The 461,373-nt window shown below is 56.4% G+C and carries 390 protein-coding genes, 9 tRNA genes, 1 other RNA gene, 4 pseudogenes and 3 riboswitches (1 of these 407 only partly in view); of the genes and pseudogenes, 193 read left to right on the top strand and 211 right to left on the bottom strand.

Annotated features, from left to right (window positions below; genetic code table 11):
* On the top strand, positions 1-376 hold the 3' end of the coding sequence (locus LKO31_RS13650) for an alkaline phosphatase D family protein (protein ID WP_227691095.1). 1,196 nt of this gene lie to the left of the window's left edge; the window shows 376 of its 1,572 coding nt (coding positions 1,197-1,572); the start codon falls outside the window, past its left edge; the stop codon is at positions 374-376.
* A gap of 143 nt (positions 377-519) precedes the next feature.
* Positions 520-1,650, top strand: coding sequence for a nucleotide pyrophosphatase/phosphodiesterase family protein (locus LKO31_RS13645; protein ID WP_227691094.1), 1,131 nt, complete (start codon positions 520-522; stop codon positions 1,648-1,650).
* Between the two features lie 101 nt (positions 1,651-1,751).
* Here LKO31_RS13645 and LKO31_RS13640 read toward each other — a convergent pair whose 3' ends face one another.
* Together LKO31_RS13640 and mutL are read right to left on the bottom strand one after the other, a co-directional pair.
* Entirely contained in the window at positions 1,752-2,468 is a 717-nt protein-coding gene (locus LKO31_RS13640) for an outer membrane protein (RefSeq protein ID WP_227691093.1), read from the bottom strand.
* Between the two features lie 640 nt (positions 2,469-3,108).
* Entirely contained in the window at positions 3,109-4,998 is a 1,890-nt protein-coding gene (mutL, locus tag LKO31_RS13635) for a DNA mismatch repair endonuclease MutL (RefSeq protein WP_227691092.1), read from the bottom strand.
* Between the two features lie 206 nt (positions 4,999-5,204).
* Here mutL and LKO31_RS13630 point away from each other — a divergent pair, with 206 nt between their 5' ends.
* From LKO31_RS13630 to LKO31_RS13590, 9 genes are all read left to right on the top strand, one after another.
* The gene (locus LKO31_RS13630; protein WP_227691091.1) at positions 5,205-6,251 is read left to right on the top strand and encodes a rod shape-determining protein; all 1,047 of its coding nucleotides are present in this window, start codon (positions 5,205-5,207) and stop codon (positions 6,249-6,251) included.
* 12 nt (positions 6,252-6,263) lie between these two features.
* On the top strand, positions 6,264-7,253 hold the full coding sequence (gene mreC, locus LKO31_RS13625; protein ID WP_227691090.1) for a rod shape-determining protein MreC: 990 nt from the start codon (positions 6,264-6,266) through the stop codon (positions 7,251-7,253).
* The gene (locus tag LKO31_RS13620; RefSeq protein ID WP_227691089.1) at positions 7,250-7,786 is read left to right on the top strand and encodes a rod shape-determining protein MreD; all 537 of its coding nucleotides are present in this window, start codon (positions 7,250-7,252) and stop codon (positions 7,784-7,786) included. Before mreC ends, LKO31_RS13620 begins: the two co-directional genes overlap by 4 nt.
* 22 nt (positions 7,787-7,808) lie before the next feature.
* Positions 7,809-9,710, top strand: coding sequence for a penicillin-binding protein 2 (mrdA, locus tag LKO31_RS13615; RefSeq protein ID WP_227691088.1), 1,902 nt, complete (start codon positions 7,809-7,811; stop codon positions 9,708-9,710).
* A gap of 160 nt (positions 9,711-9,870) precedes the next feature.
* Positions 9,871-9,946, top strand: a tRNA-Lys gene (locus tag LKO31_RS13610).
* A gap of 47 nt (positions 9,947-9,993) precedes the next feature.
* A tRNA-Lys gene (locus LKO31_RS13605) sits at positions 9,994-10,069 on the top strand.
* Positions 10,070-10,544: 475 nt separating this feature from the next.
* On the top strand, positions 10,545-12,803 hold the full coding sequence (locus tag LKO31_RS13600) for a TonB-dependent receptor (protein ID WP_227691260.1): 2,259 nt from the start codon (positions 10,545-10,547) through the stop codon (positions 12,801-12,803).
* A gap of 65 nt (positions 12,804-12,868) precedes the next feature.
* Positions 12,869-14,578 (top strand): sulfatase-like hydrolase/transferase, encoded by a 1,710-nt coding sequence (locus tag LKO31_RS13595; protein WP_227691087.1) that lies wholly within the window; start codon positions 12,869-12,871, stop codon positions 14,576-14,578.
* Between the two features lie 234 nt (positions 14,579-14,812).
* Positions 14,813-15,235, top strand: coding sequence for a c-type cytochrome (locus tag LKO31_RS13590; protein WP_227691086.1), 423 nt, complete (start codon positions 14,813-14,815; stop codon positions 15,233-15,235).
* Between the two features lie 60 nt (positions 15,236-15,295).
* Here the strand turns inward: LKO31_RS13590 and LKO31_RS13585 are convergent, their stop codons facing one another.
* From LKO31_RS13585 to LKO31_RS13565, 5 genes are all read right to left on the bottom strand, one after another.
* Positions 15,296-16,042, bottom strand: coding sequence for a PepSY domain-containing protein (locus tag LKO31_RS13585; RefSeq protein WP_227691085.1), 747 nt, complete (start codon positions 16,040-16,042; stop codon positions 15,296-15,298).
* Positions 16,039-16,770, bottom strand: coding sequence for a PepSY domain-containing protein (locus LKO31_RS13580; RefSeq protein ID WP_227691084.1), 732 nt, complete (start codon positions 16,768-16,770; stop codon positions 16,039-16,041). Before LKO31_RS13580 ends, LKO31_RS13585 begins: the two co-directional genes overlap by 4 nt.
* 15 nt (positions 16,771-16,785) lie before the next feature.
* On the bottom strand, positions 16,786-19,470 hold the full coding sequence (locus tag LKO31_RS13575) for a TonB-dependent receptor domain-containing protein (protein ID WP_227691083.1): 2,685 nt from the start codon (positions 19,468-19,470) through the stop codon (positions 16,786-16,788).
* A 282-nt stretch (positions 19,471-19,752) separates the two neighbouring features.
* Entirely contained in the window at positions 19,753-20,475 is a 723-nt protein-coding gene (locus LKO31_RS13570) for a UTRA domain-containing protein (RefSeq protein WP_227691082.1), read from the bottom strand.
* A gap of 13 nt (positions 20,476-20,488) precedes the next feature.
* Positions 20,489-21,844: a formimidoylglutamate deiminase gene (locus LKO31_RS13565; protein ID WP_227691081.1), complete on the bottom strand. Its 1,356-nt coding sequence runs from the start codon at positions 21,842-21,844 to the stop codon at positions 20,489-20,491.
* Positions 21,845-21,948: 104 nt separating this feature from the next.
* Between LKO31_RS13565 and hutI the strand changes: the two genes are divergently transcribed.
* From hutI to LKO31_RS13540, 5 genes are read left to right on the top strand one after another with little or no spacing between them, the layout of a single operon-like run.
* Positions 21,949-23,148 (top strand): imidazolonepropionase, encoded by a 1,200-nt coding sequence (gene hutI, locus LKO31_RS13560; RefSeq protein WP_227691259.1) that lies wholly within the window; start codon positions 21,949-21,951, stop codon positions 23,146-23,148.
* Positions 23,145-24,674, top strand: a complete 1,530-nt coding sequence (gene hutH, locus LKO31_RS13555) for a histidine ammonia-lyase (RefSeq protein WP_227691080.1) — start codon at positions 23,145-23,147, stop codon at positions 24,672-24,674. The genes hutI and hutH overlap by 4 nt, the downstream gene beginning before the upstream one ends.
* A gap of 6 nt (positions 24,675-24,680) precedes the next feature.
* Positions 24,681-25,529 carry an N-formylglutamate deformylase gene (gene hutG, locus LKO31_RS13550; protein ID WP_227691079.1) on the top strand — a complete coding sequence of 283 codons (849 nt, stop codon included), beginning with the start codon at positions 24,681-24,683 and terminating at the stop codon, positions 25,527-25,529.
* Complete coding sequence (hutU, locus tag LKO31_RS13545) at positions 25,526-27,193, top strand: urocanate hydratase (protein ID WP_227691078.1); 1,668 nt, start codon at positions 25,526-25,528, stop codon at positions 27,191-27,193. Before hutG ends, hutU begins: the two co-directional genes overlap by 4 nt.
* Positions 27,194-27,203: 10 nt before the next feature.
* Positions 27,204-27,767: a HutD/Ves family protein gene (locus LKO31_RS13540; protein WP_227691077.1), complete on the top strand. Its 564-nt coding sequence runs from the start codon at positions 27,204-27,206 to the stop codon at positions 27,765-27,767.
* Positions 27,768-27,793: 26 nt separating this feature from the next.
* Here the strand turns inward: LKO31_RS13540 and LKO31_RS13535 are convergent, their stop codons facing one another.
* From LKO31_RS13535 to LKO31_RS13510, 6 genes are all read right to left on the bottom strand, one after another.
* Positions 27,794-28,306, bottom strand: coding sequence for a DUF411 domain-containing protein (locus tag LKO31_RS13535; RefSeq protein ID WP_227691076.1), 513 nt, complete (start codon positions 28,304-28,306; stop codon positions 27,794-27,796).
* A 74-nt stretch (positions 28,307-28,380) separates the two neighbouring features.
* Positions 28,381-29,715: a copper resistance protein B gene (locus tag LKO31_RS13530; protein WP_227691075.1), complete on the bottom strand. Its 1,335-nt coding sequence runs from the start codon at positions 29,713-29,715 to the stop codon at positions 28,381-28,383.
* Positions 29,712-31,466 carry a copper resistance system multicopper oxidase gene (locus LKO31_RS13525; protein ID WP_227691258.1) on the bottom strand — a complete coding sequence of 585 codons (1,755 nt, stop codon included), beginning with the start codon at positions 31,464-31,466 and terminating at the stop codon, positions 29,712-29,714. The genes LKO31_RS13530 and LKO31_RS13525 overlap by 4 nt, the downstream gene beginning before the upstream one ends.
* 87 nt (positions 31,467-31,553) lie before the next feature.
* A complete protein-coding gene (locus LKO31_RS13520; RefSeq protein ID WP_407699286.1) occupies positions 31,554-32,123 on the bottom strand; it encodes an RNA polymerase sigma factor in 570 nt (189 codons plus the stop codon).
* Complete coding sequence (locus LKO31_RS13515) at positions 32,120-32,569, bottom strand: periplasmic heavy metal sensor (RefSeq protein ID WP_227691073.1); 450 nt, start codon at positions 32,567-32,569, stop codon at positions 32,120-32,122. Before LKO31_RS13515 ends, LKO31_RS13520 begins: the two co-directional genes overlap by 4 nt.
* Positions 32,569-32,835, bottom strand: coding sequence for a hypothetical protein (locus LKO31_RS13510; RefSeq protein WP_227691072.1), 267 nt, complete (start codon positions 32,833-32,835; stop codon positions 32,569-32,571). The genes LKO31_RS13515 and LKO31_RS13510 overlap by 1 nt, the downstream gene beginning before the upstream one ends.
* A 156-nt stretch (positions 32,836-32,991) precedes the next feature.
* Between LKO31_RS13510 and LKO31_RS13505 the strand changes: the two genes are divergently transcribed.
* Both LKO31_RS13505 and LKO31_RS13500 read left to right on the top strand, forming a co-directional pair.
* Positions 32,992-33,372, top strand: a complete 381-nt coding sequence (locus LKO31_RS13505; RefSeq protein WP_227691071.1) for a copper resistance protein CopC — start codon at positions 32,992-32,994, stop codon at positions 33,370-33,372.
* A gap of 288 nt (positions 33,373-33,660) precedes the next feature.
* Positions 33,661-34,233, top strand: a complete 573-nt coding sequence (locus LKO31_RS13500; RefSeq protein ID WP_227691070.1) for a porin family protein — start codon at positions 33,661-33,663, stop codon at positions 34,231-34,233.
* 109 nt (positions 34,234-34,342) lie between these two features.
* Here the strand turns inward: LKO31_RS13500 and LKO31_RS13495 are convergent, their stop codons facing one another.
* The 8 genes from LKO31_RS13495 to LKO31_RS13460 form a co-directional block, all read right to left on the bottom strand.
* The gene (locus LKO31_RS13495) at positions 34,343-34,915 is read right to left on the bottom strand and encodes a TMEM165/GDT1 family protein (protein WP_227691069.1); all 573 of its coding nucleotides are present in this window, start codon (positions 34,913-34,915) and stop codon (positions 34,343-34,345) included.
* A riboswitch (yybP-ykoY riboswitch) is annotated at positions 34,916-35,117 on the bottom strand.
* 56 nt (positions 35,118-35,173) lie between these two features.
* Positions 35,174-35,401: a hypothetical protein gene (locus tag LKO31_RS13490; RefSeq protein ID WP_227691068.1), complete on the bottom strand. Its 228-nt coding sequence runs from the start codon at positions 35,399-35,401 to the stop codon at positions 35,174-35,176.
* Between the two features lie 2 nt (positions 35,402-35,403).
* Positions 35,404-39,684: a translocation/assembly module TamB domain-containing protein gene (locus LKO31_RS13485; RefSeq protein WP_227691067.1), complete on the bottom strand. Its 4,281-nt coding sequence runs from the start codon at positions 39,682-39,684 to the stop codon at positions 35,404-35,406.
* Positions 39,684-42,146, bottom strand: a complete 2,463-nt coding sequence (locus tag LKO31_RS13480; protein WP_227691066.1) for an autotransporter assembly complex protein TamA — start codon at positions 42,144-42,146, stop codon at positions 39,684-39,686. The genes LKO31_RS13485 and LKO31_RS13480 overlap by 1 nt, the downstream gene beginning before the upstream one ends.
* 190 nt (positions 42,147-42,336) lie before the next feature.
* Positions 42,337-43,806, bottom strand: a complete 1,470-nt coding sequence (locus tag LKO31_RS13475) for a protein adenylyltransferase SelO (RefSeq protein ID WP_227691065.1) — start codon at positions 43,804-43,806, stop codon at positions 42,337-42,339.
* 71 nt (positions 43,807-43,877) lie between these two features.
* Positions 43,878-45,083, bottom strand: a complete 1,206-nt coding sequence (wecB, locus tag LKO31_RS13470; RefSeq protein ID WP_227691064.1) for a non-hydrolyzing UDP-N-acetylglucosamine 2-epimerase — start codon at positions 45,081-45,083, stop codon at positions 43,878-43,880.
* Positions 45,084-45,172: 89 nt separating this feature from the next.
* Positions 45,173-46,219: an NAD-dependent epimerase/dehydratase family protein gene (locus LKO31_RS13465; RefSeq protein ID WP_227691063.1), complete on the bottom strand. Its 1,047-nt coding sequence runs from the start codon at positions 46,217-46,219 to the stop codon at positions 45,173-45,175.
* Positions 46,220-46,299: 80 nt separating this feature from the next.
* On the bottom strand, positions 46,300-46,449 hold the full coding sequence (locus LKO31_RS13460; protein ID WP_227691062.1) for a hypothetical protein: 150 nt from the start codon (positions 46,447-46,449) through the stop codon (positions 46,300-46,302).
* An 80-nt stretch (positions 46,450-46,529) separates the two neighbouring features.
* Here LKO31_RS13460 and hslV point away from each other — a divergent pair, with 80 nt between their 5' ends.
* From hslV to LKO31_RS13420, 8 genes are all read left to right on the top strand, one after another.
* A complete protein-coding gene (hslV, locus tag LKO31_RS13455) occupies positions 46,530-47,096 on the top strand; it encodes an ATP-dependent protease subunit HslV (protein ID WP_227691061.1) in 567 nt (188 codons plus the stop codon).
* Between the two features lie 2 nt (positions 47,097-47,098).
* Positions 47,099-48,400, top strand: coding sequence for an ATP-dependent protease ATPase subunit HslU (hslU, locus tag LKO31_RS13450; RefSeq protein WP_227691060.1), 1,302 nt, complete (start codon positions 47,099-47,101; stop codon positions 48,398-48,400).
* A 286-nt stretch (positions 48,401-48,686) separates the two neighbouring features.
* A complete protein-coding gene (locus LKO31_RS13445) occupies positions 48,687-49,607 on the top strand; it encodes a helix-turn-helix domain-containing protein (RefSeq protein WP_227691059.1) in 921 nt (306 codons plus the stop codon).
* A 202-nt stretch (positions 49,608-49,809) separates the two neighbouring features.
* Complete coding sequence (locus LKO31_RS13440) at positions 49,810-50,751, top strand: tetratricopeptide repeat protein (RefSeq protein WP_320443503.1); 942 nt, start codon at positions 49,810-49,812, stop codon at positions 50,749-50,751.
* On the top strand, positions 50,714-51,706 hold the full coding sequence (gene tilS / locus LKO31_RS13435; RefSeq protein WP_227691058.1) for a tRNA lysidine(34) synthetase TilS: 993 nt from the start codon (positions 50,714-50,716) through the stop codon (positions 51,704-51,706). Before LKO31_RS13440 ends, tilS begins: the two co-directional genes overlap by 38 nt.
* Positions 51,707-51,807: 101 nt before the next feature.
* Positions 51,808-53,754, top strand: a complete 1,947-nt coding sequence (gene ftsH, locus LKO31_RS13430) for an ATP-dependent zinc metalloprotease FtsH (RefSeq protein ID WP_227691057.1) — start codon at positions 51,808-51,810, stop codon at positions 53,752-53,754.
* Between the two features lie 3 nt (positions 53,755-53,757).
* Positions 53,758-54,213 carry a hypothetical protein gene (locus tag LKO31_RS13425; RefSeq protein ID WP_227691056.1) on the top strand — a complete coding sequence of 152 codons (456 nt, stop codon included), beginning with the start codon at positions 53,758-53,760 and terminating at the stop codon, positions 54,211-54,213.
* 14 nt (positions 54,214-54,227) lie between these two features.
* Entirely contained in the window at positions 54,228-54,863 is a 636-nt protein-coding gene (locus LKO31_RS13420; RefSeq protein WP_227691055.1) for a DUF3800 domain-containing protein, read from the top strand.
* A gap of 98 nt (positions 54,864-54,961) precedes the next feature.
* Here LKO31_RS13420 and rpoZ read toward each other — a convergent pair whose 3' ends face one another.
* Positions 54,962-55,306 carry a DNA-directed RNA polymerase subunit omega gene (gene rpoZ, locus LKO31_RS13415; RefSeq protein WP_227691054.1) on the bottom strand — a complete coding sequence of 115 codons (345 nt, stop codon included), beginning with the start codon at positions 55,304-55,306 and terminating at the stop codon, positions 54,962-54,964.
* A gap of 190 nt (positions 55,307-55,496) precedes the next feature.
* On the opposite strand from rpoZ, the gene LKO31_RS13410 reads away from it, so the two are divergent.
* Positions 55,497-56,741: a phospholipase D-like domain-containing protein gene (locus LKO31_RS13410; protein ID WP_227691053.1), complete on the top strand. Its 1,245-nt coding sequence runs from the start codon at positions 55,497-55,499 to the stop codon at positions 56,739-56,741.
* Positions 56,742-56,762: 21 nt separating this feature from the next.
* Here LKO31_RS13410 and LKO31_RS13405 read toward each other — a convergent pair whose 3' ends face one another.
* Positions 56,763-57,401, bottom strand: coding sequence for a class I SAM-dependent methyltransferase (locus LKO31_RS13405; protein ID WP_227691052.1), 639 nt, complete (start codon positions 57,399-57,401; stop codon positions 56,763-56,765).
* 147 nt (positions 57,402-57,548) lie between these two features.
* On the opposite strand from LKO31_RS13405, the gene LKO31_RS13400 reads away from it, so the two are divergent.
* Positions 57,549-58,877, top strand: coding sequence for an MFS transporter (locus LKO31_RS13400; protein ID WP_227691051.1), 1,329 nt, complete (start codon positions 57,549-57,551; stop codon positions 58,875-58,877).
* Between the two features lie 98 nt (positions 58,878-58,975).
* On the opposite strand, the gene LKO31_RS13395 is transcribed toward LKO31_RS13400, so the two are convergent.
* The gene (locus LKO31_RS13395; protein ID WP_227691050.1) at positions 58,976-61,294 is read right to left on the bottom strand and encodes a CDC48 family AAA ATPase; all 2,319 of its coding nucleotides are present in this window, start codon (positions 61,292-61,294) and stop codon (positions 58,976-58,978) included.
* A gap of 185 nt (positions 61,295-61,479) precedes the next feature.
* Between LKO31_RS13395 and LKO31_RS13390 the strand changes: the two genes are divergently transcribed.
* The 10 genes from LKO31_RS13390 (at position 61,480) to LKO31_RS13345 (ending at position 75,612) form a co-directional block, all read left to right on the top strand.
* On the top strand, positions 61,480-62,358 hold the full coding sequence (locus LKO31_RS13390; protein WP_227691049.1) for a LysR substrate-binding domain-containing protein: 879 nt from the start codon (positions 61,480-61,482) through the stop codon (positions 62,356-62,358).
* Positions 62,359-62,481: 123 nt separating this feature from the next.
* Positions 62,482-65,685: an autotransporter domain-containing protein gene (locus tag LKO31_RS13385; protein WP_227691048.1), complete on the top strand. Its 3,204-nt coding sequence runs from the start codon at positions 62,482-62,484 to the stop codon at positions 65,683-65,685.
* Positions 65,686-65,955: 270 nt separating this feature from the next.
* Positions 65,956-66,480: an RNA polymerase sigma factor gene (locus LKO31_RS13380; protein WP_227691047.1), complete on the top strand. Its 525-nt coding sequence runs from the start codon at positions 65,956-65,958 to the stop codon at positions 66,478-66,480.
* The gene (locus LKO31_RS13375; RefSeq protein WP_227691046.1) at positions 66,467-67,462 is read left to right on the top strand and encodes a FecR family protein; all 996 of its coding nucleotides are present in this window, start codon (positions 66,467-66,469) and stop codon (positions 67,460-67,462) included. Before LKO31_RS13380 ends, LKO31_RS13375 begins: the two co-directional genes overlap by 14 nt.
* Positions 67,444-69,945 carry a TonB-dependent receptor domain-containing protein gene (locus LKO31_RS13370; RefSeq protein ID WP_227691045.1) on the top strand — a complete coding sequence of 834 codons (2,502 nt, stop codon included), beginning with the start codon at positions 67,444-67,446 and terminating at the stop codon, positions 69,943-69,945. Before LKO31_RS13375 ends, LKO31_RS13370 begins: the two co-directional genes overlap by 19 nt.
* Before the next feature lie 78 nt (positions 69,946-70,023).
* Positions 70,024-71,553 (top strand): ABC transporter substrate-binding protein, encoded by a 1,530-nt coding sequence (locus tag LKO31_RS13365; RefSeq protein ID WP_227691044.1) that lies wholly within the window; start codon positions 70,024-70,026, stop codon positions 71,551-71,553.
* Between the two features lie 39 nt (positions 71,554-71,592).
* Entirely contained in the window at positions 71,593-72,015 is a 423-nt protein-coding gene (locus LKO31_RS13360; protein WP_227691043.1) for a DUF4112 domain-containing protein, read from the top strand.
* Positions 72,016-72,109: 94 nt separating this feature from the next.
* On the top strand, positions 72,110-74,224 hold the full coding sequence (locus LKO31_RS13355) for a prolyl oligopeptidase family serine peptidase (RefSeq protein WP_227691042.1): 2,115 nt from the start codon (positions 72,110-72,112) through the stop codon (positions 74,222-74,224).
* A 165-nt stretch (positions 74,225-74,389) separates the two neighbouring features.
* Positions 74,390-75,016, top strand: a complete 627-nt coding sequence (locus LKO31_RS13350; RefSeq protein WP_227691041.1) for a thermonuclease family protein — start codon at positions 74,390-74,392, stop codon at positions 75,014-75,016.
* 125 nt (positions 75,017-75,141) lie between these two features.
* Positions 75,142-75,612: a hypothetical protein gene (locus LKO31_RS13345; protein ID WP_227691040.1), complete on the top strand. Its 471-nt coding sequence runs from the start codon at positions 75,142-75,144 to the stop codon at positions 75,610-75,612.
* 130 nt (positions 75,613-75,742) lie between these two features.
* Here LKO31_RS13345 and LKO31_RS13340 read toward each other — a convergent pair whose 3' ends face one another.
* Together LKO31_RS13340 and LKO31_RS13335 are read right to left on the bottom strand one after the other, a co-directional pair.
* Positions 75,743-78,082, bottom strand: a complete 2,340-nt coding sequence (locus LKO31_RS13340; RefSeq protein ID WP_227691039.1) for a TonB-dependent receptor — start codon at positions 78,080-78,082, stop codon at positions 75,743-75,745.
* 533 nt (positions 78,083-78,615) lie between these two features.
* Positions 78,616-78,701 (bottom strand) — tRNA-Tyr (locus tag LKO31_RS13335).
* Positions 78,702-78,780: 79 nt separating this feature from the next.
* Between LKO31_RS13335 and rlmB the strand changes: the two genes are divergently transcribed.
* Complete coding sequence (gene rlmB / locus LKO31_RS13330; protein WP_227691038.1) at positions 78,781-79,545, top strand: 23S rRNA (guanosine(2251)-2'-O)-methyltransferase RlmB; 765 nt, start codon at positions 78,781-78,783, stop codon at positions 79,543-79,545.
* Between the two features lie 107 nt (positions 79,546-79,652).
* Here rlmB and LKO31_RS13325 read toward each other — a convergent pair whose 3' ends face one another.
* On the bottom strand, positions 79,653-79,970 hold the full coding sequence (locus tag LKO31_RS13325; protein ID WP_227691037.1) for a 2Fe-2S iron-sulfur cluster-binding protein: 318 nt from the start codon (positions 79,968-79,970) through the stop codon (positions 79,653-79,655).
* Positions 79,971-80,071: 101 nt separating this feature from the next.
* Here LKO31_RS13325 and LKO31_RS13320 point away from each other — a divergent pair, with 101 nt between their 5' ends.
* Positions 80,072-80,689 carry a DNA-3-methyladenine glycosylase family protein gene (locus tag LKO31_RS13320; RefSeq protein WP_227691036.1) on the top strand — a complete coding sequence of 206 codons (618 nt, stop codon included), beginning with the start codon at positions 80,072-80,074 and terminating at the stop codon, positions 80,687-80,689.
* A 144-nt stretch (positions 80,690-80,833) separates the two neighbouring features.
* Here LKO31_RS13320 and tig read toward each other — a convergent pair whose 3' ends face one another.
* Both tig and LKO31_RS13310 read right to left on the bottom strand, forming a co-directional pair.
* Entirely contained in the window at positions 80,834-82,408 is a 1,575-nt protein-coding gene (tig, locus tag LKO31_RS13315) for a trigger factor (RefSeq protein WP_227691256.1), read from the bottom strand.
* A gap of 101 nt (positions 82,409-82,509) precedes the next feature.
* Positions 82,510-82,594, bottom strand: a tRNA-Leu gene (locus LKO31_RS13310).
* Positions 82,595-82,878: 284 nt separating this feature from the next.
* Between LKO31_RS13310 and LKO31_RS13305 the strand changes: the two genes are divergently transcribed.
* Together LKO31_RS13305 and LKO31_RS13300 are read left to right on the top strand one after the other, a co-directional pair.
* The gene (locus LKO31_RS13305; RefSeq protein ID WP_227691035.1) at positions 82,879-83,097 is read left to right on the top strand and encodes a hypothetical protein; all 219 of its coding nucleotides are present in this window, start codon (positions 82,879-82,881) and stop codon (positions 83,095-83,097) included.
* A 164-nt stretch (positions 83,098-83,261) separates the two neighbouring features.
* Positions 83,262-85,034, top strand: a complete 1,773-nt coding sequence (locus LKO31_RS13300; RefSeq protein ID WP_227691034.1) for an amidohydrolase — start codon at positions 83,262-83,264, stop codon at positions 85,032-85,034.
* Positions 85,035-85,110: 76 nt separating this feature from the next.
* Here the strand turns inward: LKO31_RS13300 and LKO31_RS13295 are convergent, their stop codons facing one another.
* From LKO31_RS13295 to LKO31_RS13265, 7 genes are all read right to left on the bottom strand, one after another.
* Positions 85,111-85,602 carry a hypothetical protein gene (locus tag LKO31_RS13295; protein ID WP_227691033.1) on the bottom strand — a complete coding sequence of 164 codons (492 nt, stop codon included), beginning with the start codon at positions 85,600-85,602 and terminating at the stop codon, positions 85,111-85,113.
* 171 nt (positions 85,603-85,773) lie between these two features.
* Positions 85,774-86,703, bottom strand: coding sequence for a hypothetical protein (locus LKO31_RS13290; protein ID WP_227691032.1), 930 nt, complete (start codon positions 86,701-86,703; stop codon positions 85,774-85,776).
* Positions 86,700-87,287 (bottom strand): hypothetical protein, encoded by a 588-nt coding sequence (locus LKO31_RS13285; protein WP_227691031.1) that lies wholly within the window; start codon positions 87,285-87,287, stop codon positions 86,700-86,702. The genes LKO31_RS13290 and LKO31_RS13285 overlap by 4 nt, the downstream gene beginning before the upstream one ends.
* A gap of 118 nt (positions 87,288-87,405) precedes the next feature.
* A complete protein-coding gene (gene gatB / locus LKO31_RS13280; RefSeq protein WP_227691030.1) occupies positions 87,406-88,872 on the bottom strand; it encodes an Asp-tRNA(Asn)/Glu-tRNA(Gln) amidotransferase subunit GatB in 1,467 nt (488 codons plus the stop codon).
* Between the two features lie 101 nt (positions 88,873-88,973).
* Positions 88,974-90,452 (bottom strand): Asp-tRNA(Asn)/Glu-tRNA(Gln) amidotransferase subunit GatA, encoded by a 1,479-nt coding sequence (gene gatA / locus LKO31_RS13275; RefSeq protein WP_227691029.1) that lies wholly within the window; start codon positions 90,450-90,452, stop codon positions 88,974-88,976.
* Entirely contained in the window at positions 90,452-90,754 is a 303-nt protein-coding gene (gene gatC / locus LKO31_RS13270) for an Asp-tRNA(Asn)/Glu-tRNA(Gln) amidotransferase subunit GatC (protein WP_227691028.1), read from the bottom strand. Before gatC ends, gatA begins: the two co-directional genes overlap by 1 nt.
* A gap of 132 nt (positions 90,755-90,886) precedes the next feature.
* Complete coding sequence (locus tag LKO31_RS13265; protein WP_227691027.1) at positions 90,887-92,731, bottom strand: DUF4153 domain-containing protein; 1,845 nt, start codon at positions 92,729-92,731, stop codon at positions 90,887-90,889.
* Positions 92,732-92,877: 146 nt separating this feature from the next.
* On the opposite strand from LKO31_RS13265, the gene LKO31_RS13260 reads away from it, so the two are divergent.
* Entirely contained in the window at positions 92,878-94,179 is a 1,302-nt protein-coding gene (locus LKO31_RS13260) for a DUF3089 domain-containing protein (RefSeq protein ID WP_227691026.1), read from the top strand.
* Entirely contained in the window at positions 94,176-94,634 is a 459-nt protein-coding gene (ruvX, locus tag LKO31_RS13255; RefSeq protein ID WP_227691025.1) for a Holliday junction resolvase RuvX, read from the top strand. Before LKO31_RS13260 ends, ruvX begins: the two co-directional genes overlap by 4 nt.
* Before the next feature lie 52 nt (positions 94,635-94,686).
* Here ruvX and LKO31_RS13250 read toward each other — a convergent pair whose 3' ends face one another.
* Positions 94,687-95,712, bottom strand: a complete 1,026-nt coding sequence (locus LKO31_RS13250) for a GGDEF domain-containing protein (protein ID WP_227691024.1) — start codon at positions 95,710-95,712, stop codon at positions 94,687-94,689.
* 277 nt (positions 95,713-95,989) lie between these two features.
* On the opposite strand from LKO31_RS13250, the gene LKO31_RS13245 reads away from it, so the two are divergent.
* From LKO31_RS13245 to LKO31_RS13235, 3 genes are read left to right on the top strand one after another with little or no spacing between them, the layout of a single operon-like run.
* A complete protein-coding gene (locus LKO31_RS13245; RefSeq protein ID WP_227691023.1) occupies positions 95,990-96,319 on the top strand; it encodes a DUF1294 domain-containing protein in 330 nt (109 codons plus the stop codon).
* 13 nt (positions 96,320-96,332) lie between these two features.
* Positions 96,333-97,328 carry an aspartate carbamoyltransferase catalytic subunit gene (locus LKO31_RS13240; RefSeq protein WP_227691255.1) on the top strand — a complete coding sequence of 332 codons (996 nt, stop codon included), beginning with the start codon at positions 96,333-96,335 and terminating at the stop codon, positions 97,326-97,328.
* Positions 97,319-98,545 carry a dihydroorotase gene (locus LKO31_RS13235; RefSeq protein WP_227691022.1) on the top strand — a complete coding sequence of 409 codons (1,227 nt, stop codon included), beginning with the start codon at positions 97,319-97,321 and terminating at the stop codon, positions 98,543-98,545. Before LKO31_RS13240 ends, LKO31_RS13235 begins: the two co-directional genes overlap by 10 nt.
* A 113-nt stretch (positions 98,546-98,658) precedes the next feature.
* On the opposite strand, the gene LKO31_RS13230 is transcribed toward LKO31_RS13235, so the two are convergent.
* Genes LKO31_RS13230 through LKO31_RS13220 form a run of 3 tightly spaced genes read right to left on the bottom strand, consistent with a single transcriptional unit; the run spans position 98,659 to position 101,547 of the window.
* A complete protein-coding gene (locus tag LKO31_RS13230; protein WP_227691021.1) occupies positions 98,659-100,086 on the bottom strand; it encodes an SPOR domain-containing protein in 1,428 nt (475 codons plus the stop codon).
* A gap of 24 nt (positions 100,087-100,110) precedes the next feature.
* Positions 100,111-100,818 (bottom strand): hypothetical protein, encoded by a 708-nt coding sequence (locus tag LKO31_RS13225; protein ID WP_227691020.1) that lies wholly within the window; start codon positions 100,816-100,818, stop codon positions 100,111-100,113.
* A gap of 12 nt (positions 100,819-100,830) precedes the next feature.
* Entirely contained in the window at positions 100,831-101,547 is a 717-nt protein-coding gene (locus LKO31_RS13220; RefSeq protein ID WP_227691019.1) for an AAA family ATPase, read from the bottom strand.
* 236 nt (positions 101,548-101,783) lie between these two features.
* On the opposite strand from LKO31_RS13220, the gene LKO31_RS13215 reads away from it, so the two are divergent.
* Complete coding sequence (locus tag LKO31_RS13215; protein WP_227691018.1) at positions 101,784-103,100, top strand: SPOR domain-containing protein; 1,317 nt, start codon at positions 101,784-101,786, stop codon at positions 103,098-103,100.
* 109 nt (positions 103,101-103,209) lie between these two features.
* On the opposite strand, the gene serB is transcribed toward LKO31_RS13215, so the two are convergent.
* Entirely contained in the window at positions 103,210-104,094 is an 885-nt protein-coding gene (gene serB / locus LKO31_RS13210; protein ID WP_227691017.1) for a phosphoserine phosphatase SerB, read from the bottom strand.
* Here serB and miaA point away from each other — a divergent pair.
* From miaA to LKO31_RS13145, 13 genes are all read left to right on the top strand, one after another.
* The gene (miaA, locus tag LKO31_RS13205) at positions 104,093-105,052 is read left to right on the top strand and encodes a tRNA (adenosine(37)-N6)-dimethylallyltransferase MiaA (protein ID WP_227691016.1); all 960 of its coding nucleotides are present in this window, start codon (positions 104,093-104,095) and stop codon (positions 105,050-105,052) included. The two genes, serB and miaA, sit on opposite strands and share 2 nt — an antisense overlap.
* Before the next feature lie 107 nt (positions 105,053-105,159).
* On the top strand, positions 105,160-106,914 hold the full coding sequence (gene ilvB / locus LKO31_RS13200; RefSeq protein ID WP_227691015.1) for a biosynthetic-type acetolactate synthase large subunit: 1,755 nt from the start codon (positions 105,160-105,162) through the stop codon (positions 106,912-106,914).
* 5 nt (positions 106,915-106,919) lie between these two features.
* Positions 106,920-107,435 (top strand): acetolactate synthase small subunit, encoded by a 516-nt coding sequence (gene ilvN, locus LKO31_RS13195; protein WP_227691014.1) that lies wholly within the window; start codon positions 106,920-106,922, stop codon positions 107,433-107,435.
* Between the two features lie 191 nt (positions 107,436-107,626).
* Entirely contained in the window at positions 107,627-108,667 is a 1,041-nt protein-coding gene (gene ilvC / locus LKO31_RS13190; protein ID WP_227691254.1) for a ketol-acid reductoisomerase, read from the top strand.
* Between the two features lie 148 nt (positions 108,668-108,815).
* Positions 108,816-109,952, top strand: a complete 1,137-nt coding sequence (locus tag LKO31_RS13185; RefSeq protein WP_227691013.1) for an 8-amino-7-oxononanoate synthase — start codon at positions 108,816-108,818, stop codon at positions 109,950-109,952.
* On the top strand, positions 109,949-110,560 hold the full coding sequence (gene bioD / locus LKO31_RS13180; RefSeq protein ID WP_227691012.1) for a dethiobiotin synthase: 612 nt from the start codon (positions 109,949-109,951) through the stop codon (positions 110,558-110,560). The genes LKO31_RS13185 and bioD overlap by 4 nt, the downstream gene beginning before the upstream one ends.
* Before the next feature lie 62 nt (positions 110,561-110,622).
* Positions 110,623-111,885 carry an adenosylmethionine--8-amino-7-oxononanoate transaminase gene (locus LKO31_RS13175; RefSeq protein WP_227691011.1) on the top strand — a complete coding sequence of 421 codons (1,263 nt, stop codon included), beginning with the start codon at positions 110,623-110,625 and terminating at the stop codon, positions 111,883-111,885.
* Between the two features lie 349 nt (positions 111,886-112,234).
* The gene (locus tag LKO31_RS13170) at positions 112,235-112,672 is read left to right on the top strand and encodes a hypothetical protein (protein WP_227691010.1); all 438 of its coding nucleotides are present in this window, start codon (positions 112,235-112,237) and stop codon (positions 112,670-112,672) included.
* A 49-nt stretch (positions 112,673-112,721) separates the two neighbouring features.
* Positions 112,722-113,384 (top strand): YceI family protein, encoded by a 663-nt coding sequence (locus LKO31_RS13165; protein ID WP_227691009.1) that lies wholly within the window; start codon positions 112,722-112,724, stop codon positions 113,382-113,384.
* A 292-nt stretch (positions 113,385-113,676) separates the two neighbouring features.
* Complete coding sequence (gene leuA, locus LKO31_RS13160) at positions 113,677-115,335, top strand: 2-isopropylmalate synthase (protein ID WP_227691253.1); 1,659 nt, start codon at positions 113,677-113,679, stop codon at positions 115,333-115,335.
* 266 nt (positions 115,336-115,601) lie between these two features.
* Entirely contained in the window at positions 115,602-118,400 is a 2,799-nt protein-coding gene (locus LKO31_RS13155) for a TonB-dependent receptor (RefSeq protein ID WP_407699285.1), read from the top strand.
* Between the two features lie 19 nt (positions 118,401-118,419).
* The gene (locus LKO31_RS13150) at positions 118,420-119,982 is read left to right on the top strand and encodes a purple acid phosphatase family protein (RefSeq protein WP_227691008.1); all 1,563 of its coding nucleotides are present in this window, start codon (positions 118,420-118,422) and stop codon (positions 119,980-119,982) included.
* 222 nt (positions 119,983-120,204) lie between these two features.
* A complete protein-coding gene (locus tag LKO31_RS13145; protein WP_227691007.1) occupies positions 120,205-121,176 on the top strand; it encodes an NAD(P)H-dependent flavin oxidoreductase in 972 nt (323 codons plus the stop codon).
* Positions 121,177-121,229: 53 nt separating this feature from the next.
* Here LKO31_RS13145 and LKO31_RS13140 read toward each other — a convergent pair whose 3' ends face one another.
* The 13 genes from LKO31_RS13140 to LKO31_RS13080 all read right to left on the bottom strand — a co-directional run bounded on the left by LKO31_RS13140 (position 121,230) and on the right by LKO31_RS13080 (position 131,881).
* A complete protein-coding gene (locus LKO31_RS13140) occupies positions 121,230-121,712 on the bottom strand; it encodes an AHH domain-containing protein (protein WP_227691251.1) in 483 nt (160 codons plus the stop codon).
* 2 nt (positions 121,713-121,714) lie between these two features.
* Positions 121,715-122,593: a hypothetical protein gene (locus LKO31_RS13135; protein ID WP_227691006.1), complete on the bottom strand. Its 879-nt coding sequence runs from the start codon at positions 122,591-122,593 to the stop codon at positions 121,715-121,717.
* Between the two features lie 373 nt (positions 122,594-122,966).
* On the bottom strand, positions 122,967-124,892 hold the full coding sequence (locus LKO31_RS13130) for a potassium transporter Kup (RefSeq protein WP_407699289.1): 1,926 nt from the start codon (positions 124,890-124,892) through the stop codon (positions 122,967-122,969).
* A 112-nt stretch (positions 124,893-125,004) separates the two neighbouring features.
* Positions 125,005-125,718, bottom strand: coding sequence for a tetratricopeptide repeat protein (locus tag LKO31_RS13125; protein WP_227691004.1), 714 nt, complete (start codon positions 125,716-125,718; stop codon positions 125,005-125,007).
* Positions 125,715-126,191 carry a cytochrome c-type biogenesis protein gene (locus LKO31_RS13120; protein ID WP_320443502.1) on the bottom strand — a complete coding sequence of 159 codons (477 nt, stop codon included), beginning with the start codon at positions 126,189-126,191 and terminating at the stop codon, positions 125,715-125,717. The genes LKO31_RS13125 and LKO31_RS13120 overlap by 4 nt, the downstream gene beginning before the upstream one ends.
* 44 nt (positions 126,192-126,235) lie before the next feature.
* Positions 126,236-126,766 carry a DsbE family thiol:disulfide interchange protein gene (locus tag LKO31_RS13115; RefSeq protein WP_227691003.1) on the bottom strand — a complete coding sequence of 177 codons (531 nt, stop codon included), beginning with the start codon at positions 126,764-126,766 and terminating at the stop codon, positions 126,236-126,238.
* On the bottom strand, positions 126,763-128,730 hold the full coding sequence (locus LKO31_RS13110; protein ID WP_227691002.1) for a heme lyase CcmF/NrfE family subunit: 1,968 nt from the start codon (positions 128,728-128,730) through the stop codon (positions 126,763-126,765). The genes LKO31_RS13115 and LKO31_RS13110 overlap by 4 nt, the downstream gene beginning before the upstream one ends.
* 126 nt (positions 128,731-128,856) lie before the next feature.
* Positions 128,857-129,297, bottom strand: coding sequence for a cytochrome c maturation protein CcmE (ccmE, locus tag LKO31_RS13105; protein WP_227691001.1), 441 nt, complete (start codon positions 129,295-129,297; stop codon positions 128,857-128,859).
* Positions 129,298-129,301: 4 nt separating this feature from the next.
* On the bottom strand, positions 129,302-129,475 hold the full coding sequence (locus LKO31_RS13100) for a hypothetical protein (protein ID WP_227691000.1): 174 nt from the start codon (positions 129,473-129,475) through the stop codon (positions 129,302-129,304).
* A gap of 4 nt (positions 129,476-129,479) precedes the next feature.
* The gene (ccmC, locus tag LKO31_RS13095; RefSeq protein WP_227691250.1) at positions 129,480-130,211 is read right to left on the bottom strand and encodes a heme ABC transporter permease CcmC; all 732 of its coding nucleotides are present in this window, start codon (positions 130,209-130,211) and stop codon (positions 129,480-129,482) included.
* A 110-nt stretch (positions 130,212-130,321) separates the two neighbouring features.
* The gene (locus LKO31_RS13090) at positions 130,322-130,675 is read right to left on the bottom strand and encodes a YbaN family protein (protein WP_227690999.1); all 354 of its coding nucleotides are present in this window, start codon (positions 130,673-130,675) and stop codon (positions 130,322-130,324) included.
* Positions 130,672-130,845 carry a hypothetical protein gene (locus LKO31_RS13085; protein WP_227690998.1) on the bottom strand — a complete coding sequence of 58 codons (174 nt, stop codon included), beginning with the start codon at positions 130,843-130,845 and terminating at the stop codon, positions 130,672-130,674. Before LKO31_RS13085 ends, LKO31_RS13090 begins: the two co-directional genes overlap by 4 nt.
* Positions 130,832-131,881: a Glu/Leu/Phe/Val family dehydrogenase gene (locus LKO31_RS13080; RefSeq protein WP_227690997.1), complete on the bottom strand. Its 1,050-nt coding sequence runs from the start codon at positions 131,879-131,881 to the stop codon at positions 130,832-130,834. Before LKO31_RS13080 ends, LKO31_RS13085 begins: the two co-directional genes overlap by 14 nt.
* A 281-nt stretch (positions 131,882-132,162) precedes the next feature.
* On the opposite strand from LKO31_RS13080, the gene eco reads away from it, so the two are divergent.
* Positions 132,163-132,675, top strand: a complete 513-nt coding sequence (eco, locus tag LKO31_RS13075) for a serine protease inhibitor ecotin (RefSeq protein ID WP_227690996.1) — start codon at positions 132,163-132,165, stop codon at positions 132,673-132,675.
* A 207-nt stretch (positions 132,676-132,882) separates the two neighbouring features.
* Here the strand turns inward: eco and LKO31_RS13070 are convergent.
* Positions 132,883-132,959: transfer RNA gene (locus LKO31_RS13070), tRNA-His, on the bottom strand.
* A gap of 125 nt (positions 132,960-133,084) precedes the next feature.
* Here LKO31_RS13070 and LKO31_RS13065 point away from each other — a divergent pair.
* Positions 133,085-133,771 carry a 2OG-Fe(II) oxygenase gene (locus tag LKO31_RS13065; protein WP_227690995.1) on the top strand — a complete coding sequence of 229 codons (687 nt, stop codon included), beginning with the start codon at positions 133,085-133,087 and terminating at the stop codon, positions 133,769-133,771.
* A 112-nt stretch (positions 133,772-133,883) separates the two neighbouring features.
* On the opposite strand, the gene LKO31_RS13060 is transcribed toward LKO31_RS13065, so the two are convergent.
* On the bottom strand, positions 133,884-134,627 hold the full coding sequence (locus LKO31_RS13060; protein WP_227690994.1) for an SIMPL domain-containing protein: 744 nt from the start codon (positions 134,625-134,627) through the stop codon (positions 133,884-133,886).
* A gap of 145 nt (positions 134,628-134,772) precedes the next feature.
* On the opposite strand from LKO31_RS13060, the gene LKO31_RS13055 reads away from it, so the two are divergent.
* Together LKO31_RS13055 and LKO31_RS13050 are read left to right on the top strand one after the other, a co-directional pair.
* Positions 134,773-136,557 carry an ABC-F family ATP-binding cassette domain-containing protein gene (locus tag LKO31_RS13055; RefSeq protein WP_227690993.1) on the top strand — a complete coding sequence of 595 codons (1,785 nt, stop codon included), beginning with the start codon at positions 134,773-134,775 and terminating at the stop codon, positions 136,555-136,557.
* 39 nt (positions 136,558-136,596) lie between these two features.
* Positions 136,597-137,247 carry a GNAT family N-acetyltransferase gene (locus LKO31_RS13050; RefSeq protein WP_227690992.1) on the top strand — a complete coding sequence of 217 codons (651 nt, stop codon included), beginning with the start codon at positions 136,597-136,599 and terminating at the stop codon, positions 137,245-137,247.
* Between the two features lie 9 nt (positions 137,248-137,256).
* On the opposite strand, the gene LKO31_RS15130 is transcribed toward LKO31_RS13050, so the two are convergent.
* From LKO31_RS15130 to LKO31_RS13035, 3 genes are all read right to left on the bottom strand, one after another.
* The gene (locus tag LKO31_RS15130) at positions 137,257-138,159 is read right to left on the bottom strand and encodes an energy transducer TonB (protein ID WP_227690991.1); all 903 of its coding nucleotides are present in this window, start codon (positions 138,157-138,159) and stop codon (positions 137,257-137,259) included.
* Between the two features lie 138 nt (positions 138,160-138,297).
* Positions 138,298-138,735: an META domain-containing protein gene (locus LKO31_RS13040; RefSeq protein WP_227690990.1), complete on the bottom strand. Its 438-nt coding sequence runs from the start codon at positions 138,733-138,735 to the stop codon at positions 138,298-138,300.
* Between the two features lie 137 nt (positions 138,736-138,872).
* Positions 138,873-139,391: a DUF6456 domain-containing protein gene (locus tag LKO31_RS13035; protein WP_320443501.1), complete on the bottom strand. Its 519-nt coding sequence runs from the start codon at positions 139,389-139,391 to the stop codon at positions 138,873-138,875.
* 116 nt (positions 139,392-139,507) lie between these two features.
* Between LKO31_RS13035 and LKO31_RS13030 the strand changes: the two genes are divergently transcribed.
* Positions 139,508-140,068 carry a helix-turn-helix domain-containing protein gene (locus LKO31_RS13030; protein ID WP_227690989.1) on the top strand — a complete coding sequence of 187 codons (561 nt, stop codon included), beginning with the start codon at positions 139,508-139,510 and terminating at the stop codon, positions 140,066-140,068.
* Between the two features lie 66 nt (positions 140,069-140,134).
* Here the strand turns inward: LKO31_RS13030 and secF are convergent, their stop codons facing one another.
* Genes secF through yajC form a run of 3 tightly spaced genes read right to left on the bottom strand, consistent with a single transcriptional unit; the run spans position 140,135 to position 143,125 of the window.
* On the bottom strand, positions 140,135-141,118 hold the full coding sequence (gene secF, locus LKO31_RS13025; protein ID WP_227690988.1) for a protein translocase subunit SecF: 984 nt from the start codon (positions 141,116-141,118) through the stop codon (positions 140,135-140,137).
* A 12-nt stretch (positions 141,119-141,130) separates the two neighbouring features.
* Complete coding sequence (gene secD, locus LKO31_RS13020) at positions 141,131-142,744, bottom strand: protein translocase subunit SecD (RefSeq protein ID WP_227690987.1); 1,614 nt, start codon at positions 142,742-142,744, stop codon at positions 141,131-141,133.
* A gap of 51 nt (positions 142,745-142,795) precedes the next feature.
* Positions 142,796-143,125, bottom strand: a complete 330-nt coding sequence (gene yajC / locus LKO31_RS13015) for a preprotein translocase subunit YajC (protein ID WP_227690986.1) — start codon at positions 143,123-143,125, stop codon at positions 142,796-142,798.
* Between the two features lie 272 nt (positions 143,126-143,397).
* Between yajC and LKO31_RS13010 the strand changes: the two genes are divergently transcribed.
* Both LKO31_RS13010 and LKO31_RS13005 read left to right on the top strand, forming a co-directional pair.
* Positions 143,398-143,474 (top strand) — tRNA-Pro (locus LKO31_RS13010).
* 409 nt (positions 143,475-143,883) lie between these two features.
* On the top strand, positions 143,884-144,660 hold the full coding sequence (locus LKO31_RS13005) for a TSUP family transporter (RefSeq protein ID WP_227690985.1): 777 nt from the start codon (positions 143,884-143,886) through the stop codon (positions 144,658-144,660).
* A gap of 36 nt (positions 144,661-144,696) precedes the next feature.
* Here LKO31_RS13005 and LKO31_RS13000 read toward each other — a convergent pair whose 3' ends face one another.
* Complete coding sequence (locus tag LKO31_RS13000; RefSeq protein WP_227690984.1) at positions 144,697-145,680, bottom strand: NADPH:quinone oxidoreductase family protein; 984 nt, start codon at positions 145,678-145,680, stop codon at positions 144,697-144,699.
* A gap of 68 nt (positions 145,681-145,748) precedes the next feature.
* On the opposite strand from LKO31_RS13000, the gene LKO31_RS12995 reads away from it, so the two are divergent.
* On the top strand, positions 145,749-146,324 hold the full coding sequence (locus LKO31_RS12995) for a glycoside hydrolase family 108 protein (RefSeq protein ID WP_227690983.1): 576 nt from the start codon (positions 145,749-145,751) through the stop codon (positions 146,322-146,324).
* A gap of 106 nt (positions 146,325-146,430) precedes the next feature.
* Entirely contained in the window at positions 146,431-146,841 is a 411-nt protein-coding gene (locus tag LKO31_RS12990; protein WP_227690982.1) for a holin family protein, read from the top strand.
* Positions 146,842-146,889: 48 nt separating this feature from the next.
* On the opposite strand, the gene LKO31_RS12985 is transcribed toward LKO31_RS12990, so the two are convergent.
* The 11 genes from LKO31_RS12985 to dapA all read right to left on the bottom strand — a co-directional run bounded on the left by LKO31_RS12985 (position 146,890) and on the right by dapA (position 160,283).
* A complete protein-coding gene (locus LKO31_RS12985) occupies positions 146,890-147,324 on the bottom strand; it encodes a hypothetical protein (RefSeq protein ID WP_227690981.1) in 435 nt (144 codons plus the stop codon).
* A gap of 20 nt (positions 147,325-147,344) precedes the next feature.
* On the bottom strand, positions 147,345-150,065 hold the full coding sequence (gene alaS, locus LKO31_RS12980) for an alanine--tRNA ligase (RefSeq protein WP_227690980.1): 2,721 nt from the start codon (positions 150,063-150,065) through the stop codon (positions 147,345-147,347).
* Between the two features lie 70 nt (positions 150,066-150,135).
* The gene (locus tag LKO31_RS12975) at positions 150,136-150,552 is read right to left on the bottom strand and encodes a hypothetical protein (RefSeq protein WP_227690979.1); all 417 of its coding nucleotides are present in this window, start codon (positions 150,550-150,552) and stop codon (positions 150,136-150,138) included.
* Between the two features lie 259 nt (positions 150,553-150,811).
* Positions 150,812-151,435: a glutathione S-transferase family protein gene (locus tag LKO31_RS12970; RefSeq protein ID WP_227691248.1), complete on the bottom strand. Its 624-nt coding sequence runs from the start codon at positions 151,433-151,435 to the stop codon at positions 150,812-150,814.
* Positions 151,436-152,144: 709 nt separating this feature from the next.
* Complete coding sequence (gene recA / locus LKO31_RS12965) at positions 152,145-153,218, bottom strand: recombinase RecA (RefSeq protein ID WP_227690978.1); 1,074 nt, start codon at positions 153,216-153,218, stop codon at positions 152,145-152,147.
* 104 nt (positions 153,219-153,322) lie between these two features.
* Positions 153,323-153,676, bottom strand: coding sequence for a response regulator (locus LKO31_RS12960; protein WP_227690977.1), 354 nt, complete (start codon positions 153,674-153,676; stop codon positions 153,323-153,325).
* The gene (locus tag LKO31_RS12955; RefSeq protein WP_227690976.1) at positions 153,669-156,032 is read right to left on the bottom strand and encodes a hybrid sensor histidine kinase/response regulator; all 2,364 of its coding nucleotides are present in this window, start codon (positions 156,030-156,032) and stop codon (positions 153,669-153,671) included. Before LKO31_RS12955 ends, LKO31_RS12960 begins: the two co-directional genes overlap by 8 nt.
* A gap of 107 nt (positions 156,033-156,139) precedes the next feature.
* Positions 156,140-158,215, bottom strand: a complete 2,076-nt coding sequence (locus tag LKO31_RS12950; RefSeq protein WP_227690975.1) for a M13 family metallopeptidase — start codon at positions 158,213-158,215, stop codon at positions 156,140-156,142.
* Positions 158,216-158,304: 89 nt separating this feature from the next.
* A complete protein-coding gene (locus LKO31_RS12945) occupies positions 158,305-158,841 on the bottom strand; it encodes a DUF2062 domain-containing protein (protein ID WP_227690974.1) in 537 nt (178 codons plus the stop codon).
* Positions 158,842-158,915: 74 nt separating this feature from the next.
* Positions 158,916-159,401, bottom strand: a complete 486-nt coding sequence (gene smpB / locus LKO31_RS12940) for an SsrA-binding protein SmpB (RefSeq protein ID WP_227690973.1) — start codon at positions 159,399-159,401, stop codon at positions 158,916-158,918.
* A gap of 6 nt (positions 159,402-159,407) precedes the next feature.
* Positions 159,408-160,283: a 4-hydroxy-tetrahydrodipicolinate synthase gene (gene dapA / locus LKO31_RS12935; protein ID WP_227690972.1), complete on the bottom strand. Its 876-nt coding sequence runs from the start codon at positions 160,281-160,283 to the stop codon at positions 159,408-159,410.
* Between the two features lie 100 nt (positions 160,284-160,383).
* On the opposite strand from dapA, the gene LKO31_RS12930 reads away from it, so the two are divergent.
* A complete protein-coding gene (locus LKO31_RS12930; protein ID WP_227690971.1) occupies positions 160,384-162,417 on the top strand; it encodes a lytic transglycosylase domain-containing protein in 2,034 nt (677 codons plus the stop codon).
* A gap of 3 nt (positions 162,418-162,420) precedes the next feature.
* Positions 162,421-162,897: pseudogene (gene greB, locus LKO31_RS12925) on the top strand (transcription elongation factor GreB); the annotation flags it as partial.
* A gap of 169 nt (positions 162,898-163,066) precedes the next feature.
* Here greB and LKO31_RS12920 read toward each other — a convergent pair.
* The 4 genes from LKO31_RS12920 to LKO31_RS12905 all read right to left on the bottom strand — a co-directional run bounded on the left by LKO31_RS12920 (position 163,067) and on the right by LKO31_RS12905 (position 165,143).
* Entirely contained in the window at positions 163,067-163,225 is a 159-nt protein-coding gene (locus LKO31_RS12920; RefSeq protein WP_227690970.1) for a hypothetical protein, read from the bottom strand.
* Positions 163,226-163,334: 109 nt separating this feature from the next.
* Positions 163,335-163,720, bottom strand: an RNA gene (gene rnpB / locus LKO31_RS12915) — RNase P RNA component class A.
* Between the two features lie 56 nt (positions 163,721-163,776).
* On the bottom strand, positions 163,777-164,469 hold the full coding sequence (locus tag LKO31_RS12910) for an N-acetylmuramoyl-L-alanine amidase (protein ID WP_227690969.1): 693 nt from the start codon (positions 164,467-164,469) through the stop codon (positions 163,777-163,779).
* Between the two features lie 32 nt (positions 164,470-164,501).
* A complete protein-coding gene (locus LKO31_RS12905; protein ID WP_227690968.1) occupies positions 164,502-165,143 on the bottom strand; it encodes a histidine phosphotransferase family protein in 642 nt (213 codons plus the stop codon).
* A gap of 172 nt (positions 165,144-165,315) precedes the next feature.
* On the opposite strand from LKO31_RS12905, the gene LKO31_RS12900 reads away from it, so the two are divergent.
* The 4 genes from LKO31_RS12900 (at position 165,316) to mtgA (ending at position 168,878) form a co-directional block, all read left to right on the top strand.
* Positions 165,316-166,272, top strand: coding sequence for an RluA family pseudouridine synthase (locus LKO31_RS12900; protein WP_227690967.1), 957 nt, complete (start codon positions 165,316-165,318; stop codon positions 166,270-166,272).
* Positions 166,273-166,366: 94 nt separating this feature from the next.
* On the top strand, positions 166,367-167,269 hold the full coding sequence (gene rpoH, locus LKO31_RS12895) for an RNA polymerase sigma factor RpoH (RefSeq protein WP_227690966.1): 903 nt from the start codon (positions 166,367-166,369) through the stop codon (positions 167,267-167,269).
* Between the two features lie 186 nt (positions 167,270-167,455).
* A complete protein-coding gene (locus LKO31_RS12890) occupies positions 167,456-168,037 on the top strand; it encodes a hypothetical protein (protein WP_227690965.1) in 582 nt (193 codons plus the stop codon).
* Positions 168,038-168,137: 100 nt separating this feature from the next.
* The gene (gene mtgA, locus LKO31_RS12885) at positions 168,138-168,878 is read left to right on the top strand and encodes a monofunctional biosynthetic peptidoglycan transglycosylase (RefSeq protein ID WP_227690964.1); all 741 of its coding nucleotides are present in this window, start codon (positions 168,138-168,140) and stop codon (positions 168,876-168,878) included.
* A gap of 115 nt (positions 168,879-168,993) precedes the next feature.
* Here mtgA and LKO31_RS12880 read toward each other — a convergent pair whose 3' ends face one another.
* The 4 genes from LKO31_RS12880 to aspS form a co-directional block, all read right to left on the bottom strand.
* A complete protein-coding gene (locus tag LKO31_RS12880; protein ID WP_227690963.1) occupies positions 168,994-169,530 on the bottom strand; it encodes a J domain-containing protein in 537 nt (178 codons plus the stop codon).
* 31 nt (positions 169,531-169,561) lie between these two features.
* The gene (locus LKO31_RS12875; RefSeq protein ID WP_227690962.1) at positions 169,562-170,347 is read right to left on the bottom strand and encodes a polyphosphate kinase 2 family protein; all 786 of its coding nucleotides are present in this window, start codon (positions 170,345-170,347) and stop codon (positions 169,562-169,564) included.
* Positions 170,348-170,421: 74 nt separating this feature from the next.
* Positions 170,422-171,330, bottom strand: a complete 909-nt coding sequence (locus tag LKO31_RS12870) for an alpha/beta hydrolase (RefSeq protein ID WP_227690961.1) — start codon at positions 171,328-171,330, stop codon at positions 170,422-170,424.
* 10 nt (positions 171,331-171,340) lie between these two features.
* A complete protein-coding gene (aspS, locus tag LKO31_RS12865) occupies positions 171,341-173,122 on the bottom strand; it encodes an aspartate--tRNA ligase (RefSeq protein WP_227690960.1) in 1,782 nt (593 codons plus the stop codon).
* 333 nt (positions 173,123-173,455) lie between these two features.
* Here aspS and rnd point away from each other — a divergent pair, with 333 nt between their 5' ends.
* Positions 173,456-174,634, top strand: a complete 1,179-nt coding sequence (gene rnd / locus LKO31_RS12860) for a ribonuclease D (protein WP_227690959.1) — start codon at positions 173,456-173,458, stop codon at positions 174,632-174,634.
* A 129-nt stretch (positions 174,635-174,763) separates the two neighbouring features.
* Here rnd and LKO31_RS12855 read toward each other — a convergent pair whose 3' ends face one another.
* Genes LKO31_RS12855 through LKO31_RS12840 form a run of 4 tightly spaced genes read right to left on the bottom strand, consistent with a single transcriptional unit; the run spans position 174,764 to position 180,408 of the window.
* Complete coding sequence (locus tag LKO31_RS12855) at positions 174,764-176,236, bottom strand: Ppx/GppA family phosphatase (RefSeq protein ID WP_227690958.1); 1,473 nt, start codon at positions 176,234-176,236, stop codon at positions 174,764-174,766.
* Between the two features lie 34 nt (positions 176,237-176,270).
* Entirely contained in the window at positions 176,271-178,436 is a 2,166-nt protein-coding gene (locus LKO31_RS12850) for an RNA degradosome polyphosphate kinase (protein WP_227691247.1), read from the bottom strand.
* A gap of 29 nt (positions 178,437-178,465) precedes the next feature.
* Positions 178,466-179,125 (bottom strand): HdaA/DnaA family protein, encoded by a 660-nt coding sequence (locus tag LKO31_RS12845; RefSeq protein WP_227690957.1) that lies wholly within the window; start codon positions 179,123-179,125, stop codon positions 178,466-178,468.
* Positions 179,122-180,408 carry a heavy-metal-associated domain-containing protein gene (locus tag LKO31_RS12840; RefSeq protein ID WP_407699288.1) on the bottom strand — a complete coding sequence of 429 codons (1,287 nt, stop codon included), beginning with the start codon at positions 180,406-180,408 and terminating at the stop codon, positions 179,122-179,124. The genes LKO31_RS12845 and LKO31_RS12840 overlap by 4 nt, the downstream gene beginning before the upstream one ends.
* 87 nt (positions 180,409-180,495) lie before the next feature.
* Between LKO31_RS12840 and purM the strand changes: the two genes are divergently transcribed.
* Positions 180,496-181,602 (top strand): phosphoribosylformylglycinamidine cyclo-ligase, encoded by a 1,107-nt coding sequence (purM, locus tag LKO31_RS12835; RefSeq protein ID WP_227690955.1) that lies wholly within the window; start codon positions 180,496-180,498, stop codon positions 181,600-181,602.
* A pseudogene (gene purN / locus LKO31_RS12830) lies at positions 181,595-182,191 on the top strand (phosphoribosylglycinamide formyltransferase); the annotation flags it as partial. The gene purM and the pseudogene purN, both read left to right, overlap by 8 nt.
* Positions 182,192-182,311: 120 nt before the next feature.
* Here the strand turns inward: purN and ndk are convergent.
* The 4 genes from ndk to LKO31_RS12810 form a co-directional block, all read right to left on the bottom strand.
* A complete protein-coding gene (gene ndk, locus LKO31_RS12825; protein WP_227690954.1) occupies positions 182,312-182,734 on the bottom strand; it encodes a nucleoside-diphosphate kinase in 423 nt (140 codons plus the stop codon).
* A gap of 125 nt (positions 182,735-182,859) precedes the next feature.
* Entirely contained in the window at positions 182,860-183,393 is a 534-nt protein-coding gene (locus tag LKO31_RS12820; RefSeq protein WP_227690953.1) for a hypothetical protein, read from the bottom strand.
* 63 nt (positions 183,394-183,456) lie between these two features.
* A complete protein-coding gene (locus tag LKO31_RS12815) occupies positions 183,457-183,906 on the bottom strand; it encodes a DNA polymerase III subunit chi (protein WP_227690952.1) in 450 nt (149 codons plus the stop codon).
* 74 nt (positions 183,907-183,980) lie between these two features.
* Positions 183,981-185,438 (bottom strand): leucyl aminopeptidase, encoded by a 1,458-nt coding sequence (locus tag LKO31_RS12810; RefSeq protein ID WP_227690951.1) that lies wholly within the window; start codon positions 185,436-185,438, stop codon positions 183,981-183,983.
* A gap of 107 nt (positions 185,439-185,545) precedes the next feature.
* Here LKO31_RS12810 and LKO31_RS12805 point away from each other — a divergent pair, with 107 nt between their 5' ends.
* The 4 genes from LKO31_RS12805 (at position 185,546) to rsmA (ending at position 191,389) form a co-directional block, all read left to right on the top strand.
* A complete protein-coding gene (locus tag LKO31_RS12805; RefSeq protein ID WP_227690950.1) occupies positions 185,546-187,951 on the top strand; it encodes an LPS-assembly protein LptD in 2,406 nt (801 codons plus the stop codon).
* A 192-nt stretch (positions 187,952-188,143) separates the two neighbouring features.
* Positions 188,144-189,481: a peptidylprolyl isomerase gene (locus tag LKO31_RS12800; RefSeq protein ID WP_227690949.1), complete on the top strand. Its 1,338-nt coding sequence runs from the start codon at positions 188,144-188,146 to the stop codon at positions 189,479-189,481.
* Positions 189,478-190,494, top strand: coding sequence for a 4-hydroxythreonine-4-phosphate dehydrogenase PdxA (pdxA, locus tag LKO31_RS12795; protein WP_227690948.1), 1,017 nt, complete (start codon positions 189,478-189,480; stop codon positions 190,492-190,494). Before LKO31_RS12800 ends, pdxA begins: the two co-directional genes overlap by 4 nt.
* A gap of 49 nt (positions 190,495-190,543) precedes the next feature.
* On the top strand, positions 190,544-191,389 hold the full coding sequence (gene rsmA / locus LKO31_RS12790; protein ID WP_227690947.1) for a 16S rRNA (adenine(1518)-N(6)/adenine(1519)-N(6))-dimethyltransferase RsmA: 846 nt from the start codon (positions 190,544-190,546) through the stop codon (positions 191,387-191,389).
* A 142-nt stretch (positions 191,390-191,531) separates the two neighbouring features.
* Here rsmA and LKO31_RS12785 read toward each other — a convergent pair whose 3' ends face one another.
* From LKO31_RS12785 to cyoA, 11 genes are all read right to left on the bottom strand, one after another.
* Complete coding sequence (locus tag LKO31_RS12785; protein WP_227690946.1) at positions 191,532-192,059, bottom strand: tetratricopeptide repeat protein; 528 nt, start codon at positions 192,057-192,059, stop codon at positions 191,532-191,534.
* Between the two features lie 36 nt (positions 192,060-192,095).
* Complete coding sequence (locus tag LKO31_RS12780; protein WP_227690945.1) at positions 192,096-193,283, bottom strand: RsmB/NOP family class I SAM-dependent RNA methyltransferase; 1,188 nt, start codon at positions 193,281-193,283, stop codon at positions 192,096-192,098.
* A 74-nt stretch (positions 193,284-193,357) separates the two neighbouring features.
* The gene (gene guaB / locus LKO31_RS12775; protein ID WP_227690944.1) at positions 193,358-194,815 is read right to left on the bottom strand and encodes an IMP dehydrogenase; all 1,458 of its coding nucleotides are present in this window, start codon (positions 194,813-194,815) and stop codon (positions 193,358-193,360) included.
* A 200-nt stretch (positions 194,816-195,015) separates the two neighbouring features.
* Positions 195,016-195,714, bottom strand: coding sequence for a glutamine amidotransferase (locus tag LKO31_RS12770; protein ID WP_227690943.1), 699 nt, complete (start codon positions 195,712-195,714; stop codon positions 195,016-195,018).
* Positions 195,715-195,884: 170 nt separating this feature from the next.
* Positions 195,885-196,472 (bottom strand): response regulator transcription factor, encoded by a 588-nt coding sequence (locus LKO31_RS12765; protein WP_227690942.1) that lies wholly within the window; start codon positions 196,470-196,472, stop codon positions 195,885-195,887.
* Entirely contained in the window at positions 196,469-197,791 is a 1,323-nt protein-coding gene (locus LKO31_RS12760) for an ATP-binding protein (RefSeq protein WP_227690941.1), read from the bottom strand. The genes LKO31_RS12765 and LKO31_RS12760 overlap by 4 nt, the downstream gene beginning before the upstream one ends.
* Entirely contained in the window at positions 197,788-198,510 is a 723-nt protein-coding gene (locus tag LKO31_RS12755; RefSeq protein ID WP_227690940.1) for an SURF1 family protein, read from the bottom strand. Before LKO31_RS12755 ends, LKO31_RS12760 begins: the two co-directional genes overlap by 4 nt.
* Entirely contained in the window at positions 198,507-198,899 is a 393-nt protein-coding gene (cyoD, locus tag LKO31_RS12750) for a cytochrome o ubiquinol oxidase subunit IV (protein WP_227690939.1), read from the bottom strand. The genes LKO31_RS12755 and cyoD overlap by 4 nt, the downstream gene beginning before the upstream one ends.
* A complete protein-coding gene (cyoC, locus tag LKO31_RS12745; protein ID WP_407699284.1) occupies positions 198,896-199,534 on the bottom strand; it encodes a cytochrome o ubiquinol oxidase subunit III in 639 nt (212 codons plus the stop codon). Before cyoC ends, cyoD begins: the two co-directional genes overlap by 4 nt.
* A complete protein-coding gene (cyoB, locus tag LKO31_RS12740; protein WP_227690938.1) occupies positions 199,534-201,546 on the bottom strand; it encodes a cytochrome o ubiquinol oxidase subunit I in 2,013 nt (670 codons plus the stop codon). Before cyoB ends, cyoC begins: the two co-directional genes overlap by 1 nt.
* A 16-nt stretch (positions 201,547-201,562) precedes the next feature.
* Positions 201,563-202,756, bottom strand: coding sequence for a ubiquinol oxidase subunit II (gene cyoA, locus LKO31_RS12735; protein WP_227690937.1), 1,194 nt, complete (start codon positions 202,754-202,756; stop codon positions 201,563-201,565).
* Positions 202,757-202,915: 159 nt separating this feature from the next.
* Between cyoA and LKO31_RS12730 the strand changes: the two genes are divergently transcribed.
* Together LKO31_RS12730 and LKO31_RS12725 are read left to right on the top strand one after the other, a co-directional pair.
* Positions 202,916-204,241 (top strand): MFS transporter, encoded by a 1,326-nt coding sequence (locus LKO31_RS12730; protein WP_227690936.1) that lies wholly within the window; start codon positions 202,916-202,918, stop codon positions 204,239-204,241.
* 220 nt (positions 204,242-204,461) lie between these two features.
* Positions 204,462-206,231: a tetratricopeptide repeat protein gene (locus tag LKO31_RS12725; RefSeq protein ID WP_227690935.1), complete on the top strand. Its 1,770-nt coding sequence runs from the start codon at positions 204,462-204,464 to the stop codon at positions 206,229-206,231.
* Positions 206,232-206,633: 402 nt separating this feature from the next.
* On the opposite strand, the gene LKO31_RS12720 is transcribed toward LKO31_RS12725, so the two are convergent.
* Positions 206,634-206,710: transfer RNA gene (locus LKO31_RS12720), tRNA-Met, on the bottom strand.
* 212 nt (positions 206,711-206,922) lie between these two features.
* On the opposite strand from LKO31_RS12720, the gene LKO31_RS12715 reads away from it, so the two are divergent.
* A complete protein-coding gene (locus tag LKO31_RS12715; protein ID WP_227690934.1) occupies positions 206,923-208,062 on the top strand; it encodes a pyridoxal phosphate-dependent aminotransferase in 1,140 nt (379 codons plus the stop codon).
* A gap of 28 nt (positions 208,063-208,090) precedes the next feature.
* On the opposite strand, the gene LKO31_RS12710 is transcribed toward LKO31_RS12715, so the two are convergent.
* The 7 genes from LKO31_RS12710 to LKO31_RS12680 all read right to left on the bottom strand — a co-directional run bounded on the left by LKO31_RS12710 (position 208,091) and on the right by LKO31_RS12680 (position 215,007).
* The gene (locus LKO31_RS12710; protein WP_227690933.1) at positions 208,091-208,549 is read right to left on the bottom strand and encodes a 2'-5' RNA ligase family protein; all 459 of its coding nucleotides are present in this window, start codon (positions 208,547-208,549) and stop codon (positions 208,091-208,093) included.
* 259 nt (positions 208,550-208,808) lie between these two features.
* On the bottom strand, positions 208,809-209,558 hold the full coding sequence (locus tag LKO31_RS12705; RefSeq protein ID WP_227690932.1) for an alpha/beta fold hydrolase: 750 nt from the start codon (positions 209,556-209,558) through the stop codon (positions 208,809-208,811).
* Positions 209,559-209,601: 43 nt separating this feature from the next.
* Positions 209,602-210,534, bottom strand: a complete 933-nt coding sequence (mltG, locus tag LKO31_RS12700) for an endolytic transglycosylase MltG (protein ID WP_227690931.1) — start codon at positions 210,532-210,534, stop codon at positions 209,602-209,604.
* Between the two features lie 3 nt (positions 210,535-210,537).
* Positions 210,538-211,797 carry a beta-ketoacyl-ACP synthase II gene (gene fabF, locus LKO31_RS12695; protein ID WP_227690930.1) on the bottom strand — a complete coding sequence of 420 codons (1,260 nt, stop codon included), beginning with the start codon at positions 211,795-211,797 and terminating at the stop codon, positions 210,538-210,540.
* 172 nt (positions 211,798-211,969) lie between these two features.
* Positions 211,970-212,206: an acyl carrier protein gene (locus tag LKO31_RS12690; RefSeq protein WP_184100156.1), complete on the bottom strand. Its 237-nt coding sequence runs from the start codon at positions 212,204-212,206 to the stop codon at positions 211,970-211,972.
* A gap of 217 nt (positions 212,207-212,423) precedes the next feature.
* Entirely contained in the window at positions 212,424-214,349 is a 1,926-nt protein-coding gene (locus tag LKO31_RS12685) for a tetratricopeptide repeat protein (RefSeq protein ID WP_227690929.1), read from the bottom strand.
* A 139-nt stretch (positions 214,350-214,488) separates the two neighbouring features.
* Positions 214,489-215,007, bottom strand: a complete 519-nt coding sequence (locus tag LKO31_RS12680) for a DUF3617 domain-containing protein (protein ID WP_227690928.1) — start codon at positions 215,005-215,007, stop codon at positions 214,489-214,491.
* Between the two features lie 87 nt (positions 215,008-215,094).
* Here LKO31_RS12680 and uvrB point away from each other — a divergent pair, with 87 nt between their 5' ends.
* The 3 genes from uvrB to LKO31_RS12665 all read left to right on the top strand — a co-directional run bounded on the left by uvrB (position 215,095) and on the right by LKO31_RS12665 (position 219,712).
* The gene (gene uvrB, locus LKO31_RS12675) at positions 215,095-217,278 is read left to right on the top strand and encodes an excinuclease ABC subunit UvrB (protein ID WP_227690927.1); all 2,184 of its coding nucleotides are present in this window, start codon (positions 215,095-215,097) and stop codon (positions 217,276-217,278) included.
* Between the two features lie 130 nt (positions 217,279-217,408).
* Complete coding sequence (locus tag LKO31_RS12670) at positions 217,409-218,929, top strand: S10 family peptidase (protein ID WP_227690926.1); 1,521 nt, start codon at positions 217,409-217,411, stop codon at positions 218,927-218,929.
* A gap of 84 nt (positions 218,930-219,013) precedes the next feature.
* On the top strand, positions 219,014-219,712 hold the full coding sequence (locus LKO31_RS12665) for an NRDE family protein (protein WP_227690925.1): 699 nt from the start codon (positions 219,014-219,016) through the stop codon (positions 219,710-219,712).
* 38 nt (positions 219,713-219,750) lie between these two features.
* Here LKO31_RS12665 and infC read toward each other — a convergent pair whose 3' ends face one another.
* Positions 219,751-220,287: a translation initiation factor IF-3 gene (infC, locus tag LKO31_RS12660; RefSeq protein WP_227690924.1), complete on the bottom strand. Its 537-nt coding sequence runs from the start codon at positions 220,285-220,287 to the stop codon at positions 219,751-219,753.
* 178 nt (positions 220,288-220,465) lie between these two features.
* Complete coding sequence (locus tag LKO31_RS12655) at positions 220,466-221,650, bottom strand: penicillin-binding protein activator (protein WP_227690923.1); 1,185 nt, start codon at positions 221,648-221,650, stop codon at positions 220,466-220,468.
* Between the two features lie 10 nt (positions 221,651-221,660).
* Between LKO31_RS12655 and rsmI the strand changes: the two genes are divergently transcribed.
* The 5 genes from rsmI (at position 221,661) to LKO31_RS12630 (ending at position 224,982) form a co-directional block, all read left to right on the top strand.
* Positions 221,661-222,554, top strand: a complete 894-nt coding sequence (gene rsmI, locus LKO31_RS12650) for a 16S rRNA (cytidine(1402)-2'-O)-methyltransferase (protein WP_227691245.1) — start codon at positions 221,661-221,663, stop codon at positions 222,552-222,554.
* Positions 222,551-222,916, top strand: a complete 366-nt coding sequence (locus tag LKO31_RS12645; RefSeq protein ID WP_227690922.1) for a YraN family protein — start codon at positions 222,551-222,553, stop codon at positions 222,914-222,916. The genes rsmI and LKO31_RS12645 overlap by 4 nt, the downstream gene beginning before the upstream one ends.
* 52 nt (positions 222,917-222,968) lie before the next feature.
* The gene (gene gshB / locus LKO31_RS12640; RefSeq protein ID WP_227690921.1) at positions 222,969-223,919 is read left to right on the top strand and encodes a glutathione synthase; all 951 of its coding nucleotides are present in this window, start codon (positions 222,969-222,971) and stop codon (positions 223,917-223,919) included.
* A gap of 63 nt (positions 223,920-223,982) precedes the next feature.
* Positions 223,983-224,585 (top strand): DedA family protein, encoded by a 603-nt coding sequence (locus LKO31_RS12635; RefSeq protein ID WP_227690920.1) that lies wholly within the window; start codon positions 223,983-223,985, stop codon positions 224,583-224,585.
* A gap of 52 nt (positions 224,586-224,637) precedes the next feature.
* Positions 224,638-224,982, top strand: coding sequence for an arsenate reductase family protein (locus LKO31_RS12630; protein WP_227690919.1), 345 nt, complete (start codon positions 224,638-224,640; stop codon positions 224,980-224,982).
* A 69-nt stretch (positions 224,983-225,051) separates the two neighbouring features.
* Here LKO31_RS12630 and recF read toward each other — a convergent pair whose 3' ends face one another.
* Positions 225,052-226,161, bottom strand: a complete 1,110-nt coding sequence (gene recF, locus LKO31_RS12625) for a DNA replication/repair protein RecF (RefSeq protein ID WP_227690918.1) — start codon at positions 226,159-226,161, stop codon at positions 225,052-225,054.
* Between the two features lie 282 nt (positions 226,162-226,443).
* Here recF and LKO31_RS15045 point away from each other — a divergent pair, with 282 nt between their 5' ends.
* Both LKO31_RS15045 and LKO31_RS12620 read left to right on the top strand, forming a co-directional pair.
* Positions 226,444-226,572, top strand: a complete 129-nt coding sequence (locus tag LKO31_RS15045) for a hypothetical protein (protein WP_265104647.1) — start codon at positions 226,444-226,446, stop codon at positions 226,570-226,572.
* Between the two features lie 53 nt (positions 226,573-226,625).
* Complete coding sequence (locus LKO31_RS12620) at positions 226,626-226,811, top strand: PspC domain-containing protein (protein ID WP_227690917.1); 186 nt, start codon at positions 226,626-226,628, stop codon at positions 226,809-226,811.
* Between the two features lie 359 nt (positions 226,812-227,170).
* On the opposite strand, the pseudogene rpoC reads toward LKO31_RS12620, so the two are convergent.
* The 3 genes and pseudogenes from rpoC to LKO31_RS12605 all read right to left on the bottom strand — a co-directional run.
* A pseudogene (rpoC, locus tag LKO31_RS12615) lies at positions 227,171-231,275 on the bottom strand (DNA-directed RNA polymerase subunit beta'); the annotation flags it as partial.
* A gap of 51 nt (positions 231,276-231,326) precedes the next feature.
* A complete protein-coding gene (gene rpoB, locus LKO31_RS12610) occupies positions 231,327-235,505 on the bottom strand; it encodes a DNA-directed RNA polymerase subunit beta (RefSeq protein ID WP_227690915.1) in 4,179 nt (1,392 codons plus the stop codon).
* Between the two features lie 296 nt (positions 235,506-235,801).
* Entirely contained in the window at positions 235,802-236,548 is a 747-nt protein-coding gene (locus LKO31_RS12605; RefSeq protein ID WP_227690914.1) for a TetR/AcrR family transcriptional regulator, read from the bottom strand.
* 104 nt (positions 236,549-236,652) lie between these two features.
* Here LKO31_RS12605 and LKO31_RS12600 point away from each other — a divergent pair, with 104 nt between their 5' ends.
* A complete protein-coding gene (locus LKO31_RS12600) occupies positions 236,653-238,143 on the top strand; it encodes an 8'-apo-carotenoid 13,14-cleaving dioxygenase (RefSeq protein WP_227690913.1) in 1,491 nt (496 codons plus the stop codon).
* A gap of 118 nt (positions 238,144-238,261) precedes the next feature.
* Here the strand turns inward: LKO31_RS12600 and rplL are convergent, their stop codons facing one another.
* The 4 genes from rplL to LKO31_RS12580 all read right to left on the bottom strand — a co-directional run bounded on the left by rplL (position 238,262) and on the right by LKO31_RS12580 (position 241,433).
* A complete protein-coding gene (rplL, locus tag LKO31_RS12595) occupies positions 238,262-238,630 on the bottom strand; it encodes a 50S ribosomal protein L7/L12 (protein WP_227690912.1) in 369 nt (122 codons plus the stop codon).
* A gap of 58 nt (positions 238,631-238,688) precedes the next feature.
* Positions 238,689-239,204 (bottom strand): 50S ribosomal protein L10, encoded by a 516-nt coding sequence (gene rplJ / locus LKO31_RS12590; protein WP_227690911.1) that lies wholly within the window; start codon positions 239,202-239,204, stop codon positions 238,689-238,691.
* A 396-nt stretch (positions 239,205-239,600) separates the two neighbouring features.
* Positions 239,601-241,001 (bottom strand): amino acid permease, encoded by a 1,401-nt coding sequence (locus LKO31_RS12585; RefSeq protein WP_227690910.1) that lies wholly within the window; start codon positions 240,999-241,001, stop codon positions 239,601-239,603.
* A 138-nt stretch (positions 241,002-241,139) separates the two neighbouring features.
* Positions 241,140-241,433 carry a 4a-hydroxytetrahydrobiopterin dehydratase gene (locus LKO31_RS12580; RefSeq protein ID WP_227690909.1) on the bottom strand — a complete coding sequence of 98 codons (294 nt, stop codon included), beginning with the start codon at positions 241,431-241,433 and terminating at the stop codon, positions 241,140-241,142.
* Between the two features lie 52 nt (positions 241,434-241,485).
* Between LKO31_RS12580 and LKO31_RS12575 the strand changes: the two genes are divergently transcribed.
* The 3 genes from LKO31_RS12575 to LKO31_RS12565 are packed head-to-tail and all read left to right on the top strand — an operon-like array spanning position 241,486 to position 243,223.
* A complete protein-coding gene (locus LKO31_RS12575) occupies positions 241,486-241,992 on the top strand; it encodes a metallopeptidase family protein (protein ID WP_227690908.1) in 507 nt (168 codons plus the stop codon).
* Positions 241,989-242,573 (top strand): heme ABC exporter ATP-binding protein CcmA, encoded by a 585-nt coding sequence (gene ccmA, locus LKO31_RS12570; RefSeq protein WP_227690907.1) that lies wholly within the window; start codon positions 241,989-241,991, stop codon positions 242,571-242,573. The genes LKO31_RS12575 and ccmA overlap by 4 nt, the downstream gene beginning before the upstream one ends.
* 2 nt (positions 242,574-242,575) lie before the next feature.
* Positions 242,576-243,223, top strand: coding sequence for a heme exporter protein CcmB (locus tag LKO31_RS12565; RefSeq protein ID WP_227691244.1), 648 nt, complete (start codon positions 242,576-242,578; stop codon positions 243,221-243,223).
* A gap of 130 nt (positions 243,224-243,353) precedes the next feature.
* Here the strand turns inward: LKO31_RS12565 and rplA are convergent, their stop codons facing one another.
* From rplA to LKO31_RS12515, 10 genes are all read right to left on the bottom strand, one after another.
* Entirely contained in the window at positions 243,354-244,052 is a 699-nt protein-coding gene (gene rplA, locus LKO31_RS12560; protein ID WP_227690906.1) for a 50S ribosomal protein L1, read from the bottom strand.
* Positions 244,053-244,056: 4 nt separating this feature from the next.
* The gene (rplK, locus tag LKO31_RS12555) at positions 244,057-244,488 is read right to left on the bottom strand and encodes a 50S ribosomal protein L11 (protein WP_227690905.1); all 432 of its coding nucleotides are present in this window, start codon (positions 244,486-244,488) and stop codon (positions 244,057-244,059) included.
* Between the two features lie 240 nt (positions 244,489-244,728).
* A complete protein-coding gene (locus LKO31_RS12550) occupies positions 244,729-245,679 on the bottom strand; it encodes an acyl-CoA thioesterase (RefSeq protein WP_227690904.1) in 951 nt (316 codons plus the stop codon).
* Positions 245,680-245,894: 215 nt separating this feature from the next.
* Positions 245,895-246,431 (bottom strand): transcription termination/antitermination protein NusG, encoded by a 537-nt coding sequence (nusG, locus tag LKO31_RS12545; protein WP_227690903.1) that lies wholly within the window; start codon positions 246,429-246,431, stop codon positions 245,895-245,897.
* 37 nt (positions 246,432-246,468) lie between these two features.
* Entirely contained in the window at positions 246,469-246,666 is a 198-nt protein-coding gene (secE, locus tag LKO31_RS12540) for a preprotein translocase subunit SecE (protein ID WP_227691243.1), read from the bottom strand.
* A 229-nt stretch (positions 246,667-246,895) separates the two neighbouring features.
* The gene (locus LKO31_RS12535) at positions 246,896-247,216 is read right to left on the bottom strand and encodes a DMT family transporter (RefSeq protein ID WP_227690902.1); all 321 of its coding nucleotides are present in this window, start codon (positions 247,214-247,216) and stop codon (positions 246,896-246,898) included.
* 197 nt (positions 247,217-247,413) lie between these two features.
* On the bottom strand, positions 247,414-247,671 hold the full coding sequence (locus LKO31_RS12530; RefSeq protein ID WP_227690901.1) for a hypothetical protein: 258 nt from the start codon (positions 247,669-247,671) through the stop codon (positions 247,414-247,416).
* Positions 247,672-247,746: 75 nt separating this feature from the next.
* Positions 247,747-248,733 carry an acyl-CoA dehydrogenase family protein gene (locus LKO31_RS12525; RefSeq protein ID WP_227690900.1) on the bottom strand — a complete coding sequence of 329 codons (987 nt, stop codon included), beginning with the start codon at positions 248,731-248,733 and terminating at the stop codon, positions 247,747-247,749.
* Entirely contained in the window at positions 248,733-249,914 is a 1,182-nt protein-coding gene (locus LKO31_RS12520; protein ID WP_227690899.1) for an acyl-CoA dehydrogenase family protein, read from the bottom strand. Before LKO31_RS12520 ends, LKO31_RS12525 begins: the two co-directional genes overlap by 1 nt.
* A gap of 236 nt (positions 249,915-250,150) precedes the next feature.
* Positions 250,151-250,226: transfer RNA gene (locus LKO31_RS12515), tRNA-Trp, on the bottom strand.
* 91 nt (positions 250,227-250,317) lie between these two features.
* Here LKO31_RS12515 and LKO31_RS12510 point away from each other — a divergent pair.
* Together LKO31_RS12510 and LKO31_RS12505 are read left to right on the top strand one after the other, a co-directional pair.
* Positions 250,318-251,277, top strand: a complete 960-nt coding sequence (locus LKO31_RS12510; protein WP_227690898.1) for a DMT family transporter — start codon at positions 250,318-250,320, stop codon at positions 251,275-251,277.
* Entirely contained in the window at positions 251,274-251,891 is a 618-nt protein-coding gene (locus LKO31_RS12505; RefSeq protein ID WP_227690897.1) for a glutathione S-transferase family protein, read from the top strand. The genes LKO31_RS12510 and LKO31_RS12505 overlap by 4 nt, the downstream gene beginning before the upstream one ends.
* 94 nt (positions 251,892-251,985) lie before the next feature.
* Here the strand turns inward: LKO31_RS12505 and LKO31_RS12500 are convergent, their stop codons facing one another.
* The 4 genes from LKO31_RS12500 to LKO31_RS12485 form a co-directional block, all read right to left on the bottom strand.
* Complete coding sequence (locus LKO31_RS12500; protein ID WP_227690896.1) at positions 251,986-253,179, bottom strand: acyl-CoA dehydrogenase family protein; 1,194 nt, start codon at positions 253,177-253,179, stop codon at positions 251,986-251,988.
* 12 nt (positions 253,180-253,191) lie between these two features.
* Entirely contained in the window at positions 253,192-254,754 is a 1,563-nt protein-coding gene (locus tag LKO31_RS12495; RefSeq protein WP_320443500.1) for a fatty acid--CoA ligase, read from the bottom strand.
* 135 nt (positions 254,755-254,889) lie between these two features.
* Positions 254,890-255,486: a DUF938 domain-containing protein gene (locus LKO31_RS12490; RefSeq protein WP_227690895.1), complete on the bottom strand. Its 597-nt coding sequence runs from the start codon at positions 255,484-255,486 to the stop codon at positions 254,890-254,892.
* Between the two features lie 8 nt (positions 255,487-255,494).
* The gene (locus tag LKO31_RS12485) at positions 255,495-255,947 is read right to left on the bottom strand and encodes an ABA4-like family protein (protein ID WP_227690894.1); all 453 of its coding nucleotides are present in this window, start codon (positions 255,945-255,947) and stop codon (positions 255,495-255,497) included.
* A 177-nt stretch (positions 255,948-256,124) separates the two neighbouring features.
* Here LKO31_RS12485 and LKO31_RS12480 point away from each other — a divergent pair, with 177 nt between their 5' ends.
* A complete protein-coding gene (locus tag LKO31_RS12480; protein ID WP_227690893.1) occupies positions 256,125-256,454 on the top strand; it encodes a DUF2322 family protein in 330 nt (109 codons plus the stop codon).
* Positions 256,455-256,555: 101 nt separating this feature from the next.
* On the opposite strand, the gene gcvPB is transcribed toward LKO31_RS12480, so the two are convergent.
* From gcvPB to LKO31_RS12350, 26 genes are all read right to left on the bottom strand, one after another.
* Positions 256,556-258,109, bottom strand: a complete 1,554-nt coding sequence (gcvPB, locus tag LKO31_RS12475) for an aminomethyl-transferring glycine dehydrogenase subunit GcvPB (protein ID WP_227690892.1) — start codon at positions 258,107-258,109, stop codon at positions 256,556-256,558.
* Positions 258,106-259,464, bottom strand: coding sequence for an aminomethyl-transferring glycine dehydrogenase subunit GcvPA (gcvPA, locus tag LKO31_RS12470; protein ID WP_227690891.1), 1,359 nt, complete (start codon positions 259,462-259,464; stop codon positions 258,106-258,108). Before gcvPA ends, gcvPB begins: the two co-directional genes overlap by 4 nt.
* Positions 259,465-259,636: 172 nt before the next feature.
* Positions 259,637-260,008 carry a glycine cleavage system protein GcvH gene (gene gcvH, locus LKO31_RS12465; RefSeq protein ID WP_227691241.1) on the bottom strand — a complete coding sequence of 124 codons (372 nt, stop codon included), beginning with the start codon at positions 260,006-260,008 and terminating at the stop codon, positions 259,637-259,639.
* Positions 260,009-260,011: 3 nt separating this feature from the next.
* Complete coding sequence (gene gcvT / locus LKO31_RS12460) at positions 260,012-261,238, bottom strand: glycine cleavage system aminomethyltransferase GcvT (RefSeq protein ID WP_227690890.1); 1,227 nt, start codon at positions 261,236-261,238, stop codon at positions 260,012-260,014.
* 56 nt (positions 261,239-261,294) lie between these two features.
* Positions 261,295-261,413: riboswitch (glycine riboswitch) on the bottom strand.
* A 1-nt stretch (position 261,414) separates the two neighbouring features.
* Positions 261,415-261,516: riboswitch (glycine riboswitch) on the bottom strand.
* Positions 261,517-261,574: 58 nt separating this feature from the next.
* A complete protein-coding gene (locus LKO31_RS12455) occupies positions 261,575-262,234 on the bottom strand; it encodes an NAD-dependent epimerase/dehydratase family protein (protein ID WP_227690889.1) in 660 nt (219 codons plus the stop codon).
* Positions 262,235-262,312: 78 nt separating this feature from the next.
* A complete protein-coding gene (locus tag LKO31_RS12450) occupies positions 262,313-263,485 on the bottom strand; it encodes a deoxyguanosinetriphosphate triphosphohydrolase (RefSeq protein ID WP_227691240.1) in 1,173 nt (390 codons plus the stop codon).
* Positions 263,482-265,497, bottom strand: a complete 2,016-nt coding sequence (locus tag LKO31_RS12445; RefSeq protein WP_227690888.1) for an SPOR domain-containing protein — start codon at positions 265,495-265,497, stop codon at positions 263,482-263,484. Before LKO31_RS12445 ends, LKO31_RS12450 begins: the two co-directional genes overlap by 4 nt.
* Before the next feature lie 156 nt (positions 265,498-265,653).
* Positions 265,654-267,246, bottom strand: a complete 1,593-nt coding sequence (gene ftsZ / locus LKO31_RS12440) for a cell division protein FtsZ (RefSeq protein ID WP_227690887.1) — start codon at positions 267,244-267,246, stop codon at positions 265,654-265,656.
* 155 nt (positions 267,247-267,401) lie between these two features.
* The gene (gene ftsA, locus LKO31_RS12435) at positions 267,402-268,658 is read right to left on the bottom strand and encodes a cell division protein FtsA (RefSeq protein WP_227690886.1); all 1,257 of its coding nucleotides are present in this window, start codon (positions 268,656-268,658) and stop codon (positions 267,402-267,404) included.
* 6 nt (positions 268,659-268,664) lie between these two features.
* Positions 268,665-269,669: a cell division protein FtsQ/DivIB gene (locus LKO31_RS12430; RefSeq protein WP_227690885.1), complete on the bottom strand. Its 1,005-nt coding sequence runs from the start codon at positions 269,667-269,669 to the stop codon at positions 268,665-268,667.
* Positions 269,666-270,622 carry a D-alanine--D-alanine ligase gene (locus LKO31_RS12425; protein WP_227690884.1) on the bottom strand — a complete coding sequence of 319 codons (957 nt, stop codon included), beginning with the start codon at positions 270,620-270,622 and terminating at the stop codon, positions 269,666-269,668. The genes LKO31_RS12430 and LKO31_RS12425 overlap by 4 nt, the downstream gene beginning before the upstream one ends.
* Complete coding sequence (gene murB / locus LKO31_RS12420) at positions 270,619-271,536, bottom strand: UDP-N-acetylmuramate dehydrogenase (protein ID WP_227691239.1); 918 nt, start codon at positions 271,534-271,536, stop codon at positions 270,619-270,621. The genes LKO31_RS12425 and murB overlap by 4 nt, the downstream gene beginning before the upstream one ends.
* A 17-nt stretch (positions 271,537-271,553) precedes the next feature.
* A complete protein-coding gene (gene murC / locus LKO31_RS12415; RefSeq protein WP_227690883.1) occupies positions 271,554-272,981 on the bottom strand; it encodes a UDP-N-acetylmuramate--L-alanine ligase in 1,428 nt (475 codons plus the stop codon).
* Positions 272,981-274,162, bottom strand: coding sequence for an undecaprenyldiphospho-muramoylpentapeptide beta-N-acetylglucosaminyltransferase (gene murG / locus LKO31_RS12410; protein ID WP_227690882.1), 1,182 nt, complete (start codon positions 274,160-274,162; stop codon positions 272,981-272,983). Before murG ends, murC begins: the two co-directional genes overlap by 1 nt.
* The gene (locus tag LKO31_RS12405) at positions 274,159-275,400 is read right to left on the bottom strand and encodes an FtsW/RodA/SpoVE family cell cycle protein (protein ID WP_407699283.1); all 1,242 of its coding nucleotides are present in this window, start codon (positions 275,398-275,400) and stop codon (positions 274,159-274,161) included. The genes murG and LKO31_RS12405 overlap by 4 nt, the downstream gene beginning before the upstream one ends.
* Positions 275,397-276,725: a UDP-N-acetylmuramoyl-L-alanine--D-glutamate ligase gene (murD, locus tag LKO31_RS12400; protein ID WP_227690880.1), complete on the bottom strand. Its 1,329-nt coding sequence runs from the start codon at positions 276,723-276,725 to the stop codon at positions 275,397-275,399. Before murD ends, LKO31_RS12405 begins: the two co-directional genes overlap by 4 nt.
* Complete coding sequence (gene mraY, locus LKO31_RS12395) at positions 276,722-277,792, bottom strand: phospho-N-acetylmuramoyl-pentapeptide-transferase (RefSeq protein WP_227690879.1); 1,071 nt, start codon at positions 277,790-277,792, stop codon at positions 276,722-276,724. Before mraY ends, murD begins: the two co-directional genes overlap by 4 nt.
* Positions 277,792-279,168, bottom strand: a complete 1,377-nt coding sequence (locus tag LKO31_RS12390) for a UDP-N-acetylmuramoyl-tripeptide--D-alanyl-D-alanine ligase (RefSeq protein ID WP_227690878.1) — start codon at positions 279,166-279,168, stop codon at positions 277,792-277,794. The genes mraY and LKO31_RS12390 overlap by 1 nt, the downstream gene beginning before the upstream one ends.
* Positions 279,165-280,607, bottom strand: coding sequence for a UDP-N-acetylmuramoyl-L-alanyl-D-glutamate--2,6-diaminopimelate ligase (locus tag LKO31_RS12385; RefSeq protein ID WP_227690877.1), 1,443 nt, complete (start codon positions 280,605-280,607; stop codon positions 279,165-279,167). Before LKO31_RS12385 ends, LKO31_RS12390 begins: the two co-directional genes overlap by 4 nt.
* On the bottom strand, positions 280,604-282,298 hold the full coding sequence (locus LKO31_RS12380) for a peptidoglycan D,D-transpeptidase FtsI family protein (RefSeq protein ID WP_227690876.1): 1,695 nt from the start codon (positions 282,296-282,298) through the stop codon (positions 280,604-280,606). Before LKO31_RS12380 ends, LKO31_RS12385 begins: the two co-directional genes overlap by 4 nt.
* Positions 282,295-282,903 (bottom strand): hypothetical protein, encoded by a 609-nt coding sequence (locus tag LKO31_RS12375; RefSeq protein ID WP_227690875.1) that lies wholly within the window; start codon positions 282,901-282,903, stop codon positions 282,295-282,297. The genes LKO31_RS12380 and LKO31_RS12375 overlap by 4 nt, the downstream gene beginning before the upstream one ends.
* On the bottom strand, positions 282,897-283,886 hold the full coding sequence (gene rsmH / locus LKO31_RS12370) for a 16S rRNA (cytosine(1402)-N(4))-methyltransferase RsmH (protein ID WP_227690874.1): 990 nt from the start codon (positions 283,884-283,886) through the stop codon (positions 282,897-282,899). Before rsmH ends, LKO31_RS12375 begins: the two co-directional genes overlap by 7 nt.
* The gene (locus tag LKO31_RS12365; protein ID WP_227690873.1) at positions 283,883-284,383 is read right to left on the bottom strand and encodes a division/cell wall cluster transcriptional repressor MraZ; all 501 of its coding nucleotides are present in this window, start codon (positions 284,381-284,383) and stop codon (positions 283,883-283,885) included. Before LKO31_RS12365 ends, rsmH begins: the two co-directional genes overlap by 4 nt.
* A 576-nt stretch (positions 284,384-284,959) precedes the next feature.
* Positions 284,960-286,183 (bottom strand): GldG family protein, encoded by a 1,224-nt coding sequence (locus tag LKO31_RS12360; RefSeq protein WP_227690872.1) that lies wholly within the window; start codon positions 286,181-286,183, stop codon positions 284,960-284,962.
* Positions 286,183-286,599, bottom strand: coding sequence for a hypothetical protein (locus LKO31_RS12355; RefSeq protein ID WP_227690871.1), 417 nt, complete (start codon positions 286,597-286,599; stop codon positions 286,183-286,185). Before LKO31_RS12355 ends, LKO31_RS12360 begins: the two co-directional genes overlap by 1 nt.
* Positions 286,599-287,600 (bottom strand): cysteine synthase A, encoded by a 1,002-nt coding sequence (locus LKO31_RS12350; RefSeq protein WP_227690870.1) that lies wholly within the window; start codon positions 287,598-287,600, stop codon positions 286,599-286,601. Before LKO31_RS12350 ends, LKO31_RS12355 begins: the two co-directional genes overlap by 1 nt.
* Positions 287,601-287,742: 142 nt before the next feature.
* Between LKO31_RS12350 and LKO31_RS12345 the strand changes: the two genes are divergently transcribed.
* Positions 287,743-289,896: a TonB-dependent receptor gene (locus LKO31_RS12345; protein WP_227690869.1), complete on the top strand. Its 2,154-nt coding sequence runs from the start codon at positions 287,743-287,745 to the stop codon at positions 289,894-289,896.
* Between the two features lie 90 nt (positions 289,897-289,986).
* Here the strand turns inward: LKO31_RS12345 and fabG are convergent, their stop codons facing one another.
* From fabG to LKO31_RS12330, 3 genes are read right to left on the bottom strand one after another with little or no spacing between them, the layout of a single operon-like run.
* A complete protein-coding gene (gene fabG, locus LKO31_RS12340; RefSeq protein ID WP_227690868.1) occupies positions 289,987-290,730 on the bottom strand; it encodes a 3-oxoacyl-[acyl-carrier-protein] reductase in 744 nt (247 codons plus the stop codon).
* A 25-nt stretch (positions 290,731-290,755) separates the two neighbouring features.
* On the bottom strand, positions 290,756-291,697 hold the full coding sequence (gene fabD / locus LKO31_RS12335) for an ACP S-malonyltransferase (RefSeq protein ID WP_227690867.1): 942 nt from the start codon (positions 291,695-291,697) through the stop codon (positions 290,756-290,758).
* A 57-nt stretch (positions 291,698-291,754) separates the two neighbouring features.
* Positions 291,755-292,582: an LD-carboxypeptidase gene (locus LKO31_RS12330; RefSeq protein WP_227690866.1), complete on the bottom strand. Its 828-nt coding sequence runs from the start codon at positions 292,580-292,582 to the stop codon at positions 291,755-291,757.
* 82 nt (positions 292,583-292,664) lie between these two features.
* Between LKO31_RS12330 and LKO31_RS12325 the strand changes: the two genes are divergently transcribed.
* From LKO31_RS12325 to rplI, 4 genes are all read left to right on the top strand, one after another.
* A complete protein-coding gene (locus LKO31_RS12325) occupies positions 292,665-294,053 on the top strand; it encodes a Mur ligase family protein (RefSeq protein WP_227690865.1) in 1,389 nt (462 codons plus the stop codon).
* Between the two features lie 158 nt (positions 294,054-294,211).
* The gene (gene rpsF, locus LKO31_RS12320; RefSeq protein WP_227690864.1) at positions 294,212-294,577 is read left to right on the top strand and encodes a 30S ribosomal protein S6; all 366 of its coding nucleotides are present in this window, start codon (positions 294,212-294,214) and stop codon (positions 294,575-294,577) included.
* Between the two features lie 12 nt (positions 294,578-294,589).
* Complete coding sequence (gene rpsR / locus LKO31_RS12315) at positions 294,590-294,814, top strand: 30S ribosomal protein S18 (protein ID WP_227690863.1); 225 nt, start codon at positions 294,590-294,592, stop codon at positions 294,812-294,814.
* A gap of 13 nt (positions 294,815-294,827) precedes the next feature.
* A complete protein-coding gene (gene rplI / locus LKO31_RS12310; protein WP_227690862.1) occupies positions 294,828-295,439 on the top strand; it encodes a 50S ribosomal protein L9 in 612 nt (203 codons plus the stop codon).
* A 176-nt stretch (positions 295,440-295,615) separates the two neighbouring features.
* On the opposite strand, the gene folE is transcribed toward rplI, so the two are convergent.
* Entirely contained in the window at positions 295,616-296,212 is a 597-nt protein-coding gene (gene folE, locus LKO31_RS12305) for a GTP cyclohydrolase I FolE (protein WP_227690861.1), read from the bottom strand.
* A 425-nt stretch (positions 296,213-296,637) separates the two neighbouring features.
* On the opposite strand from folE, the gene LKO31_RS12300 reads away from it, so the two are divergent.
* From LKO31_RS12300 to LKO31_RS12290, 3 genes are all read left to right on the top strand, one after another.
* Positions 296,638-299,292 (top strand): TonB-dependent receptor, encoded by a 2,655-nt coding sequence (locus LKO31_RS12300; RefSeq protein WP_227690860.1) that lies wholly within the window; start codon positions 296,638-296,640, stop codon positions 299,290-299,292.
* A 251-nt stretch (positions 299,293-299,543) separates the two neighbouring features.
* Complete coding sequence (locus LKO31_RS12295) at positions 299,544-302,024, top strand: TonB-dependent receptor domain-containing protein (RefSeq protein ID WP_227690859.1); 2,481 nt, start codon at positions 299,544-299,546, stop codon at positions 302,022-302,024.
* A gap of 203 nt (positions 302,025-302,227) precedes the next feature.
* Complete coding sequence (locus tag LKO31_RS12290) at positions 302,228-303,403, top strand: acyl-CoA dehydrogenase (protein ID WP_227690858.1); 1,176 nt, start codon at positions 302,228-302,230, stop codon at positions 303,401-303,403.
* Positions 303,404-303,549: 146 nt separating this feature from the next.
* Here LKO31_RS12290 and LKO31_RS12285 read toward each other — a convergent pair whose 3' ends face one another.
* From LKO31_RS12285 to LKO31_RS12275, 3 genes are all read right to left on the bottom strand, one after another.
* Positions 303,550-306,039, bottom strand: coding sequence for a porin family protein (locus tag LKO31_RS12285; RefSeq protein ID WP_227690857.1), 2,490 nt, complete (start codon positions 306,037-306,039; stop codon positions 303,550-303,552).
* A 201-nt stretch (positions 306,040-306,240) separates the two neighbouring features.
* Positions 306,241-306,726 carry a helix-turn-helix domain-containing protein gene (locus tag LKO31_RS12280; RefSeq protein ID WP_227690856.1) on the bottom strand — a complete coding sequence of 162 codons (486 nt, stop codon included), beginning with the start codon at positions 306,724-306,726 and terminating at the stop codon, positions 306,241-306,243.
* A 682-nt stretch (positions 306,727-307,408) separates the two neighbouring features.
* Positions 307,409-308,824: an aspartate ammonia-lyase gene (locus LKO31_RS12275; protein WP_227690855.1), complete on the bottom strand. Its 1,416-nt coding sequence runs from the start codon at positions 308,822-308,824 to the stop codon at positions 307,409-307,411.
* A 535-nt stretch (positions 308,825-309,359) separates the two neighbouring features.
* Between LKO31_RS12275 and LKO31_RS12270 the strand changes: the two genes are divergently transcribed.
* The gene (locus LKO31_RS12270) at positions 309,360-311,720 is read left to right on the top strand and encodes an arylsulfatase (RefSeq protein WP_227690854.1); all 2,361 of its coding nucleotides are present in this window, start codon (positions 309,360-309,362) and stop codon (positions 311,718-311,720) included.
* Between the two features lie 117 nt (positions 311,721-311,837).
* Here LKO31_RS12270 and LKO31_RS12265 read toward each other — a convergent pair whose 3' ends face one another.
* Complete coding sequence (locus LKO31_RS12265; RefSeq protein WP_227690853.1) at positions 311,838-313,073, bottom strand: TetR/AcrR family transcriptional regulator; 1,236 nt, start codon at positions 313,071-313,073, stop codon at positions 311,838-311,840.
* A gap of 229 nt (positions 313,074-313,302) precedes the next feature.
* Here LKO31_RS12265 and LKO31_RS12260 point away from each other — a divergent pair, with 229 nt between their 5' ends.
* The 4 genes from LKO31_RS12260 (at position 313,303) to LKO31_RS12245 (ending at position 320,208) form a co-directional block, all read left to right on the top strand.
* Positions 313,303-315,618 carry an arylsulfatase gene (locus LKO31_RS12260; RefSeq protein ID WP_227690852.1) on the top strand — a complete coding sequence of 772 codons (2,316 nt, stop codon included), beginning with the start codon at positions 313,303-313,305 and terminating at the stop codon, positions 315,616-315,618.
* A 49-nt stretch (positions 315,619-315,667) separates the two neighbouring features.
* Positions 315,668-318,097, top strand: a complete 2,430-nt coding sequence (locus tag LKO31_RS12255) for a TonB-dependent receptor (protein ID WP_227690851.1) — start codon at positions 315,668-315,670, stop codon at positions 318,095-318,097.
* 346 nt (positions 318,098-318,443) lie between these two features.
* On the top strand, positions 318,444-319,382 hold the full coding sequence (locus LKO31_RS12250; RefSeq protein WP_227691238.1) for a formylglycine-generating enzyme family protein: 939 nt from the start codon (positions 318,444-318,446) through the stop codon (positions 319,380-319,382).
* Positions 319,383-319,455: 73 nt separating this feature from the next.
* On the top strand, positions 319,456-320,208 hold the full coding sequence (locus tag LKO31_RS12245; protein ID WP_227690850.1) for an SDR family NAD(P)-dependent oxidoreductase: 753 nt from the start codon (positions 319,456-319,458) through the stop codon (positions 320,206-320,208).
* A 174-nt stretch (positions 320,209-320,382) separates the two neighbouring features.
* Here LKO31_RS12245 and LKO31_RS12240 read toward each other — a convergent pair whose 3' ends face one another.
* Positions 320,383-321,003: a TetR/AcrR family transcriptional regulator gene (locus tag LKO31_RS12240; protein ID WP_227690849.1), complete on the bottom strand. Its 621-nt coding sequence runs from the start codon at positions 321,001-321,003 to the stop codon at positions 320,383-320,385.
* A gap of 338 nt (positions 321,004-321,341) precedes the next feature.
* Between LKO31_RS12240 and LKO31_RS12235 the strand changes: the two genes are divergently transcribed.
* Genes LKO31_RS12235 through LKO31_RS12210 form a run of 6 tightly spaced genes read left to right on the top strand, consistent with a single transcriptional unit; the run spans position 321,342 to position 328,764 of the window.
* A complete protein-coding gene (locus LKO31_RS12235) occupies positions 321,342-322,619 on the top strand; it encodes a sulfotransferase family protein (protein ID WP_227690848.1) in 1,278 nt (425 codons plus the stop codon).
* An 8-nt stretch (positions 322,620-322,627) separates the two neighbouring features.
* Positions 322,628-323,875, top strand: coding sequence for a DUF1214 domain-containing protein (locus tag LKO31_RS12230; protein WP_227690847.1), 1,248 nt, complete (start codon positions 322,628-322,630; stop codon positions 323,873-323,875).
* Positions 323,876-323,880: 5 nt separating this feature from the next.
* Complete coding sequence (locus LKO31_RS12225; RefSeq protein WP_227690846.1) at positions 323,881-324,744, top strand: sugar phosphate isomerase/epimerase family protein; 864 nt, start codon at positions 323,881-323,883, stop codon at positions 324,742-324,744.
* Positions 324,745-325,872, top strand: a complete 1,128-nt coding sequence (locus LKO31_RS12220; protein WP_227690845.1) for a Gfo/Idh/MocA family protein — start codon at positions 324,745-324,747, stop codon at positions 325,870-325,872.
* On the top strand, positions 325,872-326,621 hold the full coding sequence (locus tag LKO31_RS12215; protein WP_227690844.1) for an SDR family NAD(P)-dependent oxidoreductase: 750 nt from the start codon (positions 325,872-325,874) through the stop codon (positions 326,619-326,621). Before LKO31_RS12220 ends, LKO31_RS12215 begins: the two co-directional genes overlap by 1 nt.
* A 19-nt stretch (positions 326,622-326,640) precedes the next feature.
* Positions 326,641-328,764: an NAD(P)/FAD-dependent oxidoreductase gene (locus tag LKO31_RS12210; RefSeq protein WP_227690843.1), complete on the top strand. Its 2,124-nt coding sequence runs from the start codon at positions 326,641-326,643 to the stop codon at positions 328,762-328,764.
* 136 nt (positions 328,765-328,900) lie between these two features.
* On the opposite strand, the gene LKO31_RS12205 is transcribed toward LKO31_RS12210, so the two are convergent.
* Positions 328,901-329,512 carry a TetR/AcrR family transcriptional regulator gene (locus tag LKO31_RS12205; RefSeq protein WP_227690842.1) on the bottom strand — a complete coding sequence of 204 codons (612 nt, stop codon included), beginning with the start codon at positions 329,510-329,512 and terminating at the stop codon, positions 328,901-328,903.
* Between the two features lie 99 nt (positions 329,513-329,611).
* Here LKO31_RS12205 and LKO31_RS12200 point away from each other — a divergent pair, with 99 nt between their 5' ends.
* The 5 genes from LKO31_RS12200 to LKO31_RS12180 all read left to right on the top strand — a co-directional run bounded on the left by LKO31_RS12200 (position 329,612) and on the right by LKO31_RS12180 (position 337,792).
* Positions 329,612-331,105: an efflux transporter outer membrane subunit gene (locus LKO31_RS12200; RefSeq protein WP_227690841.1), complete on the top strand. Its 1,494-nt coding sequence runs from the start codon at positions 329,612-329,614 to the stop codon at positions 331,103-331,105.
* A 13-nt stretch (positions 331,106-331,118) separates the two neighbouring features.
* Positions 331,119-332,261, top strand: coding sequence for an HlyD family secretion protein (locus tag LKO31_RS12195; RefSeq protein WP_227690840.1), 1,143 nt, complete (start codon positions 331,119-331,121; stop codon positions 332,259-332,261).
* A 12-nt stretch (positions 332,262-332,273) separates the two neighbouring features.
* Positions 332,274-333,857 (top strand): DHA2 family efflux MFS transporter permease subunit, encoded by a 1,584-nt coding sequence (locus tag LKO31_RS12190; protein WP_227690839.1) that lies wholly within the window; start codon positions 332,274-332,276, stop codon positions 333,855-333,857.
* A gap of 210 nt (positions 333,858-334,067) precedes the next feature.
* Complete coding sequence (locus LKO31_RS12185; RefSeq protein WP_227690838.1) at positions 334,068-335,654, top strand: ABC-F family ATP-binding cassette domain-containing protein; 1,587 nt, start codon at positions 334,068-334,070, stop codon at positions 335,652-335,654.
* Positions 335,655-335,800: 146 nt separating this feature from the next.
* Positions 335,801-337,792: a M3 family metallopeptidase gene (locus tag LKO31_RS12180; protein ID WP_227690837.1), complete on the top strand. Its 1,992-nt coding sequence runs from the start codon at positions 335,801-335,803 to the stop codon at positions 337,790-337,792.
* An 83-nt stretch (positions 337,793-337,875) separates the two neighbouring features.
* On the opposite strand, the gene LKO31_RS12175 is transcribed toward LKO31_RS12180, so the two are convergent.
* Positions 337,876-339,111: an MFS transporter gene (locus LKO31_RS12175; RefSeq protein WP_227690836.1), complete on the bottom strand. Its 1,236-nt coding sequence runs from the start codon at positions 339,109-339,111 to the stop codon at positions 337,876-337,878.
* A 789-nt stretch (positions 339,112-339,900) separates the two neighbouring features.
* Here LKO31_RS12175 and LKO31_RS12170 point away from each other — a divergent pair.
* Positions 339,901-340,908, top strand: a complete 1,008-nt coding sequence (locus LKO31_RS12170) for a zinc-dependent alcohol dehydrogenase (protein WP_227690835.1) — start codon at positions 339,901-339,903, stop codon at positions 340,906-340,908.
* A gap of 200 nt (positions 340,909-341,108) precedes the next feature.
* Here LKO31_RS12170 and LKO31_RS12165 read toward each other — a convergent pair.
* Positions 341,109-341,193: transfer RNA gene (locus tag LKO31_RS12165), tRNA-Leu, on the bottom strand.
* A gap of 213 nt (positions 341,194-341,406) precedes the next feature.
* On the opposite strand from LKO31_RS12165, the gene LKO31_RS12160 reads away from it, so the two are divergent.
* Positions 341,407-342,525 carry an AI-2E family transporter gene (locus tag LKO31_RS12160; RefSeq protein ID WP_227690834.1) on the top strand — a complete coding sequence of 373 codons (1,119 nt, stop codon included), beginning with the start codon at positions 341,407-341,409 and terminating at the stop codon, positions 342,523-342,525.
* A 66-nt stretch (positions 342,526-342,591) separates the two neighbouring features.
* On the opposite strand, the gene LKO31_RS12155 is transcribed toward LKO31_RS12160, so the two are convergent.
* The gene (locus LKO31_RS12155; protein ID WP_227690833.1) at positions 342,592-344,046 is read right to left on the bottom strand and encodes a coniferyl aldehyde dehydrogenase; all 1,455 of its coding nucleotides are present in this window, start codon (positions 344,044-344,046) and stop codon (positions 342,592-342,594) included.
* A 164-nt stretch (positions 344,047-344,210) separates the two neighbouring features.
* On the opposite strand from LKO31_RS12155, the gene LKO31_RS12150 reads away from it, so the two are divergent.
* Positions 344,211-345,398: an acetyl-CoA C-acyltransferase gene (locus LKO31_RS12150; protein ID WP_227690832.1), complete on the top strand. Its 1,188-nt coding sequence runs from the start codon at positions 344,211-344,213 to the stop codon at positions 345,396-345,398.
* 217 nt (positions 345,399-345,615) lie between these two features.
* On the top strand, positions 345,616-346,026 hold the full coding sequence (locus tag LKO31_RS12145; protein ID WP_227690831.1) for an RcnB family protein: 411 nt from the start codon (positions 345,616-345,618) through the stop codon (positions 346,024-346,026).
* 112 nt (positions 346,027-346,138) lie between these two features.
* On the opposite strand, the gene LKO31_RS12140 is transcribed toward LKO31_RS12145, so the two are convergent.
* Positions 346,139-346,558 carry an SH3 domain-containing protein gene (locus tag LKO31_RS12140; protein WP_227691237.1) on the bottom strand — a complete coding sequence of 140 codons (420 nt, stop codon included), beginning with the start codon at positions 346,556-346,558 and terminating at the stop codon, positions 346,139-346,141.
* 164 nt (positions 346,559-346,722) lie between these two features.
* On the opposite strand from LKO31_RS12140, the gene LKO31_RS12135 reads away from it, so the two are divergent.
* Positions 346,723-347,721, top strand: coding sequence for a 2-hydroxyacid dehydrogenase (locus tag LKO31_RS12135; protein WP_227690830.1), 999 nt, complete (start codon positions 346,723-346,725; stop codon positions 347,719-347,721).
* Positions 347,722-347,842: 121 nt separating this feature from the next.
* On the opposite strand, the gene LKO31_RS12130 is transcribed toward LKO31_RS12135, so the two are convergent.
* A complete protein-coding gene (locus LKO31_RS12130) occupies positions 347,843-349,246 on the bottom strand; it encodes an NAD(P)H-dependent flavin oxidoreductase (protein WP_227690829.1) in 1,404 nt (467 codons plus the stop codon).
* A gap of 376 nt (positions 349,247-349,622) precedes the next feature.
* Between LKO31_RS12130 and LKO31_RS12125 the strand changes: the two genes are divergently transcribed.
* The 7 genes from LKO31_RS12125 (at position 349,623) to LKO31_RS12095 (ending at position 355,866) form a co-directional block, all read left to right on the top strand.
* Positions 349,623-351,074: a succinylglutamate-semialdehyde dehydrogenase gene (locus LKO31_RS12125; RefSeq protein WP_227690828.1), complete on the top strand. Its 1,452-nt coding sequence runs from the start codon at positions 349,623-349,625 to the stop codon at positions 351,072-351,074.
* 155 nt (positions 351,075-351,229) lie between these two features.
* The gene (gene cobA / locus LKO31_RS12120) at positions 351,230-352,060 is read left to right on the top strand and encodes a uroporphyrinogen-III C-methyltransferase (protein WP_227691236.1); all 831 of its coding nucleotides are present in this window, start codon (positions 351,230-351,232) and stop codon (positions 352,058-352,060) included.
* Positions 352,057-352,353 (top strand): DUF2849 domain-containing protein, encoded by a 297-nt coding sequence (locus LKO31_RS12115; protein WP_227690827.1) that lies wholly within the window; start codon positions 352,057-352,059, stop codon positions 352,351-352,353. Before cobA ends, LKO31_RS12115 begins: the two co-directional genes overlap by 4 nt.
* A gap of 1 nt (position 352,354) precedes the next feature.
* Positions 352,355-353,986, top strand: coding sequence for a nitrite/sulfite reductase (locus LKO31_RS12110; protein ID WP_227690826.1), 1,632 nt, complete (start codon positions 352,355-352,357; stop codon positions 353,984-353,986).
* Positions 353,979-354,392: a DUF934 domain-containing protein gene (locus LKO31_RS12105; RefSeq protein ID WP_227690825.1), complete on the top strand. Its 414-nt coding sequence runs from the start codon at positions 353,979-353,981 to the stop codon at positions 354,390-354,392. The genes LKO31_RS12110 and LKO31_RS12105 overlap by 8 nt, the downstream gene beginning before the upstream one ends.
* The gene (locus tag LKO31_RS12100) at positions 354,385-355,197 is read left to right on the top strand and encodes a phosphoadenylyl-sulfate reductase (protein ID WP_227690824.1); all 813 of its coding nucleotides are present in this window, start codon (positions 354,385-354,387) and stop codon (positions 355,195-355,197) included. Before LKO31_RS12105 ends, LKO31_RS12100 begins: the two co-directional genes overlap by 8 nt.
* A 120-nt stretch (positions 355,198-355,317) precedes the next feature.
* Positions 355,318-355,866, top strand: a complete 549-nt coding sequence (locus tag LKO31_RS12095) for a pseudouridine synthase (protein ID WP_227690823.1) — start codon at positions 355,318-355,320, stop codon at positions 355,864-355,866.
* A 50-nt stretch (positions 355,867-355,916) separates the two neighbouring features.
* Here the strand turns inward: LKO31_RS12095 and LKO31_RS12090 are convergent, their stop codons facing one another.
* A complete protein-coding gene (locus LKO31_RS12090) occupies positions 355,917-357,428 on the bottom strand; it encodes a replicative DNA helicase (protein ID WP_227690822.1) in 1,512 nt (503 codons plus the stop codon).
* 134 nt (positions 357,429-357,562) lie between these two features.
* Between LKO31_RS12090 and LKO31_RS12085 the strand changes: the two genes are divergently transcribed.
* From LKO31_RS12085 to LKO31_RS12060, 6 genes are all read left to right on the top strand, one after another.
* Entirely contained in the window at positions 357,563-358,060 is a 498-nt protein-coding gene (locus LKO31_RS12085; protein WP_227690821.1) for a UPF0262 family protein, read from the top strand.
* A gap of 2 nt (positions 358,061-358,062) precedes the next feature.
* Complete coding sequence (locus LKO31_RS12080; RefSeq protein ID WP_227690820.1) at positions 358,063-358,842, top strand: glycoside hydrolase family 25 protein; 780 nt, start codon at positions 358,063-358,065, stop codon at positions 358,840-358,842.
* A complete protein-coding gene (locus LKO31_RS12075; protein WP_227690819.1) occupies positions 358,839-359,309 on the top strand; it encodes a cytidine deaminase in 471 nt (156 codons plus the stop codon). The genes LKO31_RS12080 and LKO31_RS12075 overlap by 4 nt, the downstream gene beginning before the upstream one ends.
* A 103-nt stretch (positions 359,310-359,412) precedes the next feature.
* The gene (gene dcd, locus LKO31_RS12070; protein ID WP_227690818.1) at positions 359,413-359,967 is read left to right on the top strand and encodes a dCTP deaminase; all 555 of its coding nucleotides are present in this window, start codon (positions 359,413-359,415) and stop codon (positions 359,965-359,967) included.
* A 140-nt stretch (positions 359,968-360,107) separates the two neighbouring features.
* Positions 360,108-361,283 (top strand): saccharopine dehydrogenase family protein, encoded by a 1,176-nt coding sequence (locus tag LKO31_RS12065; protein ID WP_227690817.1) that lies wholly within the window; start codon positions 360,108-360,110, stop codon positions 361,281-361,283.
* A gap of 44 nt (positions 361,284-361,327) precedes the next feature.
* Positions 361,328-362,140 carry an acyl-CoA thioesterase gene (locus tag LKO31_RS12060; protein ID WP_227690816.1) on the top strand — a complete coding sequence of 271 codons (813 nt, stop codon included), beginning with the start codon at positions 361,328-361,330 and terminating at the stop codon, positions 362,138-362,140.
* 64 nt (positions 362,141-362,204) lie between these two features.
* Here LKO31_RS12060 and LKO31_RS12055 read toward each other — a convergent pair whose 3' ends face one another.
* From LKO31_RS12055 to LKO31_RS12035, 5 genes are all read right to left on the bottom strand, one after another.
* Positions 362,205-363,704 carry a sensor histidine kinase gene (locus tag LKO31_RS12055; protein WP_227690815.1) on the bottom strand — a complete coding sequence of 500 codons (1,500 nt, stop codon included), beginning with the start codon at positions 363,702-363,704 and terminating at the stop codon, positions 362,205-362,207.
* The gene (locus LKO31_RS12050) at positions 363,701-364,435 is read right to left on the bottom strand and encodes a response regulator (protein WP_227691235.1); all 735 of its coding nucleotides are present in this window, start codon (positions 364,433-364,435) and stop codon (positions 363,701-363,703) included. Before LKO31_RS12050 ends, LKO31_RS12055 begins: the two co-directional genes overlap by 4 nt.
* A gap of 96 nt (positions 364,436-364,531) precedes the next feature.
* A complete protein-coding gene (locus LKO31_RS12045; protein WP_227690814.1) occupies positions 364,532-365,206 on the bottom strand; it encodes an EF-hand domain-containing protein in 675 nt (224 codons plus the stop codon).
* A gap of 275 nt (positions 365,207-365,481) precedes the next feature.
* Positions 365,482-366,555, bottom strand: coding sequence for an alpha/beta fold hydrolase (locus LKO31_RS12040; RefSeq protein WP_227690813.1), 1,074 nt, complete (start codon positions 366,553-366,555; stop codon positions 365,482-365,484).
* 1 nt (position 366,556) lies between these two features.
* On the bottom strand, positions 366,557-367,405 hold the full coding sequence (locus tag LKO31_RS12035) for a TIM barrel protein (RefSeq protein ID WP_227690812.1): 849 nt from the start codon (positions 367,403-367,405) through the stop codon (positions 366,557-366,559).
* A gap of 736 nt (positions 367,406-368,141) precedes the next feature.
* On the opposite strand from LKO31_RS12035, the gene LKO31_RS12030 reads away from it, so the two are divergent.
* From LKO31_RS12030 to LKO31_RS11960, 15 genes are all read left to right on the top strand, one after another.
* Positions 368,142-368,903 (top strand): sulfite exporter TauE/SafE family protein, encoded by a 762-nt coding sequence (locus LKO31_RS12030; protein ID WP_227691234.1) that lies wholly within the window; start codon positions 368,142-368,144, stop codon positions 368,901-368,903.
* A gap of 229 nt (positions 368,904-369,132) precedes the next feature.
* Positions 369,133-370,497, top strand: coding sequence for a TolC family protein (locus LKO31_RS12025; protein ID WP_227690811.1), 1,365 nt, complete (start codon positions 369,133-369,135; stop codon positions 370,495-370,497).
* Positions 370,494-371,525, top strand: a complete 1,032-nt coding sequence (locus LKO31_RS12020) for an HlyD family secretion protein (protein ID WP_227690810.1) — start codon at positions 370,494-370,496, stop codon at positions 371,523-371,525. The genes LKO31_RS12025 and LKO31_RS12020 overlap by 4 nt, the downstream gene beginning before the upstream one ends.
* Positions 371,522-372,703, top strand: a complete 1,182-nt coding sequence (locus LKO31_RS12015; protein WP_320443499.1) for an ABC transporter permease — start codon at positions 371,522-371,524, stop codon at positions 372,701-372,703. The genes LKO31_RS12020 and LKO31_RS12015 overlap by 4 nt, the downstream gene beginning before the upstream one ends.
* Complete coding sequence (locus LKO31_RS12010) at positions 372,700-373,851, top strand: ABC transporter permease (RefSeq protein ID WP_227690808.1); 1,152 nt, start codon at positions 372,700-372,702, stop codon at positions 373,849-373,851. Before LKO31_RS12015 ends, LKO31_RS12010 begins: the two co-directional genes overlap by 4 nt.
* Before the next feature lie 74 nt (positions 373,852-373,925).
* Positions 373,926-374,459 carry a sigma-70 family RNA polymerase sigma factor gene (locus LKO31_RS12005; protein WP_227690807.1) on the top strand — a complete coding sequence of 178 codons (534 nt, stop codon included), beginning with the start codon at positions 373,926-373,928 and terminating at the stop codon, positions 374,457-374,459.
* On the top strand, positions 374,449-375,180 hold the full coding sequence (locus LKO31_RS12000; protein ID WP_227690806.1) for an anti-sigma factor family protein: 732 nt from the start codon (positions 374,449-374,451) through the stop codon (positions 375,178-375,180). The genes LKO31_RS12005 and LKO31_RS12000 overlap by 11 nt, the downstream gene beginning before the upstream one ends.
* 97 nt (positions 375,181-375,277) lie before the next feature.
* Positions 375,278-376,123 (top strand): nucleoside/nucleotide kinase family protein, encoded by an 846-nt coding sequence (locus LKO31_RS11995; RefSeq protein WP_227690805.1) that lies wholly within the window; start codon positions 375,278-375,280, stop codon positions 376,121-376,123.
* Between the two features lie 99 nt (positions 376,124-376,222).
* Positions 376,223-377,035: a nucleoside/nucleotide kinase family protein gene (locus tag LKO31_RS11990; RefSeq protein ID WP_227690804.1), complete on the top strand. Its 813-nt coding sequence runs from the start codon at positions 376,223-376,225 to the stop codon at positions 377,033-377,035.
* Positions 377,036-377,262: 227 nt separating this feature from the next.
* Positions 377,263-377,844 carry a nucleoside/nucleotide kinase family protein gene (locus LKO31_RS11985; protein WP_227690803.1) on the top strand — a complete coding sequence of 194 codons (582 nt, stop codon included), beginning with the start codon at positions 377,263-377,265 and terminating at the stop codon, positions 377,842-377,844.
* The gene (locus tag LKO31_RS11980) at positions 377,844-379,178 is read left to right on the top strand and encodes a lipopolysaccharide biosynthesis protein (RefSeq protein WP_227690802.1); all 1,335 of its coding nucleotides are present in this window, start codon (positions 377,844-377,846) and stop codon (positions 379,176-379,178) included. Before LKO31_RS11985 ends, LKO31_RS11980 begins: the two co-directional genes overlap by 1 nt.
* Positions 379,171-380,019: a hypothetical protein gene (locus LKO31_RS11975; protein ID WP_227690801.1), complete on the top strand. Its 849-nt coding sequence runs from the start codon at positions 379,171-379,173 to the stop codon at positions 380,017-380,019. The genes LKO31_RS11980 and LKO31_RS11975 overlap by 8 nt, the downstream gene beginning before the upstream one ends.
* A gap of 553 nt (positions 380,020-380,572) precedes the next feature.
* Positions 380,573-381,757 carry a DUF1214 domain-containing protein gene (locus tag LKO31_RS11970; protein ID WP_227690800.1) on the top strand — a complete coding sequence of 395 codons (1,185 nt, stop codon included), beginning with the start codon at positions 380,573-380,575 and terminating at the stop codon, positions 381,755-381,757.
* An 82-nt stretch (positions 381,758-381,839) separates the two neighbouring features.
* Positions 381,840-384,002, top strand: coding sequence for a TonB-dependent receptor (locus LKO31_RS11965; RefSeq protein ID WP_227690799.1), 2,163 nt, complete (start codon positions 381,840-381,842; stop codon positions 384,000-384,002).
* A 53-nt stretch (positions 384,003-384,055) separates the two neighbouring features.
* Positions 384,056-384,613 (top strand): nuclear transport factor 2 family protein, encoded by a 558-nt coding sequence (locus LKO31_RS11960; protein WP_227690798.1) that lies wholly within the window; start codon positions 384,056-384,058, stop codon positions 384,611-384,613.
* A 63-nt stretch (positions 384,614-384,676) separates the two neighbouring features.
* Here LKO31_RS11960 and LKO31_RS11955 read toward each other — a convergent pair whose 3' ends face one another.
* The 9 genes from LKO31_RS11955 to LKO31_RS11915 form a co-directional block, all read right to left on the bottom strand.
* Complete coding sequence (locus LKO31_RS11955; RefSeq protein WP_227690797.1) at positions 384,677-385,459, bottom strand: energy transducer TonB; 783 nt, start codon at positions 385,457-385,459, stop codon at positions 384,677-384,679.
* Complete coding sequence (locus LKO31_RS11950) at positions 385,456-385,878, bottom strand: YbaN family protein (protein WP_227690796.1); 423 nt, start codon at positions 385,876-385,878, stop codon at positions 385,456-385,458. The genes LKO31_RS11955 and LKO31_RS11950 overlap by 4 nt, the downstream gene beginning before the upstream one ends.
* On the bottom strand, positions 385,862-386,455 hold the full coding sequence (locus LKO31_RS11945; RefSeq protein ID WP_227690795.1) for a biliverdin-producing heme oxygenase: 594 nt from the start codon (positions 386,453-386,455) through the stop codon (positions 385,862-385,864). The genes LKO31_RS11950 and LKO31_RS11945 overlap by 17 nt, the downstream gene beginning before the upstream one ends.
* A gap of 10 nt (positions 386,456-386,465) precedes the next feature.
* Complete coding sequence (locus LKO31_RS11940) at positions 386,466-390,023, bottom strand: TonB-dependent receptor domain-containing protein (RefSeq protein ID WP_227690794.1); 3,558 nt, start codon at positions 390,021-390,023, stop codon at positions 386,466-386,468.
* A 110-nt stretch (positions 390,024-390,133) separates the two neighbouring features.
* Positions 390,134-391,135 (bottom strand): FecR family protein, encoded by a 1,002-nt coding sequence (locus LKO31_RS11935; RefSeq protein WP_227690793.1) that lies wholly within the window; start codon positions 391,133-391,135, stop codon positions 390,134-390,136.
* A gap of 99 nt (positions 391,136-391,234) precedes the next feature.
* Complete coding sequence (locus LKO31_RS11930) at positions 391,235-391,747, bottom strand: RNA polymerase sigma factor (RefSeq protein WP_227690792.1); 513 nt, start codon at positions 391,745-391,747, stop codon at positions 391,235-391,237.
* 200 nt (positions 391,748-391,947) lie between these two features.
* Complete coding sequence (locus LKO31_RS11925) at positions 391,948-392,772, bottom strand: SDR family NAD(P)-dependent oxidoreductase (RefSeq protein ID WP_227690791.1); 825 nt, start codon at positions 392,770-392,772, stop codon at positions 391,948-391,950.
* A gap of 50 nt (positions 392,773-392,822) precedes the next feature.
* Positions 392,823-394,004: a DUF1214 domain-containing protein gene (locus LKO31_RS11920; RefSeq protein WP_227690790.1), complete on the bottom strand. Its 1,182-nt coding sequence runs from the start codon at positions 394,002-394,004 to the stop codon at positions 392,823-392,825.
* Between the two features lie 4 nt (positions 394,005-394,008).
* Positions 394,009-395,265: a sulfotransferase family protein gene (locus LKO31_RS11915; RefSeq protein WP_227690789.1), complete on the bottom strand. Its 1,257-nt coding sequence runs from the start codon at positions 395,263-395,265 to the stop codon at positions 394,009-394,011.
* A 163-nt stretch (positions 395,266-395,428) separates the two neighbouring features.
* Between LKO31_RS11915 and LKO31_RS11910 the strand changes: the two genes are divergently transcribed.
* From LKO31_RS11910 to LKO31_RS11880, 6 genes are all read left to right on the top strand, one after another.
* Positions 395,429-396,514 carry an AraC family transcriptional regulator gene (locus LKO31_RS11910; RefSeq protein ID WP_227690788.1) on the top strand — a complete coding sequence of 362 codons (1,086 nt, stop codon included), beginning with the start codon at positions 395,429-395,431 and terminating at the stop codon, positions 396,512-396,514.
* Positions 396,515-397,167: 653 nt separating this feature from the next.
* The gene (locus LKO31_RS11900) at positions 397,168-399,465 is read left to right on the top strand and encodes a TonB-dependent receptor (RefSeq protein ID WP_227690787.1); all 2,298 of its coding nucleotides are present in this window, start codon (positions 397,168-397,170) and stop codon (positions 399,463-399,465) included.
* Positions 399,466-399,524: 59 nt separating this feature from the next.
* Positions 399,525-401,264 (top strand): carboxylesterase/lipase family protein, encoded by a 1,740-nt coding sequence (locus LKO31_RS11895; RefSeq protein ID WP_227690786.1) that lies wholly within the window; start codon positions 399,525-399,527, stop codon positions 401,262-401,264.
* Positions 401,261-402,451 carry a TetR/AcrR family transcriptional regulator gene (locus LKO31_RS11890; RefSeq protein WP_227690785.1) on the top strand — a complete coding sequence of 397 codons (1,191 nt, stop codon included), beginning with the start codon at positions 401,261-401,263 and terminating at the stop codon, positions 402,449-402,451. Before LKO31_RS11895 ends, LKO31_RS11890 begins: the two co-directional genes overlap by 4 nt.
* Before the next feature lie 156 nt (positions 402,452-402,607).
* Positions 402,608-403,915, top strand: coding sequence for an MFS transporter (locus LKO31_RS11885; protein ID WP_227690784.1), 1,308 nt, complete (start codon positions 402,608-402,610; stop codon positions 403,913-403,915).
* Between the two features lie 15 nt (positions 403,916-403,930).
* A complete protein-coding gene (locus tag LKO31_RS11880; RefSeq protein WP_227690783.1) occupies positions 403,931-405,475 on the top strand; it encodes a class I adenylate-forming enzyme family protein in 1,545 nt (514 codons plus the stop codon).
* Positions 405,476-405,982: 507 nt separating this feature from the next.
* Here LKO31_RS11880 and LKO31_RS11875 read toward each other — a convergent pair.
* The 3 genes from LKO31_RS11875 to LKO31_RS11865 all read right to left on the bottom strand — a co-directional run bounded on the left by LKO31_RS11875 (position 405,983) and on the right by LKO31_RS11865 (position 408,797).
* On the bottom strand, positions 405,983-406,747 hold the full coding sequence (locus LKO31_RS11875; protein ID WP_227690782.1) for an SDR family NAD(P)-dependent oxidoreductase: 765 nt from the start codon (positions 406,745-406,747) through the stop codon (positions 405,983-405,985).
* Positions 406,748-406,875: 128 nt separating this feature from the next.
* Positions 406,876-407,661, bottom strand: coding sequence for an enoyl-CoA hydratase/isomerase family protein (locus LKO31_RS11870; RefSeq protein WP_227690781.1), 786 nt, complete (start codon positions 407,659-407,661; stop codon positions 406,876-406,878).
* 8 nt (positions 407,662-407,669) lie between these two features.
* The gene (locus LKO31_RS11865) at positions 407,670-408,797 is read right to left on the bottom strand and encodes an acyl-CoA dehydrogenase family protein (protein WP_227690780.1); all 1,128 of its coding nucleotides are present in this window, start codon (positions 408,795-408,797) and stop codon (positions 407,670-407,672) included.
* A 69-nt stretch (positions 408,798-408,866) separates the two neighbouring features.
* On the opposite strand from LKO31_RS11865, the gene LKO31_RS11860 reads away from it, so the two are divergent.
* Positions 408,867-409,487 (top strand): TetR/AcrR family transcriptional regulator, encoded by a 621-nt coding sequence (locus LKO31_RS11860; RefSeq protein WP_227690779.1) that lies wholly within the window; start codon positions 408,867-408,869, stop codon positions 409,485-409,487.
* Here the strand turns inward: LKO31_RS11860 and LKO31_RS11855 are convergent.
* The 3 genes and pseudogenes from LKO31_RS11855 to LKO31_RS11845 form a co-directional block, all read right to left on the bottom strand.
* Positions 409,484-409,945: a zinc-binding dehydrogenase gene (locus LKO31_RS11855; RefSeq protein WP_227690778.1), complete on the bottom strand. Its 462-nt coding sequence runs from the start codon at positions 409,943-409,945 to the stop codon at positions 409,484-409,486. The genes LKO31_RS11860 and LKO31_RS11855 overlap by 4 nt on opposite strands.
* A 59-nt stretch (positions 409,946-410,004) precedes the next feature.
* A pseudogene (locus tag LKO31_RS11850) lies at positions 410,005-410,428 on the bottom strand (DDE-type integrase/transposase/recombinase); the annotation flags it as partial.
* Positions 410,429-411,299: 871 nt separating this feature from the next.
* Positions 411,300-411,950, bottom strand: a complete 651-nt coding sequence (locus tag LKO31_RS11845; RefSeq protein ID WP_227690777.1) for a TetR/AcrR family transcriptional regulator — start codon at positions 411,948-411,950, stop codon at positions 411,300-411,302.
* 140 nt (positions 411,951-412,090) lie between these two features.
* Here LKO31_RS11845 and LKO31_RS11840 point away from each other — a divergent pair, with 140 nt between their 5' ends.
* The 5 genes from LKO31_RS11840 (at position 412,091) to LKO31_RS11820 (ending at position 417,965) form a co-directional block, all read left to right on the top strand.
* Entirely contained in the window at positions 412,091-414,091 is a 2,001-nt protein-coding gene (locus LKO31_RS11840) for a flavin-containing monooxygenase (protein ID WP_227690776.1), read from the top strand.
* 40 nt (positions 414,092-414,131) lie between these two features.
* The gene (locus LKO31_RS11835) at positions 414,132-414,560 is read left to right on the top strand and encodes a VOC family protein (RefSeq protein WP_227690775.1); all 429 of its coding nucleotides are present in this window, start codon (positions 414,132-414,134) and stop codon (positions 414,558-414,560) included.
* Between the two features lie 20 nt (positions 414,561-414,580).
* Positions 414,581-415,627, top strand: a complete 1,047-nt coding sequence (locus tag LKO31_RS11830) for a hypothetical protein (RefSeq protein ID WP_227691233.1) — start codon at positions 414,581-414,583, stop codon at positions 415,625-415,627.
* Positions 415,627-416,544: an SDR family NAD(P)-dependent oxidoreductase gene (locus LKO31_RS11825; RefSeq protein WP_227690774.1), complete on the top strand. Its 918-nt coding sequence runs from the start codon at positions 415,627-415,629 to the stop codon at positions 416,542-416,544. Before LKO31_RS11830 ends, LKO31_RS11825 begins: the two co-directional genes overlap by 1 nt.
* Before the next feature lie 356 nt (positions 416,545-416,900).
* Positions 416,901-417,965 (top strand): hypothetical protein, encoded by a 1,065-nt coding sequence (locus LKO31_RS11820; RefSeq protein ID WP_227690773.1) that lies wholly within the window; start codon positions 416,901-416,903, stop codon positions 417,963-417,965.
* A gap of 55 nt (positions 417,966-418,020) precedes the next feature.
* Here LKO31_RS11820 and LKO31_RS11815 read toward each other — a convergent pair whose 3' ends face one another.
* From LKO31_RS11815 to LKO31_RS11800, 4 genes are all read right to left on the bottom strand, one after another.
* Positions 418,021-418,674 (bottom strand): TetR/AcrR family transcriptional regulator C-terminal domain-containing protein, encoded by a 654-nt coding sequence (locus LKO31_RS11815; protein ID WP_227690772.1) that lies wholly within the window; start codon positions 418,672-418,674, stop codon positions 418,021-418,023.
* A 62-nt stretch (positions 418,675-418,736) separates the two neighbouring features.
* On the bottom strand, positions 418,737-419,690 hold the full coding sequence (locus LKO31_RS11810; protein WP_227690771.1) for a DMT family transporter: 954 nt from the start codon (positions 419,688-419,690) through the stop codon (positions 418,737-418,739).
* A gap of 82 nt (positions 419,691-419,772) precedes the next feature.
* Positions 419,773-422,286, bottom strand: coding sequence for a TonB-dependent receptor (locus tag LKO31_RS11805; RefSeq protein WP_227690770.1), 2,514 nt, complete (start codon positions 422,284-422,286; stop codon positions 419,773-419,775).
* Positions 422,287-422,704: 418 nt separating this feature from the next.
* Complete coding sequence (locus LKO31_RS11800; RefSeq protein ID WP_227690769.1) at positions 422,705-423,463, bottom strand: TetR/AcrR family transcriptional regulator; 759 nt, start codon at positions 423,461-423,463, stop codon at positions 422,705-422,707.
* 221 nt (positions 423,464-423,684) lie between these two features.
* Here LKO31_RS11800 and LKO31_RS11795 point away from each other — a divergent pair, with 221 nt between their 5' ends.
* From LKO31_RS11795 to LKO31_RS11785, 3 genes are all read left to right on the top strand, one after another.
* The gene (locus tag LKO31_RS11795; protein ID WP_227690768.1) at positions 423,685-425,679 is read left to right on the top strand and encodes a flavin-containing monooxygenase; all 1,995 of its coding nucleotides are present in this window, start codon (positions 423,685-423,687) and stop codon (positions 425,677-425,679) included.
* 23 nt (positions 425,680-425,702) lie between these two features.
* On the top strand, positions 425,703-427,073 hold the full coding sequence (locus tag LKO31_RS11790) for a spinster family MFS transporter (protein ID WP_227690767.1): 1,371 nt from the start codon (positions 425,703-425,705) through the stop codon (positions 427,071-427,073).
* A gap of 195 nt (positions 427,074-427,268) precedes the next feature.
* On the top strand, positions 427,269-429,200 hold the full coding sequence (locus LKO31_RS11785; RefSeq protein ID WP_227690766.1) for a flavin-containing monooxygenase: 1,932 nt from the start codon (positions 427,269-427,271) through the stop codon (positions 429,198-429,200).
* A gap of 119 nt (positions 429,201-429,319) precedes the next feature.
* On the opposite strand, the gene LKO31_RS11780 is transcribed toward LKO31_RS11785, so the two are convergent.
* Together LKO31_RS11780 and LKO31_RS11775 are read right to left on the bottom strand one after the other, a co-directional pair.
* Entirely contained in the window at positions 429,320-430,174 is an 855-nt protein-coding gene (locus LKO31_RS11780) for an SDR family NAD(P)-dependent oxidoreductase (RefSeq protein ID WP_227690765.1), read from the bottom strand.
* Between the two features lie 15 nt (positions 430,175-430,189).
* Complete coding sequence (locus LKO31_RS11775; RefSeq protein ID WP_227690764.1) at positions 430,190-431,122, bottom strand: alpha/beta hydrolase; 933 nt, start codon at positions 431,120-431,122, stop codon at positions 430,190-430,192.
* A 257-nt stretch (positions 431,123-431,379) separates the two neighbouring features.
* Between LKO31_RS11775 and LKO31_RS11770 the strand changes: the two genes are divergently transcribed.
* Complete coding sequence (locus LKO31_RS11770; RefSeq protein ID WP_227690763.1) at positions 431,380-432,072, top strand: TetR/AcrR family transcriptional regulator; 693 nt, start codon at positions 431,380-431,382, stop codon at positions 432,070-432,072.
* A gap of 76 nt (positions 432,073-432,148) precedes the next feature.
* Here LKO31_RS11770 and LKO31_RS11765 read toward each other — a convergent pair whose 3' ends face one another.
* Positions 432,149-432,556 carry a VOC family protein gene (locus tag LKO31_RS11765; RefSeq protein WP_227690762.1) on the bottom strand — a complete coding sequence of 136 codons (408 nt, stop codon included), beginning with the start codon at positions 432,554-432,556 and terminating at the stop codon, positions 432,149-432,151.
* Positions 432,557-432,626: 70 nt separating this feature from the next.
* Positions 432,627-435,188: a TonB-dependent receptor gene (locus LKO31_RS11760; RefSeq protein ID WP_227690761.1), complete on the bottom strand. Its 2,562-nt coding sequence runs from the start codon at positions 435,186-435,188 to the stop codon at positions 432,627-432,629.
* A gap of 407 nt (positions 435,189-435,595) precedes the next feature.
* Here LKO31_RS11760 and LKO31_RS11755 point away from each other — a divergent pair, with 407 nt between their 5' ends.
* From LKO31_RS11755 to LKO31_RS11730, 6 genes are all read left to right on the top strand, one after another.
* The gene (locus tag LKO31_RS11755) at positions 435,596-436,648 is read left to right on the top strand and encodes a hypothetical protein (RefSeq protein ID WP_227690760.1); all 1,053 of its coding nucleotides are present in this window, start codon (positions 435,596-435,598) and stop codon (positions 436,646-436,648) included.
* A 103-nt stretch (positions 436,649-436,751) separates the two neighbouring features.
* Entirely contained in the window at positions 436,752-438,206 is a 1,455-nt protein-coding gene (locus tag LKO31_RS11750; RefSeq protein ID WP_227690759.1) for an aldehyde dehydrogenase family protein, read from the top strand.
* Positions 438,207-438,239: 33 nt separating this feature from the next.
* On the top strand, positions 438,240-439,136 hold the full coding sequence (locus LKO31_RS11745) for an NAD(P)-dependent oxidoreductase (protein ID WP_227690758.1): 897 nt from the start codon (positions 438,240-438,242) through the stop codon (positions 439,134-439,136).
* Positions 439,137-439,223: 87 nt separating this feature from the next.
* Positions 439,224-440,255 (top strand): NADH:flavin oxidoreductase, encoded by a 1,032-nt coding sequence (locus LKO31_RS11740; protein ID WP_456115066.1) that lies wholly within the window; start codon positions 439,224-439,226, stop codon positions 440,253-440,255.
* Between the two features lie 30 nt (positions 440,256-440,285).
* Positions 440,286-441,065, top strand: a complete 780-nt coding sequence (locus LKO31_RS11735; RefSeq protein ID WP_227690756.1) for a glucose 1-dehydrogenase — start codon at positions 440,286-440,288, stop codon at positions 441,063-441,065.
* A gap of 4 nt (positions 441,066-441,069) precedes the next feature.
* Positions 441,070-441,516, top strand: a complete 447-nt coding sequence (locus tag LKO31_RS11730) for a nuclear transport factor 2 family protein (protein WP_227690755.1) — start codon at positions 441,070-441,072, stop codon at positions 441,514-441,516.
* Positions 441,517-441,568: 52 nt separating this feature from the next.
* Here LKO31_RS11730 and LKO31_RS11725 read toward each other — a convergent pair whose 3' ends face one another.
* From LKO31_RS11725 to LKO31_RS11710, 4 genes are all read right to left on the bottom strand, one after another.
* The gene (locus LKO31_RS11725) at positions 441,569-442,549 is read right to left on the bottom strand and encodes an NAD(P)H-dependent flavin oxidoreductase (protein WP_265104643.1); all 981 of its coding nucleotides are present in this window, start codon (positions 442,547-442,549) and stop codon (positions 441,569-441,571) included.
* Between the two features lie 595 nt (positions 442,550-443,144).
* Entirely contained in the window at positions 443,145-444,083 is a 939-nt protein-coding gene (locus LKO31_RS11720) for an acyl-CoA dehydrogenase (protein WP_227690754.1), read from the bottom strand.
* 12 nt (positions 444,084-444,095) lie between these two features.
* A complete protein-coding gene (locus LKO31_RS11715; RefSeq protein ID WP_227690753.1) occupies positions 444,096-445,307 on the bottom strand; it encodes an acyl-CoA dehydrogenase family protein in 1,212 nt (403 codons plus the stop codon).
* 24 nt (positions 445,308-445,331) lie between these two features.
* Entirely contained in the window at positions 445,332-446,204 is an 873-nt protein-coding gene (locus LKO31_RS11710; protein ID WP_227690752.1) for a LysR substrate-binding domain-containing protein, read from the bottom strand.
* Positions 446,205-446,317: 113 nt separating this feature from the next.
* Between LKO31_RS11710 and LKO31_RS11705 the strand changes: the two genes are divergently transcribed.
* Together LKO31_RS11705 and LKO31_RS11700 are read left to right on the top strand one after the other, a co-directional pair.
* Positions 446,318-447,118, top strand: a complete 801-nt coding sequence (locus LKO31_RS11705) for a crotonase/enoyl-CoA hydratase family protein (protein ID WP_227690751.1) — start codon at positions 446,318-446,320, stop codon at positions 447,116-447,118.
* A gap of 2 nt (positions 447,119-447,120) precedes the next feature.
* A complete protein-coding gene (locus LKO31_RS11700; protein ID WP_227690750.1) occupies positions 447,121-448,371 on the top strand; it encodes a CaiB/BaiF CoA transferase family protein in 1,251 nt (416 codons plus the stop codon).
* Positions 448,372-449,089: 718 nt separating this feature from the next.
* On the opposite strand, the gene LKO31_RS11695 is transcribed toward LKO31_RS11700, so the two are convergent.
* On the bottom strand, positions 449,090-451,495 hold the full coding sequence (locus LKO31_RS11695; RefSeq protein ID WP_227690749.1) for a TonB-dependent receptor: 2,406 nt from the start codon (positions 451,493-451,495) through the stop codon (positions 449,090-449,092).
* A gap of 627 nt (positions 451,496-452,122) precedes the next feature.
* Here LKO31_RS11695 and LKO31_RS11690 point away from each other — a divergent pair.
* Positions 452,123-453,157: a zinc-dependent alcohol dehydrogenase gene (locus LKO31_RS11690; RefSeq protein WP_227690748.1), complete on the top strand. Its 1,035-nt coding sequence runs from the start codon at positions 452,123-452,125 to the stop codon at positions 453,155-453,157.
* Positions 453,158-453,515: 358 nt separating this feature from the next.
* Entirely contained in the window at positions 453,516-454,484 is a 969-nt protein-coding gene (locus LKO31_RS11685; RefSeq protein WP_227690747.1) for an aldo/keto reductase, read from the top strand.
* On the opposite strand, the gene LKO31_RS11680 is transcribed toward LKO31_RS11685, so the two are convergent.
* Positions 454,481-454,774: a hypothetical protein gene (locus LKO31_RS11680; protein WP_227690746.1), complete on the bottom strand. Its 294-nt coding sequence runs from the start codon at positions 454,772-454,774 to the stop codon at positions 454,481-454,483. The genes LKO31_RS11685 and LKO31_RS11680 overlap by 4 nt on opposite strands.
* 17 nt (positions 454,775-454,791) lie before the next feature.
* On the bottom strand, positions 454,792-455,445 hold the full coding sequence (locus tag LKO31_RS11675; protein WP_227690745.1) for a hypothetical protein: 654 nt from the start codon (positions 455,443-455,445) through the stop codon (positions 454,792-454,794).
* 83 nt (positions 455,446-455,528) lie between these two features.
* Here LKO31_RS11675 and LKO31_RS11670 point away from each other — a divergent pair, with 83 nt between their 5' ends.
* The 3 genes from LKO31_RS11670 (at position 455,529) to LKO31_RS15040 (ending at position 457,336) form a co-directional block, all read left to right on the top strand.
* Positions 455,529-456,215 carry a hypothetical protein gene (locus LKO31_RS11670; protein ID WP_227690744.1) on the top strand — a complete coding sequence of 229 codons (687 nt, stop codon included), beginning with the start codon at positions 455,529-455,531 and terminating at the stop codon, positions 456,213-456,215.
* 236 nt (positions 456,216-456,451) lie between these two features.
* The gene (locus LKO31_RS11665) at positions 456,452-457,186 is read left to right on the top strand and encodes an enoyl-CoA hydratase-related protein (protein WP_227690743.1); all 735 of its coding nucleotides are present in this window, start codon (positions 456,452-456,454) and stop codon (positions 457,184-457,186) included.
* A gap of 24 nt (positions 457,187-457,210) precedes the next feature.
* Positions 457,211-457,336: a hypothetical protein gene (locus tag LKO31_RS15040; RefSeq protein ID WP_265104642.1), complete on the top strand. Its 126-nt coding sequence runs from the start codon at positions 457,211-457,213 to the stop codon at positions 457,334-457,336.
* 411 nt (positions 457,337-457,747) lie between these two features.
* On the opposite strand, the gene LKO31_RS11655 is transcribed toward LKO31_RS15040, so the two are convergent.
* Positions 457,748-458,509, bottom strand: a complete 762-nt coding sequence (locus tag LKO31_RS11655; protein WP_227690742.1) for an SDR family NAD(P)-dependent oxidoreductase — start codon at positions 458,507-458,509, stop codon at positions 457,748-457,750.
* 84 nt (positions 458,510-458,593) lie between these two features.
* Between LKO31_RS11655 and LKO31_RS11650 the strand changes: the two genes are divergently transcribed.
* The 4 genes from LKO31_RS11650 to LKO31_RS11635 all read left to right on the top strand — a co-directional run.
* A complete protein-coding gene (locus LKO31_RS11650) occupies positions 458,594-458,938 on the top strand; it encodes a hypothetical protein (protein WP_227690741.1) in 345 nt (114 codons plus the stop codon).
* A 49-nt stretch (positions 458,939-458,987) separates the two neighbouring features.
* On the top strand, positions 458,988-460,634 hold the full coding sequence (locus LKO31_RS11645; protein ID WP_407699287.1) for a class I adenylate-forming enzyme family protein: 1,647 nt from the start codon (positions 458,988-458,990) through the stop codon (positions 460,632-460,634).
* A gap of 80 nt (positions 460,635-460,714) precedes the next feature.
* Positions 460,715-460,819 (top strand): transposase, encoded by a 105-nt coding sequence (locus tag LKO31_RS11640; RefSeq protein WP_227690740.1) that lies wholly within the window; start codon positions 460,715-460,717, stop codon positions 460,817-460,819.
* A 295-nt stretch (positions 460,820-461,114) separates the two neighbouring features.
* Positions 461,115-461,373, top strand: a 259-nt coding sequence (locus tag LKO31_RS11635) for an IS3 family transposase (protein WP_227690739.1), incomplete at its 3' end; no start/stop codon positions are given.

Raw genomic sequence — 461,373 nt, 5'->3', positions numbered from 1 at the left:
GCGTGAACGCATGTTGCAGCGCATGGCAGGCCTTGGAAATTGTGTCGTCCTGACCGGTGACGAACATCAAAATTTCTGCGGCGATCTGGTGTTAAAAGACAAAGTGGTCGGCGCAGAATTTGTTGCCACGTCCATTTCCAGCGGCGGCGATGGCAGCGATAAACGGGCTGGCACCGACCAATGGTTATCGCGCAATCCAGAATTGAAATTCGCCAACGACCAGCGCGGCTATGTCATTTGCGATGTAAACCGCGACGCGTGGCAAAGCCATTTCCGCGTTGTGGACAAAGTGTCAACGCCAACCAATCAAATTTCCACCCGCGCCACCGGCCTTGTCGAGCGCGACCTGACCGGCATCAAAATGGTGGAAGGCTGACCATCATGGCGATTAAATCAGCAAAAACATCCCTTACCGCCATTGCAGCCACGCTTGCATGCTTATGCGCGGCCCCTTCCGCCTCTGCAGAACATGCCGTCCGCGCGGACAAAGCAACGTCAGCCTCAAATGCGGCCCCTATAATGGATGCGACATCCCGCGCGCCCATCACCATATTAATATCCATTGACGGCTTTCGCGCCGATTATCTGGAGCGCGGCCTAACGCCCCAAATGCAAAATTTGGCCGATCAAGGCGCTGTTGGAAAATTGCGCCCCTCCTTTCCGACCAAGACCTTTCCCAATCATTATGCACTCATCACCGGCAAGCGGCCCGACCGCAACGGCATTGTGGGCAATAATATGGTCGACCCGCGCCGCCCGAACGAGACCTTCTCGCTTGGCGACCCGAAACAGGCGCTGGACCCTTTTTGGTGGAATGAAGCCGAACCTTTGTGGATTACGGCCGAACAGCAAGGCGTCCGCACCGCCACCATGTTCTGGCCAGGCAGCGAGGTGCCGTTCCACAAACAACGCCCGCGCGACTGGGTGCGGTTCGATAGCGCGATTAGCAACGAACAACGCGTCAACACAGTATTGGACTGGGCCCGCCGCCCAGCCGACATCCGCCCTGCCTTTATCACCTTATATTTTGACACCGTGGACACAGCCGGTCACCGTTTCGGTGCGGACAGCCGCGAAGTGAATGACGCCATAGCTGATGTGGACCGGAAGATCGGCCAATTGCTATCCGGCCTTGCCGCCATGCAGCAACCGGCTCGTCTGATCCTTGTCGCCGACCATGGAATGCGCACCACAAGTGAGAGCGAAGTTATTCAACTGAGCGATATCCTTTCCTTGGATAGCATCCGCGCTGTCGAGGTTGGGCCTTATGCGGCCATTGATCCGATAGCTGGCAAGGAAGCGGAGGTGGAGGCCGCGCTGCTTCGGCCCCACGATCATATGAATTGCTCCAAGCGCCAAGACCTACCTGAACGCTTGCATTATGGGAAAAACCCACGTGTGGCAGCGATCATCTGTATCGCCCAGCCCGGCTGGTCTATCTTTGCTGGTCCTGCACCATGGTCGGCCAATGGCGGGTCTCATGGCTATGACAATATGGACCCAGACATGTTGGCCCTGTTCATTGCCTATGGCACCCATTTGCGGGGCGATATTGGGACAGTCGATAATATCGAAACCTATCCCCTTGTGGCGCGCATGATCGGTGTGACGCCCTTACCCAGCGACGCCGTTGGTATGTTGGCGAAATAACGACCCCAGCAAATTTCTTTTATACACAAAAAAAGGGGGCCTAGCGGCCCCCTTTCCTATTATTCTATTCGTTCCGATCAAATAATCGGCTCTGTCCGTTATTAGAAACGGAAGTTCACGCCGACTTTCGCCATGTGGTTGCTGATGTCGAACGAACGCTCACCCGACGCCGTAGGCCACAGTGGATCCTTCAGCGTAACGTCAGATGTGCCATAGTCCTGATAATTATATTCGCCCTTGATGCTCACGCGTTCGGTTACAGCAACTTCAACGCCGCCGCCGACAACATAACCAAAGCGGGTTTTGCTATCTTCGGTAAAGAAGTCTCCGCTACCATCGCCATGGCAACGACCAATGGCCGCAGGGGTGATCGAACCATCACAGCCCAGACCATGTTTGGTGTCAGCAATCGCCAGACCACCGGTCAGATAGACCAGAGCTTTCTCGCCAGCCCAACCAGCGCGAGCGCGAATGGTGCCCGACGTGCGGATGCTGTCGCTGCCATAATAAGCACTATATTGCGAACCGCCGCTTTCTTTATCCAGCCAGTTCTTCTTATTCTTGCCAAAGGTCGCGTCGGCTTCAACACCGAACATCATGCTGCCGCTTTGCTTGTTAAAGCCAAGCTGCACACCACCCTGCCAGCCGTCGATATCTTGCTTCGAAGCTTGCGGATTGGCCTTGTCCTGCACATTGCCGTCCGACCATGCGCCATGCACACCGCCGTAAATGCCGTCCCAGCGACCTTCTTGCGCCTGAGCGCCGGTTGCCATCAACGCAGCAGCGGCAGCGGCAGTAGCCAAAGTAATTTTCAACATATCGAACCTTTCAATATCCGTCCAAAATTCACGCGGCCGACATGGTTAAAAATTGCTTTATGAGTCAAGTATATTGAACCCTGAAAAAAAAGAGCAATAATATTTAGTTGCATTGATGCAACACGAAAAATCAGCTTTTTAAGCGAACGAAATCAAATAAACACATGAAAAATATGAATTTTTATAAATTTCAATTTTTTCCACAAAAACAGTGAAAATTATTATATGAAATTTCTTATAGTTTAATGGAACCTTTCCAAAATCCACGAAACGAATCAAAACACTTTTCCAAATCATCATATCAGATAGCAATAGATGAATAATTGTTCATCTAGGTGAATATTTGTTCATCTAGCCAATGCATTTCTCAGCATCAAAATCTGAATCCGACCTAGCCTCCGGCTCATAATATTCGGCCAGTCGCCATGCGCGGCCCATCCGATCTCAAGAAATGCTCAGCAACAAAAATGCGGCAATGACGACCAACGCCCAGCAGCCCCGCGCGCGGCGGCCACGCACGAACAGAGCGGCCGCTCCGCTTGTGACTGACCCGCTTCTATTGTCATATTCAGGAACTAGCGGATCAGGCCCGCTTCACGCGCACCATTGACCCAATGACGCGCCAAAGAAACATCGGCGATCACTTGCGCCCAAACAGTTTTTCCACATCATCCATCGCCAATTTCACCCATGTCGGGCGACCATGATTGCACTGGCCGCTATGGGGCGTGACCTCCATCTGACGCAGCAAGGCGTTCATTTCCATAACGCTCAATGTTCGCCCTGCCCGCACACTTCCGTGACAGGCCATGGTGGCAGCGACCAATTCCAATTTTTCGGACAGGCCAAGCGCTGCATCATATCCAGCCAGATCATCCGCAATGTCGGTCACCAATTTGTGGCAATCCACCTTGCCCAGCATCGCGGGCGTGGCGCGAACCATTACGGCCGTCGGGCCAAAGCGCTCTAGTTCCACTCCCAATTCTTGCAAATGGGCGGACGCCGCCTCCAACCGATCACAGGCCGGTTCGTCAAGCTCCACCACCTCTGGCAATAACAAGCCTTGCGACGCAGGGCCTTTGCCGTCCATTCCGCGTTTCAACTGCTCCAGCACCAAACGCTCATGCGCGGCATGTTGGTCAACGATCACCAAGCCGTCCTCGGCCTCCGCGACAATATAGGTATTGGCAATCTGGCCGCGCGCGACGCCCAAGGGGTGACGCTGGCTGTCGGGCACCATCGCGGTTGCCGGTTCCGCGCGGCCCACCAAGGGGGCAGCCGCGCCCGCAAAAGGCATCACCCGATCATAAACCCGCGCCTCATCTGGCTCACCCGAGATCGGTGAATGGGGTGAAAGGGGTGAATATGGCGGCTCAACATGGCTTTGATGCGATCCTGCCGCTGGCGCGCCAAAAACGGCCTGTCCCGCCGCGCCATATTGCGGCGCTGGCGTGAATAGAAAGTTGCTTTGCGGTGCTGGGGCCGGCGCCATCGGCTCCTGCTGCCACGCCGCCAGCGCGGCTTCAGCGGGGCGCTGAACCGCGCGAAAGCCATGCTCATCAAGCGCGCGGCGAAGTCCGCCGACGATCAAGCCACGGATCAACTGCGGGTCGCGAAAGCGCACCTCTGTCTTGGCGGGATGGACATTCACATCCACATCGCGCGGCGGCACGTCCAGAAACAGCGCCACAACAGGGTGCCGATCCCGCGCCAGCAAGTCCGCATAGGCCGCCCGCAGTGCCCCGACCAACAATTTGTCTTTGACGGGCCGACCGTTGACGAACAAATATTGGTGGTCCGCCACGCCGCGATTATAGGTCGGCAGGCTGATTACCCCGCCCAAATAGACATCGCCGCGTTCCAGGTCGACGCCAATACTGTTGCTGGCCAAGTCGCGGTGGGTCAGCGCCGCAACGCGGCTCAATTGGTCTTGATCGCCCTGTACATCCAGCACCCGGCGGCCGTCATGTTCCAGTGTAAAGGCAATATCGGGCCGTGCCATCGCCAAACGCCGCACAACATCCAGACAGGCGGCATATTCACTGCGCGGAGAACGCAAAAATTTTCGGCGGGCCGGTATGCGGGCAAATAAATCATCGACGCGCACCCGCGTTCCCGGTGCCAATCCGGCCGGCCCTTCGGCCACGACCGCGCCATTGTCCACCCCGCGCCGCCATCCATCATGGCCCGCCACGCGGCTTTCCAGCGTCATGCGCGCGACGCTGGCGATGGATGGCAAGGCTTCGCCGCGAAAACCCAAGGTCGCGACATCTTCTATGGCATCGTCGGGCAGCTTGGACGTGGCATGGCGCTCCAACGCCAAAGCCATGTCTGCGGGCGACATGCCGCAACCGTCATCCTCTATTTCCATATGGGCGATACCACCCTCGCTGATTCGGACAGAAATCCGATTCGAACCCGCGTCTATTGCGTTTTCAATCAGTTCCTTCAGCGCCGCAGCGGGTCTTTCGACCACTTCACCGGCTGCGATCCTATTTACGAGTGTTTCGGGAAGACGGCGTATTGACATAGGCCCCTACCTAGCGCAGTCGGAACGAAATCGCGACCCATCCGATCATGCTTCTTTCCCATTTTCATCAATCCATTTGGATCGGTGAAATTTTATCGCGAAAAGGCTTGCTATCGGGGCCGGTTGCGCCACATTTACGGGCATTTGGTGGCCCCCATGGCTGCCACTCGCCCATGGTCGCCGCTCGGACGCAGGAAGCAGATTGAATGTCTTTCTTTTCACGCTGGTTTAAATTTAATTCTCAAGACATGGCTATTGACCTCGGTACAGCCAACACCGTGGTTTATGTTCGCGGTAAAGGCATTGTGCTGAATGAACCGTCGGTCGTTGCAATGGAAACGCTGAACGGCCACCGCCGCGTGAAGGCTGTTGGCGACGACGCGAAATTGATGATGGGTAAAACCCCCGACAGCATCGAAGCGATCCGCCCCCTGCGTGACGGCGTGATTGCGGATATTGATGTCGCCGAACAGATGATCAAACATTTCATCACCAAGGTTCATGGCGGCAAGCCCAATGCGTTTCGCAGCCCCGAAATCGTTATCTGCGTTCCATCGGGTTCGACCAGCGTCGAACGCCGCGCCATTCGTGACGCCGCCAGCAATGCGGGCGCCAGCGAAGTCTATTTGATCGAAGAACCTATGGCTGCGGCGATTGGCGCAGACATGCCCGTCACCGAACCCATTGGTTCGATGGTCGTCGACATTGGCGGCGGCACCACAGAAGTGGCCGTCCTCAGCCTTCGCGGCTTGGCTTACACCACCTCGGTTCGTGCGGGCGGCGACAAGATGGACGAATCCATCGTATCTTATGTGCGCCGCCACCATAATCTGTTGATCGGTGAAGCCACGGCGGAACGCATCAAAAAAGATTATGGTATCGCCCGCATTCCGGCCGATGGCATTGGCGTGACCATCCACATCAAGGGCCGTGACTTGGTGAACGGCGTTCCCAAGGAAATCGCCATCAACCAAGCGCAAATCGCCGAAGCTTTGGCAGAACCCATTGGCACGATTGTTGAGGGTGTTCGTATTGCGCTGGAAAATACGGCGCCAGAATTGGCTGCCGATATTGTCGACCAAGGCATTGTCCTGACGGGCGGCGGCGCGCTGATCGCGGAATTGGATGAATTGCTGCGGGATGCCACCGGCCTGCCCGTCACCGTTGCCGAAGACCCGCTGACCTGCGTGGCCATTGGCACTGGACGCGCACTGGAAGACCCCGCGTTTCGCGGCGTGTTACACCAAGCCTAAGCAAAGGACGTCATGGCCAGCCCGGCAAACCAACGTCCAGGGCAATCGCGCAAGGCCCAAAACAGCCTGTTTACAGCCTATGTCATTGCGGTGACAGGGGCTGTAGGCGGGTTGCTTCTGGCTGTTTTATCGGTCGCTGATCCGCTCGGCTTTGCCCATTTGCGGATTGCAGCGCATGAACTAACCGCACCAGTGGCCCGCGCTACGCGCCAAATGATTGGCTCCATTTCCGGTATCGACGACAATATCTCGGCCTATGTCCATGCGGGTGATCAAAATCGCCGCCTGCGCAGCGAATTGGCCGATGCGCGGCGTCAATTGGTGGAAACCAGCGCGCTCCAAGAACAAACCCGTCAACTCAAGGGCCTGCTCAAGCTTCAGGAAACGGATAAAATGGGCATAGCCAATGGCTATTTGCTCACATCCAATTCCACCAGCACCAAAAGGCTCGCTCTGCTCAGCATTGGTCGCAACATGGGGGTGGCCGCTGGCCAACCCGTGCGCGGAGCCGATGGACTTATTGGCCGTGTATTAACGGCAGGCCCGTCGGTGTCCCAAGTCTTGCTGCTCAGCGATGTGGATAATGTCGTGCCGGTTCGGCGCGCGCGTGACGGCTTGCCCGCCCAAATATCCGGCAGCGGCTATGGCGATCTGGATGTTCGCACCCTGAATGTGGCGAACAATCCGTTCCGCCCCGGCGACATTCTGGTCACATCGGGCATTGGCGGCCTTTATCCGCCGAACATCCCCGTTGCGGTGGTCATCCGCCGCAAGGATGATGGCGCTTTGGCGCGCCCCTTGGCCGACCCTGCAAAGGTCGATGCCGTATCGGTGCTGCGCCCCTATACACCCAGCAGCATCGAGGCACAGGCCATTCCCGAAACCAATGGGGCGATGCCAGACCTGACCGCTGAGCCCGCGCCGCGCGCAGCGCCCGCCAGCACCGCCCAAGCCCCCGCCACCAAGGCATCATCCACCACAGCCACCGCACCGCGTCCATGAGCCCGCGCACACTCAATCAACGCGGACCAGATATTGGGGATCCGCCGCCCGCATGGCGTCGTATTTCCATCCCGCTCATCGCGGTCATTTTCGCGTCCGCTCTGCCAACCATGCTGCCGCTCATCGCCAATTCGCCGGTTGTTCCGCCGATGGGTTTGCTATTGTTCCTATGCTGGCAATTGCTGCGCACTGATATTTGGCCGATCTGGATTGGGCTGCCCTTGGGCTTAATGGACGATTTGTTCAGCGGTGCCCCCATCGGCAGCGCCGTCTTTTTGTGGACCTTTGCCAGCTTTGTCGTTCATTATTTTGCAGAACGGCTGATATGGCGCGCCTTTTGGCATGATTGGCTGATCGCCGCGGTGCTGATTGCCTTTATTCAAACCATTTCCGCAAAACTCAGCCACTCGCACGCACCGTGGGGTCATATGCTGCAACTGGTTGCACCCCAAATCATTATTTCTTCTCTCTTATTTCCCATATTCATGCGACTGACGGCCATGTTGGACAAATTTCGCTTGAAACGGGGATAGACTCCCGCCGAAACTCATCTTTATGCGCAGCAAGAAACTTCCCATCACCGAAGCCTCGCGTGGCTTTACCTTCACCCGTCGGTCCATTTTGGTTGGCGGCGGGCAAGCGGTGCTGGGGGCGGCCTTGGTCGCCCGCCTAAGCTATGTGGCGGTCGTCGATAATGATCGTTATATGCTGCAATCCGACAGCAATCGCATCAACTTAACGATGGTGCCGCCGCGCCGTGGCTGGATCGTTGATCGCAACGGAAAATCTTTGGCGGATAATCGGGTGTCCCTGCGCGTCGACATCATCCCCGACCGGCTCAAAGATCGCGAACTGGTGCTGGGTCAGCTGCAAACACTGCTCAAGCTGGACGGCGATCAGATGGAGCGTATCAACCGCGACCTGAACCACGCATCCGGCTTCCAACCCGTCGCGATCAAAGAATTTCTGAACGAAGAAGATTATTCGGCGATTGTTGTACGCCTGCCCGATTTACAGGGCGTAGCGCCCCAGCGCGGCTTTGCCCGCAATTACCCCGCAGGTGCGGCTGTCGGCCATTTGATTGGCTATGTCGGCACCCCCAATTCCGAGGAATATAAGGTCGCGCGGGACCCCCTCTATGTCACGCCGGGGTTCAAAATCGGCAAAGATGGTTTGGAAAAATATTTCGAACCCATGCTGAAGGGCAAGCCGGGCGCAAAGCGCGTAGAAGTCACCGCCGGTGGCCGCGTTGTGCGTGAACTCAGCTCCCAAAGCGATATTCAGGGCAAAACCGTCCATCTGACCATCGACAGCGACTTACAGGAATTTGCTGCCCGCCGTATGGGCCGTGAATCCGGCGCAGTTGTTGTCATGGATTGCACCAATGGTGACATTCTCTCGTTCGTCTCGATGCCCAGCTTTGACCCCAACAGCTTTTCCGATGGTATCAGTTCCAATGAATATAAGTGGCTGACCACCGACGACCATCAACCCTTGATCAACAAAGCCACGCGCGGCCTCTATCCGCCGGGGTCCACCCTCAAGCCCATGGCAGTGATCGCGGCCGTGCAAGCTGGCATCGACCCCAGCCATCGCCATACGTGCAATGGTGGCTATCGTCTGGGCAATCGCTTTTTTCGCTGCATGGGCCGCCATGGCACCATCGACATGCAAACCGCGATTGCCAAAAGCTGCAATGCCTATTTTTACTGGCTGGGCGACCAATTGGGCTATGACGCCATTGCCCCCATCGCCCGTATGCTGGGATTGGGCGAGGAATATCAACTGGCCGGCAGCAACCAACGCTATGGCACCATACCCGACAGCGAATGGAAATTGCGCCGCTATGACCAAAAATGGTCAAAATCGGATTCTTTAAACGCCGTCATTGGTCAGGGCTATGTGCTGGCTAATCCCCTGCAACTTGCCGTCATGGTTGCGCGCATCGCCTCTGGTAAGGCGCTATATCCTCGGCTGATTAACCGACAATTTGACAATGCCCCCCTGCCGCTGATGCCCGAAGCTTTGGCTGTCGCCCGTGCGGGAATGAACCAAGTGGTAAATGGTGCGGGCACCGCCGTACGCAGCCGCCTGCCGCTTGATGGCATAACCATGGGCGGAAAAACAGGCACAGCGCAGGTGCGCGGCTTGGCCTCTGGTTCCCGTGGTCAGGGCGGCGAGTGGAAATATCGTGACCATGGCCTCTTTGTGTGCTTCGCACCGGTGGAAAACCCACGCTATGCCGCATCGGTGGTGATCGAACATGGCATGGGTGGGTCGCGTGCCGCCGCCCCCATCGCCAAAGATATCTTCACGTTCCTCTATGACAGGGAAAAGGCAATGCAGGCCCTCGAAGGTTTTGAAGCAGGCTGGGGTGGCAATATCAAGGACCGAATGGATCGTGGCTATGCCGCGTGGAAAGCCGGCGGATCGGCCAGCACAGGCAGCGGATATTAAGCGACCAGCACGTCATCATAATTTCCATTTATCCCGTTACTTTCAAAAATTTGTAAAATTTTCCGATAAATATATTGCCATGACCAAATGCCACTGTTAAAGGCCCCCCACCGCAGCCGAGAAGCTCTCTTGGTTACGGCAATGCCGCCCAAATCGGCATGGACGCATAGCTCAGTTGGTAGAGCAGCTGACTCTTAATCAGCGGGTCCTTGGTTCGAGCCCAAGTGCGTCCACCATTACCAAAGTCAATGTTCGTCATTGACCCACGCGTGAAAACGCCTGTGGACGCATAGCTCAGTTGGTAGAGCAGCTGACTCTTAATCAGCGGGTCCTTGGTTCGAGCCCAAGTGCGTCCACCACCCCTTCCCCAAGCCCTTACAACAAACAGCAAAATATTGCGTGCCCATAGGCCGGTCTTGTTTTGCGCATATCGGTACATGAACCGGACAAGCCATCGCGATGCGCGTGGCAACACCGCAAAAACAATAGTGCCGTATCGCATGTCACCGCCACAATCCAGCCAGCCATCACCGCTCGAAAACCCATAAGAATATGATATTCAACGACGAATTCAAAATTTCCAAAAAATAATACTTAGCTATTGAAGTATTATTTTAGACCATTAAGCTAACAGTCGGAATCAGATGATAAAAAACTGACGTCATAGCTATGCTGGGCGCGCAAGACGCCTTTGTGACGCTTGGTATATCGGCCAAAATGGCGGAATCTCTGCTTCTGAACGTGAAATTTGGATGGCCATAGTAACCGCACGCCCTTGGTGTGTTTCGGTAGCGTAAAAACGCGTCCGTTGGCCAATCAAAGGGGAGGATTTTGGTGAATTTGAAGTTATTATATCTGTCGTCCGCTGCTGCTGCTATTTCGGTGATGGCGCCGCAGGCTTATGCTGCCGAGGCGCAAAGCAATAGTTCGGCTGATAGCGCCAATGAATATGGTGAAATATTGGTAACGGCTCAGCGCCGTTCCGAAAGCATTCAAGACGTGCCAATTGCTATTTCCGCCTTCAACGCAGAAATGGTCGAAGCCAGCGGCAGCACCAACATCACCAGCCTGAACGGTGTTGTGCCCAACGTCGTGCTACAAACACAAGGTCTTGTCGCCAACGTGCCCATGATCTCCATTCGCGGCATGAGCAGCGCCGATCCAGACCCTAACGCCGATCCCAAAGTCAGCACGATCATCGACGGCGTTTACATTCCCTTCGTATCCAGCACCATGCTCGATCTGTTCGACGTCGAACGGGTCGAGATTCTAAAAGGCCCACAGGGTGTATTGTTCGGCAAAAATAATCTGGCCGGCACCATCAACATCATCAGCGCGCGCCCAACCGATGACTTTGGCGGCGAAGTTCGCTTGTCGCTTGGTTCATTTGGGCTGAAGCAGGTTCGTGGCAAGATCAACACCGGCCTATTCGCGGATGGCGCTTTGGCGGCAAAGCTGGCTGTCAACGTCCGCGATTATAATGGCTATGCGCGCAACGTCATCACCGGAAATCGTCTGAACGGCAGCAACGTCAAGTCGCTGCGCGGTGCGCTGGCCTATGATCGTGGTGGTGCTTTCAACACCACGCTGGTGGTCGATTGGTTGAAGCAAAAAACAGCGGGCCCCGCGCCGCATGTTCTGGACAATGGCGACCCCAACTGGGACTTGCTGCCCGATGAAACCAAGACCGACGTTTATAAAACCGCCAGCCTTTTCGACCCCTATGCCAATACCGAAACCTATGGTGGTTCGCTAACCTCCAATTTGGATCTGGGCTATGGCAGCCTGACGGCGGTTCTTGGCTATCGCCATCAAACCTATGTCACGCGCGGCGATTATGATGGCTTGATCCATCCCGCCCCCGCATTGGACGTGACCCGTGATTTTTCCGGCGAAGCCAAAACGGCGGAACTGCGTTATGCATCGCCAGCGGGCGAACCGGTCGATTTTGTTGTGGGTGTCTATTATCAAACGGACGAATGGCGCCAATATAGCACGGTATTGGCCAGCCCAACCCTCACGACGCGCGCACAGCTCAACCAAAACACCGAAAGCTATGCCGCATTCATGCTGGTCAACGCCCACCCCGCCGACGGGCTGACGCTGTCCATCGGGGGCCGTTACAGCCACGACCGTAAAAAATATCATATTGCGTCCCAAGTCTTTAACAGCGGAACGCAAACATCGTCCTTTGCCAATCCATTTGAAGCGTCATGGTCGGAATTCACACCGCGCCTGACGGTGAACTATGAAGTGACCCCGTCTATCATGGTCTATGGCAATTATTCCCAAGGCTATAAGGCTGGCGGATATAATTCGCGCGGCACCATCGCAGAAAATGTCGGCCCCTATAATCCAGAACGTGTCAACGCGATTGAAGTGGGTGCAAAAACCGATTTGTTCGATCGTTTATTGCGCTTCAACATTGCTGGCTTTGTAAACAAATACAAAGACCTGCAAGGGTCGGTAACCAAAATGGGCGCGGTGCGCGCTGAAAATATCACGACCAATATCGCCGCCGCCAAAATCTATGGCTTCGAGATTGAAACGCTGCTGCGTCCGGCATCAGGCTTCACCATTGGGACCAACTTGGCCTATCTGCACGCCCGCTACACGGACTTTTGTGCCGATGTCGATGGCGTCTTTACGACCAGTCAGACCGATCCGGGTCAATGCGGCCCCGCTACACCGGTGATCCTCAACGGCGTCCCGACCGGAAACTACGCAGTCCCTGTCGACAATTCGCATCTTGTTTTTGCCAATGCGCCCAAATGGAGCGGTAGCCTGTCGCTGGATTACGCTATTCCCGCTAGCTTTGGTGAAGTTAAGTTGCACGGCGATGCCCGCTACACCGCGCGTTATAACACATGGGGTCGCAGCAATAATCCGGGATATTTCCGTGATGAAGTCGTCCTGATGAACGCCAGCATTTCCTTCGCTGGTCAGGATGATCAATGGAAAGTCACCGCCTATGGCACCAACTTGACCGACAAAAAGGTCATTTCCGGCGCGACCAATGCGGGCAACACACCCATTTCACAATTTTATCAGGCACCACGCGAATTTGGTGTCGATTTCTCGGTGAAATTCTAAAACACCTGCCCCACCGTCCTATTTCGGGCGGTGGGGATTATATAATATCGTAATGGGAGAATCTCATGAATTGGGATGTTAATCGCCGCACATTTGTTGGCGGTATCGGGGCGCTGGCGGCAGCGGGGATTGCCATGCCAAGTTTTGCCAAAAACGGCAAAAAATATAACGTCTTGATGATCGTAACAGACCAAGAACAAAGCATCGCCAGCTATCCCAAAGGCTTGTTGGAAAAACTGCCCGCCCACCGCGAACTTATGTCGCGCGGCCTGTTGGTAGAAAATTTCCACGTTCACACCACCCCTTGCACCCCATCGCGCGGCACAATTTTCCAAGGCCAGCACACCCAGCGTTCAGGACTGTTCCTGAACAGCGACAACGCACCCCACCCTGTTGCCGCCGAAGATATTCCGACCTTGGGTCATATGATGCAAGATGCTGGTTATTATACCTGCTACAAGGGCAAATGGCACCTTAGCCGCATCAACCATGACCGAAACTGGACGCGGATCACCGGCCCTATTTATCCGTCCACCGAAGATGCGATGCTGAAATATGGCTTTCATGACTATGGCTTTGACGGCGAAGAATTGGGCCTGACATGGGACGGTTACCGTTCGGACAAATTTGTTGCTGGCGACGCCGCACGCAGCATCTTCGACTATGTTCGCCGCGACAAAGCCGGTGGCAAGCCATGGTTTCAGGTGGTCGGTCTGGTGAACCCACATGACATCATGTTCTATGACGCAACCGGTAAACAAGCCGACAGCCGCCCGCACCCCAATGCGCTTGGCCCGCTGCGCCGCGAACCTGGCGATCCCTTATATGAAGAAAATAATGGCTTTGATCTGCCAGAAAGCTTTTACAAAGACGATCTGTCCACCAAACCCGAAGCTCACCGCGCTATTCGGGACTTGAACAACCGTTTTTACGGTGAAATGCGTCACGATGACGAAGCGTCATGGCATCGTTTCATCAACTATTATTACAATTGCTTGCGTGACGTCGACCGCCGCATTGATCAATTGTTATGGGCGCTCAAGGAAAGCGGCCAAATGGACAATACGATCATCATTTACACCAGCGATCATGGCGAACGCGCAGGCGCACATGGCCTGCGTCAAAAAGGCGCGACCATCTATCGCGAGGAAACCAATATTCCGATGATCATCGTTCACCCCGATTTTGCGGGCGGGCGTACTACGAAGAAATTAATGGGTGCGGTCGATATCGCGCCAACCCTAATGTCCCTTGCAGGGCTATCGAACCAAGATATCGCGTCCCGTTACCCCAATCTTCCGGGGATTGACGTATCCGCCTTGCTGGCATCCCCCGATGCGCCAACGGCGCGGGATAAATATGGGCATTTGTTCAACTATGCCGTCGCGCATATGTGGGAACCGTCCAGTGAAAAGGATGCGCGCGGTGCCAAATTGGCAACGGGCGAACCGGATTATGCGCGCCAGTTTGACCTCAGCAAGCGCCGCTTGCATCGCGGTGTCCATGACGGCCGCTGGAAATTTGCCCGCTATTTTGCGCCAGCCCACCACCATCAGCCTCAAGATTGGAAAACGCTCAGCGCGATGAACGATCTGGAACTTTATGACACGGTGGCCGACCCGAATGAACTGGTCAATCTGGCCTATGACCGCAAGCAGCGGGACAATATTCTGCGGCTGAACAAAATGGTCAATGCACTGGTCGCCCGCGAAATTGGCGTGGACGATGGCCGCGAATATCCCGGTCCGACGGAAATTTACAACCAGCCAGTCTGATTATCATTCCGTCCAACATCGCCATTCACAGCGCCGCCCATGCCGCGCTGTGGATGGCATGAACGGGCCCCCTTTCGACCACTTTGCCCCCTCCGACCGCAGTGCAGCCTTCACTGGGGTCGTTTTTTCTGCGACCGTCCGCCTCGGTCAATTCGCCCCATATTCAGCGGCACCAACTCAGGCTAACGCGCCACCATGATGACCCACCTATCTTCGCTTTTTCGGGCTCCCCTTTTGGCCCTGTCCACATTCTCGCTTGCGGCTTGCGGCGGCGGCGACGACAGCCGCGACCAACGGATGGCACAAGCTGGCCCCAATCCAGATCTATCGGCCCTAATGCGCGTTGCAGACCCCAAAATCGGCGCGCGCAAATTCACCCAATGTGCGGCCTGCCACCATATCCGTCCCAATGCGCCCGACATTGGCGGTCCCAATCTTTATAATATTTACAATCAACCCTTTGCGACAAACAGTCCGCGTTTTGGCTACACCGCCATGCTGCGCGATTATGCCGGACATTGGGACGCCGAAACATTGGATCAATGGATGAAAAATCCAAAAGCCATGATCCCCGCGACAACCATGCAATTCAGCGGCGTTGCCCATCCCTTGGACCGTGCAGATATCATTGCCTATATCCAATCCCAGTCCGAGTAAAAAAGGCCGCCGATCCTATCGATCAGCGGCCTTTTTCTTCATGATCAGCGGATATAATTTTTACGCTGCCTCTTTGATCACCCGAATCACAGGCTTTTTCCGGCGGCGTAACCAGCGGAAATCATTTTTGTTAAAGCTTTTGAACAACAGGTAAAAACCTGTGATCGACAGCCATAATGTGCCAAAGGCCACAAAAATGATCAGTGGATGGTTAAAACTGGCACGATTGGCATAATCCATATTGTGCAGCATCCAGAAGAAATCCCATGTCCGGTAATAATCGTTCCGCAGTTCCAGAAAACGCCCCGTCTGTGCCGAAACATATCCGGTGCTATTGTCTTCATCCGCGAAATTGACGCGCCACATCGGGCCGCTATGATCGCGGGTTTCCAAATTGGGCCGCGCCATCGGCTCCACGCTGGCGACCGGCGCGTTCAGCATCATTTGGGCGACATAGGTCGCGGTATCTGGATCCACCTTGACCAAGGTGCCATCCGTTGCGTCGACCAGCTTCACGCCGCGCGGCGTGCGAACTTCATAGACAGGATAGCCCATCAAATCGACGATATTGACGCCCAACACAGGGCCATGCTCCGCCAATTTCGCGGGATCAAAATAATCCCCCTGCGGCAACACATGGCCATGGGCCGCCATATCATGGCTGCCATGGGTACGAACCTTGTCCTTATCCAACAAGGCCATCATCGACCCGCTGAGTGTCCACAAAATAAATTGCAGGCCCAGCACCAAACCCACCCATTTGTGGATTTTCCGGAACATCAAGGGAGAAAGGCGAAATTTGCTCATACGCCCTGCTCCTTGATCACGGCTTTTTTCTTTTTGCGTTTGCGCGGAAAGGCCCAGAACAACAGCCATGCACCGCTCACCGCCATGCCAAAGCTCAGCCATGTTACGGTACGCAGCAACAAATTGTTCACGTCCGACCGCTCATCATAATCCATGATGTGCAGCATCCATGCGATGTCAAAGCCACGCCATGCGAAATGACGCTTGGCCATCAGCTCGCCCGTTTGCGCAGACAAATATAGCGTTGGGCGGTTCCACCCTTCAAATTCAACCTGCCAAAATGGCGGTTTGCGTCCGCCCGTTTCCTGCAACCCCTTGGTCAGCAAACGAACAGATATAATGTCCCCATCCCCTGTATAAAGGGCTTGGGCATAGCGCTTAATCTCTGCCTCATTCGGCGGAGCCAGTTTCTCGCCAGTCTTGGCATCAAACAATGCCGGACCATCGGGCGAAACCGCTTTCCAGACGGCTTGGTTCAATCGGCGCGTCAAGCTGATTTCGCTGGCGGTTGGGGCCGCCGTCACAATCTGTGACGGCGACACCAACTGGCTGAGATCAAAAGGCTGTGCGGCTGGTGTTTTCACCAGATGATCACCATGAATGTGGCTGATATTAATCGCCACCATGTAAAATCCGGTCAACGACCAAGCCAAGACTTGCACACCGACCACAAGGGCGAGCCACTTGTGGAACCGGCGTGCGACTAAAGGCCAACGTATCTTAGCCAAAACCTCATCCTACCCTTAGAAACCGGTACGGAAGCCGACATAGAAACGACGACCCATCAGGTCATAGACCATCGTGTCGGTGTTTCCGTCGGTATAGTTGGCAACATAAGGTGCCTTGCGGTCGGTCAGATTGTCCACGCCCAACGAGAAGCGTGTCTTTTCATTCACTTCAAACGCCAATTGCGCATTGTGGTAGAAGACGTTGGGAACGCGGGCACCAATGGCGGTGGCAGCGGCATAGAAATCCTTAGCCTTGCCAATCCATTGGGTCGACCAAGTCGCCGTCACCTTGCCCTTGTTGGCGGTCAAAACGCCATAGCCGCGCCACTTGGAATAACCGCCATTGCCGCCACCCAGATAGCCGTCATAGGTCAAAGCTGGCGTACCAACCGACTGAACCACATCATATTTGTCCAAATATGTCGCGTTCAAATCCAATGTCACCGCAACATCCGCGATATTGCGGCTATAGACCAAACCAAGGTCCAGACCGCGCATCAGCTCGGCGCCCGTATTGTTCAATTGCGAACGAATATAGGTCACGTCGCCCGTCGCGACATCACGATCAATATCAGCGCAGAATGGGTGCGACATGTTGCTGCTGTTATAGCAGAGGTTCAGTTTCATCGAGCCAGGAACCGAACGAATCGCGTCCTCAATTTTGATGTTGAACCAGTCGGCGGTCAGCGACAGCCCAGGAACGATGGCGGCGGGTTGGAACACCGCACCAAGGGTCCAAGTCGTCGAGCTTTCTGGCTTCAAATTGATATTGCCGCCCGTTTCGGTCAAAACATTCGTACCCGTTTGAACAAAACCGGTCGGAACGCCTGCTGCCGCGCAATTGGTCACCAAAGTTGCTGCACTGCTGCCCGTCAATTTGCTGCACGGGTCAGCCGTGGTCAAATTGCCTTGAACCATGCCGCTGAACAATTCCGGAACGTTGGGAACGCGGAAACCAGTGCCATAGGTGCCACGGAAACGCAGAGCTTCGCTGACCTTCCAATCCAGACCAAGCTTGTAATTCCAATCGCTGCCGAACAATTTATAGTCCGAATAACGAACCGCAGCGTCCAGCGTCACAGCGTCAAAGAAAGGCTTGTCTGCCAACAACGGAACCGACACTTCCAAATAAGCTTCTTTGGTGTCAACCTTACCCGACACAGGGTCTTGTTGGTTATTGTTCGCAACACCCGCTACCGTGCGGGGATCTGGGTTACGCCAACCCTTTTCTTCACGGTACACCAAGCCCGCCGCAAAGGCCAAAGCGCCTGCTGGCAGGTCGATCAATTCGCCCGTGACATCCGCCGTGAACGACATCAATTGGTTGCCGCCGCGATCTGTCGAAGTGTATAAAATATAATCCATCACGTCTTGCGACATATCGCCAACGCCCAGATAATCGCCGCAAGGCGCGCCGTTGGTGCCGCAGTTGACAGACAATGTTTCGTTCATTTTCTCCAGATTGACGATGTTGGTCGAACCATCCTTGGCTGTATTGCGGCCAAAGGATGCCGTGACTTCCCATGCCCAATCATTCGGCAGTTTACCGCGTAAGCCGCCCGTTGCCTGCCATGTATTGGTGGTCTGGAAAAACTCACGAGGACCGGCTTCCATCAAGGTACGGCCCAAAAGCGTGATATTCTGACCCGTTGGATTGCTGGGGTGCAGCGCCGAAATCGGGATGCCATTACGCAAACCAGGGGACACGCCGCGGATGACGCTTGGGGTTGCCAATTGGTTCGACTTGCGGTGGGTGTACAGCACTTCTGCAAAAGCTGTGACATTGTCGCTCAACGCATAATCGCCGAACAGACCCGTCGAAATACGTTCAATCGGGCTAACAGCATTCAGATAATGATAGCTGTTAAAGCCATGCTTGGATGCGACATATGGTTCATAAGCGTCGCCGCCTGTGAAATTCACGATGGTACCATCCACATTCGCACGGCCGCCGACCGTATTACCGCTCAGTGCACAAACCAACGAACCCGCAGCTTCCGTCAATGCACAAGGTGCACGGCTCGACAGACCAATGGCCTGCGTCTTTTGATAGGTCGCGGCGAACATCAAGCCGCCACGGTCGTTGCGGATACCGCCCAAGAAATCGGCGGTGAAATCATGACCATCACCCTTGCCGGTGATACCGTTGCGTGCGCTGACGGCAATGCCTTCGAAATCATTGCGGGTCACAAGGTTGACCACGCCCGACACCGCGTCTGCGCCATAAATGGCCGATGCGCCGTCCTTCAAGACTTCGGTACGTGCCAAAGCAATGGTCGGGATCATGTTCAAATCGGGCGAAGAGTTTGCGCCCGTACCACCAGCAACCAAGCGGCGACCATTTAACAAGGTCAGCGTGCGCTTAATGCCCAAACCACGCAGGTTCACCTGCGCCGTGCCATAACCATTGCCAGTCCAATAAGCGTTGGTTTGGTTGCCCGAAAAACCAGCCACGGCTGGCAAGCGCTGCAACACATTTTCAATATTCACAACGCCGGTATTTTCCAACTGCTCCGCGGAAACCACGGTCGCAGGGCCAACGCCGGCCAAGTCAGTACGACGAATGCGCGACCCCGTTACAATGATGTCGCCTTGGCTGGCATTTTCGGCCTGATGATCAGCATGATCTTGCGCAAAAGCAGTCGGCGCAAAGCCAGTCAATGCTGCTGCGCCCAGCAGCAACGTGGATTTGATGTTCACGGTTAAACCCCTTGTTTCCCATCCATGTCATCACCCCACCATATGGGGCGCGCATGGATTATTTTTTGCTGCCGCTCGCAAAGCGTTGGTTATTTCCAAGCACCTACTTTCGCCAGCACAAGGGTTTACGCAGCATCGCTACGCGGCCCTCATCTTTCACGAAATATATTTTCAATCTGGGTCGTTAAGGCGCGACTTTACGTATCTACGGCCTAAATCCAGCGCAGCCTGCGGTTCGTCCCGATCAGAATAACACAGCCGAATGCGCAAAAAGCCCCGCGCTTAAATGGCCCCGCCAGATCGCGCCGGACCGAAATGCGCGATCAAATCATAGTCTTTACCGATAAAATGCTGCCGCACCCATGTGACACCCGCTTCGCCGCGCCAAGTGCGGCGTTCAATATATAAGCAAGCGGTGCCGACGTCCTGATCCAAATGCCTAGCCACCTCGGGCGCAGCATTGACCGCGGCAATGCGCGTCTCCGCTTCAGTCCATGGCACATGTTTCAACAGCCACGCACCGGGCGAAATCAACTCAAAGCCTTGCTGCGCCATGTCCGGCACCGCCGCCAAGCTAACCGATCGCTCCTCAAACGCCAACGGCTGCCCATCAGCCAAATGCAGGCCGGTCAGCACCAACAACGCCTCGCCGCCGCTCAATTGCTGCTCATATTCTTTTTGCGGGTCCGCCAAACGGATCTCGCGCGACAGCAAATGAAAGGCATAGCGCTGCCGACGCTGCAAAACCTCGGCTTCCAAATCGGGAATATCCAGCACCATACTGTGCATTTTGGGACGGGCGACAAAGCTCCCTGCTTTTTTGCGCCGCTCGACCAAAGATGCAGCGACCAGCGCCGATATGGCCTTGTTCACCGTCATGCGAGAACAGCCATATTGCTCCATTAAATCCGCTTCGGTCGGCAGGCGCTCGCCCGCCGCCAATGCGCCGGACAAGATCGCCGCTTCCATGTCAGTGCGAATGGTTTCGTGAAGCGTCTTTTTCATAGCAATATCAACGTCATGAAAATAATTTCGTTACAGCTTGATGATAGCGGGCGGTGATATAGTCACGGTCAATATGTCGCCCGCCCTGCACCACCGCACGGCCACGCCGCCAAACATGGTCAATGCCCCCACGCCCCGCAGAGAATATCCAAGCATCCAGCGCCGCAGCGCCGGATTTCCTAGCCAAAGAGGGGTGGTTCATATCCAAACTTACCATATCCGCCACATGCCCCACAGCCAGGCCCGCTTCAACCCCCAGCGCCTGCGCCCCACCGATGACGCTCGCCTGAAACAGCGCCTGCCCCGTCGAACGCCCCTCTTCGCCCGCCAAGACATTACGCCCGCGACGTAAAAGCCGCTGACCATATTCCAACCAGCGCAATTCTTCGCTGGCATCAATGCGCACATTGCTGTCCGATCCCACGCCAATGCGCCCTCCCAGGGCCATAAATTCCGGCGCGGAAAACAAGCCATCGCCCAAATTCGCCTCGGTGATGGGGCACAAGCCCGCCACCGCGCCGCTGGCGGCCATCCCGCGCACTTCATCCGCGTCCATATGCGTCGCATGAACCAAGCACCAACGATCATCGACCGGCATATGGTCCAGCAACCAAGCCACCGGGCGCTGACCGCTCCATGCGACGCAATCCTCCACTTCCTTCACTTGCTCCGCGATATGAATATGAATGGGCGCACCACCTGCCAACTGCTCCAGCGCCGCCAATTGCTCGGGTGTCACCGCCCGCAGGCTATGCGGGGCAAGGCCCAATATCGCGTCGGGCAAGCATCGCAGATATTCCCTTGCCCCATCCATCAGGCGCACAAATCCGTCGATATCGTGCAAAAACCGCCGCTGCCCGTGACTGGGGGCCTGCCCGCCAAAGCCGCTATGCGCGTAAAATACGGGCAAATGCGTCAAGCCGATGCCCGTGTCCTGCGCCGCTTGTACAATCGCAGCGCTCATCACCGCAGGGTCGGCATAACCCTGCCCATCCGCGTCATGATGAACATAATGAAATTCCCCCACACGGCCAAATCCGCCCTCTAGCATTTCGGCATAGGCCATGGCCGCAACATTCCGCAGCCCCTCTGGCGTCAGGCGATCGACAGAGCGATACATAATCTCGCGCCATGTCCAAAAACTGTCGCCGGTCGGCCCTGTAACCTCTGTCATTCCGGCCATGGCGCGCTGAAACGCATGGCTGTGCAAATTGCCCAGCGCGGGAATGGCCAAGGCGTGATGGGCATCGCCGTCTTGTTTGATCGCACTGGTTTCAATCGCCGAGATACGGCCATCCACCACCAACAGCCGCACATCCTTGGCCCATCCATCAGCCAGTAAAATCTCATTAAAAAAGAATGATACCATGGCTTTGCCTCTTGATTCTCATCAGAATATTTCGTCGTTCGATTTTTATGTCTATACATTAAATCATGCCGATGCAATGATATGTCATCCAAGGAGATTCGATGATGCGCTGTGACAGCATTTGGAAAAATGCCCGCCTTGCCACGATGACAGACGCCGAAATGGGCCTGATCGATGACGGCGTGCTTGCCGAGGCAGGGGGCAAAATTCTATATGCCGGACCCGCATCACAAGCACCGCTATTTGATGCAGATGAAGAATGGGATGTGGACGGGCGCTGGATCACCCCCGGCCTGATCGACTGCCACACCCACATCATCCACGGCGGCGACCGCGCCCATGAATTCGAACTGCGCCTACAAGGGGCCGATTACGAAGAAATTGCCCGCGCAGGCGGCGGCATATTGTCCACCATGCGCGCCACACGCGCCGCCAGCGAAGAAGAACTGATAGCCTCCGCCCTGCCCCGCCTTCATGCCTTAATGGCCGAGGGCGTCACCACAATCGAAGTCAAATCGGGCTATGGCCTTGAGGCAGAGAGCGAAATTCGCATGTTGCGCGCCGCGCGCCGCCTAAGCGATCATGCCGATATCAGCGTCGCCACCAGCTTTTTGGGCGCACATGCCTTGCCGCCAGAATATAGTGTTAATCCAGATGCCTATATCGATCTTCTTATCCAAAATATCATGCCGCAAGTCGCCGCCGAACATCTGGCGGACGCGGTCGATGCCTTTTGCGAAAATATCGGTTTTACGGCCCAGCAAACCGCCCGCTTGTTTAAGGCCGCCCGCGCGCTGAACCTTCCGGTCAAGCTGCACGCCGAACAATTGTCCAACCAACATGGAGCAGCGCTAGCCGCATCCTTTGACGCGCTATCCGCCGATCATCTGGAACATTTGGACAATGACGGCATCATCGCCATGGCCGCGTCGGGAACCGTCGCCACGCTGCTGCCGGGGGCTTATTATTTCATGCGCGAAACGCAGTTGCCGCCCGTTGCGGCGCTGCGCGATGCAGCTATTCCCATCGCCTTGGCGACGGATTGCAACCCCGGCACATCGCCGCTCACATCCTTGCTGCTGACCATGAACATGGGGGCCACCTTGTTCCGCCTCAGCGTTGCGGAATGTTTGTTGGCCGTCACCAAAAACGCGGCCCGCGCCCTTGGACGATCCGACAGCATCGGCACCTTAGAGGCTGGAAAGCGCTGCGACCTCGCCATTTGGGACATCGAACGTCCCGCTGAACTTGTCTACCGCATGGGGTTTAACCCGCTCCATGCCCGCATCTGGAGTGGTCAATGACCAACATCACCCTTATCCCCGCCCAAGTCACGCTGGCCGATTGGCGCGCCATATATCGCGGCGCTTCTGTCACCCTTGAGCCTTCCTCCAAGGACCGCATCGCCGCCAGCGCCGCCGCTGTTGGCCGCATTTTGGCCAAGGGTGAACCAGTTTACGGCATCAACACCGGCTTTGGAAAATTGGCCAGCGTTCGCATCGAGAATGACGACCTAGCGACCCTGCAACGCAATATCGTGCTCAGCCACGCGGCGGGCACTGGTGCCCCCTCGCCCGTTCCTGTCATCCGTTTGATGATGGCGCTGAAATTGGTCAGTCTGGCCCAAGGCGCATCGGGCGTCCGCGTTGAAACCTGCGACTTGCTGGCGGCGATGCTGGCCAAGGGCCTGACCCCCGTCATCCCCAGCCAAGGCAGCGTCGGCGCCAGCGGCGATTTGGCCCCGCTGTCGCACATGGCCGCCACGATGATCGGCGTCGGCGACATCATCGTCAACGACACCGTCATGCCCGCCGTCGAAGCCTTGGCGTCGGTCGGCCTTGCCCCCATTGAATTGGCCGCCAAAGAAGGGCTTGCCCTGCTGAATGGAACGCAATTTTCCACCGCCAACGCGCTGGCCGGACTGTTCGAGGCCGAATTGCTGTTCACCAGCGCCCTCGTCACGGGCGCGCTGTCGACCGAAGCCGCCAAGGGCAGCGACACCCCCTTTGACCCGCGCATCCATGACCTGCGCCACCACGCTGGCCAGATTGAGGTCGCAGCGGCCCTGCGCGGCCTGATGGACGGCAGCGCTATTCGCGCTAGCCACCTGATCGGCGACGCCCGCGTCCAAGACCCATATTGCCTGCGCTGCCAACCCCAAGTCATGGGTGCGGCGCTGGACATTTTGCGCCAAGCCGCCACCACCTTGGAGATCGAATCCAATGGCGTTTCAGACAATCCGCTGATTTTCCCAGAAACGGACGAAGCTCTATCTGGCGGCAACTTCCATGCTGAACCTGTTGCTTTTGCGGCCGATATGATCGCGATGGCGATATGCGAAATCGGGTCCATTTCCGAACGCCGGATCGCGATGTTGGTCGACCCTGCACTATCCGGCCTGCCCGCCTTCCTGACGCCCAAGCCCGGCCTCAACAGCGGCTTCATGATCCCGCAAGTCACCGCCGCCGCGTTGGTCAGCGAAAATAAACAGCGCGCTTTCCCCGCCAGCGTGGACAGCATCCCGACTTCCGCCAACCAAGAAGACCATGTCTCAATGGCCGCGCACGGTGCCCGCCGCCTGATGGATATGGCCGCAAATGCCACTGCCGTTTTGGGCATCGAATATCTGGCCGCCGCCCAAGGCATTGAATTCCACGGCGGACTAACCTCCTCCGCCCCATTGGAAAAGGCACGCGCCTGCCTGCGAGCCGTGGTTCCAGCCTTGGATGACGACCGCCATTTCTATCCGGATATGGAGGCTGCAAACACGCTCATCCGGTCCGGCGCGCTGGTCGAGGCCGCGCAATTCCGGTTGCCGCTGGTTGGGTAATCAGCAATGGCCTCCCTCGCTCCTTCTGTGCCGTCCCCCGATTGGCTTCATGTCCATCGCGGCACAGCGCCGCTGGTGATCGCCGTCCCCCACGGCGGCACCAGCTTGGCGGGGCTGGACGATCAATTTGCCTCGCCATGGCTGGCCCGTCTGGACACAGACTGGTGGGTTCGCGATCTTTATGATTTCGCCAGCGATATGGGCGTCAGCTTTGTCACCACCGACATCAGCCGTTCGGTCATTGATATGAACCGCGACCCGTCGGGTGCATCGCTTTATCCGGGTCAGGCCACCACCGAATTATGCCCAACCACCAGCTTTGATGGCGTCCCGCTTTATCGCAACGGCGCGGATGCCATCGACGCTCTTGACGATGCCGAAAAGCAGCGGCGCAAAACCGCCTATCACACCCCCTATCACGCCGCGCTCACCGCCGAACTCCACCGCGTAAAGGCCCAGCATGGCGTCGCCATCCTCTATGACGCGCACAGCATCCGCAGCCATGTTCCACGCTTGTTTGATGGACGCTTGCCGATGTTCAACATCGGCACCAACAACAGCGCCACCTGCGCGCCTGAATTGGAACAAGCGGTCGCCAATATCTGCGCCGCCTCCGCCCACAGCCATGTCGTCAATGGCCGCTTCAAGGGCGGCTGGACCACGCGGCACTATGGCCGCCCGACGGGCGGTATTCACGCCATCCAAATGGAACTCGCCCAGCGCGGTTATATGGACGAACCAACAGATTATGCGCCCGGCCAATGGCCGACGCCGCTCCACTCAACGCCCGTGATTTTACCAGTTTTACAACGCATTATCACGGCCGTCCTCGATTTTGCGAAAGGACACGCATGAACCGCCTCGACAACAGCCGCGTCATCAAATCCCCTGTCGGCACCGAATTAAACGCCAAAAGCTGGCTGACCGAAGCGCCGCTGCGAATGTTGATGAACAATCTGCATCCCGACGTGGCCGAACGCCCCGAAGAATTGGTAGTCTATGGCGGCATTGGCCGCGCCGCGCGCGATTGGCCCAGCTATGACAAAATCGTTGAAACGCTGAAAACACTGAACGACGATCAAACCTTGCTGGTGCAATCCGGCAAGCCAGTTGGCGTGTTCCAAACCCACAAAGACGCGCCGCGCGTGCTGATCGCCAACAGCAATCTGGTCCCTCAATGGGCCAATTGGGACCATTTCAACGAACTCGATAAACGCGGCCTCGCTATGTATGGCCAAATGACCGCTGGTTCGTGGATTTACATTGGAACCCAAGGTATTGTGCAGGGAACCTATGAAACATTCGTCGAAATGGGCCGCCAACATCATGGCGGCGATTTGTCCGGCAAATGGTTGCTGACGGCGGGCCTTGGCGGCATGGGCGGCGCACAGCCCCTTGCTGCGGTCATGGCGGGCGCATCTTGCATCGCCATTGAATGCCAGCCCAGCCGCATCGACATGCGCCTGCGCACCGGCTATCTCGACACATCAGCCGCCACCATCGACGAAGCCATGGCCATCATCGAACAAGCCAAGGCTGATGGCAAAACCGTCTCGGTCGGATTGCTCGGCAATGCGGCGGAATTGCTGCCCGAAATGTTCGCACGCGGCATTCGTCCCGACCTTTTGACCGACCAAACCAGCGCACACGACCCCGTTAACGGCTATTTTCCCGCTGGCTGGACCGTCGCCGAATGGCTGGAAAAGCGCGAAAGCGACCCCGCAGCCGTCGCCAAAGCGGCCAAAGCGTCGATGGCCCAACATGTCCGTGCGATGCTGGATTTCCAAGCCGCCGGTGTTCCCACCACCGATTATGGCAACAATATCCGCCAAGTCGCCAAGGACGAAGGCGTCGCCAATGCCTTTGACTTCCCGGGTTTTGTCCCCGCCTATATCCGCCCGCTCTTCTGTCGTGGCATCGGCCCATTCCGCTGGGCCGCCCTGTCGGGCGACCCCGAAGACATCTTTAAAACGGATGCCAAGGTTAAGGAATTGCTGCCCGATCATAAGGAACTGCATCGCTGGTTGGATATGGCCCGCGAGAAAATCCACTTCCAAGGGCTTCCGGCGCGCATCTGCTGGGTCGGCCTTGGCGACCGCCACCGTTTGGGGCTGGCGTTCAACGAAATGGTCAAAAATGGCGAACTCAAGGCCCCCGTGGTCATTGGCCGCGACCATTTGGACAGCGGATCGGTCGCATCGCCCAACCGCGAAACCGAGGCCATGAAGGACGGCAGCGACGCCGTGTCCGACTGGCCATTGCTCAACGCCTTGCTCAACACCGCATCGGGCGCAACATGGGTATCGCTGCATCATGGGGGCGGCGTCGGCATGGGCTATTCGCAGCACAGCGGCATGGTGATTGTTGCGGATGGCAGCGACGACGCCGCTCGCCGTTTGGAACGTGTGTTGTGGAACGACCCCGCCACCGGTGTCATGCGCCACGCCGACGCCGGCTATGACATCGCACTGGATTGCGCGCGCGAGCAAGGCCTGAACCTGCCCGCTATTCTGGGTTGATGCAGCCCATATGACGACGGCACGTCTATTACCCGCCAGCCAGCGCCCCTCGCGGCGCTGGCGCAGCGGCGGCGGCATCACCCAAGATGTCGCCCTTTTTCCGTCCATCCCAACTTTGGGCGATGACGATTTTTTTTGGCGCGCCAGCATCGCGCAGGTCAGCCAGCCAAGCGATTTTTCACGCTGGCCCAATGTCACGCGTCACTTAATCTTGCTGTCGGGTGAAATGCGGCTGACCATTCACGGCGAAACGCGCGTCATCACCGACGATATGCCGGAATATATTTTTGCGGGCGACACGCCCGTTTACGCCGAACCGCTGCGTCCCTGCCGCGTGCTTAACCTGATGGCCCGCCATGGCCGCGCCGAACTGACTTTGCGGCGACAAAGCACATCCTTTACCGCCCTTGCCGATCATTTGCTGATGGTCGCGCCGCAGCCTTGCACCCTCACCATGTCCGGCCACCGCCACCGTCTGGCGAGCGAGGACGCGATCTTTGTTGAAACGCCAAACGCCGCCCAACTTATCCAGCCAAGCGGCGCTTTAATTACAGCGCAAATCACGCTGCTATAGCTTTCCCTTTAGATTGACCGCCAAGCTCAGGCGGTAAACACCCGCACAGGGCCATTTTTGTCGAACCCAATCACGTCAAATTCGTCTTTGCTGCCATCTGGCATTTCCATGCCTGGGGACCCACGCGGCATCCCCGGAACAGCCAATCCAATAATATCTTTGGGCTTTTCAGCTAGCAGCTTGGCGATATGGTCAAATGGCACATGGCCCTCCAGCACATATCCGGCCACCGTCACAGTATGACAGCTTGCCAAATCCGCGCGCACATTCAGGCCCGTTTTCACCGTGCCCATATCCTCGCGGATTTCAATTTTCACCGGATAACCAGCCGCCATGGCTTGGTCCGCCCACGCCCCGCAGCAACCGCAATTGGGATCACGATACACGATCATCGTAGGCTTTGCGGCAGCCGTATCGCCTTCGGCCGCATTGGCCGATGCCAAGCTGGCGCTATCAGTCTTGCCGCACCCCACCAGCAAAGCGGTGGACGCACCCAATAACAGGGTCAGGGCATTTCGGCGGCAACACAAGGCACCCATCAGATTTTCCTTCATCCCATGGCCCAGCGGCCACAACAAAAGGGGGCAGACCATTAACGGCCTACCCCTTATATTTAAAACCAGGTCCGCAGGCCAAAAACAAATTTGGTCGACGACGCCTTCTCCCCCGCCGCGCGGGCGAAATCAGCGGTTCCGCCAATTTTTTGGCTCCACGACACCCCGACATAAGGAGCAAAGGCCCGCACAAATTCATAGCGCAGGCGCAGCGACGCGCCCACTTCGGTGATACCGCTACCCAAGCCCTTCTCTGCCACATTTTGCGCCGAAAGGCCCAGCTCAAACGCCGGTTGCAGCACCAGTTTCTGGGTGATCAATTGGTCATATTCGGCTTCGATATGGGCCGTAAAATCACCTTTGTCGGAAACCATCAGCGCGCTTTCCAGCTCAAACCAATAAGGGGCAAGTCCGGAAAAGCCAATGCTGGCATAGGTCCGCTTCGGTCCCTCACCCAATTCCTGTTTGATACCGCCTTCGATATTGAAATAGGCATCAATGGCGCGGCTATAAAGCACCGCGATATCGCCATCGTCGACGCCCTTACCAACATCGCCAGAAAATCCGCCGCGTATATGCAGACGGTTGATATCGCCGCCATACCAGAATTTGCCGTCGACCGAATAAGCATCACGGCCTTTTCGGGCGCTATATTCGCCGTTCAAGCGCAAATAGCTAAAGGTCTGACCACCATTTTCGACCATCATCATATGGCGGCTATGGGCCATCGCCCCCTCGCCCCACACGCCATCGGCCATCCAATCGCTGGGCGGCGGCGGCGCGGGTGCGTCACCGGAGGGTAGGTTGGTGCCAATTTGCGGCAAATTGGAGTTGGTCGCCTCCAATGTGCAATGCCCCATGGCCGCATGTTCTGCCGTGCATGTGGCTGTGCCAGCCTGCACTGCCGCATGATCGTCGGCCTTGGCACCAGGCGTCGCTGCGTGATCGCTATGCCCTGCCTCGGGATTGGCGGACGTTTGATGCGCGCTATGATCCTGCGCCTTGGCCGGCAAAGTGCAGTGGCCCATGGCCGCATGCTCCGGTGTGCAGGTCGCTTCCGTCACCACGGCTGTGGCTGTCCCTGCACCCTCTGCGCCATGCATGTCATGGCTAGCATGCGCCCCTTGCGCCTGATGCGCGGCATGATCTTGCTCACCATGCCCCTGCTGGGCATCATGGTTTGCGGCCCCCTGATGGTCGGCCGTATGATCGTCCGCCGTCACGCTTAGGGTACAATGGCCCATCGCGGCATGGTCCGGCGTGCAGGTCGGTGTGCTGACCGCTGGCTTTGCATCATGGCCAGCATGACCCGTATGCTCGCTCTGCGCCGCAGCAGGCGCCGCGAAGGCCAGCATCGAAATTCCGCCCATCAGGGTCAAAGACAGATTTTTCATGCCTCTTCTCCCTTCGGACGAACGCTGACAACGCGCATCATTCCGGCGTGCATATGGTACAGCAAGTGACAGTGGAACGCCCAATCCCCCAGCGCGTCGGCGGTAAAGTCAAAGCTGGCTGTTCCGCCCGGCTGAACAATGACCGTATGTTTGCGCGGCGAATGATCGCCCTTGCCCGTCACCAGTTCAAAGAAATGGCCGTGCAAGTGAATGGGGTGGCTCATCATCGATTGGTTGATCAAATTCACCCGCACCCGCTCGCCCTCGATGAAAGGAATGGGTTCATGATGATCCGACATTTTCACCCCGTCGAACGACCACATAAACCGCTCCATGTTGCCGGTCAGGTGAATGTCCAGCGAACGGCTGGGTGCGCGCACATCAGGGTTCGGCTCCAATGACAGCAAGTCATGATAGGTCAGCACTTGATGGCCCACATTATCCAAGCCTTGGCCCGGTTCGTTCATGCGGTCGACGGGCATCGGCGAAATGGCCTGCACACTGGGGTCGCGCTTGACTTGCGGCGCCAGACTGAAATCGCGCATCCCATGGTCCATGCCGCCGCCGCCACTATCGCCATCCACCGAACAATGGCCCATGGCTTCATGTTCGGGGGTGCAGTCACCGCCCGACATATCGCCCATACCCATATCTTTCATGGTCGCCAGCGGCCGTTCACGCAGCGCCGGAACAGGGGCCACCATGCCCGCACGCGGGGCCAAGGTCGCGCGTGCCATGCCACTGCGGTCGTTCACTTCCGCCACAAATGTATAGGCTTGGTCTTCGGTTGGCGTGACGATCACATCGTAAGTTTCCGCCACACCGATTTGAAATTCATCAATTTCTACGGGGCGAATATGCAAACCATCGGCCTGAACCACGGTCATCCGCAATCCGGGGATACGCACATTAAAAATCGACATCGACGATGCGTTGATAATCCGCAAACGAACCCGTTCACCGGGACGGAACAGGCCAGTCCAATTGTCCTTGGGACCATGGCCATTGACCAAAAATTCCAAAATCGACCCGTTCACATCGGCCACGTCGGTCGGGTCCATGCGCATTTTGCCCCACGCAATGCGTTCGGACAAAGACAGACCCTTGCCTTTAATCAGGTCCATGAACGTCTCGCGCTGCATGTTCCAATGACCGTGGCTAACCTTCATCTTGCGAAAGATTTCATAAGGCGACAGGTGGCTGTGGTCGGACAAGACAATCACATGCTCGCGGTCATAGCCCACAGGGTCCGCGCCCGCCGGATCAATCACTATCGGCCCATAAAGACCCAAAGCTTCCTGCAAACCGCTGTGGCTGTGATACCAATAGGTACCACTTTGAACGATCGGAAATTCATAGGTAAAGGATGATTTGGGCTTGATACCGGGGAAGCTGACACCGGGCACGCCGTCCATATGAAATGGCAAAATCAGGCCGTGCCAATGGATTGAGCTATCCTCATCCAAATCATTATGCACCGTCAGGCGAATATTTTGGCCCTCTTTCAGGCGCACCAATGGGGCGGGAATGGTACCATTCACGCCAATGGCCTTGGCCACCATGCCATCAATACGGATTTTCTGCTTGGCGATGCGCAGCGTGATATCCTCACCGCTGACGGTCGGCAGGGTCGACACAAGTCCCTGAGACACGGGCTGCGCCCATGCTGGTATGTGCGCCGCGAGCGCGGCCATCGCGCCTCCGCCAAAGGCAGCACTTGCAAAACGACGCCGGTCCAACTGCATAGAAATGGAAACTCTCCTGATAATCTGTGCAAAGATACGCAGGCCGCGCCGCGACCCCTCATGCAAAACAGGTCAAAACAGCCGAAAGGCGCGCTAAGACAAATCGCCCAACTGTTCGCGCATCCGCAATCGGGCGCGATACAGGCGGGTTTCCACCGTCTTTTCGCTGACGCCCAAAATTTTTGCCGCCTCCGCCTGCGACATCTCATCAATCGCGCGCAAAATCAGCACTTCGCGCAGCTTCGCTGGCAAGCCATCCATGGCGCGGCGCACGATTTGGACTTGCCCGCGCCCGCTCAACTCCTCGTCCGGCAAAGGGTCAGCGCTGGCCACATCATATGCTTTTTCAAGGGGTAACGCGGCCGAAAAAAAGGCCCGAACCTTGCGCCGCCGCGCCCAATCGCGGCACTTGTTCACCGCAATTCGGCTCATCCACACGCGAAAGGCGCGGCTGTCGTCATAACGATCAATGGCGGCAAAGGCCGACACAAACGCCTCTTGCACCAAATCCAGCGCCTCGTCTGGATCGCCAATATAGTTGCAAATTAAACGATAAATCGGGGCTTTGTAACGGGTTAAAAATTCCCGATAAGCCAATTGACTGCCCATCCGTGCATGGCTGGCCAGTTGTGCATCTGTTAATTGAGAAAAATCAACCGTCACTGCATATCAGTGGTCAAAGCATCGACCACAATTTTGTCAAATTTGCCGGCCTGCTGCTCATCCAACACATCGCGCATGGCAAACAGATATTGCAGGGTTTCTTTCTGCAAATCCCCCATCAATCGATGGGTTTCATCAATGGCATCCGTCACTTGCGGGCCGTATCCATGTTCCAATTGAATACCGATCGCCAAACGCTCATTCGCTTCGCGCATTTGCTTTTCCAGCAATTTGCGCCGTACATTAAACGCCGCCTCGACATTCGCCAACTGGGCACGCTGGTCCGGCTTTAATTGCAATTCATCATATAATTTGGCGTGCAATTCAAAGTGGCTGCTATCCGGTTTATCGGTCAGCGCCCTTCCCACCCAAACACCAGATGCCGCCGCAACAAAGGCCACGATGGCAATCAACGCGACCAGAAAAACCTGTCTTTGGGGTGCCATTAGCTACGGTCCGCCATGCCTACTTGCGTCAATGGGCTGTGCGGAACCAATAAAGTCAGCGGACTGGCCGCTTCGGCTGGTGCCGGCAATGCCGCGCCCGCGACCACACCGCCACCCATGGAAATAAACGCCGCAAGAACCATCATTCGGCGCATGGCTTTGGCCTCATTTCGCCGGATGACAGCGTCCGCCAATATATGATCATCCAGATCTGCCAACGCTTTGGGCAAATCGGTCACACGCAAAATTTTCAAATCATGGTCCATAAATTTCTCACTTTCCCCCATGGCCTTTTACGCAGCCATCACCCCCGCCCCTCATGAAAACATGATGAATTGAGACATTGAGGGTATTTTCCCCCTTTCGCGTATTATCAGCACAGCGCAAAAACGCCGAGCAAAATTCAAAGAATGGAAAAAATATTGTCACGCACATTTGCCGCCATCACCGCCTCCCTCCTTCTGCTGGGCGTAACATCCGCCGCTGATGCACGGCTCGCGGTCAGCAGCGCTAGACCCGCCGCCAACAGCACGGCGTCCAAGGTGACGTCTTTGTCGCTCCAATTTAACGAAACGATCACTCCTTCATCGCTGCGGACAGAGTTGATCATGACGGCGATGCCCGGCATGACCGACCACCCGCCTATGAAGATGCGGGCCACATCGGCCATTGGCCGCGACAGCAAATCTGTCACCATGACATTGAAGCGCCCGCTGGTGCCCGGCACCTATCGCGTTTCATGGACCGCCACCGCAACAGGGGCGCAGCCAAGCTCCGGCCAATATAGCTTTTCGGTACGATAATTTATGGCCACGCTAAACCATTTAGAAATATGAAAATTTCTTACCGCAACATCTTGTCTAGACAATAAGTATGGCCCAGATGTTGCGGCATATCTTTGCGAAGATATTATTATATATATTTAAATGTTGCAAAAAAGACGCAGGTTCATAACGACACTGGTGTAAATTTGCATCGCTTCATTGACCTTCTTTCCCTGCACCCCCTACAGGCACCCAAGCCAAGCAGTTGTCGTATCTAGTCGACAGCTGGCTTTGGCCGAAATTACCTAAATTTAGGGGGAAAATATTATGAAAAAAATGGCTCTGGCTCTCCTCGCCTCGGTTGCATTCACTGGCACCGCTCATGCTGAAATCTTCGAAGGCCCTTATGTTGGCGTGGCCGCTGTTCGCGACGCCTATGAAATCAAGGGTGATCTGTTGGGCGACGTCTATTTGGACGGCCTGAGCGCCAATGGCTATGGCGCCGCGCTTTACGCTGGTTATGATCTGCCTTTGACCGCCAATATTTTCGTTGGCCTCGAAGCCAATGCGTCCTTGACCGGCGCTGCCCTCACCATCTCGGACGAAGATGGCAAAGCCCAGATCAAAGCCCGCGAAAGCTTCGGCTTCAGCAGCCGTCTGGGTTATAAGGTAACGGACACAACGGGTGTTTACGCACGTGTTGGCTATCAAAACACCAAGTTCAAGACGAACTTCTTCGGTGACACCGAAAGTGGCAATGAAGAAGCTCTGGTTTATGGTGCTGGCTTGGAAACCGGTCTTGGCGCCAAGACCAGCCTGCGCGCAGAATATAGCGTAGAAGATTATGACAGCAGCGTCAGCAACAGCAAGCTGAGCGTTGGTATTTCTTACCGCTTCTAATATCGCTTCTTAACAAGCGATCGTAGCGATCAGACAGCCGAAAGGCTCCTTGCCGGAGAGGGCACCCACAGGGTGCCCTCTTTGCTATTCCATCCTTAGATATTTGCGCTTAGGATATCAGTCCTGCCGTTTGCGCGATCACCCACAGGCCGATGATCAAAAACAAGGCCGCCGCAACAAACCGCACTTTGGCCAAATCCACGCGCTGCAACAAAGCCTGACCCAGAAAAATAGCGGGCACATTCGCCAACATCATCCCCAATGTTGTTCCTGCCGTGACCCACAATAGATCCTGATATTGTGCGCCCAGTGCAATGGTTGCGACCTGTGTCTTGTCACCCATTTCCACCAAAAAAAACGCCACCAACGTGGTCAAAAACGCACCGGAGCGATTTTTCGGCGCATCATCATCCTCAAATTTATCGGGTATCAGGGTCCATGCGGCCATCACGACAAAGGCAATGCCAACGGCATAGCGAAAATATTCGCTGTCCAGCAGCGACGCCGCCTTTACCCCGACCAAAGCCGCCAGCGCATGATTGGCGATGGTGGCAAATAAAATACCCAAAATGATCGGCACAGGCTTGCGAAACCGTGTTGCCAGCAATATTGCCAATAATTGCGTTTTGTCGCCAATTTCCGCCAGCGCCACGACAGCGGTTGATGTGGTAAATGCGTCCATGAACAGTCCCCGGGCCGGGCGGCAAATAAAACCAATAGACACCTTCTCTCGCCGCCCAGCCCGGACAGAAAGATCGGTGTCATTGGTCTCGCCCAAACGGAAAAATCCGTTTCCACTGCACCACGGCCTCTCGACCGAGTATGTTGACACAGTGGCCCGTTCGGTCAAACGAACGGCTGGCTACTCCCCAGATGACGCATCTTCCCTAGCCATGCTGTTCGCGACAGGCAAGCAAAAAGCTGGGGCTGGCATCGATGCTTATCGCGCCTTTTGTGCCGTGACCGTCTCCGCAGCCGTCACGCTCTCGGTTGCAACAGGCAGGCCCATTTCAACCCGCACACGCGCATCCTCTGCATGCAATTCGCGCGCGCGCTCGGATATTTCTTGGGCCGCTTTCTCATAGCGCGCATCAAAATCTGGCTCATCGGAACATGCTGTCATCAAACAGAATATCGCACCGACAATGCCGATCAAACCCAGCCGCATCGTCAATAATCCTTCCGGTATCGGACGCTCATATTGTTCTGACCCGACCCACCCGCTTGGCTCAGGATAGACAAGGCGCGCGTCAGGCTGATTTCCAACTGGGTCGCCGTATATCCGCGCCCGTCGGTAATCACCTCTAGGTAAATATCCTTGGAAATATATTGGCCCGCCGCAATCGCGGTGCCGCGCCCTTCGGTTTCATCCGCGCCCAGCACACGCAGACGATCAATACCAGCGATGGATTGCAAGGCCCCTAATGGGTTCAATCCGCCGCCGCCGCCACGCAAACTGTTCAGCGATGTTGCCAATTGCACCGCTTGCACTGGCGACAAGTTGGTGATGCTTTCACCGAATAGGATGCGCGAAACAATTTCGTCCTGCGGCAATCCGGGAACGCTGCTGAAACTAATCACCGGATTTTGTGCGCGCCCACTGACATTCACGCTGACTTCGACATTTTCAATGGTTTCGGTCGCCACCAACTGAATGGCGGGGTCATAAGCATTGCCGTCGGGGAAGCTGATCCGCCCAGTTTCCAGCGTAAAGCTGCGCCCCGCAAAGCCCAATGTCCCGCGTACCAACTCCACCTCACCCGCAACGCGCGGCGTTTCGGTTGTGCCCTGCAAACGAACATCGGCCTGCCATTCGGATTCCAATCCCATGCCGCTGACATAAATTTGCTCATTTGCACGCAAACGAATATCCAGCCGGATCAGGTCAAACAGGCCGCCACCAACATCTTGCAAACGATCGCCCGTCACACGGGCCCGTCCCAAGGCGGGCTTGCGGCGAACACCCGTCAAGCTGGGCACGGACGCCGCCCCTTCACGGACATATTTATAGCGCGCCTCCGGTATCCGCAAATCGCCAGACAGGATCGCCGTTTGACCAGCCGTCTTGACCAATTGCAAATCACCCGTCGCCTCCGCGCCCAAATTGTCGCTACGCGCCAAGCGCGCATTATTCAGCTTGGCGTTGATATTCATCGGATAACCCTGCGCCGCCGCCAGACTGATGAAACCGGACGCTTCAATGCTGCCGTCGCCTGCCTTGGCGGTCATCTTTTCAACCAGCAAGCGGTCGCCATTAAACCGGCCCGTCAGGTTCATTCCGGTCAGGCGCGTGCCGAACAATTGATTTTCATAAACCATATCCTTGCCGTGAATAACCCCTTCCAAACAGGGGCTGTTCACCGCGCAGCTAAAATCAGCCGCAACCGCAATGGGCCCGCTCACCGCCTGCTGAGCCGGACCAAAGAAGCTGTACAGCGTTTCCGACGGCCCATTATAACGAAAGCCGCCTGCCAAAGGCGATGCCATCAACCGCGTGGACCAATCCGTTCCCGCGCCAAAAGGCTTCAGCGCCGCTTGCAAACGGCCAATCACCGTTCCGCGCTGCCGCATCACCGCGCGTATATCCCCGCCATCCGCGTGTAACAATGCGATCAAATTCATATCGACCGGCTGGCTAACGGCCACCGCCGTGGTGCGGGTGAATTCATTGACCGACAATCGGATATCGGCGGTCGGCATGGCATTCGCCCCCGCCTGAACGAAATCGATGCTTCCGCTCGCGCGGCCACCCAGCCCCATGTCGGGGTATAGGTTGTTCAACAAGGCCATATTTACGCGGTCCAGACGGCTTTGCAGCATCATACCGTCTTGCCCATATCGCCCAGCCACACGGGCACGGCTGCCACGACCCAAATTCAAGGTGGTGGGCAACAACTCATAACCATCCGACAAAACGGCAATACGGGCGGGATTTTCGGTGCGGAAATTCACGCCGCTAGCGCGTCCATCCACGGCCACCCGCCACAGTGCAGGCGCCAAGTCACCATTGAGCGCGACACGGAATGGAACCCCGCTGGTGCCTTCCAACAAAGCCTGAACTTTGCCCGATCCGCCGCGATAATCCACCTTCGCGCGCCCCACCGCAATATGATAGCTTTGATAGCGCGTATCCGCGATCTGCACATCCGCGACCACATGCGGCGTGTCAAACAAGGTCACATCGGCATCGACAATCGCCGACCCAATGGACAGCCCCGCCGCCCCAGGCATGACGAGATCATTGGCACGAATATTGGCTTTGGCGGTTTGATATTTGCCATCCGCACCCAATCGCACGACGCCGCCCATGCCATTTCCGCTGGCGTCCAATTGACCGACAAACGGACCGGAGGCCGCCTGCACCAAGCGTCCCTTAAACCCAATACCGGCCAAATTGGCCCGTTCTATGTCAATGGTCATCGGGCCTTTTTGCATCAACAAGACGACATCCGCCGCCAAGGGCCCATAATCCGTATCACCGACCGCATTCAGGCGATATCCGCCATCCGCGCCCGTCACCTTGGCCAGCAAATTCGTCAGGCCAATACCAAGTCCGGGTCGCTCCGCCCGCAACGTTGCTTGTGGGTTGGTGATCGTGCCAGTCACCGCCACATCCAAGGGGCCGTAATCGGCGCTATTCGCCCGCGCATTCAGTGTCAGTTGTCCATTGGTCGCATAGCTTCCCTGCCCGCTAACCACCTGTAATTTCGGCGATGTCATCCGCAGGTTGGAAAAGCGCACGACCCCATCACTGCCATAGCGTACCGCGCTGCTGGCGATGACATTGCCGCCAGTCAAATCCTGAACTCCGCTGTTGAACAATCTGGTCGATCGCGCCCGCACCGTACCAGCCAAGGCAAAACCGCCCTTTGTGGTTTCCAAATCCATGTCGGTGCTGATGTTAAACACACCGACACTATCAATGCGATAATCATTGATACGGCCATTGATCGCGCCCGTATAAAAGGCCCGATTAAAATCCCCGATAATGATCGCCTTGGCATCGATGCGCGGCGAACGCAGGCGCAAATTATCGCTCAGCAATCGTCCATCTTTATAGGCAAAGTCGCCGTCCAAACGCACATCCACCAATGTCCCGCCTGCTGCGGTATCCAGACCGCGAATGGCCGCCGCACGGCCTGATAGCGGAACGATAATCTGGTCGGCATTGACCCGCGCCTTACCGGACAAGTTCAAGCGCTCAACGACAATATCATTCACCGCCACACGTGCAGCCTGCGCGCGATAATCCACCAATGGCTTGGCAAATTCGCCGTCCAGCACCGCATAAACCTGCATATTCTGCGCCTGAATTTGCGGCAACACCGCCGATGGACGCAATATTTTCAGGTCCAGCGCCAAAGCGTCATAGCGATTTTCACCCAAATCCACGCCGCCCGCCACGTCCAAACGCATGGCATCCGACGCCAGATTGCCGCTCAGTTCGGCTTTACGTTCGGTCAGTTTCGCTTGCAAATCAATGGCAACGGTGGGGTTTAACATGCCCTGCAAGGCATCGCCTGCCAATTGCGCTGCTTTGGCATCGCCCTTCAGGCTGAACAGACCATCCCGCGCGCCAAGGGCAATATTGGCCAATTCGGCATCCGCCAACCGCGCGGTCAAGCGGCCATCCCATGCCTTCCAATCGCCCGCCCCGTCCAGCTTGGCGGTCAACGGCTTGTCCAAACCAGCCAAGGCGGCAATCACGCCCCCCTGCGGTGCGCTAATATCCGCCTTCATCAGCAGTTTATTGGCTTCTGGAACCGCGTCCAGCACCAGTTTCAACTTGTCCCCTTTCAGCGCACCAATGGTGTCGGCATCGGCGTTAATCTTGGCGCGTCCATCCGCAATCGCGACATTTCCGACCAATCGTAGGTCATGACGCTGGCCAGCCACCGCTTCGCCAACCACAAAACGGTCGACGCGCAGCGTGCCAATATCAATGTCCAAATCCGGCAACAGCGGCGTATCGCTGGGCGGCGTCACCTTAAATTCCGGCAGGCGGGTTAGATTGATCGTCTGCGACGTTGCTGATTTGATATTCAAATGTTTGGATAAAAATGAAAATGGGCGCCAATCCACCCGAATTTCAGGCGATGTTAAAAACACGCCCTTGGGGTCCAACAACTTAAATTCCCGCAGGCGCATTTCGCCATAAAGCGACCCGTCCAGCCGCCCTATGTCGATTTTCATGCCATTTTCAAATTCCATCTTTTCGATCTGCGTCACCACAAATCGGCGGCCCGCATCGCTATTCAGGCCGATCAGGAACAGCGCCGCTAAAGCCACCAATCCGCCCAATATAATGCCGACCCAGCGCAAGATGGATCGGCCAATGCTACGCCGTTCTGACTTGGCGGTCCGTCCATCCGCCTCTACAGCCGCACCCACAGTTTGTGCCCCTAAATTGGCCTCGCCGCCGGCAGCGCCCTGTTCCACATCCTTGCTCATCAAAACGCCTGCCCAATGGAAACATAAACGCTCACGCGGCTTTCACCCGGTTTTCGGCCAATGGGTGTCGCGACATCCAGTCGCATCGGGCCGAAATTGGTATAAAAACGCCCACCCAGCCCCATGCCAACGCGCATATTGCTGAAATCAGGGGTGCTACCCGTATAGACTTGGCCCGCATCGACAAAGCCCACCACGCCATAGCTACCAAAGCGATAGCGCGCCTCCAGCCCCACTTCGTTCAAGCTGCGGCCACCAATCGGGTCATTATTTGGGTCTTTGGGCCCCAATTGCTGATAGCCAAATCCACGCACAGAGCCGCCGCCACCACCATAAAAGCGCCGCGACGGGGCCAAGCGTTCGCGATCCGCCCCAAGGATGCTGGCCACCCTGATGCGTCCGGCAATCACCAAATTATCCATCACAGGATAATAAGCGCTGCCATCAATCTGCGTTCGCGCATAGGGGGTAAAGCTGCCCGACAGCGACCCTTCCGGCTGCACCAAACCGGTGATACGAAAGCCCTTTGTTGGGTCCAGCATGGAATTGGAGCGATCAATGCCCAACTGGCCCGCCAGACCCAAAATGGTGTAAAAATCTTTGCGGCGCGACTGGGTGGTAAAATCATAATCATCTTCGCGCGTCGCGATCAGATCGGCACCAAAACTATAGGTCAGCTTTTTCTGCCACAAGGGGGTGCTTTCGCGGCTGATACGGAAACCAACACGCCCCGTAATCGCTTCAAAGGCGTCATAATTGCTGCGTAGTGCCTCTGCCACCATTTCAAAGCTGCGGTCTCGCCGCCCTGCATTGCTGCGGCGCATGGTAACACCCAGACTTTGTTCCTGTGTCCCCGCCAACCCGCGCACAATCAATGCGCCTTCGGGTGGGAATAAATTGCGGTGTTGCCAACTGCCCTCGGCGCGAAGCCCCTGCCCCGTTCCATAACCGATGCTTCCAGCCAGAGTGCGCGGCGGCCCAGCCTGCTGGGTGACCATCATCGTCACAAATTCGCTGCCATCCTCGGCATAGGTGCCGGTCGGTTGCGTTTCCGCCGCGACCGTGGACAGCAATCCGGTGGCAACCAACGCTTGCCGCAAATCATCCACTTTGCGGCTGTCATAAAGATCGCCATGTTTGAAACGCGCCAACAACTCCACATGTTCAGCATCAAAGGCCAAATCGCCCGTGGTCGAAATCCCACCAAAGCGCGCCCGATTGCCCACCTCGACCGGCAAGGTGTAAGCGCCGGTTCCGGCCGCACCATCCAGTAATATGTCCCGTTGCCCCACTTTGGTGAACGGATAGCCATGTTCTGGCAAACGCAGGGCAATCGCGGCCTCGGCGGCCAAAACCCGCTCTGCGACAATGGGTTCGCCGACGCGCAATGGGAAATTGGCGGCGATTAAATCATCCGGAATCGTTGGCCCAGCATCCACGCGAATTTCCGAAAAATTATAACGCGTACCAGCGGTAATATTCAGCGTCGCGGCCAGAGGCTCCTTGGCGTCCGATCGTATAATTTGCGTCTTCACGGCCGCGTCATAATATCCCTCGGACGCCATGATCCGCTGAACCAATTCACCATCTGCGGTCAGCCGTGCCCTTAGCATGGCAATATTATCCGCCTTACCATCGCCATCATGTAAAACCGACAAAGACCGGAACAAACGCGCCATAGAGATTTCGCTGCTGCTCTCCGCTTCACTCATTCCATTGATTTTAATGGAATACCGCACCTCTCTATTGCGGCTATCATCCGCTGCTTCGGCGAATTCCACCGGCGTCACATCAAAACTGTCCAGCGGCGGCAGCGGGGCGGATAATTCGGTATCGCGGATCGGCGAACTGCCGATCACGGGAACCATCAAGGGGACATGCACCTGTCGCTCCGTCCCCTGTGCATCGGGCATAGCATTCGCCGATGTAATGACCGCCGGTTGCCGAACGAGACCATCCGCATCACTGCCGCCATCTGTATCGCTATCGCCTGCGTCATTTTGCGAAGCCAAAGTCGCGGTATCGCCGCCATTGCCATTGCGGCGGGCCAAACGCTCCGCCGCTTCATCCGCCTGACGTTGCTCAAATTCCGCGATCGTTTCCAAGGGGCGGCTCAGTTCGGGGTCATCCTCCGCCGAAATAGGCGGAATGGCTTTGCGAAATTCCTCATCCTCGATGATCGGTTCCACCACGGGAAACAGCACATTGGGCGGGGGCGGTGATGGGGCGGCAATATCGCGGCCATCGGCATCACGACTATCAGCCGAAGCGGCGGGCTCAGCCCTCGCCTCGCTTGCCGCATTACCTTGGCTTTGCTCCCCCACAGCCATTCCAGATTTGCGCTCCCCTTCCGACGCCGACGAAACTTGTGCCTGCGCCTGTGCGCCCAACAACAGGGCAGCCACAGAGACGGAAAGGGACAAAGCCCCCCGCGCATGACCCGACCATCGCTTGCTTGTCATGGCAATATCGCGCCCGATCAAAATCATATCGCCCTTTTTCATTCCGCCCGTCTTACCCTTATTGGGTCACGCTGATGCATTATGCTGCACCGGTCAACCAATCTGCGATCTGTGCCACAGGCTTTCTGGCCATGCCAAAAACCACCTCGTTTCACACGGAACAACCAACCGCGTGACTTGGTTCCCCCTCTCATGTACCGCAAAAGGTGCGATAGGGCGGATTTTCCGCTGGTGCAGGCTGGTCATAGCCTTCGGCATCCGCCTGTAGGCGATACGGATTTTGCACGATGGCCAGCAATTTTTGCCATTGGTGCAAATCCCCTGCTTCGGCCTGTTCCAAAGCACCCTCAACCAAATGATTGCGCGGAATATATAGCGGGTTCACCCTATCCATCGCATCGGCCCGCACCGCCAAATCGACCGCGCCGCACTCGCTTTGCAGACGCGCGCTCCATTGATAGCGCCAAATGTCCCAAGCATCCCCACCAAAGGGCACCAGCGCATCCACATCCCCGCGCAGTAGCTGGGCCAAAGCGCGAAACAGTCCGGTGAAATCTGCGCCCTGCGCTTCCATCACCTCAAATAATCCATCGAACAATTCGCGGTCGTGGTCCTGCGCTTCACTCAGGCCCAATTTGGCCCGCAAATTGGCTTCCCATTTGGCACGGAAGCGGCTGGGCACCGTATCGACCAAGGCCTTGGTCGTTTCAACATCATCGGGATTCACGCTGTGGATGGCAGGCAACAAAGCTTCGGCCAAACGCGCCATATTCCAATGCAAAATCTGCGGCTGGCGACCATAAGCATAGCGGCCATGTCGGTCGATGGAACTGAACACCGCGCCCGCCTTAAAATGATCGACAAAGGCGCACGGTCCATAATCGATGGTTTCCCCGCTGATGGCGACATTGTCGGTGTTCATGACGCCATGCACAAAACCCACCGCCATCCAATCGGCGACCAATTGTGCCTGCCGCTCGATCACCCGTTCCAGCAACGCCAGCGGCGGATTGGCGGTTGTCGCAAGGTCCGGATAATGGCGTTTTATGCTATAATGCGCCAATTGGCTGACATAAGGCTCGCCATGATGGGCCGCAAAATATTGAAATGTCCCAATCCGAATATGACTGGCGGCAACCCGCGTCAACACAGCGCCAGGATGCGCCTTTTCCCGCTGCACCCGTCCGCCCGTGGCCACTACGGCCAAAGCTCGCGTCGTCGCTATCCCCATCGCGGCCATGGCTTCGGACACCAGATATTCCCGCAGCACTGGCCCAATGGCGGCCTTGCCATCGCCGCTGCGCGAAAATTCGGTGCGCCCTGCCCCTTTTAATTGAACATCCCAGCGCGACCCATTGGGGGCCAAAACCTCCCCCAGCAAAATGGCGCGTCCATCCCCCAATTGCGGGGAGAAATGCCCAAATTGATGCCCCGCATAAGCAAAGGCCAGAGGGTCGCTCCCCTCCACAGCCTCCGCGCCCGACAGCCAACGCGCCCATTGCGCTGCGCTGGCATCATCATGCGGTCCTTCCAAACCCAATTGCTGGGCTAAAGCGTCGTTAAACGCCAAGATTTGCGGGTTTGGTGCAATTTCGGCAACAGCGGGCGCATAAAAGCCCTGCATCTCTTTGAAAAAACTGTTGTCGAATGGGAATCGCATGGACTGTCTCCTTGCCCTATCTATGAAAGGGCAAAGGTTAAAAAGTCCAGTGGTGTGGCACCCCCTTGCGCCTAAGCATCGACCTTTTCGGACAAATCCTGCGCCCGTGCGGGCCGCTGGCCCCGCCACCACGCGGCGATGGCTTCACCGATATGCTGACTGGCCTGTCCATCACCATAGGGGTTATGCGCAAATTGCATCGCCCGATAAGCCGCGTCATCGTCCAACAATTGTCGCGCCGCCGCCACAATCGCCTCTGCATTGGTCCCCACCAATTGGACGGTGCCGGCCGCCACGGCTTCGGGCCGCTCGGTCACATCGCGCATCACCAACACGGGCTTGCCCAGCGACGGTGCTTCTTCTTGCACCCCGCCGCTGTCGGTTAAGATGAAATGGCTGCGCTGCATCAAATAGATGAACGGCAGATAGTCTTGGGGCGGCAATAAATGCACATTGGGCAAATCCCCCAGCGCTGCCTCAACAGGCCCTTTCACTTGCGGGTTCAGATGAACGGGATAGACAATTTCCACATCCTCGCGGGCCGCCAAGTGCCGCAAAGCTTGGCAAATTTGGGCGAAACCATCGCCGAAGCTCTCCCGCCGATGGCCTGTGACCAAAATCATCCGCTTGTCAGGGTTCAGCCCAAATGCAGCCGCCATCTCTGCCTCCATCGCGCTGCCGCTGGTCATGCGCGATGCCACGCTCATCAACGCGTCAATGACGGTATTGCCGGTTACAAAAATCTGATCTTCTGCAATATTTTCAGCCAGTAAATTGGCCTTGCTGCGCAGCGTCGGCGCAAAGTGCAAGGCGGCAACGCCGCCAGTCAGCCGCCGGTTGCCTTCCTCGGGCCATGGCGACAAGATATTTCCTGTCCGCAGACCCGCCTCGACGTGGCCCACAGGGATTTGCTGATAATAAGCCGCCAAAGATGCGCCCAGCGTGGTGCTGGTATCGCCATGCACCAGCACCAAATCGGGCGCACAATCCCGCAAAGCAGGGCGCAAGCCTTGCAAAATGGCACAGCTAATGTCGGTTAAATCCTGCCCCGATTGCATGATATTCAGATCATAATCGGGTGTTATGTCAAACAGGTCCAAAACCTGATCCAACATCTGTCGGTGCTGCGCCGTCACGCACACTTTAATGTCCATGTCTGTGTATTTTTGCAGCCACAGCACCAAGGGCGCCATTTTAATCGCCTCTGGCCGCGTTCCGAATATCAGCAACACCACCGGCTGTACGCGGTCGGTTGCCCCCTCCCCCTGTTGTGTCATCGGATCCCCCAATCCTTTGACAGCCTGTTACCTTGTTATACGGCAACCCAATATTCGCAGATGCCGTGGTTCATGGCCGTCCTGACGTCCTATTTTTCGTAATAGTCACGATACCATTCCACAAATATTTTGACCCCGTCAACAATTTTGGTCTGGGGCCGATAACCGATCAACTGGTCCAACAAGCCGCAGTCCGCCCATGTTTCTGGAATGTCGCCCAATTGCATATCCATATAATGGCAATCGGCGCTTATCCCCAACGCCTGTTCAATGGCCTGAATAAAATCCATCAACGCGATTTTGTCGCCATTCCCAATATTCACCACCCGCCAAGGCGCGACAGGCGACAGGCTATCCCCTTCGTAACGGACATAATCGCCGCGATCACGGGACGCCAGTTGGGCCGGAACAACATCCATCAGCAGATGAACGGCGCGCACCAAATCCGCAATATAGGTAAAATCCCGCGCCATTTGCCCATTGTTGTAAACATCAATAGCCTTGCCATCCAGCATCGCCGCCACAAATTTAAACAACGCCAAATCGGGCCGCCCCCACGGCCCATAAACGGTGAAAAACCGAAACATCGTCATGGGAATATGATATAGATGGGCATAGCTATGGGCCATGGCTTCACCCGCCACCTTTGTGGCGGAATATATGCTCAGCGGGTTGGCCACCGCCTGACTTTCGGTAAAGGGCATATCATCATTCGCGCCGTAAACAGACGATGTTGATGCCATTAACACATGCTGGGGACGCACGACCTTTACCGCTTCCAACATATGGAATGTCCCAATAATATTGGCATCCACAAAGGCCTGCGGTTGCTCCACGCTATGCCGTACACCCGCCTGCGCCGCCAGATGAATGACGATATCCGGCGCAAATTCTGACATGGCACTATGCAGGGCTTCACCATCTTCCAACATCGCCTCTGTTGCGCTGAAATGCGGATGTTGGAACAAGATCTGATGACGGCGACGTTTCAGCGCCACGTCATAATATTCGGTCATGCCGTCATATCCGGCAACCACATAACCCTCGGCCAACAATAATCGCGCTAGGTGAAAACCAATAAAGCCCGCTGTACCGGTAATGAATACACGCTGCTTTTCAGCCGCATGGCCTGTCATGGACGCCAGCCTCCCTGTCCGTCGGTTTTCCCAAATATTCGGCGTGCCGCCCGATGCCCTATCGGTCGGAATAGCCCGCATTATATCGTGCCCGCCGACCAATCGGCTGCCCGCGTCAACGGCATATTTTCCAATGCTTTGCCCGATCCGCCCCATGGCAGCAAGCCCGAATAATCGATGTCGATACGGCCAGTCCGTCCCCATTGCGTGCCGGTTCTGCGGGTGGCCAAGAATGAAGCATGATAAAAAGGCCTATTCCCATCCCCGCCATCTCTTGCAGCGACCCATCTTATTTCCCATATCGCGCGTTATGACCGATCCTCATGCACAGAGTGCCTCTCCTTGGCACGGAACCACTATCCTCTCTGCCCGCAGCGACAATAAAGTCATCATTATCGGTGATGGTCAGGTGTCGATGGGCCAAACTGTTATGAAACCCAACGCCCGCAAAGTGCGCCGTCTGCATGATGGCAGCGTGATCGGCGGGTTCGCGGGGGCCACCGCCGACGCTTTCACTTTATTTGAACGGCTGGAGGCCAAGCTGGAACGCCACAATGGTCAATTGCTGCGCGCGGCGGTTGAATTGGCCAAAGATTGGCGCACCGACAAATATTTACGCAATCTGGAAGCGATGATGATCGTTGCGGACAAGGAGATCACGCTGGTCATCACGGGCAATGGCGATGTGCTCGAACCCACGGGCGGCATCGCAGCCATTGGTTCGGGCGGCAATTTCGCATTGTCGGCAGCCCGCGCCTTGGTAGATTATGAAAAAGACCCCGAAATTTTGGGCCGCAAAGCCATGCAAGTTGCCGCGGATATCTGTGTCTATACCAACGACCAGTTCACGCAGGAAATTATCGAGATTAAGGCATAATCATGAACAAGGACCTGACCCCCAAGGCCATCGTTGCGGCGCTGGACAGCCATATTATTGGCCAAAAAGCCGCCAAGCGCGCCGTGGCAGTGGCCCTGCGCAACCGCTGGCGTCGTCAACAATTGGACGCCGATTTGCGCGATGAAGTGACGCCCAAAAATATTCTGATGATCGGCCCCACGGGCTGCGGCAAAACCGAAATTTCGCGCCGCTTGGCCAAATTGGCTGACGCCCCCTTCATCAAGATCGAAGCCACCAAATTCACCGAAGTCGGCTATGTTGGCCGCGATGTGGAACAAATCGCTCGTGATTTGGTCGAAGAATCCGTGCGTCTGGAAAAAGAACGCCGCCGCGAAGCGGTGCGCGGCGCGGCCGAAGAAGCAGCGCTGGAACGCCTGCTCGACGCGCTTACGGGCAAGGGCGCAAGCGAAGCCACCCGCGCCAGCTTCCGCCAACGTTTCCAAGACGGCCATTTGAACGACAGCGAAATTGAAATCGAAGTGGTGGATGCCCCATCCATGCCGATGGACATACCGGGTCAACCTGGCGGCATTGGCATGATTAACTTGGGCGACATGCTGGGCAAAGCCATGGGCGGTGCGCCCAAGAAGAAACGCAAGCTCAAGGTGACGGATGCATGGAAGCGCCTGATCGAGGAAGAGCAGGACAAGCGTTTGGACCAAGATGACGTCGCCCGCGTCGCCATCGCCGATGCCGAAGCCAATGGCATTGTCTTTCTGGACGAAATCGACAAAATCGCCGTCAGCGACACGCGCGGCGCATCGGTCAGCCGCGAAGGCGTGCAGCGCGATCTGCTGCCCTTGATCGAGGGCACAACGGTTGCCACCAAATATGGCCCGATGAAAACCGACCATGTGCTGTTCATCGCCTCTGGTGCTTTCCATGTCGCCAAACCCAGCGACCTGTTGCCAGAATTGCAGGGCCGCCTGCCCATAAGGGTCGAATTGAACGCGCTGACCGAGACCGATTTCGTCAGCATCCTGACCGACACCAAGGCTGGTTTGCCCGAACAATATATGGCGCTGATCGCCACCGAAGGTGTGCGCTTGAACTTCATGCCTGACGCCATTGCCGAAATCGCGAAAATGGCGGCTGATGTGAACGAACGGGTCGAAAATATTGGCGCGCGCCGCCTGCAAACCATCATGGAACGCTTGGTCGAAGAAGTCAGCTTCAATGCCGAAGACATGCACGGTGTCACCGTCGATGTCGATGCCGCCTATGTCCGCAGCCAATTGGCCGACGTTGTTCAGGACACCGACCTTAGCAAATATGTCCTGTAAATTCGGTATTTTGCGATAAATTCCATATGCGGGGCGGTGACATCATCACCGCCCCGCATTGCCATTTCTGACCAATGCTCGCGATTGTGTGACGATCATCATTGGGACATCATCCTGTCTTGATGCCGCCACCCGCCGCTCTTCGGCATATGGGCCGCAGAATATTCTTCACAATATTGTTCAAATTGCGCCTTTTTTGCGTGATGATCATTTGACTTTTCCAACGCCGCAATGCGATGAACAGCTATGGACCCCAACGAGAAATTGGGCAGCGTCGGAGACAAAAATGGCAGATGAACAGATCGCTTTAGAAGGCCAAGAAGCGATCAAATTAACGGGCGACCGGCTGCGCGAAGCGCGCGAAGCCTTGGGTTTAACGCTGGCCGATGTGGCCCAACGAACCCGCATCACCCAGCGACATTTGCGTGCGGTCGAAGAATCGCAATTTTCCGAACTGCCTGGCCGCACCTATGTTACGGGTTTTGCGCGCGCTTACGCCCGCGCCATTAATTTACCGGAGACAGAAATTGCTGCCGCTGTCCGCCGCGAGTTAGAGGATGAGCATTACACCGCCCGTCCCATCTACGAAGCCTATGAACCGACCGACCCAGCGCGTTTACCGACCAAACGTCTGGCCATCACCTTTGTCATCATCACGGCCTTATTGGCGTCGGCCTATGGTGTATGGCGTTTTGTGTCGGTGGAACCGGACGAAGCGTTGCGCGCCGCCCAAATGCGGGCCGCAGACGAAAATGCATCGCCAACGGTTGCGGCGCCCGGAACCGCCGCACCGGCTGGCCAAACGCCCGCTGGTCAGGCCATAGCCGCCGACGCCCCCGTCATCCTCACGGCCGTCGGCAACGCGGCCGAGGTTTGGATCGGCTTTGACGATGCCCAAGGCAAAGCCCGCGATTCCCGCACCTTGAAAGCGGGTGAGCATTTCCAATTGCCCGCCGATTATGTCGCCAATTATACGCTGCGCACCAGCCGCCCTCAGGCCCTGCAAATCACTGTCGGCGGACGGGATGTCGGCTCCTTGGGATCCGCCGATCTGTTGGTAAAAAATGTCTCCCTCAAGGTTGCAGATCTGATTGCCCGCGCCGACAGCAATGGCACATCAACCGCGCCTGTTCCTGTGCCTGCAACAACACCGGCAGTGACGGCACCCGTCGCAGCTGCACCAATCGCGCCAACGCCCGCGCGCTAAATTTCCGGTGGGCCGCGACCTTTACCGGCGGCCCGCTCCACCCAAAATGACCAGCGGCAAGGATGCTGGCGCCCTGCGCGCCTCACCCCATTAAAAACCGCTGGTCCGTTTGCCGGACAGGCCGAATTGGATTTGCACTCTTGCGCCCTGCGGTCCTATGATCTGTCCATATCACTTTACCATATTGGGGGCCTCACGGCACATGATGAAGCAAGCTGTTCTTTTCCTTGGCACCGCTATGGTGGCTCTGTCGGTCGTTTCGGCACCGACCGTCCTTGCCCAATCCAACACGGTCGAAAAGCGCGTCGAAAAATTGGAAAGAGAAATGCGCGCGGTTCAGCGCACCGTTTTCCCTGGTGGCAGCCCCACTTTTTTTGAAGGCGAGATCAGCCCCAGCAACAACGCCGTTCCGCCCCGTGCCACCACGGGTGCAGACACACCGGTCATTCAGTTGACCAGCCGCGTTGACGCCCTTGAAGCACAGCTTCAGGCCCTGACCGGCCAAAGTGAGCAAAATGCTTTTAAAATACGCGAATTAGAGGCAGCCTTTAACGCGTATAAGGCCCAAGCAGAGGCGCGCGCCGCCGCCGCACCCAGCGTATCAAGCGAAGTCAGCGGCCTAGTCCCGCCGCCGGTAACCCGCACGCAAACCACGCCCGCCACATCGCCCACCAAGCCAAGCACAGCCACGACCAGCGGCGGCGCGGATGCCGCTCGCTTGGCCCGCGTTCGTCAAATTGACGTCCCAGCCACAGGCAATGATGTCGAGGATGGATATAATTATGGCTACCGTTTGTGGGAGGCCAAATTATATCCCGAAGCGCAAAGCCAGCTCAAGGAAGTGGTAACCAAATGGCCCAACCACCGCCTCGCCAGCTTTGCCCAAAATTTGCTGGGCCGCGCCTATTTGGACGAAGGCAAACCCAGCCTTGCTGCGGTCGCTTTCTATAATAATTACAAGGACCGGCCCGATGGCGCGCGCGCGCCGCACAGCCTGATGTATATGGGCGTGTCCCTGACCAATTTGGGCCGCAAGGCCGATGCTTGCAAAGCCTTTGCGGAATTGCAGGATGTATATGGCAGCAGAATGCCACAGGATGTTCGCAATGATGCAAACGCCGCCAAATCAAAAGCAGGCTGTTGACAGCCACCGCCTAGAACGACTGGCCGCCGGTTTGAAACTGGCGGTTGGTTCTGGCTGGCAAAACAAACGCTATGGCGTGGCCGTGTCGGGCGGGCCGGATTCCATGGCACTGACATGGCTGATGGCCAATTTGCTGCCTGAAAATATGGCGGCGGCGACCGTCGACCATGGTTTTCGCAGCGCATCGGCAGAGGAAGCGCGCATGGTCGCGGGCTATTGCGCGCACGAACATATTAATCACCAAATCCTCTGCCCAGCTATGCCCATCACCGGCTCGCTTCAGGCCGCCGCCCGCGCCGAGCGCTATCGCTTGCTCGACCAATGGCGGCGTGATCATGGGCTGGACTATATTTTGACGGCCCATCATGCAGATGATCAGCTAGAAACGCTGTTTATGCGCCTCAATCGGTCCAGCGGGGTTGCGGGCCTCGCGGGTGTCCGGCGCAAAAATGGCCGTGTTGTAAGGCCCTTGCTGCAATGGCGGCGCGCGGAATTGCTCGCCGTCGTACTCGAGGAAGATATTCCATTCATCGAAGATCCGTCGAACAGCGACCAACGCTTTGACCGTGCCCGCCTGCGCCATGCCTTGGCAGGGCAGCATCTCATCGATGCCGAAGCCGCCGCACGCTCCGCTGGCTATTTGGCGGATGCCGAGGACGCGGTGGAATGGGCGGTCGAACAAGCATTGGCCGCCTGGCCGACCAGCGATGGCCCCAATATTATTCGCGATCAAAATTATCCGGACGAACTGTTTCGCCGCATCATCTTGCGCCGCCTGCGGCACCACCGCCCCGACTTAACGGTACGTGCGGCGACGCTTGATTCGCTGATTTCGGCCATGAGAGCGGGTCGCCGCGCGATGGTGGGCGACTTATTGATCGACCGCCAACCCCGTTCAGACGCAATCTGGCTTATTTCCGCCGCCCCACGTCGAAATGCTCATAAAAACGCCTAATGGGCGCATTGTTATTTAACCACGCCCCCCTATCTTGTAAGCAAGACTAATTTAGGCGTGATTTTTTCATCGCCCGTGACGATATTTTGGAAAGATTCTGCATGCAGGATGACAAGGAACCTCAGGCCAACCCCTGGATGAAAAGCGTGATGGTATGGAGCGGCATTTTGCTGGCCATGTTCCTCGTCGCGTCGCTTTTCGGCGGAAACCCGCAAAGCGCGGGCACCACGCTGGCCTATTCCGAATTCCGCGCCAAGGTCGAAGAAGGTTCGGTCAAGGAAGCCATGCTGTCGGAAAATCGCGTCACTGGCACCTTGTCCAACGGCGATCGCTTTACCGCCAATGTGGTCAACGACCCGCAATTGCTCAGCCTGCTCAATGAACATGGCGTGAAATATGACGGCAAGCCGGAAGAACAGCCCAATTTCTGGATGTATCTGTTGGTACAATCGCTGCCTTTCCTGCTGATCATGGCCGTTGGTTTCTTCGTTTTCCGTCAAGTTCAAAAGAACAGCGGCGGCGGCGGCGCGATGGGCTTTGGCAAATCACGCGCCAAAATGCTGACCCAAAAAGAAGGCCGCATTACCTTTGATGATGTCGCTGGCATCGACGAAGCCCGCGAAGAACTTGAGGAAATCGTCGAATTCCTCAAGGATCCAACGAAATTTTCGCGCCTTGGCGGTCAAATTCCCAAGGGCGCTTTGCTGGTCGGTTCGCCCGGCACCGGTAAAACCTTGTTGGCCCGCGCCATTGCGGGCGAAGCTGGCGTGCCATTCTTCACCATTTCCGGGTCCGACTTTGTCGAAATGTTCGTTGGCGTTGGCGCCAGCCGCGTGCGCGACATGTTTGAACAAGCCAAGCGCAACGCGCCGTGCATCGTCTTCATCGACGAAATCGACGCGGTGGGCCGCCATCGCGGTGCCGGCCTTGGCAATGGCAATGACGAACGCGAACAGACGCTCAACCAATTGCTGGTGGAAATGGACGGGTTCGAAGCCAATGAAGGCATTATCATTGTCGCGGCAACCAACCGCCCCGACGTGCTAGACCCTGCTTTGCTGCGTCCGGGCCGTTTCGACCGTCAGGTCGTCGTGCCCCGCCCCGACATTGAAGGCCGCCTGAAAATCTTGGAAGTTCACACCAAGAAAAAGCCGCTGGCGCCCGACGTCGACCTGCGCCGCGTTGCACGCGGAACCCCCGGCTTTTCGGGCGCGGATTTGGCGAACCTCGCCAACGAAGCTGCCTTGCTGGCCGCCCGCAAGGGCAAGCGCCTGATCGCTTCCAATGAATTTGAAGAAGCCAAGGACAAGGTCATGATGGGCGCGGAACGCCGCTCTATGGCGATGACCGAGGATGAGAAAAAGGCCACCGCTTATCACGAAGCTGGCCATGCTCTCGTGTCCATTCATGTCGAACATAATGACCCGCTGCACAAGGTCACGATCATTCCGCGTGGCCGCGCTTTGGGCGTCACATGGAACCTGCCCGAACGCGATCGTTACTCCATGAGCATGAAGCAAATGAAGGCCCGTCTGGCCCTCTGCTTCGGTGGCCGTATCGCCGAACAGCTGATCTATGGGGAAGACGAACTGAACACCGGCGCGTCGAACGACATTCAGCAAGCCACGGATATGGCCCGTTCGATGGTTATGGAATATGGCATGTCGGAAAAGCTCGGCTGGCTGCGCTACCGCGACAATCAAGACGAAGTATTTTTGGGCCACAGCGTATCACGCGCCCAAAATATGTCCGAAGAAACAGCGCGTCTGATCGATGATGAGGTTCGCCGTATCGTCGAGGAAGGCGAAAACCGCGCTCGCCAAGTGCTGACCGACCATCTGGACCAGCTTCATCTGCTGGCTGGCGCTCTGCTGGAGTATGAAACCCTGTCGGGCGAAGAAAGCCGCCGCGTCATTGCGGGCGAAACCATCGACCGTGACGGAGACGGCGGCAAGCCTGTCCAGCCGCTCCAAGGCCATGCAGGCTCCCTGCCCCAAATCAAGCGCAAACCGCGTCCTTTTGGTGGCACTACCCCGCAAGGTGCCTAAGGCTTGGTAAATCCAACTCAGCTATCAAGGGGCGCGGCCAAATGGTTCGCGCCCCTTTTTTCGCGCCTTGTCCGGTCCACGCCCGTCGCATTGCTGACGATCATCGCTGGTGCCATGCTGCCCGCCCATGCATCCGCTGCGCCCAGCGGTAGTGTCGCCCATTTCCTCGCCCGCGCTGAACCGCTCATGCGCCTTGGCCCCTTAGCGCTGGCCAGCCCCGAAGCCAGCCACCTCAAGGCCGAGGTAATCCACGTCGCCCGCCTGTACAAAAGCCGCAATGATGCGATGCGGCGCAGCGGCGAACCGCGCAAAAGCTGTCCGCCCGCCAGCGGAGATATGGAACCGGATCAGTGGCTGGACCATCTGCGCAGCTATCCCGTCCAAATGCGCCCACACATCCGCCTATCGACAGCCTTTGAACAATTGATGGAAAAACATTTCCCTTGTCCGCCTGCCTAGGGCAGCTTGGCGGCATGACCATTTATTGTGACGAATCCGGCGGCTTAAACGCTGGTGCCATGACCTTTGCCGCTGTCATGCTGCCCCCCGAAAGCGCAGCCGCTATCCACGAAAGATTTCGCGGCGTGACCGGCCTTCGCGGCGAATTAAAAGGCAGCCGCATCGGTTTGGTAGAGCGCGCCTATCTGCTGGAATTATTCGACCGTGCCGGTGGCCGTGCATGGGTCGCCACGGCAGACAAAACCATGCTTCATCACATCAGCCAATCATCGGACCGTGGCCAAGACACCGTCAAAAAGCCCCGCAGCGATCTGGACCTTTATACGGCTCTGCTCAATGTCGCGATTGGCCGCTGGCTTCCGGAAACTGGCGGTGTTTGCACCGATGTGGTGATCGACGAAGGGCGATATGATCCGATCATCCTCGCCAATGTTCAGGCCGAAATTCAAGCGGGCCTCGGCCAATGGGGCCGTGCCAGCTTGGCGGACAGCAAGCGCAGCGACGGCGTACAAATCGCCGATGTGATCGCCAACAGCCTATATAATATGACCGCTGGTTCCGAACGTGCGCCGCGCATTCAGCGCATCTTGGACCCCATGCTCAACAGCCGCGCCATACGCATCGCGCCTTTAACGCCAGCGGATTTTTAACCGCCAGCTTTTAATCAGCACCAGCGCGCCTTTTGCGGGCACAATAAAAAGGGCCGTGATTTTCACCACGGCCCTTTTTGTTGAATATTCAATGCAGCTTATTCGAAATCCGCGCCGCTGCCTGCGGGGCTGCGCGGCGGGGCCGCTGCCGTCAAGCGCAAGGCTTCAGCCGAACGCGCAATCGAGCTGATTTCATCTGGCGTATCATCATCGTCCAGAACAACTTTTTGCATCGAACCGACCATGCTGTCTTGCAAGTCGTCCGGCGACACTGTCTGTTCCGCAATTTCACGCAAAGCCACGACAGGGTTTTTATCGCGGTCGCGATCTACGGTCAGTTCCGAACCACCCGAAATTTCACGAGCGCGGTGCGCAGACAGCAGGACCAAGTCGAAACGGTTGGAAACTTTGTCGACGCAATCCTCGACAGTAACGCGGGCCATATGAATTCCTTATGCGCGGGATATGCCATCCCCGAAAAAAGGGCACGGCGGCAAGCGCTGCGCGCTACCATCCCGTCGCCCAAATGTCAAGAAAAGCGACATCCGATCGAACATATAGCATAATCTATTCTGGTCATATTTGGGAAGCAAATTTGTTGCGACCATCCCCCGCTCGCCTATGATCAAACCCATGTCCGCTTCCTTTGCTGCTTCGGCCTCCTCTTTTCGCCCTGCGCCCATTTTGGCGACGGATATCGCTGGTCATCAAATCGAGGTCATCACCCGTGGCAGCGAACGTCTGTCGCGCTTGCTGACCCTGATCAACCAAGCCGAGCAAAGCCTATATTTAATCATGTATATCTATGCCGACGATGTCGCTGGTCGCCAAATTGGTGCCGCCATGGTCGCGGCCGCGCAACGCGGCGTGCGGGTACGCGCCGTAATCGACCGGTTCGGATCGTCTAATTTAAACGATGCTTTTTATGCCCCGCTACGGGATGCAGGCGGCGAGATTTGCTTTTTCTCTCGGCGCTGGTCGTCATCCTATCTGATCCGCAATCACCAAAAACTGATCCTGATCGATGGAAAAATTTGCGTCTCTGGCGGCTTCAACATCGCCGACAGCTATTTACAGGACGGTCATAGCAATGATTGGCTGGATCTTGGCCTGATTGTCCGCGGACCGTCGATCATTCGTATTCGCCGATGGTGCCGCTTATTGTTCATTTACAGCCGCGACCATGACGGCAAGATTTTGATATTACGAAAAATGATCAAACAATGGCCGATCAGCCGCGCCCCTGTCGCTTGGCTGGTTGGCGGACCAACCCAGCGCCTGTCCCCATGGGCGCGCACGTTGAAACGCGACATGGGCCGTGCGCGCCGCATCGACATGGCGATGGCCTATTTTTCGCCCGGGCATGGCATGTTACGCCGCTTGGGCCGCATCGCAAAATTTGGCAAAGCGCGCTTCATTATGTCCGGCAAAAGCGACAATGGCGCGACCATTGGCGCATCGCGCTTGGCCTATAGCCATTTGCTGAAACGCGGAGCGAGAATATCCGAATTTGGCGCGTGTCGCTTTCATATGAAATTGATCGTCATCGACGACATCACCTATATTGGCACAGCCAATTTCGACGTGCGCAGCCTATTTTTGAACGTCGAAATGATGCTGCGGGTGGCCGACGCGGGTTTTGCCGCCGATATGCGCCGCCTGATCCGCGAGGTTGACCAAGCTTCCGCCCCCATCACCTTGGCCGAGCATGTCAAACGGGCGAATATCTTCACCCGAATGCGCTGGGCCTTGGCGTGGCTGGTCGTCGGCGTGGTGGATTATACCGTGTCGCGCCGCCTGAATTTTGGCCTGCGCGACGACCCCGCCTTAACCGAGGTCCAAGAAAGCTATCGCACAGAGCGTCATATCGCCGACTGAGCCGCTCTCAATTGGACCTATTCAATCTTTCCAGCCCCAGAACAAAAAGCATGGCGGGACATTCCACCATTCAAAATCCTTATCGATGCGGCGAAAATGGGCGGCCAAATAATCCCGCGCCTTGGCCCGAAATTGATAAACCAAAAAGGCACCGCCCGGTCGCAGCGCCCGATGCGTGGCCGCCGCAATCGCTGGCCCTACCCCGTCCGGCAGGGTCGAAAATGGCAAGCCAGATAGGATATAGTCCGCCTGCTCATGGCCATGTTCCGCGATAATCGCTTCGACATCCGCCGCCGATCCATGCACCGCCGTAAAGCGGCTGTCGGAAATTTCTTGGTTCAAATATTCGATGAAATCGGCGTTGGTATCAATGGCAATCAGCTTTGCATCGCCTGATAAATGCTCCAACACAGGGCGGCAAAATGTGCCCACCCCCGGCCCATATTCCACGAATAATTTGGTGTTTTGCCAATCGACCGGAGCCAACATCCGCCGAATGAGCGCGGGCGACGACGGCACCACGCTGCCGACCATGACCGGATGTTTCACAAATCCGCGAATGAACATGCCCCATGGGCCCAAAATCCGCTTGGTCCGTGCGGTTACTCTCTTCAAGAAATCAGAACGTGATGGTTGAGTATGCGCATGCGGATTTGTCATAGTCGCTTTCGCTTTGCTTCCGTTACCCCAAGCGTGGCAAAATCCCGCCCAGCGCGCAACAAAAGAGTGTTCACAGATACTAGACACAACACCCCGACCCGCTATCGTGGTTCCATGCCCTAACAAAAACGAAAGAAAATATGGGGAATGACGGAGAGTAGCAGCAGCCTTCCCAAGGACCGCATGGCCGTTTTATTTTTGGTTATGTTGGTCGCCGCAGCGGGTAACACCGCCATGCAGTCTATCCTGCCAGCCATTGGAACCAAACTGAAAATCCCCGATGTGTGGGTCAGCTTGGCCTTTAGCTGGTCGGCGCTTTTGTGGGTCTTCACGGCCCCTTATTGGGCGCGCATGTCGGACCGGCGGGGCCGCAAGGCGTTGATGTCCCTTGGTATCTTTGGCTTCGTCAGTTCCATGTTGCTGTGCGGCCTCATTTTGTGGGTTGGCTTGTCCGGCTGGCTGGTGGCCAGCCTGACCTTTATTTTCTTCGCTTTATCGCGCAGTCTATATGGCGGCCTTGGTTCCGCCGCGCCGCCGGCGGTGCAAGCCTATGTCGCCGCCCGCACGGACCCCAGCGAACGAACACGGGCGCTGTCACTGGTATCTTCCTCCTTTGGCTTGGGCACCGTCATTGGTCCCGCGGTGGCTCCCTTTTTCATACTGCCAATTTTCGGTCTGGCTGGCCCGATGCTGATATTCGCGCTGCTCGGCGTCATCGTCCTCATTTTGCTTCACTGGCGCTTGCCCAATGACACGCCGCGCTTTGCGGCGCGCGGCAAGGTTGTTTCCTATCCCCTATCCGCGGGTCCGCCGGACCCCACGCAAGATGATCTGGACGACCGTCTGGATATCGACGACGTCGGACCAAATGCCCCGCGCTCATCCAAATTGCGGTGGCGGGACAAACGCATTGCGCCTTGGCTGGTCGCTGGCCTGCTTGGCGGTCAAGCACAGGCTATGCTGCTGGGTATGATCGGTTTTGTGATTCTTGACCGATTGCATTTGCGCGCCAACCCCGACGAAGGGGCCGCCTTGACCGGCATTGTTCTGATGGCTGGGGCCTTCGCAACCTTGCTGGCGCAATGGGGGCTGATCCCCCTGCTACAAATGTCCGCCCGAGCAGCGGTATTGTCTGGTGCATTGCTGGGCGGTGTTGGCGCATCGGCCTTGGCTTTCGCAAATGATCTCCATGCTATCGTGATGATTTTTGCGTTTACTTCGCTGGGCTTTGGCCTGTTTCGTCCCGGATTTACCGCTGGCATATCCTTGGCTGTCCCGCGCAGCGAACAAGGCCCCGTTGCGGGCATGACCGCGTCGATCAATGGATCTGCCTATATTATTTCACCCGCCATGGGCGTGTTGCTCTATAATTGGAATGAGGCAGTGGCATTTGGGTTGATGGCGCTATTTTGCTTTGCCCTCGTCATTTGGGGGGCATCCGCCCTGAAAATAGCGGACACCAGCAAAACAAGCTGACTGTCCGCCGCCCCGACTGCTGATCTCATAAAAAAGGGCCGCATCGTCAGCGGCCCTTTTCCTATCTAGCGATCCATTCTTTGCAATGCACAGCCAGCTTAATGTGGTTCATCATGCTTGCGTTCCCGCACCGGCTTCAACATGCCAGGCGCAAAGAAACCAATGGGGTCAACGCTCATCGCATTTTGCTTAATTTCGCCTTGGATTTTCTCATAATCCCGCTCCATCGCTTCCGTGACAGATGCCCGTGTATCCACCAACGCCGCTTCAAAATCCGCTGCGGTCACGACATCGCTGTCCATTGACCGCTTCAGCGCCGCTAATCCGGCGCGTCGCACCAAATCTTCCAAATCCGCGCCGGTAAAACGATCGGCCCTTGCCGCCAGATCATCCAAATTCACATCCGCGCCCAAGGGCATGTTTTTGGTGTGAATTTCCAAAATGCGCTTGCGCCCATCGGCAGTGGGGACCGAAACATAAATCAACTCATCCAATCGCCCCGGACGCAGCAAGGCTGGGTCAATCAAATTGGGCCGATTGGTCGCGCCAATGACGACAACCGACTGCATTTCTTCAATGCCGTCCATCTCCGCCAATATGGTGTTGACCACGCGTTCGGTGACTTGCGGCTCGCCCGACGCCCCTGAACCGCGCGCTGGCACCAGACTGTCTAACTCGTCGATAAAGATAATCGTCGGGGCCACGGCCCGCGCCCGCGCAAATAGACGCGCAATTTGCTGCTCGCTTTCACCATACCATTTCGACAGCAAATCGGATGATTTGATAGCGATAAAATTGGCATCGGCTTCGCGGGCCGCCGCCTTGGCTAACAAGGTTTTGCCGGTGCCCGGCGGGCCATATAACAAAAACCCCTTGGCCGGACGGATACCCAAACGGCGAAACGCTTCGGGGTGTTTCAAGGGCAATTCAATTCCCTCGATCATCTTGTCGCGTGCCGCGTCCAAGCCACCAATATCGCTCCACCGCGTATTGGGTGCTTGCACCATCACTTCGCGCATGGCGGAGGGTTGCACCCTTTTCAAGGCGTTCAGAAAATCGTCGCGGGTCACGCGCAACTCGTCCAGCACCTCTGGCGGAATGGTCCCTTCCTCCAAATTCAGCTTGGGCATGATACGGCGCACGGCATCAATCGCGGCTTCGCGGGTCAACGCCGCCATATCCGCGCCCACAAAACCAAAGGTTGTGCGCGCCAATTCGGCCAAGTCGACATCGGGTGCCAAGGGCATACCGCGTGTGTGAATACCCAAAATCTCGCGCCGTCCGCTTTCATCCGGCACCCCGATCACAATTTCGCGGTCAAAGCGGCCCGGACGGCGCAGCGCCTCGTCCAATGCATCTGGCCGATTGGTGGCGGCAATCACCACCAAATTGGTGCGAGGCTCCAACCCGTCCATTAACGTCAGCAATTGCGCGACGATGCGCTTTTCCGCCTCGCCCTGCACCTGTCCGCGCTTGGGCGCGATGCTATCGATTTCGTCGATGAACAAAATGGACGGGGCCGATTTGGCCGCTTGCTCAAAGATTTCCCGCAGTCGGCCTTCGCTCTCGCCATAGGCACTGCCCATGATTTCCGGCCCGTTGATCAGGAAAAATTGCGCATCGCTTTCATTGGCCACCGCACGGGCCAAGCGGGTTTTCCCCGTTCCCGGAGGCCCATGCAGCAACACGCCGCGCGGCGGATCGACGCCCAACCGCTGAAACAATTCAGGGTAGCGCAATGGTAGTTCGACCATTTCGCGCAATTGGTTGATCGTCTCACCCAATCCGCCCAAATCATCATAGGTCACATCGGTGCGGCGGCTGTCCTGCGGCTCTACATATTCGGGCAGCAACTCCACCTCGGTATTTTCGTCAATATAAACCACGCCCTTGGGGCTGGCGGCCACCACCATCAAGCGCACTTCGGCCAAGGCATAAGCGGGCGCATTCAGCATTTGGCGCAATTGCGGCGGCAAATCACCCGACGCCAGCTGCTGTTGCCCCGTGGTCGCCACCGCATCGCCCGCCACAAAAGGTCGGCCAAAAAAGCTGCGTTTCAGGGCCAAGGCCGATCCTTGCAGACGTAAATTTTCTTGAGCTGGCGCAAAGGTAACGCGCGCAGCGGGCCGTGCTTCCACCCGTTCCAACACCACATGATCGCCTGCACCGGCCCCCGCATTGGCGCGCTGAAGGCCATCAAGGCGAATAACCGCCAAGCCTTCATCCTCGGCATAAGGGGCCATGACGCGGGAAACCGTCAGTTTCTTGCCGCTAATCTGAATCACATCGCCTTCGGTCACGCCCAATTCAGCCATCACATCGCGCGGAATGCGGGCGATGCCACCGCCACTTTCTTCTGCCCGCGCACTGGCAACCTGTAATTTCACTTGACGTTCATTATTATTGTCGTCGGCCAAAATCTGCCTCCCACCAAAAAACTGAAGTGCCAATCACTTGTTAACAAAACAGATAGGAAGCGCCCCAGCATTTTGCGACCCCTTCCCCGTCATGCTAATTGTCTACAACGCAGCGGTCCCATATTCGTTACGCAAAAACTACAGGCTTGTTCTTTGCGACAAAGCCAGCATAAGCGGGAACCCTTATGGCAAGATTACCCCCGATCAGCAGCATGGAAGCATTTTTGGAAGTGGCCCGCCACGGCACGGTCAAGGCCGCCGCGACGGAATTGGGCCTGTCCATGCCGGCCTTGTCGCGCCGCATTCAAACGCTGGAACATGCGGTGGGCCGCCCCTTGTTCAACCGTCACCACCATGGCCTGACGTTGACAGAATCCGGCCGCAGCCTGCAAGAAAATCTCGCTCCGCTGTTGGATGAACTGCGCTCGGTCATCAAAAAAGTGGCCAGCCCCAATGCACAGGTTCGTCTGCGCCTGAACCTGCTGCCGCTCTTTGCCCAACAACGCTTATTCCCGCGTATGCCCGAACTGCGCGCCCTGCACCCCGAACTGCATATCGACATAGACACTATGTCACACGCCGAAGCACGGCTGGGTGATGGCATTGACGCTGCCATTGCGCTGGCCCGTCATATCGACCCCGCGCTTTATTCGGCGCGCCTTGATCAGGACAAAGTATTCCCCATCGCATCCAACAAATTGATGGATGGTGGACGCCCCATCACCGTGCCCGAACAATTGCAGCGGATGAACATATTGCTGCACCGCGAAATGCCGGACACCTTCAATGAATGGCGCAAGGCCATTGGCATGCCCTATCTGGAACCTGCCGGTACCGATTATTTCGACAGCGGCCCGTTGATCTTGGAAGCCGCAGCCCAAGGCTTGGGCGTCGCTTTTATGATGGGGCAACATCTGGACGACAGCCACGACCCGCGCCTGACCCGCCTGTTCGATTATGACGTCGACAGCCCCTATAGCTATTGGTTTGTGTGCAGGCCCCGCGCCTTGCGCCAACCCGCCGTCAAAATGTTTCACGACTGGCTATTATCCGCTAATATCTAGCCCTGTCCCGCTGTTCTTCGGCGTTATTTTAGCGAAATAAATTTTTCACCAAGGTTGAACGCGGGTGCCCCCGTCTTGTGAGCAAACTGGAATTTTCCCAATTTCGTTCACAAGGGGTAATCGATGCGTTCGACTTTATTGGCTTCTACCTGCCTTATCTCTCTGATGTCCGCTCCGGCCTTCGCCGAAACCAGCATCAGCACCGCCACGACAGCGCCGGTTACCACATCCACCATTAACGCTGGCGCGGCTGATGATCTGAAAATCACCAGCGCCGGTTCTATCAAGCCCACAGCAGGCACGGCTCTTACCATCAACAGCAACCATAAAGTCGTCAATGAAGGCACGATTGAAACCACCAATGTCGACGGTTCACGCGCTATTGTCGCCAATGATGGTGTGACCAGTGCTATCACCAATGGCACGACCGGCAAAATCAACCTGACCGAAAGCTATACCCCAACGGACACCGACAATGATGGCGATCTGGATGGTCCCTTTGCGGTTGGCAGCAACCGCGTCGGTATCGAAACCGTCGGCGCGTTTAACGGCAATATCACCAACAATGGCAGCATCACGATCAAGGGCAATGACAGCGCTGGCATTTTGGTCGGCGGCGCGTTGACCGGAAAATTTGTCAATGAAGGCACCATCTCTGTCACGGGCGACAATGCATTGGGCGTTGGCCTGAATGACGTCACGGGCAATGTCCGTCTGGCTGGTACGATCACCGCCACAGGCGAAAATGCAACGGCGGCCCGCCTGTCCGGCGACATCACGGGCGCATTGGAAGTGCAAGGCAATCTGACATCGACCGGCTATCGTTACACCACCGCCCCGACGGACCCCAGCAAGCTGGACAATGACGATCTGTTGGCTGGTGGCCCAGCCTTGTCGATCGAAGGCGATGTAACGGGCGGCATCATATTGGCGGTCCCACCCAAGACGGGCGACAGCAGCAGCACCGACAAAGACGCTGACGGCATCGAAGACAGCAAGGAAGGCAGCGCCAGCGTGCGCTCTTATGGCGAAGCACCGGCCATGCGCATTGGTTCGGATGACCGCGACGTCACCATCGGCGCCGTAGCGGGCACGGGAACCGGCCTTGGCGTGGTCATCGACGGCACGGTTGCGGGCCTTGGCGTTTATGCGGGCAAAAATGCCACCGGTCTGCAAATCGGCGGCATGGACGGCAATGTCACCATTGCAGGCGGTCTGGGTATCAGCGGCGGCGTGGGCGCCCAATCCAAGGATGCAGCAGCAACCGCCATTTTGATTGGCGACAACGCCAGCTTGCCCGAAATCCGCAACAGCGGAAAAATCGAAAGCGTCACTGGCGGAAAAACCGCCAGTTCGATTGCGACGGGCATTTTGGTGGACGAAGGGGCCAATCTTTCCACCATCAACAACAGCGGCAGCATCACCGCCAAAACAGGCGGCGACGCTGGCACCGCCGCAGCGATTGTGGACCGTTCGGGTACAGTCACCTCGGTCAGCAACAGCGGGCTGATCAGCGCGTCGGGCGCACCCAGCAGCTCTGGTCGCAACATCGCCATCGACCTCAGCGCCAACACCAGCGGCGCGACCGTCAGCCAAACCGCCGTTGCCAGCGACAAGACCGCGCCTTCGATCACCGGCGATGTCAAATTCGGCACCGGCAACGATATTTTCGACATTTTGGACGGCAGCGTCACGGGCAACGCCAGCTTTGGTGATGGCGACAATGCCTTGAAACTGAGCGGCGATGCCGTGATGACTGGCAACAGTAGCTTTGGCGCAGGCAATGACGCCGTCACCATCGGCGGCACGGCGCGTCAAATCGGCAATATCGACTTTGGCGGCGGCAACGACACGCTGTCCATCACCGGAACAGGCCTCTTTTCCGGCAGCCTGACCAACGCCGAAGGACTGGCGGCCAGCGTTGCTGGCGGCACGTTCAACGTCAAGGGCAATGCCAGCATCGCGTCGCTAAACGTCACCGGCGGGGGCACCTTGGGCGTCACCTTGGGCGGCGCATCGGACACCAACATCATCGTGTCGGGCAACGCCAGCTTTGCGGATAACAGCAAGCTGTTGCTGCAATTATCCAGCATCGAAGAAGGCGAAGGCCAGCACATCGTCCTGACTGCCGACAGCATCACCGGCGGCGACAAGCTAACCTCCAGTGCGGATATGCTGCCTTTCCTTTACAAGGGCACATTGACGCACAACGCCACGCAATTGATCGTCGACGTGGCACGCAAGGAAACCAGCGAACTGGGCCTCAACCGTTCAGAAAGCAGCGCCTTTGACGCGATCATCGACGCCGCAGCGAATGATGACATGGTAGAATCGACCATCTTGGGTCTGCGTGACGGCACATCTTTCCGCGCAAAATTGGGTCAAATGCTACCCGAACATGAAGGCGGCGTCTTTGAAACCGTCACCACCGGTTCGCGTGCCTTGGCCCGCGTCCTGCAAGACCCCAAGGCCCCCTATAAGGACGAGGGCAAATGGGGTTATTATGTCAGCCAGATCGTTTGGGGTTCCTCCAAAAATGTCGGCGATACGGCTGGCTATAAGGTCAGCGGCTGGGGCATTAGCCTCGGCGGCGAAATTCGCACCGACCTTGGCGATTTCGGCGGTTCGATCGCCTATCTCGCTGGCAAGGATGGCAATCGTGCCAACGCCAATGAAGTGACGTCGAACCAATGGGAAGGAGCGCTGCACTGGCGCTTGGCCAGCAATGGCTTCCAAGCCTTTGCCCGCGTTTCGGGCGCCCCCGTCAGCCTGAAGGGCACCCGTATCTTTGACGGCATCTCTGCCGGTATGGCGACGGAAAAAACCATCAAGGGCAAATGGGACGCCACCCTTTATTCCGCCGCGGGCGGCGTGTCCTATGACACCAAGCTTGGCGGCTTGACCTTGCGTCCCGCCGTGTCAGTCGATTATTATAAATTGTCCGAAGATGATTATCAGGAAAGCGGCGGCGGCGATGCCTTGGACCTCAAGGTGCTGGGCCGCGACAGCGACGAACTGGCCGTCAACGGCACCGTCACGCTGGGCATGAACTTTGGCGGCAGCGACGAATATGAAGGCTGGACCCGCTTCGAAGTCGAAGGTGGCCGTCGTCAAATCGTGGGCGGTGAATTGGGTCAAACCACAGCATCGTTCAAGGATGGCAATCCCTTCACGCTGACGCCCGCTGACCGCACTTCGGGTTGGATTGGCCGCGTGCGCGGCTTGGCTGGCAACAGCGCCTTCCAAGTCGGCGGCGAATTGTCGGCAGAGGAACAGCAAGGTCGCATGGCATGGGGTTTCCGTGCCAGCCTTCGCATGGGCCTCTAAGTCGATATGCAAGGCGCGCATGTTCTTGTAGCGGTTCCCCCCCCTCCGTTACGTCTGCGCGCCTTGCAAAGCAGGCTGTCGGCATGGCTACACCCCATGCCCAGCCGCCCCCCACGCACTGGCGCCATGTCTGGGCTGTTGCGTGGTGACGGTGCCACGTTATATATTCAAAAAGCATCGGGGCGTTTCGCGCTCCGGTTCTTGTATCGCCGCACCATGGGCTTCATGGCCCATCTTATCACCCAGATCGGATTAACCAGCGAAGGCTTTATGACTGACGCGCCCTCTGATCATCCGTCGCAGCCGAATATCACCAATATTCTGCTCAGCCAGCGAAGCCGGATTTTACATTTCCTTCGGCTGCGCGGCGCTGGTGATGCCGCCGAGGATGTCTATCAGGAACTGTGGATGCGTCTCAGCCACCGCGCGATGGACCAAATTGCCGACCCCGCATCCTATGTGATGCGCGCCGCCAATAATTTGATGCTGGACCGTTTCCGTTCCAATCGCCAGCGTGAATTGCGCGATGCCGCATGGCACGACCTGTCCGCCACCACCGAAGCCAGCGCCGAAAACCGCGTCATTGCCCGCCAACAATTGCAACGCATGAACGCCGCAATTCAGGCTGTCGGTTCCCGCCCCGCCCATATTTTCCGCCGCTTCCGATTGGACGGCATTCACCAAAAAGATATCGCCGCCGAACTGGGCATCAGCATCAGCACGGTCGAAGCGGATCTTCGCAAAATATATGCAGCCATTGCTGCGACAAGGAGGCAGTTTGATGCCCCACAATGACAGCACAGCCCGAACCACAACGGCCAGCAATTGGCTCATCCGCCAGCGCGACCCCGAATTTTCGGATTGGGACGCCTTTATCGCATGGCTAGAGGCCGACCCAGCCCATAACGCAATTTATGACGAATTGGCCTTGCTGGACAGCCGCTTGGACGACCTGCCCAACCATGGCTGCCCGTTTGACCCACCGCTTGGTTCAGAAATGGCATCGGCAAATGATGCCAACCCATATGGCGCCGCCAATGACGACAGCCGCCCACGCTGGTCTGCCTCGCGGCGCTGGTTTGGCGGCGCTATGGCGGCAGCCTTGATCGCGGCCATTGCCATTCCCAATGTTTCGCCCTTGCTGGACCGCGACGTGCGCCGCATTGAAACCGCCGCAGGGCAGCAAGAAAGCATCATGTTGGCGGATGGGTCGCGTATCGACATCAATGGCGACAGCGTGTTGGAACTAGTGGAAAACCGCCCACGCTATGCCCGCTTGACCAGCGGTGAAGCGATGTTCCATATCGTGCATCGGGACGATGATCCCTTTTTGGTCGAAACACATGGCGCGCATATCGTGGATTTGGGAACAGCCTTTAACGTAAAACGCCAAAATGGCGAAACCACGGTGGCCGTGTCCGAAGGTGTGGTCGTCTTTAATCCCAAAAGCGACAATGTAAAAATGCGCGCCGGTCAGGCCGTGGTGGCGGCCGACAATCGCCAAAACAGGCTGCGGGCGAAATCCGTGGACGTCGCCGCTGTGGGTGGTTGGCGGGATGGCTTGCTGGTCTATAATGGCGCGCCTTTGTCCCAAGTGGCGGCGGATTTGCACCGCACCACGGGCATGGACGTCAGTGTTTCCGTCGACGCGGCCGACATTGATTTTCGCGGCGCACTCAGCATTTCTACGGACAGCCAGCGGACCATTGAAGATCTGGCGGCGCTGTCCGGTACACGGGCGCTGAAACAAGGGCGTGGATGGATGTTGTCGCGCTGACCATCACCTTTCGCCTTGCTGCCACAATCATGCTGATGTCGCCTCTGGCGGCAGGGACGCTCTTCGCCCAAGAAACAAGGCAATTTCAGGTCGAAGGTGGTCCATTATCCACCTCGATTTCCAGCATTTCCCGCCAAGCCGCCATTAGCATCAGCGTCACCGATGCGCGGCTTTGGTCCTTGTCGGTTCGCCCCGTGTCCGGAAAAATGTCGGTTGAACAGGCGCTGCGCAAATGGCTGCAAGGCAGCGGTGCCCGCGCCATTCGTGTCACCAGCACCAGCTGGCGGATTATCCCCGCCCCCACCATGGCACGGCGTCCCCACCCGCCCCGCCGCATGACCAACGCCAGCGATGCACCCCGCCATGACGCGGCGATTGCGCCACCTGTCGAGGATATTGTGGTAACGGGAACCAAGGCGCAAATTCCTTATTCCCACTTCGCCGGAACCGCGACCCTGATCGATGCCGATGATATGGAATTTGGCCAAGAACGGGGCATGGACGCAATTATGCGCCATACGGCCAGCCTGTCGTCGACCCATTTTGGGTCTGGCCGAAACAAGCTGTTCATTCGCGGCATCGCAGACAGCAGCTTTACCGGCCCAACGCAAAGCACGGTGGGCCAATATTTGGGCGATTTGCGCCTCAGCTATAATGCCCCTGACCCCGACCTGCGCCTCTATGACCTTGATGGGGTTGAAGTGATCGAGGGACCGCAAGGCACGCTTTATGGTGCAGGGTCCATGGGCGGCATCATCCGCATGGTTCCGCGCGCCCCTGACGGCGACGCCATGGAAATACGCGCGATTGCTGGCGGCAGCATCACACAGCATGGCAAGCCCAGCGGGGACATCGCCGCCATCACCAATATCCCCCTGTCTGACCCCAACACGGGTCAAGGTCATGCGCTGCGCGCTGTCGGATATATGATGTCCGAGGGCGGCTATATTGACAATGACTTGCTCGGCCAACGGGACGTCAACCGGACCCATATTCGCGGCGGTCGCGCCACGCTGCGCTTGGTTCCCAGCGACCGTTTGCTCGTCGACATTGGCGGCATCTATCAGCATATCCGCGCCGACGACGCCCAATATGCCGATCGCGGCACCAACCTGCTAAGCCGCAGCAGCCCGATCACCCAAGGCTCCAACGCTCATTATGCCATGGCCAATTTGGTGCTGAGCCGCGAAATGGGCGATTATGAACTGCGCAGCAGCCACGGCTATGTCCAACATGATTTGGACGAACGCTTTGACGCCAGCGAGGACAGCCAGTCTCCAAAAGCTCTGAACCAATGGAATCGCACGCGTATGTGGGTCAGCGAAACCCGCCTGTCGCGCCCATTTTATGACAATTTAGGCTGGGTGATTGGTGCCAGCTTCATTCATAACCAAGCCCGCCAACAGCGCGAAACCGAAAGCAGGTCGTTGCGCGTGCCCGTCACCGGCGTTCGCAATGATGTCAACGAATGGACGGCCTTTGGCAATGTCACCTATGCCATCACGCCCGATCTGGTGGCATCCGGCGGGCTGCGGCTGTCACACAGCAAATTAAACGGCAGCGGCGAAGATATCACCCAGCCGGAATCCACGGCATCCCGCGCAATGACTGCCAGCCGCACCGAAACAGACTTGCTGCCCACTGCCTCGCTGATCCACATTATGGGGCCGGGCCTGCGCGTGTATATCAGTTACGCACAGGGGTTTCGGCCCGGCGGCCTTGCCATTGACCGTAGCTCTGTGCGGCGGTTCCGCCATGACCGCGTCGAAACATGGGAAGCAGGCGTGCGTTTCGGGGATTTGCTCATGCGCCCCATTGATGCCAGCCTGTCGATATCCCACAACCGCTGGCGCGACATTCAGGCCGACTTCATCGACGGCAATGGATTTCCCACCACGGCAAATATTGGCAATGGCCGTATCACCAGCCTATCCGCTTCACTTGCGGTGCGCGCGACGCCCCAACTGACGATGGAATTGTCCGGCATATATAACCACAGCCGCGTCGACACATTATCACCCGAAGCCAATGGCTTGCTCGTGCAAATGGCAGAGCGTCATGCGCAATCTTTGCCGCTGGGCGTGGCCCTAACCACCCCGCCGCCAATTTTCACCGACAATAGCCAACCCACCGACACCATGCGCATTCCCAATGTCGCCAGCCACAGCCTGCGCGCGGCCGTCACTTATGCCACCAATATGGGCGACCAAGATTTGCGCTTCAACGGCTGGGCGCAATATGTCGGCCCGTCCCATCTTGGCGTCGGCCCTGTCTTGGGGCAAAAACAGGGCAATTATGTCGATGGCGGCGTGGCCATGCGCTATGGCAATGAAAAGCGCGCTTTCACCGTCACATTGACCAACCCGCTGGATGCACGCGGCAATCGTTTTGCCCTTGGCACCCCCTTCCGCGACACCGATCGCGGATTTGTCACGCCGCTACGCCCACGTACGCTACGGATATCTGTTGAAATGGCCTATTAATCTGACGTGCCTGTCGCAATCATCACTAGAGCTTTTTTCCCAGCCTCCCTATGATATGCCCGTAATAAGGAGGCCACTTTGACCATCATCAGCACAGCAAGTCTGCAATCCCCCCTGCGTCTTGTTGGCGCAGCGGCGGCGATCTTGCTGTCAATTGGCGCTTGTTCGGTATTCGAAGCAGACGGTCCCGTCCGCATTGCCGCCATCGGGTCGCTGCAAATGGATGCCACGCCCACCAAGGGGCCTTTGTCCTTTGCCTCCGCCGCTTATTTGGATGCCACGGCGCAAGGCTTGATCAGCTTTGACGCCGATGGCCAGATTGAACCAGGCCTTGCGGAACGCTGGACTGTCACCACCGATGGACGCAGCTATATTTTCCGCATCCGCGAGGCCAAATGGCCCGACGGGCGTAAAGTGACGGCCCAGCATGTCGCAACGATTTTACAAGCCTATCTGCGCCCATCCAGCCGCCACCCCTTAAAAGATGATTTTTCCGAGGTCGAGGACATCCATGCCATGACCGACACGGTCTTGGAAATCCGCCTGCGCCTGCCCCAACCCTTATTGTTGGAATTATTGGCCCAGCCCAGCATGGTGATGATCGGACGCAGCACCGGCTGGGATCGCGGTTGGGGCCCGATGCGGGTCAAACCGCATGGCAAGGCGTTGATTTTTTACCCCGCGCCCGACCCGCTGGGCGAAGATGCCGATGCACCCAATCACCATAGCGCGGACAATGATAGCGCCCGCACAGTCGAAATGGTCGGCGTCACCGCGCCCCGCGCCTTGGCGCGCTTCAAAAACGGCTATGCAGAAGGTGTCATCGGCGGGCGCTTCTCGTCGCTCCCCTATTTCCACAGCAGCGGCATTGCCCGTTCGCGCTTGCTGGTGGACCCGACCTCCGGCCTCTTTGGCCTGAACTTTCAACAAGCCAATGGCTTTTGGTCCATCGCCGAACATCGCATGGCGCTGTCATCCATCATCCGCCGCGACCGCCTGATCGAGGCTTTTGGCATCACCGATTGGACCAGCCAAATCAGCCTGCGCCCCGCTGTGGCGGAACGCAGCGGCCTGCCGCCACCCGCGCTGCCCACTTGGGCGAGCGAAGATGACAGCGTCCGCCTTGGTCATATGCAGCGCCTGATCGCAGCGTGGACCGGTCTGGAACGCGACATCGCCCCCTTGCGCATCGCCCTGCCCGACAGCCCAGGGGCGACGATCTTATTCGGCTATATCGCCGCCGATCTGGCCCGCGCGGGCATTTCGCTTCAGCGCGTGGCCGCCAACGCCGCGCCCGACCTGACGTTGATCGACGAAGTCGCCCCCAATGACGACATCATCTGGCCGCTCCGCCGCCTGTCATGCCGCCGCGACACTTTGTGCAACACCGCCATTCACGATCATATCGCCTTGGCCAACAATGAAACCGATAATCTGCAACGCCTCACCCTGATCGCGGATGCCGAGGCGGATTTGCTGCGCGAAGCCTCTTTCATCCCGCTGGCGTCGCCGCTGCGTTGGTCGGTGGCAAATTTGCGCTTTACCGGTATCCGGCCCAATGCGCGCGCGCATCACCCATTGAATCGGATGATCGGCGAGCCCAAATAAGGGGTTCCGCACCCAGCGGTAGTCCTAGGATAAACAAAGATGGCGCAAATTCCGCCCCATGCAGACATGATGTTCGACGCCATGATGGCCAACAGCAAAGACCCCGCCGTCATTTTGAAACGGCTGGAATCGCTGGAATTTATTTTGGAACGCAGCTTCACCCTGCCCGGCGTCAATCGCGCAGTGGGCTTAGACGCCATCATCGGCCTAGTCCCTGTGATCGGCGATTTTATCTCGGCCGCCATTGGCAGCTATTTGGTATGGGAAGCCCGCAATTTGGGCCTGCCCAAATGGAAAATCGCCCGCATGATGGCCCATATCGGCATTGATACGGCGCTGGGCGCGGTGCCCTTCATCGGCGATGCCTTTGACGTCATCTATCGCTCCAACAGCCGCAATCTCAAGATCATCAAAAGCCATTTGCACAAGCACCACCCATCGACGGTGATCATCGATCAATAACGCAGCGCCAATTCGCCAAGCTAGGGCAAAAGCCTCTAGGCGGCAGATCATTTCATATGTTACCGCTTCATCAAATTTTTTTATGGAGATGTGAATGTTCCGCGCCGCTGCCGTCACTGCGCTTGCTCTATGTACCTCTGCGTTCAGCGTGGCACTTGCCACCCAGCCCAGCGCCGACAATTGGCTATGGCTAGAGGATATCGAAGGCAGCAAAGCCTTGGAATGGGTGGCCAAGGAAAATGCCGCCACCGACGCTTTGCTGCTCAATCGCCCCAATTTTGAAAGTGACCGCCAACGCGCCCAAGCGATTTTGGACGACGACCGGCAAATCGCCATGCCCGATCAGGTGATGGGCGACCAAATCACCAATTTCTGGCGCGACGCGAAAAACCCACGCGGCATTTGGCGGCAAAGCCCCTTGGCCGATTATCTGGCCGGCAACCCCAAATGGACCCCGTTGATCGACGTCGACGCGCTGGGCAAGAGCGAGGGGCAAAGCTGGGTCTGGCATGGGGCCGACTGCCTCGCCCCCGACTATCGCCGCTGCCTTGTCTCGCTCAGCCCCGGCGGCACCGACAGCGATGTCGTGCGCGAATGGGACCGCAGCACCAAATCCTTTGTCACCGACGGCTTTGTCGTGCCCCAAGCCAAAAGCAGCGTGGCATGGAAAGACGCCAATACGCTGCTGGTCGCCACCGATTATGGCGCGAACAGCATGACCAGCAGCGGCTATGCCCGCATCGTCAAACAATGGAACCGCGGCACGCCGCTGTCCGCCGCCAAATTGGTGGCAGAGGGTCAGGCCGACGATGTCCGCGTCTATCCCATCGCCCTCGAAGACAAGTCCAAACGCTGGTCGCTGATTGGCCGCGCGCCCAGCTTCTATAGCAATGACTATCGCATCTTGTCTGCCGATGGCCGCCGCTATCTGCCCATGAACCTGCCAGAAACGGCGGAAATTCAGGGCGTGCTGAACGGCCAAGCGATTGTCCTGCTGAACCAAGTCGACGGCGATTTGCCCCAAGGCGCGCTCGCCAGCATTTCGCTGGCCGATTTGGCCGCTGGCCGCCCTGCCAAATTGCAATTGGTCATGCAGCCCAGCGCCGCTCAAGCCATTGAACAAGTTTATACCAGCGACAATATTTTATGGGTCAAGGCGCTGGACGATGTCGAAGGCAAGCTATTCGCCATCAATCATGATGCGAAAACAGGCGAATGGCACAGCCGCCCTGTCCCCTTGGCCAACAATGCCACCGTGCAAATCGCGGGCGGCATCGCCAAAGACGACCGCATTTTCGCCACCAGCGAAACCATGCTCACCCCGCCCAGCCTTTATGCGGTGTCGCTGATCGACGCGCCGAAACTGGTCCAAAGCCTGCCCGCCACCTTTGACGCCAGCCAAATGACCGTGGACAAACGTTTTGCGGTGTCCAGCGACGGCACGAAAATCCCTTATTTTCTGGTGCGCAAAGCGTGCAGCACCGGCCCTGTGCCGACCTTGGTCCACGGCTATGGCGGCTTTCGCGCCGCCCAAACGCCAGGATATTTGACGGGCCAACCCTATCGCGCTGGCCCGCTGGGGCTGTTCTGGGTGGAGGATGGCAATGCCTATGTCCTCGCCAATTTGCGCGGCGGCGGCGAATATGGCCCCAAATGGCACGAAGCCGCGCTGCGCGAAAACCGCCAACGCAGCTTTGACGATCTGCACGCCATTTCCGAAGATCTGATCCGCACCGGTGTGACCAGCAAGGGCAAAATCGCCATTTCGGGCCGCTCCAACGGCGGCGTTTTGGTTGGCGCGGCCATGACCCAGCGCCCCGACCTTTATGGCGCCGTCATCTCCGGTTCGCCGCTCAAGGATATGCAGCGCTATCATAAATTGCTGGCGGGTGCGTCGTGGATGGCGGAATATGGCAACCCTGATGTGCCATCCGATTGGGCCTTTATGTCCAAATATTCGCCCTATCAGAACATCCGCCAAGGCGTGACCTATCCGCCAATCTTCCTCTATCTGTCCACCAAGGACGACCGCGTCCACCCTGGGCACGCCCGTAAATTTGCGGCGCGGCTTCAGGAATATGGCAACCACGTTTATTATCATGAATTCCTCGAGGGCGGACACAGCGTCGGCAGCGATAATGCCGAAGATGCTATTCGCGCCGCCATGCTGCACGGTTTCTTGCAACGGGAATTGACCGACAAAAAATAAACGCAGCCTTGCATCCCCCGCCCCCAGCGCCGCCACGCGGCCGATGGGGGCGGGACGATATACGCCCCCTTCCCGCTCCCTTCCCGCTCCCTTCCCCCCGCCCTCTTGCTTCCGTCCCGCAAATCGCGTTACGGAAAAGGCGACGGCTTTGGGGGAAGACGCGCTATGAACAATCGCCACAAGAAAGGATCGAAACGGTCCAACATCACCCCATTCCAATCCCCCCAGCGCCGCCACCAACGGCCACGCGGCAAACCCCGCCCGACCGAAAAGACCAGCCTTTTGCCCTCCTTGAAAAAAATAATCCTCCCCGCCGCCTTACTCGGCACATTTGTTGGACTCGCTTTGTCTCCGCAATATAATATCTCTGATATCATCGACGATTTGCGCCGCAAAAATGCGATCAATAGCTCGCAAAGCATCTCACAAGATGCGGCGTCCATTCCGACGGCGCGCCTGAACGGCATGCCCGATGTGGTGTGCCGCACTCCCCGCGTGACCGACGGCGACACGCTGCGCTGCGGCGACATCCGCATTCGCCTTCAGGGCATCGACAGTCCTGAAATGGGTGGCAAATGCCGCCCGGGCCGCGAATGTGTCGACGGCGACCCCATCGCCGCCAAAGAAAATCTGCGACGCCTTGTCTCTCGCGGGCCATTGGAATGCACAAAAAGCGATACCGATCGCTATGGCCGTATGGTGGCGCGCTGCGTGGTCGCCAAAGTGGACCTAAGTTGTGAACAGATACGCACAGGTCATGCCGTTCCACGCTATGCACGTATTGACTGTTAAACTGCTGCGACACTTCACCGATATTTAAAGATAAAATATCGTGTTTTGTGACAAAAATCACATCCACTCATGCTAGCATCACCAAATAAGATCATGATTATGCCCGCACAGAGATGGAGTAACCCATGCGTAAATTTATCGGCCTTGCGCTCTTGGCGCTGACCGCTTGCGGTTCAGCCGACACCAGCGAAACGACCCAAATTGGCGACACCACCCTCACCAATAACGAAGCCCAAGGCAGTTCGACCATCAAAAATGCTGACGGTTATCTGACCGCCACCGAAGGTGCCGCCAATGTCACATTCCCGGATATTGCTCCCCAATATCCCGGCTCCACCATCACTGGATCCATCGAATCTGCGGGCCAAGACAAACGCGTCAAAACCATGGTCAACCTAAGCACCACCGACAGTGTTGAAAAAGTCGGCGAATATTATCGCGGCGTTTTCAAAACCCACGGCCTCAACATCGGTATGAATATGGTCACGCCCGAAGCGGTCATGATAAATGCCGACAAAGACACCGCAAAGGTCAATGTCATGGCAGGCACCGAGGAAGGCAAGACCGTCATTTCCATGTCCTTCAGCGGCGTCTAACCGCCCCTGACCGTCCGTCCGCGACGATGGATCACAACATAATCCATCCATGGCAACAGCCATAAAAAAGGGTCCGTATCATATTCATGATACGGACCTTTTTTGATCGAACCGTTACCGGTTTACATCTTTAGAATTTCACACCCAAAGTGACACCATAGGTGCGCGGATGCAGATAATCCGCCACAATCAAACCGCCAAAGTTGCTGCCGAAATCAATGAAGTTGCTCGGTTTGTTTTCCTTGAACAAATTGCGGACGTAAAAGCTAATCTCCGCTTTCTGATTGGCCAATTGCAAATCGGAAAGCTTGGCCCGCATATTCACCAAAGTGCGCGCCTCTGTTTTGCTATTATGTGCGTTTTGATCAGACAGACCAGGTGTGCGCAGCGCAAAGGGGTAAGTGAAATAACCCGCCGTATAGTTTAGATCGGCATAGATATTGAATTTACCCCAATTGCCTTCGGCCACTTGCAAATCTGCGCCCAAAGCCGCTGTCACCTTTGGCGCATGCATGAATGCGCGATTGTCGCTCACATCCACGCCGCCATCAATATAATTTTTATATTTGGTGCTCAGCAGCGCCAAAGACCCATTGAGCATCAAGGCATCCACGGGGCGGAACATGGCTTCAAATTCCAAACCTTGCACGCGCGCCTTTGCCGCGTTGCGAACGATGGATTCCGTGCCAGTCTGGGCGCGGAAAATGCTTAACTGAATATCTTTGTGAATGTCATGGAAAGCCGCCACATTGAAAATCAAGCGATTATCCAATAATTTGGTCTTAATTCCCAATTCGTAACTATCCACGGTTTCTGCGTCATAAGGATCGCACAATTCCGTTGCACCAAATGGGCAGCCAGCGGGTGCAGCCGGATCATTTGCAACCGTGCTTTCACCGTTAAAGCCGCCGGATTTAAAGCCACGCGCAAAGCGGCCATAGACATTAATGTTCGACGACACTTCATAAGCCAAGGTGATCGCGGGTGAGAAATTGGAGAATTTCGCATCCGGCACATCGCCATAGCCGACATCAATAACCGTAACGGGCGACAAAATACCTTCGTTCGCGTTATAGTCCACCCGGAAGAAACGCTTCACATCCTTCACTTCACGCGTATAGCGCGCACCCAGCGACAGCTTCAGCGCGTCGGTCAGATTATAATCCAACTGCGAATAAAGCGCGAAAGCCTCGGTATGCGACCCCATATTCCCCGACAGGCGGGTCGATCCGCCAAAGAAGCTTTGCGGGTTGTCCGTTTCGCCCTTTTCCTTGAAATAAAAGGCACCCAGCACATATTTTAAACGGTCATTCAGCGCCGCGCCGGTCAGCTGCAATTCTTGGCTAAATGCATGATAATCGGTGTCGCGATTGGTATAGACCAACGGCAATGGCGTGCCGTCAATATCAATACCATCTTGCCAAGACAGGTCGCGATAAGCCGTGATCGATTTCAGCGTCGCATCACCGATTTCGGCGGTGACGGTCAAAGCATGGCCATAGCTGCGCGAGCGTTCATAAATGTCGCCATCAATGCTCAATTCGCGCTCACGCTTGTCCTTGATATATTTGTCGGCAGGATAAAAGCTCAGATAATTTGCGGAATTGGGATCGAAGATATCACCCGGCAAGCCATTTTGGTTGACGGCATATAGTTGTTGCGAGGGTGGGCGCTGGTTCGCCTTGTTATAATCAAAGGTATAATCTGCGGTCACCGCGTCGCTCAACTGCGCGCGGACCTGCACCATGAAACTGCCACTCTTGATATTGTCGGCGTCACGCACCTTGGCTGGCTCTGCACCCGCAACCCCAGCGATGGGATTGGGAACCACTTTATAAAACCCATCTTGCTTGTGGAATTGGCCTGAAATTTTGGCGCTAAAAATGCCCATTTGCGGCAAATCCAAAACGCCACGCAATTTCAGTTCATTAAAATTACCATAGCTGATTTCCGCGCGTCCACCCGCTTCGCCGCTGGGCTTTTTGGTCACCAAGCTCAAGGCCCCCGCAAGGGCGTTACGGCCATAAAGTGTGCCTTGCGGACCACGCAAAATCTCGACACGCTCCAAATCGGCAATGTCCATGAAGCTGCCTTGCGCCTTGGCGATATAAACACCGTCGATATAGATGCCGACAGCCGGTTCCCATGTGATCGCCGGATTATTGGTCACCGAACCGCGAATGGCGATTTGCGAAATGGTTTTGCTGGATGGCGCACGCTCGACCTTCACGTTCGGCGCGATATTTCCAATATGTTCAATAGAATCAATGCCACGCGATTCCAAATATTCGGTCCCGACAGCCGAAATCGCGATGGGTACTTGTTGGATATTTTCCGAACGCTTTTGCGCCGTCACAACAATATCGCCCAAGCCGCTAAAATTGCTCGTTTCATTTTCCTGAAAAGCCATTGCAGGCGCGGTCACCATCAACGCTGCCGCCATGGCCGTCGCAGACAATAATCCCCTCATAAATCTCTCTCCCTTTATGAATGCATCGTTGTTATTCCCCAATAGATACGCAAACATGTGAATGTTTCAACTACTATTAGGAATATCAGGAAGATTTCAGATTCCGATCTCCGCATATTATCATTCATGAAAATGGGGTCAGCCCACGCGCGGCTCGCTTCATGACAGGACATGCCACAAAATATTTTTTGACGATGCATCGGTGAAGCGCCGACAAAGAATCACAAAAACATCCTCACGAATCACATGGTTGTTGTGATTCTCGAATCGGAATGCCGCTCGTGGTGATTCTATTGTCGCGATGATCCGGTCCATGTCTTGATACAGCGGCTCTATACCGGAACAGCCGAGCAAGGCTGTGCCAACAATCCATAAATACCAAACGAGTGACCGGTACAGGCCCCAGAAATGATACAAAAGCATTTCGCTCAACGCAAAAGCGCGCTTTTTGGTCTCAAATAGGCCAAAATCATGTGGAATAGGGGGCAAAAGAAAACGGGGCGTAACAAGCTTTGTTGTTACGCCCCGCGGGGTGGTGGACAGGGCTGGATTCGAACCAGCGTACGGAAAACCGGGCAGATTTACAGTCTGCTGCCTTTAACCACTCGGCCACCTGTCCGTGGTGCCCCGCGGGGTGAGGCGCTATTGGCCTAGGAAGACTTGCCTGTCAACGCCAATCATGGAAAAGAAGCATTGATATGCGACAATATTCTAGACACAGCCGCCCCGAAGGTAAAAATCCCAAGGGCCAAGCCACTCGTTTCTGGGGTCGGCACGCCGTTTCGGCTGCTCTCGACAACCCTGACCGCCGCGTAAAGCGAATCTGGGGCACGCGCGACGCGCTGGCTCAGTTTGACCTGCCAGCGGGCATCCCCGTCTCTTTTGCCGAAGTAACGGACCTAGCGCGCCTTGTTGCCAAAGATTCGCCGCACCAAGGTGTGGTGATCGAGGTAGACCCGCTGGACCATCATTTTCTGGGGGATATTTTACAGCTAGAGGCGCTGGACAACAGCAAACGCCCATTGGTTATTTTGGACCAAGTCACCGACCCGCATAATATCGGCGCCGTGCTGCGTTCTGCGGCCGCCTTTGACGCCGCCGCCGTCATCACACAGGACCGCCACAGCCCGCCAGAAAGCGGTGTCATCGCGCGGGCCGCCTGCGGAGCATTGGAAACCGTGCCTTGGGTGCGCGTCGTCAACCTCAGCCGCGCGCTCGAGGAAATCGCCGAAGCCCAATATTGGCGCATCGCGCTGGACGGCGAAGCCACCCAAACGCTGGGCGCAACATTGGACGGCAGCAAGGTCGCCTTGGTGCTGGGCAGCGAAGGCGACGGCCTGCGCCATAATGTCATCGAACATTGCGACGTTTTGGCAAAATTGCCGATGTCGGACCGTATGGAAAGCCTGAACATTTCCAACGCCGCTGCCATCGCCCTTTATGCCGTGGCGACCGCTTCTTAATCATCCTTGGAAATCACCCAACAAAAAAGGCTCTTTCCCATATGCGGGACAGAGCCTTTTTTTTCACCGACCACCCCCTGCCCAATCCGGCACGGGGAATGTGCCAATCAATCTTCTTCGGCAATACGCACGCGAAGACCGTCCAAGGCGTCCGAAAATTGAATCTGGCACGACAGGCGCGATGTTTCATCGCGGGTCGATGTCGAATCGAGCAGATCATTTTCGTCTTCGCTCATCGCTGCCAACTCGGCACCTTCAGGCGCGTCCACATGCACATGGCAGGTCGCGCAAGAACAGCAACCACCGCACAGCGCCAGCAATTCATCAAAACCCGCATCGCGGATATTTTCCATCACCGTCAGGCTGGTATCGCCTTCAATTTCATGTTCCGCGCCATCACGGGTTACGACAATCAACTTGGCCATCTTAGTCCCCAAAAATCTTAGCTGACGCTCCTATGTCCCGCGTTGCAAATCAAATCAAGCATTGCTATCACCGAAACGCAGAACAAAAGGGGAATATCACAATGTCCCTCACCTCGGACGATATCACACAAGCGCTCAACAGCCTGTCTGAACATGATGAACGGCTGGCCACGGCCCTAGCCAGCGCAGGTTACCCCGAACCGCGCATCCAAAAACCGGGCTATCGCACGATGATGAAGACGATTGTCGGGCAACAAGTCAGCATTGCCGCCGCCAACAGCATTTGGAACAAGCTAGAGGCGCATGTGGGGCCAGATTGCGATCCCGCTGTCATCTTGGCCAGCGACGCGGCCCAGCTACGCGCCTGCGGGCTCAGTGCCCAAAAACAAAGCTATGCGCACAGCCTTGCCGAACTGGTGATCAACGGCATCATCGATTTCGCGAATCTTCCTGCGGATGACGAAGAAGCCATCGCCCTCCTCACGCAAATTCGCGGCATTGGCCGCTGGAGCGCGGAGATTTATCTGATGTTTGCCGAGGGACGCCCCAATATTTGGCCTGCTGGCGATTTGGCCGTTCAGGAATCGGTGGGCCGTATTTTCGCCCTGCCCGAACGGCCCAAAGAAAAACTCACACGATCCCTTGGCGAACAATGGCGCCCTCATCGCAGCAGCGCCGCACTCTTTTGTTGGCACTATCGCCACGTCACCCCGCTATAGCGGCCATAGGGATGGGTGCTGAAGGGCGCAGCCGCAACGCTCCAGCACCCCCGTTGCCTCCCCCTCTCCAACAGCGCCAAACACAAAAAAGGCCGGAGAAGCATTTGCTTCCCAAGCCTTTTTTAGCAGCTTAGCGCAAAAGGATTATTCCTTCGGAGCAGCTTTCTTGGCTGCAGACTTCTTAGCGGGCTTCTTTTCCGCCACATCGCCTTCAGCTTCGTCCTTCTTTGCCGCAGCCTTTTTGGCAGCGGGCTTTTTGGCCGGTGCTTCTTCTGCTGCGTCGTCAGCCTTGGCTTCCTTCTTGGCAGCCGGCTTCTTCGCCGCAGCCTTTTTGGCAGGCTTTTCGTCATGGCTATGGTCATGACCGCAACCAGGGCCATGCACATGACCGTCTTCGTCTTCGATGGCGGCTTCCAGCACGTCGCGCGTTACTTCGCGGTCGGTGATGTCAGCTTTTTCGAACAAGAAGTCGACGACCTTGTCTTCATACAAAGGCGCACGCAATTGTGCCGCTGCCAAAGCGTCTTGCTGGATATATTCCACGAAACGCTGACGGTCTTCCGGACGATATTGCTGCGCGGCTTGCATCACCAAACGCTGCATTTCTTGCTGGTTAACCTGCACGTCGTTGGCTTGGCCGATTTCCGACAGCAACAGACCCAAGCGAACGCGGCGAACAGCGATCGAACGATATTCTTCGCGGTCCTTTTCCAGATCAGCCTGAGCAGCCTCTACATCGGCTTCACGGGCCGCTTCTTGCTGCAACTGGGCCCAAATCTGGTTGAACTCAGCTTCTACCATCGAAGGCGGAACGTCAAAGTCATGCGCGTCGGCCAGTTGATCCAGCAACTTGCGCTTCATGAAAGTGCGCGTCAGGCCATTATGTTCCTGCTCGATCTGGTCCTTCATGATTTCCTTCAGCTTGTCGAGGCTGTCGAGGCCCAGCGACTTTGCGAATTCATCATCAATAACCGTTTCGGCAGCAACCTTGATCGCCTTGACGGTGATCGCAAATTCCGCGGCTTGGCCCTTCAGATCTTCGACGGGATAATCGTCGGGGAAGGTCACGTTCAGAACTTTTTCGTCGCCCAGCTTCACGCCGACCAACTGATCTTCAAAACCGGGGATCAATTGACCCGAACCGATTTCAACAGCCATGTCTTCGCCGGTGCCGCCGTCAAATGCCACGCCGCCAACGCTGCCAGCAAAGTCGATGATCACTTGATCACCGGCTGCGGCTTTCTTGGTCTTGGGTGCATCTTCGAAACGCTTCATTTGCGAAGCAAATTCTTCGATCTTGGCCATCACAGCCGCATCGTCGGTGGCGATGGTCAGGCGTTCCAGCTTCAAACCTTCAATCGAAGGCGTTTCAATCTGTGGCAATACTTCCAGCGCAACGGTGATCACGGCATCTTTGCCACGCTCATAACCGTCAGCCAGCGTTACACCAGGCTGTACAGCGGGCCGCAGCTTATATTCTGCAACCACATCGCGCACGCCTTGGTCGATGGCTTTGTTCAGCGCATCAGCCGACATGGCTTCGCCATGCATTTTGCGGATCAGATTGGCGGGAACCTTGCCAGGGCGGAAGCCCGGCATACGCACCTGCGGCGCAACAGCCTTCACTTCATCATCAACGCGTGCTTCGATTTCAGCCGCAGTGATGGTCAGGCTATATTCGCGCTTCAGGCCTTCGTTCAGCGTTTCGACGGTCTTCATTGCCTTGGTCATGTCCTTGCTCAAAATCTTCTTCTTAAAAAGACTTGGCCGCTTCCGGCTCAAATCCTTCCATCCATCGGCCTAGGCGCGCCTATTCCTGTTGGTGCGGGCGAAGGGACTCGAACCCCCACATCTCACGATACTGGTACCTAAAACCAGCGCGTCTACCAATTCCGCCACGCCCGCGCGCGCCAACAGCCAATGTGCATGAAGCCATGCGCTATACCGCACATGCCCATGCGGGCCGCGCGGGGCTATAGCAGACATAGTAAGGAGGGCAAGTCAGGAAAAACAAGTCCGTTGTGCCTAGGCGCGCTTTTCTATCGCCAAAATCATCCGGAACATTGCACTCAGGACAAGCGTTTTATGGAACTGGGCCGGTGGACCTTCGCTTCCATGGTCGATCGCACACGGCACACCCGCCAATATCAGCCTGCAAAGTGCCCACAAAGAAAGGCGTAAATTTCGTCATGAACCAGATTATAACCGCCGCCACACAGCCTGTCCGATCCCCCGATCCGGCCGTAAAACCGGACATCATCACACCCCAGTCGCCGCCCGAAACCCCGCCGAGACCATCCCCTGCCGAACATCCCGCGCACCGCCCCGTGGAACTTCCTGGCAAACCGGGCGGCAACGACATGGACGAACCCGGCAAGGCCCCGCACGAACTGCCGCATCAGCTTTAACGCTCCCTCCCCTATGCTTGGGTCGGCCAGCATGTAACGACAGCGCTTGTTGTCATGGCCTAATCACCCGCGCCCCCGATGGCCCAACCACGGCCAAGCTTGACCCCCTTCACCCGATCCGCCACCCTTCCCCCGATATAAATATAAGGCGGGAGAATGACCGGATGACACAGGCTAGCCATAGCAAATATGCCGCAATCAGCCCAAATCGCGCAAAATATGCGCGCCTTTTTGGGCTATGCTCGGCGGCCAGCATCTTATGCATCCCAGCCTATGCACTGGCCGAAACCACCACCTATCGCGGCGGCCCCATCATCACCATGGATAGCGATCAACCGCAATTGGTCGAAACGGTGATCGTGCGCGATGGCCAGATCATCTATGCCGGACCCAAGGCGAAGGCCCCAAAGATCAAGGACAAAGACCAGCGCGTCTATGATTTGGCTGGCAAAACCATGCTGCCGGGCTTTATCGACGCCCATTCTCATTTTTCGGCAGCCATCCACACCAGCCGAGGATTGGACCTGTGGAATAAAAATCTGCCGCCCGTCCATAATATGGCGGCCCTACAAGATGCTATCCGCACCTACCTAGCCTCCCCAGCCAATAGCCCAGCAACCAGCGAATGGGTGATGGTCTGGCAATATGACCCCGAAATTTTGACCGAAAAACGCCATATCACTCGCGCAGAATTGGACGCTTTGTCTCCCAACCATCCCTTGGTGGTGATGCATGTCTCTCTGCACGGCGCGGTCGCCAACAGCGCCGCCTTGGCCGCTGCAGGCATCACAGACGCCAGCACCGCCCCAGCAGGCGGAATTATGGGCCGTGATGCCGATGGCAAATTAAACGGTCTATTGCTGGAAACAGCAATGTTCGCCTTGATCGCCAAATCCCCCAAAGCCAGTGACCAAGATAATCTGAATGGGCTGGAGGCGGCCCAACAACGCTATTTCGCCGAAGGCTATACCCACGCCCAAGACGGCGCGACCCAGCCGCCTGATCTGGCCTTTTTGACCAGCGATGCCGCCCGCCAGCGCATCAAAATCGACTTGGCCCTACTGCCTTTTGCATCGCAATTGAGCAATTTGCTGGTGCGTGACGATCTGAAATTTGGCGAATATCAGGGGCATATCAAACTTCAGGGGATTAAATTCGTCCTCGACGGGTCACCGCAAGCCCGTACCGCTTTTTTCACCCAAGATTATGCGCGCGGCAGCCCCGAAGGCCATCACCCATGGCATGGCGCGCCCGTCACCTCTGCCGCGGATTTCACCGCAGCCGCCAAAAAAGTCATGGATCGCGGCTGGCAATTGTTCGTTCACGCCAATGGCGATGCCGCCATTGATATGGCGATCAGCGGATTTGACCAATTGGGCCTGCGCGCCGCCGATAATCGCCGGCCCATCATTATCCACTCGCAATTTCAACGCAAAGACCAGCTTCCCGCCTATGTCCGCCTTGGCGTTGGCCCGTCCTATTTTTCCAACCATACTTATTATTGGGCCGATATTCACCGCAGCAACTTCCCAGCCGAAACCGTCGACTTCATCAGCCCGCTAAAATCGGCGGCGGCGCTTGGCCTCCACACCTCCAATCACAGCGATTATAGCGTCACCCCGCTCGACACGCGCTTCATGCTATGGTCCAGCATGGCCCGCCGCTCGATCAGCGGCGTTGTCAGCGGCGCTGACGAACGGTTGACCGCCTACCAAGCCTTACAAGCCCTCACCACCGGCCCCGCATGGCAAATATTCGAAGAAAATCGCAAAGGCCGCATCAAAGCCGGCCTCTTGGCCGATTTCGTTATCCTCGACCGCAACCCCCTCGACACGCCGACCGAGGATATCAAATCGATCAAAGTGCTGGAAACCATCAAAGAAGGGCGCAGCATGTGGTCCGCCCCCGCCGACACAGCATCGGATCAAGGCCTATAAACGACGAAAAACATTATGACAAAGGGCGCCGCTCATCACAGCGCGCCCTTTGTCCTATCGCATCTTGGGGACTGTCTTAACCGTGGCAAAAGCGCACAAAGCGTTGCACCGCACCGCGCCCTTGCGGACTGCCATCCAGCACATGCTCGCCGCTGGTCGTCTGGACGGTCAACCGGCCAGCTTGTGCAAAGGCCGCAATCAACGGATCGCCAGAGGATATTTCGGTTGATGTAAACTGCGCTTCGTCGATTTCCGCATAATATTCGCTTTGTCCGGCCAATTGCTTGCTGGCCGCGCCAGCCTTCAAGCCAATGGATCGCAAATCCTTGGGTCCACCGTTTACATTCACAAAAATGCGCTGCCCGCCCTCTTCGCACACCATCGACAAAAGCTGACTGTCCGTTTCCGGCACTTCATAAGCCAAAATCGCGTCCGACACGCGCCCTTCATTGACGCGCAAAGCCCAGTCAAACCCTTGGGCATGGGATGCCATGGCCGATGCGCCGGTCATCGAAATGCCTGTGACGAAGATCATCATCATGTGACGCATATGGATATTCAACCTCATTCCCCTTCATCATAGCACCGCCCAGCCATTGCCCCAGCATAGCCAACCAAGGCTGTGATAAACAACACATCTCAACAGGCGAACGAAAGCGCGGAACGTATCCATGCATATAAAAAAACCGGCGGTGGACGAAATCCACCGCCGGTTTTCCCAAACTTGTTTCTTACTTGGTTAGGGCTGCGTCGAAACCTGCTCTGTCACTTCCTCTTCGCCCGCCTTCCCTGCGTCGGTGGTGGTCACAGCGTCAGCGGCGGTGCGCGGCGGCGCATTCGCCGCCATCATCCCTGCTGCCATCTGGCCGGTTTTCGCATCGATGACCTTGTCGCGATCATAGGCCAACACCCCCGCAACGGCGGGCATCCGGCCAACGGTTCCGCGAAAGAAATTATCAAATTTCCCGCTTGCGTGAAATTCCGCCTGAACATGTGGCAAAGCCTGCAACGACGCGGGCAAATCATAATTCACCGCCGCCATATCCACAGCGGCCGCCGCCGATTGCCCTGCCGATGCGGCAACAGCAAAGAAATTCCCAATGTTGGTAATAACGCCCGGCTTCACGTCAAACGCCACAGACCCCATGCAATAGCAGGTGCCCATGCTCCCCTCTGGCCCTGTCCACAGCGGCCCGTGATAGACATAACGACCCGGCTTCATCTTGGTCAAATAGCTAAAGCTTCGCGGTGTGGCGCTTTTGTTATAAATTGACGTATAACCAAAGGTCACCGCATTCCGCGCTTCAATGGGTTCGATCGAGAAATTCTCGGCCGTCGGCTCAATCGGCCTGTCCGGTACTTTCGCTTTGGTCTGCTCCGCCGCCGCCTTTTTACTTTCCCAACTCGCCAATTTGCTAGGATATTTTTTTTGGACACGGGCCAATTGCTTCGCCCATTCCTCTTCATATTGCACGACATCATCGGCCTCGGGCATACGCAGCAAAGTGCCCATTTGTCGCTCCGGTCCGGTCACGAAAACATATCCGCTATCCGTCTCGATCACGGCCTGTCCCGATAGGATTTTGGCCTCTCCAATCGGCTGGGCAAATGCCATGGTCGGTATGGCCACGCAGGCCAGCGCAGCAGCGCGCCAAAATAGGCGGGTCATGGCAGCAACTCCTTAGTTTCGGGTTTGGGGCCAGATGCCACCAGCGCCTGCTTCATCAAAAAGCCCGTGCGCTTTTCATCCTTCACACGGCCAAGGCCTTCTTCAAAATGAAAGGCCTGCCACCGCTCGCGTTCCATGCCGTAACGCGAATATCCTTTATACTCCATGCATTGGCGGACATTGTTTCGGCGTATTTTTCGCCGCTCCGCAGAACCGAATACGGCATCCGCAAACAAAGACCCCAAAGCACCGCCAGCCGCGCCAGCAACGCCATATTGCATCGCATAATAGCTGGTCATACCAGCATCCCCACCGCCATAAAAATTGCTTCCGCTCGACAGCGCGTCACATTCGCTGATGTCATGAAATGCAGTGGAAAAATCAGTGTCAGCGCGGTGGAAATAGAAATATTTATCATATCCCAAGGCGATTTCGGGCGTTTCATCAAAACGCGTATCGGGCCGTTCCAACGCCGCCACTTCTGCTTCGGTAAATTGGCGCGCTGGTTCCGGCGCCTTAATCGCCTGCGCCCCCGCAGACATCGGAAACGCACACAGCGCCCCCGCAAGCAATATATATTTCAAAGTCCATCCCCCCGTGTATTACACAGGGAAATATTAAGTTAACAATATAGTCTTGCCAAGCATATTTACTCAGCAAGACTATATCGGTTTTATTGCATAAACTTAATCAAGACACTTCTTAACCAAGCGCCTTTTTCAACAGTTCATTGACCACCTGTGGGTTGGCCTTGCCCTGCATCGCCTTCATGGTTTGGCCAACAAAGAAGCCAAACAAGGCTTCTTTGCCGCCCTTATATTGTTCCACCTTGTCGGCATTGGCCGCCAAGACCTTGGCAATTTCGGCCTCAATCGCGCCTGTGTCGCTATTCTGCTTCAGGCCCTTTTCATCGACGATCTTGGCCGCACCGTCGCCGGTTTCCAGCATGATCTCAAAGACCTGCTTGGCGATGCTGCCCGAAATTGTGCCATCCGCCACCAGACCCAGCAACTCCGCTGCTTCGGCGGGGCTAACGGGGCTGTCGCTGATGTCGCGGCCCAAGCGATTGAGCGCGCCGAACAATTCGCTGGCCACCCAATTGGCCGCTGCCACAGGTTTTGCGCCTGCATCCAGCAAGGCGTCAAACCAGCGGGCACTTTCCACTTCGGCGGTCAACACAGCGGCATTATAGGCCGAAATGCCCAAGCCCAAATAGCGGTCACGCTTGGCGTCCGGCAATTCTGGCAAGCTGTCACGGCACGCCGCAACAAATTCGTCGCTCAGGTTCAATGGCAGCAAATCGGGGTCGGGGAAGTAACGGTAATCATGCGCATCTTCTTTGCTGCGCATGGTCCGTGTGGTGCCCGTATCGGGGTTGAACAGGCGCGTTTCCTGATCGACCTTGCCGCCCGCTTCCAACACTTCCACCTGACGATGCGCCTCATGTTCAATGGCCTGCATCACAAAGCGAACCGAGTTCACATTTTTGGTTTCGGTGCGGGTGCCTAGCGGGTCACCGGCCTTGCGAACCGACACGTTCACGTCGGCACGCATCGACCCTTCTTCCATATTGCCATCGCACGACCCGACATAGCGCAGGATCGCCCGCAGCTTGCGCAAATAGGCCCCAGCCTCGGCAGGCGAAGCCATGTCCGGACGCGACACAATTTCCATCAAGGCCACGCCCGACCGGTTCAGGTCGACATAGCTCATGGTTGGGTGCTGATCGTGCATCAACTTGCCCGCATCTTGTTCGACGTGGATGCGTTCAACGCCGATCACCTTATTGGCGGCAATACCAGCCTTTTCATCGGCCTCGATCTCCAGCGTACCTTCACCCACAATCGGATGATAAAGCTGGGAAATCTGATAACCCTGCGGCAAATCGGCATAGAAATAATTCTTGCGATCGAAACGCGAATATTTGTTAATCTGCGCGTTAATCGCCATGCCGGTCCGCACCGCTTGGCGGATGCATTCCATGTTCGGCGTGGGCAACATGCCCGGCATCGCCGCATCCACAAGGCTCACTTGCGTGTTAGGCTCTGCGCCAAAGGCGGTCGCCGCGCCCGAAAAAAGCTTGGCGTTTGATGTGACCTGTGCGTGGACTTCCAGGCCGATCACGACCTCCCACTCACCCGTTTCACCCTTGATCCGATAATCGCTCATATCAGTGCTTCTGCCATGTCATGCGGTCCATATGGGCGACGCCCATAACCGCAACAATATATGCCATTGGGTTGCTCATCGCTGCTGCGATCATCCCCATCTTACCACCATTTCGCAGGCTTGGCGGTAAAGCCAGCGCGCTGTTCAATAGCCAGACCCGCATTTAACACGCCTTGCTCATCAAAAGGCTTGCCGATGATATGCAGACCCAATGGCAGGCCTTCTTTGGTGATGGCGGCGGGAACCGACATGGCGGGCAAACCAGCAAGGCTGGCGGGCACCGAGAACACATCGTTCAAATACATTTCCAACGGATCGGTATTTTTCTCACCCAAGCCAAAGGCCGCCGACGGGGCGGTTGGCGTCAAAATCACGTCGCATTGCTCAAAGGCTTTCATGAAATCTTGCGAAATCAAGGTGCGAACCTTTTGGGCCTGCGTGTAATATGCGTCATAGAAACCGGCCGACAACACATAGGTGCCGATCATGATACGGCGCTTGACCTCGGGGCCGAAACCGGCCGCGCGGGTTGCCGCATACATGTCTTGCAAACCAGCGCCTTCGGGCAAGTCGCGCAAACCATAGCGCACGCCGTCATAACGCGCGAGGTTCGACGAGGCTTCGGCAGGGGCGATGATATAATAAGCGCCCAAGGCATATTTGGTGTGCGGCAGGCTGATGCTGACAACCTCTGCGCCCGCATCTTTCAGCATGGCGACGCCCGCTTCCCACATCGCATCGACTTCGGCATCAATGCCTTCGATGCGATATTCCTTGGGAATGCCGACCTTCTTACCCTTGAGGTCGCCCGACAAAGCGGCTTCCCAATTGGGCACAGGCAGGTCCAGACTGGTGCCGTCCTTGGCATCAAAACCAGCCATATTTTCCAGCAAGATCGCACAGTCGCGCACGTCTTGCGCCATCGGACCAGCTTGGTCCAGCGACGAAGCAAAGGCCACAATGCCCCAGCGCGAGCAGCGACCATAGGTCGGCTTAATGCCCGAAATGCCCGTGAAGGCCGCTGGCTGGCGGATCGAACCGCCGGTATCGGTGCCGGTCGCCGCAGGGCATAGACGCGCTGCAATGGCGGCGGACGAACCGCCCGACGAACCACCGGGGGCCAAGGCCGTATCGCTGCCAGTGCGGCGCCACGGCGAAATCACATTGCCAAAGGCGCTGGTTTCGTTCGACGAACCCATGGCAAATTGGTCCAGGTTCAGCTTGCCGAGCATCCCTGCGCCCGCATCCCATAATTTCTGGGAAACGCTGCTTTCATAGGGCGGCACAAAGCCTTCCAAAATTTTGCTGGCGGCGGTGGTCTGCACGCCCTTGGTGGCGAACAAATCCTTCATGCCCAAGGGCACGCCCGACAAGGGCTTCAACGTGCCAGCCGCACGGTCCGCGTCAGCTTGGCGCGCGGCGGCCAAGGCCAATTCCGGCGTTTCCACGATAAACGCGTTCAGCGCCTTGGCGTTCGCCACATTGGCATTAAACGCCTCTGCCACTTCGACAGCGGTAAATTCCCCCGCACGGTGGCCGTCGCGAATGCCAGCGACTGTTAAATTCGTTAAATCGGTCATTATTCGATTACCTTTGGCACACCGAAAAAGCCGTGCTGCGCGGCGGGCGCATTGGCCAAAATATCGTCGCGGCGGTTGCCACCAATTAACGGGTCCGCATTCACCACATCGTCGCGCAAGCGCAAGACATTGGGAATAACCGCCGTCATCGGTTCCACGCCCGTCACATCCACTTCACTAAGTTGTTCAACCCAGTTCAGAATGTTGTTCAATTCACCTTCCATCGCTGTCGCTTCGTCATCGCTGATTGCGATGCGCGACAGGGATGCGATTTTCTTCACAGTTGCCTGATCGATTGCCATTTTGTCCTGCCTTTGCGGGAGATAGAGCGCCGCTAGCACCCTGACCCGCCTTCATCAAGTTTCGATACACATCATCGAACGCGAATCCGCCCAAAAATGCCTGTTCAACGCTTTATGCATTGCTATTCGCGCCTATTCGAACAGTTGCTGGGCCGTCCCATCCACCAACAATTGCTTTCTGGTCACCGTTTCCAAGCGAATATCCGCCGTTTTCAAATCCGGCTGCTTATCGGACGCCCTGCCCGGCTCTTGAAAGTCCGCGCGCCACGCCCCCGCTTCATTTTTGACATAGGATTGCTGCGTCACACTATGCCCCTCGCCATATTGCGACAGGATAATCGCCTGATTGTCCGCCACAATATAGGCCGCACACATATAGCTGCTCTCGCACACGCGATCGGATTTCAGCTTGGCCACCAACCCATCGGGCATCGCGGCGCCATCGGGCAAGATGCGCATACGCTGTTCCAGCGGGGTGGATGTCACCGCCTTCACTTCATTGCGGCTGCTCCAACGATTATCCGCCGCCAGCGCCGCTTTGGCGGATTGCCCCCACGCCCCCTTCGGCCCAGCCTTGCCATCCACCATCTGCTGCAACATCGTGCGGCCAGTCGGACCATAATCAAAGGCCATGGCCGTCCAGTCAAATTCCTCGGCACTGACCGTTCCGCTTTTCAGACGCGCCACTTGGCTGCGCGCCGACACCCCGCCAAAATCCACCAAGGGCAGTGCCAGCAACGCCGCCAGCACCATCACCTTAATCGCCAATATCTGTTGCAACGGGCGGAGCACCGCTGCAAATCCCGCCCGCCCACGCGCCACCGCATAAACGCCAATAACGCCATATCCCAGCGCCACCAGCACCGCCACCGCGCCCCACAAACGCTCGGGCGTCCAGCCATATTGGCCAATGCGCATCAGCATCGCCGCCGCCGCAATCACCGCAAAGGGCAACACCGCCGCCGCCAGCACCGCCGCGCAATATAGCAAAATCGGGTTTCGCGCGCTGTCTTCGGCCACATTACCGATCACCGCATTGGCCAGCAGCACCGCTGCCACAGCGGCCAGCAACATCATGACTGACGCGGAAAAGCCCGATGCCCATAATGGACCCAATCCCGTGCCCAACAACGACAATAGGAACATCACCGCCGCCACCGCCAACACGGGTGCCAGCACCGACAAGGTCACCATCACCAACCGCTGCATCACCGATACCAAACGGTCGCGCTCCCGCAGCAAGCCCACAGCCCCGCCAAATCCCGCGCCCGCCAGCGGCGCAATAAACCAGCCTTCTTCCATCAACTTCGAGATGAATTTGATGCCGATGGTGTTGAACATGCCGCCAATCAACAGCAACAACAACAAAGTGATACCCGCAAACACCACGCCCGCCGCGCCAATCACCGCATCATTCCACGCATGATTGTGCAGCCGTGCATAGGGCAATTGCCACAATTTCCAATATCGCCTATCCGCCGCCACATCGCGCCGCGTCTGGAAAAATGGTGTCGCAATCAGCGCCGCCAAAATGGCCGAAAACACCGGCCAAGCTCCATAGTGGCCGTCATGGGCATATCCCGCGATGCGCCACATAATAAAGCCAATCACCGCGCCCCAAAACAGCGAAAATCCTGCCGCCCATGTCCAACGGCGGCGCTCGACACCCAGCGCAAAACTCAGACTGGATACCGCAACAAAGGCCGCCAACCCCGCTGTCACCGCGCTGTTGCGGGCGGTAAATGTGCCTTCGACCAAGTGATAAAAGGCCAGCCCCGCCACCGCGCAAATGGCGGCCAAAATCCATGGCCGCATCGGCCATGCGTCATCCGCATCATCTAGCCGCGCCGCCTCAAAACCGCTCATTTTTGGCCAAGCATGTCCAGTCCGGCCACCAGCCTGATCGCCAGTCCGCCCCGCTAGTTTATCCACGGGGCCAGTCACGCCAACAGCGGAATTTTCTGTCTGATCTGTCATGGCGACATTGCAAAGCAAATCGCCTCACCGCGCAAGCCCAATCTATCGCACGCAAAAAATGCACCCCCGCCCTCGACTTTCCAAAGCATAGGGGGCTACAGAAGCGCCATTGCTTTTCGCTTGATTATTTTGCTTGGGAGCGCGCGTTGGCCCGCAAATTTCTTTACCTCATCGCTGCGATCATTTTCCTCATTCTTGGCGCCGCCATGGTCTATCAGCTTTTCCCAGGCTGGCTGGCGCGCACCGCGCTGGTGCCCTCGACCGAATTTGTCGAACAAGAAGCCCCCAAGCCTAACGCCTATGACAATGCCATTTTGTGGCTGGCCAAGCCGGGCATGACGGACAACCCTGCCGACTGGCGCCCCACCCCCGCCGACGCCGAAGGGGACGCCGCCAACGCCGCCGCCCCTACGGATGGCGAACAAGGGGCGAGCACCGCCGCCACGCCGCCCAGCAAAACGCCGCCGCTCACTGACCCGCATAATAGCAACATTCCCTTGCCCCCCGCTGGCCCAGCAGCCGTCTTCTTCGTCCATCCGACCAGCTATTACAGCCGCTCGTCATGGAACGCCCCCTTGGCCGACCGCGATGCCGACCACCGCGCCAATTTGTTCGTGCGCGGCATGGCCAGCGCCTTTGCGGATGCAGGGGAAACATGGGCTCCGCGCTATCGCCAAGCGACCATGGGGGCCTTTTTGGCCAAAGATCGCGTGAATGCCGACAAGGCCATCGCCGCCGCCTATCTGGACATTGAACAAGCCTTTGACGCCTTTTTGGCGGGCATAGACCCCCATAAGCCGATCATCCTTGTCGGCCATAGTCAAGGCGCGCTGCACCTCATCACCTTGCTCAACAAACGCATCGCAGGAACCCCGCTCACCAAGCGCATCGCGGCGGTTTACGCCATTGGCTGGCCGATCAGCATCGAAACCGATCTGCCCAAGCTGGGCATGCCCGCCTGCCAAACACCCGAAGAAAAAGGCTGTGTCATCAGCTATCTGACCTTTGCGGAACCCGCAGACCCAACCATGGTGCTGGATGCTTATGACAGCACGATCGGCCTTGACGGACGCCCGCGCAATGGATCGGCCATGCTGTGCAGCAATCCGATCACGGGTATTCCCGACACTGTGGCGGATGCCAGCCAAAATATCGGCACGCTGAAACCCAGTCAGGATTTTCGTTCCGGCCAATTGTTCGTCGGAAAAATCGGCGCGCGCTGCGACGCGAACACCGGCTTGTTGCTGATCGGCGACGCCCATATCGCCAAAGACTATGTCGTCTCCGGCTATGTATTGCCGGGCAATAATTATCATGTCTATGATATCACGCTATTTTGGTCGAACCTGCGCGCCGACGCCCTGCGCCGCCTCGACACTTTCCTAAAATCCGCCCCCAAGGCCCCCGCCCGTAAAGCAGATGCCCGCAAAGTGACCGCTCGCCCATGATTACCTCGTCCGCGCTCGATTTTTACGACGCCCTGCCCGATGGTGGCCGCCTTGCGGGGCTGGACGTCGGCACCAAGACCATCGGCGTTGCTTATTGCGACGCGGGTTGGGCCTTTGCGACGCCGGATAAAACGATCATCCGCAAAAAATTCACCGTCGATCTGGCGATCCTGCGCGAACGTATCGTCCAAGAAAAAATCGCCGGTTTGGTCATCGGCCTGCCGCTGAACATGGACGGCACCGACAGCCCGCGCACCCAAAGCACACGGGCCTTTGCCAAAAATTGCGAAGTGCTGGGTTTGCCGATTTTAATGTGGGACGAACGCTGGTCCACGGCTGCCGTCGAACGGGCGATGATCGCCGCCGACATCAGCCGCGCCAAACGCGCCGAACGCGTCGACAGCGCCGCCGCTGCCTTCATCTTGCAAGGCGCGCTTGACGCGATGGTCGGATAGATCATGATATTATGCACATAGGGGGCCAACGCCTTTGCCCCCTACGCAACCTCTATGACCGCGCGGCCTTTCGGGCATGTTTGTCCAAATACATCGCCGCATCCGCACGGCGCAGCAAATCTTCGGGCTCACACCCATCCATATCCGCATGGACAATACCAATGCTGGCCCCGGGGTAATCCAGACGGACCGTTCCCAGATCAAACTGTCCTTTGATCAAATCGGCCAAACGATCATGCAATTGGGCCATATGCGGATGCGGGTCGCCATCTTGCGGTCCGCCCATCGCCACCACGACAAACTCGTCGCCGCCCAACCGGCCAACCAGATCATGGCTTCTGATACCCTTGGCCAGTCGCAGACCCACTCGGACCAAAAAGGCATCGCCAATTTCATGCCCATATTGGTCATTAATTTGCTTGAACCCATCCAAATCAATGAAGGCGACATAGACGGAACGTTCTTCGCGCTGGGCCAACGCCACCAGCCGCTTTAACTCCATCAAAATCAAGCGGCGGTTGGGCAGATCTGTCAACGGATCGCGATAGGATTGCGCCTGCAACAACAAATTGGTTTGACGCAATTCTTCGATCAATTTCTCGCGCTGAACATATTGCTGGATCAGCGCCCCGAACAAGGACACTGTCCCTTGCCCTTCCGCGCTGAGCTGGCACACTTCATCGCTGGCGGCACATAAGGTTCCAAATAATATGCCATCTTCATAATAAATGGGCGTCGACACATAGGTGCAAATGCCCAAGGCTCGGGCGGCTTCGCTATCACCCCAGCATTGGCTGGCATCATCCGTAAACGCTTGTCCCTGCTCCAAAGCACGGCGGCAGAGCGTATCTTCCCATGGCACGCTCAACCCTTCGGGTATTTCCATGGTCTGGCTGTTCAACGAAAATAGAATTTCTTGCTGTGCCGCGTCATGATGCACCTGTGTCAGATACACGCTGTGCAACTGGGTGACGCGCTGAAGCAGGACCAATAAAGGCCGCACCAACTGCTCAATATTTTCAGCCTCAACCAGCGTCGCTGATAATAAGCCTACAAATTTATCCGAATCCACGCTCATAAATTACATCAACATTCATGATCAACGACTTAACTAGCCAGTCTAGTCTAGCCGATGGGATTTGCCAGCACCGGAATCACAAAGATTAATCCGTCCCTCGCTTATAAATCCTTTCTGCGAGCGCTATGGCCCTTGGGCGTACGCATTCTGCGGCGCTATCCGGCCATCATCATGGCGGCATCCATCACGTCGGGCATAAGCATGGGCGCAAAGATGAGCGGGGCAAAATCACCTGCGCATTGCCACACACGCTTTTTTCCAACATAGAAATCCAACCATGAACAATAATATCATTCTCTACTGGTTCGCGATCCTCAGCGCCGCCGCTTTTTTCGGCATGTGGTTCGATAAACAACGTGCCTTATCCGGCAAAAGCCGCATGTCCGAACGCGGATTGCTGCGCATCATGGCGCTGGGCGGCGCATTGGGCGGCTTGTTGGCGTCGCATCTGTTTCGCCACAAAACCCAGAAACAACCGTTTCGCGGCACGATGATTTTCCTATGTGTCCTTCAAGTCGGTGCGCTGATCTGGTGGTTCTTCATCGCCGAACCTGTTGTGCCCGCCGAAACACTGGCAAGCCTTGCAGGAATCGCAATCTCGGCCTAAAGGCATGGCTTTAATGAACAGCCATATTCCTCGACCCGCCAGCGACTATCCGCCCGGCGGCGATGCCTTTCCGCATCGTCACTTAATCGGCATCGCTCAACTCACCCCGTGGGAAATTTCCTACATTTTGGACGCTGCCGAACAATGGGTGGAAATGAACCGCTCTGGCGCCGCCAAACATGACGATGCCTTGGCGGGCCTGACGATCATCAACGCCTTTTTCGAAAATAGCACCCGCACCCTGCTCAGCTTTGAAATTGCGGGCAAGCGTTTGGGCGCGGACGTGGTCAATATGAACGCCGCCCAAAGCAGCTTGAAAAAGGGCGAAACGCTGATCGACACAGCCATGACGCTGAATGCGATGCGCGCCGACGCCATTGTCATTCGCCACGCCAGCAGCGGCGCAGTGCAATTGATCGCCGACAAGGTCGACTGCCCCGTCCTCAACGCGGGCGATGGTCGCCACGAACATCCGACCCAAGCATTGCTCGATGCGCTAACCATCCGCCGCAACAAAGGCCGTGTCGAGGGGCTGACCATCGCCATTTGCGGCGATGTTCTGCACAGCCGCGTCGCCCGTTCCAATATTTTGGCGCTGACTTTGTTGGGCAATGAAGTGCGCGTTGTCGCCCCCGCCACCCTGCTACCCCCCGCCATCGAACGCATGCATGTGCAGGTCTTCACCGACATGGACGAAGGCATTAAGGGCGCGGATGTTGTCATGATGCTGCGCCTGCAAAATGAACGCATGGACGGGGCCTATCTGCCATCCGCCCGCGAATATCATGAACTTTACGGCCTCACGCCCAAGCGATTGGAATTGGCCAAAGAAGACGCGATTATCATGCATCCCGGCCCGATGAACAGGGGCGTGGAAATTGACAGCATTGTCGCCGATCACCCCACCCGTTCGGTGGTCACACAGCAGGTTGAAATGGGCGTCGCCGTCCGCATGGCTTGCCTCGACATATTAACCCGCCGCAAGCGCAAGGTGTCCGGATGGAACTGAAGCCCCTCACTATTCACAACGCCCGCCTGATGGGCGGCGAGCTTGGCAGCATCAGCGTCGATCAAGGCCGCATCAGCGCGATCAACAGCGATGCCGCGCAAGTCCCCACAGCACAGGGCGCGGACATCATTGACGCACAGGGCCAATGGCTGGCCCCCGGCATCATTGATCTGGGCGTCTTTGCGACTGACAAACCCGCTTTTCACTTCGGCGGCATCACCCGCGCTGCCCTTATGCCCGACAGCGGCATGTTGGACAGCGCAGGCCTTGTTGAACGCGCAGCCAAGGGCGGAAAACCCGATTTATGGGTCCACCCCATCGCCGCCGCCACCAAAAATTTGGCGGGCCGCGAAATGGCGGAAATCGGCCTGATGAAAGCAGCAGGCGCGCGCGCCGTTGCCACGGGGCGCGACCGCATTGCCGACAGCGGCGTCATGCGCCGCCTGCTCAGCTACGCCGCCAGCCTTGGCCTAACCACCATCACCCATGCCGAAGATGAAGGAATTACCGCTGGCAGTGTCGCCACGGACGGCGAAATGGCGACGCGCCTTGGCCTATCGTCTGCCCCCTCTATTGCCGAGGCTATCGCCGTTTCGCGCGACCTGTTGTTGGTCGAACAAACCGGCGCACCGCTGCATTTCCGCCAAGTCACCACCGCCCGCGCGCTGGACATGATCCGCACTGCTAAGGCACAGGGCCTGCCCGTGACCTGCGGCATCACCCCCGCGCATCTATTCCTGTCCGAAACCGCCATTGGCGGCTTCCGCAGCTTCGCGCGCCTGTCGCCGCCGCTGCGCAGCGAGGATGACCGCGCCGCTTGCCTCGCCGCCATTGCCGACGGCACCATCGACATATTGTCCAGCGGCCACGACCCACGTGGGCCAGAGGATAAGCGCCTCCCCTTCGCCGAAGCATTGCCAGGCATGGCGGGCGCAGAAAGCCTGCTGGCGCTGGGCCTGCAGCTGGTCCGCGATGGCCATATCAACGCCGTGCGCTTGTTTGACCTGCTTGCCGCCAATCCCGCCAAATTGCTGGGCGTCGATGCGGGTCACCTGTCCATCGGGGCAGAAGCCGACTTGATCTTGATCAACGAAGGCACGCCTTGGAAAATGGATGCCAAGAAAATGGCCGCTTATGCTGGCAACACCCCCTTTGACGGCATGCCCGTCCAAGGGCGCGCCACCATGATCTTCAAGGGTGGCAAGCGTATCCGCTAAGCGACGGTCAAATCACCAAAAAAGGCGCGGGACATTCATCCTGCGCCCTTTTTGGTAAGAAAAACTAGAATTAATATAAAATACCGATACCAATAAACTGATTTGCAATCATTTTAACGGCTTGCTAATTTGGCTCCGCGTCCATTGGTCGACCAAAGCCGCTGTTCCTGCCCTGTCATACGGCGTACAAAACAGCCTTTATTTTCGGCCTTCAAGCGATCACAAACCAATTGCGCGGCGCGCTGACTGGTCATGCCGTCCAAGGTCAGGCGATAATAGACACGCCGTCCGATCACAGCGCGGTGACTGGAGGCCGGATGCTGTGCGATGACGCGGCTACGCTGATTAAGCTCGCCCCAATAACGCTGCGCATTGGCCGCGCTGTCCAATGCACCAATTTGCACGGCCCATGTGCCAGCCACGCCATCCGCGCCCATCCGCATAGTCGACACAGTATCATGGTCCGCAAACAGCGCCTCCGCCACCACAGGCGTCAATGGGCGCGATGCGGCCTCCGTGTCGCCACGCGCCACGGCACGATGGCCCAGCGGCGGCGCGGAGACCTCGTGCTCCCCGACCAACGCCAATGCGGCATCGCCAGAGGCCGGAACAGCCATAGGCGAAGCGTCCAAAGCTGAACTATCCATCAGTGCCGACGCGAATTTCACATCTTCACCTGTTATCGCACCTATACTCGGCATCACACTATTTTCTTGTGGAAAATTTCTCAAAGCCAAGCGAGCAGGCATGGCTGCATTGCCGCTCCGCCTAATACCCATCACGCTGGCAATTTGCGTGGCCTTATCTGGTGCGGATGCCAGCGCGGAAAATTCCAACATGCGCTTTTTTACGCGGTTGGCGGGCAAATCTTGTGACGAAACCAAGGACGCCTGCGCCCAGCGCCCCGCCAAGGCCAAGGCCAAAGACAAATTCTGGCGTGTTTGCGCATTGGCGTCACTGCGGCGCGCCGCTTCCCCCAGCACGAACAAGGCCCCATCATGGTCACCCGCCAGCGCCAGCGCCAGCCCCAAGTCCGACGGCGACAAGCGGGCCGCATGCCCCGCCAGCCATTCCACCGCGCCCGCACGGTCCCCCTCGGCGACTTTCGCCAACGCATAGCTTATGATATTATCACTTTGAAATTCGGTCAGTTTCAGCGCATCTTCATAAGCCGATGCCGCCGCGGAAAACCGACCATCCATCATATAAGACTGCGCCAATATCAGACGATTTTCCCCATTGTGCGGTGCGGCCATCACCGCTGCTTCGGCAAATTTAATCGCCTCGCCGCTTTTTCCGCCGTGCAGCAACAATTGCGCCTGCCGTGCATCGTCATGTGCCGCGACGAAATTTTCCGTCCCGCCGGACACGCCCTGCGCATCTGATGGACTGGTGGCAGAACGGCTGGCATAGGCCGACGGTGCATCACCCGCGCTGCGCGCCGATGACCGCGCGCCAAAAGGCAAGCCCGCGCATCCGGTCAATATGGCACCAGCCACCATCGAAGAAATGACGAACTGAACCCGGCGGTTATAGATCATCTTTGCCCCCCCATAGGCATCGATTCAGCGCAGCACCCGCATTCGCGCTGGCGGCACTGCCGAAACACGTCCCGCTAAATCGCCTATTTCCGGTACAGATGCAAGGAAATCATCTAACAACATTGTCAGGATCGCCTGCGATGACTGGTTGCGCACGGCGCTGGCCAAGCGCAAACGCAAATGGCGTTCCGCATCCAACCGCAGGGTGAATGCCGCCTTGTCCCGCGCCCGCACGTCCAGCACCTCAGGCAACGCCTCGGACGTCGACACCTGTGCCGCCGCGTTCCTGCCCCCCTTCGCCGCAACCGTGTTTGGACGCTTCGTAATTTTCTTTGAATTTAATTTCTGATTATTTTGCAGATCATTACCTACATTATCTAATCCATATTGTGAAGAAATTCGTTTCGCCAATTCCGCCTGTTGTCGGACGACTTCGGGCACGGCCGCGCCGTCATCACGGCCATCGCCCGCCATGGCGTCATCCTCCGCAGCCATCACCGACCCAGCCAGCAATTGCTTTAAATCCATCGTCGGAGCCGCATGACTAGCCGCAGGGTTCACGTCAAAACCCATGTCGTTCCAACCAAGATCATCCTGCCCACCCATCGGTGCACCGGAAATTTGCCCGCCAAGGCTAGCTGCCCCTTGCCGCCGCATGGCCGGCCGCGCCATGCCCTTTCGCGCCAACAGGCCTGCACTTAAGGACGCAAATGCTTTGGGTTCACTCATCATGCCCCCTCTCCTTTAACTGGCAACGCGGCGGCCAAAGCCACCATTGCCACGCGCGCCCACATGTCCGGCCTGCATCATCGCTGGCGCAGCAAAGATGGTACGGCGGAAATTCTTTTCCAATCGATCGTTTACATAGGTCCACAAAGCCTCAACCTCCGCAGCCGAGCGGCTTTTGTGGTTCACCTCCATCACCGTGCGGCCATCGATCATCGATGCAGCAAAATCGGTGCGGTGGTGCAAGGTCACGGGGGCCACGGTGCCATGCTGTGACAAAGCAATCGCCGCTTCGGACGTGATGCGCGCCTTTGGGGTTGCGCCATTCACCACAAACAGCAACGGCTTGCCTGCCCGTTCGCATAAATCGACTGTGGCCCCAACGGCGCGCAAGTCATGCGGGCTGGGCCGCGTCGGCACCACCACCAATTCGGCCACGGAAATCACACTTTGAATCGCCATGGTAATAGCGGGCGGCGTATCGATCACCGCCAATTTAAAACCTTGCTGGCGCAAGGTTTCCAAATCCGTCGCCAAGCGGGCGACCGTGGTTTGGGCGAAGGCGGGCAGATCGCTGTCCCGTTCATTCCACCAATCTGCTAGCGACCCTTGGGGATCGATGTCGATCAACACCACGGGTCCGGCACCAGCAAGCTGCGCCTGCACCGCCAAATGCCCCGCCAAGGTCGTCTTACCCGACCCGCCCTTTTGTGATGCCAAAGCCAATATCCGCACAGCACGCCTCTCCGCCTGATCAAGGCGATAAAGCTGACACGATGCTTGCTAATTTTGGGTTAACAGAGCAGAGGCAAGCCAAACTGCTGAAAAGACGCTATAACCGCAAGAATAGCTTCCTTTTTGACGTTCAGTATATTTGTATAACGGGAAAATAACCATTGCCGCCGCACCGATTGTTACGCACAGATTTGCCAGTCTGTTCGGGTCAGATCCACGCATCCAGAAAGCATGTCATGCCGCCACACCGCCGCCTGTTGAATCATAGCGTCGCCGCCCTAGGCTTGGGGTTCGCCCTTGTCGCGGCATCGCCGGTGATCGCACAGGTCCCAAATAGCGACATGTTGGCTGGCGCGGATGCATGGCGGCGGGGGGATGACATAGCCGCCGTTCGTACATGGCAACCCTTGGCCGAACGCGGCAATGCCGACGCCCAATTCAACATGGGCCAAGCGTATAAATTGGGGCGCGGCGTGGCTCAAGATATTGCGATGGCTGAAATTTGGTACCGCCGCGCCGCCAGCCAAGGCCATTTGCAGGCCGAAGACAATCTGGGCCTGATCCTTTTTGCATCTGGCCAGCGCGGCACCGCCATGCATTATATCCGCAAATCCGCGGCACGCGGCGAAGCCCGCGCCTTATTTTTGCTCGGCACCGCACATTTTAACGGCGACTTGGCCGCACAAGACTGGCCTCGCGCCTATGCGCTGACCGTGCGCGCCAGCCAAACTGGCCTCAGTCTGGCGGCCAGCCGTGTGGCGGAACTCGACAGCCTCATCCCCGAAGATCAGCGGCAGCAAGGATTGGCGATGATCCCACAATTGATCCGCGACGAAGAATTGGCGCGCAGCGCCCTCAACACCGCGCCCAGCACGGCATCATCGGGCGACACCCAAAACAGCACGCGCTCTGGCGTCGCGCCCGCTGCGCCCATTCAAATGGTCGACCTTGCGCCATCGACCCTGAAGTCCAATCTGGATGCGGCGGAGCTGATCGAGCCGGAAATGCGGCCGCCCTCGCGCCCCAAGGCTGGCGTTACCTATACACCGCCGCCCCTGCCCGAACCCCGCGTGAGCATGCCGAGCCCAGCGCCAAATCCTACGATGGCTCAAGAACCCAGATCCGCCACGGTGGATGCCGCGCCGGAAGGCCCGCCTTCCCAGCCGAAAATCATCGACTTACCGCCATCGACTGGCACTGCCCCCAACGCGTCCGTTTCGGAAGTCATGCTGGCCCCAGCTTCGCCCCCTGCACCGCCTGTGCAGCGCGCCTCCCCACCGGTCCAACCTGCGCCAAAGCCCGCCGCCAAACCCGCTGCGGCAAGCGGCCCATGGCGTTTGCAATTGGGCGCCTTTAGCCAGCCGGACAATGCGCGGCGCATGTGGGCACAGCTTAGCGCGCGCTACCCCGACATTGCGCGCCGCAAACCCATTTTCACCGCCAATGGCCGATTGACCATGTTATACGCTGGCGCCTTTGTGACCCGCGCCGATGCTGTCAATCTGTGCAGCCAATTGAAAAATGCGGGCGATAGCTGTCTGATCCTCGACTAAATCCCACGCGAGCCTACCGCCGCCATCAACATAAAAAAGGGGGAGCGAACATCTTCTGTTCGCTCCCCCTTTTGCATATCACCCAGCCCTTGGGCCTATGGGTTGGCGATCAGCCATAAATCCATTCACGGCGACCCCAACCCTGCACCCACAACAAGGCCGTCAGGTCATGATGCTCAATCGCGACATCGGCGGCGGCGGCGCATGCCGGATGGGGGTGATATCCCGCGCCCAAGCCCGCCGTTTCAATCATGGGAATGTCATTGGCCCCATCGCCCACCGCCAATGTTTGCGCCAGCGTCAGGCCCAAAGCCTCCGCCTCTGCCAGCAAACGCTCCTTTTTGGCGGACGAATCAACAATCGGCTCCAGCACTTTTCCGGTCAGCTCGCCGTTTGCGATTTCCAGTTCATTGGCAAAAACCTTGTCGAAACCAATGGATTCGCCAACGGGCGCAGCAAAGGGGATGAAACCGCCGCTAATCAGCACCGCATGGGCACCATGGGCCTTCATCGTCTGCACCAAGGTGCGCGCGCCCCGTGTCAGGCGCACCCGTTCGCGGCGGCATTCCGCCAGCACGCTTTCCGACAACCCGCCCAGCAAACCGACCCGCTCATCCAAGGCCGCACGAAAATCCAGCTCGCCGCGCATCGCCCGTTCGGTGATCGCAGCAATTTGCGGCTTTAAGTTCGCATAATCTGCCAACTCATCGATACATTCCACTGTAATCATGGTGGAATCCATATCTGCAATGATCAGCTTTTTCGCCCGATCGGCGACGGGTTGCACGGCCATATCCAGCCCATCTACCGCCAGATCAACCAGCGCCGCGCGCGCTGCATCCATATCACCGTCAAAGAAAATATCCGCCGCATCGCCTTCATCCAGCCACGCCCATGCGTCCAATTCTTGCCCAGCCGCAGATAATTTTGCAGCGGCGGCCTGAACCACCTCGTCCGTCAGCTTTCCTGCTGCTATCAGCGTGACGACGAACATGGCAAATTCTCCTTCTCATACAGCCGGACGGCTTCCGCTGGCGCTTATTGCTGGCCCAACCGCCAGCGGCAAGAGCGCATTGGCCGTTCAGCACGCAAAAATTTCACCCAAGGGCATGGTGATCAATGCGGACGCCAGCCAAGTTTATGCCGATTTGCAAATCTTGTCGGCGCGCCCCTCACCGGAAGAAATGCAGGACGTGCCCCACCGCTTGTTCGGCACGATTGACGGGTCACAGGCCTATAATGCCGCGCGCTGGGCCGATGATGTCAAACGCCTGCTGGCCCGCGCATGGGAAGATGAAGAAACGCCGGTGCTGGTCGGGGGCACCGGCCTCTATTTGCGCACGCTTCTATATGGCATCGCCCCCGTCCCCCCCATCGACCCTGATATTCGGGACACAGTGCGGGATATGGACACGGACGCCGCCTACCACGATCTTCAGCATCTCGACCCCGCATCGGCCGCGCGCCTGCACCCATCCGACCGCACCCGCATCTTGCGCGCGCTCGAGGTTGTGCGATCCACCGGTCGCACCCTACCGCAATGGCAAGAACAGCGCGAAGGCGGCATTGCCGACATGGTGCAATTGTCACCCATCATTCTGCTGCCACCCCGGGACTGGCTGCGCGAACGGTGCGACCTGCGCTTAGAACAGATGTTCGCCACCGGCGGCATCGAAGAAGTCGCCGCTCTGATGGACCGGCAACTATCGCCAGACCTGCCGGTCATGCGCGCCATCGGTGTGCCACAAGTCATCGCCTATTTGCGGGGCGAGCTATCGCGCGACCAAGCCTTGACACAGGCCCAAGCCGCCACGCGCCAATATGCCAAACGCCAATATACATGGTTCCGCCACCAGCCCCCCACGGACTGGATTCGCCACGAATTGCCATTATCAAATAATAATATTGATGATTTAGCAATAAAATTACACAATTATGGTTTGACAAGATAGATTGCTGCACCTATTGCCCACACCCCATAAGCTTGCCGAAAAAGTTTGGGTGTATTTTGGGCGGGACGCTATATATCGCCCAACGAATGAATGAAGGAGCATGGATCGTGACGGAAATGAGTGGTGCCGACATGGTGGTACAGGCGCTGGTCGACTTGGGTGTCGATACAGTGTTCGGCTATCCCGGCGGCGCGGTGCTACCGATTTACGATGCACTGTTTAACCATCCGTCCATCAAGCATGTGTTGGTGCGCCACGAACAGGCCGCCACGCATGCGGCAGAAGGATATGCCCGCTCCACGGGCAAGCCCGGCGTCGTGCTTGTGACGTCTGGCCCTGGTGCGACCAATGCCGTGACCGGCATTACCGATGCGCTGCTGGACAGCATTCCCATGGTCGTGTTGACGGGTCAGGTTCCGACAACCCTGATCGGGACCGACGCGTTTCAGGAATGCGACACGGTGGGCATCACGCGCCACTGCACCAAGCATAATTATCTGGTCATGTCGCCGGAAAATCTGGGCGCTATCATGCACGAGGCATTTCATATTGCCACCCATGGTCGCCCCGGCCCCGTGGTCATCGACATTCCGAAAAATGTTCAGGTCGCGACCGGCAATTATGCCCGCCCGAATATGATCGAGCATGTCAGCTATCGCCCGCAATATGACCCCGACCCGACGGATATTGCAGATGCGATTGAACTGATCGCCAATGCGACGCGCCCGATTTTCTATACGGGCGGCGGCGTCATCAACGCCGGACCACAAGCCAGCGCAGCCCTGCGTGAATTTGTGGCCATGACGGGCGCGCCGATCACATCGACACTGATGGGCCTTGGTGCCTATCCGTCCACGGATGACAAGTGGCTGGGTATGCTGGGCATGCATGGCACCTATGAATCCAATATGGCGATGAACAAGTCCGATCTGATCATCTGTGTTGGCGCCCGTTTCGACGACCGCGTCACCGGCCGCCTCGATGCTTTTGCGCCCCACAGCAAGAAAATCCACATCGACATCGACCGCAGCTCGATCAACAAAATCGTTCCCGCCGATATCGCCATTGTCGGCGATGCCGGTCGCTGCTTGGACGCGCTGATTGCCAAGTGGAACAGCGATGGCCGCAAGGCCAAGGACCTGAGCGAATGGATGCGCCGAATCGATGGCTGGCGCGCGGCACGTTGTCTGGACTTTCCAGAAAGCAAAGCGGCGGACGCCGAAATCATGCCCCAGCGCGCCGTTCGTGCCCTTTATGACGCCACGCGCGGGATGGACCCAATTGTCACCACCGAAGTCGGCCAGCACCAAATGTGGGCCGCCCAGCATTTCGGTTTTGACGAACCCAATCGCTGGCTGACCTCCGGCGGGCTTGGCACCATGGGCTATGGCTTTCCATCGGCGGTAGGCGCACAAGTCGCGAACCCCGACCGCTTGGTCATCTGCATCGCGGGCGAAGCTAGCGTGCAAATGAACATTCAGGAAATGTCGACGGTCAGCCAATATCGCTTGCCCGTAAAGCTGTTCATTTTGAACAATGAATGGATGGGCATGGTTCGCCAATGGCAAGAGCTGACCTATGAAAGCCGTTATTCCAACAGTTATAGCGACAGCCTGCCCGATTTCGTCAAACTGGCCGATGCTTATGGCTGGACTGGTTTGCGTATCGACACGCTGGACGAACTGGATGCGGGTATCGCCAAAATGATCGCAACACCGGGTCCGGTGATTGTCGACTGCCGCGTCGCCAAATTGGCCAACTGCTTCCCCATGATCCCGTCGGGCGCTGCCCATACGGACATGATCCTGCAAAGCAGCGAAGTCAGCGGCACGATGGACGACGAAGCAAAGGCATTGGTGTAAATTCCATGAAAATCACACTACAAGCTGCCGAACGCCATGTTTTGGCGATTACAGTCACGAACGAAGCGGGCGTGTTGGCCAAAATCACCGGCCTGTTCACCGCGCGTGGATATAATATCGAAAGCCTGACCGTGGCCGACATTACGTCGGACCATGCGGTATCGCGCATCACCATTGTGACTAATGGCCCGCCGCCGGTAATCGACCAGATCATCGCCCAATTGGACCGCTTGGTTCCCGTGCACAAGGTGGTCGATCTGGCCGACCAAGGCCCGCATGTTGAACGCGAAATCGCACTGGTCAAGGTTGCTGGAACGGGCGAAAAGCGCATCGAAGCTTTGCGCTTGGCCGATGTTTTTCGGGCCAAGGTTGTCGATACAACGCTGGAAAGCTTTGTGTTCGAAATCACCGGCAACAGCGACAAAGTCGACCGCTTCATTGCCTTGATGCGCGAATGCGGCCTTGTCGAAGTTGGGCGGACCGGCGTTGTTGCCATTGCCCGCGGGGCCAGTGCGCTGTAACAGACACGCGAACATCCCGTTGCGGCATGGGCAATCCGCCAGCCACCACGAAATAACGCCAGATGGTAACAACCACACGGCACCAGAAAATAAAGTTCAAAATTAATCCAACTTTCGTCGCCCCAGCCTTTATAGGGGCCAAATGATGCCGGCAGGCAACCGTCATGACGTATTTTATGGGGAATATACAGATGCAGGTTTATTATGATCGCGATACCGACCAAGATCTGATCAAAGGTAAAAAGGTCGCCGTATTGGGTTACGGCAGCCAAGGCCACGCCCATGCGCAAAACCTGCGCGACAGCGGCGTCAAGGAAGTCGCCATCGCGCTTCGCGAAGGTTCGGCAACCGCCAAGAAAGCCGAAGAAGCTGGCTTCAAGGTATTGTCGAACAAAGAAGCAGCGGCTTGGGCCGACCTGATCATGATCGCGGCTCCTGATGAACATCAAGCCAAAATCTATTACCAAGATCTGGAAGCCAACCTCAAGTCCGGCGCGGCTTTGGCCTTTGCTCATGGTCTGAACATCCACTTCGGCCTGATCGAAGCCCGCAAGGACATCGACGTATTCATGGTCGCACCAAAGGGCCCCGGCCACACGGTTCGCGGTGAATATCTCAAGGGCGGCGGCGTGCCTTGCCTGATCGCGATTGCACAAGAAGCCGAAGGTCCGGCTGCTTCGGGCAATGGCTTTGCCAAGGCATTGGCGCTGTCCTATGCGTCGGCTGTTGGCGGCGGCCGCAGCGGCATCATCGAAACCACCTTCAAGGAAGAGTGCGAAACCGACCTGTTCGGCGAACAAGCTGTTCTTTGCGGCGGCGTAACCCACTTGATCCAAGCTGGTTTCGAAACCTTGGTCGAAGCAGGCTATGCTCCTGAAATGGCCTATTTCGAATGCTTGCACGAAACCAAGCTGATCGTGGACCTGCTGTATGAAGGCGGCATCGCCAACATGCGCTACTCGATCTCGAACACCGCTGAATATGGCGACATCAAGACCGGCCCACGCATCATCACGGCTGAAACCAAGGCGGAAATGAAGCGCGTTCTCGAAGACATCCAATCGGGTCGCTTCGTCAAGGACTTCGTGCTCGACAATATCGCTGGTCAGCCAGAACTGAAGGCCAGCCGTCTGGCGGCTGCGGCTCACCCGATCGAACAGACCGGTGCCAAGCTGCGCGAAATGATGCCTTGGATCGCCAAGAACAAGCTGGTCGACAAAGCCAAAAACTAAGATAATATTGCGATAAATATATTTATCGCATTGTTTTATCAATATTTTCAGGCCCGCCCATCAAATGATTGGCGGGCCTGTTTGCATCTTACTCTTCCCCTGCTAGCAGGGCCAATATCTTCATACTCCACCAGCAAGGACATGCTTCGTGGCCCCAGCCTTTTACCGCGCCCATCATGCCGATTTGGCGGCCCTTGCTGACGACAATCGCTTGCGCCGCCTCATTCCCCGTGCGGGCGTCGATTTTTCATCCAATGATTATCTGGGCCTGTCGGGCAGTCAGGAATTGCGCAGCACCGTGGCCGCCGCCATCGCCAATGGCCTCGACATCGGGTCCGGCGGTTCCCGCTTGCTGCGCGGCAATCATGCGGAACATGAGGCCCTCGAAGCCTACGCTGCCGCCCATTATCGCAGCGAAGCCGCCCTTTATTTCCCCACCGGCTTCATCGCTAACGCCGCTTTCTTTGCCACCGTGCCCCAGCGCGGCGACCTGATCGTCTATGATGATATGATCCACGCCAGCGTCCATGACGGTATGCGCCAAAGCCGTGCCGAGCGCCGCCCCGCGCGCCACAATGATGTTCATGATTTCGAAGCCCAAATCCGCGCCTATCGCGCATCGGGCGGCACGGCTACCATCTGGATCGCGGTCGAAAGCCTCTATTCGATGGACGGCGACTTCGCGCCCTTGGACGATCTCTCCGCGCTAGCCGACCGTCATGACGCCATATTGGTCGTCGACGAAGCGCATGGCACAGGGGTTTATGGCCCACAGGGTATCGGCCTGTCCCACGCGCTGTTACCCCGCGATAACATCATCACGCTGCACACCTGCGGCAAAGCTTTGGGCTGCGAAGGGGCATTGTTATGCGCGCCCCGCGTCATCTGCGATTTCATCGTCAATCGGGGCCGCCCCTTTATTTTCTCTACCGCCCCCTCGCCCCTTATGGCCCATGCGGTGCGGACCGCTTTGTCGATTGTGGCGTCCAGCGACGCCCGCCAAAACCGGCTATCGGCTTTGGTTCGCTACGCCGAAACCCGCTTGGCAGCGCTCGGCCTGCCCGCCAGTGGGTCCCAAATCCTGCCGATTATCATTGGCGACAATGGCCGCACCATGGCCTTGGCCGCCAGCCTGCAACAGGCCGGTTTCGACGTGCGCGGCATCCGCCCTCCGACGGTTCCGCACGGCACCGCTCGGCTTAGACTTGCCATCACCTTGAATGTCGATGAAAAGAATATCGACGCGGTCACCGATCATCTGGCCGCAACGATGGAGACAGCATGACCAAATCTTTCGTCGTCACCGGCACCGACACGGGCATTGGCAAAACCATATTCACCGCAGCTTTGGCGGGGGCCTTGGGCATAAGCTATTGGAAACCTATCCAATCCGGCCTGGACGATGAAACCGACAGCGAAGCCATATCCAGGCTGTGCAGCGTCCCCATCCACCCCGAGGCCTATCGTCTAAAAACCCCCGCCTCCCCGCATCTATCCGCCGAGATTGACCAAATCACCATCGACCCTGCGCGGCTCACCCCGCCAACGGGTGATGTGGTCATAGAAGGGGCGGGCGGCGTCTTGGTGCCGGTCACGCGTCAAATCTTATACGCCGACCTGTTCGCCCAATGGCAAATCCCAACCATATTGGTGGCCCGCACAACACTCGGCACCATCAATCACAGCTTGCTCAGCATCGAAGCTTTGCGGACACGCGGCGTCCCCATCCACGGCATCGCCTTTGTCGGGCCCGATAACCGCGATAGCGAAGACACGATCTGCGCCATTTCGGGTGTGCGCCGCCTTGGCCGCCTGCCGCGCCTCAAAACCATCACCCGCGCGACATTGACCGAGGCTTTCCTCGATCATTTCAAACTCAGCGATTTTTCATAAAAGCAGCGGACCAATATTCCGCGCACCCCATGACCAGCCGCGTCACAAAAACGGATCATCCCATGAGCGCCATTTGGCACCCCTTCACCCAACATGGCCTAGGCGAACCCACGCCGAAAATCGAGCGCGGCGATGGCGCACGCCTTTACGCCGCTGATGGACAAAGCTGGATTGACGGTATTTCCAGTTGGTGGGTCACCACCCATGGCCATAACAACCCCCGCATTATGGCCGCGATGCGCGCCCAAACCGAGCGGCTGGATCAAGTCATTTTCGCGGGCTGGACCCATGAACCGGCCGAAGATTTGGCCGCTGAACTGATCCGCATCACCCCTGCACCGCTCAGCCGCGTCTTCTTCTCGGACAGTGGCTCCACCAGCGTCGAAGTCGCGCTCAAAATGGCGCTGGGCTATTGGCATCATCTGGGCGAAGACCGCGCCCAAATCCTTGTGATGGAACATAGCTATCACGGCGACACCATTGGCGCGATGTCAGTGGGCGAACGCGGTGTCTTCAACCGCCCCTATGACCCGCTCTTGTTTGACGTCGGCACCATCCCCTTCCCCCATGCGGGCATGGAACAGATGACGCTGGATGCTCTAGAGGCCGCCTGCGCGCAAAAACCCGCCGCCTTCATCGTCGAACCGCTCATCCTCGGCGCGGGCGGCATGCTCATTTACCCCGCATGGGTCTTGTTCGAAATGCGCGCCATCTGCGCCGCGCACGGGGTGCTGTTCATTGCCGACGAAGTGATGACCGGCTGGGGCCGCACCGGAACCCGCTTTGCCTGCGACCAAGCGGGCGTCATCCCCGACATTATGTGCCTTTCCAAAGGCTTGACGGGCGGCGCCATCCCCTTGGCCGTCACTTTGTGCATCGAGCCCATCTTCGCCGCGCACCACAGCACGGACCGCAGCCGCACTTTTTATCACTCCTCCAGCTATACCGCCAACCCCATCGCCTGCGCCGCCGCCGTCGAAAATCTGGCAATCTGGCGCGACGAACCCGTGATGGAACGTATCCAAGCTCTGTCGGATGCCCAAGCCGCCCATTTGGCGATGACCAGCCATCATGTGATGGTCGAAAACCCACGCCACCTCGGCACCATTGCGGCGTTCGATCTGGCGGCCCCCGACACCGGCTATCTCTCCAACCTTGCGCCGCGTCTTATTGCGTATTTTCGCGAAAATGGCGTGCTGTTACGTCCATTGGGCAACAGCATCTATGTCATGCCGCCCTATAGCATCAGCGCCGATGATCTGGCCCATATTTGGTCCACCATCGCTGCTGCCATCCACGCCTTGGAGCAGGATAAGCTGCACTAGGGTCAGGACCTATGTATTTCGCGATCGAGGTTTGAAGCGATATGCCGCAGGGCGAGGAGGAAAGACGAAGGAATATGATAATATTTCAAGGATTTTCGACGAAGCCATGGGGCATATAGGTCAAATCCCTACGGGACGCCGAAATGGCTTCAATCTCAGGCTCGTGCGCCCTTGCGGGTGGCGATGCTACCCGCTGCGTCCACCCGAACCCGACATCTTCGCCATTTCGACGCCTCGAACGTGAAATACATAGGTCCTGAGCCTCGCAACCCCGCCCCATTCGTCCGCCGTTCATCTTGTCTGTGCTAGGGCGCTTGAATTGGCCCTTACGCAGAAAGTGATTTTTTTCATGACCCTATGGGCCACAGCATGTCGTTATCTGCTTCCTTTGGCCGCTGTGGCGTTGCCGCTGACCCCAACCGCCCTTCATGCCGCCACCCCCAATGACACGGCCAGCTTGCGCCAAACGGGCGAACCGCCGCGCAAGCATAGCATTCTGATCACCTATGGCGATGATGCCTGCCCTGCCCCCGTTGGCGACGAAATCATCGTCTGCGCCCAGCAACCGGAATCCGAACGCTACCGCGTCCCCAAGGAATTGCGCGAAGAAATTCGCCAAGATGACACGCCCATGGGCCAAAGCTGGGGCAGCGCGGTCGAGGGCTATGAAGACATCGCCCGCATGACCCGCCCCGACAGTTGTTCAGCGGTTGGCAGCTATGGCGCAACCGGATGCATGGCTGCCGCATTACGTCAATGGCACGCCGAACGGCGACAAAATCCGTAAAAGGCGCATAGTGCCACCGCATTCGTCACGACTCGACAGGAGAATATCCATGCGTATCGCATTTCCACTGGGGGCCATTGCGCTTGCCCTCGCCGCCCCAACATTGGTGGCAACATCGACCCAGCTTATTGCCCAATCCGCCCCGCAAAATCCCGGCGTTAAGGACAAAAGCCGCGTGGTCGCAGGCACCTATGCCACCGACCCCAGCCACACATTGATTGTCTGGCAAGTCGACCATTTGGGCTTCAGCAAATATCGCGGCATTTTCGGCGACATCGCCGGCACGCTGAAAATCGACCCCGCCAATCTGGCAGCGTCCAGCGTCGATGTCAGCATTCCCATCGCTTCCGTCACTACTGCCAGCGCTGGCCTCACCGGCCATTTGCTAAAAGCAGGCGCTGATGGCGCAAAGCCCGACTTTTTCGGTCCAGCCCCCGCTTCGGCCCGCTTTGTTTCCACCGCCGTCCACTTGGATGACGACGGCGACGAAGCCAAAATCACCGGCAACTTAACCCTGAACGGCATCACGCGCCCCGTCACGCTGGACGCCGAATTCCACGGTGCAGGTATGCACCCCATGATGAAAAAAGAAACCATCGGCTTCAGCGCCGAAGCCAAAATCAAGCGCAGCGAATTTGGCATCAACTATGGCCTGCCCTTCGTCAGCGACGAGGTGGAATTGGACATCAGCGCCGAATTTATCAAACAATAATTTCGCCGCTTATATCTGCAAAAGGCCGGACAGACCCATCGGGTTTGTCCGGCCTTTCTTTTGGCCATTTCGGCTCTGGAAACTGGCCTATCAACGAAAAACTTATCCACAGCCCTTGTCAAACGCGCGAATATCTATCACAGAGCATGCATGCGTATCACCGCCCTAAACCTTCTGCGACTTACACGCCCTTGGGCGTGACCCTCGGCTTGCGCGTGAAACAGCAGGCCTGACGTCCAAGGGCTTGATGACTATACAGCGCAACCATCAGCAGAAGATTACCATCATGACCATGCTCTCATCGCCGTCGGCCAAATATCGTCCTTTCCCGCAGGTTCCGTTGACGGACCGCCAATGGCCTTCGCGCACCATCACCCAGGCGCCAATCTGGCTGTCCACCGACCTTCGCGACGGCAACCAAGCGTTGATCGACCCGATGGACGCCGAAAAGAAAAAGCGTTTCTTTGACCTGTTGGTGAAATGCGGACTCAAGGAAATTGAAGTTGGCTTCCCCGCATCCGGCGCGACCGACTTTGATTTCATCCAAGGTCTGGTGCAAAATGGTCATGTGCCGGACGATGTGACCTTGCAGGTTCTGACCCAAAGCCGCGCCGACCTGATCCGCACCAGCTTTGACAGTCTGGCCGGTTCCAAAACGGCCATCGTCCATCTGTATAACGCTGTCTCGCCCGCATGGCGCAAGATTGTGTTTGGCATGGACAAGGCCGACATCAAAGCCATCGCCGTCGAAGGGGCCAAGCAATTGCGCGACAATGCCGCGCGCTTGCCCGACACCGACTGGCGCTTTGAATATAGCCCTGAAACCTTCTCGACCGCCGAACTGGATTTCTCGTTGGAAGTCAGCGAAGCGGTGATGGATATTTTGCAGCCCACCACAGACAAGAAAATCATCCTCAACCTGCCCGCCACGGTCGAAGCCAGCACGGCCAATATCTATGCGGACCAGATTGAATATTTCTGCAAAAACCTGCCCAATCGCGACCGTGCGATCATCTCGCTGCACACCCACAATGACCGTGGCACCGGCGTTGCGGCGGCGGAACTGGGCTTGATGGCGGGCGGCGACCGTGTCGAAGGCTGCTTGTTCGGCAATGGCGAACGCACCGGCAACACCTGTCTCGTCACCATCGCGCTCAATATGTACACACAGGGCGTGAACCCTGAATTGGACTTCTCGGACATCGACGAAGTCATTCAAACCGTGGAATATTGCAACAATATCCCCGTTCACCCGCGTCATCCTTATGGCGGCGAATTGGTCTACACCGCCTTTTCCGGCAGCCACCAAGACGCCATTAAAAAAGGCTTTGCCGCTCGCGAACGCCAAAATGATGAAGTTTGGGAAGTCCCCTATCTGCCCATCGATCCGGCCGACATTGGCCGCAGCTATGAAGCGGTGATCCGCGTCAACAGCCAGTCCGGCAAGGGCGGCGTCGCATGGGTATTGGAACAGGACAAGGGCCTGAAACTGCCCAAGCGTATGCAGGCCAGCTTCAGCCATGTCGTCCAAGCCGTGGCCGATGAAACCAGCCGCGAATTGGCGGCGGACGATATTTGGAACGCCTTTGAAAGCACCTATTTGGCGCATGAAAACAAGCGTTTCCAACTGGTCGACTGGTCCGAAAGCCGTGGCGGCACCGACCGTATTTTCGCAGGCAAGCTGTTGATCGAAGGCAGCGAACGCTCGATCAGCGGTCGCGGCAATGGCCTGATGTCCAGCGTCATCGCCGCCTTGGCGGAAAATGGCGGTCCGATCATGGATATCGTCGATTATAACGAACATGCCATCGGCCATGGCAGCGATGCCCAAGCCGCCGCCTATGTTGAATGCCGCACGCCCGATGGCAAAAGCCTGTTCGGTTGCGGCCTCGACACCGACGTATCGACCGCCAGCGTCCGCGCGATCCTCAGCGCCGCAAACTTGGCCTAAGCTTGGCCGTTCTTCCAGCCTTGGCTGGAGGGCTAAATTCATCATCCCCTGCCGCCATTACGCGGCGGGGGATTTTTATTTTTCGCCCGCCAATTGAACGATATTCATTCATCCACCTGAAATACGGCGATAAAATAAAAATTCCTAAGCATCAAAAATCTGCAATTGTCATCCAATTGAAACGCAGATGTCATGTTGGCGTCATGCCTGCCGCCTAATCGCCCCCTCGAAAAAGGGGCAACGGCCCCGTCCAAACAGGGGCACTTATGACTATTTTTTCACGCCGTCGCACCCACATGCTGGCCAGCAGCGCCGCCATTTTGGTTGCCATGCTTCCCGCTACAGCCTTGGCTGGCGACGTGGTCGGCACCATCACCGACGGCAGCAACACTCGCGCGCTTCAGGGCGCAGAAGTGCGCATTTTGGAACTGGACCGCGTCGTTCAGGCCGACCGCGACGGCAGCTTCCGCTTCCCCCATGTTCCCGCTGGCACCTATACCCTCGAAGCGCGCTATTTGGGCGCAGACAAGCGCAGCCAAAGCATCACCGTGGGCGACAGCGGCACCGCCATCGCCAACATGACCTTGGGCGATGACGGCAGCATCTTGGTCGTCGGTCAGGCCGCCAATCTGTCGTCCAGCCTGTCCCGCCAACGCGCCGCGGACGGCGTAGAAAGCGTGCTGACCCGCGACGCCATTGGTCAATTCCCCGACCAAAATGTCGCCGAATCTATGCGCCGCTTGTCGGGCGTCAACATATTGGCCGACCAAGGCGAAGGCCGTTTTGTGTCGGTGCGCGGCCTTGATCCGGAACTGAATGCCGCATCTATCAACGGCACCCGTATTCCTGCGCCGGGCGGAGACAGCCGCTCTGTCGCGCTGGACGTTGTCGCCGCGGAATTGATCGAATCTATCGAAGTCAAAAAAACGCTGACGCCGGATATGGACGCCGACACCTTGGGTGCCAGCATCGAAATCAATACCACCAGCGCCTTTGACCGCAAAAAGGACCTGCTGTCGGTCAAACTCGAAGGCAGCTATAATGATTATGCCAACAGCCTGACCCCCAAAGCCAGCGTGGATTTCTCCACCCGCCTCACCGACAATTTCGGCATCGCGGGCGGCGTGTCCTATTATCGCCGCAAATTTGAAAGCGATAATATCGAAGGCGCGGACTGGAAAACCGCCGACGACGGCACCATCTATGCCGAAGAATTGCAATATCGCGATTATGATGTTGAACGCGAACGTTTGGGGGCAACCCTCAGCCTCGATTTCCGCGCCAGCGACAGCACAAAACTTTATGCACGCGGTCTTTACAGCCAATTTTCCGATCAGGAATATCGCGGCGACGTGATCCTGATTATGGATGGCGAACCTTTCGCAGGCAGCGCCACTAGTGCAGAATTTTCCACTGCGGATGACCGCATCGAAGTCCGCCGCCGCATGAAGGACCGCTATGAAAAGCAAAAAATCAAATCCTTGACCATCGGCGGCGAAACGGACGCCGATGCATGGAAACTCAAATATAGTCTGGCCTATGCCGAATCCACCGAAGCTGAAAATGGCTCGGTCGACCCCACCCGCTTCCGCGCCCGCTTCAACGGCGACGGCGACGATGAAATCCGCATCAAATTCGACTATGCCGACATCCGCCGCCCATCCTTCAGCGTCAGCGGCAATAGCGCCCTGTTCAACGACCCCAGCCAATATAAATTTAACGAGCTGGAAAGCACCGACATGGAATTATCGCGGGACAAGGAATGGACCGCAAAATTCGACGCGGCCCGCGAATTCGCGCTCGATCACGGCACCTTCACCGTGCAAGGCGGCGTGAAATCGCGCTGGCGTCAAAAAAGCTATGATTTTGAAACCACCGTCTATGATGGTTTCGACGGCAACTATACCCTCGCCGATGTGCTGGGCGGTCAAACCTATCGCATCCAAGATTTGGGTCCGCTGCCACAACAAGGCGGCACCAGCGATTTCTTCTATGGAAATCGCGATAAATTTGAACTTAATCCGTTCGATACCTTGGTGAACAGCGCCTCGACCGACTATGCGATCGACGAAGATATTTTGGCAGGCTACCTGCTCGGTCGCTATGACAGCGGCGCGCTGCGCCTGATCGGCGGCGTCCGCGTTGAACAAACGAAAAATGACATCAGCGGCAATATCATCAACGCCGAAGATGAGGATGATGTCATCGTCACCCCCACCAATTTCAAACGCAAATATACCGACTGGCTGCCCAGCCTTGCCGTGCGTTATGAAGTATCAGACGATGTGCTGCTGCGCTTCGGTGCCTCCAGAAGCTTGGTTCGTCCCAAATTGTCCAGCCTCGCCCCGCGCTTCATCATCGACGAAGACCGCGAAGCCGAATTTGGCAATCCCGACCTGAAACCCTATTCGGCATGGAACCTTGATCTGTCCGCCGAATGGTATTTCGCCAAAAACTCCTCGCTCTCCGCCGGTATTTTCTGGAAATCGGTCCAAGATTTCATCGTCGAGGTCAAGGGCGGCGCCGGCTCGGCATATGGCGTGAACTTTTTGCGCTCGATGACATGGGAAAATGGCGACACCGCCAAAATCAAGGGCTTGGAAGTCAGCTTCGCCCATCAATTCACCAGCCTGCCCGCCCCCTTCGACGGCCTGCTGCTGAATGCTAACTATACCTATACCGACGCGGTCGGTACGGTTTACACCGACGGCGACATCACCAAACCACGCGACATCAGCCTGCCCTCCTCGTCCAAACATACGTTCAACCTGGCTCTGGGCTATGAAAAAGGCCCCTTGTCACTGCGCGCTGCGGGCACCTACCGCGACAAATATCTCGATGAACTGGGTGCCTCGGCCGAAGAAGACCGTATCGTTGACCAACATTTCCAACTGGACCTGTCGGCAAAATATCGCGTGACCGACAAGGTCCGCCTGTTCGCAGAATGGGTCAATGTCACCGACGCGCCCTATTTCGCCTATCAACAATATGCCGGTGCCAAGCGCCTGTTACAGTATGAAAAATATAGCTGGACCGCCAAATTCGGCGTCTCGGCCAGCTTCTAAGGGGCGAAAGGATCAAGCTATGACCATGCTGAAAACACCAACTCTCACGCTCCCCGCTCTGTCTCTGCCGCTGTTGGTCGCGCTCGTCGCGGCCACAGCCCCCAGCGCGGCTGCAGCGCCGAAAAAGCAAGCCCCAGCAACAAGTGCAACCGCGCCCGCGCAAACCGCCCCCGCGCTGCCACAAACCACCGGCTTCGCCATCCCGACCCTCACCGAGGATGGCGCGCCCATTCCGCGCAGCGCAGGTCTGCCCTATGCCCCCAAAAATCTGGCCGACCGTATCGTCCTCACCCCCGGCGCAGACCCCGCGCGCGCAATGGCGGTCGCCTATCGCACCAATGTCGCGCAAAAAACGGCCGAGGTGCAATTGGCCATCTCGGTCGACGGCCCGACCCTAGAGGAGAAAGCCCAAACGCTGACAGGCATCACTTTGCTATCCCAAAGCAGCTATGGCCCCGCCCTTTATCATCAGGTGCGCTTTGCCAATTTAACGCCCGACACCGTCTATAATTACCGCGTCAAAGGCGAAGCGGGGTGGAGCGAATGGTATCAATTCCGCACCGCCGCTGCTGCGGCAAAACCCTTTCGCTTCCTCTATTTGGGCGACATTCAAAACGGCATCCTAACCTATGCCGCGCGCGTGGTCCGTCAGGCCTTTATCGCCAATGGTGATATCAGTCTGGTTGCCCATGCGGGCGATTTGGTGGCCCAGCGCGATGATCTGGATCATGACGATGAATGGGGCGAATGGAACCAAGTGGGCGGCTATAATTATGCCAGCATCCCACAATTGCCCGCCACCGGTAATCATGAATATGCCGACCTCATCTTACCCAATGGTCAGGAAAGCCGCATCTTGGGGCCATATTGGCACAAGCAATTCGCGCTGCCCAAAAATGGCGCAGACGCGGTCAAAGCCACAACCTATTTTGTGGATTACCAAGGGGTTCGCTTCATTGTTCTGGACGGCACCGCCGCCATTGAACTGGGCAGTATGAAAGAACAAACGGCATGGCTGGACCAGACATTGGCCTCCAGCCGCGCCAAATGGAATGTGGTGCTGTTCCACCAACCCGTCTTCACTTGCGCCCGCCCCAAGGACACGGGTGCCATCAAAGCCGCATGGAAACCCGTGTTCGAAGCGCGGGGCGTCGATCTGGTGCTACAAGGTCATGACCATTGCTACAGCCGCCTGACCGCAGAAGCCGGCCGCGCCGCCAGCGCCCAAGCACGCACCGACGGCAGTGTCCAAGGCCCAGTCTATTTGGTATCGGTGACGGGAGCAAAAATGTATGGCCTCAACAATCGCGCCCGCACCCAAACGGACCGCACCGCCGAAGCGACAGAGCTTTATCAAATCATTGATGTCGATGGCGAAAATCTGCGCTTCCGCACCTATACGGCGTCCGGCAAACTTTATGACGGGTTTAACCTTCAAAAAGACGCCAATGGCCGCAATCGCTTATCGGAAATTGCCGATGCCAAAATTGCCGAGCGTTTCTGCACCGGAACCCCCGATGCCAGCGGCCAATATCCCACTGGCCCCGACGGCGGCACTTGCGTGGCGGAACCCAAGGATTAACCGCAACCATCGGTCATAATGAAATTTCTGGGTGGCTCCCCTCCCCAAACCCCTTGGACGGCCTTTCCTTCTGAAAGGCCGTCTTTTTCTATGCGTCCGAACGATGTTTTTCTCTCCATCTTGCGCAATATTTCCTTATGAAGCCTATCACATATCCCTGCTTGCCTCACTTCCACCTTACGTTAAGGTAAAGCAGACTTTAGAGGATGGAGAGTTTGATTCATGGCCCTACCAGCAATATTTGACCGCCTGCGCCTGCCCGTTATCGCTTCGCCGCTCTTCATCGTTTCCGGCCCAGAATTGGTGATCGCCCAATGCAAGGCTGGCGTTGTCGGCAGCTTTCCGGCGCTCAACGCTCGCCCACAAAGCCTGCTGGACGAATGGCTGCATCAAATCTCCGAAGAATTGGCCGCATGGGACCGCGACCACCCCGACACGCCCGCCGCGCCTTTTGCGGTCAACCAAATCGTCCACCGCTCCAATGACCGGCTGGAACAGGACATTGCCACCTGTGCGAAATGGAAAGTCCCCATCACGATCACCTCGCTGGGCGCGCGCGAAGAATTGAACCAAGCGGTGCACGGCTGGGGCGGCATCGTCCTGCACGACGTCATCGACGACCGTTTCGCCCGCAAAGCCATTGAAAAGGGCGCCGACGGCCTCATCCCCGTCGCGGCGGGCGCGGGCGGCCATGCGGGCACCCAATCCCCCTTCGCCTTGGTCCAAGAAATTCGCTCATGGTTCGACGGTCCGGTCGCTTTATCGGGGGCCATCGCCCATGGCCGCTCCATCCTCGCCGCCCAAGCCGCAGGGGCCGACCTTGCCTATATTGGCAGCGCCTTCATCGCCACCGCCGAAGCCAATGCCGAAGCCAATTACAAAAATGGCATCGTCGGCGGGCGCGCAGGCGATATTGTCTATTCCGACTTATTTACCGGCGTCCATGGCAATTATCTGCGCAGTTCGATCGAGGCATCGGGCCTCGACCCCGACAATCTGCCCAAGGGCGATTTGAAGACCATGAACTTCGGCTCTGGCGGGAATACCAAGGTCAAGGCGTGGAAAGATATTTGGGGCAGCGGCCAAGGCATTGGAAACATCCATGCCGTGCGCCCTGTCGCGGAATTTGTTGCCCAGCTTCAATCCGAATATCGCGATGCTTACCAAGAACTACAGGCGAAGATCATCCGCTAAACGGCGTCCAGAAACGGGTGATGCCTGCGCGACTGCACATCCCGCATCCCGCATCACCCGTCAAAATTCGCAAACATCATGTCGATCGCCCTGTCCAAATAAGGGCGATCGACAAATATCCGCATCGGGTCCCGCTTGTTCAGCCGCAACACACCGCGATGTCGATCGGTCAGGGCGCGCCGCGTGGCTTGTTGCAACAAGGTCAGCCGCATTTTCGCCGTCCGCCGCGCCGCCCCTATATCGCGCATGGCCTCGGTCGCAAAATGCCGCCGGATGCTTTCCACCCGCGCCGTCACCACATCGCTATAGCCTTGGTGCGGCCCCCGATGCAGAGCATGGCCGGTGCGCATCGCCCCTGCTTCGCTGGCGGGCAATAATTGCCCATTTTGCGCAAAAATATGCAGATTAAATCCCTCAACCTCCAACGCATGAAACATCGGCTGCATTTGCGGCCTGCGCGCCAACGTCAGTGGGATGAGATGATGGCGTTGATAATCAGGCCGCGCTGGCGGTGCCCCGCACCATCGCCGCCGCATGATCATGCGCGGATGATCTGCGCCAGCACCAAGGCTGGCTCATCCCCCTTAACAGGCTGGGGCAGCAAGCGAATATGCTCCCCCGCTTCCATCCCCTCTACCTCAGTCGCCCGATCATAGGGGCCGTTCAGCATGGCATCTATCGCCAACCGCGCCAACCGCCGCACAGCCGCCTGCACATCCATGCCATCGGGCAAGACCGCCTCTATTTCATGCGCTGCAAAATAGCTCAGCCCCCGCGTCCGCACCCGCCCCGCCGCCACGCGGCGAAACGCCACCTGATGCAAGACTGGCGGCATCCCGCTAGTCAGCAGCTCTGCCAGGGCGGTGCGAAACATCTGCGCGTCCGACCACAAGGCCGCAGGATCCCAAAATAAATGGGTTGCGCCGCACATATCCAGCAACAACAGCATCATCTTGTAAAATTCGCTGCCATTGCCCAGCGGGCGGCGCCCTTCGGGCCGAAAATGCCAAATATGGCCCATACGCCGCCAATCATCCGGCACATGGGTGGCAATATAGCTGGTCCTTGGGTCCTGTGGGTCCATGCCCGCCAGCCATGCTTCACTGGCTGGCCCCATCAACATGCTGGTCCCACCAAAAAATATACGAAAACAAGGCTGCCCCATATCCCCGCCCGTCGACACAGTCGGGCATGGCCGCAGGCCCATACGGTTCAGCGTCTCTTCGGCTTGTTGGCGGGATATGGTCCGCCAGGCTGGCCCGACCATCAAGGCAAAGGGCGCGCCGCCCACCATCTGACCAGAGGCGCTAGGCGTGGATAAAGCCTGTGGCTGGGCTTGGGGGGATCGCAAATTCTCTGACGGCGCTGGGTCGGTTGGCCCATCGCCGTCCAATTTCCGTTTCCATCTGCCCAACATTCGGCCCATGTGCCCAGTCTGCCTCTTTCCGATGCGCCGTCGCCCAGCCCGCCTAGACCCACGCCGCCTTTTTCCGAAATGCCTATCCTCACGCATCGCTCATTCCGCCGCGATAAATTCCGTCGGCCCAGCGAGCCACCCAGTCTAGGCAGAAATCAGCCTATGCGCCAATCCCTCTGTCCGATGGGCACAGCTTCTATCATGCCTTCCTGTTTTTTCAGGCGCAGCCATGTCCATATCGGACCTAATGAACATTCATGTAATAATTGACAGGCCACGCCGCATATCGGCTTGGCGGTATCCCCATCCAGCCTTGGGGCAGCGCAGCGATAAGCCGACTGATCGGCACCGCACCGCGCCCCCATGCTGATCGTTAAATGGCGATCTGGCTTCCCAGTTCGACCACACGGTTGCTGGGCAAGCGGAAATATTCCATCGCGCTTTCCGAATTGCGCAGCATCCACGCGAATAATTTTTCGCGCCACACCGACATGCCCGGTTTGGTCGATGAAATCAGCGTCTGACGAGACAGGAAGAAACTCGTCTCGATCATCTTAAATTCACCGCCATCGACGATCACCTGCTTCAGCGCCTCTGGCACGTTCACCGGCTGCATAAACCCATATTTCAGTACCAAGCGATGGAATCCGCTGCCCATATCCTCAATTTGCACCAGCTTGCTGCGGTCCACATAGGGCACATCGGCGATCTGCACCGTCAACAGCACCACCCGTTCGTGCAGCACCTTATTATGCTTCAAATTGTGCAACAAAGCATGGGGAACACCGTCCGACGTCGATGTCAGAAACACCGCTGTCCCCGCCACGCGGGTCGCGCTATTCGCCGCGGATTTTACAAAAATCGGAATAGGCATGGCCCCTTCGGCCATCCGCTGCTGCATCAGGCTGCGCCCGCGCGACCAAGTGGTCAGGAATGTAAAAATCGCCATCCCCAGCGCCAATGGCACCCATCCGCCATCCGGAACCTTGATCAAATTCGCGCCAAAATAGGCGATATCGACGATGAAGAATATCGCCAGCATCGGCAAAGCCCGCCACGCTGGCCATTTCCACAAAGTGAACAGCACGACGCTCAGCAGACAAGTGTCGATGAACATCGCACCCGTCACGGCAATGCCATAGGCTGCGGCCAAGTTGCTGGACGAACCAAAGCCCAGCACCAAAATAATCACCATGACCATCAACGACCAGTTGACCATGGGAATGTAAATTTGTCCGGCCGCCGCCGCACTGGTATGTTCAACACGCAAACGCGGCATAAAGCCCAATTGAATGGCCTGCTGGGTCAGCGAAAATGCACCGGATATCACCGCTTGGCTTGCAATAATGGCCGCCAACAACGCCAACACCACCACTGGCACCCGCCATGCTTCTGGCATCATTTGGAAAAATGGATCGCCAATCAATTGCGCGGCATGGGCTGGCTCGGCGCTCAGCACCATGGCGCCTTGCCCCATATAATTCAGCATCAACGCCGGCAGGACAAAGAAAGACCAGCTCAGGCCAATGGGCGCACGGCCAAAATGACCCATGTCCGTATAGAGCGCCTCAGCGCCCGTCACCGCCAACACCACCGCACCCAGCGCGATAAAGGCAGTAAAGCCATCGGTAATGAAGAAACGAATGGCGTTCACGGGGTTCAGCGTCGCCAAAATAATCGATGGGTCCGACACAATATGGGTCACACCCAAAATCGCCAGCATCGAAAAATAAGCCAGCATGATCGGGCCAAATAACGCCCCAACCTTGGCCGTTCCCCGTGACTGAATGGCAAATAGGCCAATCAAAATTGTCAGCGCAATCGGCACAATATAAGGCGAAAAACCGCGATCAATATAGCTCAGCCCCTCGGTGGCGGACAGCACCGACATGGCGGGGGTAATCATGCTATCGCCATAAAATAGCGCGGTCGCAAACACGCCCAACAGCACAATCGGCCATGTCCAACGCGCCCCGCCCGACTGGCGGTTGATCAACGCCAACAAGGCCAGACTGCCGCCCTCGCCCTTATTGTCGGCCTTCATGATGGTCAGCACATATTTGATCGTGACAACCAGCATCATCGACCAAAACACCAAGCTCAACACGCCATGAATATGCATGCGGTCGGCTTCGATGCCATAATGTCCGGAAAATGTTTCCCGAAACGCATAAAGCGGACTGGTGCCGATATCGCCAAAAACGATACCAATGGCCCCAACAGCCAGTTTCAGCTTTCCATCGCCATGCGCGACAGAGGGTGTGTCGGCGGTCGCAGTCGTGTCAGTCACGCCGCTCAACGCCTGAGGAGACTCAGCAGTCATATCGCGCCCTTATCCCACCTCGCCCTTGCCGAATAGCCAAGAAAGACTTCCCCTATTTTATAGGGCCTAGCTGTGCCTTTTAAGTCTCTTATTCCCCATTTCCTAGGGCCGCAGCCGGTGTTTTTGGCGCTTCATTCCCAGCATCGCTGGGCGTATCCGCCATTTCATCGGCCACGCCACTTCCTTTACCCATCGCCGCATGCAATTGTTTCAAGCGCATTTTCAGGTCGGCCTCCCATCCAGCACCTGGTGGGCTACGCTCCAGCAAATTCGTCCACACCCGATCTGCGCCAACAAAATCCCCGCTTTGCGCCATCGCCAAGCCCGCAAAAAATGGCGGCGCGGGATGGTCCGGTTGCAAACGCACGGCTTGGTCAAATGCCAATGCCGATGCTGGCGACATCATGCCGCCGCCATGCGCGACCAAGGCATTGCCCAGCCCAACCCACAAATCCACATCATTGGGATATTTCTGCAATCCCTTTTCCAAGGCTTTGGCCGCCAATTCGGTTTTGCCCGTCCGCATAAATCCATCGGACATGCCAATCCACATGGCCGCTGGACCAAATCGGTCTTGCATCCCTTGCTGACGATCGGTGATCTCCTCACCAAATCCTTGCAATTCCTTGGTGTTCACAACGGGCTTTCCGGCCAGCGACGGGCTGCCCTGCAACGCATATCCCGCCAGCCCTAACATCACCGCTGCGCCAATCAATGGCCGCGACGCGCTGGGCACTTTACCAAACCAAATCAGCAAAGCCGTTGTGATGGCCGCCGCGATGGTCACCCACAACCAAATCATGCGCCAATTCCCTTATCCGCGGCTTTGTCTGAAACAGGGCCTGAAACAGAGCCCGAAACCGCGCCGCCACCATCATCATCGCTGCGGCGAAAACGCCCGAACGCCAGCCAGCCACCCAATAATAAAAAGGCCAACGGTCCCAACCACAGAAACAGCGTCGCCGCGTCCAACGGCGGGTCATAGGTCACCCAATTGCCATAGCGCGCCACCAACCAAGACCGAATTTCAGCGGGGCTTTGCCCTTCGGCAATTTTGCTGCGCACTTCATGGCGCATATCACCCGCCAAGGGCGCATCACTGTCCGCAATGCTCTGCCCCTGACACACCAAACAGCGCAGTTCATGCATCAATTCGCGCGCCGCCGCTTCTTTGGCCGGATCGCGCAATTGCTCATAGGCATAAGGCGCAGGCGGCAAACGATCTTGCGCGGTTGCGGGCAGCGCGCCCATCATCAGGGGCACAGCGGCGATCATCCACCCCAGCCCGCTCCTTGCCAGCCCTCTCTTTGCCACCCTACTCACTTCAGGGCCTCCAGCTTGGCCAATATTTCGGGCACATGATGGTCCAAAATCACGCCCTGATGCTGTTCACGAATAATGCCCTTGCCATCAATGATAAAGGTTTCGGGAACCCCCGACGACCCCAGCGCAATTTGCACGCTGCTTTGCATATCGCTGCCAACCCGCTCAAAAGGATTACCATATTCCCGAAAGAAATCGGCCACATCTTGCGGGCGGTCGCGCACGGCAATGCCGTCAATCCGCACCCCTGCACGGGCCAAAGCCTCCAACTGCGGGGCCTCCGCGCGGCATGGGATGCACCAGCTCGCAAAGATATTGACCAGTCGCGGCTGACCATCGGCCAATTGGCTGCTTTTCAACCCTTCCACCCCATCGGCGGCGGGCGGCAAGTCAAACAAGGGCATCGGCTTGTCGATCCATTGCGACTGGATCATCGTGTCCGCAGGCGTCGTCAGGCGATAGATAAAGCCACCAAATAACAACCCCATAATCGCCAATGGCAAAAAGAGTATCCAGCTTTTCTTCACGCGAACCGCTCCTCTGCCTTGCGTGCACGGCGCGCGCGCCACACTGTCAAAAATTGCGCACGGCCAACCAATGACAAGAAACCACCCAGCGCGATCAAACCGCCGCCCAGCCAAATCCACCACACCAGCGGCTTCCACCACAAGCGCAATTGATAGCGGTCGGGCGCTCCATCTGCCGACGGCACCGGCACACCCAGCACGGCATATAGTTGCCCGCCCGGCCGAGTCAGCAACGCCGCTTCATTCGTCTCGGTCGGCGATGTGCCCATCAAGCCGGGGAACATGCGCGATTCTGGATACATCACATAACGCTCGCCGCTGGGCGTCACCGCCACCAGTCTGGCTTTCAGCGCGGTATAATTGGGTCCGGCCACGGGCGACACACCAGCAAATTCAACGCGATATTGGCCCACTTTCACCACATCACCGGGACTGGCCGCGACCAGCTTTTCCTTAATGAAGGCGGTTTCCGCGCCCATACCCGCCAAGCAAATAGCCACGCCAAAATGCGCCACCACCATGCCCCATGTCGGCAAGGGTGTGCGGCGCAAATTGCGGCCCCACAAGGGCGCCAAGCTCAGCACGGCGACAAAGGCCGCCACGGTCATGCCCAGCAACGGCAAAATGCCCACAGATCCGCCAAACAGCACCAGGCCGAACAAAATCACCGCACCGGCTAAAATGCCCAGCGGCAATCGGCCCCATAATTTTTTGCCATCATCACGCCGCCAATTCAGCAGCGGCCCCATCACCATCACCACGCACAGCACCAAAGCAATCGGCCCCGCGACACGGTTATAATAAGGCGGGCCGACAGAGATTTTCTCGCCCATCGCCTCGGCCACAATCGGGTAAAGCGTGCCCAGCAACACCAGCGCCAAAATGGTAGTCAGCAACAAATTGTTGATAACCAACGACCCTTCGCGGCTCATCAACGCAAATTTCTTGCCCTCAGCCACTGCGCCCGCCCGCAACGCGAACAGCGTCAGCGCGCCGCCAATATAAATGGCCATCAGCACCAGCAAAAACGCCCCGCGCTGCGGGTCGACCGCAAAGCTATGCACGCTGGTCAGCAAACCCGACCGCACAATGAAGGTGCCGACCATCGACATGGAAAAACCAATCACGGCCAGCATCACGGTCCATGCGCGCAAGGCATTGCGGGTCGCTGTCACGCTGACGCTGTGCAGCAAGGCCGCACCCGCCAACCATGGCACCAGCGACACATTTTCCACGGGGTCCCAGAACCACCAACCACCCCAGCCCAATTCATAATAAGCCCAGTAACTACCCGCCGTGATGCCCAGCGTCAGGAAAATCCAGCTTCCCAGCACCCAAGGCCGCATCGCCCGCGCAAAGGCTGGCCCCACTTCGCGGGTAATCAGCGCGCCCACCGCAAAGCTGAACGCCACCGACAACCCTACATAGCCGACATAAAGCGTCGGCGGATGGAAGGCCAAACCAATGTCTTGCAACAAGGGGTTCAGCCCCTGCCCGTCCGGCGGAGCCACAGGCAAACGATTGAATGGATTGGACGAAAACAGCAAAAAGGCAAAGAAACCAAGGCTCAGTGCGGCTTGCGCGGTCAGGGTCGCGATCAATGTATCTTCGCGCAAACGCTTCTCAAAAATCGCCACCAACGCGCCCGACAAACATAGGATCGCCAGCCACAACAGCATCGACCCTTCATGGTTGCCCCACGTGCCCGCAATTTTGAAAATCATCGGCTTCAGGCTGTTGCTGTTGCGCGCCACCAATTCCACCGACATATCAGACCGCACAAACAGCCAGATCAGGAATAGGAATGACAGGCTGGTCAACGCCCCCATCGCCACGGCAGCAGGGCGAATAACGGCGGCAAGTTCCGCTTTGCCGCTTCGCAAAAACAGCGCGCCTGCAATCAGCGACAGGCAAGCCAGCGCCGCCGCGATCCACAGCATCGCCAAACCCAATTCGGCAATCATCGATCCGTCCTTCCGCGCATCAAACGCTGTCCCCCAAGCCTACGGATCATTCCATTTCGCCCTATATCCCTAGATTGCACAACAGCCCATACTGCCAACCCCCTTAAATAAGGGTGTTTATTTCCATCACGCTTTGGGCGCTGCTTTCCCAGCACCCTCTGGCATGTCACCCATTTGCGGCGGCATATAGCGTTCGTCATGCTTGGCCAAAATACGGTCGGCCACAAACACACCGTCGGCGCGCATCCGCCCATCCGCCACCATACCCGATTCCTCGGCGAACAAGTCGGGCACAATGCCGGTAAATTCCACCGGCAAATCGGCTTTGCCGTCGGTCGCAACAAAGCGGATGGTCACACCATCCGGTAAGCGCTTGATGCTGCCCGCCTGAACCATGCCGCCCAAACGCATCGCTTCACCCGTCACCGCCGCACCGCCCTTCACCTCGGCGGGCGTACGAAAATAGGCCGCTTCGTCGCGTAAGGCGCTGGCACCCAGCACACCGGCGCCCGCCACGCCCACCACGGCCAAAGCCGCTAAAATCAATCGCTGATGCTTTGCTTTCATGGTCTTATATCACCAAGCGCCCGCCGCGCTGTTCTTTGCGAAGCGCATCACTGCGCGCCTCCGCCGTCCGCATCGCGCGCCAACTCCGCCACAAGACCAAAGCCGAAACCAAGGCCGTCATCGCATAGGCCGCCGCCACATAGCTCCACTGGCCGCTGCCTGTAATCACCCCGTCCATCGGCTCACCCCTCCTCGTCGGCCAAGCGGCGCATCCGTGCAGCCACGCGGTTTTCGGCAATGATTGCGCGCATCCGCATCAAAACAATCGCCCCAAATAGCAAGGAAAAGCCCAATAAAGTCAATCCCAACGGCCACAACAATGCGCCATCAATGCTGCTGCCGCCCAGCGTGATGCTCGGTCCTTGGTGCAAGCTGTTCCACCACACCACACTGCGGTTAATGATCGGGATGTTAACCGCGCCGACCACCGCATAGATGGCCGCCCCGCGCGACAATGATCCGCCGCCCCGCTGCGCATCCTCACCCGCCGTCAGCGCAATGAAACCCGCATAAAGAAACAGCAAAACCAGCATCGACGTCATGCGTCCGTCCCATTCCCACCATGTTCCCCATGTTGGTTTTCCCCAAATGGAACCGGTGATCAGGCATAATGCCGTGAACATCATCCCCGGCACAGCCACGGCCCGCGCCGCAATGCCCGACAAAGGGTGACGCCAAACCAGTTGCACCAGACCCGCAATGGCCAAACTGGTCCAACCGCCCATGCCTAGCCAAGCAGCAGGCACATGCACATATAGGATACGGGCTGTTTCGCCTTGCTTATAATCGCCGGGCACCATCGTCAGCCCAGCAACACAACCGATCAAAATCAACAGCAAGCCAAGGCCGGTCAACCACGGCGTCAGCGGTCTGGCAATCGCCAGAAAACGAGTAGGATTGGCATAAGCGTGCATTGATTTGCGGTCTAGAACAGCCACCCTTGCGGGTCCAGTGCTTTGCATCACAGCTCGTCAAATATGATTTTTCATCATATTATATCAACATCTTATACCATATTCCCAGATCATGACTCCGGCCGCGTCATCAGCCATGTTCCACTGATCAATATGGCGGCCACCGCAATCAAAACCCATGGCCAAGGTGTAAAAATAACGGCCACCAACATGCTGATAACATAAGTTAAAAGCGCCGCCCTCTTGCCCTTTTTGCTAATCGCCCCTTTTTCCCGCCATGCGGTAATATGCGGCCCAAATTGCGGATGCTCCACCAGCCATATTTCCAATTTTCGTGATGACCGCGCAAAGCAAAAAGCCGCTAAAATGATGAAAGGCACTGTCGGCAGCAAGGGCAATACCGCCCCAATCGCCCCCAGTCCCAACGCGGTCCATCCCCCGACAAAATATAAATGGCGTTTCATTCCGTCCAGAATGGCCGGAAAATCTGCATCACGCCAGCCCCATATCGAACCCCAATGAAAGCAGCACTCAACAACTGCCCAACGAAAAAGGGTGCCGCGCCCCATTTGGCCACCACACCCTTTTCCGCCCCGCCCATCAAGCGATAGGCTTGCAGGCTATGCGCGGCCAATCATCGCCTGCGCCATATGGTCTGCCACCACGGATGCCGGTCGCCCGCTGGCTTGGCTTTCGGTCCAAATCTCTACCAATCGCTCTGGTATTTGTCCGATTCTGGCTTCCACTTCCTCGCGGCTCCCTTGCCCCAGATATTCCAGCCCGACATTGATAATGCCGCCTGCATTAATCACATAATCGGGCGCAAAAATAATGCCGCGATCATGAAGACGCTGACCATCTTCGGGGGTTGCCAATTGATTATTGGCCGCGCCGGCCACGATCGGCACGCGAAGCTGGTCGATGCTGTTCACGTTCAACACCGCGCCCAGTGCATTGGGGCTCAACACATCTGCGTCCTGCGTTAAAATCGCCTGTGCATCCGCAACTTCGGCCCCCAATTCATCCGCCAGCGCCTTTGCACGGTCCACATTGGCGTCGGCCAATGTCAAAATCGCGCCTTCTGCGGCCAAGCGGCGCGCCACATTGCCGCCCACACTTCCCACGCCCTGAACAGCCACGCGCACATCTTTGGCGCGATCATAGCCGAAATATTGTTGGATGGCGGCCTTGATACCCAAATAGGTGCCCAGCGCCGTAAATGGGCCTGGGTCGCCGCCCGCCGCGCCATTTTCGACTGGCAAACCGCACACAAAGCGGGTTTCCTGCCCAATGGTCACCATATCCGGCAGCGAGATTCCAACATCCTCGGCTGTCACATATTGACCGCCCAGCGACTGCACAGCGCGGCCAAAGGCCCGCAACATCTCTGGCGACTTTCGCCCATTGGCATCCGCCAATATGACGGCTTTTCCGCCGCCCAGCGGCAATCCGGCCATAGCATTTTTATAACTCATCCCGCGCGACAAGCGCAAAGCGTCGGTGATGGCGTCAGCTTTGTGAGCATAATGCCAAAAACGCGCCCCACCCGCCGCAGGGCCCATATGGCTACTGTGCACCGCGACCACCGCCTTCAATCCAGACGCACGATCGGTAAACATATGCACATGCTCATGATCGTCAAAATCAGCAAAATCCCACACTGCTGCCATGACTCACCTCTTGATACAAAATTTCATAATGTCGTAATAATAAAACAGGTCGTCCATGTCATTAACAGAATGATCTGGTCCGAAATTTTTTATCATACCGCCCGATATCCTTGTACAAACACCTGTATTTCAGGACAAATTACAAACTGCGTCGCAAGTCGCACGCCGTGCCAGCAGGTTCATTCCGCAACGGCTTCCTGAACAACAGCCTCGGAACAAATTCATATTAGGGCCATTTTCTCCGCATTAAAAACACATCAAATTTTTTGAACGGAGCCATCATGCGTAAACATCAATTTCTGGCCGTCGCCTTGGGTGCCATGGCCGTGGTCGGCGCGCCTGCCATCGCACAGCAACAAGCCGCCCACCCCGAAGCTCATGGCTCGACCAGCGAGGAAGCCTTGAACATGCGCCCTTATCCGGCCGCAGAAAAAGGTCAAACGCGCCATGTGATTAGGCTCCCCCAACTGGCCGATGAAAACCAAGCCAAGGTGGAAATCATCGTTGGCCGCACGATGGATGTGGACTGCAACCAGCATCGCTTTGGCGGCCAAATCGAGGAACGCACCGCCGAAGGTTGGGGCTATAATTATTATGTCCTCAAGGATTTGGGTCAGGCCGCATCGACCTTGATGGGATGCATCAAATCCGACCACCACTCGGCCTTTGTGACCAGCCCCAACCAACCGCTGATCCGCTATAACAGTAAGCTGCCGGTGGTGATCTATGCCCCCAGCGATGTTGAAGTGCGCTACCGCATCTGGCGTGCTGGCGAAGAAGAAATTTTGGGTTGATTCGAACGCCAAGGCGCCTTGCAAAACAGCCCTTGACGTCATCCAAAATGCTCATGGCCGCGTCATGGGCATTTTTTACGCGCAAGACAAAGCGCCGCCCGCATGGTCGCCCGCTCAAACGACCCGCCTCGGCGCGCATCTCGAAACATACCCACAACGATCAGGCCGAAGATAAGGTCTATATTTTCAATCAGGAGATTTGATAAATGGGGCGACCGAGGGGGCTCGAACCCCCGACCTCCGGTACCACAAACCGGCGCTCTAACCAACTGAGCTACGGTCGCCACATTTCTTGCTGGGCAGTCTCTGCGTCAGCGAGGCGGGCAATAAGCGGGGACCGATCATTCGTCAAGCATTGAATGCACAAGATTTTTATATGTTTTTAACAAAGCTTCTTTACCATCCTCGCATGACCGCAAATCCCTATGTTCATATGGCCCTGTCCTCTGCTGATCAAACAGCCCAGTGCCTGTCGCGCGTGCCCAATATTCGGCGCTCCCCCTTTGCAACATTGGAATTATTTTCGCTGTCGAACTTCCTCGATCAGGACATGTGCGACTGGCTGATCAAGATGATTGACGACAATGCCATCCCCTCCACGATCGTGGACCCCAATGGCGACGAAGCCTTTCGCACCAGTTCGACCTGCAACATGGACCATAATGATGCTGTGGTGCGGTCGCTCAACGCCTATCTTCATGCCGCAGCAGGCATTCCACAGATGTTTGGCGAACCCCTACAAGGTCAACGCTATTTTGTCGGGGAACAATTTAAGGCGCATACGGACTATTTCGATGTCAACGGAACTGGCTTTGCGGAACATTGCGCCATCCATGGCCAGCGAACATGGACAATGATGATTTACCTCAACGAACCAGAGGCTGGCGGTGCAACACGCTTCACCAATGTCAAAAAAAGCTTCCAGCCGGAAACCGGAAAATTGCTGGCATGGAACAATATCACACCGGATGGTGTACCCAACCCAGACAGCATCCACCACGGCATGAAGGTTCGCAAAGGCGCAAAATATATCATCACCAAATGGTTTCGCGAACGCCCCTTTGCGTGGGCAAATGGCATGTTGACGGACGAATGATGCCGACCGTGCCAGCCTACCCAACCCGACGTAAAAAGCATATAAATAAGGCGGCATAGAATGCTCATCTACGCCGCCTTATTTTTCAAACCTTTATATTCCTAAGCCCAGCTTATTTCACCAAACGATAGGTAAAGTTCAAGCTCAGGCTATTGCCGACTTGGCCCGGTTCAACGGGCGTGGAATTGGCATCGGCTGGCGCGGCCATTTTGACCATTTCCATACGCGGCGATGGCACATAGCCGCCGCCCTCGCTCACCGACACCAATTCCACGCTGCGATACCCCGCCAAGCGCGCATAATCTTCGGCCTTTGCCTTACCAGCCGCCATCACCTTGCCGCGAATGCTCGCCGTCTGTGCTTCTGCGTCCTTCACGCTGAACCATGGGCCACTGACATTGGTCCCACCGGCGGCCACCAAACGGTCCAACAAAGCGCCAATTTCGTCGATCTTCGTCGTCGTCACCTGCACATTATTGCTGACCTGATAGCCGACAAAGCGCGGGGGCTGGCCGTCTTGACGATTGCTATAATCATATTGCGACGACAGATTGATGCCCGTGGTGCGAATATCTTCGGCCTTAATACCCGCCGCCTTTACCGCTGCGATCAACTTATCCATCGCCGCTGCATTTTGGCGCATCGCCTCGACGGCAGTCGGGGCGGTGACTTCTACGCCAGCGCCGACACCCGCAACATCTGGGCGCGATCGCACTTCTTCACTCACACTAAAGGATACCAGTGGTTGCTGTTCGCTTTGCATCATCGCTGCGCCCCTTGTTTGTTGCGCCATGGCGGGTGTTTGTGCTGCCATAGCCGTCCCTGCTACCAACGCGGCCATCATCCACTTGTTCATCACTTGCTCCATCAAAAGGGGGCGCACCCCATGCTGTGTCTGTTAAATCACTACTCGCTAATATGCAGACGCAGACATCTCGTTCCCGCCTTATGATGATGCACCCTTGCATGATGCTGAACAGGTCGGTAGCGCAGCGTTCATCATGGCAGCACCAGTTTTATCATATGAAGGCCTCGGCCTTGTCCAAGGCAGTGGTTGGCTCTTTCAAGATCTCAACATCTATATCCACCCCCGCGACCGCCTCGCGCTGATTGGCCGCAATGGCGCGGGAAAAACCACGCTGCTTCGTTTGCTGGCAGGGCAAATTGACGCCGACAAAGGCAAGCGCGTCATCGTCCCCGGCACCCATGTCGTGATACTGGAACAAGAACCGGATTTCTCCGGCTATCAGACGCTAATGGACTTCGCCATCGGCGGCGACATGCCCCCCGAGGCCCATGAAGTCGAAGCCATCGCCGACCAACTCGGCATTGATATGTCGCGCGAAGCCGCCAGCGCATCGGGCGGTGAACGCCGCCGTGCCGCCATCGCCCGCGCCCTTGCGCAAAATCCCGACGTGCTGCTGCTCGACGAACCGACCAACCACCTCGATCTCGCCGCCATTGATTGGATCGAAAGCTGGCTCCAGCGTTATAATGGCGCGTTCATCACCATCAGCCACGACCGAACCTTCCTCACCCGCCTCACGCGCCAAACCGTGTGGCTGGATCGCGGCCAAATCCGCCGCAAAGAAATTGGCTTCGGCGGGTTCGAGGAATGGACCGAGCAAGTCGCCGCCGACGAAGCCCGCGCCGCTCAGCGCCTCGACAGCCGGATGCGCCAAGAAGAAAATTGGCTCGTTCGCGGCGTCACGGCGCGCCGCAAGCGCAACCAAGGCCGCCTCGAAAAGCTCAAGGAAATGCGCGCCACCCGCGCCGCGATGATCGGCCAACAAGGCACCGCCAAACTCGGCCTCGCCAATGATGATGCGCGCTCAAAATCCGTCATCACGGCGGAAAATATCAACATCGCCTTCAATGGCCGCACGATCATCAAAGATTTCGATTTTCGCGTCCAACGCGGCGATCGCATCGGCATCGTCGGCTCCAACGGCGCGGGCAAATCCACTTTGCTCAAGTTGCTGACAGGCGAAATCCAGCCCGACAGCGGCAAAGTCACCCTCGCCCCCACATTGGATGGCATCATCATCGACCAGCAGCGCAGCCTGCTCAGCCCCGAAAAAACCGTCCGCGACATCCTCGCGGATGGCGGCGATTGGATTGATGTGCGCGGGGTACGCAAACATATCCAAGGCTATCTCAAAGACTTTCTGTTCGACCCCGGCGTCCTCGAAGCCAATGTCGGTGCCTTGTCGGGCGGCGAACGCTCACGCCTGTTGCTGGCCCGCGAATTCGCCCGCGAATCCAATCTGCTGGTTCTCGACGAACCCACCAACGACCTCGATTTGGAAACGCTCGACCTGCTACAAGAAGTCATCGCAGATTATGCCGGAACCGTGCTGATCGTCAGCCACGACCGCGACTTCCTCGACCGCACCGTCACCGTCACGCTGGGCCTCGACGGCACAGGCAAAGTCGATATCGTCGCTGGCGGCTATGCCGATTGGAAAGCCAAGCGCATCAAACCCACGACGAGCAAAGCCAAAAGTAACAGCGGCGGCGCAACACCCCCGCCGTCCCCACCGCAGCAAAAGAAAAAGCTGAGCTACAAGGACCAGCGCGACTATGAACTGCTGCCCAAACGCGTCGAAGATATCGAAGCCCAAATGGCCAAGGCGGAAATGGAACTGTCCGATGGCAATTTGTTTACCAAAAACAATAAACGGTTCAACGAACTCACCGCCTTGCTCGACAAGCTACGCGCCGAAAAAGAAAGCGCCGAAGACCGCTGGCTGGAACTCGCCGAGATGGTCGAGGCCTTGGGTTAAACCCCTATATTTCTCGCCGCCGCCGTAGAAAGCAGACAAGTGACCCAATCCACCCCCCACTCCGCCATCCGCATCGCTCCCCTCGGCGCGGATGACGCCGCCGAACTGCTGGCCATCTACACCGAGGCTTTGGCCCCAGAGGAACGTAAAGCGGATGATATCATCCGCCACAGCCTCATCCGCGCCGATTATCTCACGCTTGGCGCGCATAGCGCCTCTGGACAACTGCTCGGCTTCGCCAGCCTCTACCGCTCCGCCGCTTACCCGTTCAACTTGCTAGAATATCTCGCCACCGACCACGCCGCACGCGGCCAAGGCATTGGTGCAAAACTCGTCCAAGCCGCACTCTCGGCAACGCAAAACACGCCGCTCCTCATCGAAGTGGACGCCATCCCGCCCAGCGACGCGCCAGACGCCATGTCCCGCCGCCGCCAAAATTTTTACCGCCGCTTGGGCTGCGAGAGATTTGAAAACACCCCCTATCGCATGCCGCAAGTCAGCGCCGGCATACCGCCCCTGATGGACCTGTTCATCCACCCCAACGGCCCGACGCCGTCCATCACCCACGCTGACCTCCACACATGGATCACCGACATTTACCACCACGTCTATGAACAGCAGGACGCCGCAGCAGACATCGACGCCATCATCGCATCTGCGTCCTCCACAGCCCCGCTCACCACGAGCTAAACCCTATTCCTACATCATAAAACGAACGCTATTTCGGTAAAAGGACGGCATCGGCTGGCCATCAGCATCCAGCGCAGGTTTAAACTTAGCCCTGAGCATCAACCCCTTACAGGCCGCTTCATCAAATTCCGCCGGTCGGGTCGATTGCTGAATATGACAGGCCGTCACCCCGCCGTCCGCATCAATCATCAGCCGAAAATTCACAATCCCTCGCACCCCGCGCTCCGCCAGATGTCGGGGATAATCGTCATTTGTCATCCAGCTCGCGGGGCTTGTAATCGGCTGCGCCCGCGCACTCAGGCTTTTATGGCGGGCCACGTCCAGCCCCCATTCACCCAGCAATTGATCGGTGCACTGCCGCACCGTCGCCATCACAGCCCCCATAGATCCTGTTTCCAAAACCACATGCGGCATGAATTTCCCGCTCAATTCCCATCCCGTAATGGCGGCTTCCTGTTCTGGCGTCACCGGTGGCGATTGGTAATTACTACCGTCTGCCGCAAAGGCGTCGGTGCGGCGCTTATCGGCCTCCTCCGTGTCATACAAGCGGACGGATGGAGTCAACACCAACGCTGGTAAATCATTGCTGCCAGTGGCGGGATAAAACATCAGTTTTTTCACATGATCATGCGGGTGAATTCGCACACGCAACTCACCATCAACATTTTTCTTCAGTGACTTACCATAAAAACTGATCCGCAGATCATCCCCATCATCATAGCGCGCCGCACTGAACATGATCCGCTGATCGCCCTCGCCAAAACTCCGGCCAAAACGGCAGCTATCATCTGCATAATGCACGTTCCACGGAGAGGAAGGGGATAGGCGTTGCGGCTCCTTCTCCTTGGCGATACCCGCCATCGGCAAAGAAAGGCCCACAGCGACCAAAACCCCAACACATGCTCGCGCCACCTTCGCACTCCTTCAGCCCACGATATTGTGCGCGAATGTGTCATAATATCTTTAAAGTGCCAAGACTTAGGCCCCAAACCACATCAGCAATGTCCAGCATCTTGCCATTCATCGCGGCGCGCAGGGGCAAGCCTGCCACTATCCGCCAGCAACCAGCAAGAACAAACGCTTGCCACTGGCCGACAGCAATTCCAGCCCCTCTGGTCCCGTCCGCGCAGAACGCACCAGTTCCAAATTGTTCAGGAAGCTAATATTCTCACGCACCAACGGGCAAGTTTGGTCATAAAAGGATTCGACATCCGAAATGGTGATCGCAGGCAAATTCACCTCCAACTTGCCCATCCACCCTTCATTGCATGGCGACTGCCCCACAACACGGTTCCGGCCATCCCGTTCAAAGGTCACAGGTCCATCGACGCCCACTCGGTCCGTCCGTCCGGGAAAATCCACGACAACCCAGCTATGGTTCAACAAGGCTTCGGTCAAAGGCACCGCGTGCTGCGCGGACACGGGCCCTGCGCCCACCACCATCAACGCCGCCGCGCTCAAACCCATCAATTTTTTGCCAAGACCCATGAAATCCTCCTTTGAATTTTCATCAGCCTGCTGCCTAGCATCTGAACATCGGCTGTATCGTGACCCGGATCATAGGTAGCCCCCCGATCCGCATTTCCAGCATATTCACCGCGCTTTCGATCACTTCCCCCAGCCTCTTAAGTCCCATAAAATCGCGCCAACCGATCCAGCGCCATCCCCAACACCAGCTTGCCCGACCGTGCGGGCCAGCCCAGTTCTTTCTCTGCACCGCTAATCCCCTCGCCGCCGCAAATCACGCGCCAACAAATATCGCCCAGCCCTGGCCCCACCGCGTCCAAGGCCGCATGAAAGCGCCGGTGCGCGTCGATCCGCGCCAAGGAAGCATCCCCCGCGCGCGCCCCGCTGCGCGATTTGGCAACCGGCACGGCGTCCCAATTCATCGTCACATTGGCGCGCAGCCCGGCCCGTTCATAATCCATGCGTAGGCGCTCGCCCGCGCGCTGCTGCGCCGCGCTCACCATGCCGCGTGCCGCCAACCAATCCAGCACATTTTCCCGCACATTCACCCGCACCGTCCGCCCGCGCATGGCCCTGTCCGCACCCTGACCCGACCCATCGGACACCGAGTTTGGATTTATTTGCGCCACATCATCGGGATGTGTCCGCTCCGCCCATTCGCGCTTTTCTTGCCTCATCTTTGTCGCCTTTCGCCAAAAAGCTTGGGAATCACCCTTGACAGTCGGGAGTTTTGTAGGAAAGGAAAAACCTATTTGGTTAATCCAATATTGCATATTTTACCGGAGCATCCTTCATGATCAACAGCATCAGGGCCGTCCGCCGCTCGAAAAATATGACGCTTGAGGATGTCGCTTTGCGTTGCGATCCCCCCACCACCGCCCAAACCATAGGCCGGTTGGAAACGGGCACACGCTCCTTGTCGCTCGCATGGATGAACCGCATCGCCGCCGCCTTGGGCGTCGACAGCGCCGAACTGGTCCGCTTGCCCCAAGACAGCGCGCTCACCATCACCGCCCTCCTCAGCGCAGAGGGGACGCAGGCCCCCACCCGCGTCGAACAAGCCATTACGGCACGCCCAACCGAAGATATGCTGGCCGTGCGCGTCACCTCCTCCATTGGCGATTATCGCACAGGCGACGAAATCTGGTGCCGCCGCATAGAGGGGGATTGGACCAGCGCGCTCAACCGCGACATGCTGGTGCCGCGTCCGGCTGGCCGTTTCATTTTTGCCCGCCTCATCAATGTCGACGGTGAAAAACTCCATCTCTTGCCCTTGGGCACGGGTCAACGGCAACAGGTTGTCACCAACCCGCCTTGGGCCGCGATCGCCACGCGCCTGATCCGTTCGCTATAAGAAATAGCCCATAAAAAAGGGCAGGAAAGCATCTGCCTTCCCGCCCTTTTTTGTTTGCGTATCGGCTTACACCGCTGCGCCATCATCCTCGCGGGCTGTGACGCGTTCGCCGCCCTGCTGCGACGCGCTGGTGCGCGGCACAAAGCTGTGCGGGCCAACCTTCAACCACACCAAGACCGGCGTCGACATCAGCACCGACGAATAGCTGCCAACGAAAATACCGAACAACATAGCCGCCGTGAAACCAAAGATCACATCGGGCCCCATAAAGAGCAAGACACCCAACGCCAAGAACATCGCCACGGTCGTCATCACGGTGCGCGACAATGTCTCGTTCAAGCTCAGGTTCAGCAAGGGGATGATGTCCATCTTGCGGTATTTCTTCAGATTTTCACGAATACGGTCATAGACCACAATCGTGTCGTTCAGCGAATAACCCACAATGGTCAGCAAGGCGGCAACCGAGTTCAAATCAAATTGAATTTGCGTCACGGCAAAAAAGCCGAATGTCAGAGCGACTTCGTGGAACAAACGTCCCATCGCACCCACACCAAATTGCCACTCAAAGCGCATCCAGATGTAGATGGAGATCCCCAGCATCGCCAGCCCAAGGCTCAACGCACCGGTGGTGATCAACTCATCGGACACCTTACCCGAAACGGTTTCCACCGATCCAGCCTTGGCATTGGGAAAGGCCGCTTCAATGCCGGACACCAATTTGCGCCCTGCCTGTTCGGCCACTTCCTTGCCGCCATCTGGCAAAGCGGTTCGAATGGACACAGCCTTGTCCGAACCAAATTGCTGGATGGTCGCATCACCCAAGCCAAGGTCACCCACTTTGTCACGGATTTCGTCAATCTCTGGCATAGTGCCAGTGAATTCGACGCGCACCGACTGACCGCCCACAAAGTCAATGCCCAGATTCAGTCCCTTTACGCCAACCAGCACAATGGACAGAATAACCAGAAACATGCTCATGAACGACGCCAATTTGCGCCATCTCAAAAAGTCGAGATTGGTATTGTCAGGGACGAGTTTCAGCAATCGCATCTCATTCCCTCCTTACAAATGGATCGTGGTCGGACGCTTGCTACGCAGCCAATGCGCGACAAGCATACGGGTGACGGTAACAGCGGTGAAAACGCTGGTGACGATGCCGATGGTCAACACCACCGCAAAGCCCTTGATCGGACCGGACCCGAACCAGAACATCAACGCCGCCGCAATCACGTTGGTGATATTGGCGTCGAAAATCGCGCGGCTAGCTTCGGTATAACCCAATTCCACCGCCTGAAACGCTTTGCGTCCCCGCGCCAATTCTTCGCGTATTCGCTCGTTAATCAGCACGTTGGCATCCACCGCCGCGCCAATGGTCAGCACGAAACCGGCAATACCGGGCAAAGTCAGCGTGGCGTTGAACGCCGCCATAGTCGCAATGATCAAAAACACGTTAAAGATCAGCGCGATGTTGGCATAAACACCAAAGCGGCCATAGACCACCAGCATCAACGTCAATACGGCAACCGTGGCAATAATGCCGGCAATCGCCCCGCGCTCAATCGAATCTTGGCCCAGCTCCGGCGTCACGGTGCGTTCTTCAACGACCTCCATCTTCACCGGCAAAGCACCCGACCGCAGCGAAATCGACAAAGCATTGGCGCTGGCGACCGTGAAATTGCCCGAAATCTGTGCGCTGCCGCCCAAAATCGGTTCATTGATCGACGGAGCCGACAACACCTTGCCGTCCAACACCATAGCAAAACGCTGACCGACGGCCGCCGCTGTCACCTTTGCAAAGGTCGCAGCGCCTTGGCTGTCAAAGCGAATGCTGACCACCGGCTGGTTCGACTGCTGTTCATAGCTTTGCTGGGCGCTGATCAACTGATCACCGCTGATCATCACCTGACGGCGCAGCACTTCAAACGCCGCGCCATTGCCTTCACCTTCGCCATATGGAACAATTTCACTGCCGACTGGCACACGGCCCGCCATCGCTTCATTGGGGTCCGCGGTGGCGTCCACCATGCGGAATTCCAAGCGGGCGGTCTTGCCGATCAACTCTTTCAATTCCGCTGGGTCTTGCAGGCCGGGCACCTGAACCACCACACGGTCATTGCCTTCGCGAATGATCGTCGGTTCGCGCGTGCCCAATTCGTTGATACGGCGGTCAATAATGTCGCGCGCCGTATCCATCGCATGGGCCACGGCTTGCGCCTGACCCGCCGATGTTGGCGTCAACACCATGCGCGTGGTATCAACCACACTAATGTCCCAATCGCGCTGGCCGCTCAGGCCCGCACCTTGGGTTTCCTTCAACATACGTTCGCGTGCGGCATCCACCTGCGCGCGGTCGCGTACCAAAAAGCTTACTTTTCCGCCATTGGTCGACAATTCGCCAATCGCAATATCGTCAGCCGCGCCGGTTTCACCGCGCATTGCGGTCCGCACGGTCTTTTCCATATTATCAAGCTGGGTTTTGCGCAGATCGTTCAGATCGGCTTCCAACAGCAAATGGCTACCGCCCGCAAGGTCAAGCCCAAGGTTGACCTTGGCTTGCATGAAAGACGGCAAAGCAGACCGTGTCTGCTCCGGCAGAAAAGTGGGAATGGAAAATAAAACACCAAGCAGCAAAATCAAACTGATGCCGATGCTTTTCCAACGGGGGAAATCTAACATCTATAAATCCCGTCTGGCTGGGCCCGTCCGCCGCAAAGCGGACGTGGCAAATCAGTCATTAGCGGGGGTTCCGCCGGGCTGAACAACATCGGCCAAGGTCGATTTGACAACCTTGATCTTCACGCCTTGTGCAATTTCCACATCGACAAAATCATCGTCTACGCGGGTCACTTTGCCGACAATACCGCCGCCCGTCACCACTTGATCACGCACCTTGACGGCAGCAACCTTGGCCCGATGCTCTTTCATACGAACAGACTGCGGACGGATCAAAAAGAACCAAAAGACTACGAAAATCAGCAGATAAGGAACCAGCATAAGGAAACCACCGGCCCCGCCAGAGGCTCCCGCTGCTTGGCTCAAAAGCAATTGCATCGACATGTACGAGAATCTTTCCGTTCATAAGCGTGCTCTTTCCCTTGCAAGAAAGAGCAAAAAACATGGTCCGCCGCCTACCATGCAGGAAGAAGCCGCGCAACAACAGGCTGCGCGGCAAACCGCCACATAAGGCAACGGACAGCCGCCTAAAAAATGGGCACTTGCCAGCGACGATCAAGCTAGCTGCTGAAAGAAATGCAATTTTTTGAAAACATCTGTTGCATCCCCAAAAAATCCAGCCTAATGGCGACGCCTGCCCAGCAGATGGGCACGGTCGGGACGTAGCGCAGCCTGGTAGCGCATCACACTGGGGGTGTGGGGGTCGTAGGTTCGAATCCTATCGTCCCGACCAATTTATCTTCTACCAGCAAAATTTAATCTCAGATCGGACCGCATCTCTGCGAACGATCTGTCACCTTGCAATTCCAAATCCCACGCTAAGCATCTTCATCAAATCAGCATCCCAGCGTGCCAGTGACGAAGAAAGCACGCGTAGCCAACTTACACCCTGCGCGGCGTTTCATATGGCCGATAAGTCGAGATGGTCGGCATCCAGTTTTCGCGTCCGCCATTCTCGCGCGTTTAAAAACAGAATATTGCTGCGCCAATCAGAAATAGCGAAAGCTTGCTTCCGCTGGATCGATGACCCGCCCATTACCCCAACATGGCAACAAATCACCACCTGCACCCGTGGATAGGCGGATCGAAAAATAGCTGCGAAGCCCCCTACTGTATCGGTTTGATTTCCGTATAACAGCCCCATGACCTTCACCCCCGAAACCATCGCCTTCCTTCTCGGCATTGCCTTCCTCGCGGGCACGATTGACGCCATGGCTGGCGGTGGGGGCCTGCTCACCATTCCCGCGCTCATGTCCACGGGGATGCCGCCCGTCGTCGCGCTTGCGACCAACAAATTGCAGAGCGCCATTGGTACGGCTTCTAGCTTCTATACCTTTTGGCGCGGCGGCCATGTCGAGGTAAAACGCTTCGCTTGGCCCGTCGCCGGTGCCTTGCTCGGTTCCACGGCTGGGGCCTTGGCGGTGCAAGTCATCGACAGCAGCTTCTTGGCCGCTATCGTTCCTATCTTGCTCATATTGATGGCGCTTTACTTCCTCCTTGCCCCATCCATGAGCGAGGCTGACCGCGCTGCCAAACTCTCCACCCTACCGCTCACCCTGTTGATCAGCGCCATTGGCTTTTATGATGGCTTTTTTGGCCCAGGCACCGGCTCTTTCCTCACCCTTGCCTTGGTGGCCTTGGGCGGTTTCGGCTTGGTCCGCGCCATTGCGGGTACCAAATTGCTCAATCTCACGACCAATATCGCGGCGCTGGTGATGCTCGCCTTGGGTGGCCATATGCTTTGGGCTTTGGGCTTTACGATGGCCGCCGCCAATGTGGTCGGCGCGCAAATCGGCACTCGCCTCGCCATCCGTTATGGCGGCAAAGGCGTCCGCCCGCTGCTCGTCATCATGTCCTTGGCGCTCACCGCCAAGCTGTTGTCAGATCCGGAAAACCCGCTCTGGACGCTGCTGCGCTAAATCTCTGTTCCACGCATCAGCTAAAGTGCCGCGTCATCATGGGCGCAGCACCACTTTGCCCACAACTTTGCGCTGATCCAGCAATTCATATCCTTCGCGCCAATCCGCCAAGTCCAACACACGGTCGATATGGGGCCGGATCACGCCCGCCTCCGCCATGCGATCAATCGCCGAATAACATAGCTGCCCACGGTCCGGAAAGCGGCGGCAATATTCCCCCGCCCGCACACCCATCACCGAAAATCCTTTTATTAACGCTATGTTGGTTGCCATGGTGGCGATCCGTCCGGACGTAAAGCCCACCACCAGCAACCGCCCACCAAAGGCAATGCTGCGCGTCGACTCGTCAAATATATCGCCGCCCACCGGATCAAAAATCACATCGGCCCCCGCGCCGCCCGTAATGCGCTTCACCTCTTCGCGAAATCCCGCCTCCGACGAAATCACCGCGTCGGGCGCATAGATGCGCGCAATCGCTTGCCGCTTTTCTTCGGTGCTGGCCGCCGCGATCACCCGCGCGCCCAGCGCTTTGGCCATATCCACCGCCGCCAACCCGACGCCGCCAGCCGCTCCATGCACCAACACCCATTCGCCCGGTTGCACTTTGGCGCATTGCATCAAACCGACATAGGCCGACACATAGGTCACCGCATAAGCCGACGCCTCTTCCCAGTTCAGTCCGCTGGGTTTACGCCGCATTTTCAGCGCCTGCCCAATGGCATATTCCGCCATCGCACCATGCCCCTGTGCATTGCCGCCCATCACCTCATCGCCCACGCGCCATGTGGTCACATTCGGCCCCACAGCATCGACAATCCCTGAAAACTCCAGCCCTTGGGTAAAGGGCAATGGCGGTTTCAACTGATACGCACCGCGCGTCATCAACAGGTCGGGAAAATTCACGGCGGCCGCAGCCACCTTCACCCGCACCTCGCCCGCCTGCGGCTGCGGAACATCAACATCGCTCAGCCGCACGCCAGCAAAATCTGGTTCCAACGCATGAACCTGCAAAGCCCGCATAAAATCCTCTTTCCTACATTGTTCCAATATGGTTCGTTAAATTAACAAAACGAACCAAAGGAAGCAATATGACCCCATCATCTTACTCCAACTTCGATCTTGATGCGTTGGTTGACGCCATCATTGAACGGGAAGGCCGTTATGTAAACCACCCATCGGATCGCGGCGGCCCCACTTGTTGGGGCATCACCCAATCCGTCGCCCGCGCCGAGGGGTATCAGGGCGATATGCGCGAATTACCGCGCAGCTTAGCCGTCAACATATACACCCGTATTTATTGGCAAAAACCAGCCTTTGACCGTGTCGCTCTACGCGCCGCGTCCATCGCCGCCGAATTGTTCGACACAGGCGTCAACATGGGCACCGCGACGGCCAGCGGTTTTCTTCAACGGGCCCTAAACGCCCTTAACCGCTGTGCACGCGACTATCCGGACATAGCGGTCGACCAGCATATCGGCGCGCGCACCCTTTCCGCCCTCGACGGCTATTTGGCGGCGCGCGGCAAATCCGGTGAGACCGTTCTGCTGCGCGCCATGGAGGCGTTGCAGGGGGAACGCTATATCGCACTGGCCGAACGCCGCCCATCCCAAGAGGCTTTCCTCTATGGCTGGCTCGCCAACCGCATCGGCCCCCTGCACAGCTAAGGCCCCCTTTCGGGTGACCGGTTCAGTCTCCCGCTCTCCCCGCGCGCCTTATAGCCGCAACTTCATAAACTTCCGATCCAACACATTTTGAAAACAGGGAATTTTTATGTCTATTCTCGACGGTATCATTGGCCCCATTGCCAAATTGATCGACAAAATCATCCCCGATCCCGACGCCCGCGACAGAGCAAAGCTGGAACTGCTGAAACTGGAAGGGTCGCAGGAAATGGAGGCGCTGAAAACGCAAATGGCCGCCATCATCGCAGAGGCTAATAGCAACGACCCTTGGACCAGCCGCGCACGGCCCAGCTTCCTTTATGTCATGTACACCCTGCTGCTGTGGGCCATCCCAATGGGCCTGATCGCGGCGGCGCGGCCCGACATGGCGGACGGCATTGCGCGCGGCATGAACGCCTATTTGGCGGGCATCCCCGAACCCCTTTATGCCCTATTTGGCACGGGATATTTGGGTTATACGGCGGCCCGCGCATGGGGCAAAGCCAAGGGCGTCGATTAAACCGACCCGATTAAACCAAGCTTGGGCCGGATCAACGACGGCAGCCTGTTACCGACTAACGGCCGCGCTGCTATCGGCGGACGCGGCGCCATGGCGGCCGCTGTCGTCCACGCGGCGAAGCGTCACGCTTTCCAACCCCTTGCCCCAATCGGCGGCCAGCATGATCTCGGTCATACTAGCGGGGGTCAGGGTCACATCGACCATATGCCCCGCATCGGACAGGGAAAAGCTAACCCCATTCAATCCCCGCATCACAGCGGAATGAATGGGGGCGGCGCAATCAGGGCGGCATAGCGACAAAGCCGCAACGGGGCTTTTATCCCCTTCGCTTAAATGCACTTCAAAGCCCGTTTGGGCCTTGGAGATGCTGCGATAGGTTCCAGCGGGGATTTGCCAACCATCGGCCGTCCCCGCCGGATCATCTCCGCCCTTGCTGCAACCAGCCACCAACCCCAAAATCAGGGCCGATATGGCACAGGCCATCCAAGGGCGGTTTTTCACCATCAGGCGGACAATGCGGCGCGGACTGCAGCGACAGCATCTTGCGCGGCATCGCCGTTTGGACCGCCGCCTTGCGCCATATCCGGACGACCACCGCCGCCTTGACCGCCCAGCGCCGCCACCGCCAGCTTCACCAGATCAACGGCGCTCTGCCCCGCATCGCCAGCTACACCAACAGCCACCGAAGCGCGGCCTTCATTGATCGCCACCAGCATCGCCACACCCGTTCCGACCTGTTTTTTCAGATCATCCACCGCGCCGCGCAGATTTTTGGGGTCCAAACCGTCAACCACTTGCGCGATAAATGCTGTCGACCCGACGGTTTCCACCGCTGGACCATTTCCGCCAGCACCGCCGCCCATCGCCAATGCCTTTTTGGCGTCGGCCAATTCGCGTTCCGCTTTCTTCAGCGCATCGGCCAAGGCCGCAACACGGCTCGGCACATCATCCGGTGTGGTTTTCAGCGTCGCAGCCACCGACTTCAGCGCATCGTCACGGTTCACCAACCACAAACGCGCCGCTTCACCGGTCAAGGCTTCGATACGGCGAACGCCCGACGAAACGGCCGATTCGCTTACGATTTTCAGCAAAGCAATGTCGCCCAGCGCCCGAACATGGGTGCCGCCGCACAGTTCGACCGAATAGCTTTTGCCATCGCCCGCGCCCATCGACAGCACGCGAACTTCATCGCCATATTTCTCGCCAAACAGCGCCATTGCGCCGGCTTCAATCGCATCTTCCGGCGTCATCAAGCGGGTCGTCACCGCTTCATTGCCGCGAATTTGCGCATTCACTTCCGCTTCAATGGCCGCAATTTCCTCGGGGCTCAGCGCCTTGGGGTGGGAAAAGTCAAAACGCAGACGATCTTCGGCAACCAAGCTGCCCTTCTGCGTCACATGTCCGCCCAAATGACCGCGCAGCGCCGCATGAAGCAAGTGGGTCGCACTATGGTTGGCGCGAATACGGTCACGGCGCTGGGCGTCGACGGTCAGCAAAATGCTGTCGCCCACCTTCAACGTGCCGCTTTCCAGCTTGGCGTGGTGCGCATGCAAACGGCCCAGCGGCTTCGACGTGTCCGAAACCACCGCCTTCACGCCGTCCAACGTCGTAATCATGCCAGCATCGCCAGCCTGACCGCCGCTCTCGCCATAAAATGGCGTTTGGTTGGTCAACACAATCACATCGTCGCCAGCCGACGCCTGATCCACGGTCGCACCGTCCTTAACCAAAGCAACAATGCTCGCTTCGCCGGACGTACCCGTATAGCCGATGAATTCGGTGCTGCCGTTGCTTTCCGCAAGGTCAAACCAAATCTCGTCCGAAGCCTTTTCCCCGCTGCCTTTCCAAGCCGCACGCGCCGCCGCCTTTTGCTTGGCCATAGCTTTGTCGAAACCTTCGCGGTCAACCGTGATGTTCTGCGTACGCAATGCATCTTCGGTCAAATCGTAAGGAAAGCCGAAAGTGTCATAAAGCTTGAACGCAACCTCGCCCGACAATTCCCGCTTTGGCGGGGCGTTATTTGGGAAACGGATAGCGTCTGGTTGGTCAAAGCCGACGTTAGCAGAATCGTTATAGGCTTGCGACATTCGCTCGATCGCATCTACTTCGACTTCAAGGAGGCGCAGGCCCTTGTCCAACGTCTGACGGAATTTGGTTTCTTCGCGCTCTAGCGTTTCCGAAATCAAGGGTTGCGCCCGAAGCAGTTCCGGATAGGCCGCACCCATTTCCGTCGCCAAAGACGGCAACAGACGGTGCATCAACGGATCCTTCGCACCCAGCAAATGCGCATGACGCATGGCGCGGCGCATAATGCGGCGCAGCACATAGCCACGGCCTTCATTCGACGGCAGCACGCCGTCGGCAATCAAAAAGCTCGATGCGCGCAGATGATCGGCGATCACGCGGTGGCTCGCGCGGCGCGCTTCATCCGCCGGCACGCCGGTCAGATCAACCGAGGCCGCGATCAGCGCCTTGAACGTGTCCGTGTCATAATTGTCGTGCACGCCTTGCATCACAGCCGCGATGCGTTCCAAGCCCATGCCGGTGTCGATGCTGGGACGTGGCAAGTCGACGCGTTCGCCACCCGCCATTTGTTCATATTGCATGAACACCAGGTTCCAGATTTCAACGAAACGGTCGCCATCTTCTTCCGGCGAGCCCGGAGGACCACCCCAAATATGGTCGCCATGGTCAAAGAAAATTTCGCTGCACGGACCGCAAGGCCCCGTATCGCCCATCGACCAGAAATTATCATTGGTCGGAATGCGGATAATGCGTTCTTCCGGCAGACCCGAAATCTTGCGCCACAAATTAAAGGCTTCGTCGTCGGTGTGATAAACGGTGGCCGTCAGCTTTTCGGCTGGCAGGCCCCATTCCTTGGTGATCAGCGTCCAAGCATGGTGGATCGCTTCTTCTTTGAAATAATCACCGAACGAGAAATTGCCCAGCATTTCAAAGAAGGTGTGGTGGCGGGCCGTAAAGCCCACATTATCAAGGTCATTATGCTTACCGCCGGCGCGCACGCACTTTTGCGACGATGTCGCCGTGGTATATGGGCGCTTTTCAAGCCCCGTGAACACATTTTTGAACGGCACCATACCCGCGTTGACAAACATCAATGTCGGGTCATTGTGCGGCACCAAAGGTGACGAAGGTTCAACATGATGTCCAGCGCCCCCGAAATAGTCGAGGAAGGACCGGCGGATGTCATTGGTCGATGTCATGCGCGCGAATTAGGGACTTTCTCCCTGTTCGACAAGCCGTGAAAGCCGTTCAAGCTGATAGAAAAATGCATCACGACTTTCCGGCAAAAGCATTGCCGACAAAACATGGCAGTTGCGGCAAGATATTTGCATTGGGAACGCCGTTGTCCAGAAATTCAGCGGCCACGTAATTCGCTTCGGTTCTGACTATTGAAAACTCTGAATTTTCAAATGGTTGATGAACAACAATAGTGCCGCAATCGAAATCCCCATTGGACCGATATCCCAAAAAATCAAAGGCAGCGTAATTTCCGGTGGGCTGACCAGCCGGATCACGGGTCCAACTGCTCCGCAAAATTTTCACAGCTCCATTGGCCCATAAATCACCACGATCGCGCAAATTCATCTCCCAATGAATTTTGGGATTCGCCGCCTGATAGGATAAGCGCAGCATAGCATAAGCCGCCGTAAAATCGCGGTCACTCAAAGCCTTGGCATAAGCTGCCACCTTTGCGAACGCTTGCGCCTTGCTCGCCTCACTTGGCGGCGTAGCGGCCGAAAATCCCGCTTGCAGATCCAACACCGCCCCGTCGCTCATCGTCAAGGATGGCGATAAGGCACCAACAGCAGCCTTCCCGGCTGGCTTGGCCAGTTCAGTGGCCCGACCCTCGCTGATAGTTGCCGCGCTAGTGGCTGCGGCCCATAGGCCAGCAACACCGATGAACATAGCGTTTCGGATTATCATCATCACTTATCCAAATATTTGATCAAAATATAAAATAGCTTCCGCCCCGCTCCCGCGCGCGCTGCCATGCAGGCCGCGCGTGACAAGCATCCACAAAGGCCGCCAGTCGCGGATAGGCTGGACCGCCGTTCATCACTGCCACCTCGGCAGGAAAGCTCATCATGATATCGGAAGCCGAAAAATCATCGCCAGCAAAAAATGGGTGCTGTGCCAACGCGTCTTCCATATATTGGAAATGCAATTCCAATTGCTGATCAATACGCGCCCGCAGCGGCAAGCCCGCATCCCCCAAACGCGAAGTATAAAGGTTCAGCAAAATGGGCGTCATCGCCGAACCCTCCGCGAAATGCAGAAACTCCAAATAGCGAATATAGGACGCGTCCTCCACGGCCGGAACAAGATGCTGCCCGCCATGGCAGCGGCAAATATATTCCACAATCGCCCCAGATTCGCTGATGATGCGGCCATCATCCTCTAGCACTGGTGATTTCCCAAGGGGATGGATCGCTCGCAGTTCCTCCGGTGCCAAATTGCTGACGGCATCCCGTTCATAGCGGCGGATTTCATAATCCAAGGCCAATTCTTCCAGCAGCCATAAAATGCGCTGGCTACGGCTATTGTTCAGATGGTGAACGATCAACGGCATCATAATTCCTAGCCTGATTGGTCATGACACCCGCAGCCATGTCGCCATTAACCCCCATGGATTAAGCTGACCCAATTTCCCCAGCACAGCAAGCGATATCCGCCGCGTGCCGCCCCCGTCCTGCCGCACGCCATGCGCCGTTGCCCCCCCTATCCATGTCACCGCACCTTAAATTATATGATTTGATCATCCGCCCATTCCTTCCTTATGGCAGACCACAAGGTCAGCGCCTCCAAACATCCAAGCCCTTTGATTATGCCGCTCCAAATACCCCGTCGGCAAAATGGTGCGATGGAGCGACTGGGTAAGCCCACCTCAAACCAACCACGCAACCGAGTTGAAGCTGGAACAATATTTATACGGGCATGCGCAGGGAAAAACTTCAAAAAGCCCAGCGGATGATGCCAGCCGGTAATATAAAACGATATTGGGTGAACACTCCGCAGCACTAGCTATCAAAGCACCATCATATGGGTTGCTGGCGCGGGGCGGCGTCATGGTCGGCCCTTGATATTCGCATCGTCGGGCCGTCATCATGCAACACGCCTCGCAGCATGGGTCATGCTCCTAGCGGCACGACCAACAGTTGACCAAAGCCTTGGTCCGCGCAGACTGCAAAATCGCTTCCCAAACAAAACAGGGTCCGCCTAACATTTTAGGCAGACCCTGTTCGTCCATTATCGCGACAAGGCGGGTTTATACCCTCTCCTCAATCCTCGCTATTTTCGCCCGGACCAACCATTAATTCTTCGGCCACCGCGTCACGGCGGCCGCGAATGGCAGTTTCCAAACGCTGGGCCAACTCTGGGTTATCCAACAAGAATTTTTTGGAGTTTTCACGGCCTTGACCAATGCGAACGGAGTCATAGCTGAACCAAGCGCCAGCCTTTTCCACCACACCGGCCTTCACGCCCAGATCCAGCATTTCGCCAATTTTCGAAATGCCCTCACCGTACATGATGTCAAACTCCACCTGCTTAAAGGGAGGAGCGACCTTGTTCTTCACAACCTTGACGCGTGTAGCGTTACCGACCACTTCATCGCGATCCTTCACCGCACCGATACGGCGAATATCCAAGCGGACAGAAGCATAGAATTTTAGCGCATTTCCGCCAGTGGTGGTTTCAGGGTTTCCATACATCACGCCAATTTTCATGCGCAATTGGTTGATGAAAATCACCATGCAACGCGAACGGCTAATCGAACCCGTCAATTTACGTAGCGATTGCGACATCAAGCGGGCTTGCAAGCCGACATGGCTGTCGCCCATTTCGCCTTCGATTTCCGCACGCGGCACCAAGGCGGCAACCGAGTCGACCACCAAAACGTCAATTGCATTGGAACGCACCAATGTATCGACAATCTCCAGCGCCTGTTCACCCGTATCGGGCTGAGACACCAACAGATCGTCAATATTCACGCCCAATTTGCGGGCATAGACTGGGTCCAGAGCATGTTCCGCGTCAACAAAGGCCGCTGTTCCACCCATTTTCTGCGCCTCTGCAATAGTATGCAGCGCCAAGGTGGTTTTACCGGAGCTTTCCGGTCCATAAATTTCAATCACACGCCCGCGCGGCAAACCGCCCACGCCCAATGCGATGTCCAGTCCCAAAGAACCGGTTGAGATAGCCTCAACCTGCATAGCTTCCTTGGACCCCAATTTCATCACCGAGCCTTTACCAAAAGCCCGATCAATTTGTGCAAGAGCGGCGTCGAGCGCCTTCTGCCTGTCCGTTCCGTTCACTGATTTCCCCGATTCGACGAGTGACAATTGTCCGGCCATGACCGTTCCTTTCCTGCTCTAGAGCGAAGGCAGACGCACCGCAACGCCTGACCGATGTATCGCTTTTGTTCACACAGAACAAGAGGGGAACAAATAAATTTTAATCAGCCTTGGCGAAAGCTTTCAACCACCGCCTCAATATCTTTTAAGCGGAAGGGTTTTGTGACCACATCAATGTGGCGATAGGCCTCTGGAACCTCTGTTCCGCCGCCAGTGGTAAAGGCAAATTGAATGCCGCGCCGCGTCAATTCAGCGGCCACAGGCCAACCTTTTTCGCCGCCCAAATTGATATCAACCAACGCACCGACAATGGATTCGCTGTTCAAGATTTCGAGCGCTGCAAAATTATTCGAAGCCTGTGCCGGAGGATCATACTCCAACGCTTCAAACATATCACCCAACAACATGCCAATCAGCACATCGTCTTCGACAACCAAGATACGGCCTTTATCACTCATGATCTTTTCTCAAATTCGCTTCGTCCAATGCGGCCGATGTTGCCTCTGCCAATTGGGCGACAGAGAAAGGTTTCGGCAAAAAGGTCACTTGATCAATATCGATCGATTGACGCAATTGTTCTTCTGCATAGCCGGACATAAACAAAACTGGCAAATCGGGGCGTTTCTTTCGCATCTCCCGCACCATGGATGGCCCGTCCAAGGTCGGCATCACCACATCGCTGATGATCAGGTCGACATGGTCCATTTGGTGGAAACGCTCCAACCCCTCTTCGCCCTGCGTCGCGGTGGTCACGCTATATCCAGCGCGCGTCAAGGCACGCTCGGCCACGGCGCGGACCATGTCCTCATCCTCTACCAACAATACATGGCCCGTTCCCCACTGCGATTTGCGGACCTTGGCAGGCTGGGCAGCCAGCGGCGCGGTGCCACTTTCGACGTGGTAAACCGGAAGATAGACGGTGAAGGATGTTCCCACCCCTTCTTGGCTATCGGCAAAGATAAACCCTGCGGACTGTTTGATTATGCCGTAAACGGTCGACAGCCCCAGTCCAGTGCCCTTCCCCACATCTTTGGTGGTGAAAAAGGGTTCAAAGATTTTCGACAAAATCTCGGTCGGGATGCCAGCCCCCGTGTCGGTCACGCGCATGGCGCTATAGTCCGCGGGCGGCATGAAGTCATGGCCCAATTTGCGCACATCGTCGGGCGTCATCGGATAGGTTTCGATGGTCAGCGTCCCACGTCCGCCCATGGCGTCACGCGCATTCACGGCCAGATTGACAATCACTTGTTCCAACTGACCAGGATCAGCCCGCACAGCGCCCAGCCCGCGTCCATGATGCACCGATAGCTGAATGGAATCGCCGATCAACCGTTTCAAAAGGTGGGACACTTCGGAAATCACATCGGGCAATTGCAAGATTTGCGGACGCAGAGTTTGCTGGCGCGAAAAAGCAAGCAACTGCCGCGTCAAGCTGGCAGCCCGATTGGCGTTGCTGCGGATCTGCTGAATATCATCATAATCGCTGTCGCCCGGCGTGTGACGCATCAACATCAAGTCACAGCTACCCAAAATAGCTGTCAAAATATTGTTAAAGTCATGCGCCACGCCGCCCGCCAACTGGCCGACCGCTTGCATTTTTGTCGCCTGCGCGACTTGCCGCTTCAGGCGCGACTCCTCGCTGCTATCCTTCAAGCTCAGCAGCACCGCCGCCTCGCCCAATCCGCGCACGCCAACCACACGCAGCGGCACTGGCTCCTCCGGCTGGGACATTAAACGAACCGGCAAATCGCCGCCCACTTGCTGCCCGCTACTGTGACGGCGGATCATATCCGCAAGCGGGCCTTTATCCTCGCTAACCACAATGTCGCCGGGGAAGCGTGGTTTTTGCTGTTCATCCACCCCTGCGCCCCGCAAAAAGGACCGGTTCATAAACAAAAATCGTCCATCGCGATCGACCAACGCCAAACCGAACGGCAGCAAGGACAGCAAGGTTTCAATATAGGTTTGGGCAGTGCTGCGGTCACGCGGACCAATGCTTTCGTCAACAAACGCCAACAACAAAGGCCCATCCGTATCGCGTGCATTCAGCGGGATTTGGATCAAGCGAAGCGGGGTTGCCCGTTCCCCCTCCCGCGCGAAATAGACCAATCCATGTTGGTCTAAACGCAGCATTTGCGCAATGTCGCGGCCAACATAGTGCCGCGCATCATTTTCACCCAGCGCACGCGTCAGAAAGGCTTGGTTGGCCACGCGCAAACGCCCCTCGGCGTTAACCAGCGCGGTCATCACCCCCGCTTCGGCCAGCGCCGCGCCGCCTGCGCCATCCAAATGACGGCTTAATTCTGATGCAACATCAAATCGTTCCAGCGCCGAAAAGCGCCAAACCAAATATTCATCGGCCGCGCCCGTGCGGGTGATATGCGCCCTGATGCGCAGCGCCCCAATGGCCAACGCATCGACGCGCCCTTCGCCATCACGCCACGCCATACGCCCAGCATTGTTGAGCAATTCTGCACCGCGGCCTTCCACTGGCAATTCCGGCGGTACGACAAAACCGCCCATCCATGTGGCGAACAAATCATTGGCGCAAACCAATTGCCCGCCCCGATCCGTCACCGCAATAGCGATATCATCATGGTCGAGCGCCGCGCGCAGCATTGTCCAATCGGGTAAATCGCTGGCCGCCGCCCCTTGGTCCGTAACGGCGCGCCGCCAGACCAACAAGCCCGCCCCGATTAACAGTAAGGCCGCCAAAAATCCGGCAGCAAGTGCCAAACTGCCAGTCGCGAAAAATAATAACGCGACCGACAGCAATAGAGCGGCGCCGACGATCGCGCCATCTTTTGGGGTCAAGGGCGCCAGAAAGCGCAAAAGTGCCGGAGCTTCCCCCCGCCTGCCGCGTTGATGTTCAGCAGTCGGCAGCTTTTGCGCAGTCAATGACCTTCATCCCTTATTGTGCGTTACCAAATACGCACGCGATCCTTTGGATCCAGATACAGCTTTTGATCCTTTTGCACTTGATAGGCTTTGTACCAAGGGTCAAGGTTCCGCGACACCCAAGTCCGCTGAATAGATGGAGAATGGCTGTCGGTTGTGATCCGTGCCGACAAATTCTGGTCGCGATAGTTACGACGCCAGACCTGCGCCCAGCCCAAGAAGAATCGCTGATCGCCGGTCATGCCGTCAATCACAGGCGCTTCCTTGCCGCCCAAGGACGCACGATAGGCATCATATGCAACCGTCAGACCCGCCAAGTCGCCAATATTTTCACCCAAGGTGAAGGTGCCGTCCAGCTTTTCACCGGGCAGAATTTCATAGGCATCATATTGCGCAACAAGAGCTTTGCTGGCCGCTTCAAAGGCCGCGACATCCTTGGCGGTCCACCAATCAGACAGGCGACCCTTTTCGTCATATTTCGCGCCTTGGTCGTCAAAATGATGGCTGATTTCATGACCAATCACCGCGCCAATGCCGCCATAGTTGATCGCAGGATCGGCGTTGGGGTCAAAAAATGGTGGCTGCAAAATGGCGGCTGGGAAGACAATTTCGTTCATTCCGAAATTGGCATAAGCATTGACGGTCATGGGGGTCATGAACCATTGCCATTTGCGGATCGGTCCGCCGAGTTGGCTGATATTATCATCATGCGACCATTGACGCGCGCGCAGCAAATTGCCGAACAAATCATCGCTGGTCATGTCCAACGCGCTAAGATCTTGCCACTGATCAGGATAGCCGATCTTGGTAGTGAAATTGGCCAATTTCTGGCGCGCCTTCACTTTGGTTTCCGGCTGCATCCAATCCAGCGCATCGATGCGGCGGCCCATGGCCGCGATCACATTTTGGACCAGCTCGTCCATTTCTGCTTTGGTTTGAGCGGGGAAATATTTGCTGACATATACTTGGCCAACCTCATCGCCCAGATGCGATGTGGTAAAATCTACGGCCCGCTTCCAACGTTCCTGCATTTGCGGCGTGCCATCCAATGCGGTGCCATAAAATGCAAAGCTCTCGGTCGCTACGGCTTCTGGCAGCACATTGGCATAGGAATCGACCGCACGAACCGACAGCAAATCACGGATCACCTGTATGGGGGCATCCGCCAACAGCTTAGCTTCACCCGCAAAGGCGCTAGGCTGGGCGACCAATAGCTGATCTTCCTTGACGCCAACACCGCGCACAAAGGCTGTCCAGTCAAAACCAGGCGCCGCTTTGACCAGCTCCGCCAAGCTTAACTTATTATAGGTTTTGGTGGCATCGCTACTGTCATTCTTGTCCCAATGGGCCTGAGCAATTTTGACTTCAAAGTCATAAACCGCCTTGGCCCGCGCAGCCGCATTTTTCACACCGACGCGGGTCAGGATATTTTCGACATGCTTCAAATAAGCCGCACGTAAGCTGACGTTGCGCTCGCCATCCTTCAGATAGAAATCACGATCCGGCATCCCCAAGCCGCCTTGGCCCATGGAGTAAATATAAACGTCAGGATTTTTGTCATCCTGTCCGACATAGCCACCAAAAAAGTGCGACACGCCATCGCGGTCCAATGTCGCCAACAAGGCTGGAAGATTGGCTTTGGTGGCTTGGTTGATGCTGGTCAGCATCGGCTGAATGGGCGCAAGGCCACGCGCTTCGACCGTCGCGCTGTCCAAGAAACTGGCATAAGCGCGGCCAATTTTGCTATTGGGGTCGGACTTGGCGGCTTCTAGGATGCCGCGTGTGCGCTCTTGGGACAAATCGTCCAGCGCCGTGAACATGCCATAATTGCTTTTATCCGCTGGGATGGGCGTGTTTTTCGCCCATGTTCCGTTCGCATAGCCATAGAAATCATCGCCGGGGGCAACGCTCTTGTCCATTCCCGTGGTATCAAAGCCATAGCTGCCAATTTGCGCCCTTTCTTGCGGCGCAGCGGCAGTCGTGGTCGGCGCAGCAGCCGGAGCCGGAGCGGTGCGAACATCCTTCGCCATGGCCGGAGCAACCAACCCCAAAGCAACGCCGGCCAGCAATATAGAACGAGACGATTTGATAAATGTCATATTTATCCCCAGATTTCAAAAGCAACAGCCAAATATATCGAAAAATTCAGCTTTTCTGGAAATAATCTAGACCCAATCGTCCCGTCTGATCAACCGTCCGTCCTGTCGCTGGTCGAAAGGCCAAGTCGTTGGTCGGCAGCTTGGCGTAATTTCCGGCGCCATTTCATGCGAATGCGATTGTCCCAAAATAGCATGGCCAGAAAATATCCGACTACCGCCGTGACCAGCGAAATGATGAACAATCCACTGATCAATGCAGGCGCGGCGTCCGACAACAACCAGCGCGACCATTGCCCCAGCGTCGCGCCTTGTTCCAACATCGCGTTAAACGCGCCGACATTGGCCCGAAAGCCAAATATATTATCCCCCAGCCACACCGACGCCGCAATGATGAACGGCGTGGTCAATGGGTTGGATAAAAAAGTCATCGCCGCACCAATCGGAATATTGGCCCGAAACGGCAATGCCAGCAGCGCAACACCCAAAATTTGCACACCCGGCAACAGGAAAAATATACCAACAAACAAACCCAAAGCCGTACCGCGCGGAACGGATGTTCGCGTAAAGCGCCACAAATGGCTGTGGGACACACGGTGCGCAAAAGGCCGCACGAATCGATTTTCCATCAATTCTTCGCGAGAGGGAGAATTGCGCCGTATCCAGTCCATCAAAGCCGTTTTGCTACGAGGCCGCCGACCGCTCATCCACGGTCCTTCATCAAGCGTTCCTTATCCCGCTTCCAATCCCGTTCTTTGATCGAATCCCGCTTATCATGGGCCTTTTTACCCTTGGCCAACGCCAATTCGACCTTGGCCCGGCCCCGTCCGTTAAAATAGACGGACAGCGGTACGATGGTCATGCCTTGCCGCATGACACCGGCGTGTAATTTGTTAATTTCACGCCAGTTTAACAGCAATTTGCGCAGCCGCTTGGGTTCATGGTTGAACCGATTTCCATGGCTGAATTCGGGGATATTGCTGTTGACCAGCCACACCTCTCCGTCCACAACCTCGGCATAGCTTTCCGCAATCGTGCCTTGACCAAAACGCAGAGATTTCACCTCTGTGCCCTGCAAGGCAATGCCAGCCTCAAACACTTGTTCAATGGCATAGTCAAAGCGGGCGCGGCGATTTTCCGCGACCACTTTTTTCTTGTCAAACTCTGCGACATTCTGGGGACGCGCCATAGGACTTTAAATCACTCCTGCACTTGTCAGTGCGGCATCAACGGTCTGGCGGGATGCCTCAGATGCCGCGACAATAGGTAGGCGCACTTCATCCGAAAACCAATCATGAACACGCGACAACGCATATTTGACGGGTGCAGGTGAAGCATCGCTGAACATCGCATTGTGCAGGTCAAACAAACGCTCGTGCAAAGCGCGGGCTGCATCCCACTCGCCCTTTGCGGCGGCTGAGGCAAATTCTGCGCACAAGCGCGGCGCGACATTGGCGGTCACCGAAATCACACCCGCACCGCCCAAAATCGCATGGGGCAGCCACAGGTCATCATTGCCGCTCAACTGGCAAAAATCGCCGTCTATACCGGCGCGGTGGCGGGTGACACGGGCCAAATCACCGCTGGCGTCCTTGATCGCCACAACGGTAGGGATTTGCGCCAATCGGCACATGGTGTCCGCCTGAATATCTGTCACGGTTCGGCCCGGCACATTATATACAACGATGGGCAGGTCGCACGCATCGGCCAGAGCCTTGAAATGCGCGATAATACCGGCTTGCGTCGGGCGGTTATAATAAGGTGCCACCACCAGACCAGCCGCTGCACCGGCTTTTTGCGCAAATTTCATATGCCGAATGGCGGTCGCCGTATCGTTCGACCCGCAACCCGCGATCACGGGCACACGGCCATCTGCCGCGCTGATGCACGCATCAATGACCTGATAATGTTCATCAAAGCCCAAAGTGGCGCTTTCGCCCGTGGTGCCGCAAGGCACCAAGGCGCTGCTTCCTTCGGTAATTTGCCAGTCAACAAGGCGCGCAAATGCTGGCGCGTCGAACGCGCCATCGCGAAATGGCGTCACCAAGGCGGGAATCGAACCCGAAAACATGCTCCGCTCCTTTACAATATCAGGCCGCAACCGATAGGATTGTCCGGCGCGCCCGCTCATGGACGCCTATTCAGCGCCCCGCAAGGAGTTTGCCAATAGCATGGCTGGTATGTTTACGCTGCACAGCATTTCTCGCATCGCCTTAGCGACAGGTTTATTATTGCCATTTTCGGCCATGGCTCAGGAATTAACTCCTGAACAAGCCGCATGGTATCGGGCACAAATGGGCCTTTCCACGCTCAGCGCATCGCCGCCAGGCGTGCCTAATTCCGTCGCCGATTCTGTGTTGGAATGGCGACGCCTGACCCAAAATAATAATGCATCTTTCGATCAAATTTCTCGCTTCTTGATCAGCAACCCCAATTGGCCCGACGCCGACAAAATGCGCGCCCGCGCTGAAAAAGCCATTTCGCTCGACAGCTTTGACCCTGCCCGCACCGTGGCATTTTTCCGCTCTTATCCGCCCAAAACGCCCAGCGGAGAGCTGCGCCTTGCTATTGCCCTAAACGCCAGCGGCCAGCGCCAAGACGCGGCGGATGCCGTCCGACGCGCGTGGACATCTGGCCCGCTGGATGATTATGAAACGTCGCGCGCTTTGTCGCTTTTTGGGTCCGTGCTGACCCAAAATGACCATGATGCCCGCATGGACCGCTTGCTTTGGTCCGGTGCCACGGCGGCGGCCCAGCGCCAACTGCCGATGACATCCCCGCAACTTTACCCGATTTTTGCAGCGCGTCTGGCAATGCGCAGCAAGGCTGTTGATGCTGCATTCCAAGCCAGCGATATCGAAAGCCGCTACCCCTCCCTTGTCCGCGAAGATGCCGGTTATATCACCGACAAAGCGACATGGCTGCGCACCACGGGCCGAGTCGGCGAAGCGCGCGCGCTTTTGTCTGCTCCGCGCCAATTGCGCGCCCCGCCACTGGATGCCGAAGAATGGCTGGAAACCCTGCTGACCAACGCCCGTCAGGCGGATAGCGGCGGCGACAAGCTGACAGCCTATAATATCGCCAAGCAAATGGACGACGCCCTGCCCGCGGGCACGGTGGTTCGCGATGCCGATTTGGGCGTGCGCGATGATTATACCTCGCTGGCATGGCTGGCGGGGCAATTGGCGATGAATGATCTGGGCCGTCCTGCCGAGGCCGCGCAACATTACCATAAATATGGCGATGCGGCGCGCAGCGCCCAAACCCGCACCAAAGGCTATTATTGGGCTGGCCGTGCAGCCTTGGCGGCGGGTAACCGCGCCAGCGCCCAGCAACATTTCACCAGCGCATCGCAATTTTACGAAAGCTTTTATGGGCAATTGGCGCTGGAACGGTTGAACCGCCCGCAACCCAAACCCAAAACCGAAGTGACGACGCCAGTCAGCCACGCCGACAAACAAGCCTTTGAAAATGATCGCTTGGTCCGCGCCGCCCGCGCTTTGGGCGAACTGGGGTCGTGGCGCGAGCAAACTTTGTTCCTGCGCGCCATATCCAACAAAGCCAAATCGCCGGCGGAACATGTGCTGGCGGGCCAGTTGGCGGGGGCAATTGGCCGCCCCGACTTGGGTGTGATGATTGGTCGCAGCGCGCAAGCCAATGACATCGACTCGGTCGAAGTGTCGGGCTTTCCGACCGTTCGCGTGCCCGTTGGTCATGAAAACAACTGGACTTTCATTCACGCCATCACGCGGCAAGAAAGCCAATTTGACAAAGCCGCCGTCAGTCACGCCAATGCACGCGGCCTGATGCAGTTAATGCCGGGTACGGCCCGCGAAGTGGCGACCAAAATTGGCATGGGATATGATGCGAACGCCCTGACCAACGACACCAATTATAATCTGACGCTGGGCAGCACCTATTTCCAACAAATGCTGAACTATTTTGGCGGCAGCTATCCCTTGGCCGTCGCCGCTTATAATGCGGGCCCGGGCAATGTGAACAAATGGCTGCGCAGCAATGGCGACCCCCGCATGGGCGGCGCCGATGTGCTGAAATGGATTGAAGCCATACCCTTTTCCGAAACCCGCAACTATGTGCAGCGGGTGATGGAAAATGCGGTAGTCTATGATTCGCTGCGTTCCGGTGGCAACAGCAATGCGCAAGCACCGCTCAGCCGCTATCTTGGAAAGCCAACCCCCGGTTAAGTGATGCAACCAGTCAAAAATAACATCATCTCGCCCGCAGGCTTTGCTGCCTTGCGGGCGGAATATGACCAATTGTTCAGCATCGAACGTCCGAAAGTGGTCGATGTCATCAGCTGGGCGGCGGGCAATGGCGACCGCAGCGAAAATGGCGACTATATTTATGGCCGCAAACGCTTGCGCGAAATTGATCGCCGCATTTCCTTTTTGGCGCGCCGCATGAAGGCCGCGCGCGTGGTCGACCCGCTCGCCCAACCGGACCAAAGCCGCATCTGGTTTGGTGCTTCCGTGGAACTGGCCGACGATGACGACAACCGCCGCCACATCACCTTGGTGGGCGATGACGAAGCCGATGCTGGCAACGGCTTGATTGGCTGGAACAGCCCCCTGGCCCGCGCCCTGCGCGGGGCCGCCATTGGCGATTTACGCACCGTGATCTTGCCAGCAGGCGCCAAGGAATGGGAAATCCGCAGCATCGCCTATCGTCCCTTTACGGCGGCGATCATCCGCGATGATAGCTCGGAAATGGGCGATCATAGGGAGGATAGCGACGATTTGGACGACACTGTTGAAAGCGCGCCAGCCTGATAGGAACGGCGTCATCGTCGGTATCACATCAGCGGGCAGACCTACGCGTAAATCCAGTCCGTTATTATGCGCTGTGCGTCAGCGCCGGAATCAACCAAACCAACGACAAAATCACCACCGCCAGAAACAGGGAAATCAGCAGCACATAACGCATGCCTGTGCCCTTTTGACCAGCGCTGGCTTCTTCTTCATTCAAGCGGGTTGTGCCATGCTCGTCTAGCATATCAGCCTCCTGTGCAGATATTGCGTGTCGGATAGGCTATAAACGCCGCGCGGGACGTACCGTTCCCCTCGCGGCTGCCCATCAAGGCGCAGCGATGGTCAACAAGGAAATTGCCAGAGGGTCTATAAGCCGGGTTCTGTCCACCCCTTGCGGGGATAGGCGATCATTCATCTAGGCCTGTGGTTGCCCACAGGCTCAAGCAGTCAACCCGGACGACTGGGTCGGAATCAACCCTGGATTGCTCCGCGCCGTCCCTATTCGACCTTGCTCCCGATGGGGTTTGCCGTGCCGCGTCCGTTACCGTGCGCGCGGTGCGCTCTTACCGCACCCTTTCACTTTTCGCTGGGCCAAAGCCTTAGCGACCTACTCTCTGTGGCACTTTCCCTAACCCTGCCGAAACAGAGCCGCCGGACGTTATCCGGCATCGTGATTTCCGTGGAGCCCGGACTTTCCTCCCCCTTGCAAGTGCAAGGCGGCGATCGCCCGACCCTCTGGCACGGCTGCGTCTAGGGGGGCTTTGCGGAAAATACCAGCAAAGATACAGCTCGGAATTAAAATTCACCCTCGGGTTTGGGCAGCAACAAGCCCAGCAGCAAAGCACGGCATTCGCCATCAATCACGCCGTCCAAATTTTGGGGCCGAAAGCGCCGTTGAAAAGCGGTAACCGCCGCCGCCGCATCGGTCACATCATAGCCAAAGCGTTCCAACGCCAGCAAAAAGGCCGCATCGCTCCACAAGGGGTCGGTCATATTCTTGGTCGGGCGGGGCAAAGCCAAACGCCGCTTTGCCAAGGCATCCCATGGAAATAATTCACCGGGGTCTTGCTTGCGGGCGGGCGCGATATCGCTGTGCCCCACAATATTCCCGCGCGTAACGGCGTGGCGATCCTTAATATCCTGCACCAAGCGCATGACCGACGCGATCTGTTCGTCCGGAAAAGGGCGATATCCAAATTCATGGCCCGGATTGACAATTTCGATGCCCACGCTGGCGCTGTTAACATCGCTAATGCCGCGCCAATGCGAGCGGCCTGCGTGCCAAGCCCGCCTGTCCTCGCGGACCATGGCGATGATCGCGCCATCTTCCTCCACCAAATAATGGGCAGAGACTTCGGCATTGGGGTCCATCAAGCGGGCCAAAGCCGCCGCTCCGCTTTCCATGCCCGTATAATGGAGCACGATCATGGAAATCGGCAATTTGCGTTCATTAAAATTGGGGGACCAATGCTCGGTAATCTGACCCATAACGCTAGCCCCCAAATTTCAACAACACCCGATCAGGGGCGCAAAACGGCCCCGACAATCAAGCTATTGCTGGCTTCGCGGGCCAACATCACTTGGCCGTCATGCTGGGCGGCTATGGCCTGCACCAACACCGCCGTGATGGTGCGCGACGTGGTATCTGCTGCCCCCTCGCCGCCAACCAAAATCGCCTCGACATCCTTGTCCAACAAGATGCGGTCAGCCTGTGCATGCAGCACAATTTCCACCATGCCGTCGGCTTGCTGTTCATAACCAATCGCCAATTCGCCGCCGCGTACCAAGGCGTCGGTCAAGATCAGCGCCAAATTCAGCAACAGCTTTGCGGCCGGTTTCGGCACATCATCGCTGGCCACCAGCCAATTCACCGTGGTGGGACGGTCGCCAATAATGCCGTTGATGGCCGACAAAATCTCGGGCGCTGGCACTTTGTCGCGAAAGCCGCCCGCCGAGCCAAAGGCCAAGCGAAAGAATTTCAATTTCGATGCAGACGCCTTGGCACTTTGTTCCAGCAATTCCACACAACGCGCGCGCATGTCCGCGTCTTGCTCATCACCCAACAATTCCAGTCCATTGGCAAAGGCGCCAACGGGGCTCAGCAAGTCGTGACACAGACGGGACGCCAAGACAGATGCAAATTCGACGCGATTGTCGCTCATGGAAATTGGGGCTCCCGCAGGTTCACAAAAAGATGAAAAGAAAAGCGATGTCGTAAACTAGGCCATCGTTACGCCATCACCACGGGGCAGAGCAAGCACCCCCCATGAATTAAAGCGCATAAAATCAGCCTTTCACCTTGAAATTTCAGCATATGGCTCCAAATGGAAAGATATGACGGGGGCCGAAGAAACCATTTCCATCACCTTGGACGCTGCGGCCGCTGGTCTGCGGCTGGACCGTGCTTTGACCGAGGCATTGCCCCAATTCTCGCGCGAACGGGTTAAGAATTTCATCAAAGCCGGACGTGTGACGGCCAAATCAGGGCGGGTTCTATGGGATCCAGCCAGCAAAGCCGACGCCTCTGCCTATTTAACCTTGCGTGTCCCCCTGCCCGCTGCGGCGCATAATGAAGCGCAAGATTTGGGGCTCGTCATCGCCTATGAAGATGAGCATCTGATCGTCGTCGACAAACCAGCCGGCATGGTGGTCCACCCCGCTGCGGGCAATTTGGACGGCACAATGGTCAACGCGTTGCTGCATCATTGCGCGGGGCAATTGTCGGGCATTGGCGGCGTGGCGCGCCCCGGCATTGTTCACCGCATCGACAAAGACACCAGCGGATTGATCGTCGCCGCAAAACATGACCGCGCGCACGAAGGTCTGGCCAAGCAATTCGCCCTGCACAGCATTGATCGCCGCTATCTGGCGGTGGCCAGTGGTCGCCCCATGCCCGCCAATGGCAGCGTGAATGCCGCGCTAGCCCGTTCGACCACCAACCGCAAGAAAATGGCGGTGGTCGAGGAAGGACGCGGGAAGCATGCCATCACCCATTATACTACCATTGAACCGTTGAAGGGGGCGACCGTCATTCAATGCAAATTGGAAACGGGCCGCACCCATCAGGTACGCGTGCATATGGCGCATATTGGCCACAGCCTGCTGGGCGACCCTTTTTATGGTCGCACGCGCAAGCCCATGTCCGACATTTTGAAACGGTTAAATTTTGAACGACAGGCGCTTCATGCCGCCCATTTGGGTTTTGTTCATCCTGTAACGGGTATCCATATTTCGCTAGACAGTGAAACACCACAGGACATGCGGGAACTGATAGCGGCATTACGCGTATAAATCTGGCTGAAAATGGGCATATTGGGGCCCTAATCCCACCGCCCGACAGGCCAGAAATTATGATGTTTTTATGACAGAGGGAAGACGAAGTTCGATGGCAAATGTTAGCAATGTTCCGGCAACGGTTCCTGCATTGGGCGGTGAAGCCAGCCTGAACCGCTATCTGGCTGAAATCCGTAAGTTCCCCCTGCTCACGCCCGAGCAGGAATATATGTTGGCCAAGCGTTTTCAAGAACATGGCGACAATGAAGCCGCCGCGCAATTGGTGACGTCGCACCTGCGCTTGGTGGCCAAAATCGCCATGGGTTATCGCGGATATGGCTTGCCGGTCAGCGAATTGATCAGCGAAGGCAACATCGGCCTGATGCAAGGCGTCAAGAAATTTGATCCAGAACGGGGCTTTCGACTCGCCACCTATGCCATGTGGTGGATCAGGGCCTCGATCCAAGAATTTATCCTGCGTTCGTGGAGCCTCGTGAAAATGGGCACCACCGCCGCCCAGAAAAAATTATTCTTCAACCTGCGCCGGATGAAAAATAATCTGGAAGCCTTTGAAGACGGCGACCTGACGCCCGAACATGTGGCCAAAATCGCCACGGACCTTGGCGTGACCGAGGATGAAGTGGTCAGTATGAACCGCCGTATGGCGATGGGCGGCGACACATCGTTGAACGTCCCCATGGGCGAAGACGGCGACAGCCAATGGCAAGACCTGTTGGGCGACGAAGGCCCGTTACAGGACGAACGCGTCGCCGAGGCCGAGGAACGCGACATGCGCCATGCCTTGTTGAACGAGGCGCTGGACACGCTGAACGAGCGCGAACGCCATATTTTGACGGAACGCCGCCTGACTGACAACCCGATGACCCTCGAAGACCTGAGCCAAGTCTATGATGTCAGCCGTGAACGCGTCCGCCAAATCGAAGTGCGCGCTTTTGAAAAATTGCAAAAAGCGATGCTGGATATCGCCAGCGAGCGGCGCCTGATCAGCAATTAAACCGCATCGGACCAGCATGGGCTGGTCACGGCGCGGATAGGCAGCGCATGTGACGCCCCATCCCTGGGCGTCACCGCGGTATCAAGGCGGGGCGCGCGCGGCGTCATAAGACTGCACAAGATGGTTTAATCATACGATAAAATAGACTATCCCTAACCCCGCAACGACATAGCTGCGGGGTTTATTATGTTAGCATGGATACGCATTCCCAAGGGCATCGCTCTATTGGCCTTTTTCATGCCATGGCTGACCGTCAGTTGCTCTGGCCAACCTTTGGCCAAGGCCAGCGGCATTGGGCTGGCCTTCGGCAAATTGGATATTGCCACCCAAATCGCTGGCCAGATGGAAAAATCGCCGCCCATCAACCCCCTGCTGATGGTCGCCATGCTGCTGATTATCGCTGGCTTGGTCGTTCTGTTCCGCAAACCCGCCAAATCCGGTCTGTTGGTGGTGGCCACATCGGTGCTGGCCTTGGCGTTCACGGGACTGGGCATGACACGCTATAGCGTCGGCAATATGCACACCGCCATCGACCCCGATCATATCGACCCCTTGGCCCGCGCAGGGTCCACCATGCTGCATGTGCAATATGAAATCGGCTTTTGGGCCTGCATATTGGCGCTCATCATCTCTGCCGCCATGGGCTTTGTGGTCGCCCGCCAAGACGCGGAGGCCGGCCGTACAGCGGATGCCAGCCCAGCGACCCCCACAGCGCCGCCCACCATGGCACCGCCTACGTCGACCCCGCCGCCTTCCGACGAAAACTAAGGTCATTGGGCCTGTCACAAGGCCCAATATCCTCCTAGCCTCAGTTGTTTCTCTGCGCCGTTTTCGTTCTCCCCACCGTCGTTCCATCGCTTGGCTATTCATGGCAAAATCTGCAAAATCCGCTGCTCGCCCCCAAAAAACAAAAAAGCCACGGAGCAAATCGTCCGGCCATTGGCTTTGGCGGCCCATTCGTTGGATCATCTATGCCTTTTTGCTGTCCTTGTTGTGGGTCGCGGCGCTGAAATTCGTGCCCCCACCAGTCACCGCGACCATGTTGATGGACCGCAATGGATTTACCAAAGACTGGACACGGTTGGGGAATATTGACCGCAATATGGTCCGCGCAGCCATCGCCGCCGAAGATGGCAAATTTTGCTCGCACAATGGCTTTGACGGTGATGCCATCAGCGTCGCACTACGCCGGAATTTGGATGGCGGAAAATTGCGCGGCGGGTCAACAATCAGCCAGCAAACCGCCAAAAATGTCTTTTTATGGCAAGGCAGTGGCTGGACTCGCTATTTGCGAAAAGTCCCCGAATTTTACTTCACCTTCCTGATTGAAAAAATCTGGGGCAAGCGCCGGATTATGGAGGTATATTTGAACGTCGCGGAAACCGGCCTTGGCACCTATGGCGTCGAAGCGGGCGCACAGCGTTATTTCAACAAAAGCGCCGCGCAATTATCCCCCGCCGAAGCCGCCCGCATCGCCGCCATTTTGCCACTGCCCAAAAAGCGCGAAGCTGTGTCACCATCGGGCTTTACCCGCCGCTATGGCAACACCATCCGCGCCCGCATTGGCACCGTGGCGCGCGGCGGATATGACGCCTGCGTCTATCGCTAAGGCTGTTCGTGGAAATAGTCGCTGCCCTTCCATGGGCAGCAGCGATGGAATTATTCCTGCAAATAGTGCCGTCCTCCCTAGCACGGCCCTCAGCGCAGAGGGGCGCAACCAGAAATTAAGCGGGCTTCCAAGTCCGACGATTTTCGGCTTGTTTCAAAATCTCAAACGCCGCTTGACCCGCCGCAAAGCGTTTCGCGGCCTCCGCGTCATTGGGCTTCACATCAGGGTGGCATTCTTTGGCCAAGTTGCGCCAAGCCTTTTTCGCGGCCTCTATATCGGCATCAGGGTCCAGATCCAGCACCTCTAGGGCCCGCATTTCATCGGCGCTGCGGCTGCCGTCCCCCGAACCGCCCCAGCTATAATGCTGGGCTTTGGCATAGGCCCGTGTGCCTAGCTCTTCCTCCGCTGCGCGGCGCGCTGCGTCTTCCTTGTCCAACCCAGCAAAATAATCCCAGCCGCGATTATATTCGGCGGCATGGCCTTCGCAAAAATACCAGCGTTCCGGACTGTTGGGGGATTTTGGTGCCGGACAATGGCCCACCTCTGCACAGCCATAACGGTCGCACAGCTTCACCTGCTGCGCTTCACGCGAACTGCCATAGGAACGCCAACGGGGAAATCCCCAATCATCTTTTCTGCGGGCACGGGTCATGCGCAACATGTAGCAAGGCTGCGAAAAAATACTAGCGTGGGGGCGAGTAACCAAATGCTTTATGCGCCAAATCGGCCACATCGGGGTCCAATGCTGGCGGGGTCATTGGCACCGCTTGTTCCAATCGTTCCACCACATGGGTCAGGGCGGCGATACGTGCGGCTTTTTTATTATTCCCATCCACCACCTTCCAAGGGGCAGCGGGCGTATCATTTTTGTCAAACATCGTCTGATAGGCGGCCAAATAAGCGTCCCGCTGGGACCGATTGCGATAATCCTCCACCCCGGTTTTCCACCGCTTCCACGGGTCGCTCAACCGGTCGGCATAGCGACGATCTTGTTCATCCTGCGTTACATGGACAAAGATTTTGACCATATGCGCGCCATCGGCAATCAATTGCGCTTCAAAGTCGTTAATTTCATCATAGGCTTTGGTCCATTGGGCTTTGGTGGCAAAGCCTTCCACCCGTTCCACCAACACACGGCCGTACCAACTGCGGTCAAAAATCGCGATTTCGCGCCGCGCGGGCAATCGCGTCCAAAAGCGCCACAAGAAATGATGCGCTTTTTCCAAATCCGTCGGCGCGGATATAGGCCACACCTGAAAATAGCGCGGATCAAGCGGTGATGCCATGCGACTGATAATGCCGCCCTTTCCTGCGGCATCCCATCCCTCAAAGACGATCATACTGCGTTGATTGTGCGTGATATGCGCGGCCTGCACACGCTTTAAGCGGTCCTGCAACGCTGCCAAATCTGCGTTATAATCGCCAGCATATTTTGCCCCGATTTCATATTCATCGGGTTTCCATTTCATGCTCAATCTCCCGCCATGGCAACCGACTATGGCACAGATTGCCCAGCGATCAACAGTCGGTCCTGAGCAAGACGCTATGACGCGGCGGAGACCGCCGATGCGGCAATGGCTTGGAGCATGTCCGCAACTTTCTTGGGCGCTTCCATCGGGATAAAATGGCTATATTCTGGCCAATATACATCACGGCCATGGTTTAAATGCGCGGCGGCCTGCGGCCATGTTGGGCTGGATGAAAAGTCCATCTCCCCATTCCTTTGCCCCATTTTCGCGCGAATGACGGTTACGTCCGACCTAATCTGATCCGCCGCCGCATAGGGGCTGTTGCGCGGCGCATTTTGGTACATGGATGCCTCAAGCAGCGGCGGACATGCCAACACATAGCCATCCCCATCTTCGGCGGGTAATAATCCATATTGGCAATAATCCGCCAGCACTTCGTTTTGCCATGTCGCATAGGGTTTGCGCTGGCTGAAATGCGCCCGCATTTGCTCGGCACTTTCCCAACGGTTGCGGCGCTTGGACACCGGATGATCAGCTGGGTCCGGCACAATATGATCAGCACCCGTATAATGGGCCGGATCCAAAATCACAGGATCAATCACCAAAATATGCCGAAAGGCTTGCTGTCGTTCGGCGGCCAGCAAAGCCAGCACATATCCGCCCATGCTATGCCCACATCCCACCAACGGCGCACCGCCAGCTTCGCTAGTTAAATGATCAACCAAAGGCAATAAAGCACGGCAATTGGCGGTCCAATCGGCCATCGTGGCGGGTTTGTGGCTGCGCCCATGGCCCAACTGATCGACAGCCACCACATGAAAATTGTCGGGCAAATATGCGACCACCTGATCCCACACACGCGCATGAAATCCCGTCGCATGAAGCAGGAGGAGCGTCGGCCCCTCCCCCCTTTGACCCCATTCAAACCAGCATATTTCGCCTGATGGCGACTGTAACCGATGCGACGTGGGGTCTTGGTTCATATCGTCCCTCTTATCCCTTGGGGCCGTCAACAATGCGGATGCTCAGCTCTTTCAGTTGCTTATCCGATACGGGGGCGGGAGCACCCATCATCAAATCTTCCGCCTTTTGGTTCATTGGGAACACCACAACTTCGCGAATATTCGGCTCATCTGCCAGCAACATCACGATGCGGTCCACACCGGGGGCCGAACCACCATGCGGCGGCGCGCCAAATTTGAACGCATTGATCATGCCGCTGAAGTTGGCATCCACGTCGGCTTGGCTGTAACCAGCGATTTCAAACGCCTTGTACATGATGTCCGGACGATGGTTACGAATGGCACCCGACGACAGTTCAACGCCGTTGCAGACGATGTCATATTGCCAAGCCAAAATATCCAAGGGATCCTTGGTTTCCAGCGCTTCCAACTCGCCTTGCGGCATCGAAAATGGGTTGTGGCTGAAATCAATCTTGCCCGTGTCTTCGTCGGCTTCAAACATCGGGAAGTCGACAATCCAGCACAGTTCAAACTTGTTGGCGTCGATCAGTTCCAATTGCTCGCCCACGCGGGTGCGGGCCAAACCTGCCAGCTTGGTGGCGACAGCTTCCTTGGCGGCGGCAAAGAAAATGCCATCATCTGGGCCAAGGCCCAATTCATTGGCCAATGCGTCCATCTTGTCAGGACCATGGTTTTTGGCAATCGGGCCGCCCCATTCGCCGCCCTTGCGTGTCGCATAACCCAGACCAGCAAAGCCTTCGCCCTGTGCCCAAACATTCATATCATCAAAGAATTTGCGGCTCTTGTCATTGGTGTTCGGCGCGGGGATAGCACGCACCACATCGCCCGCAGCAACAATGTCGGCAAAACGGCCAAAGCCCGAACCGACAAAGTGCGAAGACACGTCGGAAATGATGATGGGGTTGCGCAAATCCGGCTTGTCATTGCCATATTTCAGCATCGATTCGCGGTACGGAATGCGCTTAAACTGGCCTGCTGGCGTCACCGACTTGCCGTTTGAAAATTCTTCGAACACACCGGCCAGCACAGGCTCAATGGCTTGGAACACATCTTCTTGTGTTACAAAGCTCATTTCGAAATCGAGCTGGTAAAATTCGCCGGGCGAACGGTCAGCGCGGGCGTCTTCGTCGCGGAAGCAAGGCGCGATTTGGAAATAACGGTCGAAACCGGCCACCATCAGCAATTGCTTAAACATTTGCGGAGCCTGTGGCAGCGCATAAAATTTGCCGGGGTGAACACGGCTGGGCACCAGATAATCGCGCGCGCCTTCTGGCGACGAAGCGGTCAAAATCGGTGTTTGATATTCGGTAAAGCCTTGGCCGACCATGCGGTTACGCAAGCTGGCGATCACATTCGAACGCAGCAAGATATTCTTGTGCAGCCGTTCGCGGCGCAGATCGAGGAAGCGGTATTTCAAGCGAATATCTTCGGGATATTCTTGTTCACCAGCCACGGGCAGCGGCAATTCGGACGCCGCCGATTGAACCGTCACAGTGCGGGCGCGCACTTCGATTTCGCCGGTCGGCAGGTTGGCGTTGACCGTTTCCGCCGAACGGGCAACCACATCGCCATCCACGGTGACAACGCTTTCGCTGCGCAAGCCGTCCAGAACCGCAAAAGCGGGATCGCTGCTGTCAGCAACGATTTGGGTCAGGCCATAATGGTCGCGAAGGTCCACAAACAACAGGCCGCCATGGTCACGCTTGCGGTGAATCCAGCCGGAAACGCGAACGGTCTGACCAACATCTGCTGCGCGAAGCTGGCCGCAATTGTGGGTGCGATAGGCGTGCATGGGATCGTCTTTCAATGTCAGGATGGGCGCAGAAAAAGCGCACCGAAATATAGTCTCTGCCTAAGGCAGGCCTGACCCCCATTTGTCAAGGCCTGAGTGCCCACCGCCCAGTCCCATTGGGCCATATTTCCGTGTAAAAATCCGCGGCGGCGTTTCACATTTTGAAATGATCAGGCCGCTGTGGATATCGGGCGAACGCACATCAGCCACGCCGGCCTCCTCCTTGTCAAAACGGCTGCATCGTTCCAATCACGCGGCATATTTAGTAACCAAAAGCGGCATCCCCTCAATATTTATTTCCCGTTTTATATGTTGTTTCTGTATAGGCGCGACATGAAGATCCATCCGTTAATCGACTCCAGCGCGGCGCTGGCCGACTTTTGCGCCCTTATTTCGGGCAGCGATTTTATCGCTGTGGACACCGAATTCATGCGCGAAAATACATTTTGGCCGGAACTGTGCCTGATCCAGATCGCCGATCAAAATCATGCCGCCGCCATAGACCCGATGGCCAAGGGCATTGACCTTTCTCCGCTGCTGGACCTGTTGGTCAATAATGAAGATATTTTAAAAGTTTTCCACGCTGGCGGACAAGATGTTGAAATTATTTTCAATATGACCGGGAAAACCCCCCATCCCATTTTCGACACACAGGTCGGTCAAATGGCCTTGGGTCAGGCAGAGCAAGTGGGCTATTCCAATTTGGTCGACGCTTGGCTGGGCATTACCTTGGACAAAGGCGCCCGTTTCACGGACTGGTCGCGCCGTCCGCTCGACAAGCGGCAGATTGACTATGCCATTGGCGACGTGACGCATTTGGCCAAAATCTTTCCGATGATGCTCGACAAATTGGTCAAAACCGGTCGTGGGCATTGGTTGGATGAGGAAATGGAGCGTTTGGCCGACCCTGACCATTATCGCGCCGATCCCGATCGGGCATGGCTGCGCATCAAATCGCCATCACGCAAACCCGACGCCTTGGGCCGTTTAAAAGCCTTGGCGGCTTGGCGCGAAAACGAAGCGCGCAGCAAGAATTTGCCACGCGGCCGCATCGTCAAGGACGAAACCTTGGCCGATCTGGCGGCCAACCCACCCAAAAGCCAAGATGCGCTGGGCAATGTGCGCGGCCTGTCCGCGACATGGAAGGGCAATGACATTGGCGGCCGGTTGATGGCGGCCATTGCCAACGCCAAGCTGCTGCCCAAAGACGAGATGCCCGACCGCTCACCGCGCGGACCGGGCCTTGGAAAAGAAGGCGCTTTGGTTGCTGACCTTCTGAAATTGCTGTTAAAAATTCGCTCACGTGAATTAAATGCGGCAGCCCGCCTGATCGCCCGCAGCGATGATCTGGAAGCGCTGGCCGCTGGCCGTGACGAGGATATCAGCCTGATGAAAGGCTGGCGCTTCGAAGTTTTTGGCCGCTCGGCGCTCGATCTGGTCGAAGGCCGTGTCGGCTTTGCGGTGCGTGATGGCAAATTGGTGATGAGCGAAATTGAGGCCCCCTCCGCCTAAACTCCTCATCCTAAGCCCAATACCCTAAGCAACAAGAATGGAGCCGGTCCGGCCATTGAAACCGGCACCCCATTAAAATGGCGGAAAATTGTGGATGAACAAACATCCCATTTTTCCGCCGATACTCTGTCAGGCTGGCATGTCCTGAACTTTCCATTTTACACCAAAGGCTTGAGCAACCGTCTTTAATCGGCGGTCCACGGCTTCCCCCGCCAGATCATGCCAACCATGTGACAGTTCCAATACGATCTGCCCGTCGGCCAGCCGCAGCGCCGATGCCAGCAAAGGTTGTTCCAGACCGCCAGACAGGCGCTGACCCAAGCGGATCGCCAAGCCCCAGCGTTTGGCCTGTGTCAATTCATCGTTCGTGACCAAATCGCCCATTGCAGGAAATTCGGCGTCCGCGCCGCCAAAGCCCGCATGAAGCGCCCGCGCCAACATCACGCGGCCACGGCTATCAATGCCGCGCCAATTGCCATGCAGGCCAATTTCTGCCCCACGTTCGGACCGAAAATCAGGGTTGGCCGACCATGCCACATCACTCAGCAAACAAGCCGCCAATCGGATGCGCGCGTCGGCAGGGTCATCTTCTAGAAATAGCGGTGCAATCCAGTTGGCCAAGGTCCGGCCATGCATGGAAAATCGCGACAGCCGTCGTCCTTCAAATTGCGCGGCTTCAATGAGCGGGTCTTGCGCGCGGGTTCTTTCATCCAGTGCCAGATATAAGAGGCCTTCACGCAGACCCGATGACGACACCGTCATATCTTGCGTGTCAATAATATGCACCAAAGCGGACAATAAAGCAGCGGCATCCCCAATGGATGCGGCGCGGTTGCTCGCCATGCCTGGAATGGCCTGCAATTCTTCGACCGACATGCGCTTGGCCGCCCGTAGCAACCGACCCAAGGCGCTGCGATGCAAATGATGCTGGTCCAGCACGGCCAGCGGTTTTTTGGTCAGTTCCAAATCCAGACGGGACAAAGCACGCCAAGATCCCCCCACCAAATAAAGATGCGCCCCCTTCAGATCACCGGGCCACCCTTCTGCCCGTAACATTCGGCGAACAGACCGTTCAAAATGCGGCGGCCCCTTGTCGCGCATTTGCGGCAGGCGCAAAACACCCAACGGAAAACTGGCACGGCGGCCCACGCGGCCATTGTTAATCTCTGCCAGTTCTAAGCTGCCCCCACCAAGGTCGACCGCGATACCGCAGGCATCGGGAATGGCGGCAATTACGCCATAGGCCGATGCTTCGGCTTCTTCTTGACCCGACAATAATCGCAGGTCCAACCCAGCATCAGCAGCGCGCTGCATAAATTCTGGACCGTTGCTGGCATCCCGCACCGCCGCCGTGGCCACGCATTGCAAATCTTTGACGCCCATCTGGCGCGCCAACAAAGCATAGCGCCGCAAGGCGCGCAAACCGCGCTGGGCATCGTCTGGGGCAATCAGACCATCACTGGCCAATCCGCGCCCCAATCCCGCAGGGATTTTCTCGTTAAAAATGGTGGCGGGTGCGCGCGGCGGCCCCTCATAGACCACCAAACGAACCGAGTTCGACCCGATATCAATAACCGCAGATCGGTGAAGTTTCTGTTTCAAAACGTAACTTTCTGGCGCTAGCCCAGCCATCGGCTCAGGCCTCCCCAGCCTTTCTTTGCACAAAGGCCAATGTCGGCACGTCATGTCGTTTATGCAGCGCGTTCCCACGTCCCGACAAAGACGCATTATTCATAAAATAATGATGCAAATTAAATGGCTTATCCGTCGATTTCATGCGCTCATAGCGGCCATCGGGCTGCAATATCCAGCTTTGCTGATTGTCGATCAAATTGGCCAGCAACACTTGATCCAAAATCTGATCATGCACCGTCGGATTTTCGATCGGGATCATATATTCCACGCGGCGGTCGAAATTGCGCGGCATCCAATCGGCACTGGAAATGAACAATTTGGTGTTGGAATGCGGCATGGCCGCCCCATTGGCAAAGGCCCAAATCCGGCTATGCTCCAAGAAACGCCCGACCACTGATTTCACGCGGATATTTTCGGACAATCCCTCCACACCGGGCCGCAGACAGCAAATGCCGCGCACCACCAACTCCACCTGCACGCCGGCGCCACTGGCTTCATATAATTTGTCGATGATCGCGGGGTCGACCAAGCTGTTCATCTTGGCCCAAATGCCCGAAACACGCCCTTCTTTGGCGGCCAAAATTTCGGCATCGATCAATTCGAACAAACTGCCGCGCATGTTCAGCGGCGACATTTTGATCATCTCCATCCGCTCTGGCTCAATATATCCGGTGATATAGTTGAACAATTGCGCCGCATCGCGGCCTGCGCGCGGATCCGCGGTAAAGAAGCTCAAGTCGGTATAAACGCGGGCGGTGATCGGGTGGTAATTGCCCGTGCCAAAGTGGCAATAGGTGCGGTAACGCGCTCCTTCTTTGCGGACGACCATCGAAATTTTCGCATGGGTTTTCCATTCGATAAACCCATAGACGACCTGTACACCTGCGCGTTCCAACTGGTTGGCCCACAACAGATTTTGTTCTTCGTCAAAGCGAGCTTTTAATTCCACCACAGCCGTGACGGACTTTCCAGCCTCTGCCGCTTCGATCAACGCCCGAATGACTGGCGACTGATTGCCCGCACGATAAAGCGTTTGCTTAATCGCCACCACGTCCGGATCCGCCGCCGCTTGGCGCAAAAAGGAAATAACGACGTCAAAGCTTTCATAGGGGTGGTGAACCACAATGTCTTTGCTGCTGATCGCGGCAAAACAATCCCCGCCATGTTCTCGAATGCGTTCGGGAAATCGCGCCGTATAGGCCGGAAATTTCAAATCCGGCCGGTCTACATCCACCAATACTGACAAGTCGCTAAGGCCGATGAAACCGTCCACCTTGGCGATCATCGCTTCATGGCCTTGTATATCTTGATGAAGCAATTCTTCCAGCTCCGGCGCGATATCGGCCTCGACCTCTAGCAAAATCACCCGCCCACGGCGGCGGCGGCGCAAGGCGGTTTTAAAGAAACGGACCAAGTCTTCCGCTTCTTCTTCCAATTCGATGTCGCTGTCACGAATGATGCGAAACACCCCATGGGAGCGAATTTCAAAACCAGGGAAAAGCCGATCCGCAAAAGCCTCAATGAAATGCTCCATCGACACAAGCACGCTTGCGCTTCCGCTGCCGTTCCCAGCCCCCGGAACCTTCACAAAGCGCGGTAAGGCTGGCGGCAGCAGCACCAACTGGCGGACCGTCTCACCGCTGCTCAGGCGTTTCAGATCGAACACAACCCCCAGCCCGCCATTGGGGATGAAGGGAAATGGATGGGCGGGGTCCAAGACTTGCGGCGTCAAAATCGGGAAAATTTGGTCCTGAAAATATTGCCACATGCTGGCGTGCAGCTTTTCTTTGGCCGACGCTTGATCATAGACCAATATATCTTGTTCCGTCAGCAAAACCCGCAGCTTTTGCCATTCGGCCTGTTGCTCTTGCAGCAGGCGGTTCACTTCGCTTTCAATCTCGGCCAATTGCTGGCTTGGCGAGCGCCCATCAGCCGAGCAGGTTTCAATCCCTTCCAATTGCTGGGCCTTCAGCCCCGCAACGCGGACCATGAAAAATTCGTCCAAATTGCTGCCGCTGATCGATAAAAAGCGCAGCCGTTCCAACAAAGGATGCGCTTCGTTGCGCGCTTCTTCCATCACGCGGCGGTTAAACGCCAGCCAACTTAGTTCACGGTTAAAAAAACGCTCTGGCCCCATGTCGGGCGTATAGCTGTTGGCCAAATCCATCTTGGGTTTGGGGATCAGCGGGTTATCACTTATCGGCATAAAGCGGCTTCCTGTCGCTCCAAAAGGTCGGGAACGATTAACCCCTGTGACACTAATGTTTCACGCGTAAGACGAATACCCAATCGGCGGCTTTGTTCCAAACTGGCCGCGTCCAACGCCTGAACAATTTTGTGCACCATCTCATATGTCCGTTCCATGCGCGGAACGATATAGGATGATATCTCGGGCGAGAGAACCATACCACGCTGAGCAAACAAAGCCTCGATCAAATCGCGGGCCAACATTTCATCTGGCTCCCCAATCCGCAGCACGGGCACCGCGTTCAGGCGCGATTCCAAATCTGGCAAGCGCACGCCCCATTGGGACGGCGGGGTGGCGGCGATAATCAGCAAAGGCGTTTTGCTGGATTGTGCGTGGTTCCACGCATGAAATAAATCTTCTTCAGACACGCTGTGCGGGCCATCAATGACGCGGCCACCGGTTTCGCGGGAAAACATACGGCCCATCGCCGTGCGCCCCGACCCCGCAGGCCCCACCAATATGGCCGCTGGCACAATCCAACTCGACACATGATGCAAATAGCGCACAGCATCTTCGTTGCTAGGCCCGACAAGGAAGGGCCCATCATTCTGGCCGCCCGCGCTCCAGTCCAATGGCAGCGCGATTTGGCCGGCGATGGATTGGCTCATCGGCGGCTGATCCGCAGTTGCCCGCCACCCTCTTGCACCGTGAAACCACGCGCCGACAAAGCCACTTTCAGTCCCGCCATATCCCCGCGATAAGAAACGCGCATCACCGATGTTCCGCCCAGCGCCAAGCTGCTGGTCGTCGCCGACTGTACGCCCGCCACGCCCGCCACGGCTCGTTCGGTGGCGGTCACCGAATCCACGTCCGGCGAAACATATTGCACGCTAAAGCTTTGCACCGGCGCGCTGGTGGTGGGCGGCGGTGTGGCAGCGGTATCGGTGGACAGGACGCTATCCTCGGCGCCATCCGCAATATCGGGCAGTTCGGCAACCTCAACCGGCTTTTCCAAGACCAAATAGGCATCAGTGCGAAGCTGGCCCGCGGCTAAAGCCTTGGTAAAAATGCCGTCAATCCGCGTAGCAGCCTTTTCCATCATCTCGGGCAACGCAGCGGGGCTGCTGCCTGTCATGGTAAAGCTTTCCAACAAGCGGTTATCGGGGCCAAAGCGCGCTGCAAAATATCCCTTAATCGGCCCGCCGGGATAGCTATATTCCACCCGCGCCATCGGCATCAGCACGTCCGCCGCGCCATATTGGTCCAAAATCACCCGCCACCATGTGCGGCTGCGGCGGCCGGTCTGCCCCGCGTTCAGCAGCAAAGTATCGCTGCCAGTGCCCGCCGTGCGCACATAATCAATCGCACTTTGGCCGGTATGATATTCCGCCCATGCTTTTTGCCATGGGCTGCGCTGTTCAAACACCTGTTGCATGCCGTCGATGGAATAAACAGGGATCACCAGCATCGGCGGCGACCGCAGCATCCGGCCGCTGACGCCCAAAATCTGGCCGGCGCGCACACGGTCAAACTGCACGCCCAGCTTGGCCACATAGCGGCGGGCACCAATTTGTTCCTGTTCCACGACAATGGCGGTCACAATGCCGTCCAGCACCGAATCGGCCAATTTGGGCGCGGCGGTGCCGTTCAACCGTTGATAAAGCTGTTCCCACCCCTTGCGCTGCGCCTCTCTCCAGCCATTGGAGCGCGCATCATCGGGGTCTTTGCCCGTCACATTGACGCTAATTCCACCTGCCATGAAATCGGCGCTGCTATTGATCGGCGTGATTCCACGATTGCCCCGTGCAATTTGCCCATCCACCACATTGGCCAGAAACAAAGCCCCCGCCACGGCGCAAAGCGCGCTTATCCGCCATTTCTGCCGCGACAACAGGCGGCGGATCGGCAGCGAAGAAGGGCTATGGCGCGCGGGCGAAGATGCAGATAAAATCATAACGTCCCTATCCTGTGCCCAAAAGCGTGGCCGTGGACAAGGAAATCGTGGCATTTTTCGAACAGAGGGGTTAGGCGCGCCTGCATGGAACCAAAGCAAGATCAGCCCGCCTCTTATACTTATGCCCAAGCCGGTGTGTCGATTGACGCCGGAAATGCGCTGGTTCGTGCCATCGCACCCCTCGCCCGTTCGACACGGCGCGCGGGTGCGAATGCCGACCTTGGCGGATTTGGGGGCTTTTTCGATCTGAAAGCCGCTGGCTTTAACGATCCTTTGTTGGTGGCCGCCAATGACGGCGTTGGCACCAAATTGAAATTGGCCATTGATTCGGGCAAACATGACGGCGTTGGCATCGACTTGGTCGCGATGTGCGTGAATGATTTGATTGTGCAGGGCGCAGAACCCCTGTTCTTCTTGGATTATTACGCCACTGGCAAATTGGACATCGACACCGCCACTGCCGTTGTGGCGGGCATTGCAGAAGGCTGCAAACAAGCGGGCTGCGCCTTGATCGGCGGCGAAACCGCTGAAATGCCTGGCATGTATAGCGATGATGATTATGACTTGGCGGGCTTCTGCGTTGGCGCAGTCGAACGAAATGAAGTGCTGACCGCTGACAAGCTGGCCGAAGGCGACGTGATTTTGGGTCTGGCCTCGTCGGGCGTTCATTCCAACGGTTTTTCACTAGTGCGCCGCTTGGCTGCCGACAAAGGCTGGAAGCTCAACCGCCCTGCCCTGTTCGACCAAGAAACCATCTTGATCGACGCGCTGATGGCACCGACCCGCATTTATGTGAAGAGCCTGCTGCCGCTGGTAAAGAGCGGTAAAATCCATGCCCTCGCGCATATCACGGGCGGCGGCTTGCTGGAAAATATCCCGCGCATTTTGCCGGACAATTTGCATGCCCATGTGAATGCTGATGCGTGGCAACAGCCGCGTCTGATGGCGTTCTTGCAAGCACAGGGCAATATTGAACCGGAAGAAATGGCCCGCACCTTTAACTGCGGCGTTGGCATGGCCGTTGTCGTGGCCGCGGCCGATGTAGCGGACATCACCGCCGCCCTCGAAACCGCTGGCGAAACCGTGCACCGCATTGGTCATATCGCAGCCGGTACCAAGGGCTGCACCGTGACCGGCAGCAGCGAAACATGGAGCGCCCGCAGCGATTGGTCCGCAACCCACAATGGCTGATCAGCCAGTGGAAGGGGAAAATCGGGCCAAAGTCGCTGTGCTGATATCGGGCAGCGGCACCAATATGGCGGCGTTGCTTTACGCCGCCAAAGCCGCCGATTGTCCCTATGATATTATATTGGTGGGGTCGAACAAGCCCGACGCAGCTGGCCTGAAATTAGCCGCCGCCGAGGGCATCCCAACATGGTCGCACAGCCACAAGGGCATGAGCCGCGACGAATTTGACGCCTTGGTGGATGCCCAATTGCGGGCAAGCGGCGCAGAATATGTCGCGCTGGCAGGCTATATGCGCATCTTGTCCGAAGCCTTTGTGCGCGGCTGGGAAGGACGGATGCTGAACATCCATCCCAGCCTGTTGCCGAAATATAAGGGGCTGGACACCCACCAACGCGCCATTGATGCGGGCGACAGCCATGGCGGTTGTAGCATCCATATGGTGACAGCGGAATTGGACGACGGCCCTGTGCTGGCCCAAACGCCGGTTGCGATTTTGCCAGACGACAATGCCGCCAGCCTTGCGGGCCGCGTGTTGTTCGCTGAACATCAACTTTATCCCGCGACTTTATCAAAGTTCATCCGCGACCAACGCGGCTGAAGCGCAAAATTCATCCACGACCAACGCGGATGAATTCCCCAAATTGAACGGACAAGAAAAAGGCCGCCGGATTGCTCCGACGGCCCTTTTTGTTGGTCTTTCGTTGCCGAAAGATTAGCCAACAATTTCTTCTGGCTTGAAGAAATAGGCGATTTCGATCGCTGCATTTTCTTCGCTGTCGCTGCCATGAACCGAATTTGCTTCGATGCTTTCGGCGAATTCCTTGCGGATGGTGCCTTCGGCTGCATCAGCAGGGTTGGTGGCGCCCATGATGTCGCGGTTGGCCTTTACGGCGTTTTCGCCTTCCAAAACCTGCACAACCACAGGGCCGGAGATCATGAATTCCACCAGTTCACCGAAGAAAGGGCGTTCTTTGTGAACAGCATAAAAGCCTTCGGCTTGTTCGCGGGTCATTTGGATGCGCTTCGACGCCACAACGCGCAGACCAGCGCCTTCCAGCTTGGCGGTGACAGCACCGGTCAGGTTGCGACGGGTTGCATCAGGCTTAATGATCGAAAAAGTGCGGGTAGCCGCCATGGAAATGACTCCTGAAATCGGGATTGCGTTGGGCGCGCCTCTAACGAGGCTTTGGCTTTTCCGCAAGAAAAGACGCGCAATCACCTGCTCTCACTGTCAGATTTTCCATTCTGATCGAGGCCGCGCTATTTTTGCGTATAGGTAAAGGACCCGCTGGTCTTGCCGCCATCCTCGGTTGCGGTCACCAAAATATTGTTAATGGGCCCCTCTTCACTTTCCGCAATCACCATCTGGGTACCGCCTTGATTGGCCTTGGTCGTAATGGTCATGCCATGGGCTTGCATTTGCCCTTCCAAATGTTCCACCACCTTGGAAAGCGGGGCTGAAACTTCAAATTGGGCCACAACATGCTGCCCGTCACCGCCGCGTGTGTTCATGCCGCCCGTAATTTTCGACCCGGGATAGAGGGTAAAGCCTTTGGGCATTTGGGCCGCATCCGCGCCCGCGCCGAACAGGATGTCCCCATTTTTGCCTTCAATGCGCAGAGTGCCACCGGACCCATCATCTTTCCGAGTGACTTGATATTGCGTTTTCTCACCCGTTTCACTGTCGGTAACGGTCCCGCTCGCAACCTCCTTTTCCGACGAGGACCCGCAAGCCGTCAGGGTAAATAAAGCCAATGCTGCACCCACTGGTGCCCATATCGCCGTCAATCGCATATCGTCCCCCTTGTCTAGCCATGGCATGGGTGAACGAACATGGTCCGACCCTAGCCTGTTCGACTAGCCAGCTTCCGACCAGCGACCTTGGTCGTCTTGTTGCCAAAAATGCCGCTCCACCCCGTCGACGTTTTTTAATATTTTCCACGTCTGGCGCGCTTCTTGGATACGGCTGTCATCAAACAACAGGAATATGCGCTGAAAATCAAGGGCGCCATCGTGCCACACCCCATCGGCCAAGGCAATGTTGCGGGCTGAATTGGGGGCGATATTCAAAAATTCGCCTGAGATTAAAATGGGTTCATGGGCGGCATAGTCGCTGCCCACTGGCCCATGGGGCAAAAAGCTGCTGGGCTGGTGCGACCATAGCCCTGCGTCAATTTCCTGTCTCTGCATGGCGGACGCCGCCACAATCAACAATCGCTCGCCCTGATCCAGCAATTTCGCGGCCACAGCAGACAGCAATTTTTGCACCGGATCACGGCCCACGCGGTAAAAATCAACGCGGCCCATGGTCGCCTTTCTTGTTCAGCCTCGCTTATTCTGTCTGGGCGGCCTTGCTGTTGCGCAAGGCCGCTTCGTCAGGATCAAGCTTCGTGGTTGGCGGCGATATAACGGTCCAGCAAGCGCACGCCATATCCGGTCGCACCCTTGGCATAGGTGCGGCCATCCTTGTCGATCCACGCCATGCCCGCAATATCCAAATGCGCCCATGCCACGCCGTCTTGAATATAACGCTTCAGAAATTGTGCCGCCGTGATCGAACCAGCTTCGCGCGGGCCGATATTTTTCATATCGGCGATCGTGCTGTCGATCAGCTTGTCATAGGCTGGCGACAAGGGGAAACGCCACAGCTTGTCGCCGCTATTGTCGCCTGCGGCCAACAAATCAGCAGCCAGCTTGTCGTCATTGGCGAACATACCGCCAAATTCATGACCCAGCGAGATCACCATCGCACCGGTCAGGGTGGCCAGATCAACAATGGCCTTGGGCTTGTGGGTTTCTTGCACCCAAGTCAGCACATCGCACAAGACCAAGCGGCCCTCGGCATCGGTGTTCAGTACTTCGACGGTTTGACCCGACATGGTGGTCACAATATCGCCGGGGCGCTGGGCATTGCCGTCTGGCATATTTTCTACCAGACCAACGACGCCGATGACATTCGCCTTGGCTTTGCGGCCAGCCAGCGCCTTCATGGCACCCACGACCGCGCCTGCGCCGCCCATGTCCCATTTCATCATGTCCATGCCTGGTCCAGGTTTCAGGCTGATACCGCCAGTATCAAAGGTCACGCCCTTGCCAACAAAGGCCACGGGCGCTTCACCAGCTTGCCCGCCGTTCCAATGCAGCGCCAACAAGCGCGGCTTGCGGACCGAACCTTGGGCGACGCCCAACAAGGCGCCCATGCCCAGCTTGGTCATGTCGGCTTCGTCCAGCACGGTCAAAGTCACGCCCAGCGATTCCAGATGGCGGCACTGGTCCACAAAGCTTTCGGGATATAGGATATTTGGTGGTTCGGCGACCAAACGCTGGGTCAGCGCCACACCCTCTGCAATCGCTTCGGCTTCGGCCCATGCGCCCGCGACGTCGCCAACCGACGCCCCGATCACAATCTGGTTCAAGCTGGGCTTTTGCTTGTCGGTCAAGCGGGTGCGATAATCGTCCAAGCGCCAGTTGCGCAGCTTGGCCCCAATGGCAAAGGATATGACATCAGCGGACGAAATCGTGCCCGGATCCGAAAAGTCCACGTCAACGCGGGTCACACCGCTGGTCTGAAAACGCGCGGTGACCGCTGCGCCAGCCCGTTCAAAATCATGCTCACTGCCCTCGCCAAGCCCCAACAAGACCAAACGCTGGGCTTTGCCGGCGTTTAGCACAGTGGTTTCGGCAACAGCCCCAGCCGCCGCGTCAAATCGCGCTTGCTGCGCGGTTGCCGCCAGCAATTGGGCCTGCGCTGCGCCAGCAACACCAATGCCAGCCTTGCGTATGGGATAAATGACCACATCGGCGGACACGTCGATTTGGGTGACAAATTGGATGTCCATAACACTACTTTCTTATGCGAAGATTGATTGCAACGTGCTGGACAGATAGGGGTTTCGGCATTGAGTTGCAAAACAAAGCAATCGATCATGATGATCGGAAAGCATATATGACGAACGGGCACCGATTTCCTATGGCCAACAGCTTGAACCGCAAGACTGTCATCAACGGCAGTTTTTGGTGGGTCAGCGCCAGCATCATGGCGCTGACGGCCACATCGGCGGCCGCCCAAAATTCGGCTCCCCCCCCTGCCACCACATCGGATGATTCGCCCAGCACACCGCCATCGCCGCGCCCTGATCTGGACCCCATTGCCCGACCGCTGACCTTTTCTCCGCCGATTTTGGGTGATGCCCCGACGCCAAATTCCGCTGCGAATGCCAATGCCGACACCGCCCCCGAAGGCGATGAGCAAATCGGCTTTGCGGCTGATAATTTATTCTACGACACCGACACCGAAATTGTGACCGCCGAAGGCCGCGTAGAAATGAACCGCGAGGCGACTCGGATGCGCGCCGACCGTGTGACATGGAACCGCAAAACTGGATTGGTCGTCGCCGAAGGCAATGTTGCGCTGCGCAATCCCGAAGGGGACATGGCCTATGGCGAACGCTTCGAACTGACGGACACGCTGCGCGAAGGCGTGGTCGACAATATGCTGGTTGTGCTGGAAAATGGCGCTCGCATGGCGGCCAACAAGGGCCGCCGCTTTGATAATGGCAATATGGAATTGGAAAATGCGGCCTACAGCCCATGTTCCGTGACCAACCCCGACGGGTGCCCCAAAAACCCCAGTTGGCAAATTCGCGCGGTGCGCGTGACCTATGACAAACAGACCAACAAAGTCCGCTATCATGGTGCGCGACTAGAATTATTCGGCCTGCCGCTCATCCCATTACCGGGCCTCAGCCATTTGGGAACCAATGATGCGGGCAGCGGTATTTTGGTTCCCGAAATCCGCATCGACCGCACCAATGGTTTGGAAATTGCGGTCCCTTATTATCTGCGCCTGTCGTCCGACCGCGACGTCACGCTGACGCCCCATATTTATACCAACGCCGCGCCCATGCTGGCGGCCGAAGGGCGCGCCCTAACGGACATTGGTTCGTTCCGCATCCAAGGCTATGCCACTTATGGGTCGCTGGTCCCCTTGAACAACGACCCCAATACGGCGGTGTCGAAAAAGCGCTTTCGTGGCTATTTGGAAAGCGCGGGCCGTTTTCAATTCAGCCCACGCTGGAGCCTGTCTTATTCCGGTCGCATCGCCACCGACCGTACCTTCATGCGCCGCTATGATATCAGCCGCGATGACCGTATGCGGTCAACCTTCAATTTGGAACGCATTGGCGATAACAGCTATTTGTCCATTGCGGGCTGGGCCACCCAAACCCTGCGGCGCAATGACAGCCAAGGCCAGCAACCTATCGCCCTGCCGCTCATCGATTACCGCCACCGTCTCGACACGCCGGTCATGGGCGGACAGGTCGAATTACAGTTAAATACCCTGTCCCTCCTTCGCACCAGCGGCCAAGATACCCAGCGCGCCTTTGCCGGTGCCCGTTGGGACTGGCGCGGCCTGTCTGGCATGGGCCAAGAAATCACGCTGACCGGTTTGGTGCGCGGCGACATTTACCACACCAGCCAAAATGAACTAACGCCCGTCCTGCCCTATCGCGGCAAGTCGGGCTTCCAAGGACGCGGAATTGCGGCTGTGGCCGCCGATGTGCGCTGGCCGTTTGTGGGCCAAATTTTTGGCGGCACCCAAACGCTGACCCCGCGTATTCAGGTCGTCGCCACGCCCGACATTAAGAATGTAGACATCCCGAACGAAGATGCCCGCGCCTTTGACCTCGAGGATAATAATCTGTTCGCGATCAATCGATTCAACGGATATGATCGGATCGAAGACGGCGCACGCGTGACCTATGGTGTGGAATGGAATTTCACACGGCCCGGTTTTGCGATCAGCTCGTCCCTTGGCCAAAGCTATCGCCTGAGCAACAAAGATGGTCTATTTCCAGAGGGCACTGGCCTCACGGACCGTACATCGGATATTATTGGCCGCACCACCGTTGCCTATCGGGATTTCCTTCGCCTGACCCACCGTTTCCGGCTGGACAAAGACAATCTGTCCATGCGCCGCAATGAATTGGACGCCACCGTCGGCACGCGCGATACCTATGCCACCATTGGCTATGCCCGTCTTAATCGCGACATCACTTTGCTGGGCGAAGATTTGCAGAATCGCGAAGAATTGCGGGCTGGTGGACGTGTGGCCTTTGCGAATAATTGGTCGATCTTTGGGTCCGCCATTATCGACTTAACCAGCACGCGCGAAGATCCCACCAGTACATTCGATGGGTTTGAACCGATTCGCCATCGGCTTGGGCTGGCTTATGATGACGATTGCTTGTCGATTGCTGTCACATGGCGGCGCGAATATATTAACTCCGGTGACGCCAAGCGCGGGAATGGCTTTTCTTTCCGTGTCGCGCTACGCAATCTGGGTTTCTAACGGCCGTCCTTTGCTCGCGCCAACCAATCTCGCCGTCCACGCATCGCCATGATCGCTCAGCCTCTGTTCAGCGAAAATAGGCCATGAGGCGCAATATACCGCCCCGCATTTCCAATATGCAGCGGTTTGCGCTGGACCATTGGGCCAATCCGCTGATACGAAGCAAACCGGATTTTCACGAATAGGGTAGTGATGAACAAATTTTCGACCATGATCAGCCTGCTCGCTGTTGCAATCGCCGTTCCGGCCATTGCCCAGACGGTCAGCGATAACGATATGCCGTCGAGCGGGCTGGCTATTCCCAAGGATGGGAAAGTGTTCGGCGCCGCGAACCCAAATGTCTATCGCCCGTCCGCGACCGTGAATGGCGAAATCATCACTGCGACTGATATTGAACATCGTATGGCCCTGATCCGTATCGCCAACAGCGATATGGAATTGCCCGCCGACGAAGTGCAGCGCCTGCGTCAACAGGTGTTCAGCAACCTGATCGACGAAAAGCTGCAAATTCAAGAAGCCCGCGCTTCGGACATCAGTATCGACGAAAATCTGGTCAACGAGCAATTTGCCCGTCTGGCGACCCGTTTTCGCATGGCCCCCGACAAATTTAGCGAATATTTGCAATCCCGCGGTTCATCGGCTGAGTCCGTGAAACAGCAAATTCGCGGCGAAGTGGCATGGGACCGTTTATTGTCGCGCAACATTCAATCGACCACCAACGTGTCGACCGAAGAAGTCACCTCCGAAGCCAATCGGATGAATGACGCCAAGGGTCAGAATGAATTTCACTTGGGTGAAATCTATTTGGCGGCAACCCCTGAAAATGCGCAGACCGTTCTGCAAACCGCCCGCCAAATCATGGAATCCCTGCAAAAGGGTGGCAGCTTTGCTGCCTATGCCCGTCAATATTCACAAGCATCGACGGCGGTTGTTGGCGGTGACTTGGGCTGGGTGAAATCCGGCCAATTGCCTGCCAGCATGGCTGACGCTGCCAATCAAATGCAGCCCGGCCAGTTGGTCGGCCCTGTCGAGGTGCCGGGCGGCATTTCTATCATGTTGATGATCGACCGCCGTCAGGTGTTGACCGCCGATATTCGCGATGCGGTGCTTAGCCTGAAGCAAATTTCGTTGGAATTCCCAGCCGGAACCACCGAATCCCGCGCCACCACCTTGGCATCGCAATTTGCCGAAGCCACCCGTGCGATTGCCGGTTGCGGCGCCGCCGATGATGTCGCCGCCAAACTAGGTGCGTCCATTGTGTCGCGCGACAATATCGCCATGCGCGCCCTGCCACCGCCATTGCAGGCGACCTTGCAGGAATTGCAAATCGGCCAGACGACCCAGCCCTTTGGCTCGGTCAGCGAAGGCATTAGCGTCTTGGTGCTATGTGGCCGCGACCTACCCAATTCCGCAACAGCGCCCGACCTTCAGGAAATTGAAAACCGCCTGCTCGAGGGGAAAGTCAACAAGCGCGCTCAGCGTTATTTGCGCGACCTTCGCCGCGATGCTGTGATCGAATATAGCGAATGAGTGATTGCCTGAAACGCCCGATTGCGGTTTCCTTGGGGGACCCGGCGGGCGTCGGACCAGAGGTCATCGCCCGCGCATGGGAACAGCGCGCGGCGCATAATATGCCATTGTTTGTCGCCATTGGCGATGCCGCCGCCATTGAACAAGTTTGGGATGGCCCGACGGCGCGCATTACCGACATGGACGCCGCCTGCGTGGCCTTCCAATCCGCCCTGCCCGTTTGGCATTTGGGCGACGCTGGTCCAATCACGTCGGGCATCCCCTCGCCAGCGGGCGCGGGCAGCGCGCTGTTGGCGCTGGAAACCGCCATTGGCTTGACCCGCACAGGGGCCAGTTCGGCCTTGGTGACGGGCCCCGTATCCAAACATGCCTTACAAGGCATTGGCTATACGCACCCCGGCCAAACCGAATTTATCGCAGAGCGTTGCGGCGTATCGGCACATAATGCCGTGATGATGCTGGCTGGCCCCAGCTTGCGCGTCGTGCCACTGACCATCCACATAGCCTTGTCCGAAGTGCCAGAACGTTTGACGACGGAACTGATCATCGCCCGTGCCCGCGTGGTGGCGCGCGGATTGGTGCGAGATTTCGGTATCGAACATCCGCGTCTGGCGGTGGCAGGCCTCAACCCACACGCGGGCGAAAGCGGCCGTTTGGGCGACGAGGAAATGCGGGTTATTCAGCCCGCCATTGACCAATTGCGGGACGAGGGATTGTCCATTGATGGGCCATTGGCGGCGGACGCCATGTTCTCCCCCGCTATTCGCACGCAATATGACGCTTTGCTCTGTGCCTATCATGATCAAGCCTTGGCACCGTTCAAGGCGCTGCATTTCCATGATGGGGTGAATTTGACCTTGGGCCTGCCGATCATCCGCACATCCCCCGACCATGGCACGGCCTTTAACATCGCGGGTCAAGGCATTGCAGACCCGCTGCCCACCATTTCCGCCATTCGCATGGCGGCCAAACTGGCCGATGCGCGCGAACAAAGCCTTGCGAACTCACGCTAAGCCAATGCTGTTCGCTGCCCCCTTATCCTCTATCATATAAAGTCTGTTTGTGCCGACCCAGCCCCTCCACCCGCTGCCCCCCTTGCGCGAAGCCGTCAAAGCCCATGGCCTGTCGGCCAGCAAGGCGCTGGGGCAAAACTTCCTGTTCGACGAACAATTGCTGGACCGCATCGCGGCGATCCCCGGCAATTTGGATGAGGAGCTGGTGTTTGAGGTGGGCCCCGGCCCCGGCGGCCTGACCCGCGCTTGCTTGCGCGCAGGGGCACAGGTGATCGCCGTGGAACGCGACGACCGCGCCATGCCCTTGTTGGCCGAACTATCTGACGCTTTTCCGAATAAATTACAGGTCCTTGCCGACGACGCACTGAATATTGACGTCAATGCCGTCACAGGTGGGCGTCCTTATCATATCATCGCCAACCTGCCCTATAATGTCGGCACCTTGCTGTTCACCCGCTGGCTGGAACCCGCCGCATGGCCGCCGCAGTGGAAATCGCTAACCCTGATGTTCCAACAAGAAGTGGCGGAGCGTATTGTCGCCCCTGTCGGTAGCAACGCTTATGGCCGTTTGGCCGTGCTGGCCCAATGGCGCTGCAACGTCAAAATCGCCATGAAGGTCCATCGTTCGGCCTTCACCCCGCCGCCCAAGGTCATGTCGGCGATTGTCCATCTGACCCCCGCCGACGAACCCGCTGGCGTCAACCCCCGTATTTTGTCACGATTGACGGAAAAGGGCTTTGGTCAACGCCGCAAAATGCTGCGCCAAAGCCTGAAGGGTATGGATGGCGCAATCGACGCGTGCGAGGCTTTGGGCATTGACCCCACACGCCGCGCAGAAACGGTCAGTGTTGCCGAATGGGTGGCCCTCGCCCGCGCTCTCAGCGCCTCGGCGTAATCAGCGGAACAGACAGATATTGCCGCGCACAAACTGCGCCCAACCTCTCCCCCAACATCCCCGACGCGCCGCATGGCACAGCCTTGGCGCGCCATCAGGCGGCCAACGCATGATCCATCATTGTCGCGGATAAGGCGCTATATTAATTGCGGCTAATCGGGGGGATTGGCGCGGTGACGGCGGACGCAGCCGGTGTCCCTTCGGCCGTCGCCATTTGCCGGCTTGCACCCGCAGCAATGGACCGCTCCAGACCCGCCACCTCGGCGCATGGTGACGCACATAGGCGCTGCACATCGGCCAGACGTTCTCGCGCCCGTTCCAGCGCGCCCTTATCGGCCAATGCCTGCCCCTGACCAGCCAAAGCGACCACATCATTGGGCTCCAGCGTCAAGGCTTCGCGGTACAAGCCAATGGCTTTGCCTGGCAGACCCTGAGAGCGGGCAATTTGTGCCAGCGCAATCAGGGCCGAACGATTGCGCGGATCCGCCACCAAAGCGGCTTCATAATAATCAATGGCACCGTTCAAATTGGCGGCACTTTGGGCCTGCTGGCCTTGCTTCATCAAGGTCAGGCTGTGCGGCAAAATGTCGGAATCGGCGCGGGCAGTGGATACGGTCGGCAAACTCGCCAAAATCAAACCGGCACTCAAAGCCAGAAAGCTGACACGCATCACATTCTCCCGTCGGTTCATCAGAGGCTCAACCTATCACGGGGCAGATAGACGAGCGAGGAAAAAGCCATCGCATTCGTCATATTTGGGCGTGAAAACATAACCATCGCCCGCCTTGCGGCCAATGCCATCAGGCAAAAACTCTTGCTCGGCGACCCAATTTGGGTGGCGCGCCAAAAACTTCCTCACCTGATCCCGCCCCTCGCAAGCCATAACAGAGCAAACAGCGTAAATCATTTTTCCGCCAGCGCCTAGCAGCTTTGCGCCAATGTCCATCAAGCGCGCTTGATCGTCCAAATGACGCTGCAAACGCGCTGGCGTCAAACGCCAACGCAGTTCGGGGCTGCGCCGCCATGTCCCACTGCCCGAACAAGGGGCATCGACAAATACTCGGTCCGCTTGGCCCACCCAATCGGGCATCATCGCCAATTCCGATTGCGGGTTCAGCAGGCGGGTTTCGATGCTGGTCGCCCCTGCCCGTTCGGCGCGCGGCGGCAATTGTTGCAAACGCGCACGGTGCGTATCGGTCGCCAAAATTTGGGCGCGATCATGGGTCAAGGCGGCAATGGCCAATGTTTTTCCGCCGCCGCCTGCGCACAGGTCGACAATGCGCATATCGGGCCCAGCATCCAAAGCCACCGCGCTATATTGGCTAGCGGCGTCCTGAACCTCAAAGCCTCCGCTGGCATAGGCGGGGTGCTGAACGGCGGGGCTTTCGGGGGGCAAGCGCCATGCCTGCGCCAGCGCCTTTATCGGCTGTCCATCAGCAAAAATATCCGCCAAATTTGGGGCATCAGCCCTCAGCAAATTGCGCCGTAAATCGACCGGTGCGCGCTGTAACATCGCGTCATATTCGTCCGCGCCAATCAATGGATCGAACAAGGCCATTAACGAAGGGGCCGCAACACCCGCCGCTGCACGGGGTTCATCTGCCTCTATCGCAGCGGGGCCATATTGGCTGCCATCAAACAAAGCCGCCAGATCGGCGTCCTGATCGGCCAGCGACACCATCGCCGCACGGCCAGAAACGGGGGCCACCGCCGCTGCACGTATCGCGTCATAGACCAGCGCACGAATGGCGCGGCGATCCTTGGACCCCGCATAGCGGCGGGCCCGCATCGCCTCGGCAAAAATGGCATCAGCCGGTGCGCCGCCATCACGGGCAGCGGATGCAATGGCATCCAAAATTTCAATCGCGGCCTGCACACGTGCGGCGGGGGTCATATTCTTATCTCGCTTCTGTTTTGGGCCGCGAAATAGTCATGGTCCCCGCCGCCAATTTTTGACCACAGGCGGGTTTAGCCGATGGGATAGTTGGGTGCTTCGCGGGTAATTGCCACATCATGCACATGGCTTTCACGCAGGCCCGCATTGGTGATGCGCACGAATTTGGCGCGCTCGTTGAAATCCTTCAAGGTGCGGCTTCCCGTATAGCCCATGGCAGCCTTTACGCCGCCAACCAGCTGGTGGATCACATCCTTGGCGGGGCCTTTATAGGGAACCTGCCCTTCGATGCCTTCGGGAACCAATTTCATTTGGTCCTTGATATCCTGTTGGAAATAACGGTCCGCACTGCCGCGCGCCATGGCGCCAACGCTACCCATGCCGCGATAGCTTTTATAAGTCCGGCCTTGGAACAAGAAGGTTTCGCCAGGGGCTTCTTCGGTGCCCGCCAACAAGCTGCCGACCATCACGCTGCTGGCGCCCGCGGCCAATGCTTTGGCGATGTCACCCGATGTGCGCAAACCGCCATCGGCAATCACCGGCACGCCATATTGCGATGCGGCAGACACGCTGTCCATAATCGCGGTCAATTGCGGCACGCCCACACCAGCCACAATGCGCGTGGTGCAAATGGAACCGGGGCCAATGCCCACCTTAATGCCATCCGCGCCAGCGTCGATCAGCGCCTTGGTGGCATCTGCTGTCGCGACATTCCCAGCCAGCACTTGAACATTGCTGGACAGCTTCTTGATGCGTTCGACGGTGGTCGCCACGCCCTTGCTATGGCCATGGGCGGTGTCAACGACGATCAGGTCGCATTCAGCGTCCAACAACGCCTGCGCCCGCTCAACGCCGCTGTCGCCCGTGTTGGTCGCCGCCGCTGCACGCAAGCGGCCCACATCATCCTTGGTCGCGTTGGGATAGGTCACGGCCTTTTCCATGTCCTTGACCGTGATCAACCCGACGCAGCGATAGTCGCCATCGACCACCAACAATTTCTCAATCCGGCGTTGATGCAGCAATTTGCGCGCTTCGTCCAAGTCCACGCCCGGACGAACGGTGGCCAAATTATCCGCCGTCATCAATTCGCGCACGGGTTGATCGGGATTTGCGGCAAAGCGCACATCGCGGTTGGTCAAAATGCCGACCAAACGGCCACCATTTTCCACCACGGGAATACCGGAAATACCATTGGCCAACATCAACGCCCGCGCTTCGGACAAGGGGGCATCGGGACGGATGGTGATGGGGTTCACAATCATCCCGCTTTCAAAGCGCTTGACCTGACGAACGGCGGCAACCTGTTCATCCAGCGTCATATTGCGGTGAAGAACACCGATGCCGCCAATTTGTGCCATCAAAATAGCCATATCGGCTTCGGTCACAGTATCCATCGCCGATGACAAAATCGGAATGTTAAGGCTGATACCCTTTGTCAATTGAGTCGACAAAATGGCATCCGACGGCATGATGTCAGACGGCCCAGGCACCAGCAACACGTCGTCAAAGGTTAAACCGGTGATGATTTCCATTTGGGCCACTTTCTGGTGCAGGCGGCATCGACCCCGCTATTTGGGGCCACGCGCGCGATTCGATTGGTGGCGGCCCATGTAATCAGTCCGCCCCCTAAACGCCAGAGGGTTATGGCGTTTAATTGCAAAGTTACAAAATTATACAAAGGGCGCGAAACACGGACGGGTTGCACGACTTATGGCGCGCAACTTTTCCATCCTTAATGCTGCAAACCGCTCAGCCAGTCCGTGACCACACGCCGCCCTGCGGCCACAGCTTGGTATCCCAGCCTCGCATGATCATCGCGCATTTGCGCCGTCGTGCGGCCTGCCTCCATCGGGGCTTCGGGCCATTGGCGCAACCATTCATCAAAGCGCGGGTCCAACCCCATCTCGGCATGAAATTGCAGGGCCAAAATATTGGAACCACGCCGAAATGCCTGATTTTCATAGGCGTCGGATGATGCCAGCAATTCCACCTGATCGGGCAAATCAAATGTATCGCCGTGCCAATGCAAAATCGGCACATCGGTCAAATGGTCCAGCGGTGTTCCATTTTTAACATGGCGAAGGGCATGGAAACCCACTTCTTTGACCGGCCCTGCATAGACGCGCGCGCCCATGGCGGCCGCCATCATCTGGGCGCCAAAACACACACCCAAGGTCGGTGCGCCGGCATCCAGTCGGCGCGCCAAACGGCGTAGCTGACAGGCGATCCATGGATAACGATCTTGCTCATATACACCCATGGGGCCACCCATCATAATCAGCAGATCAGGCTGATTAAGATCGGTGGTCGCAAAGGCAGGGTCCGTCACATCAACGCGGTCCAACTGATAACCCGCCGCCTCTATCGGCTCTCGATAGCCCGCAATCCCTTCGTGCGGGACATGACGTATGATCAAAGCACGTCTGGCCATATCACTGCTAATCCTAATATTATCCATTGGTCCAAGTCGGTTTAGCCTAGGGCGCCGCCGACGTCCTCTCCTATCCCGAAACTTGTCAATGTTTTCACTAGAATTTATGCAAACGGCAATAGCAGCCATTTAAAGCCGCCATGGAACCATCGCCATTTCCAGATGGACAATCAGCGAACCTGCCGCTTTTCCAATTTGCGGGCCAAGGTCCGGCGGTGCATACCCAAACGGCGCGCCGCCTCCGAAATATTGAAATCGCTTTCGACCAAAACCTGGTGAATATGTTCCCACTCCACCGTTTTAATCGACGACTGGCGGCCATCCAGCGGCGCATCGGGGTTGCCTTCTGATCGTTCAAAGGCGGCTTCGATATCATCGGTATTGGACGGCTTGGCCAGATAATAGGACGCGCCCAGCTTAATCGCCTCCACCGCTGTCGCGATGCTGGCAAATCCAGTCAGCACGACGATTTTCAAATCTTCGTCAGCGGCGCGCAAAGTTTGCACACAGGCTAGGCCCGACCCGCTGCCCAATTTCAAATCCACCACCGCATAATCGGGCACAAAATGGGCCATCACATCGGTCAATTCTTCGGGGCTGTGCGCCACCGCCACAACATAGCCGCGCCGTTCAAAGGAGCGTTTCAGCGTGCGGGAAAAAACAACATCATCCTCGACAATCAGCAAATGACGCTGGTCCGCGACATCCTCGCCCAATGGCTGTTGATCAGACACGGCATTTTGTTCCTTGTCTGTCATACCATCCCTCGGTTGCTAGGCATTTGCGCTTTTTGCGCCAAAGCCTTGATCGGCAAGAAAATTCGCACCAACGCCCCGCCTTCGGGGCGGTTGCTGACGCTGGCTTCACCGCCCAATTTGCGCAGAACATTCACCAACAAAAACAACCCCAAACCGCCGCCATCACGCCCCTTGGTGCTGTGATAAGGCTTGCCAAAATTCTTCATAATCCGTTCGCTAAATCCGGGGCCTTTGTCCGCGATTTCAATCACCGCAATCGCCCCTTCCCGATAGGCTGTCAGTCTGATCCAATCAGGCGACACCTCTGCCGCATTGTCCATCACATTCCCAATAACCTGACGCAGGGCCAGATCGGATACGATCGGCACATCGTCGCCAAATTGATCGTCGAATTCCAACGTGCCCGTCAGTCGCCCTGCCCGTGACACATCCACCACTTCGGCTAAAAAAGCCCGCATGGTGGTTAATTGGGTTGCCTCTCCGCGTGCTTCCCCAGCAGACATTAAAATGCTGCTAACGATGGTCTTACAGCGTTTGACCGCAATGTCCATATCCGCCAAATCTTGCTGAAGCTCGCTATCCCCTTCGATTATCGGCAAATCTTTCCAATCACGGATCAACACCGACAGGGTCGATAAGGGCGTACCCAATTCATGCGCCGCGCCCGATGCCAGCAGACCCAGCCGCACAATATGATCTTCTTCGGATGCGCGCTGACGTTCGCCCGCCAAAGCTTCGTCACGGTCGCGCAAATTTTTGCTAATTTGCATCACCAAGGTAATCAGCAAAGAGGCGATGACCACAAAGCAGATCAAACTGCCGAGCAAATAAAGCGACAAGGGATCATGGACATAGCGCGGCGGCAGTTGCAACGGGACGGGGTTCAACGTCAATAATGCCAAGGCCGCTAGGGTCGAGGCAAAGATCATCCACGCCGATCGCGGCGTCAGCAGCATGGCCCCCAGCACCACCTGCATCAAAAACAGCATGGCAAAGGGGTTGGCCAAACCGCCGCTATATTGCAATTGCCACGTCAGCGCCCCGACATCGAACAATAAGGCGCCGGTTAATTCAAAATTCGTCACCACACGGTCGCGCCGCAGCAACACGCGGCTGGCCAGATTGACCGTTATCAACAAAGCAATGGCGATGAACAAGGGCATCAACACCAGCCCCACGCCCATCGCCCCTGTCACCACAGCAATGGTGACCAACTGCCCCCCAACCGCCAACCAACGAAGCTGAATGAGTAGGCGCATGTTGCGCCGTCCGGCATGGGCTTCGGGTAAGGAGAGGGTCAGGGGCAAAGTCGGCGTCATTTATGGACATTATCCTGTCGGCGCGGAGAGCGCCATAACATCCACGCAAAGAAGAAAGCGATGCCCGCCAGCCCAAACCATGTCAGCGCATATACCAAATGATTGTTGGTGAATGTCACCACCGTCATGCCGCCAATCGGATAGCCGCCAGCATTGGGCGTAGCATCGGCGTCGATAAAATAAGGCGCGGCATGGGTCACAGCCTTGGCCTTGGCCATGGCCGCAATGTCCCGCGAAAACCAACGGTCTGCTGCGGGGTCATTGTCGCGCAAGAAACCACCCTTGGGTTCGCTAAAGCGCATCAGGCCTGTCACGGTGACAGTATCTGTCACGTCGCCTTCCGCCCGCGACGCAGGCTTGGCTTTTTCCGGCGGCACAAAGCCACGATTGATGAAAATCCGATAGCGGCCAATATCCAGCGGGGTCATCACCCAAAATCCGCCGCCCCTTTCGGTGACGGCTTGAACCAGCACACTTTGGTCGTGCCGAAAGACACCGGTGGCGGTCACACGGCGATAAACATCTTGTTCGGGGGAAAGGGTAGCCCATTGATCAGGGCCGGCGGCGCTTATGGGCGCTGCATCTTTTCGGCTGTCAACGGCGGCGATGAGATGTTGTTTCCACGCCAACCGCTGAACCTGCCACACCCCCAGTCCAATCAGGCCAAAGGCAAGGAGCAGCGCCGCAAGGGGAAGTCCCAAGCGGCGCAGCAGAGTCATATAACTTGGCCTATGGCGGCAGGTTCTGCCGCATCATGGGCCATTGGCATCATATTGCTATGCAAATGGCTCATCACCCACAAAGAACCAGCCAGCATGATCACAACGACGATCAAGGTAAAGATCAGCGTCGTGAACGACCAGCCGCCCTCGGACTTGGGTGACATATGCAGGAAGTAGACCATATGGACCACAACTTGCACCACGGCAAAAATCGCAATGATTGCAACCGTCGGTCCGGTTTCCAGCGGGCGGTTCATCACCAGCCAGAACGGAATGACCGTCAAAATAACGGCCAAGATAAAGCCGATCACATAATCACGCATGGTTGCGTGGGGCATTTCGATTTCATTATGCCCGTGACCGTCATGGTGCGTGTCGTGGCTCACTGCAACACTCCCATCAGATAAACAACGGTGAACACACCGATCCAGATCACGTCCAAGAAGTGCCAGAACATCGACAGGCACATCACGCGGCGCTTATTTGCCGCAACCAGGCCATGCTTGTTCAACTGCACCAGCAACGTCACCAGCCAAATCAGGCCAAAGGTCACGTGCAAGCCGTGCGTGCCAACCAACGTAAAGAAGGCCGACAAGAATGCGCTGCGCTGCGGCGTCGCACCCAAATGGATCAAATGCTGAAATTCGTAAATTTCAATGGCGAGGAAGGCCAGACCGAACAAGCCGGTGATAGCCAACCACAACTGGGTGCCCTTCACACTGCCCTTCTGCATTTGCAGCAAAGCAAAGCCATAGGTGATCGACGAGAACAGCAGCATCGCGGTGTTGATCGCGATCAAATTCAGGTCGAACAAATCCTTGGGCGCGGGCCCGGCGGCATAATTGCCACCGAGAACCGCATAGCAGGCAAAAAGGATCGCAAAGATGAGACAGTCGCTCATCAGATAAATCCAGAACCCCAACATGGTGCTGTGGCCTTCGGGATGGTGGTGTTCTTCTGTTGGATAAAAGTCGAACGTGCCGTCCCCAGCCTTATGATCAGCAGTAACAGTCGTCATCATCAGGCTCCCGCAGCATCCGCCAATTGGCGGGTCCGCGCATCTTCTGTTTCCGTGACCGTGGTCGCGGAAATGTAGAAATCACGCTTATAGTTGAAGGTGTGATAGATTGCCCCTGCGATCACAGCCGCAAAGCTGCCAGCAGCAAGCCACCAAATGTGCCAGATCAAGGCGAAACCCATCACCAAGCACAGACCCGACAGGATGATACCTGTGCCCGTGTTGCTGGGCATGTGAATATCCTTGAACCCGCTGGTGTGACGCTGCGCGCCCGATTGCTTCATATCATGCCATGCATCCAGATCGCGGATGTTGGGCGTGAAGGCGAAGTTATAATCTGGCGGCGGCGAACTGGTCGCCCATTCCAGCGTGCGGCCATTCCACGGATCACCCGTTTCATCGCGCAATTCCTTGCGGCGCCAGATGCTGACAGCGAACTGAACAAGCATCGCAGCAACGCCCACGGCCAAAATCGCCGCGCCAATACCGGCGACCACGAACCAGATTTGCAAGCTTGGATCATCGAACACGCGCATACGACGTGTTACGCCCATCAGACCCAAGATATACAAGGGCATGAACGCCATCCAGAAACCGACAACCCAGCACCAGAAGCTGATTTTGCCCCAGAACACGTCCAACTTGTAACCAAAGGCTTTTGGCCACCAGAAATTGATCGCCGCGAACAAGCCAAAGAGCACGCCGCCGATGATCACATTATGGAAGTGAGCAATCAGGAACAGGCTGTTATGCAGCACAAAGTCAGCCGGAGGAACAGCCAGCAACACGCCGGTCATACCACCGATAACAAAGGTCAGCATGAACGCGATCGTCCACATCATCGGCAGTTCGTAACGAATACGGCCCCGATACATGGTGAACAACCAGTTGAACAATTTGGCGCCCGTCGGGATCGAAATCACCATCGTCGCAATGCCAAAGAAGCTGTTGACGCTGGCACCCGAACCCATGGTGAAGAAGTGGTGCAACCACACCAAATAGGACAGGATGGTGATGCAGATGGTCGCATAAACCATCGACGTGTAACCGAACAAACGCTTGCCCGAGAAAGTCGAAGCGACTTCCGAGAAAACGCCGAACAAAGGCAAGATCAGGATGTAAACTTCTGGGTGACCCCAGATCCAGATCAGGTTGATATACATCATCGGCGAACCGCCGAGATCATTGGTAAAGAAGTTGGTGCCGACATAACGGTCCAGCGTCAGCAAGGCCAACACAGCCGTCAGAACGGGGAAAGAGGCGACAATCAGGACGTTGGCGCAAAGGCTGGTCCAGGTGAAGACTGGCATTTTCATCAAGCCCATACCCGGAGCGCGCAGCTTCAGGATGGTGACGATCAGGTTGATACCCGACAATGTGGTACCAACACCGGCAATTTGCAGCGCCCAGATATAATAATCGACGCCGACATTGGGGCTATAGGTTGAACCCGACAGCGGCGGATAAGCCAGCCAGCCGGTCTGCGCAAATTCACCGACGAACAGCGAAATCATCACCAGAACCGCACCAGCCGTGGTCATCCAAAAGCTGAAGTTATTCAGGAAAGGAAAGCTAACGTCACGCGCGCCAATTTGAAGCGGCACCAAATAGTTCATCAAACCTGTGATGAACGGCATCGCCACAAAGAAGATCATGATCACACCATGGGCGGTGAAAATCTGGTCATAATGGTGCGCGTTCAAATAGCCTTCGGACCCGTTAAAGGCGATGGCTTGTTGGATGCGCATCATGATCGCGTCGGCAAAGCCGCGCAAAAACATGATCAGGCCCAATATCATATACATGATACCGATGCGTTTATGGTCAACAGTGGTGAACCACTCTTTCCACAAATAACCCCAAAGTTTAAACTTGGTCAGTAACGCCACCACGCCAAGTCCACCGAGCACGACCGCTACAAAGGTAGCGACCACGATCGGTTCATGGAGTGGAAACGCGCTCATAGAGAGCTTACCCAATATTGGGTGTGTTTCAGTTGGTAAGGTAGAAGCCATGATAGTCTCGATCGTCTCAGGAGATCGTGCCAGTGACAGCAGCCGGTACCGCTAGGGCGGTTTTTTGCGGTGCTGCATCAGGGCGCGGAAGTCCCGCACCGCTCAGCGGCGCAGGGTTAACGGGGGTCGCATCTGGACCAGCATTGGTGCTCATCAGCGGCGACGAGCAAAGCGCCGCAACATAACGAACCGACCAACGGGCAAAATCGCCCGTGCCGCGAGCGGCAAGCTTGTCATAGGTCACTTCGCGAACATTCTGGATGCCTGCAATGCCAGCGCCGCCCTTGGCGTCGATGGACATCATATCATGCGCACACATTTTGCCGGGTTCGACACACATGTTCACAATCGCATCAAAGATATTCGGTTCAACCGAAGCAAAGTGGCGCGCAGGCTCTTTTTCGCTGGGCGTTTCCAGCTTCAAATAGGCCATACGGTCCAGCGTGCCTTCCTGACCGCCTTTTACCTTGGCCACCCACTGATCAAAATCAGCGGCAGACAGGCTCTTGGCAGCAAAACGCATGTTGGAAAAACCTGCGCCGGAATAGTTGGCAGAGAAACCTTCAAATTCGCCCGTCTTGTTGAATACGCCATGCAGCTTTGTTTCCATGCCAGGCATGGCATAAACCTGACCCGCAAGGGCCGGAATATAAAAGCTATTCATGACCGACGAAGCCGAAATGCGGAAACGGATCGGACGATCCACTGGGGCCGCAAATTCGTTCACCGTCGCAACGCCTTGCTCGGGGTAAATGAACAACCATTTCCAATCGAGCGCGACGACATTCACTTCCAAAGGCTTCACATCTTCCGCAACCGGCTGGCCGGGCGCTGTGCGCGCAAGCGGACGATAAGGATCAAGCAAGTGCGTCGAGACCCAAGTCACGGCACCCAAGCAAATGATAATCAGCAAAGGAGCAGCCCAAATGACCAATTCAAGCTGTGTTGAATGGTCCCAATCGGGCTTATAGGTCGCTTGCTTATTTTTCTGGCGATAACGCCAAGCAAAATAAATGGTAAGCAACATCACTGGCACGATGACCAACAGCATCAGCATGGTCGACAGGACGATCAGATCGCCCTGCTGCTGAGCAACGTCACCGGCAGGTTCAAGGACAACCAAACCGCAACCGGAAAGTAGCGGCAGCGAAGCAGCCACGAGCGGCAAAAGCCGAAGTCGGGCATGAGTTTTGGAAAGCTGGCTAAGCATAGATTGCGCCTAGGACGGCGGGCTCACAACGCACATAGGACATTTTGTCCAATCCCTTGAACGTGCTATATGCCGCAGTGGCATTGGCATCCATGGGCCATTGGCCTAAAATACGACTCGCGCCATATTCTGGCCGCTAGATTCAGGACCACATATATCATGGCCGCAGATACTGTGCCCACTATCCAGGACGAACGGGACGCTAACAAGATGCATGGCCACAGCCATGCTATTGCGCCGTCCGAAATCGCCATTGGCGTTATCATTGGGCGAACGTCGGAATTTTTCGATTTCTTCGTTTATGCCATTGCATCTGTGCTGATCTTTCCTCAGCTCATTTTTCCTTATATGGACCCGCTGCAAGGCACGCTGGCATCTTTTGCCATTTTCTCGCTTGCCTTTATCGCCCGCCCCTTTGGCACCGCGATCTTCACTTATGTTGACCGCGCATATGGGCGCGGCGCCAAGCTTACGATTGCGCTGTTCATGCTGGGCGGCGCAACCGCCGCGATTTCATTCCTGCCAGGCCATGCCTCGATTGGCGGCTGGGCTGCCATTCTGCTGGCGACCTTCCGTATCCTGCAAGGCATTGCGCTCGGCGGTTCGTGGGACGGCCTCGCTTCCTTGCTCGCGGTCAACGCGCCCGCCCATAAGCGCGGCTGGTACGCCATGATCCCACAGCTTGGCGCACCGCTGGGCCTGATCGTGGCCAGCTTGCTGTTCCTGTTCCTAATCTCTGCCCTTCCAGCGCAAGATTTTCTGAATTGGGGCTGGCGCTATCCCTTCTTCGTGGCCTTTGCCATCAACGTTGTTGCCCTGTTCGCCCGTCTGCGCATCGTGGTAACGCCCGAATATTCAGCGCTTTTCGAAGCCCGCGAATTGGAAGTTGCCCCGCTCAGCGAAACCATCCGCACCAACTGGAAAATCATTGTCTTCGGTGCCTTCGCGCCCTTGGCAAGCTTTGCGATGTTCCACATGGTCACCGTTTATCCGCTGTCGTGGGTGTATCTCTACACCGATGAAAGCCCTGCTCGCTTCTTGATGATCGAAACCATCGCTGCCGCCATCGGTGTCGTGGCCATCATCGCATCGGGCGTGCTGGCTGACCGCTTCGGTCGCCGTACCGTGCTGGGTGCCACGGCCGCCGCCATCGCGGTATTCAGCGCCTTCGCTCCCACCATGTTGGATGCGGGCGAGTCTGGCGAAGCCATGTTCATGATCGCTGGCTTCATCATCTTGGGTCTGGCCTTTGGTCAGGCGTCGGGCGCTTTGTCGAACAATTTCGTGCTGCGTCACCGCTATACCGCATCGGCCCTGACGTCCGATTTGGCATGGCTATTCGGTGCAGGCTTCGCGCCGTTCATCGCCCTGTGGCTGTCCAGCCAATATGGCTTGCTGGCCGCTGGTGGTTACCTGCTGTCCGGCGCGGTCGGTACGTTGGTCGCCCTGTGGCTGAACCGCAATCTGGCTAGCACCATCGATTGATAAACCGATCCTAGGATCACCAAGGCCCGCCAGCGACACGGTCACTGGCGGGCCTTTTTCATTCCGACAGATGCCCGATCGGCATTCAAAAAATCGGAAAAAACACTAAAAATCCGAAAAGAAAATCCAATACTCGCATCATTGCGACATGATTTACTTCATGATAATATTATCCACATCCCAAGATGCTTTTTAGTAAATGCGGACAAGCGGGTGATATATGATCAATGCTATAAAAAGCATCATCGTCATCAGTATCGGACTGACGTCAACTAGCTTTTCAGCCATCCCTCGCCAGCCGATGCCGACGCGCCCTCCCCCGCTCATCGAACTCGTCTCCGCTCCTTTATGCGGCGCAAGGCGCGGTGCGGCGGGGCCGCCCGCTGTCCTTGCGTTTGCCGCAACATTTGCCGAACCGGCCGCCGATATGCGCCCCATCCCCCTTTACCCCGACCTTATAAAATCGTCATTTCCGGTCACAACATCCAATGACCAAGCACGGCGTTATTTTCACCAAGGGCTGATGCTCAGCTATGGTTTTAACCACGCTGGTGCTGTCCGATCCTTTCGCCAAGCCCAACGCCTAGACCCCAATTGCGCCGCATGTTGGTGGGGCGAAGCCGTGGCCTTGGGTCCCAATATCAACGCGGCGATGGATGACCGCGACCGCGCTGCCGCGCTTCACGCGATGGACCGCGCCATGATGCTGCGCCAATATGCGTCACCGATGGAGATTGGGCTAATCGAGGCTGCCGCCCACCGCTATTCGCGGCAGCCAAATACAGACCGCGCCTTGCTCGATGCCCAATATGCCGATGCCATGATCGCCCTCGCGCATCACTTTCCACAAGATGATGATATAGCCGTTCTGGCCGCCGAAGCCGCCATGGACACCAGCCCGTGGAATTATTGGCAAAGTGATAAAAAGACCCCCGTCGGGCGAAGCGCCGATGCGATCCGTTTGGTGGACATGGTGATGGCGCGTAACCCCAGCCATGTTCAGGCGGGGCACCTTGCAATCCACCTTTATGAAGCCAGCGACCCCGCCCGCGCAGAAGCGGCGGCGGATCGGCTATCACGCGGCGCACCTTCCAGCGCGGCCCATCTGGTCCATATGCCCACGCATATTTATCAGGCGCGTGGCCGCTATGCCGATTCCATTCGCGTCAACAGCGCGGCCGCGCGGGCGGACGAAGCCTTTATCCGCAGCGCCGGCGATCATGGCCTCGTGCGTTATGGCTATTACCCCCACAATGTTCATTTCATTGTGACGTCGGCCCAACTGGCTGGCGATATGGACAGGGCAATCCAAGAAGCGGCCCGCCTCCGCCTGTTGCTCGACGTCGAAACGTCTGGGAAAATAGCGTGGATACAGGCGATTGATGCTGCACCCTATATGGCCATGGCACAATTTGCGGAACCCAGTGCCATTTTGGCGATGCCCGAACCAGATCGGCGACTGCCCTATGCGGCGGCCATTCGCCACTATGCCCGCGCAATTGCCTATGCCCAGCAACAAGACCGCGCAGCATTCAACCAAGAGATTTCCGCCATGCACGCGCTCGCGCAATCCGGCGCCTTCACCGACATGATCGCGCAAGACATGCCAGCCACAGACCTGCTGACGCTCGCCGAAGCGGCCGCCCGCGGTCGCTTTGCTGCCCTTGCGGGTGATTATGCACAGGCCGAGCATTTTTATCGCGCCGCCATCGCGGTCGAAGACAGCCTGCCCTATCAAGAACCCGCCTATTGGTATTATCCGGTGCGCCAATCCTTGGGCGCGGCCCAATTTCTTGACCAGCGATATGCCGAAGCCGCCGCGACATTCGACGACATCTTGCGGCGTACTCCGCATAATGGCTGGGCGCTCTATGGATTGACGATGAGCAAAGCGGCAACTGGCGATATGGTGGGCGCAGCCACCGCATCCACGGCCTTTACGCAAGCGTGGCTCGGCAACCCCAACTGGCTGAAAATGAATCGACTGTAGTCACCGCAACTCCGCTCACCGCGCCGCGATCTCCATTTCAACAAATGACGGGAACTGCTTTCCGAATTTGGGCCTCCAACAGGGCCAGCGCTGAAGAACAATTTAGGCTCGCCATGGACGGCGAGCGGCCTTGGCAGCGCGTGTCAAAAAGCCAAGAACAAAGCTCGCATCAGTGTCCATCTGCATGTCCTTCGCGGAACATGCGTGACGCATCTTGGCGTGAAGTGTGCGATGAGAAAATTGCCGGGTTGGCCAGTCGCTCGAAACGGTTCGTGAAATCCGGCGGAGGCATGTCGACGAGTTGACCGTTATTTCGGCACCGTCGGAACGTCTAAGTGTAAAAACAACTGTAAAAATGGATTATTACCACTTTGCAAAACAACGCTAAGCCATTGAAAACCATGGTAGCGGAGGAGGGACTCGAACCCCCGACACGCGGATTATGATTCCGCTGCTCTAACCAACTGAGCTACTCCGCCACGCTTCGTCGTGGTGAGGCGCGTTTAGGTTTGTCGGCGATAAGTGTCAACACGCTTTTTTACGCTTTTCGGAAACTGGATCGATATTTTTTCCCTTTTCTGCCAATAGGCTATTTCCCTCGCGTTGTTTCCATGGCCATAAGCGCCAAAGTTCATCGCCTATATTTTGTGATGGGCAGCCCCTGCCCCGTAAAAATTCGAAAGTTCCGCACATGGTTGCACAGGTCGCCCCCTTCCACGCCATCAGCCTCAGCCGCCTTGCCCAAGAGCTTAAAGCGCAGGGCCAAAGCATTATTCATATGGAATTTGGACAACCGTCCACTGGCGCACCCCAAGCAGCCATCGCCGCCGCGCATCAAATTTTGGACAATGACCCCATGGGATATTGGGAGAGTTCGCCGCTGAAAGCACGCATCGCGCGCCATTACCAAGAGCGCTATGGCGTCAGCATCACAGCGGAACAAGTGATCCTGACCTGCGGAGCATCGCCAGCCCTTGTCTTGGCCTTGAACAGCATTTTGCCCGTTGGCGCACGCGTGGCTTTTGCGCGGCCTGGCTATGTCGCCTATCGCAACACGGTGAAGGCGCTGCATATGGAAGCCGTGGAAATCGGTTGCGGGCCAGAGGTTCGCTATCAATTAACCGCCGATGCGGTCGCCGCCATTCAGCCTGCGCCCGATGCGATCATCATCGCGAGCCCCGCCAATCCCACTGGGACGATCATCGAGCGCGAGGAATTGGCCAAAATCGTCGCCTATTGCACCCAGCACGGCATTCATATCATATCGGACGAAATCTACCACGGCCTCAGCTATGGCGCCGCAACGCACAGCGTTTTGGAATTTGCGCCCGACGCCTTGGTCATCAACAGCTTTTCCAAATATTTCAGCATGGCTGGCTGGCGCTTGGGGTGGCTGATCGCTCCGCTTCAGCATATAGATGCCGCCCACGCCCGAATGAGCAACCTGTTCCTAACCCCGCCAGTCCTCAGTCAACATGCCGGACTGATTGCATTTGAATGCAGCGACGAACTGGACGGCCATGTTGATAATTATCACACCAACCGCGGCTTGTTGCTGGCCGCCATGCCGCAATTGGGCTTGAAAACCATCGCCCCGCCGGATGGCGCTTTTTATATCTATGCCGATATCAGCCACTTGTCGCAGGACAGCCTGAGCTTTTGTGAAACGCTATTGCGCGAAACGGGCGTGGCAACTGCGCCGGGTTTGGATTTCGATCCGGTCGACGGGCATCACTTCATACGTTTCAGCTTTGCGGTATCCACCCCCCTGATCAACGAGGCCATCGCCCGCATGGTGCCATGGTTCGCGCAGCAACCCCATATGGCTTAAGGCTCCAGTCACCAATCCCACCACCCCATCAGCCGCCCCGCAAGCCTCCTCGGAACGCCGCTTGAAATGCCGGCTCCCACGGCCCATCGCGATAGTGATGGGCCTCCAACCCCACAATATCCAGTTGATGCGCTTGAAAATCGCGCCGTAATTCGCGCTGCAACGCCGCCGCCTGATGACGACTCACCTTATTTTGAACGGTGATATGCAAGCGCGGTTCCCCCCGGTCCTGCGCGCTCACCATGCCGTGAAAATGCTCCGCAATATGTGCGCGAATATCTAGCAATTCGGGGCTGCGGATGAAAAATGCCGTGCCGGTCCCCAAATCCATGACACGCTCAACATAGGCCTTTGGCGGTGCCATTTGGGCCACCATTTGGCGAATCAGCGATAATAATTCTGCCAATATGGACGGGGGCAAATGGTGAAACAGCGTGATATGAGCCCCCACCTGCTGTCGATGCTGCGGATAATATAATCGCCGCATGTCATCATAGCGTCGCTTTTGTGCCGCACCTAGCATCCCCGTAAGAATGATAGGTGCGGCACCAGTAGCCCGGACGGGAGGGGGGGGTGTCCGGCCTACTGAAGGCGAAAAAAGCGAAACACGGCGGATCATGGCGTCCCGACTCTGCATTCAGAGCCGCCGCTCGATCTTGCTTGCGCGGCGTTTAAAGGAATGAACGTTAACATCAAATCGAATTACCCGCTTAGTAAGATCATTTTGAACGATTTCCTCTAAGATATTACAAAAACGCCCAGAAGTCTTTAATTACATGGGCAAATTCTCGGGCTCGCGCGGCAATGCCCCAATGTCCCACATTGGGCACGACCGCCAAAGGCGTGCCTGTTTGCTCGCTATACCGCTCAGCTACAGCCAAAGGCACATAGGGGTCATGCTCCCCCCAAACCAACATCCCAGGCGGCGGGTCCAAATTCATTCCCAACGCCCAATCCTGTGCAAAGCTCAGGCCGGACGCCGAACGATAAAGTTTTAAGATCGCGGACCGCTTGTCCGGAAGGCTCCACTGCTGGGCTTCTTCGGCGGCGACATCAGCGGGCACCCCTTCCGCCCGCAACATCGCTTCAATCCGTTTGGGCGCCGTCATCTTCATGAACAATTCGCCCAATAGCGGCGTGCTCCAAATGCGGGCGATACGGTGCCCACGATATTGGGCCTCGATAACGGCGTTGCTGACGATCCAAGACCGGAATAAATCGGGCCGCAGCATGGCAGCACGCTGAACGATCAACGCGCCCCAATCATGCCCCACCACGTCCACCGGACCAAATTGACGATATATCGATTCCAGCTCGCCAATCAGCCATTCAACATAGCGGTCTTTATGCGGTGTAAATCCGGCGGGCAGCGCAGCGTCAAATCCGGGCAATGCAGGCGCAAAGACACGCCGCGATGGCAATTCCAAAGCTTGTATTAACGGCCGCCAAATCGCCGGACTGTCCGGCACCCCATGCAAGAATAATTTGGGAACCATCGCCCTCTCCCCCTTTTACGGAATGGGGGCATGATCCCGCCCCTCACATTTCGCCGCGTCCTCGCCTTAGCGCATACCATTTCTGAACGTTGCGATTATGTTCACTCAAAGTGCGAGCAAATATATGGCTGCCATCACCTTGTGCGACAAAATAGAGGTAATCATTCGCCTCGGGGTCTAGCACCGCTGCCAAACTGTCACGGCCCGGATTGGCGATTGGCCCCTTGGGCAGGCCCGCCATGCTATAGGTATTATAGCCGTTCACCGCCTGAATTTCGGATTTCAAAATTCGGCGGCCCAGCGGCTTTCCCTTGGTAATGGGATAGATGATGGTCGGGTCGGCCTGCAGCCGCATCCCAATGGCCAAGCGGTTGGTATAAACACCCGCCACGGTGCGGCGCTCGGCGGGAACCGATGTTTCTTTTTCGACAATCGAGGCCAGCGTCAGGGCGGCGTTGCGGTCCTTCACCGCGCTACGCGCCGTGCGGGTGGCCCATAATTTGTCAAATTCGCGGTCCATCGCCGCCTGCATCCGCTTCAGTACGGCTTCGCGGGCTTCGCCCTTGGTATAAGCATAGCTGTCGGGCAGCACGCTACCCTCGGCGGGGATGTCCACTTTGCCAGACAATTCCTCATTGGCCATCAATCGCTCATAGACCATGATCGACGGCATTCCTTCGGGTACCGTCACCATGCGCAGCACGACATCGCCGTCCTGCATCATCTTGACGATATCGCCCGCGCTCATTCCAGCCTTAATGGCATATTCGCCAGGCTTAATCGGCGCGTCACCGCCAAACAGGCGCAACTGTGTGCGAAAAGCGGATGAGGAAATCACGCCCGCTTCTTCCAAGATGGTTCCTGCACGGGCCACACTGGCCCCTGCAGGAATGACAATCGTCGCATCTTCTGGCGCTGTTTCCGCACAACCGGCCAACAACAAGGCCGCAGCAGCGGACAGCAACCAGCGTTTCATGGCTTAATCAACAGCCTTCATGACCAAGCTGGCGTTCGTGCCACCAAAGCCAAAGCTGTTGTTCAGCACCGCACGCACGGCGCGCTTTTTCGCAACATGCGGAACCAAGTCCACACCGTCCGTGCCTTCATCGGGATTGTCGAGGTTCAGCGTTGGCGGCACGATTTGATCGCGCAGCGCGAGGATGCAGAAAATCGCTTCGACAGCGCCTGCACCGCCCAGCAAGTGACCAATCGCCGACTTGGTCGAGCTCATGGAAACATTGCCAATGGCATCACCGAACAAACGCTTCACAGCGCCCAATTCGATGGTGTCCGCCATGGTCGACGTGCCATGCGCGTTGATATAGTCGATATCCGACGGGGTCATGCCCGCCTTCTTCAACGCCATTTCCATCGAACGATAGGCACCATAGCCTTCGGGGTGCGGCGCGGTGACATGATATGCATCGCCCGACAAGCCATAGCCTACCACTTCGGCGTAAATTGTCGCGCCGCGGGCCTTGGCGTGTTCATATTCTTCCAGCACCAGCACGCCAGCGCCTTCGCCCATCACAAAGCCATCACGGTCCTTGTCATAGGGACGGCTGGCCTTTTCTGGGGCGTCGTTGCTGGTCATATTCAGCGCACGGGCCTGAGCGAAACCAGCGATACCAATGGGGCAAATGGTCGATTCCGCGCCGCCCGCCAGCATGATGTCGGCGTCATCGTCGCGGATCATACGGGCTGCGTCACCAATAGAGTGCGCGCCAGTCGAACAGGCCGTAACGACCGCATGGTTGGGGCCCATCAGGCCATATTTAATCGACACCTGACCCGAAATCAGATTGATCAAACGGCCATGGACAAAGTGCGGGCTGACACGGCCTGGGCCTTTTTCGGCCAATACCAAGCTTTCGCTTTCAATGCCCGGCAAGCCGCCGATGCCCGACCCGATGGAACAACCAGCACGCAGTTTTTGCGCTTCGGTCATTTCGGTCAAACCCGCATCTTCCAACGCTTGGCCCGCCGCATCAATGCCGTAAACGATAAAAGGATCGACCTGACGCTGAACCTTATGGTCCACGCGCTTCATGGGGTCGAAACCATATTCATGGTCAGCAGGCTTTACTTCGCACGCGATGGTGCATTTTTGGCCAGATGTATCAAAACGGGTAATTTGACCCGCACCGGATTTCCCAGCGATCAGATTGGCCCAAGCGGTTTCTACATCGCAACCAAGCGGGGTTACCAAACCCAGTCCTGTCACCACAACGCGGCGCATAAATATTCCTTTCGTCGTCCCCTGCCCTGGCGGGTTCCGGCATCTTCACTGTGAGGCGTGATCACATAAAAAAGGCTTCCCGACCCTTACGCGCACACGCTCGGGGCCGGAAAGCCGGAATCACGTAGACGGTGAAACACCGTCCCATCCGGCATCGCCGGACTGGGCCAAATTAGCCCTTATTCGCTTCGATATAATCGATCGCATCCTTAACGGTCGCGATCTTTTCTGCTGCATCGTCAGGAATTTCTACGCCGAATTCTTCTTCGAACGCCATCACCAGTTCAACGATGTCGAGGCTGTCTGCGCCCAGATCGTCGATGAAGCTTGCTTCTTCGGTGACCTTCTCGGCTTCAACGCCCAGATGTTCGACGACGATCTTTTTAACCTTTTCGGCCGAATCGCTCATGTACAGTTCCTTTTTCCTGACTGTCGCGTGAATATGTGGAATCGCCCTAGTGTCCAGCAACGTAGCTGGCAAGAGGGAGCCGACGTGCGAACAGCCACGCACCATATCGGCGGCAACCAAAGTGACGAAATATTTCGCACCTCAGCAGGCCTTTTCCGTAAATCATACGAAAAAACAGATACGCCGTTTTTCAACGCCAGCACCTGTCCTTCGACGTTCAATCTCCGGTGCGGAGAGGAACCACACCAGCATCTCGTAGCATCATCGCTTCCCGCCGGACCATAATATCCGCAACGCGAAAATGACGAAGCACGTCTTCTGCCCTAGCATTTTCAGACATTCCTGCAAGGGCAATCAGGCGATTCCATGCCGTTTCCGCATTCGTTTTCAGGCCCAATTGCCCATAAGCCACCGCTTGAATGACATAATAATGGGCTTCGACCGCCTCGACATTCGTCAATCCATCCAACTGCTCCAGCGCCTCTTGCGGCTTGCTCTTCTCTAGCAAAACTAGGGACCGCGCGACCATCGCAATGGCCGGAAAGGCTGGATCCAGCATCAAGGCCCGCGTCGACAAACGCTGCGCTTCATCCTTTCGTCCACAAAATTGATATAGGATTGCCAAACGGCTCAGCATATCGCTGTCCAGCCCATTTCCTTCTTCGGCACGGCGGGCCATCGCCATCCCCTCGTTGCATTGCCCGAGGATGAAATATGCGCGTGCCCTTGCAAATGCTGCGGCCGAACTGCTGGGGTCGGCAGCATAGGCCGCGACGGCTTGCCGCGTGCCTTTCTCAAGATATTCCTTGACCTTGTCGGCGTGATTGCTGTGCATAGCTTGATTATAAAGCATATAAGATTGCGCTGATAACATCATGGGATCACGGGGTCTTTTTTTCAACCCTTGGTCCAAACATGCGGCAATTTTATCAAAACCATCTTGCTGTCTTGAAACGCGCATTCGCTGAAATTGGGCCAGACACGGGAACCCCTTGCGATAATCATCAGCCAACTGGCCCGTCTGGTCCCGAACGATGACACCGTAATTTCCTGCTATTTGCGAAATGGCGGGGTCCAGAGCGGGAAAGTCCGGCGCATTTGCCCTTTTCAGCAAGAAACGACGTGACCAAATGCTGCGCTGATCCGCCAAGCGATACACCATCACCACCGCATCCATTTGGCCTTCATCGGCAGGGGTCAACATGACGTCGATCAGATAATCCACATCACCGCCGCCCTGCTCGCCATGTCCGCCCTGTCCACCGCGCAGCGACAGCATTTCAAAACGGCGCGCCCCGTCGCGTATGCGCGCCGCAACAGCCCTCGCCATCGCTGTTGCTGCCGGATCCTGTTCATCGCTCGCGGCCACCCGCACATCGACCAGCGGCAGGGGGACCAAGCCTTTCACAGTTTCCACGGGCCGTTGCCCCGCCCCGCTATGCATCGATTGACCATAATAGCTGGCCAACAGCGCCGCACCGCCGCCAAGCATCGCCGCCAAACAAATGGCGGCCACCATCATGGTCCAGCGTCGCAAGGCATGGGGCTGGGGCAAGACACGGTCCAACCATGACATCAAACGCGCCCATATGCCTTGCGGTGGATCTGGCAAGGCGAGCGCAGGGGCCAATAAAGCCGCCAAAGCGTCATAACCACCCGCAGCAGATAGCGCACCGCGACCCTGCCGCCCCACATCACCCGCACCGCCAACCTCATGATCGGCGGCCCCCTCCCCGCCGTGCAAGGACGGCAAGCTTCCCGCACGTGCCATCGTCGCCCGCGATGGCGGCGCAGCGCGATATTGCACCACCACGTCATAGCTACCTTGCGGGATACGCAAACGGTAAAGCCATGGCTGTTCGCTATAATATCGTTCCAACAATGCCCGCAGACGCCCCACCATCACACGGGGGTAACTGTCGATGGAGGCGTCAAAATCGGATGGACGGCCCAGCGCCTCGGTCGCGATCGCATAGGCTTTGGGCGGGGGTTGATCACCGCGTAAACGATGCCCCACCAAATAGCGCAGCAAACGAGACTGAACGGGAGAGCGGGAAAAAAAGGGGGATGCCAGCAATTGCGACAATTCCTGCCGCAATATGCGCTCGACTTCCGCCCTGCCGTCTGCCCCGTCCATGTTCATAGCCATGCCCTAGTGCCACGCCGGCGCGCTATCCAGCAAAAAGCCCCGCCAACCCAATGATTGGCGGGGCCTTCCACAACATGCTCATCGGCGATTGTCATCTTAGCCGCCAAGGATCATCGCGCCGAAGTGTGCGGATTCAGCCAGCAGCCGGAACCGGCGGCTTCGATTCTGCTGTACAAGCACCCGTATGTTTGGACTTCACGCGCATCACCATTTCCATCTGCTTGCCATCTGGCAACTGGGCTTTGGTGGTGATGGTGATATCCGAACGCTTGCTTTCCAAGGTGCCTTTCATGGCCAGATCGGCCTTTTGACCATTTTGGAGACAGCTTCCCACCACATCAACATTGGCGCCGTTCACGTCTTTCTTGGTCCAGGTGCACTGGCCGCCACCGCCGCCGCTGCTGTCAAGCAGGCTGTCCAAATCGCTTTTCGCGGCTTCTTCAGGGGTCAGGCAGAAATTGGTGTTCGCGGCTGACGCCATCATCTGGGTCATGCCATCCTTCATTTCCGGGGGCATTCCGGGAACGTCCAGCTTGATCAACTCAACCTCATTCACCCAATTGCCCGCTTCGCGCTTTGACGATGCCGCATCCGTGCAACCGGCCAGCAACAAAGCGCCAGCAACGCCGGTCATGAATAATAATTTCTGCATCGAATGCTCCTGTAGAAAAATCGGAAATGAAAAGATTCAAAGCCGCAGTGATTGTAGCCTTCTATCATTCTTCCCATATTACCCAAGATGGCAATTCAGATTCGCACCACTCTTGATGAAGTTGACACCAGCGACACCTATGTGCCGCACCGACCCGCTCGCCCAGAAAAGTCGGATGGTGGCCGCGCCTTTGAACTGATTAGCGATTATGAACCGGCGGGCGACCAACCCCGCGCCATTGCTGATTTAACCGAAGCCGCGCTAGCGGGTGAGCGCGACCAAGTGTTGCTGGGCGTCACAGGATCCGGCAAAACCTATACCATGGCGCAGGTCATCCACCGGCTGCAACGCCCTGCCCTTATTCTGGCTCCCAACAAAATTTTGGCTGCCCAACTTTATGGGGAATTTAAAAATTTCTTCCCCAATAATGCCGTCGAATATTTCGTCAGCTATTATGATTATTACCAACCCGAAGCCTATGTCCCCCGCTCGGACACCTATATCGAGAAAGAAAGCTCGGTAAACGAAGCCATTGACCGGATGCGCCATTCGGCCACCCGCGCCTTGCTGGAACGCGATGATGTGATCATCGTCGCCTCTGTATCCTGCCTTTATGGTATCGGGTCGGTCGAAACTTACTCGGCGATGATTTTCGACCTGAAAAAAGGCGCCGTGGCGGACAACCGCGAGATCATCCGAAAATTGGTCGCCTTGCAATATAAGCGCAACGACCAAGCCTTTACGCGTGGCACCTTTCGGGTGCGCGGCGACAATTTGGAAATTTTCCCGTCCCATTATGAAGACATGGCATGGCGTGTCAGCTTCTTTGGCGATGAGATTGATGAAATTACAGAATTTGACCCGCTGACCGGCAAAAAAATCGCCAATCTCAACAGCGTGCGCATCTATGCCAACAGCCACTATGTCACCCCCGGACCCACGCTGAAACAAGCATCCGAAGCCATCCGCCATGAACTAGCCGAGCGGCTGAAGGAATTAAACGCCGAAAATAAGCTGCTCGAGGCGCAGCGGTTAGAGCAGCGCACCAATTTCGACCTCGAAATGATCGCGGCCACCGGAAGCTGTGCGGGCATTGAAAATTACAGCCGCTTTTTGACGGGCCGCTTACCCGGTGAACCCCCGCCGACCTTGTTCGAATATCTGCCTGATAATGCATTGTTATTTGTGGACGAAAGCCACCAAACCATTCCGCAAATCGGCGCGATGTCCAAGGGCGATCACCGCCGCAAAATCACGCTGGCCGAATATGGTTTCCGCCTGCCCAGTTGCATCGACAACCGCCCGTTGCGCTTTGCCGAATGGGACGCCATGCGCCCGCAAACGGTCAGCGTCTCTGCCACCCCCGGCACATGGGAAATGGAGCAAACACAAGGCGTCTTTGCTGAACAGGTCATTCGTCCCACTGGATTGATCGACCCGCCCGTCATCATCCGCCCTGTCGAAGAGCAAGTGGATGATTTGATCGCCGAAGCCAAAGCGACGGCAGCCAAGGGATATCGCACCCTTGTCACCACCCTCACCAAACGCATGGCAGAGGATTTGACCGAATATCTACACGAAGCGGGCTTAAGCGTGCGTTATATGCACAGCGATGTCGAAACGCTGGAACGTATTGAAATTATTCGCGACCTGCGCCTTGGGGTGTTCGACGTTTTGGTCGGCATCAACCTACTGCGCGAGGGGTTGGACATTCCCGAATGCGGCTTGGTCGGCATTTTGGACGCCGACAAAGAAGGCTTCTTGCGCAGCGAAACCAGCCTTGTGCAAACCATTGGCCGCGCGGCGCGCAACGTCGATGGCCGCGTGATCCTTTATGCCGACCGCATCACCGGCAGCATGCAGCGCGCCATGGCCGAAACCGACCGCCGCCGTGCCAAACAAGTCGCCTATAACGAAGAACATGGCATCACGCCGGCCAGCGTGAAAAAGCAAATTGGCGACATTATCGCCCATGTCGCATCGCAGGACGGCGTCACCATTGATCTGGGCGACGACAAACCAGACCATATGGTTGGTCATAACCTACGCGCCTATATCACGGATTTAGAACAGAAAATGCGCGCCGCCGCAGCCGATCTGGAATTTGAAGAAGCGGGCCGCTTGCGCGACGAAATCCGCCGATTGGAAGCGGACGAGCTGGGCCTTAATGGCGAAGCCCCCAGCCAGCGCCCCCGCGTTGGCCGTTCCAACGAAGGCAAGCCGGGCACCCGCAAGGGCCGCTTTGGCAAGCAAGGCCGAACCCGTTTCTGATCCAACAGGCACGGTCTAACCCAACCCTAGCCACCCGTGAAAAAAGTTGCCGCAGAAACCGATTCTGAATTTGCGATCATCACCCAAGCCATAATAGGGTCCGCCACAAATCCAAATGTGGAGGATCAGAATGAAATTGGGTCTATCGGCGGCGACACTGGCTTTGGCGATGGCATATTTGCCCGCCCATGCCGCAGCAAAAGACGCGCCGACCAGCAATCAAGCCGCCAGCACGGAAACCAAGTCCAGCGGTGATTACCAACCACAAGTCCGCACCACGCGCCTTAGCGGCTCGTTCGGCGGGCAGCGCATGCAATATAGCGCGACGATTGGCGAAACCGTCATTCGCGGAAAAGACGATAAGGCAGAAGCCGCTGTCGTCACCACCGCTTATATCAAGGAACCCCGCGACCCGAACCGCCCCGTCACCTTTTTGTTCAACGGCGGTCCGGGGTCGGGCAGTGTATGGCTGATGATGGGGGCCTTTGGCCCCAAGCGTGTCGCCATCCCCAGCAACGCCACCGACGATGGCGCGCCGCCCTATCCCATCGTCGACAACCCCGATTCCTTGCTAGATGTCACCGACATTGTGTTCATTGACCCACCGGGCACCGGATTTTCCGTGCTATTGCCCAGCGCAGACCCCGCCAACTATTACGGCGTCACCCAAGATGCCAAATTGGTGGCCGATGTCATCCGCCGCTGGATCAACGACAATGGCCGGTGGAACAGCCCGAAATATTTGGGCGGTGAAAGCTATGGCACCACGCGCAGCGCCGCTGTCGCCCATCAATTGATGAATGTCACCTATAATGATGTGGCGATGAACGGCATTATTTTAATCTCTACCGTGCTCGATTTCGCCGCGGGCGCCGACACCGCTGGAAATGAACTAAGCTATATCACCAATCTGCCCAGCTTTGCGGCCACCGCCCTTTATCATGGCAAGGCCAAGGCCGCGTCCGTTTCGGCCTTTGCCGAAGAAGCCCGCCAATGGGCGATTGGTCCCTATGCCCATGCTTTGTTAAAAGGCCAAAAATTGCAAGGCGAAGAACGGGCCAAAATTCGCCAAACATTGTCGCGCTTTACTGGCCTTAGCGAAGGTTATTTGGAACATAGCGATCTGCGCGTAGAGCCTAGCCGTTTTTACAAAGAATTGCTGCGCGATCGCGGCCTGACGGTTGGCCGGCTGGACAGCCGCTATACCGGAAAAGATTATGACAGCGCGGGTGAACGTCCCGACAATGACCCCAGTTTTTACGGCATTGACGCGGGCTATACAGCCGCCATCAATGCGTGGACGCGGGATACATTGGGATTTAAAACGGACCGCGAATATCAAAGCATTGGCCGTGTGGGCGGGCAATGGGACTGGCGGCTGGGCGGGCGCGATACCAACGCCTATTTAAATGTCGCCCCCTATATTGGGCAGGCTCTGCGCGAAAATTCGGGCTTAAAGGTGCTGGTGGCCCAAGGATATTATGATTTTGCCACGCCCTTTTTCGCCGCAGAATATAGCCTGAGCCGCACCGGCATTCCCCAAGATCGGATCCGCTACACCTATTATGAAAGCGGGCATATGATGTATATTCGCGATCGAGATCGCCAGCAATTGTCGGCGGATGTGCGCGATTTCATTCGCAATCGCTAGGCACTGCCGCGACACCTCACCCCTGCCGTATTTTTCTGTGCGGCAGGGGTTTTCACAGGCAGCAACCCACGCCACAGTGGCATCATGTGTGTTGTTGCTTTGGCGCTGGGCCGCCACCCCAAATACCCCCTCATCCTGATTGGGAATCGGGACGAATTTCACGCCCGCCCCGCTGCGCCCATTTCGCTGTGGACGGACGGCAGCGGCATTATGGCTGGGCGCGACATACAGGCGGGCGGCACATGGTTGGGCGTTCATCCGCCATCAGGCCGCGTGGCGGTGGTGACCAATATACGCGGCGCGCTGCCTGACCCGAACAAAGCATCACGCGGGGCGTTGGTCACCCAAATGCTGACGGGTCACGGCGAATACGCCCATCCGTCCCCCACAATCTTGGATGATTTCAACGCATTTAACCTGATTGTCGCCCAAAGCGGCACGGCGGATATTTTAACCAACCGGCCCAGCCCGCGCATCAGCCGCCTGTCACAGGGCATATTTGCTGTGGCCAATGAACCCATTACCACCGCCTGCCCCCGTGCCTTGCGTCTGCAAGGGGTATTGGAACGCTGCGTCACGGCAGGCACAGACCCCGCCGCTATGCTGGACGATCTGATGCTGGAAAACAGCCCTGCGCTGTTTTTGCGGGGCGATGATTATGGCACCCGTGCATCGACGCTGGTGACCATCGACCAAGACGGCCAGATCGACATGGTGGAACGCCGATATGAAGCGGGCGGCCGCCCCAGTGGAACGACCGCCCTTGCAAGCCAAATGGCCTAAGCTTCATATCAGGGGTTCAAACGCCCCCTATGCGCCGATTATTTCGGCGCAACCACCATCACCATTTGGCGACCTTCGGTGCGCGGATGGGCTTCCACCTTGGCGATATCCGACGTCAGTTCAGCGACGCGTTGCAACACGCCCAAGCCCAATTGCGTATGGCTCATTTCACGGCCACGGAAACGCATGGTCAGCTTGACCTTGTCGCCTTCCTCAAGGAAATCGTGAACCTTTTTCATTTTCACTTCGAAATCATGATCGTCGATATTCGGACGCATCTTGATTTCTTTGATTTCTTGGGTCTTTTGCGACTTGCGTGCGGCATTGGCCTTTTTCTGGGCCTCATATTTGAACTTGCCGACATCAAGGAATTTGCAAACCGGCGGATCAGCGTTCGGCGATACTTCCACCAAATCCAATCCCACTTCCGCTGCCTGTTCAATGGCTTCTGCGGTCAACATCACACCCAGATTTTCGCCTTCGTCGTCGATCACGCGGACCTTCGGCGAAGCGATAAATTCATTGTAGCGTGGGCCGTTCTTGGGCGGCAGGGGCGCCATAGAGCGGCGGGACATTGGCGGGCGTATAGCTCGATCTCCTCATCATTATGACAGATAATGCGTGCTTTTGCTGACACGCACGCAGCGCACATATAATGCCCACACCCCCAAGGTAAAGGGTATGTATGCATTAAAGGCGCTGCTTTTTAACAGATTGTGGCGCTTACGTCACGTAAACTTCGTATAATCACCCTTACCATTTGGTTGGTGCAGGGTCGATCACCCGAAAACCGCCAGCCCCCACCTCGCTCACTTCCAAAGCGCGGACGGCGATTCCGCGATCATTGAAACGGAAAATCCCGTCAATACCGCCAAATCCATCCGATGCCACCAAGCGCGATGCGGGGAAGCTGGTGCCCGGTTTCCAATCGCGCGCGATGCGCACGGTCAGCAACACACTGTCATAACCCAAGCTGCCCAAGCGATAGGGCGCATGGCCAAAACGGGTGCGATATTTGGTCGCCAACTGGCCGTATAGCCCATCCGACACGCTGGCAAACCATGCCCCGCGCATCGCCGGTGCGCCCGCCAAGCTGCTGTCGGTGTTCCACATTTCGGTGCCCAAAATCTGGCGATCACCAGATGTTTTCACCACCGGCACGGCGCGCACCGCATTGCCGCCAATATCCGCAATCAGCACCGCATCCATATCGCCCGCATTGGCCAAGCGCCGCGCTGCGCCCGTCAAAGCGGCGGCGCTGCGATCATAGGTTTCAATGCTGACCAAGGTGCCGCCTGCGGCCTGAACCGCCGAACGAAACGCCGCGGCCGACCGGTCGCCATAAATATTTTTCGGCACCAAAGCGCCAAAACGCTGATGTCCCTTGGCGCGGCTATATTTCACCACCCGTTCCACCGACTGGCCGGGAACAAAGCCCATGATGAACACGCCATTGCCCGCGACGCTGGTGTCGTTGGAAAAGCTGAGGACCGGAATACGCGCCGCCCGTGCAATGGGGGCTACCGCGCTGACATCCTCGCTCAGCAACGGACCAAGGATCAGCTTATTGCCATCGGCAATCGCCTGACGCGCCGCAGCGGCAGCGCCATTGGCGGTGTCATAAGTGGTGATGCGCAATTTGTCAGCGCGGCTGTCGAGCAAAGCCAAAGTCGTCGCATTGGCAATGCTGTTACCCACATCGGCATTGGCCCCGCTTTGGGGAACCAGCAAGGCCACGCGGTGACGGTCCGTATCGGTGGGCAGACCCTCCCCGATCATGTCATCCGTCTTGGGCGGCGGGGGCGCGGCATCGGGCGATGCTTTGGGTACAACCTGACAGGCCGCCAGCAAGCCGCCCAGCGCGATTGTCACCAACACGCGCATCTTAATTTGCTGCGCGGGCGCAATAATTTGGCGCTTGGCAGAAGTTTCTGCCATTTTCGGCATCATGCCGGATTCGACCATCACAAAATCTCCCTTGCCCGGACTGTATATCGTCGCCACGCCGATCGGCAACCTTGGCGATATCAGCCCGCGCGCTGCGGCCACCTTGGCTTCTGCGGACTTGATTGCCGCCGAAGACACGCGTGTGACAGCCAAGCTGCTGTCCCATCTGGGCCTACGCATAGCAATGACGCCTTATCATGACCATAGCGACGAATATATTCGTCAACAGCTTGTCGCCCGCATGGCGGACGAGGTCATTGTTCTGGTGTCCGACGCGGGGACGCCCCTCATCTCTGACCCCGGTTACAAGCTGGTGCGCGACGCCCGCCATGCGGGCCGTCACATCACCACCCTGCCCGGCCCATGCGCCGCCATTGCCGCCATTACCTTGTCCGGCCTACCCAGCGACCGTTTCTTATTCGCCGGATTTTTGCCCAACAAAGCCAAGGCCCGCGCCGACACCATCGCCGAATTTAAGGCCCTGCGCGCCACCTTGCTATTTTACGAAAGCGGCCCCCGCCTATCCGCCGCCCTCGCCGCCTTGGCCGACGGCCTAGGCAATCGCGAAGCCGCTGTCGCCCGCGAAATCAGCAAGCTTTACGAAGAATGCGTCACCGGTACGCTGCTCGACCTATCCGCTCGCTATGCCGACGCCCCGCCCAAGGGGGAAATCGTCATTTTGGTTGGCCCACCAGACGCCGACCAGCATGAAGAAGGCGATGATGACAGTATCGACGCCGCCCTGCGCGAAGCCTTGGTGGACCATCCGGTTGCCAAAGCCGCCAAAACGGTGGCCAAGCGCTTTGGCTTGGAACGCCAAGATATTTACGCCCGCGCGCTGGCTATAAAGGGTGAAGCCTCAAACGACGCGGCAATAGACATCGCGCCCAAATGACCCGCCGCGCTGCCGAAGCTGCCGGACGGCGGGGCGAATTTTGGGCGGCATGGTGGCTTCGCTTGCATGGCTGGCGCATCCTTGGGCGGCGCATAAGCGTTGGTGTAGGGGAAGTGGATATTATCGCACGGCGCGGACGCTGCTTGGCCTTTGTCGAAGTGAAATATCGCCGCAACGCCGACCAATGGGCGGACGCCATCGACAAGCGCCGCCTGACGCGCGTGGCTGCGGCGGCGCATATTCTGGCCCCGCGCTATATGCGGTCAACGCCCGCAAAGGGCGGCGATGATGTCCGCATTGATGTGATGCTGCTTGCACCATGGCGGTTGCCACGCCATTTGGTGCATGTTTGGCAAGATTGAACAGCCAGCACTGGCCCCCCGCCGGACCGCTGATATATGGAGATGACAAGACATGACCCTGCGCGCCGCCGTGCAAATGGACCCGATGGACAGCATCAATATCGCGGGAGACAGCAGCTTTCACCTGATCCTCAAGGCTCTGGAACGCGGCTATGAAATTTATCATTATGACGTCAAAGGCCTGACGTGGGAAAATGGCCGCCTGACCACCCCAGCCCACCGCATTTTGTCGGCCCAGCGGCAGGCGGGCGACCATTATAGCTTTGGCGACACCGTGCAACTGGACCTTGGCCGCGATGTCGACGTGGTGCTGATGCGCCAAGACCCACCCTTTGATTTGGGTTATTTAACGGCGACTTGGCTGCTGGAACGCATCACCAAAGATACGCTGGTGGTCAACGACCCCACATCGGTGCGCAATGCCCCCGAAAAGGTTTTTGTGCTGGATTTCCCCGAATTTATGCCGCCCACCATGGTCACCCGTGATCTGGACGCCGTAAAGGATTTCCAAAGCCGTTTCGGCGCAGTGGTTATCAAGCCGCTGCACGGCAATGGCGGCAAGGCCGTATTCCGCGTTGATGCGGACGGCAGCAATTTGGGTGCCTTGGTCGAACTTTTTGGTCAGGTGTGGCCCGAACCCTTCATGGTCCAGCAATTCCTGCCCAGCGTATCGCAAGGCGACAAGCGCATTGTGTTGGTGGACGGCGAAGTGGCGGGAGCGATCAATCGCAAGCCAGGCGACGGCGAATTTCGCTCCAATCTGGCCGTCGGGGGCTATGCCGAAGCCGCAGAACTGACGCCGCGCGAAGCGGAAATCTGTGCCGTCCTTGGTCCGCGTCTGCGCGAAAGGGGCCTGTTATTCGTGGGTATCGACGTGATTGGCGGCGAATGGCTGACCGAAATTAACGTCACCTCGCCCACCGGCATTGTCGCGATTGATCGTTTTAACAACAGCGACACCGCCGGCATGATTTGGGACGCCATCGCCAGAAAATTGACGTAACTCCTCACGGAAAAACATCTACGCAGCACAGCACAGCTGAACTATGGATTATCAGGCATCCCTATGACGGACTTCATTCTCGATCTCATTCAAAGCTGGGGATATTGGGGCATCGGCTTTTTGATGTTCTTGGAAAATGTCTTTCCGCCCATCCCCTCCGAAGTGATCATGAGCTTAGGCGGCGTCGGCGTTGCGCAGGGGCGTTTTGATTTTTGGACCTTGGTGACCGTTGCCGTCATTGGCACGACCATCGGCAATTGGGTGTGGTATGGCATTGGCCGCTGGTTCGGCTATGCCCGCCTAAAGCCGCTGATCGACCGTTACGGCCGCTGGCTGACCATGGATTGGGATGATGTGGAAAAACTGCATGATTTCTTTCTGCGCCACGGGTCGGGCATTGTTTTCTTTTGCCGCTTTTTGCCGATTGCCCGCACCATGGTGTCACTGCCAGCGGGCATGGTGCAAATGTCCCAGATCAAATTCATTATTTGGACGGCGGCGGGTTCGGCCATTTGGATCACCGCCTTGGCGGGCGCGGGCAATTGGTTTGGCCAGCAATTCGCACAGGCCGAACGCTTTATCGGCCCCGTCGCCGTCCTCAGCATCGGGATATTGGTCGCCGTCTATATTTACCGCGTCGCCACATGGAAGCCCAAGGGGCAATAAACACGCCGACAAATCGACGTATCGACATATCGACATAGGAACAGAATTTATTATGAAAGCCACCATCTGGCACAATCCCAACTGCGGGACCTCGCGCAAAACCTTGGCGCAATTGCAAGAAATCGACGGCGCGGACATCCGCGTTATCGAATATTTGAATACGCCTTATACCGCCGAAAAATTGGCGCAGCTTATCCGTGATGCGGGCCTGACCCCCGCAGCGGCGCTGCGTCTGCGCGGCACCGACGCCGCCGAACGCGGCCTGCCCGACGCTAGCGATGAGGCGATATTATCGGCGATGGCCGACAACGCGGCCTATGTTGAACGCCCCTTTGTGGAAACGGACAAGGGCGTGCGCCTGTGCCGCCCGCAAGACAAGGTGAACGAGATTTTGTAAATCAGTCGAATAATGGGGGCATGGGACGGCAAAGCAGCATCATCGGCTTTGCCGCCCCGCCCATAAAAATCAGGCGCGCTGCATCCGCCCATGTTCCAAATGATAGCGCGTCACCGGCCCCGGCATGTCGTGAAACAGCGCTGCCTCGGTTCCGGTCAGCCACGCCTGCCCGCCTTGCTCGGCCAATTGACTATAAAGGGCGGCACGGCGCATCGGGTCCAAATGGGCGGCGACTTCATCCAGCAACAGGATGGGCCGCTGCCCACGCAGGCGCGCCACACAATCGCTGTGCGCCAGTACCAATGACAACAGCATCGCCTTTTGCTCACCCGTCGAACAGCGCGCCGCATTTTGTCCGCTGACGCTATGCACAGCGGCCAGATCATCACGGTGCGGTCCAGCGGTCGCGCGCCCCGCCGCCGCATCGATACGCCGCGTCTTGGCAAACAGGGCGGCCAGCGCCCCCGCCTCCCATGGCTGGGTGCGCAATTGGCCCGCGCTATCCACCAAGCTCAACGTCGGCCGCGCAAAGACGCTATCAGGCTGCTGCGCCAATTCCCCCGTCAACGCCGCCAAAGTGCGTTGGCGCGCCGCGTCCATCCATGCGCCATGTTCCGCTAGCTGCGCTTCCAAGCTGCTGATCCACTGTGGGTCAGCTTGGTCAACATCCGCCAGCAACTTCCCCCGCGCCCGCAGCGCCGCATCATAGCGGTTGCTATGCTGGGCATGGCGCGGTTCCAAAGCCAGCACCAATCGGTCCAAGAAACGTCGCCGATTGCCTGCTGTTTCCACGAATAAGCGGTCCATCGCGGGGGTCAGCCACAACACCGACAGCCATTCCGCCATCGACGCCGCCGCTGCACTCGCCCCGTTAATCCGCACAATCCGCCGCTTAGGGTGTTTGGGCTCCATTCCCGTCCCAATGGCAATGGGGGCCAAATCATCGCCCGCATCGACATCGGCATAAATGGCGAAACCACCTGTCGCCCCATCCCGCACCATATCGCTTAGCGGGGCACGGCGCAGGCCGCGCCCTGGTGCCAGCAAGGAAATCGCCTCTAATATATTGGTTTTACCAGCACCATTTTCGCCAAACAGCGCCACCAACCCCGCCCCCGCCAGCAAATCGGCGGAGGCGTGATTGCGAAAATCCGTCAAAGAAAGGCGCGCCAAAGTCATCCCACCCCGCCTAGCCGCCCTTCGCGCATTGCGCCAGAGCAACCATGGTCGAGCCGATACTCCAGCAGCAAACAAGCGCCGGCTATTTGAACGGCGGAAATATTATCAATTTTCGGTAAAATTTTCGCCATGCCGAAATTTGCGCAACGGCAATATTGCTGGCCACCCGAAAAATCGCGCATTCCGGCCATGTTTAGCAATTGGCACGCCTTCTGCATTACCCAGAACATCAACCGCAACCGCCACAGCCAAAATGCAGGCGGTCATTCAGGGACAAAGACGATGACAAAATTCCACTTCGACTCCATCAAAAGCCTCTCTATTGCGGCCTTCACCTCGGCGACGGCGCTTGTGATGCTCTTGTCTATTGCGGGCCTGAATGGGGCACCAATTGGCCAATTGATCGTTTAAAGCGAAACAGACCCGCTACTGCGGCGCACACCCAACAAACCGAAGGTAGATTTATGACCCAACCCTTTCGCAAAAACCGTGAAAATTCGATGATTTCTGGCGTTTGCGCTGGATTGGCCGATCAATTCTCCATCGACACCTTGTGGGTGCGTCTTGCTTTTGTTGGCCTGACATTATTGGGATTTGGCTTGCCGGTTCTGCTCTATATCCTCATTGCCCTGCTCACCCCCAGCAATTGAATAGCTGCACGACTGAGCGACGGGGACACGCGCAACATGTGACGGAACTCAGCGCATAAAATTCCCCAAAAAGGGCGCTCCGCCGCATGGTGAGAGCGCCTTTCTTTTTCGCGCCGCCCCTCCACAGCCTCCTACCAAATTGCACGCCTATTACAGCGCCGCCGCAAAGCCTAGAACAGCAAATCGGGCAATAAAAAAGCCCCGCCAGACAGGTCTGGCGGGGCTTTATTGATCAGGCGTTTTCAGCCCGTCTGACAGCGGCGATTATGCCTCGTCAGCCACGCCTTCTTCGGCTGGTGCCGGAGCAGCAGCAGGAGCCGCTGGTTCCGCAATTGGCGCAACCAGTTCAGCGCTGGCCGCCCGCATAGCAGCGCGCAGCGCGGCATCGCGCGATGAAGCGGCCACACGAACGCGGTTCATGGCCGCGCCCGTACCAGCGGGGATCAGACGACCCACGATGACATTTTCCTTCAGACCAATCAGGCTGTCGACCTTACCCTGAACCGAAGCCTCGGTCAGAACGCGGGTCGTTTCTTGGAAGGATGCCGCCGAAACAAAGCTGCGTGTTTGCAGGCTTGCCTTGGTGATGCCGAGCAGAACCGGACGACCCACGGCGGGACGACCATTTTTCGGCAACTTGGCGTTTACTTCCTGCATTTCCAACAGATCAACCTGTTCAGCAGGCAATAAGGTTGTGTCGCCGCCATCGGTAATTTCAACCTTTTGCAGCATCTGACGAACGATCGTTTCGATGTGCTTATCGTTGATCTTCACGCCTTGCAGACGGTAGACTTCCTGAATTTCCGCAACCAGATATTCAGCCAAAGCTTCCACGCCCATCACGTCCAAAATGTCGTGCGGGTTTGGCGAACCGCTAATCAAGGCGTCACCGCGCTTGACCATATCGCCTTCTTGCACTTCCAAAACCTTGGACTTGGGGATCAGATATTCGATCGGATCGCCTTCTTCCGGAACAATGGCGATCTTACGCTTCGCCTTATAGTCCTTCACAAATTCGATACGGCCCGAAATCTTGGCGATAACCGAATTATCCTTGGGGATACGGGCTTCGAACAGTTCGGCAACGCGTGGCAGACCACCCGTAATATCGCGCGTTTTCGATGCTTCACGCGATACACGAGCCAGAATGTCACCGGCTTGCACTTCTTGTCCATCTTCGACCGACAGCATGGTGCCAACAGCCAACAGATAGCGCGCAGCTTCACCCGATGCATCATCCAGCAAGGTCAGACGCGGTTGCAGATCTTCCTTCTTGCTGCGTCCAGCAGCACGATATTCGATCACAACGCGCTGAGCGATACCGGTGGCTTCGTCGACTTGTTCTGCCAGCGTCTTGCCGTCAGCCAAATCTTGATACTTCACGATACCATTCTTTTCGGTGATCAGCGGCATGGTGAACGGATCCCATTCAGCGATACGATCGCCCTTGGAAACCTTTTCGCCATCCTTGTGCATGATCTGCGCACCATAAGGCAGCTTGTGCGAAGCGCGTTCCCGGCCTTCGGCGTCGATCACGGCGATTTCACCCGAACGCGACAGGGCCAGACGGCGACCGCGTTGGTCTACGATGGTTTCCATGTCACGATATTGGATCGTACCGTCCGAGATCGCCTCTGCATTCGACTGTTCGTTCACCTGCGCCGCACCACCAATGTGGAAGGTACGCATGGTCAACTGCGTGCCCGGTTCACCGATGGACTGAGCCGCGATAACGCCGACAGCTTCACCGATGTTCACGGGCGTACCACGGGCCAAGTCACGGCCATAGCATTTGCCGCAAACGCCCAAGGTCGCTTCGCAAACCAGCGGCGAACGGATCTTGACCGACTGCACTTCGGCTTCTTCGATGCGGGCGACCATGGGTTCGTCCAGCAAGGTGCCGAGCGGTGCAATGATGTTGCCATCCTTGTCCGCCACATCTTCCAACGTGGTACGACCCAAGATACGCTCACCGAGCGAAGCAATGGTCGAACCGCCTTGGATGATGGCGCGCATTTCCATGCCGCGCGTTGTGCCGCAATCTTCTTCGATCACAACGCAATCTTGGCTGACGTCCACCAGACGGCGGGTCAAATAACCCGAGTTGGCCGTCTTCAACGCCGTATCTGCCAGACCCTTACGCGCACCGTGGGTGGAGTTGAAATATTCAAGAACGGTCAGACCTTCCTTGAAGTTCGAGATGATCGGCGTTTCGATGATCTCGCCCGAAGGCTTGGCCATCAGACCGCGCATACCCGCCAACTGTTTCATCTGAGCCTGCGAACCACGGGCACCAGAATGCGCCATCATATAGATGGAGTTAATGGGCGCGAGGCGGCCATCTTCCATCTTTGGCGTGGCACGAATTTCGTCCATCATCGCGTTGGCGACTTTGTCACCGCACTGCGACCAAGCATCGATCGCTTTGTTATATTTTTCTTGCTGCGTGATCAGACCGTCCTGATATTGCTGCTCGAAATCCTTCACCAAAGCGCGGGTTTCTTCAACCATAGCTTCCTTCGAGGCTGGGATGATCATGTCATCCTTACCGAAGGAAATGCCAGCGCGGAACGCGTGACGGAAGCCCAGCGCCATGATGGCGTCGGCAAACAACACAGTCTCTTTCTGGCCGGTATGACGATAAACTTCGTCGATCACGTCACCGATGTCCTTCTTGGTCAGAAGGCGGTTGACGGTTTCGAACGGCACCTTGTGGCTGTGTGGCAGGCATTCGCCCAGCAACATACGGCCTGGGGTCGTTTCATAACGCTTCAGATAGCTGTTACCCTCTTCGTCGGTTTGCGGCACGCGGCTGTAAACCTTCGAGTGGAGCGTCACGGCACCGATGTGAAGCGCCTGATGCACTTCGGCCATATCGGCCAGCATCATGCCTTCGCCTGGCTCACCTTCGCGTTCCAGCGACAGATAATAAAGACCCAGCACCATATCCTGCGAAGGAACGATGATTGGCTTACCATTGGCTGGCGACAGAATGTTGTTGGTCGACATCATCAGAACGCGTGCTTCCAACTGAGCTTCCAAGCTCAGCGGAACGTGAACGGCCATCTGGTCACCGTCAAAGTCGGCGTTAAACGCGGCGCAAACCAGCGGGTGAAGCTGAATAGCCTTACCTTCGATCAGCACAGGTTCGAACGCCTGAATGCCCAAGCGGTGAAGCGTCGGTGCGCGGTTCAGCATCACCGGATGTTCGCGGATCACCTCATCAAGGATATCCCAAACTTCCTTACGTTCCTTTTCCACCCATTTTTTGGCTTGCTTCAAGGTCATCGACAGACCCTTGGCGTCCAGGCGTGCATAGATGAACGGCTTGAACAGTTCGAGCGCCATCTTCTTGGGCAGGCCGCACTGATGCAGCTTCAATTCCGGACCGGTGGTGATAACCGAACGACCCGAATAGTCGACGCGCTTACCCAGCAAGTTCTGACGGAAGCGGCCCTGTTTACCCTTCAGCATGTCGGACAGCGACTTCAATGGACGCTTGTTCGCACCGGTGATGGTGCGGCCACGGCGGCCGTTATCGAACAATGCGTCCACAGCTTCCTGCAACATACGCTTTTCGTTGCGGACGATGATGTCCGGCGCGCGCAGTTCCATCAAACGCTTCAAACGGTTGTTACGGTTGATCACGCGGCGATACAGGTCGTTCAAATCCGACGTTGCAAAGCGGCCACCATCCAGCGGCACCAGCGGGCGCAGTTCTGGCGGAATAACCGGCACAACTTCCAGGATCATCCATTCCGGACGGTTGCCGGATTCGATAAAGCTTTCGACGACCTTCAAACGCTTGATGATCTTCTTGGGCTTCAATTCCGATTTGGTAACAGCCAGCTCGTCCAGCAGGTCGACGCGTTCTTGTTCCAGATCCAGATTTTCCAGAAGCACGCGAATAGCTTCTGCACCGATGCCAGCCGAAAAGGCGTCTTCGCCATATTCGTCCTGCGCATCAAGCAGTTCGTCTTCGGTCAGCAGCTGGAACTTTTCCATCGGCGTCAAGCCGGGTTCCAAGACGATATAGGCTTCGAAATACAGCACACGTTCCAGCTGCTTCAACTGCATGTCGAGCAGCAAGCCGATGCGCGAAGGCAGCGACTTCAAGAACCAGATGTGCGCAACTGGCGCGGCCAGTTCGATATGGCCCATACGTTCGCGACGAACCTTGGTGACGGTAACTTCGACACCGCATTTTTCGCAAACGATGCCCTTATATTTCATCCGCTTGTACTTACCGCACAAGCATTCATAATCCTTGATCGGACCGAAAATACGGGCGCAGAACAAGCCGTCACGTTCGGGCTTGAACGTACGATAATTGATGGTTTCCGGCTTTTTAATCTCGCCGAAGGACCAGCTGCGGATGCGCTCTGGGCTGGCGATGCCGATTTTGATCATGTCAAAAGTTTCGGGCTTCGCTGCCGGATTCATGAAGTTGGTAATCTGGTTCATATTCAAGCTCCACTTCCCCTTCCGCGCAAAGCGGAAGGGGTGAGGCAAATTTTATTCGGCGGCTTCGGGAAGAGCGTCCGGACCTTCATCCGGATCTTCGTCAGCATAGGACGACAATTCCACATTGAGGCCCAGCGAGCGCATTTCCTTGACGAGCACGTTGAAGCTTTCAGGGATACCGGCTTCGAAGGTGTCGTCACCCTTGACGATCGCTTCATAAACCTTGGTACGACCGATCACGTCATCGGACTTCACCGTCAGCATTTCTTGCAGCGTATAAGCAGCGCCATAGGCTTGCAGCGCCCACACTTCCATTTCCCCGAAGCGCTGGCCACCGAACTGCGCCTTACCACCCAGCGGCTGCTGGGTCACAAGGCTGTATGGGCCGATGGAACGGGCGTGGATCTTGTCGTCCACCAAGTGATGCAGTTTCAGCATATAAATATAGCCTACTGTCACCTTGCGGTCGAATTTCTCACCCGTGCGGCCGTCATACAGGTCCGACTGGCCGCTGTCGTCGAGGCCAGCCCGCGTCAGCATGGCCGACACATCGGCTTCCTTGGCGCCATCGAATACCGGCGTTGCAAATGGCACGCCGACCTTCAGATTGCCGGCCAATTCCACGATGCTGTCGGCGTCACGGCCGCGAATATCGTCCAGATATTCTTCGCCATAGACATGCTCCAGCGATGCCTTCACGGCTTCTGGCATGTCGCCCCCAACGGCGTCGGGATTGGCGTCGCGCCATTCTTCCAGCGCCTGTGTGACCTGACGGCCCAGACCGCGCGATGCCCAACCCAAATGGGTTTCCAAGATCTGGCCGACGTTCATACGCGACGGAACACCCAAGGGGTTCAGCACGATATCAACCGGCGTACCATCTTCTAGGAACGGCATGTCTTCGTTGGGCAGAATGCGCGAAATCACACCCTTGTTACCGTGACGGCCAGCCATTTTATCGCCCGGTTGCAGCTTGCGCTTCACCGCCACGAACACCTTGACCATCTTCAGCACGCCCGGTGCCAATTCGTCACCGCGCTGCAGCTTTTCTACGCGGTCTTCATATTTGTCGTTAATGCGCTTGATGGCTTCGTCATATTGCGCCTTGATCGCTTCCAATGCGGCTTGCGCACGGTCTTCGACCACAGCCAATTTCCACCAATCGGCACGCTCCAGCGACACGAGCATATCCTCGGTCACCACATCGCCCTTCTTCAGGCCCTTGGGAACAGCGCTGGTTTCTTGACCAACCAACAGATCCTTCAAGCTCGAGAAGGTTGCACGGTTCAAAATCGTCCGTTCATCGTCGGCGTCTTGCTTCAGACGTTCGATTTCCTCGCGTTCAATGGCGATAGCGCGTTCGTCCTTGTCGATACCATGACGGTTAAAGACGCGAACTTCCACGACGGTACCCGAAACACCCGGCGGCAAACGCAGCGAGGTATCGCGTACGTCCGAAGCCTTTTCACCAAAGATGGCGCGCAGCAGCTTTTCTTCTGGCGTCATCGGGCTTTCGCCCTTTGGCGTGATCTTACCAGCCAAAATGTCGCCAGGGCCGACTTCTGCGCCGATGTAAACAATGCCAGCCTCGTCGAGGTTGCGCAGGGCTTCTTCACCAACGTTCGGGATATCGCGGGTGATATCCTCAGGGCCCAAGCGCGTATCGCGGGCGGTGACTTCAAATTCCTCGATGTGGATCGAGGTGAAGACGTCGTCCTTCACGATGCGCTCGCTGATCAGGATGGAGTCTTCATAGTTGTAACCGTTCCAAGGCATAAACGCGACCAGCACGTTCTTGCCCAAGGCCAGTTCACCCAAATCGGTCGATGGACCGTCAGCGATGATATCGCCTTCATTGATCACATCACCCACCTTCACCAGCGGACGCTGGTTGATGCAGGTATTTTGGTTCGAACGCTGGAACTTTTGCAGACGATAAATGTCCACACCCGACTTGCCCGGCTCGATCAAATCGGTTGCACGGATCACGATACGGGTGGCGTCCACTTGGTCAACAATACCACCACGGCGCGCCGCAATAGCAGCGCCAGAGTCGCGTGCCACCGTGGCTTCCATGCCGGTGCCAACCACTGGCGCTTCCGAACGCAGCAACGGCACAGCCTGACGTTGCATGTTGGAACCCATCAGTGCGCGGTTGGCGTCATCGTTTTCCAAGAAAGGAATGAGCGATGCGGCGACCGACACCAACTGCTTGGGCGAAACGTCCATCAGCGTAATTTGATCGCGCGGTGCCATCAAGAATTCGCCGCCTTCACGCGCCGAAATCAGGTCTTCGGCAAAGCTGCCATCGGCGTTTAGTTCTGCGTTGGCCTGAGCAACCGTGTGCTTTTGCTCTTCCATGGCCGACAGATAGACGACTTCATTCGTGACCTTGCCGTCAATGATGCGGCGATATGGCGTTTCAATAAAGCCATATTTATTGACGCGGGCAAAGGTTGCCAAGCTGTTGATCAGACCAATGTTCGGGCCTTCTGGCGTTTCAATTGGGCAGATACGGCCATAATGGGTTGGGTGAACGTCGCGGACTTCAAAGCCAGCGCGCTCACGCGTCAAACCACCTGGGCCCAAGGCCGAAACGCGGCGCTTGTGCGTCACTTCGGACAATGGGTTGGTTTGGTCCATGAACTGCGACAATTGCGACGAACCAAAGAATTCGCGCACGGCCGCCACGGCAGGCTTGGCGTTGATCAGGTCGTTTGGCATCACGGTCGACACGTCAACCGACGACATACGCTCTTTCACAGCGCGTTCCATACGCAGCAGGCCGACGCGATACTGGTTTTCCAGCAATTCGCCAACCGAACGCACACGACGGTTACCAAGGTTATCGATATCGTCGATTTCGCCCTTGCCGTCCTTCAGGTTCACCAATTCCTTGACCACAGCCAAGATATCTTCGTTGCGCAGCGTGGTCACCGTATCTTCGGCGTCCAAGCTCAAGCGCATGTTCAGCTTGACGCGGCCCACAGCCGACAGGTCATAACGGTCAGCGTCAAAAAACAGACCTGCAAACAAAGCTTCGGCGGTTTCACGCGTCGGCGGCTCACCAGGGCGCATCACGCGGTAAATATCCGACAGCGCTTGATCGCGTTCTTCGGCCTTATCCGCCTTCAACGTGTTCCGGATCCAAGGACCAGTGTTGTTATGGTCAATGTCCAGCAAGACCAGCTTGTCGATGCCAGCCGCGTCAATCTTTTCCAGATTTTCGGCGGTCACTTCATCACCGGCTTCGATATAAATCTCGCCCGTGCTTTCGTTGATCAGGTCATAAGCCGAATAGCGACCAAAGATTTCCTCGGTCGGGATCAGCAAGGTGGTCAGACCATCTTTGGCGGCCTTATTGGCCAGACGGGGGCTGATCTTGTGACCGGTAGCGAAGACAACTTCGCCGGTGTTCGCGTCAACAACGTCAAAGGCTGGCTTTGCACCGCGCCAATTTTCGACAACGAACGGAACCTTCCAACCATCAGCGGCGCGTTCAAACACCAGACGGTCATAGAAGTGGTTGAGAATTTCTTCGCCCGTCATACCCAAAGCATAGAGCAAGGTCGTGACCGGCAATTTGCGCTTGCGGTCAATACGGACGTTGACGATGTCCTTGGCGTCGAATTCAAAGTCGAGCCACGAACCACGATAAGGGATCACGCGGGCAGCGAACAAATATTTGCCAGACGAGTGGGTCTTGCCACGGTCATGGTCGAACAATACACCCGGCGAACGGTGCATCTGCGACACAATCACGCGCTCGGTGCCGTTGACGAAGAATGTGCCATTCCCCGTCATCAACGGCATGTCGCCCATGTAAACGTCCTGCTCCTTAATATCGAGCACGGAGCGGGTATCGGTTTCGCTATCGACTTCAAAGACGATCAGGCGCAGCGTCACCTTCATCGGCGCGGCATAAGTAATACCGCGCTGGCGACATTCTTCTACGTCGAACTTTGGCTCTTCCAGTTCATAATGAACAAAGTCCAGCTCAGCGGTACCCGCAAAGTCGCGGATCGGGAAAACGCTACGCAGCGTCTTTTCCAGGCCCGACACATAGCCGGTCGCCGGATCAGAGCGCAAAAATTGTTCATAGGATTCGCGCTGAACCTCGATCAGGTTCGGCATTTCCACCGCTTCGTGGATATTCCCGAAAAGCTTGCGGATTCGCTTGCTTGCGGTCGCTTGGAGGGCCTTGCCCACCGCATTCGCATTGGTCGCCATCTATTCATCTCGCCTGTAAAAATTCAAACGCAGGGCGCTGAAAAGACGCAAAAAAGCTGCAAGCAACCATCACTGGTTCGCCGCAGCTTCCACGCATCTCAGTGCCTTAACCATCCATTCTAGTGACCCGCCGCGCAAATGCAGGCCGCTTCCCGATGATCAAAGTATGGTTTCCATATAGAAAAGACCGCCCATCAAGTCAATCAAGCGCCCTGTCTTTTTCCAACATTCCAACACCCGCCACAGCGCGCACCCCGTCTGGACCAAGGGCGCAGCGCCAGCCAGCGATCAGCACATCAAGCCATGCCGCCAAAGGTCAGCGACACGACGTCATCAACCATCGCCTCATCCCACTCCACCCGCTGGTCCAGCACCAACATGGCCAATCCATGCACCAAAGCCCAAGCATGAAGCGCCGCGCGGTCGGGGTTCAGCGCCCATGGCGCCGCCTCCGTCACCCCTGCCCGCAGCAGATTATACGCAACCTCGCTTCCATCCCCGCCAGCATTTTCCTGTCGCACCGGCATACGGCGCGTGAAGCTCAGGCGAAATAAAGCGGGTTCGTCATGGGCAAAGCGCACATAGCTGATGCCGATGGCGCGAAACCCGTCCCGCCCACCCCCAGCCTTCAGCCAAGCCTGTGCCTGCGTCGCGCCCAAACGGCGAATCCCCTCTTCGGCTAAGGCATCGAGCAACGCTTCCTTGTCCGGAAAATGGCGATAGAGGGCCGCCGCACTGACACCCACACCCCGCGCCAAGGCGCGCAGGCCCAAATCCGCATCCGGACCCTCAGCCAAGCGCGCAAGACCAGCCGCAATGACAGCGGAACGCAAATCCCCATGATGATAGCCACCCCGCTTGGCGGGCATAGGCTCCTCATATTCCATAACATCTTCCATCGTTTCCTCGCCCATCAACGGGATCGGAAGATCGGGCTCACTCAGCGCCACAAATTCGACAGGCGGCGGCCCGTCCGAGGACGAAATTGAGCCATTGACATCATCATCCATATTCATCATGTTACCACCGTAAACATCGCTCATTTGACAGGCAAGCAAAACCTATCGGCATCAAAAATTTGTCGGCACCTGAATCCAAATCGGCCTGTTCACTCAGACAATCCATTGGGAGAAGGAGACATATTCAAATGGCTAGCACGATAGAAACCATCATTCGCGGCACCGTGACCGCTGGCCTGCGGAAAATTTCCGATTTCAACCGCAAGCGCTTGCCCATTCCAACAGATTCCCACCCCTATCTGACGGGCATCCACACCCCGCTCACACAGGAATATACACTGGCGGACCTAAGGGTGGAAGGCCATATCCCGACCGCCCTATCGGGCCGCTACTTACGCAACGGCCCCAACCCCATCGGCACACCCGACCCCGCCAGCTATCATTGGTTCACTGGCCCCGGCATGATACATGGCATCGCGATCGAAAATGGTCAGGCCCTTTGGTATCGCAACCGCTGGGTGCGCGGCGCAGAGGCCGCAGAATTTCTGAACGAACCGCTCCCGCCCGGCCCCCGCCGCGACGGCAGCGATGCCCCAAATACCAATGTCGTCGGCATGGCGGGTCGAACATTCGCCTTGGTCGAAGCAGGCGGCTGCCCCGCCGAACTCAGCAACGACCTATCGACCATCGCGCACAATGATTTCGACGGGACATTGGCGGGCGGCTATACGGCCCATCCCCATTTCGACCCCTATACCCGCGAATATCACGCGATCACCTATCGCGGCGAGGAAATGAACAAAGTTTGGCACGTCGTCATGAACGATCAAGCTCATGTTATCCGCGACGAAGCAATTACCGTCAGCCACGGCCCATCCATTCACGATTGCGCGATTACGGAAAATTATGTGCTGGTTTTCGACCTGCCCGTCACTTTTTCGATGAAGGCGCTGATCAAGGGTTATGCCTTTCCTTATCATTGGAACCCTGACCACCCCGCGCGCATTGGCTTGTTACCCCGCACCGGTTCCGGCGATGACATCCTATGGGTTCCGGTTGACCCTTGCTATGTTTTCCACCCCGCCAACGCCTTTGAAACGCCCGAAGGCCATATCGTGGTGGATGTGGTGGCCCATGACACCATGTTCGCTCAGTCCATGCGCGGCCCCGACAGCAAGGCTTCGGCACTGGAACGCTGGACAATCGATCCCGTCCATAAAGAAACAAAGCGCGAAATCCTCAACCCGCAATCACAAGAATTTCCCCGTTACAATGAACGCCTTACCACCCGCCCCTATCGCTATATCTATAGCGTCGCCGTCGAAAATGGTCCGACCAAAGAATTAGACTTGGCCGGAACAGCTTTATTCAAACATGATTTGCTAAGGGCGCAAACACAAGTTCGGGATTTTGGTCCCAATCATCACCCAGGGGAATTTGTCTTCACCCCGCGCAACGCCAGCAGCACCGAGCCAAGCACCCCCGAGCCAAGCAGCGCCGAAGATGATGGTTGGCTGATTGGGTTGGTCATCTGCACCGCGCCAGATGCGGGTCAAGGTCATACGGAATTGCATATCTTAAACGCCGATGACTTTTTGGGCCCACCACAGGCGGTCATCCACCTGCCCCACCAAATTCCGCCCGGCTTTCACGGCAATTGGGTGCCCAACGCCGCATAATCCTAAAACTGGCCCTAGGGTCGGCTTTCGCAACCTCATAGAAAAAGGGCGGCTCCCCATGGGAACCACCCTTCTATCTCAGGCTCATCAGCATTGCCGCTGATGTCCGAAAACTGAATTACTTCAGTTCTACGGTCGCGCCAGCTGCTTCCAGCTTCTTCTTCAGCTCTTCAGCTTCAGCCTTCGAAGCGCCTTCCTTGATGGGCTTCGGAGCGCCTTCGACCAGAGCCTTGGCTTCGCCCAGGCCCAGACCGGTGATCGCACGAACTTCCTTAATCACGTTGATCTTGTTGCCGCCGTCGCCGGTCAGGATCACGTCGAATTCGTCCTTTTCTTCAACCGCTGCACCAGCAGCAGCAGGAGCAGCAACTGCAACAGCAGCAGCAGCCGAAACGCCCCAATGCTCTTCCAGCATCTTCGACAGTTCAGCAGCTTCCAATACGGTCAGGGTCGACAGTTCTTCAACGATCTTTGCGAGATCAGCCATTTCTATTCTCCATCAGATCCGAGCAAGGCTCGGGTAATTGTTGCAAATATATCTAGGATTACGCCGCTTCTTTGGCGGCATATGCACCAAATACACGCGCCAGCTGTCCAGCCGGGGCTGCTGCAATCTGAGCAACCTTCGTGGCAGGAGCCTGGAGCAGGCCAATAAGCGTACCGCGCAGTTCGTCGAGCGACGGCAGGGCTGCAAGAGCCTTAACGCCTTCAACGTCCAATACGGTGTCACCCATGCCGCCGCCAACGATTTCCAACTTGGGGTTGGTCTTGGCGAACTCAACTGCGATCTTTGCCGCAACAACCGGATCGGCTGCCGAAGCGACTGCAGTTGGGCCGGTCAGCAAATCTGCCAAACCGGTGTACGGGGTGCCATCGAGCGCGATCTTGGCCAGGCGGTTCTTAGCAACCTTATAGCTCGCACCAGCGTCACGCATTTGCTGACGGAGGACAGTCGACTGAGCGACGGTCAAGCCAAGGTTGCGAACAATCACAACCGAAGCAGCATCCGAAAGTGCAGCGTTAAGCTGAGTTACGGCTTCGGCCTTTTCAGAACGATTCATGCCTGTTTCTCCACTCATGCCCGAGGGGATCAAGACCAAGGCCTTGCTTCCATCGGGCGGCTAACACACGCAAGAATGTCATCGGGACCAAGCCCAATGCTTTCTTACGCAACGATGTCCGATGGGGTCGGTCAAGTCGTATCACCATAAGGCGGACGACCGAAAAAGACTGTTCCCCGTCTCGGTTGGAAATTAAGCAAGGCAAATTCCTTGCACCAACTGTCTCGGACGGCTTTGCAAAGGTCCAAAGAACCTCGACAAGTCACAGGCTCTCTAGCGCCTCTGGGGCCAGAGTCAACTGAAAGGTGATAGATAATCACGGGAAAAGCCCACGCAAAGGGCCGAAGCTCTTTGCGTGGGCTTTTGCTTCCACTTTTGGTGGATGAGGCTAGGGCCTTACAGCGCAGCCTTGGCGTGGCGGCGCGAATAAAGGAAATAAACGCCCACACCGAAAATATTCCACACCACGAACCAGAATTGGGTCGAGGATGGCAGGCTGAAGAACAGATAGACGCAGCCAAACACCGCAATACCGCCGACCAACCAAGGCATAGGCGCACGGAAGGTCCGATGTGCATCCGGTTCCCGGCGACGCATCACCAACATGCACACCGCCACGGCCGAAAAGGCTGCCAAGGTGCCCGCATTGGCCAAGGCCGCCAATTCACCCAGCGGGATAAAGCCTGCCAACACCGCCACCACGGCAGCCGTGAACAGCGTGATACGCACAGGTGAACCCTTGGCCGACAATTTGGCAAGACCAGATGGCAACATGCCGTCACGCGCCATCGTAAAGAAAATGCGGCTTTGTCCATAGAAGAAGGCCAAGATCACGGTCGGCAAAGCGATTACCGCCGAAACCGCCAGATATTGCGCCGCCAAAGGCTGGCCGAGTTCGCGCAAAATCAGGGCCAAAGGTTCTGGGCTGTTGGCAAAGCGCGAATAGGCAATCGCACCCACCGCCGCCAGAGCAACGCCAATATAAATCACCACACAGGCCACCATCGATCCGATGATACCGATCTTCAGATCGCGGTCCGGATTTTTGGTTTCTTCTGCCGCCGTGGCAATGGCGTCAAAACCATAAAAGGCAAAGAAGATGATCGCAGCGGCGGCCATAATGCCCCGCTCAACGCCATCCGGCCCCATATGTTTCGCAAAGCCATAAGGGCTGAAAGGTTCAAAATTTGCTGCATCAAAAGCTGGCAAAGCAACGGCCACGAAAATCGCCAATGCCGCAATTTTCACCAACACCAAAATAGCGTTCACTGTGGCGCTTTCGCGTGTTCCCATCAACAGCAATGCAGCGACCACGCCAATGATGAAGACCGCTGGCAAATTCACAATGCCGCCCAGTTCCGGCCCCTGCATCAACGCCATGGGCACACCGGCCCACGCCTCTAGCAATGGCGCGGCATAGCCAGACCAGCCCACCGCAACCGCGCTGACCACCAAGCTATATTCCAAGATCAAGCTCCAGCCGATCACCCAAGCGATCAACTCGCCCAGCACGACATAGCTATAGGTATAAGCGCTGCCTGATGCGGGGATCATGGTTGCCATTTCGGCATAAGCAAGCGCCGCACAAACGCAGATCACCCCTGCAATGGCGAACGATGCAATAACAGCGGGGCCGGCTTTATCGGCGCCCACCCCAATTAATGTTAAAATTCCGGTGCCGACAATCGCCCCAACACCCAATGCGATCAAATGCGGCCAGCTTAAAGTTCGGGCTAAGCCCTTCCCCTCTGCTGCCTCAACGACCAATTTTTTTCGACGTAAAAGTCCATGGTTCATTTCAGCATCCCTTGTTTTCGGAGCGACTGTTGCCAAATCGCGCCTCAAACGCAATGCCTCCGCCAAAAAACTATGGACGATCCGAAACTTAACGAAAAAATTACAGGCAGCGCCGAATATTCTTCGGCACAAGGGCGGTTAAACGATCAACATTTCCTCAATCGCCTGCATCAACATTTCGTCCCGCACCGACAAACCATCACAATCATGCGTCGTCAGAACGATTTCTACGCGATTATAAACATTATACCATTCCGGATGATGGTCCATTTTTTCGGCCACAATGGCGACGCGGGTCATAAACCCAAAAGCCTGTGCAAAATCGTCGAAATTCAATCGCCGCCCAACGGCATCACGTTCGGGATCATATTGCCATTCGGGAAATCGCGCGAGCAAACTGCTTCGCTGGCTTTCATCAAGTTTCTGGACCATCCCTTATCTCCTCACTGGCAATGCTGAACCAGTCGCCATAAGGATGCAAATTATGAACGACAAGCCAGCCCCTATGGACGACCCAAGCACGCCCAAACGCGCGGCGCAAGCGTCAGCATCCGCCCTGCCCGAGGGATGGACAGGTGGCCCACCCGATACCGACGCTTTTTTCCATATGGCCGAAGCGGCGCTGGCCAGTCTTCCGACCCTATTTCAACCCCATATCCAGCATCTGTTGATCACTGTCGAAGATTTGGCCGACGCCGACACGCTACGGGCCTTGGAAATCGATAATGCGCTGGAATTGACGGGATTGTACGAAGGCTATCCGATCACCGATCGCTCGCTGGATCATAGCGGCACATTGCCCGACCGCGTCACCCTTTATCGTATCCCCATTTTGATGGAATGGGTGGACGGCGGTGAACGATTGGATTGGTTGATCCGCCATGTGCTGGTTCATGAAATCGGCCATCATTTCGGCTTTTCCGACGATGACATGCACGCCCTCGAGGCGATGAGCATGGACAATGACACCCCATCGCAGGACGCAGGATGAGCCAGCTTCTCCGTTTCGATCAGGTCAGCTGCGTTCGGGGCGACCGCTTGCTATTTCGTGCGCTCGACCTTTGCTTGTCGCGCGGCGATGCCCTGTGGCTGCGCGGCCCCAATGGCACCGGGAAATCCAGCCTCATCCGTATGGCGGCTGGCCTGCTCCGGCCCTTTCGCGGCACCGTGTCGCGCCATGAACGTTGCGCGCTGATCGACGAAGCGGCGGCACTGGATGCCGAATTACCGCTGCGCGCAGCGCTTAACATCTGGGGCCGTATCGATGGCATCGACGGCACAGCGACCATAGCGGCAATGGAGGCGATGGCGCTATCTGCCCTATCGGACGTGCCTGTGGCCATGCTGTCAACCGGCCAGCGCAAACGCGCCGCCATGGCCCGCGTCATCGCCAGCGGCGCTCCCATTTGGCTACTCGACGAACCCGCCAACGGCCTAGACAGCGCCAGCATTGCTTTGCTGGTCGCCGCCATTCATGCCCACCGTCAGGGCGGCGGGGCGATATTGCTGGCATCCCATGTCGATTTGGGCGCGGATGATGTGCGTCAATTGCATTTGGGGGACCAGCCATGATCATGATCCCGTCCATGACGCTATTTTGGCGCGACCTGCGCCGCGCATGGGGCAGCGGCGCTATGTGGCTGCCTATCGTTTTTTTCATGCTGGTCGCGACGGCCTTTCCCTTTGGGGTCGGGCCTGATGGCCAGCTATTGTCCCGCACTGGCGGCGGCATGTTGTGGGTGGCCGCGCTTCTAGCTTCCTTGATGCCCATTGACCGGCTGATCCGTCCGGACAAGGAATCTGGCGTGCTCGATCAACTGGCTGTGCGCGGATTTGCGGACGAAAGCATCGCGGCGATTAAAATTGCGGCCCATGCCATCAGCTTTGGTCTGCCGCTGCTGATCGCGCTATTGCCCGCATCTGTCTTATTGGCCCAAGACGGCGCGCGCTTAGGCTTGGTGGCGCTCGGCCTCAGCATTGCTATTCCGGCCCTTGCCTCGCTGGCGGTGATGAGCGCGGCATTGACCGCCCATATGAAAAGCAACAGCGCGCTGGGCGGGTTGCTATTGCTGCCCTTGGCCATTCCCTTGCTCATTTTCGGGGCGGGAATGCTGGACCCTGCGGGCCGAGGGGCCATAAAATTGCTGATGGCCACCAGCTTGTTGCTGACCGTGATCGGCCCCTTCGCCGCTGGCGCCGCCTTACGGGCGCTGCGGGAATAGCCCCTGCGCCGCCGCAATAATGTCGGCTCATCATCTATTCGGCTGACATGTGGGCCGGTACAAATCGACGCATAAAAAAAGGCCGGAGGATTTCTCCTCCGGCCTTTTCTATTCATCACTGGGATAAAGATTAAGCGCCAACAACGTCAGCGGTGTCAATCTTCACGCCAGGGCCCATCGACGACGACAGGGCAATCTTGCGAACATATTTGCCCTTCGCGCCAGCAGGCTTTGCTTTCACGATTGCATCGACAAAAGCGTCGAAGTTCTGGCGAAGCTTTTCTTCACCGAACGACAGCTTGCCGAGGCCAGCGTGAATGATACCAGCCTTTTCGACGCGGAATTCGATCTGACCACCCTTGGCGGCCTTCACGGCTTCAGCAACATTCGGGGTAACAGTGCCCAGCTTCGGGTTTGGCATCAGGCCCTTAGGACCCAAGGTCTTACCGAGGCGACCAACAATGCCCATCATGTCCGGCGTTGCGATAACGCGGCCATAATCCAGATTGCCAGCCAGCATGTCTTCCATCAGGTCTTCGGCGCCAACCTTGTCCGCGCCAGCAGCCAATGCCTTTTCAGCATTGTCGCCACGTGCGAACACGGCAACCTTAACGTCCTTACCGGTGCCAGCAGGCAGGGTAACAACGCCGCGAACCATTTGGTCTGCGTGACGGGGATCAACGCCCAAGTTGATAGCAACTTCAAGCGATTCGTCGAACTTAGCCGAAGCCAGTTCACGAACGGTCTTGATCGCTTCATCAACGGCGTGCAGCTTTACGCTGTCAACCTTGCCCACAAGGCTCTTCTGCTTTTTCGTCAGCTTAGCCATGAGTTCAGCCCTCCACCACGTCAAGGCCCATCGAACGCGCACTGCCTTCGATGATACGGGTTGCCATTTCGATGTCGTTTGCGTTGAGATCCTTCATCTTGATCTCTGCAATTTCGGCCAGTTGAGCGCGCGTAATGGTACCAACGCTCGACTTGCTTGGTTCTTTCGAACCCGACTTCACATTAGCAGCCTTCTTCAGCAAATAGGTTGCCGGAGCAGTCTTGGTAACGAAAGCAAAGCTCTTGTCCGCGAAAACGGTGATCACGGTCGGAGTGGGGGTGCCCTTCTCCAGCTTGTCCGTTGCAGCGTTAAACGCCTTACAGAATTCCATGATGTTCACGCCGCGCTGACCCAGTGCCGGGCCCAATGGGGGCGACGGGTTAGCAGCGCCAGCCGGTACGTTCAGCTTGATATAGCCGGTAATTTTCTTGGCCATGATGGCCTCCTTTCTCTCTATCGAGAGCGGCAAGCCGCTCTCTCAAGTATAGCGGTCAAACAGAGGGTTATCAGGCCTCCTCCCGCGCGGATACGCGCACAGAATCATCGCTGATCCGGCACACGAAGTGGGGCCATTAACGGGAATGCACCCAAAACACAAGCCAAGCCTGTGCGTCGTCGTCCAAACCGCCCATCACGCTTCGGGTGTCAACCTTCAGGAGGCCTCAACCTTGGGCCATCAAGCTTGAGGCGTCAGGCGCAGCAAGCCTTCTTGCACCACCGATGCAATCAACTTCCCATCGCGTGTGAACACCCGCCCGCGATTAATACCGCGCGCCGCGCCCGTCCAATCGCTGTCCATCACAAAAACAACCCATTGGTCCAAATGCACATCATCATGGAACCACATGGCATGGTCCAAACTGGTCGAAAACAATCCCGGTGTCGACCATGTCAAACCATGTGGCAGCAAGGATGACGTCAACAACCCCATGTCCGACATGAAAGCCAAGAAATTGCGGTGCAAATTGCGGTCATCCGCAATGGGTGCGGCCATACGATACCATTGATAATGGGCAGACCCGCCTGTCTGTGTCGACACCGGGCGATGGGTGCGCATTTCAAACGGACGCATACGGGCCGACCGGATCAAATCATCCTCATCGACATTGGGGTCCATCGCCAAATGTTCGATAAAGTCCATACAATCTTCGGGCGGCAAAATATCCGGCATCACGGCCTGATATTCCGGCCCTTCTTCGGGCGCATGAAAGGATGCCGTCAGGTTGAAAATCACCTTGCCATCTTGGCGCACGACAACACGGCGGTTGGAAAAGGTGCGGCCATCAAAGTCGCGATGAACCCGAAAATGCAGTGGCTTGGTTTCATCCCCGCCGCGCAGAAAATAGGCATGGAGCGAATGCGCCTGCTTAACCCCCTCGACCGTCAATGTCGCAGCGGCCAAAGCTTGGGCGATAACTTGCCCGCCAAAAATGCGGGCGCGCGTCGCCACGGGAAAGGCGGGAAAGATAAATTCATCTTCCGCGCCAGCAGGCAGTAATTGAAATAACTTGCTGGCCAGATGCACCACTTTTTCAGCGGGGTTTTTCTGTCGGACAGCCTGCGCGATCGCCAACCGATCCGCAATTTGCGCGTCACTCAATGCCCCAATCTGTTCAATCCCAGCCATCCTGCTCCCTGTCTTTTTTATTTTGTTACGCGTCACGCGCCATCATCAGCCTTGCGCCGCCCCCATAGTTTTGCGGGCGAAAAGCAAGGCCAAAATGGCGATGCAATAATTGCTACTTACACATGAGTCAGACAAAGGGAATAAGCCAAACAGAAAAAGGCCGCCCCAAGGGACGGCCTTTTTCTGTTCCGAATATCGCCGGAACGGGCGGGTATTTATTTTACGCGCTCGACCTGCTCGAAATCCAATTCGACTGGCGTTGCACGGCCAAAAATCGAAACGCTGACCTTGACGCGCGCCTTGTCGAAATCCAGTTCCTCGACCACGCCGTTGAAGCTGGCGAAGGGACCTTCCAACACCTTGACCTGATCGCCGATTTCGTAATCGACGCGTACTTCGGTCTTGGGACGCGCAGCAGCTTCTTCTTTACTGTTCAAAATGCGGGCGGCTTCGGCTTCGCTGATGGGCTGCGGCTTACCCGAAAAGCCCAAAAATCCGGTAACCTTTGGGGTGTTCTTGACCAAGTGATAAACATCATCGGTCATGGTCAGCTTGGCGAGCACATAGCCGGGGAAGAATTTCCGTTCCGACTGTACCTTCTTGCCGCGCTTTACCTCGGTCACGGTTTCTACCGGAACCTCAACCGATTCTACAAAATCGGTCAGGCCCATGCGCTCTGCCTCGGCGACCACCGAGTCACGCACTTTATTTTCAAAACCCGAATAGGCGTGAATGATATACCAGCGCGCCATGCGTATCGTCCTGTTCTAATTCTAAGAATTGCGCCGATTAACGCGCGAGCGACGTCAGCCAGCTGACGATCATATTAAAAAAGCTATCAACGCCAAGGAAGAATAGCGACAACATTGTCATCATGATCAAAACCAAGATGGTGGTCTGCCCGGTTTCACGACCACTCGGCCAAACAATTTTGCCGGTTTCCGTTTTCACCTGGTTGACGAATTCGCCGATGCTGGGCCGTGCCATGTCGATCGTCCTGTCCTTCAAGCGTTCAATAGTGACAGACAAATGGGTTGCTCTTTGGCCCGCGTCAAGCAGGCTTTGGGCAAGTGTTCATCCACCCTTACCGAATAAGTCGGCAAAAGGCGGATAAGAACGGCGCATCTGTCCGAATAGGCCGCCCTTAAACGCCCTGCCCCCACTTGGCAAGCGATTGCCGCGCTTTACCCTAGCAAAACCGGTCGAGCCTGCCCGCTTAGGCTGGCGATGAAAGCTTCATCATCACCAATCCGCCGACAATCAACACGGCTGCGGCAATACGCATCGCATTCGCCTGTTCGCCCAGCACCATAATCCCCACCAAAAAAGCCCCAACCGCGCCAATGCCGGTCCAAATGGTATAAGCCGTGCCCAGCGGCAGGCTCTTCATCGACAAAGATAATAGGGTAAAGCTGGCGATCATCGTGACAATCGTCACAACCGACGGAATGGGCTTGGAAAAGCCGTCGGACATTTTCATTGCAAATGCCCAAATAATTTCCAAAACACCCGCGATAATCAAATAGACCCAAGCCATGATGCAGCTTCCTTCTCAAGCTGCCGGGCCGTCCCGGACTTCAAACCCGCGCGAATAGCTGGGCGAGGACGTGGCCTCTTTTACTGGGCCTATATCGGCAGAACATGCCCCAAAACAAGCAAAATAAGGACAGCACCGACCAGCGCCTTGCGCCCGAGATGCGCGCCGCTAGTCCAGATATGCTTAAACCCGCATGCTCAGGCCCGCGTTTCAACCAATTCGACAATTTCCAATTCATAGCTTTGCCACCCGCGCATTTTGCACGCTTCTTCAGCAGCGATTTTCTTCTTTTTCGCCTCGGCCAAATTGCGGCTATGGCCCCAGAACACCTCGGTCTTGCCATTTCCCAACAAGGCAATAATCCGCCAATAATGGCTGAAATCATGGCTCGTCGGGCCAATGGTTTTCATATAACCATCGGCCATCGTCGCCGTCAAATATCGTTTTTTCTTCATGGCCTGTGCATATCATAAGGGCGGGTTCGGCTGATGCCCCGCCCGCCCTTATCCTAAACCTGATCGCCTGTCACATCAGCGCGCAGCACAGGGCAAGGCAGAGCGCACAAAGTCCACCGACGCCGCAGCGGATGCCAAACGCTGCGCGCCCAAAATCCGGTTCCAATAATTTTCCGACCCATCCGCCAATCGCCATTCATGCAAACGGCGGGTCAGCAATTGCAGGTCATATTCCTCGCTAATGCCAATCGCGCCATGCACCGCATGGGCGGTGTTGGCCACCAAGGCCGCCGCATGGCTGGCGACAGATTTGGCGGTCGCCGCCGCTGCCGGCGATATTGGCAGACCGCCCGCACAGCCCAATTGCGATGCCAAACGCGCCGCAACGGCATGCTCTGCCATCACCGCCAGATTTTGCTGCAACGCCTGTTGCCGGCCAATGGGCTTGCCAAATTGCACGCGCTGCGCGGCATAATCGGCGGTGCGCTGCACCAACTCATCCGCCGCGCCCGCTATCATCGCCGCACGCAGTAAAGCAGCATAGGCGCGCAGCCCCGCCTCTGGCTTGGCGAAACTATTCCCGCTGACGGCGTCCCATTGGAAACGCGCCGACAAATCACCATATATGCCCGTGCCCTGCGGCGCGCCAGACGCCGCACTATACAGAGTCAATCCGGCCGCATTTTCGACCAGCACATGCTGTGCTATTTGCCCCAAAGGCACGATCACCGGCGCATTGCCTGTCATGACCGCCAGCACAATCGGTCCATCGGGCGCATCCTGCCCCGCCATGCTCAATAATGCACGGGCCAGCATCGTCTCCCCAATCGGCAGGGGCACGGCGCGGCGGCCCAATATCTGCCACAGGCCATGGACCACGCCCAAGTCCAGACCGGCACCGCCCGCCTCTTCGCTGACCAACGCGTCCAAATATCCCGATTCCTGCACCATCTGCCACAGGCTGCTGATATCCCCGCCCCGTTCCGCCGCGCGCACGGCCGCTGGCGTCATCACTTCGTCCATCAAACGGGCAAAGGGTTCGATAAATTCTGCTGCGTTCATTATCTTAACCCCATTCCCCGTGCCAAAATTCCACGCAAAATCTCCCGCGTTCCGCCGCGCAGCGAGAAACTGGGCGCCAAATGGGTGATATAGGCCAGCGTGCGGTGCAGATCGTCGCTCACCACCTCATCTGGCCAAGCCGCAAGGTCTGCACCAATGGCAATGGGCAATTCTTGTTCAAAACTGGTGCCCAAATCCTTCACCAAAGAAGCCTCCACCACCGGACTGTCACCGGCCGCCAAGCGCGCCGTACATGCAATGGACATGGCGCGCAGTGTCGCCAGCCTTGCGGTGAAATTGCCCACCAAATCCAGCGTGGCGCTGTCCTTGCGGCCAACATGGCGCAGATGCGCAATCCATGCGTCGAGCAAGATGATGCTGGAATAAATACGTTCCGGTCCGCTGCGCTCAAAGGCCAGTTCGGCGGTCACTTGCCGCCACCCATCCCCTTCCGCGCCAATCAACGCGTCGGCGGGCAAATCCACATTGTCGAAAAACACTTCGGCAAAATGGCTGTCCCCCGCCAAATCCATGATAGGCCGGACTGTCACGCCGGGGGCCTTCAGGTCGATGATCAATTGCGACAAGCCGCTGTGCCGGTCATCCGCGCTGCCGGATGTTCGCAGCAAGGCGATCATATAATCGCTGTACATGGCATTGGTGGTCCAGATTTTCTGGCCATTCACCCGCCAACCGGCGTCCGTCCGCTCAGCGCGGGTCCGCACACTCGCTAGGTCGGAACCCGAATTGGGCTCGCTCATGCCGATACAAAAGAAAAACTCCCCGCGGCAAATGCGGGGGATGTAAAATTGGCGCTGTTCTTCGGTGCCGAAATTCAGGATCAGCGGGGCGCTCTGACGGTCGGCAATCCAATGGGCGGCGACAGGTGCGCCCGCGCTCAGCAATTCTTCGACCACCACAAATCGCGCAAAGGGTCCGCGCTCCTGCCCGCCATAAGCTTTGGGCAAGGTCAGCCCCAGAAATCCGGCCTCGCCCAATTTCCGGCTAAATGCGGCATCAAAGCCCGCCCAAGACCGCGCTCTTCGGTCGCTGGGTAAATCGGCAATGGCGTCGGCAATCAATTGGCGAATGGCTGGCCGAATAGCCTCGTCTTCCGGCGGCAAAGCGGCAAGCGTCAATGTATCGAACAGCGTCCCTACTCCCACGATGGCCGCGTTCATGCGCGGCTGTTTGTGCCCATCGCTTTGCATGGGTCAGGGCCGATATTCAAATATTATCGAATAAAATATGGACGACGCCGATTTCTGGCCGCACATCATCCGTAGCAAAAGCCAGCAAGATCAGCATCACCATATGCATGGTAATATGTCGCTATGACCACCAAATAAAAGGATAATTCGAAAAGGGGAGCCGAAGCTCAACCCTTTTCGTTATATGGCTTAACCATTGAAAACAATGGCAGGGGCAGCAGGATTCGAACCCGCGGCCCTCGGTTTTGGAGACCGATGCTCTACCAGCTGAGCTATGCCCCTAAGCCGGATTGGGCCTCTACCGCCCTTGTTGGCATGTGGCAAGTGCTTTGACAGCTTGCATGAAAATATCTGCCTGATATGCCGATCATATATGAGCAAAAACGGTTCGAACAACAGCCACATGGCGGCGGAAATAGAGGGAACATCTCCCAATTATCTAGGCGGAATTGCCCTGCGCCTGCTGGCGATGCTCAGCCTATCGATCATGTTCGTGATCGTAAAATTATTGGACCAAAGCGGCGTTCATGTATTGGAAAGCCTGTTCTGGCGGCAAGCATTGGTGCTTCCCTTCCTGTTGGTTTGGATTTGGAGATTCGCAGGCTTTCATACGTTGCGAACCCAGCGCATCGGTTCGCACATGCGCCGTACAGCGATGGGCTTGACCGGCATGGCCTGCAATTTTCTCGCCATGATCTTTCTACCCATGGCCGAGGCGACGACCATCAACCTGTCCGTTCCCATTTTCGCAGTGATTTTTGCGGCCATATTGCTGGGCGAGAAAATCCGGTGGCAGCGGTGGAGCGCCGTTTTGCTGGGCTTTATTGGCGTGCTCATCGTGCTGGACCCCAGCAACAGCTTTGCCGATGGTTTTAGCGGGCGTCACGGATTGGGCACAATGATTGCCATTACCGGTGCTATCACCACGGCCTTGATCAGCATCGCCATTCGCGATTTGGGCCGCACCGAAAATGCGTCGACCATCGTTTTTTATTTCAGCTTGATGTCGATGCTGCCCTTGGGGCTGGCCCTGCCCTTTGTTTACACGTCGCACAGCGCCGAACAATGGCTGCTGATTGCCGGATTGGGGCTGACCGGCGCGGTTGTGCAAATGTCGCTGACGGGGGCGCTGCGACTTGCGCCAGTATCGGTGGTGTTGCCGATGGATTATAGCGCGCTGTTATGGGCCATTGCGCTGGGTTGGTATATATTCGGTACGGTCCCAGCCGAAACGACATGGATTGGTGCGCCCATCATCATATTCAGCGGATTGTTCATTGCATGGCGCGAACATCGACGTCAGGTTCAGCGGCCAAAGGATATCACAGCATGACCCAGCCCATCCTCTATCACTGTCCCGACGCACGGTCGCTGCGATGCTTATGGGCGGTCGAGGAAGTGGGCATGGATGTGACATTGCACAATTTGCCCTTTCCGCCCCGCGCCTTTGCGCCGGAATATCGCGCCGTCAATCCGCTGATGACCGTTCCGGCATGGGTCGAAAATGGCCTAACCCTGACCGAATCCGGCGCGATTGTGGAACGCATTGTGCAAAACACGCCGCTGGACGTTGCGCCCCATGAAGCGGATTATTGGCTCTATCGCAATTGGATGCACCGCAGCGATGCGACGCTAACCTTTCCCTTGGCGGTGATGATCCGCTATACACAGGTGGAGGTTCCCGAACGCCGCCTGCCCCAAGCCGCGGCTGACTATAAAGCCTTTTTCGCTGGCCGCGCCAAAAGCATCGAAGCCGCGCTAGCCGATGGCCGCGAATGGTTAGTTGCCGGCCGCTTCACCGCCGCCGACATCGCCATTGGCTATGCCGCATTTTTGGCGGAAACCCTAAACGCCCATGATGTGCTCGGCGACGCCACGCTTGCATGGTTGGAACGATGCAAGGCCCGCCCCGCCTTTGCCCGCGCACGTCTGCGCCAAAAGGCATAAGCCCATAAAAATAAGCGGCGGATTTCACCCCGCCGCCCATCATATCCTGCGCCGCCCCGCATGATGGACCGTCAGCGCCATCGGTCGTCGGCCATCACAGCCCCAAAATCAGTTTTGCCATAATATTGCGCTGAATTTCATTCGACCCGCCATAGATGGTCGACGCCCGACCGTTAAAATAGCGCGCAGACGCCGTCAGATCGTCTTCAGGCCCAACAAATTCCGTGTTGCTGCCGATGGTGCGGGCTTCAATCTGGTGGGGCGCAGCATATGGTCCCGCCACGATCAACGCCAATTCCTGTATCGCCTGCTGCGTCTCCGTGCCCTTGACCTTCAGCATCGACGATGCCGGTCCAGGGCTGCGCCCACGCGCGATGGCAGCCATCATCTTTTTCTCACCCGCCTCGATGGTCGCCACATCATTATATAACCGTGCAAATAGCTGGCGAATGGAAGGGTCATCCAGCAAGGTCTGCCCATCCCCTAAATCTTGCGCCAAGGCGTGCTGGGCCAAGCGGTCCAAACCATTTTTCAATCCGGCCGCATAAGCCGCAGACCGTTCAAATTCCAACAAATATTTGGCGACGCCCCAACCCTGATCTTCTTCGCCGACGCGGCCCGATTGCGGCACGCGCACATTGTCGAAAAACACCTGATTAAAATCATGATCGTCCGACAAGGTCAGGATGGGGCGCACGGTGATGCCGGGCGTGTCCATATCCAACAACAGGAAGGTAATACCTTGTTGGGGCCGACCATCACGGTTCGTGCGCACCAAACAAAACATGCGATTGGCATAATGGGCATGAGTGGTCCAAATTTTCGAGCCATTCAGCACATAATCATCGCCATCCTTGTCGGCGCGCAGCGACAGGCTGGCCAAGTCCGAACCCGATTGCGGTTCCGAATATCCTTGGCACCAATAATCCTCGCCCGACAAAATGCGGGGCAGATAATAAGCTTTTTGTTCCGGCGTGCCAAAACGCATGATGACGGGGGCGACCATCTTCAGCCCCATTGGCGACAGGCTGGGCGCGCCAGCCGCGGCGCATTCGCTGTCGAAAATATGGCGCTGGGTGTCGTTCCAACCCGTGCCGCCATATTCCTTTGGCCAATGCGGTGCGGCCCATCCCTTGGCATGCAATATCTGTTGCCATGCCAAAGAATAAGGCTTTTCGATGAAAACACTGGTCGCGAGACTAGCCGCTTTGCGCGATGCGGCGGGCAAGTTTTCTGCCAGCCAATCGCGCACTTCGGCGCGAAAGGCGTCCATATCATTTTGTGTCATGGCTTCTATCCGTTAATTGACCATGCGCTCATAACCTTCCCAATAGGGAGCGCGCAGGTCCTTCCTCAAAATCTTGCCGCTGGCGTTGCGGGGCAATTCCGCGATCACGTCGATGCTGCGCGGTGCTTTGAACGGAGCAATACGTTCGCGCGCCCATGCAATCACATCCGCCTCGTCGACGCTCATCCCCGGCTTGGGAACCACCACGGCCTTGACCGTTTCGCCCCATTTTTCATCGGGAATACCAATGACCGCGACCTCTTGCACCGCAGGATGCCCGTAAATGGCGCTTTCCACTTCGGCAGGATAGACATTTTCGCCGCCTGAAATGATCATGTCTTTCACGCGGTCATGGATATATAAATATCCGTCTTCATCCATATAACCGGCATCGCCGGTATGGATCCAGCCGTCCTTGGTCATGGTGTTTTTCGTGGCATCCGGCAGGTTCCAATATCCCAACATATTGTTGGTCGAACGCGTGACAACCTCACCTACTTCGCCCTGCGGCACCTCTTCGCCATCGCCGCCCAAAATCCGAATTTCAACGCCCGGCAATGGCTTGCCCGCAGAACGCATGCGCTTATTGCCATTGGGGTCATGATCTTCGGGGGGTAGCATGCAAATGGTGCCGGTGGTTTCCGTCATGCCATAGGCTTGAATAAATTCAGCGCCGAAAACCTGCATACATTGACGCAGCAATTCCAACGGAATGGGCGCCGCGCCGTACAAAATATATTTCAATCGGCTGTAATCCACAGACTTGCAGCGCGGATGCAGCAGCAACATGTGCAGCGCGGCCGGAACAATGAAAAATCGGGTAACGCCATATTTTTCCACCGCGTCGAAAACCGCGTCCGGCGTAAATTCCGGCAGAACCACCCCAGGCAAGCCAGAACCCAGCGCCATCACACCCAGTCCGGTTCCGCCAATATGGGCGCATGGCATGGCCACCATCACCGCTTCATCATCTTCCCATTTCGTATAAGGAAGATCCAAATCTTTGCTATATTTCCGCAGTCCAAACAGATTGCGATTGCACAGCACCGCGCCTTTGGGGTTACCGGTGGTGCCCGACGTATAAAGCTGTAGCACAGCTTCATCGATGGTGGCAGGTTCAAAGGCCACCCGCGGCGTTTCGCTGATTAATCGTTCCGCCTCGGCAGGGCCAATAATTTCGGGATTATGTTCCAGCTTGCCCGTCAGTTGGGCGGCTGCATCGTCAAAACCCTCGCCCGTAAAAACAATCTTGGCGGCGGTATCGTTCAAAATATAGGCCCATTCCGTCGGGGCCAAACGCCAACCAATGGGGGACATTACGATGCCAGCCCGCGCCGCGCCGTAAAACATGGTGAAATAGAGGGCGGCATTTTTGCCGATCCATGCAATCCGATCGCCTTTTTTCAGGCCCTTGGCAATCAATGCTGACGCAAAGCGCGCCGTACGATCATCCAATTCACCATAGCTAATGATATGCTCGCCTTCGCGCATCGCAATGCCATCGGGTCGTTCTTTCGCCCAATAGTTGAGATGTTCATCAAATGTGAACAGTTCATCAATGCTTTGCGCCATCATTCTCTCCCTCGAATCGCATCATATTCGTGCAATTTTGCATGAGGCTATCGAATGATAGACGATGTTTAAAGCATCGATGCCGACACCCTGCCAATAATAGCAGTACTTTATTGTCGGCCAATGAGGCCCACTTCATCAGGTGATTTTGCGAAACAGCAACATCAGATTATTCGCTGGCATCGCCTGCCGTGCGTCCAGAACAAAATCTTCCGCTACGGCAGCGGCGCGCATGTCATCCACATGGCGCAGTCCCCATTGCTTGTTGCGCGCCTTCAAAGATTGGTCGAACGCCAGATTGCTAGGTGCGGTTTCGACGCCCGCTTCCAAATATGGGCCATAAAGAATTAATGCCCCGCCAATGCCCAACAGGCGTCCCGCCCCTGCAAACAAGCCCAGTGTCGCTGCCCAAGGGCTGATATGCACCATGTTGATCGCCAACACGGCATCGGCATGGATCACGGGCCAGTGCCCACTGGCGGCGTCCAACGCCATGGGCGGCAGAAAATTCTCGCGCCCCTCCTCCTTTTGCCACGCCGCAATGGATGCCCGTGCGGCTTCATCTGGGTCGGTGGGCTGCCATTGCAGGTCCGAAAATTGCCGCGCAAAGGCCAGCCCATGTTCGCCCGAACCGCTGGCCACTTCCAGCACCAATCCGCTGGGCGGCAACCAGTGGGCCAAGACATCAGCAATGGGACCGATATTGCGCTGGGCCGCGGGGGCATATCGCTTCATGGCGTCGCTCAGCGTGCCGCGTTGCTAAGTTGCCGCGCGCGGCGGTCGCGCACGATCAACCAAATCAACAGGCCCAACGGCCCCGCCATCAAGGTCAGGAATAAAATGGGCCATTGTACAGCACGGCCAAAACCCTTTTGGTCTGCGTCCCGTGCAATCCACATGCCGACAAACAGATCAAAGGCCAGATAATGCACCCAGCCCAGCAACATCGCCGCCTGACCAGAAAATAAGGCCATCACCCCAGCCAAGGTCGTGAAACTGCCACCCGACGCAGAACCCGCGTCCGTCCATCCGCCCAGCAACATCCCCAGCAAAATGGCATAGGCCAAGCAGAGCAGAAATACCGACAGATATAGGATCAACGCCAAAACCTGCGGCTTGCGCGGGGCAAAGGCCAAGGCCAGCCAACCGATCATGGCCCAAACATTGGCAATGGTGAATATCGTTTCCCAGTTCATATTGGCCCCTGATGCAAAACAGGGTCTATCCCTGACGCACATGACACAGATTGCAAAGAGCGAATGCAGCTATCCGTACAATAATATCCATGGCCCGTCCGGCCACTATAGCTGCCTGCGCCCTTTGCTGGTACAGCGCCGCCCAAATTCTGTCCCTTCTCTGTTGAAAGAGCCGTCATGATCCAAGCCAGCGCAATCTTTAAAGAAAATCTCGTGCAATTGCCCAGCATCGACGGTGTGCTGCGCATCGACCTGATGGATGCACAAGGCGGCACGGTTGCCAGCATCCCCAATGAAGCGGGCAAGCAAGGCTCTTTGGCCGTCTATCAATATTTGGCGCAGACCTTCCCCACGCTCAACGCCGAAGCGGCCACCCATGGATTACAGATTTTCGCCGAACACACCGCTGACGCCAAAAACCGCCCAGGTGCTCATCCCAATGTCGATCATTTGCTGGCCATTGCCAATGGCGGCGCGGCGCTAAGCATTCATGTGATTACCGCCTAATCAACGATTGGCGGTGGATATCAACCGCATCTGATCCAGATATAAAAAGGGGCCGCGACATATTGTGTGTCGCGGCCCATTTTAATCTATTTTATGCGGGCTTATTCGCCCTGCCAGCTCAGCACAGGTTTCCGCGCGGCCAGCGTTTCATCCAGCCGCGCCCGCGGGGCGAAATGCGGCGCCGTTTTCAACGCTTCATCGCCCTGCTTGGCGCGAATGGCCAAGCTGCGCAGCGCTCCAATAAATTGGTCCAGCACGTCCAGCGATTCCGTTTCCGTTGGTTCGACCAACATCGCGCCATGAACCACCAGCGGGAAATAGACGGTCATCGGGTGATACCCCTCGTCAATCAAACCCTTGGCGATGTCATTGGTGCTGAAACCGTCCGCCAAGCCGCGATCGCTGAACAAGGCTTCGTGCATGCACGGACCCGATGCGCCAAAGGGCGCTTCCAGCACATCGTCCAGACTGCGGAGCACATAATTGGCGTTCAACACCGCATCTTCGGCCACCTGACGCAAGCCGTCCGACCCGTGGCTGAGGATATAGGTCAGCGCGCGGGTGAACATGCCCATTTGGCCATGAAACGCCGTCATGCGGCCAAAGCTGTCGGGCTGATGATCCGCGGCATTTTCTTCTTCGACCAAACGCAGCTTGCCATCGACGGGCTTGACGACTGGCAAGGGCGCATAAGGGGCCAGCGCCGCCGACAGTACGACCGGACCCGAACCGGGACCACCACCGCCATGGGGCGTCGAAAATGTTTTGTGCAAATTGATGTGCATCGCATCAACGCCCAAGTCACCGGGGCGCACACGGCCCACAATGGCGTTAAAATTCGCGCCATCGCAATAAACATAGCCACCCGCCGCATGAACGGCGTCGGATATTTTCTTCATATCCCGTTCAAACAGACCGCAGGTGTTGGGGTTGGTGATCATCACGCCCGCCACATCGGGGCCAAGGCGCGCGATCAGCGCATCGCTGTCCACACGGCCTTCGCTGGTCGCGGGGATACCCTCGACCGTGAAACCCGCAAAGGCAGCAGTAGCGGGGTTGGTGCCATGCGCGCTTTCGGGGACCAGCAACACGCGCCGGTCTTCGCCCCGTGCTTCCAAGGCTGCCTTAATGCACAAAATGCCGCATAATTCGCCATGCGCGCCCGCCTTGGGCGACATAGCGACCGACGCCATACCGGTCAGCTTGACCAACCAGTCGGCCAGTTCATGAATAACCGCCAACGCGCCTTGCACCGTTTCTTGGGGTTGCAGCGGATGCACATCCCCAAAGCCCGCCATGCGCGCCACTTTTTCATTCAAGCGCGGATTATGCTTCATGGTGCAGCTACCCAGCGGGAACAGCCCAAGGTCAATCGCATAATTTTGCCGCGACAGACGCGTATAATGACGTACCGTTTCCGATTCCGACAGGCCAGCCAGCCCGATCGGCGCGCTGCGCGTCAGAGGGCCCAAGTCAAAATCTTCGGCCACTTCGTCAAAATCGACGCCCGTGGTCTCGCGGGTGCCAATTTCAAAAATCAGCGGTTCTTCCAGCATCAAAGCGCGGTTGCCGGTAAAGGTCGCGGGCACACCGCCCGCCCCTGCTTCACCACTGGTCATTTCGGGACGCCATCCGGCGGGGTTCAGCGTGCTCATGCCAGTTCCTCCGTCAGTGCCTTGGCAAAGGCAGCAATATCATCCTCGGTCACCGTTTCCGTGACCGCCACCACCAAGCCATTGGCCAGCGCATCATTGTCCGGATACAGACGGCCCATCGACACACCCGCCAACACACCGCGCTCTGCCATGCGGTGCACCAAACTGCGGGCGTCCGTCGGCAAAATGATGGTGAATTCGTTGAAATATCCGCTGTTCAACACGGTCACATTGGGCACAGCCGCCAAAGCCGCCGCCGCTTTTTTGGCGCGGCCATGGTTGATCGCCGCCAATTGACGCAGCCCCGCTTCCCCCAGCAAGGTCATGTGGATGCTGAACGCCAACGCGCACAACCCAGCGTTGGTGCAAATATTGCTGGTCGCTTTTTCGCGGCGGATATGCTGTTCGCGCGTCGACAGGGTCAGCACAAAACCGCGTTTACCATTGGCGTCGACCGTTTCGCCGCACAAACGGCCCGGCATTTGCCGCACATATTTTTGGCGGCAAGCAAACAGGCCGACATAGGGCCCGCCAAATTGCAGGCCAACGCCCAAGCTCTGCCCTTCGCCAACCACAATATCCGCGCCCATTTCGCCTGGCGACTTGATCAGCCCCAGCGCCACAGGTTCCGTCACCACCGCGATCAACAAAGCACCATTTTGCGCACAAGCCGCTGACAAGGCGGTCATATCGTCGATGCGGCCCAAAATATCGGGATATTGCACGACGACACAGCTTGTGTCTTTGTCAACGCTGGCGGCCAATTCGGCCCAGTCGCTGGCGGCGTTCAATTCAGGGTCGCTATCCACCACCACATCGCCCGTATAATGGGCCATGGTGCGCGCCACGCTACGGTAATGGGGGTGAACACCGTTCGAAAACAGCGCCTTATTCCGCTTGGTGATGCGGCGGGCCATGACCACGGCTTCCCAGCAAGCGGTCGAGCCGTCATACATGGACGCATTGGCGACATCCATACCGAACAAGCGCGCCACTTGTGTTTGAAATTCAAACAACATTTGCAGCGTGCCCTGTGCGATTTCGGGCTGATAAGGGGTATAAGCGGTCAGAAATTCGCCGCGCTGGATCAAATGATCGACGCTGGCGGGCACATGGTGGCGGTAAGCCCCCGCGCCCAAAAAGAACGGGCCGTCACCCGCTGCGCGGTTTTGGCGGGCCAGTGCGGCCATATGGCGTTCGACGGCCAATTCGCTGGCATGGGCGGGCAAATCGGCAATCGGACCGTTTAGGCGCGCCTCGGCGGGCACATCCACAAACAGATCGTCAATGCTAGCAGCACCGATTTTCGCCAGCATTTTGGTGCGGTCGTCGGGTGTCAGCGGAAGGTAGCGCATCTCTTCACTCCTTATCACCCGCGCCATTGCGCCGCGAGCTTGCAGCTAGGGGTTCGGGAAAGCATGGGGCTACTCCCCCGCTATCCCGTTAAATATTCGCCGCTTGGGCGGCGTATCTATTGGCAAACCGCCCGCCTTCCTGCTTCGGATTGGCGGGCGGCGCGATCATCTGTTACAGATTATCACAGAAATTTTTATAGGCTGCGGCGTCCATCAACCCGCCTAGCTGCGACGCATCGCCCAGGCTCATGCGGAAAAACCAACCCTCACCCTCGGGGTCGCTGTTCGCCAAGGCAGGGTCGGCGTCCAATGCGTCATTCGCTTCGCTGACCGTACCGTCAACGGGGGCATAAATGTCGCTGGCGGCCTTGACCGATTCCACCACAGCGGCGTCACCGCCCTGCGTCAAATCCAAACCCACGGCGGGCAATTCCACAAACACAATGTCGCCCAATTGGCCTTGGGCGAAATCAGTAATGCCCACCGTGACGGTATCGCCGTCAACATCCAGCCATTCATGTTCTTCGGTGAAATAACGTGCCATCATTCAGGCTCCTGTTTTACGGACATATTTATGGGGAACAAAGGGGATAGGCGCGGTGGTGACCGCTATGCGCTTGCCGCGCACTTCGGCGGTCAAGGCCGTACCCAAATCAGCATATGGTGCGGCGACGTAGGCCATCGCGATGGGCGCACCCACGCTGGGCGCAAAACCGCCAGAGGTCACGGTTCCGACCTCCTGATCGCCATCGAACAAGGGCGCCCCTTCGCGCACCGGTAATTTTCCATCAACGCGCAGGCCAACCCGCTTGCGCGCTGCGCCATTGGCATATTGGCCCAGCACCACATCATCGCCCAAAAAGCCGCCTTCTTCGCGGCGACGTTTGGCAATGGCAAAGCCCAAATCCGCTTCAATCGGGGTGGTCACTTCGTCCAAGTCATGACCATAAAGCGGCAAGCCCGCTTCCAGACGCAGGCTGTCGCGCGCGCCAAGGCCGATGGGCTTCACCTCGTCCATCGCCAACAAAGCATCGGCAAATTCTTCTAGCACATCCGTGGGAATCGAAATTTCAAAACCATCTTCGCCGGTATAGCCCGAACGGCTGACGCCCAGCGCATGTCCCTGCCAATTCAGGCTGCGATATTCCATGAACACCATGGTCGCAGCGTCCGGCAACAACCGCGCCAACGCCGTCGCCGCCTTGGGGCCTTGCAGCGCCAGCAGGCCGAAATCATCCTTATGATTTAGAACGATATTGTCAGGCAGATATTCGCGCAAATGGCCGATATCTTCCCACTTCACCGCGCCGTTGACGACAATATCAATGCTGGTGCCGCTGTTGGTGATCATCAGATCATCCAAAATGCCGCCTTCTTCGTTCAAGAACATCGAATAGCGCATCCGGCCAGCCTTCAGGCCGACGATATCACCGGGGACCAGCGCTTCGAGCGCCTTGGCAACCTCTGCCACTTCCTCAGCCGTCATCGGCTTGGCGGTCGGGGCTTCGGCACCTTCGTCTTGCACATAATCGCTGCCGTCATCCAGCGTCAGGCTCAGTTGACCCATATGGCTGACGTCAAACAAGCCCGCTTGTTCGCGGGTCCAGCTATGCTCCGCCATAATGCCCTCAAACTGAATGGGCATATGATAGCCAGCAAACTCCACCATGCGCGCACCATGGGCACGGTGCCACGCGTCCAGCGGTAGGGCCAAAACCTCTGGGGTGCCAGCGTCTTCTGTGGCTTCGTCTTGAATCTGGTTATGGTCGCTCATTCTCGATATTCCCGTGCAGACATGGTTTACCCACAGCATGACGCCGCAGTTTCATCCATGCCCCCTCTGTCACGGGAACCTGAGAGTTTCTCACCACCAGCCGAGCGAAGGCTGGGGGATTACCCCTTCGGTGGTTTCGGCCAAATAGGCCAAAACGCTTTCCAGAGTGTTCGTTCCAACATGGCGCGGTCCTTGGCACCTGAGAGTTTCCGGGGCGGTTGCTCCTTCGGTGGCGAGCCTTTCTTTAGCAAAGGCCCACGCTCTCCCGCGCGGTTGGTCGAATCCGTTACCAGACCCGACGAACAAGCGCAGCCTTGGCGGCGGCGCGCTGCAAAGTCAATCAGAGAGGTGGCCAATCTGATCGCTATCATATCGGAATTGCCCACCATCGCTTTGGCGGGCCACATGCAGCATCGCCACCGCCACATCTGTCGCGTGCACGGACCGATAGCGGGCAAGACGCCCGATCATCAGATGGTCGAACAAGGGTGCAGCCGTCATCATCACGCCCTCCCCCCAACGGCGCGGCCCTTTACGGTCGCCCAGCAACAGGCCAGGACGCAAAATATCCAAACGGTCGAACCCCAGCGCCGCCACGTCGCGCTCTAGCTCGCCTTTGGTTTTCAGATAAAAATTGCGCGCCGCCGCTGATGCCCCGACGGCGGACACCAAGTCCATCTGCCGCGCCCCTGCGGTCTTGGCCGCCCGCGCTGCCTGGATTTGGATGTCATAATCCATCGCCCGAAAGGCATCGCGGCTGCCCGCTTGCTTCATCGTGCTGCCCAAGGCCGACAAGATGATATCCGGCTGTATCGCAGCGATATGCTGGGGCCAATCGGAACTGTCCGCGATAGTCGCGCTGTGCCCCGCGCCGTTCACCGCCGCGCGCCGCGCCAAATAGCTTAGGGATAAACCCGCCCGTAGCGCTTGTTCCAGCACCGCTTCGCCCACCATTCCGGTGGCCCCAATCAGCAATATTTTGGGCTCTGCCATCATCGCTATCCCCTTCCCCTATCGCCATGCCACAATATGCTGCATCGCCGACCAAGGACGGAGTGTCACAAGGACTGGTCCCTAGGCGTGGCGAATGGCGTCCGGCACCTTATCGCGGCCATGAATTTCCGCAAAGCGGTCAATGGCAAATCGGTCGGTCATACCGGCGATAAAGTCTCCAATATGGCGGACCTTGCCTTGTTCGTCATCCGGCACCCGCGCCGCCCAATCCGCCCCCATCAATTGGGGATCGTGACGATAGGCTTCGAACAGCGCCGTCACCACGGTTTCCGCCGCATCCGCTGCCGCCAATTGTTCGGGGTGGTGATAGAGGTTGGCATACATGAACCGCTTTAATTTGCGTTCCTCGGCAGCCAATTCGGACGAGAAACCCGCCAGCGTTTTTCCCGCCCCGCGCACATCCTCGCAATTTTCGACGCCCGCTGCCTTGCTGTTCGCCAGCGTCGAAGCGATCACATCGTTAATCATCACGCCAATTTGGTCGCGCACCAATTCGCGTAGCAAACGATCTTGGGGGGCATGGGGGTATCGCGCCTCAACCGCGCGGTAATTGGCGGCCACAAATGGCTGTTCCATCAATTGGTCCAACGTTAACAATCCGGCGCGCAGCCCATCGTCTATGTCATGATTATCATAGGCAATATCATCCGCAACGGCGGCAACTTGCGCTTCCAAACTGCTGTGACGCTGCAGGTCCAACGGAAATTCCTCATCCATCTGGCGCAGTGCCCAGCCAGGATGGCGCACGGGGCCATTATGTTTGGCCAACCCCTCCAGTGTTTCCCAGCACAGATTCAGCCCGTCAAACAAGGGATAGGGCGATTCCAAATGGGCCAGCGTGCGCAGCGTATGGCCATTATGGTCAAATCCGCCATGCGCCATCATCGCCTTTTTCAGCGCCTCTTCGCCCGCATGGCCAAAGGGTGGATGCCCAATATCATGGGCCAGACACAGCGCCTCGGTCAGATCCTCGTTCAATCCCAACACCCGCGCTATGCCGCGCCCAATTTGCGCCACCTCGATACTGTGTGTCAGACGGACACGGCAATGGTCGCCGTCTGGCGCCACAAAAACCTGTGTTTTGTGGCGCAAACGGCGAAAGGCGATGCTGTGGATAATCCGGTCACGGTCGCGCTGAAACAGGTCACGCGGGCCGCGCACCACGCCCCCCTGCTCACCAAAGCGCCGTCCCTTGGACTGGCTCGGATCACTGGCAAGGGCGCGCAGGCTCATTGCACCCACTCGACCTCTTCGCCCGATGCGCTGGTAAAGACAAAGCCGTCACCCTCAGCGGCCTTGAAGCTGTCCAGAAAACGCTGGGCAGCGGCGCGATTGTTAAACGGCCCCGCCAACAAACGGCGGGTGCGGCCCCATTCACTATGCCCGCCCTTAACGCCTTTGAACAAATCGCCATGTTTCTTGGCATAGCGGTCATAGGTAAAGCCCAAAGCACCGACATTGGAACCCGACCCAATTTGCACCCAAATGCGCGATGGGTTGGCGCGCTTTTTGGCGGCCTCCTCGCGCGCTTTGGCTTCGGCTTCGGCCTTAGCTTTGGCTTCGGCGTCCGCTTTGGCCTTGGCAGCAGCATCCGCCCGCGCTTTGGCGGCGGCTTCGGCGCGCGCACGGGCCGCTTCTTCGCGGGCTTTGGCCGCAGCCTCCATTTCCGCACGCCGGCCTTCCTCGCGCACGCGGGCCAAGACATCGGCGCTCAGGGCATTTTGCGAACGGGCCATTTCCTCGGCGGGAATTTCCAGCGACCCGACAATATCACTCAGCGACGCCATGGCCGCCAAGGGCGCATCTTGGCTCGGTACCGATGCGGGTGGTGGTGGCGGGCGCAAAGCCGCGCTGGCCGGCGGCGGCGCGGTCACAACCGCGCGGGTAGCTTCGCTATCGACAGGGCCAGAAACCGCCGCTTGCCGCGTTGCCGCAGGCGATGTTTGTGCTTGCACCACATTTTGCACGCGTGATCGCGCCGCATCTGCTGTGGCGGCGGCAGCTGTCATGTCCCGCACCGTTGAGCTTGGCCCACGGTCCCCCGATACATTATTTCCGGCCACACGAACCGGATCAGGCAGGCTGACACTGCGCGTTGAGGATGCCGGCGGCGCAACCGTCGGCGTCGCGGCCACCGGCGCAGCAACAGCCGCAGTCGCACCTGAAGCCGATGGCAGTACGGTCGATGTCGACGTGAAGATCGGACCGTTGGTGGCGGCGGGCGCAGGCTGGCTATGGGCCTGCGCGGCTGCTTGCTGCGCGGCTGTTTGTTGGGCGGCGGTTTGTTGGGCCGCCCGCTGTGCCGTTTGCGCCGCTACGGTATTGCTGGCGCTGTTCGTCGCGGCCCGTGTTCCGCTACGCCCCGGACGCGCAGCCGCGCTGCCTTTGGTGGCGGGTGCCGCCACGGGCGTCGCGGCGGCCATTTGAACCGGCGCACGCTTTGGTCCCAAGGGGCCCGACGGGAAGCGGCCAAAATGGGCAGCTGCGGCTTGCTGGGCCGGCGTCAAGCGGTCCATCTGTTCTACATAAGGCCAGATATTTTGCGCCAAGGCTGGCGGCAAAGTGGCGTCGATAATTTTCTTGGCTTCGGCTTGGCGGCCATTCATCGCCAACACCATCGCCCGCGTGCGCCATGCGCTGCGGTCTTGTTGTTCCAACAAGGGCGTCAGCAATTCCACCGCACGGTCCGGTTGGCCGCCCATGCCCAAGGACAAAGCATAGCGGCGGACGATTTCGTCGTCGCGCACCTGTGTCAGCGCCAAGGCATAATCCCGCTGCGCCGCGTCCACTTGGCCCAGCAAATCATGCGCCAAGGCACGGTCGGCGACAAATAAACGCTCCGGCGTGCGCAGCAATTGCGCCTCACCAAAATAATCCAAGGCCCGCTGGGGGTTTTCTTGATGCACCATGGCGGTGCCCAGCGCGGCCTTCACCGCGCCATCACGCGGGGAATTTTGTTCGGCACGCAACAAAAAACCCAAGGCGGCGCGATAATCGTCCAGCGCCATCGACGCTTTGCCTGCGTCCAACAAAGCCGCGGCATTATTGCCATTGGCGGCAATCCGGCTTAGCGCCGAGGTCAGCAGGGTTCGAGCGGCCGCCCGTTTTTCCATCGCGGCCTTGGTAGCGGCGTCGGTCTGGCTGGCTTGAAACGCCGCCGCAGGGGTGGCTGACACGCCCGCAACCGCGCCCATCATCAACAAAGCCGCCGGCCATGCGCGACCCAAAAATGCGCGCTGATCCACCGTAATTTTCCTATTTTTCGTCCGCATGGGCATATGTCATCCTGTTGCCAGTCCGCCGTGCCCGAAATGGCGGTCGATCAAAAAGCCTGTTTTGAATTTCGCATATAAGCGCCAGAGCGCCAGCGGGGCCGCACGAACGGCCCCGCTTGCTATCGCTTATTTCTGGTTGTTCTGACGGTTCAGAAAACGCGGCATATCCCCGCTGTGCGGCGCTGGTGCATCGGGCGTCTCGATGGCCGACGAGCCACGCGACAAGCGCGACATACGTTCAAACAAAGTACCGCCGCCAATGGGACGACGAACCTCGGCAGGGGCCGCTGTCGATGCCGGTGCCTGTTCGGCTGGTGCAGTCGACGCCGCTGGTGCTGGCGCCGCAGGGCTGTTCAGCGAAAATGGTGTTTCCACCGGCGCACCGCCAAGCAGCAGTTCACCCGTCATATCATCATATACCGGAACCGGCTGAGCAACAGCCTGTGTCAGTTCCATCGGCTCTTCAACAGCCGCAACCTGACCAAAGCCCGCATGTCCGCTTTGCGGTGCCGAAACCGAAGCCGACGCCGGAGCAGCCAAGGGTTCTTCCAACACCAAGTCCGGTGTCGCTACGGGGGCAGCATGGGCTTCGGGCGCGGGGGTTGGTGCAGATGCTGGCGCAACCGGCGCGGTGGGCGCAGGCGCAGCAGCAGCGGCGGCCGCAACAGGGGCAATCGGCGCACTGGTCGCACGGCCCGGTTGGAAAGAGAAACCGCGCGGCGCGGCGGCAGCCGCAGGGGCCACGCCGTCCGCATCGCCTTCTATGCCAGTGGCCACCACCGACACGCGGATTTTGCCTTGCAAATCTTCGTTGAACGCGCTGCCCCAAATGATGTTGGCATCTGGGTCCACCAAATTGCGGATGTGGTTGGCGGCTTCGTCCACTTCCATCAGGCGCATATCATCACCGCCCACGATGGAAACAATCACGCCCTTGGCACCCGCCATCGACACGCCATCCAGCAACGGATTGGCAATGGCCTTTTGCGCGGCTTCCAAAGCGCGGCCATCGCCCTCTGCTTCGCCGGTGCCCATCATCGCCTTGCCCATTTCGCGCATCACGCTGCGAACGTCGGCAAAGTCGAGGTTGATCAGGCCGGGCATGACCATCAGGTCGGTGATACCGCGAACGCCTTGCTGCAACACTTCGTCCGCCATCACAAAGGCTTCTTTGAAGGTTGTGTTGGGGGTGGCAATCAGAAACAGATTTTGGTTCGGAATGACGATCAGCGTATCGACATGTTCTTGCAGTTCGGCAATGCCCGCATCCGCCGAACGCATCCGGCGATTGCCTTCAAAGCTGAAAGGCTTGGTCACAACGCCAACGGTCAAAATGCCGCGATCACGTGCCGCCTTGGCGATGACCGGCGCCGCACCCGTGCCGGTGCCGCCGCCCATACCAGCGGCGATAAAGCACATATGCGCGCCGTTCAGCGCGGCTTCGACTTCGGCGATGCTTTCTTCGGCGGCAGCACGGCCCATTTCCGGCTGCGCACCAGCACCCAAGCCCTGCGTCGCCACAGTGCCCAATTGAATACGACGTTCAGCAGGCGATGCATTCAGCGCCTGTGCGTCGGTGTTGGCCACAATGAAGTCGACCCCTTGAACTTGGGCCGCGATCATGTTGGCGATGGCATTACCACCGCCGCCGCCGACACCGATCACCGCAATGCGCGGCTTCAGTTCGTCGACCGTCGGCGGGCCCAAATTGATGCTCATCTAACATTCTCCCTGCGGCGGCTCGTCATGCCGCCAAACTCAGCCTGCGATCAGTTTCGAACGATGACAGAAACCGTTCGGATTTCAATCACTGCAATGCACGATATTGAACCCAATATCATCCTAAAAATTTGACCAATGCGGCAAAAGCGCGATCAAAAGCTGCTTTTCAACGCAGCTAGGAAACGGTTGATCAGCCCCTGCCCCCTTGGCCGATAAACGTCGGGCGAATTCAACGACAAATCCCGCAAATCTACTGCGCCCGATGCCGCATATAAAACCAGCCCCGCCAAGGTCGCAAAGGCAGGGCCTGCATGCGCTTCTGGCAAACCGATCAAGCCTTGGGGGCGGCCAACACGAACCGCACGCCCCAGCGCGCTTTGGGTATAATCAGCCATGCCCTTCAGGTCCGCACCGCCGCCAACCAACACCACTTGGCGTCCAACAGGACCAGTAAAGTGCATTTCTTTCAGCGCCTTACCGATCTCATCCATCATTTTGTTTAACCGTTCGCGGATTACGCCGACCAATTGCGCACGGGTAATGCGCGGCGAATCGCTGCCCGCTGGGGCATTGGCGTCCAGATCGATCATTTCAATATTGTCGCGCGGGCTGGCGTTGGCCGACCCGTAAAAGCTTTGCAGGCGCTGGGCCACGCTGCGCCGCACGCCAAAGGCCGATGCGATATCATCGGTAATATCGCCCGCGCCGACCGGCAATGTCGTCAACATCGCCAACATCCCACCGATATACAGCGAGATGGTCGTCACCGACGCGCCAATTTCAATCAACGCCACACCCAAGTCGCGCTCTTCTTCGGTCAAACAGGATAATCCCGCCGCAACAGGCGACGCCACCACGGCGTTCACATCCAAATGCGCCTGCCGTACCGCGCCTTCCAAATTGCGGACCGGCGACCCGTCGGCCATCACAATATTAATATCGACACCCAAACGATCAGCATGAAGCCCCACCGGATTGCGCACACCATGTAGGCCGTCCAGCGTATAAAGCGCAGGCTGGGCGTGCAAAATCATCTGCGTGCCAGGGTCCATATGGGCGCGGCCCAGTTCCAGCAATTGGTCGACATCATCCGGCTCAATTTGCTCGCCGCTCAGATCAATCTCGACTGGCAAGGACTGGCTGCTCAGCCCCGCCGCCGAACAGGCCACCCAAACATCATCAATGTTCAGTCCCGCAATACGCTCGGCTTGCTCAATCGCCTCGCGCACCACTTGCTCGGCATGTTCCATGTCCACGACGCGCCCGCGCTGCAAGCCGCGGCTTTGCCGTTGCCCCGTGCCCAAAACATGCAATTGTCCATCGGCGGTTTGCCCCGCAATCAGCGCGCAAACTTTCCATGACCCAACATCCAAAGCGGTGATGATTTTTTCAATCCGCGGCGCTGCCACTTTGCCTTACCCCTCTTCGGCCAATTGCGCTTCCACAGCCGGACCGGTGCTTGCTGGCCCACCGGTTCCCGCCGCCGTACCCGCCGCTTGGGCTTCGCTCAAAGCCTCGGCGGCTATGCGTGCGTCCTCCAACACGGCGGCTGTGACCTGCCCTTCTTGGGGCAGACGCAGAACAAAGCGGCTTGGGTCGCGCATGTCAAAGCGTAATATGCCGCGTCCCAGCAAACGATTGGCCCCGTCCAGATGCGCAAATTTTGCCAAAGCCAATTTGGCATCCTCTTCGCCCTCTGGCAAAGACAGGGTCTCTCCGCTGCGGAACCGCAAATCCCAACGGCGATTGCCAACCCATGTCGCCCCCGCCATCAATTCGCGCAGGCTGCTGGCCTCCGCCATCAAACGGCTGAGGTCTTGCGAGCGCATATTGGCATTTGGCCCAATCACCAATGGCAGATCGGGCATGGTCGACACGGTCACTGCTTCCAACACCACGCCTTCCTCGTCGATCAACGACAAACGCCCCGCATTTTGCCAAATGGCCGCAGGGGTTCGTTCGACAATGTCGATCACCAAAGTGTCCGGCAGGCGGCGCGATACCCGCGCATCCTTGATCCAGCCATAGCGCATCAGGTCGGACCGCAATTCTTCCAGATCGACCGACGCCATCGACCGCTCTTTTTGGCTGAGCGCAATATCATAGACGTTGGACCGATTGATCCGGTCTGCACCCACCACCTCGACCTTTTTCACCTCAAATCCAGCACGCGCCACCAACTCGGCCCAAGATTCACCAATTTTCGCATTGATGCCTGTCACTTGCATGACGGCAATGACAACCACTAGGAACAAAGTCCCCATGATGAAGGTGGCGATTTTCTGCAAATGACGCGCACTGATCGGCAAGCGATTCAGCGCCATATTCAGCGCTGATTTTTGGACGCTCTTTCGTTTTTTCGGCGCACGCGATGGACGCTTGGGTGGGGTTTTGCCGCGCTTGATGCGCGTGCTGCTCATTGGCAAACCTCTGATCGACTTTCAGAAAGGCTTAGGGCTTCTTCCACAATCCGTTCAACCAACTCGGCATAGTCCATGCCATTGGCCGCCGCCTGTTCGGGGACCAGTGACAATGGCGTCATACCAGGCTGTGTGTTGACCTCCAGCAAGAAAATACCGTCAAGGCCATGCTCGTCATCCCAACGAAAGTCAGAACGCGACACGCCCTTGCAACCCAACAGCGCATGAGCCTGCACGGCCAATTGCTTCATCCGCTCGGCAATGTCAGCGGGAATTTGCGCGGGGCAAATATGCTGCGTCAGGCCAGCGGTATATTTGGCGTCATAATCATAAAAGCCAGACTTTACCTGCAATTCGGTCACGCCCATGGCTTCATGGCCCATCACGCCAACGGTCAATTCGCGGCCCTTAATAAAGGGCTCGGCAAGCAAGCTGGGAAATAACTGCCACGGCCCCACGGCATCACGGGCGATGGGCGATCCATAATTGCTGTCATCGCGCACAATGGCGACGCCCATCGACGATCCTTCATTGACGGGTTTTAGCACATAGGGGCGCGGCAATGGGTCGCCGTCATACAGCGTTTCACAGGCCACAATTTTGCCGACCGGCATCGGAATGCCATGCGGCACCAAGGCCTGCTTAGTCAATTCCTTGTCAATGGCGATGACCGATGTCACCAAACCGCTGTGCGTATAAGGCAGGCCCATCAGGTCCAACATGCCCTGCACCGTGCCATCTTCGCCCGGCACACCATGCAGCGCGTTAAACACCACATCCGGCTGGGCAGCGGACAGTTTTAGCGCCACATCCTTGTCCAGATCAATGCGGGTGACGCGGTGCCCACGGCTTTCCAACGCATCGGCCACGCCCTTGCCGCTGTTCAGCGACACCTCGCGCTCCGACGACGGGCCACCCATTAATACAGCAACATGCCACGGTCCACGGCTCATGCGCCTTGCTCCACTTTCTTATCCGACCCTGCATCGCCATTGCGGCCAATGCGCTGAATTTCCCAATGCAAGTCCACACCGCTGTTCGCTAATACGCGGCGCCGCACCTCTTCGCCCAGCGCCTCAATGTCCGCGCTGGTTGCGGCTCCGGTGTTGATCAGAAAATTCGTATGTTTTTCACTAACCTGCGCGCCGCCGATCATCAAGCCTCGACAGCCCGCTTCGTCGACCAATTGCCATGCTTTGTGGCCATCGGGGTTTTTAAAGGTCGATCCGCCCGTCTTGCTGCGCAGCGGTTGCGATGCTTCACGGCTGGCGGAGATACGGTCCATTTCCGCCTGAATATCAACACTATTTCCGGAAACACCGCGAAAACGGGCCTGCACAACCACCGCTCCTTCGGGCAAATCGCTGTGGCGATAGCGATAGGCCAAGGCATCCAGCGTCATCGTCTGGCGCGATCCGTCGCGCAAAACCACATCACAATCGATCAATATGTCTTTGACTTCGCGCCCATAAGCGCCGCCATTCATCCGCACAAAGCCGCCAACGGTGCCCGGTATCGATCGTAGAAACTCCAGCCCCGCAATGCCCGCATCGCGCGCGGTGGACGACACCAAAATTCCCGACGCCCCGCCGCCGCACGCCAGCGTCAGATCATCCAGCCGTTCAACCTTGGCAAAGGCCTTGCCCAATCGAATGACAACACCCGCAAATCCGCCATCCCGCACGATCATATTCGACCCCAAACCCAGCGCCAAAATCGGCACATTGGGGTTCAAGGCCGCTAGGAAATCGGCCAGATCATCGGCGTCCTTGGGCTCGAACAATTGGTCTGCCCTGCCGCCCGTTTTGAACCACAACAATGGCGCGAGCGGCGCATTGGCCGTCAATTTTCCGCGCACGGCGGGCATGGGGGACGCGGCGTTTGTCACGCCGATACGGCCTTCGCCAGACCTGCTGCAAATTTGGTGATGTCGCCAGCGCCCAAGCAAATGACCATATCACCAGCCGCCAGTTCGCCCACAGCGATGGCGTCCTTGACCGCGTCAACCAAGGCATCGGGTCCAGCCAGCGTCACGGCATTGCGGTGGCCGCGATCGCGCAGCCCCTGTGCCAAGGCCGCGCTATCCACGCCGTCGATGGGCGCTTCGCCCGCCGCGAAAACAGGCATCGCCCATGTCAGGTCGGCATCGTTAAAGGCTTGCTGAAAATCATCCATATGGTCGCGCAAACGGGTAAAGCGATGGGGCTGCACCACCGCAACCACGCGTCCCGTACCCACCCCTTCGCGGGCGGCGGCCAAGACGGCGCGAATTTCGACGGGATGATGGGCATAATCGTCGATCACGCTGATGACGCCGCCATTCACCGCGATTTCCCCGACCCGCGAAAAACGGCGCTTCACACCCGCAAAGCCGTGGAAGCCCGAAATAATCTTATCTTCTGCAACGCCCATATGCACCGCCACGGCCACAGCGGCCAAGGCGTTTTGCACATTGTGGCGGCCCGACATCGGCAGGAACACGCCCTCAAGCGTTCGCAAATTGCCGTCGCGGTCGCGGATCACCACGTCAAAGCGATTGCCATCGGGACCAGACACCACATTGGTGCCGCGCACATCGGCCTGCGCCGAAAAACCATAGGTAATGATACGGCGGTCGCGGATACGCGGAATGATGCCCTGCACCTCGGGATGGTCTAGGCACAAAATGGCTGCCCCATAAAAGGGCACATTTTCAATAAATTCGACAAAACAATCTTTGATGACATCAAAGCTGCCATAATGGTCTAGATGTTCGGGGTCGATGTTGGTGACCACCGCAATGGTGCCATCCAGCCGCAGAAAGCTGCCGTCGCTTTCGTCCGCCTCAACAACCATCCAGTCCGATGCACCGAGACGGGCGTTGGAACCATAATTGTTAATGATGCCGCCGTTGATCACGGTCGGGTCAATGCCGCCCGCATCCAACAACGCCGCCACCAAGGATGTGGTCGTCGTTTTGCCATGCGTTCCGGCAATCGCCACCGTCGATTTCAACCGCATCAATTCGGCCAACATTTCGGCGCGGCGCACCACCGGGATACGCTGCGCATGGGCGGCCTCAACCTCGGGGTTGGTGCGCTTGACGGCGGTGGATGTCACCACCACAGCGACGCCATCGACATTTTCGGGGGCATGGCCGATCACCACCTTGATGCCGCGTTTGCGCAGCCCCTCAACCACATAGCCTTCGGCGATATCGCTGCCTTGGACCTGATACCCCAGATTGTGCATGACTTCGGCAATGCCCGACATGCCAATGCCGCCAATGCCCACAAAGTGAATGGTTCCAATATCTGTGGCAACGCCGCGCATTATAAGGCTCCTTTGCGGGCCGCAGCCATGCCGCCCGCCTGTAATTTATTCTTCTGCGCGCCCACACGGATGATGTCCATCATCGGCGGCGCCGTCATCGATTCCACCAGATCCGCCAGATCCCGCGTGGCATCGGGCAAACCGCAACTGGCAGCGCGCCGCGCCGCATCTTCCAATGCGCCCGCTTCCAGCGCCATTTGTTGCAAATGTTTGGCGACATTGGCAGCGGTAAATTCGGCTTGTGCAAAGGATACCGCGCCGCCCGCGTGAACCAGATCGACGACATTATGCGTTTGGTGATCATCCATCGCATGGGGATAGGGTACGAAAATAGCTGGTCGCCCTGCACAGGCCAGTTCCGCCACAGTCGACGCCCCCGCCCGCGCAATCACCAAATGCGCCCAGCGCAAACGGTCGGGAAAATCCTTGATATAGGGCATGCATTCCGCCGCAACGCCCAATTTGGCATATTCGCCGCGCACCCGTTCCAAATCGGCCTCGCGGCATTGCTGCACGACCTGCAATCGCGCCAATAAAGCGGGGGGCAAGGATGCAATTGCCGCTGGCACCACATCGCTCAGCACCGTCGCGCCCAAGCTGCCGCCCACCACCAACAGGCGGAAAATGCCATCCTGCGGCAAGGGCGGAAAGGCGTCATGGCGAATATCGACAATCTCCGCCCGCACAGGGTTGCCGGTCAAATGCACCTTGTCTTCGCATGATGCAGGTAAGCGGATAATATGACGATAGGCCACAGCAATGGCATTGACGCCGCGCGCCAAAATGCGGTTGGTGCGGCCCAGCACGGCATTTTGATCATGAATAACGCTGGCTGTCCGCGTCGCCCGCGCGGCGAGCAAGGTCGGCAAAGATGGATAGCCGCCAAAGCCCACCACGGCGGCGGGTTCATAGTCTTTGATCAAACCCATCGCCATGCGGCGGCCCTTGCGGATGGCGTTCATCGCCTTCAACCAGCCAAGCGGCCCACCGCTCATCCGGCCCGCAGGCAGAACATGCGTTTCCAATTCTGCCGGAGCGCCGGGGATTTTCAGCCCGCGATCATCGCTGACCAACGCCACGCGGTGGCCACGGTTGATCAACTCTTGTGCCAAAGCATAGGCAGGCAGCATATGCCCGCCGGTTCCCCCAGCGGACAAAAGATAGTGGCGCTTGGCCGTCATTTGCGATTCCAACTCCGCGTCATCGATATCCTAGCGGCATAGGGGTTTCTGCGGGTCAGCGACAAGAGCAAACCCATGCCAATCGACAAAGCCAAGAAAGACGACCCGCCATAGCTGATGAACGGCAGGGTCATCCCCTTTGATGGGAACAACTGCGTATTCACCGCCATATTGATCACCGCCTGCCCGCCGAATTGGGCAATCAAACCGGAAACCGCCAAGATCAGGAAATTATCTTCTTCTTCCAGCAAGCGGATCAGCACACAAATGATAATCGCCGCATAAAGCGCCAAAATCGCCAGACAGGCTATCAGGCCAAATTCCTCACCAATCACCGAGAAAATATAATCGGTATGCGCTTCTGGCAATTTAAACTTGGCCAAACCGGCACCCGGCCCCGTGCCAAATATCCCGCCCGCCGTCAGCGTGGCATGGGCGCGGTCCACCTGAAAACTGTCGCCCGTGTCGAACAACCAAATATTGATACGCTTTTGCGCGACGGGATAAAAGAAATAGGCCGCGACCAAAGACGCCAACCCCGCCCCGCCCATCAAGCCCAATATGCGAAAGGGCAATCCCGCAATCAGCACCATGACAAACCATGTGGCGACGAAAATCACTGTCTGGCCCAAGTCGGGCTGTAACATCAACATCGCGCCGACAAAGGCTGTAAAACCCAAGCTGAACCACACAACCGGCAGATTTTCACCCTTCATGCGCAGGGACAAAATCCATGCCAAGGTTATGGCGAAAAATGGCTTCAGAAACTCTGATGGTTGCAAGCGCATCACGCCGCTGCCCAGCCACCGCTTCGCGCCATTCACCTCTGTCCCGACAATCGGCACGAGCATCATCAGCACGACAAACAGCCCTGCTGCATATATCGCAAAGCGGCGGGCGACATGTTTGGGCATCATCGAAATGGCCAGCATCACCGGAACGCCCACACAAACCCAAGCAAGCTGGCGATAGAAAAAGTAAAGCGGGCTGAGGACATCTTTGCCCGACGATAATTTTTGCGCAGAAACCGGCGAAGCCGCCGCCACCGCTACCAATCCGACCGCGATTAACACCGACATCAACAGCAACAGCAAACGGTCAATTTCCCAATACCACAGGCCCAGCGGCGAACTGTCGGCGCGGCTGAGCATCGGCCCCCGCCTTTTGCTGAAGCGGGATTTGGGAAGGATGGGACGAAGCGGCGCCGCCGTTTCTATGGGGTCGGGACCGCCATTCATTCGCCTAGCGCCATCACCGCAGCGCGAAAGGCCGCGCCGCGTGCTTCATAATCGGGAAATTGGTCAAAGGAGGCGCAAGCCGGCGACAGCAAGACAATATCCCCTGCCTTGGCATGCTCGGCGGCCTGTTCCACGGCATAAGCTATGGTCTGGCTGCGCTCCACCGGCACCGCATCCCCCACTTCGTCGGCAAAGTCATTCATCGCTTCGCCAATAAAATAGGCACGCTGAATATTGCCAAAGGATGGACGGCATGCCGCCAGCCCATCGCCCTTGGGCTTACCGCCCGCAATCCAATGCAGACGCGGCTGGCCGTCAGCAGGCGGAAAGGCGGCCAAAGCCGGTGCGGTGGACGCCGCATTGGTGGCTTTGCTATCGTTAAAATAGCGCACACCTCGCCGATCGGCCACCCATTCCATGCGGTGCGGCAAGGCGGTGTAAGTGGACAGGCCCTGCTCAATGTCTTGATCGCTCAAGCCCAGCGCATGACCAACCGCTATGGCGCAGACCGCATTTTGGGCATTGTGCGGGCCTTGCAAGGCGGGCCAACGCTGTTGATCGGCGGGGTCTACGTCCAAGGTCGACACGCGCAATAGCCGCACCTTGTGGCTATCAATTGCGTCCGCGACGGCCCGCGATGGTGCGTCATCCACGCCGATCACCGCATGGCTGCCCGCCTTCATCATGCCAAACAAACGCTCTTTTGATGCGGCATAGCCTGCAAAGCCGTCGTAACGGTCCAGATGGTCTGGGGTAATATTGGTCAGCACGGCCACATCACAAGCCAGATGATGCGACAGGTCGATCTGGTAACTGCTGAGTTCCAGCACATAAACGCCATTGCCGCGATCATTGGGCTGTAGCGCATCACGTGCCATGATCGGCAAACCAATATTGCCGCCCATTAACGCGGGATAGCCCGCTTGCTGCAACATATGATGGATTAACGCCGTGACGGTGGATTTGCCATTGGTGCCTGTAATGCCCACCAATATATGCGGCGGCAATTCGGCCCGCGCCTCGGCAAATAATTCAGTGTCACCCAGCACTGGCACGCCATGATGCGCGGCATGGGCCGCAATGGGGTGGCGGTTCAGCGGTACACCCGGCGACACAACCACGCCCGCAAAACCTGACAGGTCCAGCGACAAAATATCGCCAATATCCGCGCCCAAGGCCATGGCGGCATCGCGCGCGTCAACGCGGTCATCCCACGCCGTCACGCCCGCGCCGCTGGCAATCAGGGCCTCGGTCGTCGCCAGACCAGAACGCGCCAGTCCCAGCACCGCATAACGACGACCAGCAAAGGCGCGCGCCCTAATCACCGCAGTTTCAACGTCGCAAGACCGGCCAGCGCCAACACAATCGAGATAATCCAGAAACGGATCACCACGGTCGATTCCGCCCAACCAATTTGTTCGAAATGATGGTGAATGGGGGCCATTTTAAACACCCGCCGTCCGGTGCGCTTATACCAGAACACCTGAATAATCACGGACATAGCTTCGGCCACAAACAAGCCGCCAACAATCACCAACACCAATTCATGCTGCGCGGTAACGGCAATGGTCGCCAAAGCGCCGCCCAAGGCCAAGCTGCCCGTATCGCCCATGAACACCGCCGCTGGCGGCGCATTGAACCACAAAAACGCCAAGCAGGACCCGATAATCGCCGCCGCAAACACCGCCAATTCACCGGCACCGGCCACATGGGGAATGCCCAGATATTCGGCAAATTTCACGTTGCCCGACAAATAAACGATGACCAAAAAGGTCAGGCTGGCGATCATCACGGGGAAAGTGGCCAAGCCGTCCAAGCCATCGGTCAAATTCACCGCATTGCCGAAACCGACAATCAACACCATCGCAAAGACATAATAAAGCGGACCCAGCGGGATCATCACATCGCTGAAAAATGGCAGATATAGGTCGGTTCCGGTGCGCGATACAATCAACAAAACCGCAACGCCCGCAATGGCAAATTCAATCAACAGTCGCACACGGCCCGGAATGCCGCGATGGCTGGATTTCGTCACCTTGTCCAAATCATCAATAAAACCGACAATCGCAAAACCGCTGGTCACAAAGATACAGGCCCAAACGAAGCGATTGGACAAATCCATCCACAATAGCGCCGATACCATCAAGGATATCAGCATCATCAACCCGCCCATGGTTGGCGTGCCTCGCTTGGCCAAATGCGTTTGGGGACCATCTTCACGGATCGGCTGGCCCTTGCCCTGCCGCATCCGCAGCATCGCAATGAAGCGCGGACCAATCAACAAACCGATAATCAGCGCCGTCGCCACCGCAGCCCCTGAACGAAAGCTCAGATAGCGAAAAAGATTCAATACGCCCGGAAAATCAAGCCATTCCGCCAGCCAATATAGCATTAAAATTCCCCACTGGTCAGCGCCGTCACCAAATGCGACAGGCCAACACTGTTCGACCCTTTGATCAACACCACATCATTTGGCTGAATCAATGAACGCAGCAACGCCTTGGCGGCTGCGTGGTCGGGCACATGCGCCAATTCCATGTCCCTCTCAAGCGCTTTGGCAAGCGGGGCCATTTCAGGGCCAACCAAGACGGCGAATTGCACCGCTGCGGCGATGAGTGGAGGTGCCAGTTCCGCATGATAGCGGTCGCTATCCGCGCCCAGTTCCTTCATCGCGCCCAATATGGCGATGTGCCGACCACCCGACTCGTCACCAAATTGTTTGATCGTCGCTGTCATCGACGCGGGGTTGGCATTATAGCTTTCGTCAATGATGCGGGCCGTTCCGCGTTCCAGCGATATGCGGTGGCGCGCGCCGCGTCCCGCCAGCCCTGCCATTTCCGCAAAGGCCAGTCCAGCAGCGGGCAGATCCCCACCCACCGCTTTGACGGCGGCCAGCACGGCCAAGCTATTGGCCACCCAATGCGCGCCCGACTGGGCGATGCTGTAGCAAAGCAAGCTGTCCTGAACCTGCGCGGTGACAATCGACCCGCCCTGTCCATCGGCCAGCCAATCAACGGCGCGCACATCCGCCCCCTCACCCAGCCCGAAACTGACGATATGGGCGGCGTGCTGCTCTGCCTTGGCGCGCAGGCGGGCATAATGGGGACTATCATAAGGCAAGATAGCGGTGCCATCAGCCTGCAAGCCTTCAAAAATCTCGCCCTTCGCGTCCGCAATGGCGCTTTCGTCGGCGAAAAACTCCATATGCGCGGGGGCAATGGTGGTCACAATCGCCACATGGGGGCGGACCATCTGCGTCAATTCCGCCAATTCGCCCGCATGGTTCATGCCCATTTCGAACACGCCATAATCCATGGTCGAACCCATGCGCGCCAAGCTGAGCGGCACACCGACATGATTATTATAGCTTTTCACCGAACGATGGGCGCGGCCAGGCCGAAAACGGTCCAGCGCCGCAAATAGCGCCTCTTTTGTGCCTGTCTTGCCCGCCGATCCCGTGACGCCAATAATATGCCCATGACTGCGATTGCGCGATGCCGTGCCCAACGCGCCCAGCGCGGCCGCGCTATCCGCCACTTTGACATGGGGATGATCAATATGGGTTTCGCACAAAATCGCCGCAGCGCCCGCCGCAATCGCTTTGTCGATAAAGAAATGGCCGTCGCTGGCCTCGCCCTTCATGGCGATAAACAAATCACCCGCCTGCACCTCGCGACTGTCAAAGGCCACGCCCTTGACGGTGAAATCCGCGCTGGCAACGCCGCCTGTCGCGGCGGCAATGGCTTTGGCTGTCCATAAAGGCGTCATGCGGCACATTCTCTTGCAACGCTTACATCATCAAATGGGATCACGCGCACATCCGCGCCCGCCCCAATAATCTGGCCCTGTTCATGCCCCTTGCCGGCGATGCAGACGATATCTTGCCCGCCCGCCATGGCGATGGCTTGGGATATAGCTTGGCGGCGGTCGCCAATGATCAGCGCATCGGGCGCACCCGCCGCTATGGCGGCGCGAATTGCCGCAGGGTCTTCGCCGCGCGGATTATCATCGGTGATAATTTGCACATCAGCCTTGGCCGCCGCGACATGGCCCATTTCCGGTCTTTTGGCCTGATCACGGTCGCCGCCAGCGCCGAACACCAAAATCAACCGCCCCTCGGCATGGGGACGCAGGGCATCCAAGGCAGCGCCCAAAGCATCCGGCGTATGGGCATAATCCACATAGATGGGCGCGCCAGCACGGCTGATGCCCGCGCGCTCCAAGCGGCCCCGTACCGGCTGCAAGCGTTCCAAATCGGCCAAGGTCCGGCCAATATCTTGGCCGCTCGCCATGACAATGCCCGCCGAAACCAGCGCATTGGCCACTTGATAGCCGCCAATCAGCGGCAGGCTGACGGTATAATCCTTGCCCAAATGGCGCAATTGCAGCATTTGGCCCAGCGCGGTCACCTGACGGTCCATTAGGCGCAAGTCATCGCCCTGCGCGCCCACAGTCATCATCTGCAACCCGCGCGCACGCGCAATATCCGCCACTTGGCCCGACCGCGGATCATCCGCCCAAATCACGGCCGCGCCTCCATCGACCACCACTTCGCGGAACAGGCGCATTTTGGCGTCGAAATAAGCGTCCATCGTCTGGTGATAATCCAGATGATCATGGCTTAAATTGCTGAACGCGCCGATCTGAACCGGCAGGCCCTCGGTGCGATATTGATGCAAGCCATGGCTGGATGCTTCAAAGGCCGCATGGGTCACACCCTCTGCCGCCAGACCCGCCATATTGGCCAAAAATGTCACCACGTCCGGCGTGGTCAGGCCCGTCACCACACGGTCATCGCCGGTGGTGATACCCAAGGTGCCAATAGACGCCGCATGAAAACCAGCCATGCGCCACAATTGGCGGGTCATTTCAACAATCGACGTTTTGCCATTGGTGCCCGTTACCGCCGCACAGGTGCCAGGAAATTGCGGGAAATAACGTGCCGCCATTTGGGCGAACAATTGGCGCGGATTATCGGACGCAACATGCACCGCACCGTCCACCCGTGCTTCGGGCCGCGCAACGATGACATTGGCCCCCGCGGCGATGGCGGCGGGAATATAATCCTCGCCATTCACACGTTCGCCAACAAAGGCCCCAAAAATATTGCCTGACGTAATCTTGCGGTGGTCAATCGCCAACCCCGTCACCAACGGGTCGGCGCTGGTTTTAAAACCTATGGGCAGCAAGGATGAAAGCTGGGTCATATTCCCTCCGCGCCCTTGTTCAACAAAGGAGTCAGTTCGGAAACGTCCACATCGCGACTTTCATCTGGAAACACACCCAGCATTGGCCCTGCCCGCGTAACGACATTTTTCACCACAGGTGCCGCCGTCCAACCGGCAGTGCGCTGACCACTGCTATAGGCGTTTCCTTTGGGCTCATCAATCATCACGATCAAGACATATCGCGGGTTATCCATGGGAAACGCTGATGCAAATGTCGAAACCAAGCTGCTGCGGCGATAGCCGCCCACACCGGGTTTTTCAGCGCTGCCGGTTTTCCCGCCTATCCGAAACCCTGGGGCATTGGCTTTGCGGCCCGTGCCATCCGATACAATCAGGCGTAGCAGTTGCCGCATACGGGCGCTGGTCGATTCCTTGAACACCCGCACGCCCTTCGGCGCTTCACCATCCCCAATTTTACGGATGGTGGCCGGACGATAAATGCCGCCATTCACCATCGCAGCATAGGCATTGGCCAAATGCAGCGGCGTTACTGCAATACCATGACCAAAGCTGGTGGTCAGCGTCGTCAAACGCCCCCAATGGCGCGGCCACAGTGGAAAGGCGCGTTCCTTAATGTCAATTTCGGGCCGCGCATCAAATTTCAAATTGCGGAACATATGTTCCATATTTTCACGGCCCATTTCGTCCGCGATGCGCGCCGTGGTGATATTGCTGCTTTGCATCAATGTTTCGGGCACATTCAACCAGCGCCCCGCCGAATGGCTGTCGCGAATGCGGAAACCAGCAATCGCCAACGGCTGGGTCGCATCATAGCGGCGGGCCATGCTGGTAACGGTGCCCGCGTCAATGGCGGCAGCCACCGTCAATGGTTTGAAAGTCGAACCCAATTCATACAGGTTGTGCGTCATAGCATTGCGGCGCGCTGCCATGCTGCTGCCCGCCAATTTGTTGGGATTATAGGTTGGCAGCGACGACATGGCCAATACTTCGCCGCTATGCACGTCTAAAATAATGCCCGCGCCGCCCAAAGCCTCTAGGTTGGTGACAGCGGTGGTCAGCTCGCTTTCCAACACACCTTGAACGCGGCTATCCAGCGACACGGCGAAGGGTTGCCCACGCGTCGCCTTGTCGGTCAATTGCTCGTTAAACGCCCCTTCAATGCCGCTGACACCCTGTCCATCGGCATCGGTGAAACCCAGCACATGGGCGGCCAAACTGTCTTGGGGATAAAGGCGTTCCAATTCACGGGGGAAATCAATGCCAATTTCGCCAATCGCATTGACTTGGGCCACTTCGTCGGGCACCGCGCGGCGGCGCAAATAGGTGGATCGTTCCCCCGTCAGCTTGGCGTAAAATTCCGATCGGGGCGTATCGGGGAAAATCTTGACCAACTCGTCCGCCAGAAAAGCTGGACTGTTCAAGATTTTCGTGGGGTCCACACGAATGGAATATCCGTTGATGGTCCGCGCCAATGGCACGCCATTGCGGTCCACAATATCGGCGCGAATGGGCATAAACGCGCCCGAATAGCCGCTGCGCGATGCTGTTTCATCGAACAGACCATAATAAAGCAAGCGCCCACCGATCAGCACAAAAGCCGCGATGAACAACAGCATCATGATCATCAAGCGTTGCTGCGCGGTCAGCAAATTTTGCTGCCGCGCCCCAACGGATTGGCTCCGTGCGGGACGGACGACCAATGTGCTCATTTGGGTGCGTTACCCGCCTCGGCTTCGCGGGCCGCGTCGGCCTTTAATTGGGCCAAAGTGGACTTCGCAAGCAGTTGGTCCTCGATCATCCGCAATTGTTCGCGGCGGCGCGTCTGCACCATTTGGGGCGATGCGTCGCTGGCGATTTCAAAGGATGCGCGAACCAGTCCAGATTTTTGACCCAGCCCAACATTATTCGCACGGCCCGGCCCCTCCAGTTGCGGGAGGGGCTTGGATTCTTGCAAATCGACGGGGCTGACCATGGCCATCAACACCGGTTCAACATCATTGGCCCCCACAGCATGGGGCAGACGGTCCAGCGACGCCAATTGCCGTTCGTTCGACAAATATTGTTCAGCGGTGGGCGCACCATAACCAAAGCTTTCGGCGTTCCACTTTTCCAACTGACGCAAGGAAGCGCGCACGGCCAGTTCCGCTTCCAAATAGCGGATATTGTCACGCGATGCGACAATTTGCCGTTCGATGCGCGTCAATTCGCTGCGCTTGGCGGCGACCTTCAAGGATACTGGATAAAGGAACATCGCAAAGATCAGCACCAGCAGGACCAGACCGATCCCCTGAAGCTTGCGGGCTGCCATTAACATGATCCTGCCTCCTTCTTTGCGTTGCCGCCGATATCATCTGTCCAACTGGGCGCATCCGTGCGAACGGCGCTGCGCAAGGTCGCCGACCGTGCCCGTGGGTTGCGGGCTTCTTCTTCTTTGCTGGGCCGTATCTTTTTGGCGGGCGTTCCGAATGTCGGTGCCTTTTCTTGGCCCTTGGCGACAGGCATGTGGCGCGAACCACCGGACATGCTGCCACTGCGTTCTTTGAAAAAGCGTTTGACGATGCGGTCTTCCAAACTGTGGAATGTCACCACAGCCAAACGGCCACCGGGCTTTAACATGCGCTCGGCGGCTTCCAACCCAGCCGTCAATTCGTCCAGTTCGCCATTGATATGAATGCGAATGGCTTGAAAACTGCGGGTCGCGGGGTCTTTGGGTGCGCCGGGCGGGTGACGCAGCGCCTTGCGAATAAGCACGGCCAGTTCCGCTGTCCGGCTCAGCGGACGGGCCGCCACAATGGCGCGGGCGACGCGGCGCGACTGGCGCTCATCCCCATAATGGAACAGCACGTCCGCAATATCCGCTTCGTCAGCACGGTTCAGCCATTCCGCCGCCGTTTCGCCGTCTTGCGCCATGCGCATGTCCAGCGGACCATCGGATTGAAAGGAAAAGCCCCGCTCGCCGCGATCAAGCTGCATGGACGACACGCCAATGTCGAACACCACGCCGTCCAACGCGCCAATGCCATGCTGGGCCAGCAATTGATCCATTTCACCAAAGCGGCCATGGATCAGGCGCAATTGGCCCTTGGCTTCGGCCACCAAGTTCTGCCCTTCGGCAATGGCGTCAGGGTCGCGGTCAAACGCCACAACCTGCGCGCCGGCCGCCATCAAGGCGCGGGTATAGCCGCCAGCACCAAAGGTCGCGTCGGCGTGCAATTCGCCAGCGGAAATTTGCAACGCGGCGACAATTTCGTCGCGTAAAACAGGGTCATGGCGCGGATCACGAGGAAGATCGGTCATTTCTTGCCCTTCCCCTTGGTGTCCGCCCATGCGGCGGCCAAACGCTTCAGCACAGGATCGGCCTCGACACATTCGGCCAAAGTCGGCAACCACCAAATTTCAAAGCGCCGACCACTGCCCACAAATGCCGCAGCGCCGGCATCGCCGACGCGGTCACGGTGAATGAAGCTGGGTAGAAAACGTCCACTATCATCAAGGGCATAGGGCTCGGTGTAACTAAAGCGCTTTTTAAATTCACTGTCTTCATCAAAATCAATGTCGCGCAATCTGGCGGTTTCACGGTCGCGCTCAATTTCACTGTTCAGCCGGTCATATTGATCCTGACCATAGCCGACAAGACATGGCAGCTTTTCATGGAAACCAACCCACAACACCCGTTGGCCATCCGCATTGAGGGGCACATTATTGCGGAATTGAGAGGGCACAGCAACGCGCCCCTTGCCGTCGATCGCAGCGAAGTTGGTGCCAGCATATTGACCGGGCGTCACAACCGCCATCGAGAAGCCCCCTGTCCTATGCGCCACCGGGCAAAACTTCCCCGTCTCGGAAAATCACATGCCGAATTCCAAGCATCATCGAGTCAGGTGGAGATTGCCCCTCTCCGACACCTGAGTATCAACAGTTAATCGGGGTGAAAAGGGGTAAAATAGGGAAATTAGGGGCCAAAACTCCATTTCGTCGCAAAACACCTATCAGAAATGGGGAACGTACGCCAAATCCCCTCCAACCCCGCATAAGGAAAGAATTGAAATCATAGAAAAAACGGGAAAAATTGCCCCAGTGGGGCGCTCACCCCATATGATGACCCGTTGTCATCAAATTTGGATACAATTCTGGGAAAAGCGCGCCCTTCAGGCCTATTTCTGGATCACATCAGGCACCAACGCCTCATTTCCCCCCATTGTGGGGCAGGCAATCTGGCCGCACAGAAACGAACGGAGCGCACCAATACCTATTGGATGAGCTTAGATAACCATTTGCTAGCGATCCGTAGAAAATGTCCTGCCCATCAATTGGGGTCAATTGGGCTGCGAAAACTCGCCCCACCCCGACCAGCCTAGCTGGACAATCGGTTAATCATAAAGCTGGGCGATGCCCGCCGCACGCCGATACTCTGGCTTGATCCAGATCGGCTGTAACCAACGCCGCGCGACATGACGCCCCCATAATTGCTGTGCTGTCCAATATAGCACATCCGATTTCATCAGATGCGCCGCGTCCCAGCCCTCCGGTTCCCACAAGGGCGCGTAAAGCAAGTCAGCGTCACCCAAAATCACGGCCCGCCCCCGCCCAATTTGACAGGTCAGCGCGCGATTATCCCCAAGGATTTGACATTGGGGCGGCCAGCGGTGGAACCGCCCATTGCTGTGCAACCACAGGCCATGATCACGGCCACCCTGCCATGTCGCGCCGCCCTCACCATGCGCAGCCGCGCTTAATATTATGCCCCAATGGTCCAACAAGGGGGTCAGCAGGCTGGTGATCGGCGGATTGCGCGTGTCGCCCAGCGGGTGCGCCGCGGGCCATGACGACAAAGCATCCGCCAAAATCAACGCACGCCCACCGGACCGCACATGCGCATCGACCGCCACCAAATCCTGCGGCGTCATCGCGCGCGGATGGGCCAAAAACAATGTCTGATCAGGCGTTAGCGCGGTGCCGTCCAAACTATCGACCATCGAAATCGGGCCAAGATGTTCGAGTTTTTGCAGCACGATATCGTCATGCGTGCGGCCAGCAAAAATGTCGGTAAAATCGTCGCTACCTGCCCAGCGCAGCGGCAGGCTGGTGATCATAATCGCGCGCCCTGCGCCCGCCCCCGCGCGTGCGGGACTATAGGCCCCTGACAACGCCATGTGGGCCGCAACCAACCACACAAGTGTCAATGCGCAGCAAATGCCAAAAATTAGCGCCCCGTGCAGGCGGTGCCAGCGAACAACCATTCCACTGATCAGCCAGCAAAGTACAAAAGCCAAGGCCACAGCCAATATCTGTGCGGCCAGCACCCCAGCAGACGCATCCGCCCAAAACAGCACCATCGCCGCTTGGACAGCCATCAACGCCGTCAACAAGCCCACCGCGCTAGCGCCTGCGGCCAGAAGCGATTGCCTCCGCATCCGCCATGCCTGCCAGCATAAAATCGGCATCAACCACGGAATGACCAGTGCCGGGTCCAGCCGCCCCAATGGCTGCTGCCACCCCATAAACCAAGCCAGCGCCAGCAACACAGCCAGCCCAATAAATCCGCCACCGCAACGCAGGGCCAAGCGGCGCAGGGCCATCGGGGCAATGGGCATCAGTGCTTAATCTGCCGCACCCGTTCCAATTCAGGGTCAGGTTCCAAATCTGGTACGCTGCTACGCCCGATATTGCTGATCATATGCCCATCATCAGATGACAGGGGGGAGCCGCCATTTGGCTTGGCACCACTGCCATCCTTGGACACGGGCTGAACGCCCAATTCCTCTAGCGGGGCATTGGTCACGGCGCCGGTGTTCTGGCTATCATGGGCAGCTATTTCGACACCTTGCACATTTTGCCGCGCACGGTCACTGGCCAGACCAGCCATCGCCACCAATAACAAAATGATCAACACACCGCCAATGCCAATTTGCAAACGGCGCATGGTGTCGTGCCCCGTGGGTACAAGCGGCGCCACCTGTGCGGTGGCAGGCGGCGGCGATGCGCCCAGAACGTCGGGCGAAACCGGCATCAGGCCGCACCATCCTGTTCGGGCGAACTGTCAAGCGGCAACCCCTTGCTGGCCAGCCATTCAGGGTTGAACAGCGTGGATAGATAGCGAAAGCCGCTGTCGCACAGCACGGTGACGATGCGTTTGCCGGGGCCCAATTCGCGCGCCAAGGCCATGGCACCCGCCACGTTAATGCCGGACGACAGGCCAACACACAGCCCCTCATCCCGCAGCAAAGCCCGTGCGACCGCCAAACCTTCCTCGTCAGAAATGCGGAATTGCGTGTCAATCGGCGCACCTTCCAAATTAGCGGTGATGCGGTTTTGGCCAATGCCTTCGGCAACACTGCTGCCCTCGGGCTTTAATTCGCCATGCTTATAATAATTATACAGGCCCGCACCATGCGGATCGGTCAGCGCCACCACGATATCCGGATTATGTGCTTTCAGGCCCAAACCGATACCCGCAACCGTACCACCCGTGCCCGCTGCACAGGTAAAGCCGTCAATACGGCCATCCATTTGCTGCCAAATTTCTTCGGACGTGCCCATGATATGGGCTTTACGATTCGCGATATTGTCAAATTGATTGGCCCAGATCGCATTGTCCCGCTCTTCGGCAATGCGGCGCGATGTGTGCACAAAATGGCCGGGGTTCGCGAAGGGCGCGGGCGGCACCAACACCAATTCCGCACCCAAGGCGCGAATCGTGGCCATTTTTTCGGCGCTTTGGTTATCCGGCATGACGATGATCGTCTTATAACCCAATGCGTTGGCGACCAACGCTATCCCAATGCCGGTGTTGCCCGCCGTGCCTTCAACAATGGTGCCGCCGGGACGCAAGCTGCCATTTTCTTCGGCATCGCGCACAATGTAGAGCGCGGCACGATCCTTCACGCTACCGCCCGGATTGGCATATTCACATTTCGCCCAGATTTCACATCCGGTCGCTTCGCTCGGTCCTTTAAGCAGGACAAGCGGGGTGTTTCCAATCAGGTCTAAGCTGTTCGTGGCAATAGTCATGCCCACTGATTTAAGCTGCCAATGCCGCCCCCGCAAGTCGCCAAAGCAACATGGCCACCTTGAAAAAGTGCAAAAAGCATTTGCGCTTGATATAGTATATCATTACAGACACTGCATAACACCCGAAATTCAGGATAATAACATGCGCCAACCGCCTGCTGCTTCTGTTTCCTCCATGGCTTTTTCCCTAGCCGCTCTTTTCGCCGTCCCCCTGACTGCTCAGGCACAAAGCGCTGCTGCCAAAGATGATTTCCACGCCAATGACGATATCGTCATAACCGCCCCCTATGTCGCGGGGTTGGATATTTTGGGCCATGTCAGCGTAATCGAAGGCGATGAATTGGCACGTGATATGCGCGGGCAAATTGGCGACAGCCTGACCCGCCAAGCGGGCGTATCAGCCACCAGTTTTACGGCGGGTGCGTCCCGCCCCATCTTGCGCGGCTTTTCGGGCGATCGCGTGCGGATTTTAACCGATGGTATCGGGTCCATTGACGCATCGGCCAGCAGCGCCGACCATGCCGTCACGCTTGATCCGCTAACGGTCGAACGGGTCGAAATTTTGCGCGGCCCCGCCGTCTTGCTGTTCGGCAGCCAAGCCATTGGCGGCGCAGTGAATTTATTCGACCGCCGTATTCCGCGCGACGTGCCAACCGACCATGCGCATGTTCACGCCATTGCCGGATATGGCACCGCGGCCAAAGACCGCAGCATAGGCGCATCCATTGATGTTCCGCTCAGTTCCAACATCGCCATGCATTTGGACGGCAGTTGGCGCAAAAGCGGCGACCTGCGCACCGGTGGCCCGATCATCGCCAGCGACCTGCGCCATGACATGCTGCACGCCGCCGAACATGAAGCCGCCGACGGCCACACCGAAGAAGCGGAGGAACTAACCCAAGCCGCCAACCGCCGGGGCCGCATAGCAGACACAGCCAGCCAGACATGGACCGTTGGCGGCGGCATTGCCCTAATCAACGAAGGCGGCCAATTGGGCCTGTCCATCGCGCATTATAACAGCGATTATGGCGTGCCGCTGCGCCCAAGCTTTACCGACCATCACGCTGGCGGCGACCACGACCACGATCATGGCGATGATGGCGGCCACCATCACGGCGACGAAGCCGTAACCATTGGCATGAAACAATGGCGCGCCGATGTGCGCGGCGAATTGGAACTGGGCGATGGATTTTTCGACAAATTGCGCCTGCGTGGGGCCTTTGCCGATTATCGCCACACCGAATATGAAGGCAGCGAAGTTGGCACTATTTTTACCAACACCGGTGTCGAAGGCCGCTTGGAGCTCAGCCAAAATGCGCGCGGCGGATGGCGCGGGGCCAGCGGCGTGCAATATAGCCACCGCGATTTCAACGCCGTTGGTGCCGAAGCCTTTGTCCCGCGCAACCTGACAGAGAATATGGCCGTCTTCACCCTACAAGAATGGGACTTGGGCCGTTTTGGTGTCGAAGCAGGCGCGCGTTATGAACATGCGCGTATCAAAGCACCGACCTTGGGCTACAATCGCAGTTTTGGTGATTTTTCGGGGGCCTTGGGCGGCAATGTCAAATTGACCGACCAAGTAAAATTGGGCGTCACCTTGGCCCGCACCGTCCGCGCTCCGTCCGCCGAAGAACTTTATTCGGGCGGCCCGCATATCGCGACACAGGCCTATGAAATGGGCAACCCATTGCTGAAAGCGGAAAAAAGCTGGGGCGCCGAAGCCAATTTGCGCTGGCGCAGCGCTGGGGCCAGCCTGACATTGTCTGGATATTCCAACTGGTTCGATGATTTCATCTTCTCATCCGCGACGGGCGAGACGGACCATGGCCTGCCCGTCTTTCAATATATGCAGCAAGACGCCCATGTCTGGGGCTTTGAAGCCGAAGCCAAGGCCGACCTCGCCACCATTGGTGCGTTCAAGCTGAGCGCCGAGGGTGTGGCGGACATGACCCGCGCCAAGATCAAGGGCAATGTCGATGAACATGCCCCGCGCATTCCACCACTGCGCTTGCTGGGCGGCTTGGCGATGACCAGCGACAATCTGACGCTGCGCGGCGAAGTGGAATGGACCGACGATCAGACGCGGGTTGGCGCGCATGAAACCGCAACCAAAGGCTTTACGATGGTCAACGCCTCCATCGATTGGCGGCCCCTGCCCGATCAGCAAAATCTGACACTATCTTTGTCCGCCAATAATATCTTTGATGTCGAGGCGCGCCGACACGCCAGCTTCACCAAAGATTATGTAGCGCTGGCGGGCCGCGATGTGCGGGTATCGGCGCGGGCGACTTTCTAGCGCCTCACTCCTTCGCCAAATAAGAAAAGCCCGCTGCCTATCCACAGGCAGCGGGCTTTTCTTTATTCGTCAGATCAGAGCGGAGAGCGATTAGCTCATCATCGCCATGCCGCCGTTCACATGCAGAGTTTGGCCCGTCACATAATTGGCTTCGCGCGAGGCAAGGTAAACCACCGCCGCTGCGATATCACTGCCTTCGCCCATCCGGCCAGCGGGGATGCGCTGGTTGAGCGCTTCCTTTTGGGCGTCCGGCAACACGTCAGTCATCGCCGTGGCAATAAAGCCGGGCGCGACACAATTGACGGTCACATTGCGGCTGGCCAATTCCTGTGCCAGCGCCTTGCTCATGCCGACAACGCCAGCCTTGGACGCCGCATAATTGGCTTGGCCAGGGTTGCCAGTCGCGCCAACCACGCTGGTGATCGAAATGATGCGGCCATGGCGCGCTTTCATCATGGGCTTGGCTGCAGCGCGCATCAAACGGAAGGTCGCTTCCAAATTGATGCGGATCACATCCGCCCATTCATCATCCTTCATTCGCATGATGAGGTTATCGCGGGTCACGCCAGCATTGTTCACCAAAATGTCCAGCTTGCCGCCCAAGGCGTCGACAGCCGAAGGCACCAAAGCGTCAACAGCCGCGGCATCACCAAGGTTGCAAGGCAGCGCGACATGGTCGCCGCCCAAGCTGTCCCGAAACGCGTTGAGCTTGTCCACATTGCTGCCCGAAACGGCGATGCGCGCACCTTGGGCCGCCAAGGCCTTTGCCACAGCCGAGCCAATGCCGCCCGAAGCGCCCGTTACCAATGCTGTCATACCAGTCAGGTCGAACATATAAATTCTCCTATACTATCTGTAATTAAAGCGACTTCAGCAGAGCTTCGATATCATCCATGGTGATGATGCTGCTGGTTTCGACCTCGCCAGTGGCGCTGCGTTTCACCATCGGTGTTAGCACTTTACCGCCCAATTCCACGAAGTGCGCTACGCCAATCTCTTCCATGGCGCGCACGCTTTCGCGCCAGCGCACACGGCCCGTCACTTGCTGCACCAACAAGTTGCGGATGGTTTCGGCATCGCTAACCGGCGCAGCGGTTACGTTGGCAATCACAGGGACGACCGGTGCATTGGGTGCATTTTCGGTCAAGGCCGCCGCCATGGCTTCCGCCGCAGGCTGCATCAATGGGCAGTGGAAAGGCGCGGACACGGGCAACAACACGCCGCGCTTAATGCCATAATCCTTCACCAAGCCAACAGCGCGTTCCACCGCAGCCTTATGACCCGAAATCACCACTTGGCTGGGGTCATTATCATTGGCGACGGTAACGATTTCCCCTTCGGCGGCCGAAGCATCGGCCAGCTTTTGCGCGGTGTCGATATCCGCGCCCAGCAAAGCCGCCATTGCGCCAACGCCCACGGGCACAGCCGCCTGCATGGCTTGGCCGCGCACCTTCAGCAAGCGCGCCGTGGTGCCCAGATCAAAGGCACCCGCTGCGCATAAGGCGCTATATTCGCCCAAGCTGTGTCCCGCGACATATTGCGCCTTGTCCGCCAAGCTGATGCCGCCTTCGATTTCCAGCACGCGCAATGTCGCAATGGCATTGGCCATAATCGCAGGCTGGGCATTTTCGGTCAGCGTCAAATCGCTTTCGGGGCCTTCGCTCATCAGCTTGAACAGATTTTGGCCCAGCGCGTCGTCCACTTCTTGGAACACTTCGCGCGCGTGAACCGATGCGTCTGCCAAGGCCTTGCCCATGCCGACCGATTGGCTGCCCTGACCTGGAAAGATGAATGCACGCATGATGCGTCCCCTGCGTTGGTTATTGGTAAAAACGAATTTGGCCCCGCGCCTATTCGTTCACCCCGCGCGATGCAAGCCGAACGGGACGACATGATTATCCGCATCATGGCCGATATTCATGCGCCCGCCATAGATCAGGCCCATTTTCGCGCACCAATAGCGCGCAATTTCCTCGGCCTCCATGCCAAAAGGCCGGTCATTTTCGGGCACGGCACTCACGCGACCCAAGGCCATACCCGCCGCGCCCCGCGCCGCCAAATTGCTGGCGACATGAAAAAAGGCCCGGTCGAAAGCATAAAGATATTCGCTCACTTCCTCGACAATCACCATATGGCCGGCCAAGTCCGGTTCCAATTCCGTGCCCAGCAGCATCGACAGCGTCATCAAATTAAATGCCGCATAGCGTGTGCCATGCCGCAATTCCGGCGCGAGGGTGGATGGGCTGCGCGACACCAGCCAATCGAGCGCGCGCAATATCGCATCATCCCCGCGGTCACGGTTGATGTCCGACACCATCGGGCCATGCGCCACATGGTCAAATCCGTCGCGGTATAGCGCCGCCAACATATTGCCTTGGTCGCTATAACCCAAAAAGGCTTTGCCGCGCGCCGCAGGCCCCATCGCCGCCACCGCCTGCGCCGCGATACGGCATGCGCCATAGCCGCCCTTGGCAAACCAAATGGCGTCAATATCCGACCTGTTCGCCATATCGACCAACGCCTTTAAACGCCGCGCATCATCGCCTGCAAAATGCCCATGGCTGGCGAAACATTGCGGATCGAAAATCAATTCCAATTCGCCATAACCCATGGCAGCCAAGGCCTGCACCGCCTCTGCATCATCCGGCGTAATCGCGGTGGACGGGGCGGTTATGGCAATACGCATCAGCAGCGTTCCTTTGGGTGTAAATGACAAGCTGCGCGCCAGCACAGTTGCAAAGCAAGATATAAGGCCATAACGCCGCAGCATGGCGGAAAACAATTGCTATTATTTTTGCGGCATCGGCGGTTCGGGCATGTTCCCCTTGGCGATGATCTTGGCAGCACGCGGGGCACAGGTCGCAGGGTCCGATCGCGGCCATGACCAAGGACGGTCAGCCGACAAATTTCGCTGGATGCAGGATCGCGGTATCGCGCTTTATCCCCAAGATGGCAGCGGCGTCCAACGCGGCCAGACACTCGTCGCCTCCGCCGCCATAGAAGATAGCGTGCCCGACATTGCGGCGGCAAAGCGCCTCGGCCTGCCTCGCATGACCCGCGCCGAATTAAACGCAGCGCTCTTCAACGCTGCCCAACATAAAGTGGGTATTGGCGGCACCAGCGGAAAATCGACCGTCACCGGTATGATCGGCTGGATATTGGAAAGCCAAGGCCGCCGCCCTACGGTGATGAACGGCGCCGTGATGCGCAATTTCTCTGGCCCCGCCAACCCGTTCGCCAGCGCCTTGGCGGGGGACAGCGCCACCTATGTCAGCGAAGTGGATGAAAGTGACGGCAGCATATCCTTATATCAGCCCAGCATCGCTATCGTCACTAACATCAGCTTGGATCACAAAAGCTTAGAGGAATTGCACGCCCTGTTCGGCGATTTTGCCAGCAAGGCCGACACGGCCATCATCAACGCCGATGACGCCGAATCCGCGCCCTTGCTCCTTGCTAATAATGTCGTCAGCTTTGGCTTTGCGGACAGCGCCATGATGCGCGGCAGTGACTTTACGCCCTTGGCAGGCGGCAGCGCCTTTACCGCATCTTATCAAGGCCAAAACGCCAAGGTCCGCCTCGCCATGCCGGGCCGCCACAATGCCGCCAACGCCCTTGCCGCTATGGCTGCGGTCGCGGCGCTCGGCGTCAACCTAAACGACGCAGCCACCGCCTTGGCCGATTTCAAAGGCCTTGCCCGCCGCTACGAAGTCTTGGGCGAAGCAGGCGGCGTGACCGTCATCGATGATTTCGGCCACAACCCCGACAAAGTCGCCGCCACATTGTCGGCGGCCAAGGATGTCGCGGGGCGCTTATTGCTGTTCTTCCAGCCGCATGGCTATGGCCCCCTGCGCCAAATGGGCAAAGAGCTAGCAGCCAGCTTCGCACAAAGCATGGGTGCGGACGACAGGCTATATATATGCGACCCTGTATATTTCGGCGGCACCGTCGACCGCAGCATCGGCAGCGACACATTGGCCAGCGGCATCAACGCCTTGGGCGGCCATGCCGAACATATTGCAGCGCGTGATCAGTGCGGCGAAGCGATGCTGCGCACCGCCAAAGCGGGCGATCGTATCATCATCTTGGGCGCGCGCGACGACAGCCTCACCGAATTTGCCGCTATATTGCTGGAAAAGCTGGCCGCCCGCGCTTGATTAATCCCTTCGAATCTGTATAGGGCGCTGTCATTCATGGCGAACTGCGAAGTTTCGCCCTGTTATTACTATGCGCCTTAACCCGCAAAGTGAGACGACAGCCGGAGGGGCCTGTGATTGGCGCAGGTCAGCGATCGGCCAAAGGAAGGAAGCGCATCATGCCGTTTTACGAGCATGTGTTTATTGCGCGTCAAGATCTGAGCCAAGCTCAGGTCGACGCGCTGGCGGAAAGCGTCGCCAACATTGTTACGGAATTCAAGGGCACAGTCCACAAGACTGAAACTTGGGGTCTGAAGCAGCTCGCTTATAAAATCGCAAAGAACCGCAAGGGTCATTATGCGATGGTATCGATCGAAGCTCCTGGCGAAGCCGTTGCTGAAATCGAACGTCAAGCTGCGATCAGCGAAGATATCATCCGTTGGCTGACCATCCGCACGGACGAGGTCGAAAAAGGCCCGTCGGTGATGATGCGCAAGCAGGAACGTCGTGGCGGCCGTGGCCGTGACCGCGACGGCGAAGAATAAGGAGCGATTAACATGGCACGACCCTTTTTCCGTCGCCGCAAGACCTGCCCCTTCAGCCAGAAGGATGCACCGGTCATCGATTTCAAGGACGTACGTCTGCTTCAGGGTTACCTGTCGGAGCGCGGCAAGATCGTTCCTTCGCGCATCACTGCGGTATCGACCAAGAAGCAGCGTGAGCTGGCCCGTGCGATCAAGCGCGCGCGCCACATCGGCCTGCTCCCCTACATTGTGAAGTAAGGAGGGCTTACAGATGCAAATCATCCTGCTCGAACGTATCGAGAAGCTGGGCGCTATCGGTGACGTTGTTACCGTAAAGAATGGCTATGCTCGCAACTTCTTGTTGCCGAACAACAAAGCCCTTCGCGCCAATGACGCAAACCGCAAGCTGTTCGAAGCCAACCGCGCCAAGATCGAAGCCGACAACGCTGAACGCCGCACGGCTGCTGAAGGCCGCGCTTCGGACATCGAAGGCACGCAAATCGTTCTGATCCGTCAAGCATCGAACACCGGCCAGCTTTATGGCTCGGTTGCTGTGCGCGACATCGTGGACGCATTGGCTGAAAACGGCGTTGCTGGCATCACCAAATCGATGGTGGAACTGGAACGTCCGATCAAGTCGCTGGGCCTGACCGACGTTAAGGTCAAGCTGCACGCTGAAGTTGCGATCACCATCGGCGTGAACGTTGCACGCTCGCCTGACGAAGCAGAAATGCAAAAGCAAGGCATCGACGTCATCCAAGCGATGTTCGAAGAAGACCAAGCAGAAGCTGCTGCTTCGGCTCTGGAGCCTGACAGCGAAGACGAATTCGACGGCGAAGCCGTTGAAGGCGAAGTTGCTGCTGAAGAAGCAAACGAAGCCTAATCCCTTCGTCGCTTTCGCGAATAAAAGAAAGGCCCTGAAACTTGGTTTCGGGGCCTTTTCTTATGCTTGTTGTGCGCGCGCCAGCGACCAAAGCGCGCATAAAAATGGGCGCAGAGCGATAATGCCCCGCGCCCATCTGGTCATTCCAGCGGGGCCAGCGCCCCACCTTAGATGATTTAATAGCCCATCAGGCTCAGCACTTCTTTACGGCTACGCTGATCATCCAAGAAACAACCTAGCATCCGGCTGGTCACCATACCAACGCCGGGCGTCCGTACGCCCCGCCCCGTCATGCAGCCATGTTGCGCGTCGATGACCACCGCCACACCTTGGGGCTGTAAATGCTCCCAAATACATTGCGCCACCTCGGCGGTCAGGCGCTCTTGAACCTGTAACCGGCGCGCAAATCCATGAAGCACGCGCGCCAATTTGCTAATCCCAACCACGCGGTTTCGCGGCAGATAAGCGATGCTCGCCTTGCCCGTAATCGGGGCCATATGATGCTCGCAATGCGACTGAAACGGAATATCGCGCAGCAAGACAATCTCGTCATATCCGCCAACCTCGTCAAAGGTTCGTGACAGATGCACCGATGGGTCCTCATCATAGCCCTGACAATATTCTTTCCACGCCCGCGCCACGCGGCGCGGTGTGTCACGCAACCCTTCGCGGCTGGTGTCTTCGCCAGTCCAGTGGATCAGCGTCCGCACTGCCTCCAACACATGATCCGGCACCAATATCTTGCCATCCGTATCCAATTCCACGGGGTCCATTCCACTACCCTAACTGTTGCTAACTTGCCGCACATCTCGGCCTTTCAGCACAAATAAGCAACCCCATAGCAAAGAGATCGCTCTGCCGAAATTGGGTTTTACGCCACGGAAAGCTGCGCTTTTCGTCGATAATTTTCCCAAAATTTATTTAACCACTAGATAGATAACAAGTCGCTTGACGGCGCAAACAACTAAGAGCAACCTAAGTGTGTTACAAAGATCATAGAAATGATCAGTAACCCAATAGGTCAGTGTGTTTCCCCAACACTGACGGGAGAGGATCAAGCCAGCATAGCTGGCGTCAGGGAAAGAAAATAAAACTGGTACTTAACCAGTCCTTGGCGCTCGACTGTTTGAAACTCATCCCTGCAAGATTGTTGTTGGACGGCATGCACAATGAATGCAGCCAAACAGGGAGGTTGGATATGAAGTTTAAGGCGCTCATTGGAACTTCAGCACTGGCGATGGTCGTTGCGACGCCCGCCTATGCACAAAATGACAGCACCATCGACGATAATGTCATCATCGTCACTGCAACGCTCCGCGCTGCCAACGTTCAAGATATTCCGATTGCTGTCACAGCGGTTAGCCCCAATGAACTGGAACGCCAAAACGTGCAGGACATCCGCACATTGGGTTCTATCACCCCCAGCTTCAACCTCCAATCCTCGCAAAGCGAAACACAGGGCACCTCCATCCGTATCCGGGGTGTCGGCACCACGGGCAACAACACCGGCCTCGAAAGTTCGGTCGGCGTGTTCATCGACGGCGTATACCAGTCCCGCCCCGGCGTGGCCTTGGGCGACTTGCTCGACATTGAACGTTTGGAAATTCTTCGCGGCCCGCAGGGCACGCTTTTCGGACGCAACACCTCGGCTGGTGCGCTAAATATTACGACCAAACGCCCAAACCTCAGCAAGGTTGAGGGCTTTGTGAACGCCAGCTATGGCAATTATGACTATTACGGCGTTCAAGCCGGCGTCAGCGCGCCCTTGGTCGAAAATACGCTGGGCGTGCGCATCGCGGGTGCCTATCGCAAGCGTGACGGCACATTGAAAAGCGTCAACAGCGACGCCGAAAGCAGCACGCGTGATCGCTATGTTGTGCGGGGCCAAATGCTGTGGGAACCCAGTGCAGACGTTAGCGTCCGCATTATCGGCGATTACGCCGAAACCGACGAACAATGCTGCTCCGTCGTCATCCTGCGCGAGACGGAATTGCAAGCTCTTGGAGCCTTTGCGGCCTATGGCCTACCTGCCGATGGCGGCGTAAAGGCCAGCGGCCCACTGGCGCTTCGCAACATGCGCTCGAACGACATGGGCTTTACCAACAAAACCAAACAATGGGGCGTTTCGGGCGAACTGAAATGGGGCCTCGGCGAAAATGCCGAACTGACCTATATCGGGGCTTATCGTCAATTTAAGGCGCGATCGACGCAGGATAGCTTCGTCGGTCTTGACGCTTATCACGTCGAACCCATCACCATGACCAATGGCGAAACACCGCAAGGTGGTCGCAACCGGACGATGAGCCATGAACTCCGCCTGCAAGGCAGCGCGTTTGACGACAAGCTCGACTGGTTGGTAGGCGGATATTATTCCACGGAAAAAATCCGAGAAATCCAATCCATGAGCTTGGGTGCGCAATATCAAGCCTATGCCGCTACCCAATTATTCGCGGCACTCAATGGTACTCCTGCAGGTCAAGCGCTGGGCGGATTCCTTGGCACATTGGGGACCAATCCTCTAATCGCCATGACACGGCTGGCTCAAGCCCCGAATCTGGCTGGCCTTGGCGCGACTACTGGCATCAACTCGTCGGGGAGCTATGGCGTCAACCGCTTTACACAAGACTCTGAAAACTGGTCCATCTTCACGCACAACACCTTCCATATCACCGACAACATCAGCCTAACCCTAGGTGCGCGCTATGTTGACGAAAAGAAGGATGGCACATTTAAACAGTTGGAAGGAAACTCCGCCGCCTGCAATTCCATTGTCAATGGTTATCAGAATCTACGAAATAATCTGTCAACTGTAGGTGTTCCAGGAAACCCGACAAATTACACGGAACAAAGTATGCTCAACACCCTTACGGGTGCGGCCGTGGCCCTGAGCTGCTTCCCCTTTGCAACACAAGTCACGTCGGCTAACCCCGCTGTGCTTCCAGCGTCAATTTTGATCCCCCGCGAATTTGACCGCCGATTTAAAGATGATGAACTTACCTATACAGGTCAGATTGCCTATAATAACAATGCGGGTCTTTTGGCTTACGCTAGCTTCTCGCATGGCTTTAAATCCGGCGGTTTCAACCTCGACCCAGCCTCTGCATCTGTGGCTTCGGGCGGCGACCCACGCTTCCGGTCGGAAAAAGTCGATTCCTATGAAATCGGGATCAAATCCTCGCTGTTGAACAACAAGCTCACTGCGAACCTTGCCGTCTTCCATATGAACATGACGGATTTTCAGGTGTTGGAATTCACCGGCACCCAATTCCAAACCTTTAACGTCGCGGCTGCGAAATCCACTGGTGCGGAACTGGAACTTTTGGGCCGCTTTCATCCCTATATGACCGTCAATTTTGCCTTGGCTTATACGGATGCGCGCTATCCCAAAAATTGTGATGACGGTGTGCCGGCTGGCGTCTTGGCAACGGTTAAGACACTCTGTGGTGAGCAACTCACCAACGCGCCGAAATGGGCTGGTGTCACAGGTATTACCTATGATGGCCCGCTCAACAGTTCGGGCTGGGGCATGTTGGCCAACGTCAACGTGAATTACAGCGGCAAGCGCCGTACCAGCACGACACCAACCGAAACGGCCCCAATGGTTCCAGGCGGCCCGCTCATTCCTTTGCCTTTCGATTGGCAGGAAGATTATTTCAAAATCAACGCTCGCCTTGGCTTCACGACGCCAGATGAGAAGTTCACTTTTGAAGTGTGGGGAACCAATCTGTCGAACGAAATCACACGCGGCATCACAGCCAACGCCCCGCTGCGCGGCGGCAACGGTATGCGCGGCCGCGTGGCCTTCCCAGAAGAGCCTCGCACCTATGGCGTAACAGTTCGCTCACGCTTCTAATCCAGCAACCTTAGGGTCGCTTAATAGAAGGAAAAATGAAAAAGGCAGGGAGAAATCCCTGCCTTTTCTTATGCTCCACATTCATACTGTTACGACACCCCCGATCAATCCCTTATATGTTCATCGAAACGACTAACGGATTTTTTGTCAAAAAAGTCGATAATGCGAACAATTCGCAATTGACAGTTTATATGAACTCGGCCAAATGCACCCCAAGTGGAAATGATAAGCATTCTCAATAGGGGTTATTCATGAGTTTCAAGACCCGTAACGGGCGTCGTCAGACTTGGCTTGTTCGCAGCAGCATAACGGCACTAAGTCTTGCCTATTGCACCACCGCAGCTCTTGCAGACGAATCTGCTGATGCTAGCGGCGGCAATGACATCGTCGTCACCGCAGCGGGCTTTGAACAAAAAATCACCGATGCCCCCGCCAGCATCAGTGTTATCTCTGCGGAGGAGCTAGAAGGCCGTCCCTATGTAACGCTGCTGGACGCTGTTCGATATTTAGAAGGCGTCGACATCGGCGAAACCCGCGACAAAACAGGCCAAGGCACCATCAGCCTGCGCGGCATGGGTAGCGATTATACCCTGATCCTGATCAATGGTCGCCGCCAAAATAATAATGGCGACATCTATCCCAACAGCTTTGGTGGCAATCAGTTTAATCATATTCCACCACGTGACTCGATTGAACGGATCGAAGTTATCCGTGGTCCAGCGTCGACCCTTTATGGCGCGGACGCCATGGGCGGGGTGATTAACATTATCACGAAGCGCAATTTAGACCGCTGGAATGGTTCCATGACGGTCAGCCGTACCTTTGAAGGCAGCAAAGAATATGGCAATGACACCACGGCTGATGCCTATGTAAATGGGCCTTTGATCAAAGGCTTGCTGAATCTTACTGCACGAGGGAGCTGGTATAAGCGTGACGCATCCAACCCCAGCTATACGTCCATCACCGATCCGAACGGCCTGCCGATTGATCGCTCATTGGGCTTTGGTGGCGGCGGAAAAACGGTCGACAACGAAAACTGGTCCGGTGGGGTCAGCCTAACCCTGACTCCAACAGACAATCAAACCATCACCTTTGATTATGATATATCTCGTCAGAAATATGACAATGCTATCAAGATTAATGATGACGGCGTTGAAGAATATCCAGTAGGCACCGTCGACAATTACGGTGCCATGCTGCGCGTTGGCAGCAACGGTCGGATTGAACCGCGTGCAGGCTATGCCCCGACGCAAGAATTTTCGCGCGATAGCTGGTCGGTTACCCATCAAGGCAATTGGTCCTTCGGCAACAGCCGCGTGACTTTGTCGCATGTTTCCACCAACAATGATGGCCGCACCCTGCCCTTCTCGGTTACCGAGCGGCAGAGCCTGCAAGGTCTTTGGAACACAGCTTGCGTGAACATGGGTGGCAGTGTGACCACCGCAACAGGCTATTGCCGCATCCAAAGCGTCCCAGGCTATGCCAATCAAAATGTGTGGAACAATTTGTCAGAAGCCCAAAAGCTGGCAATCTTCCAAAACAATCTGACGCCCCAGCAATATCAAGCCCTGCAAGGCTATCTGCCTCGGCCAAAGCGCACGTTGGAAAGCGAACAATATACATTAGATGCCCAGATGGACATGCCCTTCAATTGGGGCGGCCAGCATAATCTGGTGGTGGGCGGACAATTGATCCGTGGAAAATTGAACGACAGTGTTTTTGGTTTGGAAACGAACGACGCTGGCCGATCACAAAAGCATAATATGTGGTCATTATTCATTGAGGACACCTATCGTCCCATCGAGGCTTTCGCCATCACAGCAGGTGTGCGCTATGACGATCATGAAGTGTTCGGCAGCCATGTCAGCCCGCGCCTATATGGCGTGTATAATATTTCCAGCCAGTTCACGTTAAAAGGCGGCGTGAGCACAGGGTTTAAAACACCGAAAACGACCCAACTTTACGACGGTGTGGTTGGATTTGGTTCGCAGGGGACATCCCCCATGTACGGCAACCCCAACCTAAAACCGGAAACGACCGTCAGCACCGAAGTCGCTCTTTATTGGCAGCATCCTGATGGCCATGGTTTTAACGTCACAGCATTTCACAACAGCTTTGACGATAAAATCGCCAATCAGCCGTGCGGCCCCAATGAAGTACAAGAGTGCGCAAGCCCGGGCGCTTATGAAGAAATTGGCTATAGCCCAAGTTCTACGCGCGCGACCAACATCGACAGGGTCGTGATCCAAGGGATTGAAATTTCTGCCCGCGCAGCTCTGACCAAGGATTTGCGATTGCGTGCAAACTATACGTTGACCGACAGCGAGCAAAAAAGCGGCGCTCAGCAAGGTCTTCCATTGGGGGAAAGCGCCCGCCACATGGCCAACGCTTCGCTGGATTGGAAAGCCACAGACAAGCTCAGCTTCCTGCTTAGTGGGCAGTATCAATCCAAGCGCTATCGCTCTGTGCATCCGGTAACGGGTGAGGCCCTCACCTATCGCCCTTATCATATTGTCAATTTGGGCGCAGCCTATGAAGCGACCAAGCAAATCACGCTGAACGTCCGTGTGAATAATTTGCTCAACAAAGATTATACAAGCTATCGCACAGAGTTCCGTGACCTGAACGGGGACGGCCTCTATGATGGCACCAATGAAACCTTATTCTATGATAATTATAACAACAAAGACAAAGGCCGCAGCCTTTGGGTCAGCATGAACGCACGTTTCTGACCTTTTAATATATAAGATCAAAAAGGGCTGGCCGCTGACATAAGCGGTCAGCCTTTTTTTCATTCTCATCAGGTCCAAGCCGCCATCACCGAAACGGAAAAATCAACTGACCAACAATTGTCTTGTCGCTGACAATCGGCAACATATGGTGGCAAAATCCATATCGGTGCAAAACGTACCGAAGCCTTAAAAAGGGATAGAGGGTGCAGACATTCGATTGGGCCGATCCATTGCTTTTGGACGATCAGTTAACCAGCGACGAACGCATGATCCGCGATACCGCGCGCAGCTATGCACAAGATCGCTTGGCACCGCGCATTATCGAGGCTTTTGCCAATGAAACCACCGACAGCAGCATTTTTCGCGAAATGGGCGCGCTGGGTCTGCTTGGTCCAACAATCCCTGAAACCTATGGCGGCGTGGGGGCATCCTATGTGGCCTATGGCTTGGTCGCGCGCGAAATTGAGCGGGTCGACAGCGGCTATCGTTCGATGATGAGCGTTCAGTCCAGCCTCGTCATGTATCCCATCTATGCCTTTGGCAGCGAAGAGCAAAAACAGCATTATTTGCCCAAATTGGCCCGCGGGGAATGGATTGGCTGCTTTGGCCTGACCGAACCCGACGCGGGTTCCGACCCTGGTGGCATGCGGACAACCGCTACAAAAACAGCCCGCGGATATCGGCTAAATGGTGCCAAAACGTGGATATCCAATGCGCCCATTGCGGACGTCTTTGTGATTTGGGCGAAGTCCGATGCCCATGGCGGCGGCATTCGCGGCTTTGTGTTGGAAAAAGGCATGGCGGGCCTGTCTGCGCCCAAAATTGAAAATAAGCTCAGCTTACGGGCATCGATTACCGGTATGGTGATATTGGATGATGTCGATATTCCCGAAGACGCCATCCTGCCCGATGTGCAAGGGTTGAAAGGTCCATTTTCCTGTCTCAACCGCGCTCGTTATGGCATTAGTTGGGGGAGCATGGGGGCCGCCGAATTTTGCTTTCATGCCGCCCGCCAATACACATTGGACCGTCATCAATTTGGCCGCCCCTTGGCCGCGACCCAATTGGTGCAAAAGAAATTGGCCGATATGGAAACTGAAATCGCCTTGGGCTTGCAAGCCAGCTTGCGGGTCGGCCGGTTGATGGACGACGGTAATTTTGCGCCAGAGATGATTTCCATCATCAAACGCAACAATGTCGGCAAAGCATTGGATATCGCGCGGGTCGCCCGTGACATGCACGGTGGAAATGGGATCAGCGGCGAATATCAAGTCATGCGGCACGCCATGAATTTGGAAACCGTGAACACCTATGAAGGCACACATGATGTTCATGCCCTGATATTGGGCCGCGCCATTACGGGTCTGGCGGCTTTCTAAAGGCGCGACATTTGGGTTTCAAGGCGTTGCTGTGGGACAACGTAAAGAGGCAAAGGGGCAAAGGTACAAATGCGCCATTCCCACGGCACGCCCCACATGACGGCGTTACACCTGCCATAAATGCTGTTCATCCGATGGCGCTGTGATCAAAATTTCTTGCGTATAGTCACACGGATGATCCGCCCGACGGGGTCAATGTCATCCCGCCCAAATCCTATTGGCACGCTATTGTCATCGCGCACGACCCGACGATATTGGCGGGTCAGATTTTGGACGTCCAAGCTGACCCGCAAGCCCTTTAGCCACGCTTTACTTTTCCATTTATCCGGCTCTATAAATGTTGATAAATTCAAGGTTAAAGGCGGCTTGAACCGCAACGCCCCTTGCCCTGATGTTGCTTTTAGTCGCCCGCCGCTGGCCCAATTTCCTTGCAATGTGACGCCAATACCAGTTCGCGATACGCCGATCTGCCCCGATACATCATGGCGGCTCTGCCCGCTTTCCTCGCCCAATTGATCAATCTCGGGCAATCCCTCATGGATCAGCAGTCGCGATTTCAGGCGCATATTATGGGAAAGCGAGGCTTGGACAGTCCACGCCGATTCCAGCCGCGTGTCTGGCGCGCGCCCAACGCCGCCCACTTCACTGGACGCTGGCACCAGCCCCAAAGCAGAACGTTGAGCGCCGATTGTCCCATTCCAAGTGATGCTTTGGTGAAATTGGCTGTCAATTTGGCGATCCAAATTGATCGGCCGCGCATCAATGCGCCGTAAATAGCCATCAGCATCACGGAAAATACGGTCTGAAAAGGCCGCCTCTATCGCTGGCGTTAACTCTGGCAAAGCGGTGATGCCAAATCGCGCCACGCCTTCGCGATATCCGGCCTGATAGGATAAGGTCGAGGTGGGCCGCACGGCCGCGCTCAGCATCATATTGCGGCGCTGTCCACGCCGCAGCGCTGGATTCCCCCCGACAATCCAGATGACATCGGCCATTTCCTGCCGTGCATAGTCAAATATACGCTGAACATTTTGATCAATGGGGCCATCCAATTGCTCGGCCGATGGCGCCGCATCGCTATAGTCCCATGATCCGCGCAGCTGCAGCCACGCAAATGGTTCATAGTTGACGCCCATCGACCAGCTATTCTGCCCGCCACTTCCGCTCATTCGCTGCGTCGACGCGGCGATGTCGAACGTTAAATCGCCCAGTTCAGGCCACAGCCCCTCATCCCCTCGGTTGATCGGAAGATTGAATGCTACGCGCCCCTGCCCTTGCTGACGACGCCTCGTTGGTTGATCCTGACCATTTTGCTGGCGCTCCGTTGATGTATGATTGGCGGAAAAAGACATTGCCAAATTGACGGGACCTGCCGGCAATTGAAACAATTTTCGGTTCACATTGGCCTGAAGCGCCAGCATGTCGCTCCGCCCCTTGGTGGCGCTATTGCTGATCCAGCGGGCATCCAAACCATCCCACGGCAACAATAAAACATCATCCAATTGCTGTTGCAACGCAGATTGATCGACGCCATTTTCGACCATATTCTCGTTCCAACTCCGGTTGGCATTCACGCCCAATGACAATTGCCATCCCGCCACTTTACCGTTCAAATTCAACGAAGCACCGACCGACTGATTTTTACCCTCTACGCGCAGGGCGGGCAGGCCCGTCAAGGGTCGTATGATCCGGACATCATCGCCAAAGGGAGAATCGGCTTGCCCTTCGCGCCACAAAAACTGGGCCATCGCGGGACCGCGCCATGCCATGTTGCGAGATTGATTGGCCCGCAAGTTCAGCGATATCTGGAACGCTCCAAGCGGGCGCGTCACCCCCACGTTCAAGGATGCCGAATGCCGCCTCGGCTGCAAAGTTTCATAGTCACTGGGGTCCATGGGATAAAAATCATCGGCGCTCGCGGCCAAATCCTCTAGGTCCCACGGACCATCATGAGCTGGCAACGCCACCGCCAACAGCTCTCGCCCCAAAATGCCGGACAAGATCGGGTCGACTTCGCCGCCATTCTGTCCAATTATGACGCCTCGCTGATCAAACACCCCATTTCGCCGCGCACCATTTCGGGCGCTTTTCAACAAGGCGCTATCGCGGCTTAAGCGGACATTTGCGTTCCAGCGCCATTCCCCCTGAATAGCGGTGCGCCCTGCCGAAACCCGCTGCCCACTGCTGCCACCACGCGTTGGCTGTTCATACCCCAAATCCATATTCAGGCTGCTAAAACGCCGTTTCAGCACCAAATTAATCACCCGCCCGCCGCCGCTATGCCCATATTCGGCGGCGGCCTCGCTCTTTAAGACTTCTAATCTGGTCAAGGCTTCGGCGGGATAGCTGAGGATGGATTGGTCGAAACCAATCGGTTTACCGTTAATCAACAGCAAAGGCTCTTCACCCGTTGGATCAATCCATGGCGCGGCACGTTTCAACAACTGGTCAATCGATTCCGCGCCAAAGCCAGAAATCTGCGCCTCATCTATTTCTCTGTCCGCAGCAACGCGTGCTTGGCCGTGACGTTCAGCCGTCACAACAATGTCGTTGCTGCTGGCCGCATCCGCTTGATCCGCCGACGGATTGGGCAGCGTCGCAGCCAAGCATAGCATCAAGCCGGATGCACTTGTCACGCCGCCATTCCAGCCCATGATATGCGCAGAAAATCACATCGGATCATGACCAACTCATCCTCCCCCGCCAAGCGCACATGATGCGTCGGTCCAAAGACAATGCTGATCAAATTCTATTGGAAGACCAGAAAGGAACAGAAAAGACCTGCCCCTAATGACGCCAATATGGCAACACTTATGCCATAACGGTCAATTTTTCTTTTAATCGGATCGAGGATTATAGCTTTTAAGCGTATCGCCATCCAATTCCTTCAGCAGCATTTCCATGGCATCCATCCCTATGCGGGACAAAGAAACCACCACCCGCCGCTGATCACTGGGATCTCCCGTCCGGCATAAAAAACCCGACTTTTCTAATCGTGCGATAATCCGCATAGCGGTTGCAGGACATTCCCCAGATGCAATGATTGCCTGCTTAACATAGACATCTGTCTGCTCCGCCGTACCAATATATAGTTCCAGCATGACGTCCCATGCGGAATCACGGAACAAGTTGCGCGGCATAATTTTTGCAATATTCTGCCTTGCAACCAATAAACGGCGCGCCGCAGCAACATAGACTTTGCGCTTCGGATCGATGGATAGCGACAACTCTCTGTTATGATTGACAATATAGTCCATCGCCAGAGTGTCGTCCTCCGGCCAATCCTCTGTATAGTGAGAATTGGGTGCAGAAAAATTGTCCATCGACGCTGCCCTTCTATACACCGTTCGCCAACGGAACAAGAATATGCAGCCTTATCCCATTGGACCCATTACCGCGCAGCACATGCGTGACATATCAGTCTTCGAAAATCAGATTGATCAAAATTTCAATCAACGTCAATAGAATATTATAATATATCGTTAACATTGTAACGAATAATAGACTTTATTCATAACCATTGCATTGAAAATCAACACCCAATCACCAACGCGGTACATGCAGAAAATTATAAAAATCACATTTTATTTTAGAAATTTAATAAGATTATTGCAAAAATGGCACTATTTATAATAATCACAACACAATGCTAATATATTAAGCCAACATCTTAACCGGCTACATCATCAGCGGCGAAGCGTTACCCAATTATCGGGTCCAACATTGTCCTGACATCATAAAAAAGAGCCTCCCTGCTCACATGGGATGCTGATGCTTCACCGCGAAACAATCAGCACGGCAGCCCCGTCTTATTGGCACGCCTGCCGTTACGGGTCGCACTCTAGGCGGTGACGCAAAGGGTTAGGCTGCCCCTCCACCGCCCGCCTCGCAGCTTCGCAGGTGAAGGGGGTGGCGGGAAAAGGCGTTAATCCCCGTGGCAGAGCCCTAGGGAGCGCCGCACGGCGGCGACAATCCCTATTCAGCGCCACGAGGACCATTTTCCTGTCAGGTCATCAAATATTGCCGGATGAGCCGGTCAGCCTGTTCTGGCAACAACAGACGCAAAGCATCGGCAATACCGATCTTGGTTTCGATCATCGTGCGGGCCACACGCGATGCATTAGCATAGCCAATGTCGGGCATCAAAGATGTCACCAAAGCGGTGCTGCCTTGCAGGAGTTGAGCCGTACGAAATTCGTCGACCCGAATGCCATTGACGCAATTTTCAATCAGCGTGTCCATGCCCGTAATCAGCGCAGAACAGCTTTCATACAATGTCCAGATGATGACGGGTTCCATCGCATTTAACTGCAACTGACCAGCCTCTGCCGCAAAGGTCACCGTGGTATCGCCGCCAAATACGCGGAAGCAAATTTGGTTCATCACTTCGGGAATAACCGGATTCACCTTGCCCGGCATAATTGACGAACCTGGCTGCATTTGTGGCAGGCACAATTCGCCGATACCCGACAAAGGTCCGCTGGACAGCAAACGCAAATCATTGGATATTTTGCTCAGTTTAGTCGCCAAACGCTTTAACAATCCGCTGTAAAAGACGAACAGGCCGGTATCCCATGTCGCCTCGATCCGGTTGTGCGATGGCGTGATCGCCATATCGGCCACTTGCGCCAAATTGGGGACAATATGGTGCATATAATAATCCGTCGCCCCAACACCCGTGCCAATTGCCGTGCCGCCCATATTCACTTGCATGAACAATGGCTGCATTTCCTCGATCCGCGCCACATCGTCGCGCAGCGTGTCGGCAAAGGCCTGCATTTCTTGCCCCACCGTCATCGGCACGGCATCTTGCAACTGGGTCCGTCCCAATTTCGGGATATGGTGAAATTCTTCGGCCTTGCGCTCAAAGGCTTCGACCAATCGCAACGTTGCGGCCGCCAGACGCCGGTTCATCTGAACCACCGTCAACCGGATAGCCGTGGCATAGACATCATTGGTCGACTGGCATTTGTTGACATGGTCCTTCGGGCTCATATGGGCATAGTCACCGCGCTGATGCCCCATGATTTCCAGCGCCCGATTGGCAATGACTTCATTCGCATTCATATTGGTCGAGGTTCCTGCCCCGCCCTGAATCACATCCAAGCAAAATTCGCTGTGAAGCTTGCCAGCCAAAATTTCATCGCAGGCCGCGACAATGGCAGTCGCCTGATCATCCGACAAATCTCCGGACACCAAATTGGTTTGCGCGGCGGCTTTTTTAATCCACGCCAACGCCATTAACAGTTCCGGCATCGCCGAAATTGGGGTCCCGGTAATCGGAAAATTGCGGATCGCCCGCATCGTTTCGGCACCATAATAGCGTTCCGCCGGAACAGCCACTTCGCCCAGAAAATCATATTCAATCCGTGTAGCGGAATCTGCCGTATCGACAGGCAGATCTAGAACAACATCGGTCATTAGGCGCCAACTCCTCTTACGCCAGTTTTACGGCGCGCCCAACGCGCCGCATTGATCCGATACCAAGTCCTCGAAATTTTTCATGCTATAAAATTAGGATTTGCGTGACCATTCATGGCAAATAGAAGATGAATCCGGCAGTATTATTGCAAAAAACCATATTTTCTAAGAATAAAAAATATTGAAATTATCGGAAAATTCAGTTTCATTTTTGCCAAAACATGCCTTGAAAATCACTCTGCGGTGCTTTTTAGGGATCATATAAACAGAATCAGCCGCGCATCGCCGCCCAGACGCCGCCTGTCAAAATATAATATTTAAAGCGCCCGCTCAGACGGCACAAATGACTATATTCCAAAATGCCATGCCGTCCCGCCGATGGGTATGCAGCCTCGCGCGATCAGTCCCAGACGCTACCCCCAAGCCCTTCCCAACGTCGCTTCTCCTTTATCCGCCCATAGACTTCGCCAACGCTCCGCTGCTTGATTTCAGCATCATCACATAGTACGAGATCGTCCAGTATTGGGAGATCATCATGCTTCATCGGTTTAAAAATAACGTACAACGCGCACGCGCCCTGCCTTATTGCGCGCTGATCGCGGCGCTGGTCGCGGCACCTGCCAGTCAAGCAGAAACGACCGAATTCAAGGGCGTCATTGGACAAACCTATGCTGATTCCACCGCAGCCTTTCCCAAACCCGTCGAGGCACCAGCAGGTGCCCCCAACATCATCGTGGTCATCACGGATGACGTAGGCTTTGGCGCGGCGTCCACCTTTGGCGGCCCTGTCCCGACACCGAATTTGGATCGCTTGGCTGCACGCGGCCTAATCTATAATCGCTTCCACACCACCGCCATGTGCTCGCCAACGCGCGCAGCCTTGCTGACGGGGCGCAACCATCACGCGGTTGCCAATGGCATTGTGGCCAATCTTTCAACCGGCTTCCCCGGCTATCACAATATCATGCCCAAAAGCGCCGCCACCGTCGCGGAAACCTTGCGCCAAAATGGGTATAATACGGCGATGTTTGGTAAGCATCATAACGCACCCGAAGCGCATGTTTCGCCGGTCGGTCCATTCGACATGTGGCCAACGGGTCTGGGCTTTGAACATTTCTTTGGTTTCATGGGTGCGGAAACCAACCAATTCACCCCGGCCCTTTATCGTGGAACCGAAGCGGTACCGACCTTGAAAGACGGCGTGCTGGACAAAGCCTTGGCGGACGACGCAATCCATTGGATACGTACACAAAAATCCGTTGCCCCCGAAAAGCCATTTTTCGTATATTATGCAACTGGTTCAGCCCATGCGCCGCTGCAAGCGCCAAGCGATTGGATCCAAAAATTCCGCGGAAAATTTGACGCTGGCTGGGACAATGTCCGCGCGAATACGCATCGCCAGCAAATAGGTCAGGGCTTGATTCCGAAAGGGACGGTCAGCAGCCCCCGCCCCGAAGGCATTTTGGCATGGAACGCGCTCACAGCAGATCAGCGCAAAATCAGCGCACGTATGATGGAAGTCTATGCGGGGATGCTGGCCTATCAAGATGATCAATTCGGACGGATATTGAACGAAATCGAACGTATTGGTGTGGATAAGAACACCCTGATCATGTTCATTCAAGGGGATAATGGTGCAGCACCCGAAGCGGGCCAAGTGGGCAGCACCAACCCCATGGCCAATTTCGCCAATGACATGAAGGAAGATGAAGCCACTTTGCTGGCAAAGCTGGACGAATTTGGCGGACCAAACAGCGTCGCGCAATATGGTTTTGGTTGGGTATGGGCGACCAACTCCCCCTTCCCAATGGCCAAACAAATTGCGTCCCATCTGGGGGGCACCCGCAACGGGCTGGTTCTGTCTTGGCCCGACCGGATTAGCCAGCGCGGCATTCGTTCGCAATTCACCCATGTGACGGACATCACGCCCACCATCTTGGAAGCGGCCGGAATAGAGGCCCCAGCCGTGGTAAATGGCGTCCCCCAGCAACCCATGAACGGTGTCAGCTTTGCGTACAGCTTCAATGCGCCCACGGCGGCAGAACGGCATGACACACAATATTTTGAAATGATGGGCAATCGTGCGCTTTATCATCGCGGCTGGCTGGCCTCGACAACGCCAGAGACGGAGCCTTGGAAGTCGGTGAACAGCAGCAAATTGCCATCCGAATATGGATGGGAATTATATGATTTGACCAAAGACTTTTCCCAGTCGAACAATTTGGCAGCAAAATATCCCGAAAAGCTGCGGGAAATGCAGTTGAAATTTGATCAGGAAGCCAAGGCCAATCAGGTTTACCCGCTCGACAATCGCTTGACGATTGAACGCTTCACCGCCGCCGCGGCGCTGGTGCCAGACCGCCGCGTTTATCAATATTGGGGCGCTGGAATCTCCATTCCGTCGGTCCGTGCAGCGCCGCTGCTGGGCCGCAGCTTTACCATCAACGCCGATCTTGTCCTGCCGCAACAGCCGGCTGACGGCGTTTTGCTCGCGCTCGGCAGCCGTTTTGGTGGGTGGAGCTTTTACATGAAGGATGGCCGCGTCCATGCGTTAATGGCTGCATCGCATTTGGATGGTGACCAGTCCCAAATCTCTTCCAACCAAGCCTTGCCTGCTGGAAAACATAAGGTCAGCATCGAGTTCCGCTACGACGGTGGCCGCAATGCCGGTGGTGAGATGCGCTTGCTGGCCAATGGCCAAGAAATCGGTCGTGGCCGCATTGCACGCACCATCTCCAAATTGCCGGAAATGACCGACACATTGGACATCGGTTTTGACGCGGATACGCCAGTCACCAATGCCTATACATCGGGCGGTCGGTTCAATGGCGAAATTGAAAAGGTCGAAATATTGGTCGGCCAGCCAGGTCGGGCTGGCCTGAGCACCGATCAATAATATCGCGCGCACGAAAGAAGCGAACGAAAGAACATGCCGATGGCCGGATGCGTCCGGTCATCGGCATGATTGCATGACCAACACAATAACCGCCGCAGGGAAGCAAGCGGACCGAAGCTAATGACTGCGCAACAATGGCAAGGTCATAATCTTGGCGGTTTCGCGGGATAATTTGATTTTCTCATCCACGCTAAGCGGCGCAGCAGAGGTCAGAAAACGCACCCCAAATGTCGCCAATGTGTGAAAGGCAACCACGCATTTCTCGCACGGCGGATGACCCAAATATTGCTGATAAATCGCCGTCAATGGCGGGATCACCCGATCAATCTGCCCATCATAAAAGGCCCGCGCCAAATCTGGAACGCGATCAGCCTCTTCGATCAACAATCGATACATCGCCAGATTATGGTCCTGTGCATGGCCATCCATCAATTGCCGCGCCAGCAATTGCAGCCCATGTTCGAAGCCATCACCCCGCCCGCTTTCGAGCGGCGATTGGCTACTGCGTTTGACTTCACGTTCCACGACAAAACGAAAAAAACCGTCCTTATCGTGGAAATTGCGATAAATCGTCGCCCGACTGACACCCGTTAACTCGACCAAATGGTCGATACTCATTCCGTCAAACCCATGCTCGAAAAACAGCAAAAGCGCCGTACTGCACAATTCGTCAAAACGATCTTTTGCCAAACGCATGGATGGCGGGCGCTCGCCGCTCCGCAGATGATCACCGACATTTTTCGCTTGCGCTATGGGCTCTTGATGACAATCACACCCCTCCAGCACCAATTTCGTGCTCCACTGCGCATTATCGCGGCGCCTGTCATCGTCGGGCCAGCCAAAGCCCATATAGGCGCGTGTACCTTGGGTCGCGACACCGGCTATTCGGGTGGCAACATTCAAGGGGTCCATAGCATGCAGGTCAATTTTCCCTTGGTCCTGCAACGCTTCCAAATAAACCTGCAAAGGCCTTGCGCCGTTGCGGCGGCTTTGATGCAAGCTGTCAGCCAATGCTGGCAGACGCCGATAGGCCAATATATTGGTTCGCATCATGCCATAAACCGGCAGACCCGCATTTTGGTGTATCATCTTTAAGATATAATCCGATATCACTTGGTGCACGGGCTGATCGGACGGAAGGTCGTCAAGAGGCTGTACAACGATATTGGATCGCACCACTTCCGAATATAGCTCTTCTTTATTTTCAAAGAATTCATAGATGGCTTGCTTGCCCACCTTGGCACCAGCAGCCACCTGATCAAGCGTACATCCGTCATAACCACAGTTTAGAAAATAATCTGTGGCTACGCTCAGGATTTTCAGTCGCTTATCTTCTGCTGAGATTCGTTTCATCGCTATTATTTAACCAATCTCATCCTGCGAACCACGCCATTTCGCCATAGCCTATTGGCAAAGTCAACCACAGCCAATTGCCTCGTCATGCACATCGTTCATGCGCCGCACCCAACGATGGATGGGGCGAAGAGCGCCGCCATCGCTGGCCGCATAACTATCTTGTGTTCATTTTACGATACTGTATAGTCTCGTATTTAAGATATCGTCGAAGAATCAGGAGAGGCGCGTGTCGCAATCATTTTCCAAAAAAGCTGTGGCCTCGCTTTTGGCGCTCAGTTGCAGCCTAGCGGCCCAGTCTCATGCCGCGACCACGCCCCCCTCTCCCGAAGCTGCGTCGGACCCTGCACCGCAATATCGACGCACCGCCCCCGCGGGTGCGCCCAATGTCGTTTTGGTGCTGCTCGATGACGTCGGCTTCGGCGCAAGCTCGGTCGTGGGCGGACCGGTAAACACCCCCGTCCTCAATGAATTGGCGGGCCAAGGCTTGCTGTTCAATCGTTTCCACACCACGGCCATTTGTTCCCCCACCCGCGCATCTTTGCTGACAGGCCGCAACCCCCATGCCGTCGGCAATGGCGCAGTGATGAACTCATCGGATGATCGCCCCGGCTATGCGGGGTTCCGCGACCGCGACACGGCCACCCTAGCCATGATTTTGCGCGAAAATGGCTATGCGACGGGGGCCTTTGGCAAGTGGCACCAAACACCCGATTGGGAATTATCCCCTGCTGGCCCCTTTGACCGTTGGCCGACAGGCGAAGGTTTTGACCAATTTTACGGCTTTCATGGCGGTGAAACCGATCAATTCGAGCCGACCCTGTATCAAGGCACCACGCCCGTCATGCGTCCCGAACAAGCGGATTATCACCTGAGCGAAGATTTGGCTGACCGTGCCGTCAACTGGATGCGCAATGTGCAGGCCGGTGCGCCCGACAAGCCATTTTTCTTATATTTCTCGGCTGGCGGCATCCACGCCCCAATTCAAGTTCCCAAGCCGTGGATCGAAAAATATCGCGGTCAATTTGATCAAGGGTGGGATCGCTTGCGCGAAGAAAGCTTTGCGCGCCAAAAAAAGCTGGGCGTTATTCCGGCCAATACCAAGCTCACCCCGCGTCCGGAGGCCTTGCCTGCATGGGACAGCCTGAGCGCCGAGGAAAAGAAATTTTCGTCCCGCTTGATGGAAAGCTATGCTGGCTTTCTAGAACATACGGACACCCAGCTTGGGAAGCTGGTATCGGAGCTGAAAAGTAACGGCCAATTTGAAAATACGCTGTTCATCTATGTGGTCGGCGATAATGGCGCCAGCGGTGAAGGCGGCCTGCACGGCAGCCTTGACTATATGGGCGCCTTGACCGGTTTCACGCCCAAACCCGACGCGAAAACTTTCGCCCGCATCGACGAAATCGGCACCGCCAGCACCTATGCCCATATCAATACGGGCTGGGCATGGGCCACGAACACCCCGTTCCAATGGACCAAAACCATTGCGTCGCATTTGGGCGGAACCCGCAATGCATTGGTTGTAAGCTGGCCCGAAAAAATCAAAGATAAAGGCAGCATCCGCAGCCAATTCGGCCATGTTAATGATATTATGCCCACGATTTTGGAAGCGGCGGGCATTGATGCGCCCGACAGTTTCCAAGGCGTGAAACAAAGGCCGCTAAACGGCGTCAGCCTGCTCTACAGCTTCAATGACGCCAAGGCCCAAGAGCGTCACGACACCCAATATTTTGAAGTATTTGGGCACCGCGCCATTTATCATAAAGGATGGCTGGCTTCGGCGTTTCACCATCGCTATCCATGGGAAGCCTTTGTTCTTCAACCCAAGGACATGGCCGACGACCAATGGCAATTATTTGATTTACGCAGTGATTTTTCACAATCGCGCGACTTGGCCGCACAAAACCCACAAAAGCTAGAACAGCTAAAGCAATTGTTCATGGCCGAAGCCGCCGCCAATCGGGTGCTGCCGCTGCGCGGGCAACAATTGTCAAAAGGCAGTTTGCCCGACCCCTCCTATGGCCGCACGAAAATGACCTATCGCAGCGGCACGATTGGAATTCCCGAAGTATCCTTGCCGCGGCTAGCTGGTCAGTCTTGGTCGATCACCGCGGACATTGATTATGCCAAGGACGGCAAAGGCGTGATCGCGGCCTTGGGCGGCGCTGACGCGGGTATGTCTTTGTTCATCGACGAACAGGGCGTGGCCCGATTTGTCTATAAGCTTTTCGACGTGAAAACAGCCACGCTCGCTGCACCTTCACCTTTTGCGGCAGGGAAAAACCGCGTGAAGGTCGACTTCCAATCCGACGGGCCAGGTTTTGCCAAGGGTGGAAAATTATCTTTGTGGGTCAACGGAGCGTTGGCCAGCGAGGATATTCTGCCCGCCACCGTCCACCAATTCTCCATTCATGAAACCTTTGGCGTGGGGCTGGATAGCGGAGCGCCCGTCGCATCTTATCCACAGGATCAACCGCTTGGTTTTCCTAACAAGAATTTCAGTATTGATGGAGTGACCATCGAAACCCGCAAAGCCGGATAATCCAATTTTCAACCAATGAAAAAATCATCATAAACAGGGGCCAAGACATATGAAAAAGACGAATAAGGCAAAGCTGTCGCTCGTGCTGGCGGCTTGTACAGCCTTGACGATGCCCGGACTAGCTTTGGCTGCCGTGCAATCCAGCGAAGATGAAAATTCCTCCGCAACAAGTGACGCAGAAACCGCCACCTTCGACGGAGCCGATATTGTTGTCACAGCGTCGCGTCGCAGCCAAAGCTTGCAAGATGTTCCCATGAGCGTGGACGTGGCGACCGGCGAAACATTGTTAAAACTGAATATCTTGGACATGAAAGATGTCCAGAAACTGTCGCCCGGCCTCCAACTGAGCAACAGCAGCGGCCGCAGCAACACTGCGACCTTGCGCGGCGTAACCTTTGACCCCGACCAAGATTCATCGCCGTCGGTGGACCTCTATCTGAACGATGTGCCCGTTGATGCGCAGACCGCATTTTCGGCCATTTATGATATTGAACAGATCGAAGTCCTGCGTGGCCCACAAGGCGCCTTGCGTGGCCGCACAGCCCCAGCTGGTGCCATTACCGTGCGTTCGCGCCGTGCTGACATCGACGATATCAGCGGTTATATGCAGGCGACCGCCACCGATCTGAGCGGTTATAACGTTCAAGGCGCCGTATCCCTCCCGCTGGTTGCTGGCACATTGGCGATGCGTGCTGCCGTTTTGGTCGATGGCAATAATCTGAATGGCGTTCGCAACATTCATACGGGCGGCAAGTCGCAGTCCCGCACCCAAAGCGCGCGTTTGTCGCTGCGCTGGCAGCCCAATGCCGATATTGATGCCAATCTGATCTATCAATATCTGCAATCGGACGACCGCTTTGTTCAGCAAGTGATCGGGTCTGGAAACACGCCCACCATCGGCAGTGCGGACCGCTCCGGCCCCGCTTTGGGCGTCAAGGATTATAGCGGCGTTTCCGAAGGCGACCGCCTGTTCAGCAATAACAGCCATTTTGTCACCGGCACGGTGGAATGGAATATGGGCGGCGTCACCTTGTCGGCGCTGGGTTCGTACCAAAACAGCCTGTTGACCCAGCATTATGACCAGGACGCTGGCAACAGCATTCCCAACTATGTCAACGTCAGCACGGTCATCTCGCCCTATAAACAGGTGGTTGGCGAACTGCGCTTGGCGTCGAACAATGACGGTATGTGGAATTGGACGCTGGGCGCATTTTACAGCAAAATGTCGGGTGTTGTGACGCAGGCTCAGCAAGCCAATACATTTTTCGGCAACTTCCCATATGAAGATGGTCTGTACTTGCCCATCGACATGCGCCTGACAGCGCCGCGAAATGACCGAAATATTTCCTTGTCGGCCAGCAGCCGCTTTGAATTCACCTCGGACCTGACGTTCGAATTTGGCCTGCGCTACACAGATCAAAAGAAAAAGCAATTTGCCGACAGCGTCATCAACTCGCCCGGCTTTACCCCCCCGACTGGCTCCACGCTTCCGGCACGTCCGCCCATCAATGGCATGACGTCGCCCTTGGTTCCCGCTCGTTTGGCCGTGGGTCATGGCAAAGCGGTAACGGGCGGCGCAACGCTGACCTATGAAATCAATCGCGATCTGACCACCTATCTGGCTTATGGTCGCTCCTTCCGTCTGGGTTCAGCAGGCGTTGGCGTTCCAGCCAATCTGTCCGACGATCTGGCACGCAGCAATAATGAACGGTCTGACGCGGTGGAATTCGGGATCAAAGCATCCTTGCTCGACCGCCGCGTGACCGCCAATATCGCCGCCTATTACCAAAAATATGACGGCTATATGGCGCGCATTCCCTATGTTTTTTATGATTTCGGGGTACGAAATAATTTGGGTCAACCCGTCGGTGCACCGGATGGCATCGTCGACGGCGTTTTCCCATCGGGCTTCAACTATAATGGCGATGCTGTTGTAAAGGGCATCGAAGCTACGATCACGGCGCGGCCAACATCGAATTTCGACCTGTCGATCGGCGCTGCTTATTCGCATGGCCGCTTTGACAATGCGTCCTTGCCTTGCAACCAAGTGGACACCAATGGCGCGCCGATCATCGTCGGTTCGGGGAATGTCAGCTATTGCGTCACCAATGGCCGCATCGCCGAACTGCCAGACCTGAACCTGACCAGCAACGCAGAGCTTCGCTTGCCGATGGGCAAAGTCGAACCCTTTATCAGCACCTTGGTCACCTATCGCCCATCCTTCTCGTCATGGAGAAGCGGTTATGATTATGACTCAATCTTGCTGGCCAATATCTATGCTGGTGTACGCGGTCCTGATCAGCGCTGGGAATTCAAAGCCTTTGTGAAAAACCTGCTCAATCAACAGCGGGTCACCAATGTGATCGGCGATGCGCTGATCCCCACCGCCGTGCCTAGCATGACCTATGACAGCGGTTACAAGTTGATCAACGCAACCCAGCCACGCGAATTTGGCGCCACCATGTCATTCTATTTTTGACATATCGCGACTGAGCACGGCTGAAAAGCTTGCATAAAAATGGCTGGGGACGGCGAAAGCTGGCCCCAGCCCATCATCCAGTCCGTCGATACCCAAAAATATGTTCACCAGTCATTATGCTCTGCTTAGTTTTCGAACCATATATGTTTGGATTGCGTCAAACTGGGGGGACATCGATAAGATTTGACAAGCTTTTCAATCAGGTGATTCCATTTGGCCAACCAAGTTACGGATCAGACAAGCGCGCTACCCCAAACAAGAGTCCCGCACGATGACATATAGGAATATCGACCAACATGGTGAACAGGCGCGGGCTGACAATACTTCGTCGCCGAACAATGACGGCATGATTTTCATCGAAGGCGGCACCTTCTTGATGGGGTCTGATCATTATTACCCCGAAGAGCGCCCACGCCGCAAAGTGCGCGTGGATGGTTTTTGGATGGATGAAACCCCCATCACCAACGCGCAATTTCAAGCCTTTGTTGATGCCACCCAATATCGCAGCTTCGCCGAAATTGCCCCTGACCCCAAAAATTATCCAGGGATGCCGCCAGAAATGGCCAAGGCTGGTTCGCTTCTCTTTCGCCCAACCGCTGGTCCTGTTCCGTTGCACGATGCCTTTCAATGGTGGGAATTTTGCTTTGGCGCAGATTGGCAGCACCCCTATGGCCCAGCGTCCAATTTGGACCAATTGGCCGACCATCCGGTGGTCCATATCAGCCTAGCGGATGCCGAAGCCTATGCCGCATGGGCCGGAAAAAGCCTACCGACCGAGGCGGAATGGGAATGGGCCGCGCGCGGCGGGTTGGACAATGCGGAATTTGCTTGGGGGAATGAACTCAACCCAGATGGTCAAATCCTTGCCAATTATTGGCAGGGTGCCTTTCCCTATCAAAACTCGCTGGACGATGGCTATGAACGCACATCCCCCGTCAAAAACTATGCCCCCAACGGCTATGGCCTTTATGATATGATCGGCAATGTCTGGGAATGGACGTCAGACTGGTATGGCGAGCCTTTGGTGGAAAATAAAACCGATGGCCGCTGCTGCGTCCCCAGCAATCCGCGCGGCGTCGCCGAACAGGACAGCTATGATCCTTGCATGCCCGACATTCCGATCGGCCGCAAAGTGATCAAGGGCGGGTCGCATCTGTGCGCCGAAAGCTATTGCCAACGCTATCGCCCGGCGGCCCGTCACCCCCAAGCCATTGATAGCAGCACTAGCCATGTTGGCTTCCGCTGCATCCGGCGTTCATCGGATGTCGGGGCGGCTGCGACCTGACGCTTGCAAACGCCATCGGGCCATGGGCCCAACAGACAAATCAATATTGATAGAAATTCATAAGGAGTTGATCATGGACTATAAAATGGCAGGCAAAGTCGCGTTGGTCACGGGCGGGTCCGCTGGCATTGGCCGCGCAACCGCCCTTGCCTTTGCGCAAAGCGGCGCGTCCGTGCTGGTCAGCGATGTCAACGAAGCGGGCGGCGAAGCCGTGGCGGCGGAAATCCGCGATATGGGCGGAAAGGCCGTATTTTTCCGCGCCGATGTTGGCAATTCGGATGACGTCAAAGCGATGGTTGCCGCTGCCAAGGAACATTTTGGCGGGCTGAACTATGCGTTCAACAATGCTGGCATTAACGCGCTGGGCCAAGATGAATATGAGGAAGATGTGTGGGAACGCTGCATGAACATCAACCTCTCCAGCGTTATGCGCTGTATGCGCGAAGAATCCGAATTGATCATGCAATCGGGCGGCGGCGCGATCGTGAACACCTCGTCGATCAATGGCGTGGTCGGGAATCCCAATCAACCTGCCTATACAGCCAGCAAGCATGGCGTGATCGGCCTGACCCGCCACGCGGCCCTGCGCTGGGCGCAATCGGGCATCCGGGTTAATGCGATTTGTCCCGGCGTGATTGAAACCGCCATGACCGCAGCGGTTGCAGAAAATGCAGAATTTCGCGCCGTTATCGAAGGCATGACCCCCATGGGCCGCATGGGCCAGCCCGATGAAATTGCTTCGGCTGTTTTATGGCTGTGCAGCGATGGCGCAAGCTTTGTCACCGGCCACGCCATGGTCATTGATGGCGGCGCTACGGCTATTTAAGCGCTAGGATCAGAACCTAGATATCATCCGTGATACTGGCAAAAGAAGGGCGCCTGTCCGCTGCCCTTCTTTTTCGCCCCTGCATAGATATGGTAATCCAGCGAGCAATTTCAGCGCCCCTCGCCGGCATCTGATCATTAATCGCCGTTGATGCTACACCGCTGCGGTCCATCATCAGACCGTCCGATTTTCCTTTTCCGCAAGCGCAGAAAATAAATCCACACAGATTTCAGCGTGGCGGCGCATGGCGTCGTCGGACGGCAAATCCATACCCAGCATCATTTTATTGTGCAGCGGCGACAGCGCCATATTGATGAACAAGGCCGCACGCTCCGTCCGCCCTTCTTCCTCCATCCCATGTTTGGTCAAAAATTGCGCCAGCGGCATCAACAAATAATCATGGTGCGGCCGCTGAACCAGTTTGGCCAGTTCGGGGAATTCTTGCCCTTCGCGCATAAACAACATGCCCAAACCCGAGCTATCTTCGCGGGCCAATTCGACGTGCAAGGCCAACGCATAATCCACCAAAGCCGTGCGCACATCATCCGCGCTATCGGGCCGTAAATTGGGAAAACGCAGCGCGCCATAAATAACGCACTGGTGAAATAATCTTTCCTTGTCTTGGTGCCATGCATAGAGCGTTTTCTTGGTTACGCCGGCTGCGGATGCCACTTCTTCCATCGTCGTGCCACGATAGCCGCGTGCGATAAATATCCCGCGCGCCACCCCCAATAAATGCCGTTGCCGAGCCAATGTATCCTCGGCAGATGGCCGGCCTCGCCGCCCCTTTTCCATTATTTATTCCCATTCATTGCACGCAAAACCACAGTAAAGACGCCACACGCAATCGATTTGCGCAAAAAATTGAAAAAGCGAACTTGTCAAATATACCAAGCGGTATATTAAAGGGAAGCAGATTCAGGAACACATTGAATCAGGGAGAGGATGCCATGCCACGGACGCAGCATAATGGGGATCATCGCACCGCGACGCGCTCTGGCCGGTTGCTCCCGATTTCCTTGTACAATCCCAACCCTCCTGTCCGTCATTCCATAATGACATGCGCCATCGCGCCCATTCGAACGGCTCAAGATTGAGCCTGCGCCTCGCAAATTGAAAGGCCTGTCTAGCAAATGAGCTCCTCCATTCCCGTTATCAACATTACCGATATGGCCGATCCTGTGGTGACGCCCGCTATCGCCGCCGCTCGCCATGGTGACAGCAATTTTCCGGATAGATTAAGCGCCGAAGACATTCTCGCTCGTGCCCAAGCCGAAACGGGCCTGCATGACTTTGGCGAAGAAACGGGCTTTCGCGAACGATTGGCGGTTTTGCTGCAATCCCTTGACGAAGACGAAGGGCTGACGCGCGGTGGGCGGGTCAATATTTTGCAACATGCCGTGCGGGTCATGGCCAACCGCTTGCGCATCGAAGATTTGGTTAAAAAGCATCCCGAAATCCTAGACATCCCGATTGAAAAACCCATTTTCATCGCGGGCCTGCCGCGTTCCGGCACCACCCATTTGGTCAACTGGTTGTCGCGCGATGAACGGCTGAACAGCTTGACCTTGTGGGAATCCGAAGAACCCGTCCCCTCTGTCCAATTGGCAGATGGCGAAGCCGATCCACGCCAAGCCCGTTCCGCGGAATTTTGGGCTCATTTCGGTTCGATGCTGCCGCATATGGCTGCAATGCACGAAATGGCCGCCAATGACATCCATGAAGACAATGAACTGATGTTCATGGATATGAACTGTTATAATTGGGAATTCACATCGCGTTTGCCGCGCTGGATTGACCATTATCTGGCGCATGATCGCACCGTCAGCTACGCCTATGAAAAGAAGGTCTTGCAGGTAATTAGTTGGTATCGCGGCGTGGAGCCGGGTCAGCCGGGCCGTCGTCGCTGGCTGTTAAAATCGCCGCAGCATATGGAAAATTTGCAAGCGATTAAGAATATATTCCCCGACGCCACCATGGTCATCACCCACCGCGACCCTGTGGACGTGCTGCGTTCCCTCACCACCATGCTGGGCTATTCGGACCGCATTCGCCGCGACCCTGTCAACCCGCCCGAACTGGCCCGCCATTGGGCAAGCCGCATCGAACGCTTACTGCGCGAATGCGTGGACCAGCGTTCCGCATGGGGCGATGACCAGTGTATGAACATCCTGTTTCATGAATATATGGCCGACCAAGAAGATATGGCGCGCCGTATTTATCAACTCGCGGGACTGGAATTGTCCCCCGACGTAGAAGCCAAATTGCTGGGTTATCTGAACGAAAACCCACGCCACGCGCATGGCAAGGTTATCTATGACTTGGAAGGTGTGTTCGACACCAATGTGGCCGAACTGCGCGATCGTTTCGCTTTTTATTACGACCAATTCCCCGTGAAGCAGGAGCAATAATCATGCCTATGTCCGACGCTCAAAAGGATCGTTCTGAAATCGCTCGTCAGCGGCTGTTGTCTGGTCAAGCATGGGATGATTATTGCGACACGCTCAAGGTCGCGGGACGCCATATCAATCAAGTGAACGGCCCCTTGTCCGAACTGGACATTGCCGAATGGTATCGCTTTGTATCACGCTTGGCGCGTTCTAGTCTGGAACGGTTGCTGGAAAATGGCGAACCGACCCGTCCGCGCTTGCGCGACATGGTGTGGCGTCAGTCCATCAATGTTCAGACCGTCGATCAAGACCATCTGATGAGCCAATTTGACGCTGCGCGGGATTATATCATTCGCGGAACACGCGGCACCATCCCCTATTTTGTGATGGCGGCGCTGACATGCCCCAACCCCGACACCCCCGGCGCCGAAGATTGGGCACAGCAAGGGATAGAGGGATTGAAGCATTTTGACCCATCCAACCTCAAGACCTCGTCCTTCCTGCACACACATCATCTGAAAACCGAAGCGGATGGCAGCTTTGAAATCATTCTATCGCAGAATAATCCGGGCGAAGGCAAAAATTGGCTGAAACTGGACCCCGACAGCAACTGCATTCTCGTGCGTTTGGTCTGGGGCGACCGCACCACCGAGATTGCGCCCGAAATGGTCATTGAACGGGCCGACGGCGCAGCCCCCGTTCCCAGCACCCCCGAATTAATCGCCAATGGTCTTGCTTGGTCAGCCCAAGGCGTGCTGGGCTATGCCGAACTGGTCCGTAATTGGTGGCAAGGCAGCCAAGGCAATTTCGCGGCCAAACTCAACCGCCTCGACTATAGCCGCGCCCAATATCTGTCCAACGGCGGTGTTCCAGATCGCCATGTGGCTTTTGGCGGCTGGGAAAAGGGTTTGGACGATGTTCTGGTGCTGGAATTCACCCCGCCAGAATGCGAATATTGGAACGTCCAACTATGTAATATATGGCAAGAAAATCTCGACACCTTCGAAGATGGCAATGGTTGGATCAACAACAACCGCCATGTCGTGGAATCCGACGGCAAGGTGCGTGTTTTCATCAGCGAACATGACCCCAATTTGGGCGGCAATTGGCTGAACAGCTATGGTCATGAACGCGGCATTTGGGCGCTGCGCCTTGTGATGACGCAAGACACCGCCCCCGTGGACCTGTGGCGACTGCCGCTGGCCAAACTGGAAAGCGAAGGTTTGACGGCGCTGACGCCAGACACCGTCATCAAAACTGGTCAGTTTGTGGATTGATGAGCATGAACGAATTGAACCAAAATCATTTGATTTTCAGCAGCGTGCCGGTGATGGACCGGCCCCTGCTGGATCGATTGGACCCCATTGCGCGCGCTGGCTTTGATGGCCTGTCCCTGCTGCCGACCGACATATGGGCGCTCGAAGAGCAAGGCATGAAAGCCGAAGAGCTTGCCCAGCGCATTAAGGATGCAGGCCTGCGGATCAGCGAAGTCGACTGTATCGCCGCATGGCTTCCCAAGCATTTGACGCTTCAGACCGATGACCCGTTGCTGCAATCCCTGCAACAAAGTCATCAAGCCGACAAAGTCATTGAAGCGGCTGCGCGGGTTGGCGCGCGATCGGTCGCCGTGGTCGAAATATTCGGCATCACGCCATCGGTTGACGAAGGGGCCGAAGCCTTTGCCGCCTTGTGCGACAAGGCTGCTGCTTATGATCTGAAAGTCCATTTGGAATTTGCCCCCTTTGGCGGCATCCCCAATTTGCGCGCTGGCCATGCGATCATTGATGCCGCAGGGCGAAGCAATGCGGGGCTGACCATCGACAGTTGGCATTTGTTCCGCAGCCACAGCCGCTTGGCCGACCTCGCCGCCATTCCGGCGCATCAAATCCATACCGTCCAAATCAATGACGCCGACGGTGAAGCATGGCCGGATGTCTTTGACGAAACGATGAATGCGCGGCTGCTGCCGGGCCAAGGCAGCTTTGACCTGACCGGCTTGTTGCAGGTTTTGAATAGCATGGGCTCCACCGCGCCAATCGAGGTGGAGATATTCCATGCCAACCAAAAAGACATGAGTTTAGATGACATTAGCAGCAATTGGTTCAGTGCCATTCGCCAAACCATTGCCCGTGCACAAAAGGATTAAATGATGGGACAAGATGGTAAAATAGGCGCCGTGGTCGTCGGCACGGGATTTGGGTTGTTCACCCATGTGCGGGCGCTGCGCGACGCAGGATTCGACGTGCGCGCCATTGTTGGCCGCGATTTGGAAAAAACAAAGAAGCGCGCCGCCCCGCTGAACATTCCCACTGCCAGCAATAATCTCGAAGAATTACTGGCCAATGATCCAGATATCCAATTGGTCACCGTCGCGACACCGCCGCACGCCCATTATCAACCCGTCATGCAAGCCATCGCGGCCCGCCGCGCCGTGATGTGCGAAAAGCCTTTCGCCAAGGATTTGGCGCAGGCCCGCGAAATGCTGAATGCCGCACAGGCCGCCGGCGTCGTCCATGCTTTGGGCGCAGAATTTCGTTATGACAGCGCCCAAGCCTTGCTGACACGATTGGTGCAATCTGGGGCCATTGGTGAACCGCTGATGTTCCACCGCATTTATCAACAACCCGGCCCAGACGTGCACGAAGAATTGTCGGACTGGTGGATGGACGAAGCCCAAGGCGGCGGCTTCTTGGGCGCATTTGGCACCCATATGATCGATCAAGCACGGGCCACTGTTGGCGAAATTGACAGCCTAAGCTGTATTTTGCGTAAACTCTCGCCCAGCCGCCCGACCCAAAGCTCGGACGATTATTACACGTTGCAATTCCGCACCAAAAACGGCTGCATGGGCTTGCTAGAGGCCGCACTTAACTTCCCCGGTCCGTTCATGATGGGCACAAAAGTCGCGGGGACCACGGGTGCTGCTTGGATTCAATCCGGCGCATCTTTTGGCGAACCCGAACAGGTGTGGATCAAGGACGCCGACGGCGCGCGCCAAATCCCGATGCCGGACGAGTTGGTCAATGCCGCACCGGAACCCTTCGCCATCTCGGAACTGGTGGAATCCGAAATGGATCGTTGGCACAGCCAAGGCTTTGATGTTGCGCCTTATGCCAAATTATTCGGGCAATTGCGGGCCCAGATTTTGAACATTGATGCCCCCCTGTCCGACCGCGCAGCAGACTTTACAGACGCCGCCGCCAACCAAGCTATTTTGGACGCAGCACGTCGTTCCGCAAAATCCAATGAATGGACAAAGGTAGAGGCAATATAATGGGACCCAGCTATGACTTTTCCGGTGCAACCGTCTTGGTTACGGGTGGCACCAGTGGCATCGGCGCCGCAGCAGCAGCCCTTTATGCCAAGGCTGGAGCCCATGTCACCATCACGGGAACGCGCCCCAGCGCCAGCGACTATGACGATGATCTGTCGGCCTATCGCTATCTTCAGATGGATATCGAAGACAATAAAAGCATCGACGCCGCCGTGGCCCAGTTCGAAAAGCTGGACATTTTGGTGAATAGCGCGGGCATCGCCCTGCCCAGTCTGGGCCTTGATGAATATGATCCCGATATTTTCGCCCGCGCGGTGAACATGCTGCTGATCGGCGCGTTTCGCATTGCCCAAGGCTGCAAGCCGCTGCTCGCACAAAGCCAGCTTGCTGGCGGCGGGTCGGTGATCAACATCTGCTCGATGAGCAGCTTCTTTGGTATTCCCATTGTGCCGGGTTATGGCGCTGCCAAAACGGGCTTGGTCGGCCTGACCAAGACTTTGGCCGTGGAATGGGGTGCCAGCAACATCCGCGTCAATGCGGTCGCAGCGGGCTTAACGCGCAGCCGTATGACCGCTGGCACCTTTGAAGAACCCGCATGGACCGCCCCCACATTGGAACGCACGCCGCTGCGCCGCTTGGGCGACCCCGATGACATTGCGCAGGCCATCCTGTTCCTCACCAGCGCGGGGGCCGGCTGGATTACGGGTCAAACGCTGCCGGTGGACGGCGGATATACGGTCCACGGATAAAATTTAAGGGGGATATCACATGCGCCAACAGCCTTATCATCACCTGATGTCCGCAGGCCAGATCGGCAGCCTGACGCTCAAGAACCGTATCATCGTGACGGCCATGGGCGTCAGCCTTGCCGAGGATGATGGCAGCGTGGGCCCCCGTATAATCTCTTACCATGAGGCTCAGGCCAAGGGCGGGGCTGGCCTGATCATCATGGGCGTCAATGGTGTTGCTTGGCCCCACGGGGCCGTCTCGGTGGGCCAAGCGGCATTATCCGACGATCGTTTTATCGCGCCGCTGCGCGAATTGACCGATCGTGTGCACCGCCATGATGGAAAAATTGCCGCCCAATTACACCATGGCGGCTTGGTTGCTGGCTATGCGGGTGCGCGCTGGGGCCATGATATGCTGGCCCCATCCCTTCCCCCTGAAATGACGGGCAGCTTCTTCGACTTTTTCCTGCCCGAAGAAGTGTCATCATTGGACATGGGCGGCGTCGCTGGCATCAAAGTCGCCACCAAGGCAGATTTACAGCAAGTCATCGACCAATATGCGCAGGCCGCACGCCGCGCCAAACAAGCTGGCTTTGACGGCGCCGAAATTCATGGCGGTCACGGCTATCTGATTTCCTCATTCATCAGCCCCTATACCAATAAGCGCACCGACGAATATGGCGGAAGCTTGGAAAATCGGATGCGCTTGGCGCTGGAAATTATCGCCGCCATTCGGGCCGAGGTGGGCCGTGACTTCCCCTTGTGGTTCAAGCTGGATAGCCGCGAAATTGGCAAACAAGGCATCACCTTGGATGATGCCAAACAGTCGGCAAAAATGCTGGAAGCTGCGGGCATAGATGCCATTACCGTGACCAGCTATCATGACGTATCGGTGGGGAAATATCATTCGGAATCGAACATCCCCCATATCGAGGGATGGAATCTGCCGTCCGCTGCGGCAATTAAATCGGTCGTCAGCATTCCAGTAATCGGTTCGGGCCGTTTGGAACTGCCCGCTGCCGACAAAGCCATCCAAGATCGCGAATTGGATTTCGTCGCAATGGGCCGCAAATTGCTGGCCGATCCCAATCTTCCTGCCAAATTGGCCGCCGGACAACACGACAAAGTCCGTCCTTGCATCTATTGCTACACCTGTGTCTCGGCCATTTACATGGGCGATCCGGTCCGGTGCGCGGTCAACAGCGAGCTGGGCCATGAATATCAGTTGCCCACCCCCAACAGCGCCAATGGTCAAAAACATATCGCCGTCATTGGCGGCGGCCCCGCGGGTATGGAAAGTGCGCGGCGCTTGGCGGCGGCGGGCCACCGTGTCACCTTAATCGAACAAGCCAAGCAATTGGGCGGCACCATGCGCTTTGCCAGCCTAGCTTATGAACCGAATGAGCGTCTGCTGCGCTGGTTGATCCGCGAAGTGGAGGACGCCGGTGTCACCCTGCAATTGGGAACCACGGCCACACCGCAATATTTGCGCCAATTGGGGGTTGATCATGTGGTCGTCGCCACAGGCGCACGGCGTATCATGCCGTCGATCGCGGGCAGCGATGCTGATCATGTCTATTCCGGCGATGATTTAAAACAATTGATATTGGGACAAAATTCGCAAAATCTTAAATCCAAAACCAGCCTGCTCACGCGCACCATTTCGCAGCTTGGCGCCGCAACGGGCATCAGCCGCAACCTTGATGTCATTCGCGAAACCACCCGGCATTGGATGCCTTTGGACAAAGATATTGTGATCATTGGCGGGGAATTGGTCGGATTGGAATTGGCGGAATATTTGGCCGAGCGTGGCCGCAATGTTCATGTCATCGACGAACAGCCCCGCATGGGCAAGGGCTTACCCTTGGTCCGCCGGATGCGAATTTTAACCGAATTGGCCGAACATGGCGTGGGCCTGTCATCCAACATATCCCAAATCCGTATCGAACCCGATTATGTCCATTTCACCGATGCCCAAGGCCAAGCACAAGCCATCAGGGCAGGCCATGTCATTGTCGCCCAAGGAGCCATTGGCGACACGGCCCTTGCCGATAGCTTGCGCGCTGAAGGATTCCACGTCGAAACAATCGGTGATGCGTTGGGCGTTACCTATATTGAAGGGGCCATGCACGGTGCACGCCGCGCGGCAGAGGCGCTGACTTAAGCATATAAAGGCGGTTTTTTCATCAAGACCGCCTTTGGACGGCATCGCGCTGCAGGGGGGCAGCGCGGTGCCGGAACATCAATACGCATAATTGGACAGGGGCGGCCCCAACACCGCTAAAGCGGGCATTGCTTGGTCAACAAGGCTCGTCTGCCATTGGGCCATATCGGGCCAAAAACATATCAATGGCTTCGGTTACCATGACGGCACGCGGCATGGCTGGCCGCACGCCGAACAAAGCGGGTTCGAACAAGCCCGCCTCCAGCAGTCCCTTCAGTTGCAAAGCGGCAATTTGGCTGTTGCTGACTGTCAACAAGCCAAGATCATGATAACGCTTCAAATTGGTCGCAATGGTCCGCCAACCTTGGCCGGGCCCTTTTTCATATAGCGACCGCCCAAGCGATGGCATGGGGCCGTGCGCTATGCCAATTCGCGTGACCATGATGACATCTGGTGCCAAAATCAGGTCCAGATAGGCGTGACCAAAGCGTATCAATGTCGTGCGAATGTCCGTCACATCGCCTTCCAGCAACTGGATCATCGTCTGCGCCGCTGCGTCCACCGCTTCAAAGGTAATGGCGGCAAACAACTCATCTTTCGATGCGAAATAATTATAAAGCGTCGCCTTGGACCCGCCCACCCGCGCCGCGATCATCGCCATGCTGGATCCAGAAAATCCTTCTTCGCGAAAGATTTCCGATGCGGCCTTCATAATGGCCTGCCGCCGACTTTCGGTTTTCACACGCATCAAGATTTTCCTATAACTGAACCCGAGTGTACAGTTTCACATTGACTTGCGCAACGGCGGATTTTAGCGAACTGGCCAGTTCAGTTAAGGCCAATTTCCATGAATTTCCCTGTTGTCCGGATGGACCGCGCGCGGCGGCGATCCACCCGCATTTTGCTGACCCTCGGCAGCCTATCATTCTTGTCCGCCTGTGCGTCCATTCCCGCGCCCACCATCGGCGCTGGGCCCAAATCGGCGACCCATTATGGCATGACCACGGTGGACATGACGCCATCCACGACCAGCGATCACCGCGCCCCGCCAAGCAACGCCCAAATGGACACGCCAGATGTCTGGCCCGCCGCCAATTGGTGGGACAATATAGGTGACCCGCAACTTGGCCAATTAATCACCGAGGCATTGGCCGACGCGCCCGATATGCGCGCCGCCGAAGCCCGCGCGCGCCAAGCCATGGCCGCCGCCCAATTCACCAAAGGCGATCTGTTACCCAGCCTTGGCGCATCCGCATCCACGCAAATGCAGCGGCAAAGCTATAATCTCGGCTTTCCCGCGCCGCGGGGCTGGGACGATAATGGCCGTATCAGCTTGGACTTTGGCTGGGATATTGATTTCTGGGGCAAGAACCGCGCAGCCTATTCTGCGGCCCTGTCGACCGCCCGCGCCGCAGCGGCGGAACGCGACCATGCCGCCTTGGCTTTGTCCGCCGCCATTGCGTCCCATTATGCCGACCTTGCTGGCCTGTTCGCCGATCGTGACGCAGCGCAAGATGCCGTGACCGTCCGCACCCGCACATGGGAATTAATGTCTCAGCGCCAGCAAAATGGCTTGGAAAATCGCGGCGCCGTCGAACGCGCCCAATCCGCGCAGGCCCAAGCCTTGGGGGAATTGGCTGCGACTGACGAAGCCATTGCCGTGCTGCAATATCGTATCGCTATGCTGATGGGCCAAGGCCCCGACCGCGGTGCCAGCATCACCCGTCCCACGGCGCGGGGACGTATCACGGCTGCCCTGCCCCGCGAACTGCCGCTTCAACTGCTGGGCCGCCGTCCCGATATCATGGCGGCTCGCTTGCGTTTGGACGCCGCTCAAAAACATATCGATGTGGCGGAGCGTAGTTTTTATCCCAATATCAACCTTGCCGCCTTTATCGGCTTGTCCAGCATCAATCTGTCGCAATTGCTGAAAAATAACAGCTTGATCGGCGGCGCAGGGCCAGCGCTCAGCCTGCCCCTTTTCCAAGGCGGCAAATTGCGCGCCCAGTACCGCTTATCAGAAGCGGATTATGATTTGGCGGTCGCGCAATATGACCAAATCTTGGCCCATGCTTTGGGCGAAGTCGCCAGCATAGCCAAAAGTATGGCAATGTTGGAAAACCGTTTGGACCATGCCCGCACCGCACATCAAGCCGCCGAAAACGCACACCGCATCGCCAATGATCGCTATCGCGGCGGGCTGGCCAATAGTCTGGACGTTCTCGCCGCCGAAGACGCGTTAATTGCCACACGGCGCGCGCGGGCGGCATTGGAAACACGGGCTTTGACCTTGGACATTGACCTTATCCGCGCCCTTGGCGGCGGCTACCAAAATTCATAAGGATTTTCATTCCATGCAGGAACAATCAACCGAGGAACACGCCTCCTCGCCACTGGCTGGCGCCGACCAACAGGCCAAGCGCAAAAAATTATTCGGCACCTTGGGCGCCGCCGTGTTGCTGATCGGCGGCGGCTATATTGCATATGATACGCTGATTGCGTCCCAGCGCGTCAGCACAGACAATGCTTATGTCGGTGCCAATATCGCGCAAATCACCCCATTGGTGGCGGGCCCCGTCGCCAATGTGCTGGTCCAAGACGCCCAGCAGGTGCGCAAGGGCGATATATTGGTCATTCTGGATGATACCGACGCCAAACTGGCCTTGGCACAAGCCGAAGCGGCCTTGGCCAATGCCCAGCGCCATGTTCGCGGCTTGCTGGCGACCGACGGCGGCCTTGGTGCCCAAATTGCGGCCCGCGATGCCGATGGCGCACAGGCCAATGCCCGCGTGGCCGCTGCGCGCGCCGATCTGGAACGTGCGCGGGTGGATTATGAACGCCGCCAAGCCCTGAGCGCGACAGGCGGTGTGTCTGGCGAAGAACTGACGTCTGCCAAAAATGCGTTCAGCACCGCCAACGCCAATGTCAAAGCCGCCGAGGCTGCTTTGGCGCTGGCCAATGCCAATCGCCAATCCGCCGTCGGCAACCAAAATGCCAACCGCGCCCTGATTGGCGATAGCACGCCCGCCAACCATCCCGACGTCCTCGCTGCGCGCGCCGCCCGCGATCAGGCGCAAGTCAATTTGGACCGGTCCGTCATTCGGGCACCGGTTGATGGCATCGTATCGCGCCGCCAAGTCCAAATCGGTCAGCGGGTCCAACCGGGTGCCATGCTGATGGTGGTGGTTCCAATCAACGATGCCTATGTCGATGCCAATTTCAAAGAAGTGGAATTGGCCAAAGTACGCCCTGGCCAACCGGTTACGCTGACCGCCGATCTCTATGGCAAGGATGTGCGCTATAACGGAAAAGTTGTTGGCTTTTCAGGCGGAACAGGCGCGGCTTTCGCGGTTGTTCCAGCCCAAAATGCCACCGGCAATTGGATTAAGGTCGTTCAGCGGGTGCCCGTGCGTATCGCCTTGGACCCCAAGCAATTGCAACAGCATCCGCTACGCGTCGGATTGTCGATGCATGCCGAGATTGACGTCTCGCAATAAGGGTCGGCATTTATGACTGACATCGTCATGACGGGCGGCACGGCAGACACGCCCCCCACACACACCGCGCCGCAGCCGACATCCGTGGGGCCGCTCACGGGATGGCGCTTGATGCTGGCGGCGATTGCCGTTGGCTTTGGCAATTTTCTGGTCATTTTGGACACCACCATCGCCAATGTGTCCATCCCCAATATTGCGGGGTCCTTGGGCGTTTCGTCCAGCCAAGGCACATGGGTCATCACATCCTATGCCGTGGCCGAGGCGATCACTGTCCCCCTCACGGGATGGCTGGCGCGGCGTTTTGGCGCGCGGCGGGTGTTCGTCACTTGCTATATGGCCTTTGGTCTATTGTCCCTATTATGCGGATTGGCCTATTCGCTGGAGATGCTGGTGGCGGCCCGTATCTTGCTGGGCCTGTGCGGCGGCCCGCTTATTCCGCTGTCGCAAATGCTGCTCTTGCGTATTTTTCCGCCCGAACGGGCGGTCATGGCTACCGTTATATGGTCCCTTACCACTTTGCTGGCGCCTGTGGCGGGGCCGATTTTGGGCGGGGTGATCAGCGACAGCATCGGCTGGCCGTGGATTTTCTTCATCAACGTCCCAATTGCGGCCATGTTCGGCGGTATAGCATGGGTGCTGCTGCGCGGTCAGCCAGACGCCAAGGAAGCAGCATCGGTCGATGTCGTCGGCCTTGGGTTGCTGGTGCTGTGGGTTGGTTCTTTCCAGATTATGATCGATGAAGGACGCAATTTGGATTGGTTCAACTCTGGCCAAATCCAAAGCTTGGCGATTATTTCCTTGATCGGGTTTCTGGCCTTTTTAATCTGGGAATTGACCGAAGATGACCCCATCATCAATTTGCGGATTTTCCGTCATCGCGGTTTCACTGTCGCATCCCTGACCCTCAGCATATCCTTTGGCGCATTCTTTGCTTCGCTGATCATCTTTCCCTTATGGCTGCAACAAAATATGGGATATACCGCCACTTGGGCGGGGCTTGCGATGGCTTTCATGGGGATGACATCATTCCTATTTGGGCCGCCCGTGGGCAAAGCCGCCGAAAAGCTGGACCCACGCCTGCTCATTTCCATTGGTTTGGCCTTTATGGGCTTGGCCCATGCGTGGCGCACATTTTTGACGCCCGATATGACCTTTGGACAAATTGCATTGCCGACAATGTTGGCAGGTTTGGGCATGGTCATGTTCATCATTCCAGCCAGCGCCATGGCCATGGCCAGCGTGCCGCCCCGCGAAATGGGCGACGCGGCGGGCCTGTCCAATTTCATGCGTGTGGTGGCGGGCGCTTTTGGCGCAGCTTTGGCCCAAACTGGGTGGAGCAACGCCATGCGGGAAAGCAGCACGGAAATGGCCAGCGGCATGACCGGTGCGAATGCGGTGGTCGAAACCATGGTCGAAAGCGGTATGTCGCCTGACCAAGCCGTGACCAGCCTTAGTTATATTGTCGACGCCCAAAGCATGGTCCAAGGAACGATCGATATGTTTGGCGTGATTACGCTGGTCTTTTTTGCGGCGTCGGCCTTTGTGTGGCTTGCACCGAAACCCAGCGGCCCGATCAACCCCGCCGCAGGGCATTAAAACATAAAGGAGGGGTGAAACGCCCCTCCTTTCCAAACGCAGCAGACTGCACAGCAATGTATCGATATACAGCGCCGATCCTCATGCCGCCTTGCGCCACGACGCAAAAGCGCTATCTATCAAAGATATTACCGAATTGGAGACGCAAGAAAATGGGCCTGAACCTCGCTGTTTTGATCAATATGACTTCACCGCGAGAGTTTATTTCCTATGCCTGCATCCATTTCCCTATCGGGCCTGTCTTACACTAAGGCAGACGGCACACCGCTTTTTACAGATGTTCACGCCCATTTCAGCCGCGAGCGGACTGGAATTGTCGGGCGCAACGGCGTTGGAAAAACAACGCTGCTCCGCCTGATATGCGGCGATTTGCGTCCCACCGCCGGAAATATCAAAATTTCCGGAAAAATCGCGATATTGCGGCAAGATGCAATCCCGCACCCCGATGAAACAATCGCCGATTTGTTCGGCGTAAGGTCCGCGCTGGACCTGTTGGAACGGGCCGACAACGGCCTCATATCCAGTGATGAACTGGCCGATGCGGACTGGACCTTGCCGACCCGCCTCAGCGAAGCGCTTATTCGCTGCGGCCTGTCCGCCGAGGCCGATACGCCCTTGCATCATCTGTCAGGCGGTCAACGCAGCCGCGCGGCCATCGCCGCATGTTTATTTTCCAAACCAGATTTTCTGTTGCTGGACGAACCAACTATCAATCTTGATCAACGCGGTCGGGATATGGTCCGGTCACTGATCAAAAGCTGGCCGAAAGGCGCGATTATCGTCAGCCATGATCGCGACCTGTTGGAAGACATGGATTCCATCGTTGAACTCACCATGTTCGGGGCCACCCGCTATGGCGGAAATTACAGCGCCTTTCGGCAACGCAAGGACGCCGAAATATTGGCGGCGGAACAGGAAGTAAATCTGGCCGAAAAAGCGCGTGATGACGTCAACCGGCGGGCGCAACAGGCCAGCGAACGCAAGGCACGCAAAGACAGCGCCGGAAAAAAGGCGCGCGCCAAACGCGATCAGCCCAAAATCATGCTCGACTTTGCCAAAGAACGGGCGGAAAGTTCCGCTGGCGATACCGCCCGCCTTTATCATGCCCAGCGGCATGAAGCCGAAGACCGGCTCAGCAGCGCCCGCAGCAAGGTCGAGATTCTGCAACCCCTGCGGATGGATATCCCCCCAACCCATCTGCCAGCGGGCAAGACTGTGCTGCGGCTTGACCATGTAACGGGCGGATATAACCCAGCACAGCCCGTCATCCATGACCTATCGCTGACCATTACCGGCCCCGAACATGTCCTGATTGCTGGACCAAATGGCAGCGGGAAAACCACCCTGATCAAAATCATCACAGGGCAAATTTGTCCCCAGCGCGGCACGGCGGACATCTTCGTTCCTTATGCCCTGCTCGATCAGCATATGGGGTTGTTCATGCCGGACAAAAACCTGTGCGAAAACTATCTATTGCTCAACCCGACCGCGACGATCCATATGGCGCATAGTGCATTGGCACGTTTCGGATTTCGGGCAGACGCTGCCTTGCTGACGCCCAACAGGCTGAGCGGGGGACAACGTCTGCGTGCCGGTCTTGCGTGTGTTTTGGGTGCCGATCCCCAACCGATGCTGTTGATTTTGGACGAGCCAACAAATCATCTGGATATGGACGGCATTGCGGCCTTGGAGGCTGCGCTGAAAAATTATGACGGTGCGGTATTGGTGGTCAGCCATGACGACGCCTTTGTCAAAACACTCGCGCCCCATCATAGGCTCACGTTATCGGCGCAGTGAACGGCAACGCCCCGATATTTAATGGAAAAATCCGCCGATAATTGCTGATTTCGCGGGCCCAACATAGATGGATAGTAATCCTTGCCATCTGCTGGCGGATATGAAATTTTGCAGTCTAATCTGGGGGCCAATCTGGGGGGATTGCCATGATCGATAATCGTACTGCGCTGCTGCTAACCATATCGCTAGCCACCATGACGGTTGCAGGGACCGCCGCCGCAAGGGATGTGCCGACGACCATCGTCACGCTCTCCAGCGGCGCACCCGCCGTATCGGCGCGGTGCAATGCCGTTCAAGCGGATATAAAGACTGCAAAAACGGCATTGGAAGAACGGACAGGCCCGTCAAGCATTGCGGGCGATTTCGCTTCATATGACGCGCTCCATGCCTTGAGTCAGGGGGCCTTTGGGCAATTTTATCTCGCGATGGAATCGCACCCTAACAAAGACGTACGCGACGCGGCGGCACTTTGTGTCCAAGCGATTACCGCCATCAATACCGACATCGCTATGTCGCGTCCGCTCTACGCCCGCCTCGCCGCTATCCCCGCCGCTGGGCTGGACAGCAAAACGCAATATACGCTTGCGAAAGTGCTAGACGGCTTTCGGCGATCGGGCGTGGACAAAGATGACACGACACGCGCCAAAGTCGCGACGCTGACCAATGAAGCGGCGGAAATTGGCCTTCAATTTGCAACCAATATTCGCGAAGACAAAGGGGATGTGGCCTTTGCCCCTGCGGATTTGGTGGGCGTACCCGACGATTTTTTAAACACCCGCAAACCCGCCCAAGATGGAAAAATTCATCTGACTTTTGATTATCCCGATATTTATCCTGTGCTTGATTTCGCCAAAACGCGCACCATCCGCCAAACCCTGACGACCGCCTTTGCCAACCGCGCATGGCCCGCCAATGAAGCCGTGCTCAAATCTTTGTTGGAAAAGCGATATGAACTGGCGACCACACTCGGTTATCCCGACTATGCGACGCTGATCACGTCCGACAAAATGATTGGAAATCCACAGCGCGCCGAACAATTTCTGCGGGATATTGACGCCGCAGCGCGGCCCGCGGCGGATGTCTATTACAAGGAACTCACCGCTTTTGCCCAAGACGAAGACCCCAATATTCAACGTCTGGAACGGTGGGACGGCAGCTATTTCAACAACAAATTAAAGGCCCAAAAATATAGCGTCGACGCGGCCGAGGTGCGCCAATATTTCACTTATGACAAAGCGCAGGCTGGTATTTTCCAACTGATGGCCGATTTATTCGGGGCCGATATCCGGCCATGGGACGGCCAGCCATGGAGCGCGGATGTCAGTGGTTGGTCGCTCTATGACCAAGGTCGGCTGATCGGGCATTTCTATCTGGATATGCATCCGCGTGATGGGAAGTTTAACCATGCCGCCGCATTTCCAATTCAACATGGCATAAAAGACAAGCAAACAGCCATCGCGGCCTTGCTCTGCAACTTCCCCAAAACGGGGCCGATGGACCATGATGATGTGGTGACATTCCTCCATGAATTCGGCCATCTCATTCACTGGCTTTATGCCGGGCAACAGCAATATAGCCTGCAAAATATGGATGGGCTGCAATGGGATTTTATCGAAGCCCCATCACAGTTGCTGGAAGAATGGGCGTGGGATTATGACACGCTGAAAGGCTTTGCATCCAACGACAAAGGCGAACCCATTCCCGCTGCACTGGTGGAACGTATGAATGCAGGCCGCTGGTTTGGCGAGGCGGCGGCAGCACGGCGGCAAATTGGTTTTGCGGCCGTTTCGTTGAACTTTTACAATCGCAAACCCGATTTTAATTTGGCCCAGCTCTATGATGAGCAAATGGCGAGATATTCGCCCATCCCCAATATTCCTGATACCCATCCCTATGCCAATTTTGGGCATTTGGATGGATATTCCGCTATGTATTACACTTATAGCTGGTCCAAGGCGATTGCCACCGACCTGTTCGGCGCGTTTCAGGACAAGGGTATTCGCAACAAAAATGTCGCGATGCGTTATCGGACCCATATATTGGAAGCGGGCGCGACCCAAGATGCGGGTGAACTCGTCAATGCCTTTCTGGGGCGCGACTGGTCCGTAGACGCCTTCCAACGGCAATTGATGAAATAGGACCACTGAAACACCCGCACCAGTGCAGCGCGGCGGGCCACGCTGCACTGGTGCGTCCCCGTATAATTTTTCCGATCGACCCTTTATCGACCGTTCGTATTGGGGAGCAACGCCGTCGCAAAGCCAAGTAAAGGCAAATAGGCCACCACGCCGAACACCCAAATAATGCCATGCTGATCGGCCAACTCACCCATGCAAGCAGCACCGATGCCGCCAATGCCGAACATCAACCCGAACATCAGGCCAGAAACCAACCCCACACGGCCTGGAACCAATTCCTGTGCATAGACAACCAATGCCGCAAAAGCGGATGACAATATAAGGCCGATGAGAATGGCAAAAACGGCTGTCCACATCAGATTGGCGTGCGGCAATAGCAAGGCAAAGGGAGCAACGCCCAAAAAGGACACCCAGATGACAGCCTTTCGGCCAATGCGGTCGCCCACGGGACCACCAAAAAAGGTGCCGACCGCCACAGACCCCAAAAAGCAAAAGAGATAAAATTGCGATGCCCGTGCGCTCAGGTCAAAACGCTCGATCAGGTAAAATGTGAAATAATTGGTAAAGGCCCCGATGTAGATGAATTTTGCAAACATCAAAATTGCGACGACCACCAAGGCGCGGATGATCGTGGCACGGCTATGCTGAAACGCCGTGGATGTTGGGGCGCTGCTCAATTGCGCCTGCGGATGATGCAAGCGCCAACGCGTCACAAAGAATAATGTCCAAATTCCGATAACGGCGGCAACAGCCAGCCAACCAAAGGCAATTTGCCCCAGTGGCAATATGATCGCCGACGCCACAAGTGGCCCGATGGCAGAACCGCTATTCCCACCCACCTGAAAACAGGATTGCGCCGTTCCGAACCGACCGCCCGACGCCATACGCGCCACCCTTGACGCTTCGGGGTGAAACGCCGCCGAGCCAATACCGATGATGGCGGAGGTCAGAATGAGCATCATATAGCTGTTAGCCAATGCAATTCCGATCACGCCAATCAATGTCGTGATCATCCCGATGGGCAGCAAATATGGCACAGGATGTTTGTCGGTGTAAAAACCCACCAATGGCTGCAAGAGCGAGGCGGTGATCTGATAAATCATCGCCAAGATGCCAATTTGCCCAAATGTTAGATCATATTTATCTTTTATCATCGGATAAATGGCGGGCAAAGTTGCTTGAATCAGATCATTTAACAAATGCGCCGCAGCGACCGCTCCGACAATCTGGGTGACAAATTTGGGGGCATCGGTTGCGCGAATAGGGCTGCTAGGCGCTGTGACGGACGGAACATCGACGGCTTGGACTTGGCTGGTCACGATGAAGGCTCACTCATTTCGCTAAGATCGGCGACCATTTTGTCGGTCAATTAATGGCTGGATAGGAACAGAAAAGAGAACGGAAATTATGTCGGCGCGGAAAAATGAACATTTGATCCAACGACAATCAAACGGCGCGCCATAGGCATATCTATTTCACGGAAGAGACATGAGGTTGAGCAGAGCTATCTTAACAGCCCGACGGACGACCGCTGCCCATCAAGACCCGAAAAATGGGATGAAAAACAATCACATAAATAGGCTTCTCTCAAAATCTTTAAAATTCCCAATATTTGAACATGGCTTCGCAAAAAGCCCAGAGATCTAGGTCCGCTCATAGCAAAATCCACGACAACCGACGAAAGCCCAATGATGCCACAACGCGGCGTTCCGGCGATTAGCATTTCAAATAGCTACTTTAATTCTTGTTAGCAAGTTATTGAAAAAATATCAGGATGATTCCCAATGGCATTGCTGAACAACGCGGCAGCTAAACGATCAGCAAAAACCGGCACAAAATTGGTGATTATATCTAGCAGCTTGAGCAAGAGCATAAACGCTATGCTTTCTGCGCCTTATACAAATTTCAGTCGAGCCTTAAAAACCATGGCATGACGGACTGCGCATCCTTGCTGCCCGTCGAGACGAGAAGAAATGCGACAATGCGTATTTAAATACGAATATAATTCACGAAATTCATCATTTTATTATAAAAATATTACAAATCTCGTTTTCTCCATGCTAAACTTACCCATAAAATCACAATATAGAGGAGAGAGCGTGGAAAGGATGAAAATAGCCCGTATCCATGGTGCAGCGAATGTGCAGTTGGACGAACTGCCAACGCCAGCCATTGGTCCCAACGACCTGTTGGTAAAGGTCAGGGCCTGCGGAATTTGCGGAAGCGATCTAGGCTATATCGCCATGGGCGGACTGGGCGGTGAAGGGCCAATGCCCATTGGCCATGAATTTGCTGGCGATATTATCGCTGTCGGTTCCAATATTTCCGAATTTTCGGTCGGCGATGCGGTCGCCGGAAATCCTGATCAACGCGGTATTGGCAATGGCGGCCCCGAAGGCGCGATGGCCACCATCATTCATATCCCCGACGCCAATCCCAATATGGCGCTGCACAAAATCCCTCCCCATATCAGCTATGAAGAAGCCGCCTTGGCCGAACCTTTGTCGGTGGCACTTCATGGCATGAATTTGGTGCATGTGACGGACAAGGATCAGGTCGTCGTGCTGGGCGCTGGCCCGATTGGCCTGTGCGCCGTGGCCATGCTGGCGCATCGCGGCGTTCAAAGCATCGTCGTTGTCGACCGCGTCGCAAGCCGCCTTCAACGCGCCCTCGCCTTGGGTGCCCATGCCATTGTGAATACCGCAGAATCGGATTTGTCCGACAGTTTGGCCCAGCATCACGGCGCGGGCGAACGTTATGGCAAAAAATTTGTCGGTACTGACGTCTTTATCGATGCCGCCGGTGCGGGCGCCTTACTGAACCAAATTATTGATATCGCGAAATTTGGAACACGAATTTCGATCATTGCTTTGTATAAAAACGCTGTGCCCATCAACCTATATCAAGTGATGGCCAATGAACTGAAAATTTCCGGTTCGATCGCGGACCAGCGGGCGGATGAATTTCAACAAGCCTTGGACATGATGGCGGCAAAACCCATCAACCGCGATGCAATGATCAGCCATCGTTTTTCCATCGAAGATTTGCACCCTGCACTGTCCATGGCCGCCGATGCCGATCAATCCGCCAAAGTGATGATCTTGCTTCCGGCCTGACGCCTAGGGCAACAGTCGAAAAAGAAGATGGCAGCTTCATTGCTGCCGTCTTCTTTGATTTCTTATGTTCAAAAGAGATGATTTCTCGCCGCGCAGCGCGGCAAATGCACCGCCATGCATTGCCGATAGGCAACCAAGCATGTTCAATATGATGAAATGATTTTTAAGAGAGCGGTTTGATTGTTCTTGATAAGAACAAATGGTGCCCCTGGCCGGACTCGAACCAGCACTCCTTTCAGAACCGCATTTTGAGTGCGGCGCGTCTACCAATTTCACCACAGGGGCACGTGGACGTTCATCTGTTGGCGTTTCCGCCGTTCCGATGTCGTGAGACGCCGTTGCCACAGGCCGAGTGACTCGTCTAGCCCAAATGTGACAAATATCTGCATAAACATAAAAAAATTCACATTTCGCATCCCTCCCCCACCCCTCCATAGTGGACTTAGTGCTTCAAACTGTCCGCTTGTCTGCCGCCACGCTTTCTATAAACTCTTGTTTATGATCAATGACCAACCGCCACCGCGCCCGCCCGCCGACACTCCCGCCGCCGTGGCCGACCCCATAAGGGTCGCCAATGCGGCAACCACGCATCTGCCCTATGGGCAAATTGCCATCGCCACGCTGATTGTGCTGGGCATATTGGGTTCGGCATTGGTCATGATTGAATTGACCCGTTTCTTCATGCTGGTTTTTGCGGCGGTGGTGATTGGTTCGATATTCGACACCATCGCGTCTGTATTATGCCGCCACTTGAAATTGGGGCGCGGTATCGCCCTGACCCTATCGGTGATCAGCTTGATCGCCATTATCGCAGCGGCGTTCACGCTGTTCGGTTCACAACTGGCCGGACAGATCGACACCATCCAAGACAGCATCCCCGGCGCGGTGACCAATGTCGAAAATTTTCTCGACCGTTTTGGCTGGGGCGACAAGGCCCGCGAGCTGACATCTGTCAGCAGCAACGACATTAGCCAAATCTTGTCCCAAGCAGGCGGCTATGCTTTGGCCGCTGGCAGCAGCTTGGCCGATCTGGTGTTGGTGCTGGTCGGTGCCATTTTCTTGGCCAGTGACCCTGCAACCTATCGTCGGGGGCTGTTGTTGCTGCTGCCAAAGCCAGCCGTCAAAACCGCAGATTTGGCATTGGATGATATTTCCCATGGCCTGCGCGGTTGGATGCTGGGACAATCTGTCTCGTCGCTGGTCATCGTCGCTTTTACATGGGCGGGGTTAGAATTGCTGGGCGTTCCGGCCGCAGCGGGTCTTGGCTTGCTGGCTGGATTGCTGGATGTCATTCCCATGATCGGCCCGATCATTGCTGGCCTGCCAGCCGTGCTATTGGCCTTTACCGTTTCGCCCATCACCGCGCTATGGACCTTATTGCTATATTTAATCATTCAGCAATTGCAGGGCAATTTCCTGCAACCTATGATTCAAAAACAAGCCGTCAACGTGCCCCCCGCCGTCTTGCTATTTGCCGTTATCGCGGCTGGCTTGTTGTTCGGTACAATGGGCGTATTGCTGGCCGCCCCCCTGACCGTGGTGGTTTTTGTGTTGATTCAGCGCGTTTATGTTCAAACTTTGCTGGGCAAGGATATTGATGTGGCGGGCCGCAAATAAGCCGCCCGCCCCCAAACATTTTTCGTTACAGGACCTAGAATGACGCGCCGCCCCGATGCTGGCGCGTCATTTTTTCAACTGCCGCGCCAATGTCTTGGCGGTGACTGAACCATAGGGGGGCTTCAAGCCCGCCATACCCGCCACATCCATTTTCGGTTGCTTATAAACGGCGCGTGCATGGCTGAAGGTTTTGAACCCGTCATGTCCATGATAATTGCCCATGCCGGACGGACCAACACCGCCAAAGGGCAGATCTTCCATAGCATTGTGGAACAAGACGTCATTCACCGTAACCCCGCCCGAAATGGTACGGCCAAGGACATGATCTTCCTCGCTTTTGTCGGTGCCAAAATAATATAGGCCCAAGGGCCGATCATGCGCGTTCACATAATCAATCGCTTCGTTGATATCGCGGTAAGTTTTCACCGGCAGAATTGGTCCGAAAATCTCGTCCTGCATCACCTTCATATCATCGGTAGGATTGCGGATGATGTGCAGCGGCATTTTATGGCCGTTGGCCGTAGAGAAATCTTCTTGAGCGGGATTAACCTCAATCACCTCGGCCCCTTTTTCGCGGGCATCGGCCAGATAGGACATCAGCCGATCATGATTTCGACCATTCACCACAGAGGTATAATCATCATTATGCAACATGGTGGGATAAAGGGCCGCCGCGCCGCGCGTCACGGCATCGATCATGCTCGATTCCTGATCTTCGGCAACCAGCAAATAATCGGGCGCCAGACAAATTTGCCCCGCATTCATCAACTTGCCCATCGCCACGCGTTGGCCCGCCAATTCGTGGTCCGCGCTGCGACCAATAAAGGTCGGCGATTTTCCGCCCAATTCCAGCGTGACCGGCACTAGATTGTCCGCCGCGGCCCGCATAATATGCCGCCCTACGCTGGTCGCACCAGTAAAGATTAAATGGTCAAAAGGCAGTTTGGAAAAAGCGACCCCAATGTCGCTGCCCCCTGTAAACACCGCCATTTCGCTGTCGTCAAAATATTGCGGCACCAATTGCGCCATCAAATCGGACACATTTTCGGTAAATTCACTGGGCTTGATCATCGCACGGTTGCCCGCCGCCAAAATGCCCGCCATCGGCACAAAGACCATCCCGACAGGGAAGTTCCATGGGCTGACCACGCCCACCACACCCTTGGGCTGGTACACAACATTGGCCTTGGCCCCCAACAAGCCCAGCGGGAAAGTCGGCTTGCGCTTTTCACCCTTAGACCATGATTTCATATGTTTTTGGGCATGTTTCAGCGCGCCAATCGCGGGCATAATATCGGTCATCAACGTTTGATCGCGGCTGCGATGCCCAAAATCTTCACTCGCCGCTTTGGCAAAAGCATCGGCATGATCAACTAATAAGGCAATCGCCCGCTGTATTCGATCAGAGCGAACCGATAAATCCTCTGGTAAGGCGGCGGTAAAACTGGCCCGCTGCTTTAACAAAATCTGTTGCATACGCGATGTTTCCGCTGCGTCATTCTGCGATACCGATGTTGCCATGTCCCACTCCCCCAATTTTATCTTGTGCTGATATCCAACAACATCATGCCCAGCCGTTGGTTTCAAGACGAAACTGACAGGCACCCCATCGCATTTCCATTTCGCAACCGCAGCAAAAGCTGCTAATCGCCCTTCAAAATATCATTCTCTGGAGGTCCGATACCATGTCCACAGCCGATCCCATTGTTTTCCTGTCATACGCACGCACGCCCATGGGCGGGATGCAAGGCGTGTTCTCTGATGTCTCGGCTACCGAACTGGGCGCCGTGGCGGTGCAAGCGGCGGTTGAGCGCGCCGGTATTAACGGTGCGGACGTCAAACGCATTTATGTTGGCAACGTTCTGCCCGCTGGCTTGGGTCAGGCCCCTGCCCGTCAGGTTGCGATCAAGGCTGGCTTGCCCACTTCGGTTCAGGCCACAACCGTCAACAAGGTTTGCGGGTCGGGCATGCAAACGGTCATCATGGCCGCCGAAGCGTTGATGGCAGGCAGCATCGACCTCGCCATTGCTGGCGGCATGGAATCGATGACCAACGCACCTTATGTGATGACCAAGCATCGTTCGGGTGCCCGCATCGGCCATGACACCATCTATGACCATATGTTCTTGGATGGCCTCGAAGACGCCTATGACGCTGGCCGCGCGATGGGCACATTCGCCCAAGATACCGCCAATGATTATGGCCTGACCCGTGAAGATATGGACAATTATTCCATCGCTTCGCTGGAACGCGCGCAAGCCGCCATCGCCGCTGGCGCTTTTGCCGACGAAATCACCCCTGTCACGGTGAAAAGCCGCAAGGGCGAGATGATTGTCGACACCGACGAACAGCCTGGTCGCGGCAATGCCGCCAAAATCCCAACCTTGCGCGCCGCTTTCGCCAAGGACGGCACGATTACCGCTGCCACCAGCTCGTCGATTTCGGACGGTGCAGCGGCTGCCGTGGTGACACGCCAATCCTATGCCGAAGCCAAGGGCCTGACGCCGGTTGCCAAGCTGGTGGCTTTTTCAGCCCATGCCCAAGAACCCAAGGATTTCACCATTGCCCCCGTCGGTGCGATCAACAAATTGCTGGAAAATGCAGGCTGGAGCGTCGACGATGTCGATCTGTTCGAAATCAATGAAGCCTTTGCCTGCGTCGCTATGTTCGCGATGAAGGACATTGGTATTCCACATGACAAAATCAACGTGCATGGCGGCGCGACCGCACTGGGTCACCCACTGGGTGCCAGCGGCCTGCGTATCATCGTAACGCTGATCGCCGCCTTGAAGCGCCATGGCAAAAAGCGCGGCGTTGCTAGCCTGTGCATTGGCGGCGGCGAAGCCACAGCGGTGGCGATTGAACTGATCTAAAGCTATTCAGCTTATCCGAATAAGGGCCGCTGCGTCACCACGCAGCGGCCCTTATTCTGTTTTGGTCATCATAGTTTGCGACACAATGCGACAATGATGTCCAACAGATAAACAAAGCATTCTGATTTTGTTCAAATCGAATCATCTAGACAGAAATGGTCGCTGGGTTCCCCCTCCCGCTTCCCCTCCACCGGCAACGGTTTGAAAGGATGATAAGATGAAGAAAAATATTCTGACCGCTGGCTTGATCGCTGCTCTGATGGTCCCCGCCGTTGCCAGCGCCCAACCGTCCTATAATTCCCACAATCGTGATCATGCGGCCACCACCCAGCATAATCAGCGCGACCATCGCTATGACAACAACCGCAACAACACGCGCGATTGGCGCCAAGACCAGCGTTACAGCAACTTCCGCGCGCCCTTCGCCTATCAACGTTTCCAGAACGGATCGACGCTGCGCCGCGATTATTACAACAATAATTACCGTCAAAATTGGGACAGTCGCTGGGGCCTGCCCCGCGCCAACAAAAATCAGGTCTATGTCCGCCATTATAACGACCTGTTGTTGGTGAATGAACGCAATGGCAAGGTTGTGCGCGTCTATCGCGACATGTTCCGCCGCCGCTAAGCGTCCCGCCATGGCTGCATTTCGCCTTGCCATCGCCTAACAAAAAAGGCCGGTTCCCCACGGGTTCCGGCCTTTTTTGTTACCCTATATGTTCATCGGATATGGGCCCGCCTTAATCGCCCCAGATATGGGCGGCGGCAATCCAACCCTTGCGGCCCTTCACGTCCAACATGCAAAATCCCTTGCGGCATTCCCCCAAGCGACCAACAACCCCCGCCTCAACACGGTAGGCAATGCTAGCGTCTGATTCTGGCGATGTCCGCATAACCCGCGTTCCGCCTGTCACAATGGCCGTGCGCGCAATGCTCAGCAACCGTGCTGCCATCCACCCTTCGGCACCATCTGGGTCCACAATTTTGCGCCATTCATTATGGACCTGCACGACCTTAACCGGCAGATATTTCCGGTTATATTCCCAAATAACCGGCACCGCAGGTGATGGCCCTTTGCGCATACGCGCTTCATCCACATTGATGGACGCCCAATAAGGAACCTCACGCTCCGCCTGCGCAAAAGCGGGAACGCTGGTCATGGTCAACAACAGGACGCCGATTATTCTAGGGAAATACATAGCCTATATGTGTCAAAAATCGGTCCAATTATCAACAGCCGGAACAACCGCTTTGCGAAGAATTTCCGCCATATTCTGTGCGTCACGTCTTGACGCCTGCCTGCGCGCAGGCTCTATCCCAACTTATGTCGGAATCAACACCACCCAAACGCCCGCGCGTCATCGTCACCCGCCAATTGATGCCTGCCGTGGAAGGGCGCATGGCCGAATTGTTCGATGTGGCCTTGTCGGCCCATGACCATGCCTTCACGCAGGATGAGTTGATCGCGGCCGTTCAGAACTGCGACGTATTGGTTCCGACCGTGACCGACCGCATTGATGCGGAGGTAATTAACGCTGCTGGCGACCGGTTAAAGCTGATCGCCAATTTCGGCGCGGGGGTCGATCATATTGATCTGGCTGCCGCCCGTGCGCGCGGCATCATGGTGACCAACACCCCAGGCGTTTTTACCGAAGACACCGCCGATATGACGATGGCGCTGATCCTGTCTGTCCCCCGCCGTCTGGCGGAAGGGGAAAAGCTGATGCGGTCCGGCCAATGGCAAGGCTGGGCCCCCAGCGCCATGTTGGGGCACCGTGTTGGTGGAAAATTGCTGGGCATTATTGGCATGGGACGCATTGGTCTGGCCGTGGCCCGCCGCGCCCGCGCCTTTGGCTTGTCGATCCATTATCACAACCGCAAACGCCTGCCCGCCGCGATCGAAGAGGAATTGAGCGCCAGCTATCACGCCAGCGTCGATACGTTGCTGCGGATCAGCGACGTCGTCACGCTGCACTGTCCGCACACGCCCGAAACGCAAAATATGGTCAATGCCAAACGCATCGCAACCATGAAACCGACCGCCTATTTGATCAACACCGCGCGCGGCGAAATTGTCGACGAACGCGCGATGATCGAAGCCTTGAAGGTGCGCCGCATCGCGGGGGCTGGGCTGGATGTTTACACCCATGAACCCGCCGTGGACCCCGATTTGCTGGCGTTAGACAATGTGGTGCTGTTGCCGCATCTGGGTTCTGCCACCATCGAAGGGCGCGAGGCATCGGGCAGCAAAGTCATCGCCAATATCCGCGCATGGGTGGACGGACACCGTCCCGCCGATCAGGTGCTGGACGGCTGGATGTAAGCAGCGCGCGCTCACCCATTGGTGGCGCGGAACGATCGGAATCATCCTTCCCAAAAACAACAAAAAAGGCGCCGTCCGTTGGGATGGCGCCTTTTTCTATATTACAACCGCAAGGACGGCATCAATCGCCAGCCAAAATCCGGTCCATCAACTGCTGAACGGTTGGTGTGAAATTGTTGGAATAAAATGGATCGGTCCTGAAATTAAAGGCCGCATGACCTGCAAACATCAGATTTTGATCAATATTTCCGTTGTGCGCGACATCTTGCAACGTCTTTTGGATACAGAAGCTGCGCGGGTCCGCCAAATATCCCGTGGTATAATCATCATGGTCTTTCCATGACGAAAAACCACAATGCGACAAGCAGCCCATGCAATCGGTCTGATCCTTGCGGATGATATCGCGGTCGGTTTCGGTCACAAACACCACTGTATTATCCGGTGTTTTCAATGCGACCACATATCCTTCCGCCACCCACGCACGGGCGCGGTCACGGTCATGCGGCGTGACCCAGAAATTCTTGCCCTTCACGCCCGCATCCAATTGGACAACATGGTCGCCCGCTTCTTGCTTGCTATACGGGATTTGACGTTCCGAACGTGCCTGCAAATCCCGCAAGAAGGGGTTGATCACGGCGCTGGAATAAAATCCGGTGGGCGAGAAGCGGTGCAGCAAGACGTCGCCGTCCTGCAATGTCCGCAGATGGTCTTTCCACACTTGCGGAATCGGGCTTTCCTGCGTCAGCAAAGGCCGCGTGCCGAATTGGAAAATAATTTGGCCCAGTTCCGGATTGTCGATCCAATCCTGCCAATCGCGCAGATACCAGACGCCGCCAGCCATCACGATCGGCACGTCATCCGAAATCCCCTCGCCGCGCATCACATCGCGCAGCGCCTTTACGCGGGGGAACGGATTTTCGGGTTTCAACGGGTCTTCGGCATTGGACAGACCATTATGGCCGCCAGCCAACCAAGGATCCTCATACACAACCGCGCCCAGCAAATGCGGGACCTTATGGTACGACCGCTTCCACAAAGCACGAAAAGCACGGCCCGACGACACGATCGGCAAATAAAGGACATTATGCCGCCCAGCGATTTCGCTCAGCTTGTACGGCATACCCGCGCCGCAGGTGACGCCCGTCACCAAACCGGGGGTTTGTTCCAAAATACCTTCGAGAATTTCTTGCGCGCCGCCCATTTCCCACAGCACGTTGATATTGATGGCACCTTTGCCATTCGCAATCTCATGCGCTTTGCGAACCTGCTCCACGCCGCCAGCGATGCCATAGCGAATCAATTCGTCATGACGTTCGCGGCGCGTCGCGCCATGATAGATTTGAGGGATGATGTTACCATCAGCATCGGTGCTGTCTGCATTGACGGCCGATACGGTTCCAATCCCCCCTGCTGCCGCCCAAGCGCCGCTGGAAAGATGGTTTGTTGCGGATACGCCTTTGCCACCCTCGACCAAGGGCCAGACTTCGCGTCCGCCATAGAGGATGGGCCTCAAACCTTTAAACACGTTAGAACCTCGTTTCTGCAAATCAGCTTTCTACCAAAGCTGATCCCTCTACTTTGCGTAAGCGGAACATGACGGCGAAAGTCAATGCCGCTGCCCCCATTTCGCCGCAAACAAAGCAGGTTTTTACGCCTTCCATGTGCATTGATGTCAACGACAAATCACGCTCAAGCCCAAATGCCCCCCACAATTTATGGATAGAATGGAGTCGGCATGGACCGACAGGTGGATGCCCTTTTCCAAAGAAATTTGATATGCTGTTTACCTTTGGTTGGTGATTTTCGCCCACTCTGCCTACTGACAAAGGTGACAGCCGCCGCAATCTGTCCATCGCTCCTGATTGTGATGCACTGACATTTGGGATAAATATTATCTAGATATGACCGACTTTCTGAACATCGTGGAACCAGCAACCGGCCAGCATCTGTGGTCTGGTGTGATCAGCGATGTGGATTCGGACGTCGAAATCGCGCGTCAGGCTTGGTCCGAATGGGCATCTAAGCCGCTGACATATCGCACAGAAATGATGCGCCGCTTTGCCAATCAAGTCAAAGCCGAACGCGATGTTTTGGCCGACCTGATTTCGCGCGAAACCGGTAAGCCTTTGTGGGAATCGCGAACAGAGGTTGAGGCGGTTATCGAACGAGTCGAAGCATCCATCAAATCCAGCGGCGAACGAACCCCCAACCGCCGTATCGAAGGGGCGCTCGGCCTGCGTCAGGCCCTACGCCACAAACCCCATGGCACATTGGCGGTCATCAGCCCTTATAATATGCCAGCCCTGATACCGGCAGGGCATATTATTCCCGCGCTCATTGCGGGCAATAGCGTGGTCTTCAAACCCTCAGAAATGGCCACCGCTGTGGGCAGCAAATTGACGGAATTATTCCGCGCCGTGGGCTTGCCGAAATCCGTGTTGCGCTTGGTGGTTGGCGGACCAGAAATCGGAAAAAAGCTGGCGGCCCACCCCATGATCGACGGCCTGTTATTTACAGGGTCTGCCCGCACAGGCTTGGCGCTCAATATTATGTATGCCGCCAATCCAGGCAAAATACTGGCGCTGGAAATGGGCGGCAATAACCCCATTGTGGCGTGGGATACGGTGGACCTTCGCACGGCGGCGACCTTGGTGGTACAATCAGCCTTTCTCAGCGCAGGACAACGTTGCAGCAGCGCGCGCCGCCTGATTGTCAAAAGCAGCATGGCCGACGCGTTGATTGACGAAGTGAAAATTCTGGCGAACCGCATCATCGTCGACCATCCCCATGCCGACCCTGCGCCCTATATGGGACCAGTCATCAGCAATGCGGCAGCCGACGAATTGACGGGCGCCTTTTTGGACCTGATGGCAAAGGGCGGACAGGTCATCCGACCCATGACCCGCCCCGACCCCGACCTGCCCTTTCTGACACCCGGCATCATTGACGTGACATCGGTGACGGATCGCAGCGACACCGAATATTTCGGCCCCCTGCTGCAAGTCAGCCGCGCCGATAGTTTCGAAGATGCCATGGCCCAAGCGAATGACAGCCGCTTTGGCCTGTCCGCGACCTTGCTGGGCGGATCCCCCAGTCATTACGACCAATTTTGGGCCAATATTCGGGCAGGCGTGATCAATTGGAACCGCCCGACCAATGACGCAGCGCCAACATCACCTTTTGGCGGCCTTGGTCTGTCCGGCAACCATCGCCCGACCAGCTTTTATGCAGCCGATTATTGCGCCTATCCGGTCGCCAGCGCGGAAATAGACACGATGCGCGCATCCATTGGCATTGGCCTGCGCGCGGATGAACGCGATGCCCCGAAATTGGTGCTCAAAGGCTATTTCTAAGCGCTCCCGCGCCTTCCAAGCTTTGTCGCGCGGCCAATTTTGGGGTCTATTATAGCAGCTACCGTGTCATTTCTATGGGGCCGTGAAATATTAGCTTGGCCGAAACAAAAAAACCCTGCTTTGCCCTTTTGGTCGCAAAATCCCATATGGACAGCATGGAAAAAAATTCGCCTCTCCCTTCTCGGCTTCCCGCCAGTGCGCCTTTGGGCAAGCTATGGCTGGTTGGTGCTGGCCCCGGCGACCCAGATTTGCTGACGCTAAAAGCCGCGCGCTTGTTGGAAAGCGCGGATTTGGTGGTGCATGACGGCTTGGTCGGTCAGGGCGTGCTGGACCTCATTCCCCCGCATGTTGAACGGATCAGCGTCGCCAAACAGCGCAGCCGCCACACGATGAAACAGGAATTGATCAACGAATTGATCGTCCGCGAGGCCTTGGCAGGCCGTCAAGTGGTGCGCCTGAAGGGCGGCGACCCGTTTATTTTTGGCCGCGGCGGCGAAGAATTGGACGCGGCCCGCGCCGCTGGCGTGGCATGTGAAACCGTGCCCGGCATCACCGCTGCGGCGGGCTGCGCGGCGCAGGCTGGCCTGCCCCTCACCCATCGCGCCGATGCCAGTGCGGTGACCTTTGTGGCGGGCCAGTGCAAAGATTTGTCGGACCAAGACTGGTCGGGCTTGGCGGGCATAGGTCGCACCTTGGTCATTTACATGGGCCTAGCAACCGCCGCCGCCATTTCGGACAAGCTGATCCATGACGGCGTGTCGCCTGATCTGCCCGTGTGCGTCATGGAACGCGGCACGACGGCGCAGGCCCGCGCCCTTCGCACGATCTTGACCGATCTGGGCGATTTGGTCCTCCGCGAACAAGTTGCCAGCCCTGCATTGATTATCGTCGGCGAAGTCGCCAAACGCGCCGATGCGCTGGACTGCCTTGGCGCACCGGGAATCGCGACCCAAATCGACGCCGTTCTTTTGAGGAACCAAATATGAAGCTTTTGACGGGCAATGACCTGAACACAGGACTTGTCACATGGTGGACCGGAAAGGACTGGTCCATTCATATCGAAGACGCTGTGGACGTGGGCGAAGATGGCGAAACCATCGCCGCTGCCGAGGAATTGGCGCGCCGCATTAACGGCCCTTATGTGATCGGCGGCGAATTGACAGCCGAAGGTCCGCGCCCTGCCCATATCAAGGACCGCATCCGCGCCCTTGGCCCCACGGTGCGCGTTGATTTGACGTTGAAACCCAATGACCCCTCTGCCGCCGAACGGGTGATCTGATATGTATCAATATGACCAATATGACCAAGCGATGGTCGACGCCCGCGTGGCCGAATTTGCCGACCAGGTGAAGCGCCGCCTGTCCGGCGACATGACCGAAGATCAGTTCAAACCTTTGCGCCTGATGAACGGTTTATATTTGCAATTGCACGCTTATATGCTGCGCGTTGCTATTCCTTATGGCACCTTGTCGTCCAAGCAAATGCATATGCTGGCGCATATCGCCCGCAAATATGACCGCGATTATGGCCATTTTACCACCCGCCAAAATCTGCAATTCAACTGGATCAAGCTGGACGACACGCCTGAAATTTTGACCGATTTAGCGTCGGTGGAAATGCATGCCATCCAAACCAGTGGCAATTGCATCCGCAATATCAGTTCGGACCAATTTGCTGGCGCAGCCGCCGACGAAATCACCGATCCGCGCCCGTGGGCGGAATTGCTGCGCCAATGGTCCAGCTTCCACCCCGAATTCAGCTATTTGCCACGCAAGTTCAAAATCTGTGTGATCGCTGCCCAAGAAGATCGCGCCGCAATGCGCTTGCACGACATTGGCATTCAGATCATCGAAAAAGACGGCGTGCATGGCGCGGCTGTTTATGCGGGCGGCGGCATGGGCCGCACCCCGATGATCGCGCCTTTGATCAAAGAATTTGTGCCGCTCGAAGATTTGCTCAGCTATCTTGAGGCCTGCCTGCGCGTCTACAACCGCTATGGCCGCCGCGACAATATGTACAAAGCGCGTATCAAAATCTTGATCCACGAAATTGGTGCAGACAGCTATCGCGCCCAAGTGGAAGAGGAATTTGCGCAGGTAAAAGCGCTGGGCATCGACCCGCCGCGTGCAGAATTTGACCGCATCGCCGCTTTCTTTGCGATGCCAGACCTTGATGCCAATGCGTCAGATGATCTGGACCTGTCGCACAAAGACTTTGCCTTGTGGGTCGGCCAGAATGTCGCCAAGCACAAGGCCGCTGGCCATGCCATTGTGACCATCAGCCTCAAGCCCATCGAAGGCATTCCGGGCGACGCCACTTCGGCCCAGATGGACTTGATGGCCGATTTGGCGCTGCAATATAGCCATGACGAATTGCGCATCACCCATGCGCAAAATGTCGTGCTGCCGCATGTTCGCAAAGCTGATTTGTTCGCTGTTTGGGAAAAGCTGGTGGCAGCGGGCCTTGCTACGCCGAACCTCGACCTGATCACCGACATGATCGCTTGCCCCGGCCTTGATTATTGCAGCTTGGCCAATGCGCGCTCCATTCCGGTCGCCCAGAAAATCGCCGATCGCTTTGCCGATCTTGATCGCCAGCGCGATCTGGGGGAATTGAAACTCAAGATTTCGGGCTGCATCAACGCCTGTGGTCACCACCACGCCGGTCACATCGGTATTTTGGGAGTCGATAAGAAGGGCAAGGAAAATTACCAGCTCTCCTTCGGCGGTTCGGGCGCACAAGATGTCAGCATCGCCAACATCACCGGTCCCGGCTTTGACGAGGACGGCGTGGTCGATGCTATCGAGCGTGCGACCGACAAATATTTGGCGGAACGCCGTGACGGCGAACGCTTTATCGACACCTATCGCCGTATCGGCATGGCCCCGTTCAAGGAGGCGATCTATGGTTGATCAGCTGAACCACACAACCGACACACCCATTGTTTCGATGGATGAATTTTTGTCGGAATCCAACGCCATCGCCGTCCGCATTGAACCGGGCGAAGATGCGCGTTTGCTGTTGCCCCATTTGGATCGCCTGACTTTGGTCGAAGTGGCATTTCCCAAATTCCGCGATGGCCGTGGTTTTTCCTCCGCCCGCATTTTGCGCGAAGCTGGCTTTACCGGAACATTGCGCGCCCAAGGGGATGTGCTGATCGATCAACTCAGCCACATGAAGCGCTGCGGCTTTGATGCTTTTGCGCCCGATGTGCCATTGAATCCCGATCATGCCGCCACAGCCTTGGCGACATGGCCCGAATATTATCAAACCGCAGCCGACAAAGCGGTGCCAATTTGGAAATTACGCCATGGCTAATCCTGCTGCCCAAGATGTCCGCGTCCGCGATGTGATTGATACGGCGCCGCGTTTCGCGGAAACCGATGTCATTCGCCTCAACAATCTGTTTCGCGGCGAAGAAGCGGCAGATATGGTCGCGGCTGTTTTGGGCGGCGACCTGATCGGCGACGCCGCGATTGTTTCCAGCTTTGGCACGGAAAGCGCAGTGTTGCTGCATCTGGTTACACAGGCCAAGCCTGACGTGCCCGTGCTGTTCCTCGACACAGGGAAACATTTCCCCGAAACCTTGGCCTATCGCGATCAATTGGCCGAGTTGTTGGGGCTGAATATCATCAGTTTGACGCCGGACCCCGATGATATTGCGGAAAAGGACGCCACCCAATTGCGCTGGTCTTATGACCCTGATGGCTGCTGCGAAATCCGCAAGGTCAAGCCGCTTGAAAAGGCATTGGCGAAATTTGACGCCAGCATCACGGGGCGCAAAGGTTTTCAAGCATCCACCCGCCAAGGTCTGCCCCGCTTTGAACCGGACGGCGACAGCGGACGATTAAAGATGAACCCGCTGGCCAATTGGACGCGGGACATGCTGGACGCTTATTTTGAAACTCATAATCTGCCGCGCCATCCTTTGGAATCCCAAGGCTATCCCAGCATCGGCTGTTCGCCTTGCACATCCAAGGTGCAACCGGGCGAAGACCCGCGTTCGGGGCGCTGGCGCGGGTGGGACAAGACTGAATGCGGCATCCACAGCGCTGTTACGCCCATCGGCGGCGGCCCCTCGACCGACCCGTCGGATGATCCCGCGAACGAACCCGCTTTCTAAAGCCAGATCAACATGACATAATCAGGGCGCGGTTTTGCCTTATGGCGGCCGCGCCTTTTTCTTTGCGCGCTTTGCACCCTTCGCGCTGCTACGCCTTGTCCAGAAATGAATTTTTCATCCATGACGCTGATCATTTTTAACAAACCTTTCGATGTGCTCAGCCAATTTACCGATCAAGGAACCGCTGGATCGGCGCGCCGCACCTTGTCTGATTTCATCGACATTCCCCATGTCTATCCGGCGGGCAGGCTGGACCGAGACAGCGAAGGCTTGATGCTGCTAACCGATGATGGGCGCCTGCAAAACCGCATATCCGACCCCAAATTTAAAACGCCCAAATGCTATCTCGCCCAAGTGGAGGGCGATATCAGCGACGAAGCGTTGGATAGACTGCGCAGCGGGGTGATGCTGAAAGATGGCATGACATTGCCCGCAAAGGCCGAACCGATCGACGATCCGTCGTTGTGGGACCGAGATCCCCCCATTCGCGTGCGCAAAAGCGTGCCGGATGCGTGGTTAAAACTGACCATCACCGAAGGGCGAAACCGCCAAGTGCGCCGCATGACCGCCGCCGTCGGCCTGCCCACGCTGCGCCTCATCCGCTGGAGCGTTGGCCCTTGGTCACTGGATGGCCTTGATTTGGGCGAATGGAAAAAAGTCGACGCCTAGTCAGGCTGCAAAACATATCCCTACCAAGCATCGCTTGGCAGGGACGTGCATCACTCATAATCCTCATAGGCCATGCTATCATCGGCCAAATCGTGGAATTTCGTGGTCTTGGCGTCAAATTGCAGGCGAACCTTACCGGTCGAACCGTGACGGCTTTTCGCGACGATCAATTCCGCCAAGCCAAACACCCGTTCCATGTCGCTGGCCCATTCTTCATGCGCTGCGTGAATCTTAATGTCGTCGCCTTCAACGGGCCGCTTGGGTTCTTTGGCCATCATATAATAATCTTCGCGGAACACGAACAGCACCATGTCGGCGTCCTGCTCGATCGAGCCGGATTCGCGAAGGTCAGACAATTGCGGGCGCTTGTCTTCGCGGCTTTCCACCTGACGCGAAAGCTGGGACAGCGCCATCACCGGTACGTTCAACTCCTTTGCCAAGGTTTTCAAACCACGCGAAATTTCGGAAATTTCTTGAACGCGATTATCGCCGCTTTTCGACGAGCCTTGCAGCAGCTGCAAATAGTCAACGATGATGAAGCCAATGCCATGGCGGCGCTGCAAACGGCGCGCACGGGTGCGCAAGCCCGCAATGGTCAGGCCCGCCGTGTCGTCGATGAACAAGGGCAGGCTTTGCAATTCCGTCACCGCGCGGCTCAGTTGTTGGAACTGCTCCTTGCTGATCTTGCCCATACGCAAGGCCTCGCCAGACACGCCCGACTGTTCCGCCAAAATACGGGTCGCTAGCTGATCGGCGGACATTTCAAGGCTGAAAAAGGCGACTTTCGCGCCCATATTTTTGTCAGGGGCAATGCCGTCCCCCTCGTCGCGCTGCCAGCGCGACGCCGCATTATAGGCGATATTGGTCGCAAGCGAGGTTTTGCCCATACCAGGACGGCCCGCCAAAATCATCAAATCGCTGTCATGCAAGCCGCCGATTTTGGCGTTCACGCTGTTGATGCCGGTGGTAATGCCCGACACGCCGCCGCCGCTGTTCAGCGCCTTTTCAGCGGTGCTCAGCGCCACCAAACTCGCCTGTGCAAAGCTTTTGACGGACCCCACAGCCGAATCGCCGCCCGCCACGCGGTACAGCGATGTCTCGGCATCCTCAATCTGGGCCTGTGGATCGACGCTTTCGCTGGTATCCAGCGCATTTTCCACCAAATTGCGGCCCACGCCGACCAATTCGCGCAGCAAAGCCAGATCGAACAACTGCTGCGCCATATCCCGCGCACCGATCAAGCCCGCGCCGCTGCCCGTCAACTGCGCCAAATATCCAACGCCGCCCAGCGCCTTCATCTGCTCATCATGTTCAAAATAGGGTTTCAGTGTGACCGGTGTCGCAATGCTATTGCGTTCGATCAGGGTCATGGCCTGTTGATAAATCCGGCCATGCAGCGGTTCAAAAAAATGGTCGGCTTGTAATTGCACCGGCAAATCTTCGACGACTCGGTTATCGATCAGCACCGCGCCCAAAAAGGCCGCTTCGGCTTCGATATTGCGCGGCAATTGGCGCGCTTCACCGGCCCCAGCCAGCGTCGGAAATGCAACTATGTCAGACATGGATGATGTCATGCGACGGTCCGTCCTTTTGTGCAAGTCGCAAGCCATAGGGTGGTAGCGGCTTTGGGTTGCCATCACAGGATGACATCTGCTCCCTTGCCCTTCTGAAACGGTTGGCTAGAAAGGATTGCGACATGACCGAAGCAGATCCATCGAAACAGCGCATCATCTCTGTCGAGCTTGACGAAGGCTCGATTGTCTGGCGCAATCCGGACATTGAACAGGAACGGCGGGTCGCCATTTTCGATCTGATCGAAGCCAATAAATTCGTGCCCCAACGCGGCCATGCGGATGGCTATGCGGGCCCCTACCGCCTAAAATTACGCGTCGAAGATGGCCGCTTGGTATTTGAAATCGGCCGCGAAGATGGCTCTGCTTTGGAAGCGATCATTTTGGGCTTGGGCCGTTTCAAACGCCCTATTCGTGACTATTTCGCCATTTGCGACAGCTATTTCCAAGCCATTCGCTCTGCCACCGCGCAGCAAATTGAAACGGTCGACATGGCGCGCCGCGCATTGCATAATGACGCCGCAGAAATGCTGATGGACCGGTTGGACGGAAAAATCGCGGTCGACTTCGACACAGCGCGCCGCCTGTTCACCCTGATCTGCGTCCTGCACATCAAGGGATAATTATGTCACGCCTTCCTGCCTCAGGCAGAAATTCACGGTCTGTTTCGGCCAGCACCGCCATGCCTGCTATGGCCGCCATGCCCGAACGCCTGCGCCGCATGGCCGTGCGCGCGGGCTCTGTGCTGTTGGTCGCCTTGCTGGCCCTTGCGCTCATTTTATGGTGGGCCGCGCGCTGGACGCCCGACCGCCAGCAATATCCAGTGCAGGGTATCAACGTCGATGCCAGTAACGGCGATATTCACTGGGGCTGGATGAAGGCCGCAGGCGCAGACTTTGCCTATGTCATGGCCACCGATGGCAGCGAACGCACGGACGCGCGCTTCAAGGCCAATATGGCGGGCGCCCGCGAAGCGGGGGTGCGCGTGGGCGCGATGCACCGTTACAATGTGTGCCAATTGGCCGCAGACCAAGCCGCCAATTTCATTCGCCATGTGCCGCGCCGTTTTGACAGCCTGCCTGCCGTGGTATGGTTGGATTTCGACGACCGTTGTTCTGAACGGCCCAGCCGCGCGCTTTTATTGTCCGAACTCGCGACCTTTTTGGCACAGATTGAGGCGCATAGCGGCAAACGCAGCCTGATCGCCCCTGGCCCCGCTTTCGACAAAGAATATGATGTATCGAACGGCATCGCCCGCACCATTTGGCTGCGCCGTGATTTTTTTGAACCAAGCTATGGTGCCCATGCTTGGACCATGTGGCAGGCCAACCGCCATGTGCGTTTGGCAGGTGCCAGCGGCACCGTCGGCTGGAATGTTGTCCGCCCCGAAGGAGAAACCATGTGACCAGCGCCCTTTCCTCTGCCCCTGAACTGCTCAGCTTGATCGCGGCGGCCCGTGACGCGGCATCGCGCGCTTATGCCCCCTATAGCGGCTTTCATGTCGGCGCGGCTCTGCGCCTGAAGGATGGACGCATTGTGACGGGGGCCAATGTCGAAAATGCCAGCTATGGCCTGACCTTATGCGCCGAAACCAGCGCCGTTGCTAAATTGGCCAATGATGGCTTGATCGGGGAATTGGCCGAAGTGGCGATCATCGGCGGGCGTCCGGACGGCGATCAATTGCTGGGTAGCGAGGCTGTCAATCCCTGTGGCCGCTGCCGCCAGATTTTGAACGAAGCCGCAGAACGGTCCAAGACTGACATTGCCGTCCATTGCGTGTCCGGCGATGGCAGCAGCGTGAACAGCTATCGCCTCAGTCAATTATTGCCTGCGGCCTTTGGGCCAAAGGATTTGGGCTTGATCAACGATTGATCCTGACCGCATAGCAGGCACCAACTATTGGCCGCTGTTCGGGCGTGCTATTTGAAACATCCGGCCTTGCCATCAAGGCCGTGAGGGGGAACAACAAGCGACTATGGCCATACTTTCCGATAAATGGATTCGCGAAGCCGCGCAGACACAGGGCATGATTGAACCATTCGTCGAGGCTCAGCGCCGCGATGGCTGCATCAGCTATGGCCTGTCCTCCTATGGCTATGACGCGCGCGTCGCACCGGAATTCAAGATTTTCACCAATGTTGACAGCGCAGTGGTGGACCCCAAAAATTTCGATTCCAACAGCTTTGTCGATCGCACCACCGACGTTTGCATTATCCCGCCCAACAGCTTTGCCTTGGCCCGTACGGTGGAATATTTCCGCATTCCTCGCGATGTGTTGGTGATCTGCCTTGGTAAATCCACCTATGCGCGCTGCGGTATCATTGTGAATGTCACCCCGCTGGAACCGGGCTGGGAAGGCCATGTGACGTTGGAATTTTCCAACACCACGCCCCTGCCCGCCAAAATCTATGCCAATGAAGGGGCGTGCCAATTTCTGTTCCTGCAAGGCAATGAACCGTGCGAGACCAGCTATGCGGACCGCGCTGGCAAATATATGGGTCAACAGGGCGTCACCCTGCCCCGCCTGTAAAGCAGCGCAATATCAGCCATATTTGCGCTACGCGGGATGATCCGCCGCCCCACAGGCGGATCATTCGATACACGGGCCCTTGACGCGCGGCGATGCTCCACTAGCTTCCACTTAACGTTTACGTAAATGGGAGAGCATCTATGGCCAGCGCCCGTGAATTTGACATCATCGTCTATGGCGCGAGCGGTTTCACCGGTCGCCTTGTCGCAGAATATCTTGCCCATCATTATGCAGGCCGCGACGACGCGCCCAAATGGGCAATGGCGGGACGCAGCGTCGATAAATTGAACGAAGTGCGCAGCCTGATTGGCGCGCCCGCCGACACACCAATGATCGCCGCCGATGCGGAAAACCCAGCCTCTTTGGCCAATATGGCAAGCCGGACCAAAGTGGTGCTATCCACCGTCGGCCCTTATCAACTTTATGGTGATGCGCTGGTCGCTGCCTGCGTCAAGGCGGGCACGGCCTATGCCGATTTGTGCGGTGAACCCGGCTGGATGCGCGACATGATCGACCAGCATGAGGCCGCCGCCATCGCATCGGGCGCGCGCATTACCTTTAGCTGCGGCTTCGACTCCATCCCCTTTGATTTGGGGGTTACTTTCCTTCAAGAAGAAGCGATCCGCCGTTTTGGTGCCCCCGCCCCCCGCGTCAGAGGCCGTGTTCGCGCCATGCAAGGCGGCGCATCGGGCGGCACCATCGCCAGCCTGACTGAAACATTAAAGGCCGTGGCCCGCAAACCCTCGCTCGCTTTGCTGCTGAAATCCAGCTTTGCCTTAACGCCAGATTTTAACGGACCCGACCAACCCAGCGGTTTGGTGCCGGAATTTGACGAGGACAGTGGCCGCTGGGCCGCGCCCTTTGTCATGGCCCCGATCAACACCAAAAATGTTCACCGCACCAATTATTTACTGAAACATCGGTGGGGCCAGAATTTTGTTTATGACGAAATGCTGCTGACCAGCATTGGTGATGCGGGCAAAGCGATGGCGGAGGCCTTGGCCAGCGGTTCACCCTTTGGCGGTTCCACCCTGCAACCGGGCGAAGGGCCGAGCAAGGAAGAACGGGAAAACGGCTTTTACGATATTCTCTTTACCGGCGAATATCCTGATGGACGGAAAATCAAGGCATCGGTCAAGGGTGATTTGGACCCCGGCTATGGATCGACATCGCGGATGATCGCGGAAACCGCCATTGCTTTGTCCCAGCGCACAAAATCCGAAGGCGGCATCTGGACCCCCGGTGCTTTGCTGGGCCAGCAATTGATCGACCGCCTGACCCGCGAAGCTGGGCTGACTTTTGCCATCGAAGACTGATGGTTATCCCAAATAATGAAACCAATATATAGGCGAAGGACAGAATGACCGACACGATAACCACCCCCTCCTTGGATGATTTGCTGGCCTCCCTCACCACCGACGACAGCGGCAACCATGCCACTGCCCATATCGACCCCAGTTGGATGCAAGGCCGCACCGCCTATGGCGGCATCAGCAGCGCGGTGGCGCTGGCGGCAGTCAAACACCTGCACCCTTGTGACGCGCCGCTCCGCTATGCCCAAATCAGCTTTGTTGGGCCGGTCAGCGGCGATTGCAGCGTCGCGACGCGCTTGCTGCGCCAATCCAAATCCAGCCTATTTGTCGATGCTGTTGTGTCCAGTGACGCCGGTGTTGGCACAACGGGAATGTTCGCATTCTCGCCGGAACGGGACAGCCATTTGGACTATAATATCTTGTCCATGCCCGATGTCCCCGCACCCGAGGACTTGGAACCCATGCCGCCCCACCCCGCACGGCCCAGCTTTACCAGCCACTTCGATATGCGCCCAACAACCGGACCAAAACCGTTAATCGGGCAAGACAAGGCGGACATGCTGACATGGGTGCGCTTCGTCCATCAACCAAGCTGCGATCCGGTCGTGGCTTTGCTGGCGATGGGTGATGCGCTTCCGCCGGCGGCCCTGCATATGTTCCGGCAAATGGGGCCGATCAGTTCGATGAACTGGACCGTGAACATGCTGAGCAGCCATCCGCAAACGGACGATGGTTGGTGGCTGCTGAAGTCGGTGTCCGGCTATACACGGCGCGGCTTCTCCGTCCAAGACATGACCATTTGGAATCGCGCGGGCGAAGCCATTGTGTCAGGCAGTCAGGCTGTGGCGCTTTACGCCTAAACTATCGCTGACGCCCCGTCATGGAACAGGGGCGTCAGCACATCCTTTTGGGCACGAAACCAAGCTAGCGCGGCAAGCGCACCACGGCGTCCAGCCCGCCACCGTCGCGGCGGCGCAGTTCCAAGGCCCCGCCTTCGCCCTCCGCAATATCGCGCGCGATGGACAAGCCCAAACCAGACCCGCCCGTGGCGCGGTTGCGGCTGATTTCTCCGCGCGCAAAAGGCTCCATCAGCGCGACAATTTGTTCATCGCTCAAACCAGGGCCATCGTCGGAAATGATCAATTCGGCGGCATCCTTGCTTGTCACCACCGACAAGCGCGCCCGCACGCCATAAAGTACGGCATTGCTGATCAAATTGCGCAGCGCACGGCGCAGCAACAATGGGCGAACCTGTATCACCGTGTCGATGTCAGGCGATGCCGTGTCCATCTGCACGTCCTGCCCTTGCTCGCGAAATTCGTCGGCCAATTCCTGCATCATCATTTGCGCAGACAGATTTTCCGGTTCCTCCGTGCCCGCACCAGAACGCGCCAGCGCCAAAATATCGGTCAGCATCAATGTCATTTCATCGATGCTGGCGATCATTTTTTCCCGCAAAACATCCTTGTCCACTTGCTCCACGCGGACGCGCAAACTGGCCAAAGGCGTGCGCAAATCATGGCCAACCGCCCCCAGCATCCGATCCTTGTCCGACAACATGCGGTCGATACGGGCGCGATACATATTAAACGCCCGCGTCAGTTCGCGCACATCCGATGGACCAGCCTCGGGAACAGGGTCATGATCCCGCATCAAGGGTGTTGCGCGGGCCGCACGGGTTAATTCCCGCAAGGGCTTGGCCGCACGCCATGCGATCCACATAATCGGACCCAATAGCAGCAAATAGAGCATCAGGGTCTGCCAGAATAAGAACCCACGCAATCCCCCGCCATCATAAGGCAAGCGTCCGCGCGCCGTATAATATTGCCCATCAATTGCTGCGGAGACATAAATGACCGGCCCACGCAAATCATAGGGTCCATCGGGCGCACGGCGGGGCATGGCCCAAGCACGCACCGATGACGCTTGAACCCCAGCCTCGGCTAGCCGATCCGACACATATTTTCCGACATCTTCGCGCAATTCCGCTGTTTTGGGCAAGGCCACCGGCGTATCGGTAATCCGCATTCGCATGGCGCGGTCCGGCCGATCCGGTTCAGCGCGTCCATGATCTTGATGGCCATGATCAGCCCGACCGGCTCCATAGCCTGCACCCGCCCCCCGCATGTCATCGGGGACGCGCGGAGCGCCGCGCCGTTCGGCGACGGGCGACATCGCAGCATTGTCATCCGCCCCAAATATGCCTTCGCGCACGTCACCAGCACCATTGCCGTCGCCATTCCGTTCCCGTTCGACGGTATCCGCGATACGGGCGACGATCATCCCGCTGCCATGGGCGATGGCGCGTTGTTCTTGTGATCGGGCTAGCATGGTAAAATTCACAGCCTGCGCAACGAACAAAGCCAAGGCGATGGCGACCACCAACTGGCCGACCAACCCCTTTGGCCATAATCGCTTGATCATGTTGCTGGCCCCATGCGCTTTACCTCGCACGCTAGCGTATAACCCCCGCCCCATACGGTTTTCACAATTTGTGGCTGGGCGGGATCAATCTCTATTTTCTTGCGCAGGCGGCTGACCAAATTGTCGATAGCGCGGTCAAAAATCTCTGCTTCGCGCCCGCGCACCAAATCCAGCAAACGTTCGCGGCTCATCACCTGTCGGGGATAGCGGACCAACGCATTCAGCAAATGAAATTCACCGGACGACAAGGCGACTTCGGTGCCATTTTCGTCCACCAAAACCCGTTCCACTTCGCGTAGCAACCAACGGTCAAAGGCATAGCTGACGCCGCTGCTGCTCATCGTCCGTCCGCTTTGTTGGGTCCGGCGCAGCACGGTGCGAATACGCGCCACCAATTCACGGGGATTAAAGGGTTTCACGACATAATCATCCGCGCCCATTTCCAGCCCGATAATCCGTTCCGTATCCTCGGCCCGCGCGGTCAGCAAAATAACCGGCATATCGCCGCTTTCACGCAGATGCCGCGTCAAGGACAAGCCATCTTCGCCCGGCATCATGATATCGCTGATCACCAAATCCACGGATTGCGCGCGCAAGACCGATCGCGCTTCCGACGCGCTGGCCGCCGTGGCGACCCAAAAGCCTTGAGATTCCAGATATTCCCCCAATGGCTCGCGGATCGAGGGTTCATCGTCAATCACCAACAAACGGGGCGTTTCCATATCGGTCATCATATTCCAAATCCGCTAAGCCAATGGCCATATATAGCCGCATAGCGCCCAACCCTTTTCAGGGGTGGGCGCTGGATGCATCCTTTGCAAGCCGGCTTATTTTGCCGTGGGGGCCGCTGGCGCGATATGCGCGGCGCGGCGTTCGCCACGCTGTGCCCGCATTGCGGCACGGGCCGTCTGCCGTTCTGCCGCCGTCACTTTTCCGTCCTTATTCGCGTCCATTTGGTCGAACCGCGTCAAAGATTTGGCGACAAAATCTGCCTTGGTGATCGTCGCATCCGGCCCCATGCCATGGCCACCGCGTCCGCCGCGACCACCCATCATGCCATGATGACGGCCACCACCGCGTCCATCCCGTCCGGCAAAGCGATGCTCACCGCGCGCGGCCTTGGCGGTGTCGCCTGCGGCAGGTGCGCTCGCATTTGCCATGCGTTCGGCGCGCTGGGCAGCAAAGGCTGTACGACGTTCTGCCATTTTGGCTTCGCGCTGTGTGCGGGCCTGATCAAATTCGGCCTTGCTTACAGTGCTGTCTTTATTGGCGTCCAGCGCAACAAAGCGCGCCTCATGCCGTGCATTTTGACGAGCGGTACGATCGGCCGCATCCCATTTTCCGTCTTTATTCACGTCCATTTTGTCAAAACGGGCTTCGGCATGGCTTTGGGCTTGGGCTCGGGTCATGTCCGCTGCCTTGGCGGCATCTGCTGGCATTGCAAAAGCCGGAACCGCCATCGCCGATGCGCTCAGGGCCAAAAGGGTGATCATCTTTTTCATATCGAAACTCCGGTTCGGGGTCAGCGGTAAAGGGGAAGTCGCTGCCCCGTTAATGGCGTTCTAGCCCCGCTTTGTAGCATGACGTTGCCGTAAAACCCAAAAATTGTCGCAAAATGTCGCATATCAGCAGCGCCATTCATCCCAGCGACAGAAGCCCCAAGCATCGATACCAGCCCCAGACCATTTCGGGGCCGCCAAATGATGACGCTGTTCGTTGCTCCTGCATCAGGAACCACAGCGTCATCATTCGCATCATCCTATGGAAGTGATAGCGTTCAACGCCATTCCACCGAGTGGAAAAAGGGAATGAGCGCCTTGTTCATTTCTTCGGGCTGCTCCATTTGCACAAAATGCCCCGCATTGGGGATTAGGTGAATGCCGCGCAAATCCGGCACACGGCTTTTCATAATATCCAGCGCATCGGGGGCGATCATTTTCAAAACAATATCGTCCGCGCCAGACACAAATAGGGCTGGCACCTCGATATTGGCGTCAGCCCACTCTTCGCCCAGTTCCCAGTTGCGATCAGCCGCGCGATAGGAATTGAAGCCACCGACGAAGACTTCCCCTTCATTCGCCGCAGCCGTTTCTGTTATAAAATAGTCCATGTCCGCTTCCGACATCCAAGCCCAAGGAAGCGCGGGCGCTGGGGCCAAAACATCCAAATAGCCGCTATTTTCGGATGGATGGTCGACATAGCTTTTATATTCACCGCCGCTGCTCAGCGCCCAGAACAAACGCCGCAGAAATTCCCCTGCCCGTGGTTCCAATTCCCGTTCCGCAGGGCCGATGGCCTGCAAATAATGCAGGTGCAGGAAATGCTTTTCGGCCGCCATCGCAAAGGCTTCGGTTGGGCGCATACCGCCCGCCCATTCCATAGCCACATCGGTCGATGAACTATTGCGGCCACGCCCACCGCGCCCCGCCAAATCAAAGTCATAGGGGCATGACATAATCACCACGCCCGCCACCCGCTCTGGGAAGCGGACCGCCAGATTGCAAACTTGTTGCGCGCCAAAATCATGGCCCACAAAAATCGCTTCTTTCTCTTTGATGGCGTCCAACAAACCGATCATGTCGGCCATCGCCATATTGGCGTCATAGGATGCGACGTCCAACGACCGCTCGCTGCGACCATAGCCGCGCTGGTCCACCGCAATGGCGCGATAACCCGCCCGCGCGACCGCTTCCAATTGGTGACGCCAGCTATACCAAAGCCCGGGGAAACCATGGCAAAAGATCACAGGCTTTCCTGTGCCGCATTCCACAATGCGCATTTTCATGCCATTTGTTTCGACGACTTTTTCCGTCAGACCCAGCGTTTCAACCTGTTCCACCAAACTCTCCATTTTATTTTTCTGATAAAAATTTGCGCAAATTCGGCATGATGTCGGCCTCGCCTTGGCGGCTGGGCAATGGCTGGAATTCCAATTCCACAGCGCCATCAAATTGGCGCTGGGCTAGCAGCCGAAAAATTTCGTCCCACGCCAGCGTGCCTTGGCCTGGGGCGCACCGCGCCGGTGTGTCGGCCAATTGAATGGTATCGATGATATCCCAGTGGCTATCCAATTGATGCAGCACATCTTCGCCCGACAAGGCGGAATGGCCCGTATCGAACAACAAGCGCACCGCAGGATGTCCGACCGCACGTACAATCTCTGCGGCCTGCTCGGTATGTGTGACAAATAAACCGTCAATCCATTGCGGTGCGACAGCTTCGACCAACAGCGTCAATCCAGACGCTTGGGCTTCGTCGGCATGGTCCTGCAAATTGCGGATCATGGCGTCCATTTGCTGCTCATGGCTTTGGCTTGCATCAGCACCAGTCACGCACACGGCTTTGGCTTGGGGAAATTGGCGCAAAATATCCGCGCTGGAAGAAAGACTGGTTTTCAGCAGACGGGTGCCATCCGCAGATTTGACATTCCAGACCGGCTGATTCCAATGCGCCAAATCATTGTTGAACGTACCAAAACATAAGCCAAAATCTTGCAAAGCCCGTGATATTTCCGCTTGTTGCAACGGCGACCGCATCTTCACATAGGGATCAAACAGGCCAGAAAAACCCTGGGCAGCCAAATAGCGAATCTGATCGGGCGGAGCAGAAGAAGCAGCGCTATGCGCGAACAGCGGCGCATCGGGAGCAGCCAGACCCAAATGGCCCGAAAATCTTATGTTGGGATATGCCCCCTCGCTCACTTCCGGCCTTTCCCAACTATTATTTTTTCATGACGGCAGATCAGGTCACAGCCTGTTCAGCAAAGACTGAGCCGCCCATCACATCGTTACAATATCCCTGCTTCGATAATATATGCAATATCAATTTGCCATTTTTTCTACGAATGACATTGAAAATATTTCAATTAAATCACAATTTGCGTAAAATTTGATCGTAAAAATAACCCACCCCAATTCTCACATCCAGCATCGCCCTCTAGCCACCTCCTGAAGATGGACGGCAAAGGAGAAGCTCGCGACACGCTGACAAAAGGAATAGCCAAACCCCCGCCTTTATGGCCCAAGGATATTTCCAACGAGCCGTTCCGGACCCCGAAGATTTGCCGATTGCTAAAGGGGCTGCGGGTCGGCGGCGCTTGGCCCGATATGCAGCAGCACTGCGGCCAGTGGAACGCCGCTCCAACTATGCTCCAACTATCTTGTCAGGAATGCTTGCCGGTTAGCCGCAGTCTGCCGTTCACCCCGCCGCGTCCGAACCGCAAGGCATCTGTGGATGCCGGTTTGGGCAGCATGACCCCGTCCGGCCCCCATTCGCAGCAATTTTATATGCCAAATCAGCCCTGTTTCGCATATGAATTCCATGTCAACCCGCGAAGAGTCGTTGCTCGATTGCCGTCCATTTGCCACAAGTCCTCCCATAATTATGACGGTTGTGGGGAAATAGGTGTTCAACACATTGGTTGGCCAATTGGACATAATGCATGTTGTGGCGGGGGTACTGGTCGGCATGCTGGTCGGCTTGACGGGCGTCGGCGGAGGATCGCTGATGACACCGCTGTTGGTCCTGATGTTTGGCGTGAATCCCAAAACGGCCGTTGGCACCGATTTATTATTCGCGGCGCTGACAAAGACCGTGGGTGGAAGTATTCACGGCTGGCGCGATACGGTAGACTGGCACATTGTCAGACGTCTGGCGACGGGCTCGATTCCAGCCGCCATCCTGTCGGTCATTTCATTGCAATGGTTCGGCGAGATCGGCACCCGCGCCGAACATGTCATCATTGTGTTTCTTGGCTGCATGCTGATCCTGACCGCCGTCGCGACCTTATTTCATCCGCAATTAATGTCTTATGCCCAGCACCATAGGCGCACGGATGATCATCACGCCTTCATACCGACCATCGCCCTTGGCGCGTTTATTGGCGTCGCCGTATCGATATCTTCGGTCGGGGCAGGCGCGATTGGGGTAACCGCTTTGTTGATGCTCTATCCCAATCTTTCCATATCGCGGATCGTCGGCACGGATATTGCGCATGCGGTGCCGCTAGCACTTGTGGCGGGCTTTGGTCATTGGCTTTACGGGGCGGTCGATATCGAACTGCTTCTCAACCTTTTGGTCGGGTCGATACCTGGCGTGATCGTCGGCAGCCTTTTGTCCAGCCGTGCGCCCGACCAACTTTTGCGCCCCATGCTGGCGGCAGTGCTTCTTTTGGTCGGGACAAAGATGCTCGCCAGTTGAACAACTTATCTGCTTGATTGTCTGCGGCCACCACCGCTGAGGGGGATTGAAACAGGCAAGCTATTCGCCCGCTGCGCCATTTCATATAATGGGGCGCTGATAATGCTGCCATCGGGCGATCATCCTGCGCGTCATGGCTGATCATTTCCATAGGAGAGCCCCCCACCCCAAATGGGCTTGCGTTGATACCGCAACGGTGTAGATTTTCGTGGTCAAACAAGGGGTCGTGATGAACAGATGGGGCCTGCTGATCATGGGCTGCGCGCTTGTTTCGTTGCCAGCAACGGGACAAGAAAATGATGCCGTCCCATTGGATTATCGATCAGCGCAGCAACGCTTGCTGGAACGCTCCGATGCTTTGGCGGCGACGAACGCCGATGTTCGTAGCAAGGCCGCGACCGTAGGGGCCACGCATTCCCTCGGTCGGCCGGATGTTGATTTCGAAGGACAATTACTCGAATATCAAAAAACGCTTTATCTGCCGCTCGGGTCTCTGGCCCCCGTCGCGCAGGCCTTTGGCATCCCGGACCCTTTGCGATTTCGGCGTCAGGAGACCGCCGTGCGCCCAATTGTGACGATCAGCCTGCCCTTGTTCACTGGTGGGTTGATCAACGCGACAAAGACAGGCGCGCGCGCCAAATTGGATCAGGCTCAGGCCGATCATCGGGGGCAAACCAACAAAGCCCTGCTTCAACTGGTGCAGGCCTATTATGGCCAACAACTCGCGGAACAAGCGCTTGGCATTCGCCGTGACGTGCTGGCTGGGCTGGATCAGCATCTTGCGGATGCACAAAAATTGGAGCGCGAGCAATTTATTAGCAAGGCTCAGCGCCTTCAGGCCCAAGTCGCCCGTGATGATGGTGCACGGGAATTTGACAAAGCAGTCGGCGACCTCTCTACCGCCAATGCGGTGCTTGCAGGCTTGCTGCGCACGCCCCAAGGCATACGCCCCACCACGCCGCTGTTCATCAACCGCCAGCCGCTTGAACCGCTGGCCCATTTTAAACAAGCGGCGCTGGATGCCCATCCGGAACTGCACCGCTTTCGCGCGCTGGAAGCACAGGCCCAAGCTGGTGTAGCGATAGAACGATCAAAGCATTTGCCGACAATCGGCGCATTTGGGCAGTATAATTTTGATCGCCGCGATGCCCTGCTCACCGATTCCGATTGGGCCGTGGGCCTCAGCCTTCGATACAAGATCGCGTCGGGCCTTGGTCGCAACCAATCGGTCGCGGCAGCCCGCGAGACGCTGTATCAAGCCGAAGCAGGACGGCGCGAGGCGATGGTCCAGATCGAAATCGGCGTCACAAAGGCATGGAATGACGCCGAAGCCGCCAGATCTCATTTCTTATCGCTTAATAGTGCCCTTGCCTCAGCCCAAGAGAATTTGCGCCTACAAAATCTGTCCTATCGTGAGCAGCAAGCAACATCGCTGGATGTGGTCAATGCCGAACTCGGTTTGGGCCGCGCACGCATACAGCGCGCCCAAGCGGCCTATGACTATGTCATCGCTTTTGCCCAGCTGCTCGAGCTTAGCGACCAGATCATAGAAATGCCAGAATTTGCGATGGGTAGTGACAGAGAATTGCCATGACCGACGACAGCATCATTGAGGAAGCGCCCCAACCCGTGAAGGCGGATGAAAACCGTGCGCGAGGTCGCACCATCATCATAGTTTTGGCTGTCGCGGCGTTCATTGCACTGGGCCTCTGGCTCGCCTATCGCCCGATCCCCGACCAGTTGCAGGGCATGGTCGATGCGCATGCGGTGCGCATCACTAGCAAGGTGACGGGGCGGATCGCGTCATTTGATGTCGACGAAGGTCAGGCCGTTGTTGCTGGACAATTGCTTTACACGATCGCCAGCCCCGAAGTGGCGGCCAAGGCCGAGCAAGCGGGCGGTGCACTTGTCGCCGCCGAAGCGGTGTCCGACAAGGCACGCAGCGGCGCACGGCCAGAAGATATTCGCGCCGCCGAAGCGCAATGGCGACGGGCCGATGCCGCAGCGGCGCTTGCCGACACGACCTATCAACGCACCCAGCGGCTTGCTGCGGAGGGTGTGCTTGCAGGACAGAAACGGGATGAAGCGCGCACCAATGCGATTGCCGCGCGTGAGGCTGCCAATGCAGCGCGCGCCCAATATGATTTGGCGCGCGCGGGAGCACGGTCCGAAGACAAAGCCGCCGCAGGCGGGCAAGTGCAGCAAGCACGCGGAGCCGCAGCAGAGGTCGCAGCAGCGGCCGCCGAAACTCAGGTCACGGCCCCCATGGCGGGGGAAATTGGTCGGCGACTGGCCCAACCAGGCGAACTGGTTCCACAAGGTTTTCCGGTATTTATGCTGACGGATATCCAGCACCCTTGGGTCACCATCAATGTGCGGGAAGACCAGCTTCATGGGCTCGGCAAGGGCCGAACGCTGATCGGCAAAATTCCGGCGCTTGATCAGCGCCGCGCCGAATTTCGTGTCACCTTCCTTGCACCAGCAGGCGACTTTGCGACTTGGCGTGCCACACGCCAATCCAGCGGATTCGATATCAAAAGCTTTGAAATCCGTATGGTTCCGATCAAGCCCATTTCTGGCTTGCGTCCAGGCATGACCGTGTTGTTCGACTGGCCACAATGATGCCGGAGCGGGCACTTGGACGAAGCTTTACAAACGCGTGGTATCGCGAGCTATTTTTTCTTCGGTCCAATCCTCTTGATCTGGCGCTTGTCACATGGCTTCCCTTGCTGCTGCTAGCGATTGTGGCCATCCAGCTGTCGCCCAGCGTGATGCGGAATTTACCCATTGCGGTGATTGATCAGGACGGCAGCGCAACCGCCCGCGAACTGACGCGCCGGCTGGATGCGGCCCCAGGCTTGCATGTTTCGGACCATCCAACCGATATGCAAGCTGCGCAGCAAGCGATACGGGAAAGAAGCATATATGCTATATTGCTGATCCCGCGCGATACCGAACGCAGCGTGATGCGCGGCGAAACGGGCAAGCTAATTATCTTCTATAACGCCAGCTATTCGACGCCATCCGGCGCCGCGCTTCGCGAAGCAACCTCTGTGATCCAAGATTACTCAGGGCGGCTTGCGGTCGAACAAAGCGCCATATTGCGTCTGGGCACCGTCCGCGCGCCGCCCATTGCCGCGCAAACCACCATATTGTTTAATCCGCAAACAAGCTATGAATTGCAATTGGTCGCCTTAATTCATCCGGCTTTGCTGCACCTCATCTTCATGGTTGCCATTGTCAGCGCCTTGGGACGAGAATTGCGCGATGGAAGCATTGGCCCATGGCTGGACGGCGCAGCCCCGGCGACCGCAGCCGCCGCAATAGGCGGAAAAATCACAGTCTATATTCTGATATTCATGCTGTGGGGGATCTTGGCCACGGCCTATTTGGCAGGTCTGCGTGGATGGGCCTTACAGGGTAGCATCGCCTTATTGCTGCTGGGATATATGGCGATGTATCTTGCTTATACGGGCGTTGCCTTGTTGCTGATCGGTCTGTCGCTGTCGATGGGCCGTGCACTATCACTGTCGGGCCTATATGCTGGGGCATCCTTCGCGTTTGCCGGCACAATCTTTCCTATCGAGTCGGCGTCCCGCTTCGCCCAAATCTGGAGCGCGATTCTACCCTATACCAGCTTTTCCAAGCTGCTTGTCGAGCAATGGCTGATGGGTGCAGCAGTTCGCGTCTCGATACCCCATATTTTCATCATGTTGTTATTTCTGTTCGTTGGCGCGGCCATTGGCCTTCCCCGCTATATTCAAGCGGCCAGCCGACCGGAAACATGGGGACGGCGATGATTGGGCGCGCTTATCTTGCAACCTTCCGCACGATCTTCTCTGACAGCACCGCATTGCTGTTGCTGATTGGCTCGGCGATCCTTTACTCTTTCTTTTATCCCAGCGCTTATTGGGGTGATGTGCCTGTCCGACTGCCGATTGCGGTGGTGGACATGGACCATACGGCAAGCAGTCGGACGCTGATCAGCAAATTGTCAGCGTTGCAGCAGGCCGAATTACTTGCCCAACTCCCGTCTCCCAACGCAGCCTTTGCACAGATGGAACGACGGGAAATTAGTGCGGCCATCGTCATTCCCGAAGGTTTTGAAGGCCGCATATTGCGCGGCGAACAAGGCATCGTCGCCCTTTATGGCAATGGTGCCTATCTCCTAAGTTCCAGCACCGCGCTGGCGGGCGTGGCATCGGCGATGGGCAACATGGGCATAAGCGCTGCCACCGATCAATCGATGGCCATGGGTGCCCCCGCGCCGCCGGCACTCGGTCTGATCGCACACCCGATGTTCAACGCACGCGAAGGCTATGGCAGCACGATCATTCCCGCCGTCAGCTTTCTGATCATCCAACAAACCTTGCTGATGGGCATGGCGCTGTTGGCGGCAACCATGCGCGAACAGCAGGGACCATTGGCATTTAACGGCCAAGGATTGCTGGGAATTGGGCTGGCATTTTTCACCATCGGCTTTGCCAATGTCGCTTATTATACTGGTTTCGTTTTTTGGTTTCTCGATATGCCCCGCGCCGCGGGCCAATTTTACGCCCTCCTCGTCGCGACATGTGTGTTTGTCGGGGCAACCGTCGCTGCGGCCTTAGCGCTCGCCTCTTTCTTTCAGGAACGAGAGCGTCCGATCCAGCTTTGGATCATTACCTCGCTGCCCATTTTCTTTCTCGCTGGCATATCTTGGCCAACCGAAGCAACGCCCAGCTGGCTCAGCCTATTGGCCCGTTTCCTCCCTACGACACCGGGCATTCACCTGATGGTCGGGATTAACCAAATGGGTGCATCGTTGACGGAACAGAAAAGTGAAATCCTGAATCTGATTGGCTTAATCCTATTATATGGAAGCATCAGCTTTCTTCGTTACCGCCCTAGGACCAATGAGAAGAAGGGCCATATTCCATCACCTAGAAAGGAAGCAGGGTCCCCATAGTGCCGCTTCATTTTCACGATCTGATATATTCTTCTGACATGGAATAAACCTCTATCGACATGCGTATTCCCTTTATGTCGAACCTTCGCCCTGCCGATATATTGCATGAACTTTCTGCCATGTGGCGCTATGCGCGGTCGCTGACGCGCAATGAACAGGCGGCGGATGATGTTGTGCAAGATGCGGTTATCAAAGCACTGGAAAAACGGGCATCCTTTCGACCGGATGGATCGCGAAGGGGCTGGTTGCTGGCGATTGTCCACAACAGTTTCGTTTCTTCCAAGCGTCGAGAAATCGCCGAAAGCAAGCGCGATGCACGCTTTGCCGACATGATGATGGACCATCTGGAGCCCGATCAAGAATATGCGGAATGCCTGCGTGACGTTGCGCGGGCCTTTGCCGCCCTGCCCGATCATCAACGCGCCGTCCTTCATCTTATTGCCGTCGAAGGACAAAGCTATCAGGAAGCTGCCGCCATTTTGGACGTGCCCATCGGCACCGTCATGTCACGCCTTAGTCGTGCACGAGCGACATTAAGAGATATGCAAAGCGAGACAGACAAACCATCCCGAGAGTTCAAGATCATCGGAGGACGAGATGTCGACTGACAATTTGGAAGATTTTGAAATTTTGGCCTATGTTGATGGCGAGTTGGACCTGCCTCGGCGCTTGGCTGTGGAAGATTATCTCGCCCGAAACCCCACCGCCGCCGCTCGGGTCATGGCCGATTTTCGTTCCCGCAGCGCGCTCCAGATTTTGACGAAATCTCGGGCGGAATATTCTCCATCTCTGGGGACCTCGGTTGCCAAGCTCGTAAAGCATCGTCCAGCCATGCCGTGGCGCCGCGCGGCATTGGGAATAGGGGTCGCCGCCATGTTGGCGATCACGGCGATTGTCGTGCCGATATGGCATGTCCAATCCTCCCCGCCCACCTATATAGAAATGGCCGCCGAAACACACCGCGCCCATAAAGAGCGGGCCGCCTTTGCGGCGCTTCACCCTTTTTCCTATAAGGACCATACGCTGCTTATGGCCTCGCGCATCGCGGTGCCACGGCTTCCAGACGATTGGCGCATCAAGAATATTGAAATGCTGGATGCAACGGACTCGCCATCCATTCTGATCGCCGTTGAAACCAGCGAAGGTGATGATCTGTCCATTCTAGCTATTCGTGCGCGCTCTTCTGCGCCAATGTCCCCAGATGCCGTGCGTAGCGGAAATAAATCTGTTGCTTATTGGCGGCGAGGGGATTTTTCTTATGCTTTAACAGGCAATGGGAACCCTGAGCATATCGATGCTGTCGCCGACGCACTCGCCGAGTCTTGGTAGGCCTGTAATGTTCACAAAACGTCTGACCTAATATCGGGCGAATATATTATTATGTCATGACGTGGAATAATCGCCGCCCCGCACGCGTATGCGGGTTATGGCTGAAAACTCTTCCTTCCAAACGCTCACTGGCTTTGATGATCGCGTAGCAATAGACCCCAAGCGCTCCTATGCTTCGGTGGAGGCCCGTGCTGCCACGGCGGATCATCGCGCTTCAACGGTCCGCCTGCCCTCGCTCATCGCGATCATTGGCTGCGATGGTTCAGGAAAGTCCACGCTGGCGGCGGACCTTGCGACGGCTTTGTCAGCGGATCGATCCGTTCAATCCCTGTATCTTGGCCAAGATTCCGGCAATATTCTAAGGGCTATTGTCACGATCCCCCTAATCGGGGGCATGATAGGTCGCTTTTTGGTCCGTAAAGGCCGAAAAGCGCACGCCAACAAAGACAAATCAGCAACGCCAGACACCACAACAGCCATCGCCATTTATATCTTATCCAGATGGCGGCGTCATAAATTTGCACGGATGCTCAGGCTCCATGCCAACGGACAGGTCATTATCGCGGACCGCTACCCCCAGGCCGAAGTCCCCGGATTTTACTTCGACGGGCGGGGTCTGATCGGCGCCGCACCAAGCAATGCATTTGTTCGCGCGCTCATCGCCCGCGAACAGCGTCTTTACGAACAAATGGCCAGCTATGTTCCTGCCTTAATCATCCGCCTGCATATCGATGCAGAAAGCGCCCATCGCCGCAAGCCGGACCACAAGCTGGCGATGCTGCGCGAAAAGACACGGGTTATTCCAACGCTCACTTTCAATGGCGCACCAATTTTAGAATTAGATGGGCGGCATAATTACGCCGACGTCCTGAACGAAGCGTTGGCGGCGGTACGAAAAGCCTTGGCCGCCGCCCCTCCTGCCATCGCACCGAACGGAAGCTGAACTGACGCAACCTTCCTGCGCAGGCACGGGCGCTGCGCTGTCCATCACAACTAGCCAAAATGTAACGCCGGATCCGGCGCGCGGAGAATCCAAATGTGGATGAAAAGCACCGAAACAGTTGAAAGAGAGTTCCTGCCTGCCGCGCTCGACCCTGCGGTAAAGAACATACGGACCACAGCTTCCGTCGATGCCCAAAAAATGATCAAGGGGGTTGTAGCGGTTGTCGGATGCGACGGAACCGGCAAGACCAGATTAGCACATGATTTGGTGCACATATTCAATCAGCGCTGTCCGACCGAGCGACAATATATGGGCCTGATTTCCGGCGGAACTGGCGATAAAATTAAAAGGCTTCCGGTCATCGGCGTGATGCTGGAACATTATCTCGCCGCGAAGGTTCGCCGCGCTCAGGATATGGAAAAAAAACTTCCAGGGGCTTTCACGGCCTTGGTCATGTATCTGTTTTCGTTGTGGCGTGTGTTACAAATGCGCAAGCTCAAACAGCGCGCCCGCAGCGGCAGCTTGATGATAGCCGAGCGATATCCTCAAGCTGAAATCGCAGGATTTCACTATGACGGACCAGGCCTCGCCGCCGACCGTAGCGATCGTTGGTTGGTGCGCGAATTGGCGCATCACGAACAAAAAATTTACGCCCGCATGGCACAGAATAAACCCATGCTCATCATACGCTTGTTGATCGATGCAGAAACGGCTTACGCCCGAAAATCCGACCACCCCATGGCGGAACTTCGAGACAAAATCCAAAAAATGCCATCAATCACCTATAATAACGCCAATATAATAGAGATAGACTCTCGCCTACCATATGATGAAGTTTTGAAACAAGCGACATTCATTATCGATCAAGCGCTACAGTTCAGAGATCATAATAAAAATAATTTAAGATTATAAAATACATTCAACATCATTTCTTAACAGGCAAATATTGCCGCATAGCAAAATATTTTATTCCAAGGCGCACCATGTATTCATCCACCCTCCCACCTCTAATCGCGATTGTTGGCTGCGACGGGTCAGGGAAATCCACCATCACAGAGGCTTTGCATCAATGGTTGTCGGGATCTTGTCCCACGGCGATCTGCCATCTGGGCAAGCAAAGCGGCAATTTGGGACGCGCCTTGGCCAAGCTTCCATTGATCGGCGAGCAACTCGACCGCTCCATTCAGAAAAAGGCAAAAACGGCACAAACCAGCGCCGGACCCAGCCCAGTGACTGCGATCGGCATATACGCGTTCGCCCTACGCCGCGAACGCCGTTTCAAGCGCATGATGCGCTTGCGGCGCGCCGGTAACCTCATTCTGGCCGACCGCTTTCCGCAAATGGAGGTGCCCGGTTCCATGGATGGCCTTGGACTAAGCAAAGCCCCGCCCGCTGGCCTACAAGGGTGGCTGGCGCAGAAAGAACAAATGAAATTCAAGGCAATGGTTGCGCACCAACCCGACCTAATCCTGCGATTAAATGTCAGCTTGGATATCGCCATTGCGCGCAAACCCGACCATATCCCCACATCGCTCGCTCGCAAAATTGACGACTTGTCGCGTATCAGTTTCGGCGACGCCCCATTGGCCGAGATCAACGCCGACGATCCACTCGACACCGTATTGACCAACGCCAAAAGCGCAATTTCTGCGCTGCTGGAACAGCGATATCATATGCCCATTTCGTTCAAGCCGTCGCCAGCAGCGAGCCGGATAAAATAATGGCGAACTGGTTTTCGGATGGATCCTTTCGCGCCATCCTTCGCAATGCATCCTATCTGGCATCCAGCAAATTAGGGTCTGCCATATTGGGGCTTGTGGCTTTATCCTTCGCGGGTCGCGGCCTGACGCCAGCACTTTTTGGTACGTTGGTCGTGGTGCAAGCCTATGCCTATGGCGTCAGCGCCTTGGTCAAATTTCAGACTTGGCAATTTATCGTTCGCTTCGGCGCGCCTGCCCTCATTCAAAAAGATCTGGACCGTTTTCGCGATGTTACCGGTTTTTCCTTTGGGCTAGACTTAGCAAGCGGAGCCGTGGGCCTGATTGCGGGTATGGCGCTGCTGCCATTTATATCCACATGGGTTGGTATTGCGCCAAAAGATCTACATCTAGCGCTGCTATACTGCACACTCATTCCGATCATGACCGCAGCAACACCCACGGGAATTTTGCGGACCTTGGACCGCTTTGACCATATTGCCGTTCAGCAATTGGTGACGCCGCTCTTATGGGCGATGGGTAGTGGCGTCAGCTATTTCGCAAATTTGGGCTTCGCGGGCTTTGTCATCAGTTGGTACTTGGCCGAACTGGTGGGCGATTTACTTCTCTGGTTCTTTGCAGCCCGGGAATTGCGACGGCAAAATATTCACCGCGCCTTGCGCCCTGCCCTTTTCGCGCCAGCACGGCGCATTAAAGGCGCATGGGATTTTGTTTGGACCACCAACATTGCTCATTCCATCTGGTCGGCTTGGGGGCCAGCCAGCAATGTGATCGTCGGCGGCTTGTTGGGCCCGTCCGCCGCGGGCTTGTTCAAAATCGCATCGACGTTTTTCGAAGCCGCCAGCAAGCCTGCCAATTTGATGGACAAAAGCTTTTATCCCGAAATCATGCGGCTGCATCCGGCCAGCAAACAACCATGGCTGTTGGCTGTTCGTAGCGGATTGTTGGCGGGCGGCGTTGGCTTGGTTGTGCTATTGCTGGTCGTGATCGGGGGAAAGCCGCTGATCGCACTCGCCTTTGGCCAAAGCTATGTCGAGGCATTTGATCTTCTGCAAATCATGACCGCGTCGCTGTTGATTTCAATGATGACCTTTCCGCTTGAATCGCTGCTTTATATGGCAAGCAAGCAACGGGCGGCCCTTGTCGCCGAAGGACTCGCGGCGCTGCTATATGCGCTGCTGTTGGTCATGCTCATTCATTCCTTTGGCCTTGTCGGTGCAGGGATAGCCTATGTCTGCGGCATGTGCCTGAAAGCATTTTTTACATTCATCCCCACCCTTTCTGCATATCGACATCGACACACACTTTCGCACAGCAAAGACCTCAACAATGGGTGAATATCTCGATCATTCGCAATGGCAGCAATTTTCGGCCGCAACATGTCGTGCTTTGTTCGAAGCGGTAGAAATTGACGATATTGTCGACGACAAAGTGAATTTGCCGAAAACGATCAACCTTGATTGCGCACCGCAAGAAATGCAGCGTTGCTTTGCGCTATGCCTGCAATTTTGGCAGCAAGGCTTTGCACGCCAAGATTTGTTAAACCTTGTGACGACGTTGCAAAAAAAGGCCGATTTAAATGCAAATCAGCGCCGCCATTACAAACATATCCGTGCCAAATATAAGCATCTGCGCTTTGCCTTGATGCTATACACGCACAATCATAAAGTTCCGAAACTCTTTGGCGCGACGGTGGCTATTATGGGCCATCTACAAGATAGTTTTCGTAACAATCGCCGCCTACCAACGCTTGGCTATGCATGGCTGCTCCGCGTGTTGCTAACAAAGCCGATCTGGAACAGCGTCAACCACGCTGTGCAATCCCGAACATTGACCACGTCCGGTGATTTTCGTGCGTACAGACAAGCCGACATGAAATGGCTTAAAAACATGCTTTATCAGCCCGAATTTACCGGCCCAGAATTTCACGCGATGCGAAAAGTCGTCAGCAAGCAAGTGAGCTTTTACGACACGCTGAGATCCTTGGAACCAAGCGATCATAGCTATCAGATGTCACGCTATTTGAGCACCATCAATGGCTTAATGGGAAACTGTCACGACATCATGGTCCTGCAGGCAGGAAATGGGGAGCGCGATTACAACAGCCCACAACCGTTGGAGGACGATATCCGGTGGCGTTTGGAAACCCTGGTTGCCGCATATCCGACGGGGCCCTAGACGCATAGGCCCCGTCCACTGATGTGGATTGATTGTTGGGCGCTAAACCTGATAGCGCAATCGAAATTTGCCGATTAACGAACGAAACTGCTTCAATAACTCAGCGTCGCCAGCCTCAGACGCTGTGGCCTGCCCGATATTTCTTTTGATGATAGCAGATCATCGCAAAACATCGGATAGGTCCTTGTACGGCATAGTAAATTTAGGGCCTGATCCACTGTGGTTGACGGCGGTAGGATAAGTGCTTTTCTAGCCCTCTGGGACGCTGATCAATGCAGCCCCAGCGTGTCAGGCCCCCGCTTCAGCGAAGCTGAGAGCCGTTGGACCACGCAATGGCGGTGCCCACCAACACCCTCAACATCCGAGGTGGGGCCAAATCTACTCATGCCGCTCAGCCGAAATCCACGTTTTTTTTACCTCAGCCAAAATGTGAAGAGCCTAACCATTGAGTAGGTAAGAAGATAATTCCTTACGCAAAAAAATATTAACTTGACTCAAGGTTAAGATTTGCGCACATAAAATGAAATTAAATTACGCATACAAGAGGGGAATTATGCAAAAAATCGCGCGCCGAAACATTTTACAAGCTGCGGGCGTGACGATGGGCAGCTTGGGCCTAAGCGGCATGGCAACAACCGCATTGGCTCGCACCGCAACCCCGTCCGCATCTGGCACGAACATGGTAAAAATATGGGAAGATTTCTGCCGTGACATCGCAGAAACCGCGCAGGTTCTAAACCGACCAAAAGCACCGCAAACCGCGCTCGATCAAGTCGAAGGCATTCGCTATTTAAGCCGTCTCACACGCGGCGCACTTGAAATGGCCATGGAATCGTCTGATCCTGATTTCCCTCGTTTTTATCAGCTCGCCAATGAGGTGCTAAAAATCGGTGCAGACAATCCCGACAATATTTATCTGAACACCAATATCGCTGGGGATCGCACGTACCGACTATATGGCCACAAAGGGACGGTTCCCTATTTAAGCTTTGGCACCAAAGCCAATCGCTATGCCATTGATGGGACCATGGCATCGACCGGCGAGCTTGATGGGAAAGACATCGCCTATAATGACGATGGAACATTCGAACTCATCGTTAGTGCCGAACGCAATGGCGCAAAAAATTGGCTCCCACTCGCGAACGACACAACGCTATTGCTGGTACGCCAAACATTTTTGGACAAATTGGTCGAAACACCCGCGCAGCTCAAAATCGAGGCCATCGGTGGACCCGTGGCACCAGCACCGTTGACCGAAGAACAATTGGTGAAAGCGCTGGCGCAAACCGCCGCATTTGTGCGCGGAACCGCCAAGACATTCGCCGAATGGACCGAATTGTTCATGAGCAAGCCGAACCAATTATTGCCTTGGGATCAGGCATTTTTCCAGCGCGGCGGCGGTGATCCGAACATCCACTATCTTCATGGTTACTGGGAATTAAAAGCCAATCAGGCTTGGGTATTGCGGACCAATATTCCAAAGTGCCGGATGTGGAATTTCCAAGCCGATAACTGGTGGATGGAATCCCTAGATTATCGCACCCGCCCCAATGTGTGGACCAATTCCAAAAAAGCAAAGCTCGACGACGACGGCACGCTCACGCTGGTCGTATCGCCAAAAGATTTGGGCTTTGGGACATGGATTGACACGGCAGGCCATCTGAGCGGCACCGCGCTGCTGCGCTGGATCAACGCCGACTCCCATCCGATCCCAACCGCCGAAATTATCTCGATTTAACCCACGCAACCGAATTGAAGCACGCTGCCAATCACATGATTGGCGGCGCGTTTTTGATACACCCAAAAAATATGGAGTTTCAATGACCTTAGCCCTCCCCCGAACGCTGCGTCTTGGCAATTTGGGAGCCTCGCTTTTCGCGCTGACGACCGCCCTGTGCGCCTCGCCTGTTTTGGCCCAAGATGATGGCGGCCTTGAAGAAATTGTTGTCACGGCTCAGCGTAAATCAGAATCGCTGCAAGACACGCCCATTTCTATCGTTGCGTTCAGTTCAACGGCGCTAGAAAATAAGGGCATCGGCGGCCTTTCGGACCTGCAAACCCAAGTGCCCAATTTGCAGCTCACGCCATTTCCCAACAATGCCACATCCCCGCGCGTCTACATTCGTGGTATCGGCAACAATAGCGATCACCACACACAAGACCCAAGCGTCGCCGTTTATGTGGATGGTGTCTATATGGCCCGCAGCCAAGGTTTGGCGACCGAAGTCGCGGATCTGGAACGTATCGAAGTGTTGCGCGGTCCCCAAGGGTCGCTTTACGGTCGTAACGCCACGGGCGGTGCCATTAACTTCATCACCTCTGCCCCAAAACTGGGGGAATGGTCAGCCAAGCAAAATCTGACGATTGGCAATCTCAATCATTTCAAATCCCGCACCCTGATCAACATTCCTGTCGGCGACAAACTGGCCGCGCAATTGTCATATATGCGCAGTTCGCGCGACGGTGTTACCGAAAATCTGGGAACCGGTGTAAAGCGTTTTGGCGACCAAGACCGGACCGCGTATCGCGCCGCTCTGCGTTGGCAGCCCACCGATACGCTGGACCTGCGTTACACCTATGACCGCACGGAAATCGGCGACACGCCAGCCCATGCCGCCTCGGTTCAATTTTATCCGGTGCAAACCCCGCGCCCCAAACAAGGTTCGCCCTTGGTTCGGGACCTGAAGGCCAATGACATTGTGTCGCAAGGCCATGCCTTGACTGCCACCTTGGATATCTCTGATGATGTGCAACTGAAATCCATCACGGCCTATCGTAAACTTTCCAGCTTCACCAATCAGGATTTTCTGTCGGGTGTGCTCGGCAATTTTGCCGCAGCGAAACTGTCTTTTGACCAAAAACAAGATCAATTTTCGCAAGAACTGCAATTGGTCGGCAAGTTGGGTGACCGCCTCGACTATGCTGTCGGTCTTTATTATTTCACCGAAAAATCGGATGGCTTCGACACATCGCTCCAATATGGCACGCGCCAGATTGATCGTTGGATAACAGCCAAGAACAAGGCGTATGCAGCCTATGCCCAAGCGACCTATACGCCCGCTATCGCAGATGACCGCCTGCACCTGACCGTCGGCGCGCGTTGGTCACGCGACGAACGCCGTGCATCCTATGAACGCGATGTCTACCTTAGCGGAACGCTCGACAACTCAACACCACTGACGTTCGGCAAGCAAAGCTTCGAAGACTTCAGCCCCAGCGCGACACTGGCATTTGATATCAATGACAATGTGAACAGCTATGTTCGCGTCGCATCCGGATATAAAACGGGCGGATTTAATATCGGAGCGAGTTCAGCCGCGCGCTTCAGCGAAGGCTTCGCCCCCGAAGATGTCATATCCTATGAGTGGGGCATTAAGTCGGATCTTCTGGACCGTAAATTGCGTATCAATGCCGCCTTATTCCACATGGATTACAAAGACATTCAGGTAAACGTCCCCGACCCTGACCAAGTGTCGGTCCTCGACGTGATCAACGCTGGTAAGGCTCGCATTCGTGGCATCGAACTCGATATGCAAATGCGGCCCACACAATCGCTTAGCTTCAGTTTCAACTATGGCTATCTTGATGCGAAATATATCGAAATCCTCAACGCCACGGGCGCGGATATTACCAATAATTTCGTTCATATCAGTGCGCCCAAACATGTGGTGTCGACCAGTGGTGAATATCGTTTCCCCCGCACGTCCATTGGCGAGTTGAGCCTTGTTGTGGATTATGGTTTCCAAGATAAGCACTTCGTTCAGCCCAATGATCGTCGCTATATTACCGGTGATTATGGACTGCTGAACGCGCGTCTGAATCTGTCGGACATTCCTGTTCCGGTGGGCGAATTGCGCTTCAGCCTGTGGGGTAAAAATTTGACCGGAAAAGATTATTATATCTCGCACGGAAACCTGTTTGCCCCCGGTGCCCTATATGGCGATCCGCGCACTTATGGCGTGGATTTAAGCTTCTCCTTCTAAGCTAAGCACGCGAGGCGAGCCCAATGAAAATCTTCTACCCCATAGCTAGCGCAATGGCCGTAGCATTTATGGGCTTGCCTCATTCCTCCGCCGCCGCGAAACCCACGACCCATGAAATAGCAGCGCTGGATATTGTGATCGACAAACAAGCGCTTTATGAGCTGAATTTGCGATACGCCCGCGCCGTAGACCGAAAAAATTTCGAAGCTCTTCGTGCTTTATATGCCCCCAACGGCTTTCACGATCATGGCGGGATGTTTAAAGGATCGCCCGATCAATTTATCGCGTGGCTGACCAAAAGCATGGTGGATATCGAAACCCAGCATCTGGTCGCCAACAGCCTGTTTCATGTGACGGGCGATACAGCGACAGGCGAAATTTATACGATAAATTTCCACACCATGCCCAAATTATCGTCAAACTATATCGCTGGTGGTCGATATTTGGACCATTATATCAAAATCAATGGGACATGGCATTACCAGTCGCGCCTGCGCGTCATCGACTGGTCCGAAGAGCGGCCCGCCAGCATCGGTAACACCGCCGCCAATCTGATGAAGGGCGCCAGCGGCGACGCAGATCCTTCCTATGATTTCGACGGATTGCGATAAATATATATTCTCTCGCCATCATCCTCTGATGCGCCCCGCTCTCGCCGACCGATTGCCTGTTCCTTATGAAATGAAAAACTCCACCGGCACGGTCAGTTCAAGCGGGTCTGGCATATCATCTGGAATGGCAGGCAAAGGCTGAGCGCGTTTGAGCGTATCCAAGGCAGCACGATCTAGGCGCGCTGATCCTGATGTTTGCATAATCTTGGACGACAAAAGCAATCCCCGACGATTCATGGTGAATTTCACATAGACCACGCCCTCTTCTCGCCGCGACATGGAAATCGCGGGGTATCGGCGATGTTGTTCCAAATGCGCGAGCAGACGCGACTGCCAATTGGCATTGTCACTGCTGGCCAGTCGCGGAGCTGGCGGGGCTTCTATTGCCTTTGGGGTGCTGCTTTGCGTGACTTGCGTCACGGTCTGCTGCGACAATGGCGCCGCTTCGCTGGGTGTCACCATCGGGCGCGACAATGGCGTGGCAAGCTGTGTTACAGGCGGGGTCTTTTCCTCTGCCGCTTTTTCTTCTTGTTGGGGCTGTTGTTTGGGGCCTTGCATCACCTCAACGCGCGGCTCAGGCGGTGCAGCGATTGTATCAAATGTTGCGACCAATGGGGCATGCACCTCGGGCGGCGGGGTCAGCATTTGCCAACTGAAAAAGCAGGCGCATAAGATCAGCGCGCAAATGCTGGCCGTGCCGGAAACACCAAATAATCTTTCCCTTAGTCCCAACGGACGGTCGCTGTAGCGGCTGATCATGGGGCTTTGCAGGTGGCCAACGCAATCCATGGGCCGTTCATGGGGCAGCCATTCGTCGCGTGCGGGAAGCGGGTGGAATTGGGTCATGCCCCTGCCGCCGGTTCCGGCCGACGAATGATCCAAATCGCCCAGAATGATAAGAAAAGGGCGACGCCGACGGATATGCCCCAATGCGGCTTCACATGCAGCCAAAAGAGGAGGAAACCCACGCTCATGCCAAGGCAGGCATAAATTTTCGCCCGCCGTGGCACCGCCCCCTGTGTGCGCCAAGCGCGCAAGGAAGGACCAAATCGGGGGTGAGTCAGCAGCCATGCTTCAAGACGCGGCGATGAACGCGCAAAGCAGGCTAACGCCAGTAGCATGAAATCGGCGGTTGGCAACAAAGGAAGCATGATGCCGATAATGCCCAAGGCGACGCACAGCAAACCTAGCCCAGCCCAAACAGCGCGGGCGAAACGCCCGCGCTGAAGCAGCGTGTCCTGAACGGGATCAGCCAAGGCGCGCATTCGCCAAATGTTGCACGCACTGAAACGCAGCCTGTGCACCCGCGACGACGCGCTCCTCTTCCTCTGGGGACAGGTCAACGGCGTCTAAGCTGGCCGTGAACTGGCGCCAATGGGCCGCGGGGCCTTCGGGCGCAGGGGCAAGGTGGCGGGCACCAAGACTGTCGGACAAGCCCAGTTTTGCAGCCTCTTTGCGCAGCAAAGCTGCGCCCATATTGGAACCTTCGGCGACATATAGCCAACCCAAGGCGGTGGGAATATCCGCCTCTTCGTCTTCGCTGAACTGGGGTTTTCCATCGGCATCCGGCAAGGCTTTGCCGAGATCGGCCAAATCAGCCGCAATAAGCGGGCTGCTGCGGCGTTCGGCCAGACCGGGAAGCGCCGCAAGAAGCGCGTTATCGCTATACAGGGCGTCAATTTCGCGGTGGAACAAATATTGGATCGCCGCAAAATTGGCATAGCCATCCACCGATTGGAACGACGCGGCGGCCATGATGCTATTGTCCAAAATCTCATGCGTTTCGCGGGTCAGCATCTTCAAACGCAGCGCGCGCGATGGGTTTTCAATCACAAGGGTCATAAATTTATCCTTAGAAACGGTAGCTGATGCCCATGCGGACGGAATGAAGATCGGCGCTGGTGCGTTGGACACGCCCACGGACCATATTGCTTTTGCCTTCATCGCCTTCGGTGATCCGAATGGGCTGATTGGTCGTGGGATCACGCAAGATGGCGCCAGTGACCGGATCGCGTGCGAAGGAGACCGATGACCATTGCTGAGAAATACCCGCACGGGCATTGTCGAACGCAAAGTCTTTTTGGCCGAAGCGCGCATAGCTATATTCGGTGCGCAGCGACCAATTACGGCCCAATGCACGTTCCAATCCGAATCCGGCGGTCCAACCCTGACGATTGTGCTGCACTTTTTCTTCGAAATAATGCTCGACAATATTATTGATACCACGGTCGCCGCCGCCGCCAGACCGATATTGATTGCGCTTATCGGTTTCCCGAAGCCACGCGATACCCCCCGTGCCGTAAATCAGGCTTTGGCCCAGAGAATAGCCCAATTTGCCGCGCAGGGTCATCATGCGATCCCAAGCATAGCGCGTATCAGATTCCAACTTCCCGCTATTTTGGAGAGCGGCGACATAAGTGCTGGTTTCGGTGATACCGACAGAAGTCCAGCCGCCCAAATTGCCACCCGCGATGTCGGCTTCGACGCCCAAAACGATGTTGCTGGGCAGCTGATATTGATAGCCTGCATGGAAACCAGCCATCATATTGCGAAGCGACACATCCACTCCGCTGTCATTGACCAGATCGGCGGGATTGCCAGCGCTATCCGTTACCGATCCTTGGGTTTTCCCAAAGCCATAGCCGATGTTGGCCCCCACATAAGGACCGGTCCAATCCACAGCATCGTCATTGCCCTGTGACGAAAACCAATTGCCGGGCCAGATGCCAGACTTGGAACCCAATTTGCCTGTCACGCCGATACGGACGGTGCGGCCCGGTGCCGGAACATAGGCCGCGCTCATTGGTTCGACATAATAGCGATCGGTGAGATTATCGACGCTCATATCCAAGGACAGGCCATCGGTCAGTTGGAACTGCCCGCTCAGATCGACCAAGGCATAGGGGTTCCAGTTGATAGCGGAGATGAGCGGTGACCAGCCGCTAACCGGAACCTCCGCATCAATGGGGCGCTTGCCGATATAGGTGAAACGTGCGCCAATTTTTGCGCGGTCATCCCATAATTTTTGGCTGATCGACGCACTGGCTGACCATTTTGGCGGAACCGTATTGGTCGCATAATCCGATGCCAACGTACTGGCGATACAGGGCTGGTCAACCCGGCAATAAAGAATGCGATCATAATAGGTCGCACTGGCATCGACGCTCAGGCCGCCGCGCTGATAGCTGATGCTGCCTTCCAAACCGCGCATTTTGGCGCGATCGATATTGTACATCTGCATCGCATAAAGGTTGGACAGATATTTACGGGAAATAAAATCCTGTACCTGATTGTCGAACCACGCAATCTTGGCGCCGAATTGGTCTTGTTCGCTCAGCAAGCCGTTTTGGCTAAAGCTGGCACCATATTCCCAATTATGGGCTGTTTCTTTTCGCAAATCGGGGTTCGCGATCATGAAGAAGCCAGCCGTCGCTTCGAGCAAGCTCGGCAAGCGGGACGCATGTTTATACGTCGCAAAGATTTGCACACCATCAACCGGTGCCAATGTTGCGCCGAGTGAATAGTTAAAGGCATCTTCGCTCCGATTCAGCACGTCGGAATTGATGACGCGGCCACTTTGGCGGTCCATCAGATCATAGCTTTGGTAACGTGCGCCCGCCGACAAACGCAGCCAATCCGTGGGTTCCAAAGCGGAATCCAAGAATAAGCTCCATTCCTTGCGTGTGCCTTCGCGGCCAGGCGGGATCGAGCTATTGCCTTTCCATTCACCAACGGGCCCAGCCTTTTCGTGCAGATAGGATGCGCCATAATCCGCTGACAGCAAGCCAAGGCCAGTGTTGATCACGGAACTGTTGGTGAGGTCCATTCCCCAACTATCCATATAGCGCACCGATGGGTCGCTGTTGGCGAGAGAGGGCGCGCTTTCGGTCAGTTTTGACAGCCAAGCATTGATTTTCAAATCGACCAGATCGCCGGCAGGATTCCAACGATAACGTGCGGTGAAGCGATCCAAATTGCTTTTTGACAGAAGATTATTTTGATAGACGATGCCCTTCGCATTGCTCAGTGAACCCGGATAATTTTCGCCATAGCGGTTCCAAAATCCCCCATAGCCCAGTTCAACAACATGGTCGTCAATGGGACGAATGGTGACTTTCACCAAAGCCGATTGGGTTTCAGCGGATGTGTTATGCACCTCTTCGCCGCCAACAAAGGTGGTGAGCCCATAGCCGTCATAAAATTGCACAGCCCGTTCGCACAGGGCACGCATGCTGGTTTCCGCTGGGTTCGACGCGCAATAGGCCGAGGGGGTGTCCGTTTCTTGCGGTGCATCTTTGCCATTTTTACCAGCAAAATAATTGCCCATTTTGCGGAAGGAGTAGCCCGCCACCACATCAACATCCGCGCCGCGCCGTGCCAATACCATGCTAGCCGAACCGCCCGTCGGCATGAAAGCACCAGGCCGGTCGCGTTCGCGCGTGGCCGCATAATGATCCCCATAGGAAGAGCGGGCACCCAACAGGTTCGAGCTCATCGACGAACCCGGAGCCACGCTGTTGGTCGAAACGCCCAATTTGAACCGCAGACCGAAATCATCATCGGCCGCCAAAATATCATTCACCCCGATGGTCGACATCGCAACAGAGCCACCGATACCGCCAGAAATGGCGTTGGCCATCGACGGACCTTTTTCAATCGCCACATGGCTGATAAAGTCAGGGTCAACGAAGCTGCGGTTGCTCACGCCTTGATAACCGCGATACACGCTGGTCCCGTTGATCGCGCCATCGACCGTGACGGGAACGCGGCCCTGCCCTTGCAGACCGCGAATATTGACATCCAAACCGCCGCCGGTGCGCGCTTCCGCCGAGATAACGCCAGCCGTGCCGCGCAGCATATCGGCGGGGGTACTGACTGGATAGGCTTCAAGCGTTTCGCGGGTGATGACATTCACCGATCCAGCGGTGCGATAGACGCTGCCAGATGTTCCATCCCAGCCCGCAACACGGCCATTATTGCCCGCTGTGTCCGCGTCATTGGGTGCCGTGTCGCTGGCCCCCTCAACGCGCAGCGTGTTGAGCGTGACCACATTATCGGAAACTTGTGGCGCGCGCTCTATCGTATAGCTTTGACTGCCGGTTTTACGAAATGTCAGCCCCGTTCCAGCCAAAATGTGGGACAACCCCTCGGCCGCCGCAAATTGGCCTTTCAGTCCATTGCTGGACAAGCTTGCCGAGAGATTAGCCCGATAGGATAGCTGAACTCCGGCCTCACGGGCATAATGGTTGAGCACGTCCGTCAAGGCCCCTGCCGGAATATTATAGCTTTTCGCTTGCTGCGCATAAGCCGGTGCCGATGACAGCACCGTGGCCGCTAAAGCCGTTGATCCTAGAAGAAGGGCCGCTGCTGTGCGTTGGCCAATTTTTTTCACTCCGAAAGACTGTCTCACCTTGATGTATTTCCCGCTGTTCAGATCTGGTGATGATATTGCTAATGCGAATATCTTGCATTTATGACGTGCGAGGTTTGGGGAATGAGAGGTATAAGAGCGAAAAAATTTCAGCTCGAGATGAAAATAAAATAATCCGTCAAACGGCGCACTTTGACGCCAACGGATTGCTCCAGCTGCGCAACAGCCAGAACCGGATTATCCACCCGAAACACACCACTGACACGAATATCACGCGCCTTGCCAAAGGCATGAATAGTCCCGCTATGATAGCGCCCGATAGCCTGAATAACATCGTCAAGGGGGGCATCGTTGAACACCAATGCGCCATCAGTCCAAGCCGTAGCGTTGACGCTATTGCTCACCTGAATATCACCTAAACCCTTCCGTCGATCATAGCGAATGGCATGCCCCTCATTCAGAACGGCGTTATGCGGGCCGTCGACCTTATAATCGACGCGCACCTGATGCTCGGTCACGGTAACAAGGGTGCCCCCACCCTCTTCGGCCACCAAAAATGCTGTGCCCAAAGCGGTGGCGCTTCCCTCATTGGACAACACGGTGAAGGGTCGTTTGGGGTTGGACGCAACCTGAAACAGGGCCTTTCCTTGCAACAGCCGAATGCTGCGCCGCTCTGGCTGATAATCAACCTGTATCGCGGTTCGTGTATCCAAATGCACGGTGGAACCATCTGCGAGGCTAATGACGCGCGTCTCGCCTGTGCCGGTTGCATAATCAGCGCGCAACTGGTTCACCCAGTCGCCGGATAATGGCAACAGCATCAACAACAGGCTGGCTGCCATCGACGTACCGACAACAGGCAATTTGAATCGACTTTTCCCTTGTTTCCGAGCGACAGGCCAGCGACGACGCCAGCTCGTTTTTAAACGATGTTGGCGTGTTTCAACATGTATCGGCACATAATCCAATTGCGCCCAAATCACCCGCATTTCATCATAGGCCTGCGCATGTCGTGGGTCCGCCGCGAGCCAGACATCCCGTGCCAGTTCCGCTTCCTCTGTCAGGCCTTCATCCAATCCGTCAGCAATCCACCGTGCGGCTTCGTCCGAAATCGCGCTAGATAATCTGTTGCTAGCAGGAAGTTTGTTCATCAAATTTTTCCTAGCGCAGTCATGCAAAGCCGTACGAAAATGGGCCCATGTGATAGTGACGAACGATAAAGAGATAATGAGAGGTGCAGGGGCGAATTTTTATTCTTCGCTGTCCCGTAGATATTGATGACAATGTTTCAGCGCATGGCGAATATGTTTGCGAACCATATCTTGGCTGATGCCCAGTCTGGTTGCCGTCGCGCTGATCGTCAATTCATCGACCTTAATCAATTGAAACACTTGGCGGCAGCGAAGCGGCAATTGCTCGACGGCCTCGCCTAGCCGGACCAATTGTTCCTTGTCTAGCAACTGTCGCTCCGCGTCTGGCTGACCGTCGCCCAGCTCCGGATGAACCTCCCCGCTTTGAAAAAGCTTATCATGCCGCTGAAGCGCACGCAGATGATCAATCGATAGATGGGAGACGAGGCGAAATAGATAGGCGCGCTTGTTGATGATCGGTGGATAATCCTCCACGCGCTGAATTCTAAGCCACAGATTTTGAGTGACATCCTCCGCCGCAGTCGCGCTGCCCACAATCCGCTGCGCAAAGCGGATCAAGCTTTGACGTTCCTTGATGAGAAGGCGCGATAGGGAAGCAGAATTGCGGAGCATTGGTGATGCCCTACACTATTGCTACTTATTCGCAATAGCGAGATTTCACAGAATCAGTTCACCGTCCGGACCTAAGCCACTGGCGTGCGGTTGTCAGTTGAAGACGGTTTGGGCTAACGCCGGCCTATCTGCGAGCATGGCGCCCGCAGATAGGCTTGTTACGAATATATGAGGTTTTAGAGCCGCTAAGTCGCTCAAGCTTAGGGCATATAGACGCCGCCACTGACGGATACCAACTGACCTGTAATATAGCTGGAGGCATCGGACGCAAAGAACATCGCGAGCGCGGCGATATCTTCAGGGCGACCAAGGCGCTTGATCGGCAGACTGCTCATATTGAACAAAGTTCCATCTTCCAGCGACGCTTGCATGGCTTCGGGTGTGCCCATTTCCAAGCGATTCCAGAAGCTTCCTTCCGCAATTTCATCATTTTTGTGGGGTACGATCCAGCCTGGAGCGATGGTGTTTACACGCACGCCCTTCGGACCCCATTCATAGGCCAGCAGCTTGGTAAAGCTATTTACGAAGCCTTTGACCGCGCCATAATGTACAATATCCTGAGCAGCTTCGCCCAATAATGACGAGTTGGAGGAGATGTTGATCACGCTGCCCACGCCGCGCGACAACATGTCATTGGCCACGGCTTGCGTGCAATTGACTACGCCGTCAATGTTCAGGGCGATTTCCCAGCGGCGGGTTTCGGCGTCCAATTCATGAAAAGGACGCGTGCTGCCCACACCGCCCGCATTGTTCACCAGCACATCTGCTGGACCAAAATGCTCATGCGCCACTTTCAGCATGGCTTCAATGCTAGCTGGGTCGGTAACGTCGGTTTTCACGGGCAGAACCGTGCCGGAAAAGCCCTGCTCTTTGACCCGAGCGGCGATTTTTTCGCCAGTTGCGACATCCCGCGATGCGGAGATGACATTGGCGCCTTCGCGGGCGAACTCTGTCACCAAACCATGACCGATGCCACCGCTGCCGCCCGTGATGATCACGGTTTTACCTTTTAAGCCCAAATCCATCTGACCAAATCCTTTTTGTTTTTTGTTAATTACCTGATTTCAATTCGATATTACCATTTGAAGCGCTTGATCACACCGCGGCGACGCTCGGCCAATTGCTCGCGGCGTTGATCAGGCGAGATTTGCTTGATGGAAGCGGGCAGATGCGCGAATAATTCCGAACGCTTCACCTGCTGGCATTGCGGGATCGGGCAAGTGTCACCCATCATCCAGCGGAAGGTAATATAGCCTTCGCTATGTCCCGATGGGTCCAGCCAGTTGGGCAGGCCGGGGTCGGTATGGCTAACCACCACGATCAGTTCGCCATTGTCTTCCAGCACGGCATGATGGCAATTGGTGCTGGCCAAACGATTGCGATAATCCATCGTTTCCCACCAATAATTGCCAAATTCGACGGCCCAATAATGCGCCTTTGGTGGCGTCACCCGAATGATCAGCGCCTCGTCGGGCGGCAGCATCCAATAAGCGATCAGCGGTTCGCCGCCCGGTGTCGCGTCAATCTTATTGTCATCAAGCTGGCGATAAGACAGGAACTTGTTGGGCTGAACCTTCCATTTTTCGATCATGTCGGCCCAATAGGTAATCGACCATTTCAACCAATGGGACGCGCTAGCCAGCCCGTTGACCACATGTTCGGGGGTCAATTGCGGCGGCGCACCGTCGCCGGTCAAGCGGTCAATGCGCGCTTCCATCGGGCTTTCGCCTTCCCAATCCGCGAAAAATTGGCGGAATGTCACGCGGAAGGTTTCCGGCGTGGTCTTGATCCAATTGCCGGGTTGCGGATCGGGGCTGAGGAATAGTTCGAAATTGCCGTCTTCGTCGGTCTGGATTTGATCACCGAACAAAGTGCCAGCCACGCCGCCGCCCCACGGTGTTTCGCCTTTTTCAACAACCGTCACGCCGAAGTAAAGCGAGCTTCCGCGCTTGCCCGAAATGCGATAGGTGTCGGTTCCGTTGATCGGTCCGCCGACATAAAGCGCGTCCGTATTGTCGCCGCCCTGTTTTCGGATGGGGTTAAAATAATGAAGCAATTCGGGGTGGAGTGGGTCGCTATTTTCCATTTCCAAGGCCAGCGCCAAGCCGATGTTACGCGACAACAATCGAAACGCAGCCGCGCGGTCCACGGGATTGTCAGAAGCCGTTTCGCGCAAAGCAATATCGCCAGCGGATTTCAAATCGTCACAAAACCGGTCCCAGGCTTCGCGCAAATCTTTTTCATATGGCTTGGTCACTCGATTAATCCTCGCTGGGTACGTTAAAATAAGTCTGGTAGCGATCAAACAATCTGCGCGTGCTATCCTGCTGATCTACCGAATATTTATGGGCTCCAAATTTGCCCTTTGGCTTGTTCGCCAGATAGGATTCAACCGCGGCGCGTGTCTCCGCCGTGAAGGGAAAGCCCATTTTTGCATAAAGCGCCTCGAGCGCGGCGACAGGGTTTTCGACTAAGTCGGAATAGCGGGAATTGGATATTAAATCCGACGCTATGGCCCCAGATTCCATCCAGTCAATCATCTGCTCCAGCCGCGCAGCCGTGCCTTCAGGGGATAATAATTCTTCAAACGCTTTGGCATCAAAAGCCTTGTCGCTGCGCATCCAATACAGGGTGCCCATCAAATTGGTCACCGAACCTTGGGCCTTGACCGGATCGCGATGGGTCACCACCACCCGCGCATCGGGGAATATTTTCATCAGCACCGGCAGAAAAGACTGATGCTCTGGTGCTTTGAGCAACCAATGATCACGCGGATTTTTCCACTGAAGCAGTTTCAGCAATCGCTTATAATAGCGATAAACAGGCTCCTGGTCCGCGGAAAATAACCAGTTGGTGTAGCTAGGCACCTGAAATGTGGCGGCCAAATGCTGCGAACGGAAGCTCAAACGAAAGGCGACGCCGCATTCATTGGGAATCCACGCCCCCATTTCGTGCATCGATTGATAGGTAAGTGCCACGCGCCCCATCTGGGTGATGAGGTGATGCGCGCGGGGAACGCGCGGATCTGTGCGATAGGTCGCAGCCTCAGGGGGCGGACAAGGCAAGACAAACTCCCAATTTGCGGGTGCCATAAACTGTTTGTCTTGAGCCAAAAGTTCGAACAGGATCGATGTGCCGGAGCGCGGCAAGCCCGTTACGAAAACCGGCTGCTTGATTTCTTCATCCTCAATTTCCGGATGGGCGTTGAACACCGCCTCGATTTGCAGGCGGGTTTCCAAAAACAACAGCAATTCGTGGCGCGTCCACAAGCGACCAAAGGCATGGAGTTCGGCCTCTTCCTCAATCGCGCGGACGAGAATTTCAAACGGCTCGCGCCAATCATCCTCGCCGAAATCGCTCAGACCGGTGCGCTGCATGGCGGTCGAAATGAGTTCATCGGCGTTCAGCGGCGCAACAGCGCCCATGTCCCATGTTCTTGTTTCATCAAGAAATGTTGCCAGCCATTCGGGGCGCGGCGGCGGGGCCCATATATTCGCGTCTGTCAGTTTATCATGCATTGAAGCGCCTTCCTCTCATGGTCCGCGTGCGCTGTTTATCGTCGGCTTTGTTGTCCATCGTGTAGAGTGCCGTCGCACCCATCTGAAATAGGAATTTCGTTCAATATTAGGTGGTTTTTCGTTCAACCTATCCCTATCAAAAAGGGATGAAGCGGAATTTGCCATGAGGCCGTCGCCGGTTGCGGAAATCACCGCAAGCGTCATCCTGCGTTTGCTCCAGACGGCGGCACGCGTTGGCGCGGAACCTGCAGACATTTTGATGCGGGCGCATGTCCCATACAGCATGGCGGATCTGGAAGGCATGACGGATCGCGCAGGCGGAATGGACACCCTGCCCCGCCATCACGGCATCGCAATTTACCGTGAATCCATCGTGACTATCGGCTGGCATTCGAGCCGCCTTGACCACAAACCACAAATGCATCCCGACGAATTTCGGCTGATGTGTTATTGCGTGATCAGTTGCCGCAGCTTTCGGGACGTGATTGAACGACAGGCAATGTTTTTTCGCACGCGCGGTGATCGTATCTCGGTGATTGAACTAACCGAGGCAGGCCCACTTGCGATTGTAACGGTCGATACTCTTAGGCGCCGAAAAAGCTTCAGCGCCTTTCTTACGGACCTTGCGGGAATGTCGATTTTTACGCGATTTTACGCTTGGTTACTGGGTATCGCGCCCCAAGAATTTCACGTGCAGTTGATGCATAGTTCCGCCTTTGCCAATGAAGCAATGGCCGATTTTTTTGCCGGTGATCTCGTCTTTGACGGGCCAGTGAACAACATTTCCTTTTCTCAATCCCTGCTCGCTATGCCGATTGTTCGCACTCCTGAAGAACTCGATAATCTGCTGCTGGAATTTCCTTTTGAATATATCGCGGCACCTCCCGTCGGAATGCCGCTACGGGACAGAATTCGCAGCATATATAATATGTCGCTCGCACGATTTGCGCCTTTCCCAACCACGACAGAACTTTCCAATTTGGTGGGCCAAAGCATCAGCACCATTCGCCGCCGATTGGCCGAGGACGGCAGTTCGATACGCACGCTCAAGGATATCGCCCGCCATGATGCGGCCATTTACTTGCTTCGCGATGGGCGGCGCACAATTGATGATATCGCGCTCTCCATCGGATTTCGAGATATCCACAGCTTCCGACAGGCCTTTTTGCGGTGGAAAGGCATGACCCCGTCCCATTATCGCGACATCATCCAGCAAAGTCACGCGAACGGCGGCGAGACACGCGATTAAGATCTATCAGATATAGCGCCGCAGGATCGCGTCGAACCCCAAGCCGTTTCGTCGCAACATCGCGCCAATAGTCAACATTTACCGGATATCAACTTGGCCCGCCTTGGCGATCCCAACCAACAGCTCCGTGTTACCTGAGAAATATGGACGGGATAGCAAAGCAAGCTGCGAAATCATGGCAGGCGCGTGGGCAGCGAGGGCCCAAAGGACGGCCAAGAAACCGATTTTGTGCCGTGCGACTTCGCATAGCTGATGCTGTGCCACAGCATATCTGCTTCCGCCGCAACCTACACTTGCAGGGCAAAGAAGCTTGGCTGGTGAGCGAACATCGCTCGAAAGGAGAGCGTAAATATTATCGCACCAGCCAGTTTCCGAGATGCGGATACCCCGCTCCACTCCCGTAAATATCAACGGGGCCTGTTCTCGCCCAGCGTCCAAAGTGAGTGAAAATTCACGATGTCGGCGGCCGTCGCGCCGCCCAATTCGAAGACGACCCTTTTTTACAGCGCACATTCAGAACATACCGATTGGATAAAAAATATGAACGCAAATCAATTTTCCGCTATTGATTATCCATAAACTTAGGATATCCGTAGCATCAACCAATATGAGTCTGATCAAAATTACAGACCGATAAGGTGGGAGCGGATATTATGACAGTGAAGTTTATGCGAAACGGCTTGGCTGGCGTCAGCCTATTGGCCATTTGCCCTGTAGCTAGTTTTTCGATCACGGCCTCGGCGAATGAACTGGCCTATGAGACAGTCGATGAAATTGTGGTGACGGCCAACCGCCGCGAAGAGAGTTTGCAAAAAACATCGCTGAGTATCACCGCCTTCACGGGTGATACATTGCTCGAAACAGGGGTTTCTGATTATGACAGCCTGGTCGCCTCTGTCCCAGGCGTCATTGCGACGGGCGGTAGCAATTTCAGCAAATTAACGATGCGCGGCATCGAGACCTCACAAACGACCAGCAGCGTCGGTGCCCAGCGTTCCGTTTCCATTTATTTCGATGATTTGCCGCTAACCAGCTTTGCTGTGGTGACGCCAGATATCACACCATATGATATTGAACGCGTCGAGATTCTCCGTGGACCGCAAGGGACTTTGTTCGGCTCTGGCTCCCTCGCTGGCGCGGTTCGTTTTATCAGCAAAAAGCCTGATGCCACTGGGTTCGACGCACGGGTTGATTTGGATGGTGGCGTGCAAAAAGGTGATGCCTATCGTCGCCGTGCAGCCGCCATGGTCAACCTGCCCATCATTTCAGATAGATTGGCCGCCCGCGTCGTTGGCACATATAAGAAAGACGATGGCTATATCGACAATGTTGGAACCGGCGTAAAAAATAGCAATTTGATCAAGGATTGGGGTCTGCGTGCAATGCTGCGCTGGACACCCAGCGATGCTTTTTCGGCCAATTTAAGTGGCAGCATCAATAAAAGCTTTAACGGCGATGTGCCCTTTTTTGATCCTGATCGCGGTTTCCGCAAATCATTTGAAGACGAACCCTTTGCCGTCGACAGCAAACTGAGCACGGCTAATTTGGGGCTCGATTATGATCTGGGCTTTGCCAATTTGGTTTCGTCCACCAGCGTGGCCAGCGCCCCCTCAGATTGGAATTTATATTTAGAAGCCATTGTTCCTGGCGTCCCCCTGCACCTGCGTGAAGAGGTGAACACCAAAAGCTTAGTCCAAGAGATTAGGCTCGTCTCCAAAGCGTCTGAGAAATTCGACTGGGTTATTGGCGGCTATTTTCTCCGCCAGAAAACGCGGCAACGCGACGCCCAATATTTAAGCCAAGATTTCACAGATTTCATCGGCTTAACAGGCCTGCCAACAAACTTTGCGCCCGGAGCAACCTTTTCCAACGACATTCAAATTAAGAAAAATGTGGAATTGGCAGCATTTGGTGAGGCCAATATTTATGTCAGCGATCGTTTGAAATTGACGGGCGGTGTCCGTATCACAGACAGCGAATTTTCAGCCTTAGTGACGGGCGAAGGCGAGACCGCTCCCGACTTCTTTAGTGCGTTGATCGGCGCCCTGATGGGCAATCCCAGCGATGTCACGCTGACGCCGCAATTGCGCCAAAAATTCAGCACCGGTCATAAGCTGAGCGTATCACCCAAATTTGTCGCGACCTTCCTGCCCAACGCAAATCAAACCTATTATATCTCCGCCTCCAAAGGCTTTCGACGTGGGCAACCCAATGGCACTGTCGCTGGAAATAATGGCCGCAGCCTGATTAATCCGGACGACCCTGCTATCGTGCCGGAAAGCGCCGCTGGGGATAGCATTTGGAACTATGAACTGGGCGCCAAGCTTCGTATGTTCGATCGGCGCGTTCAGGCCAATTTTGCGGCCTTTTATATCGACTGGTCGAACATGCAGATTCCGCTCGTCCGCAGCTCTGATACCGCGCCATATGTCGGCAATATCGGAAAATCCCGCTCGATCGGGCTAGAAGCCGAACTAACCGCGCAGCTTTCCGGCGGATTGGATTTGGGCGTGAATTTCCAAATCCAAAATGCCAAAGTCACCAAAATCACCGAAGAACAATCTTTAATTTCTGGCGCGTTGCTCCACAGCCCATTGGCGTCACCCAAATTTAAGATCAACGCCTACGCCCGCCACATTTGGGCCTTGGCTGATGGTGGAGAGCTTTCGGCGCGTATTGATCTTCAACATAATGGCTCTTTTGCCAATAGCTTCCCCAACACGCCGGGAACCAGTACCCCCAGCCCCACTTATAACATCATCCCGTCACATGAGGTTGTGGATGCCAGCTTTGGGTGGAGCAAAGGTCAATTGGGGGCAACGCTTTATGCCGAGAATTTACTCGACAGTAAGGCAATCAATTTCATTAACCCCGCCAATTACAGCTACAACCGCTTTGGCACATTGCGCCCGCGCGTCATCGGCCTGCGCTTAAGCTACCGCTATCAATAATTATTGGGCTGTGGAAGGGCATATCCCTTTCACAGCGCCCTGCAAGAAGGATCAAGCCCATGCAGGCGTCGAAAATCAAATTAGCTCTATTGGTACCGGTCGTCTGGAATATGGTTCACGCAGCAGCATCAGCGCAGTCGCCACAAGCCGTAACGGCACCGCAACAAGCGCCGCAAAATATCACCATCAGCACGCCCCAAGGGCCTGTTATTGGCGATATTGTCGCGGACGGACGAGTCCAGCGCTTTCGCGGATTGCCTTATGCTTTACCACCTGTGGGGGATCGGCGCTGGCGGGATGCCTACCCCGCTGCAAGTTGGACACAACCAAGGCTGGCTGATCGAGCTGCGCCGGCCTGTGTCCAAGGTGAAGCCCCAGCAGAATATATCACCCAAAGCGGGCAGAAGCAGCCCTTCTTCTTTTGGGAACCGAACCGCTTATCAAGCGAGGATTGCCTCTATTTGGATATATGGGCACCGCAAGCAAAGAAGGATGGCCCCAAAAAGCCGGTGATGCTGTGGATCCACGGCGGAGCCTTTGTCGGTGGCACCGGCAGTGCGCCCATTTATGATGGGACATCTTTGGCATTAAAAGACGTTGTCGTCGTTTCCATCAACTATCGTTTGGGAATTTTTGGCTTTCTGTCCCATCCTGCGCTGAGCGCGGAATCGCCCAACGGAACATCGGGCAATTATGCTTTAAGCGACCAGATAGAGGCGCTGCGCTGGGTGAAGGCGAATATCGCAAGCTATGGCGGCGACCCGAATAATGTGACGATTTTCGGGGAATCTGCGGGCGCATGGGCGATCAGCTTGCTGATGAGCAGCCCCAAGGCAGAGGGTCTTTTTCACAAAGCCATAGCGCAAAGTGGGGCCTATCTATATTCCATGCCCCATCGCAGCCAATCAATCGGCGGCATGCCCTCGGCCCATGAGGTTGGTCAAAGCTTTGTGAAATCCGTCGCGCAGGGGGATATTAGCAGGCTTCGCGCGATGACCGCCGAGGAGGTACAGGCAAAATCGGCGGAAATTCCTTTCGCTAGCAACGGCTCTTTGGCCATTATCGACGGACATTATATACAGCAATCCGTGCGAGATATTTTCGAACAAGGAAAACAGCATAAAATCCCCACGATCGTCGGGTATAATGCAGATGAAGGGTCTGGCCTGTCCGATTATTATGTCGTCGCTCCGACAGCTGAAAATAGCGCCGCTTATCGGGCCGATGTAAAGGCACGCTTTGGGGATTTGGCCCAACGCTGGCTGAAATTATATCCTGATACAGATTTAACCGCAGCCACCTTTAATGCCTTTCGCGATAGCGAATTTGGCTGGAGAATGGAGCAATGGGCACGTGCTTCGGATCGCGCAGGGCAGCCAGCCTATCTTTATTATTTCGCCCAAAATCCGCCGCAAGGAGATATGGTACGGGCCATGCCCTTAGGCCATGGTATGCGGCGATTGGGCGCACATCACGCCGCTGAAATTGCTTATGTCTTTGATAATTTCCCGCAAGGCATGGCGGTTCGGGATGCAGATCGTTCGATGTCCAACATCATTGGTGATTATTGGGTCAGCTTCGCCACAACGGGTAAACCCGTGGCGCGCGGGGGCGATGAATGGAAACGCTTTTCCGCATCATCACGCCATCGCATGGTTTTCAGCGATGGTGCCCGACTGGAACGTGATACCAACGCAGAAATATGGTCAATCCATCATGAAATTGATATCCGCCGCGCAGCCGCCAATATCCCATGGAATGGTGGCTCTGCTGGGCTATTGGGCCGCGCGACGCCATGAGTGACCAAAAAACACCGAAACAAGCACGGCGGAGCGCCGAATTTGTCTCTGCCGCGATCAGCATTATCAATCGACGCGGCGTCAGTGGGATGGTGCTAGCTGATGTGGCAGCAGATCTGGGCTTGGCTCCCAAAGCGTCGGCATATTATTTCCGCCGTAAAGAGGATTTAGCCACCGCCTGCTTTTTGGATGCAATCCAGCGCATTCAACATTTGATAGCGGAGGCCTCCAACGCTGCGCAGGCGGACCAACGCACCTCAGAATTCCTCACCCATTTTTTCGACCTGCGCCGACGCGCAAAATTGGGGGAGATAGACGAATTAACCGCCCTCAATGATGTTCGCGCGCTGAATTCTCCAGTGGTCAATGCAGCCTTTGTCGCTCTGTTTCGCGATATGAGGGCGCTCATTTCCGATGCGCAAGATGACGTAAATCGCCTCGCTTTATCTAGCCAAGCCCATTTGCTCCTTGCCCATTGCCACTGGTCAGCCTTTTGGCTGATAGGCGTGTTACCCGATCGATATCCAAAGGTTTGCGAGCGTCTAGCTGACATCATAATCCATGGCGTCGCCGCAACAGGCGTGCCTTGGGACCCGATCAAGCTCATCACGTCGGAGCAAGCCCCTTCCGATCTGCGCGGGACAATTCTGTGCGCCGCAACCAAGCTTATGAACCGTCAAGGTTATCATGGCGCATCGGTGGACAAAATTTCAGCGGAAGTGGCGACAACAAAGGGCGGATTTTATCATCATATGGGCAGCAAAGATGAGATGATCCTTGCCTGCTTTGATCGCAGCCTATCGATCATGCGAGAATCATTATTGGCAGCCGAAGCTGTTTCGGCAAATGGATATCAAGCCCTCGCAACGCTGGCCGCGCATCTTGTCTCATTGCAATTGCAGGACGGTGAAGCCCTGCTTCGAATGTCAGCGCTGACAACATTGCCGGAAAATTTGCAGGCTGTAGTCATCGAAAAATACCAGCAAATTGTTCACTTGCTCGCATCTATCATCAGTGACGGTATCGGCGATGGTTCGTTGCGACCGGTGGATGCCATGCTGTCGGCACAATTGATTTTGGGCATGATTAACAGCGCCGATGAACTGCCCAGCTTCGTTCCATCAATCACCGCAAATGATGCAACATCATATTATGTAAAACCCTGTTTTACAGGAATTTTTAGCTAATTTTGGCGCAATCAACCCGCCTAAGGTCCGATGTCTGCAACGGCATGGGAGAGCCAAGGTTGCGGGCGTTGCCCACTTCTGGGTGAGGAAATAGCTGTGATAACAGCAAAAACGAGATCCGACACAATGGGCAACACATACCGATATCCAACGCCAATGGTCGCCTGGAGCAGTTTGTTCGTGCTCGCCATCACCTATATGATCAGCTTTTTGGATCGGCAGATATTGGTGCTTTTGATTGAGCCGATCAAAGCGGATCTTCAGCTTAGTGATACAGAAATAAGCCTATTGAGCGGCGCGGCCTTTGGCTTGGTCTACACGGTCAGCGGCTTATTTATGGGCCGCTTTGCCGATCTATGGGTGCGAAAATATGTAATCATGCTGGGCGTTGCTCTGTGGAGTTTGTTGACCATGGCATGCGGCTTGGCACAAAGCTTCCTTCAGCTTTTCGTCGCACGTACGGGCGTAGGTTTGGGCGAAGCAGCCCTGACGCCGGCTGCCTATTCAATGATCCCTGACCTATTCCCGCCAGAGCGCCTGAACCGCGTGATGAGCATCTTCATGGTCGTGGGCGTCGTCGGCGGCAGCGGCGCGGCCTTGCTGCTAGGCGGTTTGGTGATCGGCGTCTTCCAAGGCATATCGGCGATCAATCTTCCGTTATTGGGGGCACTGAAAATTTGGCAATTGGTGCTATTGGCCGTGGGTGGCCTAAGCCTTGCCATGCTCATTCCGCTGGCCTTCACGCCCGAACCCATAAGGCAGAAATCCTCCCTATCAACTCATGGCAACAGCCTTTCGACCTCAAGCTTCTCGGATGTATTAAAGCTACTTTGGAGCAACCGCCCCATCTATGGACCGTTCACCATTGCGACGGCCTTTTTACTGTTAACAGGCTATGGGGTGGGCGCTTGGCTGCCGACCTATTTTGTGCGCGTTGTCGGTTGGAGCGCCAGTCAAACCGGCGTGCTGATGGGCTTGGTCTATATCCCTTCAGCGATTGCCGGCGGATTGCTGGCTGGTTGGTCCGCCGATGCTTTACGAGCACGCGGCATAGCGCATGGCGCACTTTGGGTCATGGCATTGGGCGGAGCAGCGTCGGTTCTGGCATTACATATAACAATCTTCGGCCCGCCAATCTTTTGGGCCAAGGTCAGCGGCCTAATGCTCACCAATTTCTTTGGGATGGTTCCAGTCGCTGTATATCCGGCTATCTTGCAACAGATTACCCCTGCAGAAGTGCGTGGGCAGGTATCCGCGATTTTCCTCTTCATCATCAACCTTGTCGGCTTGGCATGCGGTGCAACGATCGTTGCCTTGGTGACCAATCAGATTTTGCAAGACGAACAGGCCGTCGGAACGAGCATCGCCATTGTAGCAAGCGTTGCCACATTTATCATGCTTGCCGCTCTCCTATGGGGCCGGCGCGCTCTTGCGGCCCATATGGCCGATGACCTTCAACCTTAGGGCGGAACAATTGCTATGACGAATATATTCAAAGATTTCGATCAATATTTGGTCGAAGGTGCAACGACAAATTCGGATCGGCTGGCCTTAACGGACGGCATCACATCGCTGAGCTGGGTCGAAATGGACGCCTATGTCAATCAAATCGCCCAAGCGCTTATCGCCAAATCCATTGGACCCGACCCGAAAGTGGCCGCTCTTTCTGCTAATAGCATTGAATATATGTTAGTTTTCTTCGGCTCCTTGCGGGCGGGAGCAACGTGCGTGCCCTTATCAACCTTGGCATCTCCTGCCGCGACCCTAGCCATGGTGGAAGATAGCGGAGCGAAAATTTTATTCCTGTCGGATGACTATGCCGCTCAATTCGGACGTCATTTTGAAAATTGGGAAAACAGGCCTGACTATCATATTGTCCGGCTCAATCCGGCATCCCTTACCGCTTTCATGGCGGAATATCCCGCCGTTCATCCCAAGGTAAATATCGAACCCGATCATGGTTTTAATCTTATTTACTCCTCTGGAACAACAGGCGTCCCCAAGGGCATCATGCATGATCGCCGTTATCGTTCGCGGGAAATTGCAGACATGTGCGGCGGCTTTCTCATGGATCAGCGCAGCCGGACGATCATTTCGACACCGCTTTACAGCAACACCACCTTATTCTGCTTATTATCGGTCATGGCTGCAGGCGGGGCGGCCTATATTATGCCCAAATTTGATGCGGATCGGTTCTTGAAAATTGCGGGTGAATTCCGCCCAACCCACCAAATATTAGTTCCAGTTCAATATGATAGAATATTATCCTCGCCACAATTTGACACCACAGACCTCTCGTCCTTCCATGTGAAATTTTGCACAAGCGCTCCGCTAGCTGCCGCTAAAAAACGCGAAATCTTAGATCGTTGGCCCGCAGGCGGTTTGGTCGAATTCTATGGCATGACGGAAGGAGGCGTCTCCTTCATCCTGCTAGCCCATGAACATCCCAATCATCTGGCGTCCGTGGGACAACCAACGGCAGGGAGCGACGTTGTGATCTTGGACGATCAGGGACAGATTCTGCCAACAGGCGCGAAGGGCGAAATTGCAGGATGGTCGCCGAAAATGATGCGCGGCTATCATAACCAAGCCGACGCCACAGAAGAAACAATCTGGATCGCCCCTGATGGTCGAAGGTTCCAAAAAAGTGGTGACATCGGGTGGATGGATGACGAAGGCTTTCTCTTCCTTCTAGACCGAAAAAAAGATGTGATCATTTCGGGCGGCTTTAATATCTATGCAAGCGACCTCGAAGACATAATCATGCAGTCGCAATCTGTGCGGGAAGCCGCGGTGGTCGGTGTCCCAGACGAAAGATGGGGGGAAACACCAGTTGCATTTGTTGAACCGCGCGGCCAACAATTGGACGTCCCATCACTTTTAACAAGCGTCAACAAGCAGTTGGGTAAAGGGCAGCGGCTTTCGGCTATCCATGTGATTGAGCAGCTTCCTCGTAGTCCAATTGGCAAAATCCTGAAACGAGAATTGCGTGAAATTGCAGTTCAATTTGCCGATAAAAACTAGTTTCGCCTAGGATTTAGCGATCGACTATATGTATCACATATAATTGGGGGCCAGCTCTGCGACCCCTGAGTGGATGATTTCGACATTCAGGCGGGATCGGCGGCTATTTTCGGCATCCACCGACTGACTTCGCGCCTTTTCCTCCGCTCGCGATCACTCGGTAGGCTACTGCTCGCTTTGCACGCATATCGACGTGAATCATCTTGGGATAGAAACCAAACGAGATGCTACGGCATTTGCCCTTATGCCTAGCATCGAAGCGCCAACAGAGCGCGGCTTTCAGCACCGCACACATATGACGCTCGCGACCGTCGCACAGTTGATAAGATGCAAATTACAACTTGGTCTGCGCAACAGAAATGCTGATCGCGCCGCCACCTACTAAGCACCGTGACGATGCAATCAGCGCATCGGCTGGCAGGCCATGATGGCCTATATGAGGCCATAACATCGCGCACAAACGCTTTGGCGCGGTCGCCAATGGACCGCGCCCTTTTGAAGCTGTGCTTAGCGCGGGGCCATCCGAATGGCGCCGTCCAAGCGAATAGTCTCGCCGTTCAGCATCGGGTTGCGCACGATGGATTCGACCATCATCGCATATTCGTCGGGGTCGCCCAGTCGCGCGGGGAATGGCACCTGACCGCCCAAACTATCCCGCGCTTCTTGTGGCAAGGATGCCAACAAAGGGGTGAGGAATAGGCCGGGCGCCACTGTCATCACGCGGATGCCATATCGTGCAAATTCCCGTGCGATAGGCAGGGTCATCCCCGAAACGCCAGCCTTGGAGGCGGCATAGGCGGCTTGGCCGATTTGGCCATCAAACGCCGCAACCGAAGCGGTGTTGATGATCACGCCGCGCTCTTCCTTGCCAATCACATCGGCATCATGGATGCGCGCCGCGAATTTCGACAAAACATTGAATGTCCCGAACAGATTGATCGACACGATTTTGGTAAAGTCGGTCAGCGGAATGGCGTTGCCATCGCGGCCCACCACTTTGGCCGGGGGGCCAATGCCCGCGCAATTGACCAAGATGCGCGCCTTGCCATTCACTGCTTCGGCTTCGGTCAGGGCCGCGTCTACGGCGTCGGCGTCAGTGACGTCCACACGCTGAAAATGGCCGCCAATCGCCGCTGCATGGGTCGCACCCAATTCCGCGTTCAGATCAAAAATCGTCACCTTCGCGCCAGCAGCGGCCAAACGGGCTGCGGTTGCACCGCCCAAACCAGATGCACCGCCTGTGACGATGGCGCTTACGCCGTCAATTTGCATGAAATACCCTCTCTACATTGGAAATATATCACCGACCGGTCAGCGCCTCTTGGCCGTCGTTGCGGCTGCGCTGAAGATATCCGGCGGTGTGCGAAAATCATGGCGGGGGGATGCGCCGTAAACGCTGGCTACAGCCCCAGAAAATTGGCGGGACGCTTCGCCAGAAAGGCCGCCAGCCCTTCCTGATATTCGGGGCGAGCGCCAGCCGAAGCGATGGATGCCGCTTCATCTTCCAACTGGCCTTCCAGCCCATTTTGGAAGGATCTTTGTAACAAACGCCGCGCCGCGCTGACCGCGCCAACCGCCGATGCCGCCAGTTGGTTGGCGGCCGCTTGCCCCTCTGCGGTCAAGGCCGCATCATCCACCAAGCGCGTGATCAACCCAATGGCTTCGGCTTCCTCACCTTTGATCCGGCGGTTGGTCAGAATAATCTCCTGCGCCTTGCGCAAGCCGACCAAGCGCGGCAACAGCCAGCTCATCCCGCCATCGGGCGTTAAGCCAATCGCGCTATACGCCGCCGTAAAATGGGCCGAGCGTGCGCTCAGCACCACATCGCCGGCAATCGCCAAGCTCAGCCCAGCGCCCGCCGCAGGCCCATTGACCAAGGTCAACAGCGGACAAGCCATGCGCGAGAAACGCGCAACTGCCATATGCAGCGTGCCCGCCAATTCGCTCAACAAGGCCGACGCACCGTCGCCCGCATCCGCAAAGCTGCTCACGTCGCCACCAGCGCAGAATAAACGCCCAGCGCCCGTCAGCACAACACAGCGAATGGAGCGATCCGTTTCGCAGCGAATGGCGACATCGACCAGCGCACGCGCCATATCCAAATTAATGGCATTGCCAACATCGGGGCGATTGAGCGTGATGGTGGCGACGCCGTCTTGGACGTCAAAAATTACAGATTTGGCCATGGTTCACCTTATAAAGCGCGGGCAATCACCATGCGTTGGATATCGGATGTGCCTTCGTAGATTTGGCAGACGCGCACGTCGCGATAGATTTTGGCCAAGCCAAATTCTTCTAAATATCCATATCCACCAAGGGTTTGGATTGCGCCAGAGACGACAGTTTCCGCCGTTTCAGAAGCGACCAATTTGGCCATCGACGCTTCTTTCAGGCAGGGCAGACCGGCATCTTTGGCGCTGGCGGCATGCAGGACCAACTGGCGCGCGGCTTCCAGCTTGGCTGCCAAATCGGCCAAGCGAAACCCGACCGCTTGATGTTCGATAATCGCTTTCCCCATCGACATACGGTCGCGCGCATAGCCGACGGCGATATCCAGCGCGGCCTGCGCCATGCCAATGGCCTGCGCAGCGATGCCAATACGCCCGACTTCCAAATTGGATAAGGCCAGCGAATATCCGCCGCCTTCTGTACCAAAGCGCAGATCATCTTCCAAAAACAGATCATCAAAGCGAATGGCGCAAGTATCCGATGCAGCCTGCCCCAATTTATGCTCCACCTTGTCCACAATATAGCCCTGGCGGTCGGTGGGAACCAAAAATCCGGTGATGCCGCGCTTGCCCGCATCCGGATCGGTGACGGCATAGACAATGGTCAGACCGGCAATCTTACCTGACGTGATGAATTGCTTGGCCCCGTTCAAACGCCAACCGCCATCGACACGCGTCGCCCGCGTACGAATGGCAGACGCATCCGATCCCGCATCTGCTTCGGTCAAGGCAAAGGCACCCAGCATACGCCCCGCAATCAAGTCCGGCAGAAAGCGAGCCTTTTGTTCTTCGGTACCAGTACGGGCCAGTGACCCGACAATCAGGCTGTTCTGAATGCTGATGATCGTCGACAGCGCGCCATCCGCCGCCGCAATTTCCATCAATGCCAAAGCATAGGACACATAATCCGCGCCTGCGCCCCCCAAATCTTCGGAAATGGTCATACCCATCAGGCCCAAAGCGGCGATTTCCTGAAATAATTCGGGTGGATAGGCCCCCGCCGTTTCGAAATTCAGCGAGAAGGGACGAATGCGGTCCTGCGCAAAGGCGCGAACCGCATCGACAATGGCAGACTGCGTCTCATTCAGAATCATATACCAACTCGCCTAAATTTTACTCATGAGTAAATTGCGTTCTCACGCGCAAAATGTCAATCATAGCGCATGACTCAGATCGACGGCTCACCCTTCCCCACCAGCAGCGAACGCGCGGCGACACGGCGCGCCAAGCGGGACGCCGTGCTGCGCGCCGCCGTACGCATGTTCAACACGCGGGGATTTCATTCCACATCGCTGGATGATGTCGCGGCCAGCCTTGGAATTTCCAAGCCAACCATCTATCATTATCTGGGCAGCAAAGACGGTGTCTTGCTGGAATGCGTGACCATCGGGCTGAACCAATTGTTGGAAGCATCCGAGGATGCGCGCCAACGCTCTGGCACAGGGCTGGACCAATTGCGCAGCTTTTTGGAAAGCTATGCCCTTGTAACAATGAGTGATTTCGGACGATGCGTGGTGCGTACTGGCGATGAGATGTTGTCGCCATACAGCGCGCGCCAAGTCCGCGATCGCAAGCGCGACATCGACAATGCGCTGCGCTCCTTCATTCGCGATGCGGTAGCGGATGGGTCGATCAGCGTCGCGGATGAACATGTCACGGCGCTGACCTTTGCCGGTGCCCTGAATTGGCCCGCCCGCTGGTTTGACCCAGAAGGCACCGATCGAGCCGTAGATATGGCACGCAAAATGGCGGATGTGCTGATCCAAGGCTGCGCCCCCCGTTAAGGGATCAAGACCGCCTTGATACAATCCCCACGGGCCTGTGCCGCGACCGCTTCATTAATCTGGGCCAAGGGATAGCTTTTCGTCAGCCGGTCAATCGGGAAACGTCCGGCGCGGAAATGGTCGACCAGTTCGGGAATGAAGCCGTCCAAATCGCTGTCGCCTTCGATGATAGCATGGATACGGTGACCATAAGTGATCAGCGCCGCCAAATTAATCGTCAGGCTGGCGTCCGGCGTTGGCGAAACACCGACCAAGCCCAATAAGCCATGGCTAGTCAGACAGGCCAGCGCGGCTTCGACCACCGCTTCGCGGCCACTGGTTTCAAACGCAAAATCCACCCCTTCCGGCACGATGCCCCTCACTTGCTCCGCCACATTCCCCAATGCCGGATTGATCACATGGGTTGCGCCCAATTCCAGCGCCATGTCGCGCCTGTCCGCCGTCAGAACATTTGGCACAACTGGTGGCCTAAATGAGCCGAGTGCGCCCTCGTCTTGGGGTTGATATTAAGCGGCGAGCTTGCGCTGCAGCTCGGGCCATTAACGCTGAGCAGCTTGGGCTTGCCAGCACCGCGGCGCTGGCACATCCAAAAGCCATCGAGGCGAGGTCCAGCGTATCAATGGTTCCTCGACCCGCATGTCGGCGCACCACTTCCAGGCAATGATGTCGAGCGAGAAGTCGTCAAGCACGATCGACAGGTACGTCCAGCCCCACCCGATGATTTTGAAGTAGGTGAAGTCGGCCTGCCACATCTCATTCACCCGCGTCATCTTGGTGTGGAACTGATCGGCGGCCTTGATCACAAGATAGGTAGGGCTGGTGATCAGATCATGGGACTTCGGAAGCCGGTAAACCGTGGCGTCGGACACGAATTCGCGCGAACTGGCGGTGAACCTCACCGCCAGTTCGCGCGGCGAAAGTTCGCTGTAATCCAGCTCTATCTCGGCAGTCTAACCTTGAGGTACGAAGTTTTGTCAGGCGCTATTCCGAGATCACAAAGCAATTACGTCTGAAGGCTGGCGAAGTTGCTTTTAAGCTGTAACCATTTGATATTTTCTGATCAAAACAAGTGGTGCCCGAGGACGGAACCAAACGGCTACACAATATATTGAATACACTCTTAAAATAGGAACAATGGATTTCCGATACCGTCATTCTTTCACAACCACTTGCCTTTCGGCGCGGGTTAGGTGCCCAGTTTAGACAGAACGTTACATAAACAAGATAAGCTTACAGCATTATGATACTGCTCGTCTAGAATTAGCTAATCACGAGACTGTCAGCGTTCTAAAGTTTGCATAGCACTGCTTGGATGGCAGCCGGTGACACTTCCAACTAATTTCGAGCGCCATAAACTTTGCATGGCGCATACGAAGTCTGAATGTCCCATGATAGCGAAAAAATTGACCGAACGAGTCACGATGAACACTGCGCCCCCTTCGATTGCGGAGCGGTTGGACTTCGTCGTAGTGACGAAGTCACGAAGAGCATGTTGCTCACAACGCGGCGATCATCAACTCGCGTCCGACCGTGGCAGTTCTTCGGAAAAGGACTGGCCCCGCGTCATCTGCTTTCACGTCCGCCAATACATAGCACTTATTTATCTTTGATCTTCAACCCGCGCCCGAATCACAGCCAACACATCCAATTACTGGGTCCTGACCATGCCGATAGATTAGGTTTTACGCGCTGCCTTGAATTAGAGCCACAACAATATTTCTCACGTGGGAAGGAGAGGCCTATACGTATCTAAGGAGCCTATCAGCAGACCGCTCTTGACCAGCCGTTCAGAAATTCTGAATCCCCCTTGCCTTACGGGCGGCAACCACAGAAGTCCTGATCTTGATTAGCACCGATGCCTTTCACAAAAATTTCTGATGCTTGCTGCGATTGTGCTGCGATTTCGGTGTCAGTCAGTGTTGCGCCGCCAAATAATACACGCCTCTGCCATTCACCGAAGGCCATAGCGACATAATGCGCGGCAAATTTGCGGCTATTTTCTGCGTCAAATCCGGCTTCGACCAATAAATCCGCAACTGGGTTAATTTGATTTTGTTCAAATTGCCGTTTAAAAATTGCGGTCAATTCCGGAAAGCGACCGCTTTCCCGATAGATAATCCGCGCTGTTTTGATACTATCTGGCTTCGCAAGTTGGGCCATTACAACCTGCGTATGATGCGTCAATCGTTCCAACAGCGTGCCTTGATATTCCCCTATATCCAATATCATCAACTGCCCCGATTGGCTGATGCACGCATCAAACAGAGCAACTTTGTCGGCGAAATAATTATAAAGCGTCCGGCTCGAGATATCTGCTTTTCGGGCGATATCGCGCAGGGATGCCGCCTCAAAACCGACATTGGCAAATTCTTCCATCGCCACGGTCAGCAGCGCCGCCTTTTTCTTCTGAGCTTCCTCAGCGCTTGGGCGGCCTGCGCGGCTGATCGGTTTCTTCGCATCCATGGTCTCCCCATGTCCCTAAGTTCGCCTTGCAAGGCAAGTCTAAATTCCCTTTTGACTAATTACACACTCATGTGCAATTTAAATGCATGAATGAGTCGGCCCGAGTTTGAAACGGGCGCGGCAATGGGAAGGATATTTGGATGACAGCGCAGAGTTTCGGTTCGGCAAATGTAGCGGCCGACACCCCTGATTTAGAGGCTTTGGTTGGCGGACTGGATCCAGTGATGGCCTTGATGTCGCTGGTGCAAATCACTGGCGACCGCACATTATTGCAGCGCTATTGGGATGCGCTGGATGGCAAGCAGGAAAGCGTTGTCGAGGCGTTTCGCGATATCAATGCCCACGAAGCGCGTGAACCTGTAGACCCTGCCATTGCCGCCGATATTCGCACAAAGCTGTTGACCGCATTAAAATCAGGCAAAGCATCCGTTATGGCGCAGATTGATCTGCCGATGTTCCGCAAAATGTCGCGCCTGCTGTTGGGCCAAGATATTCCGGAAATGTCGATGGAAGTGGCTTTCCAACACGCTGGCTTCACCCAGGACACCCGCGTCCGCCAACCTCAGCAATTGCCGCCCGCCGATTTCAAAGTCATCGTTGTCGGCGCGGGCATGATGGGCATTAATGCGGCGATTAAATTGCAGCAGGCCGGCTTTGCCTATGAGGTGCTGGAGACGCTCGATCAGGTGGGCGGCAATTGGCTGACCAACACCTATCCCGGGGCTGCGGTGGATACGCCCAGCCGCGTCTATTCCTTCTCCTTTGAACCCAATGCGTCTTGGACGAAATTCTACCCACGCGGCCCAGAGTTTCTTTCCTATCTTGATAAGGTCGCCGACCAGTATAGCCTACGCGATCATATTCGCTTCGGCACACGGGTCGAGGGCGCGACTTGGGATGAGGGACGGAAATTATGGACCGTTCACGCCGTTCGCAACGGGGTGAAGGAAGACCATGTCTGCAACGCGCTGATTATGGCGGTTGGCCCGAATAACAATCCTAACTATCCAAATGTGAAAAATCTGAACGCATTCCAAGGCCCCGTCATCCATTCGGCGCAATGGGACCATGATGTGGATTTGACGGGCAAAAAAGTGGTGCTGGTTGGCACCGGTTGCTCTGGCGTGCAGGTAGCGACTGCGATTGCGGACAAGGTCGGCGAATTGGTGATCGTTCAGCGCCAGCCAGAACATATCATCCCCAATCAGCAGGCCCACGCCGATGTAGACCCCGCAGAACGCATCGCGATGGAAACTATACCTTTTGTCGTCAACTGGAGGCGCCTGCAAAGCCTAGAAAGCCAGCTTGGCAATATGCACGGCATGGTGATAAAGGACGAAGATCATGCCGCGAAAACAGGCGGTTTCGGTCCAATCAATGATGGCATGCGGATGTTTGCGGAAGGCTATTTGCAAAGCCACTTCCCCAATGATCCCGACATGGTGACATTGCTGACACCAAGCTATCCCGTCTTTGCCAAGCGCCCGATTTTGGATTGCGGTTTCTATGACACGCTAAAGAAAGACAATGTTTCGATCATTCGCGGCGCCTTGGCAGAGGCGGATGAAAAGGCTGTGATTTTGGCGGACGGCACGCGCATTGAATGCGATGTGCTGCTGCTTGCCACCGGATATGATCTGCATTTTGGCAGACAATTCGACATTCGCGGCACGGGTGGCACCACCCTTCAGCAAGCCTTTGAACCACACCCCTTTTCTTATGAAGGAATGCTAGTCACCGGCTTCCCCAATTTCGTCTTCATGGGCGCGCCCTACAGCTATTTGGTCGCCAATCACGCGGTGGTGAGCGAACAGCAGGTGCATTATATCATCGAACTGCTCCAATGGATGGTCGATGAGCAACTCTCCTCCTTCGATGTGACCAAGGCCGCAAGCGATGCCTTTGTCAGCGAAGTCGACACCGAATTGCAAAAGACCGCTTGGGTCCAATGCGGTGAAGCCCATGGCTATTATCGCGATAAGGGCAAGGCCGGAGCGAAGAAGGTGATTTTGGCCATTCCGCGTCACAATAGCCGCATTTGGCACGATCTGCGCAGCCCGCGCACCGAGGATTTCCAAACCACCCGGGCCGAAGGGGCCAGCCCCGCCGCACCGCGCGAAATGGAAATGCTGACGATCTAAGCCGCGCCAACTGACAAAATTATAACAAGAGGATATTTTTATGAGCGATCCCCGCACTGCCGGTTCTAACTTTGGCATGACCTATATTTTCGCCAAGACCTTCGTCCATGATTTGGACGCCATGGCACGCTTCTATGAGAATGTGCTGGGGCTCATCCCGTTTAACCGCCACCAAGATGCGATGTTCGGCCGGCCGATTGACGAGATCACCTATCAAGCCAGCTATGCAGGCGGCCCATCCTTAACGCTGATCAAATATATGGATTCTGAAGGGCCCTTGGCGGGTGAAGCGGTGCAAGGCTTTATGACCGATGATCTGGAAGCCGTAGTGGAACGCACCTTGGCCCATGGCGGCAGCGTGCCCGAGCCTATTCGGGAAATCCCGGAATTTGGCCTGAAAGTCGCCTTCATCATCGACCCAGAAGGCCATATCAACGAAGTAATTCAAATGACCGGCGCAGCAGCCTAAACGAAAAGGCCTTCACCGTGATGCATGAACTTGCCAAAAATTTCACGCCGGTCGCGCCCCCGCAAATTATCGAAAATAGCTATAGCGACGATCAACATAGCCGCTTGCTGAAGGTGGTGCGCGAAAATGGCCCTTGGCCGTTGATCTTGGCAGAAAATTTCAAAACACCCGAAGAGGTCATCGCCACCACATCCGGCACCCTGCCCGAAGGCGTGACGCTGACATGGGACATGATCGGCCTTAATCCCGTCTTCCGTGGCTATTTGGCACGGGGCGGAACCTGCTTTTATCCAGAAATAGAGGATTGCTATTATAACAGCCGCTATCTCGATCTGGTGCGGGGCTATTGGGATTGCCAATATGCCGAACCGGAAACCTTTTTGTTCAATATTCAAGGCCCCACCCCGATTGGCGGGCCGCCCCATTTGGACGGCACCGTTTTTCGCGGCATGACGATGGAAAACACGCCCTTGTGGCTGTTGCTGACCATGGCGAAATCCTGCCTGTTCAACCATTGGCGCTCCAAAAAAGCGCAGGTGATTAGCTGGTATTATAAAGGGCAAATTGGCGGAGGTTTTAACTGCTGGCCTGATGGTCCGGCAGGCGCACCGTTGCAAATTCAAGCGCCCATGTGGGGCCGCGCGGTGGTGGTGGAAAATGAAATGATGTTCCACCATGGCCAAGCTACCGGTCCGCAGAGCCTGCGCAAACCCGCAGGCATGGATATCAGCTCCACTTTCGGGGCAGACCCCAATGACCCCACAGGCTGGCAGATTGAAACCTTCGGCCAAATAAACCAGCATATTCCTGCCGAGGAAATGCGGTTCCTTGTCCATTGGGGCGCGCGTCTGTTCAAGGATTTGGGCGATTTCAAACGCACCTATGATCATAGCGACGATATCAGCGCCGATCAGGCGATCAACATGCTGATTGGCGATATGCAAACGCGCGGGGTGCAATTTGAAGTGCCCACTGATCCGCTGAATGACAATAATTTCGTCGGCCTGCTCGCCCGCGTTTATGACATTGGCGGACCACAAAATATTCCAGCGGATGCGGTGGATTAATGATGATGGATAAACTGGCTCCCTCCCCCCCCAATCTCAGCGGCAAAGTCGCGCTGGTGACGGGGGCCAGCCGCGGCATTGGCCGCGCCATTGCCCAGCGGCTGGCCGCGGCGGGCGCAACGGTGGTCGTCACGGCGCGCTCGCTGGATGCGTCGATCCAAGGCACACGCGGCGGCGCGCCCGCTATTATGGCGGGCACGCTTCAAGAAACACTGGCCATGATCGCGGCACAAGGCGGGACGGCATTCGCCTTGGCCGCCGATATTGAAAGCGCCGAGGATTGCGCACGCCTTCCCCAGCGGGCGACCGAAGTCGCAGGCGGGCGGTTGGACATTTTGGTGAATAATGCGGGCTTGGCCGATTTCCTGCCCGTCGCCGATATGCCGATCGAGATTTTTGATCGGACGATCAGCCACTATCTGCGCGCGCCTTTGGCGATCAGCCAAGGCGCCATTCCCTTGATGCGGCAGGCGGGGGCCGGTTGGATTGTGAACATCACGTCACAAGATGCGCTCCCCCCCATTCGGCCGTATCCAGCGTTTGAAAAATTTCGCGGCTATGCGGTCTATGCAGCGGCCAAGGCGGCGCTCAACCGGCTGACACAAGGCATGGCGGCGGAATTGTTGGATGATAATATTGCGGTCAATGCCGTTGGGCCATCAACCGCCATTCGAACGCCCAGCACGGACAGCCTTATTCCCGCCGACTTCCCAACCGAAGACCCCGCCTATTTGGCAGAAACTGTTTGCGCCATGGTCCATTTGCCAGCAGCCCAGCGCACCGGCCTCATTGCATCCAGCCTTCATTTTCCATGGCATTATCATCTGGACGTTCACAGCCTCGACGGCCAGACGAGGCTTTCCTTGCAGGAACCACCGGCATGGTCCCACCCCATGATTAATGCATCGGGAAATTAACCATAGAAAGGGGGATGCAAAAAATAGCTCGGATTGAATAGCCCGTATAGTTCTAGACGCCTTCGATACGAATTTTGAGTCTAGGAGGCGAAGATGAGTAAGGCTAATTTCATCAATGATTTCACGTAAGAAGCCATGAGGATGCGATGGTCAGCGGATTACCGTGCTGCCGCGTTGCATCAAATATAGGGATTGGCAAGTCCACGCTGCTCGACTTCTACCAAGCCAAGATTGTGGAAGGGCGACATTTTACACTATCACAACATATTTCCGAAACATATTCGAAAATATGTTGTGATAGTGTAAAAAGCTGATAATTTCGGATCCAGCATAAATTCTTGGGAGCAGATATTATCATGGCCGACACATCCCCATTCATCATCAAACCTGTCGCTCCCCCACAGGTGATCGACGGGACCTATAGCGACGACCAGCACGCGCGGTTGGTTCAGTTGGTACGAGACAAAGGTCCATGGAAGCTTATTTTGGCACAACATTTTGCATCAGCCGATGAAGTGGTGGCAACGATGTCCGGCTCTATGCCGGAAGGCGTAACGCCCACGTTCGATATGTTTTTAACGCCGAATTTCCGAGGCTATCTGGCGAAATATGGCGCTTCGCTGCATCCCGAAATTGATGATCTGTTTTACAATAGGAAATTCATCAATTTGGTGCGCGGCTATTGGGGCGCGGAATATGCCATCCCCGACAATATGCTGTTCAACATCAACGGCGCCTGCACCAGCCAAGATCCAGCCCATATTGACGCCACCGAATTTCGCGGCATCAGCCAGCGCAATGCACCAATTTGGCTGATGAACACCATGACCAAATCCGGCCTGTTCCGGCATTGGCAAAAGAAAAAATCGCAAGTGATCGGCTGGTTTTACAAGGGCAATATCGGCGGCGGCTTCACATATTGGCCCAATGGCCCGCAGGCTGAACCAGCCCGCATTGCCGCGCCAATGTGGAACCGCGCGGTCGTGGTCGAAAATGAAATGATGTACCACCGCGCAGAGCCAAATGGCCCAGAAGAATTGCGGATGCCCGCTGGCTTGGCGTTTAACTCCATGTTCCGCGCAGATCCCGATGTCGCCGACGGTTGGCAGATCACCACCGATGGTCAAGTGATCCAAAATGTGCCGGCGCATGAAATGCGTCTGCTCGTCCATTGGTCGGCGAATATCTTCATGGATATGGATGAACTCCGCACCGTCATGGAGCATAAGGATGATATCAGCCTCGATCAGGTGTTTGATATGTTCATCGCCGACCTGCGTCAGCGCGGCATCACCTTTGCAGTGCCCAGCGACCCTGCCCATGACGTGGACTTTATCCGCGTATTGACCGCCGCTTATGATGTGGGCGCGCCGCGTATCTATCCGAAGGAAGCGCCAGGCCCCTTGCACCGCGCGGCCTAAAGATAAAAACTTGGAGGAGGCGTCATCACACCTCCTCCACTATTCCGTATCAACGCTAAAAAGCGGCGCTAAGATCATTCCAATAATCCGTATCTTTGGCTTCGCCCCGTTCTGCGCTCACCTGTTTCAGCAGTGCTAAAAAACTGCTTTCCCACACCGGCGCATGCCTAGCAAAATCGTCATATACAGACGCCAAATGCGGCACCTGATTGGCTCCTCGTTTCGCCAGCGTCCGCGCGGCGGCTTGGGCAAAAGATGTGCCGCCTTTGCTTAGCGCTGCCAAGTGTAAATGGGTTACCGCGCCGCCGACAACAACCCCCCCCAACTGGCGATAGAGCCGCAGCGCCTCCTCCGCACAAAAGCCCCTGCCCGTCATAAATTCCAGCCAAGCTTCCATCCGATCCATTTCAAGCTCCGGACCCAATCCGCCTGAAAAATATTGGGAAATCAGCTGACCCGAACCCGTCAGGAGCGAAAAAAGGCTTTGCCCGTGCTGCACAGCATAGGTCTGCCAATCTTGCTGCTGATCCTTTGGAAAAACCACATCACGGGATGCGCGCATCGCCACCAATCGCACCAATTCATCCTTATTGGCCACATAGCCATACAGCACCGTAATCCGCACGCCCAACTTCGCTGCGACGCCCCCCATCGTCAAATTTTCAAGGCCCAGCGCCATGCCAGCCTCCAGCACTTGATCAATGGTCAAGCGCCTTGGCCGACCGCTGCGTTTCTTTGCGATTGGGGCGGGAATATTATCGTGCGCGGGGTTCATACACCATGAGATGGCGGCAATTTTGGTTCAGCACAAGGGCGAAGCGCGGCGATTTTTCCCAGATGAAAGCTGATCGCACCCGATACAATAATCAACGCCGCCCCCCACAGCATGGCTGATGTGATCGGCTGAGAAAACAACAGATAGGCCCAAGCAGCGGCCCATAAAATTTGCCCATAATCAAAAGGCGACAAGAGGGCCAGCGGGGCATAGCGCAGCGAAGCGGTGATGCAAATTTGTGCGGCTCCGCCCAAAATACCGGACAATATCAAAGCAGAAAGAGCCAGATCGCTCAAAGGGCTTCGCCACAGAAAATAGGGGATGGTCGTGACAGCGGTGGAAAAAATCGTGAACCAGAAAACGGTGGTAATCGCACTTTCCACTTTGCCAATTTCCCGAAGCAAAAGTGACACCCCCGCCGTTCCAAAGGCCGCTATCAACGCAATGACGAGCCCTAGGCCTTGGGCCGTCGCCGCGCTGGGCTGAACTATGGTCAAAATCCCTGCAAAACCGACCAGCAAAGCAGCGCCCTGAATCGGCCGCACAGCTTCTTTCAGCAAAAACGCCGCCATCAATGTGGCGAAAATCGGCGCCAAAAATCCAATCGCGGTTGCCTGCGCCAAAGGTAACAAGTCGAGCGCTGCAAAAGTGCAGCACATGACCATAAAGCCCAATCCGCCGCGCAGCATATGCGCCTTCACGCGTGGCGTGCGCACCACAGAAATTCCGCCCAATTGCCATACCCACAGTAGAATAACCGGTATGGCAAAAGCATTACGATAGAATAAAACATCGCTCATCGCAGCGCCATGAGACATGCCGAATTTCAGCAAAGCCATCATTGCGGCAAATGCGGCCACTCCACTGAGACGAAGCCAGATTCCCAAGAGAGGGTTGGCGCTGATACTGGCCAGCGGCGTCACCGCATGGGGCTGAACCCGCTGTCTCATGCGCTGCATTCCAGTTAAACTATAAGGGGGAGAGCATAAAAAATGGGCCGCAGGAATATTTCTCCCTGCGACCCCAATTGACTTAACGGCCAAAGCTATAGCGCAGCTTCATACCAAACATCCGCGGTTCGCCATACAGCACGCCCCACACACCGATATCATTGTAAATATTGGTGTTGGTGACGCGATAAAGCTTGTTGGTCGCGTTGGTCACAAACAGGCCCAAGTCGAAGCCTGATTGTGCCACATTACGCCAATCCACCGACGCATTCAGCAAGCCATAAGCCTCCAAAGTCGAACCAGGCTGGAAGCTAGGATCACTTGCCGGCGCGGTTGGTTGACCAGAAAAGTGCGAATAACCGACATAGAAGTTCAAATCGCCCAAACCATTACCCAAGGGCAGATTCGCATCCGCATGGATATTATACATCCAAGGCATGACATATTGGAATGGCATACAGCTTGCGTCGACCATACCCCCAGCCGCTACCTGCTCGAAACCACCACCCGCTTTACAACCAATATCTCCGCCAAGGGTCCGGAAACTATAATCCGTATATTCGGCGTCCGTGTGGGTCAGCGTACCACCGATGGTCAAACCAGGCCAAGGGCTGATCGACGCTTCCGCTTCCAGTCCTTGAATGGTCGCCGCAGCAGCCAAAATGCTCGCACCGCCCGCCCCAGTCGTTGGATTAAAATCAGCACCTGGACGCTGAATATTCGAATAGTCTGCATAGTGATAGGTCATGTTTAAACGACCCGGAGCACCAGCTAGGCGCCAGTCCGATTTGAAGCCCGCTTCATAGCTGGTCAAACGCTCTGGCTCGAACGTGCGATATTGTTCGGACACGGCCACATTGTTGAAACCGCCAGCCTTATAGCCGCGCGTAGCCTTGGCATAGAGCATCAGGCCACGTGTGGGCTTATAGTCCAAAATAGCCGTCCATGTTGGAGCCTTAGACTTCAAATGAGCGGTAAAGGTGCAATCCTCGACATTATCGGTCGGTGCGCCACCTTTCAGCGTGCAATCCACAAGGCCACCGGGCAGGTCTGTCCACGTGCGGCTAAAGCCTTCGATACGGTCCCACGTATAGCGATAACCAGCGGTAAATCGCAGATCCGTCAGAGCTTCTGAAAGCGCTGCGAAATTCAACGTCCCCTGCGCATAAACAGCGCGCGATTTATTGGATACGCCGCCAATACCGCGGCTCGGGCGGCAATCCGCTCCCCCAGTATATGCCTGCCCTGTCGCACCAGCGGAGCAGAATTGTACGGTATAGGATTCCCAATCGCCAACGGGCGTAGCGTCCAGATAAAATGCGCCGATAGCGAAGTCCAAATTACCGTCAAGCAATTTGCCTTGTAGCTGCAATTCTTCACTGAATTGCTTCACATGGTCACGGGGGTGGGTCGTTTTCCCGCCATTGACGAAACCATTTGGCGCAATCCCAAATTCGTCCGACAATCCCTTGATCGGGAAGTCAGGGAACTTCGCATTTTGCGTCAATTGATAGAATTGCAACGGCGTACCATCGGTATCACCGGCATAATCAACCTTGATGTTTTGATAACTGATGATGTTCCGCAGGGTCAAATTGGCGCCCAGTTCGATATCCGTGCTGTTAACGGCTCCGAAACTGTCGATATTGGTGTAAACGTCATGGCTTAAGCGCGTCTTGCGGGGGCCAATTTGGTTGGCGATTTCTGTTTGTCGTTCGTAAACGTCACAATTGCCAAAATAACCGCAAGCCGCGACAGCCCGCGCATTATAGTTAAATCCTTTATGGATGTAACCAGCACCATTATTACGCGTACGCGCACCAAACACCGTTAGATTATTCGAAATGGTTTCGGTGGGGTTAAATTGGATACCCACACGGCCCATATACCAATGCTGGTCGTCACGCCATTTGTCCCAAACCAAATCCTTGGTGAAACCACGGCGGTCATAATAAGCACCAGTCACGCGAACCATCAGCTTATCTTCGACGATGGGCAGGTTGATGGCACCTTCAATATTCTGAAGATCATATGACCCAATAGAGCCTTGAACATAACCTTCCAGGTCGTTGGTTGGGCGCTTGGGCGTCAACAAGACCGCGCCGCCCGTCGTGTTACGTCCAAATAGCGTACCCTGCGGACCCGACAGCACCTGCAAATTTTCCAGATCAACAAAATTGCCTGGGCCGCCTTGCAACGGCAAGCTGATCGTAGCGACCAGCGGGACTTCGCTGAAATAGGTCGCTACGGATGGCAGCGCCAAAAATCCGGTAGATTGCCCACGAATAGAGAATGACTGAACATCGCGGCTGGAGGTGCCTTGCGTACCAACAACCAAAGAAGGCACCGTACCATAAAGATCTTGGGCTTCGCTGATATTCATCTTCTCAAGATCTTGGCTCGAAAAGGCGCTAATCATGATTGGCACATCTTGGCTGCGCTCAGCGCGGCGGTTGGCCGTAACCACAATATCTTCTAAGCCATGGCTCCCGCTAGTGGCCGCCGTATCTGCTTCTGACGCATCGGCTGCCGCTGGCATCAGCATGGCAACAGACGCCGCTCCAGCCAACAAAATTGCGCACAAATCCTTATTCATAACTCAATCTCTCCCCGTCGAATCCATCGTAAAACAGCCGCCAAACCGCCAATCGGATTGGCGGCCCCGCGCGCAAAACAGCGCCTTGCACCACAGACATTTTTTGATCTGGCTTGCGATTTCGCCCCATCCTCTTGCCCATGGGCCACGCGCTTTAGCTGGCCCTTCATTGTCTTGATTTTGGAGAGGGCTAAGCTAGGCTTTCGACGAATACAATTATTTTACGACCGACGATTCGAAAAATATTAACCGATACTTTTTTCGTATCAATTTCACCTTTTCGCAAGGGCAGGAAATGTCACACCATCATGGTTGGCAAATCCACCCGCCATTCACACAGACGGATTTTTTACATCTTAGTTTCATATGGATAAGCGGATACAGTCAATCCACATGCCGCAACACTATCGCGAAACAATCAATTTAGTGCTGCGGGTAACAGACGAAACAGCGCATCATAATCACCGGCGGCGGGGCCGTGAGCATGGGCTTCAAATATCGGTCCAGCGGCATGACCAATTGCACCGCAGAGCAGCCAGAACAGATGATTCTCCCACCCATCATGCTGATCGTCGCGGCCGATCTCACCCTTTAACTCATGGATCAAGGGCGCGACCCTTTTAGATCGACCTGCAATAATTTTCGGCATCACTTGCGAGCGGCTGCGCCCCAAATCACATAGCGCCCTTGCCCGTTTGGCAGCACCCGCCGCACCGATCACCAAGTGCGACGCCCCTCGCCGCACTTGCAGCACAGTTAAGGGCCGGATGCCAGCCCGGCTCAAAATGCGAAGCCACATTTCCGTCGAGTCAATCTCAATGGTCATCGACTGCTGGCCGTTCAGCCAGAACTCCAACATATCGCCATCTTGGCTCAATACATCAAACAAAGCTTGGCAGTAACGAAGCGTCCAAATGGCCCAATGATCATGCTCATCCTGCGGAAAGGCATAACGGCTTGAGGCGCGCGATGCGGCGATTCGTACCAATTCTTCCCGATTGGCAACATAGCCATAAAGCACCGCCTTACCGACGCCCAAATGCTCTGCGACCGACGCCATGGTCAATTTGTTCAAACCGATATGCAGCGCAGCATCAATAATCTTATCCAGCTCCAACCGGCGCGGACGCCCCCGTGCTCGGGCCTTAGGCGGGTTGTTTTCAATGTAATCGGTCACGCTTTTCGTCAATTTCCTGCTCATGCTGCCATTGGCACTACCTCCTTCATGCCCGAAACAAGCGCGGACGAAAAGCCATGGCGGTGCATTGGTTCGGCCCATAAATATTTTTCGACCATTCGTTCGAAAAATATTGCGCTTACGCCCAGCTTTGGCAATAGCTGCCCCATAAGGCGGCCACCGCGAACGCGTGTCGGCGCTTGAAATTTGGGAGAAGATATATGCAAAGCTCTAATCAGGGCTGGTCGCGTAGCGGCGGTGAAGCGCGTCATTTACCACTAGAAGACAACGAAAATTTGCGCGATGCACTGACGCAGTCTGACTTGCCAAGCTTATTGATGACCTATGCCCATCTAAGCGGTGACCAAGAAATATTGGCACGCTTCCAGCCCCATATTCACAGCATCACCTCTGGCCAAATGACAGATATTCCCTCGGAGCTGGCGGATGAACTACGCGAGAAAATGCGCCTCTTTCTAACCCAGTCCGATGACCAATTGCCGCCCATACCGCCGACACAGCATTTACAAAATATTATGACGACCGGCATGGGCGAACCCGTTGCTGCGGAATTTATTCCGTTGCTGCTCGAACAAAGCGGTCTGGGTGGTCAAGTGGACCGCAGCAAACGGGCCGCGCGGCAAAAACAGCCTTCCCAAGTAAAAGTGCTCGTTATAGGCGCGGGGATTTCCGGGTTGGCGGCCGGCATTAAGCTCGCTGAGACGGGCTATGATTTCGAAATCATCGAAAAATTACCAGAGGTTGGCGGTACATGGTTTACCGCTCGCTACCCTGGCGCAGGCGTTGACACGCCCAGCCACTTTTACAGCTTTTCCTTTGCGCAAAATCCCAATTGGTCAACTTATACGCCCAAGGGACCGGAAATGCGCGACTATTTGATCGCCGTATCACATCAATTTGGACTGCGCGATCGCATCCGTTTCAATCATCGCGTAGAATCGTTGCGCTGGGATGCCGTTCGCGGCTTGTGGCACGCCAGTGTGATCCGCCCAGACGGTACAGAGCAGACTATATCAGCCCATGCGGTGATTAACGCACATGGCCGCCTAAGCCGCTGGCAATTCCCCGACATTATGGGCCGCGATAGTTTTTCGGGTCAAATGCTGCACACCGCCGATTGGGATGACGAACTGGATTTGCGCGGCAAGCGGGTTGCCATGATCGGAACGGGTGCCAGCGCAGCACAATGCGGCCCAGCCATTGCCGGTCAGGTCGCTAGTCTGACGGTATTTCAACGCTCTGGCCACTGGGTTGTGCCCAACGCCACCGCAGGCGCGCCAGTTGCCCCAGCGGTGCAATGGGCGATGCAGAATATCCCTTATTATCTCGAATGGTTCCGATTTGGCATTTATTGGACGGGTTCGGATGGCCTTTATTCCAACCTTATCAAAGATCCAGAGTGGCCCGCCGATAGCCCATCGGTATCGCAAGAAAATGAATATCTGCGCCAATATTGCCTCTGCAATATGAACAATAAATTGGCGGGCCGTCCAGATTTGATCGAAAAATTGACACCCAACAGCCCTGTATTTTCCAAACGCATCGTGATGGATACGGATTGGCTCAGGATGTTCATGAAAGACAATGTCGCACTAGAAACGAGCGCGATTGCGGAAATTACCGCCGATGGCATAAAAATGGCCGATGGCAACTTTCACGCGGTCGACGTCATCATCTTTGCCACGGGATATAATGTCTCGCGCATGGCCGGCTTTATGGATGTGATCGGCGAAGGTGAACGCAATATTCAGGATGAATGGGGCGAGGAAGATCCACAGGCTTATTTGGGCCTCATGATCCCAAACTTCCCTAATTATTTTCATATATTGGGTCCAAATAGCGCACCCAATCATGGCGCGGGCGTAAATCTGGTCGCTGAAACGCAGATCAATTATATCGTGGAATCCCTCGATTACCTGCTGGAGAATGGCGCGAAGGCCATGGCCCCCACACAAGCTGCCCACGACGCGTTCCAAGACCGCGTCCAATCGCAAATGCCCAAGATGATTTGGACCCACCCGCTGGCCAATAGCTATTATCGCAACAGCAAAGGCCGTGTGATTGGGTCTTGGCCATTTCGTTTACTTGATTATTGGTCGGAAACCCGAGCCCCTCATTGGCCGGATTTCGCATTGCAACAGGGCGACTTTACGCCGCTCGCTGTACAGCCCGTGGCCGGAGCTAACGCTGCTTAATCCCGCAATTGGGGGAGAATTTTATGTCGTTAACAGAAGAAAACAGAACCGACACCACGCAGCCCAGCGCGCAAGAGCCTACCGGCCCCAGCAGCACCGCTTATGCGATTTATATCTTGATCTTGCTCACCGCCGCCAATGTGATGAGCTATGCTGATCGCTATATTTTCTCCATTGCGATGCCCGCCATTCAAAAGGAATTTCAGATCAGCGACAGCAGCTTGGGGCTGATAGCAGGGCCAGCCTTCACCATCAGCTATCTGCTATTCGCCATGCCCTTGGCTGGTCTGGCGGATCGTTGGTCACGGCGCAGGATTTTGGCGGCCTCTATTACGACATGGAGCCTTGCAACGAGCGCCTGCGGCGCAGCGAGCAACGCCCTGCAACTTACCATTTCCCGCTTTATCGTGGGCGCGGGTGAGGCTGGGGCAATGCCGCCTTCGCAATCGATGGTATCGCAGCTTTTCCCTCCGCATCGCCGATCAACGGCCTTGGGCTTTTTAGGCGCGGCACCCTATTTCGGCTTGGTCGTGGGCCTTGCGGGGGGCGGCTATCTAGCGTCCACCTTTGGTTGGCGCTGGGCCTTTTATGCTATGGCTTTCGCGGGACTGCCTTTGGCGCTGCTGATCTGGTTAACAGGCCCCAAGCGCACGGCAGCCTTTTCTGCGCAAATGGCGGAAAAGAAAAATTCGGCCAGTTCGTGGGCCGTGATGAAGGAATTCTGGAGTATAAAATCGTTGCGCCTAATGGCTTTGGCGATCGGCATCTTCAATATTTTCGGCTATGCTGGCTCCATCTGGATGCCCACTTTTCTGATGCGATCGCATGAAATGTCTGCGGCGGAGGCTGGAATATTATTGGGCATTTGCTCAACTATCGGCGGTGTATTGGGCAGCTTTTCCAGCGGGGCCATGGTGGACCGGCTCGTGCGCCGCAACCCAGCATGGCAATTACGCCTGCCCGCATTATTCTTTATGATGTCCTTCCCCATCTTTTGGCTAATGTTTACGATGCCTGCGGGCCAAGCCTTGAAGGTTGGCGGCTTTTCCATTCCGGTCGTGGGCATTTATATGCTGATCAGTGGCTTTTTGAGCGCTGCATGGATGGGGCCGGGTTTTGCAAGTGTCGCCCAACTTTTCGCGCCTGAACGACGCACCCAAGCAGCGGCTGTATTGATCGTTGTCATCAATGTGGTCGGCAGCGCTTTAGGCCCCGTGCTGGCTGGTTTGGTCAGTGACGCTTTAGGCATGCACTTTGGCGAAGATGCGCTGCGGGTCAGCCTGCTAGGGATGAGCGGCCTAACCTTGGTGGGCGGTGCTTTATTCTTGCGCGCATCAACCCATTATCAACGCGATACGGCCCGCATTCATGCAGCCAGCACGGCCCAAGGCTAAGTGGTAAATTCGTGCGGAGCGGCAGTTTGCCCCGCTCCCCATTCTCTATGTCCATCCAGTTTATCCACGATAGAGGCTCGGCCATCGGCCGCCTATAACCACCGAGTTAAACCTAGAAAATCAGCATTTTCTTATTGCCTTTAAACGTGTCAAACAATATGTAAGTAAATACTCACAAATGGAGAAAGAATATCCATGACCGTCGCGACAGCGCCTTATAATATCACATCTGCGCCCTTGCTGCCCGATAGCTCCGAATTGCAGTCGGCCCTTCAGCAAGCCAATATTCACACGGTGCTGGCCGCCTATGTGCATTTATCGCATGACTCGGCCACTTTGGAGCAATTTGCTCCCTTCATCCGCCCAGCATTTTCGCCGGACGTCGTCGAAATTCCCGAAGCGCTGATCGCCGATCTGCGCGCAAAAATGCATAAATTACTGACCACCGGCGTCGGCTACACCGACGAGCCAATTGAGTCCGCTCTTCTGCAACGCATCATGACCGTGACCGCAGGAGAAGACGTCTCACATGAATTTGTGCCTTTGGTATTCGACCAATGCGGATTCAAACCTTGGATTGATCGTTCGGCCCAAGCTACGCGCCCACAAAATGGCAAAGATTTCAAAGTGCTTGTTATCGGCGCAGGCATGACGGGAATGGCCGCCGCCATCAAATTAGGCGAAGCGGGCTATGACTATGTCGTAATTGAGAAGAATGCCGAAGTCGGCGGCACATGGTATGAAAATCGCTACCCCGGTGTCGGCGTTGATACACCAAGCCATTTCTATAGCTTTAGCTGGGAAATTTGGACCCAGTGGCAGCATTATCATCCGCAAGGCGCGGATATGCAGCACTATATGCTGGAAGTGGCTGACAAATCAGGCATTCGTGAAAATATTCGCTTTAACAGCAAGGTGGAACGCCTTGTTTATGACGAAGCCAACGCCACTTGGGCGGTCACCATTCGCAAGGCCGATGGCCAGACGGAAGTGATAACTGCCAACGCCGTGATTAACGGCCACGGTCCTGTAAACCGCTATAAATTCCCTGACATTGAAGGCCTGAATAGCTTTAATGGCCCAGTGGTTCACACCGCCGATTGGCCGCGCGATTTGGATCTAAAAGGCAAGCGCGTTGCCGTGATCGGTACGGGGGCAAGCTCTGCGCAATTGGTCGGTGCGATTGCTCCGCAAGTTGGCGCACTGGCGGTTTATCAACGTTCCAAGCATTGGACCTTGTTTAACCCTGAAATCGCCAATGAGGTCGAAGAGGGGATGAAATGGGCGTTGGAAAATATCCCCCATTTCAAACAATGGTTCCGTTTCCGCGTCTATTGGTCCGCAGCCGATGGGTTGTTCGCAAACGTCGTGATGGACCCTGCCTATGCGGGCAATGATCTGGCCGTTTCGGCGCATAATGATGCGATCCGACAATATGCCCTGATGTATATGCATCAACGCTTCGCCGATCGTCCGGATTTGATTGCGAAATTGACTCCAGATTTCCCGATTTTTTCCAAACGCATTATTCTCGACAACGGCTGGTATGACGCGCTGCTACGCCCCAATGTGGAATTGATAGATCAAGGGATAGCGCGCATTCTTCCCAATGGCATCGAAGCAAAAGATGGCAGCGTTTTCGAAGCCGATGTCATCATCTGCGCCACGGGCTTTGCGGTCGCGAAAATGACCGGCGATTTGCAGATCATTGGCCGCAATGGGAAAAATTTGGGCGAGCTTTGGGGCGAAGAAGATGCGCGCAGCTATCTAGGCATGTGCATCCCCGATTTCCCCAATTATTTCCATACCGTTGGTCCCAACAGCGCGCCCAACCATGCCGCCGGTCAAAATCTCATTTCGGAATGCCAAGTCAATTGGATAATCGAAGCTTTGGACCGCATCAATGAAGGGGATGCGAAAAGCTTTGAAGTGACCGAAAAGGCGTTTTGGGATTGGAACGAAGAAGTCGACGAACGGATGAAGCAGATGATCTGGTCCCATCCCAAGGCCAACAGCTATTATAACAATAGCAAGGGCCGCGTGTTCCTGTCTTGGCCATGGCGCTTGGTCGATTTCTTCAACGCCACACGTGGGCCCAAGGATGGCAGCTACATCCTTCACAAATAAGTTTTGAAATCTCTTGCTGGAGCCTCTCCCAGCCAACTAGAAAGCCCGCTAAGCAAGACTTAGCGGGCTTCTTTTTTTGGTCATTTCAAATCCGGCCGCAGCGCGCCAGAATGTGTCGTTTAATGTTGAAGCAGATGCTCCACTTCCGGCGACAGCGCTGGTGCTTCTTGACTTTGAATGAACGCGGCACGCGCGGCAATCATGTCACGGCTCATATCCGGCTGGCTGTGAACCCAGAATTTCTTTTCGGCAATTTGCTCGACAAACAAGCGGCAGCCTTCGTCCAAATCCATGCCATAATCGCGCATCATTTCAAACATTTTGCGGCGATGGGCAGCGGCGGCTGCAGGTTCCCCCTCGCCCGCTTCGGCGTTGAAAATCTCGGTCTTCAACATGCCTGGAATGATCGACGACACGTGGATCGGCGCACCGGCCACTTGCATTTCCAGATAGAGGCATTCGCTGAACGACTGGATGGCATGTTTCGACATCATATAGGAGGTCTGCGTTGGCATAATGCCGAACGACCCCACCGATGCGAGATTGGCGATATAGGCTTCTGCGCCATGGGCGATCATATGCGGCGCAAAGGCGCGTACCCCATGCACCACGCCGTGGATATTGATATCCAACGTTTTTTCCCAGCGATCTGCCGGAATTTCCCACACATAACCCAGCGTTTCAATGCCGGCATTGTTAATCAGCAGCTTCACCGGACCATGATGTTTAATCACATGATCGGCCAGCGCGTCCAGTTCTGCTGGAACCGACACATCCACCCGCACGGCTTCGGCTTTTCCGCCGCCTGCGATGATGCTGGCAGCCACTTGCTCCGCCTTGTCCATATTGATGTCGGCGACGATCACCGTCATCCCCAGCGCGCCCAAACGGCGAGCAAGGCCGGAACCAATGCCCGCGCCTGCGCCCGTCACCACGGCGATGCCGCTGCTAAATACGTCTGTATCTTTACCCATAACTCTCACCAAAACTTATAAATGATCTCTAAGGAACTGGCTGCTTTCCTGCATCACAGCGCGTGCGCCGGGCAAAAATCCAACCCATGACGCAAATCCATGCACCATGCCGTCGTAACGTTTCATCACCACCTCATTGCCTTCATCGGCAAGTCGGGCGGCGAAGGCTTCGCTGTCATCACGCGAGGGGTCATATTCCGCCGTGCCGATGAAGGCGGCAGGCAAGTTCGCCAAGCTTTCCGCGCGCAGCGGCGAAGCTTCTTGGTGGTTTTGCTCAACCTCTGGATGGGTTAGGTAATTTTCCCAAAACCATTGAATGTCATCGGAACGCAAAATCGGACCGTCGGCAAATTCAATCGCCGAAGGCGTGGGATTGGTCGGTGCATTGGCCGATCCATAAATATTCACCAAGGCCTTGACCTTTGGTCCATTTTGATCACGGGCACGCAGCGCCAACGCTGTGGCGATATTGCCACCCGCGCTATCGCCGGCAAGGCCCAAACGGCTGTTATCGCCGCCGATTTCGGCGCCATGAGCCGCCGCCCAATTTAAGGCGGCATAGCCATCATCGATCCCCGCAGGGAAGCGATGCTCGGGAGCCAGGCGATAATCGACCGAAACAACAATGGCGTCAGACCATGCACAAAAGGCCCGCGCAATCATATCCTGCGTATCCAAATCGCCCATCACATAGCCACCACCGTGGAAGTAAATGACAATGGGGCGGATGCCTTCGGCTTGGGGCCAATAAATGCGAACGGGCAAATCACCGTCTGGACCTGCGATAGCGCGATCTTCCGTGCGCGCGACAATCGCATCGGCGGCAGGCGGAATGTTGACCGATGAATCATGCACTGATTGGCGCAACATATCCAATGGCACACCACGAACGCCCGGCCATTCCGGCATAGCGGCGAGCATTTGCTCTATCTGTGGATCTAAAGGCATTAGGGCACCCCCTCAAACTCTTGTGATATTTTGATTGCCCACTAAAGTAAGCATGTGCTTACTTATTTACTGACCCTATGTCAGTGTCAACCGATGCGAAGGAATATTTTCTGCCTTTTATCACCTCTTACGCGAGCGTTTCTCTCCAAGCCGCCATTTTTTTCAAACCGTCAGCCAAACAGCATGGCTCTGCAAATCAAACTCGGTCCGGACGCAATGATTGACAGCCGCCGCAAATCTGCCCATTTCCAGTCAGCATGACGAAGAAGCGCATTACCGGAGCCGAACGGCGGACGATTATCTTAGCTGCCGCAAGGCAGGTCTTCGCCAGCCAAGGCTATGAAGGCGCCAAAACTTTGGATATTGCAAAGGCGGCGCAGGTTTCCGAAGCCTTGGTCTATCGCCATTTCCCATCAAAACTCGCACTCTACCGCGCCGTTTTACGACAAGCGTTCCGCGAACAAGACGAAAATTGGACCCAACTGCGACACGCCCACTCTGGTGCAAAGGGCATCGTCCATTCGCTGTTCGCCTATTTCAGCGGTATTTTGGCCGATCCTGATGGTCCAGCACAAATTGGTTATCGCCTGAATATGGCCAGCCTCGCGAGCGATGGATATTTGGCAAGCTTGGTTTATCGTCGGTCCCAGCGTCTATATGCAAAGGTGCTGCAGAAAAATTATGACGAAGCGCGGGCCGATGGAGATCTGATCGGCGAGCCGATGAGCGTGCGCAACCTAACCATGTTTAACGAACATATCGGTTCGATGATGAACGCCATCCTGCGCCTGCCCTTCCGCTCGACGCCCTATGATGGTGACAGGAAAGCGCTCGCTCGCGATGCCACGATATTTTGTGCGCGTGGGCTGGGAATTAGAGACGAGGTATTCCAGCGCTATTTGGCAGAAGAAGAATTAGCACAGGTCACAGCGGCCGAAATCAAAGCCTAAAACCGCACTATTTCTCCAAGAAAAAGGGGTATGGGGCATGGCCGCATACCCCAATATAACGTCCCGAAATTCTAAATTAATGCGCGAGCATCTGCACATTTTCGGCCAAGGCCCCTTCAGGGTCTTGTGAAAATTGCACACGCACTCCGTGGCTAACTTCATCGCGGGTTGAGCCAACCAATGCGCCGCCATTGGCGACGATACGCGCTTTCAGCGCATCCATATCATCGGTGACAAAGCCCAATATGACCTGCTGATCCCGAGGAGCCGGACGATCGGTGAATTTGAACATCACCAATGTACCACTGCTCATATCCGCGCCCTGGGTCAAAATCACCTCACGAAAGGATTCGCCTGTCCCCACGCTATTGCCGTCCACGCGAACAGCCGCATTTAACCGATAGACCGAGGTGTAATAATCGGTCATCTTTTCTTCGTCATCGACAATCAATTTGGTAAACATGCCCGGTGTTGGGTTCGACATTACGCATCTTTCTATAGTAGAGATAAGAAAATGACGACAGGGGGGCGCATAATCCCCCCCCTGTTATTAATTAATGCTTTTCACCTCCAAATCGGATGGTTGCGCGCAAACCATACATACGCGGCTCGCCATACATGTTGCTCCAATAAAGGAGGCTCGCTTGATCATAAACATTGGTATTGCTGATGCGATACAGCTTATTGGTCAGGTTGGTAGCGAATACGCCCATGTCCAAATTGGAACCACCAACATTGCGCCAATCAATCGAAGCATTCATCAAACCAAATGGTTGCAAAATTGAACCTGGTTGCACCGTAGGCAGATTAGCAGCTTCCGTATTTTGCTTCGATGTGTGCGAATAGCTAAGGAAGAAGGATAGCGTGCCATTATTATCGGCCAACGGCAGATCATAAGCAGCATTCGCACTCCAAATATACTTTGCCGTATATTGCATGTCGATGCACGACATATCAATGACGCCGCCCGGAGCAACGACGCCGTTACAGCCAAGACCGCCCGTCACAGTGGTATAGTTATAATCCTTATACTTCCCGTCGGTCAGACCAAAGTTGCCCGACAAGGTTAAACCTTGAACAGGACGGGCTGAAGCTTCAATTTCCAAACCCCGAATGCGGGCATCGGCATTGAAAATGCGGGAACCGCTCGCTCCATTTTCCGGATTATAATCGGCAACCGCGCGCTGAATATCTGTATAATCCAGTGAATAAGCGGCCATATTGAAGCGGAATGGAATTTTCCCCAAATAGAAGTCGGATTTGATACCTGCCTCATAAGAGGTTAAATATTCTGGCAAAAATGTTTGGGTGGATGAGCGCACGGAATAGCTGTTGAATCCGCCAGCCTTATATCCACGACTGACTTTGGCGAACAGCATCACATTAGGATCAACTTTATAATCGACCCCGACGGTCCATGTCGGCGATTTTGTTTTTAAATCTCCGCTGAAGTTGCACAGCTCGTCGGCGCGATCAAAATCGACAATCGAGCCATCCTTCGAACATTTGGCTTGGCCAAAGCCAACATCACCCGGAATGGACGACACGCGGCTGAATTGACGAGCAAATCCCGTGACATGATCCCAAGTATAACGATAGCCACCGGTCAAACGCAGCCCTTCCAAGCTCGGCGTTATCGCACCGAAATCGAGCGTGGCCTGCGCATAAAGCGCCTTGGATTTGCTCGCATTGCCATAGCGGTTGAAGCTGGCTTCGCAATTTCCGGTGTAGAGCGCCGGGCAATAAATCACCGCACGTGAACCTTGTGGGCCAACGGGCTTATGACGGAAATAAAAGCCACCGACAGTCCAATCCAACGCATTGTTGAACGATTGACCTTGCAGTTGCAATTCTTCGGTGAACTGCTCTTGATCGTCGCGATACCGTTCGGTTCCGCCCGTATTATTATTATAAGTAACCGGAATATTCCAAACAGGCAGTGTCACCACGCCTGCTGGTGGCAAGCGGCCCGCATCCACATCATGCTGTTGCAGCGGCGTCGCATCACCATCATAGCGATAGCCGATGCGCAGGCGTTGCCAGCTGAAAATATTGCGCAGGGTAAGCGTTTCGCTCAGCTCAATTTCGGTGCTGTTGTTGACGCCCCAATGCTTGGTTTTCTGATACACATCGGTCGAAAAGGCCGTTTTGCGCGGCCCCATATCTTCGGCATTGTTCGTGATTTCGCGGTAAAGATCGCATGGCACACCCAAATTTGGGACTGGCGCACCATCAGAACAGAAGCCCACGGCCTTCAGCCCATCAATATTAAAGCCGCGATGGACAAGACCCGCGCCATTGGTGTCGCTGTCGCCAATATAAGCCATGGTATAATTTTCCACGCCTTCAAAGGGACGCAGCGTGACGCCCAAACGGCCCGAATACCAATTTTCATTGTCGCGATATTTGTTCCACACCACATCTTCGGTGAAACCACGGCGGCTGTGATAAGCGGCGACAGCGCGGACCAGCAATTTGTCGTCAATCACCGGAATATTGACCGCACCTTCCATATAGGCGCGCTTATAATTGCCGGTTTCCGCCTTGAACCAACCACCAAATTCATTGGTCGGCTTTTTCGCGGTCAGCAATACGGCGCCGCCCGTGGTGTTACGGCCAAATAGCGTGCCTTGCGGACCGGACAAAACTTGCAGATTTTCCAAATCAACAAAGGCACCAGGGCCGCCTTGCTGACTGATCGTCACGGCAGACGCCAAGGGCACTTCATTTTGATAAACCACCACGCCGGGCGACGCTTGGAAGGTCGCGCCTTGGCCGCGAATGGTGAAGCTTTGCGCCTCGCGTGAGCCATTGCCATTGGGACCAACCACAAGACCGGGCACGCTGGCTTGCAAATCTTGCTCTTTCGCGATGCCTTGCTGCTCCATCCGCTGCGGCGACAAAGCGGTAATCATAATCGGTACATCTTGGCTGCGCTCGGCACGGCGGTTGGCGGTCACAATGATTTCGGAAAGGCCGCTATGCTCAGATGCGATTTCCCTGGTCGCCGTAACATCTTGTGCTTGAGCCATCGGGGATAAGCCCGTGACGGCAACGCTGCTCAGCAGCAGGACGGAAGGGCGCTTGGCACGCGCCCGTTCAAAATAATTCGTCATAGGCAACACACTCTCCCCGTCAAATTTTCGGCGACATCCACGTGCCGCTCACTTTATGTCACTCGGTTTTTCTACTGATGCGTCAAACACATCAATATTTTCATTTTCAGCTTTTAAATCACATTTTTTTACGAAAAATTCTTAATTTATACATAATGCATATGATTTGCGTATTTTAAAGATAAATTCGAAACGAATTCGAAAATTCGTAAGATGGTGATATTTTTCCCACAGGCGGACGCCCTGCTCGATTCGAATTTTAGTATAAGTAAGTACATACTATCTTTTCGATCAAGAGCAACACGCCTATCATTGCGACCGAATCAAAAAGGGAGACGATATGGCGATCAGGCCCTCACTGGCCCGTCAGCCGTTCCCCGATAAGATATGAAAAGGAGCCTTTTGGGATGAGTCAGCCTTCCATTTTCCGCCCTGTTGCGGAACCCCGTGTCATCGAAAACGCCTTCACCCCTGATCAGCATGAACGCATGCTCAATGTGGTACGCGAAAACGGCCCTTGGTCGCTGATCTTGGCGCAGCATTTCAAATCACCCGAAGAAGTGATTGCCACTACATCCGGCAGCATCCCCGAAGGCTTTACGCCCACTTGGGACATGTTCCTATCGCCCGTGTTTCGTGGTTATTTCGCCCAAGCTTCCACCATGCTCTACCCCGAAATCGAAGATTGCTTTTTAAACAGCAAATTCTTGGATTTGGTGCGGGGTTATTGGGGCGCAGCCTATGCGACCCCAGAAAATATGCTGTTCAATATCCAAGGCCCCTGCGGCGCTGGCGGCAGCCCGCATGTCGACGCCACACGTTTTCGCGGCGTGACGATGCATAATAGCCCAATCTGGCTGATGAACACGATGGTGAAATCCGGCCTGTTCAAACATTGGCAAGCCCGCAAAGCGCAAGTGATTAGCTGGTATTACAAGGGCCAGATTGGCGGCGGCTTTAACTATTGGCCCGAAGGCCCGCACGGCCAGCCCAAGCAGATTAACGCGCCCATGTGGGGCCGCGCCGTGGTCGTCGAAAATGAAATGATGTACCATTCGGCAGAATCCAATGGCCCCAGCCATATGCGCCGCCCCCAAGGTTTGGCGATCAATTCGATGATGCAGGCCAACACCGCTGAAAAGGGCGCGTGGCAGATTACCACCGATGGCCAAGTCGTTCAAAATATTCCAGAAGATGAGTTCCGCTTCCTTATCCACTGGGGCGCGGATATTTATATGGACTATGCCGAATTGAAGCGCGCCCTCGATCATAGCGACGATATCACGCATGAGCAGGTGTTTGATATTTTTGTCAAAGATTTGCGCGCACGCGGTTTGCAATTCGACGTCCCCACTGACCCGTTGACGGACAAGGCCTTCATCGGCCTGCTGACCCGCATCTATGATCCGGGTGTGCCCAGCATCTTCCCGCCGGAACCCACAGAACAGCTTGCCGCCTAATTGGCTTAGCACAGATACAACCGCTGACGGCGGGGCCATTGCAAAGCCTCTCGCCGTCAGCGGCGCATCCACCTTTCCATCCCTATCCTATGGCGGGATTTTTATGACGAACGACACGCTTTTCATCGGGCAAAATTATATCGACGGCGCGTGGCGCGATGGCGATACGCTTTTGGAAACATTTAACCCTTCCGATTTGGACGAGCAGGTCGGCCGCTATAGCAAAGCCAGCCCCGCCGACATCGAACAGGCGATGGATGCCGCCCATCGGGCGCTGCCCGCATGGCGCGGCTATAATATGCAGGCCCGCGCCGATCTGCTGCGCAAAGTGGGCGATTTGCTGATCGAACGATCGGCCAGCATCGGGCGCTTATTGGCCCGCGAAGAAGGCAAGACCCTGCCCGATGCAATCGGCGAAACGATCCGCGCCGCGCAATGTTTCCATTTTTACGCCGGCGAAGTGCTCCGCAATCCGGGCCAATGGCATGATAGTATGCGCGATGGTCATAATATCATCGTCAGCCATGAACCGGTTGGCGTGGTTGCGACGATTACACCGTGGAATTTCCCCATCGCTTTGCCCGCATGGAAATTGGCCGCCGCGCTGGCCTATGGCAATAGCGTGGTGCTGAAACCGTCCAGCTTTGTGCCTGCCGCCGCCATAATGCTGGTGCGCTTGCTCGACGAAATAGGCGTGCCCAAGGGCGTGGTTAATCTGGTGCTGGGCGATGGCCGCATCGCGGGCGATATCATGATCGATAGCGCCGACGCGCTGACCTTTACCGGCGGCACCGAAACGGGTCGCGCCGTACTGCAGCGCTCCGCACTGAGCATGACCAAAGTGCAATTGGAACTGGGCGGCAAAAACCCGCTGATCGTGCTGGATGACGCCGATATGGATTTGGCGGTCAGTATCGCTGCCAATGGGGCATGGATCCAAACCGGCCAACGCTGCACCGGCACCGAACGCTTCATCGTGGGCGACAAGGTTCATGATGAGTTTGTTGAACGGGTCGCAAAAGAAGCCAAAGCCTATCGGGTGGGCCATGCGTTGGATGCCGATACGCAAATCGGCCCCGTCGCCACGGCCCCGCAATTTCGCGCCAATTTGGAATTCATCGCCAGCGCCAAGGCGGAAGGTGCGGACCTCATCGCTGGTGGCTGCGAAGTGGAGTGCCGCACGCGCGGACTCTATCTCGCGCCCACGCTGTTTGCCAACACGCGCAATGATATGCAGCTTAACCGGCATGAAAGCTTTGGACCGATTGCAGCGGTGATTAAAGTGCAAGATTTGGATGAAGCCATATCGGTTGCCAATGACTGCGACTTTGCGCTGTCCGCTGGTATCGCCACGCAAAATCTGCGCGCTGCCGAGCAATTCCGCAGCAGCAGCAAGGCCGGAATGGTGATGGTCAACGCCCCCACGGCGGGTCTGGAATATCACGTCCCCTTGGGTGGCCGCGCGCCATCGGGCTTTGGCCCCCGCGAAACGGGAACGGCCAGCGCCGCTTTCTTCACCGAAATGAAAACCGCCTATATCAACCATGGTGTGATCTGACAGGCGGCATAAAAATTCAGGGATAGGATAGTTATGACACAGAAAATCGCTTTCATCGGTCTTGGCGCCATGGGCCTGCCGCTTGCGAAAAATTTGCAGCGCAAGGGCTTTGCCCTTCATGCGTTTGATATTGATGCCGCCCGCATGAGCGCGCTCGCGGAATTGGGTGCGGTGGCGACAGCCTCTATCCAAGAAGCGGTCAGCAGCGCGGATATCGTCATCACCTGCCTGCCCGCCACCGTGCATGTGGAAACGGTGGTTTTGGGCGCAGACGGCGTGCTAGCTCATATTAACGACGGCGCGTTACTGCTGGAAATGTCGACCATCGACGCCAATGCAACAGACCGCGTGGCCAAGGCCTGCGCCGCCAAAAATATCGCTTTTGTCGATAGCCCCATTGGCCGCTTGGTCCTGCATGCCGAGCGCGGCGAATCCCTGTTCATGGTCGGCGCGTCAGACGAGAATTTCGCCCGTGTCGAGCCTTTGCTCAACGCCATGGGCAACACCATCTTCCGCTGCGGCGCAGAAGGCATGGGCAGTCGCATGAAATTGGTGAACAATTTCCTCCTTCTCACTATCGCCGAAGTCAGCGCCGAAGCGGTCGCCTTGGGTACGAAATTGGGCCTCGATCTGGAAACCATCCTCAACGTCACCGGAGCCACCACCGCGCAAAATGGCCAGTTGCACACGCTGATGGTGAATAAGGTACTGAAGGGCGATGTGACCCCAGGTTTCACCATTGATTTGGCGCATAAAGACCTCACCCTCGCCATGACCGCCGCCAATGAACAGCGTTTGGGCTTGCCCGTCGGCTCTGCTGCCCATGCGGTTTACAGCGCCGCCCGCGCCACCCCGCGCGCGATCCAAGATTATAGCAGCCTGCTTGATTTTGCTTGCGACAATGCGGGCGTGAAGCCACCCCGTCTATAACCTTCGCGATTCATACCATCAAAACAGGACCAAGCTATGTCATCAGCCGATTTGTTTCAGCCCTTGGAGTTCCACCACGGGAAAGCCATGAACAATCGGCTAATGCTAGCCCCGCTCACCAACCAGCAAAGCCACGCCGATGGCCTTTTGTCGGATGAAGAGCATCATTGGTTGGCGATGCGCGCAGCGGGCGGCTATGGCTTGGTGATGACCGCCGCCGCCCATGTGCAAGCCAATGGCCAAGGCTTTCCAGGCCAGCTTGGCATATTTGGCGATCAACATCTGCCTGCGCTCACGCGGCTCGCCGATGATCTGCGCCAAAAGGGCGCGCTTTCGGCGGTGCAATTGCATCATGCCGGATATCGCGCGCCTGCCAATTTGGTGAACGATATCGTCTCACCATCAGGGGATGCAGATAGCGGCGCACGGGCGCTCAGCCTGGATGAAGTCTATCAATTGCGCGACGATTTCATCGCCGCCGCCTTGCGAGCCGAGCAAGCGGGCTTTGATGGGGTCGAGGTGCATGGCGCGCACGGCTATATCCTCAGCGCCTTTTTATCACCCGAACTCAATCGCCGCGACGATGAATATGGCGGCACGGCGGAAAATCGCGCGCGCCTGTTGCTCGAAATATTGGATGGCATCCGCCAAAGTTGCGACCCCGATTTCCAGTTGGGCGTGCGCTTATCGCCCGAACGCTTTGGACAAAATTTGGCTGAAGTCGTGGCGCTGACCCAAAGTATTTGCGCGACCGAGCGGGTCGATTATGTCGATATGTCATTGTGGGATGTGCGCAAGCGGCCCATCGACGCGGCAGAGGATGACAGCCGCTTGCTGCTCCATCATTTCACAGAGATTCCGCGCGGCAAGGTGCGTCTTGGCGCAGCGGGAAAAATCATGAACGGCCAGACCGCCCGCTGGCTTTTGGATCAAGGTTGCGACTTTGCCCTGCTAGGCCGTGCGGCAATTATCGAGCATGATTTTCCGCAAAAATTACAGAACAATGTCGATCATGCGGCGCCCGCTTTGCCAGTGACATCGGGCCATTTGACCGCGCAAGGCGTCTCCCCGAAATTTCAAAGCTATCTCTCGGGTTGGCCCAATTTCATCCAAGATTAAAATAGCAAAATAACGAGAGGAATTAGACAAATGAAACGCCTAGAGGGGAAAATCGCGATCATCAGCGGCGCAGCCCGGGGCATGGGCGAAGCGACGGCTCGGCTGTTTGTCGCCGAAGGCGCGAAGGTGGTCATCGGAGATATTTTGGAAGCAGAAGGCCAAGCCTTGGCTGCCGAACTCGGCGATGCCGCTGTATTTCATAAACTAGATGTCCAGTTAGAAAGCGATTGGCAAGCCGTCGTCGCCTTGGCGCAATCGCAATTTGGCAAGCTCGACATATTGGTGAATAACGCCGCCGTCGTACATTTCGCCGCCGCCGATCAAATGGTGCGCGCCGATGCAGAGCGCGTGCTGTCGATCAATGTGCTGGGCGTGATGATGGGCGTGAAACATGCCGTTCCGGCATTGAAGGCCAGCGGCAAGGGCGCGATTATCAATATATCTTCTGTCGATGGGCTGCGCGGCTGCAATGGGCTGACCGCCTATACCGCCAGCAAATGGGCGGTGCGTGGCATCACCAAAAGCTATGCTTACGAATTCGGGCCATATAATATCCGCTCCATCTCCATCCATCCGGGCGGCGTCGATACGGTAATGGGCAATCCGATGGGCCAAAGCCTAGAGGATTTGAACCGCAGCTATACCCGCGTGCCACTACAGCGCATCGGCCAACCCGAAGAAGTCGCCCGCGCCACTCTGTTCGCCGCCAGCGATGAGGCCAGCTACATCAATGGCGCGGAAATCGCCGTGGACGGCGGTTGGACGGCAGGTCTTTTCGAACCTGCCCTCCCCAACGGCCCGGTGCAATAAGGCGGTGACAGACGTTGAAAAACTTCTCGCTATCGAGGCGATCAAAAATCTAAAATCCCGTTATTTCCAGACCATTGATGGAAAAGATTGGGATGGCTATCGCGCCCTGTTCACCGATGATTTGGTCGCCGATATGCGCGCCTCAGCGGGCGGATATGATGAAAGCCAGCTCATCCATGGGGCGGACGCCTATGTCGGCTCCTTAGCTCCGATGCTGGTTGACGTCACCACCGTTCACCACGGCCATACGCCCGACATCACCGTCGAAAGCGAAAGCCATGCGCATGGAATTTGGGCGATGGAGGATAAATTATGGGTGGCAGCGGGCAGCGACCTGCCATTCCGCTTTATGCATGGCTATGGCCATTATCATGAAAGCTATGTCTGCCAAGACGGGCAATGGCGTATCCAAAAGATACGCCTGACGCGCCTGCATGTGGAAATAGGCTAGGTAAAAAAAGAGGCGGCCCTATCAAAAGGACCGCCCCTTCCCCCCAATCAGATCAGCGGCGCATAATCTGCAAACGCTGATCCAAAATCGCTTCCGCTTCACGGATGATGCGGGAAATAAGCTCGGCACAGCTTGGCACATCATGGATCAAACCCTGTACCATACCGGCCCAGAAAATCCCCTGATCCATATCACCGCTTTTCAGCATCTCGCGCCCTGCCGCGCCCGCCACCAATTCGGCGACATCGGAAAATTCCGCCGCAGGATTGCTCAAGCGCCGCGCCACTTCTTCGCTGACACTATTTTTGCCGACGCGGGCCGTGTTCTTGAATTGGCGGAAAATCATCACGCTGCCACGCTCGTCATTTTCCACATAGGCCTGCTTCACATTGGGGTGAATAGGCGCTTCTTGGGTGGCACAGAAGCGTGTGCCCATATTAATACCTTCAGCCCCCAAGCTCAGCGCCGCAATCAACCCGCGTCCATCGCCAAAGCCACCTGATGCCAGCAGCGGAATTTTCACCTTATCGGCCGCAGCGGGGATGAGAATCAGGCTCGGAATATCATCTTCCCCTGGATGGCCCGCACATTCAAAACCGTCGATGGAAATAATATCCACGTCCGCCCGCTCGGCCGACAACGCATGACGAACGGCGGTACATTTGTGCAAAATCTTAATGCCGTGCGGCTTCACCATTTCCCAAATTTGGCGAACGGCGGGCGATCCTGCCGTCTCCAAAATCTTCACCCCGCTGTCGATCACCGCCTGCGCATAGGCGGCATAATCCGGCGCGTTAATCGTGGGAAGTACGGTGATATTCACGCCAAAGGGCTTGTCCGTCAGGCTCCGGCAACGCTCAATTTCAGTGCGCAAAGCCTCTGGGCTCGGCTGGGTCAGCGCGGTAATAATGCCAAGCCCCCCCGCATTGGAAACGGCGCTCGCCAAGTCGGCGGTTCCCACTCCCTGCATACCGCCCTGCACAATCGGATGCTCGATACCCAAAATCTCGGTGATGCGCGTTTGAAATGCCAAGATTACGTCCCTTTTCTGCTTCGCGGCTGAAACCCTCCGTACGCGATCGGAAGCCTGTTGCTGGCCCAAGCCTGCCGAAATCCTCTCCCCTACCGCGACGGCTTATGACTTTACCAGTAAACACTTACAAATATGATCAAGCACAATCTTCCCCTTGTCATTTCTTCGGCCCGATCAACACTGCAAACTAGAGGTCAGCCCTTCATCAAAACGCTGGTTAAAAATTACGAGCCTACTCTGTGTGGGCGCACGCACCCGTTAAAATGTATATCATCTTGCTGTAGCCTCGCGCGGTTTCTTCGGTGAAGGCCAATTCCTGCGCCGTCTTGCCCCTGCGCTTGCCCTGCTCCATCTTCACATAGCCCAAGATCAGCGAATTGCGCGCCCCAATGCGGGCGCGCTAAGGAGTAAACAATACTAGAATGGCTTCAAATCGCGGCCTCGCATCAGAGAAGTAAAAAGAAGCATCAGCGCAAGAAAAGCAGCGTCCCTCCCGCAAGGCTGAGGACCTTCTACTTCATATCCCTACGCTGATGCCTCTCCTCCCCCGCGTCATCGACACTGGCAGCCCAATCTCAGTCTATTCGCAAACAGCTTATATTGCAGAACGGATGAACTGCGTGGTCGGGACGTCCGGCTGACCAAGCCGCGCATGGCCAACCACATCCGCCCAATAGGCTTCCGACCCATCCGCCATGCGCCATTCATTTAAACGGCGGGTGAAAAGTTGCAGATCATATTCTTCACTAATGCCAATTGCGCCATGTACGCCATGTGCAATGGGGGCAATTTGGGCTGCTGCAACGCTCGCATTATGTTTGGCTAAGGCGGCTTGCAAAGGGCTGGCATCCAGGCCGGCGCGCGCGCCCATGGCAGCGGCAATGCGGGCCGCAACCGCTTGTTCGGCAAGTACCGCCAACTGCTGTTGCACCGCCTGAAATTTGCCAATGGGCTTACCAAATTGCGCCCGATCATTGGCGTAAGCGACGGTCATTTCCAGCAACTGATGCGCCGCGCCAGAAATCGTCAAAGCCCGAAGAATCGCCGCGACCGGGCGCAATTCCGCACTGCCTGATAATGACACCACAGCGCTTCTATCGCCATGGACACCCGTGGCGCTGACTTCGGCAGCTTGCAACACAGGCGCCGTCGGCGAACCCGTCAAAAATGCCGAAGCAAAGCCCGCGCCAACGCATGGCTGCGCGCCGGTTACCAAGGCGATTGGCGCACTGCCATAATCGGCACCATATTCCACGCCTGCCCGCGCCAGCAAGGCCCGCGCCAACATCGTATCGCCAATCGGCAGCGGCAGGGCATGACGGCCCAACAGTTCAAAAATCGGCGCGGCATCCGACAGAGTCAATCCCGCCCCGCCAAACTCCTCGCCGACCAAAATATCCAAATAGCCAGAGGCTTCAACCGCTGACCAAATTGGCGCGACATCGCCGCTGACCTCCAGCGCCCGCACTGCTGCGGGGGTAGCTATATCGCTGAGAAGCCGTGCGAAAGGTTCGAAAATTTCCGACATGCTCATGGCCAAAAGATCCTAGCGAAGGCCAAGGCCGCGCGCGATGATGCCGCGCAAAATTTCACGTGTTCCGCCGCGCAGCGAAAAGCTGGGCGCGATATGGCTCAGGTAGTTCAGCGTTTTGAACAGCATTGGGTCTACCGCCTCATCGGGATGTGCCGCCAAATCCTCGGCGATCAGGCTGGGGATGCTCTGTTCCAAGCTGGTACCCAAATCCTTCACCAGACTGGCCTCCACGACCGGACTTTCACCCGCCGCAAGCTGCGCCGTGACAGCAATCGACATTTCCCGCAGCACAGCCAATTTCGCGGTCAAACCACCAAGCAAGCGTACAGACGCTTCGCTGCGGCCAACTTCGCGCAGATGGCTGGCCCATGCGTCGAGCAGAATAACCGACGAATAAATCCGCTCTGGCCCGCTGCGTTCAAAGGCGAGTTCGGCGTTGACTTGTTTCCAACCCTCGCCTTCCGATCCGACCAAGGCATCGGCGGGCAAGCGCACATTATCAAAGAAAACTTCCGCAAAATGGCTGTCGCCGGTCAAATCCTCAATCGGCCTGATCGTGATGCCAGGCAGGCTCAAATCGACGATCAGTTGCGATAGGCCCGCATGACGGTCTGCCGCTGTGCCCGATGTGCGGACCAGCGCGATCATATAATGGCTTTGCGGTGCATTGGTGGTCCAGATCTTCTGGCCGTTCAGTACCCAATGATCGCCATCCTTTTCCGCGCGCGTTCGGACGCTGGCGAGATCGGAACCGGAGCCCGGCTCGCTCATGCCGATGCAGAACAGTGCCTCGCCCTTACAAATTTTTGGCAAATAAAATTGACGCTGCTCTTCCGTGCCGAAACGGTGAATCAACGGGCCGCTCTGGCGATCGGCAATCCAATGCGCCGCCACCGGAGCGCCCGCGCTCAATAATTCTTCGACCACCACAAAACGAGCAAAAGGTCCGCGTTCCTGGCCACCATAAGCTTTTGGCAAGGTCAGACCCAAATAACCTGCTTGCCCCAATTTACGGCTGAATTCAGCACTATGGCCCGCCCATGTGCGCGCCCGTTTGTCGGTTGGCATATCCGCCACAGTGTCCGCGATCAGGGCGCGAAGATCCACCGCAAGGGCCGCATCAACGGACGGCAGAGAGGATATGGTTAAGCTATCGAACAAGCGAGGGTCTCCGACAAATGCCTTGATGATCTTTTTCTGCCAAGCAGGCTTTCGCTTGTCCAATATCAGTTTCTTCGAACACGATAGCTATTGAGTATCAATGGCCAATTCTATAAAGTTTCGCACGACCGCATCATTATTATCGCGGGCCGTCACACAGGCCGTTTCGATAACCACGGGCTTTTCCAACGGGATCAGCCGCACGCTGGGCGGCACAGCGCGGGCGGCGCGAGCCGGCACCAACGCCACGCCTAGTCCACTACGCACCAAGGCCAAAATGGCGCTCAATTGCGTCGCTGCTTGGGCGACATGCGGAATAAAACCAGCCTCATGACAAGCTGCCAAAGTCGCGGGATGCAGCACACTGACAGACGATTGAGTGATGAAATTTTGGTCCCGCAATTGTTCCAGCGCGATCTGCTCGTGCGCCGCAATGGGGCTATTCTCATTGACGGCGACATGAAATTCATCGCTGTCGACAATATGCGTTTCAACCGCCGCCGCCTCCATCAAAGGCACACGCACCAAGCCCACATCCAAATCCTTGCGCGCAATAGCGCGAACGATGTCGGTGCTGGTTGCTTCTTCTAAAATCAAGTCCACGTTCGGATATGTTTTGCGATATTCGGGAATGATGCGCGGAATAAGCTCGAAGGTCGCCGAGCCGATATAACCAACCCGCAAGCACCCTCTTTCACCCGCGACACTTTGCTTAACAGCGGCTTTGAATTTCTCTGCGCTTGCCAGTGTTTCCCGCGCCAAATTCAGCGCTCCGCGTCCTGCATCAGTCAAGGCAACGCCCCGCGTACCACGCACAAACAGCGGCGCGCCCAATTCCTGTTCGAGCTTGCGAATGGCAACCGTCAACGGCGGCTGCGCCATATGCAGCTTCTCTGCCGCCCGGTGGAAATTCAACGTTTCCGCCAATGCGACGAAATAGCGCAGGTGCCGAAGCTCCATGACATCCCCCAAATTTCGATACACCACGGGTATCACCTAGGTGCTAATCAATATTAGTATCAACTTACGCACCACTCTAAGCCTTGTAAATCTAATAAAAGCGGAGAGATTTCATGGAGCCCTTCCTTCAAGTTGAGCGCGATGGCGCAGTTGTGATCGCCACACTCGACCGGCCCGAGATGCGCAACGCCATCACCACCCAAGAAGAAATGGACAGCATCACGAAATTTTGCCGCGATATGGCGGCGGATCGCTCGGTACGCGCGGTGGTGCTGACGGGCACTGGCAAAGCCTTTTGCGCCGGCGGCAATGTGAAGGATATGCAAGCGAAGAAGGGCACATTCGCAGGATCCCCCTTCGATCAGCGCAACAATTATCGCACCGGCATTCAAACCATCCCGATGGCGCTGCAAGAATTGGAAGTGCCTGTTGTGGCCGCAGTCAATGGCCCAGCGGTGGGTGCGGGCCTAGATTTGGCCTGTATGTGTGATATTCGCATCGCATCAGACAAAGCCACATTCGCCGAAAGCTTTGTAAAGCTGGGTATTATTCCCGGCGACGGCGGCGCATGGTTTTTGCCACGGACCATCGGCATGGGGCTCGCATCGCTCATGACGCTGACGGGCGACACCATTGATGCGCAAACGGCGCTGCAATATGGTCTGGTGCAGCAGGTTGTACCGCATGACGAATTGCTGGGCACCGCCAAGGCAGTCGCTCAGCGTATCGCCGCCAATCCGGGCCACAGCACTCGGATGGCCAAACGCCTATTGCGCGAAGGGCAGGACATGAAACTCGGCCCGTTGCTGGAACTTTCTGCTGCGTATCAGGCCTTGGCGCATCACACCCAAGATCATGAAGAAGCGGTTGATGCGATGCTTAGCAAACGCACGCCCCATTTTCAGGATCGCTAAAGATGGTGGACGCATCAGGCACGACCACCGAACCCGCCGCCACTGGCCCCTTGGCAGGGGTGAGGGTGCTGGACCTTTCCCGTGTATTGGCAGGGCCATTTTCCACGCAAATTCTGGCGGATTTGGGCGCGGATGTCATCAAAGTCGAACAACCTGGTCAAGGGGATGACACGCGGCGCTGGGGCCCACCATTTTTGGACGACGGGTCGCGGGATAGCGCTTATTATCTGTGTGCCAATCGCAACAAGCGCTCGGTCGCCATCAATTTGGCTGACCCACGCGGGGCCGATTTGATCCGCGATTTGGCGAAAGATGTCGATATTGTCGTGGAGAATTTCCGTGTCGGCGGCCTCAAAAAATATGGTCTGGATTATGATAGCTTAGCAGCGATTAACCCACGCCTCGTCTATTGCTCGATCACAGGTTTCGGTCAAACGGGGCCTTATAAAGATCGCGGTGGCTATGATTTCCTAATCCAAGGGATGAGCGGATTGATGTCGATCACCGGCCGCCCTGATGACGAAGCGGGCGGCGGACCTATAAAAGTTGGCATTCCGATCAGTGACTTGGTGACCGGCCTTTATTCCGCCATCTCGATCTTGGCGGCGCTGCGCCACCGCGATGAAACGGGCGAAGGACAACATATTGATCTGGCGCTGCTCGACGCGCAATTGTCACTGCTCGCCAATCAGGGTAGTAACTATTTGAACGGTGGTATGATTCCGCGCCGTTTGGGCAATGAACACCCCAACACCGTGCCGTATCAAGATTTCTCGTGCAGCGACGGCGATATATTGCTTCCCTTGGGCAATGACAAGCAACTCCGCCAATTCTGCGAGATACTTGGCCGCCCCGATATTGCCGATGATCCACGCTTTTTCGACAATGCCGCCCGCAACGCCAACCGCCCTGCGCTGCAGGTGGAATTGCGTAAAGAAATCGGCAAATGGAAGAGCGACGAACTGATCGCGGCGATGGAAAAGGTGAAATTACCCTGCGGCAAGGTGAATGAAATCCCGCAAATTTTGGCAGATCCCCATGTCGCAGCGCGCGAGATGGTGCAGGATATCCATCGCAGCGATGGCACACCGGTAAAATTCATCGGCTTTCCCGCGAAATTTTCCAAAACCAAGGTCAATTATCGCATCGCCCCGCCCCGCACGGGCGAGGATACGGTAGCGGTATTGCAAAAATGTTTGGCTTTAGACCCAAGCAGTCTCTCCGCCTTAATGGCGGCAAACGTACTGGCCTAAAATCAGTGTCGACTAACCACGTGACGACAGGCATTTAACCTGCGACTGATCTTTAAACGAATAGTTCCAAGCGGGGATCGAGAGCGGTTTGAGCGGCTACGCTCTACTCCTTTTACATACCCCGCTTAACCTTCCTTCAGTTTCCGGATTTTTTCCACGATAAAGACACGGTAACAAACGCGCCAAATAGGCTCGCCCTATGCATAGCCGTCAGCATAGCCACCAAACGCAGTGGATTCCCACCATTAGCGGATAAACGCAAAGCTCCGGCGAAGCTCCGCCTCAGCATGGTCCCTATCCACCACGACAATCTTGTTCGACATGCTGAGCGATATCAGCGCCCATGTTGCCATAATGTTGGCCAGCTACGCCACATAATCTGCAGAGAAAGAGTGGCGACGCAGCAAGCCGACCCTTTTCAGAATTTCAGGCGCCGAAGCTGCCCACGACGGAAATCCTATGGCTGGCGATGTTGCTGGCATCGTCAGCAGCCAAGAATGCTGCTGCCTTGCCAATATCTTCCGACTTTTCGAAGCGCTTCATCGGCAGCATCCCTTGACATCTGCTCCCCTTACAGCGTCGAAATGGCCATCTTGTTGGCTCACCATAGCATTCTGGCCTTAGTCAATGCATTCTACCTCTAAGGCTGGGCAGCTAGATTTCGCTTCTTTTTGTCGAAAGCTAAATGGACCGGCCTTCAAGGCCGGTCCTGATCAGTTTAAAATTTAACGGCTGCGGTAAGGCCAAATTCACGCGGTGCCATCACATTCACTGTGCGATAACCACTTTCGAAAGGCCCAGCCAAGGTGTTTTCCACCATGTTGTTATCACCGATATTTGTCACCCGTGCTTGACCCAACACATTGCGGACAAAGACGTTAATATCCCAGCCGGCGTCCTCGCTGCGAACGCCGACAAACAGGTTCAGCAGTTCACGATGACGATATCGATAATCCGACCGTGTTGCGGTGAAAGATGGTCGATAATTCAATAAGGCGCGCAGATATGGTGTCACCGATCCCATCGGGGCACGAATTTCTGTATTCGCTGTCAGTGAGAAATCTGGCGTGTCAGACAAGCGACCATTTCGGCGGCAGAAGCTGACATTGTTTGTCCCCTGTATCACAGGCACTCCTGCCACTAATGTGTTGCAAGGTACGTTCGCGTTGTTGAAGCGGGCCTTAATATACGCAGCGTTCAAACCGAAATCCCAATTGTTGGTTGGGCGACCATTCAATTCAAGCTCCACACCCTTAATGGTGGCGTCGGCATTATAATTGAATGGGAAAAAACTAACCGGTGTCGATGATGGCGGGGTCGCGTTAGGGGTACCAACTGGAACACAGGCTCCGTTAAGCTCGGGGCAATTGTAGTAAATTTGATCGAAGCGCGACAAATAGCCGTCGATCTTTTGATAAAACCCGGTCAGGCCGAAATTAAGGCGGCGACCAAAGCTCGATCCCTTTACACCGATCTCCCAGCTGTCTGTCTTCTCAGGTTTCGTTTGGACCAAATCGTCGGACCAGCCAGGCTGCGAACCTACGCCAGCCGAACCAGCTCGAAAGCTGTGACCATAGGCTGCATATATATTGATGTCTGGCGTAACCCCGTAGCTGATGTTGATGCCGCCGGTGAAGGGCTTTTCCTTCACTAGCTGAAGATGTGCGGGCACACCCGGACTTGTAAAGTTAAATGGCGGCGCTGTCGGAACACCTGGGATCCCTGGCGAAGACGCCGTGACGGTGGCCGTGTAAACATTGTGGATCAACGAATATCGCAAACCGCCTTCGATTTTTAACGGTCCGGACTTAAAGCGTAAACCGGCATTGAAAGACCAAGTCCGGTCGGAAACGGGCACTTCAATATACGCGTTGATCGGCAAATAAGGATAAGAACCATAAACCGTTACGGGCGCAAAGAAGTTATCAGCCGCTTCATCCACGACGGTCACGCCTGATTGCTTGCGATAAAATGCACCAAGGTTCCAAGCCAAGCCTTCGTCGTTGTTCGACGCCAAGCGCACTTCACCAGAATTGATGCGCATCGGGATGAAAACGTCGGATGTACTAATATAGCCAGGGACAGCATTGGCCATATCCATATCGCGCTGGACAGTCTGAGTCGAATATTGATGTGCGCCCACAAAGGAAAGAGTCGCACCGCCAAAGTCATAGTTGATGTTGGCGTTGATCAAATGGCTATTCAAGCGATTGCGAAACAAACCGTCAGAAACCGCAGTATAGTCATTCGCAGTCAATGCCGGACCAGACAGAAGGTCGGGGTTTTTACCCGAAAAATCCTCCAAATAGACTGGGGTATTTCCTGCACCTATAACTTGTTGATATTGATTACGATCGGCTACCAGATACTGGTAAGTGAAATAGGCTTCCGATGCATCAGTTGGACGAAGGCCCACGGTTGCGCGAAAGCTTTGCGTGCTGCCGTATGAACGCTCACCGCCACGGTTGACATTGCGTACATGGTTTAAACGGTTGCCGTCGACCAGAACCGCAAGGCGCAGCGCCACGCTCTCGGAAAATGGCAAGCTGACGCCCCCTTGGACGTTATAACCGGCAAGGTCTGTGACCGTAGCTTGAGCATAACCTTCTACCACGTCAAAGCTAGGACGGCGCGCGGTGAACGTGATGGCTCCAGCAGGCGCAGACAATCCGCGCAATAATCCTTGAGGACCGCGCAGAACTTCTACCTGCTGCATGTCGTAAATTGCAGTATAGGCTACTTGCGCATCGACAGGCACTTCGTTGAAATAGATTTGCACCGAAGGAGATGTCCCTTGATCGGGATCAAATGCGATGCCGCGTAACGTGGTTGTATTATTACGCCCGGTTGTGTTGGTCATTTCCAATGCAGGCGACAGTTGCTGAATATCCTTTGCATCGAATATTGCTAGCTTTTCCAGCATTTCGCCCGTGGCAACGTTGATCGCCATGGCCACATCTTTCAAAGACTCACTACGGCGGGTCGCAGTCACGATAATTTCGTGATTATCCGAGGCCGGACTGACGCCATCCGCTTGCTGAGCCGAAACGGCAGCAGGCATCGTGCAGATCGTAGCGGCGCAACCGAAAAGCAGCGCACGCAATTCGAGTTTACGATTTACCATAATCCTCCCCTTTTTTTAATTCTTATCGTGATCATCCTGCCCCCCACCAGAAAGTCAGTAAGCGGAGATAAGGTATTTCCAGCGCAAACACGCGCACTCACCCTGTCCCTGCCCACTGGTCCATTCCATGAAAAACAAATGTAAGTTACTACTTACTAATCACAGACAATGAGTCAATAATCACGTTCAATATTCACCTGTTTGGGATGAACATGGGCCTTCGAGAATTTGGCTCGGGCCCCATTGATCTGACGGCTCAATTGCGATTCAGGCTGGATGAGGGGCCCTCAGGACGAGCGAATGCCATGCCGTCGAGCCCCTTCCGGTGCGCCATGACTCATGGAAACAATCGGCTTAAACCAAATCGCCGGCTCATCCGACAGCCAATACGGTTCGCCCATGGTCGGCCTTCCGGAGACTGGATCAGATTAGCTCCCTCTTATCAATGGATTTTGGTCCTGATTTGGGTACAACTATCTTTCTTCGGGCGTGGCGGATATTCCGAAACAGGTCGGTTTCAATGCGCAAACACGCCACTATATTGGGTTTCTTCGGCCACATCGAATTCGTGGGCGTAACCTTGACAATCCATCATTATATTATAAGTGAATATTTACTTATAATATAATGATGGAAAATCTGGTGCGTGCAGCAACATTCCAAGGCGTAGGCCGAAAATTAACCGTCGAGGAAGTCGCAGACCCCACACCAGCTGCGGACGAGGTCATATTAGCGATTGCCTATGCTGGCATTTGCGGTTCCGATCTGCACATGGCTAAATCTGAATATACGCCCCACGGTTTGATTTTTGGCCATGAGTTCTCTGGAGAAATTGTTTCCCTTGGTTCGCGCGTAAAAAAATACGGGGCTGGCCAGCGGGTCACCGCGTTGCCGCTCACCCCCTGCCGACAGTGTGATGCCTGCTACAAGCATTTACCAGCCCTTTGCCCATCGAATCTCTTTCTCGGTTGCTCGCTAGAAGCCCAAGGTGCTTATGCACAATATTTGGCTGTCCGCGCGGATATGCTCCAGCCTTTGCCACAAGGTATCAGCTATGAAGAAGGAGCGATTGTCGAACCTTTGGCGGTGGGCCGTCATGTTGTTAGTTTAGCAAATATGCCACGCGGGGCATCTGTATTGATCCTTGGCGCCGGTCCTATCGGCGCAGCAGCCGCTCTATTCTCCCGTCATGCCGGCGCATCGCATGTCGTTGTTAGTGACCCTTCCGCGGGTCGCCGCGCGCATGCCAAGCTCATGGGCGCAACTGCGGTCATCGATCCCTGTCATCAAGATGTTAGAGCCGCTTATTCCGCCGCAACAGGAGAAGATAGCCCACGCTTTATTTTGGAATGTGTTGGCATCGAGGGAATGCTTCAACAAGCCGTTACTTTAGCAGCAGCGCGCGGTAAAATCGTAGCAGCAGGCGTACTGTTTACCGATGATCGGCTTTCCCCCATCGTCGCCTTAGGCAAGGAACTGACCATCCAATATAGCCAAGCTTATCAAGTAGGTGATTTCGAAGCTGTCATAACGGCGCTGGCGAAGCGCGAAATCGATGCACAGCCTATGCACACCGCTACGGTGTCGCTCACTCAGCTGCCTGATATGTTTGAAAGTCTCAGTCAACCAAGCAATCAAGCTAAAGTTTTGATCCGACCCTAAAATATTGAAGCAAGGAAAGACAGAACCTTCCTTTGTCTCATTTCAACAATCATAACTTCGGGCATGACCTTAGGATGATGCCCGAAGTTAGTCCCTAAGTGTTTGAACCCGTCATATGCCAGCACACTATCTAGCAGGAATAAAAGAAAGCCATATGAAGACAGCTTCGCTTGGGGAACGTCTCGACAGCATAGGCTTTCCAAGCACGGATACGACGATCACTAGAGTCTATATCTCAGATAATATTGAATAAGTTCAAAACCGCGTACCATTATTCTCATCTAATCTTTCAGGAAAACCAACGCCAACTTGGCTGAACGAGCCCCACCACAAATGATGTATGGAGGATTACAACCAAATGCTCAAAAAGCAGACCTTGAACGGAACCGATCTGAATGTAAGCAATCTTTGCTATGGTACCAACATGCTAGGCTGGATGCTTGATGAAAGCGCATCCAACGCGATCTTGGACGTCTTTGTATCATATGGCGGCAATTTCATTGATACCGCCCGCAGCTATGGCGATTGGATGCCGGATGCCCCTGCCGGTGCCAGCGAACGCGCCGTGGGCGCTTGGCTGAAAACCCAAAAGCGCGAAGATATTGTGATCGCCACCAAAGGCGGCTTTTTCGACATGCGCCTTGGCGATTATCGCAACCGCGTAACCCCCGAAGATGTCGCGCAAGATTTGGACCAAAGCCTCGACCATTTGGGCGTGGACAGCATTGATCTTTACTTCCTGCATATGGACAATGAAGAAACACCGGTTCAGCCCATCATCGACGCGCTGATTGAGCACCGTGAAGCGGGCCGTATCCGCCATTTCGCCGCATCCAACTGGTCGGCAGCGCGCATTCAGCAAGCCAATGCCTATGCCGCCAGCATCGGCAAAGCCGGTTTTGTCGCGTCGGAAACCTTCTGGGGCCTCGCCCTACCGGAAGTGAATGCGGCGGTGGCCCAGGGCTATCAGCATCATTATGAAGGCGAATATGAAGCGCTGCACGCAAGCGGCCTACCGGTCATCGCATATGCGGCGCAATGCGGCGGCTATTTCTCAAAGCTGGAAAAGGGCGCTGACGCCGTTGGCGAACAATTGGCCGCTCGCTACGCCAACCCCGCCAATAGCAAGCGTTTTGAAGCGGTGAAGACTCTGGCCGTCAAGCATGGCCGCACCGTCAATGAAGTGGTGCTGGCTTATTTGATCAACCAACCCAACCAAACCATCCCTATCTTCGGCGGCTCTAGCGTTAGCCAAGTCGAGGCCAGCTTAAAAGCCGCTGACCTCGTGTTGACCGCAGAGGAACTGGCGCAATTGCGGGCAGCTTAAACGCTGCCCGCAGGCTGAGCGAGTGCATGGCGAACGCTGTGCACCGCTCGGTTGGCGCGAGCGTTGCGATCTTCGTGCGCAATCGCGCCATTGCGCGGGATCCCAACGCTAATATGGCAATGCTCGGGCAAGGCCGCTACAAAGCCCGCCACGTCAAACACCCCTTCGCCTGCCAACAGACGCGCCTGCGAGGCTTCTTCGTCCAGTGTGTCAGCGGTGCATTCCGCAGGACCATCGGCGACTTGGCCGTACAGAATAAATTCCGGCGGTGCAGCCGCCAGCTCAGTCACCGTTCCGCCCGACCGCATCAGATGCAGGAAATCGGCATTGTTTCCCACACGACCTGGCCGATCAATCGCCTGCACCAATTCCAGCGCTTCGGCCAACGAACGGCATTGCGACACCGGATAAAAAATCCCAGCGCCACCCCCAGACCATGTTTTTCCGCCAGATCGCCAAAGCGGCCCAGTTTGTCCAAGCGGCGCTCCTCATCACGATCATAGATCAGCCCATTGACCAGCTTCGCTCCCAATTCTGCGGCGCAAATCAAGGCCGGCTCCAATTCGCACACATCAGTGCGGCCCGCGATGGTGAAGGGATAGGCCAAGTCCAGCGTCGCGCCACTCGCCGCCAAATGCGCCCGTAACGCCCGCCGCTGCGCCGCATCGCCATAAACGTCGAACAGCGGCATCTGCGGCAGAACGGCCATCGGCTCCATAAACAAACATATGCCCGCGCAGCCCGCTTCAGCGGCAGCGGAAACCAGTTCCATCCGGCCTGCATCCACCACCGTAATATGATCCAGCGCCAATCGCTTATTCTGCAAGCCTCCCCCACGCTGCCCCTGCAAATCATTGCCACGGGGCGCTACGATGATCGCTTTGAACGCGTAGACGGCCAATGGCGCTTCACCTTTCGGGACTGTCGCCTGCTCGATTACACGGGTGATCTCAGCCAGCATCTAAAATTGCCAGTCCCTGCTTGAAGCCCTTCGCAGTTGATAGTAAGCAAACACTAACATAATTTCAGGGAGGGAAAGTCATAGTGACTCAAAACATTACCGCAACGGCTACCGCGCCATCAGGCCTCAGCATGGGCCATTTGGCCGTGCATTATTATGATGCCTCAGACGCCGAAGTCGCCGCAAAATTGCTGCGCGCCATCGGCCTTGTCGAAACCCAAATGCTGCCGCTGCCTCAGGGGAATTTTTATCGCTACGTCGTGGGCGAAAATCATTTCGCGCGCGGCGATGGCATTATCTATCTATCCGCCCTGCTGGAACCACAGCGCATTTTGATCGACGCTATCACCAGCAAATTGGGCGTCGGCACGGCAGAGGAAGACCCTGCCGTTCAGGGCTTTCGCGATATGATGTCGCAAGATCCCGAAGCCAGCTTCCATTTCGGCTTTCTGATGAACTCGCTGGAAGAATTGGAAGCCATCGTGCTGGATTTACGCGAAAAAGCGGAAACAGATCCCGATTTTAAAGACCGCATCAATATCGTGCTGAACCGCGCGATGAAGGGCGATGCTGATGTCGATGCGCGTTTGGATGCCTCGCCCATTTATGCTGATGCAACCCGTTTTGCTTATGGCCGGCGCGGCGTGCAGGCCTTTATTGAAACCGACATTTTGCGCTCCGGCCAATTGGGCGATAAGATGGTAATCGAATTGGATTATGTATTCCCCGACAGCGACAGCCATATTTTGTCGGTTGTGGAATTCGGCTGACGCTTCGATCAAATTAGCCACCGGACCCTAACCCCGCCCAACGTTTCGAAGCCGCCTATCGCATCCTGAAACTAGGAGCGTGCAATAGAGATCAACGAATATAAAATACGCAACAAAAAGCGAAAAGCGGCCGGTGCATGATCTCAACTTGGACCGCCTCGGTTTAAGCGCTGATTAGATTGCGGGTGCCTTTGCCTGTTACCGCGCCCATTACAATACAACTTAAGGACTTGTTCATGCACGATTATATCACCATCCGCTATGAGGTTAAGGATGGCCTACTACGCCTCACCTTGAATCGCCCCGAACAAATGAACGCTTTCACCGTCAAAATGGCCTATGAACTCGAGGCCGCTTATGATCGCGCTAGCGAAGATGATAATGTTGGTGCGATTTTGGTGACGGGCGCCGGCAAAGCTTTTTGTGCGGGCATGGATTTATCAGTGGACGGCAATGTCTTTGGGCTTGATGAAAGCCAAAATCCAACTGTTGCGGACATGCAGACCCGCCCCGTATCCGAAGCCATGGAACAAGGTGTGCGCGATACAGGTGGCCGCGTGGCGCTCGCTATGCACCGCTGTCTCAAGCCAATCATTGGCGCGATCAATGGCCCCGCCGTGGGTATAGGTGCAACCATGACGCTGCCTATGGACTTCCGCTTTGCATCAGATCGCGCCCGCATCGGTTTTGTTTTTGGTCGCATCGGCATCACCCCAGAGGCTTGCTCTACTTGGTTCCTACCTCGTTTAGTGGGAATGGAAACGGCACTAGAGCTGCTCTACCGCGCCGACATCCTTTCAGCACAGGAAGCGATGGAAAAGGGCCTAGTTCGCGAGGTGCTACCTGCGGACGAACTGCTGACCAAAGCAGAAGCTTTTGCGCGCAGCCTGATCGCCAATCGATCGCCTGTTAGTATGGCCCTGATCCGTCAAATGCTGCTGAACAACAGCGCCTTGCCTACACCGCGCTAAGCGCATGATATTGAATCACTCGCCATGTTCTATTCCAGTATCGGTGACGGCAAGGAAGGCGTGGCCGCATTTTTGGAAAAGCGAGCACCAAAATTCGGTGAAAAGGCATCGCGCATGCCGCCCTTTTACCCATGGACCCCCGAACAATAATCATTCCATACATGAAAATAAACATGAAAATAAAGTCGCATTCTTTGCGCCTAAAAGTCCGCTTGAGAATGTTTTGATCGGTTGTGTCCGTTGTGATTCAAGCTTTGCATGTGGGCCGTGCGAACCGTAGCCGGATGGCTAAATTTGAGAAGTGCTCAAAGCGCCATCCGCTCACTGCCTCACGCTGCCACCAATCCGAAACAAATTTGCGCGATGAGCTCGACGCGCTACGCTATTTGGTTTGTGCAGGGGAGGATGGCGGATGCTGCCCAACGACGTTCCGCCTTGGCAGACGGTATGTTGGCGGTTCCGCCATTTTATGCCCCAATTGCTTTTCCGGACCATTCGCGAAGTCACGCTGCTTCTTGATCGTGATCGCCAAGGACGAGTGCAAAGTTCGACCGTCGCGATTTAACGAAGTAATGCGCCGCCATTGATATGGAGAACCTGGCCGTTGATCCACGTGCCGTCGGCCGACAACAACATCGCCGCAACAGCGGCGATATCATCGGCGCTACCAACACGAGGGCTGCGCATCTGGCTCAGGCTAGAATCAGTCCATTCTTGAGGGACCTGCCCGCCTGCGATCATCTCGGGGGTCATGACAAACCCAGGCGCGATACAATTCGCGGTGATCCCGTCCTTTCCCCATCTGCTGGCGACGTGGCGCATCAATGCGTTGATTCCGCTCTTCGATGCCGCATAGGCTGGTCGTTCGGGCTCGCCCATGTCGCACGCTCCCGAGCTGGTGTAAACGATAGCTCCTCCGCCCGAAGCAAGAAGGCGCGGGATCGCGGCTCGCGTGCATATCAGATGACCGCGCAGATTCACTGCGATCGTGCGGTCGAATACGGCAAGATCGACATCGAGCGCGTTCGTGTCCTGAAAGATGGTGCGCAGATCGGCTGCGTTGACATGCACGCCGTCTAGCTTGGGCATGCTGGACGAAACCATAGTAAAGGCCGCGTCGACCGAGGTCTCGTCGGAGATGTCGATCGGCACGGCGAAGGCTCCGCCACCAACGGCGGCCGCGACCCTCCGCGCGCCGTCGATGTCGATGTCGGCGGCACAGACGCGGGCCCCCTCGTTCGCAAGGCGTTTGACCGTCGCCGCGCCGATCCCCGACGCAGCCCCGATCACCAAGATTCCCTTGCCCTCCAGCCGATTGGTCATTTTTCCCTTCTCCTTAAAGTAAGTGTCTGCTAACTTTCAAATCCAAGCAGAGCAAGAGCCTTTCGCTGGACCAAGGAGAGGGACGTGACGACAGGCATCGACGCGGCGACGGTCAAACGCGTGGCCGCGATGAGACGTATCGGCATCGCGCATAGCTATCACATGCGCAATATCGAGTTCGGAACGTCGTCGCAGACCGTCATCGGCCGTATCGCGATGAGGGTTCTTGATCCGATCGACATATCCGAACGCCTGAAAGGCCGTGCCTGGCAACGTCATCTGAAGAATGTTGCACTAGCAAGTGGCCTACAGGCAACGGAACAGATTCGGGTTCTCCATGTCCATTTCGAACAGAAGCTGCCGTTCAGCACGGTCCGGATGGAGGTAGCGGCCAACAGCCTCGCCTTCTTCCGCCAATCTTGCGCCTAGTCACGGAATCAGCACTTTAATCTCGCTACACCACATTCATGCGCGACAAATATCGATACTCGGGAGACGCACTATCACCAATTCCACATCCCGTCCGCCTGCAACCACGGAAACACCTACACGTCCTGAGTTACGGCGCGAGCATCATTTTGGCCGCGAAACGCCCTGCTTTGCCAATAGGCCGTCCAGTCTCGCCGCTTCCTTACGTCGGGCAGCCAGCAGCGCGGCGGATGCCGAAGCCTTCGTCGAAGGCGAACGGCGTATCACCTATCGGATGCTTCTCGGTTCAGCGGAACGCGTTGCGGCTGCGCTGGCGGGCATGGGGGTCGGAAGTGGCGACCGCGTTGCGATCTTACTTCGAAACAGGGTGGAATTCCCGATCATCTTCTACGCCTGCTCGATCCTCGGCGCAATTGCGGTGCCGATGAACCTTCGCCAGTCGGCCGATGAGACGCTGTTCGCGCTCAATCAGTCGGGCGCGCGCATTCTCTTCCATGAAAGTGACGCTCGGCTTCCCGAGTCGACAGCGACGCCGAAGCTTGGCCTGCGCATCGAAATCACCGATCGTGGCGGATTGCCCGAAGCAGCGATGCGGACTTTTGCCCCCGTCGACGAGAAAGCTACCGCCGCAATTCTTTATACGTCTGGAACAACCGGGCGCCCGAAGGGTGCAGTGCTAACTCATTTCAGCATCATCCATTCGGTGCAGCATTATCGCTACCATTATGACCTGCGCTACGGCGAGCGGAGCTTACTCGCTGTCCCCGCCTCCCATGTAACCGGACTCGTCGCGCTGATCGCAGTAAGCGTGGATCTCGCCGGATGCCTCATCCTCATGCGCGAGTTCAAGGCTGAGACATTCCTCGAACTCGCCGCGAGCGAAGCGATCGGCTACACCCTGATGGTGCCGGCTATGTATATCTTGGCGATGATGAGCCCTGCTTTCGACCCCAGTCGCCTCGATGCGTGGCGCGTTGGCGGATTTGGCGGCGCGCCCATGCCCGCCTCAACGGTCGCTGAACTATCTGGGCTTCTTCCCAACCTCAGACTTCACAATACCTATGGCGCGACCGAGACCAGCTCCCCGGCGGTGATCATGCCAAGTGAAGAGGCGGCGCTTCATAATCACGCCATCGGAAGGCCAGTCCTTTGCGCTGATATCCGAGTCGTGGGAGAAGATGGCACACCGGTTCCCGCAGGTGAAACTGGTGAAATATGGATTGCTGGGCCGATGGTAATCCCTGGATATTGGAACGATAATGCAGCGACCACTGCAAGCTTCTCCGGCGGCTTTTGGAAATCGGGGGATATCGGAAGCATCGATGCCGCTGGCTATCTCACGCTTCACGACCGCAAGAAGGACATGATTAGTCGCGGAGGCTTCAAGATCTACTCCGTCGAGGTAGAGAATATCCTCGCGGCCGATCCCCAGGTCATCGAAGCTGCTGTCGTCGGGCACCCCTGCCCAATTCTTGGCGAGCGCGTCAAGGCCTTCGTCTACGCCGTCGGCGCTGATACCGCGCTAGAGGAGGACTTACGCATGAGCTGCGCTACGCTACTATCGGATTATAAAGTCCCAGAACGGATATTTGTCGAGCACGTGCCTCTGCCGAGAAACGCCAATGGAAAGATATTGAAGGCAGAACTTCGCGAACGGCTTGCCAATCCATCCACACTCTCGAGGGACATCACGTGAGAGAAACGCCGTAGGTGGACTTGTACCGGTTTTGTGCCGGTCACCTGAGCGATTAGAGCTCGCAGCAGGAAACCAGCGAGATGACCAAGCATAGTGAAGAGTTTAAGCAGGAGGCGGTTCGCATTGCGCTGACCAGCGGGCTTTCGCGTGAGCGCGTGGCCAGGGATTTGGGCATTGGCAAATAGACGCTGGGTAAATGGCTGTCGCAATATCGGCCTGGCGACCTGACTTCAGCGCCGCAGGCTGACCTGGCGCGTGAGCATGAGCGCCTTCGCCTTGAGAACCATGTGCTGCGGGAGGAGAAGAAAATTCTAAAAAGGCGACGCAATTCTTTGCGAGCCAAAAGCCGTGAGGTTTGCTTTCGTACATAGCTGGCGGCATCGCTGGCCTGTTGAGCTACTCTGCCGTGTCATGCTTGTCAGCGAGCGCGGTTATCGTTCCTGACGCTCGCGACCTATCAGTCGGCGGGAGCGGGCGGACATGAAAGTGCTGGCCCATATCCGGGAACAATACAGCCTTAGCCTCGGCAGCTATGGTCGTCCGAGGATGACGATGGAATTGAAGGAGGTTGGGCTCGACGTTGGCGAGCACTGGGTCGGGCGGCTGATGAAGATCAACGAGATCAAGCCGGTCCGCACGCGCAAGCACAAGGTTACGACGGATAGCCAACATCGCCTGGGTGTCGCGGCGAACTGGCTGGACGGGGATTTTGCCGCTGATGCTCCCAACCGTAAATGGG

Source organism: Sphingopyxis yananensis (assembly GCF_020687785.1).
GTDB lineage: Bacteria > Pseudomonadota > Alphaproteobacteria > Sphingomonadales > Sphingomonadaceae > Sphingopyxis > Sphingopyxis yananensis.
The sequence above is the reverse complement of the archived record's forward strand: the minus strand, read 5'-3'. Positions and strand labels throughout refer to the sequence as shown.

Coding starts and splice junctions, on each gene's coding strand:
- LKO31_RS13645 (WP_227691094.1), top strand. CDS start 520: ATGGATGCGACATCCCGCGCGCCCATCACCATATTAATATCCATTGAC.
- LKO31_RS13640 (WP_227691093.1), bottom strand. CDS start 2,468: ATGTTGAAAATTACTTTGGCTACTGCCGCTGCCGCTGCTGCGTTGATG.
- mutL (WP_227691092.1), bottom strand. CDS start 4,998: ATGTCAATACGCCGTCTTCCCGAAACACTCGTAAATAGGATCGCAGCC.
- LKO31_RS13630 (WP_227691091.1), top strand. CDS start 5,205: ATGTCTTTCTTTTCACGCTGGTTTAAATTTAATTCTCAAGACATGGCT.
- mreC (WP_227691090.1), top strand. CDS start 6,264: ATGGCCAGCCCGGCAAACCAACGTCCAGGGCAATCGCGCAAGGCCCAA.
- LKO31_RS13620 (WP_227691089.1), top strand. CDS start 7,250: ATGAGCCCGCGCACACTCAATCAACGCGGACCAGATATTGGGGATCCG.
- mrdA (WP_227691088.1), top strand. CDS start 7,809: ATGCGCAGCAAGAAACTTCCCATCACCGAAGCCTCGCGTGGCTTTACC.
- LKO31_RS13595 (WP_227691087.1), top strand. CDS start 12,869: ATGAATTGGGATGTTAATCGCCGCACATTTGTTGGCGGTATCGGGGCG.
- LKO31_RS13585 (WP_227691085.1), bottom strand. CDS start 16,042: ATGAGCAAATTTCGCCTTTCTCCCTTGATGTTCCGGAAAATCCACAAA.
- LKO31_RS13570 (WP_227691082.1), bottom strand. CDS start 20,475: ATGAAAAAGACGCTTCACGAAACCATTCGCACTGACATGGAAGCGGCG.
- LKO31_RS13565 (WP_227691081.1), bottom strand. CDS start 21,844: ATGGTATCATTCTTTTTTAATGAGATTTTACTGGCTGATGGATGGGCC.
- hutI (WP_227691259.1), top strand. CDS start 21,949: ATGCGCTGTGACAGCATTTGGAAAAATGCCCGCCTTGCCACGATGACA.
- hutH (WP_227691080.1), top strand. CDS start 23,145: ATGACCAACATCACCCTTATCCCCGCCCAAGTCACGCTGGCCGATTGG.
- hutG (WP_227691079.1), top strand. CDS start 24,681: ATGGCCTCCCTCGCTCCTTCTGTGCCGTCCCCCGATTGGCTTCATGTC.
- hutU (WP_227691078.1), top strand. CDS start 25,526: ATGAACCGCCTCGACAACAGCCGCGTCATCAAATCCCCTGTCGGCACC.
- LKO31_RS13540 (WP_227691077.1), top strand. CDS start 27,204: ATGACGACGGCACGTCTATTACCCGCCAGCCAGCGCCCCTCGCGGCGC.
- LKO31_RS13535 (WP_227691076.1), bottom strand. CDS start 28,306: ATGGGTGCCTTGTGTTGCCGCCGAAATGCCCTGACCCTGTTATTGGGT.
- LKO31_RS13530 (WP_227691075.1), bottom strand. CDS start 29,715: ATGAAAAATCTGTCTTTGACCCTGATGGGCGGAATTTCGATGCTGGCC.
- LKO31_RS13515 (WP_227691073.1), bottom strand. CDS start 32,569: ATGGCACCCCAAAGACAGGTTTTTCTGGTCGCGTTGATTGCCATCGTG.
- LKO31_RS13510 (WP_227691072.1), bottom strand. CDS start 32,835: ATGGACCATGATTTGAAAATTTTGCGTGTGACCGATTTGCCCAAAGCG.
- LKO31_RS13500 (WP_227691070.1), top strand. CDS start 33,661: ATGAAAAAAATGGCTCTGGCTCTCCTCGCCTCGGTTGCATTCACTGGC.
- LKO31_RS13495 (WP_227691069.1), bottom strand. CDS start 34,915: ATGGACGCATTTACCACATCAACCGCTGTCGTGGCGCTGGCGGAAATT.
- LKO31_RS13490 (WP_227691068.1), bottom strand. CDS start 35,401: ATGCGGCTGGGTTTGATCGGCATTGTCGGTGCGATATTCTGTTTGATG.
- LKO31_RS13485 (WP_227691067.1), bottom strand. CDS start 39,684: ATGAGCAAGGATGTGGAACAGGGCGCTGCCGGCGGCGAGGCCAATTTA.
- LKO31_RS13480 (WP_227691066.1), bottom strand. CDS start 42,146: ATGACAAGCAAGCGATGGTCGGGTCATGCGCGGGGGGCTTTGTCCCTT.
- LKO31_RS13475 (WP_227691065.1), bottom strand. CDS start 43,806: ATGCGATTCCCATTCGACAACAGTTTTTTCAAAGAGATGCAGGGCTTT.
- wecB (WP_227691064.1), bottom strand. CDS start 45,083: ATGACACAACAGGGGGAGGGGGCAACCGACCGCGTACAGCCGGTGGTG.
- LKO31_RS13465 (WP_227691063.1), bottom strand. CDS start 46,219: ATGACAGGCCATGCGGCTGAAAAGCAGCGTGTATTCATTACCGGTACA.
- hslV (WP_227691061.1), top strand. CDS start 46,530: ATGACCGATCCTCATGCACAGAGTGCCTCTCCTTGGCACGGAACCACT.
- hslU (WP_227691060.1), top strand. CDS start 47,099: ATGAACAAGGACCTGACCCCCAAGGCCATCGTTGCGGCGCTGGACAGC.
- LKO31_RS13445 (WP_227691059.1), top strand. CDS start 48,687: ATGGCAGATGAACAGATCGCTTTAGAAGGCCAAGAAGCGATCAAATTA.
- LKO31_RS13440 (WP_320443503.1), top strand. CDS start 49,810: ATGATGAAGCAAGCTGTTCTTTTCCTTGGCACCGCTATGGTGGCTCTG.
- tilS (WP_227691058.1), top strand. CDS start 50,714: ATGATGCAAACGCCGCCAAATCAAAAGCAGGCTGTTGACAGCCACCGC.
- ftsH (WP_227691057.1), top strand. CDS start 51,808: ATGCAGGATGACAAGGAACCTCAGGCCAACCCCTGGATGAAAAGCGTG.
- LKO31_RS13420 (WP_227691055.1), top strand. CDS start 54,228: ATGACCATTTATTGTGACGAATCCGGCGGCTTAAACGCTGGTGCCATG.
- rpoZ (WP_227691054.1), bottom strand. CDS start 55,306: ATGGCCCGCGTTACTGTCGAGGATTGCGTCGACAAAGTTTCCAACCGT.
- LKO31_RS13410 (WP_227691053.1), top strand. CDS start 55,497: ATGTCCGCTTCCTTTGCTGCTTCGGCCTCCTCTTTTCGCCCTGCGCCC.
- LKO31_RS13405 (WP_227691052.1), bottom strand. CDS start 57,401: ATGACAAATCCGCATGCGCATACTCAACCATCACGTTCTGATTTCTTG.
- LKO31_RS13400 (WP_227691051.1), top strand. CDS start 57,549: ATGACGGAGAGTAGCAGCAGCCTTCCCAAGGACCGCATGGCCGTTTTA.
- LKO31_RS13390 (WP_227691049.1), top strand. CDS start 61,480: ATGGCAAGATTACCCCCGATCAGCAGCATGGAAGCATTTTTGGAAGTG.
- LKO31_RS13385 (WP_227691048.1), top strand. CDS start 62,482: ATGCGTTCGACTTTATTGGCTTCTACCTGCCTTATCTCTCTGATGTCC.
- LKO31_RS13380 (WP_227691047.1), top strand. CDS start 65,956: ATGACTGACGCGCCCTCTGATCATCCGTCGCAGCCGAATATCACCAAT.
- LKO31_RS13375 (WP_227691046.1), top strand. CDS start 66,467: ATGCCCCACAATGACAGCACAGCCCGAACCACAACGGCCAGCAATTGG.
- LKO31_RS13370 (WP_227691045.1), top strand. CDS start 67,444: ATGGATGTTGTCGCGCTGACCATCACCTTTCGCCTTGCTGCCACAATC.
- LKO31_RS13360 (WP_227691043.1), top strand. CDS start 71,593: ATGGCGCAAATTCCGCCCCATGCAGACATGATGTTCGACGCCATGATG.
- LKO31_RS13355 (WP_227691042.1), top strand. CDS start 72,110: ATGTTCCGCGCCGCTGCCGTCACTGCGCTTGCTCTATGTACCTCTGCG.
- LKO31_RS13350 (WP_227691041.1), top strand. CDS start 74,390: ATGAACAATCGCCACAAGAAAGGATCGAAACGGTCCAACATCACCCCA.
- LKO31_RS13345 (WP_227691040.1), top strand. CDS start 75,142: ATGCGTAAATTTATCGGCCTTGCGCTCTTGGCGCTGACCGCTTGCGGT.
- LKO31_RS13340 (WP_227691039.1), bottom strand. CDS start 78,082: ATGAGGGGATTATTGTCTGCGACGGCCATGGCGGCAGCGTTGATGGTG.
- rlmB (WP_227691038.1), top strand. CDS start 78,781: ATGCGACAATATTCTAGACACAGCCGCCCCGAAGGTAAAAATCCCAAG.
- LKO31_RS13325 (WP_227691037.1), bottom strand. CDS start 79,970: ATGGCCAAGTTGATTGTCGTAACCCGTGATGGCGCGGAACATGAAATT.
- LKO31_RS13320 (WP_227691036.1), top strand. CDS start 80,072: ATGTCCCTCACCTCGGACGATATCACACAAGCGCTCAACAGCCTGTCT.
- tig (WP_227691256.1), bottom strand. CDS start 82,408: ATGAAGACCGTCGAAACGCTGAACGAAGGCCTGAAGCGCGAATATAGC.
- LKO31_RS13305 (WP_227691035.1), top strand. CDS start 82,879: ATGAACCAGATTATAACCGCCGCCACACAGCCTGTCCGATCCCCCGAT.
- LKO31_RS13300 (WP_227691034.1), top strand. CDS start 83,262: ATGACACAGGCTAGCCATAGCAAATATGCCGCAATCAGCCCAAATCGC.
- LKO31_RS13295 (WP_227691033.1), bottom strand. CDS start 85,602: ATGAGGTTGAATATCCATATGCGTCACATGATGATGATCTTCGTCACA.
- LKO31_RS13290 (WP_227691032.1), bottom strand. CDS start 86,703: ATGACCCGCCTATTTTGGCGCGCTGCTGCGCTGGCCTGCGTGGCCATA.
- gatB (WP_227691030.1), bottom strand. CDS start 88,872: ATGAGCGATTATCGGATCAAGGGTGAAACGGGTGAGTGGGAGGTCGTG.
- gatA (WP_227691029.1), bottom strand. CDS start 90,452: ATGACCGATTTAACGAATTTAACAGTCGCTGGCATTCGCGACGGCCAC.
- gatC (WP_227691028.1), bottom strand. CDS start 90,754: ATGGCAATCGATCAGGCAACTGTGAAGAAAATCGCATCCCTGTCGCGC.
- LKO31_RS13265 (WP_227691027.1), bottom strand. CDS start 92,731: ATGACAGATCAGACAGAAAATTCCGCTGTTGGCGTGACTGGCCCCGTG.
- ruvX (WP_227691025.1), top strand. CDS start 94,176: ATGATTACCTCGTCCGCGCTCGATTTTTACGACGCCCTGCCCGATGGT.
- LKO31_RS13250 (WP_227691024.1), bottom strand. CDS start 95,712: ATGAGCGTGGATTCGGATAAATTTGTAGGCTTATTATCAGCGACGCTG.
- LKO31_RS13245 (WP_227691023.1), top strand. CDS start 95,990: ATGAACAATAATATCATTCTCTACTGGTTCGCGATCCTCAGCGCCGCC.
- LKO31_RS13240 (WP_227691255.1), top strand. CDS start 96,333: ATGAACAGCCATATTCCTCGACCCGCCAGCGACTATCCGCCCGGCGGC.
- LKO31_RS13235 (WP_227691022.1), top strand. CDS start 97,319: ATGGAACTGAAGCCCCTCACTATTCACAACGCCCGCCTGATGGGCGGC.
- LKO31_RS13230 (WP_227691021.1), bottom strand. CDS start 100,086: ATGATCTATAACCGCCGGGTTCAGTTCGTCATTTCTTCGATGGTGGCT.
- LKO31_RS13225 (WP_227691020.1), bottom strand. CDS start 100,818: ATGATGAGTGAACCCAAAGCATTTGCGTCCTTAAGTGCAGGCCTGTTG.
- LKO31_RS13215 (WP_227691018.1), top strand. CDS start 101,784: ATGCCGCCACACCGCCGCCTGTTGAATCATAGCGTCGCCGCCCTAGGC.
- miaA (WP_227691016.1), top strand. CDS start 104,093: ATGGCAAATTCTCCTTCTCATACAGCCGGACGGCTTCCGCTGGCGCTT.
- serB (WP_227691017.1), bottom strand. CDS start 104,094: ATGTTCGTCGTCACGCTGATAGCAGCAGGAAAGCTGACGGACGAGGTG.
- ilvN (WP_227691014.1), top strand. CDS start 106,920: ATGAAAATCACACTACAAGCTGCCGAACGCCATGTTTTGGCGATTACA.
- ilvC (WP_227691254.1), top strand. CDS start 107,627: ATGCAGGTTTATTATGATCGCGATACCGACCAAGATCTGATCAAAGGT.
- bioD (WP_227691012.1), top strand. CDS start 109,949: ATGACCAAATCTTTCGTCGTCACCGGCACCGACACGGGCATTGGCAAA.
- LKO31_RS13175 (WP_227691011.1), top strand. CDS start 110,623: ATGAGCGCCATTTGGCACCCCTTCACCCAACATGGCCTAGGCGAACCC.
- LKO31_RS13170 (WP_227691010.1), top strand. CDS start 112,235: ATGACCCTATGGGCCACAGCATGTCGTTATCTGCTTCCTTTGGCCGCT.
- LKO31_RS13165 (WP_227691009.1), top strand. CDS start 112,722: ATGCGTATCGCATTTCCACTGGGGGCCATTGCGCTTGCCCTCGCCGCC.
- leuA (WP_227691253.1), top strand. CDS start 113,677: ATGCTCTCATCGCCGTCGGCCAAATATCGTCCTTTCCCGCAGGTTCCG.
- LKO31_RS13155 (WP_407699285.1), top strand. CDS start 115,602: ATGACTATTTTTTCACGCCGTCGCACCCACATGCTGGCCAGCAGCGCC.
- LKO31_RS13150 (WP_227691008.1), top strand. CDS start 118,420: ATGACCATGCTGAAAACACCAACTCTCACGCTCCCCGCTCTGTCTCTG.
- LKO31_RS13145 (WP_227691007.1), top strand. CDS start 120,205: ATGGCCCTACCAGCAATATTTGACCGCCTGCGCCTGCCCGTTATCGCT.
- LKO31_RS13140 (WP_227691251.1), bottom strand. CDS start 121,712: ATGCGGCGGCGATGGTGCGGGGCACCGCCAGCGCGGCCTGATTATCAA.
- LKO31_RS13135 (WP_227691006.1), bottom strand. CDS start 122,593: ATGTTGGGCAGATGGAAACGGAAATTGGACGGCGATGGGCCAACCGAC.
- LKO31_RS13125 (WP_227691004.1), bottom strand. CDS start 125,718: ATGATTTGGTTGTGGGTGACCATCGCGGCGGCCATCACAACGGCTTTG.
- LKO31_RS13120 (WP_320443502.1), bottom strand. CDS start 126,191: ATGATCGCCGCTGTGCCCCTGATGATGGGCGCGCTGCCCGCAACCGCG.
- LKO31_RS13110 (WP_227691002.1), bottom strand. CDS start 128,730: ATGATTGCCGAATTGGGTTTGGCGATGCTGTGGATCGCGGCGGCGCTG.
- ccmE (WP_227691001.1), bottom strand. CDS start 129,297: ATGAAAGCAAAGCATCAGCGATTGATTTTAGCGGCTTTGGCCGTGGTG.
- LKO31_RS13100 (WP_227691000.1), bottom strand. CDS start 129,475: ATGGACGGGGTGATTACAGGCAGCGGCCAGTGGAGCTATGTGGCGGCG.
- ccmC (WP_227691250.1), bottom strand. CDS start 130,211: ATGCACGCTTATGCCAATCCTACTCGTTTTCTGGCGATTGCCAGACCG.
- LKO31_RS13090 (WP_227690999.1), bottom strand. CDS start 130,675: ATGAAACGCCATTTATATTTTGTCGGGGGATGGACCGCGTTGGGACTG.
- LKO31_RS13080 (WP_227690997.1), bottom strand. CDS start 131,881: ATGGCAGCAGTGTGGGATTTTGCTGATTTTGACGATCATGAGCATGTG.
- eco (WP_227690996.1), top strand. CDS start 132,163: ATGCGTAAACATCAATTTCTGGCCGTCGCCTTGGGTGCCATGGCCGTG.
- LKO31_RS13065 (WP_227690995.1), top strand. CDS start 133,085: ATGACCGCAAATCCCTATGTTCATATGGCCCTGTCCTCTGCTGATCAA.
- LKO31_RS13060 (WP_227690994.1), bottom strand. CDS start 134,627: ATGAACAAGTGGATGATGGCCGCGTTGGTAGCAGGGACGGCTATGGCA.
- LKO31_RS13055 (WP_227690993.1), top strand. CDS start 134,773: ATGGCAGCACCAGTTTTATCATATGAAGGCCTCGGCCTTGTCCAAGGC.
- LKO31_RS13040 (WP_227690990.1), bottom strand. CDS start 138,735: ATGGGTCTTGGCAAAAAATTGATGGGTTTGAGCGCGGCGGCGTTGATG.
- LKO31_RS13035 (WP_320443501.1), bottom strand. CDS start 139,391: ATGAGGCAAGAAAAGCGCGAATGGGCGGAGCGGACACATCCCGATGAT.
- LKO31_RS13030 (WP_227690989.1), top strand. CDS start 139,508: ATGATCAACAGCATCAGGGCCGTCCGCCGCTCGAAAAATATGACGCTT.
- secF (WP_227690988.1), bottom strand. CDS start 141,118: ATGCGATTGCTGAAACTCGTCCCTGACAATACCAATCTCGACTTTTTG.
- secD (WP_227690987.1), bottom strand. CDS start 142,744: ATGTTAGATTTCCCCCGTTGGAAAAGCATCGGCATCAGTTTGATTTTG.
- yajC (WP_227690986.1), bottom strand. CDS start 143,125: ATGTCGATGCAATTGCTTTTGAGCCAAGCAGCGGGAGCCTCTGGCGGG.
- LKO31_RS13005 (WP_227690985.1), top strand. CDS start 143,884: ATGACCTTCACCCCCGAAACCATCGCCTTCCTTCTCGGCATTGCCTTC.
- LKO31_RS13000 (WP_227690984.1), bottom strand. CDS start 145,680: ATGCGGGCTTTGCAGGTTCATGCGTTGGAACCAGATTTTGCTGGCGTG.
- LKO31_RS12995 (WP_227690983.1), top strand. CDS start 145,749: ATGACCCCATCATCTTACTCCAACTTCGATCTTGATGCGTTGGTTGAC.
- LKO31_RS12990 (WP_227690982.1), top strand. CDS start 146,431: ATGTCTATTCTCGACGGTATCATTGGCCCCATTGCCAAATTGATCGAC.
- LKO31_RS12985 (WP_227690981.1), bottom strand. CDS start 147,324: ATGGCCTGTGCCATATCGGCCCTGATTTTGGGGTTGGTGGCTGGTTGC.
- alaS (WP_227690980.1), bottom strand. CDS start 150,065: ATGACATCGACCAATGACATCCGCCGGTCCTTCCTCGACTATTTCGGG.
- LKO31_RS12970 (WP_227691248.1), bottom strand. CDS start 151,435: ATGCCGTTGATCGTTCACCATCTGAACAATAGCCGTAGCCAGCGCATT.
- recA (WP_227690978.1), bottom strand. CDS start 153,218: ATGGCCGGACAATTGTCACTCGTCGAATCGGGGAAATCAGTGAACGGA.
- LKO31_RS12960 (WP_227690977.1), bottom strand. CDS start 153,676: ATGAGTGATAAAGGCCGTATCTTGGTTGTCGAAGACGATGTGCTGATT.
- LKO31_RS12950 (WP_227690975.1), bottom strand. CDS start 158,215: ATGACATTTATCAAATCGTCTCGTTCTATATTGCTGGCCGGCGTTGCT.
- LKO31_RS12945 (WP_227690974.1), bottom strand. CDS start 158,841: ATGGAAAATCGATTCGTGCGGCCTTTTGCGCACCGTGTGTCCCACAGC.
- smpB (WP_227690973.1), bottom strand. CDS start 159,401: ATGGCGCGTCCCCAGAATGTCGCAGAGTTTGACAAGAAAAAAGTGGTC.
- dapA (WP_227690972.1), bottom strand. CDS start 160,283: ATGTTTTCGGGTTCGATTCCCGCCTTGGTGACGCCATTTCGCGATGGC.
- LKO31_RS12930 (WP_227690971.1), top strand. CDS start 160,384: ATGGCTGGTATGTTTACGCTGCACAGCATTTCTCGCATCGCCTTAGCG.
- LKO31_RS12920 (WP_227690970.1), bottom strand. CDS start 163,225: ATGCTAGACGAGCATGGCACAACCCGCTTGAATGAAGAAGAAGCCAGC.
- LKO31_RS12910 (WP_227690969.1), bottom strand. CDS start 164,469: ATGGGTCAGATTACCGAGCATTGGTCCCCCAATTTTAATGAACGCAAA.
- LKO31_RS12905 (WP_227690968.1), bottom strand. CDS start 165,143: ATGAGCGACAATCGCGTCGAATTTGCATCTGTCTTGGCGTCCCGTCTG.
- LKO31_RS12900 (WP_227690967.1), top strand. CDS start 165,316: ATGACGGGGGCCGAAGAAACCATTTCCATCACCTTGGACGCTGCGGCC.
- rpoH (WP_227690966.1), top strand. CDS start 166,367: ATGGCAAATGTTAGCAATGTTCCGGCAACGGTTCCTGCATTGGGCGGT.
- LKO31_RS12890 (WP_227690965.1), top strand. CDS start 167,456: ATGTTAGCATGGATACGCATTCCCAAGGGCATCGCTCTATTGGCCTTT.
- mtgA (WP_227690964.1), top strand. CDS start 168,138: ATGGCAAAATCTGCAAAATCCGCTGCTCGCCCCCAAAAAACAAAAAAG.
- LKO31_RS12880 (WP_227690963.1), bottom strand. CDS start 169,530: ATGACCCGTGCCCGCAGAAAAGATGATTGGGGATTTCCCCGTTGGCGT.
- LKO31_RS12875 (WP_227690962.1), bottom strand. CDS start 170,347: ATGAAATGGAAACCCGATGAATATGAAATCGGGGCAAAATATGCTGGC.
- LKO31_RS12870 (WP_227690961.1), bottom strand. CDS start 171,330: ATGAACCAAGACCCCACGTCGCATCGGTTACAGTCGCCATCAGGCGAA.
- aspS (WP_227690960.1), bottom strand. CDS start 173,122: ATGCACGCCTATCGCACCCACAATTGCGGCCAGCTTCGCGCAGCAGAT.
- rnd (WP_227690959.1), top strand. CDS start 173,456: ATGAAGATCCATCCGTTAATCGACTCCAGCGCGGCGCTGGCCGACTTT.
- LKO31_RS12850 (WP_227691247.1), bottom strand. CDS start 178,436: ATGGATTTGGCCAACAGCTATACGCCCGACATGGGGCCAGAGCGTTTT.
- LKO31_RS12845 (WP_227690957.1), bottom strand. CDS start 179,125: ATGAGCCAATCCATCGCCGGCCAAATCGCGCTGCCATTGGACTGGAGC.
- purM (WP_227690955.1), top strand. CDS start 180,496: ATGGAACCAAAGCAAGATCAGCCCGCCTCTTATACTTATGCCCAAGCC.
- ndk (WP_227690954.1), bottom strand. CDS start 182,734: ATGGCGGCTACCCGCACTTTTTCGATCATTAAGCCTGATGCAACCCGT.
- LKO31_RS12820 (WP_227690953.1), bottom strand. CDS start 183,393: ATGCGATTGACGGCGATATGGGCACCAGTGGGTGCAGCATTGGCTTTA.
- LKO31_RS12815 (WP_227690952.1), bottom strand. CDS start 183,906: ATGGGCCGCGTTGATTTTTACCGCGTGGGCCGTGATCCGGTGCAAAAA.
- LKO31_RS12810 (WP_227690951.1), bottom strand. CDS start 185,438: ATGGACATCCAATTTGTCACCCAAATCGACGTGTCCGCCGATGTGGTC.
- LKO31_RS12805 (WP_227690950.1), top strand. CDS start 185,546: ATGACGAACGGGCACCGATTTCCTATGGCCAACAGCTTGAACCGCAAG.
- LKO31_RS12800 (WP_227690949.1), top strand. CDS start 188,144: ATGAACAAATTTTCGACCATGATCAGCCTGCTCGCTGTTGCAATCGCC.
- pdxA (WP_227690948.1), top strand. CDS start 189,478: ATGAGTGATTGCCTGAAACGCCCGATTGCGGTTTCCTTGGGGGACCCG.
- LKO31_RS12785 (WP_227690946.1), bottom strand. CDS start 192,059: ATGCGTGTCAGCTTTCTGGCTTTGAGTGCCGGTTTGATTTTGGCGAGT.
- LKO31_RS12780 (WP_227690945.1), bottom strand. CDS start 193,283: ATGACCCCCGCCGCACGTGTGCAGGCCGCGATTGAAATTTTGGATGCC.
- guaB (WP_227690944.1), bottom strand. CDS start 194,815: ATGGAAATCATCACCGGTTTAACCTTTGACGACGTGTTGCTGGTGCCT.
- LKO31_RS12770 (WP_227690943.1), bottom strand. CDS start 195,714: ATGGCCAGACGTGCTTTGATCATACGTCATGTCCCGCACGAAGGGATT.
- LKO31_RS12765 (WP_227690942.1), bottom strand. CDS start 196,472: ATGACAGACAAGGAACAAAATGCCGTGTCTGATCAACAGCCATTGGGC.
- LKO31_RS12760 (WP_227690941.1), bottom strand. CDS start 197,791: ATGACGCCGACTTTGCCCCTGACCCTCTCCTTACCCGAAGCCCATGCC.
- LKO31_RS12755 (WP_227690940.1), bottom strand. CDS start 198,510: ATGACTCTGCTGCGCCGCTTGGGACTTCCCCTTGCGGCGCTGCTCCTT.
- cyoC (WP_407699284.1), bottom strand. CDS start 199,534: ATGATGACGACTGTTACTGCTGATCATAAGGCTGGGGACGGCACGTTC.
- cyoB (WP_227690938.1), bottom strand. CDS start 201,546: ATGGCTTCTACCTTACCAACTGAAACACACCCAATATTGGGTAAGCTC.
- cyoA (WP_227690937.1), bottom strand. CDS start 202,756: ATGCTTAGCCAGCTTTCCAAAACTCATGCCCGACTTCGGCTTTTGCCG.
- LKO31_RS12730 (WP_227690936.1), top strand. CDS start 202,916: ATGGCCGCAGATACTGTGCCCACTATCCAGGACGAACGGGACGCTAAC.
- LKO31_RS12725 (WP_227690935.1), top strand. CDS start 204,462: ATGATCAATGCTATAAAAAGCATCATCGTCATCAGTATCGGACTGACG.
- LKO31_RS12715 (WP_227690934.1), top strand. CDS start 206,923: ATGGTTGCACAGGTCGCCCCCTTCCACGCCATCAGCCTCAGCCGCCTT.
- LKO31_RS12710 (WP_227690933.1), bottom strand. CDS start 208,549: ATGCGGCGATTATATTATCCGCAGCATCGACAGCAGGTGGGGGCTCAT.
- LKO31_RS12705 (WP_227690932.1), bottom strand. CDS start 209,558: ATGGTTCCCAAATTATTCTTGCATGGGGTGCCGGACAGTCCGGCGATT.
- mltG (WP_227690931.1), bottom strand. CDS start 210,534: ATGAAACGCTGGTTGCTGTCCGCTGCTGCGGCCTTGTTGTTGGCCGGT.
- fabF (WP_227690930.1), bottom strand. CDS start 211,797: ATGCGCCGCGTTGTGGTGACAGGACTGGGTTTGGTAACCCCGCTTGGT.
- LKO31_RS12690 (WP_184100156.1), bottom strand. CDS start 212,206: ATGAGCGATTCGGCCGAAAAGGTTAAAAAGATCGTCGTCGAACATCTG.
- LKO31_RS12685 (WP_227690929.1), bottom strand. CDS start 214,349: ATGAACATGGACGGGGCAGACGGCAGGGCGGAAGTCGAGCGCATATTG.
- LKO31_RS12680 (WP_227690928.1), bottom strand. CDS start 215,007: ATGCAGAAATTATTATTCATGACCGGCGTTGCTGGCGCTTTGTTGCTG.
- uvrB (WP_227690927.1), top strand. CDS start 215,095: ATGGCAATTCAGATTCGCACCACTCTTGATGAAGTTGACACCAGCGAC.
- LKO31_RS12670 (WP_227690926.1), top strand. CDS start 217,409: ATGAAATTGGGTCTATCGGCGGCGACACTGGCTTTGGCGATGGCATAT.
- LKO31_RS12665 (WP_227690925.1), top strand. CDS start 219,014: ATGTGTGTTGTTGCTTTGGCGCTGGGCCGCCACCCCAAATACCCCCTC.
- infC (WP_227690924.1), bottom strand. CDS start 220,287: ATGTCCCGCCGCTCTATGGCGCCCCTGCCGCCCAAGAACGGCCCACGC.
- LKO31_RS12655 (WP_227690923.1), bottom strand. CDS start 221,650: ATGGCAGAAACTTCTGCCAAGCGCCAAATTATTGCGCCCGCGCAGCAA.
- rsmI (WP_227691245.1), top strand. CDS start 221,661: ATGCCGGATTCGACCATCACAAAATCTCCCTTGCCCGGACTGTATATC.
- LKO31_RS12645 (WP_227690922.1), top strand. CDS start 222,551: ATGACCCGCCGCGCTGCCGAAGCTGCCGGACGGCGGGGCGAATTTTGG.
- gshB (WP_227690921.1), top strand. CDS start 222,969: ATGACCCTGCGCGCCGCCGTGCAAATGGACCCGATGGACAGCATCAAT.
- LKO31_RS12635 (WP_227690920.1), top strand. CDS start 223,983: ATGACGGACTTCATTCTCGATCTCATTCAAAGCTGGGGATATTGGGGC.
- LKO31_RS12630 (WP_227690919.1), top strand. CDS start 224,638: ATGAAAGCCACCATCTGGCACAATCCCAACTGCGGGACCTCGCGCAAA.
- recF (WP_227690918.1), bottom strand. CDS start 226,161: ATGACTTTGGCGCGCCTTTCTTTGACGGATTTTCGCAATCACGCCTCC.
- LKO31_RS15045 (WP_265104647.1), top strand. CDS start 226,444: ATGACAAAATTCCACTTCGACTCCATCAAAAGCCTCTCTATTGCGGCC.
- LKO31_RS12620 (WP_227690917.1), top strand. CDS start 226,626: ATGACCCAACCCTTTCGCAAAAACCGTGAAAATTCGATGATTTCTGGC.
- rpoB (WP_227690915.1), bottom strand. CDS start 235,505: ATGGCGACCAATGCGAATGCGGTGGGCAAGGCCCTCCAAGCGACCGCA.
- LKO31_RS12605 (WP_227690914.1), bottom strand. CDS start 236,548: ATGAGCGATGTTTACGGTGGTAACATGATGAATATGGATGATGATGTC.
- LKO31_RS12600 (WP_227690913.1), top strand. CDS start 236,653: ATGGCTAGCACGATAGAAACCATCATTCGCGGCACCGTGACCGCTGGC.
- rplL (WP_227690912.1), bottom strand. CDS start 238,630: ATGGCTGATCTCGCAAAGATCGTTGAAGAACTGTCGACCCTGACCGTA.
- rplJ (WP_227690911.1), bottom strand. CDS start 239,204: ATGAATCGTTCTGAAAAGGCCGAAGCCGTAACTCAGCTTAACGCTGCA.
- LKO31_RS12585 (WP_227690910.1), bottom strand. CDS start 241,001: ATGAACCATGGACTTTTACGTCGAAAAAAATTGGTCGTTGAGGCAGCA.
- LKO31_RS12580 (WP_227690909.1), bottom strand. CDS start 241,433: ATGGTCCAGAAACTTGATGAAAGCCAGCGAAGCAGTTTGCTCGCGCGA.
- LKO31_RS12575 (WP_227690908.1), top strand. CDS start 241,486: ATGAACGACAAGCCAGCCCCTATGGACGACCCAAGCACGCCCAAACGC.
- ccmA (WP_227690907.1), top strand. CDS start 241,989: ATGAGCCAGCTTCTCCGTTTCGATCAGGTCAGCTGCGTTCGGGGCGAC.
- LKO31_RS12565 (WP_227691244.1), top strand. CDS start 242,576: ATGATCCCGTCCATGACGCTATTTTGGCGCGACCTGCGCCGCGCATGG.
- rplA (WP_227690906.1), bottom strand. CDS start 244,052: ATGGCTAAGCTGACGAAAAAGCAGAAGAGCCTTGTGGGCAAGGTTGAC.
- rplK (WP_227690905.1), bottom strand. CDS start 244,488: ATGGCCAAGAAAATTACCGGCTATATCAAGCTGAACGTACCGGCTGGC.
- LKO31_RS12550 (WP_227690904.1), bottom strand. CDS start 245,679: ATGGCTGGGATTGAACAGATTGGGGCATTGAGTGACGCGCAAATTGCG.
- nusG (WP_227690903.1), bottom strand. CDS start 246,431: ATGGCGCGCTGGTATATCATTCACGCCTATTCGGGTTTTGAAAATAAA.
- secE (WP_227691243.1), bottom strand. CDS start 246,666: ATGGCACGGCCCAGCATCGGCGAATTCGTCAACCAGGTGAAAACGGAA.
- LKO31_RS12535 (WP_227690902.1), bottom strand. CDS start 247,216: ATGGCTTGGGTCTATTTGATTATCGCGGGTGTTTTGGAAATTATTTGG.
- LKO31_RS12530 (WP_227690901.1), bottom strand. CDS start 247,671: ATGAAGAAAAAACGATATTTGACGGCGACGATGGCCGATGGTTATATG.
- LKO31_RS12525 (WP_227690900.1), bottom strand. CDS start 248,733: ATGAACGCAGCAGAATTTATCGAACCCTTTGCCCGTTTGATGGACGAA.
- LKO31_RS12520 (WP_227690899.1), bottom strand. CDS start 249,914: ATGAACGCGGCCATCGTGGGAGTAGGGACGCTGTTCGATACATTGACG.
- LKO31_RS12510 (WP_227690898.1), top strand. CDS start 250,318: ATGAGCAAAAACGGTTCGAACAACAGCCACATGGCGGCGGAAATAGAG.
- LKO31_RS12505 (WP_227690897.1), top strand. CDS start 251,274: ATGACCCAGCCCATCCTCTATCACTGTCCCGACGCACGGTCGCTGCGA.
- LKO31_RS12500 (WP_227690896.1), bottom strand. CDS start 253,179: ATGACACAAAATGATATGGACGCCTTTCGCGCCGAAGTGCGCGATTGG.
- LKO31_RS12495 (WP_320443500.1), bottom strand. CDS start 254,754: ATGATGGCGCAAAGCATTGATGAACTGTTCACATTTGATGAACATCTC.
- LKO31_RS12490 (WP_227690895.1), bottom strand. CDS start 255,486: ATGAAGCGATATGCCCCCGCGGCCCAGCGCAATATCGGTCCCATTGCT.
- LKO31_RS12485 (WP_227690894.1), bottom strand. CDS start 255,947: ATGAACTGGGAAACGATATTCACCATTGCCAATGTTTGGGCCATGATC.
- LKO31_RS12480 (WP_227690893.1), top strand. CDS start 256,125: ATGATCCAAGCCAGCGCAATCTTTAAAGAAAATCTCGTGCAATTGCCC.
- gcvPB (WP_227690892.1), bottom strand. CDS start 258,109: ATGAGCACGCTGAACCCCGCCGGATGGCGTCCCGAAATGACCAGTGGT.
- gcvPA (WP_227690891.1), bottom strand. CDS start 259,464: ATGCGCTACCTTCCGCTGACACCCGACGACCGCACCAAAATGCTGGCG.
- gcvH (WP_227691241.1), bottom strand. CDS start 260,008: ATGGCACGTTATTTCACCGAAGAACATGAATGGCTGGATGTTGACGGC.
- gcvT (WP_227690890.1), bottom strand. CDS start 261,238: ATGAGCGACCATAACCAGATTCAAGACGAAGCCACAGAAGACGCTGGC.
- LKO31_RS12455 (WP_227690889.1), bottom strand. CDS start 262,234: ATGATGGCAGAGCCCAAAATATTGCTGATTGGGGCCACCGGAATGGTG.
- LKO31_RS12450 (WP_227691240.1), bottom strand. CDS start 263,485: ATGAGCCTGCGCGCCCTTGCCAGTGATCCGAGCCAGTCCAAGGGACGG.
- ftsZ (WP_227690887.1), bottom strand. CDS start 267,246: ATGAGCATCAATTTGGGCCCGCCGACGGTCGACGAACTGAAGCCGCGC.
- LKO31_RS12430 (WP_227690885.1), bottom strand. CDS start 269,669: ATGAGCAGCACGCGCATCAAGCGCGGCAAAACCCCACCCAAGCGTCCA.
- LKO31_RS12425 (WP_227690884.1), bottom strand. CDS start 270,622: ATGAGCCGTGGACCGTGGCATGTTGCTGTATTAATGGGTGGCCCGTCG.
- murB (WP_227691239.1), bottom strand. CDS start 271,536: ATGCCCGCCGTGCGCGGAAAATTGACGGCCAATGCGCCGCTCGCGCCA.
- murC (WP_227690883.1), bottom strand. CDS start 272,981: ATGCGCGGCGTTGCCACAGATATTGGAACCATTCACTTTGTGGGCATT.
- murG (WP_227690882.1), bottom strand. CDS start 274,162: ATGACGGCCAAGCGCCACTATCTTTTGTCCGCTGGGGGAACCGGCGGG.
- LKO31_RS12405 (WP_407699283.1), bottom strand. CDS start 275,400: ATGAATGGCGGTCCCGACCCCATAGAAACGGCGGCGCCGCTTCGTCCC.
- mraY (WP_227690879.1), bottom strand. CDS start 277,792: ATGCTATATTGGCTGGCGGAATGGCTTGATTTTCCGGGCGTATTGAAT.
- LKO31_RS12390 (WP_227690878.1), bottom strand. CDS start 279,168: ATGACGCCTTTATGGACAGCCAAAGCCATTGCCGCCGCGACAGGCGGC.
- LKO31_RS12385 (WP_227690877.1), bottom strand. CDS start 280,607: ATGACCCAGCTTTCATCCTTGCTGCCCATAGGTTTTAAAACCAGCGCC.
- LKO31_RS12380 (WP_227690876.1), bottom strand. CDS start 282,298: ATGAGCACATTGGTCGTCCGTCCCGCACGGAGCCAATCCGTTGGGGCG.
- LKO31_RS12375 (WP_227690875.1), bottom strand. CDS start 282,903: ATGTTAATGGCAGCCCGCAAGCTTCAGGGGATCGGTCTGGTCCTGCTG.
- rsmH (WP_227690874.1), bottom strand. CDS start 283,886: ATGACCGATCTTCCTCGTGATCCGCGCCATGACCCTGTTTTACGCGAC.
- LKO31_RS12365 (WP_227690873.1), bottom strand. CDS start 284,383: ATGGCGGTTGTGACGCCCGGTCAATATGCTGGCACCAACTTCGCTGCG.
- LKO31_RS12360 (WP_227690872.1), bottom strand. CDS start 286,183: ATGCCCATTGCCCCGATGGCCCTGCGCCGCTTGGCCCTGCGTTGCGGT.
- LKO31_RS12355 (WP_227690871.1), bottom strand. CDS start 286,599: ATGCCGGTTTCGCCCGACGTTCTGGGCGCATCGCCGCCGCCTGCCACC.
- LKO31_RS12350 (WP_227690870.1), bottom strand. CDS start 287,600: ATGACTATTGCCACGAACAGCTTAGACCTGATTGGAAACACCCCGCTT.
- LKO31_RS12345 (WP_227690869.1), top strand. CDS start 287,743: ATGCGCCAACCGCCTGCTGCTTCTGTTTCCTCCATGGCTTTTTCCCTA.
- fabG (WP_227690868.1), bottom strand. CDS start 290,730: ATGTTCGACCTGACTGGTATGACAGCATTGGTAACGGGCGCTTCGGGC.
- fabD (WP_227690867.1), bottom strand. CDS start 291,697: ATGCGTGCATTCATCTTTCCAGGTCAGGGCAGCCAATCGGTCGGCATG.
- LKO31_RS12330 (WP_227690866.1), bottom strand. CDS start 292,582: ATGCGTATTGCCATAACCGCCCCGTCCACCGCGATTACGCCGGATGAT.
- LKO31_RS12325 (WP_227690865.1), top strand. CDS start 292,665: ATGGCGGAAAACAATTGCTATTATTTTTGCGGCATCGGCGGTTCGGGC.
- rpsF (WP_227690864.1), top strand. CDS start 294,212: ATGCCGTTTTACGAGCATGTGTTTATTGCGCGTCAAGATCTGAGCCAA.
- rpsR (WP_227690863.1), top strand. CDS start 294,590: ATGGCACGACCCTTTTTCCGTCGCCGCAAGACCTGCCCCTTCAGCCAG.
- rplI (WP_227690862.1), top strand. CDS start 294,828: ATGCAAATCATCCTGCTCGAACGTATCGAGAAGCTGGGCGCTATCGGT.
- folE (WP_227690861.1), bottom strand. CDS start 296,212: ATGGACCCCGTGGAATTGGATACGGATGGCAAGATATTGGTGCCGGAT.
- LKO31_RS12300 (WP_227690860.1), top strand. CDS start 296,638: ATGAAGTTTAAGGCGCTCATTGGAACTTCAGCACTGGCGATGGTCGTT.
- LKO31_RS12295 (WP_227690859.1), top strand. CDS start 299,544: ATGAGTTTCAAGACCCGTAACGGGCGTCGTCAGACTTGGCTTGTTCGC.
- LKO31_RS12280 (WP_227690856.1), bottom strand. CDS start 306,726: ATGGACAATTTTTCTGCACCCAATTCTCACTATACAGAGGATTGGCCG.
- LKO31_RS12275 (WP_227690855.1), bottom strand. CDS start 308,824: ATGACCGATGTTGTTCTAGATCTGCCTGTCGATACGGCAGATTCCGCT.
- LKO31_RS12270 (WP_227690854.1), top strand. CDS start 309,360: ATGCTTCATCGGTTTAAAAATAACGTACAACGCGCACGCGCCCTGCCT.
- LKO31_RS12265 (WP_227690853.1), bottom strand. CDS start 313,073: ATGAAACGAATCTCAGCAGAAGATAAGCGACTGAAAATCCTGAGCGTA.
- LKO31_RS12255 (WP_227690851.1), top strand. CDS start 315,668: ATGAAAAAGACGAATAAGGCAAAGCTGTCGCTCGTGCTGGCGGCTTGT.
- LKO31_RS12250 (WP_227691238.1), top strand. CDS start 318,444: ATGATTTTCATCGAAGGCGGCACCTTCTTGATGGGGTCTGATCATTAT.
- LKO31_RS12245 (WP_227690850.1), top strand. CDS start 319,456: ATGGACTATAAAATGGCAGGCAAAGTCGCGTTGGTCACGGGCGGGTCC.
- LKO31_RS12240 (WP_227690849.1), bottom strand. CDS start 321,003: ATGGAAAAGGGGCGGCGAGGCCGGCCATCTGCCGAGGATACATTGGCT.
- LKO31_RS12235 (WP_227690848.1), top strand. CDS start 321,342: ATGAGCTCCTCCATTCCCGTTATCAACATTACCGATATGGCCGATCCT.
- LKO31_RS12230 (WP_227690847.1), top strand. CDS start 322,628: ATGTCCGACGCTCAAAAGGATCGTTCTGAAATCGCTCGTCAGCGGCTG.
- LKO31_RS12225 (WP_227690846.1), top strand. CDS start 323,881: ATGAACGAATTGAACCAAAATCATTTGATTTTCAGCAGCGTGCCGGTG.
- LKO31_RS12220 (WP_227690845.1), top strand. CDS start 324,745: ATGATGGGACAAGATGGTAAAATAGGCGCCGTGGTCGTCGGCACGGGA.
- LKO31_RS12215 (WP_227690844.1), top strand. CDS start 325,872: ATGGGACCCAGCTATGACTTTTCCGGTGCAACCGTCTTGGTTACGGGT.
- LKO31_RS12210 (WP_227690843.1), top strand. CDS start 326,641: ATGCGCCAACAGCCTTATCATCACCTGATGTCCGCAGGCCAGATCGGC.
- LKO31_RS12205 (WP_227690842.1), bottom strand. CDS start 329,512: ATGCGTGTGAAAACCGAAAGTCGGCGGCAGGCCATTATGAAGGCCGCA.
- LKO31_RS12200 (WP_227690841.1), top strand. CDS start 329,612: ATGAATTTCCCTGTTGTCCGGATGGACCGCGCGCGGCGGCGATCCACC.
- LKO31_RS12195 (WP_227690840.1), top strand. CDS start 331,119: ATGCAGGAACAATCAACCGAGGAACACGCCTCCTCGCCACTGGCTGGC.
- LKO31_RS12190 (WP_227690839.1), top strand. CDS start 332,274: ATGACTGACATCGTCATGACGGGCGGCACGGCAGACACGCCCCCCACA.
- LKO31_RS12185 (WP_227690838.1), top strand. CDS start 334,068: ATGCCTGCATCCATTTCCCTATCGGGCCTGTCTTACACTAAGGCAGAC.
- LKO31_RS12180 (WP_227690837.1), top strand. CDS start 335,801: ATGATCGATAATCGTACTGCGCTGCTGCTAACCATATCGCTAGCCACC.
- LKO31_RS12170 (WP_227690835.1), top strand. CDS start 339,901: ATGAAAATAGCCCGTATCCATGGTGCAGCGAATGTGCAGTTGGACGAA.
- LKO31_RS12160 (WP_227690834.1), top strand. CDS start 341,407: ATGATCAATGACCAACCGCCACCGCGCCCGCCCGCCGACACTCCCGCC.
- LKO31_RS12155 (WP_227690833.1), bottom strand. CDS start 344,046: ATGGCAACATCGGTATCGCAGAATGACGCAGCGGAAACATCGCGTATG.
- LKO31_RS12150 (WP_227690832.1), top strand. CDS start 344,211: ATGTCCACAGCCGATCCCATTGTTTTCCTGTCATACGCACGCACGCCC.
- LKO31_RS12145 (WP_227690831.1), top strand. CDS start 345,616: ATGAAGAAAAATATTCTGACCGCTGGCTTGATCGCTGCTCTGATGGTC.
- LKO31_RS12140 (WP_227691237.1), bottom strand. CDS start 346,558: ATGACCAGCGTTCCCGCTTTTGCGCAGGCGGAGCGTGAGGTTCCTTAT.
- LKO31_RS12135 (WP_227690830.1), top strand. CDS start 346,723: ATGTCGGAATCAACACCACCCAAACGCCCGCGCGTCATCGTCACCCGC.
- LKO31_RS12125 (WP_227690828.1), top strand. CDS start 349,623: ATGACCGACTTTCTGAACATCGTGGAACCAGCAACCGGCCAGCATCTG.
- cobA (WP_227691236.1), top strand. CDS start 351,230: ATGGAAAAAAATTCGCCTCTCCCTTCTCGGCTTCCCGCCAGTGCGCCT.
- LKO31_RS12115 (WP_227690827.1), top strand. CDS start 352,057: ATGAAGCTTTTGACGGGCAATGACCTGAACACAGGACTTGTCACATGG.
- LKO31_RS12110 (WP_227690826.1), top strand. CDS start 352,355: ATGTATCAATATGACCAATATGACCAAGCGATGGTCGACGCCCGCGTG.
- LKO31_RS12105 (WP_227690825.1), top strand. CDS start 353,979: ATGGTTGATCAGCTGAACCACACAACCGACACACCCATTGTTTCGATG.
- LKO31_RS12100 (WP_227690824.1), top strand. CDS start 354,385: ATGGCTAATCCTGCTGCCCAAGATGTCCGCGTCCGCGATGTGATTGAT.
- LKO31_RS12095 (WP_227690823.1), top strand. CDS start 355,318: ATGACGCTGATCATTTTTAACAAACCTTTCGATGTGCTCAGCCAATTT.
- LKO31_RS12090 (WP_227690822.1), bottom strand. CDS start 357,428: ATGTCTGACATAGTTGCATTTCCGACGCTGGCTGGGGCCGGTGAAGCG.
- LKO31_RS12085 (WP_227690821.1), top strand. CDS start 357,563: ATGACCGAAGCAGATCCATCGAAACAGCGCATCATCTCTGTCGAGCTT.
- LKO31_RS12080 (WP_227690820.1), top strand. CDS start 358,063: ATGTCACGCCTTCCTGCCTCAGGCAGAAATTCACGGTCTGTTTCGGCC.
- dcd (WP_227690818.1), top strand. CDS start 359,413: ATGGCCATACTTTCCGATAAATGGATTCGCGAAGCCGCGCAGACACAG.
- LKO31_RS12065 (WP_227690817.1), top strand. CDS start 360,108: ATGGCCAGCGCCCGTGAATTTGACATCATCGTCTATGGCGCGAGCGGT.
- LKO31_RS12060 (WP_227690816.1), top strand. CDS start 361,328: ATGACCGACACGATAACCACCCCCTCCTTGGATGATTTGCTGGCCTCC.
- LKO31_RS12055 (WP_227690815.1), bottom strand. CDS start 363,704: ATGATCAAGCGATTATGGCCAAAGGGGTTGGTCGGCCAGTTGGTGGTC.
- LKO31_RS12050 (WP_227691235.1), bottom strand. CDS start 364,435: ATGACCGATATGGAAACGCCCCGTTTGTTGGTGATTGACGATGAACCC.
- LKO31_RS12045 (WP_227690814.1), bottom strand. CDS start 365,206: ATGAAAAAGATGATCACCCTTTTGGCCCTGAGCGCATCGGCGATGGCG.
- LKO31_RS12040 (WP_227690813.1), bottom strand. CDS start 366,555: ATGGAGAGTTTGGTGGAACAGGTTGAAACGCTGGGTCTGACGGAAAAA.
- LKO31_RS12030 (WP_227691234.1), top strand. CDS start 368,142: ATGCATGTTGTGGCGGGGGTACTGGTCGGCATGCTGGTCGGCTTGACG.
- LKO31_RS12025 (WP_227690811.1), top strand. CDS start 369,133: ATGAACAGATGGGGCCTGCTGATCATGGGCTGCGCGCTTGTTTCGTTG.
- LKO31_RS12020 (WP_227690810.1), top strand. CDS start 370,494: ATGACCGACGACAGCATCATTGAGGAAGCGCCCCAACCCGTGAAGGCG.
- LKO31_RS12015 (WP_320443499.1), top strand. CDS start 371,522: ATGATGCCGGAGCGGGCACTTGGACGAAGCTTTACAAACGCGTGGTAT.
- LKO31_RS12010 (WP_227690808.1), top strand. CDS start 372,700: ATGATTGGGCGCGCTTATCTTGCAACCTTCCGCACGATCTTCTCTGAC.
- LKO31_RS12005 (WP_227690807.1), top strand. CDS start 373,926: ATGTCGAACCTTCGCCCTGCCGATATATTGCATGAACTTTCTGCCATG.
- LKO31_RS12000 (WP_227690806.1), top strand. CDS start 374,449: ATGTCGACTGACAATTTGGAAGATTTTGAAATTTTGGCCTATGTTGAT.
- LKO31_RS11995 (WP_227690805.1), top strand. CDS start 375,278: ATGGCTGAAAACTCTTCCTTCCAAACGCTCACTGGCTTTGATGATCGC.
- LKO31_RS11990 (WP_227690804.1), top strand. CDS start 376,223: ATGAAAAGCACCGAAACAGTTGAAAGAGAGTTCCTGCCTGCCGCGCTC.
- LKO31_RS11980 (WP_227690802.1), top strand. CDS start 377,844: ATGGCGAACTGGTTTTCGGATGGATCCTTTCGCGCCATCCTTCGCAAT.
- LKO31_RS11975 (WP_227690801.1), top strand. CDS start 379,171: ATGGGTGAATATCTCGATCATTCGCAATGGCAGCAATTTTCGGCCGCA.
- LKO31_RS11970 (WP_227690800.1), top strand. CDS start 380,573: ATGCAAAAAATCGCGCGCCGAAACATTTTACAAGCTGCGGGCGTGACG.
- LKO31_RS11965 (WP_227690799.1), top strand. CDS start 381,840: ATGACCTTAGCCCTCCCCCGAACGCTGCGTCTTGGCAATTTGGGAGCC.
- LKO31_RS11960 (WP_227690798.1), top strand. CDS start 384,056: ATGGCCGTAGCATTTATGGGCTTGCCTCATTCCTCCGCCGCCGCGAAA.
- LKO31_RS11955 (WP_227690797.1), bottom strand. CDS start 385,459: ATGACCCAATTCCACCCGCTTCCCGCACGCGACGAATGGCTGCCCCAT.
- LKO31_RS11950 (WP_227690796.1), bottom strand. CDS start 385,878: ATGCGCGCCTTGGCTGATCCCGTTCAGGACACGCTGCTTCAGCGCGGG.
- LKO31_RS11945 (WP_227690795.1), bottom strand. CDS start 386,455: ATGACCCTTGTGATTGAAAACCCATCGCGCGCGCTGCGTTTGAAGATG.
- LKO31_RS11935 (WP_227690793.1), bottom strand. CDS start 391,135: ATGAACAAACTTCCTGCTAGCAACAGATTATCTAGCGCGATTTCGGAC.
- LKO31_RS11930 (WP_227690792.1), bottom strand. CDS start 391,747: ATGCTCCGCAATTCTGCTTCCCTATCGCGCCTTCTCATCAAGGAACGT.
- LKO31_RS11925 (WP_227690791.1), bottom strand. CDS start 392,772: ATGGATTTGGGCTTAAAAGGTAAAACCGTGATCATCACGGGCGGCAGC.
- LKO31_RS11915 (WP_227690789.1), bottom strand. CDS start 395,265: ATGCATGATAAACTGACAGACGCGAATATATGGGCCCCGCCGCCGCGC.
- LKO31_RS11910 (WP_227690788.1), top strand. CDS start 395,429: ATGAGGCCGTCGCCGGTTGCGGAAATCACCGCAAGCGTCATCCTGCGT.
- LKO31_RS11900 (WP_227690787.1), top strand. CDS start 397,168: ATGACAGTGAAGTTTATGCGAAACGGCTTGGCTGGCGTCAGCCTATTG.
- LKO31_RS11895 (WP_227690786.1), top strand. CDS start 399,525: ATGCAGGCGTCGAAAATCAAATTAGCTCTATTGGTACCGGTCGTCTGG.
- LKO31_RS11890 (WP_227690785.1), top strand. CDS start 401,261: ATGAGTGACCAAAAAACACCGAAACAAGCACGGCGGAGCGCCGAATTT.
- LKO31_RS11885 (WP_227690784.1), top strand. CDS start 402,608: ATGGTCGCCTGGAGCAGTTTGTTCGTGCTCGCCATCACCTATATGATC.
- LKO31_RS11880 (WP_227690783.1), top strand. CDS start 403,931: ATGACGAATATATTCAAAGATTTCGATCAATATTTGGTCGAAGGTGCA.
- LKO31_RS11875 (WP_227690782.1), bottom strand. CDS start 406,747: ATGCAAATTGACGGCGTAAGCGCCATCGTCACAGGCGGTGCATCTGGT.
- LKO31_RS11870 (WP_227690781.1), bottom strand. CDS start 407,661: ATGGCCAAATCTGTAATTTTTGACGTCCAAGACGGCGTCGCCACCATC.
- LKO31_RS11865 (WP_227690780.1), bottom strand. CDS start 408,797: ATGATTCTGAATGAGACGCAGTCTGCCATTGTCGATGCGGTTCGCGCC.
- LKO31_RS11860 (WP_227690779.1), top strand. CDS start 408,867: ATGACTCAGATCGACGGCTCACCCTTCCCCACCAGCAGCGAACGCGCG.
- LKO31_RS11845 (WP_227690777.1), bottom strand. CDS start 411,950: ATGGATGCGAAGAAACCGATCAGCCGCGCAGGCCGCCCAAGCGCTGAG.
- LKO31_RS11840 (WP_227690776.1), top strand. CDS start 412,091: ATGACAGCGCAGAGTTTCGGTTCGGCAAATGTAGCGGCCGACACCCCT.
- LKO31_RS11835 (WP_227690775.1), top strand. CDS start 414,132: ATGAGCGATCCCCGCACTGCCGGTTCTAACTTTGGCATGACCTATATT.
- LKO31_RS11830 (WP_227691233.1), top strand. CDS start 414,581: ATGCATGAACTTGCCAAAAATTTCACGCCGGTCGCGCCCCCGCAAATT.
- LKO31_RS11825 (WP_227690774.1), top strand. CDS start 415,627: ATGATGATGGATAAACTGGCTCCCTCCCCCCCCAATCTCAGCGGCAAA.
- LKO31_RS11820 (WP_227690773.1), top strand. CDS start 416,901: ATGGCCGACACATCCCCATTCATCATCAAACCTGTCGCTCCCCCACAG.
- LKO31_RS11810 (WP_227690771.1), bottom strand. CDS start 419,690: ATGAGACAGCGGGTTCAGCCCCATGCGGTGACGCCGCTGGCCAGTATC.
- LKO31_RS11805 (WP_227690770.1), bottom strand. CDS start 422,286: ATGAATAAGGATTTGTGCGCAATTTTGTTGGCTGGAGCGGCGTCTGTT.
- LKO31_RS11795 (WP_227690768.1), top strand. CDS start 423,685: ATGCAAAGCTCTAATCAGGGCTGGTCGCGTAGCGGCGGTGAAGCGCGT.
- LKO31_RS11790 (WP_227690767.1), top strand. CDS start 425,703: ATGTCGTTAACAGAAGAAAACAGAACCGACACCACGCAGCCCAGCGCG.
- LKO31_RS11785 (WP_227690766.1), top strand. CDS start 427,269: ATGACCGTCGCGACAGCGCCTTATAATATCACATCTGCGCCCTTGCTG.
- LKO31_RS11780 (WP_227690765.1), bottom strand. CDS start 430,174: ATGGGTAAAGATACAGACGTATTTAGCAGCGGCATCGCCGTGGTGACG.
- LKO31_RS11775 (WP_227690764.1), bottom strand. CDS start 431,122: ATGCCTTTAGATCCACAGATAGAGCAAATGCTCGCCGCTATGCCGGAA.
- LKO31_RS11770 (WP_227690763.1), top strand. CDS start 431,380: ATGACGAAGAAGCGCATTACCGGAGCCGAACGGCGGACGATTATCTTA.
- LKO31_RS11765 (WP_227690762.1), bottom strand. CDS start 432,556: ATGTCGAACCCAACACCGGGCATGTTTACCAAATTGATTGTCGATGAC.
- LKO31_RS11760 (WP_227690761.1), bottom strand. CDS start 435,188: ATGACGAATTATTTTGAACGGGCGCGTGCCAAGCGCCCTTCCGTCCTG.
- LKO31_RS11755 (WP_227690760.1), top strand. CDS start 435,596: ATGAGTCAGCCTTCCATTTTCCGCCCTGTTGCGGAACCCCGTGTCATC.
- LKO31_RS11750 (WP_227690759.1), top strand. CDS start 436,752: ATGACGAACGACACGCTTTTCATCGGGCAAAATTATATCGACGGCGCG.
- LKO31_RS11745 (WP_227690758.1), top strand. CDS start 438,240: ATGACACAGAAAATCGCTTTCATCGGTCTTGGCGCCATGGGCCTGCCG.
- LKO31_RS11740 (WP_456115066.1), top strand. CDS start 439,224: ATGAACAATCGGCTAATGCTAGCCCCGCTCACCAACCAGCAAAGCCAC.
- LKO31_RS11735 (WP_227690756.1), top strand. CDS start 440,286: ATGAAACGCCTAGAGGGGAAAATCGCGATCATCAGCGGCGCAGCCCGG.
- LKO31_RS11720 (WP_227690754.1), bottom strand. CDS start 444,083: ATGAGCATGTCGGAAATTTTCGAACCTTTCGCACGGCTTCTCAGCGAT.
- LKO31_RS11710 (WP_227690752.1), bottom strand. CDS start 446,204: ATGGAGCTTCGGCACCTGCGCTATTTCGTCGCATTGGCGGAAACGTTG.
- LKO31_RS11705 (WP_227690751.1), top strand. CDS start 446,318: ATGGAGCCCTTCCTTCAAGTTGAGCGCGATGGCGCAGTTGTGATCGCC.
- LKO31_RS11700 (WP_227690750.1), top strand. CDS start 447,121: ATGGTGGACGCATCAGGCACGACCACCGAACCCGCCGCCACTGGCCCC.
- LKO31_RS11695 (WP_227690749.1), bottom strand. CDS start 451,495: ATGGTAAATCGTAAACTCGAATTGCGTGCGCTGCTTTTCGGTTGCGCC.
- LKO31_RS11690 (WP_227690748.1), top strand. CDS start 452,123: ATGATGGAAAATCTGGTGCGTGCAGCAACATTCCAAGGCGTAGGCCGA.
- LKO31_RS11685 (WP_227690747.1), top strand. CDS start 453,516: ATGCTCAAAAAGCAGACCTTGAACGGAACCGATCTGAATGTAAGCAAT.
- LKO31_RS11675 (WP_227690745.1), bottom strand. CDS start 455,445: ATGCTGGCTGAGATCACCCGTGTAATCGAGCAGGCGACAGTCCCGAAA.
- LKO31_RS11665 (WP_227690743.1), top strand. CDS start 456,452: ATGCACGATTATATCACCATCCGCTATGAGGTTAAGGATGGCCTACTA.
- LKO31_RS15040 (WP_265104642.1), top strand. CDS start 457,211: ATGTTCTATTCCAGTATCGGTGACGGCAAGGAAGGCGTGGCCGCATTT.
- LKO31_RS11655 (WP_227690742.1), bottom strand. CDS start 458,509: ATGACCAATCGGCTGGAGGGCAAGGGAATCTTGGTGATCGGGGCTGCG.
- LKO31_RS11640 (WP_227690740.1), top strand. CDS start 460,715: ATGACCAAGCATAGTGAAGAGTTTAAGCAGGAGGCGGTTCGCATTGCG.